400 protein-coding genes, 9 tRNA genes, 3 rRNA genes, 28 pseudogenes and 1 riboswitch (2 of these 441 only partly in view) are annotated in these 461,373 nt (G+C 61.5%); of the genes and pseudogenes, 303 read left to right on the top strand and 137 right to left on the bottom strand.

What is annotated here, in order from left to right; genetic code table 11:
• Positions 1–769, top strand: partial view of an acyl-CoA dehydrogenase family protein gene (locus AS189_RS15460; protein ID WP_062290823.1) — the 3' portion only. 446 nt of this gene lie to the left of the window's left edge; only the last 769 of its 1,215 coding nucleotides appear in the window; its start codon lies beyond the left edge, outside the window; its stop codon occupies positions 767–769.
• 120 nt (positions 770–889) lie between these two features.
• Here AS189_RS15460 and AS189_RS15455 read toward each other — a convergent pair whose 3' ends face one another.
• Entirely contained in the window at positions 890–1,456 is a 567-nt protein-coding gene (locus tag AS189_RS15455; RefSeq protein WP_237759881.1) for a M23 family metallopeptidase, read from the bottom strand.
• 344 nt (positions 1,457–1,800) lie between these two features.
• Here AS189_RS15455 and rpsB point away from each other — a divergent pair, with 344 nt between their 5' ends.
• The 6 genes from rpsB to AS189_RS15425 all read left to right on the top strand — a co-directional run bounded on the left by rpsB (position 1,801) and on the right by AS189_RS15425 (position 7,823).
• Positions 1,801–2,697: a 30S ribosomal protein S2 gene (gene rpsB, locus AS189_RS15450; RefSeq protein ID WP_062290820.1), complete on the top strand. Its 897-nt coding sequence runs from the start codon at positions 1,801–1,803 to the stop codon at positions 2,695–2,697.
• 158 nt (positions 2,698–2,855) lie between these two features.
• The gene (tsf, locus tag AS189_RS15445) at positions 2,856–3,683 is read left to right on the top strand and encodes a translation elongation factor Ts (RefSeq protein WP_062290816.1); all 828 of its coding nucleotides are present in this window, start codon (positions 2,856–2,858) and stop codon (positions 3,681–3,683) included.
• A 252-nt stretch (positions 3,684–3,935) separates the two neighbouring features.
• On the top strand, positions 3,936–4,697 hold the full coding sequence (pyrH, locus tag AS189_RS15440) for a UMP kinase (protein WP_082634349.1): 762 nt from the start codon (positions 3,936–3,938) through the stop codon (positions 4,695–4,697).
• A gap of 123 nt (positions 4,698–4,820) precedes the next feature.
• Positions 4,821–5,378 carry a ribosome recycling factor gene (gene frr, locus AS189_RS15435; protein ID WP_062290813.1) on the top strand — a complete coding sequence of 186 codons (558 nt, stop codon included), beginning with the start codon at positions 4,821–4,823 and terminating at the stop codon, positions 5,376–5,378.
• Positions 5,378–7,159, top strand: coding sequence for a phosphatidate cytidylyltransferase (locus AS189_RS20880; protein WP_237759880.1), 1,782 nt, complete (start codon positions 5,378–5,380; stop codon positions 7,157–7,159). Before frr ends, AS189_RS20880 begins: the two co-directional genes overlap by 1 nt.
• Positions 7,160–7,217: 58 nt before the next feature.
• The gene (locus tag AS189_RS15425) at positions 7,218–7,823 is read left to right on the top strand and encodes a DivIVA domain-containing protein (protein WP_129587299.1); all 606 of its coding nucleotides are present in this window, start codon (positions 7,218–7,220) and stop codon (positions 7,821–7,823) included.
• A gap of 21 nt (positions 7,824–7,844) precedes the next feature.
• Here AS189_RS15425 and AS189_RS15420 read toward each other — a convergent pair whose 3' ends face one another.
• The 4 genes from AS189_RS15420 to AS189_RS15405 all read right to left on the bottom strand — a co-directional run bounded on the left by AS189_RS15420 (position 7,845) and on the right by AS189_RS15405 (position 11,829).
• Positions 7,845–9,335 carry a cation acetate symporter gene (locus AS189_RS15420; RefSeq protein ID WP_062290806.1) on the bottom strand — a complete coding sequence of 497 codons (1,491 nt, stop codon included), beginning with the start codon at positions 9,333–9,335 and terminating at the stop codon, positions 7,845–7,847.
• On the bottom strand, positions 9,332–9,679 hold the full coding sequence (locus tag AS189_RS15415; protein ID WP_193393489.1) for a hypothetical protein: 348 nt from the start codon (positions 9,677–9,679) through the stop codon (positions 9,332–9,334). Before AS189_RS15415 ends, AS189_RS15420 begins: the two co-directional genes overlap by 4 nt.
• A 41-nt stretch (positions 9,680–9,720) precedes the next feature.
• A complete protein-coding gene (locus AS189_RS15410; RefSeq protein WP_062290804.1) occupies positions 9,721–10,449 on the bottom strand; it encodes a LytR/AlgR family response regulator transcription factor in 729 nt (242 codons plus the stop codon).
• Between the two features lie 162 nt (positions 10,450–10,611).
• Positions 10,612–11,829: a sensor histidine kinase gene (locus AS189_RS15405; protein ID WP_062293821.1), complete on the bottom strand. Its 1,218-nt coding sequence runs from the start codon at positions 11,827–11,829 to the stop codon at positions 10,612–10,614.
• A gap of 149 nt (positions 11,830–11,978) precedes the next feature.
• On the opposite strand from AS189_RS15405, the gene AS189_RS15400 reads away from it, so the two are divergent.
• Together AS189_RS15400 and AS189_RS15395 are read left to right on the top strand one after the other, a co-directional pair.
• Positions 11,979–12,347: a DUF485 domain-containing protein gene (locus tag AS189_RS15400; RefSeq protein WP_062290801.1), complete on the top strand. Its 369-nt coding sequence runs from the start codon at positions 11,979–11,981 to the stop codon at positions 12,345–12,347.
• 3 nt (positions 12,348–12,350) lie between these two features.
• Positions 12,351–14,003, top strand: a complete 1,653-nt coding sequence (locus tag AS189_RS15395) for a solute symporter family protein (protein WP_062290798.1) — start codon at positions 12,351–12,353, stop codon at positions 14,001–14,003.
• Positions 14,004–14,108: 105 nt separating this feature from the next.
• Here AS189_RS15395 and AS189_RS15390 read toward each other — a convergent pair whose 3' ends face one another.
• The 3 genes from AS189_RS15390 to AS189_RS15380 all read right to left on the bottom strand — a co-directional run bounded on the left by AS189_RS15390 (position 14,109) and on the right by AS189_RS15380 (position 15,930).
• Positions 14,109–14,927, bottom strand: a complete 819-nt coding sequence (locus AS189_RS15390; RefSeq protein WP_062290793.1) for a hypothetical protein — start codon at positions 14,925–14,927, stop codon at positions 14,109–14,111.
• A 2-nt stretch (positions 14,928–14,929) separates the two neighbouring features.
• Positions 14,930–15,337, bottom strand: coding sequence for a DUF4383 domain-containing protein (locus tag AS189_RS15385; protein WP_062290789.1), 408 nt, complete (start codon positions 15,335–15,337; stop codon positions 14,930–14,932).
• Between the two features lie 122 nt (positions 15,338–15,459).
• On the bottom strand, positions 15,460–15,930 hold the full coding sequence (locus AS189_RS15380) for an Lrp/AsnC family transcriptional regulator (protein WP_129587424.1): 471 nt from the start codon (positions 15,928–15,930) through the stop codon (positions 15,460–15,462).
• A gap of 151 nt (positions 15,931–16,081) precedes the next feature.
• Between AS189_RS15380 and pdhA the strand changes: the two genes are divergently transcribed.
• The 4 genes from pdhA (at position 16,082) to AS189_RS15360 (ending at position 20,116) form a co-directional block, all read left to right on the top strand.
• Entirely contained in the window at positions 16,082–17,194 is a 1,113-nt protein-coding gene (gene pdhA, locus AS189_RS15375; protein ID WP_062290780.1) for a pyruvate dehydrogenase (acetyl-transferring) E1 component subunit alpha, read from the top strand.
• Complete coding sequence (locus AS189_RS15370; protein ID WP_062290777.1) at positions 17,191–18,213, top strand: alpha-ketoacid dehydrogenase subunit beta; 1,023 nt, start codon at positions 17,191–17,193, stop codon at positions 18,211–18,213. Before pdhA ends, AS189_RS15370 begins: the two co-directional genes overlap by 4 nt.
• Positions 18,203–19,603 (top strand): dihydrolipoamide acetyltransferase family protein, encoded by a 1,401-nt coding sequence (locus tag AS189_RS15365; protein WP_062290774.1) that lies wholly within the window; start codon positions 18,203–18,205, stop codon positions 19,601–19,603. Before AS189_RS15370 ends, AS189_RS15365 begins: the two co-directional genes overlap by 11 nt.
• A 144-nt stretch (positions 19,604–19,747) precedes the next feature.
• Positions 19,748–20,116 carry an SPW repeat protein gene (locus tag AS189_RS15360; protein ID WP_062290772.1) on the top strand — a complete coding sequence of 123 codons (369 nt, stop codon included), beginning with the start codon at positions 19,748–19,750 and terminating at the stop codon, positions 20,114–20,116.
• A 390-nt stretch (positions 20,117–20,506) separates the two neighbouring features.
• Here the strand turns inward: AS189_RS15360 and AS189_RS15355 are convergent.
• Positions 20,507–21,123 (bottom strand): annotated as a pseudogene (locus AS189_RS15355) (TetR/AcrR family transcriptional regulator).
• Positions 21,124–21,202: 79 nt separating this feature from the next.
• Here AS189_RS15355 and AS189_RS15350 point away from each other — a divergent pair.
• The 8 genes and pseudogenes from AS189_RS15350 (at position 21,203) to AS189_RS15320 (ending at position 29,051) form a co-directional block, all read left to right on the top strand.
• On the top strand, positions 21,203–22,810 hold the full coding sequence (locus tag AS189_RS15350) for a carboxyl transferase domain-containing protein (protein WP_062290768.1): 1,608 nt from the start codon (positions 21,203–21,205) through the stop codon (positions 22,808–22,810).
• 8 nt (positions 22,811–22,818) lie between these two features.
• A complete protein-coding gene (locus AS189_RS21345) occupies positions 22,819–23,607 on the top strand; it encodes a biotin carboxylase N-terminal domain-containing protein (protein ID WP_424580710.1) in 789 nt (262 codons plus the stop codon).
• Positions 23,541–24,911: pseudogene (locus AS189_RS21340) on the top strand (biotin/lipoyl-containing protein); the annotation flags it as partial. The gene AS189_RS21345 and the pseudogene AS189_RS21340, both read left to right, overlap by 67 nt.
• A 108-nt stretch (positions 24,912–25,019) precedes the next feature.
• Positions 25,020–26,183 carry an acyl-CoA dehydrogenase family protein gene (locus AS189_RS20060; protein WP_129587423.1) on the top strand — a complete coding sequence of 388 codons (1,164 nt, stop codon included), beginning with the start codon at positions 25,020–25,022 and terminating at the stop codon, positions 26,181–26,183.
• Positions 26,184–26,204: 21 nt separating this feature from the next.
• Positions 26,205–26,996, top strand: a pseudogene (locus AS189_RS15335) (CoA transferase subunit A).
• Positions 26,997–26,998: 2 nt separating this feature from the next.
• A pseudogene (locus AS189_RS15330) lies at positions 26,999–27,650 on the top strand (CoA transferase subunit B).
• Positions 27,647–28,207: a MaoC family dehydratase gene (locus AS189_RS15325; protein ID WP_082634348.1), complete on the top strand. Its 561-nt coding sequence runs from the start codon at positions 27,647–27,649 to the stop codon at positions 28,205–28,207. Before AS189_RS15330 ends, AS189_RS15325 begins: the two are co-directional and overlap by 4 nt.
• Positions 28,208–28,241: 34 nt before the next feature.
• Positions 28,242–29,051, top strand: a complete 810-nt coding sequence (locus AS189_RS15320; RefSeq protein ID WP_062293815.1) for an HpcH/HpaI aldolase/citrate lyase family protein — start codon at positions 28,242–28,244, stop codon at positions 29,049–29,051.
• 186 nt (positions 29,052–29,237) lie between these two features.
• On the opposite strand, the gene AS189_RS15315 is transcribed toward AS189_RS15320, so the two are convergent.
• Complete coding sequence (locus AS189_RS15315; RefSeq protein WP_062290765.1) at positions 29,238–29,813, bottom strand: NADPH-dependent FMN reductase; 576 nt, start codon at positions 29,811–29,813, stop codon at positions 29,238–29,240.
• Positions 29,814–29,944: 131 nt separating this feature from the next.
• On the opposite strand from AS189_RS15315, the gene AS189_RS15310 reads away from it, so the two are divergent.
• From AS189_RS15310 to AS189_RS15265, 10 genes and pseudogenes are all read left to right on the top strand, one after another.
• Entirely contained in the window at positions 29,945–30,412 is a 468-nt protein-coding gene (locus AS189_RS15310; protein ID WP_062293807.1) for a MarR family winged helix-turn-helix transcriptional regulator, read from the top strand.
• Positions 30,413–30,493: 81 nt separating this feature from the next.
• A pseudogene (gene dxr, locus AS189_RS15305) lies at positions 30,494–31,707 on the top strand (1-deoxy-D-xylulose-5-phosphate reductoisomerase).
• Between the two features lie 40 nt (positions 31,708–31,747).
• On the top strand, positions 31,748–33,079 hold the full coding sequence (locus AS189_RS15300) for a M50 family metallopeptidase (protein WP_129587298.1): 1,332 nt from the start codon (positions 31,748–31,750) through the stop codon (positions 33,077–33,079).
• Between the two features lie 119 nt (positions 33,080–33,198).
• Positions 33,199–33,825: a MarR family transcriptional regulator gene (locus tag AS189_RS15295; RefSeq protein WP_062290759.1), complete on the top strand. Its 627-nt coding sequence runs from the start codon at positions 33,199–33,201 to the stop codon at positions 33,823–33,825.
• A gap of 60 nt (positions 33,826–33,885) precedes the next feature.
• Complete coding sequence (locus AS189_RS15290) at positions 33,886–34,389, top strand: hypothetical protein (RefSeq protein ID WP_062290756.1); 504 nt, start codon at positions 33,886–33,888, stop codon at positions 34,387–34,389.
• A 9-nt stretch (positions 34,390–34,398) separates the two neighbouring features.
• Positions 34,399–34,692, top strand: a complete 294-nt coding sequence (locus AS189_RS15285) for a YciI family protein (RefSeq protein ID WP_062290754.1) — start codon at positions 34,399–34,401, stop codon at positions 34,690–34,692.
• A gap of 148 nt (positions 34,693–34,840) precedes the next feature.
• Complete coding sequence (gene ispG, locus AS189_RS15280) at positions 34,841–36,007, top strand: flavodoxin-dependent (E)-4-hydroxy-3-methylbut-2-enyl-diphosphate synthase (RefSeq protein ID WP_062290751.1); 1,167 nt, start codon at positions 34,841–34,843, stop codon at positions 36,005–36,007.
• The gene (locus AS189_RS15275; protein ID WP_062290748.1) at positions 35,964–36,857 is read left to right on the top strand and encodes a DUF4081 domain-containing GNAT family N-acetyltransferase; all 894 of its coding nucleotides are present in this window, start codon (positions 35,964–35,966) and stop codon (positions 36,855–36,857) included. Before ispG ends, AS189_RS15275 begins: the two co-directional genes overlap by 44 nt.
• Before the next feature lie 266 nt (positions 36,858–37,123).
• Complete coding sequence (locus AS189_RS15270; RefSeq protein WP_062290745.1) at positions 37,124–39,151, top strand: FAD-dependent oxidoreductase; 2,028 nt, start codon at positions 37,124–37,126, stop codon at positions 39,149–39,151.
• The gene (locus AS189_RS15265) at positions 39,151–39,684 is read left to right on the top strand and encodes a PadR family transcriptional regulator (RefSeq protein ID WP_062290741.1); all 534 of its coding nucleotides are present in this window, start codon (positions 39,151–39,153) and stop codon (positions 39,682–39,684) included. The genes AS189_RS15270 and AS189_RS15265 overlap by 1 nt, the downstream gene beginning before the upstream one ends.
• 37 nt (positions 39,685–39,721) lie before the next feature.
• Here the strand turns inward: AS189_RS15265 and AS189_RS15260 are convergent, their stop codons facing one another.
• The 3 genes from AS189_RS15260 to AS189_RS15250 form a co-directional block, all read right to left on the bottom strand.
• Positions 39,722–39,994 carry a hypothetical protein gene (locus AS189_RS15260; RefSeq protein ID WP_062290740.1) on the bottom strand — a complete coding sequence of 91 codons (273 nt, stop codon included), beginning with the start codon at positions 39,992–39,994 and terminating at the stop codon, positions 39,722–39,724.
• 176 nt (positions 39,995–40,170) lie between these two features.
• Positions 40,171–40,914 (bottom strand): ABC transporter permease, encoded by a 744-nt coding sequence (locus AS189_RS15255; RefSeq protein ID WP_082634347.1) that lies wholly within the window; start codon positions 40,912–40,914, stop codon positions 40,171–40,173.
• Between the two features lie 8 nt (positions 40,915–40,922).
• Entirely contained in the window at positions 40,923–41,732 is an 810-nt protein-coding gene (locus AS189_RS15250; RefSeq protein WP_237759879.1) for an ABC transporter ATP-binding protein, read from the bottom strand.
• Between the two features lie 253 nt (positions 41,733–41,985).
• On the opposite strand from AS189_RS15250, the gene AS189_RS15245 reads away from it, so the two are divergent.
• The 3 genes from AS189_RS15245 (at position 41,986) to AS189_RS15235 (ending at position 45,310) form a co-directional block, all read left to right on the top strand.
• A complete protein-coding gene (locus tag AS189_RS15245) occupies positions 41,986–42,210 on the top strand; it encodes a hypothetical protein (protein ID WP_062293801.1) in 225 nt (74 codons plus the stop codon).
• 330 nt (positions 42,211–42,540) lie between these two features.
• Positions 42,541–44,334, top strand: a complete 1,794-nt coding sequence (locus tag AS189_RS15240; protein ID WP_062290734.1) for a proline--tRNA ligase — start codon at positions 42,541–42,543, stop codon at positions 44,332–44,334.
• Positions 44,335–44,509: 175 nt separating this feature from the next.
• Positions 44,510–45,310, top strand: coding sequence for a sulfite exporter TauE/SafE family protein (locus AS189_RS15235; protein WP_062290731.1), 801 nt, complete (start codon positions 44,510–44,512; stop codon positions 45,308–45,310).
• A 21-nt stretch (positions 45,311–45,331) separates the two neighbouring features.
• Here AS189_RS15235 and AS189_RS21180 read toward each other — a convergent pair whose 3' ends face one another.
• The 5 genes from AS189_RS21180 to AS189_RS20285 form a co-directional block, all read right to left on the bottom strand.
• The gene (locus AS189_RS21180) at positions 45,332–45,739 is read right to left on the bottom strand and encodes an aminoglycoside phosphotransferase family protein (RefSeq protein WP_337589182.1); all 408 of its coding nucleotides are present in this window, start codon (positions 45,737–45,739) and stop codon (positions 45,332–45,334) included.
• The gene (locus AS189_RS21175) at positions 45,712–46,347 is read right to left on the bottom strand and encodes an aminoglycoside phosphotransferase family protein (RefSeq protein WP_337589181.1); all 636 of its coding nucleotides are present in this window, start codon (positions 46,345–46,347) and stop codon (positions 45,712–45,714) included. Before AS189_RS21175 ends, AS189_RS21180 begins: the two co-directional genes overlap by 28 nt.
• An 83-nt stretch (positions 46,348–46,430) precedes the next feature.
• Positions 46,431–47,108 (bottom strand): VIT1/CCC1 transporter family protein, encoded by a 678-nt coding sequence (locus tag AS189_RS15225; RefSeq protein ID WP_062290729.1) that lies wholly within the window; start codon positions 47,106–47,108, stop codon positions 46,431–46,433.
• Between the two features lie 143 nt (positions 47,109–47,251).
• Positions 47,252–47,932, bottom strand: coding sequence for a DUF4439 domain-containing protein (locus AS189_RS15220; protein ID WP_062290726.1), 681 nt, complete (start codon positions 47,930–47,932; stop codon positions 47,252–47,254).
• 26 nt (positions 47,933–47,958) lie between these two features.
• Complete coding sequence (locus tag AS189_RS20285; protein WP_062290723.1) at positions 47,959–49,398, bottom strand: hypothetical protein; 1,440 nt, start codon at positions 49,396–49,398, stop codon at positions 47,959–47,961.
• A 170-nt stretch (positions 49,399–49,568) separates the two neighbouring features.
• On the opposite strand from AS189_RS20285, the pseudogene rimP reads away from it, so the two are divergent.
• From rimP to rbfA, 5 genes and pseudogenes are all read left to right on the top strand, one after another.
• Positions 49,569–50,197, top strand: a pseudogene (gene rimP, locus AS189_RS21335) (ribosome maturation factor RimP).
• Between the two features lie 2 nt (positions 50,198–50,199).
• Positions 50,200–51,171: a transcription termination factor NusA gene (nusA, locus tag AS189_RS15205; protein ID WP_062290720.1), complete on the top strand. Its 972-nt coding sequence runs from the start codon at positions 50,200–50,202 to the stop codon at positions 51,169–51,171.
• 139 nt (positions 51,172–51,310) lie between these two features.
• Positions 51,311–51,577, top strand: coding sequence for a YlxR family protein (locus AS189_RS19605; RefSeq protein ID WP_258068576.1), 267 nt, complete (start codon positions 51,311–51,313; stop codon positions 51,575–51,577).
• 193 nt (positions 51,578–51,770) lie between these two features.
• A pseudogene (infB, locus tag AS189_RS15200) lies at positions 51,771–54,733 on the top strand (translation initiation factor IF-2).
• Between the two features lie 105 nt (positions 54,734–54,838).
• Positions 54,839–55,276, top strand: coding sequence for a 30S ribosome-binding factor RbfA (gene rbfA / locus AS189_RS15195; protein ID WP_062290716.1), 438 nt, complete (start codon positions 54,839–54,841; stop codon positions 55,274–55,276).
• 613 nt (positions 55,277–55,889) lie between these two features.
• Here the strand turns inward: rbfA and AS189_RS15190 are convergent.
• Positions 55,890–56,576: a hypothetical protein gene (locus tag AS189_RS15190; RefSeq protein WP_062290713.1), complete on the bottom strand. Its 687-nt coding sequence runs from the start codon at positions 56,574–56,576 to the stop codon at positions 55,890–55,892.
• 257 nt (positions 56,577–56,833) lie between these two features.
• Positions 56,834–57,637 (bottom strand): hypothetical protein, encoded by an 804-nt coding sequence (locus AS189_RS15185; RefSeq protein WP_062290710.1) that lies wholly within the window; start codon positions 57,635–57,637, stop codon positions 56,834–56,836.
• Positions 57,638–57,778: 141 nt separating this feature from the next.
• Between AS189_RS15185 and truB the strand changes: the two genes are divergently transcribed.
• The 8 genes from truB to AS189_RS15145 all read left to right on the top strand — a co-directional run bounded on the left by truB (position 57,779) and on the right by AS189_RS15145 (position 66,337).
• A complete protein-coding gene (truB, locus tag AS189_RS15180) occupies positions 57,779–58,855 on the top strand; it encodes a tRNA pseudouridine(55) synthase TruB (protein WP_062290707.1) in 1,077 nt (358 codons plus the stop codon).
• A 100-nt stretch (positions 58,856–58,955) separates the two neighbouring features.
• Positions 58,956–59,255, top strand: a complete 300-nt coding sequence (locus AS189_RS15175) for a hypothetical protein (protein WP_337589180.1) — start codon at positions 58,956–58,958, stop codon at positions 59,253–59,255.
• Positions 59,256–59,257: 2 nt separating this feature from the next.
• A complete protein-coding gene (locus AS189_RS15170) occupies positions 59,258–59,710 on the top strand; it encodes a hypothetical protein (RefSeq protein ID WP_062290704.1) in 453 nt (150 codons plus the stop codon).
• Positions 59,707–60,897 carry a GNAT family N-acetyltransferase gene (locus AS189_RS20055; RefSeq protein ID WP_062290701.1) on the top strand — a complete coding sequence of 397 codons (1,191 nt, stop codon included), beginning with the start codon at positions 59,707–59,709 and terminating at the stop codon, positions 60,895–60,897. The genes AS189_RS15170 and AS189_RS20055 overlap by 4 nt, the downstream gene beginning before the upstream one ends.
• A gap of 80 nt (positions 60,898–60,977) precedes the next feature.
• Positions 60,978–61,919 (top strand): bifunctional riboflavin kinase/FAD synthetase, encoded by a 942-nt coding sequence (locus tag AS189_RS15160; RefSeq protein WP_062290698.1) that lies wholly within the window; start codon positions 60,978–60,980, stop codon positions 61,917–61,919.
• Between the two features lie 175 nt (positions 61,920–62,094).
• Positions 62,095–62,364 (top strand): 30S ribosomal protein S15, encoded by a 270-nt coding sequence (gene rpsO / locus AS189_RS15155; RefSeq protein ID WP_062290695.1) that lies wholly within the window; start codon positions 62,095–62,097, stop codon positions 62,362–62,364.
• 370 nt (positions 62,365–62,734) lie between these two features.
• Positions 62,735–64,975, top strand: a complete 2,241-nt coding sequence (locus AS189_RS15150) for a polyribonucleotide nucleotidyltransferase (RefSeq protein ID WP_062290692.1) — start codon at positions 62,735–62,737, stop codon at positions 64,973–64,975.
• 3 nt (positions 64,976–64,978) lie between these two features.
• Complete coding sequence (locus tag AS189_RS15145) at positions 64,979–66,337, top strand: M16 family metallopeptidase (RefSeq protein ID WP_082634343.1); 1,359 nt, start codon at positions 64,979–64,981, stop codon at positions 66,335–66,337.
• Between the two features lie 123 nt (positions 66,338–66,460).
• Here AS189_RS15145 and AS189_RS15140 read toward each other — a convergent pair whose 3' ends face one another.
• The 3 genes from AS189_RS15140 to AS189_RS15130 all read right to left on the bottom strand — a co-directional run bounded on the left by AS189_RS15140 (position 66,461) and on the right by AS189_RS15130 (position 68,488).
• Positions 66,461–66,742, bottom strand: a complete 282-nt coding sequence (locus AS189_RS15140) for a MoaD/ThiS family protein (protein WP_062290688.1) — start codon at positions 66,740–66,742, stop codon at positions 66,461–66,463.
• Positions 66,743–66,744: 2 nt separating this feature from the next.
• Complete coding sequence (moaA, locus tag AS189_RS15135; protein WP_129587294.1) at positions 66,745–67,860, bottom strand: GTP 3',8-cyclase MoaA; 1,116 nt, start codon at positions 67,858–67,860, stop codon at positions 66,745–66,747.
• A gap of 97 nt (positions 67,861–67,957) precedes the next feature.
• Complete coding sequence (locus AS189_RS15130) at positions 67,958–68,488, bottom strand: hypothetical protein (protein WP_062290685.1); 531 nt, start codon at positions 68,486–68,488, stop codon at positions 67,958–67,960.
• 139 nt (positions 68,489–68,627) lie between these two features.
• Here AS189_RS15130 and glp point away from each other — a divergent pair, with 139 nt between their 5' ends.
• From glp to AS189_RS15065, 13 genes are all read left to right on the top strand, one after another.
• A complete protein-coding gene (gene glp, locus AS189_RS15125) occupies positions 68,628–69,962 on the top strand; it encodes a gephyrin-like molybdotransferase Glp (RefSeq protein ID WP_082634554.1) in 1,335 nt (444 codons plus the stop codon).
• Between the two features lie 83 nt (positions 69,963–70,045).
• Positions 70,046–70,549 carry a cyclic pyranopterin monophosphate synthase MoaC gene (gene moaC / locus AS189_RS15120; RefSeq protein ID WP_237760077.1) on the top strand — a complete coding sequence of 168 codons (504 nt, stop codon included), beginning with the start codon at positions 70,046–70,048 and terminating at the stop codon, positions 70,547–70,549.
• Entirely contained in the window at positions 70,546–71,046 is a 501-nt protein-coding gene (locus tag AS189_RS15115; protein WP_062290680.1) for a MogA/MoaB family molybdenum cofactor biosynthesis protein, read from the top strand. The genes moaC and AS189_RS15115 overlap by 4 nt, the downstream gene beginning before the upstream one ends.
• Positions 71,036–71,539, top strand: coding sequence for a molybdenum cofactor biosynthesis protein MoaE (locus AS189_RS15110; protein WP_062290677.1), 504 nt, complete (start codon positions 71,036–71,038; stop codon positions 71,537–71,539). Before AS189_RS15115 ends, AS189_RS15110 begins: the two co-directional genes overlap by 11 nt.
• 10 nt (positions 71,540–71,549) lie before the next feature.
• On the top strand, positions 71,550–72,308 hold the full coding sequence (gene dapB, locus AS189_RS15105; protein WP_062290674.1) for a 4-hydroxy-tetrahydrodipicolinate reductase: 759 nt from the start codon (positions 71,550–71,552) through the stop codon (positions 72,306–72,308).
• Positions 72,309–72,351: 43 nt separating this feature from the next.
• Positions 72,352–72,801, top strand: coding sequence for a hypothetical protein (locus AS189_RS15100; RefSeq protein ID WP_062290671.1), 450 nt, complete (start codon positions 72,352–72,354; stop codon positions 72,799–72,801).
• A 3-nt stretch (positions 72,802–72,804) separates the two neighbouring features.
• Positions 72,805–73,596, top strand: coding sequence for an alpha/beta fold hydrolase (locus AS189_RS15095; RefSeq protein WP_062290669.1), 792 nt, complete (start codon positions 72,805–72,807; stop codon positions 73,594–73,596).
• 113 nt (positions 73,597–73,709) lie between these two features.
• The gene (gene dapA / locus AS189_RS15090; protein WP_062290666.1) at positions 73,710–74,615 is read left to right on the top strand and encodes a 4-hydroxy-tetrahydrodipicolinate synthase; all 906 of its coding nucleotides are present in this window, start codon (positions 73,710–73,712) and stop codon (positions 74,613–74,615) included.
• Positions 74,616–76,307 carry a ribonuclease J gene (locus tag AS189_RS15085; protein ID WP_062290663.1) on the top strand — a complete coding sequence of 564 codons (1,692 nt, stop codon included), beginning with the start codon at positions 74,616–74,618 and terminating at the stop codon, positions 76,305–76,307.
• Between the two features lie 252 nt (positions 76,308–76,559).
• A complete protein-coding gene (locus tag AS189_RS15080; protein WP_062290660.1) occupies positions 76,560–79,466 on the top strand; it encodes an FtsK/SpoIIIE family DNA translocase in 2,907 nt (968 codons plus the stop codon).
• A gap of 70 nt (positions 79,467–79,536) precedes the next feature.
• Positions 79,537–80,163, top strand: coding sequence for a CDP-diacylglycerol--glycerol-3-phosphate 3-phosphatidyltransferase (pgsA, locus tag AS189_RS15075; protein WP_062290657.1), 627 nt, complete (start codon positions 79,537–79,539; stop codon positions 80,161–80,163).
• A gap of 9 nt (positions 80,164–80,172) precedes the next feature.
• Positions 80,173–80,685 (top strand): CinA family protein, encoded by a 513-nt coding sequence (locus AS189_RS15070; RefSeq protein ID WP_062290654.1) that lies wholly within the window; start codon positions 80,173–80,175, stop codon positions 80,683–80,685.
• A gap of 148 nt (positions 80,686–80,833) precedes the next feature.
• On the top strand, positions 80,834–81,271 hold the full coding sequence (locus AS189_RS15065; protein ID WP_062290651.1) for a helix-turn-helix domain-containing protein: 438 nt from the start codon (positions 80,834–80,836) through the stop codon (positions 81,269–81,271).
• 148 nt (positions 81,272–81,419) lie between these two features.
• Here the strand turns inward: AS189_RS15065 and AS189_RS15060 are convergent, their stop codons facing one another.
• Positions 81,420–81,893 carry a MarR family winged helix-turn-helix transcriptional regulator gene (locus AS189_RS15060; RefSeq protein ID WP_062290648.1) on the bottom strand — a complete coding sequence of 158 codons (474 nt, stop codon included), beginning with the start codon at positions 81,891–81,893 and terminating at the stop codon, positions 81,420–81,422.
• Between the two features lie 127 nt (positions 81,894–82,020).
• On the opposite strand from AS189_RS15060, the gene AS189_RS15055 reads away from it, so the two are divergent.
• The 7 genes from AS189_RS15055 to dapF all read left to right on the top strand — a co-directional run bounded on the left by AS189_RS15055 (position 82,021) and on the right by dapF (position 89,678).
• Complete coding sequence (locus AS189_RS15055) at positions 82,021–82,242, top strand: DUF3046 domain-containing protein (RefSeq protein WP_062290645.1); 222 nt, start codon at positions 82,021–82,023, stop codon at positions 82,240–82,242.
• Positions 82,243–82,629: 387 nt separating this feature from the next.
• The gene (gene recA, locus AS189_RS15050; RefSeq protein ID WP_062290642.1) at positions 82,630–83,682 is read left to right on the top strand and encodes a recombinase RecA; all 1,053 of its coding nucleotides are present in this window, start codon (positions 82,630–82,632) and stop codon (positions 83,680–83,682) included.
• 7 nt (positions 83,683–83,689) lie between these two features.
• Positions 83,690–84,217: a regulatory protein RecX gene (locus AS189_RS15045; protein ID WP_062290639.1), complete on the top strand. Its 528-nt coding sequence runs from the start codon at positions 83,690–83,692 to the stop codon at positions 84,215–84,217.
• 78 nt (positions 84,218–84,295) lie between these two features.
• Positions 84,296–85,657, top strand: a complete 1,362-nt coding sequence (locus AS189_RS20410) for a coiled-coil domain-containing protein (RefSeq protein ID WP_062290637.1) — start codon at positions 84,296–84,298, stop codon at positions 85,655–85,657.
• A 466-nt stretch (positions 85,658–86,123) separates the two neighbouring features.
• Positions 86,124–87,701, top strand: coding sequence for a tRNA (N6-isopentenyl adenosine(37)-C2)-methylthiotransferase MiaB (miaB, locus tag AS189_RS15035; RefSeq protein ID WP_424581591.1), 1,578 nt, complete (start codon positions 86,124–86,126; stop codon positions 87,699–87,701).
• Positions 87,698–88,651, top strand: a complete 954-nt coding sequence (gene miaA / locus AS189_RS15030; protein ID WP_237759877.1) for a tRNA (adenosine(37)-N6)-dimethylallyltransferase MiaA — start codon at positions 87,698–87,700, stop codon at positions 88,649–88,651. Before miaB ends, miaA begins: the two co-directional genes overlap by 4 nt.
• 94 nt (positions 88,652–88,745) lie before the next feature.
• Positions 88,746–89,678, top strand: a complete 933-nt coding sequence (gene dapF / locus AS189_RS15025; RefSeq protein WP_062290631.1) for a diaminopimelate epimerase — start codon at positions 88,746–88,748, stop codon at positions 89,676–89,678.
• A gap of 58 nt (positions 89,679–89,736) precedes the next feature.
• Here dapF and AS189_RS15020 read toward each other — a convergent pair.
• Positions 89,737–90,374 (bottom strand): annotated as a pseudogene (locus AS189_RS15020) (class I SAM-dependent methyltransferase).
• A gap of 157 nt (positions 90,375–90,531) precedes the next feature.
• Here AS189_RS15020 and hflX point away from each other — a divergent pair.
• Both hflX and AS189_RS15010 read left to right on the top strand, forming a co-directional pair.
• On the top strand, positions 90,532–92,193 hold the full coding sequence (hflX, locus tag AS189_RS15015) for a GTPase HflX (RefSeq protein WP_082634340.1): 1,662 nt from the start codon (positions 90,532–90,534) through the stop codon (positions 92,191–92,193).
• Positions 92,186–94,213 (top strand): ATP-dependent DNA helicase, encoded by a 2,028-nt coding sequence (locus tag AS189_RS15010; protein WP_062290629.1) that lies wholly within the window; start codon positions 92,186–92,188, stop codon positions 94,211–94,213. Before hflX ends, AS189_RS15010 begins: the two co-directional genes overlap by 8 nt.
• Before the next feature lie 96 nt (positions 94,214–94,309).
• On the opposite strand, the gene lexA is transcribed toward AS189_RS15010, so the two are convergent.
• Positions 94,310–95,053 (bottom strand): transcriptional repressor LexA, encoded by a 744-nt coding sequence (gene lexA / locus AS189_RS15005; protein WP_062290626.1) that lies wholly within the window; start codon positions 95,051–95,053, stop codon positions 94,310–94,312.
• 280 nt (positions 95,054–95,333) lie between these two features.
• Between lexA and AS189_RS15000 the strand changes: the two genes are divergently transcribed.
• The 8 genes from AS189_RS15000 (at position 95,334) to AS189_RS14970 (ending at position 101,839) form a co-directional block, all read left to right on the top strand.
• A complete protein-coding gene (locus tag AS189_RS15000) occupies positions 95,334–95,798 on the top strand; it encodes a LysM peptidoglycan-binding domain-containing protein (protein ID WP_237759876.1) in 465 nt (154 codons plus the stop codon).
• A 77-nt stretch (positions 95,799–95,875) separates the two neighbouring features.
• On the top strand, positions 95,876–96,973 hold the full coding sequence (locus AS189_RS14995) for a histidinol-phosphate transaminase (protein WP_062290623.1): 1,098 nt from the start codon (positions 95,876–95,878) through the stop codon (positions 96,971–96,973).
• Positions 96,974–97,247: 274 nt separating this feature from the next.
• Positions 97,248–97,874: an imidazoleglycerol-phosphate dehydratase HisB gene (hisB, locus tag AS189_RS14990; protein ID WP_062290619.1), complete on the top strand. Its 627-nt coding sequence runs from the start codon at positions 97,248–97,250 to the stop codon at positions 97,872–97,874.
• Between the two features lie 8 nt (positions 97,875–97,882).
• On the top strand, positions 97,883–98,566 hold the full coding sequence (gene hisH / locus AS189_RS14985; protein ID WP_237759875.1) for an imidazole glycerol phosphate synthase subunit HisH: 684 nt from the start codon (positions 97,883–97,885) through the stop codon (positions 98,564–98,566).
• Positions 98,566–98,715, top strand: coding sequence for a hypothetical protein (locus tag AS189_RS20405; protein ID WP_193393488.1), 150 nt, complete (start codon positions 98,566–98,568; stop codon positions 98,713–98,715). The genes hisH and AS189_RS20405 overlap by 1 nt, the downstream gene beginning before the upstream one ends.
• A 113-nt stretch (positions 98,716–98,828) precedes the next feature.
• Positions 98,829–99,563 carry a bifunctional 1-(5-phosphoribosyl)-5-((5-phosphoribosylamino)methylideneamino)imidazole-4-carboxamide isomerase/phosphoribosylanthranilate isomerase PriA gene (priA, locus tag AS189_RS14980; protein WP_062290612.1) on the top strand — a complete coding sequence of 245 codons (735 nt, stop codon included), beginning with the start codon at positions 98,829–98,831 and terminating at the stop codon, positions 99,561–99,563.
• 3 nt (positions 99,564–99,566) lie between these two features.
• Positions 99,567–100,454: an SseB family protein gene (locus tag AS189_RS14975; RefSeq protein ID WP_062290609.1), complete on the top strand. Its 888-nt coding sequence runs from the start codon at positions 99,567–99,569 to the stop codon at positions 100,452–100,454.
• Between the two features lie 32 nt (positions 100,455–100,486).
• On the top strand, positions 100,487–101,839 hold the full coding sequence (locus AS189_RS14970; protein WP_237759874.1) for an MFS transporter: 1,353 nt from the start codon (positions 100,487–100,489) through the stop codon (positions 101,837–101,839).
• Between the two features lie 153 nt (positions 101,840–101,992).
• On the opposite strand, the gene AS189_RS14965 is transcribed toward AS189_RS14970, so the two are convergent.
• Positions 101,993–102,400 carry a DUF1844 domain-containing protein gene (locus tag AS189_RS14965; RefSeq protein ID WP_062290605.1) on the bottom strand — a complete coding sequence of 136 codons (408 nt, stop codon included), beginning with the start codon at positions 102,398–102,400 and terminating at the stop codon, positions 101,993–101,995.
• A 242-nt stretch (positions 102,401–102,642) separates the two neighbouring features.
• Between AS189_RS14965 and infC the strand changes: the two genes are divergently transcribed.
• The 4 genes from infC (at position 102,643) to AS189_RS14945 (ending at position 105,581) form a co-directional block, all read left to right on the top strand.
• Positions 102,643–103,815: a translation initiation factor IF-3 gene (infC, locus tag AS189_RS14960; RefSeq protein ID WP_237759873.1), complete on the top strand. Its 1,173-nt coding sequence runs from the start codon at positions 102,643–102,645 to the stop codon at positions 103,813–103,815.
• A gap of 103 nt (positions 103,816–103,918) precedes the next feature.
• The gene (rpmI, locus tag AS189_RS14955; RefSeq protein ID WP_044571805.1) at positions 103,919–104,113 is read left to right on the top strand and encodes a 50S ribosomal protein L35; all 195 of its coding nucleotides are present in this window, start codon (positions 103,919–103,921) and stop codon (positions 104,111–104,113) included.
• Between the two features lie 107 nt (positions 104,114–104,220).
• Positions 104,221–104,604: a 50S ribosomal protein L20 gene (gene rplT, locus AS189_RS14950; RefSeq protein WP_062290599.1), complete on the top strand. Its 384-nt coding sequence runs from the start codon at positions 104,221–104,223 to the stop codon at positions 104,602–104,604.
• A gap of 68 nt (positions 104,605–104,672) precedes the next feature.
• Positions 104,673–105,581 (top strand): TrmH family RNA methyltransferase, encoded by a 909-nt coding sequence (locus AS189_RS14945; protein ID WP_062290596.1) that lies wholly within the window; start codon positions 104,673–104,675, stop codon positions 105,579–105,581.
• 240 nt (positions 105,582–105,821) lie between these two features.
• Here the strand turns inward: AS189_RS14945 and AS189_RS14940 are convergent, their stop codons facing one another.
• Positions 105,822–107,024: an MFS transporter gene (locus AS189_RS14940; protein WP_062290593.1), complete on the bottom strand. Its 1,203-nt coding sequence runs from the start codon at positions 107,022–107,024 to the stop codon at positions 105,822–105,824.
• 134 nt (positions 107,025–107,158) lie between these two features.
• On the opposite strand from AS189_RS14940, the gene AS189_RS14935 reads away from it, so the two are divergent.
• From AS189_RS14935 to AS189_RS14925, 3 genes are all read left to right on the top strand, one after another.
• Positions 107,159–107,578 carry a (deoxy)nucleoside triphosphate pyrophosphohydrolase gene (locus tag AS189_RS14935; RefSeq protein WP_424581589.1) on the top strand — a complete coding sequence of 140 codons (420 nt, stop codon included), beginning with the start codon at positions 107,159–107,161 and terminating at the stop codon, positions 107,576–107,578.
• Positions 107,579–107,651: 73 nt separating this feature from the next.
• Positions 107,652–107,843 carry a DUF5302 domain-containing protein gene (locus tag AS189_RS14930; RefSeq protein WP_062290587.1) on the top strand — a complete coding sequence of 64 codons (192 nt, stop codon included), beginning with the start codon at positions 107,652–107,654 and terminating at the stop codon, positions 107,841–107,843.
• Between the two features lie 160 nt (positions 107,844–108,003).
• Positions 108,004–108,543 (top strand): DUF4870 domain-containing protein, encoded by a 540-nt coding sequence (locus tag AS189_RS14925; protein WP_062290584.1) that lies wholly within the window; start codon positions 108,004–108,006, stop codon positions 108,541–108,543.
• Positions 108,544–108,615: 72 nt separating this feature from the next.
• Here the strand turns inward: AS189_RS14925 and AS189_RS14920 are convergent, their stop codons facing one another.
• Positions 108,616–109,851, bottom strand: coding sequence for an Rv2578c family radical SAM protein (locus AS189_RS14920; RefSeq protein WP_062290581.1), 1,236 nt, complete (start codon positions 109,849–109,851; stop codon positions 108,616–108,618).
• A gap of 204 nt (positions 109,852–110,055) precedes the next feature.
• Between AS189_RS14920 and AS189_RS14915 the strand changes: the two genes are divergently transcribed.
• Positions 110,056–111,555 (top strand): long-chain-fatty-acid--CoA ligase, encoded by a 1,500-nt coding sequence (locus AS189_RS14915; RefSeq protein WP_062290579.1) that lies wholly within the window; start codon positions 110,056–110,058, stop codon positions 111,553–111,555.
• Between the two features lie 159 nt (positions 111,556–111,714).
• Here the strand turns inward: AS189_RS14915 and AS189_RS14910 are convergent, their stop codons facing one another.
• From AS189_RS14910 to AS189_RS14895, 4 genes are read right to left on the bottom strand one after another with little or no spacing between them, the layout of a single operon-like run.
• Positions 111,715–112,353, bottom strand: a complete 639-nt coding sequence (locus AS189_RS14910) for an SIMPL domain-containing protein (RefSeq protein WP_062290576.1) — start codon at positions 112,351–112,353, stop codon at positions 111,715–111,717.
• 2 nt (positions 112,354–112,355) lie between these two features.
• Positions 112,356–112,883, bottom strand: coding sequence for a hypothetical protein (locus AS189_RS14905; RefSeq protein WP_062290574.1), 528 nt, complete (start codon positions 112,881–112,883; stop codon positions 112,356–112,358).
• The gene (locus tag AS189_RS14900) at positions 112,880–113,443 is read right to left on the bottom strand and encodes a hypothetical protein (protein ID WP_062290571.1); all 564 of its coding nucleotides are present in this window, start codon (positions 113,441–113,443) and stop codon (positions 112,880–112,882) included. The genes AS189_RS14905 and AS189_RS14900 overlap by 4 nt, the downstream gene beginning before the upstream one ends.
• On the bottom strand, positions 113,440–114,051 hold the full coding sequence (locus tag AS189_RS14895; protein WP_062290568.1) for a hypothetical protein: 612 nt from the start codon (positions 114,049–114,051) through the stop codon (positions 113,440–113,442). Before AS189_RS14895 ends, AS189_RS14900 begins: the two co-directional genes overlap by 4 nt.
• A 151-nt stretch (positions 114,052–114,202) precedes the next feature.
• Between AS189_RS14895 and pheS the strand changes: the two genes are divergently transcribed.
• From pheS to AS189_RS14855, 8 genes are all read left to right on the top strand, one after another.
• A complete protein-coding gene (gene pheS, locus AS189_RS14890; RefSeq protein WP_424580683.1) occupies positions 114,203–115,297 on the top strand; it encodes a phenylalanine--tRNA ligase subunit alpha in 1,095 nt (364 codons plus the stop codon).
• 3 nt (positions 115,298–115,300) lie between these two features.
• Entirely contained in the window at positions 115,301–117,844 is a 2,544-nt protein-coding gene (gene pheT, locus AS189_RS14885) for a phenylalanine--tRNA ligase subunit beta (RefSeq protein WP_062290565.1), read from the top strand.
• A 275-nt stretch (positions 117,845–118,119) separates the two neighbouring features.
• Entirely contained in the window at positions 118,120–118,590 is a 471-nt protein-coding gene (locus AS189_RS14880; RefSeq protein ID WP_062290563.1) for a hypothetical protein, read from the top strand.
• A gap of 283 nt (positions 118,591–118,873) precedes the next feature.
• The gene (locus AS189_RS14875; protein ID WP_062290559.1) at positions 118,874–119,437 is read left to right on the top strand and encodes a CGNR zinc finger domain-containing protein; all 564 of its coding nucleotides are present in this window, start codon (positions 118,874–118,876) and stop codon (positions 119,435–119,437) included.
• Positions 119,438–119,446: 9 nt separating this feature from the next.
• Complete coding sequence (locus AS189_RS14870) at positions 119,447–120,415, top strand: alpha/beta fold hydrolase (RefSeq protein WP_062290556.1); 969 nt, start codon at positions 119,447–119,449, stop codon at positions 120,413–120,415.
• A 128-nt stretch (positions 120,416–120,543) separates the two neighbouring features.
• A complete protein-coding gene (locus AS189_RS14865) occupies positions 120,544–120,900 on the top strand; it encodes a GntR family transcriptional regulator (protein ID WP_062290553.1) in 357 nt (118 codons plus the stop codon).
• Entirely contained in the window at positions 120,897–121,640 is a 744-nt protein-coding gene (locus AS189_RS14860; RefSeq protein ID WP_062290551.1) for a DUF1648 domain-containing protein, read from the top strand. The genes AS189_RS14865 and AS189_RS14860 overlap by 4 nt, the downstream gene beginning before the upstream one ends.
• Positions 121,641–121,682: 42 nt before the next feature.
• Positions 121,683–121,904 (top strand): hypothetical protein, encoded by a 222-nt coding sequence (locus tag AS189_RS14855; protein ID WP_160320845.1) that lies wholly within the window; start codon positions 121,683–121,685, stop codon positions 121,902–121,904.
• 75 nt (positions 121,905–121,979) lie between these two features.
• Here the strand turns inward: AS189_RS14855 and AS189_RS14850 are convergent, their stop codons facing one another.
• Entirely contained in the window at positions 121,980–122,444 is a 465-nt protein-coding gene (locus AS189_RS14850; RefSeq protein ID WP_062290545.1) for a hypothetical protein, read from the bottom strand.
• Positions 122,445–123,300: 856 nt separating this feature from the next.
• Positions 123,301–123,951 carry a TetR/AcrR family transcriptional regulator gene (locus AS189_RS14845; RefSeq protein WP_082634339.1) on the bottom strand — a complete coding sequence of 217 codons (651 nt, stop codon included), beginning with the start codon at positions 123,949–123,951 and terminating at the stop codon, positions 123,301–123,303.
• A 54-nt stretch (positions 123,952–124,005) separates the two neighbouring features.
• Here AS189_RS14845 and AS189_RS20870 point away from each other — a divergent pair, with 54 nt between their 5' ends.
• Positions 124,006–125,037 carry a VOC family protein gene (locus tag AS189_RS20870; protein WP_237759872.1) on the top strand — a complete coding sequence of 344 codons (1,032 nt, stop codon included), beginning with the start codon at positions 124,006–124,008 and terminating at the stop codon, positions 125,035–125,037.
• Complete coding sequence (locus AS189_RS21330) at positions 124,928–125,410, top strand: YceI family protein (RefSeq protein ID WP_424581587.1); 483 nt, start codon at positions 124,928–124,930, stop codon at positions 125,408–125,410. The genes AS189_RS20870 and AS189_RS21330 overlap by 110 nt, the downstream gene beginning before the upstream one ends.
• A gap of 343 nt (positions 125,411–125,753) precedes the next feature.
• On the opposite strand, the gene ppk2 is transcribed toward AS189_RS21330, so the two are convergent.
• The gene (gene ppk2, locus AS189_RS14830; protein ID WP_062290539.1) at positions 125,754–126,638 is read right to left on the bottom strand and encodes a polyphosphate kinase 2; all 885 of its coding nucleotides are present in this window, start codon (positions 126,636–126,638) and stop codon (positions 125,754–125,756) included.
• Positions 126,639–126,693: 55 nt separating this feature from the next.
• On the opposite strand from ppk2, the gene AS189_RS14825 reads away from it, so the two are divergent.
• Positions 126,694–127,410, top strand: coding sequence for a 4'-phosphopantetheinyl transferase family protein (locus tag AS189_RS14825; protein ID WP_062290538.1), 717 nt, complete (start codon positions 126,694–126,696; stop codon positions 127,408–127,410).
• Here AS189_RS14825 and AS189_RS14820 read toward each other — a convergent pair.
• From AS189_RS14820 to AS189_RS14810, 3 genes and pseudogenes are all read right to left on the bottom strand, one after another.
• A complete protein-coding gene (locus tag AS189_RS14820) occupies positions 127,407–128,681 on the bottom strand; it encodes a M1 family metallopeptidase (protein ID WP_237759871.1) in 1,275 nt (424 codons plus the stop codon). The genes AS189_RS14825 and AS189_RS14820 overlap by 4 nt on opposite strands.
• Positions 128,682–128,822: 141 nt before the next feature.
• Positions 128,823–132,703, bottom strand: a pseudogene (locus AS189_RS14815) (Pls/PosA family non-ribosomal peptide synthetase).
• Positions 132,704–132,936: 233 nt separating this feature from the next.
• A complete protein-coding gene (locus AS189_RS14810; protein ID WP_062290533.1) occupies positions 132,937–133,911 on the bottom strand; it encodes a quinone oxidoreductase family protein in 975 nt (324 codons plus the stop codon).
• A gap of 142 nt (positions 133,912–134,053) precedes the next feature.
• Here AS189_RS14810 and argC point away from each other — a divergent pair, with 142 nt between their 5' ends.
• The 10 genes from argC to AS189_RS14760 all read left to right on the top strand — a co-directional run bounded on the left by argC (position 134,054) and on the right by AS189_RS14760 (position 145,172).
• On the top strand, positions 134,054–135,100 hold the full coding sequence (gene argC, locus AS189_RS14805) for an N-acetyl-gamma-glutamyl-phosphate reductase (RefSeq protein ID WP_062290530.1): 1,047 nt from the start codon (positions 134,054–134,056) through the stop codon (positions 135,098–135,100).
• Entirely contained in the window at positions 135,097–136,266 is a 1,170-nt protein-coding gene (gene argJ, locus AS189_RS14800; RefSeq protein WP_062290527.1) for a bifunctional glutamate N-acetyltransferase/amino-acid acetyltransferase ArgJ, read from the top strand. The genes argC and argJ overlap by 4 nt, the downstream gene beginning before the upstream one ends.
• Positions 136,267–136,502: 236 nt before the next feature.
• On the top strand, positions 136,503–137,399 hold the full coding sequence (gene argB / locus AS189_RS14795) for an acetylglutamate kinase (RefSeq protein ID WP_062293772.1): 897 nt from the start codon (positions 136,503–136,505) through the stop codon (positions 137,397–137,399).
• 29 nt (positions 137,400–137,428) lie between these two features.
• Positions 137,429–138,727, top strand: coding sequence for an acetylornithine transaminase (locus AS189_RS14790; RefSeq protein WP_129587420.1), 1,299 nt, complete (start codon positions 137,429–137,431; stop codon positions 138,725–138,727).
• Entirely contained in the window at positions 138,727–139,719 is a 993-nt protein-coding gene (gene argF / locus AS189_RS14785; protein ID WP_062290522.1) for an ornithine carbamoyltransferase, read from the top strand. The genes AS189_RS14790 and argF overlap by 1 nt, the downstream gene beginning before the upstream one ends.
• A 2-nt stretch (positions 139,720–139,721) precedes the next feature.
• The gene (locus AS189_RS14780) at positions 139,722–140,255 is read left to right on the top strand and encodes an arginine repressor (RefSeq protein ID WP_062290521.1); all 534 of its coding nucleotides are present in this window, start codon (positions 139,722–139,724) and stop codon (positions 140,253–140,255) included.
• Positions 140,256–140,397: 142 nt separating this feature from the next.
• Complete coding sequence (locus AS189_RS14775) at positions 140,398–141,603, top strand: argininosuccinate synthase (protein WP_062290517.1); 1,206 nt, start codon at positions 140,398–140,400, stop codon at positions 141,601–141,603.
• 2 nt (positions 141,604–141,605) lie between these two features.
• Complete coding sequence (argH, locus tag AS189_RS14770) at positions 141,606–143,084, top strand: argininosuccinate lyase (RefSeq protein WP_062290514.1); 1,479 nt, start codon at positions 141,606–141,608, stop codon at positions 143,082–143,084.
• A 95-nt stretch (positions 143,085–143,179) separates the two neighbouring features.
• Positions 143,180–143,917 carry a maleylpyruvate isomerase family mycothiol-dependent enzyme gene (locus tag AS189_RS14765; RefSeq protein WP_062290512.1) on the top strand — a complete coding sequence of 246 codons (738 nt, stop codon included), beginning with the start codon at positions 143,180–143,182 and terminating at the stop codon, positions 143,915–143,917.
• Positions 143,918–144,308: 391 nt separating this feature from the next.
• A complete protein-coding gene (locus tag AS189_RS14760; RefSeq protein WP_237759870.1) occupies positions 144,309–145,172 on the top strand; it encodes a hypothetical protein in 864 nt (287 codons plus the stop codon).
• Positions 145,173–145,271: 99 nt separating this feature from the next.
• On the opposite strand, the gene AS189_RS14755 is transcribed toward AS189_RS14760, so the two are convergent.
• Positions 145,272–145,682, bottom strand: a complete 411-nt coding sequence (locus tag AS189_RS14755; protein ID WP_062290507.1) for a hypothetical protein — start codon at positions 145,680–145,682, stop codon at positions 145,272–145,274.
• 119 nt (positions 145,683–145,801) lie between these two features.
• A complete protein-coding gene (locus AS189_RS14750; protein WP_062290504.1) occupies positions 145,802–146,701 on the bottom strand; it encodes a DNA-3-methyladenine glycosylase family protein in 900 nt (299 codons plus the stop codon).
• Positions 146,702–146,887: 186 nt separating this feature from the next.
• On the opposite strand from AS189_RS14750, the pseudogene AS189_RS19590 reads away from it, so the two are divergent.
• Positions 146,888–147,439, top strand: a pseudogene (locus AS189_RS19590) (DNA-3-methyladenine glycosylase); the annotation flags it as partial.
• Here the strand turns inward: AS189_RS19590 and AS189_RS14745 are convergent.
• Entirely contained in the window at positions 147,378–148,037 is a 660-nt protein-coding gene (locus tag AS189_RS14745; protein WP_082634336.1) for a GNAT family N-acetyltransferase, read from the bottom strand. The pseudogene AS189_RS19590 and the gene AS189_RS14745 sit on opposite strands and share 62 nt — an antisense overlap.
• 100 nt (positions 148,038–148,137) lie before the next feature.
• Here AS189_RS14745 and AS189_RS14740 point away from each other — a divergent pair, with 100 nt between their 5' ends.
• The 17 genes and pseudogenes from AS189_RS14740 (at position 148,138) to xerD (ending at position 170,587) form a co-directional block, all read left to right on the top strand.
• Positions 148,138–148,689 carry an adenine phosphoribosyltransferase gene (locus AS189_RS14740; RefSeq protein ID WP_062293769.1) on the top strand — a complete coding sequence of 184 codons (552 nt, stop codon included), beginning with the start codon at positions 148,138–148,140 and terminating at the stop codon, positions 148,687–148,689.
• A 91-nt stretch (positions 148,690–148,780) separates the two neighbouring features.
• Positions 148,781–151,021: a HelD family protein gene (locus AS189_RS14735; RefSeq protein ID WP_062290498.1), complete on the top strand. Its 2,241-nt coding sequence runs from the start codon at positions 148,781–148,783 to the stop codon at positions 151,019–151,021.
• A gap of 119 nt (positions 151,022–151,140) precedes the next feature.
• Positions 151,141–152,451 (top strand): tyrosine--tRNA ligase, encoded by a 1,311-nt coding sequence (gene tyrS, locus AS189_RS14730; RefSeq protein ID WP_062290494.1) that lies wholly within the window; start codon positions 151,141–151,143, stop codon positions 152,449–152,451.
• Positions 152,452–152,981: 530 nt separating this feature from the next.
• A 16S ribosomal RNA gene (locus tag AS189_RS14725) occupies positions 152,982–154,515 on the top strand.
• Positions 154,516–155,083: 568 nt separating this feature from the next.
• Positions 155,084–158,257 (top strand): 23S ribosomal RNA (locus tag AS189_RS14720).
• 236 nt (positions 158,258–158,493) lie between these two features.
• Positions 158,494–158,610 (top strand): 5S ribosomal RNA (gene rrf / locus AS189_RS14715).
• Together the 16S, 23S and 5S rRNA genes form the textbook arrangement of a ribosomal RNA operon.
• A gap of 288 nt (positions 158,611–158,898) precedes the next feature.
• Positions 158,899–159,276: a hypothetical protein gene (locus tag AS189_RS14710; RefSeq protein ID WP_062290491.1), complete on the top strand. Its 378-nt coding sequence runs from the start codon at positions 158,899–158,901 to the stop codon at positions 159,274–159,276.
• A 9-nt stretch (positions 159,277–159,285) separates the two neighbouring features.
• Complete coding sequence (locus AS189_RS14705) at positions 159,286–159,774, top strand: SRPBCC domain-containing protein (protein ID WP_062290488.1); 489 nt, start codon at positions 159,286–159,288, stop codon at positions 159,772–159,774.
• Between the two features lie 104 nt (positions 159,775–159,878).
• The gene (locus tag AS189_RS20865) at positions 159,879–162,305 is read left to right on the top strand and encodes a hypothetical protein (protein ID WP_237759869.1); all 2,427 of its coding nucleotides are present in this window, start codon (positions 159,879–159,881) and stop codon (positions 162,303–162,305) included.
• On the top strand, positions 162,295–163,311 hold the full coding sequence (locus AS189_RS14690; RefSeq protein ID WP_062290483.1) for an HAD-IIA family hydrolase: 1,017 nt from the start codon (positions 162,295–162,297) through the stop codon (positions 163,309–163,311). Before AS189_RS20865 ends, AS189_RS14690 begins: the two co-directional genes overlap by 11 nt.
• Positions 163,308–163,436: a hypothetical protein gene (locus tag AS189_RS21035; RefSeq protein ID WP_272946729.1), complete on the top strand. Its 129-nt coding sequence runs from the start codon at positions 163,308–163,310 to the stop codon at positions 163,434–163,436. The genes AS189_RS14690 and AS189_RS21035 overlap by 4 nt, the downstream gene beginning before the upstream one ends.
• A 58-nt stretch (positions 163,437–163,494) precedes the next feature.
• Positions 163,495–164,324, top strand: a pseudogene (locus AS189_RS14685) (TlyA family RNA methyltransferase).
• A gap of 45 nt (positions 164,325–164,369) precedes the next feature.
• Positions 164,370–165,445 (top strand): annotated as a pseudogene (locus tag AS189_RS14680) (NAD kinase).
• A pseudogene (recN, locus tag AS189_RS14675) lies at positions 165,442–167,168 on the top strand (DNA repair protein RecN). The pseudogenes AS189_RS14680 and recN overlap by 4 nt, the downstream one beginning before the upstream one ends.
• A gap of 60 nt (positions 167,169–167,228) precedes the next feature.
• On the top strand, positions 167,229–168,935 hold the full coding sequence (locus AS189_RS14670; protein ID WP_062290480.1) for a CTP synthase: 1,707 nt from the start codon (positions 167,229–167,231) through the stop codon (positions 168,933–168,935).
• A gap of 24 nt (positions 168,936–168,959) precedes the next feature.
• Positions 168,960–169,610: an NUDIX domain-containing protein gene (locus AS189_RS14665; RefSeq protein ID WP_062290477.1), complete on the top strand. Its 651-nt coding sequence runs from the start codon at positions 168,960–168,962 to the stop codon at positions 169,608–169,610.
• A 47-nt stretch (positions 169,611–169,657) separates the two neighbouring features.
• Positions 169,658–170,587 carry a site-specific tyrosine recombinase XerD gene (gene xerD, locus AS189_RS14660; RefSeq protein ID WP_424580671.1) on the top strand — a complete coding sequence of 310 codons (930 nt, stop codon included), beginning with the start codon at positions 169,658–169,660 and terminating at the stop codon, positions 170,585–170,587.
• A 162-nt stretch (positions 170,588–170,749) separates the two neighbouring features.
• Here the strand turns inward: xerD and AS189_RS21325 are convergent, their stop codons facing one another.
• Both AS189_RS21325 and AS189_RS19585 read right to left on the bottom strand, forming a co-directional pair.
• The gene (locus tag AS189_RS21325; protein WP_082634335.1) at positions 170,750–171,076 is read right to left on the bottom strand and encodes an XdhC family protein; all 327 of its coding nucleotides are present in this window, start codon (positions 171,074–171,076) and stop codon (positions 170,750–170,752) included.
• 5 nt (positions 171,077–171,081) lie between these two features.
• Positions 171,082–171,535, bottom strand: a pseudogene (locus AS189_RS19585) (molybdopterin cofactor-binding domain-containing protein); the annotation flags it as partial.
• A gap of 360 nt (positions 171,536–171,895) precedes the next feature.
• Here AS189_RS19585 and AS189_RS14645 point away from each other — a divergent pair.
• Together AS189_RS14645 and AS189_RS14640 are read left to right on the top strand one after the other, a co-directional pair.
• The gene (locus AS189_RS14645; protein WP_062290464.1) at positions 171,896–172,390 is read left to right on the top strand and encodes a nucleoside deaminase; all 495 of its coding nucleotides are present in this window, start codon (positions 171,896–171,898) and stop codon (positions 172,388–172,390) included.
• A 61-nt stretch (positions 172,391–172,451) separates the two neighbouring features.
• On the top strand, positions 172,452–172,967 hold the full coding sequence (locus AS189_RS14640) for an 8-oxo-dGTP diphosphatase (protein WP_062290461.1): 516 nt from the start codon (positions 172,452–172,454) through the stop codon (positions 172,965–172,967).
• Positions 172,968–172,978: 11 nt separating this feature from the next.
• Here AS189_RS14640 and AS189_RS14635 read toward each other — a convergent pair whose 3' ends face one another.
• The 5 genes and pseudogenes from AS189_RS14635 to AS189_RS14615 form a co-directional block, all read right to left on the bottom strand.
• Positions 172,979–173,308 (bottom strand): cupin domain-containing protein, encoded by a 330-nt coding sequence (locus AS189_RS14635; RefSeq protein ID WP_062290458.1) that lies wholly within the window; start codon positions 173,306–173,308, stop codon positions 172,979–172,981.
• Positions 173,309–173,609: 301 nt separating this feature from the next.
• Positions 173,610–174,749: a bifunctional 2-methylcitrate synthase/citrate synthase gene (locus AS189_RS14630; protein ID WP_062290455.1), complete on the bottom strand. Its 1,140-nt coding sequence runs from the start codon at positions 174,747–174,749 to the stop codon at positions 173,610–173,612.
• 33 nt (positions 174,750–174,782) lie between these two features.
• Positions 174,783–175,712 carry a methylisocitrate lyase gene (prpB, locus tag AS189_RS14625; protein WP_062290453.1) on the bottom strand — a complete coding sequence of 310 codons (930 nt, stop codon included), beginning with the start codon at positions 175,710–175,712 and terminating at the stop codon, positions 174,783–174,785.
• Between the two features lies 1 nt (position 175,713).
• Positions 175,714–177,233: pseudogene (locus tag AS189_RS14620) on the bottom strand (MmgE/PrpD family protein).
• A gap of 40 nt (positions 177,234–177,273) precedes the next feature.
• Positions 177,274–177,909: a GntR family transcriptional regulator gene (locus tag AS189_RS14615; protein ID WP_062290451.1), complete on the bottom strand. Its 636-nt coding sequence runs from the start codon at positions 177,907–177,909 to the stop codon at positions 177,274–177,276.
• 240 nt (positions 177,910–178,149) lie between these two features.
• Here AS189_RS14615 and AS189_RS14610 point away from each other — a divergent pair.
• Positions 178,150–180,047, top strand: a pseudogene (locus AS189_RS14610) (propionyl-CoA synthetase).
• Positions 180,048–180,179: 132 nt separating this feature from the next.
• Here the strand turns inward: AS189_RS14610 and AS189_RS14605 are convergent.
• The 3 genes from AS189_RS14605 to AS189_RS14595 all read right to left on the bottom strand — a co-directional run bounded on the left by AS189_RS14605 (position 180,180) and on the right by AS189_RS14595 (position 184,095).
• Positions 180,180–181,463, bottom strand: a complete 1,284-nt coding sequence (locus AS189_RS14605) for a dicarboxylate/amino acid:cation symporter (RefSeq protein ID WP_062290448.1) — start codon at positions 181,461–181,463, stop codon at positions 180,180–180,182.
• Positions 181,464–181,667: 204 nt separating this feature from the next.
• Positions 181,668–183,341, bottom strand: coding sequence for a DUF6297 family protein (locus tag AS189_RS14600; RefSeq protein ID WP_062290445.1), 1,674 nt, complete (start codon positions 183,339–183,341; stop codon positions 181,668–181,670).
• Between the two features lie 4 nt (positions 183,342–183,345).
• On the bottom strand, positions 183,346–184,095 hold the full coding sequence (locus tag AS189_RS14595; RefSeq protein ID WP_082634334.1) for an ABC transporter ATP-binding protein: 750 nt from the start codon (positions 184,093–184,095) through the stop codon (positions 183,346–183,348).
• A gap of 158 nt (positions 184,096–184,253) precedes the next feature.
• On the opposite strand from AS189_RS14595, the gene AS189_RS14590 reads away from it, so the two are divergent.
• The 9 genes from AS189_RS14590 (at position 184,254) to AS189_RS14550 (ending at position 192,306) form a co-directional block, all read left to right on the top strand.
• Entirely contained in the window at positions 184,254–185,135 is an 882-nt protein-coding gene (locus AS189_RS14590) for a ParA family protein (RefSeq protein ID WP_062290442.1), read from the top strand.
• 1 nt (position 185,136) lies between these two features.
• Positions 185,137–186,099, top strand: a complete 963-nt coding sequence (locus AS189_RS14585) for a segregation and condensation protein A (RefSeq protein WP_424580666.1) — start codon at positions 185,137–185,139, stop codon at positions 186,097–186,099.
• A gap of 67 nt (positions 186,100–186,166) precedes the next feature.
• Positions 186,167–186,775, top strand: coding sequence for an SMC-Scp complex subunit ScpB (gene scpB, locus AS189_RS14580; RefSeq protein WP_062293757.1), 609 nt, complete (start codon positions 186,167–186,169; stop codon positions 186,773–186,775).
• 36 nt (positions 186,776–186,811) lie between these two features.
• Entirely contained in the window at positions 186,812–187,975 is a 1,164-nt protein-coding gene (locus tag AS189_RS14575; RefSeq protein ID WP_062290439.1) for a pseudouridine synthase, read from the top strand.
• A gap of 7 nt (positions 187,976–187,982) precedes the next feature.
• Positions 187,983–189,086, top strand: a complete 1,104-nt coding sequence (locus AS189_RS14570; RefSeq protein WP_062290436.1) for a prephenate dehydrogenase — start codon at positions 187,983–187,985, stop codon at positions 189,084–189,086.
• Complete coding sequence (gene cmk / locus AS189_RS14565) at positions 189,083–189,802, top strand: (d)CMP kinase (RefSeq protein ID WP_062290433.1); 720 nt, start codon at positions 189,083–189,085, stop codon at positions 189,800–189,802. Before AS189_RS14570 ends, cmk begins: the two co-directional genes overlap by 4 nt.
• On the top strand, positions 189,799–190,521 hold the full coding sequence (locus AS189_RS14560; protein ID WP_129587293.1) for a lysophospholipid acyltransferase family protein: 723 nt from the start codon (positions 189,799–189,801) through the stop codon (positions 190,519–190,521). The genes cmk and AS189_RS14560 overlap by 4 nt, the downstream gene beginning before the upstream one ends.
• Complete coding sequence (der, locus tag AS189_RS14555) at positions 190,518–192,074, top strand: ribosome biogenesis GTPase Der (RefSeq protein WP_062290427.1); 1,557 nt, start codon at positions 190,518–190,520, stop codon at positions 192,072–192,074. Before AS189_RS14560 ends, der begins: the two co-directional genes overlap by 4 nt.
• 158 nt (positions 192,075–192,232) lie before the next feature.
• Positions 192,233–192,306: transfer RNA gene (locus AS189_RS14550), tRNA-Pro, on the top strand.
• Between the two features lie 69 nt (positions 192,307–192,375).
• Here AS189_RS14550 and AS189_RS14545 read toward each other — a convergent pair.
• Both AS189_RS14545 and AS189_RS14540 read right to left on the bottom strand, forming a co-directional pair.
• Entirely contained in the window at positions 192,376–193,800 is a 1,425-nt protein-coding gene (locus AS189_RS14545) for a flavin-containing monooxygenase (RefSeq protein WP_062290425.1), read from the bottom strand.
• Positions 193,800–194,378, bottom strand: a complete 579-nt coding sequence (locus tag AS189_RS14540; RefSeq protein ID WP_062290422.1) for a TetR/AcrR family transcriptional regulator — start codon at positions 194,376–194,378, stop codon at positions 193,800–193,802. The genes AS189_RS14545 and AS189_RS14540 overlap by 1 nt, the downstream gene beginning before the upstream one ends.
• A 55-nt stretch (positions 194,379–194,433) precedes the next feature.
• Here AS189_RS14540 and AS189_RS14535 point away from each other — a divergent pair, with 55 nt between their 5' ends.
• The 6 genes from AS189_RS14535 to AS189_RS14510 all read left to right on the top strand — a co-directional run bounded on the left by AS189_RS14535 (position 194,434) and on the right by AS189_RS14510 (position 201,396).
• On the top strand, positions 194,434–196,176 hold the full coding sequence (locus AS189_RS14535; protein WP_062290419.1) for an FAD-dependent oxidoreductase: 1,743 nt from the start codon (positions 194,434–194,436) through the stop codon (positions 196,174–196,176).
• Positions 196,173–196,964, top strand: coding sequence for an alpha/beta fold hydrolase (locus AS189_RS14530; RefSeq protein WP_062290417.1), 792 nt, complete (start codon positions 196,173–196,175; stop codon positions 196,962–196,964). The genes AS189_RS14535 and AS189_RS14530 overlap by 4 nt, the downstream gene beginning before the upstream one ends.
• A 9-nt stretch (positions 196,965–196,973) precedes the next feature.
• Complete coding sequence (locus tag AS189_RS14525) at positions 196,974–198,137, top strand: acyl-CoA dehydrogenase family protein (protein ID WP_062290414.1); 1,164 nt, start codon at positions 196,974–196,976, stop codon at positions 198,135–198,137.
• Positions 198,138–198,167: 30 nt separating this feature from the next.
• Positions 198,168–199,973, top strand: coding sequence for an AMP-dependent synthetase/ligase (locus AS189_RS14520; RefSeq protein ID WP_062290411.1), 1,806 nt, complete (start codon positions 198,168–198,170; stop codon positions 199,971–199,973).
• The gene (locus AS189_RS14515; RefSeq protein WP_062290408.1) at positions 199,963–200,634 is read left to right on the top strand and encodes an acetoacetate decarboxylase family protein; all 672 of its coding nucleotides are present in this window, start codon (positions 199,963–199,965) and stop codon (positions 200,632–200,634) included. Before AS189_RS14520 ends, AS189_RS14515 begins: the two co-directional genes overlap by 11 nt.
• A gap of 147 nt (positions 200,635–200,781) precedes the next feature.
• Positions 200,782–201,396 carry a class I SAM-dependent methyltransferase gene (locus AS189_RS14510; protein ID WP_062290404.1) on the top strand — a complete coding sequence of 205 codons (615 nt, stop codon included), beginning with the start codon at positions 200,782–200,784 and terminating at the stop codon, positions 201,394–201,396.
• A gap of 25 nt (positions 201,397–201,421) precedes the next feature.
• On the opposite strand, the gene AS189_RS14505 is transcribed toward AS189_RS14510, so the two are convergent.
• Positions 201,422–202,102 carry an HAD-IA family hydrolase gene (locus AS189_RS14505; RefSeq protein ID WP_062290400.1) on the bottom strand — a complete coding sequence of 227 codons (681 nt, stop codon included), beginning with the start codon at positions 202,100–202,102 and terminating at the stop codon, positions 201,422–201,424.
• 98 nt (positions 202,103–202,200) lie between these two features.
• Here AS189_RS14505 and AS189_RS14500 point away from each other — a divergent pair, with 98 nt between their 5' ends.
• A complete protein-coding gene (locus AS189_RS14500; RefSeq protein WP_082634331.1) occupies positions 202,201–202,884 on the top strand; it encodes a GTP pyrophosphokinase in 684 nt (227 codons plus the stop codon).
• A gap of 18 nt (positions 202,885–202,902) precedes the next feature.
• Here AS189_RS14500 and AS189_RS14495 read toward each other — a convergent pair whose 3' ends face one another.
• Complete coding sequence (locus tag AS189_RS14495; protein ID WP_062290397.1) at positions 202,903–203,586, bottom strand: lysoplasmalogenase; 684 nt, start codon at positions 203,584–203,586, stop codon at positions 202,903–202,905.
• An 88-nt stretch (positions 203,587–203,674) separates the two neighbouring features.
• Here AS189_RS14495 and AS189_RS14490 point away from each other — a divergent pair, with 88 nt between their 5' ends.
• On the top strand, positions 203,675–204,355 hold the full coding sequence (locus AS189_RS14490) for a GyrI-like domain-containing protein (protein ID WP_062290394.1): 681 nt from the start codon (positions 203,675–203,677) through the stop codon (positions 204,353–204,355).
• Here the strand turns inward: AS189_RS14490 and AS189_RS14485 are convergent.
• Positions 204,345–206,141 carry an acyl-CoA dehydrogenase gene (locus AS189_RS14485; protein ID WP_062290390.1) on the bottom strand — a complete coding sequence of 599 codons (1,797 nt, stop codon included), beginning with the start codon at positions 206,139–206,141 and terminating at the stop codon, positions 204,345–204,347. The two genes, AS189_RS14490 and AS189_RS14485, sit on opposite strands and share 11 nt — an antisense overlap.
• A 433-nt stretch (positions 206,142–206,574) precedes the next feature.
• On the opposite strand from AS189_RS14485, the gene AS189_RS14480 reads away from it, so the two are divergent.
• The 3 genes from AS189_RS14480 (at position 206,575) to AS189_RS14470 (ending at position 210,862) form a co-directional block, all read left to right on the top strand.
• Positions 206,575–206,979 (top strand): AAA family ATPase, encoded by a 405-nt coding sequence (locus tag AS189_RS14480; RefSeq protein WP_062290387.1) that lies wholly within the window; start codon positions 206,575–206,577, stop codon positions 206,977–206,979.
• Positions 206,980–207,011: 32 nt separating this feature from the next.
• Positions 207,012–209,117, top strand: coding sequence for a helix-turn-helix transcriptional regulator (locus AS189_RS14475; protein ID WP_129587291.1), 2,106 nt, complete (start codon positions 207,012–207,014; stop codon positions 209,115–209,117).
• A 347-nt stretch (positions 209,118–209,464) separates the two neighbouring features.
• On the top strand, positions 209,465–210,862 hold the full coding sequence (locus tag AS189_RS14470) for a hypothetical protein (protein WP_062290381.1): 1,398 nt from the start codon (positions 209,465–209,467) through the stop codon (positions 210,860–210,862).
• A gap of 213 nt (positions 210,863–211,075) precedes the next feature.
• Here AS189_RS14470 and crcB read toward each other — a convergent pair whose 3' ends face one another.
• From crcB to AS189_RS14455, 3 genes are read right to left on the bottom strand one after another with little or no spacing between them, the layout of a single operon-like run.
• Positions 211,076–211,453 (bottom strand): fluoride efflux transporter CrcB, encoded by a 378-nt coding sequence (gene crcB, locus AS189_RS14465; RefSeq protein ID WP_062290377.1) that lies wholly within the window; start codon positions 211,451–211,453, stop codon positions 211,076–211,078.
• Positions 211,450–211,905, bottom strand: a complete 456-nt coding sequence (locus AS189_RS14460) for a fluoride efflux transporter FluC (RefSeq protein WP_062290374.1) — start codon at positions 211,903–211,905, stop codon at positions 211,450–211,452. Before AS189_RS14460 ends, crcB begins: the two co-directional genes overlap by 4 nt.
• A complete protein-coding gene (locus tag AS189_RS14455; protein ID WP_062290371.1) occupies positions 211,906–212,643 on the bottom strand; it encodes a hypothetical protein in 738 nt (245 codons plus the stop codon).
• Between the two features lie 199 nt (positions 212,644–212,842).
• Between AS189_RS14455 and gcvH the strand changes: the two genes are divergently transcribed.
• From gcvH to AS189_RS14430, 5 genes are all read left to right on the top strand, one after another.
• Complete coding sequence (gene gcvH, locus AS189_RS14450) at positions 212,843–213,229, top strand: glycine cleavage system protein GcvH (RefSeq protein ID WP_062290367.1); 387 nt, start codon at positions 212,843–212,845, stop codon at positions 213,227–213,229.
• A gap of 148 nt (positions 213,230–213,377) precedes the next feature.
• Positions 213,378–213,872, top strand: coding sequence for an FHA domain-containing protein (locus AS189_RS14445; RefSeq protein ID WP_082634330.1), 495 nt, complete (start codon positions 213,378–213,380; stop codon positions 213,870–213,872).
• Between the two features lie 16 nt (positions 213,873–213,888).
• On the top strand, positions 213,889–214,647 hold the full coding sequence (locus AS189_RS14440) for a MerR family transcriptional regulator (protein ID WP_082634329.1): 759 nt from the start codon (positions 213,889–213,891) through the stop codon (positions 214,645–214,647).
• On the top strand, positions 214,644–215,159 hold the full coding sequence (locus tag AS189_RS14435; protein ID WP_062290364.1) for a bifunctional nuclease family protein: 516 nt from the start codon (positions 214,644–214,646) through the stop codon (positions 215,157–215,159). Before AS189_RS14440 ends, AS189_RS14435 begins: the two co-directional genes overlap by 4 nt.
• Before the next feature lie 278 nt (positions 215,160–215,437).
• Positions 215,438–216,013 (top strand): MerR family transcriptional regulator, encoded by a 576-nt coding sequence (locus AS189_RS14430; protein ID WP_193393544.1) that lies wholly within the window; start codon positions 215,438–215,440, stop codon positions 216,011–216,013.
• A 92-nt stretch (positions 216,014–216,105) separates the two neighbouring features.
• Here the strand turns inward: AS189_RS14430 and AS189_RS14425 are convergent.
• Positions 216,106–216,941 (bottom strand): annotated as a pseudogene (locus AS189_RS14425) (ParA family protein).
• Between the two features lie 211 nt (positions 216,942–217,152).
• On the opposite strand from AS189_RS14425, the pseudogene gcvP reads away from it, so the two are divergent.
• Both gcvP and AS189_RS14415 read left to right on the top strand, forming a co-directional pair.
• A pseudogene (gcvP, locus tag AS189_RS14420) lies at positions 217,153–219,937 on the top strand (aminomethyl-transferring glycine dehydrogenase).
• A gap of 221 nt (positions 219,938–220,158) precedes the next feature.
• A pseudogene (locus AS189_RS14415) lies at positions 220,159–223,553 on the top strand (pyruvate carboxylase).
• A 173-nt stretch (positions 223,554–223,726) separates the two neighbouring features.
• Here the strand turns inward: AS189_RS14415 and AS189_RS14410 are convergent.
• The 5 genes from AS189_RS14410 to AS189_RS14390 are packed head-to-tail and all read right to left on the bottom strand — an operon-like array spanning position 223,727 to position 228,155.
• Positions 223,727–224,890 (bottom strand): lanthionine synthetase LanC family protein, encoded by a 1,164-nt coding sequence (locus AS189_RS14410; RefSeq protein ID WP_062290355.1) that lies wholly within the window; start codon positions 224,888–224,890, stop codon positions 223,727–223,729.
• Positions 224,883–225,260, bottom strand: coding sequence for a T3SS effector HopA1 family protein (locus tag AS189_RS14405; protein ID WP_129587290.1), 378 nt, complete (start codon positions 225,258–225,260; stop codon positions 224,883–224,885). Before AS189_RS14405 ends, AS189_RS14410 begins: the two co-directional genes overlap by 8 nt.
• Before the next feature lie 2 nt (positions 225,261–225,262).
• The gene (locus tag AS189_RS14400) at positions 225,263–225,772 is read right to left on the bottom strand and encodes a hypothetical protein (RefSeq protein ID WP_062290350.1); all 510 of its coding nucleotides are present in this window, start codon (positions 225,770–225,772) and stop codon (positions 225,263–225,265) included.
• Entirely contained in the window at positions 225,769–226,698 is a 930-nt protein-coding gene (locus AS189_RS14395; RefSeq protein ID WP_062290347.1) for a phosphotransferase family protein, read from the bottom strand. The genes AS189_RS14400 and AS189_RS14395 overlap by 4 nt, the downstream gene beginning before the upstream one ends.
• A gap of 5 nt (positions 226,699–226,703) precedes the next feature.
• A complete protein-coding gene (locus tag AS189_RS14390; RefSeq protein ID WP_193393487.1) occupies positions 226,704–228,155 on the bottom strand; it encodes a hypothetical protein in 1,452 nt (483 codons plus the stop codon).
• Between the two features lie 181 nt (positions 228,156–228,336).
• Between AS189_RS14390 and AS189_RS14385 the strand changes: the two genes are divergently transcribed.
• The 22 genes from AS189_RS14385 (at position 228,337) to AS189_RS14280 (ending at position 253,645) form a co-directional block, all read left to right on the top strand.
• The gene (locus AS189_RS14385; RefSeq protein ID WP_082634326.1) at positions 228,337–229,158 is read left to right on the top strand and encodes a helix-turn-helix domain-containing protein; all 822 of its coding nucleotides are present in this window, start codon (positions 228,337–228,339) and stop codon (positions 229,156–229,158) included.
• A 333-nt stretch (positions 229,159–229,491) separates the two neighbouring features.
• Positions 229,492–231,396, top strand: a complete 1,905-nt coding sequence (locus tag AS189_RS14380; protein ID WP_062290337.1) for a phage tail sheath family protein — start codon at positions 229,492–229,494, stop codon at positions 231,394–231,396.
• 10 nt (positions 231,397–231,406) lie between these two features.
• On the top strand, positions 231,407–231,934 hold the full coding sequence (locus tag AS189_RS14375; RefSeq protein ID WP_062290334.1) for a phage tail protein: 528 nt from the start codon (positions 231,407–231,409) through the stop codon (positions 231,932–231,934).
• 6 nt (positions 231,935–231,940) lie between these two features.
• Entirely contained in the window at positions 231,941–232,696 is a 756-nt protein-coding gene (locus tag AS189_RS14370) for a hypothetical protein (RefSeq protein ID WP_062290331.1), read from the top strand.
• Positions 232,693–233,535, top strand: a complete 843-nt coding sequence (locus AS189_RS14365; protein ID WP_062290328.1) for a hypothetical protein — start codon at positions 232,693–232,695, stop codon at positions 233,533–233,535. The genes AS189_RS14370 and AS189_RS14365 overlap by 4 nt, the downstream gene beginning before the upstream one ends.
• Positions 233,532–234,812, top strand: coding sequence for a DUF4255 domain-containing protein (locus AS189_RS14360; protein ID WP_062290325.1), 1,281 nt, complete (start codon positions 233,532–233,534; stop codon positions 234,810–234,812). Before AS189_RS14365 ends, AS189_RS14360 begins: the two co-directional genes overlap by 4 nt.
• A complete protein-coding gene (locus tag AS189_RS14355; protein WP_062290322.1) occupies positions 234,809–236,824 on the top strand; it encodes an ATP-binding protein in 2,016 nt (671 codons plus the stop codon). The genes AS189_RS14360 and AS189_RS14355 overlap by 4 nt, the downstream gene beginning before the upstream one ends.
• Entirely contained in the window at positions 236,814–237,071 is a 258-nt protein-coding gene (locus AS189_RS20550) for a hypothetical protein (protein WP_062290317.1), read from the top strand. The genes AS189_RS14355 and AS189_RS20550 overlap by 11 nt, the downstream gene beginning before the upstream one ends.
• Positions 237,064–238,470, top strand: coding sequence for an eCIS core domain-containing protein (locus AS189_RS14345; protein WP_062290314.1), 1,407 nt, complete (start codon positions 237,064–237,066; stop codon positions 238,468–238,470). The genes AS189_RS20550 and AS189_RS14345 overlap by 8 nt, the downstream gene beginning before the upstream one ends.
• Positions 238,467–240,332: a DUF4157 domain-containing protein gene (locus tag AS189_RS14340; RefSeq protein WP_062290312.1), complete on the top strand. Its 1,866-nt coding sequence runs from the start codon at positions 238,467–238,469 to the stop codon at positions 240,330–240,332. The genes AS189_RS14345 and AS189_RS14340 overlap by 4 nt, the downstream gene beginning before the upstream one ends.
• 55 nt (positions 240,333–240,387) lie before the next feature.
• Positions 240,388–240,918: a hypothetical protein gene (locus tag AS189_RS14335; RefSeq protein ID WP_062290309.1), complete on the top strand. Its 531-nt coding sequence runs from the start codon at positions 240,388–240,390 to the stop codon at positions 240,916–240,918.
• Positions 240,915–241,565 carry a hypothetical protein gene (locus tag AS189_RS14330; RefSeq protein ID WP_062290306.1) on the top strand — a complete coding sequence of 217 codons (651 nt, stop codon included), beginning with the start codon at positions 240,915–240,917 and terminating at the stop codon, positions 241,563–241,565. Before AS189_RS14335 ends, AS189_RS14330 begins: the two co-directional genes overlap by 4 nt.
• Positions 241,566–241,567: 2 nt before the next feature.
• Entirely contained in the window at positions 241,568–241,888 is a 321-nt protein-coding gene (locus AS189_RS14325; protein WP_062290303.1) for a hypothetical protein, read from the top strand.
• Positions 241,881–243,008: a hypothetical protein gene (locus AS189_RS14320; RefSeq protein ID WP_062290300.1), complete on the top strand. Its 1,128-nt coding sequence runs from the start codon at positions 241,881–241,883 to the stop codon at positions 243,006–243,008. The genes AS189_RS14325 and AS189_RS14320 overlap by 8 nt, the downstream gene beginning before the upstream one ends.
• Positions 243,005–243,511: a phage baseplate assembly protein V gene (locus tag AS189_RS14315; protein ID WP_062290298.1), complete on the top strand. Its 507-nt coding sequence runs from the start codon at positions 243,005–243,007 to the stop codon at positions 243,509–243,511. The genes AS189_RS14320 and AS189_RS14315 overlap by 4 nt, the downstream gene beginning before the upstream one ends.
• Before the next feature lie 24 nt (positions 243,512–243,535).
• The gene (locus AS189_RS14310) at positions 243,536–243,859 is read left to right on the top strand and encodes a hypothetical protein (RefSeq protein ID WP_062290295.1); all 324 of its coding nucleotides are present in this window, start codon (positions 243,536–243,538) and stop codon (positions 243,857–243,859) included.
• Positions 243,860–243,866: 7 nt separating this feature from the next.
• The gene (locus AS189_RS14305; protein ID WP_062290291.1) at positions 243,867–244,229 is read left to right on the top strand and encodes a GPW/gp25 family protein; all 363 of its coding nucleotides are present in this window, start codon (positions 243,867–243,869) and stop codon (positions 244,227–244,229) included.
• Positions 244,226–246,880 (top strand): putative baseplate assembly protein, encoded by a 2,655-nt coding sequence (locus AS189_RS14300; protein ID WP_062290288.1) that lies wholly within the window; start codon positions 244,226–244,228, stop codon positions 246,878–246,880. The genes AS189_RS14305 and AS189_RS14300 overlap by 4 nt, the downstream gene beginning before the upstream one ends.
• Complete coding sequence (locus AS189_RS20860) at positions 246,877–249,267, top strand: hypothetical protein (protein ID WP_062290285.1); 2,391 nt, start codon at positions 246,877–246,879, stop codon at positions 249,265–249,267. The genes AS189_RS14300 and AS189_RS20860 overlap by 4 nt, the downstream gene beginning before the upstream one ends.
• A complete protein-coding gene (locus tag AS189_RS20280) occupies positions 249,264–250,013 on the top strand; it encodes a hypothetical protein (protein ID WP_062290282.1) in 750 nt (249 codons plus the stop codon). Before AS189_RS20860 ends, AS189_RS20280 begins: the two co-directional genes overlap by 4 nt.
• Positions 250,010–252,256, top strand: coding sequence for a hypothetical protein (locus tag AS189_RS14285; RefSeq protein WP_062290279.1), 2,247 nt, complete (start codon positions 250,010–250,012; stop codon positions 252,254–252,256). The genes AS189_RS20280 and AS189_RS14285 overlap by 4 nt, the downstream gene beginning before the upstream one ends.
• Positions 252,257–252,265: 9 nt before the next feature.
• Positions 252,266–253,645 carry a DUF6519 domain-containing protein gene (locus tag AS189_RS14280; RefSeq protein WP_062290277.1) on the top strand — a complete coding sequence of 460 codons (1,380 nt, stop codon included), beginning with the start codon at positions 252,266–252,268 and terminating at the stop codon, positions 253,643–253,645.
• Between the two features lie 191 nt (positions 253,646–253,836).
• On the opposite strand, the gene AS189_RS14275 is transcribed toward AS189_RS14280, so the two are convergent.
• Positions 253,837–255,651, bottom strand: a complete 1,815-nt coding sequence (locus tag AS189_RS14275) for an AMP-dependent synthetase/ligase (protein WP_062290274.1) — start codon at positions 255,649–255,651, stop codon at positions 253,837–253,839.
• A gap of 159 nt (positions 255,652–255,810) precedes the next feature.
• Between AS189_RS14275 and AS189_RS14270 the strand changes: the two genes are divergently transcribed.
• The gene (locus AS189_RS14270) at positions 255,811–256,806 is read left to right on the top strand and encodes an ROK family glucokinase (protein ID WP_062290271.1); all 996 of its coding nucleotides are present in this window, start codon (positions 255,811–255,813) and stop codon (positions 256,804–256,806) included.
• A gap of 48 nt (positions 256,807–256,854) precedes the next feature.
• On the opposite strand, the gene AS189_RS14265 is transcribed toward AS189_RS14270, so the two are convergent.
• Together AS189_RS14265 and AS189_RS14260 are read right to left on the bottom strand one after the other, a co-directional pair.
• Positions 256,855–257,502, bottom strand: a complete 648-nt coding sequence (locus AS189_RS14265) for a hypothetical protein (RefSeq protein WP_062290268.1) — start codon at positions 257,500–257,502, stop codon at positions 256,855–256,857.
• Complete coding sequence (locus tag AS189_RS14260) at positions 257,492–258,235, bottom strand: alpha/beta hydrolase (protein ID WP_062290265.1); 744 nt, start codon at positions 258,233–258,235, stop codon at positions 257,492–257,494. The genes AS189_RS14265 and AS189_RS14260 overlap by 11 nt, the downstream gene beginning before the upstream one ends.
• Before the next feature lie 180 nt (positions 258,236–258,415).
• Between AS189_RS14260 and AS189_RS14255 the strand changes: the two are divergent.
• Positions 258,416–259,099, top strand: a pseudogene (locus AS189_RS14255) (lysophospholipid acyltransferase family protein); the annotation flags it as partial.
• A gap of 531 nt (positions 259,100–259,630) precedes the next feature.
• The gene (locus AS189_RS14250; RefSeq protein WP_062290262.1) at positions 259,631–261,028 is read left to right on the top strand and encodes a class II 3-deoxy-7-phosphoheptulonate synthase; all 1,398 of its coding nucleotides are present in this window, start codon (positions 259,631–259,633) and stop codon (positions 261,026–261,028) included.
• 279 nt (positions 261,029–261,307) lie between these two features.
• Here AS189_RS14250 and AS189_RS14245 read toward each other — a convergent pair whose 3' ends face one another.
• Both AS189_RS14245 and AS189_RS14240 read right to left on the bottom strand, forming a co-directional pair.
• Positions 261,308–263,416 (bottom strand): Stk1 family PASTA domain-containing Ser/Thr kinase, encoded by a 2,109-nt coding sequence (locus AS189_RS14245; protein WP_062290259.1) that lies wholly within the window; start codon positions 263,414–263,416, stop codon positions 261,308–261,310.
• A 94-nt stretch (positions 263,417–263,510) separates the two neighbouring features.
• A complete protein-coding gene (locus tag AS189_RS14240) occupies positions 263,511–265,136 on the bottom strand; it encodes a LysM peptidoglycan-binding domain-containing protein (RefSeq protein WP_237759867.1) in 1,626 nt (541 codons plus the stop codon).
• Positions 265,137–265,318: 182 nt separating this feature from the next.
• Here AS189_RS14240 and AS189_RS14235 point away from each other — a divergent pair, with 182 nt between their 5' ends.
• Complete coding sequence (locus tag AS189_RS14235; protein WP_062293729.1) at positions 265,319–265,672, top strand: Rv2175c family DNA-binding protein; 354 nt, start codon at positions 265,319–265,321, stop codon at positions 265,670–265,672.
• 186 nt (positions 265,673–265,858) lie between these two features.
• On the opposite strand, the gene AS189_RS14230 is transcribed toward AS189_RS14235, so the two are convergent.
• Together AS189_RS14230 and AS189_RS14225 are read right to left on the bottom strand one after the other, a co-directional pair.
• On the bottom strand, positions 265,859–266,962 hold the full coding sequence (locus AS189_RS14230; protein WP_062290256.1) for a polyprenyl synthetase family protein: 1,104 nt from the start codon (positions 266,960–266,962) through the stop codon (positions 265,859–265,861).
• A gap of 78 nt (positions 266,963–267,040) precedes the next feature.
• Positions 267,041–267,607, bottom strand: coding sequence for a hypothetical protein (locus tag AS189_RS14225; RefSeq protein ID WP_062290253.1), 567 nt, complete (start codon positions 267,605–267,607; stop codon positions 267,041–267,043).
• A gap of 212 nt (positions 267,608–267,819) precedes the next feature.
• On the opposite strand from AS189_RS14225, the gene dinB reads away from it, so the two are divergent.
• The 26 genes from dinB (at position 267,820) to nrdR (ending at position 298,880) form a co-directional block, all read left to right on the top strand.
• Positions 267,820–268,977 carry a DNA polymerase IV gene (gene dinB / locus AS189_RS14220; RefSeq protein ID WP_062293726.1) on the top strand — a complete coding sequence of 386 codons (1,158 nt, stop codon included), beginning with the start codon at positions 267,820–267,822 and terminating at the stop codon, positions 268,975–268,977.
• 247 nt (positions 268,978–269,224) lie between these two features.
• Positions 269,225–269,602 (top strand): DUF3040 domain-containing protein, encoded by a 378-nt coding sequence (locus AS189_RS14215; protein ID WP_062290250.1) that lies wholly within the window; start codon positions 269,225–269,227, stop codon positions 269,600–269,602.
• A 501-nt stretch (positions 269,603–270,103) separates the two neighbouring features.
• On the top strand, positions 270,104–270,535 hold the full coding sequence (mraZ, locus tag AS189_RS14210; RefSeq protein WP_062293723.1) for a division/cell wall cluster transcriptional repressor MraZ: 432 nt from the start codon (positions 270,104–270,106) through the stop codon (positions 270,533–270,535).
• Positions 270,536–270,872: 337 nt separating this feature from the next.
• Positions 270,873–271,871, top strand: a complete 999-nt coding sequence (gene rsmH, locus AS189_RS14205; protein ID WP_062290247.1) for a 16S rRNA (cytosine(1402)-N(4))-methyltransferase RsmH — start codon at positions 270,873–270,875, stop codon at positions 271,869–271,871.
• Positions 271,868–272,575, top strand: coding sequence for a hypothetical protein (locus AS189_RS14200; RefSeq protein ID WP_062290244.1), 708 nt, complete (start codon positions 271,868–271,870; stop codon positions 272,573–272,575). Before rsmH ends, AS189_RS14200 begins: the two co-directional genes overlap by 4 nt.
• A 157-nt stretch (positions 272,576–272,732) precedes the next feature.
• Positions 272,733–274,487, top strand: a complete 1,755-nt coding sequence (locus AS189_RS14195) for a peptidoglycan D,D-transpeptidase FtsI family protein (RefSeq protein WP_082634549.1) — start codon at positions 272,733–272,735, stop codon at positions 274,485–274,487.
• On the top strand, positions 274,484–276,322 hold the full coding sequence (locus AS189_RS14190; RefSeq protein ID WP_237759866.1) for a Mur ligase family protein: 1,839 nt from the start codon (positions 274,484–274,486) through the stop codon (positions 276,320–276,322). Before AS189_RS14195 ends, AS189_RS14190 begins: the two co-directional genes overlap by 4 nt.
• Positions 276,315–277,856: a UDP-N-acetylmuramoyl-tripeptide--D-alanyl-D-alanine ligase gene (locus tag AS189_RS14185; RefSeq protein ID WP_062290235.1), complete on the top strand. Its 1,542-nt coding sequence runs from the start codon at positions 276,315–276,317 to the stop codon at positions 277,854–277,856. Before AS189_RS14190 ends, AS189_RS14185 begins: the two co-directional genes overlap by 8 nt.
• A gap of 2 nt (positions 277,857–277,858) precedes the next feature.
• Entirely contained in the window at positions 277,859–278,971 is a 1,113-nt protein-coding gene (gene mraY, locus AS189_RS14180) for a phospho-N-acetylmuramoyl-pentapeptide-transferase (RefSeq protein WP_062290232.1), read from the top strand.
• Positions 278,953–280,506, top strand: a complete 1,554-nt coding sequence (gene murD, locus AS189_RS14175; protein WP_062290229.1) for a UDP-N-acetylmuramoyl-L-alanine--D-glutamate ligase — start codon at positions 278,953–278,955, stop codon at positions 280,504–280,506. Before mraY ends, murD begins: the two co-directional genes overlap by 19 nt.
• A complete protein-coding gene (gene ftsW, locus AS189_RS14170; RefSeq protein WP_237759865.1) occupies positions 280,506–281,804 on the top strand; it encodes a putative lipid II flippase FtsW in 1,299 nt (432 codons plus the stop codon). The genes murD and ftsW overlap by 1 nt, the downstream gene beginning before the upstream one ends.
• On the top strand, positions 281,801–282,910 hold the full coding sequence (murG, locus tag AS189_RS14165; RefSeq protein WP_062290225.1) for an undecaprenyldiphospho-muramoylpentapeptide beta-N-acetylglucosaminyltransferase: 1,110 nt from the start codon (positions 281,801–281,803) through the stop codon (positions 282,908–282,910). Before ftsW ends, murG begins: the two co-directional genes overlap by 4 nt.
• 5 nt (positions 282,911–282,915) lie before the next feature.
• On the top strand, positions 282,916–284,373 hold the full coding sequence (gene murC, locus AS189_RS14160; RefSeq protein ID WP_237759864.1) for a UDP-N-acetylmuramate--L-alanine ligase: 1,458 nt from the start codon (positions 282,916–282,918) through the stop codon (positions 284,371–284,373).
• Entirely contained in the window at positions 284,366–285,610 is a 1,245-nt protein-coding gene (locus tag AS189_RS14155; RefSeq protein ID WP_237759863.1) for a cell division protein FtsQ/DivIB, read from the top strand. Before murC ends, AS189_RS14155 begins: the two co-directional genes overlap by 8 nt.
• Positions 285,611–285,930: 320 nt before the next feature.
• Positions 285,931–287,100, top strand: coding sequence for a cell division protein FtsZ (gene ftsZ, locus AS189_RS14150; RefSeq protein ID WP_062290218.1), 1,170 nt, complete (start codon positions 285,931–285,933; stop codon positions 287,098–287,100).
• A 66-nt stretch (positions 287,101–287,166) separates the two neighbouring features.
• Positions 287,167–287,982: a polyphenol oxidase family protein gene (locus AS189_RS14145; protein ID WP_062290215.1), complete on the top strand. Its 816-nt coding sequence runs from the start codon at positions 287,167–287,169 to the stop codon at positions 287,980–287,982.
• An 87-nt stretch (positions 287,983–288,069) separates the two neighbouring features.
• Positions 288,070–288,873, top strand: a complete 804-nt coding sequence (locus AS189_RS14140) for a YggS family pyridoxal phosphate enzyme (protein WP_062290212.1) — start codon at positions 288,070–288,072, stop codon at positions 288,871–288,873.
• Between the two features lie 49 nt (positions 288,874–288,922).
• A complete protein-coding gene (locus AS189_RS14135; RefSeq protein ID WP_062290209.1) occupies positions 288,923–289,450 on the top strand; it encodes a cell division protein SepF in 528 nt (175 codons plus the stop codon).
• A 189-nt stretch (positions 289,451–289,639) separates the two neighbouring features.
• Entirely contained in the window at positions 289,640–289,930 is a 291-nt protein-coding gene (locus AS189_RS14130; protein ID WP_062293714.1) for a YggT family protein, read from the top strand.
• A 145-nt stretch (positions 289,931–290,075) separates the two neighbouring features.
• Positions 290,076–290,750: a DivIVA domain-containing protein gene (locus AS189_RS14125; protein ID WP_062290206.1), complete on the top strand. Its 675-nt coding sequence runs from the start codon at positions 290,076–290,078 to the stop codon at positions 290,748–290,750.
• A 173-nt stretch (positions 290,751–290,923) separates the two neighbouring features.
• The gene (gene lspA / locus AS189_RS14120; RefSeq protein WP_082634321.1) at positions 290,924–291,541 is read left to right on the top strand and encodes a signal peptidase II; all 618 of its coding nucleotides are present in this window, start codon (positions 290,924–290,926) and stop codon (positions 291,539–291,541) included.
• Positions 291,534–292,457, top strand: a complete 924-nt coding sequence (locus tag AS189_RS14115) for an RluA family pseudouridine synthase (protein ID WP_062290203.1) — start codon at positions 291,534–291,536, stop codon at positions 292,455–292,457. Before lspA ends, AS189_RS14115 begins: the two co-directional genes overlap by 8 nt.
• Before the next feature lie 229 nt (positions 292,458–292,686).
• Positions 292,687–296,253: a DNA polymerase III subunit alpha gene (gene dnaE, locus AS189_RS14110; protein ID WP_082634320.1), complete on the top strand. Its 3,567-nt coding sequence runs from the start codon at positions 292,687–292,689 to the stop codon at positions 296,251–296,253.
• A complete protein-coding gene (locus AS189_RS14105) occupies positions 296,253–296,846 on the top strand; it encodes a hypothetical protein (RefSeq protein ID WP_062290199.1) in 594 nt (197 codons plus the stop codon). The genes dnaE and AS189_RS14105 overlap by 1 nt, the downstream gene beginning before the upstream one ends.
• A 118-nt stretch (positions 296,847–296,964) precedes the next feature.
• Positions 296,965–298,293, top strand: a complete 1,329-nt coding sequence (gene hisD / locus AS189_RS14100) for a histidinol dehydrogenase (protein ID WP_237760069.1) — start codon at positions 296,965–296,967, stop codon at positions 298,291–298,293.
• Between the two features lie 104 nt (positions 298,294–298,397).
• Positions 298,398–298,880: a transcriptional regulator NrdR gene (gene nrdR / locus AS189_RS14095; protein ID WP_062290193.1), complete on the top strand. Its 483-nt coding sequence runs from the start codon at positions 298,398–298,400 to the stop codon at positions 298,878–298,880.
• Positions 298,881–298,978: 98 nt separating this feature from the next.
• Here nrdR and ppgK read toward each other — a convergent pair whose 3' ends face one another.
• Positions 298,979–299,773 carry a polyphosphate--glucose phosphotransferase gene (gene ppgK, locus AS189_RS14090; RefSeq protein ID WP_062290189.1) on the bottom strand — a complete coding sequence of 265 codons (795 nt, stop codon included), beginning with the start codon at positions 299,771–299,773 and terminating at the stop codon, positions 298,979–298,981.
• Between the two features lie 72 nt (positions 299,774–299,845).
• Positions 299,846–300,724, bottom strand: coding sequence for a type I methionyl aminopeptidase (gene map / locus AS189_RS14085; RefSeq protein WP_062290186.1), 879 nt, complete (start codon positions 300,722–300,724; stop codon positions 299,846–299,848).
• Positions 300,725–300,810: 86 nt separating this feature from the next.
• Between map and AS189_RS20040 the strand changes: the two genes are divergently transcribed.
• On the top strand, positions 300,811–300,987 hold the full coding sequence (locus tag AS189_RS20040; RefSeq protein ID WP_129587288.1) for an SPOR domain-containing protein: 177 nt from the start codon (positions 300,811–300,813) through the stop codon (positions 300,985–300,987).
• Between the two features lie 182 nt (positions 300,988–301,169).
• Here the strand turns inward: AS189_RS20040 and panB are convergent, their stop codons facing one another.
• On the bottom strand, positions 301,170–302,072 hold the full coding sequence (gene panB, locus AS189_RS14080) for a 3-methyl-2-oxobutanoate hydroxymethyltransferase (RefSeq protein WP_062290183.1): 903 nt from the start codon (positions 302,070–302,072) through the stop codon (positions 301,170–301,172).
• A gap of 156 nt (positions 302,073–302,228) precedes the next feature.
• On the opposite strand from panB, the gene glnA (AS189_RS14075) reads away from it, so the two are divergent.
• The 8 genes from glnA (AS189_RS14075) (at position 302,229) to AS189_RS14045 (ending at position 311,176) form a co-directional block, all read left to right on the top strand.
• A complete protein-coding gene (gene glnA, locus AS189_RS14075) occupies positions 302,229–303,575 on the top strand; it encodes a type I glutamate--ammonia ligase (protein ID WP_062293705.1) in 1,347 nt (448 codons plus the stop codon).
• 9 nt (positions 303,576–303,584) lie between these two features.
• Positions 303,585–306,704, top strand: coding sequence for a bifunctional [glutamine synthetase] adenylyltransferase/[glutamine synthetase]-adenylyl-L-tyrosine phosphorylase (locus tag AS189_RS14070; protein ID WP_062290180.1), 3,120 nt, complete (start codon positions 303,585–303,587; stop codon positions 306,702–306,704).
• Positions 306,705–306,889: 185 nt separating this feature from the next.
• The gene (locus AS189_RS14065; RefSeq protein WP_237759862.1) at positions 306,890–308,395 is read left to right on the top strand and encodes an amino acid ABC transporter substrate-binding protein/permease; all 1,506 of its coding nucleotides are present in this window, start codon (positions 306,890–306,892) and stop codon (positions 308,393–308,395) included.
• Positions 308,392–309,147: an amino acid ABC transporter ATP-binding protein gene (locus tag AS189_RS14060; RefSeq protein WP_062290177.1), complete on the top strand. Its 756-nt coding sequence runs from the start codon at positions 308,392–308,394 to the stop codon at positions 309,145–309,147. The genes AS189_RS14065 and AS189_RS14060 overlap by 4 nt, the downstream gene beginning before the upstream one ends.
• Before the next feature lie 117 nt (positions 309,148–309,264).
• The gene (locus tag AS189_RS14055) at positions 309,265–310,170 is read left to right on the top strand and encodes a glutaminase (RefSeq protein ID WP_062293698.1); all 906 of its coding nucleotides are present in this window, start codon (positions 309,265–309,267) and stop codon (positions 310,168–310,170) included.
• Between the two features lie 287 nt (positions 310,171–310,457).
• Positions 310,458–310,592 carry a glutaminase gene (locus tag AS189_RS20855; RefSeq protein WP_082634319.1) on the top strand — a complete coding sequence of 45 codons (135 nt, stop codon included), beginning with the start codon at positions 310,458–310,460 and terminating at the stop codon, positions 310,590–310,592.
• Positions 310,593–310,686: 94 nt separating this feature from the next.
• Positions 310,687–310,887 carry a hypothetical protein gene (locus AS189_RS20850; RefSeq protein WP_062290174.1) on the top strand — a complete coding sequence of 67 codons (201 nt, stop codon included), beginning with the start codon at positions 310,687–310,689 and terminating at the stop codon, positions 310,885–310,887.
• A gap of 103 nt (positions 310,888–310,990) precedes the next feature.
• Positions 310,991–311,176, top strand: coding sequence for a CsbD family protein (locus AS189_RS14045; protein ID WP_062290170.1), 186 nt, complete (start codon positions 310,991–310,993; stop codon positions 311,174–311,176).
• A gap of 451 nt (positions 311,177–311,627) precedes the next feature.
• Here the strand turns inward: AS189_RS14045 and AS189_RS21170 are convergent, their stop codons facing one another.
• The 3 genes from AS189_RS21170 to glnA (AS189_RS14030) form a co-directional block, all read right to left on the bottom strand.
• Positions 311,628–311,999: a potassium channel family protein gene (locus AS189_RS21170; protein ID WP_337589178.1), complete on the bottom strand. Its 372-nt coding sequence runs from the start codon at positions 311,997–311,999 to the stop codon at positions 311,628–311,630.
• Positions 312,000–312,002: 3 nt separating this feature from the next.
• Complete coding sequence (locus AS189_RS21165) at positions 312,003–312,341, bottom strand: hypothetical protein (RefSeq protein ID WP_337589177.1); 339 nt, start codon at positions 312,339–312,341, stop codon at positions 312,003–312,005.
• 635 nt (positions 312,342–312,976) lie between these two features.
• Complete coding sequence (gene glnA / locus AS189_RS14030) at positions 312,977–314,401, bottom strand: type I glutamate--ammonia ligase (RefSeq protein ID WP_062290164.1); 1,425 nt, start codon at positions 314,399–314,401, stop codon at positions 312,977–312,979.
• A gap of 179 nt (positions 314,402–314,580) precedes the next feature.
• Between glnA (AS189_RS14030) and AS189_RS14025 the strand changes: the two genes are divergently transcribed.
• Complete coding sequence (locus AS189_RS14025) at positions 314,581–315,018, top strand: RDD family protein (protein WP_062290161.1); 438 nt, start codon at positions 314,581–314,583, stop codon at positions 315,016–315,018.
• 116 nt (positions 315,019–315,134) lie between these two features.
• On the opposite strand, the gene AS189_RS20545 is transcribed toward AS189_RS14025, so the two are convergent.
• From AS189_RS20545 to lipB, 4 genes are all read right to left on the bottom strand, one after another.
• Positions 315,135–315,659: a hypothetical protein gene (locus AS189_RS20545; protein ID WP_202814102.1), complete on the bottom strand. Its 525-nt coding sequence runs from the start codon at positions 315,657–315,659 to the stop codon at positions 315,135–315,137.
• A 114-nt stretch (positions 315,660–315,773) separates the two neighbouring features.
• Complete coding sequence (locus AS189_RS14015; protein ID WP_062290154.1) at positions 315,774–316,535, bottom strand: DUF4191 domain-containing protein; 762 nt, start codon at positions 316,533–316,535, stop codon at positions 315,774–315,776.
• Positions 316,536–316,566: 31 nt separating this feature from the next.
• The gene (gene lipA, locus AS189_RS14010) at positions 316,567–317,583 is read right to left on the bottom strand and encodes a lipoyl synthase (protein WP_062290151.1); all 1,017 of its coding nucleotides are present in this window, start codon (positions 317,581–317,583) and stop codon (positions 316,567–316,569) included.
• Positions 317,580–318,347: a lipoyl(octanoyl) transferase LipB gene (gene lipB / locus AS189_RS14005; protein WP_082634317.1), complete on the bottom strand. Its 768-nt coding sequence runs from the start codon at positions 318,345–318,347 to the stop codon at positions 317,580–317,582. Before lipB ends, lipA begins: the two co-directional genes overlap by 4 nt.
• A 61-nt stretch (positions 318,348–318,408) precedes the next feature.
• Between lipB and AS189_RS14000 the strand changes: the two genes are divergently transcribed.
• Complete coding sequence (locus AS189_RS14000; RefSeq protein WP_062290145.1) at positions 318,409–320,307, top strand: serine/threonine protein kinase; 1,899 nt, start codon at positions 318,409–318,411, stop codon at positions 320,305–320,307.
• Positions 320,308–320,456: 149 nt separating this feature from the next.
• Here AS189_RS14000 and AS189_RS13995 read toward each other — a convergent pair whose 3' ends face one another.
• The 5 genes from AS189_RS13995 to AS189_RS13975 all read right to left on the bottom strand — a co-directional run bounded on the left by AS189_RS13995 (position 320,457) and on the right by AS189_RS13975 (position 326,624).
• The gene (locus AS189_RS13995) at positions 320,457–320,885 is read right to left on the bottom strand and encodes an OsmC family peroxiredoxin (RefSeq protein WP_062290142.1); all 429 of its coding nucleotides are present in this window, start codon (positions 320,883–320,885) and stop codon (positions 320,457–320,459) included.
• A gap of 220 nt (positions 320,886–321,105) precedes the next feature.
• Positions 321,106–321,465 carry a hypothetical protein gene (locus tag AS189_RS13990; protein WP_062290139.1) on the bottom strand — a complete coding sequence of 120 codons (360 nt, stop codon included), beginning with the start codon at positions 321,463–321,465 and terminating at the stop codon, positions 321,106–321,108.
• A gap of 159 nt (positions 321,466–321,624) precedes the next feature.
• Entirely contained in the window at positions 321,625–323,346 is a 1,722-nt protein-coding gene (gene sucB, locus AS189_RS13985) for a 2-oxoglutarate dehydrogenase, E2 component, dihydrolipoamide succinyltransferase (RefSeq protein WP_062290136.1), read from the bottom strand.
• A gap of 139 nt (positions 323,347–323,485) precedes the next feature.
• Positions 323,486–324,868 carry a dihydrolipoyl dehydrogenase gene (gene lpdA, locus AS189_RS13980; RefSeq protein ID WP_062290133.1) on the bottom strand — a complete coding sequence of 461 codons (1,383 nt, stop codon included), beginning with the start codon at positions 324,866–324,868 and terminating at the stop codon, positions 323,486–323,488.
• A gap of 232 nt (positions 324,869–325,100) precedes the next feature.
• Complete coding sequence (locus AS189_RS13975; RefSeq protein ID WP_062290130.1) at positions 325,101–326,624, bottom strand: leucyl aminopeptidase; 1,524 nt, start codon at positions 326,622–326,624, stop codon at positions 325,101–325,103.
• A gap of 226 nt (positions 326,625–326,850) precedes the next feature.
• Here AS189_RS13975 and AS189_RS13970 point away from each other — a divergent pair, with 226 nt between their 5' ends.
• The 4 genes from AS189_RS13970 (at position 326,851) to AS189_RS13955 (ending at position 332,277) form a co-directional block, all read left to right on the top strand.
• Entirely contained in the window at positions 326,851–327,852 is a 1,002-nt protein-coding gene (locus AS189_RS13970) for a proteasome assembly chaperone family protein (RefSeq protein ID WP_082634315.1), read from the top strand.
• 4 nt (positions 327,853–327,856) lie between these two features.
• Positions 327,857–329,215, top strand: a complete 1,359-nt coding sequence (locus AS189_RS13965; RefSeq protein ID WP_062290127.1) for an MFS transporter — start codon at positions 327,857–327,859, stop codon at positions 329,213–329,215.
• Between the two features lie 213 nt (positions 329,216–329,428).
• Positions 329,429–330,715, top strand: coding sequence for a DUF4192 domain-containing protein (locus AS189_RS13960; protein WP_062290124.1), 1,287 nt, complete (start codon positions 329,429–329,431; stop codon positions 330,713–330,715).
• A 302-nt stretch (positions 330,716–331,017) separates the two neighbouring features.
• Complete coding sequence (locus AS189_RS13955; RefSeq protein WP_424580627.1) at positions 331,018–332,277, top strand: RNA polymerase sigma factor; 1,260 nt, start codon at positions 331,018–331,020, stop codon at positions 332,275–332,277.
• Positions 332,278–332,580: 303 nt separating this feature from the next.
• Here the strand turns inward: AS189_RS13955 and AS189_RS13950 are convergent, their stop codons facing one another.
• Positions 332,581–332,805, bottom strand: a complete 225-nt coding sequence (locus AS189_RS13950) for a DUF7455 domain-containing protein (protein WP_062290121.1) — start codon at positions 332,803–332,805, stop codon at positions 332,581–332,583.
• Between the two features lie 190 nt (positions 332,806–332,995).
• Here AS189_RS13950 and AS189_RS13945 point away from each other — a divergent pair.
• Positions 332,996–335,115 (top strand): annotated as a pseudogene (locus AS189_RS13945) (DNA gyrase/topoisomerase IV subunit B).
• Here AS189_RS13945 and AS189_RS13940 read toward each other — a convergent pair.
• A pseudogene (locus AS189_RS13940) lies at positions 335,112–336,060 on the bottom strand (M56 family metallopeptidase). The pseudogenes AS189_RS13945 and AS189_RS13940 overlap by 4 nt on opposite strands.
• Positions 336,061–336,113: 53 nt before the next feature.
• Complete coding sequence (locus AS189_RS13935) at positions 336,114–336,488, bottom strand: BlaI/MecI/CopY family transcriptional regulator (RefSeq protein WP_062290118.1); 375 nt, start codon at positions 336,486–336,488, stop codon at positions 336,114–336,116.
• A 198-nt stretch (positions 336,489–336,686) separates the two neighbouring features.
• Between AS189_RS13935 and AS189_RS13930 the strand changes: the two genes are divergently transcribed.
• The 4 genes from AS189_RS13930 to AS189_RS13915 all read left to right on the top strand — a co-directional run bounded on the left by AS189_RS13930 (position 336,687) and on the right by AS189_RS13915 (position 343,859).
• Entirely contained in the window at positions 336,687–338,273 is a 1,587-nt protein-coding gene (locus AS189_RS13930; protein WP_062293692.1) for a cytochrome ubiquinol oxidase subunit I, read from the top strand.
• A gap of 68 nt (positions 338,274–338,341) precedes the next feature.
• Entirely contained in the window at positions 338,342–339,442 is a 1,101-nt protein-coding gene (gene cydB / locus AS189_RS13925) for a cytochrome d ubiquinol oxidase subunit II (RefSeq protein ID WP_062290115.1), read from the top strand.
• Positions 339,443–339,449: 7 nt separating this feature from the next.
• On the top strand, positions 339,450–342,848 hold the full coding sequence (gene cydC, locus AS189_RS13920; protein WP_160320843.1) for a thiol reductant ABC exporter subunit CydC: 3,399 nt from the start codon (positions 339,450–339,452) through the stop codon (positions 342,846–342,848).
• A 9-nt stretch (positions 342,849–342,857) separates the two neighbouring features.
• A complete protein-coding gene (locus tag AS189_RS13915) occupies positions 342,858–343,859 on the top strand; it encodes a GNAT family N-acetyltransferase (protein ID WP_062290109.1) in 1,002 nt (333 codons plus the stop codon).
• A 31-nt stretch (positions 343,860–343,890) separates the two neighbouring features.
• Here AS189_RS13915 and AS189_RS13910 read toward each other — a convergent pair whose 3' ends face one another.
• Entirely contained in the window at positions 343,891–344,409 is a 519-nt protein-coding gene (locus AS189_RS13910) for a DinB family protein (RefSeq protein WP_062290106.1), read from the bottom strand.
• A gap of 188 nt (positions 344,410–344,597) precedes the next feature.
• Positions 344,598–347,273 (bottom strand): DNA gyrase/topoisomerase IV subunit A, encoded by a 2,676-nt coding sequence (locus AS189_RS13905; RefSeq protein ID WP_082634313.1) that lies wholly within the window; start codon positions 347,271–347,273, stop codon positions 344,598–344,600.
• An 81-nt stretch (positions 347,274–347,354) separates the two neighbouring features.
• Here AS189_RS13905 and AS189_RS13900 point away from each other — a divergent pair, with 81 nt between their 5' ends.
• The 3 genes from AS189_RS13900 (at position 347,355) to AS189_RS13890 (ending at position 352,067) form a co-directional block, all read left to right on the top strand.
• Positions 347,355–350,030 carry a GNAT family N-acetyltransferase gene (locus AS189_RS13900; RefSeq protein WP_062290103.1) on the top strand — a complete coding sequence of 892 codons (2,676 nt, stop codon included), beginning with the start codon at positions 347,355–347,357 and terminating at the stop codon, positions 350,028–350,030.
• Between the two features lie 89 nt (positions 350,031–350,119).
• Entirely contained in the window at positions 350,120–350,809 is a 690-nt protein-coding gene (locus tag AS189_RS13895) for a DUF5998 family protein (protein ID WP_062290100.1), read from the top strand.
• Positions 350,745–352,067: an alkaline phosphatase family protein gene (locus AS189_RS13890; RefSeq protein ID WP_082634312.1), complete on the top strand. Its 1,323-nt coding sequence runs from the start codon at positions 350,745–350,747 to the stop codon at positions 352,065–352,067. The genes AS189_RS13895 and AS189_RS13890 overlap by 65 nt, the downstream gene beginning before the upstream one ends.
• An 87-nt stretch (positions 352,068–352,154) precedes the next feature.
• Here the strand turns inward: AS189_RS13890 and sepH are convergent, their stop codons facing one another.
• On the bottom strand, positions 352,155–353,483 hold the full coding sequence (gene sepH / locus AS189_RS13885; protein ID WP_082634547.1) for a septation protein SepH: 1,329 nt from the start codon (positions 353,481–353,483) through the stop codon (positions 352,155–352,157).
• A 306-nt stretch (positions 353,484–353,789) separates the two neighbouring features.
• Between sepH and AS189_RS13880 the strand changes: the two genes are divergently transcribed.
• Positions 353,790–354,086, top strand: a complete 297-nt coding sequence (locus AS189_RS13880; RefSeq protein ID WP_062290094.1) for a DUF4193 family protein — start codon at positions 353,790–353,792, stop codon at positions 354,084–354,086.
• Positions 354,087–354,223: 137 nt separating this feature from the next.
• Here AS189_RS13880 and AS189_RS13875 read toward each other — a convergent pair whose 3' ends face one another.
• Positions 354,224–354,706: a DUF3093 domain-containing protein gene (locus tag AS189_RS13875; RefSeq protein WP_062290091.1), complete on the bottom strand. Its 483-nt coding sequence runs from the start codon at positions 354,704–354,706 to the stop codon at positions 354,224–354,226.
• A gap of 117 nt (positions 354,707–354,823) precedes the next feature.
• On the opposite strand from AS189_RS13875, the gene dut reads away from it, so the two are divergent.
• The 4 genes from dut to AS189_RS13855 are packed head-to-tail and all read left to right on the top strand — an operon-like array spanning position 354,824 to position 357,281.
• On the top strand, positions 354,824–355,348 hold the full coding sequence (dut, locus tag AS189_RS13870; protein WP_062290087.1) for a dUTP diphosphatase: 525 nt from the start codon (positions 354,824–354,826) through the stop codon (positions 355,346–355,348).
• A gap of 38 nt (positions 355,349–355,386) precedes the next feature.
• Complete coding sequence (locus AS189_RS13865; RefSeq protein WP_062290084.1) at positions 355,387–356,178, top strand: DUF3710 domain-containing protein; 792 nt, start codon at positions 355,387–355,389, stop codon at positions 356,176–356,178.
• Positions 356,179–356,180: 2 nt separating this feature from the next.
• Positions 356,181–356,519: a hypothetical protein gene (locus AS189_RS13860; RefSeq protein WP_237759860.1), complete on the top strand. Its 339-nt coding sequence runs from the start codon at positions 356,181–356,183 to the stop codon at positions 356,517–356,519.
• The gene (locus AS189_RS13855) at positions 356,520–357,281 is read left to right on the top strand and encodes a DUF3159 domain-containing protein (protein ID WP_062290081.1); all 762 of its coding nucleotides are present in this window, start codon (positions 356,520–356,522) and stop codon (positions 357,279–357,281) included.
• Here the strand turns inward: AS189_RS13855 and AS189_RS13850 are convergent.
• On the bottom strand, positions 357,278–357,934 hold the full coding sequence (locus tag AS189_RS13850) for a potassium channel family protein (RefSeq protein ID WP_062290079.1): 657 nt from the start codon (positions 357,932–357,934) through the stop codon (positions 357,278–357,280). The genes AS189_RS13855 and AS189_RS13850 overlap by 4 nt on opposite strands.
• A gap of 2 nt (positions 357,935–357,936) precedes the next feature.
• Complete coding sequence (locus AS189_RS13845; RefSeq protein WP_062290076.1) at positions 357,937–358,608, bottom strand: potassium channel family protein; 672 nt, start codon at positions 358,606–358,608, stop codon at positions 357,937–357,939.
• A 260-nt stretch (positions 358,609–358,868) separates the two neighbouring features.
• Here AS189_RS13845 and AS189_RS13840 point away from each other — a divergent pair, with 260 nt between their 5' ends.
• From AS189_RS13840 to AS189_RS13805, 8 genes are all read left to right on the top strand, one after another.
• A complete protein-coding gene (locus tag AS189_RS13840) occupies positions 358,869–360,839 on the top strand; it encodes an APC family permease (RefSeq protein WP_062290073.1) in 1,971 nt (656 codons plus the stop codon).
• Between the two features lie 5 nt (positions 360,840–360,844).
• Complete coding sequence (locus AS189_RS13835; RefSeq protein ID WP_062290070.1) at positions 360,845–362,278, top strand: class I SAM-dependent RNA methyltransferase; 1,434 nt, start codon at positions 360,845–360,847, stop codon at positions 362,276–362,278.
• Positions 362,279–362,358: 80 nt separating this feature from the next.
• A complete protein-coding gene (locus AS189_RS13830; protein WP_237759859.1) occupies positions 362,359–364,890 on the top strand; it encodes an HAD-IC family P-type ATPase in 2,532 nt (843 codons plus the stop codon).
• A 68-nt stretch (positions 364,891–364,958) separates the two neighbouring features.
• The gene (locus tag AS189_RS13825) at positions 364,959–367,787 is read left to right on the top strand and encodes an aconitate hydratase (RefSeq protein WP_062290068.1); all 2,829 of its coding nucleotides are present in this window, start codon (positions 364,959–364,961) and stop codon (positions 367,785–367,787) included.
• Between the two features lie 393 nt (positions 367,788–368,180).
• Positions 368,181–370,172, top strand: a complete 1,992-nt coding sequence (dxs, locus tag AS189_RS13820; protein ID WP_062290065.1) for a 1-deoxy-D-xylulose-5-phosphate synthase — start codon at positions 368,181–368,183, stop codon at positions 370,170–370,172.
• Positions 370,169–370,759 (top strand): DUF402 domain-containing protein, encoded by a 591-nt coding sequence (locus AS189_RS13815; protein ID WP_237759858.1) that lies wholly within the window; start codon positions 370,169–370,171, stop codon positions 370,757–370,759. Before dxs ends, AS189_RS13815 begins: the two co-directional genes overlap by 4 nt.
• Positions 370,756–371,433: a hypothetical protein gene (locus AS189_RS13810; protein ID WP_062290062.1), complete on the top strand. Its 678-nt coding sequence runs from the start codon at positions 370,756–370,758 to the stop codon at positions 371,431–371,433. Before AS189_RS13815 ends, AS189_RS13810 begins: the two co-directional genes overlap by 4 nt.
• Positions 371,434–371,490: 57 nt before the next feature.
• Positions 371,491–372,468 carry an aldo/keto reductase gene (locus AS189_RS13805; RefSeq protein ID WP_062290059.1) on the top strand — a complete coding sequence of 326 codons (978 nt, stop codon included), beginning with the start codon at positions 371,491–371,493 and terminating at the stop codon, positions 372,466–372,468.
• 98 nt (positions 372,469–372,566) lie between these two features.
• Here the strand turns inward: AS189_RS13805 and AS189_RS13800 are convergent, their stop codons facing one another.
• The 12 genes and pseudogenes from AS189_RS13800 to AS189_RS13750 all read right to left on the bottom strand — a co-directional run bounded on the left by AS189_RS13800 (position 372,567) and on the right by AS189_RS13750 (position 384,097).
• A complete protein-coding gene (locus AS189_RS13800) occupies positions 372,567–373,019 on the bottom strand; it encodes a Rieske (2Fe-2S) protein (protein WP_062290055.1) in 453 nt (150 codons plus the stop codon).
• Between the two features lie 124 nt (positions 373,020–373,143).
• Positions 373,144–373,383 carry a GNAT family N-acetyltransferase gene (locus AS189_RS19570; RefSeq protein WP_082634310.1) on the bottom strand — a complete coding sequence of 80 codons (240 nt, stop codon included), beginning with the start codon at positions 373,381–373,383 and terminating at the stop codon, positions 373,144–373,146.
• A gap of 3 nt (positions 373,384–373,386) precedes the next feature.
• Positions 373,387–373,653: a hypothetical protein gene (locus AS189_RS19565; RefSeq protein WP_082634309.1), complete on the bottom strand. Its 267-nt coding sequence runs from the start codon at positions 373,651–373,653 to the stop codon at positions 373,387–373,389.
• A 170-nt stretch (positions 373,654–373,823) separates the two neighbouring features.
• Positions 373,824–375,968 (bottom strand): 3-hydroxyacyl-CoA dehydrogenase NAD-binding domain-containing protein, encoded by a 2,145-nt coding sequence (locus AS189_RS13790; protein ID WP_062290052.1) that lies wholly within the window; start codon positions 375,966–375,968, stop codon positions 373,824–373,826.
• Positions 375,965–377,207: pseudogene (locus AS189_RS13785) on the bottom strand (thiolase family protein). Before AS189_RS13785 ends, AS189_RS13790 begins: the two are co-directional and overlap by 4 nt.
• Positions 377,208–377,448: 241 nt before the next feature.
• Positions 377,449–378,825 carry an HRDC domain-containing protein gene (locus tag AS189_RS13780; protein WP_062293676.1) on the bottom strand — a complete coding sequence of 459 codons (1,377 nt, stop codon included), beginning with the start codon at positions 378,823–378,825 and terminating at the stop codon, positions 377,449–377,451.
• Between the two features lie 126 nt (positions 378,826–378,951).
• Positions 378,952–379,530, bottom strand: coding sequence for a DUF3000 domain-containing protein (locus AS189_RS13775; protein ID WP_062290050.1), 579 nt, complete (start codon positions 379,528–379,530; stop codon positions 378,952–378,954).
• Between the two features lie 196 nt (positions 379,531–379,726).
• Positions 379,727–380,815, bottom strand: a complete 1,089-nt coding sequence (locus AS189_RS13770) for a threonine aldolase family protein (RefSeq protein WP_237759857.1) — start codon at positions 380,813–380,815, stop codon at positions 379,727–379,729.
• A complete protein-coding gene (locus AS189_RS13765) occupies positions 380,799–381,602 on the bottom strand; it encodes an SDR family oxidoreductase (RefSeq protein WP_082634307.1) in 804 nt (267 codons plus the stop codon). Before AS189_RS13765 ends, AS189_RS13770 begins: the two co-directional genes overlap by 17 nt.
• Before the next feature lie 18 nt (positions 381,603–381,620).
• On the bottom strand, positions 381,621–383,006 hold the full coding sequence (locus tag AS189_RS13760; protein WP_062290042.1) for a DUF6421 family protein: 1,386 nt from the start codon (positions 383,004–383,006) through the stop codon (positions 381,621–381,623).
• A gap of 126 nt (positions 383,007–383,132) precedes the next feature.
• Positions 383,133–383,591 (bottom strand): peptide-methionine (R)-S-oxide reductase MsrB, encoded by a 459-nt coding sequence (gene msrB, locus AS189_RS13755; protein WP_062290039.1) that lies wholly within the window; start codon positions 383,589–383,591, stop codon positions 383,133–383,135.
• Positions 383,592–383,605: 14 nt separating this feature from the next.
• A complete protein-coding gene (locus tag AS189_RS13750) occupies positions 383,606–384,097 on the bottom strand; it encodes a hypothetical protein (RefSeq protein WP_062290035.1) in 492 nt (163 codons plus the stop codon).
• A 122-nt stretch (positions 384,098–384,219) separates the two neighbouring features.
• Here AS189_RS13750 and AS189_RS13745 point away from each other — a divergent pair, with 122 nt between their 5' ends.
• On the top strand, positions 384,220–385,437 hold the full coding sequence (locus AS189_RS13745; RefSeq protein ID WP_062290032.1) for an alpha/beta hydrolase family protein: 1,218 nt from the start codon (positions 384,220–384,222) through the stop codon (positions 385,435–385,437).
• A gap of 110 nt (positions 385,438–385,547) precedes the next feature.
• Here AS189_RS13745 and ybaK read toward each other — a convergent pair whose 3' ends face one another.
• The 3 genes from ybaK to AS189_RS13730 form a co-directional block, all read right to left on the bottom strand.
• The gene (gene ybaK / locus AS189_RS13740; protein WP_062290029.1) at positions 385,548–386,054 is read right to left on the bottom strand and encodes a Cys-tRNA(Pro) deacylase; all 507 of its coding nucleotides are present in this window, start codon (positions 386,052–386,054) and stop codon (positions 385,548–385,550) included.
• Between the two features lie 139 nt (positions 386,055–386,193).
• On the bottom strand, positions 386,194–386,652 hold the full coding sequence (locus tag AS189_RS13735; protein ID WP_062290026.1) for a SufE family protein: 459 nt from the start codon (positions 386,650–386,652) through the stop codon (positions 386,194–386,196).
• Positions 386,653–386,698: 46 nt separating this feature from the next.
• Positions 386,699–387,622 carry a sulfurtransferase gene (locus AS189_RS13730; RefSeq protein WP_062290023.1) on the bottom strand — a complete coding sequence of 308 codons (924 nt, stop codon included), beginning with the start codon at positions 387,620–387,622 and terminating at the stop codon, positions 386,699–386,701.
• Between the two features lie 263 nt (positions 387,623–387,885).
• Between AS189_RS13730 and zapE the strand changes: the two genes are divergently transcribed.
• Entirely contained in the window at positions 387,886–388,953 is a 1,068-nt protein-coding gene (gene zapE / locus AS189_RS13725) for a cell division protein ZapE (protein WP_062290020.1), read from the top strand.
• Between the two features lie 104 nt (positions 388,954–389,057).
• Here zapE and AS189_RS13720 read toward each other — a convergent pair whose 3' ends face one another.
• From AS189_RS13720 to AS189_RS13710, 3 genes are all read right to left on the bottom strand, one after another.
• Positions 389,058–389,243 (bottom strand): antitoxin, encoded by a 186-nt coding sequence (locus tag AS189_RS13720; protein WP_062290016.1) that lies wholly within the window; start codon positions 389,241–389,243, stop codon positions 389,058–389,060.
• A gap of 340 nt (positions 389,244–389,583) precedes the next feature.
• Positions 389,584–389,832, bottom strand: coding sequence for a hypothetical protein (locus AS189_RS13715; protein ID WP_129587287.1), 249 nt, complete (start codon positions 389,830–389,832; stop codon positions 389,584–389,586).
• A gap of 125 nt (positions 389,833–389,957) precedes the next feature.
• A tRNA-Val gene (locus AS189_RS13710) sits at positions 389,958–390,032 on the bottom strand.
• Between the two features lie 607 nt (positions 390,033–390,639).
• On the opposite strand from AS189_RS13710, the gene AS189_RS13705 reads away from it, so the two are divergent.
• The 20 genes from AS189_RS13705 to hisF all read left to right on the top strand — a co-directional run bounded on the left by AS189_RS13705 (position 390,640) and on the right by hisF (position 403,452).
• Positions 390,640–390,712: transfer RNA gene (locus AS189_RS13705), tRNA-Gly, on the top strand.
• Between the two features lie 24 nt (positions 390,713–390,736).
• A tRNA-Cys gene (locus AS189_RS13700) sits at positions 390,737–390,810 on the top strand.
• Between the two features lie 45 nt (positions 390,811–390,855).
• A tRNA-Val gene (locus AS189_RS13695) sits at positions 390,856–390,927 on the top strand.
• Between the two features lie 39 nt (positions 390,928–390,966).
• Positions 390,967–391,039 (top strand) — tRNA-Gly (locus tag AS189_RS13690).
• 86 nt (positions 391,040–391,125) lie between these two features.
• Positions 391,126–391,197, top strand: a tRNA-Val gene (locus tag AS189_RS13685).
• 46 nt (positions 391,198–391,243) lie between these two features.
• Positions 391,244–391,319: transfer RNA gene (locus AS189_RS13680), tRNA-Gly, on the top strand.
• 133 nt (positions 391,320–391,452) lie between these two features.
• Positions 391,453–392,295 (top strand): cytochrome, encoded by an 843-nt coding sequence (locus AS189_RS13675; protein ID WP_062290010.1) that lies wholly within the window; start codon positions 391,453–391,455, stop codon positions 392,293–392,295.
• A gap of 78 nt (positions 392,296–392,373) precedes the next feature.
• Positions 392,374–392,955, top strand: a complete 582-nt coding sequence (gene def / locus AS189_RS13670; RefSeq protein ID WP_062290007.1) for a peptide deformylase — start codon at positions 392,374–392,376, stop codon at positions 392,953–392,955.
• Positions 392,952–393,872 carry a methionyl-tRNA formyltransferase gene (gene fmt, locus AS189_RS13665; RefSeq protein ID WP_062290003.1) on the top strand — a complete coding sequence of 307 codons (921 nt, stop codon included), beginning with the start codon at positions 392,952–392,954 and terminating at the stop codon, positions 393,870–393,872. The genes def and fmt overlap by 4 nt, the downstream gene beginning before the upstream one ends.
• Positions 393,869–395,458, top strand: a complete 1,590-nt coding sequence (locus AS189_RS13660; protein ID WP_062290000.1) for an RsmB/NOP family class I SAM-dependent RNA methyltransferase — start codon at positions 393,869–393,871, stop codon at positions 395,456–395,458. The genes fmt and AS189_RS13660 overlap by 4 nt, the downstream gene beginning before the upstream one ends.
• Before the next feature lie 45 nt (positions 395,459–395,503).
• Positions 395,504–396,187, top strand: a complete 684-nt coding sequence (rpe, locus tag AS189_RS13655) for a ribulose-phosphate 3-epimerase (RefSeq protein WP_062289997.1) — start codon at positions 395,504–395,506, stop codon at positions 396,185–396,187.
• Between the two features lie 138 nt (positions 396,188–396,325).
• Positions 396,326–396,471: riboswitch (FMN riboswitch) on the top strand.
• 125 nt (positions 396,472–396,596) lie between these two features.
• Positions 396,597–397,349 (top strand): nicotinamide riboside transporter PnuC, encoded by a 753-nt coding sequence (pnuC, locus tag AS189_RS13650; RefSeq protein WP_062289995.1) that lies wholly within the window; start codon positions 396,597–396,599, stop codon positions 397,347–397,349.
• On the top strand, positions 397,346–398,491 hold the full coding sequence (gene ribD / locus AS189_RS13645; protein ID WP_062289991.1) for a bifunctional diaminohydroxyphosphoribosylaminopyrimidine deaminase/5-amino-6-(5-phosphoribosylamino)uracil reductase RibD: 1,146 nt from the start codon (positions 397,346–397,348) through the stop codon (positions 398,489–398,491). Before pnuC ends, ribD begins: the two co-directional genes overlap by 4 nt.
• 1 nt (position 398,492) lies before the next feature.
• Positions 398,493–399,161, top strand: a complete 669-nt coding sequence (locus AS189_RS13640; RefSeq protein WP_062289987.1) for a riboflavin synthase — start codon at positions 398,493–398,495, stop codon at positions 399,159–399,161.
• Positions 399,158–399,841, top strand: a complete 684-nt coding sequence (ribB, locus tag AS189_RS13635) for a 3,4-dihydroxy-2-butanone-4-phosphate synthase (protein WP_062289983.1) — start codon at positions 399,158–399,160, stop codon at positions 399,839–399,841. The genes AS189_RS13640 and ribB overlap by 4 nt, the downstream gene beginning before the upstream one ends.
• The gene (locus tag AS189_RS13630; RefSeq protein ID WP_062289980.1) at positions 399,834–400,556 is read left to right on the top strand and encodes a GTP cyclohydrolase II; all 723 of its coding nucleotides are present in this window, start codon (positions 399,834–399,836) and stop codon (positions 400,554–400,556) included. Before ribB ends, AS189_RS13630 begins: the two co-directional genes overlap by 8 nt.
• Complete coding sequence (gene ribH, locus AS189_RS13625; protein WP_062289977.1) at positions 400,553–401,041, top strand: 6,7-dimethyl-8-ribityllumazine synthase; 489 nt, start codon at positions 400,553–400,555, stop codon at positions 401,039–401,041. Before AS189_RS13630 ends, ribH begins: the two co-directional genes overlap by 4 nt.
• A 377-nt stretch (positions 401,042–401,418) precedes the next feature.
• A complete protein-coding gene (locus tag AS189_RS13620; protein ID WP_062289973.1) occupies positions 401,419–401,682 on the top strand; it encodes a phosphoribosyl-ATP diphosphatase in 264 nt (87 codons plus the stop codon).
• Positions 401,683–401,787: 105 nt separating this feature from the next.
• On the top strand, positions 401,788–402,633 hold the full coding sequence (hisG, locus tag AS189_RS13615; protein ID WP_062289968.1) for an ATP phosphoribosyltransferase: 846 nt from the start codon (positions 401,788–401,790) through the stop codon (positions 402,631–402,633).
• A 48-nt stretch (positions 402,634–402,681) separates the two neighbouring features.
• The gene (gene hisF, locus AS189_RS13610) at positions 402,682–403,452 is read left to right on the top strand and encodes an imidazole glycerol phosphate synthase subunit HisF (RefSeq protein WP_062289965.1); all 771 of its coding nucleotides are present in this window, start codon (positions 402,682–402,684) and stop codon (positions 403,450–403,452) included.
• A 55-nt stretch (positions 403,453–403,507) separates the two neighbouring features.
• Here the strand turns inward: hisF and AS189_RS13605 are convergent, their stop codons facing one another.
• Positions 403,508–404,152 carry a TIGR03085 family metal-binding protein gene (locus AS189_RS13605; RefSeq protein WP_062293670.1) on the bottom strand — a complete coding sequence of 215 codons (645 nt, stop codon included), beginning with the start codon at positions 404,150–404,152 and terminating at the stop codon, positions 403,508–403,510.
• A gap of 232 nt (positions 404,153–404,384) precedes the next feature.
• On the opposite strand from AS189_RS13605, the gene hisI reads away from it, so the two are divergent.
• From hisI to pyk, 11 genes are all read left to right on the top strand, one after another.
• Positions 404,385–404,756, top strand: a complete 372-nt coding sequence (hisI, locus tag AS189_RS13600; RefSeq protein WP_237760067.1) for a phosphoribosyl-AMP cyclohydrolase — start codon at positions 404,385–404,387, stop codon at positions 404,754–404,756.
• A gap of 71 nt (positions 404,757–404,827) precedes the next feature.
• Entirely contained in the window at positions 404,828–406,474 is a 1,647-nt protein-coding gene (locus AS189_RS13595; RefSeq protein ID WP_082634305.1) for an anthranilate synthase component I, read from the top strand.
• Entirely contained in the window at positions 406,471–407,163 is a 693-nt protein-coding gene (locus tag AS189_RS13590) for a Trp biosynthesis-associated membrane protein (RefSeq protein ID WP_237759856.1), read from the top strand. The genes AS189_RS13595 and AS189_RS13590 overlap by 4 nt, the downstream gene beginning before the upstream one ends.
• Before the next feature lie 97 nt (positions 407,164–407,260).
• Positions 407,261–407,536 (top strand): HGxxPAAW family protein, encoded by a 276-nt coding sequence (locus AS189_RS13585; protein WP_062289959.1) that lies wholly within the window; start codon positions 407,261–407,263, stop codon positions 407,534–407,536.
• Between the two features lie 2 nt (positions 407,537–407,538).
• Complete coding sequence (gene trpC / locus AS189_RS13580) at positions 407,539–408,369, top strand: indole-3-glycerol phosphate synthase TrpC (RefSeq protein ID WP_062289957.1); 831 nt, start codon at positions 407,539–407,541, stop codon at positions 408,367–408,369.
• 128 nt (positions 408,370–408,497) lie between these two features.
• A complete protein-coding gene (trpB, locus tag AS189_RS13575; RefSeq protein WP_082634545.1) occupies positions 408,498–409,961 on the top strand; it encodes a tryptophan synthase subunit beta in 1,464 nt (487 codons plus the stop codon).
• Positions 409,954–410,811, top strand: a complete 858-nt coding sequence (gene trpA, locus AS189_RS13570; RefSeq protein ID WP_062289954.1) for a tryptophan synthase subunit alpha — start codon at positions 409,954–409,956, stop codon at positions 410,809–410,811. The genes trpB and trpA overlap by 8 nt, the downstream gene beginning before the upstream one ends.
• A complete protein-coding gene (gene lgt, locus AS189_RS13565; RefSeq protein ID WP_062293664.1) occupies positions 410,811–412,034 on the top strand; it encodes a prolipoprotein diacylglyceryl transferase in 1,224 nt (407 codons plus the stop codon). Before trpA ends, lgt begins: the two co-directional genes overlap by 1 nt.
• 654 nt (positions 412,035–412,688) lie before the next feature.
• The gene (gene gltB / locus AS189_RS13560) at positions 412,689–417,254 is read left to right on the top strand and encodes a glutamate synthase large subunit (protein WP_082634544.1); all 4,566 of its coding nucleotides are present in this window, start codon (positions 412,689–412,691) and stop codon (positions 417,252–417,254) included.
• On the top strand, positions 417,247–418,701 hold the full coding sequence (locus tag AS189_RS13555) for a glutamate synthase subunit beta (protein ID WP_062289951.1): 1,455 nt from the start codon (positions 417,247–417,249) through the stop codon (positions 418,699–418,701). The genes gltB and AS189_RS13555 overlap by 8 nt, the downstream gene beginning before the upstream one ends.
• A gap of 69 nt (positions 418,702–418,770) precedes the next feature.
• A complete protein-coding gene (gene pyk / locus AS189_RS13550) occupies positions 418,771–420,258 on the top strand; it encodes a pyruvate kinase (RefSeq protein ID WP_062289948.1) in 1,488 nt (495 codons plus the stop codon).
• A 209-nt stretch (positions 420,259–420,467) separates the two neighbouring features.
• On the opposite strand, the gene AS189_RS13545 is transcribed toward pyk, so the two are convergent.
• Positions 420,468–421,070 (bottom strand): ANTAR domain-containing response regulator, encoded by a 603-nt coding sequence (locus AS189_RS13545; protein ID WP_062289945.1) that lies wholly within the window; start codon positions 421,068–421,070, stop codon positions 420,468–420,470.
• Between the two features lie 180 nt (positions 421,071–421,250).
• Here AS189_RS13545 and AS189_RS13540 point away from each other — a divergent pair.
• Positions 421,251–421,331, top strand: a tRNA-Leu gene (locus tag AS189_RS13540).
• 106 nt (positions 421,332–421,437) lie between these two features.
• On the opposite strand, the gene AS189_RS13535 is transcribed toward AS189_RS13540, so the two are convergent.
• From AS189_RS13535 to AS189_RS20030, 6 genes are read right to left on the bottom strand one after another with little or no spacing between them, the layout of a single operon-like run.
• Positions 421,438–422,370: a CPBP family intramembrane glutamic endopeptidase gene (locus AS189_RS13535; protein WP_062289942.1), complete on the bottom strand. Its 933-nt coding sequence runs from the start codon at positions 422,368–422,370 to the stop codon at positions 421,438–421,440.
• Complete coding sequence (locus AS189_RS13530; protein ID WP_062289940.1) at positions 422,351–423,283, bottom strand: alpha/beta fold hydrolase; 933 nt, start codon at positions 423,281–423,283, stop codon at positions 422,351–422,353. Before AS189_RS13530 ends, AS189_RS13535 begins: the two co-directional genes overlap by 20 nt.
• Positions 423,284–423,325: 42 nt before the next feature.
• The gene (locus AS189_RS13525) at positions 423,326–424,549 is read right to left on the bottom strand and encodes an ABC transporter permease (protein ID WP_062289937.1); all 1,224 of its coding nucleotides are present in this window, start codon (positions 424,547–424,549) and stop codon (positions 423,326–423,328) included.
• Between the two features lie 4 nt (positions 424,550–424,553).
• Entirely contained in the window at positions 424,554–425,483 is a 930-nt protein-coding gene (locus tag AS189_RS13520) for an ABC transporter ATP-binding protein (protein WP_062289934.1), read from the bottom strand.
• 47 nt (positions 425,484–425,530) lie between these two features.
• Positions 425,531–426,286, bottom strand: coding sequence for a CPBP family intramembrane glutamic endopeptidase (locus AS189_RS13515; RefSeq protein ID WP_062289931.1), 756 nt, complete (start codon positions 426,284–426,286; stop codon positions 425,531–425,533).
• A gap of 58 nt (positions 426,287–426,344) precedes the next feature.
• A complete protein-coding gene (locus tag AS189_RS20030) occupies positions 426,345–426,539 on the bottom strand; it encodes a hypothetical protein (RefSeq protein ID WP_129587286.1) in 195 nt (64 codons plus the stop codon).
• Positions 426,540–428,174: 1,635 nt separating this feature from the next.
• Between AS189_RS20030 and AS189_RS13505 the strand changes: the two genes are divergently transcribed.
• The gene (locus AS189_RS13505; RefSeq protein ID WP_129587285.1) at positions 428,175–428,459 is read left to right on the top strand and encodes a hypothetical protein; all 285 of its coding nucleotides are present in this window, start codon (positions 428,175–428,177) and stop codon (positions 428,457–428,459) included.
• Positions 428,460–428,730: 271 nt separating this feature from the next.
• Here AS189_RS13505 and AS189_RS13500 read toward each other — a convergent pair whose 3' ends face one another.
• From AS189_RS13500 to AS189_RS20840, 4 genes are all read right to left on the bottom strand, one after another.
• Positions 428,731–429,702, bottom strand: a complete 972-nt coding sequence (locus tag AS189_RS13500; RefSeq protein WP_062293657.1) for a 1-phosphofructokinase family hexose kinase — start codon at positions 429,700–429,702, stop codon at positions 428,731–428,733.
• Between the two features lie 414 nt (positions 429,703–430,116).
• Complete coding sequence (locus AS189_RS13495; protein WP_062289923.1) at positions 430,117–430,467, bottom strand: Hsp20/alpha crystallin family protein; 351 nt, start codon at positions 430,465–430,467, stop codon at positions 430,117–430,119.
• Between the two features lie 678 nt (positions 430,468–431,145).
• Positions 431,146–431,301 carry an SPW repeat domain-containing protein gene (locus AS189_RS20845; RefSeq protein ID WP_237759855.1) on the bottom strand — a complete coding sequence of 52 codons (156 nt, stop codon included), beginning with the start codon at positions 431,299–431,301 and terminating at the stop codon, positions 431,146–431,148.
• Positions 431,292–431,501: a hypothetical protein gene (locus tag AS189_RS20840; RefSeq protein ID WP_237759854.1), complete on the bottom strand. Its 210-nt coding sequence runs from the start codon at positions 431,499–431,501 to the stop codon at positions 431,292–431,294. Before AS189_RS20840 ends, AS189_RS20845 begins: the two co-directional genes overlap by 10 nt.
• Positions 431,502–431,754: 253 nt before the next feature.
• Between AS189_RS20840 and AS189_RS13485 the strand changes: the two genes are divergently transcribed.
• The 6 genes from AS189_RS13485 to AS189_RS13460 all read left to right on the top strand — a co-directional run bounded on the left by AS189_RS13485 (position 431,755) and on the right by AS189_RS13460 (position 435,266).
• Positions 431,755–432,492, top strand: coding sequence for a GAF domain-containing protein (locus AS189_RS13485; RefSeq protein ID WP_062289920.1), 738 nt, complete (start codon positions 431,755–431,757; stop codon positions 432,490–432,492).
• A gap of 86 nt (positions 432,493–432,578) precedes the next feature.
• A complete protein-coding gene (locus AS189_RS13480) occupies positions 432,579–433,013 on the top strand; it encodes a 2-oxo acid dehydrogenase subunit E2 (RefSeq protein ID WP_237759853.1) in 435 nt (144 codons plus the stop codon).
• Positions 433,010–433,252: an acyl carrier protein gene (locus tag AS189_RS13475; protein ID WP_062289916.1), complete on the top strand. Its 243-nt coding sequence runs from the start codon at positions 433,010–433,012 to the stop codon at positions 433,250–433,252. Before AS189_RS13480 ends, AS189_RS13475 begins: the two co-directional genes overlap by 4 nt.
• A 6-nt stretch (positions 433,253–433,258) precedes the next feature.
• Entirely contained in the window at positions 433,259–433,579 is a 321-nt protein-coding gene (locus AS189_RS13470) for a PLD nuclease N-terminal domain-containing protein (protein ID WP_082634303.1), read from the top strand.
• A complete protein-coding gene (locus AS189_RS13465; protein WP_062289908.1) occupies positions 433,576–434,505 on the top strand; it encodes an ABC transporter ATP-binding protein in 930 nt (309 codons plus the stop codon). Before AS189_RS13470 ends, AS189_RS13465 begins: the two co-directional genes overlap by 4 nt.
• Positions 434,502–435,266 (top strand): ABC transporter permease, encoded by a 765-nt coding sequence (locus AS189_RS13460; RefSeq protein ID WP_082634302.1) that lies wholly within the window; start codon positions 434,502–434,504, stop codon positions 435,264–435,266. The genes AS189_RS13465 and AS189_RS13460 overlap by 4 nt, the downstream gene beginning before the upstream one ends.
• 157 nt (positions 435,267–435,423) lie before the next feature.
• Here the strand turns inward: AS189_RS13460 and AS189_RS13455 are convergent, their stop codons facing one another.
• Positions 435,424–435,852 (bottom strand): DUF1254 domain-containing protein, encoded by a 429-nt coding sequence (locus AS189_RS13455; RefSeq protein WP_272946754.1) that lies wholly within the window; start codon positions 435,850–435,852, stop codon positions 435,424–435,426.
• A gap of 333 nt (positions 435,853–436,185) precedes the next feature.
• Positions 436,186–436,410 carry a DUF1214 domain-containing protein gene (locus tag AS189_RS21320; protein WP_424581578.1) on the bottom strand — a complete coding sequence of 75 codons (225 nt, stop codon included), beginning with the start codon at positions 436,408–436,410 and terminating at the stop codon, positions 436,186–436,188.
• A 422-nt stretch (positions 436,411–436,832) separates the two neighbouring features.
• On the opposite strand from AS189_RS21320, the gene AS189_RS13450 reads away from it, so the two are divergent.
• The 10 genes and pseudogenes from AS189_RS13450 (at position 436,833) to AS189_RS13405 (ending at position 445,604) form a co-directional block, all read left to right on the top strand.
• Positions 436,833–437,267: a hypothetical protein gene (locus AS189_RS13450; RefSeq protein WP_062289901.1), complete on the top strand. Its 435-nt coding sequence runs from the start codon at positions 436,833–436,835 to the stop codon at positions 437,265–437,267.
• Complete coding sequence (locus tag AS189_RS13445; protein WP_062289897.1) at positions 437,264–438,190, top strand: hypothetical protein; 927 nt, start codon at positions 437,264–437,266, stop codon at positions 438,188–438,190. The genes AS189_RS13450 and AS189_RS13445 overlap by 4 nt, the downstream gene beginning before the upstream one ends.
• Positions 438,177–439,499 (top strand): V-type ATPase 116kDa subunit family protein, encoded by a 1,323-nt coding sequence (locus AS189_RS13440; protein WP_082634300.1) that lies wholly within the window; start codon positions 438,177–438,179, stop codon positions 439,497–439,499. Before AS189_RS13445 ends, AS189_RS13440 begins: the two co-directional genes overlap by 14 nt.
• A complete protein-coding gene (locus tag AS189_RS13435) occupies positions 439,496–439,927 on the top strand; it encodes an ATP synthase subunit C (RefSeq protein ID WP_062289891.1) in 432 nt (143 codons plus the stop codon). Before AS189_RS13440 ends, AS189_RS13435 begins: the two co-directional genes overlap by 4 nt.
• Positions 439,924–440,214: a hypothetical protein gene (locus AS189_RS13430; protein WP_062289889.1), complete on the top strand. Its 291-nt coding sequence runs from the start codon at positions 439,924–439,926 to the stop codon at positions 440,212–440,214. Before AS189_RS13435 ends, AS189_RS13430 begins: the two co-directional genes overlap by 4 nt.
• Entirely contained in the window at positions 440,211–440,732 is a 522-nt protein-coding gene (locus tag AS189_RS13425; RefSeq protein WP_062289885.1) for a V-type ATP synthase subunit E family protein, read from the top strand. The genes AS189_RS13430 and AS189_RS13425 overlap by 4 nt, the downstream gene beginning before the upstream one ends.
• The gene (locus AS189_RS13420; protein WP_062289883.1) at positions 440,720–442,468 is read left to right on the top strand and encodes a V-type ATP synthase subunit A; all 1,749 of its coding nucleotides are present in this window, start codon (positions 440,720–440,722) and stop codon (positions 442,466–442,468) included. The genes AS189_RS13425 and AS189_RS13420 overlap by 13 nt, the downstream gene beginning before the upstream one ends.
• Entirely contained in the window at positions 442,465–443,919 is a 1,455-nt protein-coding gene (locus AS189_RS13415) for a V-type ATP synthase subunit B (RefSeq protein WP_082634299.1), read from the top strand. The genes AS189_RS13420 and AS189_RS13415 overlap by 4 nt, the downstream gene beginning before the upstream one ends.
• Positions 443,916–444,518 (top strand): V-type ATP synthase subunit D, encoded by a 603-nt coding sequence (locus AS189_RS13410; RefSeq protein ID WP_062289880.1) that lies wholly within the window; start codon positions 443,916–443,918, stop codon positions 444,516–444,518. The genes AS189_RS13415 and AS189_RS13410 overlap by 4 nt, the downstream gene beginning before the upstream one ends.
• Positions 444,519–444,669: 151 nt before the next feature.
• A pseudogene (locus AS189_RS13405) lies at positions 444,670–445,604 on the top strand (ATP-binding cassette domain-containing protein).
• Positions 445,605–445,684: 80 nt separating this feature from the next.
• Here AS189_RS13405 and AS189_RS20540 read toward each other — a convergent pair.
• Positions 445,685–447,121, bottom strand: a complete 1,437-nt coding sequence (locus AS189_RS20540; protein WP_237759851.1) for a slipin family protein — start codon at positions 447,119–447,121, stop codon at positions 445,685–445,687.
• 384 nt (positions 447,122–447,505) lie between these two features.
• The gene (locus AS189_RS20835; RefSeq protein ID WP_237759850.1) at positions 447,506–448,303 is read right to left on the bottom strand and encodes a BON domain-containing protein; all 798 of its coding nucleotides are present in this window, start codon (positions 448,301–448,303) and stop codon (positions 447,506–447,508) included.
• Between the two features lie 361 nt (positions 448,304–448,664).
• Between AS189_RS20835 and AS189_RS13390 the strand changes: the two genes are divergently transcribed.
• A complete protein-coding gene (locus tag AS189_RS13390; protein WP_062289877.1) occupies positions 448,665–449,060 on the top strand; it encodes an HsmA family protein in 396 nt (131 codons plus the stop codon).
• A gap of 341 nt (positions 449,061–449,401) precedes the next feature.
• Here AS189_RS13390 and AS189_RS21030 read toward each other — a convergent pair whose 3' ends face one another.
• Complete coding sequence (locus AS189_RS21030; protein WP_272946728.1) at positions 449,402–449,533, bottom strand: hypothetical protein; 132 nt, start codon at positions 449,531–449,533, stop codon at positions 449,402–449,404.
• Between the two features lie 51 nt (positions 449,534–449,584).
• Between AS189_RS21030 and AS189_RS13380 the strand changes: the two are divergent.
• Positions 449,585–450,235, top strand: a pseudogene (locus AS189_RS13380) (SDR family NAD(P)-dependent oxidoreductase).
• Here the strand turns inward: AS189_RS13380 and AS189_RS21160 are convergent.
• Entirely contained in the window at positions 450,177–450,701 is a 525-nt protein-coding gene (locus AS189_RS21160; RefSeq protein ID WP_337589233.1) for a hypothetical protein, read from the bottom strand. The pseudogene AS189_RS13380 and the gene AS189_RS21160 sit on opposite strands and share 59 nt — an antisense overlap.
• 292 nt (positions 450,702–450,993) lie before the next feature.
• Positions 450,994–451,350 (bottom strand): annotated as a pseudogene (locus AS189_RS21155) (alcohol dehydrogenase catalytic domain-containing protein); the annotation flags it as partial.
• Positions 451,351–451,386: 36 nt separating this feature from the next.
• Here AS189_RS21155 and AS189_RS20020 point away from each other — a divergent pair.
• The 7 genes and pseudogenes from AS189_RS20020 to AS189_RS13345 all read left to right on the top strand — a co-directional run bounded on the left by AS189_RS20020 (position 451,387) and on the right by AS189_RS13345 (position 458,481).
• The gene (locus tag AS189_RS20020) at positions 451,387–451,623 is read left to right on the top strand and encodes a hypothetical protein (protein ID WP_129587282.1); all 237 of its coding nucleotides are present in this window, start codon (positions 451,387–451,389) and stop codon (positions 451,621–451,623) included.
• Between the two features lie 5 nt (positions 451,624–451,628).
• The gene (ppsA, locus tag AS189_RS13370; RefSeq protein ID WP_062289871.1) at positions 451,629–454,046 is read left to right on the top strand and encodes a phosphoenolpyruvate synthase; all 2,418 of its coding nucleotides are present in this window, start codon (positions 451,629–451,631) and stop codon (positions 454,044–454,046) included.
• A 58-nt stretch (positions 454,047–454,104) separates the two neighbouring features.
• Complete coding sequence (gene pta, locus AS189_RS13365; RefSeq protein WP_062289870.1) at positions 454,105–456,252, top strand: phosphate acetyltransferase; 2,148 nt, start codon at positions 454,105–454,107, stop codon at positions 456,250–456,252.
• Positions 456,253–456,360: 108 nt separating this feature from the next.
• The gene (locus AS189_RS13360; RefSeq protein ID WP_062289866.1) at positions 456,361–456,570 is read left to right on the top strand and encodes a hypothetical protein; all 210 of its coding nucleotides are present in this window, start codon (positions 456,361–456,363) and stop codon (positions 456,568–456,570) included.
• 84 nt (positions 456,571–456,654) lie between these two features.
• Positions 456,655–456,846, top strand: a complete 192-nt coding sequence (locus tag AS189_RS21315) for a universal stress protein (RefSeq protein ID WP_424581576.1) — start codon at positions 456,655–456,657, stop codon at positions 456,844–456,846.
• 5 nt (positions 456,847–456,851) lie between these two features.
• A complete protein-coding gene (locus AS189_RS13350; protein WP_062289859.1) occupies positions 456,852–457,100 on the top strand; it encodes a hypothetical protein in 249 nt (82 codons plus the stop codon).
• A pseudogene (locus AS189_RS13345) lies at positions 457,097–458,481 on the top strand (MBL fold metallo-hydrolase RNA specificity domain-containing protein). Before AS189_RS13350 ends, AS189_RS13345 begins: the two are co-directional and overlap by 4 nt.
• 55 nt (positions 458,482–458,536) lie before the next feature.
• Here the strand turns inward: AS189_RS13345 and AS189_RS13340 are convergent.
• The 3 genes and pseudogenes from AS189_RS13340 to AS189_RS13330 form a co-directional block, all read right to left on the bottom strand.
• Entirely contained in the window at positions 458,537–459,001 is a 465-nt protein-coding gene (locus tag AS189_RS13340; protein WP_062289855.1) for a universal stress protein, read from the bottom strand.
• A 21-nt stretch (positions 459,002–459,022) separates the two neighbouring features.
• Positions 459,023–459,664 (bottom strand): NADPH-dependent F420 reductase, encoded by a 642-nt coding sequence (locus AS189_RS13335; RefSeq protein ID WP_062289851.1) that lies wholly within the window; start codon positions 459,662–459,664, stop codon positions 459,023–459,025.
• Between the two features lie 66 nt (positions 459,665–459,730).
• Positions 459,731–460,791 (bottom strand): annotated as a pseudogene (locus tag AS189_RS13330) (zinc-dependent alcohol dehydrogenase family protein).
• A gap of 290 nt (positions 460,792–461,081) precedes the next feature.
• Between AS189_RS13330 and AS189_RS13325 the strand changes: the two are divergent.
• On the top strand, positions 461,082–461,373 hold the beginning of the coding sequence (locus tag AS189_RS13325; protein WP_062293648.1) for a beta-phosphoglucomutase family hydrolase. Its footprint extends 2,969 nt past the window's final position; only the first 292 of its 3,261 coding nucleotides appear in the window; the start codon lies at positions 461,082–461,084; the stop codon falls past the right edge of the window.

Genomic DNA, 461,373 nt, shown 5'->3' with positions numbered 1-461,373 from the left:
TGAACCCCTGGGCGGCTCCGATGTAGCTGGCGGAACCCGCACCACCGCTGTGCGTGACGGCGATAACTGGATCCTCAACGGCGCCAAGCGCTGGATCGGCAATGCCACGTTCTCCGACTGGGTAGTCATTTACGCTCGCGACGTCGCCGACAATCAGGTCAAGGCCTTCATGGTGGACACCACGCTCAAGGGCTACAGCGCCACAAAGATTGAAAACAAGACTGCACTGCGCACCGTCCAGAACGCCGACATTGTGCTGGAGAACGTAGTGGTTCCGCACGATCACAAGCTGGCCGGCGGCAATAGCTTCCGTGACACCAACAAGGTTCTGAAGGTCACGCGACTCGCCGTTGCGTGGCAGGCTGTGGGCCAGCAGATGGCAGCCTTTGATGTAACCCGCCGCTACGCCGTCGAACGCGAACAGTTTGGCCGACCCATCGCTTCCTTCCAGATGGTGCAGGATCAGCTGGTCAAAATGCTGGGCAACACGGTTGCGTGCACCAGCATGATGGTCCGGCTGTCACAGCTGGAAGATCTTGGTCTGGCAAAGGACGAACAGTCTGCACTGGCCAAGGCGTTCACCACGGCCCGAATGCGCGAGACGGTAGCCATGGGACGCAGCCTCTTCGGTGGCAACGGCATAGTCACGGACTACGAAATTGCCAAGATTTTCGCAGACTCCGAGGCCATCTACTCCTACGAAGGCACCTACGAGATCAACACCCTCGTTGCAGGACGCGCCATCACGGGAATCTCCGCCATCGTCTAGCCCCGCAGCAACACATATGCGAATAACTCAAGACGAGTATGGCGCCAGTGCTCAACTGGCGCCATACTCGTCTGCAATCCAGCGCATAAGAATCCTTCGCCACGAGTCGCGGGGTGACATTCAGTCCATCAGCGACAACAGCACTGATGGGCGCAGGTCGAGAATGAACTGCAGGGGATTGAGGTAGTCATTCCCATCCCGCACACCCCAGTGCAGACACGAGGGCGTCACGGACCCGTCGCAATGCGTAGGCCCCTTCACTGCGCCAATCTGCTGCCCTCGAACCACGGTGTCGCCCGCCCTGAGCGGTGAAAATACTGGCTCAAAACTCAGCCGCAAACCATTGTCCACAGTGATGGTCAGTACTGATCTGTTAACAACGACGCCGGAGAAGCTCACCACACCGGATGTTGGCGCCAGCACGGCGGCGCCTTGTGGGGCGGCCAAATCCACACCTCGGTGGCCACTGAGCCAAGGCTGCGCCGGAGGGTCAAAAGCACGCGTCACCACGGGCTTACCCGCCAGGGGCCAGCCCCAGGCGAGGGAAGCTGGGAGTGGAGCAGCCGTCGCAGTACGCGAAATGGTTGCGGCAGAAACCGCGGGGGAGACCAGTGCGGATGCAGGTGAAAAGACCAGGCCCAGCATTGCTGTGAGAAATAGTGAAAGCCGGCAGAAAGTGATGTTCATCCATTCAGCCTGATCCCACAGTGGGGTAATCGCGAGAGGACAGCTGCCAAATGTGGGCAGTGGGCCGCAAAGTACAGGCTGTGGGGGAGTGAACTTGGTACGTTAGCGCAGCAGCACTGTAGTAACATTGACAGAGCAGTGTGCTATTTGTGCACTGACTACGCGCACCCCACCCTGATGAGCATCCGAGAGTGATCTTGGATCCTACTGATGGATTGTGCCCATACGGTCTGCCTCACGGTGGTTCATGGAATGCACAATGGGTGCCAGGAGCAAGGAACCAGTTCGGGAAACCGCTGGAACCAAGGCTAAATAACCGTAAATTATCAAAAAGGAGCGTCGGCATGCCCGTCGTAACAATGCGCCAGCTGCTTGACAGCGGCGTCCACTTTGGACACCAGACCCGTCGTTGGAACCCGAAGATGAAGCGATTCATCCTGACGGAGCGCAACGGCATCTACATCATCGACCTGCAGCAGTCACTGTCCTTCATTGACCGCGCATACGAGTTCACGAAGTCCACCGTTGCACACGGCGGAACCGTACTCTTCGTCGGTACCAAGAAGCAGGCTCAGGAAGCCATCGCAGAGCAGGCCACTCGTGTTGGCATGCCTTACGTAAACCAGCGCTGGTTGGGCGGTATGCTCACCAACTTCCAGACGGTTTCCAAGCGTATTGCTCGCATGAAGGAACTCGAAGAGATCAACTTCGAAGATGTTGCTTCCTCGGGTCACACCAAGAAGGAGCTCTTGCTCCTCAAGCGTGAACTCACCAAGCTGCAGACCAACCTCGGTGGTATCCGCAACCTGACCAAGGCACCGTCCGTGCTCTGGGTTGTTGACACCCCGAAGGAACACCTCGCCATCGACGAGGCACACAAGCTGAAGATCCCCGTTGTTGCCATCTTGGACACCAACTGCAACCCTGACGAAGTTGATTTCCCGATCCCGGGTAACGACGACGCCATCCGCTCCGTTGCACTGTTGACCCGCGTTATCGCCGATGCTGTTGCAGAAGGCCTGATCGCCCGCAACAACAAGGCAACCGGCAACACCGAAGCACCGGCTGAGCCTTTGGCTGAGTGGGAGCGCGAACTCCTCGAGGCACCCGCCGCTGAAGCTGCTGTTGAAGCACCGGCCGCTGAAGCCGTTGTTGAAGCACCGGCCGCTGAAGCCGTTGTTGAAGCACCGGCCGCTGAGGCTGCTGTTGAGGCTCCCGCCGAAGCTGCAACCGAGAAGTAAGAATCTTTTCCCGGTAACCCTGATGGATTCATCCGTCTGAGTTGCCACCCAAGGAATCAGGTACTGGCAGGATCGCGCCGCTTACAAGGCACAGCGGTCCTGCCAGAACTGGCCTAAAACTGATTTACATACTCAAACATTTATTCTGAGGAGTTCATATGGCGAACTACACCGCCGCTGATATTAAGGCTCTGCGCGAGCGCACGGGCGCAGGCATGATGGACGTCAAGAAGGCTCTCGACGAGGCCAACGGCGACGCCGACAAGGCCATGGAGCTCATCCGCATCAAGGGCCTCAAGGGTGCAACCAAGCGCGAAGGCCGCTCAACTGCTGAAGGCCTCGTTGCCGCAGCTGTTGAAAACGGCGTTGGCGTCATGGTTGAGGTCGCCTGCGAAACTGACTTCGTTGCCAAGGCTGCTCCCTTCATCGAATTCGCCAACACGGTTCTGGCCACGGCGGTCTCCTCCGGTGCGGCCGATGTTGAGACCCTGCTGGCTGTTGACGTTGACGGCAAGCCCATGTCTGAGGCTGTCATTGCAGCCGGCGCACTGCTGGGCGAAAAGGTTGCCATCCGCCGCCTGGCCCGCATTGAGGGTGCAACTGTTGACGCTTACCTGCACAAGACTTCCAAGGACCTCCCGGCCCAGGTTGGCGTGCTGTTCGCTATTGACGGTGACAACCAGGAAGTCGCTCACGACGTAGCCGTGCACATTGCTGCAATGTCCCCGACGTTCCTGACCCGCGACGAAGTTGCTGCTGACGTCGTCGAAAGCGAACGCCGCATCGCTGCAGAAACCGCACAGGCAGAAGGCAAGCCTGAAGCTGCCATGACGAAGATCGTTGAAGGCCGCTTGACCGGCTTCTTCAAGGAAATCGTTCTGGTTGACCAGCCCTTCGCTAAGGATTCCAAGAAGAGCGTTGCCGCTGTTCTGTCCGAAGCTGGCGTCAAGCCTGTTGCCTTCGCACGCTTCCGCGTCGGAGCATAATTACACAATTGTGAACCGCACCCTTGAGTGCGCTAACAAGGATGTGACGAAGAAGGGGTGGCCGCAAACTGCGGTTGCCCCTTCTTTGCGCCCAAGCATCGGATATGATCTTAGACGCACCCCTTGCGCCGGTACCGCCCGGCGTAGCGCGAATGTAGCCTGTATCAGGCATCAAGCACAACGGCACGTAGCAGTTGGTATCAAGAACACCCCAACACCAGCAGCCAAATATCTGTACCCACGGAAGGCACTATGACCACGAATATTTCGCAGACAGAGCAGAGCAGCGCAGCACCTACAGCGGGGGCCACCAAACGCCGTCGTGTGTTGCTGAAGCTCTCCGGCGAGGTCTTTGGCGCAGGCAAGCTCGGTGTTGATCCCGATACCATCCGCGGCATTGCCAAGCAGATCGCCAGCACCGTCGGCCAGGTGGAGGTGGCCATTGTTGTAGGTGGCGGCAACTTCTTCCGCGGCGCCGAACTCTCGGCTTCCGGTATGGACCGCTCCCGCGCGGACTACATGGGCATGCTTGGCACCGTCATGAACTGCCTGGCGCTGCAGGACTTCCTCGAGCAGGCAGGCGTGGACACCCGTGTCCAGAGTGCCATCACCATGGGTCAGGTTGCCGAAGCCTACATCCCGCGGCGTGCCATCCGTCACATGGAAAAGGGCCGCGTGGTCATTTTCGGCGCCGGGGCCGGTTTGCCGTACTTCTCCACCGACACCGTGGCTGCCCAGCGTGCGCTGGAAGTCCACGCTGACGTGGTCCTCATGGCCAAGAACGGTGTTGACGGCGTCTACACCGCAGACCCCAAAAAGGACCCCACCGCCGTCAAGCTGGACAGCCTCAGCTACGACGAAGCCATGGCCCGTGACATCCGCGTCATGGACCAGACGGCCTTCAGCTTGTGCAAGGACAACAACGTGAACATGTTGGTCTTCGGCATGGAAGGTGAAGGCAATGTTGCCCGCGCCATCCTCGGCGAAGAACTGGGTACCCGGGTCACCCCGTAAATATCCTTGAGACCTACCGGTGGGCGGGGCGCTGCGGCGCGCCCGTCACGGTAGGATGGTTTCAGAATTGCCGTGGGCATGTGCCGCGGAAAGTAGTAGAGACACTTATTGAGGGAGAGACGCGTGATCGAAGATACTTTGCTCGAGGCCGAAGAGAAGATGGATAAGGCCATTGAGGTCGCCAAAGAGGACTTCTCCGCCATTCGTACGGGCCGTGCCAACCCAGCCATGTTCCACAAGGTCATGGTGGAGTACTACGGTTCGCCGACGCCGTTGCAGCAGCTTGCATCGTTCGCCGTCCCGGAAGCCCGCACCTTGCTCATCACCCCGTTCGACAAGACGGCCCTGCACGACATCGAGCGCGCTCTGAGCTCCTCCGAAGTTGGGGCCAACCCGTCCAACGACGGCAACGTCATCCGCATCATGATGCCGGAACTGACCTCCGAACGTCGCAAGGAATACGTCAGGGTTGTCCGCACCAAGGGTGAAGACGCCAAGATTTCCGTCCGCAACATACGTCGCAAGGCCAAGGAGCAGCTGGATAAGCTGGTCAAGGATGGCGACGCTGGCGAAGATGAGGGCAACCGCGCCGAGAAGGAATTGGACGCGCTGACCAAGGCTCACACGGAGAACATCGATGAGTTGCTCAAGCGCAAGGAAGTCGAGCTTCTCGAGGTCTAATGAAGGACCCAAAGCGCACGCCGGCCGGTTCCGACAAGGAGCCGGCCGCGTCAAATCCGGACGTCGAGCTGGTCCCGTCGCCAGCCAACTATCAATTTCCTTCTCGGAAAGCCCGCCGTCAGGCTGAACTGACTGGCATGATTCCCATCATCGTGCCCAAAAAGAGCGTGCCTGAGACTTCTGCGCCCGTGGACACCGCGGTAGCGGAGCAGGAATCAACTGATTCGAAGGCTTCCGTTTCCGAGGACGCTGTTCAGCTTCCTAAGAAGGACGACGGCTCTAAGAAGGACGACGGCGGCACGCGCCCAGGTGCCTCTGGCACCGCCAGCGTCGAGGCCTCCGGCTCCGAGGCTTCAGTGGCCGAGACCAACGGTGCCGACTCTTCTGACGTGACAGCAGACGTGGCAGTAGACGGCAAGAAAGCAGCGGGGCAAACTTCGGCTGCGGGCGCTTCCATCACTGATAGTGACGGCACCGATGTTTCCGTTACTGAGCAATCCACCGTTAGCTCGTCTGAGAAGATCGAGCAGGCAGAACCCGCCACGCCATCCACAGTGCAAGAGCAGGAAAAAGCGGCAGCAGCCGAAGATTCCCAGGCCAGCCAGGATAGCGGCACGGATACTGCCCCTGAGAACGGCACGGATGACGCCGCGTCTAGTGCCGCTCATGGCGGCACAGCAACTGCCACCGACACGGTTGAGTCGGTTGTTGTGGCTAAGATCGCGGTCGTCGATGTAGTTCTTGACGATGACACCGCTGCAGGCCTCGCCGAGGCAGCGGCCCCGGAAGAGGTTGTGCCCGTTATGGCAGGTGCCGCACCGGGTCCGGTCTCTGCTTTGCAGGTTACGGGCATCCCAGTCATCCCGGTTCCCGGGGGTCCCATTGCGGGAATGCCTGCTGGTGCCATAGCACTGAAGGTGCCGCGGACCCCTAAGGCTGGACGCGACCTTCCCGCGGCCATCACCGTTGGCGTCATCTTGCTGGTGCTAGTGCTTGGTCCCATGCTCTTCTTCCCCGTTGCTTTTGTCGTGGTAGCCACGGTGTTTGCGTGTGTTGGTGTTTGGGAAGTTACACGCGCCATTGCCGGACGGGGGATCAAGGCTCCCTTGACTCCTGTCATGGCAGGCGCTTTGGCTATGCCGGCAGCAGCGTACTTTGCGGGTTCTGAAGGCCTGCTGTTCGCTCTCGTGGCCAGCGCGGGTGCCACTGTCTTGTGGCGTTCTTTGGATCCGGAGCCGGGTGCCGTTAAGAGCATCCTGTCCGGTGTTTTCACCCTGATGTGGATACCCTTCCTGCTGAGCTTTGTTTTCTTGATGCTGCGCGGTGAAGACGGACCAACGACCGGATTGACGCTCGATCTGGCCCATGTGAACCCAGGAGTGGTTCAGGTGATCATCATGCTCCTGCTGGTGGTGGCCAACGATACCTTTGGTTACTTGGTGGGTGTTTTGTTTGGTAAACACCCCATGGCACCAAAAATTAGTCCGAAAAAATCCTGGGAAGGATTTGCCGGGTCCTTGGGTGGGGCTACCTTAGTAGCCATTCCCGCCACAGTATTCCTCCTTGACCAGCACTGGTGGGTGGGCTTAGCTCTGGCCATCGGCATGGTCTTTGCCGGAACTGGAGGAGACTTCGCCGAATCCATGGTGAAGCGCGAACTCGGTGTCAAGGACATGAGCAACCTCCTGCCTGGCCATGGGGGAGTCATGGACCGGCTGGACTCCATCTTGTTCGCTGCTCCAGTGGCCTACGCCATTTTTACTGTTTTAGGCCGGTTCTAAGAGAAGAACTCCGTGCCATGCAGCGTGAGTTGCACCTCTGACGAGAAAAATTCAAGGAATGACTGTGACTGTGGAAGAAACAACCCGGACCAACTCCAAGTTCAAACTGGTGGGTCCAAAGGACGTTGGGTACAACGTCAAGCAAGTGGACGTGTTCTTGGAGCGCGCCCGCGCCTACTTCCTGAACACAGATACTCACGGCAAGGCCATCACCAGCCGCGACGTGCGTACGGCCTCCTTTGATCCCGCCCGAGGCGGCTACAATGCTCAGGCCGTGGACGCCGCCATGGACCGGATCGAAGATGAGTTTGTCCTGCGTGAAAAGGAACTGCTGATCGCAGACCAAGGCGAAAAGGCCTGGATGATGAAGATTGGCAAGACAGCGTCAGTGCTGCGCGCCCGCCTGCACCGTCCCGACGGGGAGCGCTTCCGGCGCCCATCCAAGCGCAACGCACAAAGCTACAGCATTGAGGACGTGGACTTGCTGTGCCGCGAACTTCTTGTCTACATTGAAGACAACGGCGAGCTCAGCGTTGATGTTGTGCGCCGTGCCGTGTTTGCCCCCGCACGAGGCGGCGACGGCTATGAAGAGAGCCAAGTCGACGCATTCCTTGACCGTGTAGTGGAGCTTATGGCTTCGATTGACCCGGTACCTGGAAAGTAGCAACATCTAAGCTCAGCTGGCCTATGACTTGGGTTTCTCATGGGCCAGAGGCCGCTCTGGCACATGCAGTTTCGTCATGAACCGTGAGAGCGATGCGCTTTGACGGTGCTTTGTCGCCTTTGATACCACAATGGTGACTATAAAGGCGGCCGGCACGGTCCACGCCGCGGGCTGCGTCAGGACATCGCGCCACGGTGAGTCCATGCCCATTCGTGAGCCTGCCAGGATGGCGGCGCCGCACAGCACCGCCCCTGTGAGCATCCCGGCAACCGCACCCGCATCTGTAAGTCCGCGCCACCAGATCCCCAGCAACAGTAAGGGGCAGATGGTGGAAGCCGTGAATGCAAAGACGAGGCCCACACTGCCTGCCAAGGCCAGCGAATCGGTCATCATGGCAAAGCCGAAAGGCACCATGGCGGCAAGGACGGCTGCGAGCCTGAAACCCTTCACGCTTCCGCCCAGTAGGTCCTGACTGATGACACCTGCCAGCGAGACCACCAAGCCGGATGTCGTGGACAGGAACGCCGCAAAGGCACCAGCCACCACAAGGGCCGAAAGTAAGTCTCCGGCCAGACCACCAATTAGCGCACCCGGCAGTAAAAGCACTGTGGCATCTGGTGAGCCACCCTCTGCAAGCGAGGGCAGGAACACTCTTCCCAGCACCCCGTAGATGGTGGGGAATAGGTAGAAAATGGAGAGCAAGCCCAGAACTATCAAGGTGGTGCGGCGGGCTGCTGCGCCGTCGGGGTTGGTGTAGAACCGCACTAGGACGTGAGGCAGACCGAGCGTGCCAAAGAGCAGCGCAATAAGCAAGGAAAGCGTTCGGTACGTTGAGCCGCCGTCGATGGCTTCAGGCGGCGGGAACAACTCCGTACCGGCCGGGATAGTGACCCCACTGCCACCGCTACTAAGCGTCAGCAGGATGAAGATGATGGGGACGGCCAAGGCAGTGAGCTTGAGCCAGTATTGGAAGGCCTGCACAAACGTGATGGACCGCATACCGCCCGTGACTACCGTCAGAACCACCACCATCACCACAGCCCCGGCGCCCACCCACGATGGCAGGCCGGTGGTGGTCCGTATGGTGAGAGCGGCCCCGTGTAATTGCGGCACAATGTAAAACCAGCCCACTATGACGACCAGAATGCTGGTGACATACCGGGCGGTGCTGGATTCGAGTCTTGCCTTGGCGAAATCGGGGATGGTGTAGGCCCCGGAGCGGCGCAGAGGTGCTGCCACGAAGAACAGCAGCATCAGGTAGCCAGCGGTGTAGCCGATAGGAAACCACAGGGCATCGATTCCAGAGATGACGATCAGGCCGGCGATGCCCAGGAAGCTTGCGGCTGAAAGGTACTCCCCGCCAATGGCTGATGCGTTCCACCAGGGTTTGACGGTGCGTGAGGCCACGTAGAAGTCGCTGGTGGTGCGGGAGACTCGCAGACCGTAAAAGCCAATGGCGGCTGTGACCACAGAGACCACGATTAGTGCCGCATATCCAATGGCCGGGTTCATTTTTCCTCCACCAAATCCCGGTACTGATCTTCATTCTTCGTTGCAGCCCTGACATAAAGCCAAGCACAGATGCCGATGATGGGATATGCACCTACCCCGAGCAATAGCCACGGCGCGGGGACGCCCAGAATTCGCCAATCTGCGAAAAGTGGTACCCAGCGCACCAAGGCCCAGCAGACTAGGAGCGAGGCCATGAAACCGGCGGTGACCACCAATCCCAGCCGCAATTGGGAGCGGATCAGGGACTGCACCATGACCTCTCCCACGGCCGTTTGTTCAGCAACTTCTTGTGAAACGCTGGTTTCGGCGAAGACGTGCCGGGCCTGAGTTCGCGGCGCTGCCACTCTGACGCGGCCCCGTGCCGGGGGGCGGCTGGGGCCGATATTCACGGTGCCGGCCGCACGCGGGTGGCCTGTAAATGTTCGCGCAATACTGGCACATGCCTGCGGCTGACGGGCAGAACCGCGTTGCCCACCGACACTGTTGGTTTGGCAGCGCTGAGCTTCAACGCAGTGACAAACGCCATGCACACCAGATAGGAGCGGTGGATGCGGACAAATCCAGAGTCGGCCCAGCGTAATTCCAAATCTGTCAACGGGACACGGATGAGGTAGCTGGCTTCGGCCGTGTGCAACCGGGCGTAGTCGCCCTGAGCCTGAACAAACTTGACCTCGTCGAGCCTGATGATCCGGCTGATGCCACCTTGATCCACGGTGATCATCTCCACGTCTTCGGCAGCCACTGCGGGGTGGGCAACCAGCTCCACCACCCGGTCCACGGTGCGGGTCAACCGTTCGGTCCGCAGTGGTTTGAGGAGGTAATCTACGGCGGCCAGTTCGAAGGCTTCCAGAGCCCGGTCGTCGTCGGCGGTCACAAACACGACGACGGGTGGGTTGCTTCCCCGGCCAATCACCTCTGCCAACTCCAGCCCAGAGAGCCCTGGCATGTGAATGTCCAGGAACACCGCGTCGACAGTATGTACGGCCAGCAGCGCCAACGCTGCGGCACCGCTCATGGCCCGGTGAATGGTGCCTATCCGTGGGTCGCGACCCAAAAGAAACGCCAACTCTTCCACCGCGGGCAACTCGTCATCGGCGACCAGGACATTAATCATGGGGCTAAGCCTAACCTCCGAGGGCCGCAACGCGAGCTTGCGAGCGGTGGGAGGAGGTTAGGCGCTAACGGAGGAGGGCCCCAGCGCGAGCTTGCGAGCGGTGGGAGGAGGTTAGGCGCTAACGGAGGAGGGCCCCAGCGCGAGCTTGCGAGCTGTCAAGCCCTAGGCGTCATTGCCTGGCTGGTTCTTCGGGACGGTCATGGTGATGAGCATGCCGTGCCCCACGCCGGTGTCGATGGTGAGCCCATGGTCATCTCCGTAGACCTGGCGCAAGCGCGAGTCCACATTGCGCAGTCCCACGTGCGTCCCATCGTGGCGCCCCGCCAAAACGAGCCGCAGTTGTTCGGGGTCCATCCCCACGCCGTCGTCCTCGATAGTAACCTCGGTGTAGGCGCCCAGATCCCTGGCACTGATCTGCACCAAGCCCTTGCCCACCTTGGCCTCGAGCCCGTGCCGGACCGCGTTCTCCACGAGGGGCTGCAGGCTCAGGAACGGGATGACTGTGCTCAGGACCTCGGGGGCAATTTGCAAGCTGACCTGGAGCCGGTCACCGAACCGGGCATTTTCCAGCAGCAGGTACCTGTCAATGCAGCGGAGTTCTTCGGCCAGGGTGGTGAAGTCCCCGTGGCGGCGGAACGAGTAACGGGTAAAGTCGGCGAACTCCACCACCAGGTCCCTGGCTCGCTGCGGATCGGTGTTGATGAAAGAGGCGATGGCGTTGAGCGAGTTGTAGATGAAATGCGGGCTGATTTGGGCGCGGAGGGCGCGTACTTCCGCTTCGGCAAGCAACGTCCGCGAGGCGCTCAGCTCAACCAATTCCAGCTGAGCTGAGACCCAGGCCGCCACTTCATTCGTTGCGCGCACCAGACCGGCTGTGGGTGACTTTGACAGGATCATGACGCACCCGACGGCCCGGGAATCAACCTTGAGCGGGCAAATGACGGCAGCCTTCAGATCACTGTCCGGTGCCAGGCCAAGGGCAACGCGTAGGGGCTGGTCCAGGTTGGCTACCTGAGTCCTGCCATTGCTGAGCGCTTTCGCCACAATGCCCATGACGACGTCGGACTCGGGTTGCCTGGCCGCGGCGCCGGTGCCATCCCAGGCCAAGAGACGGGCGTCGTCGGTCATCGCGAAGGCTGCACAATTGAGCAGCGTTCGTAGCTGCTTGCTCGCCTTCAGAGCGCCCGCTGGCTCAAGTCCGTTTCTTAGCTGTTCGCCGGCTGCGGCAGCTGAATGGAGCGCCGCGAAGGTGGCGTGCTCAGCCTCGGTGCCAAGTTCCCGGTGCGAACTTGAGAGCCGGAAGCCCACTGCTGCCACCACGGCCGCAGCAGCCACGACCACGGCGATGGCGGTAATGAGTAAGAGGGTGGATTCGCTCAGCAGGGGAGTGGGCATGCTGTAAAGAATAGCTGCCAAGTCACCGTTCGGCGCACCGACAATGCCATTCACCGCGGCAAGGTGCAAAGCGCTCATTAATGTGACCTGGAGCACTCCATAGTAAAGGGGATCGCATCACTCAAGGAGGAATGATGGGTAATTCAGCCCACGCAAGTAATCAGAGTCCGGTGGACTTTATAGCTGAACAGAATTCAGAAGAGTTCAAGCAGCTCAAGAAGTCCCATAGGAATTTTGTCTTCCCCGTAGCCATTGGCTTTCTAGTTTGGTACTTCGCCTACGTTCTACTGGCCGCCTACGCCCATGACTTCATGTCCATCAAGGTTTGGGGCAACTTCAATATTGGCTTGATCCTAGGCCTGTTGCAGTTCGTCACCACCTTCGGCATCACCACCTGGTATGTCACGTACGCCAACCGCAAGCTCGATCCGCAAGCTGCAGTCATTCGTACCCGGCTCGAGAGCCAGATCGAAGCAGCCGGCATGACCACGGAAGAGGTTTAGTTCATGAGCCTGTCTTCAGCACTTACCACCGCAGCACCACTGGCAAAGACGCTCAGTGAGCAAACAAAAGAGAACTCCTGGATCAACATTCTGATCTTCGTTGGGTTCGTTGCCATCACCATGATTGTGGTGTTCCGGGCCAGCCGCAACAACAAGACGGCGGCAGACTATTACGCGGCAGGCCGGTCCTTCTCCGGCGGTCAGAACGGTACCGCCATCGCCGGCGACTACCTCTCGGCTGCTTCCTTTCTGGGTATTACCGGAGCCATCGCCGTCAACGGTTACGACGGCTTCTTGTACTCCATTGGCTTCCTGGTCGCTTGGCTGGTGGCGCTGCTGCTGGTTGCTGAACTGCTGCGCAACACGGGCAAGTTCACCATGGCCGATGTCCTCTCCTTCCGCCTGAAGCAGCGCCCCGTGCGCATTGCGGCAGCGACCACCACGCTGGTGGTTTGCTTCTTCTACCTACTGGCGCAGATGGCCGGCGCCGGTGGTCTGGTTTCACTGTTGCTCGGCTTGGACAACTCCAACAAGGCAGGCCAGAACGTGGTCATTGCCGTAGTTGGCGTGCTGATGATCGTGTACGTACTGATTGGCGGCATGAAGGGCACCACCTGGGTCCAGATCATCAAGGCATTCCTGTTGATCATTGGCGCTGCCATCATGACCATCATTGTGCTGGCCATGCACGGCTTCAACCTCTCCACGCTCATGGATGCCGCAGTTCAGACCTCCATCAATGAAGGTGGCGTTGGTGAGGCGCTACTGAACCCGGGCGCCGCCTACGGCAAGGCCCCGCTTGACTTCATCTCGCTGGCCCTGGCTCTGGTACTCGGTACCGCGGCTCTGCCGCACGTACTGATGCGCTTCTACACGGTCCCCACCGCCAAGGAAGCTCGCAAGTCCGTGGTCTGGGCCATCTGGCTCATCGGTGGCTTCTACATCTTCACCTTGGTGCTGGGTTACGGCGCCGGTGCACTCATCGGTAAGGATGCAATCCTGTCCGCTCCCGGCGGCGTGAATGCTGCGGCTCCGCTGCTTGCATTCGTTATTGGTGGCCCGATCCTGCTTGGCTTCATCTCTGCCGTTGCCTTCGCCACGATCCTGGCAGTGGTGGCCGGGTTGACCATCACCGCAGCCGCATCCTTCGCTCACGACATCTACTCCAACGTGATCGTCAAGGGCGATCCGAAGCCGGAAATGGAAGTCAAGGTTGCCCGGCGCACCGTTATTGTGATCGGCCTGGTCGCCATTGGCGGCGGCATCTTGGCCAACGGTCAGAACATCGCTTTCCTGGTTGCGCTGGCCTTCGCCATTGCTGCCTCCGCCAACCTGCCCACCATCATCTACTCGCTGTTCTGGAAGAAGTTCACCACGCAGGGCGCCCTGTGGAGCATGTACGGCGGTCTGGCCTCGGCCATCCTGCTGATCGCGTTCTCCCCGGTGGTTTCCGGCAACGAGAAGGCCATGATCCCCGGCGCCGACTTCTCCTGGTTCCCGCTGGCGAACCCTGGCATCATCTCCATCCCGCTCGCCTTCTTCCTGGGCTGGTTGGGCACGGTGCTGGATAAGAACACCGAGGATCCGCGCATCCAGGCTGAGATGGACGTCCGTTCACTCACCGGCGTTGGAGCCGAGAAGGCCTCCGACCACTAGTTTGCAGCTTGTCGCAGCAAAGGCCCCGTTCACCGTCATAATTACGACGGCGGACGGGGCCTTTTGCGCTCTGGTGCGGCATGTACGGTGTTTTGGATGACCGTATTAGTGGTGGTGCTCTTGGTCCTTCAGTCGTTGGATGTTCGCGGGTACCACGTTGCTGTCATGGTTGTTGTGGATGGAATCGCTGTGGCCCGAGTGGGGGACGGCAAGCTCACCTGCCGTTGATGCGGCCATGCCAACAGTGGTCAACGCGGCAACGAACAGTGAGGTGGCAAAGAGTGTCGCCACCACTGCAGCCGCTGATCGGGGCTTGGTAACCGCCGTCGGTGCCGCCGCCGCTGGCGCTCCTGCCGCACCCGTAGTGGAGGCAGGAGCGGAAACCGCAGAGGCCGGAGAGCTCGCTCCGAGGCCGCTCCTGCGCAGTGGCGCATTGCGTTGCCAGCCCAAGACTGCCGTTGCCGAGAGTTCCAGAACCAGCATCGCAGCAAGCGTTGCGTCGAAGGTCCGCTCCGCAGCGGGCATCCGCCACAGCTCCATCAGCAAACCGATGAGGTGGACGCCCGCGGCGAGTGACAGGACAAGAAGCACAATGTCAGCCCGGAGGAGCTTTCCATGTCGCAATGCCCAGAGGCCGTAGGCAAGGGCCACCAGACCGTAGATGGCCGAGAAAACGCCGAGTACCCCCAGCATGAGGGTGCCGCTACCGCTTGGGGAAGATACGCCGTCGGAGATTCCGCTGAGTCCGGGCAGCAAACTTGACGCCGCCGCACTCGATAAGGCGGCGATTCCCAGCAGAGCTACGCACGTGAACAGCCACGCCGGTTCATTGGCGGAAGCCTCGGGGCTCCGTTGCTGAACCGTTGCTGATGGTCCTCGCACATGCCCGGCGGTGTTGCCAGCAGTGTTCTCGGCGGTTTTCACGGTTAGGCAGTCGCGGCGGAGGAGGTGACGCGATCCTGTGAGAGGCCTACCGCTAGCAGTACGATGGCGCTTCCCAGGTGCAGCACGTTGTCGGCGCCGTTGAGGGCGATGATGTTCAAGGCCGTGCCGGGCAGGAACAGTCCGGCGATTCCTACCAGCAGGTACACGGAACCTACAGTGGAGTTCATGGTCTTGGCAGCCGTGGTCGAGGCCAGTCCGGCGAAAAGAAGGGCGGCGCCAATGGCCAAGTGAATCACGTTGTGCAGCGGATTGACCTCAAAGAAGATCAAATTCCGGCCTTCGGTGGCAAAGAATCCGATGCCGCTGGTGACGAAGAACCCAAGGATTCCAACCAAAAGATAGACGGCGCCAAAGACGGTGGCCAGCAGCCTGTTCGGTGAAGTGCGCATGATGATTACTCCTTTTTCGTGGACAAATCGTGATGACGATTCGTCCGGTCCTGATACAGGCTCATGATGAACCCGTGCCAGTAGTTCGGAGCAGACGCCGGCCTGGATTGGGAGGGTGTGGACTATTTTTTCAGATCCCGCTCCAACAGTGGGGTCATGCGGAAAGGGACTAGTTCTTGCATGGCCAGCGAGGTCTCGGTCCGTTCAACCCCGTCACAGGCCAAAATCTTGCCGTTGATGCGGAAGAGATCCTCCGCTCCCGTGGACACCACCCGCACCAGGAGATCTGCGCGGCCGCTGAGGCCATGGGCTTCCACAACCTCAGGAATCGCTGCCAGTGACGTCGCCAGAGCGCTCAGTTTTTGCTGTTGGACATGGACCGAAATGAACGCCGACAGCGGATAGCCCAGGGTGCTGGCATTGATGCGGTGGTCAAACGGCAAGAAGGCGTGGCGCTTCTCCAGCGACGCCATGCGGGCTTGGACCGTGTTGCGTGAGAGTCCCAATTGCGCGGCCATGGCAACCACCGTCTGCCGGGGATCCTCGATCAGCGCCAACAAGATCCGGGCGTCTGTTCCGTCAAGTTCATTTATATGAGGCATAGTGCGCAGATTAGCACGGTCGAGTGAGTGTGTCCTGCGCACTTTGCTCAATTATTTTATTGGTTATTGCACCACATGTAGCACGTGAGTAGGGTCACACTCATAGGGATGTGTCCGGTCAGCACGCAAGGAGGCGAGCGCCATGAATGATTCGCGCCAGGGGACCACGGTCCCTGCAGGCATGCAAATGCACCAACTCATTACGGCTACGGGGGAGCGCAACAGCGACGAGCTGTTGGATGATTTTGTCAGCGATGTTGACCATGAAACTCTGCGTGGGTTGTACCGGGACATGCTGGTCATTCGTCGCATCGACTTTGAAGCCACAGCTCTCCAACGCCAAGGTCAGCTAGCCCTGTGGCCGCCGCTGTTAGGGCAGGAGGCAGCCCAGATTGGCTCCGTCAGAGCACTCGATCCTGAAGATTTCATCTTCCCCACCTACCGGGAAAACGGAGTCGCCTATATCCGCGGCGCCAACCTTGCCGGCATCATGAGCACCTGGCGTGGCAGCGCCAATACCGGCTGGGACCCGCACGAATTCAACATGGCCACCCCGCAAATCATCATCGGAGCCCAGACACTGCACGCTACGGGGTATGCCATGGGAATTGCTATGGAAGGCAAAGAATCCCTGTCCATTGCCTACTTGGGAGATGGCGCCACGAGCCAGGGTGACGTTCATGAATCCATGGTTTTCGCTGCCAGCTTCCAGGCGCCCGTGATTTTCTTCTGCCAAAACAACCACTGGGCCATCTCCGAGCCTGTGGGCCTGCAATCGCACCTCCCACTGGCCGGCCGTGCCTCCGGCTACGGCATTCCCAGCCTGCAAGTGGACGGCAACGATGTCCTAGCCGTTTTGGCGGCCACACGTTGGGCCGCCCGCCGCGCCCGCACCGGCGGCGGCCCCAGTTTTATCGAGGCTGTCACCTACCGGATGGGCCCGCACACCACCGCCGATGACCCCACCCGATACCGCGGCGTCACCGAACTGGAGGAATGGGCCGCCAAGGACCCGCTCATGCGCTTGCGAAGCTACCTAATTAACGCTGGAATGCTCGACGCCGGAGCTGAGGCTGCGATCGCAGCGGAAGCTGACGCTGTGGCCGCCGAGCTCCGGGATGGATGCATCAACCTTCCTGACCCGGAACCCCTGAGCGCCTTTGAAAACGTTTATGTTGACCCCCATCCCGTGCTTGATCGCCAACGCGAGGAGTACCGGCGGTACCTGAGCTCTTTTGTTGGGAGCGCATCATGAGCAAGCTGAGCCTGACACAGGCCATCAATGCCGGACTTCGCAAGGCTATGGAAGACGATCCCAAGGTGGTTCTTTTAGGGGAAGACATTGGCACCTTGGGCGGAGTCTTCCGTGTCACTGACGGATTGATGAAGGACTTTGGCTCCCACCGCGTCATCGATACGCCGCTGGCAGAATCGGCCATCATCGGGACCGCCGTGGGCCTGGCCTACCGAGGCTTTAGGCCCGTGTGCGAGATTCAGTTTGACGGTTTTATTTACCCGGGATTCGATCAGATCGTCTCCCAAGTGGCCAAGCTGCACATGCGCACCCATGGTCAGGTGCGGATGCCACTGACCATCCGCGTACCTTTTGGCGGCGGTATTGGCTCCCCGGAGCACCACTCGGAATCACCAGAGGCCTATTTTGTGCACACGTCGGGGCTGCGCGTCATCAGCCCCTCCAGCCCCCAGGACGCCTACACCATGCTGCGCCAGGCCATCGCCAGCGATGATCCGGTTCTCTACTTTGAGCCCAAGCGCCGTTACCACACCAAGGGTGAGGTGGATCTGGCTGCGCCGTTGTCGGCCGCTCCGGAGATGGGTTCCGCGCGTGTGGTCTGCGCCGGTACCGATGTCACCCTGGTTGCCTACGGACCCTTGGTGAAGACCGCCATGGACGCTGCCAGCGCCGCTGCCGATGAAGGAATCTCGATCGAAGTCATCGATCTGCGTTCGCTCTCACCCCTTGACTATCCGACGCTGATTGAATCCGTGCGGCGTACCGGACGGTTGGTCATTGCTCATGAGGCCGGCAAGACCATGGGACTCGGTGCTGAAATCACCGCGACCGTCACGGAGCGGTGCTTCAACTACCTGGAAAGCGCACCGGTGCGTGTCACCGGATTCGATATCCCATACCCGCCGTCCAAGCTGGAAAAGCACCATCTCCCGGACCTTGACCGGATACTCGACGGCGTTGACCGCGCCTTGGGACGCACCAACTCACAGACTGGCATGGAGGACTACGATGATCGCTGAATTCAAACTCCCCGACCTGGGTGAGGGCCTGACAGAATCCGAGATTGTCAGCTGGCAAGTGGGTGTGGGTGACACCGTGACACTGAACCAAGTTCTGGGCGAAGTGGAAACAGCCAAGGCCGTGGTGGAGCTGCCCTCTCCTTACGCTGGTGTGGTCACGGCCATCACGCATGAGCCCGGCACCATGGTGGAAGTTGGCGAAGTCATCATCGCCTTCGAGGTCTCGGCTCCAACAGGCGCGCCAACTTCGCCTACAAAGGGAACCGGGCCCGAAGAGCAGGCTCCGAAGCGGGTGCCTACGCTGGTAGGTTACGGCGCTGATCCGGAAACCTCTGCACGTCCCGCGCGGCGGGCGCGAGCAACTGCTGCTGCCGGCGGGCCCGCCAGCAGCAGCGCCCCGGTCGCTCAGTCGGATGCTGTCGCCCGGCGCGCTCTTCCAGTGCAACCCGTTCTTCAAGTGCAGCCCGTGCGGCCACGAGACGTCCCTGATGTCCGGATGCAGGCGGACCGGCCCAGGTCTACGCCGCCGGTGCGCAAGCTGGCCCGGGATCTGGGAATTGAGCTGGAGTCACTGACGGGCACGGGGGAGCGGGGGCTGATCACCCGCGAGGATGTGGTCACCTTTGCCGGGGACCACGCGCAAGGTGCCGGGAGCCCGGTGGAGGGTGCGGCGTCGTCCGCGCAAAGCCAGCGAGAGGTGCGCACACCCATCAAGGGAGTCCGCAAATTCATGGCCCAGGCCATGGTGGAAAGCGCCTTCACGGCCCCGCACGTCACCGAATTCCTGACCGTTGACGTCACCGCTGGCATGGATTTCCTCGCCAAGTTGCGCACTCACAAGGAGTTCGACGGCGTGAAGGTCACCCCTCTGACGCTGGCTGCCAAAGCGGTGACGCTGGCGCTCGTACGTCAGCCGGCGCTTAACTCGCGGTGGGATCAAGAGCGGGCGGAAGTTGTCACGTACAACTACCTCAACCTGGGTATTGCTGCGGCGACACCACGCGGATTGCTGGTGCCCAACATCAAGGATGTTCAGGATCTGGGACTGCGCGCGCTCGCCGTGGCATTGGGGGACTTGGCGAAGACGGCTCGAGATGGAAAGACCCCGCCTACGGATTTGGCCGGTGGCACCTTCTCCATTACCAACATTGGCGTGTTTGGGATTGACGCCGGAACGCCCATTTTGAACCCGGGTGAGGCTGGCATTTTGGCCCTTGGTGCGGTGCGCCGTGTGCCGTGGGAGCACGAGGGTGGGATTGCCCTGCGGCAGGTCATGACCCTGAGCCTTTCCTTTGACCACAGGCTGGTGGACGGGGAGCAGGGATCGCGCTTCCTGGCGGATGTTGGCGCCATGATGGCTGACCCGGCCATGGCACTGGTTTTGGGCTAAGTCGGGAGGAGTTGTGGTGCCTCAAGCCGCTCGGGGGAATGGCATATGCATTGCAACCTTTCGGCTCTGGATAGACGGTGGCGTCGGAAGTATATTTTAAGTGACCCCCACTTTGGGAGCCAACTCATAAGGAGGTTGGTATCAATGAAGAGGTGGAATCGCTGGCAAGATTATGTTGCCGTGGTCGCGGGCTTGGTTGCTGCACTGTCAACACTGTGGACAACTCAGCAATCCGGATCCATGGTCATGATGATTGGTTGCGGCGTACTGCTGATGGCATCGGGAATCTGGAACCTGATGAGCCCCGGGCAACCGGTGGCTGAATGGGTGCAGATGGTCCTCGGAGCCCTGTTGTTTGTTTCCCCGTGGCTGGTTGGCTACACAACTCACATGGGTGCGGCATGGACGTCCTGGATCGCCGGTGGCGTGGCCCTGATTGTTGGTGTGCTCGCACTGCAGCCCAGCATGCACGAGCGTGCCGGGACCCATCACGGAGGGGCGGCAGCTCACTGATTGCTGTTCAAAGCGCACGTGAAAATCACCTGCAACAATGCAGCGCCGGATTTTTCCGGCGCTGCATTTATGCCGCCGGTAATGGTCTACGCCTCCGATCCTGCCGGCTGATGCCGCCGCTAATGGTCTACGCCGCCACTATAGTGGCGGCGTAGACCATTAGCGGCGGCAATCTCGGTCAGGCCACCAATGTTCGAGCGACTGATTGTCGGGGAAAGTGTAGCTTCGCCCGTCCGTCATCGTGACTCGATGGAACGTGACTCGATAGAAGTTGAAAATGCGGAGCTAATCTTCGTCGGTGCAGACCCTGATCTTCAAGGGAATGAGGCGAACCATTGTGATCTTCGGTCCATAATGGCCAGATTCCGTTCCTCCACAGGTTCCTACTGGCTACGCGCCCGTCAACCCTGCCCACGCCATGGCCTCAAGCACGGTCCGGGCCGTGGCGTCCTGCTCGCCGTGGATGCGGACACTGTAAGGGTGGAGTTGATGAGGCCGAAAACCGCATGGGCTTGCAGGCGGCGCACCGTCACGGCACGCTCCGGAAAAAGCCTCCCCAACACCTCAACCCACAGCTCAACATAGGCGCGCTGTAAGGACCTCACGGCGGCCCTGTCGGAGGTGCCCAAGCTGTCAAAGTCTCTGTCCTGAACCCGGATCACATCGGGTTTGCTCAGTGCGAAGTCAACATGGAAGGCCACCAGCGCTCGCAGGGAGGTGGCGTCGTCGTGCGTGGCGTTGAGGACGGCCCGGCCTCCGGATAAGAGGTCCTGGCTGACCTCCACCAACAGGGCCCCGAGCAGTGCCTGTTTGCCGTCGAAGTGCCGGTAAACGGCTGGCCCGCTGACTCCGGCTGCGGCCCCCAGATCCTCGATGGAGACGCCATTGAAGCCGCGCTGGGCGAACAAGGCCGCGGCGGATCGCAGCAGCACTGTGCGACGCTCGGCCTTGGCTTGCGTGCGGGCTGTGGTTGGTTGTGAACTCATAACTCCCCCTGTGCTGGACATCACAGAATAGAAAGACTAACCTGAAACTCAGTTAGTGGTTATTAACTTAGTGTAGCTGTCACGGAGCAGATGAGGGTCGATGGAGACTTTGCAAAGCCAGATTGAGCCGGCCGGGGAGGCGTTTGCGCGCAATGATGCTGCGCAGCGGGCCTTGGTGGAGGAGTTGCGCGGGCATATGCGCACCACGGCGCAGGGCGGGCCGGAAAAGTCGCGCCAGCGCCACGTTTCCCGTGGCAAGCTTTTGCCCCGGGACAGGGTGGACCACCTGCTCGATGAGGGCAGCCCGTTCCTGGAGATTTCACCCCTTGCCGCGCATGAGATGTACGACGGCGCGTCCCCCGGCGCCGGGGTCATCGCCGGCATCGGCGTGGTTGCCGGCCGCCACGTCATGGTGGTGTGTAATGACGCTACGGTCAAGGGCGGCACCTACTATCCGCTGACGGTGAAGAAGCACCTGCGGGCGCAGGAGATTGCGCTGGAGAACCGGCTGCCATGCATCTATCTGGTGGATTCCGGCGGAGCGTTCCTGCCCAAGCAGGATGAGGTGTTCCCGGACAAGGAGCATTTTGGGAGGATTTTCTTCAATCAGGCGCAAATGTCGGCCCGGAAGATCCCGCAGATTGCGGCCGTCATGGGCTCCTGTACCGCGGGCGGTGCATATATGCCGGCCATGAGCGATGAGACGGTCATTGTGCGCAACCAAGGCACCATCTTCTTGGGTGGTCCGCCGCTGGTGAAGGCGGCCATCGGTGAGATCGTCACGGCAGAGGAGCTCGGCGGCGGTGAGGTGCACGCGGGCATCTCAGGCGTCGTCGACCATCTTGCAGAGAATGACGAGCATGCGCTCGCCATCATCCGCGACATCGTGACCACACTGCCGCCCAATCCGGAACCCGCCTGGGCCGTAGCGGACAGTAAGGAACCCGCCGTCGATCCTGCCGAGCTGTACGGTGCGGTCCCCACGGACCTCAACACGCCTTATGACATCCGCGAGATCATCGCCCGGCTCGTGGACGCCAGCAAGTTCCACGAATTCAAGAAGAACTACGGCACCACCCTGGTCACCGGCTTCGCCACGCTTCATGGCCATCCGGTGGGCATCGTGGCCAACAACGGCGTGCTGTTCAGCGAATCGGCCCTGAAGGGAGCCCACTTCATCGAGTTGTGCGACCAGCGCGGCATCCCGCTGATTTTCCTGCAAAACCTCAACGGCTTCATGGTGGGCAAGGACTACGAACACGGCGGCATCGCCAAACACGGCGCCAAAATGGTCACGGCCGTCGCCACAGCGCGCGTGCCCAAACTGACCGTCATCGTGGGCGGATCCTTCGGCGCTGGCAACTACTCCATGTGCGGGCGCGCCTACTCACCACGGTTCCTGTGGATGTGGCCGGCGGCGCGGATCTCCGTTATGGGCGGCAACCAGGCCTCCTCCGTGCTGGCCACCGTCAAGCGAGATGCGCACGAACGCAGCGGCCACGACTGGTCCGCCGCCGAGGAAACCGAATTCAAGGCACCCATCCTGGCCCAATATGAGCACCAGGGCAGCCCCTACTATTCCACCGCCCGCCTCTGGGACGACGGCATCATTGACCCGGCCGACACCCGTACTATCTTGGGCCTAGCCCTGGACGTGTGCGCCAGAACCCCGCTGCCGGAGACCTCCTTCGGTCTCTTTAGGATGTGAGCGCCACCATGAGCGAACGTAGTGAAAAACCACTTTTTGACACCGTCCTCTTCGACACCGTCCTGGTGGCCAACCGCGGCGAGATTGCCTGCCGCGTCATCCGCACCCTGCGAGCCCAGGGCATCCGCTCCGTGGCTATTTATTCCGAGGCCGACGCCGGAGCGCGCCACGTGCGTGAAGCCGACGAAGCCGTGTGCATCGGACCCGCCGCGGCCTCCGAGAGCTATTTGAGTATTGAGGCCGTCCTCGCTGCCTGCCGGGGCACCGGCGCCCAAGCCGTCCACCCCGGCTATGGATTCCTGTCAGAGAACCTCGAGTTCGCCAAGGCGCTGGAAACCGCAGGGATCACGTTCATCGGCCCCAACATTGAGGCCCTGAACGTCATGGGCGACAAGATCCGCTCCAAAAACCATGTTTCCGCCGCCGGCGTCCCCGTGGTGCCCGGCATTTCCAAGCCCGGGCTCACGGATGCCGACTTGATCGCGGCTGCTGAGGACATTGGCTACCCGCTGCTCATCAAACCCTCGGCAGGTGGTGGCGGCAAGGGCATGCACAGCGTGTTCGTCGCCGGGGAACTGCCCGCCACCCTGGCCACCGCCCGGCGCGTAGCCGCCGCCTCCTTTGGCGACGACACACTGTTCCTGGAACGCCTCGTAGCCAACCCCCGGCACATCGAGGTGCAGATCCTGGGCGACAACTTCGGCAATGTGGTCCACCTGGGTGAACGTGAATGTTCGCTGCAACGCCGCCACCAAAAAGTCATCGAGGAGGCGCCCTCGCCCTGCTCTCAGGTTTGACGGACGGTGCTGCTATCCGTGCGCGACTTGGTGCCGCAGCCTGTGCTGCGGCAGCGAGCGTCAACTACACGGGTGCAGGAACTGTGGAATTCCTTGTCTCGGACGACAACCCCGAAGAATTCTTCTTCATGGAGATGAACACCCGCCTGCAGGTGGAACACCCCGTCACCGAAATGGTGGCCCGGGTCCGTGGCGAGGCTCTGGACCTGGTGGCGTGGCAGCTGCGCATCGCCGCGGGGGACAAGCTCGACTTCTCCCAAGACGATGTGAGCCTTGAAGGTCACGCCATTGAAGCCCGCGTGTATGCGGAAAGCCCCGCCGAGGGGTTCCTCCCTGCCACCGGAACCATTGTGTCGCTGGATGAATCCGTCGCAGCCCGTCCAGGCGTGCGTGTTGACAGTTCGCTGGCACGGCGCTTGGAGATCTCTGCGCACTACGACCCCATGCTCTCCAAAGTCATCGCCTGGGGTACCGACAGGGCCCAGTCTCTTGAACGTCTCGATGCAGCCCTGCGCGACTACGTGGTCCTCGGCGTGCCCACGAACGTGGAATACCTGCGCCTGCTGCTGGCCGATACCGACGTCCGGGCCGGGCGACTCGACACCAACCTCATCGAGCGCAAGCTGCCGGACATGACCTTCCGCCACGTTGCCGCCGCCGACTACGCCGCGGCGGCAATCGTGGCGCGGACAAGTGCAGCTCGCCCGGCGCCGGACCGGCATTCCCTCGGCCGTTTCCCGACCGACGGCCGCGGGCGGCCTTACGGTCTCCTTGACGCGGCCTCCGGGAACACCGGCTCCGACGCCTTTGGTGGGACTGGCCCGTGGCAGCGCACCGACAACTGGCGGCTTGGCGATCCCGCACCGTGGCGCAGTAGCTGGGCGGCCCCGGGCCGCACCGGCGTGGTGACGGTCAGCGGCACCCAGACCCCCGGCGGCACAGAGGACAATAGCGGGGCGGAAGGGTCCGGCGTCGTACGTGTCAGTGGGCTGGCCGGGGAGACACAGGAGGTGCACGGATCGTTCGATGGCTACAGCGTGGGCATGCGCGGCGAGACAGTGTTCCTGGGCAGCGGCGGTTGGAGTGTTGCGCTTCAGCGGTTGGATCGTGATGCTGCCACGGCACGCATGCTGGCGGGGCTGGAACGCGAGGACGCCGCGGCCGACCCGCAACTGCGCAGCCCCATGCCGGGCACCGTCACCGTGGTCAACGCCAAAACTGGGGACCGGGTGGAGGCTGGAGCCGTGCTGCTCGCGGTGGAAGCGATGAAGATGGAACACCAAATCACAGCACCCATGGCCGGGATAGTGCATGTAGCTGTCGCGGTGGGCGGGCTGGTCAAGGCGGACCAGATCGTGGCGACCGTGACTCCGGCTAAAGACAATTCAACAACAAGCCCTGAAGGGAATGACGTGCCAAACTTTGAACTCAATGACGAGTACCAGGCCCTCAGCGATATGGTCCGGGACTTTGCCGACAACGTGGTGGCCCCTGTCTCCGCAAAACACGACGAGGAGCACAGCTTCCCGTACGAAATCACGGCGCAAATGGGGGAGCTGGGCCTGTTCGGGCTGCCGTTCCCCGAAGAGTTCGGCGGCATGGGCGGTGACTACTTTGCCCTTTCTCTAGCGTTGGAACAGTTGGGGCGGGTAGACCAATCCGTCGCCATCACGCTGGAGGCCGGAGTATCCCTCGGTGCCATGCCCGTGCACCGCTTCGGAACGCAGGCGCAGAAGGAGCAGTGGCTGCCAGCGTTGACTAGCGGCGCGGCGCTCGCAGGCTTCGGCCTGACCGAGCCCGACGCCGGATCAGACGCAGGGGGAACCGCCACTAAAGCGCGGCTGGAGAACGGAGAATGGGTCATTGACGGTTCCAAACAGTTCATCACCAACTCCGGCACGTCCATCACCAAGTTCGTCACCGTCACGGCCGTCACCGGTACCTCGGAACGGGCAGATGGAAGCGTGAAGAAGGAAATCTCCACCATCATCGTGCCCAACGGCACCCCCGGCTTCACGGTGGAAAAGGCGTACAACAAGGTGGGTTGGAACGCCTCGGACACCCACCCTTTGACGTTCGCCGATGCCCGTGTGCCGGAGGAAAACCTACTGGGTGAGCGCGGCCGCGGCTACGCAAACTTCCTGTCCATCCTGGATGAGGGCCGCATCGCCATCGCGGCGTTGGCCACGGGCGCCGCCCAAGGTTGCGTGGACGAGGCCGTCCGGTATGCCAAGGAACGCAGCGCCTTTGGCCATAACATTGGCCACTATCAGGGCATTTCCTTCAAGATCGCCCGCATGCAGTCCCGCGCGCATGTGGCCCGGCTGGCCTACTATGACGCCGCCTCACGCATGCTGGCCGGCAAGCCCTTCAAGACCGAGGCTGCCATCGCTAAGATGGTCGCAAGTGAGGCAGCCATGGACAACGCTAGGGATGCCACACAAGTCTTCGGGGGCTACGGCTTCATCAACGAGTTCTCCGTAGCCCGCCACTACCGCGATTCCAAGATCCTGGAGGTCGGCGAAGGAACCACCGAAGTCCAGCTGATGCTCATCGCCCGCGAACTGGGCCTCTAAGCCACCCGAAAGGCACCCGCCATGATCAACAAAGTAGTTGCATCCCCGGCCGCCGCAATCCACGACATTCACAACGGCGCATCGCTTGCCGTCGGAGGTTTTGGCCTGTGCGGCATCCCGTGGCGCTCATTGGCGCCTTGCACGACGCCGGCACCTCCGGTTTGGAGACCATTTCCAATAACTGCGGCGTGGACGATTGGGGTCTTGGCATCCTGCTCAGCGACGGCCGCATCCGCCGCACCGTCTCCTCCTATGTGGGGGAGAACAAGGAATTCGCCCGCCAGTTCCTCGCTGGTGAGCTCGAGGTGGAGCTGACCCGCAGGGTACACTCGCGGAGAAGTTGCGGGCCGGTGGCGCCGGCATCCCCGCGTTCTACACCGCGGCAGGTGTAGGAACCCAGGTCTCCGAGGGGGGCCTGCCGCGCAAGTACGACGGCGCGGGCGGGGTTACGATTGCCTCGCCACCCAAGGAGGTGCGCACTTTTGGGACGGCTGAGTTTGTACTGGAGGAATCGCTCACCCCGGACTTTGCGCTGGTGCACGCCTGGAAGGGCGACCGCCACGGCAACCTGGTCTTCCACGCCACGGCCATGAACTTCAACCCGCTGTGCGCCATGGCCGGGAAGATCACCATCGCAGAGGTGGAGGAGCTAGTGGAACCTGGAGAGTTGGATCCCGAACACATCCACGTTCCCGGCATCTTCGTCCAACGCGTGGTGCATGTCCGGCCGGCACGCCGGGCAGTGAGAAGCGCATTGAAAAACGGACCGTGGCTGTTGCCGCTCCGGCTGGCACCAATGGACAGGGAGCGTAACCATGGCACTGACACGCAACGAGCTCGCAGCCCGGGTGGCGCAGGAGCTCCACAATGGGCAGTACGTGAACTTGGGGATTGGCATGCCCACTCTCATCCCCAATTTCATCCCCGCCGGGGTGGAGGTGGTGCTGCACTCTGAGAACGGGATTTTGGGGACAGGGCCCTACCCGGCCGAGTCCGACGTCGACCCTGATTTGATCAATGCCGGCAAGGAAACCGTCACCGTCAAAAAGGGGGCCGCATTCTTTGACTCGGCGCTCTCTTTTGGCATGGTGCGCGGGGGACATGTGGATGTCGCTGTGTTGGGCGCCATGCAGGTCGCCGCTAATGGAGACCTGGCCAACTGGATGATCCGGGCAAGATGGTCAAGGGCATGGGCGGTGCCATGGATTTGGTGTTCGGCGCCAAGAAGCTGATCGTCATGATGGAACATACCGATAGGGACGGCTTTCCCAAGATCGTGTCCGAGTGCACCTTGCCGCTGACAGGTAAGGGGTGTGTGGACCTGATCGTCACGGACCTGGCCGTCATTGAGGTGACAGCCGATGGGCTGGTTTGAAGGAGCTGGCTCCGGGTGTCACAGTGGAGCAGATTGTGGCTGCCACGGGAGCGCCGCTGAACGTGGAGATGCATGATGTGGACAACGTATGAATGAGGGACAAGCAGGCTACCCGAAGGGCCACAAGGTTCACACTGCCCCGGCTCAAGCCCCGGATCAGGAGTCCCAGGAACCCCGGGTGGTGCTGCAGCGAGGACTGTACTTCGAGGAGTTGCAGATCGGCACGGTGTATCAGCACCGGCCCGGGCGCACCCTGACGGAGGCGGATAATGTCCAGTTCACCACCATGACCATGAATACTCAGGCCCTGCACCTGGATGCGGCGTGGAGTGCCGAGCAGCCCTTTGGTCAGCGGCTCATGAACTCCATGTTCACGCTCTCTACCATGGTGGGACAGTCCGTAGCCCAGCTGACCCAGGGCACCATCGTGGCCCAGTTGGGTATGAGCGATATTTCATTCCCGCATCCGATGTTTCACGGCGACACCCTGTACACCGAGACCGTGGTGGTGGAAAAGCGACTATCGGCATCCCGTCCTGGGCAGGGGATTGTGGTGATGGAACATACCGGACGGAACCAGTCCGGCGTCGTGGTTGGAAAAGCCAGCCGCACAGCACTCTTTTGGCTCAAGCCAAGCGAACAACACTAAGGAGTTCACTATTTCTGTGAGCCATGAATTCACCATGGGCCCGGCCCTGCTCTTCGCTCCGGCGGACCGGCCCGAACGCTTTGCCAAGGCGGCCGAGCGTTCAGACGCCGTGATCATCGACCTCGAAGACGCCGTCGCGCCCGAGGCCAAGGCGGCGGCCCGCGCGAATATGGCCGCCTGCACCCTGGACCCGGCCACCACCATGGTGCGCATCAACGCCCTGGACACGGCAGATGCCGCCTTGGACCTCGCCGCGTTGGCGCGCAGCCCGTTCCGGACCATCATGGTGGCGAAGGCCTTTGACCTGGGGGCCATCGTCCGCTTGTCCGAGTACGCCGTGGTGGTGCTGTGCGAAACCGCGGCCGGGATCATAGCGGCAGAGGAATTGGCGAAACTGCCCAACGTCGTGGGACTCATGTGGGGAGCCGAAGACCTGGTAGCGTCCTTGGGCGGAACTTCCAGCCGCTTCACTACCGGAGCTAGAGCTGGTCAGTATCGGGCGGTGGCGCTGCAGGCGCGCTCGCAGCTACTGTTGGCGGCCGGTGCGGCGGGCAAGGTGGCCATCGACTCCATCTACGCAGACTTTGCCGATCTAGATGGATTGGCCGAGGAATCCGAGGACGCTGTTGCGAGCGGCTTCGGCGCCAAGGCGTGCATCCACCCGTCGCAGGTCGCCGTGGTCAGGGACGCCTACCGGCCCTCGGAGGCCTCGGTTGCCGCAGCGCAGGAGTTGCTGGCGGCCGCGGACGCCGCCGGCACAGGTGTGTTTGCGTTCAAGGGCCAGATGGTGGACGGCCCCATCCTGCTCCACGCCAGGCAAACCCTGCGGCGCGCCACCCCTTAGTACTAACGCTTGCTCACATAGGTGCTCTTTTCCCCAACGCTCGCTCACTGGGCGAGCGTTGGGGATTAACGTGCCATATCTGGGCGAGCGTTTCTTAAAAAAGTACGACGCCGGGAGGTTACCTTCATGAAAAAGGTGACCTCCCGGCGTCGTTCACTGCTCGCTGGCGCAAGCGTGAGGTGCTGCTTAGGCTGCAGCCATGGCGCCGTCGCGCACGGTCTTCATGGCGTGGGTCCAGGAAACCAGCTGATCGAACATGGGCTCAACCGAGGCGGCCTGCTGCTCGGTGGGCTTGAAGACGGAGAAGTTCTCGAAGTCGGTGAAGAGGGAGAACATTCCGGTCTTCTGTACGTGGGCAACCTGCAGTTCGGAGAGGATGCCGCGCAGGTGCTCCATGGCACGCGCACCGTAAGCGGAGCCGTAACCCACCATGCCGGCAGCCTTGTTGTTGAACTCAGCGTTCAGGTAGGAGATGGCGTTCGCCAGAGCGGGCTGTACGGAGTGGTTGTACTCGCCGGTGATGAAGATGTAGCCGTCGAACTCGTTCATCTTTGCGGCCCAGACCATGGTGTGTTCGTTCTGGTAGTTCTGGTACGCGGCGGGGTAAGCCTCATCCAGGAGCGGCAGGTTGAAGTCGGCAATGTCAACGAGTTCGTAGTCAGCGTCTCCGCGGAGCTTGGCCTGAGCCAATACCCACTCAGCAACTCCTGAGTTGTTACGGCCGGGACGGGTTGAACCTGTGACGATGGCGATCTTGGTCATGTGAGATGCTCCTTGTGAGGTGGAGACCCGCACCCTTGAGTAGGTGACGTGTCAACTAGAACTTGATGTTTCAATCATTGCGCGAGAAGATTGATGTGTCAACTAACTTTTCTATGAATGTGAGACACATCATGTCCGAGCCCCGTTGGCTCAGCCCCGAGGAGCAGACCACCTGGTTGGAGCTGCGTGAATTCACCTCCGGGTTACCCCGTGCCACCGACAGGCAGTTGCATCAAGAAGCCGGAATGTCAGGCGGCGAGTATGCCGTGCTGGCCGCAGTCTCCGAGGCGCCAGCCGACGGCGTCCGCTCGGGTGACCTGGCCAAGATCCTCGGGTGGGAAAAATCCCGTGTTTCCCATTTGCTGCGGCGCATGGAGTCCAAAGGTTTCCTGGAGCGATGTGCTGTCAGCGCTGACGGACGCGGGCAGGAGATCACGTTGACACCCCAAGGTTGGGACGTTGTCAGAACCGCGGCGCCGGGGCATGTCACCATGGTGCGAGAGACGGTTTTTGACCCCCTCACGGCCGACGAGCAGTTGCAATTACGCAATTCCCTCCGCAAGATCCGCGATGCCGCCATTGAATGTGGCCTCTGGTAGCTGCGCTCCATGGAGGAGTCCGGTGGCCCGCGAAGCGATCGGCGGCCCGCATCACGGCGCAAGTGCGGAATACTGGTAATCATGACGCATCGTAAAGTGATCATCCTTGGCTCAACAGGTTCCATCGGCACGCAGGCGATTGACGTCGTCGACCGTTCCATGCTCCCCGACGGCACGCCACGCTTCAGCGTCACGGCCATCAGCGCTGGCGGCGGAAACCTTCAGCTCTTGGCCACCCAAGCCGTGCACCTGCGGGTTTTGGCCGTGGGTACTGCAGCGGACGACGCCGGGACCTTGCGTTCGCTGATTGAGGCACGTGCCGCCGCCGCTGGCTTGGCTGACTTCAGCCCTGAGATCTTCACCGGCCCGGACGCTTCAACCCTTATCGCGGCCTGGGGTGCGGGCTCAGCTGACGCGGCCGATGTGGTCCTTAACGGCATCACCGGATCCATTGGCCTAGCGCCGACTCTCGCAGCGCTGGGCACGCCGGCCATTTTGGCGCTGGCCAACAAAGAATCGCTCATTGTCGGTGGCGCGTTGGTCAAGGACGCGGCATCACCCGGGCAGCTGGTGCCCGTTGATTCCGAGCACTCCGCCCTGGCTCAGGCGCTCCGTTCAGGGACTGCAGGGGAGGTGGACAGGCTCATTGTGACCGCGTCTGGCGGACCGTTCCGTGGCCGCAGCCGGGAAGAGCTCGCCGACGTGACGCCGGCCCAGGCGCTCAAGCACCCCACCTGGGACATGGGCATGATGGTCACCACCAACTCGGCAACGCTGGTGAATAAGGGGCTTGAAATTATCGAGGCCCATCTCCTCTTTGACGTTCCGTTGGATCGGATCGAGGCCGTGGTGCATCCCCAATCGGTGGTCCATTCCATGGTGCAGTTCACCGACGGTTCAACGATTGCTCAGGCCTCGCCGCCGGATATGCGTCTTCCTATTGCTTGGGCATGGGGTGGCCGGATCGGGTTCCCGGCGCGTCGGCACCGTGTGACTGGAGCAAGGCAGCCACATGGACTTTTGAACCACTCGATAACGTGGCGTTTCCCGCCGTCGAACTTGCCAAGGATGCGGCCCGGCGGGGGAGTACGTGCCCTGCTGTCTACAACGCCGCCAATGAGGAGGCCGTCCATGCCTTCCATGCAGGCCGGATAGGCTTCTTGGACATTGTGGACACTATTGCTCAAGTTCTCAGTGAACACACACCCAGTTCGCAGCTGACGCTACACACCGTATTGGAAGCTGAAGTGTGGGCACGCGCACGCGCCAACGAGCTGCTGGCCGCTAAGGGCTGAGAGACGTATTTGGCCAAGAAATATTGAACGCAGGAAGTAAATTGTGACTGTATTGCTTTTCATTGGCGGAGTGCTATTTGTAGCCGTCGGCATTGCCCTCTCCATCGCGCTGCACGAGGTGGGGCACTTGTTGCCTGCCAAGCTGTTCAAGGTCCGGGTCACCCGGTACATGATCGGTTTTGGCCCCACCGTCTGGTCACGGAAAAAGGGCGAAACCGAGTACGGCATCAAAGCCATTCCGGCCGGCGGCTACGTAGCCATGGTCGGCATGTACCCGCCGAATCCCACGGACGGCAGTGTTCGGCCCTCGAGTACAGGCATGTTCCAAACCTTGGCCACCGAGGCCCGCAGCGCAGCCCATGAAGAAGTGGGGCCGGAGGATGCCAACCGCGTCTTCTACAAGCTTCCCGTGTGGAAAAAAATCATCATCATGCTCGGCGGACCGTTCATGAACCTGCTCATTGGCGTGGTGCTCATGGGTGTCTTGCTGATGGGCTTTGGCATGGCTCAGGCCACCACGACCGTCTCAGAGGTCAACGCCTGCCAAGTTGCCTATGGCGAACCCGTGCCCACCGACTTGAATAACTGCACCAAGACTCCGGCCGCTGCCGCTGGCCTGAAGCCCGGAGACGTCATCATCTCCTTCGACGGCAAGGATGTTTCGGACTGGGCCGCGTTCACAGAACAAGTGCGGGCTTCGGCGGGTAAGACGGTGCCGCTGGTCTACGAGCGTGCTGGGGAGTCCGTCAGTACCACTATCACCCCGGTCTTGACCGCCCGTCCCGTCATTGGCTCCAACGGCCAAGCTGAAGTGGACGCGTCAGGAACTGCCGTCACCGTACAGGCCGGCTTCCTTGGCGTTGGGCCCACCTCAGCTATGGTGCGGCAACCGGCGTCGAGCGTTCTTCCTACGGTGGGGGAGAACATCGTCCAGATTGGTGGCGTTGTCTTCCAGCTGCCGCAGAAGCTGGTGGGCGTGGCCAAGGCGGCCTTCAGCGCAGAACCGCGTGACCCCAACGGCCCCATCTCGGTGGTTGGTGTTGGGCGCGTAGCTGGTGAGGTTGCGGCCATGGAGCAGATTCCCGTGAGCTCCCGCGTTGCCACACTGATCAGCCTGTTGGCAGGGGTCAACCTGGCGCTGTTTGTGTTCAACTTGATCCCGCTCCTACCGCTCGACGGCGGACACGTCCTCGGTGCGCTCTACGAAGGTGTGCGGCGTTTTGTTGCCAAGGTGTTCAAGCGCAAGGATCCGGGCCCGTTCGACATCGCCAAGTTGCTTCCCGTGACGTACGTGGCGGCCGTGGTGCTGATCGGCATGGGTGCCCTGCTGATTTACGCCGACATCGTCAAGCCGGTTAACATCTTTGGTTAGTGTGTTCGGCGGCGCTGGCACTGGCGCATGGCCACGAGTTGCTTGCGAGTACGGATGTCACCGCAAGGAAGCGCCTTAAAATGGTTGATATCAGCTAAACAATCGATTATGGTTTAGTTATGTTTGTTTTGACCATTGACCAACGAGGCAGTCGCACTCACGGCGATAGAGTGCCGGGACTTTTGGCGCTCCTTTCTGATGTGGACGCAGTTCTGGCGTTCGAACGGTCCGTGGGCGATGAAATTCAAGGCGTCCTCGCGGATCCGGAGGCGGTGGTCGAGACGGTGACCCGAGTTCTTCGGGAACGCGACTGGTACATCGGCATTGGACTAGGTGCAGTTGACCTGCCGTTGCCGAAAAGCTCCAGAGAAGCCTCGGGCAATGCCTTTATTGCAGCACGGGAGGCTGTCGAATCCGCCAAGAAAACCGGAGACCGCGTCCCGCTGTGCGTGCGGACACCCGTTTCAGCAGCTGCGCATTGGGCTGCGGCCGCAGAAGGTGTTCTGGTGCTCCTTGGTGATGTGGTCCGGAAGCGTTCCAACGCTGAATGGCGGGTCATTGACGCACTTGACGCGTCTCCTGGAGTGGCCCAAAAACAGATTGCCAAGCAGCTGGAGATCAGTCCGCAGGCCGTCAGTAAGTCGATATTCCGCTCTGGCCGGCAAGAAGAACTGGCAGGGCGGCGTGCCGCGGCACTTCTTCTAGAAGAAGCTCTGCGCGGTATAAATGTCGGTGGTACCGGATAGATTTCAATTATGAAAATGTCAAGGGACCCAACGGGCGGTTGCTGACGCAAGGGAGTGTGTATGGAAGCGCTGTGGATAGCTGCGGCACTAGTGGTGGCCGTCATGGGTGGTTGGCCGGTGACGGCCGGGATACTCAAGCTCGCCAGGTCCAAAACGGTGCGGGCTGCGGACGCGGCTGAAGCTGACGGTCAAGCGCCCGCTGATCTCGACGGCACGGACCCGGTATCGGCTGCCGAAACCTTGCCGGTTGGCGATCCCGACACGGAAGCCTCACCCGAAACCGCCTCCGAAGCCGCCCTGGAATCCGCCACACCGTCAGCACCCAAAACTGAAGTGTTGCGTGGCGGCCTGCTGATCGGTTGCCTGGAACGTGCAGCCGTAGCTGTGGCCATTCTTTCTGGACAGCCGGTAGCTATCGCCTATGTGGTGGCCATCAAGGGCCTCGGCAGATATCCAGAGCTGAAAGACACGCCTGCTGCGAGTGAGCGGTTCATCATTGGCACGCTGGCATCTATGCTGTGGGCCGCCAGTGTTGCGGTGCTGACCAAAGCGCTCCTGTTATAGGGTGAACAGATGTCTATCTTTGCTGTCGAATATGTCTATGGTCCAGAAGCTGAAGAAGCCCGCGTGGAACACCGCCCCGCACACCGGGATTGGCTCAACGCACTGGCTGACGCTGACGTTGTGCTCGCATCGGGCCCCTACGCCGATGGTGCCGGAGCACTGCTGATCTTCCGTGCCGAGAGCCAGGAAGCGATTCAGGACTTGGTTGCACAGGATCCCATGACCCTTGGTGGCGGTGTCACCGGTTTGAAGATTTCCGGCTGGAACCCGGTGATTGGCAAGCTCAGCGGTTACTTGGGATAAAGGTCACTGGCAACCGATCCCTGCCAGTCAGTGAAAAGCAGACATCGAGCCTACAATCGTAGGTAGATGCTGTGAGAAACGTTTTGCGGCGCCACAAAACGGCGTTGCTGCCGCACCCTTTGAATAGATGAACTCTTAGGAGAATATTTTGACCTCCGTCAGTCTCGGCATGCCGCCGTTGCCACCGCCCGTTCTTGCGCCCCGTCGCAAAACCCGGCAAATCAAGGTCGGCCCCGTGGGTGTGGGCTCCGATTCGCCTATCAGCGTCCAGTCCATGACAACCACCCCCACCACTGACATCAACGCGACACTGCAGCAGATCGCGGAGCTCACCGCTTCCGGCTGTGACATTGTCCGTGTCGCCTGCCCGTCGCAGGATGATGCAGACGCGTTGCCCATCATTGCCCGCAAGTCGCAGATCCCCGTGATTGCAGACATCCACTTCCAGCCCAAGTACGTCTTTGCGGCTATTGAAGCTGGCTGTGCCGCGGTCCGTGTGAACCCGGGTAACATCCGCAAGTTCGACGACCAGATCAAGCAGATCGCCATGGCTGCCAAGGATCACGGCACGTCCATCCGCATCGGCGTCAATGCTGGTTCGCTCGAGCCGGGCATTATGAAGAAGTACGGCAAGGCAACCCCGGAGGCGCTCGTTGAATCGGCCGTCTGGGAAGCCTCACTCTTTGAAGAACATGGCTTCCATGACTTCAAGATTTCGGTCAAGCACAATGACCCCGTCATCATGGTTGCCGCCTACGAATTGCTCGCCGAACAGGGCGACTGGCCCTTGCACCTCGGCGTCACGGAAGCAGGACCGGCCTTCCAGGGCACCATCAAGTCCGCAACAGCGTTTGGCGCCCTGCTTGCCAAGGGCATTGGCGACACCATCCGCGTCTCACTCTCCGCACCGCCGGTTGAGGAGATCAAGGTGGGTAACCAGATCCTGCAGTCGCTGAACCTGCGCCCGCGCAAGCTGGAAATTGTCTCCTGCCCGTCATGCGGCCGCGCCCAGGTTGACGTGTACAAGTTGGCTGAGGAAGTCACCGCTGGCCTAGAGGGAATGGAAGTTCCCTTGCGCGTTGCCGTCATGGGCTGCGTTGTCAACGGTCCCGGCGAAGCCCGCGAGGCTGACTTGGGTGTGGCCTCCGGAAATGGCAAGGGCCAGATTTTTGTGAAGGGAGAAGTCATCAAGACTGTTCCCGAAGATCAAATTGTTGAGACACTCATTGAAGAAGCCATGAAACTAGCCGAACAGATGGAGTCCGATGCCGATGACGCGACTCTCCAAGGTGGCCCCGTGGTTAGCGTCTCCTAAGGGGCCTCGCCACGAGCCGGTGCGCGTCCTTGGTCACCGGGACACGGACGCGCTCCGGCGTCTGATTGCGCGCGACCGCGTCGCCAATGTCTTCGCGGACTCGCTTGTCAAGCAATACAACAGTGCTGCTCCAGCTTTTCCTGGGGCCGTCATGTTGGGCTTTTTTGAGGACGACGGCGTGAGCTTGGCTGCCGCTTGTTGGGTAGGTTCCAACGTGGTGCCCATAGAAGCTTCCGTGGATCATGCCCGCGCCTTTGGGCGGTGGATTCTGGATCATTGGCAGCCGCATGCCTCCATCTTTGGCCCGGCCGATGCCACGTTGGCCATCATGGACGTGCTTCAGGAAGCCAGCATCTCAGCGCAAGAGATCCGAGCCAATCAACCTCTGTTGAGCATTTCTGGGCCGCCCCTCGCACAACCGAATCTTGCCTTGGCTGTCAGTGAGAGTAGACAATTCAGCGACGTCCTGGTGGCCGCCGCAGCCATGTTTGAAGAAGAAGTTGGATACTCACCATTCCTGGGCGGCGAAGCCAACTATCGCCGACGCGTGGCCTGGCTTATCAGCAGTGGTTTCTCTTTTAGTGATGTCGAACCTGACGGAGAAGTCATTTTCAAGGCCGATCTGGGTGCCGTGACAGAGCATGCAACCCAAGTCCAGGGCGTCTGGATGAATCCGCGCTACCGAGGACTGGGACTGAGCGCGGGATACATGGCGGCCGTGGTCACCTTGGCCCAAAAACACGCACCGGTGACCAGCCTCTACGTTAACGACTACAACACTGTGGCCAGAGCCTTGTACGAACGAGTGGGCTTTGAACAAATCGGCACCTTCGCCACGGTCCTGTTCTAAGCCCCAGCCCTCCCCATCCCTGGCCGCCGTCGCTATTCTCGGCCCCCTCTCAGCCGCCCGGCTTATCCCTGGCCGCCGTCGCTATTCTCGGCCCCCCTCTCAGCCGCCCGGCTCATCGAGTGTCCACTTAAGGTACGGTTTGGCGCCGAAACGGCCCGGAAACGTACATTATGTGGACACTCGGCGGGGTCGGAATGTGACGAGCCTCCCATCGACGCGATCCGTGCGATACGATTATGCAACTTGTTGCGCAAAGGAGTGCTTTCATGAACGCTGGCCAATATCCCCACCTGTTCACCCCGCTGGACCTAGGATTTACCACACTGCCCAACCGTGTGTTGATGGGTTCAATGCACGTCGGTTTGGAAGAGCTTCCCGGCGGGTTTGACCGCATGGCGGCGTTCTATGCCGAACGGGCACGCGGGGGAGTGGCCTTGATGGTCACCGGTGGCATCTCTCCCAATGAAGCTGGCCGGCCCATGAAGGGCGGTGCCAAGATCAGCACGGTCGAAGAAGCGGAACAACACAAGGTCGTCACAGCAGCGGTGCATGCCGAGGGTGGAAAAATCGCCCTGCAGCTGCTCCACTTTGGCCGTTACGCATCCCACCGGGGGTTGGTGGCGCCCAGTGCCGTGCAGGCACCCATCAGTCCGCTCACCCCACAACCGCTGACAGGTGAGGAAGTGGAGCAAACTATCGAGGACTTCGTCCATGCGGCGTATTTGGCGCAATCCGCCGGGTACGACGGCGTGGAAATCATGGGTTCAGAGGGTTACCTGATCAATGAATTCATCGCGAAGAGAACCAATCACCGCAGTGATGAATGGGGCGGATCCTATGAAAACCGCATCCGCTTCGCTGTGGAGATTGTCCGCCGCGTCCGCGAACGTGTGGGCGAAAACTTCATCATCATCTACCGGCTCTCCATGCTGGACCTCGTTGAGGACGGCTCTACTCTGCCCGAAGTCATCGAACTGGCCCAGTCCGTGGAGAGGGCTGGCGCCACCATCATCAATACCGGCATCGGCTGGCATGAAGCCCGCATTCCCACCATCGCCACCTCGGTGCCACGCGCCGGCTACGCCTGGGTGACCAAAAAGGTCATGGGCTCGGTCAAGATTCCCCTGATAACCACCAACCGCATCAACACCCCCGACGTCGCAGAGCAGCTCCTCGCCGACGGCACGGCCGACATGGTCTCCATGGCTCGTCCATTCCTCGCGGATGCTTTCTTCATGCGCAAGGCCCACGATGGCCGCAGCGATGAGATCAACAGCTGCATCGCCTGCAACCAGGCCTGCCTGGACCACACATTTGTCGGTAAGACTTCATCGTGCCTGGTCAACCCACGGGCCTGCCACGAGACCGAAATCGTCATTGAAGCCACGATGGCGGTCAAGAAATTCGCCGTGGTGGGTGCCGGTCCTGCCGGGTTGGCATTTGCCGTCACGGCGGCCCAGCGCGGCCATCAGGTCACACTCATGGAGGGCTCCGGGGAGATTGGTGGGCAGTTCAACATTGCCAAGCAGATTCCCGGAAAGGAAGAATTCCATGAAACCATCCGCTACTTCAACCGTCAGCTTCAGCTGTTGGGCGTGGACGTCGCACTGAATACCACAGCCACCACCGAGAAGCTCCTCGGCGGTGGCTTTGATGAGATCGTGCTGGCCACCGGCGTCACCCCACGGATTCCGGAGATCAACGGAGTGGACCACCCCAGCGTGCTCACGTACCTCGACGTCCTCCGGGACAAGGCCGAGGTGGGCGCCAACGTAGCCATCCTCGGTGCCGGCGGCATCGGCTTCGACGTGGCCGAATACATCACAGCGGGCAGTCCCAGCGCCACCCTCGTCCCGGAGAAGTTCTACCGGGAGTGGGGCATCGACACCGACTACGCCCACGCCGGGGGCATCACCGATCCTGCTCCGGAACCGGGCCTGCGCCGGGTGGGCCTGTTCCAGCGCAAAGAGAGCAAAGTTGGCGCTGGGCTGGGCAAGACCACCGGCTGGATCCACCGCACCGCCCTGAAGTACAAGGGTGTGCAGATGGTTCCCGGCGTGGAGTATCAGAAGATTGACGACGCCGGACTCCACCTTCGCGTCAACGGCACCGACACGGTTCTCCCCGTAGATACTGTCATTCTGTGCACCGGTCAGGATCCACGGCGAGAGCTGGTGGAGGGGCTGGAAGCCGCGGGCGCCGTCGTGCATTTGATTGGTGGGGCAGATGTGGCAGCCGAGTTGGACGCCAAGCGGGCCATCGACCAGGGTACGCGTTTGGCTGCGCGGCTCTAGTGTCGCTGACTCACGCAATCCTGACGTCGCTGTTAGAGAAGCCGTGCACGGGGGCCGAATTGGCGCGGCGATTCGATAAGTCCTTGGGTTTCTTTTGGCAGGCCACGCATCAACAGATTTATCGGGAGTTAGGAAAGATGGAGGGCGATGGCCTGATTAAGGCTCACGGCTTGCCCACCGCTCGTGGACAGCAACGCCACTTCGAGGTGCTCGCTGGCGGACGCGATGAACTGGCCAGCTGGTGTGCGCAAGAGGGGGAGATGCGCCCCATCAGAGACTCACTGTTAGTGCGGATGCGGGCCGCCGCGGTGCTGGGCAGCGTAGATGTCACGGATGAAATGCGGCGGCATCTGGTGCTTCATGGGCACGTTTTGGAACGATACGAGGCCATCGAGGCGCAGGATTTTCCAGCCGGGAAATCACGGTCCACAGCGGAAGAGTTGCAGTTGGCTGTGGTGCGGGCTGGCATCGCTTATGAAAAGTCGTGGCTGACGTGGTGCCGCGGTGCGTTGGCCGAGCTGGGCGAGTCCTAGTTCAGTAGGGGCCACAGTGACGGGCCGCTGGTGGGGACTACGCGCTGGCGGATTCCTGCTCGGCGGCCTGTGCCTTGATGCGCACAGCGGTCTCTTCGAGCATGGCGGCCGTCTGTGTGATGACGGGTGAGTACGAGGAACGCCAAGCGTGTTTGAACACAAACGCGTCGGGGCCTTCCCAGCGCAGGTCACCACTGATGCGTTGGCTCAGCTCGGTGTTGATGCGTCTTAACTCCGAGTGTGCGTGGTCGAGGGCCCGGGCAAATTCCCGCAGCTCATCCGGATCGGCGCCATGCAGCCTGCTGCTCATTGACTCTCCTGCAGTTGCTGTGTTCGAAGTGTATGGCGGTCTTTCAAAGACTGACAGCCGTGGGACAGGCGAGCAATGACACGTCTGGCAAGCCATCGTTTCTCACCTTGGCGCCAGTACAACACTAGGTCCGCAGGCGGCCCTAACGCGATGGGCAGAGGTCCCCATGTCGTGGGTCAGGCAGTGCGACGCCTCAAGGTCAAGGACGCCAGAAGCACCCCAGCCAGCACGAACGCGGCAATGACCACCAAGTCCCGAACCAGCTGGCCGGTGGGGCTGCTATGGGCAGCCACCTGTTGCAGCCCATCCACCGCGTAACTCAGCGGCAGGACGTTAGAGATCGCCTCAAGGACACCGTTCATCTGGTCCCTGGCCACGAACAGCCCGCAAAGCAGAATCTGCGGGATGACCACCACCGGCATGAATTGCACGGCCTGGAATTCGGTGGTGGCAAACGCCGAACACAACAGCCCCAACACCACACCCAAAACCGCCGTCAGTACCGAAATCAACACCACCCAGCCGGCGTTGCCCGCTATCTTCAGCCCGAAGATCCAGTACGCGGTTCCCGTGGCTACCAGAGCTTGGGCGGCGGCCATGATGGAAAACGCTAGTGCGTAGCCAAAGAGCAGATCCGCCTTGTGAATGGGCGTGGTCAGCAACCGTTCAAGCGTGCCAGAGGTGCGCTCACGCAGCATTGTGATGGAGGTGACAAGGAACATCACCACAAAAGGGAAAATACCCAGCATCATGAGCCCCACCCGGTCAAAGGTGCGGGGCATGCCTGGTGCCAGCGTCTCGTTTTGGTAGAGCCAGTAGACCAGCGCCAGCAGTACGGCAGGCACCACCAAGATCATGGCAATGCTGCGGGGGTCACCGCGCAGCTGAAGCAGTACGCGCCGGCAGGTAGCCCACAACATGGAAAGATTCATGAGCCAACCTTTCGCTCGGAATCCGCTGCCGCCTGAATCAGCCGCAGAAAAGCCAACTCCAGATCGTCGGTTTCACCACTTTGACGCAGTTGTTCCGGGGTCAGCTGGGCCAACAACATTCCCTCGCGCAACAGCAGGAGCGAATCACAGTGGCTGGCCTCCTCCATGACGTGGCTGGAAATGATCAACGTGGTGCCCTCGGCAGCCATGGCCGAAAACTGCTCCCACAGATCAGCTCGCAACACCGGATCAAGGCCCACCGTGGGTTCATCCAGCACCAGCAGCCGCGGCTTACCCACCAGGGCGCACGCCAAAGACACGCGGCTGAACTGTCCGCCAGATAAGTTGCCAGCCTTTCGCTTAGCGAACTCGGAAAGCCCGACGGCGGCCAGCACCGCATGCGCTTCCCCTCGGCTGCCACCGTGCACAGAGCCAAAATAGCGGACGTTGTCCAACACACTTAGGTCCTTGTAGACGCTGGCCCCCTGGGTGACGTAGCCGACGTCGTGCCTATTGCGAGGGTCCCCGGCGGGGCGGCCAAGAACCATGACGGAACCCGCGGCGATCTTCTGGACTCCCACGAGGGAGCGCATCAACGTGGTTTTTCCGCTGCCGGAAGGGCCCAGCAGCCCGGTGATTCGCCCCTCGGCAATGTTGCAGGTGATGTTGGCCAGAACGGTGGCTTTTCCTCGGTGTACACGGAGGCCTTCAACGCTGACACTAACGGGGCCGGCGGTGCCCGAAGGGTCCGCAGGAACGGGGGCAAAGGGTGGCTCCGGGGCTGGCATCACGGCTCGGTGGGACATCGATCCTCCTAGATTGCAGGGTCAGGGGCGTCTGACTTCAAACTAGACCCGCACTGGTGCACTGTCCAGCATGCGCGGCTCCGCAAGCGCGGGGCTGCGCCAGAGGGCCAAGCGGCGCAAGAAGTTCCATGAGGATTCACCGGATAGTCCTTGCGAACATACAGGGAGCACACGTACTTTGGCACTGTTGCACGGCCTAGATGCAGCTTCCACATTCGCGTGGAACAAAGGAACACTGAAAGGACTCACTGTTATGGCAGTTTCGGTTAATTTGGCAAAGGCATTGGATAAAGAATTTGAGGACAAGTCCCTCAAGGAAATCCTCGACGCATCACCGGCAGCACTGGCAGGAATCACCGACGCAAAGGCCGCTGCCCTGAAGGAACTTTTGGGCGTCAAGACCATCCGCGAACTCGGAAGCAACAAATACTTCGCCATAGCCGGAGTCCTGGTGGCACTGGAGAACAAAGCCGGTTAGTCCCCGATCTCTCCCCGTTGATGAGTCGCGAGCGACTCATCAACGGGGGCCCTCGAGATCGTGGGCCCAACAAATCGCGATAGTTCAGTCGCTGGCGCGTCTGCACTTGGGGCCCCTCGGGCGTGTGGGCCCACCGAATCGCGATAGGGCAGCCGCTGGTGTTTGGGCGTAAATTTTGGGTGGGTCTGGTTGATCTTTGTGTCTGGGCTCCCCATTTGCCCAGCTCGGGAGGCGCCCATGTGCCACGGGTGCGCCCGAACCGGTAGATTAGTACCTGTTCGTCCTGAATGAGGACGGCGCCCACCCACTTCAAGAAATGGAATATTTCGCGTGGCACTTCGCCTTTCCACCCTCTTTTTACGTACCCTGCGTGAAGATCCCGCAGACGCCGAGGTAGACAGCCACCGGCTGCTTCTGCGCGCCGGCTACATCCGCCGCGCGGCACCTGGCATCTACACCTGGCTCCCGTTGGGCCTGCGCGTGCTGCGCAAGGTCGAGGCCATTGTGCGTGAGGAAATGGACGCGATCGGCGCCCAGGAAGTGCACTTCCCCGCACTGCTGCCTCGCGAGCCGTACGAGACCACCAATCGCTGGCAGGAATATGGCGATAACTTGTTCCGCCTGCAGGACCGCAAGGGTGCCGACTACTTGTTGGCCCCCACGCATGAGGAAATGTTCACGCTGCTGGTCAAGGACCTGTACTCCTCCTACAAGGACCTGCCGCTGAGCTTGTACCAAATTCAGAACAAGTACCGGGACGAGGCTCGTCCGCGCGCGGGCCTCCTGCGTGGCCGCGAGTTCATCATGAAGGATTCCTACTCCTTTGACATGGACGACGCCGGACTGGAAGCCAGCTACATGGCTCACCGCGGTGCCTACGTGCGTATCTTTGAGCGCCTCGGATTGGAAATCATCCCCGTCACCGCAACTGCCGGTGCCATGGGCGGTTCCAAGAGCGAAGAGTTTTTGCACCCGATGGCCGTTGGTGAAGATACCTTTGTGCGTTCACCCGGAGGCTATGCAGCCAACGTTGAAGCTGTAACCACCGTGGTCCCGGCCGAGATCGATTTCAGCAACGCCCCGGCTGCTCAGGTTCTGGACACCCCGGACACGGCAACCATTGCCACGTTGGTGGCTGCAGCCAACCAGCACGCTCCACGCGCTGAGGGTGAATGGACGGCAGCTGACACATTGAAGAATGTGGTTCTGGCTGTTGACCTGCCTACCGGCGAACGCCAGATCGTGGTGGTGGGCTTGCCCGGAGACCGCGACGTTGACCTCAAGCGCATCGAAGCCAACATCAGCGTGCACCTGCCCGTCGGTGGAGAAGTGGGCGTCGAAGCCGCTGGTGAAGCAGACCTGAAGAAGAACGAGCTGCTGGTTAAGGGATACATCGGCCCGGGTCTGAGCCTGGATGCTGCTGTGCTCGGTGCAGAAGCTTCCACGAAGCTGCTTTACCTGGTTGATCCTCGCGTGGTCTCCGGCACCACGTGGATCACCGGAGCCAACGAAGAAGGCAAGCACGTGTTTGGCCTCGTGGCTGGGCGCGACTTCACCTGGGATGGCACCGTTGAAGCCGCACAGGTTCGCGAAGGCGATCCCGCTCCCGACGGCTCCGGCCCCCTTGAGGCTGCCCGCGGCATCGAAATGGGCCACATCTTCGCCTTGGGTACCAAGTATGCCGAGTCCTTGGGACTGAAGGTTCTGGATAAAAACGGCAAACTCTCCGTTGTCACCATGGGCTCCTACGGCATTGGCGTTACCCGCGCCGTTGCTGCTCTGGCCGAATCCAACCACGACGACAAGGGTCTGATCTGGCCCGCTCAGGTTGCTCCGGCCGATGTTCATGTTGTGGCTGTTGGCCGCGGCGAGGAAATCTTTGAGGCAGCAGCCCAGCTCACGGCCGATCTTGAAGCCAAGGGATTGGACGTCATTTACGATGACCGCCCCAAGGTTTCCCCCGGTGTGAAGTTCGGCGATGCCGAGCTCATCGGTGTCCCCACCATCCTGGCCGTGGGCCGCGGACTGGTGGACGGCGTCGTGGAAATCAAGAACCGCGCTACCGGCGTTGCCGAGAACGTGCCGGTCGCCGAGGCCGTGCAGTACATCCTCGACAACCGGTAACCCGCTTAGGACCCGGCGCACACTTCCGCCAGCCGCCCCTCGCGGACAGTAAGATTTCTCGCACGTTCACCGACTTCGTTCCTCCACCGGTGCCCGCGCGTGGAAATCCATCCCCGCGCCGGGGCTGCTGGCTCTCGTGTGCGCCGGGTCCTTCGACGTCCCCAGATAGGACTCCATGATTTCCGGGTTTGAACACCTCACGCTAGCCACGCTCTTGTTGATCATTGTGGCCGGGTTTGCTGCCGGCTGGATTGATGCCGTGGTGGGCGGGGGCGGTCTCATTCAGCTGCCCGTGATGCTGATGATCCCGGGAATTACGCCTGTGCAGGCACTGGCTACAAATAAGATGGGTTCGATCTTCGGCACGGCCACCAGCTCCGTGACGTACTACCGGCGTGTGAAACCGGATATGCGCACAGCCCTGCCCATGGCGGGGGTTGCCCTCCTAGGCAGCGTGGGTGGTGCCGTGGTGGCCGCCAGTTTGCCGGGCTCGGTCTTCAAACCCATCATTGTTGTGGCACTCGTTGCGGTGCTCCTCTTCACGGCATTCAAACCCAGCATGGGTGAGCTGACGGCGCTGAGGCATTCAGGTCGCAAACATTACATCGTGGCCGCATGCATCGGCGGCCTCATCGGTTTTTACGACGGCCTGATAGGACCCGGCACCGGATCCTTCCTGGTCATCGCCATGGTCAGCCTCATGGGGTATGCGTTCCTCGAGGCCAGCGCCAAGGCGAAGATCGTCAACCTGGCCACGAACGCCGGGGCATTGATGTTCTTCCTCCCGCACGGCTCATTGCTCTGGGGAATCGGTCTGATTCTGGGAGGGGCCAACATGGCTGGCGGCTACCTCGGCGCACGGATGGCCGTGAAGCAGGGCAGCAAGTTCATCCGGGTTGTTTTCCTGGTGGTGGTGGGCGTCCTCATCATCAAACTAGGCATTGACGTGGTCAACGAGAACGTCTTGCACCGCTAAGACGGTACCCAGGCGGTGCCCTTAGTGAAGGGCTTTGAGCTCATGAGCCGCGGGTAAATCCGGCAGCGTCTTGCCAGCCATGGTGCTCGCAACCCAGAGCGATCTCTGGGCATCACCACTATTCTCGGCCTCTTCCAAATAGCAGAGTGCGTTTTCGACTTCGCGAACAATCGTCCACGCCACCGTGAGCTCTTCGTCCAGCCCGGCTGCCTGCGCAAGATGTGAAGCACGACGGCGTAGCCCGGCTTCTGCGTTTCGGTGCGGCAAATCCTCCAGCCTGTTCCACAGGCACGGGGCTACGGCAAACTCGGCATCGCCTACTTGGGCTTGTGGGTCGATGGCCACGTACTCTTTTGCGTCAGCTTCACCTGCGGCGGATGTACCGGTCTTGGCCAGAATGTTCAGGTAGTGGAGGTCCGTATGGACCAAAACATCATTGTTGCTGCGGCGAGAAACCGCTCCGTGCGTCTGGCAGACCTCCAAGGCGGCTTCGAGCAACCAACGCGGAAACGGTTCAGCCAGATCGGCCCATCGTTGGGGGAGCTCGTCGCAGTACCTTTCGGCTGTGGCCGCGACTTGTGGAATGAGCCGCCATTCGGGCGCTCGTCCGGACGGATCGATAAGTCCTTCAGCAGCTTTCCCCACACTGCGATGGCTTCATCCATGGGGATTTGCAGGAGTGGACGTGATTGATCTAGGCGCTCCATGAGTAAGGCGCCCAGAGACGCGTCACTGTCCAGCAGGGTCACAGCGCCATGGCCACCCCACAAGGAGAGGGCGAGAGGTTCCAGCAGGGCTTCGTCGTGCGGGAACGCCAGTTTCAGTGCAGCCGGGGCGCCGCCGGAGGTCCGCACCGGCACCACAATTCCGGTATGACCGTGCCAAGGAAGAGCGCCTGAGGGCAGATCAACGTCCAGCTGCCACTGTTCAAGGGCCTGATGAAGGAAAGCCGGCACGTGTCCCAACCACGCCCGGCCTTCAAGAGTCTGACGGTGCCGCCGCTGCAGCGGCTCGGGGATTTGTACATTGATGCTCACAGTAACGAGCCTATCCGTTGGCACCTAGACGAGCCCACCGCCGTCGTGCGTTGAAAATTCACTTTCAGGACGGCGCGTAAGAATCAGCCGACCAGGCCGCTGGCTCCCAACAGGCTGCCGATCGCGAAGGTTGCTGCGAGGGCCAGCGCTCCGCCCAGCACCACCCGGACTGCCGCCTTGACGCGCGGGCTGCCGCCGATGACAGCGCCGATCCACCCGGTGACGCCCAAAGCGAGCAGGACTGCCACGAACGTTACCGGGACGCGGGCACCTTCCGGCGGCAGCAGGATCGCTAGCATGGGCAAAATGGCGCCCAAAGTGAAGGCTATGGCGGAGGCGAAGGCTGCATGCCAGGGACTGACAACATCTTCCGCATCGAGGTTGAGTTTGGCTGACAAGTGCGCCGCAAGTACGTCATGTTCGCTGAGTTCCCGAGCTATCAGGGCGGCCGTGGCGGGGGAGAGGCCCTTGTTTTCATAGGTTTGTGCCAACTCAGAGAGTCCCTGCTCAGGCGCACGTTGAAGCGCTTCATGAGTGCTGGCGATCAGGGCCTTTTGACTGTCGCTCTGGCTACTGACAGAGACATACTCACCCAGTGCCATGGAGATGGCCCCGCCCACAAGGGCAGCCGCGCCGGCGGTGAGGATGGCTCCGGTTCCATGGGTGGCCCCGGCAACGCCGACCACCACGGCAGCCACAGAGACAATGCCGTCATTGGCACCGAGTACGCCGGCTCGCAACCAATTCAGTCGTTGTGCAATTTCCCCGGCTACGGAGAGCTCTCGGGTCGTGTCAGCTCTTGGGTGCGCTTCATACGAACAAGCTAAGCACCGCAGCTAAATCGCCGCTAGCAAGGAAAGGATGTCCTCGCGAAGGCTTGCCTGCCCTCAGTTAGTGGGCGGGCTCAGCGCTGTTGGGGCTTCTTTCTCGATGCCCGGCAAAGCGTCAACGGTTCCGCCCCAGAAGGTGTGTGTCTGGATTGAATCCAGTAACCACAAAACGGCAATTTCCCGGAGGTTACTGCCGTTGAAGGACTGCTGCGTGGTGTCTGCTGCGGCCGCAGTTGTAGTCGTAGCCGTGGCCTCGGCAGCGGGGGTACGCCGGTGCTGTTCTCGGTGCTTACGGCTGCCAAATCGGCGTAGATGGCACCGAGCTCCAACTCGAGAGTGCTGAGTGCTTGCTTAGGTAGTTTCGTAAAGCTGGAATCGAGCGCGAATCCTGCTACAGGTGCTGCCGGGGGGAGGCAGCGCAGGCGTAGTTCCTCGTTGAGGACTTCCAGCTTTTCCTGGTGCCGGGTCAAGAGCGCCTTCGACTTGCTAAATTGTGGTTCGGTGAATCGGGTGGTGGCCACCTGATAGGCGTAGACGGCTTTTTGCTCGGCCAAGGCCGCGGCGGTCAATGCTGAATCGACGGTGACGCCGGGACGCGGCTCCAGAGTCGAGGAGCATTGGGGGCCGGTCGGGACGGCGAAGCTAACTTTTGCTGGCAGAAATGCGGAAGCCGGTACGGCAGCACCTAGGGCGGACCCCAGTTGTTCGGCTTGCAGGAGCTGGCTGGTGCCGACGGAGGCAAAGACGCGGCCCAAGGAGCTCTGCGCTGTTTGCGCGTTAGTCAGGAGCGAATCGGCATTTGCTGCGAGGCCCTGGAGGAGTTCGGCGATGGTTGATGCCGCCGGTGCCGTTGTTGTTGCTGTTGGTCCATCACTGGGCAGGCCATCGCTGAGTGCCGCAGCCTGGAGCCCCAAGTGTGCGGCGGTGGTGGATAGTTCCTTGCGCACCATAGGAGTGGTTGCTGCATCTGCCAAGGTGAGGGCACTTGCTTGCAGCGTGCTGGTTGCTTCCCAGGCTGCTTGGCGCTGGCGTTGAGTTGGCGAATCGTGGGCCACGTCCACCTCTGGCCCCGACAGCACGGTTCCCGTGGCCACCACCACTGCGGATATGACCAGCAAGAAGAACAGCCGCGGATAGCGGCCACAAAGCGATTGCGCTTGGTGCGCGGCTTGGATTTCGCCGCGGAGGCCCGCTGTGTGGAATCTGCCGATTCTTGGCTGTCGTTGTCGCTGTCGCTGTCGGAGTCAGCGTCTGTGTCATCGGGGCCGGAGCTTCCCCCGCCTACATTCTCTGTAGCGGAGAGGGCAGCAACAGGCGCGCCGCCATTTTCGGCTTGTTGCTCCGCCAGCCGGCGTTCACGACGTGAAATCGGCGCAGCGGCAGTGTCTGTTTCAGCAGGGACAGATTCAACAGTGTCAGTATCAGCAGCATCAGATTCAGAAGCGGTAGCTACAGCTGCGTCTGTAGTGGCTTGAGTATCGGCTATGGAGTCGGGATCGGACAGCGTGGCGTCCGACGGTGCCGTTCCTTCAACGCTCACCTCGCTGTCAGGACGTTCACTGTCAGGAACACCGGCTTCGAGGGTTTGGGTGGAAGTTGCCATGTCATCGCCAGGTTCAACGCCGGTTCGCTCAGCCGCGACGACTTCGGCAGGGACTGCTTTGTCAGGCTCTTCTGCGGCGATTTTCTCCTCGACCACCAGCGCAGTGTCAGTGCCAGCATCAGCGTCGTTGTTGGCTTCTGTGCCCGCATCCGCGCCATCGGCGGCTGTCGTTACAGTGTCAGCGTCGAGGGGAGTTTGAGCCTCGGCCGGCTCGGATTTGCGCTCAAGGGGCGTCGGTTCAGCCTCAACCGCGTCCTCAGCAGCTGTCTCGGCGGCAATGACCGTCTCTGGCTCAACTGGCGCACCGTCTGTCTCGAGTACATCTATAGCTGCGGCGTCGGGGGAAGGCGCGGTGCCGGCGTCGAACGTTTCAAGCGAATCAAGCGCACCAAGGTTAGGGGACTCGGGAGCGGGCGCTACAGGGGGCGGCACAATCATGCCGCTGGCATCAATGACCAGCAGAGCCGGAGCCGGGGACGACGTGGCAAGGGGCGCGCCGGCAGCCGAGGTGGCGCGTCGAGGGGCCTTGCGGAAAGGCTTGCCAGTGACGGCAGCGGCAGTGGTGCCAGCGGCTGGATTCGACGGGGTGGGCTCAGCCGGGGAATTGGTGTTGGTCACAACCGTTGATCATCTCACGACTGCCCTGTACGGTGCACACCTTCGCGGCCCCTGATGACGCAGGCAATGCCGAATGCGTTCATACTCACACCCTCATCGTTCAGCGGGAGGGGTGGAAACTCGGTAGTCTATATATCTACAACATCATCAATAGGGAGGCGTGCGTTTTTATGACCAAGCCAGATAGGCCCAAAACGGCCGCACGCTCAGGGAACACGCCCTCAGCCATGGATTCAATAGCTGAAGCCCAAAGATTGCACGTGTTTCTTGCCCCTACAGTGGCTGCTTCCGAACTGTTCCTTGAAGAAGTCAAGGTTCACTTTGCCGGTACCCACCGCACAGTTTCGGTGATTGTCGACCTGCCCGAGGGTGAAAGCGGCGGGTCGGCCTCGACGCCATTTCCGCCGTTTCCCGAGTGCTCTCTGAAGCCATGGACGCAGACCCCAACGATGACGGCAAGCCTTTCGACCTGGAAATCTCCTCCCCTGGAGCCACCCGGCCGCTGACTGAGCCCCGCCACTGGCGCCGAGCTCTGGGCCGCATGGTCAAGGTCAACGCAACCGACCGGGAAAACTTCATGGGCCGCGTTCTCGACGTGGACGATGAAGGTGTGTTGTTCAAGCCCGAACTGCCGGTTAAAAAGGGTATGAAGCCGAAGCAGGGTGAACCGGAAAAAGTCTTGTTTTCGGTGATCCGTCGTGGTGTTGTGGAACTGGAATTTGCTCGCCTGGATGAGGCAGAGCTGGACTTGGAATTTGAACCGACGGGCGGCAACGCTGTCGATGGAGAGGGAAGCTGACTATGGATATAGATATGAGTGCGCTGCGAGAACTGGAGCGCCAGCGGGAAATCCCCGTGGAACTGCTGATTCCCACCATTGAGCAGGCCCTGCTGATGGCCTACCACAAGTCACCGGGCTGCCACGAGATGGCCCGCGCTGAGATTGACCGCAAGAGCGGACACGTCACCATTTGGGCTGCCGAGCTCGACGACGACGGTGCTGCCATTGGTGAATTTGAAGACACCCCCAAGGGCTTTGGTCGCATCGCCGCCAGCACCGCACGCCAGGTGATTCTGCAGCGCCTGCGCGATGCGGAAGATGACAACGTTGTGGGTGAATACCGCGGCAAGGAAGGCGAGCTGGTCTCCGGCCAGATCCAGCAGGGTAACAACCCCAACATGATCCAGATTGATCTGGGTGCCGTTGAAGGTGTACTGCCTCCGAACGAGCAGGTTCCCGGTGAAGATTACCGCCACGGTAACCGCATCCGCACCTTCGTTGTTGAGGTGCACCGCGGTACCAAGGGTCCCGCCATCACCTTGTCCCGCTCACACCCGGGCCTGGTACGCAAGCTCTTCGAAATGGAAGTTCCTGAGATTGCCGACGGCACGGTCGAGATCGTTGCCTTGGCCCGTGAAGCTGGCCACCGCACCAAGATTGCCGTGCAGGCTCACAAGGCCAGCGTCAACGCCAAGGGCTCCTGCATTGGCGAGATGGGTTCACGCGTCCGTGCAGTCATGACCGAGCTCAACGACGAAAAGATCGACATCGTGGACTTCCACGAGGATCCGGCAACTTTCATCGCCAATTCCCTGTCCCCATCGAAGGTGATATCGGTCACCATCGTTGATGAGGCGGCACGCTCTGCGCGAGTTGTGGTCCCTGATTATCAGCTGTCTTTGGCCATTGGTAAGGAAGGCCAGAACGCGCGTCTGGCCGCCAAGCTCACCGGATGGCGCATTGACATCGTCTCCGACGCCGCGGCGGTTTAGGTAAGCGGTCAAGCGGCGCGGTAGACTTAAAGGAACCGGGCCTGATTCGGTCCCGGCATTCAAAGAGCACGAAGGCACAGCAGAATTGGCTAAGAACGCAGTAGCAGCGCAAAGCGAAGCGACTGATTCCAGCCAGGCTGTGCGGACATGCATTGGGTGCCGGAAGACCTCAGACCGGATCCAGCTTGTACGTCTAGTGCGCTCAAGCAACTCTTCTGGTGAACTGGAAGCGTTGGTTGATGTGCGCCGTCGTATGCCTGGGCGGGGTGCTTGGCTGCACCCCATCCTTGAATGCTGGAACCTGGCGATCAAACGCCGCGCCGTTGGCAGGGCCCTTCCGGGGGTCACCAAACTGTCTGACGTCGAGGCGTTTGCGCAACAGAATTTGCCACCTTCGGCAGAGTAAGTAAGTTACGAACCAATTGTCCCTTTTGTGAAAGCGGGTCAGAAAAACCGATGGAAACCCGATGAGTACCCAGCGATGAGTGCCCAAAAATGAGCATCTTCATGTGCTCTCACGCCGCGCGTTCCGACATGGAACGTCGCAGTAAGAATTAAGCGGTTCGTACCTGTCCGGTGCGGGCCGAGACAGGAGAAATGTGGCCAAGGCCCGCGTACACGAGCTTGCAAAAGAGCTCGGCATCACCTCAAAAGAAGCAGTATCGAAACTGCAGGAGATGGGCGAATTCGTTCGCTCAGCATCATCCACCATTGAGGCCCCCGTCGTGAAGAAGCTTCGCGACGCATTCCCCGCAGCAGCTAATGCCGCTGCGGCAACGCCTGCAGCAGCAACGCCGGTAGCGGCACCGAAGGCGGAGGCAGCCCCTGCGGCTGCTGCGCCCAAGGCACCCGCAGCATCCGGTGCAGCAGTTCCGGGCCCCAAGGCAGCATCAGCTGCCAAGCCCGGTGCAAAAGCAACCCCGGCAGCTCCGGCTCCCGTTGCTGCTGCCCCGGCGGCTCCGGTTGCACCGGCACCCGCGCAGGTAGCTCCCGCTGCTCCTTCGGCTGCCCCCGCAGCGCCTGCTCCGGCCCGAAGGCTGCCCCGGCTGCGAAGTCGGCTACTCCCGGTGCTCCGCGCCCCGGAAACAACCCCTTCGCTACCTCTCAGGGCATGCCCCGCTCCGGTGCACGTAACGAACGCAATGAGCGTTCGGACAACCGTGGCGGCGACAACCGTGCTCCGCGTCCCGCAGGTGCCGGTTCGCCGCGCCCCGCAGGCGCAGGTGCCGGTGCTGGTGCTCCGCGCCCCGGCAACAACCCGTTTGCACCGTCACAGGGCATGCCCCGTCCGGGCTCAGCTCGCAACGCCGAAGCCGGCGCTGCAGGCCCCCGTCCGGGTGGTCCCCGCCCGCCGGCAGGCGCACCCCGTCCGGGCGCTCCGCGTCCGGCAGGTGCCGCTGGTACTGGTGGACCCCGTCCCGGCGCTCCGCGTCCCGGTGGTCCCCGACCCACTCCCGGCATGATGCCTAACAGGACCGAGCGCCCCGCTGCGCCCGGTCGCGGCAACGACCGTCCCGGTGCTCCGGGCCGTGGACGTCCGGGGGCTCCCGGCGCAACTCCCGGTGGCACTCCAGGTGGAGCTCCCGCCGGTGGTGGCTTCGGCAAGGGTGGTCGCGGTCGCGGCGGTACCCAGGGTGCCTTCGGTAAGGGCGGCGCAGGCCGTGGCAAGCAGCGTAAGTCGAAGCGTGCCAAGCGCCAAGAGCTAGAGCAGATGAGTGCTCCTTCACTTGGTGGCGTATCGGTACCCCGCGGTAATGGCGAAACTGTGGTGCGTTTGCGCCGCGGTGCCTCCATCACCGACTTCGCCGACAAGATCGAGGCAAACCCGGCAGCACTGGTAACGGTACTGTTCCACCTCGGTGAAATGGCAACTGCTACCCAGTCGCTGGATGAAGAAACCTTCGCACTTTTGGGTGTCGAGCTGGGCTACAAGGTTCAGGTTGTTTCCCCCGAGGACGAAGAGCGCGAACTGCTCAGCAGCTTTGACATCGACTTCGATGCCGAGCTCGAAGCAGAAGGCGACGATGACCTTGAGGTTCGCCCGCCGGTTGTCACTGTCATGGGTCACGTTGACCATGGTAAGACCCGCTTGCTCGACGCCATCCGCAAGTCGGACGTTGTTGCCGACGAGCACGGTGGCATCACCCAGCACATCGGTGCTTACCAGATCCTTCACGAGCACGAAGGTACCGATCGTCGCATCACCTTCATTGACACCCCCGGTCACGAGGCGTTCACCGCCATGCGTGTTCGTGGTGCCAAGGTCACCGACATTGTCATCTTGGTTGTTGCAGCGGACGACGGCGTTATGCCTCAGACCGTTGAAGCGCTCAACCACGCACAGGCCGCTGGCGTGCCGATCGTGGTTGCTGTGAACAAGATCGATAAGGAAGGCGCAAACCCGGAGAAGATCCGTGGCCAGCTGACCGAATACGGTTTGGTTCCCGAAGAATACGGTGGCGACACCATGTTCGTGGACGTTTCAGCCCGCAACGGCGTCAACATCGAAGAGCTTCTTGAAGCTGTGCTGTTGACCGCTGACGCTGCCCTGGACATGCGCGCCAACCCGAACAAGGACGCTCGAGGCATTGCCATCGAAGCGAACTTGGATAAGGGCCGCGGTTCCGTGGCAACGGTTCTGGTTCAGTCCGGTACCTTGCATGTCGGTGACACGATTGTTGCCGGTACCGCACACGGCCGTGTTCGTGCCATGTTCGATGAGAACGGTGACGTCATCTCCGAAGCTGGGCCCTCACGCCCGGTCCAGGTGCTGGGTCTGTCCAACGTTCCCCGCGCAGGTGACACCTTCTTCGTTACCGGAGACGAGCGCACTGCCCGCCAGATCGCTGAAAAGCGTGAAGCAGCAGATCGCAACGCAGCCCTGGCTAAGCGCCGCAAGCGCATCAGCCTGGAAGACTTCGACCAGGCCGTTCTTGACGGCAAGGTTGACACCCTTAACCTCATCCTCAAGGGTGACGTCTCCGGTGCCGTTGAGGCCCTGGAAGATTCGTTGCTCAAGATCGATGTTGGCGAAGGCGTGCAGCTGCGCGTTATCCACCGCGGTGTCGGTGCCATCACGCAGAACGACGTCAACTTGGCCACCGTTGATAACGCCATCATCATTGGCTTCAACGTCAAGCCTGCTGAGCGTGTTGCCGAACTGGCCGACCGTGAAGGCGTGGACATGCGCTTCTACTCGGTCATCTACGGCGCCATCGATGACATTGAGCTGGCTCTTAAGGGCATGCTCAAGCCTGAGTACGAAGAGTTCCAGCTGGGCACCGCGGAAATCCGCGAAGTGTTCCGCTCCTCCAAGCACGGCAACATCGCTGGCTCGATTGTCCGCTCCGGCATCATCCGCCGTAACACCAAGGCTCGCGTTCTGCGTGCCGGGAAGATCATTGGTGACAACCTCACCATTGACTCGCTCAAGCGTTTCAAGGATGACGCAACTGAAGTCCGCACCGACTTCGAGTGTGGTATCGGTCTGGGATCGTTCAACGATCTCGAGCCTGAGGACATCATCCAGACGTTCGAAATGCGCGAGAAGCCCCGCGTATAACGTTGCATAGCCGGTTGGGTGTCCTTCGGGGCGCCCAACCGGCTTTGTTTTCCCTAAGATGGTTTCACGACCGTCTCACGTCTTAGAAGTTTGAAGGAGAACAACATGGCTGATTCAGCCCGCGCGTCCAAGCTGGCGCAGCGCATCAAGGTTGTGGTGGCCGAGGGTCTTCGCTCCAGGGTCAAGGACCCCCGTGTTGAGGGCATCACTGTCACCGACGCACGCGTCACCAATGACCTCCAGCACGCCACCATCTACTACACGGTATTTGGTGATGACACGGCGAAGAGTGAGGCCAAGATTGGTCTCGAGCGCGCCAAGGGTGTGCTCCGCGCCGAAGTTGGAAAGAACGTCACCGTTCGCCTGACTCCGACACTGGAATTCATTGCTGACGTCATCCCGGAGAACGCCTCGAACCTGGAAGCCCTTTTGCGGGTTGCCAAGGATCGCGACGCGAAGCTTGCCGAGATCTCTGCCAACGCAGAGTTCGCCGGCGAAGCTGATCCGTACAAGAAGGACGAAGACGACGCCGAAGAGGCGTAAGCTCTTTCTTCAAGAAACGACGCCGGGCCTGACTCCAACTCCATGTTGGAGACAGGCCCGGCGTTCGTATTTCCCCCGCAAGAGGTGGGCCTGGTGTTGACTTCATGACGGACACCGAAATCTCCGGGCCGTTGATCCCTCAGACCCGGTCTCTTTCGACTCCCTCCTGAGCAGCGAGGAACTCGCCTTGCGTGAGCGGTCCGCACCTTTGCCCGGGAGGGGATCAAGCCGAGCATCGCCACCGGGGTGGTGTGTCTCAGTGTTGCTTGATGGGTTGCCTGTGTCGGGGTCGCTGCTCTGAAGGACTATCTGGGGGCGGGGTGGAGTCTTGCCATGTTCTAAGCGGTGCCGCATGAACCCGCCGAACTGTCTCCATCCGGATTGCCGTGGGCACCCGCATGAAACAAAACTGCGACACACCACTGGTACGAGAACGTCAGGTTTTCCACCCACACTCTCAGGGCCCACCGGCCTCAAAGGACCCTTCGCGTGCCTGAACGAGGCGCGCTACGGCATTGCGTGGGGGTGTTCTCAGCCATGAGAGCACGGACGAGGTTCACACGCTCATTCTTGGCCGCCAGCTCATAGGCTGGGGCGTCTAGGTGAGCCGGGATTACTTTTGGAAGTAGTCGAAGTCGCCGGTCTCGGCAATGCCTGCCGCAGCCTCCGGCGTGTAGTATCTGTCGCTCAGCTGGATGGAGTAAATCCAGGTCAAGCTGCCTGTGGTGTGGTTTGCGATGGCCTCCACTGAAAAGACAGTCCCGGTTTTGTTGCCCAGGCCAGGGTTCCAGCTCGATTTGCCGGAACCATCCTTGAATTCTGGTCCGATGCCAGTGAATTCGTCCAGGGCACGGAACCCCAATTCCTTGGAAGCACGTTCAATCTCCGCGTTGGCGTCCTGAGCGTCCGGGAAGTGGTAAAACATGTCTATGTGGTCAACATATTCCGTTGGAACTCCGGGCCTGATTCTGATGGTGTCAGTGGTCATGGTGACCACGCCATTGGGCGTTGTGATGCTGACATCGATCTTCTTCTCGGAATCCGTTGCGATGAGGATTCCATCCGATCCTTCGGCAAAGCCAAGGGCAGACATGGCCAGCGGGAGGTCGGAGACGTCAAAACTGGCCTGTCGGCTGGCCTTGATGGCCTTGATGCCAGTGGGGGTGAACTGTGAGTTGCCGTTGACTACCCCGGTGGGCTCCTGGGCTGAAGGAATCGAAGGCCGGGCGGAACAACCGCTGGGCAGGACCATGCCGGGCAGAACAACGCAGAGCAACGCCGCCTTAATCAACCGGTTCATCGTGCACTCTCTAGGTTTCGGCCAGGTCCTGACACCAGCAGGCATGTGGGACCACCGAATTCGTTCGATCTCAAGAAGGCAAGCTGCCAGGTGTGCATCATAGGGAATCCGTTTCTGCGAAGGCTGGGAGCTCGGCGGATATCACCGGGCCGAGGACATCGGGTGACTACTGCCACCGCGTTGGTCAAAGAGTGGGGTACAGGCAGCAGGGGCGCTTCCTGAAAGGGAAGCGCCCCTTGCCATGGGTGCAGCAAGGCTTACTTGCTCCAGGTGATGGGGTTCTTGAGGTACTTGTTATCTGAGTACTTCTCGTAGTTGAAGGAGGTCATGGCGTAGCTGGCCGAGGTAATTTCGTCACCGGCGGGAGCCAGGAAAACGCTGCAAGAGCTCTTGGTGGAACCCACTACATAGCTGAAAGCGTCGTCCTTGCCTTCGGTATCAAAGGAACCAGACTCGCAATCGGCCATGGTGCCGAAGACGATCAGTTTCTGCGCTTCGGTGCCATCTTTGAGGTGGGCGTTCAAGCTGCCCTCGGACATGCCAGCGGAGGGCTTGGAAAGCGATGTCAGTTTGGAGTCAAAGAACACGTAGTACGGAGTCTGGCCGGCGAACTTCGCAGCGTCCTTGAACTCGGACAGATCGGCAGGATCGCCGGCCACGATCTTGGTAACGGTGGTGTCAAACGTGGCTTCCTTGTACTTCTCCGTGTCCTTCTCGCCGGAGTTGGTGTGCGTCTTGGCTACTTGCCCGAACTTCAACGCCGTTCCGGGCGGCGTGAGCGCACCGGTAGCTCCGGCCGCAGGTGCGGCAGCCTTGGTGGCGGACGCTTTGGCACTGGCTGAAGGTGTTTCCGTGGCAAGCTTCTGTACCTCGGAGTCGCGCGCCGCGAGGGCCGATTCCTTGGCACTTGAGTTAGTGCCCTGCGCCGCGGCGGACTCTGCCGGCTTGGAATCGGAGTCAGCGCTGCCACCGAGGCAGCCCGTCAGAGCCATCATGAGGGCAGCACCGAGGCCCAAGGCTGCAATCGATCGTTTGTACGTGCTGGTGGCTAGCTGGGCCATGATTCTCCGTCTGAGGTTGGTCAATGCATAGTTAGTACTGCGAATAGCGTATCTAAGGAGGCTACCGGTGCGCGATGGGGACAACTCACCATCTGGACCCCGCAGCATGGTGGAGTGCCCGGAGCGGATATACTTCAAAGCGTGCTTTCTGGACTGGTAATTGTAGATAAACCGCAGGGATGGACCAGCCACGATGTGGTTGGCCGGATGCGAAGGCTTGCTGGGACCCGAAAAGTGGGACATGCAGGCACCTTGGACCCAATGGCCACGGGGGTTTTGGTGGTTGGCATCAATAAAGCCACCCGCCTGCTGACTTATATTGTCGGCACCTCCAAAAGGTATGAGGCCACCATCAGACTGGGCGTTGCTACGGTCACCGACGACGCCGAGGGTGAGGTTACCCACACCGCGTCCGCACATGCCGTCACCGACGAAGCCATCGAGGCCGGCATTGCCCAGCTCCGCGGACCCATTGAACAGGTCCCCAGCAGCGTCAGTGCCATCAAGGTCAACGGCGAACGCGCCTATGCTCGGGTGCGCGCCGGCGAAGACGTCAAGCTGGCGTCGCGGCCCGTCACCATTCACGAATTCGAGGTCCTGGACATCCGCCGCGGCACCCATGAGGCCCCCGCGCACGTTGACGGGGCCGATACTGACGGGAATGACCCTGCAGAGATCCAGACTGCCGAGATTCAGACTGACGAGATCCAGACTCACGACGGCGTTGCCTGGGTTGATGTAGATGTCACCGTGAGCTGTTCCTCAGGTACCTATATTCGTGCGCTGGCTCGTGATTTGGGGAGTGGCCTGGGAGTTGGCGGCCACCTGACGGCGCTGCGTCGCAGCGGTGTGGGACCGTACACCTTGGATCAGGCTCGCACCCTTGAAGAACTTGCGAGCGATTTACGCATCCTGGACATTGCAGATGCCGCCCGCGCCCTGATGCCGGTGCGTGAACTGACGGCTGAGGAGACCATTGAGCTGTCCTTTGGTCGGCGCATTCCGCCCAGCGTTGACGGTAACCACACCGTCGAGGCGCCGGCAGCCGCCTTCGCGCCGGATGGTCGGCTGGTGGCCCTGCTCGCTGATGCTGGCAGGTACGCCAAGCCTGTTTTGGTCTTCCCTCCGGACCCAGCACCGGCAGTAGTTGCACCTGTTCCAGCAGCAGTGCCTGATGCCTCCGCGACGACGGAAACCTCCTCGGAGCCGAACGCATGACGCTGGACCCTTGGCTCATTAGTGGCATGGTGGTGGGGCTGGCCTCCACGATCGTGTGCATCGTTGCCGCGGTGATGAAAAGAAACCCAACGATGTCACCTTGCTGGCCCTGGCCGCCGTCGAACTTTTCATTATCATTTACGCCATCGCATCCGCCGTGCGCCTACTCAGCGGGGAATCGCTGGCCGGTGCAGGGTGGGAGTTCTGGGGCTACGTCTTCACCGTGGCGATGCTGCCGGTGGCCGCCTTCTATTGGGCCATGATGGAACGCACCCATTGGTCCAACTACGTCATGGGGGCCGTGGGTATCACCTCGGTGGTCATGCTGGCCCGCATGGGACAAATTTGGTACGGGACGGCCGTCCCCGCGCAGGCACTTAACCCCCTCTTAGGACTATAAATATGCGCCTCACCGACAACATCAACGGATCGGGCAAAGCCGACAAGACTGCAGGCCACGTTCCAGAGGGACGGACCTCTGGCCCCGGACGCCTGCTGATAGCGGTTTACGGTATTTTCGCCCTCTCGGCAACGGCCCGGGCAAGCTTTCAAATCGCCACATCGTTCGCTGACGCTCCCTTGGCATACTCGCTCTCCGCATTTGCAGCCGTTGTGTACATCGTGGCGACCATCTCCCTGGCCAAGCCCGGTGCCACGTGGGCCAAGGTTGCTACGATCGCCATTTGCATTGAGCTCATCGGCGTCCTGGTGGTTGGGGCCCTGAGCCTGTTTGATCCGGCCGCATTCCAGCACGCTAGCGTATGGAGCAAGTTTGGCCAGGGCTACGGCTACATTCCGCTGCTCCTGCCCATCATCGGGTTGATCTGGCTGTACCGCCACCGCGACGCGAAGTGAGTTCACGCGAAAGCGTGGCTACCAACCCCACCCTGAGCGATGGCGTCACCACCCTGCGACGCTTTACCGCGGAGGATGCCGACGCCTTTGCCGCCATCCATCGGGACCCTGCCAATGTTAAGTGGACCGGGTCTGTGGCCACCATGGACAATGGTGCGGCCCTCGGATTCATTGACGGGCACATTGCCGACGGCTGGGAGAGCGGCACCAACTTGCGTTTCGCCATCGAAGAGCTACATCAAGGAACCCCCGAAGTGATGGGAACTTTGAGCTTGCAGGACATCTTTTCCACCGAGCGCGGGGGATCGGCCCATGTCGGCATCAAGATGTTGCCGTCAGGTCGTGGCACCGGAACGGCGCAGCGAGCCATGGAGCTGTTGTGCGGCTACGCTTTTGGAAATCTTGGCTTGAGCCACTTGCATTGGAACTGCACTGCCGGGAACCGCGGGAGTTCCTCCTTGGCGCAGCGCAGCGGATTCACGTTGGCGGCCCAGATCCCCGGCTACGGGCACGTGGACGGTGAAGTGGCCGACGGTTTGGTCTATGCCCAGAGTGCTGCGCATTGGAAGCAACGGGAGCTGCGCCAGGAGCGCGAACTGGATTTGGATCCCGTGGCCCCGGTACTCACCGGCACTACCGTGACGTTGCGGGCGCTGGCCATGACCGATGCGTCGGCGCTGGTCGCGATCTGCCGCGACCTTGAAGCCGTCCGGTGGACCACTGTTCCGTTGAACTACTCCTTGGAGCACGCCGAATACTTCATCAAGAACATCACCGTCGATGGTTGGCGCAAGGGGCATACGCTGACCTTCGCCGTAGCTGATACGGCCACGGACCAGCTCCTTGGCACAATTGATTTGCAATGCAAGAACCCCGGGGTAGCATCCATCGGCATTAATATGGGCGCACCATCCCGTGGAACCGGTGCTTCCGAAGCGGCCGTGCGGTTGCTCCTTGACTACGCCTTCAATCACCTCAATCTCAGTTTTGCCCACTGGCAAGCCATGGCGCCGAACTGGGCCAGCCGCAAACTTGCCTGGAAGCTGGGCTTTAGCTTTGACGGAGAACTACGCGGTGCTTATAGCGATCGCGGCACTCCGGCAGACAGCTGGGTGCTCTCACTGGCAGCGGGGGATCCGCAGCAACCCCAACATCCGTGGACCGGAGCAGTAGTCGCTAAAGGGTAATCTTGGAGTTGCTTGAGACATCTGTGATTGATTCGTGCGCAGCCACCCCGTGCCGAATACCTAATGAATGAGGAAACGTAGTGCAGATTTGGAACTCATTAGATGAAGTTCCCCAGGACTTTGGCCCGTGTGTGGTCACCCTGGGTAACTTTGATGGGCTCCACCGGGGGCACCAGGAAGTCCTGGCCCAGGTGCGTGCCGAAGCGCAGGCCCGCGGTGCGAAGTCCGTGGCCTTGACCTTTGATCCGCACCCGGCCCTCATCCATCGCCCGGATACGGCGCCAGCCCAGATCATGGGACTAGCCGACAAGCTCGCGGCCATGGCCGCATTGGGTCTGGACGGCGTTCTGGTTCTTCCTTACACGCTGGAATTCGCACAACAGACTCCCGAAGAGTTTGTCCGCCGTGTGTTTGTTGACGGGCTGCGCTCATGCGCAGTTGTGGTGGGCCACGATGTCCGCTTCGGCAAAGGCAACACCGGGGATCTCACCACTATGGTGAGCCTGGGCGCGGAGTTGGGCTTCGACGTCGTGGTTGTCAATGATGAGGGCCACGACCGCCGCTGGTCCTCCACCTGGGTACGCGAGGCCCTGCACAAGGGTGCGGTGGACACAGCCGCCCAAGTCCTTGGCCGCGCACACACCATGAGCGGGGAAGTGGTGCATGGCGCCGCCCGTGGCCGTGAACTTGGATTTCCCACGGCGAACCTGTCCCCGGATGCGTGCGGCATTATCCCCTCTGACGGGGTCTATGCCGGCTGGTTGACTGATACGCACGGGCACCGCTGGCCTGCCGCTATCTCCGTTGGCTCGAACCCCACCTTTGTTGGTGTCAGCCGCCAGGTTGAGGCTTATGTCATTGACCGTCCTGAAGAGCCCGTCGAGGCATTCAACCTGTACGGCCAGCACGTGGTGGTGGAGTTTGTGCAGCGACTGCGTGGAATGGTGGCCTACACCGGGCCGGAAGCGCTTATTGAACAGATGCACCAAGACGTCGTTGACACTCGAACCATTCTTGGTTGAGTCAAACACCACAGTGACGTTTCGCTCACCTGCTTCGACTTAAGCAACCTTTCTGCACTAAGCTGAAAGGTGGAATCTGGCTGCAGTCCGTGGTGGCTAGATTCATCCATGTTCGGCCAAGCGATTGCGCCGAAGATAGATAATCGTGTTCACGGCACATTCATAGGAGTTACTTGTGGCACTTGAAGCCGCTGTAAAGCAAGAAATCATGCAGGCTTTCGCAACCAGCGAAGGCGACACAGGTTCGCCTGAGGTTCAGGTAGCAATGCTCTCACGACGCATTGCCGATCTGACCGAACACCTCAAGATGCACAAGCACGATCACCACACCCGCCGCGGCCTCATGGGCCTGGTTGGACGTCGTCGTCGCTTGCTCGGTTACCTCAAGGACACCGACATCGCCCGTTACCGTACGCTCATCGAGCGCCTCGGCCTGCGTCGCTAATTAGGTGATCCAAGGCGGCCTTCCTTTTTGCCGGAGACTTCGTGTCTTTTGGTGATGGAAGGCCGCCTTTCACAGTGTAGGAACCTATATTGTGAAAGGTGTGCCGACCGCTTAGGCGTGCGGCACACCAGCACTGCCAATCCCTGCATCGCAAGGAAGAACCACCGCATTCACGCATTCGCGGTCCTCGGTAGTGGCCTCCGGGACGAAGCTTTTTGACGCTTCTAGCCCGTGGGCCTCGATCGAAGACCGGATGTTGTACAGAGAGCCACAGTATGATCCGGTGGTGATCCTGGGACGAATATACGGTGGTGATCCTTGACAGGGGTTCAAAGACGAACATCTACCAAGAAATGGAGGTGACTCTCATATGGAGGGTCCCGAGATTCAGTATTCAGAGGCCGTTATTGATAACGGTCGCTACGGCAAGCGCGTCATCCGCTTTGAAACCGGACGCCTTGCCCAGCAGGCCGCAGGTGCGGCCATGGTCTACATCGACGAAGACACCGTATTGCTCTCAGCTACCTCAGCTGGCAAGCACCCGCGCGAAGGCTTTGACTTCTTCCCGCTGACCGTTGATGTGGAAGAGCGCATGTACGCTGCTGGCCGCATCCCGGGCAGCTTCTTCCGCCGCGAAGGCCGCCCCTCGACGGAAGCCATCCTGGCTTGCCGCCTGATGGACCGCCCGTTGCGCCCGGCATTCGTCAAGGGTCTGCGCAACGAAGTTCAGATCGTTGTGACGGTTCTGGCCATCAACCCCGACGTGCTTTACGACGTGGTAGCTATCAACGCTTCCTCCATGTCAACGCAGCTCTCCGGTCTCCCGTTCTCCGGCCCCATCGGTGGCGTTCGCGTTGCCTTGATCGACGACGGACAGGGCCCCCAGTGGGTTGCTTTCCCGAAGCACTCCGAACTGGAAAACGCCGTGTTCAACATGGTTGTTGCCGGTAAAGTTGCCGGCGACGATGTAGCCATCATGATGGTTGAAGCGGAAGCTACGGACAACTCCTGGAAGCTCATCAAGGAACAGGGCCACCAGGCTCCTACCGAAGAGATCGTTTCCGAGGGCCTCGAGGCTGCTAAGCCGTTCATCAAGGCACTGTGTGAAGCTCAGGCTGATTTGGCTGCTCGCGCCGCCAAGCCGACAGTGACGTTCCCCATCTTCCTCGACTACGAAGATGATGCTTACGCCGCCGTTGAGAAGGCTGCCGCTACCAAGCTGGCCGCCGTATTCACCATCGCCGACAAGCAGGAGCGCGACAACGCCTCCGACGCCTTGAAGGATGAGACTGTTGCCGCTTTGGCCGCCGACTTCGCAGGACGCGAAAAGGAGCTCTCAGCAGCTTTCCGCTCCGTGACCAAGCACGTCATCCGCCAGCGCATCCTCACCGAGCAGATTCGCATCGACGGCCGTGGCCTGACGGACATCCGCCAGCTCACTGCCGAGGTTGAGGTCCTGCCTCGCGTCCACGGTTCGGCTATCTTCGAACGCGGCGAGACCCAGATCCTGGGTGTTACCACGTTGAACATGCTCAAGATGGAACAGCAGATTGACTCGTTGAGCCCGGTAACGCGCAAGCGCTACATGCACAACTACAACTTCCCCCCGTACTCCACCGGTGAGACCGGCCGCGTGGGCTCGCCCAAGCGCCGCGAAATCGGTCACGGTGCCTTGGCTGAACGCGCAATCGTGCCCGTTCTGCCATCGCGTGAAGAGTTCCCTTACGCCATCCGTCAGGTATCCGAGGCACTGAGCTCTAACGGCTCCACCTCCATGGGTTCCGTTTGCGCATCGACCCTGTCGCTGCTCAACGCTGGTGTGCCGTTGAAGGCACCTGTTGCAGGTATCGCTATGGGCTTGGTCTCCGACCAGGTTGATGGCCAGACTCGCTACGCTGCCCTGACCGATATCCTCGGCGCCGAAGATGCTTTCGGCGACATGGACTTCAAGGTTGCCGGTACCGCCGAGTTCGTTACGGCTATCCAGCTGGACACCAAGCTTGACGGCATCCCGGCCTCCGTTTTGGCCGCTGCTCTGAAGCAGGCACGCGAAGCACGCCTGCACATCCTCAGCGTTCTGACCAGCGCCATCGACGTTCCGGACGAGCTCTCTGAGTTCGCTCCTCGCGTCATCGCGGTCAAGATCCCCGTGGATAAGATCGGCGAGGTCATTGGGCCGAAGGGCAAGATGATCAACCAGATCCAGGAAGACACCGGCGCTGACATCTCCATTGAAGATGACGGCACGGTTTACATCGGGGCAACGAACGGTCCGTCAGCTGACGCCGCTCGTTCAGCGATCAACGCCATCGCCAACCCTCAGGTTCCTGAGATCGGCGAGCGTTACCTGGGCACAGTTGTTAAGACCACTACGTTCGGTGCGTTCATTTCGCTCACACCGGGCAAGGATGGTCTGCTGCACATCTCCGAGCTCCGCAAGCTAGCCGACGGCAAGCGCGTGGACAACGTAGATGACGTAGTTTCCGTTGGGCAGAAGATTCAGGTGGAAATCACCAAGATCGATGACCGCGGCAAGCTCTCACTCTCACCGGTTGTTGCCGGTGACGAGGAAGTCGCTGAAGAAGTAGTTACCGAAGGTGCTGCTGAATAATTCATGGCGATCACCCTTTTGCCGCTTCTTAGCGCTGCTGACGGCCACAATGGCAGTGACTCCACCGTAATCTCCGGTCAGGCCGGCGGCGCCGTTGTGCGCCGCTCGGTCCTGCCCGGGGGAGTACGGGTTCTCACTGAGTCCATGCCCGGACAGCGCAGTGCGACAATCGGGTTCTGGGTTGGTGTTGGCTCTCGGGATGAAACCGAGGGCCAACACGGCTCAACCCATTTCCTTGAACACCTGCTGTTCAAGGGAACCAAACGCAGGACAGCACTGGAAATTGCGTCCGCCTTTGACGAGGTGGGCGGGGAGTCTAACGCTGCCACTGCCAAGGAAAGCACCTGCTATTACGCACGCGTGCTTGACACCGACCTGCCCATGGCCATCGACGTCATTGCTGACATGGTCACCTCCGCCGTGATTGATCCGGAAGAGCTGGAGCAGGAACGCGACGTCATCCTCGAGGAAATCGCCATGGATGGCGATGACCCGACTGATGTTGCACATGAGAATTTTGTTGCAGCAGTCCTGGGTGACCACGCCCTAGGACGTCCCATCGGGGGCACTCCGGAGGCTATCAAGACCGTTCCGCGAGAGTCCGTGTGGGAGCACTACCAAAAGCACTATCGTCCTGAAACGCTGGTCATCACCGCTGCTGGCGGCCTCGACCACGACGACGTCTGCAAGCAGGTCCTCAAGGCTCTGCGCACGGCCGGATGGTCTTTGGATGAAGGCGTTGCCCCCGCGCAGCGCCGCGCCAGTGAAGCCGTTGCGGTCACCGGGACCGCCGGGCTGCACGTGGTGAAGCGTCAAGTGGAGCAGGCCAATATCATTCTGGGCTGCCCGTCCTTGCGTGCCACCGATTCACGCCGCTACGTCATGAGCGTGCTGAACTCGATTCTTGGCGGCGGCATGTCCTCGCGGCTCTTCCAGGAGATCCGGGAGAAGCGGGGACTGGTGTACTCCACTTACTCCTTCGCTTCCTCCTATGCCGATACGGGCTACTTCGGCATGTACGCTGGCTGCTCACCGGCCAAGGTGGGCCAGGTCATCGGACTGCTGGAAGCAGAACTGGACAAGCTGGCGGAACACGGCGTAACCGCGGAAGAATTGAAGAAAGCCCTGGGGCAACTCTCGGGTGGGATTGTCTTGGGCATGGAGGACAGCGGCTCGCGCATGTCCCGTCTGGGCCGCTCCGAGCTTGTCTCGGGTCAGTTCCTGGATATTGACGAGACCCTTAACCGCATCCGTGCAGTCACGGCGGAGGAAATCCAGGATCTGGCCCGTGAGCTCGCGGCATCCCCGCGCACCATCACAGTAGTTGGTCCTTTCGAGGAAACCGAAACCTTCGGCCTGTAGCCCGTTCTCTTTGGCACAAAATGCCGCCGCTCCTGCTCATTGCCACCGTTATAACGGTGGCAATGAGCAGGAGCGGCGGCATTTGTTGTCTCGCGGCTCCAAGGTCCCGGCCTTCTGTGATCGTTAGCCGCCGGCAAACGGCGGCAGCACGTCCACCACGTCGCTAGGCGTGAGCGCCCGGGCCAGGTCGCGCGTGGATACCTCGTTGACCAGGAAGCTGCACCGGGTCAGGATGTCGGCCAGCGGGGGAGCGTGGCTGGAGGCTGACACCGGGAAGCTGGCTACCAGATACGCCGAAAGGTCCGCCAGTGTGAACGGTGCGGATTCGGCCAGTGTTACTAGGTCTACGCGCTGTTCCTCAACACCTGTTGCGGCTGCGGCTGCGGCGAAGAATCGTATGTGCATGCTTATCCTCCAATGGCGCTCATGCTGCGGTCCGGCTGGACAAAGTCGGCGTCTCCCAGACCGGGGTGCCCCATGCCGTGTGCGCGCGGCTTGGCCCACATGGCGTCTTGCCAGCGGGCGGTGACGGCGTCGTCGTCGTGCGCGGAAGTACCAGCACGCAACAGCTCCAGCAGGTCAACTTCGGTCAGGGAGAACAGGCAGCTCATGACCTTGCCCTCGGCCGTGATGCGGGTGCGGCGGCAATCTGCGCAAAACGGTTCCGTGACCGAGGCGATGATGCCCACGGTGCCCAGCAGCTCTGTTGACCCGTGGCGCCGGACTTCGAAGCGTTCAGCAGGTGCACCGTCGCGGGCGCGCGGATCCGGTGTGAGTTCAAAGTCGGTGGCGATCAGGGCGCGGATTTCGGCGGCGGTGATCATGCCATCGCGCGTCCAGCCGTGATCGGCGTCGAGCGGCATTTGTTCAATGAAACGCAGTTCGTAGTCACGCTCCAGGGACCACTGCAGCAACTCCGCCGCGGTGGTGTCATTGATGCCGCGGAGAAGCACGGCGTTGATCTTAATGGGTTTCATGCCTGCGGCAGCGGCGGCCTCAATCCCGGCCTTGACCTGGTCGAGGAACGGGCGGCGGGTGAGCTGCAAGAACGCGTCGTGGTGAATGGTGTCCATGGAGACATTCAGGCGCGTCAGCCCGGCGTCGGCCAGTGCCTGAGCCTTCTTCGCCAGCCCCACACCATTGGTGGTCAGTGAGATGGGCAAGTCAGGGTGGTTTTTTCGCAGTGCCGCAATGATCTGCACAAGATCGGCCCTCACCAGCGGCTCGCCACCGGTCAACCGCAGCTCTCGCACGCCGAGGCGATTCACGCCCAGACCTACCAGCCGAACAATCTCGGCGGCCGTCAGGAGCTTGTCCTTTTTGAGCCACTCCAAACCGGCCTCTGGCATGCAGTAGGTGCAGCGCAAATTGCATTTATCCGTTAGGGACAGACGCATGTCTGTGGCGACCCTGCCGAATTGGTCCAGCAGGCCGGTTTCGGCGCCGCCGGTCCGGGGCGCACCAAGTCCGGGGGAGACGGGGCGAAGTTCAGGCATGCCCAGTGCCACAGCTTTGGTATCCATGCTCCAACGCTACGCCATTATTGGTGTTCCGGCGCCTCCCCAGGCCGGCGGGTGTTACTGCGCGGCGGGGCAGGGCAGCACGACGGCGGCTCCCGAGCTAGGCGCCCCGCGTCAACGCCCGTTCGACAAAGGCTTTGGAAACGTCTATGTTGCGCAGGATCCGCGCCTTCCGCCGGCTCTCAGGCAGTGCGGCTGCGGCCGCGATCTCCGCGGCCGTCCAGGGCAGAACGCTGGTTACGCCCCCGGCAGCCCGCCAACGCCGATACCACGCGGGTCCCAGACGCGGCGGCCACCAGTAGACGGATAACACGCAAGGGATTCCCGGGATCCAAAACGGCACGGTCCACATAAACTTACGGGCCTGCTCCCAATTCAGCGCCTCAAAGAGCAGGGACGGCATAACGGCCAGGATTGCCAGGCCCGCGCACAGCAAGGTGAACGGGTAATGGTTGATGGGCAGTTTCTTGCGCAGTGTCAGGATGGGCGGGGCCACCGTCCAGGAACGCCAATCGCCGCGCAGCGCCAACCAGGCAGGATAGAGCAACGAGGCGGCCAGTGCGGCGATGAGGGGCACACCCACCAGGAGTGCATCGTCGAGCAGCCAGCTCATGTTTGACGGCAGGTTCATAGAGCCCAATCCTTCGTGCGGCAAAGTTTCACAGTAGCAAAGCAACCGCATGCAGACCCGCAGGGCATCGTCGCGTCTTTGCGCGGCTCACCTAGGATTGATTCAAAGGGTGCCGACCGGCGTCCGCCGGAAGGACGCCATGCGCAGGACAGTTGCCGAACACCAGAAGGCCGTCGAAGGGCTTTTGCGCCGGAGCTGGGCAGGCCTGCCCGCTTCCATCATGGACGACGGCGGCACCATCTTGCCGTTGGCCCATGCACTGGGACGGGTGCTGGCCTCAGACTTGGTGGCGCCCCTGGACCTGCCGCCCTTCCCCAATTCGCAGATGGACGGCTACGCCGTCGCGGTGACGGGCGAGCTGGTGGCCGAGGAGCATTCACAATCGGCTGATTCGGACAAATCAACCACTTTCAGTTTCTTGGTGGGGGACACCATTGCCGCCGGCGCGGTCCCGGCCGCGCTGGATCCCGGCACGGCCGCCCCCATTATGACCGGTGCCATGATGCCGGCGGGCGCCAACGCGGTGGTGCCGGTTGAGCTGGCCGTACCGAGCGAGTTTGTGGCCGCGGGAGGCAGTGTGGCGTTGCCCGTTCCAGCCGCCGGAACGTTTGTCCGCGAGCGCGGCAGCGACGTGCAGTGCGGCGCCGTGGTTGCGGCGGCAGGAAGCCTGCTCAACCAAGCCCATCTGGGGTTGGCCGCGGCGCTGGGATTCACGGAGCTGCCGGTGCGGCGCCGGCCGCGCGTGCTGCTGCTGACCACCGGCGACGAGGTTCTGGCCCCCGGAGATCCTGCCGCGGCGGACGGACTGCCGCCGGGCATGATTTTTGATGCCAACGAGGCGCTGCTGCGGGCGGGACTTGAGGAGGCCGGCGTAGAGGTTCTCCATTCATACGTTGTGAGGGACGACCCTGCGGCATTACTGCGCCTGTTGGAAGGGCATGTGGGCAGTTTGCAGGCTGGCAGTGGACCGCCCGAGCCGAGCTGCGACATGGTCATTTCCGCCGGGGGCATCAGCGCCGGCGCGTTTGAAGTGGTCAAGCAGGCGCTGGGCAATGCGGGTCCGCAGGCGCAGATGGACTTTGTCCACGTGGCCATGCAGCCGGGCGGCCCGCAGGGGCTGGGGACGTTCCGCGGCGTGCCGTTCCTCGGCTTGCCCGGGAACCCTGTCAGTGCATTCGTGTCCGTGGAGTTGTTCCTTCGCCCGGCCCTCTCGGCGCTGCTCGGTGCCCCGGCGCTTCGGCACCGCGTGGTGGCCGTCCTGGAACACGGCATGTCTTCCCCGGAGGGCAAGCACCAGATCCGTCGTGGTGTTTATGCAGGGCCGGAATTTGAATCTGCCCCTTCGGTGCGCGAGGTTGGCGGGTCCTCGTCCCATTTGCTGGGTTCACTGGCCCAGGCCAACGCGTTGATCCAGGTCCCGGCGGGTGTCACCGAATTGCAGGCCGGGGCAAAAGTGGAAGTATGGCTGTTGTGACTACCTCTGAAAAACCGCTCCCTGATTCAACGCCACCCCAAGCACGCGTCCTGACCCACCTGCGCCAGGACGGCACGGCCGCCATGGTTGACGTTTCCGACAAGGCGGTGACCACGCGCGAAGCAACCGCCACCGGCACCGTGAGCACCACCGCCGCGGTCATGGCCCTGCTGGGCAGCGGCGGACTGCCCAAGGGCGATGCCCTGGCCGTGGCACGCATTGCCGGCATCATGGGAGCCAAGAAGACATCCGAGCTCATCCCGCTCTGCCACCCCCTGCCCATCTCCAAGGTCACGGTCGACTTTGAGCTGGGTGCCCAGGCGGTCACCGTGTTCGCCACCGTGAAGACCCGGGGCGTGACCGGCGTGGAAATGGAGGCGTTGACAGCCGTATCCGTGGCTGCCCTGAACGTGTACGACATGATCAAGGCCGTGGACAAGCACGCCGTCATCTCCGGGATTCAGGTTTTGGCCAAGAGCGGTGGCAAAAGTGGCAGCTGGGTGGTGGCCGGCCCCGGCGGGCCCGCAACCCACACCGCTGCACCCGCAGCACCCACCGCAACAGACACCACGGGCGGCCAGGCATGAGCGCCTGCGAGCCTGCCGCCCATCTGGGGAGCGCCGCCGTCGTGATTGCCTCCACCCGGGCGGCCATGGGCGTCTACGACGACAAGACGGGGCCGGTCATTATCGACTGGCTCAACGAACACGGATTCCAGACAAGCGCCCCCGTGGTGGTGCCGGACGGTGCCCCCGTCGGTGCGGCGCTGCGGGCCGTGCTCACGCAAGGTCCCGCCGTCGTGCTGACCAGCGGCGGCACGGGACTGAGCCCCACAGATGCGACCCCGGAAATGACGCTGCCCCTGCTGGAGCGGCACATTCCCGGGATCATGGAGGCGATGCGCGCGGCAGGGCTGGCGAAGACGCCGATGGCCGTGCTCAGTCGCGGTTACGCCGGGCTCGCCGGGACCACGCTGATTGTGAATTTGCCGGGGTCGCCGTCGGGCGTCATGGACGGACTGGCCGTGCTGGACCCCATCATCAAACATCTTTGCGAACAGGTGGCAGGCACCCATGGGCACTAACGTGGAAATTGTGGCGGCACTGCTGAGCGCCGAACCCATCTCGGTGGACGCAGCCATCGCCGCCGTCGAATCGCAGACCGCTGGCGCCGTGGTCAGCTTCAGCGGCGTGGTGCGAAACCACGACGGCGGAGCATCCGTTGAGCGCTTGAGCTACACCGCTCATCCACTCGCCAAAAAAGTGCTCGGCGAGGTGGTGGCCTCCTTGGTGGATAGTGTCAGCGACCCCGACGGGCACCCCGTGCGGATATGGGTGGCGCACCGCGTGGGACCGCTGGCCATTGGCGAACCGGCGCTGGTGTGCGCAGTGGCGTCCTCCCACCGGGCCGAGGCCTTTGAGCTGTGCTCGGAGCTGGTGGAACGGATCAAGGCCGAGGTGCCCATTTGGAAGGAACAGTTCTTCAGTGACGGTTCCGTGGAATGGGTCGGCGCAGGGAAAGCCCCCGGCGAGGGCACAGATTACGGTGCGGATCAGGGCTCACCCAAAAGCCAGTAGGCTTAAACCCATGAGTGAAAAGCTGAAGGTGGCCGTGCTCGGCGCCAAGGGACGAATGGGAACGGCCGCCGTGGCGGCCATCGACGCCGCGCCGGCCATGGAACTGGTTGCGGCGCTGGGTCGTGCCGACTCCCTGGACGTGTTGCTGGAGTGCGGTGCCCAGGTTGTGGTTGATTTGACGGTGCCCGATTCCACCGAAGCCAACGTCCACTTTGCCGTGGCGCACGGTATCCACGCCGTCGTCGGCACCACTGGCTGGGATGCCACGAGGCTTGCGGCGTTGGAATCCCTGTTGGCGCAGCACCCTGAAACCGGCGTGCTGATCGCCCCCAACTTTGCGCTGGGCTCGGTATTGGCCAGCCACTTTGCCGCCAAGGCCGCTAAGTACTTTGACTCGGTGGAGATCATTGAATTGCACCACCCTCGCAAGGTTGACGCTCCCTCGGGAACCGCGTTGCGCACAGCCCAACTGGTAGCCGCCGCCCGCCGCGCCGCCGGTGTTCCTGATGCCCCTGATGCCACCGAAACCGAGCTCGACGGCGCTCGTGGCGCCTCCGTGGACGGCATCCCCGTCCACAGCGTCCGCCTGGCCGGATTGGTGGCCCACCAGGAAGTGCTCTTTGGTAGTCATGGCGAGGGCCTGACGATCCGTCACGATTCCTACAACCATGAATCCTTCATGCCTGGTGTGCTGCTCGGAGTACGCACCGTGGGCAGCCGCCCCGGACTCACAGTAGGCCTTGACGGCTACCTTGATCTGGACGGCTAAGACCATGGCAGAGACAGCAAAAACCAGCGCAAAGGCACCGATAATGAAAATCTCAAAGACCAAAATCTGGGTGGCCCTGATCGCCCTGCTGCTGGTGTTTTACATGGTGGTCATGATGCAGCGCGCCGTCCTGCTCTTGGGTGACTCCGAGTGGGTCGCCAAGCTGATGGGTGCCGCCTACCTGGTTATTCCATTTGTGGCAGCCTGGGCGCTGGTCGCCGAAATCATGTTCGGTGCCCGCACCGAGAAGATGGCCGGAATTTTGGAAGCCGAAGGTGGCTTGCCCGAGGACAACCTGCCCAGGTCACCCGGTGGTCGCATTGATCGGGCCGCCGCGGACGCAGAGTTCGGCAAGTACCAGCTCGAAGCCGAGGCTGCTCCGGAAGACTGGCGCTCCTGGTTCCGGTTGTCCTGCGCCTACGATGCCGCCGGCGACCGCAAGCGCGCCCGCAAGTCCATGCGCGACGCCATCGCCCTGTTCAAACAGGCTTAGGACGTGCCTTTCGCCCATAACCCGCACGACGGCGTCGAACTCGCTTACGACGTGGTGGGGAAGGGCACGCCCCTTCTGCTGGTCCACGGAAGCGCCCTGAGTAAAGCCATTTGGCGCGGATTTGGCTACACCAAGGCGTTCCGCGATCAATATCAGGTCATCACCATGGACCTGCGCGGTCACGGTCGCAGTTCCAAACCGCTCACCCCGGACGCCTACCGGATGGAGACGCTGGTGGCCGATGCCCTGGCCGTCCTGGACGCCGTGGATGCGCCGCAGGCCCATTACGGTGGTTATTCCGTGGGCGCACGCATGGCCTTCTCACTGGCCGTCACGGCCCCGGAGCGCCTTCTTTCCATCACCTCGCTGGGCGGCGGCTACCACATTGAGCCCGGCAGTATTGGGCGGCTGTTCTTTCCCGAGTACGACGGCGCCCTCGCCATGGGCGGCATGCCCGCCTTTGTTGATGGCTGGCAGGCGCGGATCGGGCGTCCATTGGACGCCCAGACCAAGGCTGCTTTCCTGGCCAATGATGCCGGGGCTCTGCGGGCCTACTTCGCTCAAACGCAGGCGGACGCGGCGGTTCCAGAGGACGCTCTGGCGGCCATCACCACCCCGGCTTTGCTGATGGCCGGCACCGCGGACACAGGGCGGCTGGCCGATTCCCAACGTGCTGCCAGCCTCATGGCCCAGGCCCGCTTCGTGGAACTGCCCGGCCGCAATCACGGCAACACGCTCATCCCGGCACAACCCGTGCTGGATGAATGGCTGCCGTTCCTGGAATCCCTGCCATAGGAAGCAGCACCCGTAGGAAGTAGGGCACAGGCGGTGCCAGCGGCTACGCCGTGTTGGTGTCATTGGCGGACAGCGTTGCGTGAAAACACCAAGTAGCGGGTAACGTTTTAGCTATGTCTGCCTCAAAACTTTCACTTCGCCCGTTTGGAACCTTGGTGCCCGCAATGGTCACCCCATTCACCGCCGACGGTGAAGTGGACTATCAAGCAGCCGGGAACCTGGCCAATAAGCTGGTGAACGACGGCTGTGACGGCATCCTGGTCACCGGTACAACGGGTGAAACATCCACCCTGACCGATGAAGAGAATCTGGGCATGTTCCAGGCTGTCATCGACGCCGTCGGTGGGCGTGCTCGCGTGATCGCCGGCACCGGAACCAATGACACCCGGCACTCGATCAGCCTGTCACAGCGTGCAGCCAAGCTGGCCATCGACGGATTGCTCTTGGTGACCCCGTATTACAACAAGCCCAGCCAGTCCGGCATCCAGGCCCACTTTGAGGCCATTGCCAGCTCCACCGATCTTCCCGTGATGCTCTACGACATCCCCGGCCGCGCCGGTGTTCCCATCACCACCGAAACCATCATCAAGCTGGCCGATCACCCGCAGATCACTGCATTGAAGGACGCCAAGGCAGACTTCACCGAAACCAGCCGTGTCCTGGCCAACACGGACCTCGATGTTTACTCGGGCGACGACGGACTGACGCTGCCGCTGATGTCCGCCGGCGCCGTCGGACTTGTTAGTGTGAGCGCCCATGTGGCGCCCCAGCAGTTCCGTGCGCTCATTGATGCCGCCGCCGCCGGAGACTTCGTCACGGCACGCGCCATTCACTTCGCGCTGGATCCGGTCATCCGTGCCACCATGGGCCATGTTCAGGGCGCCGTTGCCGTCAAACAAATTCTTAAGTGGCAGGGAATCCTGTCCAACTCGGTTGTACGCTTGCCCCTCGTGGAGCCGAGTGAAACCGAGATCGCCATGATCAAGGCTGACCTTGCGGAAGCTGGAATGGACGTCTAAATGACCCAAATTGCTGAGCCGGGCCTGCGGACCCCGCCGGAATTGGCCCCGGGGACCCTGCGGGTCGTGCCGCTGGGCGGCATCGGCGAGATCGGCCGGAACATGACCGTCTTCGAAATGGATGGCAAACTGCTCATCGTTGACTGCGGTGTTCTCTTCCCTGAAGAAGACCAGCCCGGCGTCGACGTCATCCTGCCGGACTTCTCCTACATTAAGGACCGGCTCGAGGACGTAGTCGGTGTGGTTCTTACCCATGGCCACGAAGACCACATTGGTGCTGTCCCATACCTTTTGCGTCTGCGCAATGACATCCCCCTGATCGGCTCGCAGCTGACGCTGGCCTTTGTTGAGGCGAAGCTCATGGAGCACCGCATCAAGCCTTATACGCTGACCGTCAAAGAAGAGCAGGTGGAACAGCTCGGCCCGTTCCAGTGTGAATTCATTGCCGTCAACCACTCCATCCCGGATGCACTGGCCGTCTTTATCCGCACGGCGGGTGGCTCCGTGCTGCACACCGGCGACTTCAAGATGGACCAGCTGCCGCTCGATGGCCGCATCACGGACCTGCGCCACTTTGCCCGTCTGGGCGAAGAAGGCGTGGACCTGTTCTTAGTGGATTCCACCAACGCCGACGTCCCGGGCTTCACCACCAGTGAAGCCGAGATTGGACCCACCCTTGAGGTCTTGTTCGGCAAAGCCGACAAGCGCATCATCGTGGCCAGTTTCTCCTCCCATGTGCACCGCGTGCAGCAGGTCCTCAACGCCGCTGTCCTGCACGGGCGCAAGGTCGCATTCGTGGGCCGCTCCATGGTCCGCAACATGGGTATCGCTGAGAAACTGGGCTACTTACACGTACCCGCCGATGTTGTGGTGGATCTGAAGAACGTGGACAACCTGCCCGATAACCAGGTGGTCCTGATGTCCACCGGTTCGCAGGGCGAGCCCATGGCCGCGTTGTCACGCATGGCGAACGGGGACCACAAGATTTCGGTAGGACACGGCGACACCGTCATCCTGGCGTCATCACTGATCCCGGGTAACGAAAATGCCGTGTTCCGGATCATCAACGGCCTCCTCAAGCGCGGTGCCGACGTGATTCACAAGGGCACCGCAAAGGTGCACGTCTCGGGGCACGCAGCTGCCGGTGAGCTGCTGTATTGCTACAACATTTTGACGCCGAAGAACGTCATGCCGGTGCACGGAGAAACCAGGCACCTGATCGCTAATGCCAAGATCGCCATCTCCTCCGGCGTACCGGCCGAAAACGTGTTACTCACCGAAGACGGTTCCGTCATTGATTTGCGGGACGGCGTGGCCCAAATTGTGGGCCAGGTGGAATGCGGTTTTGTCTACGTGGATGGTCACAGCGTTGGCGAGATCACCGATGCCGATTTGAAGGATCGCCGCGTTTTGGGTGATGAGGGTTTCATCTCCATCATCACTGTGGTCAATCGCGCCACCGGCAAGATTGTCTCGGGTCCAGATATTCACGCCCGCGGTGTTGCTGAGGACGATTCCGTCTTTGACGAGATTAAGCCCAAGATCGCCGCAGCTCTGGAAGAAGCCGTCATGGCCAACACCGACCACACCGCCCACCAGCTCCAGCAGGTGGTGCGCCGGGTGATCGGCACGTGGGTCAACCGGAAGCTGCGCCGCCGCCCCATGATCATCCCGGTGGTCCTAGAGGCGTAGCCCGCAGCGGCGCACTTTGCTTATACGCACGCCACGCCCGGCGAGGTTGCGGCACTCTCACTGTGCCGCAATGCCACCGGTACCTTCTTGCGTATAAGCAAAGTGCAGTTTTTTATACGCAGTGGGGTCCGCCCGAGCTGCGTATAAACCACGGAATGGTCGCAGCCCCGGTTCGTCATTGTGCCTGCCACCACGGCCTGTTCAGGGGCCAAATTCGCGTGATTGCGGGCTCTGGCAGGTACCGTTAGAACCATGGCGACTCGTTCTACCCCCGCCCGTCAGTCCTCCGGTCAGAAGGGCGCTGCCTCCGCGCGCGGCCCCAAGACCACGAAGATGCCGGTGCCCCGCAACAAACCTTCCGCTGCCGTGCCAGAGACGCATCTGGTGTGGCCTGTGCGCATGGCAGTGTCCTTCTGGCAAGGATTCGGCCACCTGGTAGGTGGCGCGATCCGACGCATGGGCACCGACAAGAGCCATATGGCTGCGCAGGAACGCCGCGACGGTTCCGGGCTGCTGTTCTTCTTGTTAGCTATCCTCATTGCCACCTTCGAATGGTGGGGTCTGAGCGGTCCGGTGGCCGACGGCGTCCGTGGCGTCTTCCAGGGTACTTTTGGTTGGTTTGCAGCATTGCTGCCACCCATGTTCTTGATCTTCTCCGTGCTGGTGTTCCGCCAACCCACCAACATGTCCACCAATAACCGGGTGGCTCTGGGTTTCGCCATCATGACCGTGGCAGGCTGTGCCCTGGCGCATGTTGTGGCAGGGAACCCGGACATTGCCGGAGGTTTTGAAGCTCTCAGTGCTGCCGGCGGGATGGTGGGTGCGCTCAGTGGAAGCTTGGTCGCGAAACTGGGCTCCATCACCGCAATCATTTTCTTCTCACTCGTGGCCTTTGCCAGTGTGCTGGTGCTGACCAACACTCCTGTGCGCCACATCCCGGATCGCCTGCGTGGGGTGTACGAAAAACTCATGGGCACCGCCCCGGCCACGGAACCGCGTGGCGACGGCCATGATCAGAGTTATCTCTACGAGCATGACGATCAGGCGCCGGCGAAGAAGCCGCGCAGTCTGCGCGCCCGCCAGAAGGCGGCCAAGGACGCCGAGGAAGAAGCAAATCTACTCGGCGTTGAAGCGTTCGATACCCCACTCATAGAGGGGGATGAAGACGGCAGCGAAGACTCGGCGTCGTCCGCTCCATCCCTTCGGCCAGGAGTCCGACGGCCCACCCGCGATCAGCTCGCGGCAGATAAGATCAAGGCCCGTCAGGGTCTGCCCACCTCTTCCGAGGTCTATGACGCGCAAAGCAGCAGCGAACCCATCACCGAGGCCATCGGCATCGTTTCCGATAACTCGCCACGGGATCCGCGCGCGGCGGTTCCTAACGCTGGGGGAGTGTACAACGTCGACGCTGCGGTGGCACGTGCCATTCCCGCCCCGCCGATGGCGCCGCCAACGCCCATCCCGGCACGATCGGAACAGCTCCAACTCTCGGGAGACGTCACCTACACGCTGCCTGATTCGGAATACTTACCGGCTGGCCCTCCCGGCAAGGATGCCACGGCAGCCAACGACGCTGTGGTGGATGCGCTGACCAACACCTTGCAGCAATTCAACGTTGATGCTGCCGTCACCGGGTTCAGCCGTGGTCCCACAGTGACTCGCTACGAAATTGAACTGGCACCGGGTACCAAGGTAGAGAAGGTGACTGCGCTGAGTAAGAACATCTCTTACGCAGTGGCTTCTTCCGATGTGCGCATCCTGAGCCCCATCCCGGGCAAAAGTGCCATCGGCATTGAGATCCCCAACGCCGATAAGGAAATTGTGGTCCTCGGGGATGTGCTGCGTTCGGCGAATGCCCGCCGCACCGAACACCCCATGGTCATGGGTGTAGGTAAGGATGTTGAGGGTGGCTTTGTGGTGGCCAACTTGGCCAAGATGCCGCACTTGCTGGTTGCTGGTGCCACTGGTGCCGGTAAGTCATCGTTTGTGAATTCCATGATCGTTTCCATCTTGATGCGCGCCACACCCGATGAGGTGCGCATGGTCATGGTGGATCCCAAGCGCGTGGAATTGACGGCGTATGAGGGTGTGCCGCACCTGATCACTCCCATCATCACTAATCCGAAGAAGGCGGCCGAGGCCCTGCAGTGGGTGGTGCGGGAAATGGATACGCGCTACGACGATCTGGCCAACTTCGGCTTCAAGCACATTGACGAGTTCAACAAGGCCGTGAAGGCTGGCACCGTGCACCCGCCCGAAGGTTCCAAGCGAGTGGTGCGTCCCTACCCGTACCTGCTGGTCATTGTGGACGAGCTTGCCGACCTCATGATGGTAGCTCCGCGGGACGTGGAAGATTCCATTGTGCGTATCACTCAGCTGGCCCGCGCGGCTGGTATCCACTTGGTACTCGCCACGCAACGTCCTTCAGTGGATGTGGTGACGGGTCTGATCAAGGCGAACGTGCCCTCGCGTATGGCGTTTGCCACCTCCTCCGTCACCGACTCCCGCGTGGTTCTGGATCAGCCCGGTGCTGAGAAGCTGCTGGGTCAAGGTGACGCCTTGTTCCTGCCCATGGGCAAGTCCAAACCTGTCCGGGTTCAGGGCGCCTGGGTTACCGAGGCTGAAATCAAGGCCGTGGTGGATCACGTCAAGGGCCAGCTCAAGGCCACCTACCGGGACGTTATTGCGGTGGATGCGCCCAAGAAGGTCATCGAGGATGACATTGGTGATGACATGGACCTGCTGCTCCAAGCCACCGAGCTGGTGGTCACTACGCAGTTTGGCTCCACTTCCATGCTGCAGCGCAAGCTCCGCGTCGGATTTGCCAAGGCTGGCCGCCTCATGGACCTTCTGGAGTCCCGTGGCGTGGTGGGCCCCTCAGAAGGCTCCAAGGCCCGCGATGTGCTAGTCAAGCCGGACGATCTCGCAGAAACCCTGGCCGCCATCCGCGGTGACGGCCCGGTCAGTGCTGACGCCGGCGTAGAGCCTGTTGTGGCAGACCCCATGACCGCGGCACTGGCCGAGAACGCCAACGCCAACCATGGCTGGGGCGGGGATCTGGTGGCCGATGATTTGGCCAGCCGCCCCCAAGCTGTGGAGTACAACGACGGTGATGATGACGAAGGTGGCGAGGACGCATGGTCTTTGACAGGACACTAAGTCACCTAACAGCAACTGCCGTCCTGGCGGAAAATGCTGTGCCAGCCCACTTTGCCGTTAGCCTTGCACTGTGAGTGAAACGGTGGCGCCGCGCCCTTCGAATTGGAATCTTCCCAACGCTTTAACGTTATTCCGTATTGTGATGGTCCCCTTCTTTGTTTGGGCCTTCATCGCCGACGACGGCCATTACGGACCTCTGCGCTGGTTGGCGGTGGGCTTGTTCGTTGTTGCCATTTACACTGACAAGCTCGACGGCGACATCGCCCGGGCGCGTGGGCTCATCACGAGCTTTGGCAAGATTGCCGATCCTATTGCCGATAAGTTGCTGATCGGTTCGGCCCTAATCATGCTTTCCGCTGTGGGTGAGCTGTGGTGGTGGGTCACCATTGTCATGCTGGTGCGTGAAATTGGTATTACCCTGCTGCGCTTTGTGGTGATCCGTTACGGTGTCATGGCCGCCTCTAAGGGTGGCAAGCTCAAGACCGTGCTGCAGACAGTGGCGATCTTCTTCTACCTATTGCCCATTACCCCGGCCACCGACTTGCTGAGCATTCTGGCGTTGGTCGTCATGTTGGTAGCCCTCGCCGTCACTTTTGTCACCGGCGTGGACTACGTTCTCAAGGCCGGACAACTGGTCCGGTCCGGGCGCGGCAGCAACGGAGTTAACGGCTCCGGCCGGAACGCGGCAGAGGGCTAAGAAAACCTCATGGACGCCACGATTTCTCTGCTCGGGCCCGGTGGATTGGGCGCGCTGGTGGCTGACGCCATTGCGAAAAACGTCACAGTCGGCACAGCCGAATCGCTGACAGCGGGCATGGTGGCCGCAACAATTGCAGAAATTTCCGGTGCCTCTGCCACGTTGCAAGGCGGTGTGATCGCCTACCAGAACTCGGTCAAGGAAAAGCTGCTGGGAGTTTCTGCGGCGCTGTTGGCAACTAAGGGAGCAGTAGACCCCGAGGTGGCCTGCGCCATGGCTCTGGGAGTATGTGCTGCAGTGGGCGCGCGCCTTGGAATCGCCACCACGGGCGTGGCAGGCCCTGATGCCCACCAAGGAAAACCAGTTGGCCTGGTTTATGTTGGAGTGGCCCTTGACGGTGTGGCCACAGCCCAGGAGTTCCGCTTTTCCGGAGACCGGGAGGCCATCCGGGTGCAGGCCACGCAGGCTGCCCTGGCCCTGTTGGCTGCAACAGTCAAAGATGCTCGGGAACAAAAGTTGTAACAAGATAGTTAGTCATGATGAACGCTAAATGCTTCCTTTCCCTCTAGGATAGGAACACCAAGCGGGCAAAGCGGCTTCCAGTGAAGTTTTCACCGGAAAACGCAAACCTTTGAACTGCAGTGATTAATCTAGGAGTTAGGCGATACCGATGGTGAAACAACCCGTATCCGTAAACGGCGTGGTGCGCTGGCGGGATGTGGGTTTGGCGGACGCAAAACCACATCAGCAGAAGGAACGCAAAATGGTGGTACTACGCCACGAAATTGGCGACGTTCTGCGAGATGTACGTCAACGTCAAGGCCGCACTCTCCGCGAAGTCTCACACAATGCACGTGTCTCTCTGGGCTATCTCAGTGAAGTCGAGCGCGGACAAAAGGAAGCATCTTCAGAGCTGTTGTCTTCCATTTGTTCAGCCCTGGACGTTCCACTGTCAATCATGCTCCGTGAAGTGAGCGACCGTCTGGCCATCGCCGAAGGCGTGGCTGTCCCGGACACTGTTCCCCAGGAATTCGCCGCACGTTATGGCAGAGACCTGAACGAGGAACTCTCCGACGAACTTAACAAAGGCTTGATGTCCAACGTCTAACAGGCTTTGAGCGCCCGCAGTCAGCGGAGCGACAAAGCCAGCCTGAAAATCGAGCATCAAAAAACCGGCTCCACCCTTACGGTGGGGCCGGTTTTTTCCTGACAAATTCTTGGTCCAACGCTGGTTCAATTTCGTGGTCTGCGTCGGTTCAGCGGCCCAGGTCGGTATTCAGCTTGGCCAGTAACCTGGCTAGATCGGCGAGTTCAGTTTCATCCCAACCGGCCAACCGCTCATGGAAGGCACGCTGCCGCCCGGAATTAATCGAGTTCAGCTTCGCCAGGCCCGCGGGGGTTAAATCAATGACTTGGGCCCGGCCGTCCTTCGGGTGTTCTTCCTTGGCCACCAGACCTAAGGAAAGCAGGACAGCAATCTGACGGCTGACCGTTGGCTTGCCAACGCCAACGCGACGAGCAAGATCCGTCAAGCGCATGCCGCCTTGGTGCATCAGGATATTCAGCAGTCCGTAAGCGGCCGGCTCTAAATCCGGATGCACATTACTGGTGAGTTGGTAGTTGATTGCTCGGGCCCGGCGCCACAGAAGGCTCAAGTGGCACTCGAGTAGCTCAATGCCGGCAGCCGTGGTGCTGCTCGTTGAAGTGCCGTGCGCGGCAGGACTTGTCATGCATCAATTCTAAGGGTGACTTCCTGGGCCGGCTGCTCTTGCCGGCGTCATGTGCCATCTGCTGCTCGTGCCATCTTTAGCCTGCTCCGAGGCCAGCTCAGTGATGATCTCATGCGAGAATAGCTGAGTGAGAGTTAGCGAATTTTGGCGATTGATGGATGACGAATTCAGCCCCTCCTATTCACGGGTTCTAGCCCGGGATCTGGTCTTGGCCGGAGTGGGTGGAAACACTGCGAGCGATGCCTTGCGTGCCGGTTTCGACCCCAAGGAGATCTGGCACGAGGTGTGCAAGGTCCAAGATGTGCCGCCATCCCGGTGGCTCGGACGGGACATTGAGCCCAAGAACTAGCCACGCATCTGAGCTGTAGCCTTCGAATCGGCTGTTCTAACTTCGACGACACGCCGTGAAATGTTCGAATACTTATTCGACATTCCCTATACTGGCTTGAGTGCCGAGCTGTGGAGGAATGAAAAGTTCTCCACAATTTAGGGTCTAACGCCTCGGCGGTGGCAGACAATGTCAGACCCTTGAACTAGCGTTTTAGCTACGAAGACGAACCAGCGGGTTCGCTTTAGCTCGCAAGAAGCTGGGAAACCGGTGACCAAGACAAAGTGCTGGGGCACTTCAGTACAGCATTTCAGTAAGCACTGACCGCATTAACCACAGACCGTGGATCGCGCCCATCGCGCACTTCATGGGGCCGGAAACGGCGCAAAGGAAAGACCGAGGTGAATCATGGCCGCTCCCGCAGACCGTGACAAAGCGCTGGCAGCAGCATTGGCCCAAATTGACAAGCAATTTGGCAAGGGCTCAGTCATGCGCTTGGGTGATGATGTTCGGGCACCCATTGAAGTGATCCCTACCGGATCCATCGCCTTGGACGTGGCTCTGGGCATAGGCGGCCTGCCCCGCGGGCGTGTCGTTGAAATCTATGGGCCTGAATCATCAGGTAAGACAACACTGGCTCTGCACGCCGTGGCCAGTGCCCAGAAGCTTGGCGGGCTCGCAGCCTTCATCGATGCTGAGCACGCTCTTGACCCGGAGTACGCAGCAAAGCTCGGTGTTGACACCGATGCGCTGCTCGTTTCCCAGCCGGATACCGGTGAGCAGGCCCTGGAGATCATGGATATGCTCATTGGTTCCGGATCGCTGGATGTCATTGTCATTGACTCCGTCGCCGCGCTGGTGCCGCGCGCGGAAATTGAAGGTGACATGGGTGACAGTCACGTTGGTCTCCAGGCCAGGCTCATGAGCCAGGCTCTGCGTAAGATCACCGGACGCCTGAGCCAGACCAAGACCACCGCCATTTTCATCAACCAGTTGCGTGAAAAGATCGGTGTGTTCTTCGGCAGTCCGGAAACCACCACGGGTGGAAAGGCCCTGAAGTTCTACGCGTCCGTCCGCTTGGACATCCGCCGAATCCAGACCTTGAAGGAAGGCGCGGATGCAGTCGGTAACCGGACCAAGGTTAAGGTTGTCAAGAACAAGATGGCCCCGCCCTTCAAGATCGCAGAGTTCGACATCATTTATGGTGTGGGCATTTCGCGTGAAGGCGGCATCATCGACATGGGTGTGGAGCACGGCATTGTCCGCAAATCCGGATCCTGGTACACCTATGAAGGCGATCAGCTGGGCCAGGGCATGGAGAATTCTCGCCGCTTCCTCAAGGACAACCCCGAGCTGACCGATGAGCTGGAGCGGTTGATCAAGGCCAAGTTGGGCGTCGGCGTCATCGCTGAGGCTCCGGCTGAAGCTGCTCCCAAGCTCAAGGCTGTGGACGGCTTCTAGGGCGCCCATGAATACCGCACGTCGAGGGCAGGATCTGGACCCTGACGCCAACCCGGCGTCAGTGGCCAGAGCCATCGTGCTACGCCAATTGACGCACTCTCCCAAGAGTCGCTTTCAGCTCCGTCAAAAGCTGGCCGAACATAACATTCCCGAGGATGTTGCCGAGGCAGTACTGGACCGCTTCGAGGTGGTCAAGCTCATTGACGACGCCGAATTCGCTCAGGAGTGGGTCCGCTGTCGGTCACTGTACAAATCGCTGGCCCGCGGTGCGTTGCGTCGGGAACTAGCCGAGAAAGGCATTGCCGAAGACCTCATTGAAGATGCCTTGGCTCAGGTTGATGACGCTACGGAGCGGGACCAGGCCCGAGATCTTGTCTTGCGTAAGGTCCGTCCGTCCATGAACCTAGGGGACCGGTCAGAACGCGATAAGTACACTCGCCGGTGGATAGCCATGCTGGCCAGGAAAGGCTTCAACCCGTCCTTGGCGTTTGGGATCGTTGGCGACGTGATCGACGAAAGTCTCATGGAAGACTGATCCGAAAATCCAATGGAAGACGGTGTTCCGATGCCCTTTTCTGCATGAAGGCCGCAGTAGCCGCTAAGCTGACGGCATATGCGCACTCAACTTCCGCCCCTGAGTAGATTCCTTGCCGGCACCATGACGGCAGGGATTTTCCTCGTCTGTGGCATGAGCGCCGGGCCGGCACTGGCCCAGGATGCGCCGCCGTCGGGCTTCCCAACATGGGCGGAAGTCCAAGCTGCCAAGGGCAACGCCAGTGCCACCGCCGCCGCAGTGTCCAAGATTGGACAACTGCTGGACTCCTTGGAAAGTGAAGCGGGCACCGTGGGCACTGCTGCCGTACAGGCCGGTGCCACCTATGCACTGACGGAACGCAAACTCGATGCCGCCGCGGCAGAGGTGAGTGTGTTGAATGAGCAGGTCAACCGTGCAGCTGATCAGGCCGCCAAGAACAAAAAGGATGCCGTCGCCGTCGCCGTGCAGAGCTACAAAAACGGCGGCACCGATTTCGGCCTTTTTGCAACCGTGGCCGCACTGGATACGCCAGAAAGCCTCAACGGGGTAGAACTGCTGCAGCAGGTGGGGGAGCAGGCAGCCCTCAAGCAGGCCAAGGCTACGCAATCGCTAAAAGCTGCAGACGCACTGGAGCAAACGCGCCAGGCCGCGCAGGCTGCCCAAGCACAACTGACCTCCGAAGCACTTTCGGACAGGGACGCTGCCGTGGCGGCTCAGACGGCCGTGGTGACGGCGCTTGACGCCAAGAAGGAACAGAGCGCCACGCTCACCGCACAGCTAGCCACCCTCAACAACACCTCCGCAGCCAAGGAAGCACAGTATAGGCAGGGCCAAGACGCGCTGGCAGCTTACAACGAGGCACAGGAAGCCAAGCGCCGTGCCGCCGAAGTTGCGCGCCTTGCCGAAGCCAAGCGCCAAGCCGAGGAGCAAGCTGCAGCCCAGGAACAGGCTCAACAACAAAAGCCTGCTCTTCCCAACCCGGCACCCAATCCGGCTAACCCAAATCCGGCTAACCCAAATCCGGCGCCTGCCCCGGTGCCGGAGCCTGTCACTCCGCCCGCGCAACCAGCCCCTGGAGGAGGTTTCATTCCTGTGGAGGTGCTGCTGCCCAACATCCCCGGCGGTGCGGTCAATGACCCCGCGGGCGCCAGAGCTTACGCATCCTCTCAAATGGCTGCCAATGGCTGGGCGCAGGGCGAGTTTCAGTGTTTGAACCAGTTGTGGGATCGTGAATCCAGCTGGCTGACTAACGCCACCAATCCCTCCAGCGGGGCCTACGGAATCGCCCAGTCGCTGCCTCCGGGCAAGTATGCATCCGCCGGATCAGACTGGCTGACCAATTACCGTACTCAAATTAATTGGGGTCTGGGCTACATCAAGAACCGATACGGATCGCCGTGCGGTGCGTGGAACCACTCACAGAGCGTGGGCTGGTACTAGTCCCCACGCCCTCCCAAAGCTCGTGCCTCGCTTCGGGTCCCTCGGGCGCGTGGGCCCAATCGGTGGTTGGCGGGCGTGGGCCCACCCACGCCCTCCCAAAGCTCGTGCCTCGCTTCGGGTCCCTCGGGCGCGTGGGCCCAATCGGTAACTTGGCATTCGCTGGCGCGATTTCCCGGGAACCTGGCGAGCGTGGGCCCATCCACGCCCTCCCAAAATGCAGCCGCTGGCGCGTCTGCATTTTGGCGCCCTCGGGCGCGTGGGCCCAATCGGTAACTTGGCATTCGCTGGCGCGATTTCCCGGAACCTGGCGAGCGTGGGCCAATCGAGCTTTGGGCCTTATTGCCTCCCAAAGCTCGTGCCTCGTTTCGGGTCCAGAGGTGCGTGGGCCCGGGCCCAACTCCCTCCCGCCAACCGGACCGTTTAGCCGATCCATGACCGTTGGTCTTAAGCTTGATGGGTGAGCCTGATCCCAGACATCGTTGATTTTTCCGCGAGCCCAGCCAGCCCAGTAAGCCCCAGCAGCCATCCCCGCACCTATCAGGTGCGCACGTATGGCTGCCAGATGAACGTCCATGACTCGGAGCGCATGGCCGGACTTCTGCAGTCCGCTGGCATGGTGGCCGTCGAAGATGCTGGCCCCGCCCGGATTGTGGACGCAAATGGGGACGCCGTCCCGGACGTTGTTGTTTTCAACACCTGTGCTGTTCGTGAGAACGCGGACAACAAGCTCTACGGCAACCTCGGAATGCTCGCACACATCAAGGAAACCAACCCCGGCATGCAGATTGCCGTGGGCGGCTGCTTGGCCCAAAAAGACCGTGACACCATTCAAAAACGCGCTCCCTGGGTGGATGTGGTTTTTGGTACCCACAATGTGGGAGCCCTTCCTGTCCTGCTGGAGCGCGCCCGCCACAACGCCGACGCCCAGATGGAAATTCTGGAGTCTTTGGAAGTCTTCCCCTCCACGCTCCCCACGAAGCGCGATTCGGTGTACTCCGGATGGGTCAGTATCTCCGTGGGCTGCAACAACACCTGCACCTTCTGCATTGTGCCGTCGCTGCGCGGCAAGGAACGTGACCGCCGTCCCGGTGAAATCTTGGCTGAAATCCAGGCCTTGGTGGACGACGGCGTCATCGAGATTACGCTGCTGGGACAAAACGTCAACTCCTACGGCGTGGAATTTGGCGACAGGCTGGCCTTCGGCAAGCTTCTGCGCGCTTGCGGGGAGATCAAGGGCCTGGAACGGCTCCGCTTCACCAGCCCGCACCCGGCCGCGTTCACCGACGATGTCATTGACGCCATGGCCGCTACCCCGAATGTCATGCCACAGCTTCACATGCCACTGCAGTCCGGCTCGGACAAAGTCCTCAAGGACATGCGCCGTTCCTACCGCTCGGCCAAGTTCCTGGGCATTCTCGACAAGGTGCGCCAGCAAATCCCCGGCGCATCGTTCTCCACTGACATCATTGTTGGTTTCCCGGGCGAGACCGAGGAAGATTTCCAGGCCACGCTCGACGTCGTTGAAAAGTCCCGCTTTGCCACCGCTTTCACCTACCAATACTCCAAGCGCCCCGGCACACCTGCTGCGGACTTGCCCGATCAGTTGCCCAAGGAAGTGGTTCAGGAACGCTTCTTGCGCCTGACCGCCCTCCAAGACAGGATTTGCGCGGAAGAAAACGCCCTGCAAATTGGTGCCAGGGTCGAGGTTATGGTGACCGCCGCCTCTGGCCGTAAGGCCGCCGAAACGAACCGCCTCTCCGGGCGCGCCCGCGATCAGCGGCTGGTCCATTTCAGTGTTCCGGAGGGAGCCCAGGCCCCTCGCCCCGGCGATCTGGTCACCGTGACCATCACCGACTCCGCTGCCTTCCACCTCGTGGCGGACCCTGACCTGGCCGACTACCAGCTCCGCCGCTCCCGCGCGGGCGATGCCTGGGACCTGGCCCAGGCAGACTCCTGTGGCGTGCCCGCTGCCCTGGGAACCTCCGACGGCGTTCGGCCGGCAGTCAGTCTGGGCATGCCGACGCTTCCGGTTCGGTCAGCGTGACCCAGAAGCTGGGCAACCCCGCAGGTGATGGGGCTGCCCTCCTGCCCTTGGTGGCCATCGTTGGCCCCACGGGATCGGGAAAATCGGAATTGGCACTGACCCTAGCGGAGCGCTTCAACGGTGAGGCCATCAACGCTGATTCGATGCAGTTCTATCGGGGCATGGACATTGGTACGGCCAAGCTCCCGCTCGCGCAGAGACGCGGGGTAGAACATCACCTGATGGACTTCCTCAGCGTCAAGGAAGACACCACGGTGGCTGCCTTCCAGCAGTTGGCACGGGACGCCATTGCGGACATCCGTTCCCGTGGCAAGCTGCCCATCCTGGTGGGCGGTTCAGGACTCTACAACCGGGCAGCCATTGACGTCTTGGAGTTCCCCGGCACTGACCCGGACCTCAGGGCCGCCCTGGAACGCGAACTGGAGCAGGACGGCCTCGCCGTGCTCCTGCAGCGTCTCCATGAGGTAGACCCCGTCTCCGCTGCCCGGATCAATGACGGCAAGCGTGTGGTCCGAGCCCTTGAAGTCCATGCGCTCACGGGGCGCCCCTTCAGTTCCTTCATGCCGGAACGAAAGTATGTAAGCCCCACCGTGCAGATCGGACTCAACGGTGATCGTGCCCAATTGCACAAGCGGCTGGAAGCTCGCGTTCGCACCATGGTGAATGCGGGCTTGCTCGATGAAGTTCAAGCTCTCATCCCTGAGGGACTGCGGGAGGGGCGCACCGCCCACAAGGCACTGGGCTACCAGCAGTTCCTGCGGGTCCTGGACGGCGAGTCAACCGTGGAACGAGCCATTGAGGAGACCATTGTGGCTACCCGCCAGTTTGCTCGCCGCCAGCTCACCTGGTTCCGGGCTGACCCGCGCGTCCAATGGCTTGACTGGTCCCAAAAAGACCTTGGTGAGGCGGCAGCGGCACATGTCAAGGCCGCCAGCCAGCCTGGAGCCTAAGGGAACCACGGACCCGAGGCGTCACAGCATAGGTGAGCCGCGCTCAGAAGCTTCCGATGACGGCGTCGTGCGTGAGGTGCTTTAGTCTTAATCCATGACTACGCTTTCAACGTCCCTGACAGGCATGCGCTTTGGAAAAGGCCACGGCACCGGCAACGACTTTGTGCTGGTGGCCGATCCTCAGGGTGAACGCGAACTGACCCCGGAACAGGTTGCCCGGCTGTGCGATCGACGCCGCGGACTTGGTGCCGACGGCCTGATCAGGGCCGTAAAGTCCCGGCACATTCCTGAGGGTACGGCGCTGCTGGAGGCAAATCCGGATGCCGAATGGTTCATGGATTACTTCAACGGCGACGGCTCCATCTCGGAGATGTGCGGCAACGGCGTGCGTGTTTTCGTCCACTTTCTGGTGACGCAGGGGCTCGTGGAGTTGGGTGCCGGCGAAGAGCTGGTCATCGGCACTCGAGCCGGCGTCAAGGTGGTGGCGCGCACCCCCGAGGGCTACCGGGTGGACATGGGCCCGTGGGCCTTCATCCACCCCGAGGAGGCCCCGAGCGGCAGCGATTCGCTCGTGGAAGCGTCCGGGATCGAGGTGAGCCGCCCCGCGCTGTCCATCAGCATGGGCAACCCGCACACCGTGGTGGCGCTGGCCGATCTGGCCGAACTGGCCCTCGCCAACCTCACCGTGGCCCCAACCGTCACCCCGGAGCCCCCGTACGGGACCAATGTTGAGTTTGCGGTGCCCGCCGAACCTTTGGTGATGGACGACGTCGGACACATCAGCATGCGCGTCCACGAGCGTGGCGTGGGGGAGACTCTTTCCTGCGGGACAGGCGCCTGTGCCGCCGCTGCCGCGACCCGCTTCTGGGCAGGTAGTGCGGCCCCGGATAACTGGGCTGTGGCCATTCCCGGCGGAGTGGTGGGCGTGCGTTTCTTCATGGGCCCCAGCGGTCGCGAGCACGTGGAACTGAGTGGGCCCGCCGTCATGGTGGCTGAAGGTGTTCTTGCCGACGGGCTCGGTGCCTAGACCCCTGCTAAGTCACTGGCGATGACCGCTCAGCGCCGAGAACTTCGGGGGCGAGAAATCAGGGTTTGGTGCGGGTGACCTTCAGAATCCGGAAGGCCTTGTTCGTGGAATCTCGGGCTACTGTAAAGCCAGCCTCGGGGAACTGCTCGGTGAGTTCTGCACTCAGCCAGCGCTGGAGCGAATCCGAGCCGAGGTTCTTTTGCACCACGAGGTAGGCCGCGCCGTTGTGGGCCAGGCGGGGCAGCCACATGAGCAGGATTGAGTGCAGCTCGGCCTTGCCCACGCGGATGGGTGGGTTGGACCAGATGGTGTTGAAACGCAGATCCTCAGCAACGGCCTCGGGAGTTGACGCTTTGACGTTGTCCAGACCCAGCGCCTTGGCGTTGTCCTGGGTCAGCTCGATGGAGCGCTCGTTGACGTCCACGGCGTACACCGTTGATGCGGGGGAGCGCAGCGCCAGCGTCAAGGCAATCGGCCCCAGCCGCAGCCAATATCCAAGAGGTTCCCCGTGGCGGCCGGCGGCGGCGCTTCGTTGAGCAAGATAATGGTGCCTTTGTCCACGCCATCGGGGCTGAAAATGCCCCCGGCCGTGTGAAGATTGCGCTCCTCGCCGGCCAAAACTACGCGAAGTGGCCGGCGTTTCATCGGAGTTGACGGTTGTGAACTGAAATAGTGATCTGCACCCTGAGTACCCATAGTCATGCCAGATTAGTGCCCCAGGGAGGCTTTGTGTATCTAGGCACGCCTAAGCGGAACACATGCGCACGTGTGATTATCCACAGAAAAGGGTGGGTGAAGGTGTGAGTGTCGGTGGGGCGGACTACGATTGAAGGTAAACGCCTATAAGGAGAATATGTCCAACGCATCTGCACACAATGGTTCCGAGAGTAATGAGCTGCCCCTGGACGGGGAAAACACGGCACCCTCACAGGGCCAGAGCTCAGGGGAAGAATCTCTCTCGGTTGCGGAAATCGAAGCCGTGATTGACCGCATCTTGGCCAAAGACGCGGCCTCTTCCCGTGCCGTGCGTGAAGACGAGGAGCTCGACGCGCAAGACCCATTCTCAGGTGAGCCCGCAACCCGTCCGTTGCAGGGCCGTGCTCAGGCTGTCTCTACTCTGAATTTCCAGCACAGCATCTTTGATGGCGATCAAAGTGAGCTGGCAGACCGCAACGCATTGCGCCGTCGGGCGAGCCTGTCCACCGAGCTCGAGGACGTCACAGAGGTCGAATACCGCCAGCTTCGACTCGAACGCGTTGTTTTGGCGGGCCTGTGGTCCGGCGGAACCATGGCCGATGCCGAGAACTCACTGCGTGAATTGGCGGCCTTGGCCGAAACAGCAGGCTCGGAAGTCTTGGACGGATTGGTCCAGCGCAGGGCCAAGCCCGATCCGGCAACCTACTTGGGCCAGGGTAAGGCGCAAGAACTCAAGGAAATGGTGCACGCCACTGGCGCTGACACCGTGATTATTGACGGTGATCTGGCCCCGTCCCAGCGCCGCACGCTAGAAGAAGTGGTCAAGGTCAAGGTCATTGACCGCACCGCGTTGATCCTGGATATTTTTGCCCAACACGCCCAGTCCCGCGAAGGCCGGGCTCAGGTTGAATTGGCACAGATGGAATACTTGTTGCCGCGTCTGCGTGGCTGGGGTGATTCCATGTCCCGTCAGGCCGGTGGCCGAGTGGGTGCTGCCGGTGGCGGAATTGGCTCCCGTGGTCCCGGTGAAACCAAGATGGAACTGGATCGCCGCAAGATTCGAACCCGCATGGCGAAGCTGCGTCGTGAGATCGCAGCCATGGCCCCTGCTCGGGAAACCAAACGAGCCAACCGTAAGCGCAACAGTGTGCCATCGGTGGCCATTGCCGGCTACACCAACGCCGGTAAGTCCTCGCTGCTGAACCGTTTGACGGACGCTGGCGTACTGGTGGAAAACGCACTGTTCGCAACGCTGGATCCCACGGTTCGCAAGACGGAGACCGCAGACGGCCTGGGGTACACCTTGGTGGACACTGTTGGTTTTGTGCGCGCCCTTCCCACTCAGTTGGTGGAGGCTTTCCGCTCCACTCTGGAAGAAGTGGCCGACGCTGACTTGATTCTGCACATTGTGGATGCCTCCCACCCTGACCCCGAAGGTCAGATCTCCGCCGTGCGCACCGTCTTTGCCGAAGTCGGGGCCTTGCAGATCCCGGAAATCATCATCCTGAACAAGGTTGATATTGCTGATCCGTTTGTGGTTGAGCGTCTGCGTCAGCGTGAATCTCGCTCCGTGGTGGTTTCGGCCAGGACAGGACAGGGCATTGAGGAGCTGCTGGAGCAGATCAGCGAAGGCATCCCGCACCCCAGCGTCTTGCTGACCCTGTTGGTCCCTTATGACCGCGGCGATGTACTGAACAGATTGCACCGCAGTGATGCTGAGATCGTCAGCCTAGAACATGGCGAGCACGGCACCTTGGTCCATGCTCGTGTCAAGGAAGATTTGGCTGCAGAGGTTGAACCGTTTGTCCAGCATGCCTGATAGTGAGCTGTCTCAGCAGGCTCTGGAACTTTTGGACCGGGCCGTTGAGTCCATGGGTGGTCAACGCCGCGACGGTCAGCATGAAATGGTCCGCCGGGTGGTCGCCGCCATTGAGAGCGGAGACCACCTGTTGGTTCAGGCCGGCACGGGCACTGGAAAGTCCCTTGCTTACCTAATTCCGCTGATTGTCAATTCCCTGACCAGTGAAAAGCCGGCCGTGATTGCCACGGCCACGCTGGCCTTGCAGGCCCAGATTGTTGGCCGCGACGTGCCCCGGCTGTTGGCTGCCCTGAAACCGGTTTTGCCGCGTCCTATCGACGTGGCCTTGGTTAAGGGCCGCAGTAACTATGTGTGCCAGCAGAAACTGGCGGGCGGGTTCCCTTCAGAAGACACGGGGGAAGGTGCGCTGTTCACGTTGGGCGAGGACAGCAGCGTGGCGCACCTCCCGGGAGCCACCTCGGGCCCAACATCTCAGTTGGGCAAGGAAGTGGTGCGCCTGCGCGAATGGGCGCAGGAAACCGACACAGGCGACCGTGATGAGCTGGTTCCTGGCGTCACGGATAAGGCCTGGCGGCAGGTCTCAGTCTCCTCTATGGAGTGCCTGGGTGCACAGAAGTGCCCCATGGCCACCGAATGCTTCTCGGAGCTGGCTCGCGCCCGTGGAGCCCAGGCCGACATTGTGGTTACCAACCACGCCATGCTGGCCATCAGCGCCTTTGAAGGCATTGCGGTGCTTCCCGAGTATGACGTGGTGGTGGTTGATGAAGCTCACGAGCTTCAAGACCGCGTGACGGGTGCAGTTACGGGGCAGCTTTCGGTGCAGATGGTGCAGGCCGCGGCAGCAAGCACGCGCAAGCACACGGCAGTTTCCGTCGACGCCTTGCACTCCAGCGCTGCGGCGTTGGACCTGGCTTTGGCCGGAATACCTGAGGGGTTGTTCCCCAATGGCCTGAATGAGATGCAGTCTCAGGCGGTGGAGCAACTGCGTGATGCTGTCCGGGCTGCCTTGTCTGACTCCAAACCCGAAGGCAACTCGGCAGCGGACGGCGGACGTTCAATTGCCCGCTCCAGGCTCAACCTAATCTTCGATTTGTGCGAACGATTCATGGTGGCCAATGACGCCCGGGAAGTAGTGTGGGCCTCGCGTCCGGGCTCGTTTGCACCAGGGAAGGGCTACCAGAAGGCCGACGAAAACGAACCGGCTGTCCTCAACATTGCTCCCCTGAGCGTGGCGATGAAACTGCGTGAAGGCTTGTTCGCCGATCGAACCGTGGTGCTCACGTCTGCCACACTCGCCATTGGCGAGTCCTTCCAAGCCACTGCCGGCGGGCTGGGGCTTTTGGGTCCCAGTGCGCCCAAGTGGACCGGAGCAGACGTCGGTTCACCGTTCGACTACCCCAAGCAGGGCATGCTCTATGTTGCCGCCCACCTGCAGAAGCCCGGCTTCGGGATGTCACCTGAACAGCTGGATGAACTCGAGGCGCTGATTAACGCAGCAGGCGGCGGAACCCTGGCCTTGTTCTCGTCGAGGCGTGCCGCAGAGGACGCCGCCGAGAAACTGCGCAAGAAGCTCAAGGTTAAGATCTTGTGCCAGGGTGATTCCTCCATGTCCGGGCTCATCAAGCAGTTCGCCGATGAACCGGACACCTGCCTCTTCGGCACCATGTCGCTTTGGCAGGGAGTCGATGTCCAGGGTGCGTCGTGCCGCCTAGTGGTCATTGACAGGATCCCGTTCCCGCGACCTGACGATCCGCTGGTCACAGCCCGCGCACGTGCCGTTGCGCAAAGCGGAGGCGACGGATTCATCGCCATCTCGGCAACCCATGCAGCCGTCCGGCTTGCCCAGGGTGTGGGCCGTTTGATCCGTTCCAGCCAAGACCGCGGCGTGGTGGCCGTGCTGGATTCCCGGTTGGCCAACGCCAGCTACGGTGGCTTCTTGCGAGCGGCCTTGCCACCCTTCTGGTCCACCAAAGACCGGAGCGTTGCCCTGGCCGCCTTGAAGCGCCTCTCCGGCAAGTAGCAGCACGAACTAAAGCACCCCTCCAGCTTATGAGCTGGAGGGGTGCTTTAGGGTTTCTTCCGTAGTTGCTCAAGGCGGCAGGCTACCGGTTACTGCTTAGAGACTACGGAGTACCGAGACGACCTTGCCCATGATGGTGGCATGGTCGCCCAGGATGGGTTCATAGCGCGTGTTCTGCGGCAACAGCCATGTGTGACCGTCACGCTGACGGAACGTCTTGACCGTGGCTTCATCCTCGAGCAGGGCGGCCACAATGTCGCCGTTGTTGGCGGTTGGCTGCTGGCGGATCACAACCCAATCGCCGTCGCAGATTGCGGCGTCAATCATGGAGTCACCTTGCACCTTGAGCATGAAGAGCTCACCGCTACCCACAATCTGGCGCGGCAACGGCATGATGTCATCCACTGATTGGTCAGCCAGAATTGGCCCGCCGGCTGCAATACGTCCCACGAGCGGCACATATGCCGTGTCCGAGGAGCTGCTCAGCTCGGCAAAGTTCAGGCCGTTGGAACTGCGCAAATTCTTCGGGGCACTGACACCCTCAATGGACACGGTGCCGCTGTCCAGCACCAACGGGATGAGCACTTCCATGGCCCGGGGCCGCTTGGGGTCGCGGCGCAGATAGCCGTGGCGTTCGAGTTGGGTCAGCTGGTGCGTGACGCTGGAGAGACTGGCCAAGCCCACGGAATCGCCAATTTCACGCATCGACGGCGGGTAGCCCTTGTCGGCGATGCATCGCTGGATGCATTCAAGAATCTTCTTTTGCCGCACCGTCAGCCCCTTCATGCCAGCTCGGCTGGGTGCTTGGGGAATGCGGTGCGGCGGGTCTGGAAGCGCCATGGTTCCGTCGGTCCTTTCGTGGCTGCCCTGAACAATGTCAGTGCCTGCTGGTGGACTGCATCAAGCGGCCAATCCTTAGTTCCTCAAGTTTAAGCCACTAAGAGGTGAATTTCAAACATTTGTTCTATTTGCTCTTGGCAAGCGTCGTCAATAGATGCTAAAACTGTACTAGAACAAATTAGAACATACGTTCTATCGAAGATGTTGAGTGTGGAATTTTTGATCCGATGGGTGCAGGTGGCCACGGGGTTCGGAATCCACTGTGAAAGGACCAGAAGTCATGAATGCAATGCTTGTATCCCACGCATCCTTTGGCGCTTCCACGGGCGCCACCATGTCCCCTTCCAAGGGCAGAGTGGCTCCCGCCGCAGTACTCGCGAGCAGGAAGGCTTCCGTCGGCAACTCGGCTGGAACGGGGCTCGCCCTGACCCGTAGGTGCCGCTTGTTGTTCTTTGGAATCCCCGCCATGGTCGCTGCGGCGCTGGTGCTGTTCCTAGCCCTGGCCGTCCTGACGGGATCCCTGGCCAGCCCCGCGCATGCTTCCGCCGAACAGCAGGCGGTGAGCATGGCTGACTATGCAGTGGCGGTGACGGTCCTGCAAGGCGACAGCCTGTGGAGCATCGCTGCTGCCGCAGACCCCACGCGGGATGTTCGCCACGTTGTCAGGGAGATCATTGCGCTGAACGATCTAGGCACAGGCGTTCTACAGGCCGGCCAGCGGCTCTACGTCCCCATCCCGAAGTAGCGTGCGCGCAGCGGATACGTGTCCGCATTGTGTCGCCGTTTCCAACTTTGACCCGGCTAGCAAATATGCTGGAGGGTATGGACCAGTTTGAACGCTTACGTCAGTTACCGCTTCGTGACGACTTGCGAGGCCAGCACCCCTACGGGGCGCCCCAGCTTGATGTTCCGATCCTGCTGAATGTCAATGAAAATACCTTCGGAGTTCCTGCCGACGCCAAGGAAGCAATCCTGGCAGCCGTGGCAGAACAACTTGACGGCCTCAACCGCTACCCTGACAGGGAATTCACCGTCCTGCGCCAAGAACTGGCCGCATATCTGGGTCATGGCTTGACGGAAGAAAACCTGTGGGCCGCCAATGGATCCAATGAAGTGCTCCAGCAACTGCTGCAGGCGTTCGGAGGACCGGGTCGCACCGTCATGGGATTCCCTCCCACCTACTCCATGTACCCCCTGCTCGCCAGCGGCACCGGAACCGGATACATCGCAGGAACCCGGGCGCCGGACTATAGCCTTTCTGCAGAATCTGCAGCCGAACAGGTCCGCCAGCAGGCCCCGAACATCGTCTTCTTGTGCTCACCCAACAACCCCACGGGCACCGCACTGGGTCTGGACGTTGTTGAAGCCGTTTATGCGGCCGGTGAGGCATCTCAAACCATCGTCATTGTTGACGAGGCCTACGCAGAATTCGCTCACACCGGAACCAATAGCGCACTGAGTCTGCTTGAAGGCCGCCCCCGTCTGGTGGTTTCACGCACCATGAGCAAGGCCTTTGCCTTGGCTGGTGCGCGGCTTGGGTATATGGCTGCCGCGCCGGAAGTAACCGACGCCCTGCGCCTGGTTCGTCTGCCCTACCACCTCTCCGCCATCACCCAGGCAACGGCCGTTGCTGCGCTTCGCAACTCCGTCTCGCTGCTGGCCAACGTGGAGCAGATCAAGGTCCAACGTGACCGGATCGTCAATGAGCTGACGGAACTGGGCTTCACCCCGGCCCCCTCCGATTCAAACTTTGTGTTCTTTGGTGGTGTGGAAAACCCGCACGCGTTGTGGGAGGCCTTATTAGCTGACGGAGTGCTCATCCGCGACATTGGCATCCCAGGGCACCTGCGCGTTACCGCCGGAACCGAAGTTGAGACCACGGCATTCCTCGATGGACTGCGCGCGTTCCTCGCCGCCTAACACTTCGCCAACCAGTCGCTGCCACCCTGAGTGGCCCGCCTCGAGCCACTCACCAGGTGGCTTTGTTGGCGAGACACCTCAGAGGCTGGTGAGATGCTCGCCTCAGGAGGAACCGCCGTCGAACGTCAGCTAAAAGTTCGCCGGCAGGGGACTGGTTGGGCATAAGCAACGCTTCCCTCCTAAACTGGTACTACTACACCCGATACGTTCGCGCGTCCCTCCCTGCCCGGTCACTGCCGGTTGAGAGGGCGCACCCCAACAAAGGACTGCCGCAATGACTGAGAACAGCTCGAATCCCGGCCAGGGACGCACCGCCCGTCTGGAGCGTGCCACGAGCGAGTCAAGCGTAATGGTGGAGATCAATCTCGACGGAACCGGCGTGTCAAACATTGACACCTCCGTTCCTTTTTACGACCACATGCTCACGGCACTGTCCAAGCACTCCTTGATTGACATGAATATCAAGGCCACTGGCGATACCCACATCGACGCTCACCACACGGTGGAAGATGTGGCCATTTCCCTGGGTGAAGTCCTCAAGGAGGCCCTGGGTAACAAAGCCGGGATCCGCCGCTTCGGCGAAGCCACGGTACCGCTGGATGAAGCCCTGGCCAACGCCGTGGTTGATCTCTCCGGCCGCCCCTACCTGGTGCACGGTGGAGAGCCCGCCGGCCAGGAATACCACTTGATCGGTGGTCACTTCACCGGATCGCTCACGCGCCACGTGTTTGAAGCCATCACCTTGCATGCGCAGATCTGCCTGCATATGACTGTCATTGCTGGCCGGGATCCGCACCACATTGTTGAGGCGCAGTTCAAGGCTTTTGCCCGTGCACTGCGCTCGGCCGTTGAAGCCGATCCCCGCGTCACCGGTATTCCGTCCACGAAGGGACTTTTGTGAGCTCCGGCGTGTCAGAGACACACATCAGAGAGACAGACATCTTTGACAAGCCCACCGTCACGGTGCTGGACTACGGCTCGGGCAATATCCGCTCCGCTGTCCGTGCGCTAGAACGGGCCGGTGCAGTGGTGACACTCAGCGCCAAGCCAGAAGATGTTCTCAACGCCGACGGGTTGGTCGTGCCTGGCGTGGGCGCCTTCGCCTCCGTCATGGACGAACTCAAAGCCGTCGATGCGCTACGGATGATCGGCCGTCGTGTTGCTGGTGGTCGCGCAGTTCTGGGTATCTGCGTGGGCATGCAGATCCTCTTCGACGCCGGAGTGGAACACGGTACCCACCGCGAAGGCATGGGGGAGTGGCCCGGGACTGTGGAGCTGCTGCCTGCCCCAGTGGTTCCCCACATGGGCTGGAACACTGTCACAGCCGCGGAGGGCTCCATGCTCTTTGAAGGCGTGGAATCCGAGCGGTTCTACTTTGTGCACTCATATGGTGTCCAGAAGTGGGACTTTGAAGTGCTGCAGCCCAAAATGCGCCCACCCATGGTGACCTGGTCCGAGCACGGTGCACCGTTCATTGCGGCCGTGGAAAACGGCCCCTTGTGCGCCACGCAGTTCCATCCGGAAAAGTCCGGTGACGCCGGGGCGCGCATGCTGCGTAACTGGGTCAAGTCCCTGGCCAAGGTGGCTAGCTGATGTATTCGTTATTGTTGATGGCACTGGCTGGCCTGCTGATCGGTGGATGCTACACGTTCTACCAGCAGAAAGCTGCCCGCTGGATCCCCATCTGCTTTGCCGCACTGGCCGCCATGTCTCTCGTGGCTGCCTACATGCTCACGCTCTAGTTTCACATTCTTCTGGTTCCACGCTCTTCTCGATTCACGTAGTATCCCGCGGCCACTCCGCGGGGACTTGTCCCGTAGTTTCCACCCGCAGTACACATACCGTTGAGGACCCCATGACCACCCCCATTTTGGAATTGCTGCCCGCTGTCGACGTTGTGGACGGCCAGGCCGTGCGCCTGGTTCAGGGCGAGGCTGGCTCAGAAACCAGCTACGGCTCCCCGCTTGAAGCAGCCATGAAGTGGCAGAACGACGGCGCCGAGTGGGTTCACTTGGTTGACCTGGACGCAGCCTTTGGCCGCGGTACCAACGTGCACCTGCTGAGCGAAATGGTGCAGGCCTTGGATATCAAGGTTGAGCTCTCCGGTGGTCTGCGCGATGATGCAACCTTGGAAGCCGCCCTGGAACTGGGTGTGGGCCGCGTCAACCTCGGCACGGCTGCTCTGGAGAACCCGGAGTGGACCGCGAAAGTGATTGACCGCTTTGGTGACAAGATCGCCGTCGGACTCGATGTTCGTGGCACCACCTTGGCCGGCCGTGGCTGGACCAAGGAAGGTGGGGACATTTGGGAGGTCCTGGCTCGCCTTGAAGATGCTGGCTGCGCTCGGTACGTGGTTACCGACGTCACCAAGGACGGCACTTTGCGCGGGCCCAACGTGGAACTGCTTCGCGAAATGTGCACCCGCACCTCCAAGCCGGTGGTGGCCTCAGGCGGAATTTCCAGCCTCGAAGACCTGCGCGTCCTGCGCGAATTGGTTGGCGAAGGTGTTGAAGGGGCCATTGTTGGCAAGGCGCTGTACTCCGGCGCGTTCACGCTCCCGCAGGCCCTTGATGTTGCAGGCCGCCGCTAAATCATGACTGAGATGCCCAAGAAGGTGCTGCCCGGACATATTGCCGCCGCACTAGCTGGTGCTGGTGGTAGCACCGATTCTGCCGGGCAGCCGTGGGCCGGCCGTGACCTTCCTGCACAGGAAAAGTACCACAACTTTGACACCGACGACGGGGCTACAGACGCCGGGTTTGCCGCAGCCCTCCAAGCCCTTGCCGCTGGTGACGGCAGCGAAGCGGAGGTAGTTGCCTCACTGGCCACCGCCCGGGTGTTCATCCCGATTGTCGCTCAACTCGCAGAGCAGATAGTGGGCGAGAACGGCCTGGTCTCGGACAAAGAGTCAGATATGGCCTTGGTGACGCTGAATGGTCCCGATGGACGGCGTGCCCTGCCGGTCTTTACTAACGCAGAAGCACTCACCCGGTGGCATCCCGAGGCGCGCCCGGTGGCAGTGTATGCAGCCCGTGCAGCTTTGTCCGCGGTGGCCGAGGAGGCTGCGTTGCTGGTGTTAGATCCTGGCTCCGAACGTCCATTTGTGGTCCGCCGCCCCGCCATGTGGGCGCTGGCGCAGCAACAACAGTGGCAACCCAGCTATGGGGATGTAGCGGTTGAAAATGTCCTCCGCGACTCCGTGTCGGCCGTAGCTCACACAGCCGTGACGGATATTTCCGCCAGTGCCGGGCAGGGCATAGAATCCCTCTGGGGCACTAAGGGCGAACACTCGCAACGGGTGCAAGGCGGCGGAACCGGACCGGAACTGTGTGTCACCCTGACGTTATTGCCTGGGCTTGATCAGCAACAAGTGAATGACCTTTTGACCCGCCTGCAAGAATATTGGGCCAGCAACGAATATTTTGCTGCAGCAGTTGATTCCATCCAGATTCGTTTGCAGCTCCAGCACCCACAGACCTAAACCACACAGGAGCAGCGTCACGCTCTCTTGTGATGGATACCAAGAGAGAAGTAAACACCGTGAATTTTGCTGCCTACCGCGAAATCCTTGCGGTTGGATCCGTCCGCCGACTCCTGATCGTGGCCATGCTGGCACGTATTCCGCACGCTGCGGCAGGCGTGCTCTTGACTCTGCACGTGGTCAAGTCCATGGAGCTGGATTACGCAGCAGCGGGGTTGGTCGCCGCAGCAGTCACCATCGGTATCGCGATTGGTGCGCCGTGGCGTGGACGAATGGTGGACCGTTACGGCTTGCGCCGGGCCTTGATCCCCTCGGTTATTGCCGAAGTGACGGTGTGGGGCACCGCGCCGTTTTTGAACTTTCAGCTGCTCCTCGCGGCCGCGTTCATCGGGGGCCTGTTTGCCGTCCCCATCTTCTCCGTGGTGCGCCAGGCCCTGGGTGTCATGGTCCCGCCGGAACAACGCCGAACTGCCTACGCTCTGGATTCCATGGGTGGTGAACTGACATTCATGATCGGCCCGGCGGCCGGTGTCATGTTGGCCACCAACAATACCGTGCTAGGTCTGGTTGTCATTGGGGTGAGCGCGTCGCTGGCTGGCATTTTCTTGATGTGGTTCAATCCGCCCACTCGCACCGGTCACAAGGGATCCTACGTTTCCGTGGGCGGCGTGCTCGCGGAGCCATCTGACCCCGTAGAAGACCAACAAGCCCCAGATCTAACGGGGAAGAACATCATCGCCCGCTGGTGGGGGAGCACCCATCACAACCTGCGCTGGGTCAATATTGCCGTCTTGGCCATTCTGGCTACGTCACTGGGTGCCGGACTGGTGCTGACCGGAGTCAACGTTGGCATGGTCGCGTTGATGAACTTCAACGACAGCACCGGTGATCTTGGTATCGTCTTCCTCTTCTGGTGCGGCGCTTCCATTGTGGGCGGCGTCGTTTACGGTGCCCTAAAACGTTCCGTCAACCCGTTGTGGCTACTGGGTGCCATGGCCATCTTGATCATCCCCATGGGATTCGCCACCAACGCCTGGACCCTTGGATTGCTGTCCATTTTGCCCGGTCTGCTCTGCGCGCCAGTGCTGACATCAAGTGCTGAGCATATTGCTGATCTAGTCAGTGAAAAGCGTCGTGGCGAGGCCATGGGCTGGTACGGATCCTCCATGACTATTGGCAATGCCATGGGCGCACCGTTCGCCGGCGTCATGATTGACCGCATCGGTCCTTGGGCCGGCTTCGTCATTGTGGGTGCCATTTGTGCGGTACTGGCGATTCTTGGCCTGATCGTCATGGCAGTCTGGCGCCGACGTAATTCCACCGCAGTGCAATCTCAGCAACCGGACGATTTGGACGACCTTTTGGGTGAGCCGGACCCGGTGTAACGGCCCTTAACCACCTCGAACGGTGAGTAGTGAGCAATGTTACGTACAAACATTGCTCACTACTCACCGTTCGAGATCAGCGGATGGGCCCACGCTCGCGAGGGCCCCAACTTAAAGACGCGCCAGCGGCTTCAAGTTGGGAGCGAGTGGGGACTAGTTGACCGCTCCGGTGTACTTCTCGCCCGGACCCTTGCCCGGAGCGTCCTGGATGGTTGATGCTTCACGGAAGGCGAGCTGCAGTGAACGCAGGCCATCGCGCAACGGTCCGGCGTGCTGGCTGCCAATTTCAGGAGCTGCGGCGGTCACGAAGCCTGCCAGTGCGGTGATGAGCTTGCGGGCCTCGTCCAGGTCCTTCAGTTCTTCAGCGTCGGGTCCGGCGGCCAGGCCGCACTTGACGGCTGCGGCGCTCATGAGGTGAACGGCGGCAGTTGTAATGACCTCAATGGCGGGAACCTCTGCAATATCACGTACTACCGAGGCGGCCTGAGAATCGGTCAGGGCTTCCTCGGGGGCTGCTTCAAACGTGTTGCGGGTGTCTGGATTATTATCTGAGCTACTCATACTGCTAAGCTTGTCACAGACCGACTCGATGCTGTTATTTATCGTGTGTCCTCAAGGCGAAAGTCACAAGGACTATCGAATAGCTGCAAAGAGTTTGCAAGTGGATTCCTCTCCCACCTTTCGACCCAATCTTTGGCGTTGTCTGGTTTTAGGTCGGCACCGTCCCATGAGGGGCGGACAAGCACGTCTCCTTATCTAGGGGACCTGTGCCGATCATTTGAGGCCTCCATTGCATCAGCAAATTGGAGGCCTTCTTCGTTGCTGGTGGTACTCACCCTTTTAGGCAACAGGAGCTACACATTAGCGAGCCACGCATCAATGATCGAATCCGCGTCCCCGAGGTGCGGTTGGTTGGGCCAGCAGGCGAACAAGTAGGAGTTGTCCGCATTGAGGATGCCCTTCGTTTAGCAGCTGAGTCTGACTTGGATCTGGTTGAGGTCGCGCCGACGGCTAAGCCGCCGGTGTGCAAACTGATGGACTTCGGCAAGTACAAGTATGAAGCCGCAGTCAAGGCTCGTGAAGCCCGTAAGAACCAGACCAACACCGTCTTGAAGGAAATCCGTTTCCGTCTCAAGATCGATACCCATGACTACGAGACCAAGCGCGGGCACGCAACACGCTTCCTCGGAGCCGGTGACAAGGTCAAGGCCATGATCCAGTTCCGTGGACGCGAGCAGCAGCGTCCGGAAATGGGCATCCGTCTCCTGCAGAAGTTCGCCGCAGATGTCGCTGAAGTCGGCGTCATCGAATCGAGCCCCCGCATTGACGGCCGCAACATGGTCATGGTTATCGGTCCCCTGAAGAACAAGGCTGAAGCCAAGGCAGAAGCACGCCGCAACCAGCAGCGCGCCGATGCTAAGGCCCACAACGAAGCCGTTGCCAATGGCACCGCCCGCGTTGATGTGGACCGTGAGAACAAGGCACCCATGACTCAGTCATTGGCTGACTTGTTGCCCGAGGGCTTGCGTCTGAACGAGGATATCCCGGCTCCCGCAGCCGCTGTTGTTCCGGAAGTTGTTGCACCGGTTGCTGAAACTGTTGCGCCGACCAAGGCTCCGGCCCCTGAAGTAGCTCCGACGAAGGAAGCTCCGGCACAAAAGCCGGCAGCCGCCGTCGTACCTGCCAAGGCTCCGGCCAAGGCAGCCCCCGCTAAGGCACCGGCCGCAGCTAAGGCCCCCGCGGCCAAGGCGGCACCTGTTGCTAAGGCTGCAACCAAGCCCGCAGTAGCGCCCAAGCCGGTTGCTGCTCCGAAGCCGGTTGCCGCAAAGCCCATTCCTATGCCGAAGCCCATGGCCAAGCCGGTTGCTGCGAAGCCCGCAGCAAAGCCGGCCGCCAAGGCTGCTGCAAAACCGGCCGCGAAGGCAGCCTCTGCAAAGAGTGCTCCCGCGGACGAAACCCCCAGCTCGGCTGAATAAGGTTTCACCTTTTCAGCGGTGAATACACCCACACAGTGACCCAATCGGTCGCTGCTAGAGACCCACAGGCAGCGCCGGTGGATACGTAAGGAGATAGGTCCTCATGCCTAAAATGAAGACACATAGTGGTGCTAAGAAGCGTTTCAAGCTCACCGGTTCCGGTAAGCTTCAGCGCCAGCAGGCTAACCGCCGCCACTACCTGGAGCACAAGCCCTCCAGCTTGAAGCGTCGTCTGAAGGGTGACCTCACGGTTGCCAAGGCAGATGTTCGCAACATCAAGAAGATGCTCGGCATCTAATTTCGCAAGTCAATCGGTGTGATTCCCAGTTCAGGGTCTAACACCATTCATCAAAGCCTTCCCTGGCATGATTGGCTTGGGATCTTTAAAATTGAAGGAGTACGCACGTGGCACGTGTGAAGAGGGCTGTAAACGCCCATAAGAAGCGTCGGGTTATTCTTGAGCGCGCAAAGGGTTACCGTGGACAGCGTTCACGTCTGTACCGCAAGGCCAAAGAGCAGCTGCTGCACTCGTTTGTTTACAGCTACGGTGACCGCCGCAAGCGTAAGGGTGACTTCCGTCGCCTGTGGATCCAGCGTATCAACGCTGCCTCACGCGCCAACGGCCTGACCTACAACCGCTTGATCCAGGGCCTGAAGGCTGCTGCGATCGAGGTTGACCGTCGCATGCTGGCCGACCTGGCCGTCAACGACGCCGGTGCTTTCGCCGCTCTGGTGAACATCGCCAAGGCTGCACTGCCTGCTGATACCTCAGCTCCGGTAGCAAAGTAATTCTAGAAATACCCTGAAGGAACTCTCCAGTTCCTTGTTCATGAGTAGTGACTGATAAGGTCCTAATTATGAGTGAAACCGGGCGCCCGCCAGCAGAAGCAATGACCAATCCTCGAGCAGATCGTGTGAGGGATGTTGCGAAGCTGACCGGGCGCTCGGGCCGTTTAAAGCGCCGTCAGTTCCTGGCTGAAGGCCCACAGTCTGTCCGTGAAGCATTGCGCGCCCACCGCGAATGCCTCGCCGCTGGCGGCACAGCCGTGGTGGAAGCGTTGTACGGCACTGTTGAGAGCTTGAGGAAGTACCCGGAGCTGGTTGAAGCTGCTGCTGCACCGGGATCCCGTGTACAGGTTCGCGTTGCCAGTGAACTCGTGTTGTCCGCCATGACCGATACCGTGGCACCTCAGGGCATTGTGGCTGTCTGTAACTTTGTGGACGTGCCGTTGGCGGAGGTCTTTGCTGCCAAGCCGAAATTGATCGCCATGTTGTGCCGCGTGCAGGACCCGGGAAACGCCGGGACTGTGCTGCGTGCCGCTGATGCTGCGGGTGCCGACGCCGTGATCTTCTCCAACTCCAGCGTGGATGTCTACAACCCCAAAACTGTCCGCTCCACAGCGGGATCGTTGTTCCACCTCCCGGTTGTTCTTGGAGCAGATCTAGCCGATGTGGTTGCCGCCGCCAAGGCTGCCGGTGTGGGCATCCTCGCCGCCGACGGTTATGGGCAGCTGAACCTGGACCTGCTGCAGGACGAGAGCGCGGCGCGTGCCTTCGATCAGGAAATCCCGGATTCCAGCTACGAACTAGAGCGGCCCACCCTCTGGATGTTTGGCAACGAAGCACAAGGCCTCGCAGGCGAGGAAAAAGCCCTGGCTGATCACCGGGTCGCTGTGCCCGTCTACGGCGCGGCAGAGTCACTGAACCTGGGAACGGCCGCAACAGTGTGCCTGTACGCCAGCGCAAGGGCCCAGCACCGCGCCTAGGCAGCACCGTGACCGGTGCGAGCTGACCGCATGAGACGCGCGGCTCCTCCTGCAGAGCAACTCCTGCAGTTCAGCTCCTCCTGTCGAACCGGACGCCTGCCTGGAAAGTTTCCACTAGAACCGTCTCTGGCAGGCTGAACCCGCCGGAACGCTGTGTTAAACAAAGGATCCCGCACCTAGTAAAACTAGCTGCGGGATTCTTGTTTGTCTGGCGCTTATGTGCATTTTGTCTGGGAGGAGTTAGTTCTTGCCGGCCTTATCAAGTAGCCCGCTGAGGAGGGCGATGCCCAGTCCCAGCACTGCCAAGACGGCGCCCACCAGAGCCGGGGCGGTGTATCCCCATCCCCACGTGATGACGAGCCCACCCACGAAGGCGCCAAGCGCGTTGGCCATGTTCAGCGCCGAGTGGTTCAAGGAGGACGCCAATGTTGGCGCCCCCGGGGAGACATCCAAGAGACGCGTCTGCAGCGAAGGAATAAGCATGGCACCCGAGGCGCCAATGACGAAGATCATCAGCAACGCCATCCACTGAATGTGAACCGAGGCTGCGTACAGCACCAGCATTGCAGCGATGAAAGCCATGACAGCGTAGATGCTGCCCATGACGGACCAGTCGGCGAGCCGTCCACCGATGTAGTTTCCCACCACCATGCCCACCCCGTAGAGACCTACAATGACGGGAAGGAATCCTGAATCAAAGCCGGCCACATCCGTCATGGTGTTGGCGACGTAGGTATAGACGGCAAAGAAGCCACCAAAACCAACCACGCCTACCAGCAGGGTCAGCCAGACCTGGCCGCGACGCAAGGCGCCCAATTCCTTGCGCAAGCTGGCACCGGGCTGAACCCCTTGAGTGGGAATGAATGCCGTGATGCACACCATCGTGATGACGCCGATGATTGCGACCAGCACGAACAGCCAGCGCCACCCGAACTGCTGGCCTACATAGGTGGCCAGCGGGACGCCGAGGACGTTTGCGATGGACAGACCCATCATGACCATGGAAATGGCCCGCCCTCGTTTGCTAGGCGCCACCAATGAGGCGGCCAGTACCGCGGCTACCCCAAAGAAGGCGCCGTGTGGCAGACCCGCAATGAAGCGTGTGACCAGCAAGGTGGTGTAGTCATGAGCGAAGACGGAGAGCAAGTTGCCCACGGTAAAAAGCCCCATCAGCCCCAGAGCCAAGGTTTTGCGCGCCATTTTCGCACCAATGGCGACCAGTAACGGTGCGCCTACCACTACGCCGAGGGCATAGGCGGAGATGACATGGCCTGCGGTCGGCACACTGACGCCCACGCCCTCTGCAACATTGGGCAGCAAGCCCATCATGGCGAATTCGGTGGTGCCAATGCCGAAGCCACCAATGGCCAGGGCCAGGATCGCCCAGGCAACGGCGTTGGGCGAGGGCGGGGTGTGGCCGCGCTGGGATTTAAGCAGGGACATGGAGAATAACTTTCACAAAGTGGGTTGTGTGGATCCGCCGTCGGCGGGAGGTGCCGGCGCCACAGTGCGCAGCGGCTGGGGCATGAAGATGCCATGATCATTCTAGTTCGCCCTAGACTTAGCTGGTGACGACAATGAAACAAATCGTAGGCGCAGCACTCGTTGACTCGCTCGAGAATCCCCGCACATTATTGGCAGCCCGGCGAACGGCCCCTCCCGAGTTTGCGGGCATGTGGGAGTTTCCCGGCGGGAAAATTGAGCCCGGTGAAGAGCCGGCACAGGCCCTGCACCGGGAACTCCAAGAAGAGTTAGGCATCACAGTAACGTTGGGCGCAGAGCTGGCAGGCACGACGCCGGACGGCTGGCCTTTGAATTCTGGCGCCGCCATGCGCGTGTGGCTGGCGCAGACAACGAAGGGCACACCAGAACCACTGGAAGATCACGATGCGCTGCTGTGGGTTGAGCTAGCAGGGCCTCAAATCCTGGAATTGCCGTGGATTCCCGCTGACTTGCCCATTGTGCATGCCTTGATCGCCTTCACCAGCCAACCATAATTCGCCCAACGGGTGTTGAGAATCCAAGGTCCTGTGCCAGACTGGGTGCTGAAGACCCCAAGGAGGTTGTGCCATGACGAGTAATCACCACGACGATCAAACCGCCGCAGGTGCCAGCGAAGAAACGAAGGAAAAGTTTCGGCAGGCGCTAGAGAACAAGAAGAACCAGCAGCACGGAAGCGTGTCTGCCAAGGGTGGACCCAAGATTAATGCCTCCCACGGAGCAGCAGCAGCCAAGCGCGAGTTCCGCCGTAAGAGCGGATAATTCGTTGAGGTAGCGCCACTCACGCGCAAGGCGGCCGGAACCCAGATGTTCCTGCCGCCTTGACTGCTTTAAAAGCCGTTGAATTTTCCGTCAATTACGGGCACGGGGCGCGGAAAACGACTAGATTGGTAACCAAGGTTTCTGACCAAGGAGAGAGCACATGAGCGAGAATAATTCCCCCACACCCCCCGTTGGGCCAACGCCTCCGGGATACAACTCACCAGAGCCCACCGGCCCCATCCCGTACCAGCAGCCCGGCTATGGCCAGCCCGCCCAGCAGGCTCCGGCGCAGTATCAGCAGCCCACTGCTGCACCGCAGTATCCGCAAACCCCGGCCCAGCAGCCATACCCGCAAACTCAAAGCCAGCAGTACCAGCAGGGTGCTGTTGATCCCGCAGGCACAGTGGTTTTGAACTATTGGCTCTCCGTCTTCTTCAGCTGGATTCCGGCACTGATCTTCTTCCTCACGGAGAAGGGCAAGAACAGCTTTGCGGATGATTTCCACCGGCAGAACCTGAACTTCTCGATCCTGCGCGTCATTGCCTTTGTCTTGACGTTCATTCCCTACTTGGGTGTCATCTTCGGAATTGCCGGAGTAGCGCTGTTCATCATCCACATCATCGCCGCAGTGAACGCACCCAATCAGTTCCGCAACGGGCAAACGTACAAGTTCCCGTTCAACGTTGCGTTCATCAAGTAAGACTGCGCAGCGGCCAAAGCTGACAGCCTGACAGAGCACCAACCGCGAACAAGTTGGGCTCGGCCCCAAAGCTTAGAACAAGGTGGGCTCAAGGTTGGACGAGGCGGGGATCCCCTTCGGGGTCCCCGCTTTTGTCATGCCTGCACTGGCGCTTCCCCTATTTGCTTCGCTGGCTGTGGCTGTGGAAGAGGGTATGCCGCGGAATCCGCCGCCCGCTAGGGGACGCAGGCGCTCAACCTCGACATTGTGTGGGATGGGCATGCTCCCGGCCGGGTATTGAGCCTCTTCCTGCCTTGGATCGTGGATGAAGCCCTGCTTGCCAAAGCCGTTGCGGGCTTTGGCCTCGTTGACCCGGGCGGCCAGCCATTGCCGGTACTCCTTGGAGGCGTAGGCTCCAGAGCCGTAGAGCCGCTGGTAGCGCCCTACCAATGAGGGGTGCTCGCGGGCCAGCCACTGCATGAACCACTCACGGGTGCCTGGGCGCAGGTATAGGGCTCCGGCGCTCACACCCGTTGCACCAGCCTCAGCTAGGGCGGCGAAGAGCGCGTCCAGGGACTCTTCTGAATCGGTGAGCCACGGCAGGATGGGCATGGCCATGACACCGCACGGCAGGCCTGCATCGCGCAGCTTGCTGATCAAGGACAAGCGGGCCTTGGGAGACGGGGTGCCCGGCTCCAAGGTCTGGGCCAGACCTTCATCCAATAACGCCAGAGAGATCCCCATCCCAACACTGACCTGGCGTCCGGCCTCTCGCAAGACGGGGATGTCCCGCGCCAGCAGCGTGCCCTTGGTCAGAATGGAAAACGGGGTCCCGGAATCGGCCAGAGCCTTAATAATGCCGGGCATGAGTTGATAGCGGCCTTCCGCGCGTTGGTATGGATCCGTATTGGTGCCCAATGCAACGTGGTGGTGCTGCCATGAGGTCTTGAACAATTCCTTGCGCAGCACCTGAGCAACATTGACCTTGACGACAACCTGAGAATCGAAATCCACCCCGGGATCAAAGTCCAGATAGGTGTGGCTCTTGCGAGCAAAGCAGTAGACGCAAGCATGGGAGCAACCCCGGTACGGATTGACCGTCCATTCAAATGGCATGGTGGAGCTGGGAGGAACCTTGTTCAACGCGGACTTGGACAAAACCTCATGAAAAGTAATGCCGGCAAACTCAGGGGTTTGAACGCTCTTGACCAGTCCAGCTAAGGGAAGTAGCGGCGCGCCGGGAGGTAACTCAGGTGCCACCTGAGCTGGCGAAACGGCCAGCTGTTCGGGAAAAAGTGGCTGGTTGATTTGTTGATTAGTCCACCGCATTCCTCGATTAGAACATATATTCTAATTCACAGCAAGGTATTGATGGTGGGAAATAGCTACTGGCCAGTAGTAATGTGGTGTGAATCACGCTTATGCACGTTAGGGTGGTGGCATGGGACGACGGCGTCTCCTGGTGTTTGATTCCAGCCTTCATTGCCGATGATGGACTCTGGACTCAGGCATCTCCTGCATTAAAGGAGCACCATGACGAATCTGGCCTCGATTGTCCCCGCCTCCGCCACCAGGAATCCAGGCGGGATTGTCATCAAACTTGATGACATTGAAATCACCTACGGAGCCCTCGAGGTGCTCAGCGCCAAGGTTGCGGCATTACTGGCTCAGCGGGGTGTCAAGCCAGGGGACCGGGTGGCGTTAATTTCACCCAACCTGCCGCAGATGCCGCCCATTTATTACGGCATTTTGCGCTATGGGGCCATTGTGGTTCCACTGAATCCACTCTTGAAGGCCCGGGAAGTGGCCTATCACCTACAGGATTCCGGCGCCACACTAGCCTTCGCCTGGGAAGGTGTCATGGCTGAGGTGGCCGCCGGGGCGGCTGAAGCCGGAACTGAAATCATTCCCATCGATGCGAGCTTCATGGCCCTGGTGACCCCGCTTGAGCCACGCCATGAGGTGGCTGAGGCCGCCAAGGATGACACGGCCGTTATTTTGTACACCTCCGGCACCACAGGCAAACCCAAGGGTGCCGAGCTCACCCACGAGAACTTGCGCAGCAATGCTGAAGTGTCGGTGGCTCTCTTCGGCAGCCGGGACGGAGACGTGATTTTCGGCGGGCTGCCGTTCTTCCACATCTTTGGACAGACCTGCGCGCTGAACTCTGCCGTCATGGCAGGGGCTGCCGTGACACTGCTGCCCCGCTTCGATCCAGTCAAGGCGTTGGAGATCATCGCCCGGGACAAGGTCACTATCTTTGAAGGCGTCCCCAGCATGTACATTGCACTGCTGCGTGCTCCCGGCCGGGAAAACTATGACCTGAGCAGTCTGCGGCTGGCGGCCTCCGGCGGATCGGCCCTGCCGGTGGAAATCTTGCACGAATTCGAAGCCACCTTCAATGCCACCTTGCTCGAGGGGTACGGGCTGTCCGAGACATCGCCCGTGGTCAGTTTTAACCAGCTCGACGGCGTTCGCAAGCCAGGTTCCGTGGGAACCGCGGTGACCGGAGCCCAACTGAGGGTCATCGATGAGGAGGGAGCCGACGTCGAACCTGGCTCGGTGGGGGAGATAGCCGTGGCGGGCCCCTATGTTATGAAGGGGTATTGGAACAATCCCGAGGCGACGGCGGCCGCTATCCCAGACGGATGGTTCCGTACGGGGGATCTGGGACGCCAGGATGAAGATGGGGTGTTCTTCATTGTGGACCGGAAGAAGGACATGATCCTGCGCGGCGGTTACAACATCTATCCGCGCGAGATTGAAGAAGTCCTATACGAGCACCCGGCCGTTGCCGAGGCTGCAGTTCTGGGCAAGCCCGACGACGTCCACGGTGAGGAAGTGTGTGCCGTGGTAGCGCTGAAGGAAGGTGCCGTTGGCGCAGAGAACCCGGAGGCGTTGGCTGCGGAAATCCAAGAGTTCGTCAAGGAGCGAGTGGCCGCCTATAAGTATCCGCGCAAGGTCATTATTGTTGACGCACTGCCCAAGGGTCCCACGGGTAAGATCCTCAAGCGCGAGATCAAGGTTTCTTGAGCCACAGCTTGTGGGTCAGTCTGCGAGTAGTTTGTTGAAACGGGCTTGACGCTTTGCACTTGACGCTAGGCGCTCGCAGAGGAGCGGCCCCGGTGAACCTCACCGGGGCCGCTCCTCTGTCTGTTCTTGGGCTTAGTTATGTGGCTGATTTACTGAGGCCTAGTTCAGCAACCAGGTGATCTGCACGGCGATGGTGACATCGCTTTGCCCTGGCTCAATGGCCATGGCGCTGTCCATCGTCATGGCGGCGCGGGCCATCATGGCGCGTGGGCTGCCGGAGGGGATGTTCCCTTCGTGGACTTTTTTCACGGCACCAAGGGTGCGGCCGGCCAGCTGTGCGTACACTTCGGCGGCGCGGCGTGCATCAGCCCATGCCGCAGCCCGGGCTTCGTCCTGTGCCGCGGAGGGATCGGAAACGACCGGGGACATGCCGTTGAGTCGAACGTTGTTGTTGCCGGCCTCAACCACGGCAGCAACGATGTCCGGGGCGCCTTGGTCGTAACGAAGGGATACGGAGAGAGTGCTGGAGACCGTGTACCCGGTGACTACCGTGCCCAGCCCTTCTTGCCAACGGCTGTCCACGCGAACATCCAGCGTGGAGGAGCTGATGGATGTGCGCTCCACGCCCAACGTCTGCAGTTTCGCGTTGACGGCGTTGAGGGCCTCGCCAGCTTGAGAGTATGCGTCACGTACGGTGGGCTGTGATGCCTCAATACCGATGTTGATGGTGAAGAAGTCCGGGGCGGTCTGGACTGCGCCGTGCCCGGTGACGGTGATGGAGTTGTTGGTCTCGCTCATAGTTAGTTCTCTTCCTGGATCTGTACGGTGTGAGGCTGTACGCCGGTACTGGCTGGTGACTTAACAAACGCCAGGCGCCGCAATTGGTTCCGCAACCCGGTAAGCCTGGCGATGGTGGGCAGTTCGCGGTAGCCACCCAAGGCCAGTCCTGCGTTGCGTTCGAAGAAGTTTCGGCTGCCCGGATCTCCGGTGCGCCAGAGTGAATAGGTGGCGCAGGCTGCATAGAGGGGAAAGAACGGTAAGCCAAGGCACCATGCGTATTGGGTTGCGTGCCCGGATTCGTGGGCCAGTAAATCAGGGCGCGCATCGATGTGGGCTCGGTCTGTTCGGTAGAAGATCACATTGCCTACCGTGAACGCGCCCGCTATCGGCAGCTTGGGTTGGTAGTCGGTGCCAAAGATTAGTCCGTGCGGGCCCTGCTCAATCCGGGTGCGTGTCAGCCCCGCCAGCAGCAACCCGGACGCCGTCGAAAGGTTCATGGCATTGGCTACGGCACGGATGAGCTCGAGCCGAGTGAGGGGAGAACTCATGGCGTGGTACTGGTCCCTTCCTTGGGCGCGGGGGTGCTGCTGGTGACAGTGAGCGCGGCCAAAGCTTTGGCGGTATCGGGTTTGGAATGGTCGCAGGAATCCATGGGCCATTGGATGTTGACTGCCTGCCCGGTGGCATTGATCAGCCAGATGCCCGGCAGAGTTTCCCCGTAGTCCAGACAGCTCATGGGGCCTCCGCGCTCGCTGGGGACTGCCAGAGCTGCCAGTAGGGGAGCGTAGTCGCCGGATAAGTGGTCCTCCGTCACGTCGGCGGTGGCAGAATCGAGAGAGCAGCGCACAATATCTACTGGAATGAACCGGTCTGGAACACGCCCCTTGAGTAACGCGGCCGGATTTGTGGCTGCCGGTTCCCAGTCCGTGGACGTTGAACAGCGGACGGCGTCTTGCAGCGTGGCCGGTTCAGGCAGATATGTCTCTGGTTGCAACAGCGGATGTGGGGAGCTACATCCAGATAGCAGCAGCGCCGCAACCATCACAGCCGTGGCGCGGAACGCCAAGCCGGCCGTGCTTAGTTTGACGTGGTGCTGGCGGGTGCTCATGAGCTGGTTTTCTGACGCTCAATGACCTGGCCAACGCTCAGCTTCTCTAAGGCTTTCGCCGTATCCGGCTTGCCACGGGTCTTGCCGCAAGCGTCCAGCGGCCACGCAACCTGAATAGCCCGGCCCTGCGCATCGACCATCCACAGGGGCGGAACGAGCTCCATGTCAGCTGTACATGCCCCGCTTCCGCTTTTATCGCTGGGCTGCGCCAACGCGGCGAGTAAGTTGGAGTAGTCGCCCTCCAAATGTTCCTCGTGGAGCACCGGGGTGTAATCACCAGTGGGATCATTGACACCCATGGAGCAGCGGATGACGTGGACTGGCACAAATCCCTCGGGGACGGAACCCTTGAGCATTGCCTCCTGGGATGCGGAACCCGAGACGTCCGACGCCGGTGGGCTGGCCGGTTCTGGCAGCCAACCTATGGTGGACCCGGGGCAATCGACTTTTTCCTGGATCACGGCGGCGTCGGGCGTGTACGTGCCGGTCCCGCCGGGAGTCAGCCCGCACCCACCCAGCGTGAGAGTAAGCAACAGCACCAGCGGAAGGCTCGCCAACGGCGTACGGCGGAAGGCCGGCGTCGTACTTGTGCTGCGAAGGGTGACCATGAGCGTTAGCGTAACAAAACAGCAGAGGCATTGGGTCGCGAAGCGGTAAAGAGTTGGGTTCAAAGCAGGCATGCGCCGTCAACTAGAATGGTTGCGGCGGGAGGAGCTACCCCGCCGCTTACTCGCACACGAGCTTAGGTAAAAACTGTAGATGTCTGAGATGCCCCACACGACGGCAGAAATGCCCGAACCAACTACCGAACCCGCAACGGTCCCGGACCCGCTGGACGAAGCCGCCATTGGCGCAGCCGTCCAAGACGCGCTCGCAGCCTTTGTCGCCGCAGCCACCCTGGACGAGCTGAAGACCGCACGCCTGGCGCACACCGGTGAAAAGTCGCCGCTGAGCCTTGCCAACCGTGAAATCGGAGGTCTCGCCAAAGAATTTAAGGCTGCCGCCGGAAAGCTCATGGGCGGTTCCCGTGGCCGCGTAGCCAAAGCGCTCGCAGGCCGCACCGAGGTGCTCGAAGCCGAGGACGCCGCGCGTATTCTCGTTGAGGAGACCGTGGATGTCACGGCCGCTCCGCGCCGCCGTCGCGCCGGGGCCCGCCACCCGTTGTCCACCCTGCAAGACCGCGTGAGCGATATCTTCGTGGGCATGGGCTGGGAAATCGCCGAAGGCCCCGAGCTGGAATCGGAATGGTTCAATTTTGATGCCTTGAACTTCAAACCGGACCACCCGGCCCGTGAAATGCAGGACACGTTCTTCGTGGAGCCGCCCGAGGCGCACCTGCTCATGCGCACGCATACCTCCCCGGTGCAGGTCCGTTCCATGCTGGAACGCGAACTGCCCATCTACGTGCTGTGCCCCGGCAAGGTGTTCCGCACCGACGAGCTTGACGCCACGCACACCCCGGTGTTCCACCAGTTCGAGGGTCTGGCCATTGACAAGAACCTGTCCATGGCGGATCTGCGCGGCACGTTGGAGCACTTTGCTCGGTTGATGTTTGGTGAGGAAGCCAGCATCCGTCTGCGTCCGAACTTCTTCCCGTTCACCGAGCCGTCGGCCGAGCTGGACATCTGGCACCCCGGTGCCAAGGGTGGCCCGCGCTGGATTGAGTGGGGCGGCTGCGGCATGGTCAACCCGAACGTGCTCCGTGCTGCCGGCATTGACCCAGAGGAATACTCCGGATTTGCCTTCGGCATGGGCATTGAACGCACTCTTATGTTCCGCAATGAAGTGGGCGACATGCACGACATGATTGAGGGCGACGTACGATTCAGCGAACACTTTGGGATGGAGATCTAAGCGGTGCGTATTCCACTGACTTGGCTGCGCGAGTACGCGCAGGTACCGGCTGAAGCAACAGCCGAAGACGTAATGACTGACCTGGTCAAGGTCGGTTTTGAAGAAGAAGATGTGCACCGCCCGCTCGATGAGATCAGCGGCCCCATTGTGGTGGGCCAGGTTTTGTCTAAGGAACCCGAGGCGCAGACCAACGGCAAAACCATCAACTGGTGCACCGTCCGCGTAGTGCCCGAAGGCGCCACCCAGACCCTGGACATTGACGGCATTGACCCAACAGGAGTGCAGGGCATTGTTTGCGGTGCGCACAATTTCGAGGTTGGGGACAAGGTTATTGTCACCCTGCCCGGCGCCGTGCTGCCCGGAGACTTCCGCATCACCCCGCGGAAGACTTACGGTCACGTGTCCGCCGGCATGATCGCCTCCGTGCGTGAACTCGGCATTGGCGATGACCACGACGGCATCCTGGTGCTCTCAACTCTGGGTCTTGACCCGGAATTGGGCACCGACGCCCTCGCCCTCTTAGGTCTGGACGATGAAGCCGCTGAAATCAACGTCACACCTGACCGTGGCTACGCGTTCAGCATCCGCGGCGTCGCCCGCGAATACGCGCACGCAACAGATAGTGTGTTCACGGATCCGGCGTCGCTGGTTTCGGTGACCGCCTCCACCGGTGCGGGGCACGCAATCGTTCTTGCCGACGGAGCGCCCATTTACGGCATCCCGGGCTGCGACCGTTTTGTGGCACGCACCGTGAGCGGAATTAACGCAACCATGCCAACTCCGACGTGGATGTCCTCGCGGCTGCGACTGGCCGGGATCCGTTCCATTTCGCTGCCCGTGGATATCTCCAACTACGTCATGTTGGAACTGGGGCAGCCGCTGCACTTCTACGATGCCGACAAGCTCGACGGCGCTATCACGGTTCGCCGTGCCACCGCTGGCGAGACGCTGAAGACTCTGGACGGCAAGGTCCGCAAGCTCGACGCCGAGGATCTGCTGATCACCGATGGCTCCGGTCCCATCGGCGTTGCCGGTGTTATGGGCGGTGCCTCCACCGAGGTCACCTCAGCCACCAGCACGGTGCTGATTGAGGCTGCGCACTTCGAAGAAGTCTCCATTGCCCGATCACGCCGCCGTCACAAGCTGCCGTCCGAGGCGTCCAAGCGTTTCGAGCGTGGTGTGGATCCCTTGGTGGCCGACATTGCCGCCCAGCGCGCGGTCAACTTGTTGGTTGAGCTCGCTGGTGGCACTGAAGAAACCACAGCTACCGACGTGAATGCCGTGGTGGCTTCAGCCCCCGTCTTCCTGCCCTCGGGCTATACCTCGGCACGCATTGGCATCGAGTTCACGCAGTCTCAGATCATGGGTTCGCTGACTGATCTCGGCGCAGACGTGGAGAAGGTCGACGGCGGCTATTCCGTCACAGCCCCTTCTTGGCGGCACGATTTGCTCACCAAGGAAGACTTGACGGAGGAAGTGGCCCGCTTGGTGGGCTTCGATCAGATCCCGTCCAGCCTCCCCACGGCACCTCCCGGACGCGGCTACTCCCGCAAGCAGCAGCAGCGCCGCCGCGTAGTTCAGGCACTGGCGGATTCCGGTTTGACCGAGATCATGGCTTACCCGTTCGTTTCCAAGGCGTCCAATGACACCTTTGGCGTGGCCGAAGCCGGTGCCCCGCGCACTGCCGTGAAGCTGGCCAACCCGCTTAGCGAGGAATTCGGCTTCCTGCGCACCTCCGTGCTGCCGGGCTTGATTGAGATTGCCAAGCGCAACCACTCACGGGGTTTCCATGATCTGGCGCTGTTCGAATCCGGTCTGGTATTCCTGCCGTCGGACACTCTGGGCACGGCATCGATCCCGCCGCTCGGCGTGAAGCCCTCGGATGAGGTCCTCGATGCCCTCTACGACGGTATTCCCTACCAGCCGCTCACCATGGCTGCCGTGTTCACGGGCAAGGATTCACCGGCAGCCCCTGCTCACGCACCCCGTGCCTGGGACTGGGCCGACGCCATTGACGCTGCCCGTTTGGTGGCCGATGTGGTTGGTGTGGAACTGATCGTCTCTCAAGGCTCGCACCAAGCGTTCCACCCGGGCCGCGCTGCCCAATTGACACTGCGGAGCGGCGAGGTTGTTGGCTACGCCGGCGAACTTCACCCGAAGCTGTTGAGCGAGCTGAACATGCCTGCCCGCTCGGTAGCCATGGAAATCAACGCAGAGAAGGTCTTTGCCGCAGCGGCCGACATCATCGTGGCCAAGCCCATCTCCACCTTCCCGGTGGCCACACAGGATGTTGCTTTGGTTGTTCCGGCTGAGGTCGCTGCCGCGACCGTGCTGGAGACCCTGCGTGAAGGCGCCGGTGAATTGCTCGAAGACGTGACGCTGTTTGACGAGTACCAGGGCACGGGTATTCCCGACGGCCGCAAGTCGCTGGCCTTTGGCCTGCGCTTCCGCGCCGCTGACAGGACCCTGACCTCCGATGAAGCATCGGCAGCCAGGGCATCCGCCGTCGAGCTTGCGGCAGAACGGTTCGGCGCCACCCAGCGCTGATCCCCACCCGCTCCCCAGCCTCGTACCTCGGCCGTGGCCCCTCGCGGGCGTGGGCCCATCCACCCGCTCCCCAGCCTCGTACCTCGGCCGGGGCCCCTCGCGGGCGTGGGCCCATCCACCCGACTCCTAGCCTCGTACCTCGGCCGTGGCCCCTCGCGGGCGTGGGCCCGAGCAGTGACCCGCAGTAGACGGCGACGCTCCAATTATTTCATTGGAGTGTTGCCATCTACTGCGGGTCATCTTCTTTAAAATGAGGTACCGGATCATGATGGGGCATGGCATCAATTCGCGTCCGGCACCGGTACACGATCATGGCCGCCATGGCCGCCTGTGCCGCAGTGGCGTTGACGGGCTGTGGATCCTCCTCACCCATGGCGGGAAGCCCGCCGTCACCATCGGCCGGTTCAGGCGACCCGGGGGAGTGGAAGCTCCTTGCCCCGGACGAGGTCACCCCAGAGAGTACTTCACTTCGGCTCGGTGTCTCCCGGGCGAGCTGTGCCGGAGGCGTGACGGGTGAGGTGCTGATCCCGCAGCTGACTTATGAGGCCGGCAGGATTACCATCAGGACGGACGTTGCGCCATTGCCTGATGGCGCCTACACATGCCAAAGCAATGACTTTGTTCCCATCACAGTGGAACTGCAGGAGGCTGTCGGTAACAGGGAACTCTTCGATGCCCTCTGCCTTGATAGCAACAGGGCGGGCCATTCCTATTGCATGGACGGCGGGGTGCGCTGGGCTCCGTGAATCTTGAACCGGAGCCGAGGCGCAGGATGGGGCGCCCACGGTCAAGCCCTGCTACCAATCTCCTTACTCATTATCACGCTCGTGCTGTTGCTTGGGCTGGTGCACTCAACCCGGCGGGCTCCGCAGCCGTCCGCGCATTTCATGTAGTTCACCTGTCCCTGAGAGGTTGAGTGGCTCGATTCAAGCTCCCACTCGTGGTGGTGCTTTGACGAGATGGTGGTGGATGTGAGGTCATTGAATGAAGTAGATAGGGTCATGCATTCCACTATGTTGTAATGGTCTTATGCAACTCAACCCTTACGGTGAATATGCGGTCCTTCTCGCTGGATCGCTCGCCAATGACTTCCCTGCGGATCGAAATGGCATTTTCGAGCGGACACGTGAATTCGGCATGACCATGAGCTTCACGCAAATGCATGATGATCATGCCTTGGTCCGCCGGGTGATCGATGACTGGCTGGAAGTGGTTGATGCGCCGGAGTATTCGGCGCGGGCATCCTTGCTCAACGCTCACATGGCCGCCGCGAGCGCCTACCCCCGCCTGACCGACCATAATGGTGAAGGCTGGCACCTGCACTACCGGGATGAGAGCCAGACCTTGCCTCATGTATTGCGTGCAGTGATCAGCGTGGGGACGGCCCTGCATCTGAGCACCCGAGGCATGAATCGTCTGTCGCGATGCGCGGCCGGGCAGGCGCCTGGGGATCCGTGTACCGATGTGGTTGTTGATGTAACGCGCAATGGGCGTCAGCAGTATTGTTCAGTGCGCTGTAATAACCGCGCTGCGGTCCGTCGGCACCGGGCCCGCGCCGGCTCTTCCGCCGCAAGTTTGGGTCGTTCAGCTTAGTGTGGGGAGATGACTGAAGAAAACCTGCCCAGTGAGTGCGGTTGGCTGCCCCGCGACAACGCCAAGATCTATTGGGAATCCAGTGGAAACCTCGACGGCGTGCCTGTCCTCTATCTGCACGGAGGGCCCGGTGGGTCCCTGGGTAAGGGTGGGTACCGCAAGCGTCACGATGCGGCACAGTTCCGGACTATCGGCATCGACCAGCGTGGTTGCGGAAACAGCACGCCCACCGTTCAAGACGATCTGGCTCATTTGGCGGACAACACCACGGCGACGCTGATCCAAGACATTGAAGCCGTGCGTGCGCATCTGGGCATCGAGCAGTGGATTGTGACAGGTATGTCTTGGGGAAGTACCCTCGCCCTGGCCTATGCGCTGGAACATCCTGACCGCGTCCTCGGCATTGCTCTCATGGCCGTCACCACCACGAACCGTGATGAGGTCGATTGGATTACCGAAGGTGTAGGCCGGATTTTCCCGGAAGCCTGGGATGAGTTCGCTGCGGCTTCAGGCGCGCTGCCGGGGGAGCGCGTGGTGGAAGCTTACGCGCGCAGGCTATCCGGTGCCGATCGGGAGAACGCTCGCGTAGCCGCGATGGACTGGGATCGCTGGGAGGCGTGGCACATTTCATTGAGCTCCTACTGGCAGCCGGGGCCCATGTTCAGTGATGAACGTTTGCGCATGACCTTCGCGCTGTTGGTGACGCACTATTGGTCGAACGATGCATTTCTTACTGACGAGAGGGAAATCATTCCTCGAATCCATCAGCTCAACGGGATTCCGGGTCATCTCATTCATGGCCGACGCGACGTCAGCGGACCCGCCATCACGCCGTGGAAACTTCACCAACAGTGGAGCACCAGCAAGCTAACAATTGTGGAGGATGAGGGCCATGGCGGCCCGCAATCCGTCGCTGCACTCATCGCCGCCGTCGAAGAAATCAAAAGCGGGCTCGAGGAAACGGCGTCGCACAGGTGATGTCCAGTTGAGGCCCACGCTGCTGACAGTGGCCGTGAAATCGGCTTCTCCGGGAAATGGGCAAGACGCCGCCGCGGGAAATCTCTACTAGTTGGCAGCGTTCGCATTGTTCTACTAGTATTGCAAACATGTTATTTCGTGTTGATGCGGCCTCGACTCTCTCGTTGGCTGAGCAGATAGCGGTTCAGGTGCGTGCCGGCGTCGTCGATGGAAGCCTAGTGCCGGGTGAGCGCCTGCCGCCCGCCCGTGACTTGGCCACTGCCTTACACATCAATATGCACACAGTGCTGCGGGCCTACAAGCAGTTGCGCGATGAGGGCATCATTGAGATGCGTCAAGGGCGCGGCGCGTTTGTGTCCTTAGACGCCGGTCCCGGGTTGCTTCGCCTCACGGAAATGGCACAACAATTATTGGCTGAAGCGCGGAAATTGGGGATGACCCAGCAGGACATTGTGCGCATTATTGGGGGAGTTGCAAAAGCATGACTGAAGTACAGCAAAGGACCAGCGCCACCCGGCGCATCGCCGCTGGTCTGGTGGGACTGATACCGCTGGGCGCCGTTGCCGCAACGTGGCTATCATGGCACGACAGGCTGCCGGCGGAACTGGCCTCGCACTGGTCGGGAACCGGCGAACCGGATGGCTTCATGTCCACCGGGGCGGCACTCACCCTTGGTTTGCTACTGACGGGAATCCCGGCAGTAATCGGCATGATCGCGGCAGTCATTCCCAGCCTGCGCCCCGCCCTGTTGCGTGGCATCGTCGGATTCGCTGGCATGGTGTCCGGCATGGGCGCCGGCACATGGCTCATCTCGGCTGGCCTAACACTGCAAGCCGGCAGCGCCGAGCAGGCAGTTCTCGGGTGGTGGCTCGCGGCACTCATCGTCTCATTCCTCTTCGGGGCCTTGCCTTACTTCATCGCACCGAAACCGAAATTCACCACCACAGTGCACGAATCACGGATCCAGCTTGGTGCCAACGAATCCGGTGCCTGGTCCAGGACCATCACCTCAAAAGTGCTGCTGTGGTTGCCGGTTGTGCTGCTCGCCGTCACCGGAATCATGTTCATCCCCGCCTTCACCGACGGCGAGTTGTCTACTGTCTGGATGGGCGGAGGCACCATGCTGCTGACCACCGTGATCGTCGCGCTCATCGCCCACATGCAGGTGACCGTCGACTGGCGCGGCCTGCGCATCGTCTCCACTCTGGGCCGCATCCCGCTCTAGCGCATCCGTCTGGAGGATATTGCCGCCGTCGAGGTGACCGAATTGCGTCCCTCGGAGTGGGGTGGTTGGGGTTACCGGGTCATGCCGGGCCGTTCCGCCGTCGTCATGGGCGCCGGCCCTGGCCTCATCATCACCACCACGGGGCAGAAGCAGTTTGCCGTCACGGTTGCGGATCCTGAGACGGCCGCTAGCCTCTTGCTCACCTTGCGTGACCGGATGGACGACGGCGGCACTCAACGCGCCGGATCCGCCCAGACCGCTTAGGCACAGCTTGGGTGACGGGCCGACCGGGAGCGAGCGTAATTCGCAGACAACGCGAAAGCTCGGCCCAAAGAGGGACTAGCGGCGGCTTTCCCGTCGCGCCTGGCGCTGAAGGCCACGCAACGTTGTTGGTGGTGCCGCATACTCCATACGCCACGCCTTGACGGCGCAACTGGTGACAGTCAGTAAGGCAACCGTCGACAGCAGCCACATCCCAAAGCCGCCAATATCACCAGCTGCTCCTTGAGGGCTCCCTAATGACAGCAACAATCCACTGGTCACAACAGCACATGCTGCGAAGAACACGCTGGCAATGGACAGCCAACGAAAGGCCCGGTTTCGCTTCAGCAAGCCTTTGGGTGCCGCCACAATGAGGGCCACGGGAGTAACTACGGCGAAAATAGCGGATGCGATGTAGGCGGGCACATACGTAGCATCTGTGAGAGGCAAATAGATGCCGCAGAGAGCAACCATCACAGCAAAGACAATCGGGATCGTTTGGCGTCCTGACTTCTGTGATTTGTCGACCCAATCTAATTCCATGTGAACCCCCAGGTTTCGACGATTACCGCCGTTGGCACCTTTCCAAATGTTGGATGCCTGCACAGCATAACCCGCAGGTGGAGTCGGCCTCGACTAATGACGGGCTCTGGCTCACGTCTGCTGGTACACCTTGTCCGGGTACTTGGTTCCGCTCGTTTCGGGGACACGGTACCGGCAGGGGACAACAGTGACTAATTCGCATCTGTAACCGCTATGGCGCGGGCATTCGGAGGTAGCCTCAGGCCAGATGTTGCAGGGTCTGCGGCCGGTGTCGCTGACTGGAAAACCAGCAATTATCGAGGATCCTCATCACCGGGACTGCTCGGCAGCGTGACGACATCATCGCGACTGTACAAGCCGGGGGCCCAAACGAGGTCCCAACTCCGCCATTGCCAGCCCCGCGGCCCCGAAAGGAACGCCACTGCACGCACTGGTCCCGGCCTAACAGGCGTGGAATGTGGGGGCGTATGTGCCGTGCGCCGTGGCGGGACTAAACACCCGCGTTTGGAGTCCGAATGTTCCCGCGGGAGCCACAAGTCCGCTAGCATCCGGGCTGAGGCCGGGGCAGAGAATATGATTCGCCCCTGTGGGCCGGCGGCGAATCGTGTTATCTACTCCCTCGACCAACCGTTGGGCGAAGGCGATACCAATCCCGCCTTTCGCGTATCTCCCCGTCGGCACAGCCTGTCTGCCGCGTCTATCCCCGTCTTCCGCGCATGTACGGACGTATGCGAAAGGCGGGGACATATGCTGTCGGTGCGGCACAGGCCATCAGGTAGGGCTGCCCGCTCCGCCGAACATCCACTGGCTGCCGATGTTTTCCGAAACATTCGTGTCAAGTAGATGTTCGATCCATTTATTTGGGGCTTGTGAGGGCGGTCAGCGTGTCGATGATAAGCGACCGATGCAGGGAGGCCGACCATCCATGGGTCCTTCTGGTGTGCACGACGGTGTCGGCGCAGAGCAAAACATCGGTGAGAACGGTGAGGTATTCCGGGCGCGCACCCTTCGCGAGGAGGCCGTCGGCGGCGGCGTGCTCCCAGAACGAGCGGCACAGTGCGGCGGTGGCGTGGCGCCCGGCCTGGGCGGCTTCGGCAAGCTCCGGCTCAAGTCCCTCGGCCTGGGTGGCCACCTCGAACATCGGCCCTGCCCGTTCCGCGATGCCGACTGAGACGTCGGCGAGGGCCGCGATCCGTTCGGCGAGGGTGTCGGCGGTCATCGCGTCCTGAACGCGGGGGCGGTGGGCTACATCGACCGGCTCCACGTCACCCACGAGAGCCTGGTCGACGACACGGCTGAACAGGGCCGCCTTCGTTTTGAAGCGAACATAGACGGTACGCGCAGCGACCTCGGCGCGCCCTGCGATCTGGGCAAGGGTGGTGGACACATAGCCCTGCTCAAGGAAAAGCTCGCCCGCGGCCTGAATGAGCTGGGCCTCGGTCCGGGCCACCCGCCGGGCTCTCAGGTTCGGACGCGGAAGGGATTGGTGCTTGACGTCATCGCTCATAAGGTGCAGTATAACTGCATAGATACAGTTTGACTGCAATTAAGGAGTTTTCTGATGATTCCGAAACTGGCTGGGGTGCACACCCTCAAGCTGCCCGTCGCAGACCTGGACCGCTCGATCCCGTGGTACGGCACCCGACTCGGCTATCAGGTCGCCATCGAGTTCCGTGAGCACGGGCGCCGCACCGGCGTGGTCATGACCCATCCCGACGGTGGGCCCGATCTCGCGCTGAACCTCAACCCGGACCGGGCGAAGGCGTCAGCCGGCTTCGACTACTTCTCCATCGGAGTGCCCGACCGGGACGGGATCGAGGCTTTGGCGGCCCACCTCAGCGGCCTCGGGGAGTCCCATGCTGGCGTGCACTTCGCCACGATCGGATGGATCCTGCCGATGCTGCACGACCCTGATGGCCACGAGGTCCGCTTCTACACGATGGAATCCCATACCGTGATTGACCCGGCAGCCCCGCTCGTCATCGACGACGCCATTGCAACAGCACAAGCCAAGGAGGAACAATGGCGCGCCGAACGGGCAGCATCCATTGGCGTGATCGGCAAGGCCGCCGGAACGACGCGGCCCCATTCCCCGCAAGTAATGATGAAAGCACTGGTCCTGACTTTCAACGGGCCGCGGTCGGAGCTTCTGCTGGCGGCGTCCGATCGTGCCGGCAGTGATCGGTTGCTACCTGAAATTACCAGCCATCCAGGCATGCGAGACGAGTTCGTCAACCTCACCGTCCTTCGCCAACCCGGAGGTGCAAGTCTGATCGTCATCACGGTTCAAACCGAGACCGGCCTGCAGCTGCTGCACGAGATCGTTGGCACCTCCAAACTGCTCCCGGGGGAGGAACAGGCCCTGCTGCCCGGTCCGGACCGGGGGACGTCTTCGATGTCGTTGGCAGCTACGGACCTCTGGAGCAGGCTGGGGTGGAGATCCAATGAGCACAGCCGCGACCACCGCCGCCGGCCGGTGGACACTGGACCCCCAAGCAAGCACGGCATCATTCATCGCACCACACCTGCGCTCCGGGGTCCAGGGAAGCATTCCCTTCCGCGCTGCAACCGTCGAATTTGGCAACCAAGGTGAAGTTGTCCGTGCCACTGCCGAACTCGAGCTGACAGCCATCGACACCGGCAACCCAAGGCGTGATCGGGACTTGGCCAAGCCCCACCTGCTCAACACTCACCACTTTCCCATCCTTGCCGTCAGCATGGACTCGTGCAGCACGACCGCAACTGGCTGGACAGCCCAAGTCACTATCGCGGCCCGGGGGCGCACGTGCCCGGCCAGCCTCATCGCAACGCGTATCTGCGCCGCCACCGACAGCACGCTCAGAACCAGGATCCAAGGAAGTTTTGACCGTTCCTTGTTGGGCCTCCACATTCCAGGAATCATCATCGGCCGACAAATCCGCGTCGAATTATTCGCAGAGTTCCGCGCCGCACCGAACCGCCCATGACGACAAAACCCTTGCTTGGCCGGATCGGAATCATGCCTTGCGGGTACTGGCAGCCGCTTCCGCAAAGACGGGGGCCAACCCGCCAGAACGCTGTACCTTCCCCGCGGGGTTTCGCGGGGACCCCGTGAGACCACTTGTCCGCCGCGTATCTCCCCGCTTATGACAACACGACGCCACTCCGCTTAGCGGTTTCCTCGGCATAAGTCCAAGCCAGCACAGGACGGCCCGAATGGGCCACTGGATTCCAGACTATTTCCCACGCCCAGCCCTGGTAGTACCGGCCGGCCGAAGCAATCGGTACCAGGTGCCCGGACTGCCCGTACCATGAAGCCGTATATGCCAGCTAGAACTCCTCGCCCTCGCCCACCACATCGGATGCAGGGCCCACAATGTGCGGGTCCGGCATACCCACGAGTTCATGGTCCTTGCCCGTGTAGTCAAACAAACTCAGCACGTGACGCATCGCTTCCAGGCGCGCGCGCTTTTTGTCGTTGGACTTCACCACAGTCCACGGGGCGTGGCGGGTATCGGTGCGTTTGAACATGCGCTCCTTGGCTGAGGTGTAAGAATCCCACTTGTCCAGGGACGCCAAGTCCATGGGGGAAAGCTTCCACTGCCGCACCGGGTCAACCTGGCGAATGATGAAGCGGGTCCGCTGCTCGGCCTGCGTGACGGAGAACCAAAACTTGATCACCGTCACTCCGTCATTGACCAACATGCGCTCAAACAACGGCGCCTGACGGATGAATTCGTCATACTGCGCCTTGGTGCAAAATCCCATGACGCGCTCCACACCGGTCCGGTTGTACCAGGACCGATCAAACAGGACCATTTCCCCAGCGCTGGGCAGGTGCGCAACATACCGCTGGAAGTACCACTGGGTGGACTCCCGATTGCTGGGCTTCTCCAGCGCCACTACGCGGGTTCCGCGCGGGTTCAGGTGTTCGGTGAAACGCTTGATGGTGCCACCCTTGCCAGCCGCATCGCGGCCTTCGAACAAGATCACCACCCGGCGCCCGCTAGCCTTGATCCATTGCTGCAATTTCAACAGTTCAATTTGTAACAACCGCTTTTGAGCATCGTAGACGTCCCGTTCCATCCGGGAATCATAGGGGTAGCCGTCGCGCCAAGTATCCACCGGGGATCCGTCGGGGGCTAACAAGACGGGATCGTCGTCGTCGTTGTCAATAACGGTAAAACCGGTAAAATCCGGAGCGGGTTCAGTCATTGCTCGATTCTAAGTGAGCAGGCAAGACACAAGATGAATAGAAGGTGGAACTAGGGTGAACTGGCACGGTGTCGAGGGTCTCATCAGTAGCCCGATCGCAGTGCGAGCCTTTGACTTGGCTGCCGTGGATTTGAGCTTGTCCGGAATGCTGGACTCGGCCGAACACGCCAGGGCTGCTGCCATCGAGAACCACACCACGCGCCGCGATTTTCTGGCCGGGCGAGTGGTTCAGCGCCTCATGGCCGCCGAGCTAATAGCTGCTACCCCGCAAGATCTCGTGGCCGCGTATGCCTGCCCGGCATGTGGCCCGAATCCTGTGCCCTCGCACGGGCGCCCCGGCTATGCACTACGCGGCAAACCAGCAGCACTGTCCATGAGCTTTTCACGCAGCAACGGCTGGGGTGTAGCCGCCATGGTGACCGCTGCGGGGGTACCTCTGGGCGTTGACGTCCAGCACATTGCCCAAGTGGGCTTTGCCGGGTTCGACGACGTGGCGCTGAGCCCCACGGAAAAGTCCGCTCTGACTATGCTCGCCCCAGAGGAGCGAGACAGGTGGCGGGCAGCAGTCTGGGCCCGCAAGGAAGCATTGGCCAAATTCACGGGGCAAGGATTGCGCACCGACCCTGCCCTCATCCCAGCATTTCCTCACGCTGGAGTGGGGCAGGGAGTGGGAGCCGGGAACATAGCGGCACACGTGTGGGAGCTGCCACCTGGCGAATTAGCTTTGCCGGAAGGCTTCGCGGTCGCGGTAGCTTGCGGCGGCAACTTTTAACGTACGGGCAACGGGGGCAGTTGTTTGCGAAACAACCACGGGGTGAGAATGTCCGCAGCGGAGAACTGTGGGACATCGGCACAGACCAGATCTGCCAAGGCCACAAACGCCGCCGTAGACACTGAGCCGTGGCGATTCTCGGCCGTCCAGCGTTGCAGCAGGGCAAAGAAGTTGACATCGCCGCCTGCTACGCGGATGGCTTCAAGGGCCAAGGCTCCGCGCTTGTACACAACATCGTCGAACATCAATTCCGGCCCAGGAGCGCCAACCGTCCAGGCGACGGGTTGGGCGCTCAGCTTGGCGTGCGCCGCAGAAGCCCTTTCGGCAATGGTCAGCGAGCCACTTTCCTGCGACCAAAGCCACTCGGCGTAGCAGGCAAACCCTTCATGGAGCCAAATGTCCTGCCACGAGGCCAGTGTCAAGGAGTTTCCAAACCACTGGTGTGAGAGTTCATGGGCAATGAGCCGCTGGGCTTCCCACGTGGTTGTCATGTGGTTGCTGCCCAGGATGGACAGTGACTGGGCCTCGAGTGGGATCTCCAGCGCATCCTCGGTGACCACTACGGTATAGGCGTCAAAGGGATAGGGTCCAAAGGCTTTCGTGTAAACATCCACCATTTCCCGTTGCCTGGACAGTGCGGTGGCCGCCTTGGCTTGGAGTTTTTTGCTCACGGCCACCGTGATGGGCAGCTGTGTTTGGCCGTCCTTGGCTGGCAGTGCCAGCAGCTTGTACCGGCCAATCTGCACGGTGGCCAGATAGGTGGCCATGGGTGCGCTCTGTTCGTAAACCCAGGTCTCACGGCTGGATTTTCTCGTATGGGAGACCAGCGTGCCATTGCACACCGCGGTGTAATCGGCGTCTGTGGTGACGCTAACGCGGTAGCTTGCCTTGTTATCGGGCCTGTCGTTACAGGGGAACCATGTTGGTGCGCCGGTGGGTTGGCCGGCGACCAAAACGCCGTCGTCCAGTTCTTCCCACCCAACCTCACCCCACGCGCCGTTGTCGGGGGCAGGGAAACCGCTATAGCGGATATCCATGGTGAATTTTGCGCCAGCCGCCACAGGCTCGGGTAGCTGCAACGCCAACTTTCCCGGACGTTGCGAGTGCTTTTGTACACGGGTGCCATTTACGGAAGCCTTGTCCATGCCCAGCCCCGTCAGGTCCAGCTCCACCATGGTCAGTGGCACCAGAGCACGGGCCGTGATGCGAGCCCGGCCCTGCAACTGATTAGTGGCGAGCCGGGCCTCCAAATCCAACGCATAGTGCTCCACCGCGTAGTGGGTGCTCCCGTGCAGGGGAATATAGCTGTCCGGAGCGGCCGGGACATGGGCGGTCCGCGGCGCGGGGGAGTGTCCGGCAGGGGTTGGCGGCTGGATTTCATGCTGTGTTGTGTGTCCACATCGGTTGAAGGCTTAAGCGCGGTCAGAGAACTCCGGTCCCTTCCATGGGCTGATGGGGTTGCCCATCCAGTAGCTACTGGCCGGAACGGATTCACCGCGCATGACAAGGGAAGCCGGGCCCACGGTGCCGCTGGTGGCGATGGTTGCTGCTGGCAGGATCACCCCGTGCGGACCCATGGTGGCTCCAGCTTCCAGCGTAACGGTATCGATGGCCATGACCCGGTCATGGAAGAGGTGGGTCTGGATGACACAGCCCCGGTTGATCGTGGAGCTTTCACCGAGAGTGACGAGGTCTGCCTCGGGCAGCCAGTAACTTTCACACCAGGTGCCGTGCCCAATCTTGGCGCCCAGGGCACGGAGCCACCACACCATGGCCGGGGTGCCCACGGCTGCGCGGCCAAACCACGGTGCGCTGACCATCTCAATAAACGTATCCACCACTTCGTTGCGCCAGATGAACGAGCTCCATAACGGGTGTTCGCCGGCTTTGATGCGGCCCACCAAGAGCCATTTCGCGGCCACGGAGCTGCCTGCTGCGACTGCTCCGGCCACCATCAGCACAATGCCACTGACAAGGGCGGGCACCCAGTAGCTGCTGGCCTGAGCGAGCGCGTCGAGGGCCACAAGGACTGCAGCTGCGATGCCCACCGAGAGAATCATTGGCACAATCCGGCAGCATTCCCACAGGGCGCGGGCAATTTTGAGCCGCAACGGCGGATTGAACGTCAGGGACTTATCCGTCTCCAGATTGGTGCGGCGCAGGCGGACCGGCGGGCTGCCCAGCCACGAGGTTCCGGCCTTGGCCTTGGACGGCGCCGCCGAAAGCACGGCCACCAGCGAGTTGCGGGGCAAGGTGCGGCCTGCTGCCGCCATACCGGAGTTGCCCAGGAAGGAGCGCTTGCCCACTTTAGCCGGGGCAATATGGATGTAGCCGCCGCCCAGTTCATAGGAAGCAATCATGGTGTCGTCCGCCAGGAATGCGCCGGCACCAATGGTGGTCATCTTAGGCAGCAGCAGCACTGTGGACGCCTCAACGTTCTTGCCCACCTTGGCCCCCAACAGCCGGAGCCACACGGGAGTGAACAGGCTCGAATAAATGGGGAACAACAAATCGCGCGCCATGTCCAGGACACGCTCGGTGGCCCATACTTGCCAGCCGATCCGACTGCGGACCGGGTAGTGTCCTTCGCGCAGGCCCAGACCCAACAACCGCACGGTGAGCAAAATCAGCACCAGCAAGCTCAGGAACCAGAGCATCGCGGCCAGCGGCACGGCCCACAGAAGAGTTGGAACCGCCTCCGAGAGTGATTGCTGTCCGGCGATGGCGCCAAGCACGACGGCGACTGCCGCGGCCGCTGCAGCAAAGGGCAGCATGGACAAGGCCGCCGAGGCAGCGGGGAAGAGGATGCCGATCATTCTGGATGTGGGTGTGCGCAGATCCGGCCAGGAGTGTTTGGCCTTGCCTGTCCGCTCGGCAGGGGAGCCGGACACTTTCACGCCCGGCTTAACCTTGCCGCGCACAGCCGAACCGGGCTCAACATGTGCACCGGCACCAATGCGAGCTCCCGGCATCAAGGTGCTGCGGGATCCCACCACGGCGCCGGCGCCCACGGAAATCTCGCCAATATGGACATAGTCGCCATCGATCCACCAACCGGACAGGTCAACTTCAGGCTCAATGGAGCAGCCTTCGGCAAGTCGGAGTAATCCGGTGACCGGGGGAACCGAGTGCAGGTCAACGTTTTTGCCAATTTTTGCACCCAGCGCCCGTGCGTAATAAGGCACCCATGGGGCGCTGGCCAAACTGACGGCGCCAACCATGTCAGCAAATTGCTCGGCCAGCCACAACCGCAGATGGACCCTGCCGGAGCGTGGGTAGCTTCCGGGCTGGACGCCGCGGAGCAACACTCTGGCGGCCACAACGGAGATGCCCATGCGTCCCCACGGCGAGACAAAGGCTACCCATGCAGCACCAACCCACCACCAGGAAACGGTGGGGGCGCCCGGCAGCCAACCCTGCCATGCGGCAACATTGTTCAGCGCCATCAAATACGTGAGCCAGCGCATGCCCACCAAGATGTGCAACGGCATGCCCATCACGGTCTGGAAAATTTGGGACTTTCGTTGCGTCCGCCCCACCGAGCGGTGGACGGTCTCAACTGCGCCGCCAGCTGGGACGGAACCCAAAGCCAACTCCAGCAACGCACCGATCCGAGGATGCGAATAGACGTCGGCGACGGTGATGCGCGGATAGCGCTGGCGCAAAGCCGAAACCAACTGGGCTGCGGCCAGAGAACCACCGCCGCTGGCAAAGAAGTCTGTATCAAGAGAGCCGGGCACACCGCCCAAGACCGATTGCCACTGATCCAGTACCCACTGCGCTTCCGGCCCCAAAGTTTCGGTGAGGGAGGCGCCGTCGTCAGCTTCTTGTTCCAGCGGCCAGGGCAAAGCCTTGCGGTCCACCTTGCCGCTAATTTTGGTGGGCAGGGAATCGGTAAAGGTGAGCAGCGGAATCAGCGCTGCCGGGAGGGAATCGGCGAGCAGCTTGCGCAATGCGGCCGGATCCGGGGAGGTGTCAGGAGCCGCCACCAGATAGCCGACCAGCAATTGTGAGCCACCAGCCGTCTCCTGAACGGCGGCGGCAGCTCCGGAAATTTCCGGCAGGCCCTGCAACGCGGCGTCGATCTCACCGAGTTCAATGCGCCGCCCACCCAGCTTCACCTGGTCATCGGCGCGGCCCATGAAGATCAACCCCGCGCTTTCCAAGCGCACCAGGTCACCGGACCGGTAGGCCCGCTCCCAGCCGAAGGCGGGCATCGGCGCGTACTTTTCGGCATCCTTGGCAGGGTCCAGGTAGCGGGCCAGGCCCACGCCGGCAATGATGAGCTCGCCCACTTCGCCCTCAGCCACGGGGGTTCCGGCGGCGTCCACCACTGCCAGATCCCAGCCGTTCAGGGGCAGCCCAATCCGCACCGGGCCCGGAACGCCCAAGGGAGCGGCGCAGGCCACTACGGTGGCCTCGGTGGGGCCGTAGGTGTTCCACACTTCACGGCCACGGACGGCCAATCGGGTGGCTAGCTCCGGCGGGCAGGCTTCGCCGCCAAAGATGAGTAGGCGTACGGATTCCAAGGCCTCGGCGGGCCAGAGCGCTGCCAGCGTGGGCACGGTGGATACCACTGTAATGCCGTGGGAAATCAGCCATGGGCCCAAATCCATGCCCGATCGGACCAGGGATCGAGGGCGGGAACCAGAGCCGCTCCGTAACGCCACGCCAACCACATTTCTTCACAGGAGGCATCGAAAGCCACGGACAAACCAGCCAACACCCGGTCATCGGGGCCCAGCGGTTCGTCCTGTAAGAAGATGCTGGCTTCGGCATCGACAAAAGCTGCCGCTGAACGATTACTGACAGCCACGCCCTTGGGCGTGCCCGTGGAGCCGGAGGTGAAAATGATCCACGCATCGTCTTCCGGCAATGGTTCCCTGGGAGCGGGGAAGGGGGTTGGGCGGTCGCCGGTCAGTGTCAAGGCCTTGCCGGTGAGCGGGTCACCGAGCACGGCTGCCACCTGGGCCTCGCCAAAGACCAGAGCGGCCCGCTCCTCTGGATCATCGGCATCAACGGGTACATATGCGGCACCGATGGCGATGATGGCCAAGATGGATAGGTAAAGCGAGGAGGTTCCGGAAGGAATCCGCACCCCGATTTTATCGCCGGCGCCGAGCCCGGCCTGCGTCAGTTCCGTAGCCCTGGCGCGAACCGCCCTCAGGAGATCTTCGTAGCTCAGCGCCTTGATGCCGTCATCGAGCGCAGTGGCATCCGGGTTCAACTCCGCACTGGCCTGCAGAATATCCCACAGGGTCCGCGGAGCCGGGGCCAGAGAGCTGCCCGGCATTTGGGCGCTAAAGGTAGCAACCGGCAATTGTTCGCTGGAATCGACGGCTTGAGATTCGGGGAAATTCGATGAGGCAGGGTTCACGGCCTTACAGTGCCCCACCAAGGTGAACGGAAGGTGAATGACAGGCAATACATTTCGTTGTTATCGCTCACTGAGTCCGGGATCACTTTCGCTGGTTGCTTGGGATGGGCAGAGTTGACGGCCAAAAAGGAAGTATCGCCACGCCTGATCTAGGGCTCCAAGATGACCTTGCCGGTGGTAACCCGCCCCTGCAGAGCCTTGTGGGCGGCACCTGCCTCGGCGAGCGGGAACCGTGCACCGATCCGTGCCGTCAAAGCACCTGATCCGGCCGCGTTAAACACTTCGGTGGAGCGCCACAGCCGTTCCTTGGCGTTGAGGAGGTAATCGGCCAGTTTGGGTCGGACCACTGTCAGTGATCCGCCAGCGTTGAGGCGTTGCAGATCAAAGGGCGGCACCTGACCTGACGCTCCGCCGAACAAGACGAGTGTGCCTCGGGTGCGCAGCGATGCCAGGGAGCCGTCGAAGGTGTCCTTCCCAACGCCGTCGAACACGACATCCACGCCCTCGCCATCGGTGAGTTCCCGCACGGCTTCTGCGAAGCCTTCGTAGCGCAACACCTCATCGGCGCCGGCCGCCCGGGAGAGCTCTTCCTTCTCATCCGTGGACACCGTGGTGAAGACGCGCGCTCCACGATCCTTGAGCAGCTGGGTCAGCAGCAGACCCACGCCGCCAGCACCGGCGTGCAGCAGCACGGTTTCGCCCGGCTCAACGTGGTAAGTGGAGTTCATTAAGTAATGTGCTGTCATGCCCTGCAGGGGGAGTGCGGCGGCAACATCCATCGGGACGCTGGAGGGCACCGGCAGAGCCTTCTCGGCCGGAAAAATGGCGTATTCGGCGTAGCAAGCTTCGGCTTCGGCCGTGGCAACCCGGTCACCAGCATCGAAGGAGGTCACGCCGGGGCCCACGGCAACCACTGTGCCAGCAGCCTCGGATCCTGGCGTGAAGGGGAACGGTACGGAGTAGATGCCAGCGCGCTGGTAACTCTCAATGAAGTTCACGCCAACGGCCGCAATCTTGACCAGCAATTCGCCGGGGCCAGGAACGGGCATGGGGACCTGGGTTGCCTGTAGTACCTCTGGACCGCCGGGGGTGGTCGCTACAATTGCCGTGCACTGCTCGGTCATGGTGAACTCCAAATCACTGGCTCGTGTAAAAATAGGGGCCAAGCCCTAACAAGATCATCATAGGACTTATCCCCAAGCAGAATTCCAATAAACTGTGCATAAATATCGGCACCACTGAATAATTCTGCTGTATAGTCGACTTATGACAATTTCAGTAGCAGTCTCAGGCGCCAGCGGATATGCCGGGGGAGAGGTGCTGCGCCTTCTGGCCGGCCACCCCAATGTCAGCGTTGGGGCCATCACCGCCCACAGCAACGCAGGCGAGCGGTTGGGCACACTCGCCCCGCACCTGCACGCTTTTGCCGACCGGGTCCTGGTTGATACCACGGTGGAAAATCTTTCCGGGCACGACGTCGTGTTCCTGGCACTTCCGCACGGGGCTTCGGCCGCCATTGCCGCTGCGCTTCCGGCTGACACGCTGGTGATCGACGCCGGTGCCGACCACCGTCTCCAAGATGCCGCCGCGTGGGAGAAGTTCTACGGTTCCGAGCACGCCGGCACCTGGCCTTACGGCCTGCCCGAACTGCCCGGACACCGCGAACACCTCAAGGGTTCCAAGCGCATCGCTGTCCCCGGCTGCTACCCCACCAGCTCCTTGTTGGCGCTTATGCCCGGGTTCGCTGCCGGCGCACTGCTGCCCGATGATGTGGTCATTGTGGCGGCCTCAGGCACCTCTGGGGCTGGCAAGTCAGCAAAGGTTAACTTGATTGGTTCCGAGGTCATGGGCTCCATGAGTCCCTACGGTGTGGGTGGCGGGCACCGTCACACTCCCGAAATTGAACAGGGACTCTCCAATGCCTCAGGGCTGGACGTCAAGGTTTCCTTCACCCCCACCCTGGCGCCCATGAGCCGCGGCATCCTCACGACCGCCACGGCCAAGCTCTCCGCCGAATTCGCCGCGATGGAGAATCCCGCCGCGGCATTGCGTGACATTTGGGTAGACGCCTACGCTGAGGAACCCTTTGTGCATGTGTTGCCGGAAGGACAGTGGCCCACCACAAAATCGGTCCAAGGCTCCAACCATGCAGCCATCCAAATTGCCTACGACGCGCACGTCAACCGGGTGATTGTTTGCTGTGTCATTGACAATCTCACCAAGGGAACGGCCGGCGGAGCGGTACAGTCAATGAACATTGCCCTCGGCCTTCCTGAAACCACAGGCCTTTCCTTCCAAGGAGTAGCACCATGAGCGTGACCAAAGCACTCGGCTTCCGTGCCGCCGGCATCACTGCTGGACTGAAAAAATCAGGCAATCCAGACCTGGCCTTGGTGATCAATGACGGCCCCGACTTCAATGCCGCCGCAGTCTTCACCACCAACCGTGTGGCAGCGGCGCCGATCCATTGGTCACGCCAGGTCCTCAGCGACGGGCGCGTGGACGCTGTAGTCCTGAACTCCGGCGGCGCGAATGCCTGCACCGGCCCCGAAGGTTTCCAGAACACGCACGCTACGGCCGAAAAAGTGGCCGAGGTGCTGGGGCTCTCCGCCACAGACATTGCCGTCTGCTCCACAGGCCTCATTGGCGAGCAGCTGCCCATGGATAAGATCCTTCCCGGTGTTGAGGCGGCTGCCGCTGCTTTGACGGACGACGGCGGAGCTGCCGCGGCCACTGCGATCATGACCACCGACACGGTTCCCAAGGAATCGCTTTGGAGCTCACCGGTCAACGAGGAAGGCCAGGGCTACTCCATCGGCGGCATGGCCAAGGGTGCCGGCATGCTGGCTCCCGGCCTGGCCACCATGCTGGTGGTCATCACCACCGACGCCGGTGTTGGCGTCGAAGCGCTCGACACGGCCCTGCGCGACGCCGTCCGTGTCACCTTCAACCGTGCCGATTCGGACGGTTGCATGTCCACTAATGACACCGTGCTGCTCATGGCATCCGGAGCCTCCGAGGTCATCCCGGACATGGACGAATTCACCGCCGGCCTCACACAGGTCTGCGCCACGCTCGCACGAGGGCTCATTGCCGACGCCGAAGGCGCCAGCCATGACATTGCCATTGTCACGAAGAACGCAGACAGTGAACGTGACGCCGAAGTGGTCTCCCGCGAGGTAGCCCGCTCCAACCTCTTCAAGGCTGCCATCTTCGGAAACGACCCCAACTGGGGCCGTGTACTCTCCGCTGTTGGCACCACCGACGCCGTCTTTGATCCGGACAAGATCAACGTCAGCATCAACGGCATCCAGATCTGCCGCAACGGCTGCATTGGTGATTCCCGCGACCTGGTGGACCTTTCTCCCCGTGAAGTCACCGTCGAGATCGATCTCAATGCCGGTTCGGCCGAAGCCACCATCTGGACGAACGATCTGACTCACGCATACGTCGAAGAAAACAGCGCCTACTCCTCGTAACTGGTTCGTCACCGGGCCGTGGTTGGCTTCGGCGACTGACCGACATTCCCTCGGCCGCTATCCGACCAATCGGCCGCGGGCGGCCTCGGTCTCCTTTACGCGGCCTACGGAAACGCCGGCTCAGTCGTCTTTCCCGTTCGTCCCGCACGAACCAGTTGCGAGAGTTGGGGGCGCCTCACCACGCTTGTCGGTGGCTTCAGGATGTACGACTACAAACAGGATTGAAGGGAAACATGATGACTTCGGTGGAAACCGCTCAGGACAAAGCCAGCACGCTCATTGAGGCGTTGCCGTGGATTCAGCAATTCGCCGGGACTGTGGTGGTGGTCAAGTACGGTGGCAACGCCATGATCAACGACGAGCTGCGACGAGCGTTTGCCGAAGACATCGTGTTCATGCACCATGTGGGGATCAAGCCCGTAGTGGTGCACGGCGGCGGGCCGCAAATCAACGCCATGCTCAAGCGCCTGGACATTAAGAGCGAGTTCAAGGGTGGCTTGCGCGTTACCACTCCGGAGGCCATGGATGTTGTCCGCATGGTGCTCACCGGTCAGGTGGGCCGCGAGCTGGTGGGCCTCATCAATGAACACGGGGCGTACGCCGTGGGACTTTCCGGTGAGGATGGTGCCCTGCTGCAGGCCGAGCGCACCGGGACCGTTGTGGACGGTCTGCCCGTGGATCTGGGACTTGTTGGCGAGGTAGTTGGCGTGAATCCCGGCGCCATCCTGGACCTGCTTGAAGCCGGCCGCATCCCGGTGATCTCCACTGTGGCACCCGAGGTGGGGGATGCCTCCACAGTATTGAACGTCAACGCAGACACCGCCGCAGCCGCTCTGGCTGTCGCCTTGGAGGCATCGCGCCTGGTGATCTTGACCGACGTCGAAGGTCTCTACGCGAACTGGCCGGACAAGTCCTCGCTGCTGAGCGAGATCGGCGCCAGCGCCTTGCGTGCCATGCTGCCCGAGCTGGAATCAGGCATGATCCCCAAAATGGGTGCCTGCCTGGCTGCGGTCGACGGCGGGGTAGCCCGAGCCGCCGTGGTGGATGGGCGCAGCGCTCACTCGGTGCTGTTGGAATTGATGACATTTGAAGGCAACGGAACACAAATTTTCCCGGACGAGGACCAAGACTGATGAGTGAGCAGCACAACGAGACAAACAAGATGGCCCTGGGCTCGGCCAATGCCGCAGCCGTGACGGGGACCGGAACCAGCGCGCAATGGCTGGCCCGCTACAGCGATTCCCTCATGGGCGTGTTCGGCAGCCCACAGCGAGTACTGGTCCGCGGCGCCGGCGCCCTGGTCTGGGACGCCGATGGCAAGGAATACCTGGATCTGCTCGGCGGCATCGCCGTGAACGCACTGGGTCACGCCCACCCGTTCGTCACCTCGGTGATCGCCAGCCAACTCTCAACATTGGGCCATGTCTCCAACTTTTTCACCAGCCCCACACAGATCGCGTTGGCCGAAAAGTTGCTCGAACTGAGCCAGGCTCCCATGGGATCCAAGGTGTTCTTCGCCAACTCCGGAACCGAGGCCAATGAAGCGGCGTTCAAGCTGGCCCGCTCCCACGGCGGCAAGGAACGCCCCACCATTTTGGCCCTCGAGGGCGCTTTCCACGGCCGGACCATGGGGGCACTGGCCATGACGGCCAAGGCTGCATACCGTGAACCGTTCGAGCCCATGCCTGCCGGCGTCCGCCACATCGCGTTCAACGACATTGCCGCCCTGCGCGACGCCATGGACGGCAGCGTCGCCGCCCTGATCATCGAACCCATTCAGGGCGAAGCCGGCGTCCGCCCGCTCTCCCCGGAGTATCTGCAGGCCGCCCGCGAACTGACACGCGAACACGGCGCCCTGCTGATCCTGGACGAAGTACAGACAGGCATTGGCCGCACAGGCAGTTGGTTCGCCGGAATTACCGCGGGCGTCCTCCCCGACGCCATGACCCTGGCCAAGGGCTTGGGTGGCGGCTTCCCCATTGGTGCCATCATCACTTTCGGCGAAGAGCCCTCACAGCTGCTCAGTGCTGGCCAGCACGGGACTACCTTTGGTGGAAATCCGGTGGCCACGGCTGCTGCGTTGGCAACATTGCACGTTCTGGAGTCTGCGGATGTGCTGGCTAACGTGCTTGCCGTCAGCGAGATCTTCGCCCAAGGCTTGGCCAAGATCGACGGCGTCACGGACGTTCGCGCTTTCGGCCTGCTGATCGGTTTTGACTTGGCCGAGCCCGTGGCTGCCGGCGTTGTCAGTGCAGCGTTGGAGGCAGGCTTCATTGTCAATGCTCCGCGCCCCAACACCATCCGCCTTGCCCCGCCGCTGAACTTGACGGCCGCACAGGCACAGTCCTTCCTGGCAGCCCTGCCCGCATTGATCGCAACGGCCACGGCCGCAACAAGCGCCGCCGCAACAAGCGCCGCCGCAACAAGCGCCGCCGCAACAAACAAGGAAAAGAGCTCCTGATGACCCGCCACTTTCTGGTAGATACCGATCTGAGCCCCGACGAGCAGGCCGAGGTTCTGGAACTTGCCGTACAGCTGAAGAAGCAGCCTTACTCCAAGAGCACCTTTGCCGGTGACGGCTCTGGCGCCCAAACTGTAGCGGTCATTTTCGATAAGACCTCCACCCGAACCCGCGTCTCCTTCGCAGCTGGCGTTGCTGCCTTGGGCGGTAACCCGCTGATCATCAATCCCGGAGAAGCGCAGATCGGCCACAAAGAATCCGTGTCCGACACCGCCAAAGTCCTGGAGCGCATGGTCTCCACCATCGTGTGGCGCACGTACACCCAGGCGGGTCTGGAGGAAATGGCCGCCAATTCCAAGGTGCCAGTCATCAACGCCCTCTCCGATGACTACCACCCGTGCCAGCTGCTCGCGGATTTGCTCACCATCAAGGAACACAAGGGCGAGCTGGCCGGACTGACCATGACCTACATGGGGGACTCCGCCAATAACATGGCCAACTCCTACCTGCTGGCCGGGGTCACTGCCGGCATGCACGTGCGCATCACCGGACCTGCCGGGTATCTGCCAGCTGACGCCGTCGTGAGTGCCGCACAAGAGCGCGCCGCCCAGACCGGCGGTTCGGTGCTCATCACCACTGACGTTGCGCAGGCTGTTGCCGGCGCCGATGTCCTGGTCACCGACACCTGGGTTTCCATGGGGCAGGAAGATGAGAAGGCTGCGCGCATGGAGCTCTTCACCGAGTACGCGCTCGACGACGCCGCCCTCGCCCAGGCCGCTCCCGACGCGATTGTGCTGCACTGTCTGCCTGCTTACCGCGGCTACGAGATTTCGGCCTCAGTCATTGACGGCCCGCAGTCCGTGGTGTGGGATGAAGCCGAGAACCGCCTGCATGCCCAGAAGGCGCTCATGGTCTGGCTGGTGGAGCAGAGCGCTGCCGAGAATGCCGTTATCAGCGCCGCCTTGGCCGACGCCGCAGGAACCGGCGTTTAGTCATGAGTAAGCACTTAATCCCGGCAGGAATGCCTGCCACCAAGACGGCCAGGCAGGCAAGGGTCGCGGCCCTATTGACCAGCCGTGCTGTTCGCTCCCAGGCGGAGCTGGCCACGCTGCTGGCTGCCGACGGACTGGTGGTTGGCCAGGCGACGTTGTCGCGTGACTTGGTGGAACTGCGGGCGGTACGAGTGCGCGGCAACGATGGCGGATTGATTTACGCCCTGCCAAAAGAGGGTGGGGACCGCAGCGTTCACACGGCCTCATCCCAAGAGCTGCTGGATACCCGTCTGATCCGCCTGTGCGGGGAATTGTTGGTCACGGCCGAAGGCTCGGCCAACATCGCCGTGCTCCGCACACCTCCCGGAGCGGCAAACTTCTTGGCTTTGGCCATTGACCATTCGGTCATGCCCGCCATCCTGGGCACTATTGCCGGGGATGACACTGTCATGGTCATCAGCCGGGACGCCAATGGCGGGGTGGACGTGGCTGAACGCTTCTTGCAGTTTGCTGCTGAATCCAGTGCCGGGGCGTAGCCTGAGCTGGTAGGTGAGGTGTCCGCCGTCGTACTTTTTGGACACGATGAATATCTTTTAGCAAGAATGCATAATCATGCATTATGCTTGGTGTAACGCAAGAAAAAACTTTGAGAAGTTATCAATTTAGGGAGACAAGAACGTGACTGAACGCATTGTATTGGCCTACTCCGGCGGCCTTGACACCTCGGTTGCCATCGGCTGGATCGGTGAAGCAACCGGTGCTGAAGTAATCGCTGTGGCAGTGGATGTAGGACAGGGTGGCGAGTCCCTCGAGGACATCCGCCAGCGCGCCCTGGCCTGTGGCGCCGTCGAAGCTTACGTTGCCGATGCTCGTGACGAATTCGCCAACGAATACGCCATGCCCACGCTGAAGGCCAACGCCCTCTACCAGGGTCACTACCCGTTGGTTTCGGCCATCTCCCGCCCCGTGATCGTCAAGCACCTCGTGAAGGCTGCCCGCGAATTCGGCGCCACCACTGTTGCTCACGGTTGCACGGGCAAGGGTAACGACCAGGTTCGCTTCGAAGTTGGCATCCAGACTCTGGGCCCGGACCTGAAGTGCATTGCACCGGTCCGCGACCTGGCACTGACCCGCGACAAGGCCATCGCCTTCGCTGAGGCCAAGGGCCTGCCGATCGAAACCACCAAGAAGAACCCGTACTCCATTGACCAGAACGTCTGGGGCCGCGCCGTAGAAACCGGTTACCTCGAAGACATCTGGAACGCTCCCACCAAGGACATTTACGACTACACGGCCACCCCGGAATTCCCGCCGGCACCGGATGAAGTCATCATCTCCTTCCGCCAGGGTGTCCCCGTTGCCATTGACGGCGTCAAGGTCTCCCCGCTGCAGGCAATCCAGGAACTGAACCGCCGCGCAGGCGCTCAGGGTGTTGGGCGCATCGACGTTGTTGAAGACCGCTTGGTCGGCATCAAGAGCCGCGAAATCTACGAAGCACCCGGCGCCATGGCCCTGATGACGGCCCACAAGCACCTCGAAGACATCACCATCGAGCGCGAGCAGGCCCGCTTCAAGGCCACCATCAGCCAGCGTTGGGCCGAGCTGGTCTACGACGGCCAGTGGTTCTCCCCGCTGAAGCGCTCACTGGACGCCTTCATTGAAGACACCCAGCAGCACGTCAACGGTGACATCCGCATGACCCTGCACGGTGGCCAGGCCATTGTGAACGGTCGCCGCTCAGACACCTCCTTGTACGACTTCGATCTGGCCACCTACGACACCGGTGACACCTTCGATCAGTCACAGGCCAAGGGCTTCATCGAGCTGTGGGGCATGTCCTCCAAGGTTGCTTCCCAGCGCGACCAGCGCGTTCTGGGCCTGTAACCATGGCTGATTCCAATCAGGGCCCACAGACGCAGGGGTCCCCGGCCGAGCGCAGCGAGGTCGGGGTGCGTTCGGGGACCAACGAGGGCGCACTGTGGGGTGGCCGTTTTCAGGGCGGCCCCGCAGATGCCCTCGCGGCACTGAGCAAGTCCACACACTTTGACTGGCGCCTGGCACTGTATGACATTGCCGGTTCCAAGGCGCACGCCCGTGTTTTGAACACGGCCGGGCTGCTGGACGCTGGCGAGCTTGAGGGCATGCTGGCCGCACTTGACCAGCTCGAAGCTGATGTTAAGTCGGGTGCCTACGGCCCGTCCGAATCCGATGAGGACGTGCACGGCTCCCTGGAACGCGGCTTGATTGAGCGTGCAGGTACGGCCTTGGGCGGCAAGCTCCGTGCCGGCCGTTCACGCAACGATCAGGTGGCGACGCTGGGACGCATGTACTTGCGCGAACATGCCCGGATCATTGCTGCCGGAGTGCTCTCCGTCATTGATGCCTTGGTGGAGCAGGCAAAGGCGCACCACGGTGTGGCCATGCCGGGGCGGACGCACTTGCAGCACGCGCAGCCGATCCTGCTCAGCCATCATTTGCTCGCTCACGCCTGGGCACTGCTGCGTGATGTGCAGCGATTGGTTGACTGGGACAAGCGTGCAGCGGTTTCGCCCTACGGTTCAGGGGCACTTGCCGGCTCCTCACTGGGGCTGGATCCCAACGCGGTTGCTGCTGATCTGGGCTTTGACTCCGCAGTATGGAACTCCATTGACGGCACCGCTTCACGCGATGTCTTCGCCGAGTTCGCATGGGTCGCCGCCATGATCGGTGTTGACCTCTCCCGCGTTTCCGAGGAAGTCATCTTGTGGGCCACCAAGGAGTTCTCCTTTGTGACCTTGCACGATTCCTACTCCACGGGATCCTCCATCATGCCGCAGAAGAAAAACCCCGATGTGGCCGAGCTCGCCCGTGGCAAGGCAGGGCGCCTCATCGGCGATCTGACCGGGTTGCTGGCAACGCTCAAGGGCTTGCCCTTGGCCTACAACAGGGATCTGCAAGAAGACAAGGAGCCCGTCTTTGACGCGGCTGACACCTTGGAACTTCTGCTCCCGGCAGTTTCTGGCATGTTGGCAACGCTGGTGTTCAACACCGAACGCATGGAAGCACTGGCTCCCCTGGGCTTTGCACTGGCGACTGACATTGCTGAATGGCTGGTCCGCCAGGGCGTGCCGTTCCGTGACGCTCACGAGCTTTCCGGTGCTGCCGTCAAGGTTGCCGAAAGCCGCGGCGTGGAGCTGTGGGACCTGACCGATGAAGAGTACGCGGCGATCTCCGAGCACTTGACCCCCGAGGTTCGTACGGTTCTGAGCACCAAGGGCTCGCTCAACAGCCGCAACGCTCAGGGCGGCACCGCGCCTTCGGCAGTACTGGCGCAGCTGGCGGCCCTTGAGGGGCAACTGGGCGAGGTTCGCACCTTCCTGGCCTGACCGGCGTCGCGCTTCGTCAAAAGCGTGTGAGAGGAAATGCCCGCATCCGTAGTGGATGCGGGCATTTCTCGTTCAAGGACGGATAGGCTGAACCCATGACTGAAATTTCTAACGTGCAGCTGATGGACCGCCTGAAGATTGCGGCGGACAACGTAAGCGCAAAGCTGGGGAGCCTCACGGACGCCGATGTTCTGGTTCCCACTGATCTGCCTGGCTGGACCCGGGGACACGTGCTGGCGCACATCGCCCATGTTTCCAATGCCGTAGCCCGGCAGCTTGAGTACGCGCTGCGCGGGGAGCTGGTTGACTTTTACGACGGCGGCCAGGGCGGGCGCACGCAGGCAATCGAGATGAACGCCGGTCATTCCGCCGACGAGCACAGGGCGTACCTCACGGCGGCCTTCACCCGGGCGCTGTCCGTTCTCGACGGGCTCGACGACGCGCAGTGGGGACTGCCTGTCAGCTATCGAAACGGTGATGTGCGGGGAGTGGCGCTGGCCTACTGGCGCGAACTTGTCATCCACCTTGCCGATCTGCAGCTGGGACGCGGGCCTGAAACCTGGTCCAAGGAGTTCTGCCTCTACCTGATCGGTTTCCTCAACGCGCGTGTGCCGCAGGACATTACGCTGAAACTGCTGCCCTTGGCGTTGCCGCCCATGACTGTCGGCTCGGGTGAGAACACCGTGTCCGTGCAGGGCATGCTGACCGACATCGCCGCCTGGCTGTCGGGACGCACGCCCACCATGGGCAGCCTGCGCGCCGAAGCTGCCGCGGATTCAGTGCCGTTGCCGGCGCTGCTGCCTTGGCCGTCGGCGTTCGCCGCCAAGCCCTAGCGTTCCGCGCTCCGCTCCGTTCCGTTCCGTTCCGCTCCGTTCCGTTCCGCTCCGCTCCGTTCCGTTCCGCTCCGCTCCGTTCCGTTCCGCTCCGCTCCGTTCCGCTCCGCTCCGTTCCGCTCCGTTCCGTTCCGCTCCGTTCCGTTCCGCCCCGCTCCGCCCCGCTCCGCTCCGTTCCGCCCCGCTCCGTTCCGCGAAAGGTGAGTAGTTGCTAATGTTGCGCCCGAACATTAGCAACTACTCACCTTTCGATGCAGCGATGCCTAAACTTGCCTGTGGATAACCTCAAAATGGCCAGTTTTTCGCGAAACAATGGAATATGCGCCGCTCCGAGCTCCCACAGCATTTGCGGCGGAGATCGTTCACTACGAAGTCCGCCGACCATGCCGGTGTGCCGCATTGCCGAACCTATGCCAAGGATCTGATCCGAGTCTCGCGTGGCATTCTTGTTCCCGCTGGGGTCTCGGTCCAAGGTGTGGCTGCACTCATGGCGTACACCGAGGCCAATCCCTCCCATGTGCTCAGCCATGGCACGGCGGCGAGGTTGTGGGGAATTCCCCTGCCGTATCGCGTCCAAGAGGACTGGCGGATTCACCTGGCAAATCCCAGCTCCGCATCGTGGGCGCCGCGCCGCGTCAACGTGGTGGGGCACCGTCTGGCCCTTGCGGCAGAGGAAGTCTTCAGGCTCGACGGCGTTCGGCTCACGAGTCTCGCACGAACATGGCTGGACCTGGCAGCATGCCTGTCGCTCAACGAGCTCGTCGCGGCAGGGGATCACCTTGTTTGCAGCCACGGAGCAGACTTTCCTGTGCCGCGCACGGCGATGTGCAGTATCGATGATCTGGCCGCCACCATGGCTCGTCACCCAGGAATGCGCGGCATGCGTAACGCCCGCGCTGCCTTAAGCCTTGTTCGTGTTGGCGTCGATTCGCCGCCAGAAACAATGATGCGGCTGGCGCTGATCGAGGCAGGTCTGCCGGAACCGGAAACCAACGTCGTTGTGAACGACGAATACGGCCAAGCTGCCCTGTGGCCGGACGGCGCCTACCGCCAATATCGCTTTAGCCTGCAATACGACGGTAACCATCACGATGGTCGGGATCAGTATCAGAGTGATATTCGTCGGCTCGAGACCACCAAACGACTGGGTTGGGAGGAGATTCGGATTTCTCGCGACGATGTTCGCGGCGAACATCCACAAGTTGTGCGGAAAATTACGGCGGCGCTGCGGTCGCGGGGCTGGAAGCCTCAATAACCTCCGTCGAGGATGCAGTAGTTGCTAATGTTCCGGCGAAACATTGCTCACTACTCACCTTTCGCGGAGGCGGCGGAGGCGGAGGGGCGGCGGAGGCGGCTAGGAAGAGTGGTTGCCCTGGCGGATGGAACCGACCAGGATCTGTTGGACGAGGTCGGAGTCAAGGAATTGTGCCAACTGCCTGCGGACCTGAACTTTTCCGGGGTCCCCGTTCAGGTAGCCCCACAGCATTTGCTCGTTGAAATCCGGCCGGACGAGCATGTCGGCGACGAATTCGGCCTCTGCTGGCCGATGCAAGGCGGCAAACCAGTGGTGGATCCGAGTATTGGCCATGCGGAGGATTCCGGCCATAACGCTGTCCAAGTCGGCGTGGCACTCCGGGCCCGCCGAGACAATGGCATGGAGGGCTAAAGCCGTGACGCTGGGATCTCTCGTCGGAGTGGTACCGATGCTGTGATTGCTCGGTACAAACCCAGCTTCTTCGGTCACGTCTGCGATCTTGCCGTTCATGGCGCTCCTCACGATGGCACGTGGTGGTTGGCGCTTGAAGACGGCCAGCCGCTAATCCGAGACTAGGCCGAATCTGCTGCCACGGGTGAGAATGGCTGGTCGATTCCACGCTTTGTCCCTCAAAGTGGTGACAGAATTGCCGGGGGCTTTTCCCCGGAAATTCGCCACAGATGCAAGGTGGCATACGAGCGCCACGGCTTCAGTGATTCGGCCATGCGGCTCAACTCAGGAGTCTTGATGCGCCGAGCCTCGGCCAAGGTGTCACCGCGCAGCAGTCCATAGCCGTTGCGGACGGCCGCGTCTCCGGGCAGAAAGACGTCCCCGCTGCCCAGTACGCGCATGGCCACGTACCCCACTGTCCACGGGCCGATGCCGGGGATGGGTAGCAGTTTTTGTGCCAACGACTCAAAGCTGTCCTCGGCATTGATCGCCAGGGTACCCTCGGCCAGCAGTGCTGCGACTGCCATGATGGAATCGATCCGGCGTTGCGGGCCACGGAGAATTGACCGGCCACCGGCGGCAATTTCGGCGGCGCTGGGGAAGAGCTGCGTCATCGATTCATGCGGCAGTCGGCTCGGGGTGGCTAGCGCTAGCAGCTGGGTCAGAGCCGTGCGGGCTGCAGCTACCGTGATTTGCTGGCCCACCATGGCTCGAATGAGAATCTCCGCCGGATTCACACACCCCGGAAGCCTGATTCCGGGCAGTGCAGCCACGCGCGGTGCGAACAGCGGATTGCTCGCTAAGAGCTGATCTGCTGCACCGGGGTCGTGGTCCAGATTGAACAAATGCCGCACCATGGACACCAGCTCAGTGGCGTCGGCAGGGTCTTCGACCTGGTGCTCCAGCCAGAGCCCGGCACCGTCCCAGCTGACATGGAACCATCCGTGGCCTCCCGCAAGAGCAACGGTGCGGGCATAACTGGTGCCACTGGATTCCTCCACTCCGGCAACAGCGCGTGCCGCCAAAAATTCGAAGATGCCAGGCTCAAACGGTTCGATGAAGTCCAATGCAACGGCCATGAAAGTATTCTTCCATGCCTTGCTGCGCCGAAAATCGACTACCGAAAACACTCCCACTGCTAAGTTGGGAAGATGAGTTCGCCCATCGACATCCTGGAGCTGCTGCAGCGTCCTGCCCCCGAGGTGGCCCCTTACTTGTTGGGCGCCTTGGTGCGGCACTAGAGTCCCCAAGGTCCCGTCGTCGTACGTCTGAGCGAGGTGGAAGCGTACCTGGGGCCGCGCAATTCCGAGGCGCCGGACCCTGGCTCGCACAGCTACGGGGGTCAGACCGAGCGGAATTCGGTCATGTTTGGCCCGCCCGGGCACCTCTACGTGTACTTCAGCTACGGCATGCACTTCAGCGCGAATCTGGTCTGCCGCCCCGAGGGGCTCTCTTCGGGGTGCCTCATGCGCGCCGGAGAGATTGTGCAAGGGCTTGAGCTAGCCCGCTCGCGCCGTCCCACTGCCAAGCACGACGGCGAGCTGGCGCAAGGTCCGGCGCGCCTCGCCAAGGCCCTGGGGTTTGCTCGAGAACATAATGGTCTCTACGCCCTGAGTGGGCAGGTCACCGTGACTCTTCCTGACACGCCCGCCTTGAATGTGTTGTCCGGGCCGCGGGTAGGAATCAGCGGCCCAGGTGGCTCGTCAGAGTACCCGTGGCGATTCTGGCTGGAAGGGGACCGTACGGTCTCAAAATTCAGGCCGGGAGTGGTGCGTTCTCCACGTCCTGGCGCATCAATTGCTCCGAATACTCAATGAGTTCAGTCACTTCAGGAAGTAGATCCGCAGGGGTCAAGCGCTGGACCAGACTTGAGCGCGACGCCGGCCATTCATGGTCCAGCAGCGAGTACACACAGGTGTCCACGCGCGTTCCGTCAGGGCCACGGCGGTAGCCACGCAGCACCCCATCCAAGGAGGCTCCCAGCTTCGCAATGGCGGCGGCGCTGCGAACGTTGCGGGCATCGCAGCGCAAGGTCACCCGGTACACGAGCAGCTCCTCGAAGGCGAACGTTAGCAGCGCCAGTTTCGAGGCGGCATTAACGTTTCGACCCCAGTATTTCCGGCCAAAAAACGTCATTCCAAGCTCAACCCGGGACTGCTCCGGAACATAGTCGTAGAGACTGGTGGTCCCTGCAACGGTGCCGGTCTCTTCATCGATGACGGCAAAGGCAATGACGGAGGGATCGGCGATCCGGGCCGCGAATAGCCGTTCCAAAGCACGTTTGGACGTTGGCCGTTCCGTGGCCATACCAGCCCACATATCCACATCGATGTAGGGGTACAAATCTGCCGCGTGACGACGCCGTAACGGCACAAGCCGGACACCATGTCCGGGGAGCGAAATGTTGTGTTGCACGGAAGATATATAAGCACCTTTTTTCAGTTCGCAAAAGCCCCCAACTTTGACGCTGTACCGTTGAAGGGTGAACGAGAGATTAAGTGCCCCCGAAACACCCATTTCCGCCCCCAGCCAAGGCGTCGAAACCCCGCAGGTTTCCGCTGTTCTTGATGAGTTGTGCGCCACCGTAGAGGACTACCCAACAGAGGGCATTGTTTTCAAAGATTTAACCCCCGTTTTTGCCGACGGAGCGGCGTTCAAACTCATGGTTGATTCGATCGTGAGTGCCTACGCAGGAAAGTTCGACGCCGTTGCCGGAATTGAGGCTCGAGGATTCCTTTTGGCTGCGGCTGCTGCATACGCCACGGGAACCGGTGTGATCACCATCCGTAAGGCAGGAAAACTGCCCCGCGAGGTCTTCGCCGAAAGCTATGCGCTGGAATATGGCAAGGCAACCCTTGAATTGCACAAGGACGACGTACCAGTTGGCACGCGTGTGCTAATTCTGGACGATGTTCTGGCTACCGGTGGCACTATCGGCGCGGCAGCTGCCCTGCTGGAGCGCTCAGGTGCCGTGGTGGCCGGTGTTGGCGTTGTGCTTGAAATTGGCGGCTTGCCGGGACGGGAAAACCTGGCCGGTTACGAAGTGGTTTCGCTTCAAGTCGTTTGACGTTTTGGTCCTGGCCAGCGGCCACGCCGTTGACGGGATAGACTAGACGGTCCGCCTTTTGGCGGGATGCCTTACATTTCAGGAGCCTTGCATGTATGACGACGAGTTGGCCCACGAACGCAGCTATGTTGACGGCCTTTACGGGCGCCTGGATGAACTCCGCGTCGAAAAGGTTGAGCAGCTGGCGGAGGTGCGCCAGGCAAAGTCCATGGGTACGCACCAGAACCGCTCTGAACGTGACGCATTTGCCACACTCTATGAGAACCGGCTGGCACAACTAAACGCCGTTGATGACCGGCTGGTATTTGGCCGGCTAGATCTTGACGACGGTCAGGCCCGCTACATTGGTCGGATCGGGCTGCTGTCGCAGGATCTGCGCCAGCTGCTCATTGACTGGCGTGCGCCCGAGGCGGGCACGTTCTATCAGGCAACGGCCTTTGAGCGCATGGGGGTGCGCCGCCGTCGGCATTTGCTGTTGAAAGGGCGCACCGTCAAGGCTATTGAGGACGACGTCCTGGACCACACCATGCTGGTGCACGGCGAACACGTTCAAGGTGAAGGTGCCCTGCTGGCCGCGCTAAATTCCAAGCGCACCGGTCGCATGAGCGATATTGTCGGCACCATCCAGGCCGAGCAGGACCGGATCATCCGCTCACCTCTCAGCGGTGCGTTGGTGGTCCAGGGCGGGCCAGGAACGGGAAAGACTGCCGTGGCACTGCACCGAGCCGCGTACTTGCTCTACACCCATCGCGAACGCCTGCAGTCCTCTGGCGTGCTGTTGGTGGGCCCCTCCAACGCCTTCATGAAATACATTGAGCGCGTGCTGCCCTCCCTCGGTGAGACCGGCGTGGTCATGGCCAGCGTGGGCAACTTGTTCCCCGGGGTGCAGGCTGTGGCGTCGGAAACGGCGGAAACTGCTGAGCTCAAGGGCCGTCTGGACATGGTCCGCGTGGTGGCCAACGCCGTGGCAAACCGTCAACGTGTGCCAGAAGGCGATGTCAGGCTCGACGTCGAAGGCACCCGTTTGGTGCTAACCGTTCGCCAGGTGCGTCGCGCCAGGGAACGGGCGCAGGCCACTGGGCTGCCGCACAATGAGGCGCGCGTTGGCTTTGTCAAGACCCTGCTGCGCGAACTCACCGAACAGCTGCGCGAGCACATTGAATCGGCAGGAGCTGGCAACAACGCCGACAGGTCCTACCTGGCCGAGGACGTCCGCTCGTCCCGCGATGTGCGCGTGATGCTCAACCTGTGCTGGATGCCGATGACGGCTGCGCAGCTCGTTGACGACATGTTCAGCAAGCCGGAAATCCTGCGGGCTGTCACACCCAATCTCAGCGACGCGCAACGCAGCCTGCTCCTGCGTAGCCCCGGCTCGCCCTGGAGCGAATCGGATGTGCCGCTCCTCGATGAAGCCGCTGAGCTCTTGGGCGAGATGGACGCTAGCGGTGGCCGTGCCCAAGCCAGTGTCGAGTCCCAGCGCAAGCGGGATTTGGTCAACGCTGAAAAGGCCATCTACAACGTGAATCAGCTGCTAGAGGACTCCGGTGTGGATGGCATGCTCACAGCGGAGCAGCTGGCCGATTTCAATGTTGTCCAAGCCGCGTCCCAGACAAGTGCCGAACGCGCCTTGACGGACCGCAACTGGGCCTACGGGCATGTGGTGATCGATGAGGCACAAGAGCTTTCGCCCATGCAGTGGCGCGTGCTGATTCGCCGCTGCCCCGTGAAGTCCTTCACCATTGTGGGCGATATTGCCCAGACCAGCTCCGCTTCCGGTGCCACCTCCTGGCATCAGGCGCTCTCTCCTTTCCTGGGGGAGCGGTGGAATGTTGAGGAGCTCACGGTCAACTACCGCACGCCCATGCAAATCGCCGAAGCCGCCGTGCGGATGGCCAATGCCGCCGGTCAGGTGGTCTCCGCCCCCAAGGCAGTGCGCGACGGCGAATGGGAACCCCTTGTTGATCGGGTTGCCGCTGCCGAGGTGGTTGCTCAGGTAGTCGCGGTCATGCCGGAGGAGACTGCCGCTGTGGGCGGGGGACTGGTAGCTGTTATTGCCCCTCCGTCTATGGTGGCCGAAACCACGGCAGCACTGCGTGCCGTCTATGGTTCACGGATCGGCCATGGAGCCGGATCGTTGGATCAGGACATTGTGGTGATTGACCCGCACGAGGCCAAGGGGCTGGAATTCGATGGCGTCATCATCGTTGAACCGGCAGCATTGCTAGCAGGTGCCCATGGGCGCGTTGGTGACCTGTACGTGGCCATGACCCGCCCCACCCAGCGGCTGCGTCTGATCACCTCGGCACCGCTTCCGGCTGGGATCGAAAAGTAGCAGACTCCTGGACTTCTCGCTTGTCCTTGTCGCTGTAGCCGTCACTGCGGTGGCTACAGCGACAAGTTCGTCAACGGCGCAATGGCTAAGAAATGCCGTGGTGCTGGTAATTTTGTGGTGTGTCTTTGCAAACTGAACTCCGCGCCCCTGAGAACGATTCCAGCTTCGCCAATGTTTGGCAGGAGCTCAAGTGGCGAGGCCTGGTCCAGGTCTCCACCGATGAAGCAGCCCTTGAGGAACTGCTCGCCGGCGAACCGATCACGTACTATTGCGGCTTTGACCCGACCGCACCCAGCCTCCACTTGGGCAACTTGGTCCAGCTGTTGACCATGCGTCGCATGCAGATCGCCGGCCATAAGCCACTGGGTCTTGTGGGCGGTTCCACCGGCTTGGTGGGGGACCCGCGTCCCACGGCTGAGCGCACCATGAACTCCAAAGAGACAGTTACCGAATGGGTTGGCTACCTGCAGGGCCAGGTGCAGCGCTTCCTGTCTTTCGAGGGTGAGAACGCCGCCCGCATGGTCAACAATCTCGACTGGACCGCGCCCATGAGCGCCATCGATTTCCTGCGTGACATTGGCAAGTACTTCCGGGTCGGCACCATGATCAAGAAGGACATTGTTGCTTCCCGCTTGAATTCCGACGAGGGCATCAGCTACGCCGAATTCAGCTACCAGATCTTGCAGGGCATGGACTACCTGGAACTGTTCCGCCAGTACGGCTGTGTCTTGCAACAGGGTGGCTCCGACCAGTGGGGCAACCTGACCAGCGGCACCGATCTGATCCGCAAGGTTGAAGGCGCCTCCGTGCACGCACTGGGCACGCCGCTAATCACCAACTCTGATGGCACCAAGTTTGGCAAGAGTGAAGGCAATGCCATCTGGCTCGACGCCGCCATGTGCAGCCCGTTCGACATGTACCAGTTCTGGCTCAACACGGCAGATGCCGATGTAGCGGACCGCCTGAAGGTGTTCACCTTCCTCTCCCGCGAAGAGATTGCTGCAGTTGCGGCTGCCGTTGCGCAAAAGCCCCAAGCCCGCGAAGGCCAGCGAACACTCGCCTTCCAAGTGACCTCACTGGTGCACGGTGTGGACGCCACGCTGAAGGTCATTGCGGCATCGGCTGCCCTGTTCGGCCAGGGCGAGTTGTCCGATCTGGACAGTGCAACACTGGAATCGGCAACACGCGAATTGCCGCATGCCTCAGCTCCTGCGGCCGGGGTGAGCATTGTTGAATTGTTGGTCGCCTCGGGACTGTCCAAGACCAATTCGGAAGCCCGCCGAACAGTGGGGGAGGGTGGCGCCTACGTGAACAACACCAAGGTCACCGACCTTGACGCTGTTCTCGGGGCGTCCGAGGCATTGCATGGCAAGTACTTGCTGGTGCGCCGCGGCAAGCGGACCTTGGCCATGGTGGAACTGGCCGTCTGACTCACGCTTGCCGGCCCCACCTGAGAGTTTCCCTAGAAGCCCGCCCCCGATTTGCGTGGGGGCGGGCTTCTGTGTATTGTTCTATCTGTTGCTTGCACAAGGTTGAGCCGCTTCGAAAGAAGCACCGACTCCCAATTTGCAGTCAACCTAATCTGATAAATCTGAATTTGAATATCATTGGCTCTCTGAGTTGGAATATTCAAATGGAAATATTGATTCGAGTAATTCATGGAGTGACCAGCCGCACATGGTGCGGAGTGGACAAAATGAATACAAATGAAATAGAGTATGGATATCGCAACGATGAAAACTAATGATGAAATATTGATTAGTAAGTACTCGAATGCAGTTGTTGTTTGAGAACTCAATAGTGTGCCAAGTTTTATTGATACCAATTTATTTATATTGAATTGGTTATTTGGTTGTGTGTTGCCGCCCCTGTGGTGATGCATGATCGTTTAGCTGGTTTCGAATTTAGTGCATGCTTTCATTACCTTTTTCCGGTGTGATTGTGTGTGTCTGTTTAGTTATTAACGGAGAGTTTGATCCTGGCTCAGGATGAACGCTGGCGGCGTGCTTAACACATGCAAGTCGAACGATGAACCCGCTTGCGGGGGATTAGTGGCGAACGGGTGAGTAACACGTGAGTAACCTGCCCTTAACTCTGGGATAAGCCTTGGAAACGGGGTCTAATACTGGATATTGACTTTACCTCGCATGGGGTTTAGTTGAAAGATTTATTGGTTTTGGATGGACTCGCGGCCTATCAGCTTGTTGGTGAGGTAATGGCTCACCAAGGCGACGACGGGTAGCCGGCCTGAGAGGGTGACCGGCCACACTGGGACTGAGACACGGCCCAGACTCCTACGGGAGGCAGCAGTGGGGAATATTGCACAATGGGCGAAAGCCTGATGCAGCGACGCCGCGTGAGGGATGACGGCCTTCGGGTTGTAAACCTCTTTCAGTAGGGAACAAGGCCACACGTTGTGTGGTTGAGGGTACTTGCAGAAGAAGCGCCGGCTAACTACGTGCCAGCAGCCGCGGTAATACGTAGGGCGCAAGCGTTATCCGGAATTATTGGGCGTAAAGAGCTCGTAGGCGGTTTGTCGCGTCTGCCGTGAAAGTCCGGGGCTCAACTCCGGATCTGCGGTGGGTACGGGCAGACTAGAGTGATGTAGGGGAGACTGGAATTCCTGGTGTAGCGGTGAAATGCGCAGATATCAGGAGGAACACCGATGGCGAAGGCAGGTCTCTGGGCATTAACTGACGCTGAGGAGCGAAAGCATGGGGAGCGAACAGGATTAGATACCCTGGTAGTCCATGCCGTAAACGTTGGGCACTAGGTGTGGGGGACATTCCACGTTTTCCGCGCCGTAGCTAACGCATTAAGTGCCCCGCCTGGGGAGTACGGCCGCAAGGCTAAAACTCAAAGGAATTGACGGGGGCCCGCACAAGCGGCGGAGCATGCGGATTAATTCGATGCAACGCGAAGAACCTTACCAAGGCTTGACATGAACTGGAAATACCTGGAAACAGGTGCCCCGCTTGCGGTCGGTTTACAGGTGGTGCATGGTTGTCGTCAGCTCGTGTCGTGAGATGTTGGGTTAAGTCCCGCAACGAGCGCAACCCTCGTTCTATGTTGCCAGCACGTAATGGTGGGGACTCATAGGAGACTGCCGGGGTCAACTCGGAGGAAGGTGAGGACGACGTCAAATCATCATGCCCCTTATGTCTTGGGCTTCACGCATGCTACAATGGCCGGTACAATGGGTTGCGATACTGTGAGGTGGAGCTAATCCCAAAAAGCCGGTCTCAGTTCGGATTGGGGTCTGCAACTCGACCCCATGAAGTCGGAGTCGCTAGTAATCGCAGATCAGCAACGCTGCGGTGAATACGTTCCCGGGCCTTGTACACACCGCCCGTCAAGTCACGAAAGTTGGTAACACCCGAAGCCGGTGGCCTAACCCCCTTGTGGGGAGGGAGCTGTCGAAGGTGGGACTGGCGATTGGGACTAAGTCGTAACAAGGTAGCCGTACCGGAAGGTGCGGCTGGATCACCTCCTTTCTAAGGAGCACCAAACGCCGCGATCGGCTCCGCATGGAGACGTATTGGTGGTGTGAGGAGTAAAGACTCATTGCCAGAACGCATGTTTCTGGGTGAGTTGCTCAAGGGTGGAATATCAATAAAATAGGTGCCTGCTGGTACATGGCGATCTGAATCGAGTACACCGTCCCTTTGGGGGTGGGAGGAAAAGTTCATCAAGGATTGTTGTGTTGTGGTGGGTGGTGTTTGGCACACTGTTGGGTCCTGGAACAACAACGTTCCTTCCTTCGGGTTGGAGTTGTGTTGTGCCTGGTTTCCTGCACATGACGGACTTACTGACGAAAGACACTTTGGTGTTTGTTGGTGGGGATGTGTGTGGTGGGGTTGTTGTTTGAGAACTACATAGTGAACGCGAGCATCTTTTATAAGAAAGCAATTTCTTTGAGAAAATGAATGAACCTGGATCTGATGCTGCATCCTTTTGTGGTGTGGTTGATGTTTTCATGGTTCTCTCGATAATCAAGATACATAAATCATGATGCAGGGCCTCTTTGTGGGGTGTTGTGTTGTGTTTGACCCGCTTGTGTGTGGTCAAGTTTTTAAGGGCACACGGTGAATGCCTTGGCATTAGGAGCCGAAGAAGGACGTAGGAATCTGCGATAAGCCTCGGGGAGTTGATAACCAAACTTTGATCCGAGGGTGTCCGAATGGGGGAACCCCGCTACCCGGTGTAAGTCGAGGTGGTGACCTGCACCTGAATATATAGGGTGTGTGGAGGGAACGTGGGGAAGTGAAACATCTCAGTACCCACAGGAAGAGAAAACAATAGTGATTCCGTTAGTAGTGGCGAGCGAACGCGGATCAGGCTAAACCGTGTCATGTGTGATAGCCGGCGGGCGTTGCATGGTGCGGGGTTGTGGGACTTACCGTTCTGATTCTGCCGGATCAGTGAGGGGAATGGTGCATGTATAGGTGAACGGTTTTGAATGGCCGACCGTAGAGGGTGAGAGTCCCGTAACTGAAATGCAGTGCACTCCCTGGAAAGTATCCCAAGTAGCACGGGGCCCGAGAAATCCCGTGTGAATCTGTCAGGACCACCTGATAAGCCTAAATACTACCTAATGACCGATAGCGGACAAGTACCGTGAGGGAAAGGTGAAAAGTACCCCGGGAGGGGAGTGAAATAGTACCTGAAACCGTGTGCTTACAATCCGTCAGAGCAAGCGTGCACCTTTGGGTGTAGTTGTTCTTGTGATGGCGTGCCTTTTGAAGAATGAGCCTGCGAGTTAGTGTTACGTCGCGAGGTTAACCCGTGTGGGGAAGCCGTAGCGAAAGCGAGTCTGAATAGGGCGAGTTTAGTGGCGTGATCTAGACCCGAAGCGAAGTGATCTACCCATGGCCAGGTTGAAGCGCGTGTAAGAGCGCGTGGAGGACCGAACCCACTTCAGTTGAAAATGGAGGGGATGAGCTGTGGGTAGGGGTGAAAGGCCAATCAAACTTCGTGATAGCTGGTTCTCCCCGAAATGCATTTAGGTGCAGCGTTGCGTGTTTCTTACTGGAGGTAGAGCTACTGGATGGCTAATGGGCCCTACAAGGTTACTGACGTCAGCCAAACTCCGAATGCCGGTAAGTCAGAGCGTAGCAGTGAGACTGTGGGGGATAAGCTTCATAGTCGAGAGGGAAACAGCCCAGACCACCAACTAAGGCCCCTAAGCGTGTGCTAAGTGGGAAAGGATGTGGGATTGCTTAGACAACCAGGAGGTTGGCTTAGAAGCAGCCATCCTTAAAAGAGTGCGTAATAGCTCACTGGTCAAGTGATTCCGCGCCGACAATGTAGCGGGGCTCAAGTACACCGCCGAAGTTGTGGATTTCAAACATTGCCCTAGCCAGTAGGTTCGTCCTTTGGTTCAGGGGTTTGGAGTGGTAGGGGAGCGTCGTGTAGGCATTGAAGTCGCAGTGTGAACTAGCGGTGGAGCCTACACGAGTGAGAATGCAGGCATGAGTAGCGAAAGACGGGTGAGAAACCCGTCCGCCGAATGATCAAGGGTTCCAGGGTCAAGCTAATCTGCCCTGGGTAAGTCGGGACCTAAGGCGAGGCCGACAGGCGTAGTCGATGGACAACGGGTTGATATTCCCGTACCGGTGAAGAACCGCCCCTATTGAACCAATAATACTAACCACCCAAACCACCATTGAGTGTCCTTCGGGACCAGGGTGTGTGGGGAGCGTGGGACCTGAGTTGGGGATGTAAACGTATTAACAGGTGTGACGCAGGAAGGTAGCCGAGCCGGGCGATGGTAGTCCCGGTCTAAGGACGTAGGAAACACGATAGGCAAATCCGTTGTGTTGTCTTCAATGACGATTCTGAGATCTGATGGGACCCCCGCATGGGGGAATTCGGTGATCCTATGCTGCCTAGAAAAGCATCGACGTGAGGTTCAAACCGCCCGTACCCCAAACCGACACAGGTGATCAGGTAGAGAATACTAAGGCGATCGAGAGAATTATGGTTAAGGAACTCGGCAAAATGCCCCCGTAACTTCGGGAGAAGGGGGGCCTGCCATGTGAAGGACACTAGCTGTCCGTGAGCGTGTGTGGGCCGCAGAGACCAGGGGGAAGCGACTGTTTACTAAAAACACAGGTCCATGCGAAGTCGCAAGACGATGTATATGGACTGACTCCTGCCCGGTGCTGGAAGGTTAAGAGGACCGGTTAGCTCAACTTGTTGAGCGAAGCTGAGAATTTAAGCCCCAGTAAACGGCGGTGGTAACTATAACCATCCTAAGGTAGCGAAATTCCTTGTCGGGTAAGTTCCGACCTGCACGAATGGAGTAACGACTTCCCCGCTGTCTCAACCATAAACTCGGCGAAATTGCAGTACGAGTAAAGATGCTCGTTACGCGCAGCAGGACGGAAAGACCCCGAGACCTTTACTATAGTTTGGTATTGGTGTTCGGAGTGGCTTGTGTAGGATAGGTGGGAGACTGTGAAGCGACAACGCTAGTTGTTGTGGAGTCATCGTTGAAATACCACTCTGGTCACTTTGGACATCTAACTTCGGCCCGTAATCCGGGTCAGGGACAGTGCCTGATGGGTAGTTTAACTGGGGCGGTTGCCTCCTAAAAAGTAACGGAGGCGCCCAAAGGTTCCCTCAGCCTGGTTGGCAATCAGGTTTCGAGTGTAAGTGCACAAGGGAGCTTGACTGTGAGAGGGACACCTCGAGCAGGGACGAAAGTCGGGACTAGTGATCCGGCGGCACATTGTGGAATGGCCGTCGCTCAACGGATAAAAGGTACCTCGGGGATAACAGGCTGATCTTGCCCAAGAGTCCATATCGACGGCATGGTTTGGCACCTCGATGTCGGCTCGTCGCATCCTGGGGCTGGAGTAGGTCCCAAGGGTTGGGCTGTTCGCCCATTAAAGCGGTACGCGAGCTGGGTTTAGAACGTCGTGAGACAGTTCGGTCCCTATCCGCTGCGCGCGCAGGAAATTTGAGAAGGTCTGTCCTTAGTACGAGAGGACCGGGACGGACGAACCTCTGGTGTGTCAGTTGTACTGCCAAGTGCATCGCTGATTAGCTACGTTCGGATGGGATAACCGCTGAAAGCATCTAAGCGGGAAGCCCGCTTCAAGATGAGATTTCCATACACCTAAACGTGTGAGAGGCCCCCAGCAGACCACTGGGTTGATAGGCCGGATGTGGAAGCGAGGACTAAAGACTCGTGAAGCTGACCGGTACTAATAGGCCGATAACTTACACCACACACACTCTTATATGACATGAGTATGCTCGCGTTCACTATGTGGTTCCCAACCAACAAACCCATCAAGGATTTGTTAAGTTGAAACCAAAAAAAACAGGTTCCTTTACTGTGACTCTACCCACCAGTTCCTGGTGAAAAGAGAAACACGAAGAGCCTGTATAATAAAATACTGTTGTTCCATAACAAGAACACCCAACAAGCCACCCAACCAGGAAACTGGAACTGGGGAACGAGTTACGGTGGTCATAGCGTGGGGGAAACGCCCGGTCCCATTCCGAACCCGGAAGCTAAGACCCACAGCGCCGATGGTACTGCATTCGTGAGGATGTGGGAGAGTAGGACACCGCCGGACAACACGTAAAAAAAGGGTCGAGGCCCCACACCAACACTGGTGTGGGGCCTCCCCACATTTAACACCCCGAACAAACACGGCCACCCCACCCCGGGTGGCCACACTTATTTAACAACCAGAACTACACCGGGTGCATCCAGGCTCGCCAGCGCAACTCAGGATCAGCTGCCCATGCATGCAGCCGGCGTCGTCCATAAAAGGCGTTTGGGGGAGTGCCTGTCAGTTCTCATGTCAGACCCTTGGGTTAGCCTTCAAGTGTCAGTCAGGATATCGGTGAGGAGGAAGGCAGTGCTTGCTTTGGAAGAAGCGTTTGAGTGCAAACCGTGGTGTGAAGAGACTCTGTCCCAGAATTGGCACGAGTGCACCATGCGCATGCGCCTCTATGACCACAGGGACTACGTGGCGAAGGATGTGGTTGTTTCCTTGGACCCGGAGTTTGCTGAGCAACGGGCCTTGTTGGCCAGGTTTACGCCGCCAGTTGCTCATCTCATCAACTTGTTTGTGATGGACGGGCAAGAAGATGGCGATCCGGTCGACATGGCGATCGAACTTTGGCGCGTCGCCAAAGACGTGGATGAACCCTCGGCCGTGATTCCCTTGGACCTGCACGGGCTTAAGGATCTCCATAAGGCGGTGGGGCAGGCCATTGCCTTACTTGAAGAGTAAGGTTGCCTGATGCATAATCTTTTTTCCCACACCCCTGAGCCGGACTACGTTTCGCCACGTGAGGCCGATCCGTGTGAGCAGTCAGTCATTATTGATGTTCCGGTTGATCAGGCGTTCGACGGCTTCTCTGATTCCGTCCATCTTTGGTGGCCTGTTGCGGAACAGAGTGTGTTTGGGGAGGGTAGCCACGTCGCCATCTTGCGGGACCATTTGGTGGAAGAGTCGGAGGATGGCGATGAAGTGATTTGGGCGGAGATTCAAGAGTGGGATTCGCCGGGACTTATTAGATTCCATTGGACTCTTGGTGACGAAAATTTAGGTTCCAATGACGTAGACGTAAAGTTTGAAACCGCGAACGAAAGCATGACGCGCGTAACGATCAGCTGGGAGCAAGTTCTCGATCAGCAAAGTGACTCAGAGAACGCCTTTACTTGTGATTGGTCACTCATCTTGTCCAGATACGCCAGATTCATGGGTGGAGCCGTTCATCTCGACTAGACTAGAGGATGGACCAAGGGGTCCAAGGATTTTTCGTAGAATATCAATAGTGAAGAGCGGCTGTTACTGTGCCAGTTAGTGCGCTCGAAGGTTTAGGAGTCGGCATGGCTGAGCAGTACGAAGGTAAGCGCGAGGACAATTCTCGCGGAAGCGACAACAAGGGTGCAGGCAATCGGCCCTACTCTGATCGCCCCCCGACTAACGACCGCCAACCGGCGCGCCCGTACAACGAGCGTGGTGGCAACAACGGCCGTCCCGCCGGCGATCGCGATAACCGCGGTGGCCAGGGTGACCGTCCCGCACGTTCAGGTGGCGACCGTCCCTCATATGGTGACCGTCCCTCACGCAGCAACGACCGCCCCTCATACGGCGACCGTGACAACCGTAGCGCCGACCGTCCCATGGTCAACGGACGTCGCGAAGACCGCAAGCCTTTCGGTGACCGCGATAACCGCGGTGGCCAGGGTGGACGCCCCAGTGGCGATCGCCCGTCATACGGTGACCGTGATTCGCGCCCCTCATACGGCAACCGCGACGACCGCCCGGCTCGTTCAGGTGGAGACCGTCCTTACGGTGACCGCCCGGCTCGTAGCAACGATCGCCCCTCTTACGGTGACCGCGGTGCTCAGGGTGGACGCCCCAGTGGCGATCGCCCGTCATACGGTGACCGCCCGGCTCGTTCAGGTGGAGACCGTCCTTACGGTGACCGCCCCGCTCGTAGCAACGATCGCCCCTCTTTCGGTGACCGCGATAACCGCGGCGGCCAGGGTGGGCGCCCCAGCGGCGATCGCCCGTCATACGGTGACCGCCCGGCTCGTTCAGGTGGAGACCGTCCTTACGGTGACCGCCCCGCTCGTAGCAACGACCGCCCCTCTTTCGGTGACCGCGATAACCGCGGCGGCCAGGGTGGACGCCCCAGTGGCGATCGCCCGTCATACGGTGACCGTGATTCGCGCCCCTCATACGGCAACCGCGACGACCGCCCGGCTCGTTCAGGTGGAGACCGTCCTTACGGTGACCGCCCCGCTCGTAGCAACGACCGCCCCTCTTTCGGTGACCGCGATAACCGCGGTGGCCAGGGTGGACGCCCCAGCGGCGACCGCCCCTCATACGGTGACCGTGATTCGCGCCCCTCATACGGCAACCGCGACGACCGCCCGGCTCGTTCAGGTGGAGACCGTCCTTACGGTGACCGCCCCGCTCGTAGCAACGACCGCCCCTCTTTCGGTGACCGCGATAACCGCGGTGGCCAGGGTGGACGCCCCAGCGGCGACCGCCCCTCATACGGTGACCGTGATTCGCGCCCCTCATACGGCAACCGCGACGACCGCCCGGCTCGTTCAGGTGGAGACCGTCCTTACGGTGACCGCCCCGCTCGTAGCAACGACCGCCCCTCTTTCGGTGACCGCGATAACCGCGGTGCTCAGGGTGGACGCCCCAGTGGCGACCGCCCCTCATACGGTGACCGTCCGGCACGTAGCAATGACCGCCCGTCATTTGGCGATCGCGAAAACCGTGGACCCCGTGTTGCGCCTGAGCACAACGCAGGTGACCTGCGCAGCTCCAACCGCCCGGACCGCGACCGTTCACCTCACATCGATCCCGATGTCACCGGTGAAGAGCTGGACAAGGTAACTCGCGCCCAGCTGCGCATCTTGGATTCACGCAACAACGAATGGGTTTCCAAGCACTTGGTCATGGCTGGCCGTTTGATCGACATCGAGCCGGAGCTGGCCTTCGAGCACGCTCTTGCTGCAAGCCGTCGCGGTGGCCGTCTGGCCTGTGTCCGTGAAGCCGTTGCCATGACTGCGTATGCAGCTGGCAAGTACGGCGAGGCGCTGCGCGAACTGCGCACCTACCGTCGCATCAGTGGCTCCAACACTCACCTGCCCCTCATGGCGGACTGCGAACGCGGCTTGGGTCGCCCCGACCGTGCCATTGACTTGATCAAGTCAGAGGATGCTGAAACTTTGGACACCGCCGGCAAGGTGGAACTGGCCATTGTTGAATCTGGTGCTCGTGGAGACCTCGGCGAGATGGACGCGGCTCTGTCCGCTCTTGAAATCCCGCAGCTGGATATGAACCGCGCCTTCTCCTACAGCCCCCGTCTGTTCCGTGCCTATGGCATGGTGCTGCGCGCCGCTGGCCGTAAGGACGAGGCCAAGACGTGGGAGCGCCAGGCACTCGTTGCCGAGGAGGCCCTGGGTGTCGATGAAGGTTTCGACCAGATCATCATGGACCTCGGCGACGATGAGGAGATCCCCTTGGATTCCCCTCGTGCCCGTGTCCGCGTTGCTGACGTCATGGAACCGGCCACCGCGCCGGTCATGGACGACGCCGCCAAGTTGGAGAGCGCTGAGCTCACCGCCGATGATGCCGACGTTGAGCAGCGGGACGAGCCGAACGTGGATGACGCTCAGTCTTCCTACTTCGAATCGGATGATGCTGAATCAGACGCTGACAGCGTGGAGTCAGATGAATTGAACGCCGCTGAAGGCGAGGATTCCGACGAGCGCAGCAGTGACAGCTGATATCTTGCTGACTGCATTTGATGCGGTGCTGGCGGATCTGGACGGCGTCGTATACGCCGGTCCAGCCGCTATCCCCGGTGCTATTGACGCTCTGAACGGCCTTGCCGAGAAGAACGTCAAGCTGGCGTACGTGACGAATAACGCATCGCGTACGCCAGCGCAGGTCGCTGCACATTTACGCGACTTGGGCGCTCCTGCCGACGATGGCCAAGTGGTCAGTTCCGCCCAGGCGGGCGCTGCCCTCTTGGCCACGAAGTTTCCTGCAGGCTCCAAGGTGCTTGTCACCGGCAGTGCAGCGCTCGCGCAGGAAGTACTGGACCTTGGCATGAAGGTTGTTGCCAGTGCCCAGGACGCCCCGGACGTGGTGATCCAAGGTTTTGACCCTGCTCTTGGCTGGGTGGATCTCGCTGAAGCGACTTTCGCGATCAAGGGCGGTGCGGCCTGGATTGCCACAAACACTGACATGACCATTCCCCGCGACAGGGGGATCGCTCCCGGAAACGGGACCTTGGTCGCAGCGGTGCGCGCCGCCGTCGGATTTGATCCGATGGTTGCTGGCAAGCCTGAAGCGCCCCTGTTCCATACAGCCGCCAATCGTTTGGGTGCCAAGGCGCCCTTGGTGGTGGGCGACCGACTGGACACCGACATTCTGGGCGGCAACAACGCAGGAATGGCCACGGCCCTAGTCCTGACGGGTGTGGATTCGGGCGAAACGGCGCTGCGCGCTTGCACAGCCGAGCGGCCCACGTTCATCATCCCTACGCTGAAGGAGCTGTACAGCGCCTACCCGGACATTGAGTTCGACGGCGCAACAGTCACCTGTGGTGCCGCTGCCGCGACCGTAACGCGTGGAAGTGACGGCGAGTCCGTGGACACCGTTCACATTGCAGGCACCACCGACGATCCAGATGCGTGGCGGGCCGCGTGTGCCGCGTGGTGGGCAGCAGTGCCCCAGGCGGATGCGGCAACCACGCCAGTCATCACCTGGCACAGCACCCTCCCATGAACGAAGCAATAATCGCAGCGTCCCAGCCCACCGGCGATCCCGGTGTTGACTCGCTGGTGGAGCTGGCCGCTCAGGCTGGCCAGCTCCCGGTGGGGACCACAAAGAGCTGTACGCCACCGTCTTAGTGGGGCTGGAAAGCGAACTTAACGCCGACCCCTCCGCCGCACTCAAAGGAGTATCCCCATGACCCGATTGGACCAAGAACTGGTCAACCGCGGCCTAGCCCAGTCACGGACCATGGCCGCCACGTTCATCAAGGCTGGCCGGGTCAGCGTTGATGGCATCACCTCAGCCAAGGCCGCACACCCTGTCACGGAGCTGATGCTGCTGGAACTGGCCCCGGGACAGAAGAGGACTACGTCTCCCGCGCCGGCCACAAACTGGCTGGTGCCCTGGCGCATTTCCCGCAGGTCAGCATTGCAGGCAAGCGCTGCTTTGACGCAGGCGCCTCAACAGGTGGCTTCACTGACGTTTTGCTGCGCAACGGTGCGGCCAAGGTCGCCGCCGTGGATGTGGGGCACGGACAGCTAGTTGAGTCCCTGCGCAACGATCCTCGTGTGGAAGTCTACGAGGGCCTCAACATTCGCTACATGCACCCCGAGGACATGGGTGGTGCAGCAGACCTCACAGTTTGTGACCTGTCCTTCATCTCCCTGACGAAGGTCATGGGCCCCTTGACCTTGGCCACCAAGGAGGGCGGTGAGCTGCTGCTCATGGTCAAACCCCAGTTTGAGGTGGGCAAGGACCGCCTGGCCCGCACGGGTGTTGTCAGCAGTGAGAATGAACGACGCCGGGCAGTCGCCCTGGTTGCCCAGTCCGCCGTCGCGAACGGACTGCGTCTGCACGGCATTGGCACCAGTTCCCTGCCCGGCCAAGAGGGAAATGTTGAGTATTTTCTCCTGGCTAGCCGTGAAGTGTCAGGGCCTGCGCCTAAGATCGAAGAACAAGAGCTGGCAGTTCAGACGCTGCTGGCCCAACTGTGGCCCGCTGCTCACGGGGCTGGCAGCAAGTAGTCCAGTAATAAGTTCTCCTGCTACAACGTGATGAGGAAACAGCACATGACACGGCGCGTCTTGATTCTGGCCCATACTGGCCGTGAAGAGTCGATGCTGGCAGCCCTCGAGGCGTGCGTGGAACTTCATGCAAACAGTATTGTTCCCGTCATGTACGCCGACGAACTGGCCGATATGACAGGGTACTTGGGTGTTTCTAGCGTCAACATGGAGATCCTTGACCGGGACGTCACGTTGGCAGACATTGAACTGGTCATGGTTCTGGGCGGCGACGGGACCATTCTGCGGGCAGCCGAGCTGGTCCGTGATTACGATGTTCCTCTGCTCGGGGTTAACTTGGGCCATGTGGGATTCCTCGCTGAGAGCGAGCGCGAAGAGCTCATCCAAACCGTCTCAGCAGTGGTCCAACGCCGCTATTCTGTCGAGGAACGCATGTGCCTGGACGTGATTGTTAAGGTTGCCGGCAAAGTGGTTGCCCACACCTGGGCGCTGAATGAGGTTGCCCTGGAAAAGGCAACCGAGAACGCATGATTGAAGTTGTTACCGAAGTGGACGGCCGGCCCCTGACGTCCTACGGCTGCGACGGCGTGGTCATGGCCACCCCCACAGGTTCTACGGCTTATGCCTTTTCCGCCGGTGGCCCCGTGGTGTGGCCCGGCGTGGAAGCCCTGTTGATGGTGCCCATCAGCGCCCACGCATTGTTCGCCAAACCCTTGGTGGTTGCCCCCACATCCATGCTGGCGGTGGAAGTGTTGAGCCGCAATGGTGCCTATGGTGTCATCTGGTGTGACGGCCGCCGCACCGTGGACCTACTACCAGGGGCCCGCATCGAGGTCACCCGTTCACCCAAGCCGGTGAAGCTGGCTCGGACCCAGCAGTCCACGTTCTCCGAACGCTTGGTGCGTAAGTTTGAACTGCCCGTTCAAGGCTGGCGTGGGCCCACGTTGGATGAGTCGCCAGCACCCACTTCGCAGCTGCCCATCATCAAAACGCCCAAGCCCAAGTTTCCTCTGGAAGGTCCACCCGCGGGCCACGTTCCACAGGTTCCGGACCTGATGCTCCCGCCCCATGAAACCAGCTATTCGGGGACCACCGGATTCTATGATCAGGACCGCCCATGATTGAAGAAATTCGCATCCGCGACCTCGGCGTCATCTCCGAATCCACCCTTCCGCTGGGCCCTGGCCTGAGCGTTGTCAGCGGTGAAACCGGTGCCGGAAAGACCATGGTCGTAACCGCCGTCGGACTCCTTCTGGGAAACAGGGCAGATGCCGGTGCTGTGCGCAATGGCGCCAAAACAGCCTCCGCAGAGGCCACAGTCACCCTTCCGGCAGGGCACCCGGTACTGTTGCGGGCACTGGAAGCCGGTGCCGAAATTGATGAGTTCGATGGCGGTGCACAGCTGATTCTGGCCCGCACAGTCAATGCAGATGGACGCAGCCGCGCGCATGTTGGGGGTCGCAGCGCACCCATCGGCGTGCTCAACGAGATCGGTGATTCCCTCGTCGCTGTGCATGGACAATCGGACCAGATTCGCTTGAAAAACCCGTCCGCTCAGCGCGTGGCGCTGGATAAGTTTGCGGCCGAGGCCAACAAGGGTTTCGCCGCCAAAATGCGCAGCTACCGGAGTGTTTTTGAACGCTGGCGGGCCATCCAGAGTGAACTGCAGGAGTTGCGCTCAGCCAGCCGGGAACGCCTGCGTGAAGCCGAATCGTTGACTACCGCATTGGCAGAGATTGACGCTGTGGCACCCCTGGATGCTGAGGATGAACTTCTTAAGGCCCAGGCCGTCAAGCTGGGCAATGTGGAGGAACTACGAAAAGCTACGCTGAGTGCGCATGAGGCCCTCAGTGCTGCCGATTACGGTGACGGCTTGGACGCGGCAACACTGGTGGATAACGCCAAGCGGTTGGTGGAAGCGGTCGCGGAGGCTGATGAAGAATTAGCTCAAACCACTAAGCGCCTTTCCGAGGTGGGTTATTTGCTGGCCGATATTGCTAGAGACCTGGCCAGCTATGCCACGTCCCTTGACTCCGAGGGGCCGGGCCGCTTGGCCGAGGTAGAGGACCGTCGTGGTGAACTTGCTGTCCTGGTCCGTAAATATGCTCCAAGCATCGATGAAGTGATCATCTGGGCGGATACTGCACGGGTGCGCTTGAGTGAGCTCAGTGATGACAGTGGCCGGATCGAATCTCTCGAAGCCGAAGAAGTAGCTGCCCTAGCCGAGCTGGGCACCCTGGCTGGCGAAGTCACCGTGTTGCGGCGCAAGGCTGCCGAGAAGCTTGCCAAGGCCGTCAGTGCCGAGCTGAAAGCCCTTGCCATGCCTGATGCCCGGCTGGTCATTGAGATCACCGCGACCGAACGCACCATCCACGGTGAGGATGACATTTCCTTCCTGCTGGCCCCCACGCCGGCGCTCTCCCACGTCCTTTGGGCAAGGGAGCCTCCGGCGGTGAGCTTTCCCGTGTGATGCTGGCGCTGGAAGTAGTGCTGGCAGCCGTGGATCCCGTGCCCACTTTTGTCTTTGACGAAGTGGACTCCGGGGTGGGCGGCAAGGCTGCTGTGGAAATTGGCCGCAGGCTCGCCATGTTGGCCGAACACGTGCAGGTGCTTGTGGTGACGCACTTGCCTCAAGTAGCCGCGTTTGCCGACCAACATATTCTGGTCACCAAGAGTTCTGTGAGCAAAAACTCAACAGGAATAACCACCAGCAATGTCCGGCTTTTGAACTACGAGGAACGGGTGGTGGAATTGGCGCGAATGCTTGCCGGGCAGGAGGATTCAGCCACTGCACAGGCCCACGCCAAGGAACTTTTGGCTCAGGGCGCACGCTCAACAGGGTAGAAACAAGGGGTGGCAGTGCAGAAATTGCATGCCGTTCGCGAACGCATATTGGCTCATTAGATGATAGGCTCGAATTCCGTGGTGCAACGATCAAATTCCCGGTTCAGTGGTCAGTCCAAGACGACCAAACACATCTTCGTCACTGGCGGAGTCGCGTCCTCGCTCGGCAAAGGGCTGACGGCTTCAAGCCTCGGCCATCTGCTGCGTGCACGTGGCCTGTCGGTCACAATGCAGAAACTCGATCCCTATCTCAACGTGGATCCAGGCACAATGAATCCCTTCCAGCACGGTGAAGTCTTCGTCACGGACGATGGCGCCGAAACCGACCTGGACATTGGCCATTACGAACGCTTCCTCGATGAAAACTTGGAGGGATCTGCCAATGTGACAACTGGCCAGGTCTACTCCACCGTCATCGCGAAGGAACGCCGCGGCGAGTACTTGGGCGATACCGTCCAGGTCATCCCGCACATCACCGATGAAATCAAGCGCCGCATGCGTTTGCCTGCTGAGGGTTCCAACCCTCCCGATGTCATCATCACCGAAATTGGTGGCACGGTAGGCGACATCGAGTCCCAGCCGTTCATGGAATCCGCACGCCAGGTGCGCCAGGACGTGGGCCGCAACAATGTGTTCTTCGCACACGTTTCTCTGGTTCCCTATATTGGCCCGTCTCACGAACTCAAGACCAAGCCCACGCAGCACTCAGTGGCCGCACTGCGCTCCTTGGGTATTCAGCCCGACGCTCTGATTCTTCGCTCGGACCGGGTATTGCCCGAGGCCATGCACGTCAAAATTGGCCGTGCCTGCGACGTTGACGTTGAAGCAGTCATCGGTTGCCCCGATGCGCCCAGCATCTACGACATTCCCAAGACCCTCCACGCGCAGGGCCTGGATTCCTACATTGTGCGGGCCTTGGGCCTGTCCTTCAAGGATGTTGACTGGACCAAGTGGGACAAGCTCCTTGAGGTTGTTCACAACCCGGCTCACCACGTTGAAGTCGCCTTGGTTGGTAAGTACATCGATCTGCCGGATGCTTACCTCTCCGTGACCGAAGCGCTGCGCGCCGGCGGTTTCGCCAACGCTGCACGCGTGAAGATCCGCTGGGTCCCGTCGGATGAATGCGCTACGGAAGCTGGCGCCAAGAAGGCCTTGGCTGACGTTGACGCTATCTGCGTTCCCGGTGGCTTCGGTATCCGTGGGCTTGAAGGCAAGCTGGGCGCCTTGAAGTTTGCCCGCGAAAACCAGATCCCCACGCTAGGACTGTGCCTTGGTCTGCAGAGCATGGTCATCGAGTATGCCCGTAACGTGGTTGGTCTGGAAGGCGCATCCTCCTCGGAGTTTGATGACAACCCCACCTACCCCGTCATTGCCACCATGGAAGAGCAGCAGGACATTGTGGCCGGCAAGGGCGATCTTGGCGGCACCATGCGTCTGGGTCTCTACCCGGCCGTGCTCACGGAAGGCTCCGTTGTTGCAACAACGTACGGAACCACTGACGTCTCCGAACGTCACCGTCACCGCTACGAAGTCAACAACAAGTACCGGGAGCAGATCGCTGCTGCCGGGTTGGTGTTCTCCGGAACCTCACCCGATGGCAAGCTTGTTGAATTTGTGGAGCTGCCAGCCGACGTTCACCCGTACTACGTCTCCACTCAGGCACACCCGGAACTGAGCTCGCGCCCCACCCGGCCGCACGCACTGTTCGCTGGCCTGATTGCTGCCGCTTTGAACCGTCAGAACGCCACCCGGCTGCTGGAGGTCTAAGTGACAAACCTTGGTACACCGTCAATGGGGCAGGACTCCGGAACTTTGGCGGACACGTTTAGCAACCGCACACTGCAGTCCTCCTCGACGGTGTACCAAGGGCGCATCTGGGACATTGTCTCGGATACGTTCAGCCTCACCCCCGAGGCGCAACCGATCACTCGCGACTACATGGCTCATCCCGGGGCCGTGGCAGTTGTGGTGCTCAACGAGCAAAACCAGGTACTGCTGCTGAGCCAGTACCGGCATCCGGTGCAAATGGTCCTATGGGAGATCCCCGCCGGGCTCCTGGATGTTGAAGGCGAGAACTTTGTTGTTGGCGCTGCTCGCGAACTGGCCGAAGAGGCAGACCTCGTAGCAGCCCAATGGCATGTGCTCACCGACTATTTCACCACTCCTGGATCATCCAGCGAGGCGATCAGGATCTACCTGGCCCGCGGGATTTCCGAGGTTCCTGAGAACGAACGCCATGTGCGCACCGACGAGGAAGCTGAAATCACGTTCGCTTGGGTTGACCTGGACGAGGCTGCAGATGCGGTCCTGGCCGGCCGCATACACAACCCGTCCGCCGTCGTCGGTATTTTGGCGGCAGCTCAGGCTTCCCGCAACGGTTTCAGCCAGCTGCGCGATGCTAACGCGCCGTGGCCGGAACATCCGGCCCAGCGCGGCCAGTGACGTCCCTCGCACCCAGTGGTGCGCCACCCCTGCCAGTCTCATCAGAGGTGGAACGGCTCATCCGCGACTATTTATTGCATGTCAGCGTGGAGCGCGGTTTGGCTCCAAACACCTTGCAAGCGTACGAGCGCGATCTGCGCCGCTATGGGCTGTTCCTGCAAGCGGCCGGAATTACCCAGGTGGAGCAGATAACTCGCCGCCATATTAGTGAGTTTTCCCAGGGCCTGTCCGACGGCGCAGATGGGGGATCGGCGCTCGGGCTGCGGTCCGTGGCGCGCACCGTGGTATCGGTGCGGGGACTCCACAAATTTTGGGCTCTGGAAGGCATCAGCACAGCCGACCCGGCCACCGACATTCACCCGCCGCAGGCTGGCCGCCGGCTCCCCAAGGCCATTAGTGTTCACGACGTCACCCGCATCCTTGAAGCAGCCGGATCCGAGACCCCTACCGGTCTCCGGGACGCGGCCATGTTGGAGTTCTTGTACTCCACAGGTGCCCGCATCAGTGAAGCCGTGGGGCTGGACGTGGATGATCTGGTGCTTCCCTCCGAATCCGAGGATGGGCCCTCGCTGGTTCGCTTGTTTGGTAAGGGCTCCAAGGAACGGATCGTACCTATTGGCTCTTACGCCCTGCGAGCCTTGGAAGCCTATCTGGTCCGGGGGAGGCCTGCGCTGGTCGCCAAGGGCAAGGGAACACCTGCGCTGTTCCTCAATGCACGGGGCGGACGGATCAGCCGCCAAAGCGTGTGGACCATTTTGAAGTCCGTGGCCGAGAAGGCTCAGGTGGATGCTGAAGTCTCACCCCACACGCTGCGCCATTCATTTGCCACCCACTTGTTAGAAGGTGGGGCCGATGTGCGTGTTGTTCAGGAACTCTTGGGCCACGCCTCGGTGACCACAACACAGGTTTACACGCTGGTCACTGCTGAGACCTTGCGTGAAGTGTACGCCGCCGCGCACCCCCGCGCCCTCGGGTAGTCCCGGTGAATGCCAAGCCGAGCAGACGGGGCGCGTAACTGAATCTACAGCGTGCTTTCGCGTCAAGCCCTACTGCGAAATGGACGTCATGGAGGTCTATCCGCGGTCAGGAACTGGCGGCCTGGCGGCAATTTCAGCCCTGGCGTGACTCCCAGCGGCTGGTCAGATCCGCGGCAATGGCAATGCTAACAGGATCCTTGCCGGTGATGGAAGGTAGGCCGATGAGCTGGTAGTTGAGCTGATCTGCTCTTCATCGTGGCCCTCTTCGAGTAGCCTTTTGCAAAATCGCTGCCATTTGCTGTGGGAGCTAATCAGCCTAATGTAGGACGGCTGGGACCGCAGCGCAGCCGCGCACAGAATCAGGTCCTCGGCATGATCATGCGTTAGCACAAGAATGAAGGCCCCCTGCGGAAGCCCATCCAGGACTACCTCTGGGCGCGGCGTGTGATGAACGCTCACCGCGGCCTGACCTTCAAGCAAAGGCCGCATCCGTTCCGGGGTGATCGCACCCTGGCGGGGCGGCCAGTGAGGAGAGTGCCTAGGGCAGCAATGGCCGCAAATCCATGGGATGGCATTTCCTTGCCGCCGAAGCCGCCACCCATGCGCAGACTCTGCACGGTGACCTCGTGGAGCGGGCGGTTCAGCACATGAGTTAGGACTTCCTGTGTTTCCGAGGGGTGCTGAGTGCTGCTTTGTACCAAAAGCTGGCCACCCTCGTCCACGGTGGCCAACGCAGCCTGACTCTCCAAAGTAGAAGTGCTCTTGATGGGAAAACTCGGTGACACCGGCGAGCACCCTGTGCGCGGTGGCAAGAGCAGCCCGAGCACCACCACGACTGATGGTCTTGGGCGTACCTTGGCAAGAGCCTGCAGCGAGGGCATCGCGCACCGAGACGGGTGAGGGCAGTACCTCATAGTCAACTGTGACGGCTGCGGCCGCGGCACGGGCCGTGTCCACCTGGCGGGCAGCTAAGGGGCCGGGGTTGCTCATGGTGATGCTCCAACGTCATTGTCGTTGCAGACAAAATGGTGCAGCAAACAGTTCTCCTAACACCGAGCGCACATGCCGCGCTAACCTCTGGGCCCGAGCCGGCACGTCCGTGCTCCGACTCCGTGATTCTGCGAGGCACCAGACGGGACAGTCAAGGGCAACTTGGTCAGTGGGCACGGGGTTGTTAGTCTCAAGTTGAGCGGGCGCAACAGTCCGTTGGCTGCCTCCTAACCACAAGAAATCTTCGGCAGACACATCACGGCCGGGTCAGGTATGGTCCGGTTCCTCTGCACACTCGGCACAGAAGGAGCAGCCCTCATGGAAGCATCGCAAGGACCCGATCAGCCTGTGGCCGAACAGTATTTGGCCAGAGCCGTAAAGCTGGCCACAGACAATGTGCTCAACAACGGTGGGCCCTTTGGCGCCATCGTTGTGACGGCCGACGGGCAAGAGTTTGCGGGCCTGAACCGGGTCACCGCCACCTTGGATCCCACCGCCCACGCCGAAGTGAGCGCCATTCGCAATGCTTGCCAGGGTGTGGGCAGCTTTGATTTGTCTGGAGCCACGCTGTACACCAGTTGCGAGCCCTGTCCCATGTGTCTGGCGTCCGCGTTGTGGGCGAGGATCAGCCGGGTGTACTTCGCAGCAGACCGTCACGATGCGGCCGCTGCCGGCTTTGATGATGCGCTCTTCTACGAGTACTTCGACGCCGGAAATGACGGTGCTCTGATGCCGGTGGCGAGCCTGAGCACAGGCAACGCCGTGGATCCGTTTGATCAGTGGCGGAACAACGAAAACCGGACAGACTACTAGAGCCGGCTTCTGGGACTGGCTTCGAGGGCTGGCTTGTCGGACTGAAAGGTAGGCTGGAAGCATGACCGCCGCCGATGTGACCCTGTGTTTCCTGCTCCGTGAGGGCAGCACCGGTCAAGAAGTGCTGCTCGGACTGAAAAAGACCGGAATGGGTGCCGGAAAAGTTGTGGGGATTGGCGGGCACGTGGAACCGGGCGAGAGCATAGTCGCTGCCATCTGCCGCGAAGTGGCGGAGGAAACCTCTCTCACTATCCATGCCATGGATCTGATTCCCGCGGGAACCGTGGAGTTTGTGTTCCCTGCTAAGCCCGCGTGGGATATGTTTACCACCGTCTTCTTGTGCCGAAAGTTCGACGGCGAGCCCCAAGAAAGCTCCGAGATCGCCCCGCAGTGGTATCCGTGCACCGACCTGCCCCATGCCAAGATGTGGGCCGACGCCATTCACTGGCTGCCAGCATTCCTAGCAGGGGAGCGCGGCCACTGGCGCGTTGTGCTGAACAACGACAACGAAACCGTCGCCTCCAGCTCCCACACCTCTCCGCGTGGACAGCTCCCAGCGGATTCGTCCGGCAGCTGATTTCGGCAGCGCTAAGGCTTGGCCACCGTCAATAAGAAGGTGCAGTCTTCCAGTGCATTCACGGAGTGCCGGACCGACGGGACCACGAGATGGTCCCCGGGGGAGCCTTCCCAGGAAACGTCGCCAGCTTTCAACACCAGCCGGCCGCTGAGGACCTGCACCGTGGCCTCGCCGGGATTGTCATGCTCATCCAGGGAGCTTCCCGCGGTTAGGGCCACCACCGTCTGGCGCAGGACCTTCTCATGCCCGCCATAGACCGTCCGGGCACTGCGACCGCTGTTTTTGGACTTGGCCGAAACCAGTAACTCCCGGGCCAACGCTTTCAGTGATGACTTTTCCATGATGCTCCTTGATGGCGGCTACACGTATATTTCCTCACAGTACCCGCAACAGGGCAAAAAGTGACGGAGCATTGGTGGGGAGACCCCGAAAGGTGATGACGCGTCGGAAGAATGAACCCGAAAGGTGATGACGCGTCGGAAGAATGAACCCGAAAGGTGATGACGCGTTTCGCGGTGAGGTGGCAACGAACGGGAGCTCACCTTCCCAAGGAAGGTGAGCTCCCGTTCGTTGTTCCCCAGCTGTTCCTGCCTTGCTCCCATCGCGAGCACGCTCACAGTGGGCCCCGTCAGCGGACTTGGGTCACCCCAAGTGCCGTTCGTCAACGCCGTTGTACGCGCTCAACGGGCGGATCAGCGAGTTGGCGGCGCGTTGCTCCATGATGTGTGCCGTCCAGCCGGTGATCCGGGCGGCGATGAAGATGGGCGTGAACATGTCCGTGTCAAAACCCATCAGGTGGTACGTGGGTCCGGCCGGGTAATCGAGGTTCGGTTTGATGGCCTTGGCCTCGTCCATGGCCTGCTCCAGACCGTCGTACAGGCCCAGCATTTCGGGACGATCAAAGTGCGCGATCATCTTATCCAACGCGCCCTTCATGGTGGGAACGCGCGAGTCCCCGTGCTTGTACACGCGGTGCCCAAAGCCCATGACCTTCTTCTTCTGCGCCAGCGCGTCTTCCATCCATGCCTTGGCGCGGGCAGCGGCCTCCTCGCGGGTCTCCTCCTTGCGGATGCCGATCTCGTCAAAGGTATGCATGACGGCCTCGTTGGCCCCGCCGTGTAGCGGGCCCTTCAGCGCGCCAATGGCGCCGGTGACTGCCGAATGCAGATCCGACAGGGTTGAGGTGATCACGCGTGCGGTGAACGTGGAGGCGTTGAAGGAGTGCTCCGCGTACAACACCATGGAGACGCGGAATGCATCCACAACTTCCGGGGCTGCTTCTTCGCCAAAGCTCATCCACAGGAAGTTTTGTGAATAGTTCAGATCGGCGCGTGGTTCCACCAATGCCAAACCACGACGGCGGCGCTGATCGTAGGCGACCACGGCCGGGAACTGCGCGAACAGCGACTTGGCCTTGGACAATTCTGCCTCAGGAGAGGAATCCTCGGCCAGCGGATGGGCCGCGCCCAACACCGATACGGCGGTGCGGCCCACATCCATGGGGTGGCAATCCAACGGCAAGAGATCAATGGCAGCCTTGACGCGAGGATCGAGGGCGCGGTTTGCGCGCTCGAACGCCTCAAAGTCAGCCAGTTCAGTGGGAGTAGGCAGATCCCCGTTCCAGAGCAGCAGCGCTACCTCTTCAAAGGACTTGCCTGCCGCCAGTTCCTGCACGGGATAGCCGCGGTACAACAGCGAGTTCGACTCCGGGTTGACCTTGGAAACCGCGGTGTAATCGGCAACGACGCCGGCCAGACCCTTGCGTACTTCTTCTTCACTCACAGTGAGCACTCCTTCTTCAAACGACGTTGTTGATTAGAGATTCGCGTTATTGGTGGCAATGTCCAAGCTGGGAATCTGAAAATTGAAGATACCCGTATCAAACTGGTTGTACGCCTCATAGTCAACCAGATCGTAGAGTCTGGCGCGCGTGAGCATTTCTGGAACGGCAGCTTCCTGCGTTCCATCGGCGGCAATAGCCTCCAATACGCGCTCTGCTGCACCCATCGCACTACGTAACAACGTCACCGGGTAGATGATCATGGCAACCCCGGCCGCGGCCAACGCGTCACGTGTAAACAGTTCGCTCTTGCCGAACTCGGTCATGTTTGCCAGCACCGGCACGTTCACAGCCTTGCACACGGCTTCGAACTCGGCCACGGACTTCATGGCTTCGGGGAAGATCGCGTCAGCTCCGGCGTCGACCAGGGCCTTAGCCCGGTCAATGGCGGCATCCAAGCCTTCTACCGCGCGGATGTCCGTGCGGGCCATGATCAAAAAGTTCGGATCGCGGCGGGCATCGGCGGCGGCGGCAATGCGCTTGACGGCCGTGTCCAGATCCACCATGTTCTTGCCATCGAGGTGGCCGCAACGCTTCGGATTGAACTGGTCCTCAATGTGGCAACCGGACAGCCCGGCATTCTCCAACTCCTGAATGGTACGGGCCACGTTCATGGGCTCACCAAAGCCGGTGTCGGCATCGATCAGGCACGGCAAATCCGTCATGCGGGCAATCTGGCCGCCGCGCGTGGCCACCTCTGTCAGCGTGGTCATGCCAATGTCTGGCAGGCCCAGATCGTTGGCCAGGACAGCGCCGGAGATGTACACGCCGTCGAACTTCTTTTCCTCAATGAGGCGGGCCGAGAGCGGGTTGAAGGCGCCCGGGAACTGCACGGCTGCGCCGGGAACCAGCATAGCCCGGAGGTCCCGGCGCTTCTGCTCGGGAGTCTTCTTCGAGTACAACATGTTAGAACAGTCCCTTGGGTGCGGCTGCCAGATCCACGACGCCGGGAGCTGCCGTGATGTTGAGCTGGTTCAGTTCCCCTGCGGCCAGGTTGGGCAGGTTTTCCGCTGCCGCGATGAAGCGGTCGATCTCGGCGTCCTCGACCAGGCCTGTGGCCAGGGTGCGGAACTTGTTGATGTACTGCTCGCGGGCAAACGGCCGGGCGCCCAGCGGGTGTGCGTCGGCTACGGCGATGGAGTCTTCAATGACAGTCCCATCGTTCAGTGTGATGACCACCGTGCCACCGAAGGCCTTCTCGGCGATGTCCAGGGAGTGGTAGCGACGCGTCCACTCGGCGTCTTCTTCCGTGGTGACCTTGTGCCACAACTCCACAGTGTCGGGGCGGCCGGCACGCTCGGGGAATAGGAGTCAACGTGGTGCCACGCGCCATCCTGGAGGGCCACCGTGAAGATGTACGGGATGGAATGGTCAAGGGTTTCCCGTGATGCGGTGGGATCGTACTTCTGGGGATCGTTGGCGCCGGAGCCAATCACGTAGTGAGTGTGGTGGCTGGTCTTGATCAGCACGCTGGCAACGTTGGCGGGGTCGGTCGCCTCGGGGTGTTCGCCGTGCAGCTTGCGGGCCAAGTCAATCCACGCCTGTGCCTGGTACTCGGCGGAGTGTTCCTTGGTGTAGGTGTCCATGATGGCGCGCTTGGCCTCGCCGGCGGCAGGCAGGGGAACGGTGTACTGGGCGTCGGCGCCGTCGAGCATCCAGGCGATGACGCCGTCTTCGCCCTCATAGATCGGTACCGGTGATGTCTGGCCGCGCATGGCACGGTCGGCAGCCTCAACGGCCATCTTGCCGGCGAACGCAGGGGCGTGTGCCTTCCAGGTGGAGATCTCGCCCTTGCGTGACTGGCGGGTGGCGGTGGTCGTGTGCAGGCCCTGACCCACGGCCTGGAATATGGTCTCAACTTCAAGGTTCAACAGGGTGCCAATACCGGCTGCCGCGGACGGGCCCAGGTGAGCAACATGGTCAATCTTGTGCTTGTGCAGGCAAATGGCCTTGACCAGGTCAACCTGAATCTCGTAACCGGTGGCGATGCCGCGGATCAGGTCAGCACCTGAGGCGCCGGTGTGCTGGGCAACGGCCAGGATCGGCGGAATGTTGTCCCCGGGGTGTGAGTACTCGGCGGCCAAGAACGTGTCGTGGTAATCCAGTTCGCGAACAGCAACGCCGTTGGCCCAGGCTGCCCACTCGGGGGAAACCTTCTCAGTGATGCCGAAGACGGAGGCGCCGGAGCCGCCGGTGGACGGGGCATGGGTGAGTGCCTGGGCGCGGGCCGCAACAATGGGGCCGCGGTTTAGAGAGGCGATGGCAACGGAGGCGTTATCAATCACGCGGTTGATGATCATGTCGGTGACCTCGGCGGTCACGGCCACGGGGTCAGCAGCCACGGTAGCGATCTTGTGGGCAAGCTGGTCCTTGCGGGCCAGGTTCTCTTCGCTCTTGTAAACGCGGACATTGTGATCGATGGTCATGATGTTCCTTTCGCAGGTGATACAAAAATGTGGGGAAAATTTAGGAGGCGGTGCTTAGTAGGTGGCGCAGACTGTTATCTAGGTGAACCGTGGTGGCTGCGCTGGCCACAGCTGGGTTGCGGTTGGCGATGGCGAGGGCAATTGCGGCGTGTTCCCTGGCCGCATCGCGCAGCCTGGCGGGGTTGTCCTTGCCCAATCGCCGTACCCGGACCAGATGAACCCTCAGATTCTTCAGGGCCTGGGTGAGGTAGTGATTGCCGACGGCGGCATCCACCGCCGCGTCCAAGTCAGCTGCCAGCTGGTAGTAGTCAGCACGGGAGGGATCCTCGGCGGTAATGAGTTCTCCTGCATTGAGAAGCTGATGGTGGAGGTTGGAGAAAATCTCCGGATCGCAGCGCTGGGCCGCCAGCTCGGCGGCCCGGCACTCCAAGGCAGTGCGGAGTTCGAACAACTCATCCAGATGGTCAAGTGAAATTTCACTGACCACCACCCCGCGCCCGCTTTGCGGCTCGGAGAGGCCTTCAGCTGTGAGCTTGGCCAGTGCCTCACGTATAGGAGTACGGGATACCCCCAACCGTGCGGAGAGTTCTACCTCGCCCAACACCGTGCCGGGAGTCAACCGCCAGTTGATGATGTCGCTACGCAGTGTGGCGTAGGCGCGTTCGCTAGCTCGCATGGTTCCTCCCTTACTAGTCATTACCTGTGTTTCCTGCTCGTTTAGTGGTGCTCGACAGGACATCTACTGGTGCTCTACAGAACACAATACCCGTTCTATGTATACAAGCAAGAGCAATTTAGCGTTTATTTTCTAATTTTCTGCCAAAGAATTCAAATAATGTATACATTGATGGTTGTCAGGGCCCAAAGTTGAGCGGTAGCATGGCTCACATCACATCAACGTGGATGGAGCAGCACCATGGCATTGAAAGCCGTTAGCTACAGGGACGAATACCAGCGCAGTATCAGTGACCCCGAGGGGTTCTGGCTCGAGGCAGCCACAGCTGTGGATTGGGTTGTTGCGCCTGCACAGGCTCACAACGGAGAGCAGTCGCCCCGCGGCCGCTGGTTCGCCGATGGTGAGCTCAACACTTCTTACAACGCATTGGATAGGCACGTTGCGGCCGGGCGCGGCGATCAGCCGGCCCTTATCCACGATTCCGCTATGACTGGCACACAGCGTGTCTACACCTACGCGGAGCTTACAGATCAGGTGGCCCGCTTCGCGGGAGTGCTCCGCGCTCAGGGTGTAGGCAAGGGGGACCGGGTGCTGATCTACATGCCCATGATCCCCGAGGCTGCCATCGCCATGCTGGCCACCGCTCGGCTGGGCGCCATTCACTCGGTGGTCTTCGGCGGATTTGCCGCCAGCGAGCTGGCCGTGCGCATCCAGGACGCCGGGCCCACAGTTGTTGTCACCACCTCGGGTGGCTTGGAGCCCAACCGTCTGGTGGAGTACCTGCCCACGGTTCATGAGGCGTTGAGCAAGGCCGGCGTCCCGCAGCTGCCCGTGGTCATCAAGCACCGTGATGGCTTTGCCGCCGATCCCGCGAGCCTCGGCCTGAACGCCGTGGATTGGGAAGCTGCACTCGCAGACGCGCAGCCTGCCGAACCCGTGCCGGTGAAGGCGAGCGATCCGCTCTACATCCTCTACACCTCGGGCACTACTGGGGCGCCCAAGGGAGTGGTGCGCGATAACGGTGGGCACGCCGTCGCACTTCTGTGGACCATGAAAAATCACTACAACATTGGTCAAGGAGATGTCTGGTGGACGGCCTCCGACGTTGGCTGGGTGGTGGGGCATTCATACATTGTTTACGGGCCGCTGCTGGCCGGAGCAACCACCGTCATGTACGAGGGCAAGCCTGTTGGCACCCCCGACGCCGGTGCGTTCTGGCGCGTCATTGAGCAGCACAAGGTCAAGGCGCTGTTCACCGCGCCTACCGCGCTGCGGGCTATTCGCAAGATGGATCCGGAGGCGGAGCTGCTCAAGAAGTACGACGTCGGCAGTCTGGAAACGCTGTTCACCGCGGGTGAGCGGCTGGATACCGATACCTATCATTGGGCGGGCAAGGTGCTCGGGGTGCCTGTGGTTGATCATTGGTGGCAGACCGAGACCGGCTGGGCCATTGTGGGTAATCCTCGGGGGCTGGAACCACTGCCGCTCAAGGCTGGCTCGCCCACGCTGCCGATGCCCGGATTCGATTTGCGGATCGTGGATGGGATGGGAGTGGACGTGGCTGTGGGGAGGAGGGAAACATTGTGCTGGGGCTGCCGCTGCCACCTGGCACACTACCTACGCTGTGGAATGACGATCAGCGCTTCATTGATTCCTATTTGAGTGCCTTTGAGGGGTTCTACGTCACGGGCGATTCCGGCTACCAAGATGACGACGGCTACGTGTTTGTCATGGGCCGTACCGATGATGTCATCAACGTTGCCGGCCACCGGCTCTCCACCGGAGCCATCGAGCAGGTTCTGGGCACCCATCCGGCCGTGGCGGAATGCGCCGTCATTGGTATTGCCGACGTCCTCAAGGGCCAAAAAGCTGTGGGCTATGTGGTCCTGAAATCGGGGGTGACGTTGTCCGAGGAGGACTTGAAAAAGGAACTTGTGGCGCTGGTCCGGCGCGAAATTGGGCCCGTGGCAGATTTCAAGTCCGCCGTGGTGGTGGATGCGCTGCCCAAGACCCGCTCTGGAAAGATCCTGCGGAAGACCATGCGCCAAATTGCCGACGGCGACGCTTACGTGGTGCCCTCAACCATTGAGGACTCCTCGGTGATTGATGCGCTCATGCCGGTATTGCGTCCCAGCTAAGGCTTCTTGCAGGGAACGCAAAAGCTCCGGGTAGCGCTGATATCAATCAGCGCTACCCGGAGCTTTTGCGTGCTCACCAGAGCCGGTAATTCATTGGGCCTAAATTGCTCGCCCTAAATTGTGGGGCTTAGATTACTGGGCCAGCGTGTGTGAGGCTGCTTCGCTACCCGGGGCAGCTTCGACGGTTTCGTCGGAGGGATCCTGTGCCTGCGTGCCGAGGTGGCCACGGGTGAGCTTGTTCATGATCAGGGCAATGGCGCCGTCACCGGTCACGTTGGTGGCCGTACCGAAGCTGTCCAATGCGATGTAGGCCGCGAACATGAGCCCAACCTCCACCTCGCCGAAGCCGAGCATCTGAGCGAGCAGGCCCGCGGCTGCTGCAATGGCGCCGCCGGGAACACCCGGGGCGGCGATCATCATGACGCCGAGCATCAGGATGAAGGGAAGATACGCGCTGAAGGACACATCGCCGCCGGTGAGCAGCAGGACGGCGATGGAGAAGCAGGTGATCTTGACCATGGAACCGGACAAGTGAATCGTGGCGCACAAGGGAATGACGAATCCGGCGACGGAATCGGAGACGCCGTTCTTCTTCGTTGACGCAAGCGTTACCGGAATGGTCGCTGCCGAGGAAGAGGTGCCCAGCGCGGTGAAGTAGGCGTCGCGCATGTTCCACAGAGCCTTGAACGGATTCAAGCCGGACATGGAGCCGGCAATGGAGTACTGGGCGATCAGGACAACGAATGTCAGGGCGAAGGACACCACGGCTACCAGCAGGAACTTCGTGACCACAGTAACCGCCGATCCGCTGGCTGCGAGATCCATGAAGATGCCGAAGATGAACAGCGGAAGTGCTGGCACAATGATGCGCCGGATCACGGCTTCAATAATGGTGCGGAACTCGATGGCTCCACGGAAGAGCACCTTGGACTTGAACGCGGTCAGGCCAATGCCGATCACGAACGCGAGCACCAAGGCACTCATGACGCCGATCACCGGCGGAAGGACGATCTCGGTGGCTGAATCTCCAGCGCTACTGACCACCGTCAGGTAGGGGGTGAATCCTGAACCGTTTCCCGCGCCAATCTCTGCCAGTCCGCCGCCGGACAATGAATCGGTAAAGAGCCACCGGCTCACAAAGTAAGCAAGGAGCCCGGCCAGGATGGTGGAACCATAGGAGATCAGCGCTGTGACACCGAGCCACTTGCCAGCGCCCTTGCCCAGTTCAGCGATGGCCGGCATCACGAGGCCCAAAATAATGAGCGGCACAATGAAGCTCAGGAACCCGGAGAAGATTGAGTTGTAGGTCAGGAATACCCCGCCGAGCCATGCAGGCATAACGGGGCCGATCAAGATACCCAGGACTATGGCTAGGACAATCCAGCCAAGTAGTGGGATCGATTTCAGCAGCTTCATGGTGGTCCTCTGGTCGTCTGGTGTGGTGCCGTGCGACGCTGCGCGGCACTCTGGCGGCGCAAGGCACGCCTCAGCAATAGTAGACGGTGTGGGTCGGGACACATAAACGGCAGTGTCTGGCAGCAATGGACCTGCTGCCAGGTGCCGCCAGCCTGTCCGCTACTTACTGGCGCGGCATCCTCCGGTATTGATTCGAGGCGAGTGCTACTTGCCAGCCTTTGCCGGGGGAGTCCTGAACAAGCCGCCATCCTTGGCGGATTTGGGCTTGCGCACGTGAGTGCCCCACAAAAAAGCCAGCCAGGTCAGCGTCAGCTGAATGGGGAAGGCAATGGAGGGCACGCCGCCTGAGATTAGGCAGATCAAGACCGGTAGCAACACAATGAGGCTGAGGTCTGGACCACTCAAGAATGATTTGATGGCACCTGTGGGGATGGGGCCAGTGGGGGAGGCCACAGCCGGCATGTTCCAGTCCGGGGCCGGTTTAAAGCCGGCACGCAATGTGGCTGCCCCCAGCCCCGGTCCGGCAAAGATCGCGAGGATGAGTAGGGCAGGTGAGCCCACTCCCAAGGCGAGCAGTAGACCAAAGCAGATCGGTGCCCATACCGTCATGGCTACGGCCGGGACCAGATAATGGACTCGGCGCACGGTGGTTGCCGGCAGCGGCATGAGCATGTCCACCGCCGGATTGCCGTTAGCGAACCGTGCGGTGGCACCCAAGGCAGTTGCAGAGAAATGGGCACACAAGTACAGGGCCACAGCAATCAAGATGGCATTGCCCAAGAACTCCACCGACGCCAATGACGCCGGAATGGCGGCCAAGACCAGAACCCGCAACAGTGTGCTGGGGGAGCGCAGCGCCATGGTGGCATGCGTACTGGCAAGGGTCTTGATGCTGCGTGCGTGGACCGTGCCACGCTTGAAAATCATCGGCAGCCTCACGTTGCTGGTGCCCGTGGCAGGTCCAGTGCTCAAAGACCGCGACAATTCAGTGGCATCCATCGACAGCAGAGAACTCGCCGCATAAGCGCCAGCCGCAGCACTCTTCTTCAGTGCCGCCGTCGTAATCCGCTCAAGGTTTATGTAGACAAGCGTCAGCAGCCCCAGCGCAAGGGCCACAATCAACAACGGCCAGGTGGCGCCGTCGGCCACTAAGAGCGGCCAACTCGTGGGGAGATACTTCAGCCAGGCGGTCTGCGCGCCGGTGATGGCATGGCTACCGGCCACATTGTTGTAGAGGGCCGTGGCTACCAGCGTTAGTGGAGCGAGCAAGGTGATGACCCCCATGACCTTCTTCAGCCAGGCACCGGAGCCGGTGATCTGACACCACGACGCAATGCCATACAGAAGCCAGGCCAGGCCCGCGCCGCAGAGGACTGCCAAGGCCAACCGCCCCGGAGTGGGGGAGGATGCCATGCCCAAAGACAGGGGCAGCACCACAATGACGGCGGCGATGGTGGGCCAGAGCATTGACGTTAGGAAGCCGGGCTGGATAAACCCTCGGCGGCGGACCGGGAGCCCCAGCCACCAGGCGGTTTGAGGCAGCGTCATGGCAACAGGACCCATGGTCATCTCCAAGGACAAAAGCCCAGCCGCCAGGGTCAGCAGCACCGTGGCGCTGGCTTGCAGCAAGGTGACGGAATGGAATCCCGGGGCCACGGCCGAGGCCAGCAGCGCAGATTCGTCGCCCACTCCCAAGCTGTGGCGCAGGGCCACGATGAGGGCCCCGGCCATGGTGAGCAGCGTCAAGCCGCCCAAGATGGAGGTATACACCTCGGAGACAAGTTCCATGAGCCCGCCCTCGGTCCGGCTGAGCCCGACCTTGAACGTGTAGCTGCGGATTTCTTTGGCGCTCAAGCGCTCTTTGGTTGTAGTGGCCATGGCTTTAGTCCGCGTGCGGGTTCTCTGAAGCGATCGCCGTCGCGGCTTGCGTGGGTGTCATGGCGTGGATGGTGTCGGAAATGAAGATGGCCTTGGTGGCCACGGTGGAGAGGAAGTCCGGATCGTGAGTGACTACCAGCAGTGCCAGCCCGGTATTCACCTCGGCGCGCAGCCGGGTGGCCAGTTTGTGCCGCATGGCCGTGTCCAGGCGCTGCTCGGGTTCATCCAAAACCAGCAAAGAGCGGGGACGGACAAAGGCTGCCGCGAGAAGCATGCGGCGCCGCTGACCCGAGGACAGGTTATAGGGGCGGGACTTGGCCAGTGCCGAGAGACCGAAGAACTCCAGCTCGGCAGCAATGACCGCCTCCACATCGTCCACACCGTGTCCGGCCGAGACGATGGCCAGATGCTCCTCAACCGTGAGGGAGGGGAAAAATGCGTCATCGTCAAAGACCACTGCTACCTCACGGCGGAAGTCCAAAGTTCGGTCATCGACCTCGGCGCCGTTGATCCGCGTGGTGCCCGAGACTGGCTCAAGCTGACCCACCAGCGTCTTGACCACCGTAGACTTGCCGGCACCGTTGGGTCCCACCAAGGCCAGCGCCTGCGCCGCGTGGAGGCTGAAGCTAACCACGCCGCAGACGGCCTCACCTGCGTAGCCCGCCTGGAGTTTCTCTGCCCGGACCACGTCTTGACGCTGTGCAGCTTGACGTGGTTTGGAGGTGTCGCCGGTGGGGCTGGTTCTTTTGCTCATCACCTTCGAAGTATAGACTTCTAGCAACATTCAACTTCAGCTTGAGGGTCAAGGCTCAAAAGCTATACGGGGCAAATGTTCAAAACATGTACCCGTCAACCGGTAACCTTGTCACTGGTAGCGCAGAATTATTAAGCAGCGAAAGTGTGGACTGACAGGTGAGCAACGAGCAGGGTGCAACGGCACTTGCCGGCGAGGATGTACTGGGCCCTACTGGGCGTCCCCTGACGGAATTCCCCGAACCTCCGGTTCTTGTTTCTCATGGCCCGGCCCGCATTATCGCGATGGTCAACCAAAAGGGCGGCGTCGGAAAGACCACCTCCACCATTAACTTAGGTGCTGCGCTGGCAGAAGCCGGGCGCAAGGTGCTGCTAGTGGACTTTGATCCGCAGGGCGCCCTTTCCGCTGGTTTCGGCACCAACCCCCACGAGCTGGACGTCACCGTGTACAACGTGTTGATGGACCGCAAGGTAGACATCCGCGATGCCATCATCCACACCGATGTTGAGAACATTGACATTCTCCCCGCGAACATTGACCTTTCAGCAGCCGAAGTCCAGCTCGTCAACGAGGTGGCCCGCGAGCAGGTTTTGGCCAGTGCCTTGCGCAAGGTTGAGGATGACTACGACGTTGTCCTCATTGACTGCCAGCCTTCTTTGGGTTTGCTGACCGTCAATGCTTTGACCGCCGCTCACGGCGTGATCATCCCGCTGATTTGCGAATTCTTTGCCCTGCGCGCAGTGGCGCTGTTGGTGGAGACCATCGATAAGGTGCAGGACCGCTTGAACCCGGGTCTGCAGGTCGACGGCGTGCTGGCCACCATGTACGACGCCCGCACCCTGCACGGCCGTGAAGTCTTGGCCCGCTTGGTGGAAGCCTTCGGCGACAAGGTCTTCGAAACCGTCATCAAGCGCACCATTAAGTTCGCCGACGCCTCCGTGGCTGCCGAGCCCATCACCTCCTACGCGAGCAACCACCAGGGCGCCGAGTCGTACCGCCGGTTGGCCAAGGAACTGATCGCCCGAGGCGGCTCGCCCTAACTTGAGCTCATCAACATTCGTCGCGGGGATCGCGGCAGAAACACCCTTAGAGACTTCGCAAACCTCGGCGCCCACCAGCGTCGAGGCAACGTCTCCGAGGCGCTTTGAAGTACGCCTGGAGAACTTCACGGGCCCTTTTGACCTGCTTTTGGGGCTCATTTCCAAACATGAGATGGACATCACCGATGTGGCGATCGCCACTGTTACGGATGAATTCATCAGCTATTTGAAGGCCCTGCAGGATCTCGGGCAAGACTGGGCGCTGGATGAAGCCAGCGAATTCCTGGTCCTCGCCGCCACCTTGCTGGATCTGAAGGCTGCCCGGCTGCTGCCTGCGGGCGAGGTGGAGAGCGACGACGATCTGGCCCTTTTGGAGGCCCGTGACCTCTTGTTCGCACGGCTTCTGCAATACAAGGCGTTCAAGGAAGTAGCCACCCTTATGGGTGGTGAACTTGATCGCGAGGCCCGGCGCTTCCCCCGCCAGGTAGGCCTTGAGCCGCACTTTGCCGCACTCCTTCCCGAACTTGTCTGGCGCCACACGCCCCAACAATTTGCCGAACTGGCAGCCCGGGCACTGGAACCCAAGGAAGCTCCGAGCACCACTGTGGCCCTGACGCACCTTCACGTGCAACCCGTCAGCGTCAGGGAACAAGCCGCCATCATCACCGCCATGCTCACCGAAGGTATGCCCGAAGAGGGAGATCCGGGCGCAGGGGGCTGGGTGGGAAAGCCTCTGACCTTTGCAGTGCTGAGCGCCGATGCCGACTCTTCCATGATGGTCATTGCCAGATTCCTGGCCCTGCTGGAATTGTTCAGGGACCAGATGATTTCCTTTGAGCAGCCAGAACCGTTGGGGGAGCTGCGGGTCCAGTGGAGTGCCGGCGTGGTGCCGGCCCCAACAGCTGAGGCAGCACAAGAGCACCCTAGTGACGTTGCTTTTGAGGGAGAGGTTCACCATGCCTGAGAACGCCACGTTTCACCAGAAGAGCCACTCGGAAAGTCCCGAAAAAAGCCTTCAGGAAAGCTCCCCCATGGCTGAAATGGACGGCTCTGGGCTCCTCGATTCTAGGGACAGCGTCCGTGCAGCCCTGGAAGCCGTCTTGATGGTGGTGGATGAACCGGTTTCAGAGGAACAGTTGGCCTCCGTGGTGGGATTGCCCGCCGCTACCATACGTGAGCTATTACACGAACTCGCAAGGGAGTACGACGGCTATACTGGAAAGGGTGACACCGTACCGGTTCGCGGCTTTGAACTCCGGCAACTTGCCGGTGGTTGGCGTGTTTATTCACGTCCCGCGTACGCCGAGATCGTGTCCGCGTTTGTTGTGGACGGCCAAACGGCCCGGCTCACGCAGGCAGCCTTGGAGACTCTAGCGGTGATTGCTTACCGCCAGCCGGTCTCCCGAGCCAGTGTCTGCGCCATTCGTGGCGTGAATGTGGACTCTGTTGTCAGGACGCTTGCGCAGCGCGGGTTGATTGAGGAAGTGGGCACCGATCCGGTGTCCGGGGCTTTCCTGTACCGCACCACGGCGTACTTTTTGGAACGGCTTGGGATGGGGAGCGTGGACGAGTTGCCGCAAATTGCACCGCACCTGCCCGGTCTGGAAAACCTTCAGGATTTCGATGATTCACACTTTTAGCATGACCACAACATTTAGCACTTTAAGGATTATTTAATGACACCGTCACCCCGCTCCGGGAACTCTTCCGGACAGTACCAACCGCGTGGCGGTAAGCCGCGCTCAGGCGCACCCAAGTCCGACGGCTACAAGGGCGGATCCAAGTCGGGCGGCTACAAGGGCGGATCCAAGTCGGGCGGCTACAAGTCCGATTCTTCCGACGGCCTCAAGCCGGGCGCTTTGCGCGCAGCAGGTTACAACGCCGACAGGGCCAAAGCGGCCAGCGAGGGCGGTTACAAGTCCGGTGCCCCCAAATTGGGCGGCCCCAAGGCTTCTGCCCACAAGCCCGGTGCCCGCAAGCCGAGCCAGACCGGCGCCCGTCCGTTCAAGAACGAGCAGTACGGCCGCACAGTTGGCCCGTCGAAGAACCGCCCCACCGAGCAGAACCGTCGCCCGTCACGCACCACCGATGACATTGACATTCACAACGCAGAGGGCGTGCGCCTGCAGAAGGTCATGGCCATGGCAGGCGTAGCGTCTCGCCGCCTGTGCGAGGACATGATCCTGGAAGGTCGCGTCCAGGTTGACGGCGTCACTGTTAACCAGCTGGGTCTTCGCGTTGACGCGGCTACGGTAGAAATCTCTGTTGATGGCATGACCATTCAGACCAACGATGCCTTGGTTTACATGGTCTTCAACAAGCCCAAGGGCGTTGTTTCCACCATGGATGACCCCGAAGGCCGCCCCTGCATCAGCGACTTCTTGAAGAAGCGCCAGACCGCAGAGCGCCTCTTCCACGTTGGCCGTTTGGATACCGGCACCGAGGGCCTGTTGCTCTTGACCAACGACGGCGAACTGGCCAACCGCTTGACCCACCCCAAGTACGAGATCCCCAAGACCTACCTGGTCCAGGTCAAGGGCCCCATGGCTCACGGCGTTGGCGCCCAGCTCAAGGACGGCGTGGAGCTTGAGGATGGCTGGCAGAAGGTTGACTCCTTCCGCCTCGTTGACTCCACCCCGGGTCACGTCTTGGCTGAGGTTGTTTTGCACTCCGGTAAGAACCGCATTGTTCGCCGTATGTTCGATTCCGTCGGTTACCCGGTGGAGCGCCTGGTGCGCGTGAAGTTCGGACCGATTGCACTAGGCGATCAGCGTCAGGGCAGCGTCCGCGTCTTGGGTCGCCACGAGATTGGCTTCCTGCTCTCCGACGTGGGGATGTAAGCAACGGATGAATCCTTCGCACTTGAGCGGACCCGTGCTGGTTCTTGGCAGTGGACTGCTAGGAGCCAGCATTGGTTTGGGGCTGCGGGCTCGCGGCATTGAAGTGGTCCTGAGCGACCCTTCGCCGTCGGCACAGGCTGTGGCTGTGGACATTGGCGCCGGACGCGCCTTTGACCCTGCCGAAAACCTGGCACCCCAACTGGTGGTTGTGGCAGTTCCGCCGGACGTCACGGCCGCCGTTGTGGCAGCCGCGCTCCTGCGCTACGGCTCCGCCGTGGTGGTTGACATTGCCAGTGTGAAGGGTGCCGTTCTGGCCGAACTTCAGGGCCGCGAAGGTCTGGACGCGTCCGCACTTGCCCGCTATGTGGGTACTCACCCCATGGCTGGGCGCGAACGTTCGGGTCCGGTTGCGGCTCGTGGTGAACTGTTTAACTCGATGCCGTGGGTGCTGTGCCCGTCGGAGGCGAGCAGCGCACACGCCATCAAGGTGGCGCATTCGCTGGCCATTGATCTGGACGCTGTGGTGTTCCGTTTCACCCCTGACGAGCACGACGGCGCCGTGGCTTTGGTCTCGCACCTGCCGCAGCTCATGTCCTCGCTGGTGGCGAGCCGGCTGGCCGAAACGCCGTCGCATGCACTGTCCCTTGCGGGCAATGGGCTTCGCGACGTGACCCGGATTGCCGCCAGTGACCCCTCGCTGTGGGTGCAGATTCTGGGTGCTAACGCCCCCAAGCTCTTGGAGATTATGCAGGGTGTGCGGACCGACCTTGACCGGTTGATCAACACGCTCAGCGCCCCCACAGCACCCGGTGCACGTTTGGATTTGGCTCAGCTCATGGCCGAAGGCAACGCCGGACAGAGCCGAATTCCCGGCAAGCACGGTGGCCCGGCACAGCAGTACTCCTGGCTGACCGTCCTGGTGGATGACAAGCCCGGACAGATCGCCAAGCTGCTGACCGAGATCGGTGAGATTGGCGTCAACCTCGAAGACTTGCGCCTTGACCACTCGGCTGGCGTGCAAGTGGGCATGGTGGAGCTTTCGGTGCTGCCCGCACGCAGGGTGGCATTGGTGGAGGAATTGACGGCACGCGGGTGGAAGGTTATTCAATGAACAACGCAGATGTGACGGTGCAGCAGATTCGTATAGGCAAGCCCCTGGTGATTGCTGTTGACGGACCCTCCGGTTCCGGCAAGTCCAGTGTCAGTAAGGCCGTGGCTCAGCGCCTGGGCCTGGCCTTCCTGGACACCGGTGCCATGTACCGCAGTGTGGCCTGGCATTGCCTGAACGCCCAGATCAGCTTGGATGATGCCGGCGCCGTAGAGGCGGCAGCGCGCACCATCAAGATGGAACAGAGCATGGTTCCGGAGACCGAGTTCTTCAAGGTCAACGGAATCAATGTCACCGACGCTATCCGCGAACCGAAGATCTCATCTTCGGTCAGCGCTGTGGCCACCAACTTGGGTGCTCGTGCAGCATTGGTGCGTCGCCAACAGGACCTCATCGCCGAACACGGCCACCGCATTGTGGTGGAAGGGCGGGACATCACCACAGTGGTGGCCCCCCACGCCGAGGCGCGCCTGATCCTGACAGCCAGCGAGGAAGCTCGCCTGCGCCGCAGGGGACTCCAGCTCGGTGGCACGCAGACTGTGGCCCAGCTCGAGGAGCAGGTTTTGGCCAGGGACGCGAAGGATTCAACAGTGGTTGATTTCCAGCGTGCCGCTGACGGTGTTTACACCGTCGACTCTTCGGATCTGGATTTCGAAGAGACCATCCAGGCTGTCATCACCGTGGTTCGCCAGGCAGTAAACGCCGGTCCTGCTGCATGAGCCGTGGCGAGACGCCGCTGCGGGTACTGACGGAGCCGCCGCCGCGGTGGAAAACTTTGTGGAGCCGTCCGGTGGGGCGCTTCTTGAACCACGTGGTGTACAACACCAAGATTCTGGGACGGGACAACATTCCAGCAACCGGCCCCGTGGTCTTTGCCGCAAACCACCTGAGCTACCTTGACGGACCAGTCATGGTGGGGGCCAGCAGTAGATACATGCATGTCATGGTCCGCCATAACATGTTCAAGGGCCTCCTTGGTTGGGTGTTGTTTGCTTCCGGGCAGATTCCAGTGAACCGAAGTGGCGACCGGGCAGCCTTGCAATACGCCAAGGCGGTCTTAGATCGGGGAGAGTGCATTGGTATTCTGCCCGAAGGCACCCGGGGGACCGGGAATGCCGCCAGTATGAACAGCGGGGTGGCGTGGTTAGTACTTAACTCAGCCGCCGCCGTCGTACCTGTTGCAGTCTTGGGAACAAGACACAGCGGGGAACATCGCGATAAAATTCCAGCACCACGACGCACACTGCACGTAGTGTTTGGGGAACCATTGACAATCATGCGTGAACCCGGAGTTTCCGGCCGTGTTTCAATGGACAGAGCAACCGAACAAATCCGCCTGCGGCTGGCGGCACACATTGCCGCATCGCAAGCCGCAACAGGGCAGGATTTGCCCGCGGATGATCACCTATCTTCAAAGCATAAAGGACAGCAACCATGAGCGACCCCAAGTCATCCGCACCCTACGGTGACGGTGAGTTTGGTCACCTTGAATTCGTACCCACGGGTACCGACCAAATCGCCGAGAAATTGGCGGCCATCTCTGACGAGGACGCTGACGCCCGCGCGGCTGGCCTGCTCGCTGGCCTCGCAAGCTACGAACTCGACGAAGCCGACGCCGCACTGCTTTCAGGCGAGTTCGACGACGGCGAGAGCTACGACCCCTACCGCCAGAACCCTGTACTGGCCATTGTGGGACGCCCCAACGTGGGCAAGTCCACCTTGGTTAACCGCATCTTGGGCCGCCGCGAGGCCGTTGTTGAGGACACCCCCGGTGTAACCCGCGACCGTGTCCAGTACGACGCCACCTGGAATGGCCGTAACTTCACCCTGGTGGACACCGGTGGTTGGGAACGCGATGCCCGCGGTCTGGACCTGCGTGTTGCAGAGCAGGCTGAAATTGCCGTGGAAATGGCTGACGCCGTGCTGCTCGTCGTGGACGCTATCGTGGGCATCACCGCCTCCGATGAGGCCATTGTGCGCATGCTGCGCAAGTCCAAGAAGCCTGTCATCCTGGTCGGTAACAAGATTGACGATCTGGTCCAGGAAGCTGACAACGCCATGCTGTGGGGCCTTGGTTTGGGCGAACCGCTGCCGGTTTCAGCCGTGCACGGCCGTGGTGTTGCCGACATGCTTGACCATGTCATGGACACCCTCCCTGAGTTCTCCGCCGTCTCCGGTCTTGAACGATCCGGCGGCCCGCGCCGCGTTGCCATGATTGGCCGCCCCAACGTGGGCAAGTCCTCACTGCTGAACAAGCTGGCCGGTTCCGAGCGCGTTGTTGTTGACAACGTGGCCGGCACCACGCGTGATCCTGTCGATGAAATGATCGAGCTCGGCGGGCGCACCTGGCGTTTCGTGGACACCGCCGGTATCCGCCGCCGCGTGCACATGGCGCAGGGTGCTGACTTCTACGCCTCACTGCGTACCCAGACTGCCTTGGAAAAGGCTGAAGTTGCCGTGGTGCTTTTGGCTGTTGATGAAATCCTGAGCGAGCAGGATGTGCGCATCTTGCAGCTGGCCATCGAATCAGGCCGCGCCCTGGTGCTGGCGTTCAACAAGTGGGACTTGATGGACGACGAGCGCCGCAAGTACCTGGAACGTGAAATTGATCAGGATCTGGCTCACGTCAGCTGGGCCCCTCGGGTCAACATCTCCGCGAAGACTGGTTGGCACAAGGACAAGCTGGTGCCCGCACTGGACCTGGCCTTGGAAAACTGGGACCGCCGTATCCCCACAGGCCGCCTGAACGCGTTCTTGGGCGAATTGGTTGCCGAGCACCCCCACCCCGTACGTGGCGGCAAGCAGCCCCGAATCCTCTTCGGCACCCAAGCTTCTAGCCGCCCGCCGAAGTTCGTGCTGTTCACCACCGGCTTCCTTGACGCAGGCTACCGCCGCTTCATCACGCGCCGCCTGCGTGAAACTTTCGGCTTCGAGGGAACTCCCATTGAAGTCAGCATGCGCGTGCGCGAAAAGCGCAGCAAAAAGAAGTAAATAGCAGTAAAAGCTGCTTGTTCCCCGGCCGGAATTCACGCCGGCCGGGGAGTGAGACGCCAATCACAACAAAATCGGTTATAGAGCCTCAAAATATGGGGTAAACTATTTCCCGGTGGTTCAGCCAAGGCAGATAAAAATGCTTGGCGCTGAACTTTCGGGCTGTAGCGCAGCTTGGTAGCGCACTTGACTGGGGGTCAAGGGGTCGCAAGTTCAAATCTTGTCAGCCCGACCGAACAAAACCGCTCAAACACTGGGAATGTCCAGAGTTTGAGCGGTTTTTTGTTGCCCAAAAATGGGGTTAGCGCCCAAACGTGAACTCGGACGGTTCGAGCACTCGGGTGCGCTCCACGTAGCTGGTGGTGCCCCCTGGCCAATTCGAGGTGATGCGCCCCGATCCAGGGTCTCTGTACCAGCTGTCACAACGCGTCCATGCAGACGTGGATAGCGCGCCTTGGACCGCGTTGTCCCAGGCCTGTTCGGCGGATTCCGTCGCCTCGAGGGTCTTCGCGCCGGTGGACACCATGTAGTCCACGCTTTGGCGCATGTGGGACGCTTGCGCCTCCAGCATCCGGATGATGGAGCTTCCGCCCAGGTTCGTGTTGGGGCCGTAGGACAAAAGCAAATTGGGAAACCCGGGGACGTAGATTCCCAGGTGCGCCCTGGCGCCCTGCGCCCAGTGCTGGTGTAAGTCCACGCCGTCGGATCCGGTGACGATGATGCCCCGCAGGAACCCCTGGGCATCGAACCCGGTGGCGTAGACAATGGCATCTGCGTGATGAAATGCGCCCTCGATGGTTTCAATGCCGTCTGGGCGGATACGGGCTATCCCCTCGGTGACAAGGTCTACATTCTCCCGGCACAGCGCCGGATAGAAGTTGTTGGAGAACAGGATGCGCCGGCACCCGATGGGGTAGTCCGGGGTGAGGGCAGCGCGCAGGGCAGGATCTGCGACCTGCCGCCGCAAGTGGAATCGCGTCACGGAACGGCTCACGCGAGCGGCGAATGAGCCGTCCTCGAGGGCCCGGGAGAATTGTTCGCCGAGCCACTGGAAGAACGGGCGTTCAATCCGGGCGGCGAACGGACGGTACCAGAGGGGGTAGCGGCCATCGGGTTTGGGCCAGATGTAGTTGGGGGTGCGTTGATACAGCGTGACGCGTTCGGCGATGGGGGCTAGCTGCGGCACCGCCTGCACAGCCGTCGCCGCGGCTCCGATCACCGAAACCCGACGCCCGGTGAGGTCAAGGCCGGCCGGCCACTGCGCCGAGTGGAACGCCGGGCCCTGGAAGCTCTCGGCTCCCGGGATCGCCGGGATAGCGGGGTTGGATAGCTGGCCCACAGCGCTGATGAGGACATCGACCTCCTCATGCGTGCCGTCGGCAAACCTCACGTTCCAAGCGGTACCGCTCCACTGCGCGCCGCGCACCTCGGTACTCAGTCGCGTACGGGAGGCTACACCTTCGCGGTGGGCCACAGCGCGCAGGTACGCCAGGATGTCTGGCTGCTCGGCGTAGCGCCGCGGCCACAGCTTCGAAGGAGCAAAGGAGAAGGAATAGAACGGGGAGGGTACATCGCACGCAGCCCCGGGGTAGATATTGTCACGCCAGACGCCACCTATCGCAGCAGAGCGTTCCCAGAGTCGCACATCGCTATATCCGTGTCGGAGGAATTCGGCCGCGACCGCTGTGGCGCCGAACCCGGAGCCGATGATCCCAATGCGCGGCATTAGGTCACCCGTACGGCGCGTAGTACCGCCGCCGTGCTGAGTTCCAGGACATCCTCGCGAGTCAGGGTTTGACGCTGCAACCACTCTCGGCAGAGCGCTTTCGTGAAGGCGGCCACCGGGCGGAGCCGTGGACGTAATCCTGCATCGTCGGGAAGTCCCAGTGCATCGAGCATGAAGCGGGCGGCACGGTCATCGGCGGCGTCGACGAGCGCTTGAACATCATTGTCAAGGTTCCGCTGCTCGGCGCCGGAGGCGTTGACCCAACTCTGCCCGTACGCCTGCGCGCCATCCAGGATCCATGACATGGTCAACGTGGCACGCTCTGCGATGGGCCGGCCCGCAAGATCGGGAAGTTGCTCAAGAGGCAGCCGAGCGGAGGCGGTCATGACCGCCAGAAAGAGCTCTCGCTTCGATCCGAAGTAGTGGTGCAGCAAACCACGCGCAACGCCTGCCGCGGCGGCGAGTTCTTCCAGGGAGACATCGTCGTAGCGGCGATCGCGGTAGAGCTCGGCGGCGGCGTCCAGTATCTGCTGCCGACGCGCATCCGGGCTCAGGCGAGTCCTCGGAGTGTGGTCCATAGCGCCAGTCTGATCGGCTATTGGCAAACTGTCAATAGTAGGATAGTTTGGCCGCATGAACGACTATGACGTCGTGGTGATCGGCTCCGGGTTCGGTGGGAGTGTCGCAGCGCTGCGCTTGAGTGAGAAGGGCTATCGCGTCGGTGTCATCGAGGCGGGCCGGTGGTTTCGTGATGAGGAACTCCCGCAAACCTCGTGGCGGCTGCGTCGCTATCTATGGCTCCCCGCCGCGCGCTGCTTCGGCATCATGCGCATGACGCTGCTGCGTAACGTTTTGGTCGTCAGCGGGACGGGTGTGGGCGGTGGATCCCTGGTGTACGCCAATACGCTCTACGAACCGCTGGATGATTTCTACCGGGACCCGCAGTGGGCGCACATCACTGACTGGAAGTCCGAGCTTGCCTCGCACTATGACCAGGCCAAGCGGATGCTGGGTGTCACCACGGCTCGCGCTACAACAGCTGCCGATGCTCTGATGCGAGATCTTGCGGCGGACTACGGTGTGAGTGACACGCTGCACCCAGCCGAAGTGGGCGTCTTCTTCGGAGACGGGCCGGGCGTTGCAGCCGCTGACCCCTTCTTCGGCGGCATGGGACCGGCGCGGAACGGCTGCACGGAATGCGGTGCATGCATGACTGGCTGCCGTGTCGGCGCGAAAAATACCATCGTGAAGAACTATCTCCCGCTTGCCCAGCGCGCCGGAGCCAGCATCCATGCGCTGACCACTGTGACAGATGTGCAACCCATCGCTGGTGGGCGCTATCGCGTCAGCGGGCACGCTACCGGCAACCCGCTCAAGCGGGCGAGCTACACTGCGGAGCACGTGGTCTTCGCTGGAAACGCACTGAACACTCAACGCCTTTTGCACCGGCTCAAGCAGCGGTCACTGCCACGGCTCTCACCGCGGTTGGGGGAGCTCAGCCGGACAAACTCTGAGGCGGTGTTGTCTGCTCGATCGAGTGCAGCGGACGCCGACATGACCCATGGAACGGCCATTACGTCGTCGTTCTACCCCGACCCCCAGACTCATGTTGAGCCGGTGAGATATGGGCGGGGCTCGAGCCTGCTGGCGCTCCTGAATGCTCACCTTGTGGATCCCGTGGAGGGGATCCCGCGCTGGCGGGCGGCACTCCAGACGTACCGCACGCTTGGATGGCGTGCCGCGCTGCGGATGCACTCGGTGTCGCGTTGGGCGGAACAATCAGTCATTGTGCTGGTCATGCAATCGCTGGACAACTCGCTGAGCACCTACTTGAAGCGCGGGTTGTTCGGTCAGCGCATGACCACGCGGCAGGGGCGGGGCGAACCAAATCCTGAATGGATCCCCACTGCACACCGCGTTGCCCGTGACCTTTCACGCCGCGTGGACGGCCTGGCTGGCGGCTCCTCGGCGGATCTGATCGGGATCCCCATGACGGCTCACTTCATTGGTGGCTGTGTCATTGGGACCTCCATTACCGAGGGGGTGATCGACCCATACCAGCGTGTCTTCGGCTACGACGGGCTGCATATAGCCGATGGCTCCGCGGTAACGGCCAACCTCGGGGTGAACCCATCGCTGACCATCACGGCGCAAGCCGAACGAGCCATGTCATTCTGGCCCAACCGAGGAGATGCTGATCCGCGGCCGCGCCTCGGGGAGACGTATCAGCGCATCGACGCCGTGGCGCCGGTCAGTCCAGTGGTGCCCAAGACAGCCCCCGGCGCTCTGCGTCTGCCCGTGCGGCTCCCACTGCCCGTTGTCCGTCCAGAAGCAGTCCGTGCAGCAGCCGTCCGTCCAGAACCCGGCACCCCATGACGGTCGCGGTGCACGTGGGCGGTGCGGGGCCTGACATTGTGCTCCTGCACGGCCTTGGTTCCCGTTGGCAGATCTTCACACCCATCATTGGCGCTCTCGAACAGCATCACCGTGTCCACGCCTTCGATCTGCCAGGGTTCGGCGAGCAACCGTACCAGCCGTCGTTGCGTCCCGGGATCGCTGGCCTCGCCGACTGGGTGAGCGCCGAACTCCAAGCGCGTGGGATCCTCTCACCACACATTGTGGGCAGCTCGATGGGAGCAGGTATTGCCCTGGAACTGGCCCGCCGCGGCATCGCCGGCAGCGTCACCGCCTTCGCACCCATCGGTTTTTGGAACGCTGCCGAGCGCCGGTGGTGCGTTGGCGTGCTGAGCGTACTGCGCATCGCGGCACGGGCCATGCCGCGACTGCTCGGGGTAGCGTTGCACACCCGCGCGGGCCGCGCAGTGCTGCTGTTCCCGCTGTTCGGCCGGCCCGCCCACGTTGCCCCTGAGGCAGCCATAGCCGACCTTGCCGCTCTCGCAGCCAGCGATGGTTTTGCCGCTGCGCGTGCCTCGTTCCGTAAGCAGCGCACCATTCCCGCAGCCGACGGCGTACCCACCACCATCGTGTGGGGACGCCGCGATCTGGTGCTTCCCGCCCGCACTCAGTCGCGCAGAGCCTGCCGCGTCTGGGGGAGCGCACACCATGTGCTTCTGGACGGCTGCGGTCACCTGCCCTTCTCCGACGCCCCTGAGCGCTGCGTTGCCCTGATCCTTGCAGCGCATCCCTCCTCCTCCACGAGATAAGGACACCAGATGAAGAGCACCTTCTACACCGAAGACCACGAGGCGTTTCGAGAGAGTGTGCGCGAGTTCCTGCGCCGAGAGGTGGAACCCCACTACGAAACGTGGGAAAACGAACGCCTCATTCCCCGCGATGTGTGGCTGCGTGCGGGAACTCATGGAATGCTCGGGCTCGCTGTGCCTGAGGAATTTGGTGGCGGTGGCGAACCCGATTACCGCTACAGATTCATCTTCGCCGAAGAGGTGGCGCGCACTGCGGTGACCTCATTCGGCGTCGGGATCGGTCTGCAGGAGGACATCCTGATCCCTTACATGCTTGATCTTGCCAACGACGAGCAGAAAAGGCGCTGGCTCCCAGGCATGGCAGACGGGCGCATCATCGGTGCCATCGCCATGACCGAACCAGGGACAGGGAGCGATCTGCAAGGCATCCGCACCAGGGCCGTGCGGGACGGGGATCAATGGGTCCTCAATGGCGCCAAGACGTTCATTACCAGCGGCATCCATGCGGATCTTGTGATCGTTGTGGCCAAAACCGATCCGGAGGCGGGCTCACGCGGTTTCAGCTTGTTTGTCGTGGAGGCCGGCGACCCAGGGTTCTCCCGCGGGCGCAAACTCGACAAGATCGGACTGAGCGCTCAGGATACTGCGGAGCTCTTCTTCACGGATGTCCGGTTGGGAGAGGATCGCCTCCTCGGAAAGCTCGGTGGTGGCATGCGGTACCTGATGGAACGCTTGCCGCGCGAGCGCCTCTCCATTGCTGTGGCAGGGGTGGCTGCTTCTGAAGCGGCCGTGCGGTGGACGCTGGAGTATGTCCACGAGCGCACCGCCTTCGGTCAAAAGATTGGCGACTTCCAAAACACCCGGTTTGTTCTTGCCGAGCTCGAGACAGAGACTGACGTGACCCGCGCCTATGTGGAGAAGGCAGTGCTCGCCCTGAACGAGGGAGAGCTCACCGCGGTTGAGGCGTCCAAGGCGAAGTGGTGGGCCAGCGAACTGCAGGTCCGTGCCACCACCCGCTGCCTGCAACTTTTTGGCGGATTTGGCTACATGCTCGAATACCCCATCGCGCGCGCCTATCGGGACGCCCGCATCCAGACCATTTACGGTGGCACCACCGAAATCATGAAGGAGATCATCGGCCGCGAACAGGCCGCCCGCTACACCACCCAGTAGTCCATGCCCGGCACCCACCAAGGAGTGAGAATGACCGAGACAATTGACACCCAATTCCTGCAGCACCTCGCACCGTCGTTGGGGGTGATGTTGCGACGCCGTGTGGAAAGCACCCCAGATCTCGAGGCTTACCGCTACCTGCGAGGTGCGGACTGGGTCTCGGTGACCTGGGCTGAGACCGCAGTGGCGGTTGACGAGGTGGCGGCGGGCCTGCTCGCCCTCGGACTGGAGAAGGAGGACAGGGTCGCGATCGTTGCCAATACCCGTTATGAGTGGCTCCTGGCCGATTTGGGGGTGATGTGTGCCGGGGGAGCCACGACCACCATCTATCCGACGACGTCGGCCGAAGACGCCGCCTATATCCTGGCTGACGCTGGGTGTCGGTTCGCGATCGTCGAGGACGCCGAGCAGCTCGGGAAGATCACCTCGCGTGCGGGCAATCTTGAGAAGATCATCTCGATAGATGCCGTAGCGGGCACCATGTCGCTCGCTGAGGTGCTTGATCTTGGCCGCGAACACCTCGCCGAGGTCCCCGATGCGGTCACGGTCGCGACGGACGCCATAGGCCACTCCGACCTCGCCACCCTCATCTACACCTCGGGCACCACGGGCCGGCCAAAGGGCGTGCGGCTCACCCATCACTGCTGGGTCTACGAGGGTGAGGCGCTCAAGGCGCTAGGGTTCCTGCGAACCGACGACGTCAACTTCTTGTGGCTGCCGATGTCGCACTCATTTGGCAAGGTCATCCTCTCGGCGCAGCTCGCTGTCGGCTTTACGACGGCGATCGATGGCCGCGTCGATAAGATCATCGAGAACCTGGCCGTCATCAAACCCACGTTCATGGGCGCTGCTCCTCGAATCTTCGAGAAGGCGTATGGCAAGATTCTCTCCACCCAAGCCGCGGAGGGTGGCCTCAAAGAGAAAATCTTCCGCAGTGCTTTTGCGGTGGGTGCGGAGTGCGAACGCCGCACGGCAGCGGGGGAGCGCATCGGCATTGGGTTGGCGTTGCGGCACCGACTCTTTGATAAGCTCGTCTTCTCCAAGGTGCGCGAACGATTCGGAGGGCGCGTGCGGTTCTTCATTTCCGGTTCCGCGCCACTGAACCGCGAGATTGCCGAATGGTTCAACTCCGCCGGGATCCTGATCATCGAGGGGTACGGGCTCACCGAAACCACGGCCGGAGCCTTCTGTGGGCGGCCTGTCGACAACAAATTCGGCACCGTCGGGCGCGCCTTGCCAGGCTCAGATGTTCGGATCGGCGAAGAAGGTGAGATCCAACTGCGCGGGCCGCACATCATGTCCGGCTACAACAACCTCCCCAGCGAGACGGAAGCTGCCTTCACCGATGATGGCTGGTTGCGCACGGGAGACCAGGGCTCGCTCGATTCCGAGGGTTTCCTGACCATCACAGGACGCATCAAGGACCTGATCAAAACATCCGGCGGCAAGATCGTCGTCCCTGGCGCGGTAGAGGCCACGTTCAAGGCGCTGTGCCCGTACGTCAGCCAAATCTTGGTCTTCGGTGACACACACCCGTACTGCGTCGCACTGATCACCTTGGATCCCGACTCCATCGCGGCATGGTGCAAAGAGAACGGGGTGGCAGCACCAAGCTACGCCGATCAAGTGGCAACACCTGCGGTACATGCGCTCGTGGATGGCTACATCACGCAGCTGAACGTTCGCGTCAACAAGTGGGAGACCATCAAACACTGGGCCATCCTCGAGACAGATCTTTCCATTGAGGGTGGCGAGCTGACGCCGTCCATGAAGGTCAAACGGGGTCTTGTGGAGACGGCTCAGGCCGAACGGATTGAGGCGATGTATGCAGGGTGATCGGAGAGTTGCCTACCCGCCGGAACCATGGCTTCTCGAGGGAGACTTCGCTGTTGGTGTGTTCTTGGTGCCCCTCCGTGAGATCCCGGCCCACGTGCTGGACCACCTGCCAGCGGGGGCGCACCCGCTAGTGCTGGCGGGCCGGGCAGTGGTGGGAGTGGCCGCTGTGCGGTACAACCCCAAGGGTGTTCTCGCCTACGACGAGTTGCTCGTCGCGCTGCCAGTGGTGCACCGAGCTCGCCTTGGGGTGACTATCCCACAGATTTGGGTGAGTTCCCCGGCGTCGCGCGCTGGAGGACGGGCACTGTGGGGAATACCCAAAGAGCTTATGACGGCACATCGCCGCAACTCCGGGCGCAGGCTGCAGGCGTTATACCGCGCCGAGAGCCGTGCCATCCTCGCGGAGATGAGCGTACGCGTGCGCAGGAGTCTCCCCGGCAGGTGGAGCCTGCCGCTGCCTACAGTGCAGCGTGCGCCCGAGGAATTCATCCGGTCCTCGACGTTCATCCGGTCCTCGAACGCCGTGCGGGGCGGTCTGCATCTGGCGTACACGGAATGGACGTTTGGATCGCAGTTGTCCTGGCTCCAGGGCCGCCGCCCTGTCCTGGGTGCCGCGATTACCCAAGCTTCCGTCGTCTTTGGCGCACGCGTCCGGCGCTGAGCTTGGGCCGCTCCGCAGCCAGCAAACCGGCCACGTTATGTTTGTTTTGCCATGGCGCGCCGGTCGGGTACGTTTCATACTTGGCTGTACACGCTTAGGGCAGGCCGTCATATGGGGGCTGGTGCCGTTGCCGGTAGGAGAAACGCCATGGTGAACTATTCGCGGGCATATCGTAGCTACGGGCGGCGCGACACACCCTGGGAACGCTATGCCAAGGTTTCAGGTGAGCGCATCAGCCAGGTGTTTGAGCAGGAGTTAGAAGGGCGTGAAGAGCCATTCGGCCGGGCACTTGATCTCGGTTGTGGCCGCGGCACCTACTCTCCTGAGCTGGCTGCGCTCGGGTGGGACGTTACAGGAGTTGACGCCGCCCCGGAGGCGATCGCCGGGGCGAAAGCCCGTGGCGATGCAGCAGTGCGTTATGTCTTAGGCGATGCAACGCAGCTTTCGCTCGCGGAGCTGGGCACCTTCGATCTGTTTGTCGATATCGGCTGCTTCCAAGGTTTGGGCCGCCAACAGCGTCAAGCCATGGGGACCGGTGTCACTTCTCTTGCCAACCCCGGCGCCACCATGCTGATGTTGGCGTTTGCTTGGACACGGTTCAGGTCCATGATCGAAGGCGTGTCCCAGACAGAAATCGAGGCAGCCTTCCCGGCCTGGGCGTTGCTCACGGTCTGGCCAGCACCCACGGCAGGCTTGGGCTGGCCCATGGACCGGACCTCCCCACAGTGGTACCGGATGCAGTTGCGCTCAGAATCGGCCTAGTGCAAGGGGAGAGCAAGGAAACGCTCTAGTGCAAGGTGATCTGGATCTGACCATCCGGAAGCACCTCGGCGCTGACCGCGGACAGACTACCCACCCGGTGGTCGGCGTCGAGCTCGGTTGCGGCGCTAGTGCCCGCCACCGCCAGTGTCACGGCACCGGCGGCACGGCCCGAGGCCAACCCGGCAGGCGCGTCCTCCACGACCAGGCAGCGGTTGATGTCTACCCCGAGCCGGCTGGCTCCCAGCAAGAACGGCTCAGGATGCGGTTTGCCGTGGGTGACGTGATCGGCGGTGACCATGAGCGCGGGTTCAGCGATGCCTGCTGCACGCATGCGCGTCTGTGCCAGCCCGCTGGTGCACGAGGTGACTATGGTCCAAGCCCCGTCCGGTAGGGACCCGAGTAGTTCCACTGCTCCGTCCTTGCGGACCACACCAGTGGTGTCGGCCATTTCCAAGGACTTGATCAGTTCGAACGCATCAGACTGCCGATCTGCTTCGATGAACTGCTCTACGAGGGCCTGTGCAGGAATTCCGTGAGCCCCGTAGCTGAAGTTCTCCAGCCCCATCTGCTCGCCCCACAGGCGCCAGGCACGTTCTGTGGCAGGCGTTGAATCAATCAGTGTGCCGTCCAGATCGAACAGCACGGCATCAACTCTGAAACGCCGCGGTGAACCATTCCGGGCAGAGGCATCATCAGGAATCGTCATGGCACCACACTAGCCGCGGCCGGCCCGCAGGAGGCAGTTGTTGTGCCGCGCGCCGTGTACTGTCAACGTGGATGGGAAGCGGATGAGGAGACCCCTGTATGAGCGAGCTTGACGAATGGTTTGACAGCGTTGATCCGGCGACATTGCAACGGTTGACTGATGGCAAGCAACTTCGCGACGGGTTTTCCCGCTTTATGCTCAACTACCAATTCGCGATTGACGAGATCATGACAAAGATCAACATTCTCAGAACGGAATTTGAGCACCTGCACGATTACAGCCCCATTGAGCATGTAAATTCCCGGCTGAAGTCGCCTGAAAGTCTCCTGAACAAGGCCAGAACTCGGGATCTTGGACTGAATCTCGAGTCGATCAGAGAGGGTGTGCTGGACATTGCCGGGGTGCGCATTGTCTGCAGTTTTGTCTCGGATGCTTATTGGCTGGCCGAGATGCTCAGCTCGCAAAGGGACATCACTGTGGTGACCACCAAGGACTATATTGCCCATCCCAAGCCCAACGGCTACAAGAGCCTGCATCTGATTGTGAAAGTGCCGGTATTCCTTTCGGAATCTGTGCAGAACGTGCACGTTGAAGTGCAGATCCGAACCGTGGCGATGGACTTCTGGGCCAGCCTGGAACACAAAATCTATTACAAATATGAGCACGCCATACCGTCGGACATCCTCCTGGAACTTCAGGAAGCGGCAGTCGTTGCCAGCCAGCTCGATTCGAAGATGGAACGGCTGCACAATGAAGTGCATGGACCCACCTCGCGGCGCTGAATTTGCTCCGGCTGTGGCTTACTTACTCGACCTCTGGGTCTGCAGTGCACCGGCAATGATCAGACCCTGTCCCACTGTGTAAGTGAGCATGACCATGCCGCTGGTCCAATCGGGCATGAGCTCGAGGGCAAAGATTCTGAAGGCCAGTATGGTGTCTGAGGCCAGGAAGAAGGCGCTGCCCCACATGATCATTGAGCTGCAGCGGGTTGAGAGGGCTGCCGTTGTTCCGAGCACCAAACCGTAGGCTGCGACAGCAAGAGCCAGGCTTCCGGCCCGGGGCCAGAGGATGGTCAGCAACACAGCCCACCAGAGAATAAAGATCAGCGCCCACCGGGGGAACGGGCGGAGAGCCAAGTGATGCCAGAAAACCCGTATGTAGCATAGGTGTGCCAGAGCAAAGAAAGCCAGCATCATGGGCAGGGTTGGGGCAAAGGGGAAGAAAGTGCCGGCGCCGTCGCCCAACCAGGAAAAGAACAGGCCCGCCAGCAGCAGCCGAAAGACTGCCGTGTTGCCGAGCCGGCGCAGGCCCCACATGGCGGCCAGAATCAAGGTCGGCATAAGTGCCAGCTTGGTAGGTCCGGCAATGGCCTCCGCCCCGGCAAACAGCGCGGTGCAGTGGACCGCTGAGGCGAGAACAAAAGGTGCAAAGCCCCACCACAAGGGTCGGGGCGGGCGTTTTTGTACTATCAATTCAGTTGACATGAGTCTCCTTGCGGGCGGCCGTGCCGCGACGCCTTCGCTGGAGGAGACCTAGACTTTGCAGGACTCCAGGGTGGAAAGGAACGCGGCAATGGATAAATATGATGTAAAAAAGGCATGCAAGGCGTTGTATGCGCCCTCTGCCAAGGAATTCTCCATGGTTGACGTGCCCATGATCCGCTATCTGGCGATTGATGGTCAGGGCGATCCCAACGTTGCGCCTGCCTACACCCAGGCGTTGGAGGCACTGTATTCCGCGTCCTATGCGTTGAAGTTTCACAGCAAAAAGGTGCTAGGTCGAGACTTTGTGGTGGCGCCCTTGGAAGGGCTGTGGTGGGCTCAGGACATGGTGGCATTCACCGCCGGTGATGGCGCAGACCGGGACAAGTCCGGCTGGGACTGGACCATGATGATCAGCCAGCCCCAATGGATCACCACCGACGTAGTGGCCGAGATTTTGGAGCAGGTGGCTGCAAAAAAGCACTTGCCCGGACTGGCCGGCATTCGCGTTGCGGAACTCGCCGAGGGCTTGTCCGTGCAGATTCTCCATATTGGTCCTTACGACGACGAGGGCCCGGTCTTGGAGAGGCTGCACCATCAGTTCATGCCCGCCAACAATCTTGCCTTCAACGGTAAACACCATGAGATCTACCTCGGTGATCCGCGCCGGGCGGCCCCGGAAAAGTTGCAGACCATCCTCCGCCAGCCAGTGGCACCCGCCGGTGGTGCGAACCCTGCCGCACCAGCCGGCGAGTCCGCTCCTAGCTCCTGACCTTGCGGCCAGCCCCTGCCAGACTATGTGCGTCCAGTGCGAATAGGTCCTCGGCACCAGCCGTGGCCGCACCCAGCAGGCCGGCGCTCTGGGGCAGAATCTGCTGGGCATAGAAACGGGCCAACACCAGCTGGTCGTTCGCCAGCCGCGCATCACCGGTCTTTGCAGCGGCCACGGCCGCCCGGGCCAGCATCCAGGCGCTCGTGCACAGCCCCCACATGCGCAGATAGGGTGTGGAGCCAGCCAGGACGGCGTTCGGGTCACCCTGACCAGTGCGGAGCATCCAGTGCGTTGCTGTTTCCAGCGACGTGAACTGGCGTTCCAGCTCCTCACGGATCCCCGTGAACTCTGACCCAGCCAGCGCCAGATCGGCGTCAATCTCACGCATGGTGGCGTGGAATTCCAGAACAGAGGCCCCGCCCCTGACGCCGAGCTTGCGGCCCACGAGGTCCGCAGCCTGGATGCCGTTGGTGCCCTCGTAGATGGCCGCGATCCGTACGTCACGCACATGCTGGGCGGCGCCGGTCTCCTCGATGAAGCCCATCCCGCCGTGGATCTGCAGCGCAAGGGAGGTGAGTTCATTGCCCATGTCGGTGCCGAAGGATTTGCAGATGGGCGTCAGGAGTCCCACAATCTCATCGGCCCGTGACCGGACGCCGGGATCCGGATCCAGCAGGCTCTTATCCACATAACTTGCATCCAGCAGCATCAGGTAGCGAAGGGCGGCAATGCTGGCGCGCTGGGTCAACAGCATGCGGCGTACGTCTGGGAAGTCGATGATGGCTGAGCTCTCGCCGCTGGCGCCGATGGCCAGGCCTTGTTGGCGCTGCTGGGCGTACTCCAGTGACTGCTGGTAGGCGCGTTCGGCCAGCGAGACGCCTTGCGATCCGACGCCGAGGCGGGCAGCGTTCATCATGACGAACATGATGCGCATGCCCTTGTTCTCCTCACCGATCAGGTACCCGGTGGCGTTTTCATAGGAGAGCACGCACGTGGGGGAGGCATGGATGCCCATCTTGTGTTCGAGTGAAACGGTTTCCACAGGGTTGCGGTCGCCAAGTGTTCCGTCGTCGTTCACCAGACGCTTGGGGACAATAAAGCAGGAGATCCCTCGGGTGCCTGCGGGAGCATCTGGGGTGCGGGCCAGCACCAGGTGGACAATTTGCTCGGCCATGTCGTGGTTGCCGTAGGTGATGAAGATCTTTTGCCCGGTGATGGCGTAGCTGCCATCGGCATTCTTGACCGCACGGGTGCTCAAGGCGCCCACGTCGGAGCCAGCCTGCGGCTCTGTGAGGTTCATGGTGCCCGTCCATTCACCGCTGACCATCTTCGGCAGGTAACGGTTTTTGAGCTCGTCGCTGCCGTAGTGCAGGACGGCGTCAATGGCGCCCTGGGTGAGCAGCGGGCACAGCGAGAAGGCCATATTGGCGCTGGTCATGATTTCCTGGATGGCGAGCCCAATGGTGCGCGGGAATCCGCCGCCACCGAATTCCTCGGGCAGCGGCACTGAACCCCATCCGGCGTCGACGTACTGCTGATAAGCGTCCTTGAAACCGTCAGGAGTCTTGACCGTCCCATCCGGTTGCAGGACAGATCCTTGGACGTCACCTGGTTGGTTGAGGGGTGCAATCACCTCGGCAACGAACTCACCGCATTGTTCAAGAAGTTCGACGGCGGTGTCGAGATCGGCGTGTTCGTATCCGGGCATTTTGGCAATGTCCGGGTACCCCACAACATGCTCAAGGGCGAAGGCGATGTCTGCAATTGGCGGCTGGTATTGGCTCATAATCGTCAGCGTACCGTGGCAGGAGCCGTTTGTGGAGGAAATTTGTTACTAACCAGTAATATTGCGTGGATCACAGCTCGACGGGGGCCCGCAGGCAGCGGCGATCCATGTGACATGTGGCTCAATAGGTCTTCTCGATGCACGCCTTCTGCGCTATGGCAGGTAGTGTTCTTGATAGCCAAGGCGCTCTTCTCAGAGTTAGCGGCGGTTAGGCCCGTACGAGTATCTCGCCGATGCTCTGCGGGTCGTCTTAGTTTAAAGCTCGGGTATGGGGTGCACCGCCTGTCGCCATGGCGTGGACGTCATGATCTCGCGAAGGCCGCTACCGCCAGACCATGTGGCGTTAGAATCATCTCTCAAAGTATGAACAGGGTCGGTCCTGTCAAAGCCGGGCCCTCATGGTGGCCGCGGCCCTACTTTCGGGGGAAAATACATGGTCTCGCAAAAATCCTTGAAGCACGCCTTGCCTCCTCGTGTTCATTGGCCCATCGTGGGCCGCGAGGACGACGTGGCGGTACTGGTCCACCGTTTGAGCTCCGGCAGCGGCGGGGTGGTAGTTGTGGGCTCCGCTGGCATGGGCAAATCAACAGTTGTGACAGCCGCCCTGGCGCAGCTGCGGGGCAGCAACGCGGTGGTTGATATGCCAGCACCGGCAGAGCAGTCGGAGGACATCCCGTATGTGGATCAATGGCTGGGTATCACCACTCCGGCTAACACCGCTGTCGAGACCGTGGTGGAGCAAATCAAATTCCATCTCGGTCCGGAAACGGTTGCCATGTCACCGATATTCGGCATTGATGACCTCCACTTGGTGGACAACTTCAGTGCGGGGTACTGAGCCGGCTAGTCACGAACGGGGTGATCCGGCTGGTGGGGACAGCACGCGAGGACCCCGGTCTGCCGTCAGCGTTTGATGCCCTGTGGCGGTCCGGCCAGATCGACAGGACGGACTTGGTGCCTCTGAGCTACGAGTCCATCCGCCTGATCCTGCGTGAGGCACTGCCGGGCCCGGCATCGAACGATATGGCCTACAAGCTCTGGGAATGCACTGCCGGCAACCCTCTGCACTTACGAGAATTGCTGTATTCCATTGTTGAAGCGGGTGATGTCGCGTACGCCGAACATGCTTGGGTGTGGACGGCGCCGCTGCGCACGGACCGCAGGCTCACCGATCTGCTGGTATCTGACATCGGCGCCTTGAGCGGCCCGGAACGTGATGTGGTGGATTTGGTGGCCATGGCTGAAAGCGTCTCCTTGAGCCTGTTGGCACCCTCGGCGACGGACGATGTTCTGCGTGACCTCGTGGAACGCGGTTTGATTGTCATCGCCGAATACCAAGGGGATCAGAAAGCAAGGATTGGCCACCCCCTCTACGCGGAAACTTTGCGTTCCCTGCTGTACCCGCGCCGCAGACGGGAACTCTTCGAAGTGCTTCCGGAGCCTGTTCCGGGACGGCATTCGGCGCGGGAACTGTGCCGATGGGTCGATTGGGCACTGGAATGCGGAATCATGCCCAGCGTGCCGACCCTGCTGGCTGCCGGTGCGGCCTATGAGGCATTTTCTCAGCCCTCGCTTGCGGCACCACTGGCCGCCTTGGCCTTGCAGCACCAGCAGCTCCAGGTACCCGAAAGAATCGTGGCCCTTTTGCTCAGTGCCAGGGCCAACCGCGACGCCGGATGGTCAGAGAGTGCCGAGGCGGACCTGGCGTCTCTGCTCGCCTTGGAGACGGATGGTCAGGTCCTTGCAGAATCCGTCAAAGTGGCCGTGGCTAGGATCAAGGCTGATTTGCGCCTGCTTCACTATGCCGACTTCGACGGAGGCCTTGAGGCCTTGGCGACCGTGGCCAAACAGCTTGAACCTGGCGGGGTTGGTGCAACGGAGCTCGCCGTAGAGCAGCTGAGCCGGCTGGGATTCGGTGGCCGTCATGCTGAAGTGTTGACTGCATACGGCCCACAGCTTGCGGCCGCAGACATCCCTGCCAACTTGATCCTCGTGGCACCGTACATTTATGCGTTGGCTCAATCAGGGCGGGCTGAGGAAGCGCTGGAACTGGCGGAAATCAGTGTCAAACTAGTGGGCCCAGAACACGCCGAATTCCCCTTGCTGCGGGCTTCCCTCATGGCGGCGCGGTTTTGGGCTGCCGTATGGGCTGGTCGGCCAGATCTGGCGGTGACCCTGCCGGACTATGTTGAAGACGGAATCCAGCGGCACCTTTCTGCGCTGTACCAAACCGGCGCTGGCTACATTTGTCTGTTCTTTGGGGCTTGGGAGCAGGCCGTCGCTGAACTACGTGGCGGGCTCTCACGCATGGGACTGTCGGCACCGACGGGCCTGGAAGCGATGGCGTGGGCGGGGCTGGCTCAAGGTCATGCCATGCGAGGTGAACGCCAGGAAGCCATTCATGCCTGCCAGCAGTTTGTGTTGCTGGCCCCGGCCATGGACCGCAGCGTAGAAGTTGACAGCCGGTACCGAATTCTCGTGACAAAACTGGCGGTGGGTGACGGGGAGCTGCCCCAGCTGACCGAGGACTACACGGCGTGGGCGCGGAGCAATGGATTGAGCCATGGCGTCCTGGTGGGGCTGCACCTGCAGATCGTGCTGGCCCAACCGGGCCAGCGTGCGCCGCTCATATCCGCTCTGGCTGATGCGGCCAGCGCCGTTCAGGGGCAGTTGCCGCCGGCCATGATGGCCCATGCCCAGGCACTCTCCGACGGCGATCCCGGTGCTGTCAATGCCGCGGTGGCTGCTCTGAGTCAGCTGGGAATCTGGCTTCCGGTCTCGGCAAAAGGCCTGGACTTGACGCGTCGGCAGCAGGAGATTGCTGCGCTAGTGGCCGCAGGTTTATCGAACAAATCAATTGGGCAGAAATTGGGCATCTCGGTACGCACGGTGGACACTCATTTGAGCCACATCTTTGCTCGAGCTGGCGTCAACACCAGAGCAGAACTTACAGGAGTGCTGACGGCAACGGTTTAGTGCGCCAGCTTTCCCTGAGCCCGGGCGCCGCCCCCCAACCCCTACTCGGCAGGTGATCCGGACGGGTTTCACCTGCCTGAACCAGATGGCCGGGCCAACCGAACGCCGCAGGACGTGAAGCCAGAGGGGCTGCAGATACTGGTACGCAGATACTGGGCCGCAGACGTGACGGCTGACCTTGCCGCACAGGTGCCCTTCAGGATCCCTTCCACGGCCCACGCCCCACACGTATAGTCGAAGATGTGGATGAGCGGTGTTACTCCGGCTCGTCTGGACGGCCTTTCCAGGACATTATGTGCCCGGACTGCCCCTGCGGGTGGAGGCCGGATTGGGAAGCAGGCATTGGCATGTCAACACCATCTGATTCGGGCACTTTTGATTCCGAACCCTCCGACTCCGGCACCGCAGGAACTTCGGCCGGATCGGAGCAGCCATCTGGACTGGGGCTTCCCGAACGGGTCACCGGGTTGCGTGCGCTTTTGGCACACCGCCGGTTCACACCGTTCCACCGCATCCTCATCCTTGCGGTCCTAGCAAATACTGCCGTGGCGATTCTGCTGCTGCTTTCCGTGCCAGACAGTGCCGGCGCCATGGCTGCGGCCATCACGGCAGCAACGATCAATCTTGCTGTTGCCACGTTGGCGCGGCAGCAATACGCCGTCAACGCGCTGTTTGCCGCTGTATTGAGCGTTCCGCACAACTGGCCGCTGCGGCGCCGTGCAACAGCGGCACAGGTACACCAGGTTCCCGGTGGCGTTCATGTGGGCTGCGCGATCTCCGCAACCGCCTGGTTCGGGGCTTACGCCGCCTTGGCCGTCACGGGATCCTTGCCAACTGCCGTCGGGGCACGGGACACTGGCCTGCGCATCGTGGCTGCCACGATTCTTCTTGACCTTCTGGCGATGTCGCTGTGGGCACGGCCGTCAGCCCGTGAGCGGCACCACGACGCCTTCGAGGCAACGCACCGCTATGGCGGCTGGCTCGCGTTAGCCTTGTTCATCGCCTTGACCATCATGGCTGCTGCCGAGGGACTGAGCCCGGTCCTCGGAGCGGTTTTCAGCTCCCCAAATGCGTGGATCGTTGCGGCCCTTGTTGTTATGGCCGCGATTCCCTGGCTGCAGCTGCGCCGGATCAAGGTCCATATCGACTGCCCGTCCGATCATGTGGCAGTCGTGACGATGGCCGCGGGCCGTGTGCTGTCCGGTTCGGCCGCCAGACTGGCCCGGCACCCGTTTGGCCAATGGCATTCGTTCGCAACCATGACGGTGCCGGGACAGGATGGTTGCCGTTTCGCAATCTCCCGCACCGGAGGGTGGACTGCCCGTTTCATCGAGGAGCCGCCCACACACATCTGGACCCGAGGTGTTCCAACCGCCGGCATGGTCTCCGTGTCACGCGCCTTCCACAAGGTGGTGTGGCTGGCCACCGGCAGCGGCATTGCCCCATGCCTGCCGCAGCTGCTCGAAGGCGCCACGCCGTGCACCCTTGTCTGGGTGACCCGCGATCCCGTACGCACCTATGGGCGCTCGCTCGCCGGAGAAATCCGGGCGGCAATTCCGGATGCCACGTTTTGGAACACCGATCTACGTGGCAAACCTGATCTGGCCGTTCTGGCCTACGGCGCTTACCGCCAAACCGGTGCCGAAGCTGTCATGGTGGTGTCCAACAAGTCCACCACCTTGGCAGTGGTGGCAGAGCTCCGCAGCCGGGGCGTCCCAGCCTTCGGGCCCATTTGGGACTCCTGAAAGACCAAGCACAATGGCGGCCCTCCTCGCCGGGTGCCGGGCGTGGGTCTTTACCCTCCGCGAGGATGCATTAGTTGCTAATGTTCGCGCGAAACATTAGCAACTAATGCATCCTCGATGGAAAACTCAAGGGAAACGGGGAAACGGGGAAACGGGAAAGTGGGGAACCGAAATATGGGGACCCAGACCCTTGGAGCGCAGATCCTTAAAACCTCAAAACAAGGACCCGCACCAGAGCCCTAATGCGGCGGCCGCTACTCCTGCCAGTAGCGTGCCAAAAAGGTTCAGCAGGGATGCGCTGTAACGCCGCTCGTTAAGTAGCCGGATGGTGTCGTAGCTTGTGGTGCTGAACGTGGTGTAGCCGCCCAAGAAACCTGCGGCAAGCAGTAGCACCCACTCAGGAGCGCCCAAAGCACCGGTTAGCCAGGCCGTCAGTAGGCCCAAGGCAAAGGATCCCGTGACGTTGATGAAAAAAGTTACCCACGGAAATGCCAGCCGCACCCGGTTGATAACGGTGCTGTCGATTGCGAACCGGGTGGCTGCCCCCAGCCCGCCACAGACGGCTACTGCCCAGAAGAGGAGCGCGCTCATGTCCGGTCTCCTGTGGGGCGCAATTGGGATCCGTGGGTGCGGCCAGCGCCTCCGAGGACCATGCCCACCCAAGACGCCAGAGCACCGGCGGTGATGATGCCTAGAGCCCACAGCGCGGCGTGGAGCGGATCTGTGGTGCCGGCCAACAAAACTAGCCCTACGGCAAAAGTGCTGTACGTGGTGAAGCCCCCACAAAAGCCAATGCCGAGCAGAAGCCTCAAGGTTTGGCCGAGTCGGGTGGTGTGATGGATGAGGCGGCGGTGAGCCAGTGCCCCATACAACAGGCCTAGCAGCAACGCACCGGCAATGTTGGCGAGGATGACTGCCCACGGCAGGGATGCGCCGTCGGCCATGGGGGATACGCCCGCCATGGCCAGCCCGAGAGCCTCGCGGCTGGCAACACCTAAGGCGCCGCCAACAGCCACGAGGGCCAGGCTGCGGGGGTGAGACATTTAGGCCTGCGGGGTAGTGGGAGAATCAGGCGATGCCACGGGATCGGAATCCTGCGACTGCACCGTGGAAGGGGGAGTGGTGGACTTGTTGCGGGCCGCTCGGTCAGCAGCCTTTTGCGCCTGCTTGGCATCTTCTCGGGCTACGCGCTCACGAGCCTGCTGATCCTTCTTGACGAGCTTCTCGGCAGCTTTGAGCTCGCGAAGCTTCCTGCTGCGACGCAGCCACATCCGGCTCAAGACCATCAGGGCCACGGCACAGACCACGCCAGCCACCATGAATACCTGGCTCCAGGTGTCAAACCAGTTGGCGCTGTTTGCCCAAATGTTGCGGGCATCGGCCGCCGATTTAGTGCCGCCGTAGACAACGCCCAACGTGAGGAGGTTCGGCATGAGCAGGAGGAAGCCGATCACCAGCAGGGTTACGCGCACCCACTTGTTCATTTTCTTGCGGAAGGCCTGCCAGATGATCAGAACAGGGACAAAAGTGAAGACGAATCCGTAGAACATGCCCAAGGGGATGCTGTTACCTAGCTGGCCGCCAATTTGGTCGCGGATGGAGGTGGCCCACATCAAGGGCACCGTCACAGACCCAATCAGGTAGGCGATGACCAACACAACGGCCGCTACAACGCCCACGATGGTGCGCACCAGCCACGTCGGCATTTTGGACTTGGCCGCGCCAGCAGTTTCAGCGGCGGCGGGGCCACGGTCGGCGGGGGGCGTCAGCGAATCAGTCATAAATGAATCATCTCATTTATGGCGCCGTTAGTCGGTAGCGAGTCGGTCAATTTTGCTAGAATAGACCTTCGACTTGTAAACAACGGCCGCACACTAAAGACTGGTTGTGGTCGATGGGTAAAAACAGTCGTTGGCCGTGTTCTACTTTAAACTTCACTTTCCTCGCGCGTCAGCGATGAACCTTGAAAGGTGCGCACTCATGAGTAACATTCCCGCAGACTTGTCCTACACGGCAGAGCACGAATGGGTTTCAGCCCCCACAGCTGATGGTGTGGTGCGCGTTGGCATCACCGATTTCGCGCAGGATGCCTTGGGCGACGTTGTGTACGTGCAGATGCCCGAAGCTGGCACAGACGTCACCGCTGATACCGTGGTTGGCGAGGTTGAATCAACCAAGAGCGTCAGCGACATCTACGCACCCCTGACCGGGGCAGTTTCGGCACGCAACGAGGACCTTGACTCGGATCCGGTCCTCATTAACTCCGATCCGTACGGTGCCGGCTGGCTGTTTGAAATCACCCTGAGCGATGTTTCGGCTTACGGGACCCTGCTCAGTGCCGGTGACTACCAAGAAAAGGTAGGCTAGTAGCTAGGAACCTTTGTATCAGGTCAGTACCATCATTACGGGGCTGAAACCGGTAAATCAGGGCTTTCCCAGCAACGGCTCGTACGTTGTTAAGACTTTGGGAGTTCAAGTGGACTCTCAGTAATATTTTTTCCAAGGAGGAGTACCAATGGTTGACAGAGGTAACGACGCCGGGGTGAATGATCAGGCGAACCTCCATGATCAGCCCGGTGCACCAGAAACCACATCGATTCAGCTTCCTCCCGTTCAGGCTGGCCCGTCAACGGTGCCGGTACTGGCGGCCGATGAGCAAGGCGCTGTGAACTCGCTGCCCGCGGGTTCGGCGTTGCTCATTGCGCACGTAGGTCCGAACGCCGGCGCCCGGTTCTTGCTTGACAGCCAAGTCACCACGGCCGGTCGCCATCCCGATGCTGACATCTTCCTGGATGACGTCACGGTTTCCCGCCGTCACGTGAACTTCATTAAGTTCGACGGCGGTTTTGAAGTTGTCGATTCCGGCAGCCTCAACGGTACGTACGTCAACGGGGACAGGGTGGATGCTGTTCGTCTGCGCACCGGCAACGAGGTGCAGATTGGCAAGTTCCGCCTGACCTACTACTTCAGTGGTAACCCGGGCTCCGGCAACAGCGTTACGGATTCTTAGGGACACCGTGGCAAGCATGAATTCCGGTGCGGGACGCCGGCTGGTAGACGTACAGTCTGCCGGCCGGCGTACCGGTGCCGCCGCAGTCTTGAACATTGGTGAAGTGCTGGCTTTGCTGTGCGCTGATTTCCCATCGGTGACGGCGTCCAAGATTCGCTTTTATGAAGAAAAAGGGCTCATCACCCCGCAGCGCACACCTGCTGGTTACCGCCAGTTCAGGGAGTCCGACGTCGAACGTCTTAGGTTTGTCCTGGGGCTCCAGCGCGACCACTACTTGCCGCTGAAGGTTATCCGCGAGTATTTGGAGGCCATCGACCAGGGTCTGACCCCGCAAAATCTTCCGCCCGGGGTATCTGTGGCTCCGCGGATGGTCTCTGAGGAACTGGCCCGCGAGCTCAAAAGCAAGTCTCGCCGGTTGACCGTGGAGCAATTGCGCAGCGAATCTGGCGTCAGCGCCGAGCTGCTCGAAACGATGATGAGCTACGGGCTCGTTGACTACCGCGACGGCACCTTTGATGACCATGCTGTACGTATTGCCCAGGCCTGCACAGCCCTGGCCGCTCACGGGCTGGAGCCGCGGCACCTGCGTCCCTTCCAAGCAGCCGCGGAACGTGAGTTTGGTTTGGTGGAACGCGTGGTGGCACCGCTGTCCTCACGTAAGGACAGCACTTCAGCCGTTCGGGCAGCCGAAGCAGCACGAGAAGTTGCCGAACTCTGCCTGAGCCTGCATAGCTCTTTGGTGCAAGCCAAGATAGCTCAGATGGAAACTCCATGATTGAAGTGGAGATTGTGGGTGTCCGAATCGAGATGCCCTCCAACCAGCCGTTGGTGCTGTTGCGTGAGCGCCTTGGCCCGCGGCATATTCCCATTTGGATCGGCGCCGCAGAAGCCACCGCGATTGCCTTGGCTGAGCAGGGCGTTGTCCCGCCACGGCCACTGACTCACGATCTTTTATGCGGGGTAGTGCAAGCGCTGGAGCACAGTATTGTGCGTGTGAACCTGACCAAGGTTGAAGAGGGCGTCTTCTTCGGCGAGCTGGTCATGGACAACGGAACTATTGTCAGTTCCAGGGCCTCGGACGCCATTGCGATCGCCCAGCGCGCCAAGTGTTCCATTTGGGCTGCTGAGGCCCTAGTGGATGAGGCCGGCGTTGAGCTTGGTGGTGACGGGCCTGATCATGATGCTCAAGCAGGCCAAGACGCCACTGACGACGACGCCAAGGAACGTGAGGTTCGTCAATTTCGGGAATTCCTCAATGACGTCGAACCCGAGGATTTTGAGAAGTAATCCGCGGATTTCAGGGCTTTCCACCGATTCCCTAAGGTTCAAGCTGAGGTCTAAAGTTTCGACACGATGAAATTGAAGTGCCCAGATCTTTGACCTTCGTCCCGTGCCGTTCTAACGTCAAGGTATTGAGTTCCCCATTGCAAGCCATGGCTGGCGCGGGCAGACTTGAGGTTACGGCCCTGCAAGAGGCCCACTTCTTGTGTGTTCTGGGCCGTCGGCGTGCAGCCATCCATCAGGGGACTGCGAACAGGAGGATCCACGTGAGTGCCACCAGTGACATCGGCGGGTTGAGTGCAGCCGCTGTCCCCAGCACTTCCTTAAGCGCGGGCTCACAGGGTTTGCTCTTCACGGAAGATCTGCCTGTTCTGGATCTCCATGCCGGTTACCGTGGTCCAACAGCGTGCAAAGCCGCCGGGATCACCTACCGCCAGCTCGACTATTGGGCCCGCACGGGACTGGTGGAGCCTGCTGTTCGCGGAGCCGCGGGTTCAGGGTCTCAGCGACTTTACGGATTCCGCGACATTCTGGTCCTGAAGGTCGTCAAGCGGCTCCTGGATACGGGAGTTTCCCTGCAACAGATCCGTACTGCTGTGGAGCACCTGCGTGAACGCGGTGTTGAAGACCTGGCGCAGATCACCTTGATGAGCGATGGCGCCTCCGTATACGAATGCACCTCCGCCGATGAGGTCATTGACCTGGTTCAGGGTGGACAGGGCGTGTTCGGCATTGCCGTAGGCCGTGTGTGGCGCGAAGTGGAAGGCAGCCTAGCGGCACTTCCCAGCGAACATGCCGCCGTGCAGTCATACCCCGACGATGAACTCGTCAAGCGTCGAGAAGCTCGCAAAATCTCCTGACACAAGAAAATCGCTGCACTTTGACGTTTCCGCTATGGTTTGAACCACCGCGAAAACGTCAAAGTGTAGCGATTTTTTCGTTTCCGGCGGGACTAGCCCCGGTACAGACGGCTGCGGGTAGCGCTCTGGGTCAGCACTGAATCAAGCAGCCGGTCAAGAGCGCAGAGGCGTTCTTGGCCGAGTCTCCTGGCCACTGGTGCACCGGATGCGCTGCACCTTGAATCTGCTGCCAATTGGCCTGCTCCGGAATGGTGGGAGAGAGCAGCAAATCGCCGAACATCGTCTTCATCTCCGCCAAACGGTACGCATGCTCGTTGGAGCCGGAGCGGACACGGTTAGCCACAATTCCTGCAGGGACCAGTGCTGGGGCAAACTCGGTGCGGAACAGCTCAATGGCACGCACCGTGCGCTGGGTACCGGCCACGGAGAACAACCCGGGCTCAGCAACTAGCAGGACCCGGCTGCTGGCAGTCCACGCCATGCGCGTCAAACCGTTCAATGACGGGGGGCAGTCAATGAGGACCAGCTGGTAGGGGGCGCTGCCGTCGCGGTCGGCGTTAGCCAAGATGGTGGCCAGCCGGCGCAGATCCCGTTTACCCAGGTCGGGGCGGTCATAGATGCCGCTGAAGGCGGAGCCCATGGCGACATCGAGTGTTGGCACCGTTCCGCCGTCGGTCCTGTGGGCAGCAAGCCACCCGCTGGGAACCACATTGGCGCCAAGATCGGCCTTGCGGGCGTTCTTGATCATCTGGCCGATGTCCAACTGGCCGCGCGGCACAACACCGAGTCCGGTGGTGGCGTCGGCATGTGGATCCAGGTCGATGACGAGGGTGGGGATGCCCGCGGCCAAGGCTGCCGAAGCCAGCCCGAGGGTGACTGAGGTCTTGCCAACGCCGCCCTTGAGGCTGCTGATACTGACTACTTGCACGGATTAACCATTACCCTTTGCGTTGCTTATTAAATCTTGTGTCTGGTGTTGGCGTTGACACATACAATAGCTGTGGAACGTTCGCGACTTGGAGAATCCATTGACAAACACCCCAGAAAATTTGCCCGCGCGCTACAACACAAACAACCTTGTGTCGGCCGACTTTAGCGAGCGCCACATTGGGGTTGCAGCGCAGCCCCACATTCATCATATGTTGAGCGCCCTTGGATTTGCTTCTTTGGAGGAGCTTTCTACGGCCGCGCTGCCCAAATCGATTTACAGCACCGAGCCCCTCAAGCTGCAGGCGGCGGTCTCTGAAGAGGCCATGCTGGAAGAATTGAAGGCGCTGGCGGGCAAAATACCGTCAATAAGTCCCTGATTGGTCAGGGTTATTACGGCACGCACACCCCTGGTGTCATTCAGCGCAACGTTTTGGAGAGCCCGGCCTGGTACACGGCGTACACCCCCTACCAGCCGGAAATCTCTCAGGGACGGCTCGAAGCCCTGCTGAATTTCCAAACAGTTGTGGCAGACCTCACGGGCATGACAACCGCCAATGCCTCGATGCTCGATGAGGGAACCGCCGCCGCCGAGGCTGTGGCTCTGATGCGCAGGAGCAACCGAAGTGCCGGCAACGACGCCGTCTTGCTGGTTGACGCTGACATCTTCCCGCAGACGCTCGCCGTGATCACCACCCGAACCAAGGCCATGGGCATCCCCGTGCGCTCTCACAATTTCGACGACGAACTCCCTGACGTTGAGTTCTTTGGCGTGCTCCTGCAATACCCTGGCGATTCCGGCCTGATCCGGGATATTGCCCCGTGATTGCTGCCGCCCACGCGAAGAAGGCAGTGGTGGCTGTGGCCGCCGATCTCTTGGCCCTGACCCTGCTGGAATCTCCCGGCGAGCTCGGCGCGGACCTGGCCGTGGGAACGTCGCAGCGCTTTGGCGTTCCGATGGGCTTTGGTGGTCCGCACGCCGGTTACATGGCTGTCCGCAAGGGTCTTGAGCGTTCACTGCCGGGACGTCTGGTGGGTGTGTCCTTGGACGCTGCCGGGAACCAGGCCTACCGTTTGGCGCTGCAGACCCGCGAGCAGCACATCCGCCGCGAGAAGGCCACCTCCAACATTTGCACCGCCCAGGTGCTGCTGGCCGTCATGGCCGGCATGTACGCGGTCTACCACGGTCCCGAGGGCCTGAAGCGTATTGCCACTCGCGTGCACGCGATGGCCTTGGCTGTTGCCGAAGCCGCCAGCGCCGCGGGCCACACGGTGGTGCACGAAAACTACTTTGACACCGTCAAGGTCAAGGTGGCCGCGGGTAGCGGCCACGCTGCCGCTGAGCTGGTTGCAGCGGCTCATCGGGCCGGATACTTGCTGCGTCAGATTGACCATGACCATCTGCAGATCGCCGTGGACGAAACCACCACGGAGGCCGACATCGCCGCGTTGGCCACCTTGTTCGGCACCCAACAGCCGGACATCGCGAAGGATGCGGACGCCGTCGTGCTTCCCACCCCGGCACGGGTCACGGACTTCATGGCCAACGCCGTGTTCCACACGCACAACTCCGAGACGCAGATGCTGCGCTACTTGCGCAAGCTCTCCGACGCCGATTACGCGCTGGACCGCGGCATGATCCCGCTGGGTTCGTGCACCATGAAGCTCAACGCCACGGCCGAGATGGCGGCCATTACCTGGCCGGAGTTCTCCAATCTGCACCCGTTCGCGCCGGCCTCCGATACCGTGGGCATCGTGGAAATGGCCACGCAACTCGAAGCCTGGCTGGCCGAGATCACCGGCTACGACGCCGTCTCCGTGCAGCCCAACGCCGGTTCGCAGGGCGAGTTCGCCGGGCTCATGGCCATCCGCGCTCATCACGTGGAGAACGGCAACCCGCACCGCGACATCGTCCTGATCCCGAGCTCGGCCCACGGCACCAACGCCGCGTCCGCCGTCATGGCCGGGCTGAAGGTTGTCCCGGTCGCCACCGACGGCTTCGGCAACGTTGACATTGATGACCTCAAGCGTCAGATCAGCGTCCACGAGAACAACCTGGCCGCGATCATGGTCACCTACCCGTCAACGCACGGCGTGTTTGAGACCGAGATCTCCAACATTTGCGCCATGATTCACGACGCCGGTGGGCAGGTTTATGTGGATGGCGCCAACCTTAACGCTCTGGTTGGTTTGGCTCAGCCGGGCAAGTTCGGTGCCGATGTCTCTCACCTGAACCTGCATAAGACGTTCTGCATCCCGCACGGCGGCGGCGGCCCCGGTGTGGGTCCTGTGGCTGTGGGCGCGCACCTGGCCAAGCACCTGCCGGCCCGTGAGCTTGAGGCGGGCACCTCGGTGGGTCTGGTCTCCAGCGCACCGTACGGTTCGGCGTCGATCCTTCCCATCTCTTGGGCCTACATTCGCCTGATGGGTCCGGAGGGGCTCCGGCAAGCCACCCAGATCGCCATTTTGTCTGCGAACTACATTGCCCGCCGCCTCAGTGAGCACTACCCGGTGCTGTACACCGGCGCCCACGATCTGGTGGCGCACGAATGCATCTTGGACCTGCGCGGTATCACGGCGGACTCGGGCGTGAGCGTTGAGGACGTGGCCAAGCGGCTCATCGACTACGGCTTCCACGCACCCACCATGTCCTTCCCGGTGCCGGGCACCTTGATGGTGGAGCCCACGGAGTCCGAGGATCTGGGCGAGATTGACCGGTTCATCAACGCCATGATCTCCATCCGTAAGGAAATCGCTGCGGTGCAGGACGGGCTGTGGCCCGCGGAGGACAACCCGCTGGTTAACTCCCCGCACACGGCGCAGAGCATTGCGCAGGACTGGGATCACCCTTACAGCCGCGAAGAGGCGGTTTTCCCGGCCGGTGTGGACCCGCGTGCCAAGTACTGGCCCGTGGTGCGCCGCGTCGATCAGGCGTACGGCGACCGCCATCTGGTGTGCTCCTGCCCCTCTATGGAGGAACTTGCCGAAGTGTTCTAACTCACTGTTTATTACGTAGGGCGCTGTGAGATACGCCACTGGATTTGGTGCACAATAGCTGCAGGGGTGAAACTTGCACCACTTTGTGTCACCGAACTACACCAATTTCTACAAGGCAGCACGATTTCGGCGCTTCGGCCCGGAATTGTGGCTGCACAGGCGGATCGCGGCTTGAGCTGTTGACGCCTGTGCTTCGCCACCATTGTTCACACAGGAGTGAGATGTTTTCGAAAATTCTGGTTGCCAACCGCGGTGAAATCGCGATCCGGGCATTCCGTGCCAGCTACGAGCTTGGTGCCAAGACAGTTGCAGTTTTCCCGCATGAAGACCGCACCTCCATCCACCGTCAGAAGGCCGATGAAGCCTACCTGATTGGTGAAGAAGGGCACCCGGTCCGGGCGTACCTGGACGTTGCTGAAGTGATTCGCGTGGCCAAGGAATCTGGCGCCGATGCCATTTACCCCGGCTACGGATTCCTCTCTGAAAACCCGGAATTGGCCAGTGCCGCCCGCGACGCCGGCATCACCTTCATTGGCCCGCCCGCCGAAGTGCTGGAACTGACCGGCAACAAGGTTCACGCCATTGATGCTGCACGCAAGGCCGGCATTCCGGTCCTGCAGTCCAGCGAGCCCAGCGCCGATCTGGACTACCTGCTCGGTGCAGCCGCTGAGATTGGCTACCCCATCTTCGCCAAGGCTGTGGCCGGCGGCGGCGGTCGTGGCATGCGCCGCGTGGAAAAAGCTGAAGACCTCGAGGAGGCGCTCAAGGCAGCCATGCGCGAAGCCGATGCTGCATTCGGTGACCCCACCATGTTCTTGGAGCAGGCCGTGCTGCGCCCGCGGCACATTGAAGTCCAGATCCTGGCCGACAATGAAGGCAACGTCATCCATCTCTTTGAGCGTGACTGCTCCTTGCAGCGCCGCCACCAGAAGGTGGTGGAGATTGCCCCGGCCCCGAACTTGGATGAAACATCCGCAAGGCTTTGCATGCCGATGCCGTGAAGTTCGCCAAGGCCATGGGCTATGTCAATGCCGGAACTGTTGAGTTCCTTGTTGACACCGTAGGTGAGCGCGCCGGCCAGCATGTGTTCATTGAAATGAACCCACGCATCCAGGTCGAGCACACCGTGACCGAAGAAATCACCGACGTGGACCTGGTCCAGGCGCAGATGCGTATTGCCGCCGGCGAGACCCTGGCGGATCTGGGTCTGACCCAGGACAACGTCCACGTCAAGGGTGCTGCGTTGCAGTGCCGTATCACCACGGAGGACCCCTCCAACGGATTCCGCCCCGACGTTGGAACAATCACCACCTACCGTTCCGCCGGTGGCGCCGGCGTACGGCTTGACGGTGGCACCATTTACGCAGGTGCCGAGATCAGCCCGCACTTTGACTCCATGCTGGTCAAGCTCACCTGCCGCGGCCGCGACTACAAGACGGCCGTCTCCCGTGCCCGCCGCGCCCTGGCCGAATTCCGTATTCGTGGCGTATCCACCAATATCTCCTTCCTGCAGGCCGTGTTGGCTGACCCGGCCTTCAACGCCGGAGATGTGGCCACCTCCTTCATTGATGAGCGCCCCGAGCTGCTGAACTCCCACGTCTCCAGCGACCGCGGAACCAAGTTGCTGACCTGGCTGGCCGATGTCACTGTCAACAAGCCAAACGGCGAACTCACAGTTGTTGAGGACCCGGCACGCAAGCTGCCCGCCGTCGATCTGGCAGATGCACCTGCCGGCTCACGCCAGCAGCTGGCCGAGCTTGGCCCGGAAGGCTTCGCCGCAGCATTGCGTGCACAGACCGCTGTGGCTGTCACGGACACCACGTTCCGTGACGCGCACCAGTCGCTGCTGGCCACCCGCGTCCGCACCAGGGACTTGCTCGCAGCCGGACCTGCCGTGTCCGTGCTGACCCCGCAGCTGCTCTCGGTTGAGGCTTGGGGCGGCGCCACCTATGACGTATCCCTGCGCTTCCTCGGTGAGGACCCTTGGCAGCGGCTGTCCCAGTTGCGTGAGGCACTGCCCAACGTCTGCCTGCAGATGCTGCTGCGCGGACGCAACACCGTGGGTTACACGCCGTACCCGGCCGAGGTCACCGACGCGTTTGTGCAGGAAGCCGCCGCCAGCGGTATCGACATCTTCCGCATCTTTGACGCGCTGAACGATGTGGACCAGATGGAGCCGGCCATCAAGGCCGTGCGCGCTACCGGAACCGCCGTTGCCGAGGTTGCCCTCTGCTACACCGGCGATCTGCTGGACCCGGCCGAGGACATCTACACCCTCGATTACTACCTGGAACTGGCCCAGCGCATCGTTGACGCCGGCGCACACATCCTGGCCATCAAGGACATGGCTGGCGTGCTCCGCCCGGCCGCCGCCGCCAAGTTGGTCACCGCCCTGCGCGAGCGTTTTGATCTGCCGGTGCACCTGCACACTCACGACACCGCCGGTGGCCAGCTCGCCACGTTGATGGCTGCCATCAATGTAGGGGTCGACGCCGTTGATGTCGCCTCTGCTGCCCTGTCCGGCACCACTAGCCAGCCCTCAGCCTCGGCTCTCGTGGCTGCGCTGGCACACACCGAGCGTGACACCGGCATTGATCTGGCTGCCATCAGCTCGCTGGAACCATACTGGGAGGCCGTGCGCCGCCTGTACGCACCGTTCGAGTCCGGTCTGGCAGCACCCACAGGGCGCGTGTACACGCACGAGATCCCCGGTGGCCAGCTCTCCAACCTGCGCCAGCAGGCCATTGCGCTGGGTCTGGGGGAGCGCTTCGAGGAAATCGAAGACATGTACACCGCCGCAGACAGGATCCTGGGGCACCTGGTCAAGGTCACGCCGTCGTCCAAGGTAGTGGGAGACCTTGCCCTGCACCTGGTGGGCATCAAGGCTGACCCGGCCGACTTCGAGGAAAACCCGCAGAACTACGACATCCCGGATTCGGTAGTGGGCTTCCTCGGCGGCGAGCTGGGTACCCCTCCCGGCGGCTGGCCGGAGCCCTTCCGCACCAAGGCGCTGCAGGGCCGGACCATTGTCGAGCGAATGGGCACGCTGACGGACGATGACAGTGCACAACTCGCTGGCGACAGCGAAACGCGCCGTGCGGCACTGAACCGCTTGCTCTTTGCCGGCCCCACGAAGGACTTCGAGTCAATTCGCAAGACGTACGGCGACGTCTCCATCCTAGACACCCGCGACTACCTGTACGGTTTGCGCCGCGGCGTGGAACACATCATGCCGTTGGGCAAGGGTGTGCGCTTGATCGCCGAGCTCGAGACCATCTCCGAGGCCGATGAGAAGGGCATGCGCACCGTCGTGGCTAAGCTCAACGGTCAGAGCCGCCCGATCACGGTCCGCGACCGGAGCATTGAAAGCACCGTCAAGGCCGCCGAGAAGGCCGACGAGAGCGTGCCCGGCCAGGTTGCCGCACCGTTCGCCGGTGCCGTCTCAGTCAAGGTCGCCGTGGGCGACGTTGTCGAGGCCGGCGCAACAGTCGCCACCATCGAGGCCATGAAGATGGAGGCCTCGATTACGACGCCGGTGGGCGGCACCGTGGCCCGTCTGGCGGTCAACGGGATCGCCCAGGTGCAGGGTGGAGACCTGCTGGTGGTCATCTCCTAATCCCCACTTGCCGGCCCGCAAATCGCTGGCGCGATTTCCGGGAACCTGGCAAGCGTGGGCCCACACGACGGTGCCGCCGGTTCCCGGAGCGGGGATGGATTTTCAAGGTCGCCCAGCGACCGCGGAAATCTTACTGCCCGCGAGGGAACCGGCGGCACCATCATCCGCACCCGTCACAGCAGCAAGGCGGGACTGGCTATTTGCTCGGGGTTGAGTATCCTGGCCAACACGAGAGCAGCCCCAGCAACACCAACAAAAAGGCCAGTGCTCCCGCTGGCCCGGAGCCCGCTTGGCCAGGCGAGGGGATCCTCTTCGAGCATGTCAAGGGCGGCCGCGGCGTATTGACGGGCGGCACCCAGGTGGGATTTTACGTTCCACGTTTCATGGGCGAGAACTAGCGCCTCGAGCGGCCCACCCAGTCCGTGGCACAACGTCAGCCCGCCGGGCAGGGTGCCGCTGCTCAACTCCCGCTGGAGTTCGGTGCCGCAAGTGGCCACGGCGGCCTCGGCTTCGGCCCGGAGCTGATCCGCAGGAAGCCCAAGGCCTACCCGGAGATGCAGCAGCCGAAGGCGGACTACCGCGATTCCGGCGGCCCCGTGGCACCAGAGCGCCGGATACGCCGGCGGATTGCTGCGCAGGTCAGGCCAGGCGCCCAGGACGGGATCGAACCAGGCGGATTCCCAGCGCAGGGCTTGGACCGCGAGCTCGGTAGCCTTCCCTGCACAGGGTGGATATGCGGCTCCCGCCTCGGCCAGGGCCAGTGCAATTCCGCTGTTGCCATGGGCCATGCCGCAAAGTGGCCTGCCCTCCGGTCCCTCGGATTCCGGCCAGCAAACGCCCATGGGGGTCTGCATCGCCATCCTGGTGAGGCGTTCCACGGCGTCAAGCGTGGCCGGCCCGCAGTAGCCCATACGCACCTGGGCTAGCAGCAGGCCAGCCAGACCGCTCGTGAGATCGGATCCGGCAACGGTTGACGGATCTGGGAGTTGTCGAGGGGTCTGGCCTGCCGCATGCTGCGCCAAGGAAATTCCGGCCTGCCCGGACAGCAATCCCGGCTGGCTGGCGTCGCCCAGGTTGCGCGAAGCTGCCACCGCAAGTTCGCCAAGATCCTTCCGGTCCGTTGCCCTGGCAAGGGCGGCGAGGGCCCACACCTTCCCGGCGTCGCCGTCGTAGAGGCCGGGCCGCCCGCCCACCATCCGCCGGGGCTCGCCGTCGGCGTCAAGGTCCCAGCTGAGCCACCCGGCCCGGCCTCCGTTCCTGATGGTGGTTGTAGAGATGGCGTCAAGGCACCGATTCAGAGCCTTCCGCAGCAAGTGCAGTTCTCCCTGCTCACCCATGGGCCCTCCTGCGCAGGTGCGGTGCAGCCGGATCCAGCCCAGCCGCCAGGAATTCTTCTGAGGCGGTGCCAAGGAAGGTCTCATCGTCCGTGTTTGTGGTGCGCTGCAGTATCACTGCCATGAGGGAACAGCGGCTCTCGCCGAAGCTGCAGCCGTCTCCGGGTTCCTGAGCCCATGAAACGCCCGGGGCGAGTATTTCGGTCAGCGGTGGACCTTGCAGATTCAGAACCCGGCCCCTAGCGCACTCCACAATGTCGCCAAAGGCAGCGGTCGAAGCCACGTAGACAACCACCGCGTCGGGGCGGCCCATGCTGTGCTCCTGCGCGACCACCTTGATCATCCACGGCTCTGTCCGGGTGTCAAGTGCCACGGTCAGCAGGCCGACCAGGTGGGGAGTTCCCACAATGCCGGGCCCAGATACACCCGTGTGACGTCTTGTGGGGCCGAGCGGGGATCCCAGCCGCCTCCCCAGCTTCGCCACCACCCCTCGGAGACCACGCCGCCGGACCGGGGAACCGCCATGATGTGTTCCCCTGCCTGTGCCGGCAGGCCCGTGCGTTCGCTGCCTTCTTGGTGGGTATAGCTCCCGCGGAGCAGGGCCCTTGCCCGGCCGTCAGCTGCCCGTGCGACGGCAACCCCGCCGGCGCCCTGGCCGATGACAATGGCCGGTGTCCAGCCCAGGGCCTCGCCTTGGGCCACCCGCAGCATGCCCTCTAATGGAGGCCAAGCAGGGTCAACGCGAGTTTCCGCCAGGGGGGCGGCATACCAGCGGCTGTACAAGGTGGCTGCGAGGTCTTGGCCGTCTGCTGCTGGCGGCGCGCCTACTGCCCTGGCTTGGAGCAATGACTTCGCGTGAGCGGGGGAGAACCCATGCACCGTCATCGCCCGCCGTGGGTCGCCAGGAATGAGGCGGCATGGCGCCTCGCTGCTTCAAATTGTTCATTGCCGTGATCAGCATGGTCTCCCCGCTGCGTGCCGTGTGCCGCCAGTTGCCATGCGCTCTGGACTGCACGCAGGGTGAGCAGCGAATCGTCAAGGCGGGCCGGCCCACCCCGCTGCCAATACTCCGTGAGGAATTCCGCGCCGCTGCCGCCAAGACCGCGCAAGGTGGACACTGCCGTGGCCAAGTCCCAGGCCGGATGGCCCATTCCGGCGCCCTCCAAGTCCACTAGCCATGCCCGGCCCCGATGGATGATGACGTTGTTCGCCGATACATCCCCATGGATCCATGCTGTGGCCGTCCACCGGGAGGCCGCGTGGTTCAGAGCAGCCCGCACTCCAGGTTCGTCGGCCAGCTCCAGGACCGCGGCACACGCCGAGCCAGCGGGACTGCCAGCCATCGACGGGGGCAGATGATCGGACCGCAGCGCCCAGGGCTCAGGTGCCCGTGGCAGATCCACCACGGAAACGCCAACAGACCAGGTGTGGAGCTCGGCGAGCGATCTCGCCAAGGCCCGGCAGGCGACGTCGAATTCGTCCCCGCCGAAGGGGACTTCAGCCAGGGTCTGGCCAGGCACTGCACGCACCCAGACGGCTGCGGCATCGTCGAGGGGAAGGAGACGCGGCACACAGTTCAACCCGGCCAAGGCCGTGAGCGCCATACGTTCATTCATGACGACGTCGTCCCCGTCCAGCATCGAGGAGGCCCCGCGCTGCTTTACATAGGCCAGCGGCACCCCGTGCCGCTCTACCCGGTGGACGACATTGCTGCGAGGCTGCGGGTACACGGATACTGCCCCGTCCAGGACTTCGCCGGCGTCAAGAATTGCAGCCGCAACGCCACGGGCCACCAAGACGGGGATCGTCACGGAACTCAGCTTTCACCTTCTTGCTCAATGGCCGCGATTTCCTCAAGTGCGGCAAGATATCCGGCGAGGTAGGCCGGATCCCCGTCAAACGATCCCGTATCGTATTGGGAGCCCAGCCAGCCAGCATCCCCGGAATCCCCGCGAGGCCCGGGGTTAATGACCTCTCCGGGGATCTCCCAGTCACCCGGGCAGCCGCCGCGCGTCAGGACGTTGCAGACGACCGGACGAGTCACGAGGCAGACCGGTGCGCGGGTCACTTGGCAGACCGGTGTGCGTGTCACGATGTTGCAGATCACTGTTCGGGTCTCCACGTAGCAGGTCACTGTTCGGGTCACATGGCAGACGGCCAGGCGGGTCTCGACGTAGCAGGTGGCCGGCCGCGTCAGCTCACACACCGAGAGTCTCGTGTTCAGGCAGGTGAGGATGGGCCTCGTGACCACAACTGCAGGCCGCACCAGGAGGTCGACGCCGAGCTCATCGAGGGCCGTTGCGATCGGATTGGCAAAGGTGGTGGAGCCGTCGGAGGAACCGGCGAACAGCAGGCCAACGACGTTGCGGTTCATGTCCAGCACCGTTGACCCGGAATCCCCGTGGTCGGAGAAGCGGGCGGACTGTGCCGTGTCGGTGGAGATGCGGATCTGGTGCCGGAGCGTGCGGGTGCCAATGCCGTCGCCGTAGTCAATGCTGAGCGTAGCGTCCGTCGAGGCTACGCTTCCGAAGGTGTGCTCCGTGGTTCGGCCGCGCTTCTGGACGGCCATGCCCGTGGTGGCCGCGGCGGTGCCCGCCACGTCGCCGATTCCTTCCACCGTGTAGTCCCAAGCCTTGGAAGAATCGACGGTGACCACTGCGCCGTCGGTATTCTCCGTCAGCTGGGCCCGCGTCAGTGCACCGAATTCCTGGGTGGCTGGGCTGCCCCCGTCCACGCGCCCCGGCTGGACCATGCGGTTGCCCACGGCCCAGCCGCTGTCAACGCAGGCGACGTGGAAGTTGGTCAGCGCCATGGTGGCGCCGCTGGCCCGGTCTCGGACCATGGCACCCAGAGTGCCGACAAACACGTAGTTTCCCGGAGCCGGAACATCCGGCGGGTTCATGAAGATGCTGCGTGACGGGCCAATGCTGATGCCTCCGTGCAAGGTGGTGTAGCTCGTGGCGTCCACCTGGAGGCCGCCATCTAGCTGTAGCATGGCCGCCTGAAGTTCGATGACGAGCTCCTGAACGTCGGTTTTGACTCCGTCAATCACCGGCGGAACCACATCCTTGGCGTTCAGGGCTGACTTCTTCTTCTTTTCCTCGACGTAGACCACGATGCTCAGCTCACCGGTGGGCTTGCCACCGCTGACCTTCTCACCGATGTCCACACCCACAACGCCCGGGGCGCGCAGGAGCTGGTCCTCCACGGCATCCTTGACAGGGCGGATCGCCGCCTTTTGCTGGTGTTCGGTTCCGTCAGACATCATGGGCTCCTAGTCCTCCAAGCCGACCTGCGTGGCTTTGGAAAGTTGGCCCCGAAAAGCTGTTCCCCCGGGGCATTGTATTTCCGCCGCGATTCAATCAAACTTCGCTTACACACATGATTCGCTTCGGGAGTCATCGTCGCCTAGTAGAAATGCGACGCCCGGGTGAGAAGGTTTGGGATCGATGCGAACTGTCCAATCCGCCCCTGCCTCGCCTGTCTTGCGCCCATTTGTGCGGGCGTTCGCCCAGCGCACCCTGACAGGAACTTTCGACCCCCAGCCGATGCCGGCCTTTCTGGAAACGGTGATCCACTTCGATTTCGGTGACCCTTTGCGAGTCCAGTTGCAAGATGGCAGCTGTGAGAGTACCCGCCCCATGTCCCTGGTGGGGCCGCACACGCATTCGGTCACCAGTCTGCGGTTCGAGGGCACCATCGATTCCTTCGCCATCTTCTTGGCGCCCATGGCCCTATGGACGCTGTTTCGGGTGCCGAGCCGACTGGTGGCGGAGAGGCATTTCGATTCGCGGGACGTGTTGGGACGTCCCCTTGAGGAACTGTGGAACGTCTTGGCCGAATCAACCAGCTTTCTTGAGCGAATAGAGCTGGCGGAGGCGTTCCTGTACCGGCAGTTGTGTCTGGACAGGGGCGCACCGACCGCCACGTCGGCAGCGGTGTCCCTGCTGGCCCGGTGTGACGGTCGCATCGCCATCACGGATTTGGCATGGCAAATGAACCTGTGTGTGCGGGAGCTGGAGAGGGCCTTCATTCGCGAACTCGGCGTTACGCCGAAGCGGTTCGCGCGGGTGGCGCGCTTCCAGTCGGCATTAGACGCCAAAGTCCGTTGCCCGGAGAAGTCGTGGCTGGACATCTCGGTCGGCGCTGGCTATCACGACCAAATGCACCTGATCCATGAGTTTGAGACGTTCTGTGGTCTTTCTCCCACAGTGGCCATGGGCCGCCTGGGGGATTCCCGGCCGGTGGCACTGGCGTCTTGGCAGGCCTAGGCATGACCTCATCAACCGCGGCCCGGGTACAAGCCCATAGCGATCAGTGCCGCCGCGTTCAGGATCACAGCGGCATCATGCGTTTGATGGGCCCATGGAAGATTCTGTGGCCGGTCCATGGCTGAGTTGTGAGAGAAATTTCTGGAGCGAAATGGCAACGGTGAGGGTGAATTTTGCGAGAGAAATATGTTGTTGACACCGCGTGCATGTGGGGCGCATTCTTTGGATTATTAGTTGTTGTATGACCCGAGTTTTTCATCGCTACGGCGGCCCGCCACCTAGGCTCCGTTTAGCGCCCAAAAATTGTGCAGCTCCAGTCCTGGTGGGGTTCTCATGCCAGTGTCAACAAGTTATCCGGGCGTCTACATCACCGAAGTAGACAGCGGCGTCCACACCATCACCGGAGTGGCAACCTCCATCACCGCCTTCATTGGGAGGGCCGCCAGAGGTCCGGCCGACACTCCCGTGAGCATCAACAGCTACTCCGACTTTGAACGGACATTTGGCGGTCTCTGGCTGCAAAGCTCCTTGGGCTACGCCGTCCGCGACTTCTACAGAAACGGCGGCAGGCGGGCGATCGTTGTCCGCCTGTTCCACAACAGCGCCCCAGACGCAGTTGGCCAGACGCAGGGTGCCGGAACCATCGCGGCCCGCAAGATTGCCATGGACACGGCCAATGCTGTGTCCGGCGCAACGCCGGCGCTCGCAGCCGACGCCGCACAGACGAAGGCAGACACCTATGTGGATCAGGCCGCCAAGGCCCTGGCACAGAAGGTGGCAACCGCAGCAAAGACGGCCGTCACAGCGGGTGCCACGGTGGCATCGGTGCAGGCCGCAGCCGTGGCAGCAGCCCTCGCGGCAACCCAGCTGGACTTTGCAACCCTTGCCCTCGGTGGCCTGGTCCTGACAGCAAAGGCACCGGGTGCTTGGGGCAACGGGTTACGTGCCCGGGTCAAGCTGCTGCATGTGAAGGACCCGGTGACCAATGCCGACACCACGGTGCCCAATATCTTCAACCTCATGGTCCGCGATGCCAGCACCGGCAACGTGGAAACTTTCCTCAACGTGTCCATTGAGACCGGCAACCGCCGCCGCGTGGACTTGGTGCTGGCGGCCGAATCGGCACTCGTCGCCGCTGCGGGGGCGCCGGGGACGGTCCCGCCGGAGAGCCCGGAGCCCAACAATGGGAAGGGCCAGTTTGACCCATGGGCCGACAACTACGTGGCTGCTACGGCAACAGACGCTGAACTGCCGGCCACCAACACCGTAGTGGCGCCAGATGGCCAGGCGAGTGACGGCCTTGCACTGGACAGCACCGACTTCAATGGACAGGGTAAGCGGGCGGCAAAGCGGGGCCTCTACGCTCTGGACAATGCGGACCTGTTCAACCTGCTGTGCATCCCGCCGTACCAAGCAGGCGCCAGTGGCGGTCCCAACGACGGCGACATTGAGTACGGTGCTCTTGTTCCGGATGCAGTGGCCTACTGCCAGGCGCGCCGGGCTGTCCTGGTGCTCGACTCCCCGCATGACTGGAGCGAAGCGGCAGAGGTCGTCACAGGCATGGCAAACCAGGCCGTAGCCACCACCAGTAACTACGCGGTGCTGTATTTCCCCCGGATGGTGGTGCCGGATCCGCTGCGCGACAACAGGCCCGGGGAACTGGTGCCCAGCGGTGCCCTGGCTGGAATCATGGCCCGCACAGACAGTAGCCGGGGTGTCTGGAAGGCGCCCGCCGGCCTGGAGGCCACAGTCAACGGCACCCAGAAGCTCACGGTGCCGCTGACGGATGCCGAAAACGGAAACCTGAACCCGCTGGGCGTGAACTGCCTGCGCACCTTCCCAGCCTCCGGCACGGTGGCATGGGGTGCGCGCACCCTCGAAGGGAACGACCAGCTGGCTTCGGAATGGAAATACCTGCCCGTGCGCCGTACGGCGCTGTTCATCGAGGAGAGCCTGTTCCGTGGCACACAGTGGGTCGTGTTTGAACCCAATGATGAACCGCTGTGGGCGCAGGTCCGTCTCAACGTGGGTGCGTTCATGCACGATTTGTTTAGGCAGGGCGCCTTCCAAGGGTCCACGCCCAAGGACGCGTACTTTGTGAAGTGCGACTCCGAAACCACCACGCAGAACGACATCAACGCCGGTGTGGTGAACATACTGGTGGGTTTCGCGCCGCTCAAGCCAGCCGAATTCGTTATTATTTCGCTCCAGCAAATCGCCGGCGCGGTCCAGGCCTGAGGAGGACGCCATGGCCCAGTTCAGTGTCAATGCCCAGCGCTTTGACCCGTACAAGAATTTCAAGTTCCGCATCAAGTGGGACGGGCACTACGTGGCCGGCGTCAGCAAGGTGGGCGGGCTGAAGAGGACCACGGAAGTGATTAAACACCGTGAAGGAGGGGACCCGTCCTCGAGTAGGAAATCCCCGGGCCGCACCGAGTTCGAGGCCATCACCATTGAGCGGGGGGTCACGCACGACACCGACTTCGAGGCATGGGCGGCCAAGGTATGGGACTTCGGGTCCGGGCTCGGTGCCGAGGCGTCACTGAAGGACTTCCGCAAGGACATCATCCTGGAGGTCTACAACGAGGCAGGCCAGAAGGTCCTGGCCTACAACATCCACCGCTGCTGGGTCTCGGAATACCAGGCCCTGCCGGACCTTGACGCCAATGCCAACGCCGTGGCGATCGCCCACATCAAGCTGGAGAACGAGGGCTGGGAACGGGACACCTCCGTCACCGAACCCACCGAGCCGTCTCTGACCCCGGCAAACGGGTGATGAAGCGTGCCCGGGCCAGGGGCAGCCCAACTGCTGGAGGTGTGGGGGAACGGTCTTGGCCAGGACCCTGTGCGCCGGGCCCTGGTGATGCTCGCCGCCGCGGTTCCAGACGCCGACCCGGACGGGCTGGTCGACTGGCCGCTAGGCAGGCGTGACACACAACTGCTGGCCTTCAGGGCCTCTCTGTTCGGCGCCGGGCTTGAAGCTATTGCCCAGTGCCCCGGTTGCGGGATGGAGGTAGTGCTCGCCTTTACCGCCGCTGACCTTGCGGCTCCGCAGTACGCCCAGTCTGCCGCGCCGCTCACGGTAAGTCTGGAGCGCTACGAGGCCACCCTGCGCCCGGTCACGAGCCGGGACCTGCTTGCACTGGATCGCACCAACCCTGAACAACTCGACAGCGACAGCGCCAGCCCGGCTGAAACCGCACTCGCCGCCCGCTGCATCACAGCCGTCACGGAAGGCGGCGCCCCCGTTGACCCCGGCACGTTGCCACCGGAAGTACTGGCCACCCTAGGGGAGGAACTGGGCCGCGCCGACCCCGCCGCCGCCACAGAGTTGTCGGTGCAGTGCCCCGGCTGTGGCCAGGGCTGGCTTGCTCCCTTCCACATTGCCTCCTATCTGTGGAGCGAGCTGCACCACTGGGCCCGCCGCCTGCTGATCGACGTCCACACGCTGGCACGCGCCTATGGCTGGTCCGAGCGCGACATCCTGGCCCTGCCGCCCCTGCGCCGTCAGGCCTACTTGGGGCTGGTAGCGACATGAGCTTCCTGGCCGGCCTGCTGCGCCGCGAACTTCCGCCCGCTCCCTCCGCCGCGGGCGCAGTTGCAAGCACGACGTCGGCCCTCGCCGTGGTGCCTCGGCTCGCCTCCCGCTTTGAAAACCCGGGCACACCCTGGTGGCCGGGATCCGGTGACGGGCGCGACGGCAACCACCTTGAACGTCTTGAGGAACGCGATGCCAAGGAGGGCCTGCGAAGCGGCACGCAAACCGGCGATGCACGCCGGCCAGGCAACCCCTCCCGTCCAGCTACGGGCCAGGAGGGAACCGCCCGGCCGGAGGAGGCGCCCGTGTCCCTGGCACACCGTCCATGGTCGGCGCCGGGAGCGTCCGCCCTGCATTCCAGCGTTACTGAGAGGTCCCCCCGCATGGGGATGGAAACCAGCCCCGGGCGCCCCGCAGCGGCTGACGCTCTTCCAATGCCCGTGTCACTGTCCACGGTCTTTTCCGGCGCCGGGCCCATGGATCCTGCAACGGCATCCACGGTGCCACTGTTTGCCCAGACCACCACGGAAGATGGGGCGGGGCGCATGGGGCGGATGGCCGGCGTCGTGCAAGGGATGGAAGGGATGCGGGACAACGGCCGAGCAGACCACAGCCATGGGGTGGGGCCTGCGGTGTGGCAGGGAAGCACTGAAGGGGCCGTGCGGCCCAGGCTGGAGCCACTGGCCCGGCGGGAACCCGCCAAGGCACCCGAGCAGCACATCCATGTCAGCATAGGGCGGATCGAGGTCAGGGCCGTGAGCGCACCAGCTCCGCAGCCCCCTGCGAGGGAACGGGCCGGGCTCATGGGCTTGGATGAGTACCTCAGGGACCGGTCATGAGCAGCTCATGGGCGATCGCCGCCGTCACTGCCACGCTGCGGAACCTGCTCCAAGGCAAGATGCCGCAGCTCGATCCCGTGCTGCAGGATCTCTCCGTCACCACGCGGACGCCAGACACGGCCCGCAAGACAATGACCGGCACATCCCTGAACGTGTTCTTGTTCGGCACTGCCGTCAACGCGGCCTGGCGCAACCAAGACCCGGCGCCGAGCCAAGGCGGGCCAGCCAGCCCGCCGCTGGCACTGAACCTGCACTACCTAGTGACCGCCTACGGCCGCGACGACTCCGATCAAGATGCCGTCAGCCACCGCGTGCTCGGGGCTGCCATGGGGGTGCTCCACGACCACAGTGTCCTGGGCGCCGACGAACTCGCAGCAGCCTTGGCCAACAGCGGCGTGGGAGAGCAAGCCGAACGCATCCGCATCACGCCCCTGCCACTGGGCGTTGATGAGCTCTCCAAGCTCTGGACGGCGTTCCAAACCAACATGCGAGTCTCTGCCGCCTATGAGGTTTCCGTGGTGCTGATCGACAGCCAGGCCCCGGCCCGGGCGCCGCTGCCCGTGCTGGCCCGCGGCGCCAACGACGAAGGCGTCCATTCCGTTCTGGGCGCGGCACCTACCCTGACAAGGATGCTGCCGCCGCGCTCGCAGGCCGCAGCACGCCAGGGAGAGACCGTGCTGGTGGAGGGAAGCAGTCTCTCCACCGTGGGCACCGTGCTGCGATTCACGAGCCTGTGGCGGCCGCAACCGCCCACCCTGCCGCTGCCGTCAGTAGAACTGGCACCCGTGGCAGGCCCGGGCCCGGGCCAGCTGGTGGTGGCGCTGCCGGAGCTGGCCGATGACGCGCTCGCGTGGGGGAACTGGGTGCCGGGCTTCTATTCCGTGGCGGCAGTGACTGCGCAGTCGGGACTGCCCCCACTGGTGAGCGGCGCGGTGGGGCTAGCCCTGGCACCGACGATCACGCTCAGCCCGCATGCCCCGGCGACCGTTGCCGTTGGCGACACCGTCACGCTCAAGTGTTCTCCTCGTATTGGCGACGGCCAGAACATCGTGATTCTATGCGGGGAGGCCTCCGTGGCACCGGACTCGGTAGACAACCCAGCATCCGGGGACCCCGGGTTCGCAAGCACCCCCACCACCATCACCTTCACAGCGCCCAACGCGGGTGCGGGCACCCACCCTGTCCGGCTCCGCGTGGACGGCGTGGACAGCATCCCCGTCACCTTCACAGGTGCCGTGCCAGCGTTCGACTCGGCCCAGCAGGTGATCATCACATGAACGCGCGGGAGCAATGGCTGGCCACCAATGACGACTTCCTCTCGGTCCGCCTCGACTGGTTGCGCGGCAGGCTGCAGGCGCTCGCCGACGGCACTCGGCATTTACCAGGCCCGGGTGCGAATGACAGCCGTGACGCCGTGGGCTCTGCGGTGGAACCCGCCGGTCCGGAACCCCGATCGTTGCCTATCCCGCCGGCCCCCGGGCCCGATCTTCCTCTGGCTCGGCTTGCTTCCTCGTTCGGCCTGACCGGCTTTGAAACGGACATCGTGTTCCTGTGCGCCGCCATGGAACTGGACACCGGGATGGGTGCCCTTTGCGCGGCGGCACAGCACGATTCAGGACTTGACCACCCCACCTTTGCCCTGGCCATGAGGCTCTTTGACGGCCCAGCCTGGGACGCCATGTCCCCGGACGGGCCGCTGCGACATTGGCCGCTGATCAACATTGGGGCGCAAGGGCCACTTACCGTCGCCAGGCTCACGGCCGACGAACGCGTGGTGAACTTCATCAAGGGGCTGCATCACCTGGACTGGAGACTCGGCGGACTTCTTGCGCCAGTGCCCGCTCCTGAGACCCTCCCGCCGTCGCAGACGGAAATCGCCGTGCGGATCTGTGCCCTGGTGCAGGCCACCAGGCCCGTGCAGGAATTCATGCTGACCGGCAGCAGTCGAAGCAGCAAAGAGCTGGTGGCCGCAACTGTGGCCCGTGCCTTTGGGCTGGAGCTGTTCAAGCTCGATGCCGAAATCCTCCCGGGCGGGCAGCCGGACACCGTGCCGTTGGCCCGCTTGTGGCACAGGGAGGTGCTACTCAACGCCGTGGCACTCTTTATTGATGCTGCCGACGCCGGACCGGCCGGGCAGCAGCTGGTGCGCCGATGGTTGTCCGAATCGGGGGGACTGGTGTTTGTGGCCGTCCACGAACCATGGCCCCGTGCGGAAGCCTTGAGCGTTCACGTTGCCCGGCCCACTGCAGGGGAGCAGTCTGTGGTGTGGCGTGCTGGGCTCGACGCCGAGGGTGCCGCCGTGCTGGCTTGCCATTTCGACCTGGACTTGCCGGCCATTGCGGATACCTTGGCTCGAGCCGCCATAAGCCCGTCCGCCCGCCGCCTTGACGCCCCCGCCGATGGAGCCCCGGAGTTTGCCGCGGTCTGGGCGGCCGCCCTGGACGCGGCTCGGCCCGCCCTGGACCAGCTGGCACAACGGGTTCCGGCGAAGGCTCGGCTGGCGCAGCTCAAGCTCCCGGACGCCGAGATGGCGCTGCTGCGCGAGATTGTGGGGCAGGTGGCCCACCGCGGAACCGTCTATTACGACTACGGATTCGCGGCCCGTCTGAACCGCGGAACAGGCATCAGCGTGCTGTTTGCGGGGGAGAGCGGCACTGGAAAGACCATGGCCGCTGAGGCACTGGCCGCCGAGCTGGGACTGCTGCTGTACAAGATCGACCTCTCCGCCGTGGTCAGCAAGTACATTGGCGAAACGGAGAAGAATCTCCGCAGCCTCTTCGACGCGGCCGAATCCGGCGGGGCCGTGCTGTTCTTCGACGAGGCCGATGCCCTGTTCGGTAAGCGCAGCGAGGTCAGGGACAGCCACGACCGATACGCCAACATCGAGGTCAGCTACCTGCTCCAGCGCATGGAGAGTTTTAACGGCTTGGCCGTGCTCGCCTCCAACCGCAAGGACAGCGTGGACCCGGCCTTCCTGCGCCGCCTGCGGTTTGTGGTGAACTTCCCGTTCCCCGCCCAAGCCCAGCGGCATTCCATCTGGCAGGAGGCGTTCCCGGCCGAAACGCCCGTGGGTGGGCTCGATCTGGACCGGCTGGCCCGGCTGAACCTCACCGGTGGCAGCATCCACAACGTGGCGCTGAACGCTGCCTTCCTTGCCGCGAACGACGGCGGACTGGTCACCATGGAACTCATGCTCGCCGCCGCGCGGACCGAGTTCCGCAAGCTTGAGCGCCCCATCAACGACGCCGACTTTGCATGGGCCCCGGGGGTGGACCGCCATGGCCATTGACGTTCGCATCGAGCGGTTGATCCTGAATGGGATGGGCCTTGACGCCCGCACCGCCGCCCTGGTTGCCGCCGCCGTCGAAGCTGAACTGGCCAGCCGACTGGCGGCCGGTTCCTTCGACACTGCCATGGGTGCCGTCGCCGTGCCCGTGCTGCGCACGCCCCCTGTGCAGGTGCATGAAGGGGCCAGTCCGCAGGCTTTGGGCCGCGGCATTGCCGGGGCCGTGTTGGGAGGGTTGCGCCATGGCTGAGATGTTTCAGCGAGCGGTCGCGGAAAAGGCCAGGGCGGCCGTGCAGGCTCCCGTGGCCCGCCCGGCACTCCCGCTGGAGGTGGCCGGCCGGCATGGTGGAGGCAGCCCACTGCCCGAGGCCGAGCGCCGGGAATTTGAGGGCCGCTTCGGCACAGATTTCAGCAGGGTCCGGGTCCATGCCGACGCCGCGGCGGCAGGACTGGCCGTCTCGCTAAATGCCGCAGCCTTAACCGTTGGCAGTGACATCTTCTTTGCGTCCGGGCTCTACGCGCCCGGCACAGCTGAGGGCCGCACACTGCTGGCCCATGAACTGACACACACGCTGCAGCCGGCAGGTGAGGGCCTCTCCGCCCAAGGCGACGCGGCGGAACAGGCAGCGGAACAAAGTGCCGCAGCCTACACGGGCGGCCACACCATGCATGTGCCGCACCGCGGCGCAGCCCTGCCTGGTGCCATCAGGCGCCAGCCGCTGAACGGCGCCAGTGGCCCCGGACAGGCTGACCCCGGAACGGCCTTGATTGAAGGCGCATCGCCCATTCTTGCTTCTGCAATCGGATCCCAGAACTTGGACAATTTCCCCACCGGCCAGGCGGAACCGACTCCGGACCACCTAGCGCAGTTGAAGGTCTTGGCCGCAACCATCAACATCTTGCTCAGGAGCTATCCGCGCTCGAGCATAACCATCATCGGCCACGCAGACACCGTGGGTGAAGATGCCAGCAATGTCACCCTGGGTCAGGGCCGTGCCGAGGCCGTGGCGGCCGCACTGTACCAAATGGATGTCCCGGCCATCATCTCCACCCAAAGCCAGGGCGAGGGCCCCTCGCAGGCTGTGGTAACAGGGGACAAGGTCTCCAATGCCCGCAACAGGCGGGTTGAGATTCGCTTCCACCCCCGCAAGTCCCCGATGGGCAGGATGGTCCCGGAGCTTGTCCCGCCGTCGAAACCGGGCGGTGTCACGTTTGGCGGGCCCGTCGACCAAGGCGGCGGCAAGCCGATTGACCTGAACTTCCATCCCAAGCCCGTGCCGGACGACGGCAGCAACCTCCCTCGGGACTACTACAAACCGCTGCCCCCGCCGATTCCGGGGAGCGGGCGGACGTCGCTGTTGGAAACCGCTGGCCAAAAAATCATTGACCCGGTCATTGACGCCGTGGCCGGTTGGTTGTCCAAAGACAAACGCGACTGGCTCAAGGAGAAGGCCCGAGACGGCGTCGAAAAAGGATCCAAGGCCCTTGTTCGTGCCGCGGCGAAAGACGTCGGCATCACGGACAATGGCCAGCTGGATGACATCGAGAAGGCCGTTGAAAACGCCATAAAATACAAGGGCGGCAATGGGGACCGGGGCGAAAAGTGGGACCAAGGCGAGCGATGGGACCAAAGGGGGAAAACGCCATGACGTCGGGTGGGGGTGGCAGCACACTTGCCCGGGAACATGCCGCGGACGCCGTCGCCACGCGGATGTCGGGGCTGGCCCCGCGCCCGGAACGCCATGAACGCGCCGTTCCACTGACGGGGCCGCTGGAGGCAGTCTTGGCCCGCGGGGCGCGCCGCAGCATGGACTCCACTGGCCAGCCGCTGGCCGCCGAAGCACGCAGGGCACTGGAGCATGTCACCGGCGCCGACCTCTCGGCCGTCCGGGTCCATGCCAGCGACGCCGCCGGTCGTTTCGCCGAATCCGTGGGGGCCAACGCCGCCACGGTGGGGCAGAACATCCTCGGCAGCGCCGCTCGACTCAACCCCGCCACGGCCGATGGCCTGCGAGTGCTCAGCCACGAGGCCGCGCATGCCGTGCAGCAGCGGCAGTCCGCCACTCCCTCCATCGTTTTCGACGTTATTGACGACGTCCGCGACAAGCTGTCCTACGGCCTCCGGGATTGGGCAGTGACAGACGCAGACGCCACCACGTCCCTGGCTGCCCTCGCCGCGCTGCCCGCTCCCGCGCTGGCAGCGGGACTTGGCCGGCTGGAGCAAAAGTACCTTGACCGGCTCATTGAAAACCTCCCCGATTCCGCTAAAACCGGTCCGGCCTACCAGCGCGTCCTTGCGGCCATTGGTGTGGCCCGGGCGCTGCCGTCGGCAGAGGAATCGCTGAGCTACGGGCTGTTCGATTGGGCGGTGACCGACACCGATGTCAGCAACGTCTTCAACACCATGGCGAATTTGCCGCCCGCCCAGCAGGAAGTGTTCCTGGCCGGGCTGGAGCGCAACGGCACGTTGGGCCGGCTCATCAACAACTCCAACGCGGGGCACCAGGCCCGCTATATCCGCCCCTGGGTTAATTCCCTGACTCCCGGCCGGCTCACGGCGGGCCAGCAGCGCATCCTGCGCGTGATCGTCACCGAATCGGACGACGGCGCCCTGCCCACCTTAATCTTGGCCGCCGGCACGCGCTTTGACGTCCCCGTGGGCCGAGGGGCCATTGCCAGCCTGACCGCCGCCGATTGGAAGGTCCCTGCCCTGCGACAAACTTACCTGGCCTTGGATGGTCTGCCCGACGGGCATGTTGCCCGGAACGCCGCGTTCCGGCGCCTAGGCGCCTTTACCGAAGGCGCCGATGCGCAAGGGGAAACCACCACGGGCGTGTATTCGGGCCGTCGGCGGGAACTGGACATGAACGTGGCCGAAACGGAGCTGAGCCAAACAGCCCTGCATGAGACCGGCCACGCGGTGGACAAGCAGATGGGCTGGACACAAGGCACCGAACCAGCGAGCGCCTCGAGGGGTGGCTGGGTGCAATATGCCCTCAACCCGGAATTCGTCGCCCACGACATGGTTGACGACTCCCACACCGGAATCTTTGCCCTGCCCACGCTCCAGCGCGACGACGTGGAGGTGGAGATGACCACCGCCATGACAAACCAGTCTGTTACAGGCCTGCTCGCGCGGATTAGTGCCCGGCCCTGGTATGCCGGCCTGGCCGCACCCGTGAAGGCCGCCATCGCCGCCGACCCCGCGTTGTCGGCAATTGGCACGGCCCTGGACCATCCGTGGTTCAAGCCCGACGGCGGCGACCGGCTGGGCGCGCCCGACGCACACGTCTATGAACTCTCCGACCCGCCGTCTTGGAATCGCTACAACTTTGAGGCGCGCAGCAGGATGGTCACGCCCTACCAGTTCAACGGCCCTCCCGATTGGTTTGCCGAGGTGTATTCGTTCTACTTTGGCGGGCCTGAGAAACGCCGGGTGCTGACCCAAAAGGACCCGGACACGGCCGCCTACTTTGCATCAACTGTGGCCCCGCTGGCCCCCTCGAGGTGAGGGGTAGCACGCGGGCCAGGACACCCAGGATAGATCGGTAAATGGAAGGAACACGATGGAACAGGACGTGACGCAGCGCATCAGGGAGGTCGTGGCTCAGCGCTCCCAGGAGCTGGGCGGCCGCGGTCTGGTTGCGCCCGCAGACGTCTCCGTCACGCTCAACGCTGAGGAAACCGCCCCGGGCTGCCGTTTGTTCGCCGCCAGCTGGGGCGCGGGCCGGGGCAGAGGTGCCCTGTCAGGTCTGCTGCGTGACGAGGATCCGCCTGACACCTACCCCGGCCAGGCCTTGGGCAAGCTGTTTGCTAGGTGGGCGGAATCCGGGGAAGCGCCAGCGGCGGCCGCCGTGGCAGCCTCGGCGGCACTGCTGCTGGATCCGGCACGGTGCAACGATCCTGTCCTGACCGAAGAGGACCTTGAGGACGCGCCGGGGGCCCGGCTGCCGCAACTTCTCGGCGGGGACCCGCCGCAGGGAGTCAGTTTTTGGTGGTCCGACGGCGGCCGGCCCCGCAACGTTACTGTGCGCACCGAGAATTCCGGCGGCGTCACCATCAACGAGTCCGCCACAGCGACGGGAGGCGCGCCATGAGCGCCCCGCCAAATGCGCCACGTCTGATTCGCGGCGGAATAGTGCTGATCGACCCTGACACCTCAGCGGTGCTGCGCATCATCGCCCTGCAGTACAACCCGGCCACCCTCAGCCGAACACTGGCTGTCCACGGCGCTGGCACAGACACTCCTGATCGTTCGGAGGTGCTGCGCATCAAGGGCCCGCCCACGGAGACCATCAAGTTTGAGGCCGAGATCGACGCCGTCGATCAGCTTGAACTTGGCACGGCCCCTGCCAACGTCTCCGGGATTTTCCCACAACTGGCCGCCTTGGAGACGCTCGTCTACCCCAGCAGCGCGCAGCTGCTCGCCAACAATGCCCTGCAACAGGCCGGGCGACTGGAAATACTGCCCATGGAGGCGCCTCTGCCCCTGTTTGTGTGGAGCAAAAACCGTGTCCTGCCCGTGCGCATCACCGAATTCTCCATCAGCGAGGAAGCTTTCGATGTGAACCTCAACCCCATCCAGGCCAAAGTCAGCCTGGGCCTGCGAGTGCTCACGGTTGAGGACACCGGTTTTGCCCATCGCGCGGGCAGCCTCTTCATGGGCTACCTGGCCCAGAAAGAACAATTCGCCGCCGGTGGTCCGCAGACCGGGCTCGGCGCACTCGGAATCAGGGGGATCTAGCCATGTCCGCCAATTTTGCCGCCAACAGCCGCTACGTGTTCACCGGCACCAGGACGTGGACTGCACCGGATGGCACGCCCATTGCCTATCTTGACCGCCGCTTCCTCCCGCACCCGGAGGCCCTCGCGGGCATTGCCTCGCGCACCGTGGCAGCCGGGGATCGCCTCGACACGGTCGCCGCGGCGGCCCTGGACGACCCCGAATTGTCCTGGCGGGTGGCCGACGCCAACCGGGCCATGAACCCCCGTGAGCTGACAGCTGTCCCCGGCACGGTGCTGCGGATCGCGCTGGCCGAGGGAATCCCGGGGGCGCCCCATGTCTAGCTCCCTCCAGCTTGGCCTCATGGTGGGCCCGGCCATAGCCCTCCCCGTCCCGGAATCCGTGATCGACGCCCTTGTCAGCGTCGAGGCAACGCAGGGGGACAACGACCCGGGCGTGTTCACGCTTAGATTCACCATGAGCAACAGCTCGGTTCTTCCCACGCTGTTCCTTGTTGCGGGCGGGTCCCCCTTCCCGATTGTTCGGGTGGTGCTCACCGCCACCCTCAACGGCTCCGTGACAGTCTTGGCCGACGGCGTGGTGACTCAGGCCCAGGTGCTGCCCGGGAACGACGCCGGGCACTCGGTCCTGCAGGTCACGGGGGAAGACTTGGGCAAGCTCATGGACAAACTGGACCTGACCGGCCTGCCGTTCCCGGCCATGCCGGCCGAAGCCGCCGTGGCCCTGGTCCTGGCCAAGTACGCCGTCCTGGGCGTGGTGCCACTCATCGTTCCCAGCATCATGCTGGACGTGCCCATCCCTACCGCCAAGATCCCCGCACAGCAGGGCACCGACCTGAAATACATCACGGCCCTGGCCAAAAGGGTGGGCTACGTGTTCTACCTGTCCCCTGGCCCTGTCCCGGGCGTGTGCACCGCCTACTGGGGCCCACGCATCAAGGTCGGTGTTCCCCAGTCGGCCCTCAGCCTCGACATGGACGCCCACAGCAACGCCACCTCGATCACCTTTACCTACAAGCCGCAGAAGGCAACCCTGCCCATCGTCTTCATCCAGAACGAGCAAACACACATCCCCATCCCCATTCCCATCCCGCCCATCACCCCTCTCAACCCGCCGCTGGGACTTATCAACCTGCCGCCGTCGAACATCACACGGCTCAAGGAGACGGCCAAATACACTCCTGCCCAGGCCATCATGGTGGGCATCGCGGCCGCGGCCAACTCGGCCGACACTGTGGAGGCCGAAGGCTCTCTGGATGTGCTGCGCTACGGCCGGATCCTGGCCGCCCGGCAGCTTGTGGGGGTGCGCGGGGCGGGTATGGCCTTCGACGGGCTGTACTACGTTTCCGAGGTCCGGCACTCGGTCAAGCGCGGCGAATTCACGCAAAAATTCAAGCTGAGCCGCAACGGGCTCATTTCAACGGTTCCGGTGGTGGCGGCATGAGCGGCGAACATTTTGGCAAGTATCGGGGCACCGTGGCACTGAACGTTGACCCGCAACAAATGGGCCGCATCCAGGCCATTGTCCCTGACGCCACAGGACTCATCCCGTCTACTTGGGCCCTGCCCTGCGTGCCGTTTGCGGGGAAACAGTCGGGAGTGTTCGTGGTTCCGGCCATCGGTTCCGCTGTATGGATTGAGTATGAGCAGGGCGATCTTGACTACCCCATCTGGACCGGCGGGTTCTGGGGCAGCGCTGCAGAGATTCCGGCGATTGCCCTAGCCGGTAATCCGCTCAGCCCCAGCATCGTGCTGCAGACGGGGCTGGGCAACTCCATGACCCTCAGCGACCTGCCCGGGCCGGCCGGCGGCATCCAGATCCGCAGCGCAGGCGGCGCGTCGATCCTCATCAACGAAGCAGGCATCACCATCACCAACGGGGTGGCCACCATAGTGCTGGCCGGGCCCACCGTGAGCGTCAACAACGGGGCGCTGGCCGTCACCTGACGGCCGTAAGGAAAGGGGAACATCATGCCGGGACCATTGCTTCATGTGGGAGCCACCGTGCTGTGCGCGCACGGCGGACAGGCCCAGCCCACCACGCCCAACCCGCGCGTCACGGTGAGCGGCCAGCCAAGCGTCACCATGCCCCCACCCTGGACAGTGGCCGGCTGCCCCCTGCCGCCGCCCAACGCCGGCAACGGCCCCTGCGTAACGGCTACCTGGACCACTGGCAGTACCCGCGTGTTGTCCAGCGGGCAGCCGCTGCTCCTGGCTGACAGCCAGGCAATCTGCGCACCCACCGTGGCCCCGCTCATGCCGGCCGCTTTTCAGACCCGGGTTGTGGGGATGTGAACGCGCCATGAACATTGACCACCCCTGGCACTTCGACCCTCTGGGCCGCACCGCCACCACCGACGACGCCGGACATGTGCGGGACATGATGGAGCAATTTCTGTTCACCAACCCCGGGGAGCGGGTCAACCGTCCCGACTTCGGCAGCGGCCTCCAGCAGCTCATCTTTAGCCCCAACAGCCCGGAGCTGGCTGCAGCATTGCAGTTCACGGTCCAGGCCGGCCTGCAGCGCTGGCTTGGCGACGTGGTTCAAATCCAGGCGCTCACCGTGGAAAGCCGCGACTCCACCGTCAGTGTGGACATCAGCTACCGCCTTGCCGGCAGCAGTGACACGCAGAGCGAAACCTTCACAGGACAGGACACGCCATGACAGCGATCCAGAACGTGGCCGGCTGCGGTTCCTGCGCCGGGTGCACAGCCTGCTCCGGCTGTTCCGGCTGCGGCGCGAACGCACCGTGCGGGGGAGGGCTGGCGCGCGCAGCGGCATTTGCCAACCGCGCCAACCTCAACGCGATTGACTATGTGGAAGTCTCCGATGACCAGCGTTCCGTCCTGGTGTACTTCATGGGCGAGATGCCGCAGCTTGCCGGTGGCGGGCAGCCGGGCGGGCTGGTGCCGGCCAATGTCCGCATTACGGGCGGGGAGGCCGTCACCAACATCACCGTGACGGGACTGACCGTGCAGCGTGCCGGCGCCGACTCCTTCGACGACGACGAAGACGACGACGGTCCCGCCGCCGGGTCCGCCCTGGCCATCCGGGTGAACCGCTGCGGCGACTTCTCCACGTACACAGTCAGCCTGGGCAGCGCCGGCGCCACCGGCTGGGTCCCGCTGCCCGGCTTCAATCCGGACTTTTCCTCGGAAACCTTCAGCTTCAAGGCAGGCTGCCCCACCGGCGTCGACTGCGTGCAGGACTGCCCCGCCCCTGCCACACCGGCGCCCGATCCCTCCATCGACTACCTTGCCAAGGACTACCAAAGCTTCCGCACCCTGATGCTGGACCGGCTCTCCGCCACTATGCCCGGCTGGCAGGAACGGCACGCCGCAGACGCTGGCATCGCCCTCGTGGAGGTGCTGGCGTATGCCGCGGATGAGCTGAGCTACTACCAGGACGCCGTGGCCACGGAAGCCTATCTGGGCACAGCCCGGCAACGGGTCTCAGTGCGCCGGCACGTGCAGCTCGTGGACTACCGCCTCCACGAAGGGCTCAACGCCCGGGCCTGGCTGACGGTCTGCACGGACACGGACACCGAGCCCGTGGATGCCCGGGACATCTACTTCACCACGGACTTCCCCGCCTTGGCTGCAGTTCCCGGCACCGTGCTGACGGACGTGCAGCTGGGCCAGCTCCCCGCAGCGGGAATGGAAGTCTTCGAGCCCGCCGACACCACTGCCACAGGCCTGGTGTTCCACGCCGCCCACAGCGAAATGAGCATCGACACCGGCGGGGAGGCTCAATGCAAGCTGCCGCGGGGTACCACGGAGGCAACGCTGGTTGATAGATACCGCTGGCACCGCGCCCACCCGCGCGAACCGCTCCCGGACGCCTGGAACGGTGCGGTCCCGGTGCGGCCGCTGGACCTGGCCGCGGGCAGTGCCTTGATCTTCGAAGAAATCAAGGGCCCCGCCACGGGCAACCCGGCCGACGCCCGGCCAGATCACCGCCAAGCCGTCAGACTCACCACAGTGGACAGCCCGGAGGACGGCGGCTGGCTGGTCCACGTCACCTGGCACCCGGAGGATGCGCTCAGCTTTGACCTCTGGCTGTCCGCCCGCACGGCCGCCCCCGGGTGCGCCCCAGTTGAAGGCATCAGTGTGGCACGCGGCAACACCATCCTGGTGGACCACGGCCGCACCGTCACTGACCCGCCCTGGGACCCAGTCTCCGTGGACACCATCTCCGGTGAGTGCTGTTGCGACGGCGGCGCCGTCGAGGAAACCACCGTGCCCACCCGCATTGCGCCCGTCCTGGCCCAGCAACCCCTGACCCACACGGATCGCGCTGTTCCCGGAGCAGCCTGCGCCGACACGGCGAGGGACCCCCGGAAGGCGGGTCCCGCCGTCGAACTTTCCTTCCTGGACCCCACCGACGGCAGCGCTGCCCGGTGGGAACCGCGCGCCACCCTGCTGGAGAGTTCGCCCCGCGACCGCGACTTTGTGGTGGAGACGGACGACGCCGGCCGGGCCAGCCTCCGTTTTGGCGACGGCGACCTCGGTGAGCAGCCCGCAGCCGGGCTCATCGGCACCGCCACGTACCGTGTGGGCAACGGGGCGGCCGGCAATGTGGGCCGGGACAGCATCTCATTCCTGGTGCTGCGCCACGGTTCGTGGAGCGGGGCCACGGTGGCCCCGCGCAATCCGCTGCCAGCCAGCGGCGGCATGGACGCGGAAGCCGTCGCCGAGGCCCGGCTGCTGGCGCCGGACGCCTTCCGCCGCACGCGGCTGCGCGCCGTCACGGCGGAGGACTATGCCGAACTCGCGGGGCAGGCCCCGGAACTGCAGCGTGCCGCAGCACAGCTGGCCTGGACCGGCAGCTGGTACGAGGCCCGGGTGGGCGTGGATCCATGGGGGACCGAGCAGCCTGCGCAGGCATTGCTGGACGCCACCGCCGCCGGGCTGGCCCCCGTCCGGCGGATGGGCCACGACCTCGCCGTCACGGCTGCCGGCTATGTGCCCATCGAGGTGGGGTTGGAAATCTGCGTGCTCCCGCACTATGTACGCGGCGAGGTACGGGCCACCCTGCTGCGCGTTCTTGGCAGCGGGCCCGGCGGCCTCTTCCACCCCGACCGGCTCACCTTCGGCACCGGCGTGTACGTCTCCGCCATTGTGGCGGCCGCCGCAGCCGTGCCGGGTGTTGAAAGCGCAGTGGTGTTCAGGCTGCAACGCCAAGGCATGCGGGCTGGCCCGGAACTGGAGCGCGGTGCGCTCGCCGTGGGGCCGCTGGAGATCGTGCGCATGGACAATTCCCCCAACTTCCCGGACCACGGGAAGCTCACTCTGACCCTAGGAGGCGGGCTGTGAACGCACAAGGAGCCAACGCGCAGGAAACACCGGCACCACAGCCCACCGCCAACGCTCCGGGGCTCCCGGCCCTGTCCTACCGCGTCGGAACGAGGCCAGCATTCCTGGCCGCCATGGTCCAGGGGATCGCCAGCGCCGGCCACCCTGCACTGGCGGGGCTGCGCACGCGGGAATTGTCCGATCCTTCCATGGCCTTGCTCGATGCCTGGGCCACGGCCGCGGACGTGCTGACCTTCTACCAGGAGCGGCTGTGCAACGAAGGCTACCTGCGCACTGCTTCCCTCGACCGCTCCGTACGGGAACTGGCGGCACTCGTTGGCTGGCGGCCCCGCCCCGGCGTGGCCGCCACCGCCTACCTGGCGTACACCATAGACCCCCACACCCCCGAGGTTCTCATCCCTGCAGGCTCCCGCGCCAACAGTGTTCCGGGCCCAGGCGAGACCATGCAGGCCTTTGAAAGCAGTGACAAGCTGCCGGCCCGGGCGGCGTGGAACCAGCTCCGCCCTCGGATGTCCCGGGACCAGGACGCCGCTGCCGTGCTGGCCCGCGGGCTGTGCCTGGCCGGCACCACCACCGGGCTCAAGCCCAACGACGCCCTGGTACTGGACCTGGGCACCGGCAGCGTGCAGGCCGTCCGCGTCAAGTCCGCCGCCGCGGATCCGGACGCCGGGCTGACCCGCGTTGAACTCATGGACTGGACCGGCGGGGACCTGGCACTGGCCGTGCACAAGCAGGCACTCGCCGCTGCCAAGGCAGCCATGGCGGATGTTGCCGGGACGGCGACGGCGCAGCGGGTTGAGGTGGTTCTGGACAAGCTGGCCAAGCAGCTGGGTGCCCTTCCCGCGGCTGAATTCGCCCGTACGGTGGGGACCGATGCGCTGGCCGTGTTGGGCGCCGAACTGGCCACGGCACGCGAGAGGGGCTGGACCCGGTTGGTGCCCTCGCTCGAGCAGGCCCGGGCGGCGCTGGCCGCCGTGGCCTCCGGGCCCGCGACAACCGCCGGAACGGCTGGAGGCAGTTTTGCAGCCTCACTGCTGGCAGGGATGCGGCTGGCCGGCAAGGGCGAGCAAAGCCCCATCGACGCACTGGTGGACGGCCTGCTGCGCCCGGCCTCAGTGCCGCCGGCCACCTCACAGAAGCTGGAACGCTCGTATTCCGCAACGTTCACCGGTGCCGGCAATGTCTACCCGCAGCTGCTCGCCGGGATCTATTCCCAGCTGGCACCCACGCTCTATGCGGCGCTTGCTGCCACACGCATCAGCAGCTCAACCACTTTGAGGGTGTCGGCCCTGCGGCGGCGCAGCCCCCTGTTCGGGCACAATGCGCAGGTCCAGGGGTTCTTCAAGGGGGGCGAGTACCATCCGCCGGTGGACACCAAGGAACTGGACTTGGCCGGCGATGAAAACCCATTCGTGGCCTATCTTGACGGCGCGGTTGAAGGCCTGCAGCCGGCCCAGCACGTGGTCATGGAGCACGGGTTTCCGCTGGATCCCGACGATCCCGCCAAAACCGAAGCCTTCGGTGCCCTGCTGACCACGGTCAAGCTGGTGCGGACCGGTTCGCGCAAAGCCTACGGACTCTCCGGCCCGGCCACCACCTTGGTGCTCACCGATGAATGGTGGAAGCCGAACAACCCCGACACCATGGGCCACCTCCGCGCTTCCGCCGCGTACGTCCAGGAAGAAGCCCTGGAACTGGCCCAGGAACCCATCACCGACAACGTCCAAGACGCGGAACTGGAACTGGACGGGCTCTACGACGGCCTCACCGCCGGGCGCTGGGTCATTGTCACAGGAGAGCGGGCGGACCTGGGCACCGCCGGAGTGCAGGGTGCCGAATTGCTCATGCTTGCCGCCGTGGCCCACACGGGCAGAAGCGACGATGGCACCATCCTGGCCGGCGAGGACCGCCACACCTTCCTCACCTTCGCCCAGCCGCTGGCCTACAGCTACAAGCGGGACACTGTGGGTGTCTATGGCAACGTGGCCCACGCAACTCACGGGGAAACCCGGCAGGAGGTGCTGGGCGCCGGAAGCGCCGCATCCGCTCTGCAGCAGTTTTCCCTCAAGGCCGCCCCGCTAACCTACCTTGCGGCGCCCACCCCTGCCGGGGCGGCCAGCTCGCTGGTGGTCCGGGTCAACGGCGTGCAATGGCCGGAGGTTCCGGGCCTGGCCTACCTGACGGATGGGCAGCGCGGCTTCTTCACGGCCGTCACGGAGGCAGGGGCCACCACCATCACCTTCGGCTCCCCGCCGCATGGGCAGCGCCTGCCCAGCGGGGTGACAACATCCAGGCCGGCTACCGTAGCGGCATCGGCGCACCCGGGAATGTCCGCCCAGGCCAAATCAGCCAGCTGGCAACCCGCCCCCTGGGCGTCACGGACGTGACCAACCCGCTGCGAACCTCCGGCGGTGCAGGCCCCGAGCCGCGTGAGCTGATCCGGGCCAACGCCCCGCGCTCCGTCACGGCACTTGAACGGCTGGTGTCGGTGTCCGACTACGCGGACTTTGCCGCCACCTTTGCCGGGATTGGCAAGGCCAGCTCGGCCCTGCTGTACGCCGGCGGCTCGGCCCTGCTTCAGGTGACCATCGCCGGCCTGGATGACGTCCCCATCGAGCCCAGCTCCGACCTCTTCCGCAACCTCCGCAGCGCGCTGACGCGCTTTGGCGATCAGCAATTGCGCATCCAGCTGGTGGAGCGTGAGGCGCTGGCCCTTGTACTCAGCGCCTCCGTCCAAGTCCAGACCGGCTACGACTGGACGCTGGTGGAACCAGTGATCCGTGCCGCCCTGCTGGAATCCCACGGGTTTGCGTCCATGGCGCTGGGGCAGGACCTGGCCAGCAGCGCCGTCATTGCCACTATGGCTGCGATTCCCGGGGTGGCGTATGTGGACCTAGACGTGTTGGTCACCCTCGGGCGGGAGGAACTTACTGCCGGCCTGGCCCGTTTGACGGGCGGCCAACCTGGCGGCAATGTCACTCCGGGTGTCCCGGCAAACCGCGGCCCGGCTCTACCACGACGCATCACTGTCCTCCCCGGCCGGGTGGACGGCGGCGTGGCCCTTCCAGCCCAGCTCGCCTACCTGCAAGCCGCTGTCCCGGACAGCCTGATCCTGAATGAGGTGCAGCCATGAACCGGCCGGCAGACTACTTGTACAACCTCCTGCCCGCGACATACCGCATGCGTGACGCCGAGCAGGGCCAACCGTTGCGAGAACTGCTGGCCGTCATGGACCAACAAGGGGCCCTGGTGGAGGCGAACATCGACGCCTTATACGGGAACTGGTTCATTGAAACAGCGGAAGACTGGGCCGTGCCGTACATAGCCGAACTGGTGGGCTACCAGCCGGTGCACGACGCTGGCCGCCCCGGTACCGGTACGGCAAGCGCTGTCCGCAACAAGGTGTTGGTGCCACGCCGGGAGGCCGCCCACACCATCAACTTTCGACGGCGGAAAGGCACCCTTGCGCTGTTGGAACAGCTCTCGCTGGAGTCGGCGGGATGGGAGGCGGTTGCCGTTGAGGGGTTCCGGCTCCTGGGCTGGAACCAGCACCTGAATCACCGACACCTTGGCCGCGGTGGAACCGTGGACCTGCGCAACGGCCCCGCGCTGACCCTGCTAGGGGGCTACGCTGATGCGGCTGCACATTCCGTGGACGTCCGGCGGCCCAGCTCGCACCGCACCGCTGGGCGTTTCAATATTCCCTCCATCAGCCTGTTTGCCGCCCCGCTGGTGTCCTACGCTGTTACAGACGCCCCCGCCTGCTGTGTGGAGAAGGAGGGTAGCCAGTGCTTCACGTTCAGCGTGCTGGGCCATGACACGCCCCTGTTCATCCAGCCCCCGGACCCGTCGGGGGCGGGTTGTGCGGAGTTGCGTTTGCCGCAGCCCGTCAGCCGGTCCGCCTTGACGGCGTTGCAGGGCCGGCACCCGCCCAGGGCCAGGGCGTCCACGCTGTTCTTTGGGGAAGGCAAGAGCATTGCCGTGACTGCCTGGGGCTGGCGCGGGGGAGCCCGGCATGACGTGGTCTCGGCGGATGTCATCCCGGCGGACCTCTCCGACTGGCACGCGTACAAGGCACCCAAGAACAAGGTCTTGGTTGACCCCGAACGTGGCCGGCTGGTGTTTCCCGCCGGGCAACTGCCTCGCGGTGTCACCGTGGCCTACCACTACGGCTTCAGCATGGATCTGGGTGGCGGGGAGTACCCGCGGCGTACGGCCCAGCCGGCAGGCGCGGCCGTGTACCGGGTACGCAAGGATTCCCCACACAAGGGTGAGTTCGGCTCCATCATGGGCGCGTACGGGCGGTGGCGCAAAGACCGGCGCAATGCCGGGGCTCACATGGCTGGGGTCATCGAAGTCATGGACAGCCGGGCGTACGAGGAACGCTTTGAATTCACGCTGGCCCAGGGGGAGTATCTGCAGCTGCGCGCGGCAGATGGTGCCCGGCCCGTGCTGCGCCTGCTGGACTACCGCGTGGACCAGCCCGATCCGCTCAGCGTCACGGGCGGGCACGGCAGCCGCTTCGTCCTGGACGGGCTGCTCGTGGTGGGCCGCGGGCTCGTGGTCAACGGCCCCGGTGCCCGACGCGGTGCCGGGGACGGCACCGACCCCACAGTTGGCGGGGATCTCTGCGACGTCACGATCCGCCATTGCACGTTGGTTCCTGGCTGGAATCTGGACTGCGACTGCGAGCCACTGCGGCCCGACGAGCCCAGCATCTTGCTTGATGGCACAGGCGCCGCTGTGCGTATCAGCCGCAGCATTCTGGGCCCAGTGCAGCTCCGGCGGGATCCGGACAATGGGCAGGCCCCCGTGTTGGCGCTGGCCGACTGCCTGTGGGACGCCACGGAGCCGTGCAAACAGGTGCTGTGCGACGAGGTGGGCGGAGCCGCCTTCAGCTCGCTGTGCGTGCAGCGCTGCACAGTCATTGGCCAGGTATTTGTCCACGAGATCACGCTGGGGGAGGACAGCATCTTCCTCGGCGAGGTGGTGGCGGCCCGCCGGCAGCTTGGTTGCCTGCGGTTCTGCCACGTGCCACCATCCTCGCGGACACCGCGGCGCTTCAACTGCCAGCCGGATCTGGTGCAGGAGGCGGCGAGGGCCGCCCATCCTGGGGACCTGGCAGGCGGTGCCGCCGCGGCGGCTCGGGAAGCACTGCGGGTGCGCCCCGCGCTGGCCAGCCGGCGCTACGGCAACCCTGCCTATGGGCGCCTGGTTGCCGGAACAGCGGCTGAAATTGTGCGCGGCGCATCCGACGAATCGGAACTGGGCGTCTTCCATGACCTCTTCGCACCCCAGCGTGCCGCGAACCTGCGCGCGCGGCTGGAGGAATACACCGTTGCAGGATTCTCCACCGGCATCACCTTGACGAGTTAGGGGCACACCATGAAGGGCGACTTCAGCCGCGACACATTTGATCCGGACAACCATTACAGCCGCGTGCTGATGCAGCAGGGCCGGGTGCACTTGGACGCCGACTTCAACGAGCAGGCCGCCATTGCCGCGCACTACCGGAGGTTGCTGACCCGGGACTTGATAGGCCCCGAAGGCGGGCCGTTGGACAACGCTGGCTTTGCCGTGATTGCCGACGCCGCCGGAGCTAAAGCGCTGGGCAAGCAACTGCTCCCCGGTGACTTTGTGATTGGCGCCGGCCGCTACTACGTGGATGGACTGCTGTGCGAAAACCCCGGGCCGCTGCTGTACAGCGAACAGCCCGGCTACCCCTTTGATGCTGCGACCACCAAGGAGGCACTGGCCGCACTCGAGGGATTCATCATCTACTTGGACGTGTGGGAACGGCACATCTGTGCCGTAGAGGATCCACGCATTGCCGAGGTGGCCCTCGGTGGCCCGGACACAACCACGCGTGCGCAGCTCACCTGGCAGGTGCGTGTTCTCCTTCCGCAGCCCGACGGCGGCAACGGGGGAGTTACCACCCTGGAGCAGCTGCTGGGCCGCAATGTCCCGCAGCTGGCAGCCCGGGCCGAGCCGCCTGCCGGCAGCAACGATCCCTGCACAGTGGATCCCGCGGCACGCTACCGCGGACTGGAGAATCAGCTCTACCGGCTGGAAGTCCACACACCAGGGAGGGCGGGTGCGGGCGCTACGTTCAAGTGGTCCCGGGACAACGGCTCGGTCCTCTTTCCGCTGGCGGAGATTCCCGTGATGGACGCTGTAGCCAAGACAACCACCGTCATGCTGTCCTCGCTGGGAAGAGACCCGGATTTGGGGCTTGTGGTGGGCGGCTGGGTGGAACTTGTTGATGACAACTCCACACTGCGGCACGATGCCGGCGCTCTGCTCCGCGTGCATTCGGTGGACCACGACACCTTTAGTGCCGTGCTGGAGGGCGTGGCGGATCCGCGGGTGGGGCAGGACCGACGGCTCCATCCGTACCTGCGCCGCTGGGACCACGACGGCGATCCGGCCGCAGGCGGGGCCGTGGCGGTTGTTGAATCGTCAGCCGTGCCTGGCACTTGGCTGGATCTGGAGGACGGTGTGCAGGTGTTCTTCCCCGGGGCGGCGGATGGAAATGCTGCGCAGTACCGCACAGGGGACCACTGGCTCATTCCGGCCCGGACGGCCACGGGGGACGTGGAATGGCCCCGGGTGGGAACGGAGGCAAGCCTGAACCCGCAGCCGCTCCCGCCCAAGGGTGAGTTGCACGCCTATGCCGGCCTGGCCGGTGTCAGCCCTGATCCGGCAGGCGGCCCGCAGCCGGTGTTCACGGACTCAAGGAAGTTCTTCGGCCCCCTGGCCATGTAGCCGGCACGCACAGAGCCAGAGCCTACATTCCAGCTCTCCCAGAGTTCAGAGCCCACATTCTGGCTTGCCGAGAGTTCCGCGCCCCGCATCCAGCCTTAAGCGCGTATGCCCCCGCTTTCTGCGTACGTCCGAACGTACGCAGAAAGCGGGGGCATACGCGGCCGTAGCCGCGGTGGGAACTTGGCCGCTGCTTAGACCGGCTTCTTGCTCAGGTAGATCTCCTCCACGACGGCTTCAAAGTCCTTCATGACCTGAGCTCGTTTGACCTTCAATGACGGAGTCAGGTGGCCTGAGGTCTCGGTGAAGTCCGTATCTACTATCCTGAACTGCTTGATAGCCTCGGCGGCGGAGACCGTGGAGTTGGCCTTGTTCACCGCACCTTGCACGGCAGCAATCACTGTGGCGTTTTTGGCAGCTTCAGCAACGGAGATTCCCGCAGGCAGACCGTGAGCCTTGCCCCACTGTGGCAAGGCGTCCTCGTCGATCGTGACGATGGCGGCAATGAACGGGCGCTGCTCGCCAATGACAACACACTGGGACACAATGGCGTCGGCCCGGATCTGATCCTCCAGCAGGGCTGGTACTACATTCTTGCCGCCGGAGGTGACAATGATTTCCTTCTTGCGACCAGTGATCTTCAGGAAGCCCTGCTCATCGAGTTCGCCAATGTCGCCGGTTCGGAACCAGCCATCAACAAAGGCTTCTGCGGTGAGATCATCCCGGCCAAAGTAGCCCTTCATGACACAGACGCCCTTGGCCAGGATTTCGCCGTCGGCCGCAATCTTGACCGCGTTGCCCGGGAGCGGGGCGCCCACCGTACCGATCTTGATGTGTTCGGGCCGGTTGACGGTAATGGGGGCGGTGGTCTCGGTCAGGCCGTAACCCTCGAGGATCTGCAGGCCAATGCCTTGGAAGAAGTGGCCTAGCCGTTCGCCCAACGGCCCACCGCCGGAGACCGCGTGACGGACCTGGCCGCCCATGGCGTTGCGGAGTTTGACGTAGACAAGCTTGTCGAACACAAAATGCTTGGCCTTAAGGACAACGCCAGCGCCGCCGTCCTGCTTGGCGCGCGAGTACTCAATGGCAGTCTTGGTGGCAGCGGCAAAAATCTTGCCCTTGCCTTCGCCCTCGGCCTTCAATGAGGCGGAGTTGTAGACCTTCTCAAAGACCCGCGGCACGGCCAAAATGAACGTAGGCTGGAAGCTCTGGAGGTCCGCCAGCAGGTTCTTGATGTCCGGCGTGTGGCCTACCTTGGCGCCGGCGGCCACTGCGAGAACTGAAATATAGCGGGCAAAAACGTGCGCCAGCGGCAAGAACATGATGGTCTGCGATCCTGGCGGGACCACGCTTTTGCCCAGTACGGCGCGAGCGTTTTCGCTCAGCTCCACGAAGTTGTGGTGGGTCAGCATGCAACCCTTGGGCCGGCCGGTGGTGCCGGAGGTGTAAATGATGGTCGCCACGTCGTCCAAGCCGTTGGCCGTGCGGGCTGCCTCCAGGGTCTCATCGGAGACATTGTGCCCGGCGTCGCGCAAAACGTCGAGGCCGTCGCCTTCCAGCTGCCAGACATGCTCTAACGTGGTGAGGTTCTCGTTATGAGCGGCCTGCCGGATGATGTTTTCATGCGATCCGGTCTCCGCGAAAATTGCCACGGCAGCCGAGTCGCCCAAGTTCCACGCTACCTGCGACGGGGAAGAGGTTTCGTAGATCGGCACGGAGACGGCCCCGGCAAACCAGATGGCGAAGTCCACCAGCGACCACTCATACCGGGTCCGCGCCATAATCCCTACCCGGTCACCCACGTTGATGCCGGAGGCTATCAGGCCCTTGGCAATGGCGCTGACGTCCGCCAGGAATTCCTTCGCAGAAACATCCACCCACACATGGTCTTCATTGCGCTTTGAGAAAAGGGCCGGGTTGGCAGCCAATTTTGCTTGGCGGAGCACAAACTCGGTCGTATTCATGGTCCGGGGGCTGACTACCTTGGCCGGGACGGAAATCTCTTGCACAATAGCTCCTTTGATATGTGGGCCTGCGATCACTTTGCTTCACTCTATCCGCCAACTGGGAGATCCGCCGGGAACGCTATGTTACCCGCTAGTAACATTATGTGTTTCAGCTCACGCACGCAATTTCAGTAGTGCGAATACCCTCGCTAGAATTTGGAGATGTTCCCTCCAATTCCTGCTCCCACCCGGGCGTCCGTGGCTCCGCTGTCCCTCGGCATTGACATTGGCGGGACTAAAGTCGCCGCAGGCGTGGTGGATCCTCACGGCGTCATCCTCGAAGAAGTCCGGCGAGACACTCCCGGCCGGGATGCCCGTGCCGTTGAGGCCGTGATTGCGGAGTTGGTTCACGAGTTGGGGCAGCGGCACCCCATCGATGCCGTGGGTATCGGTGCTGCCGGCTGGATGGATCTTTCCGGCTCCCGAGTCGTCTTTAGCCCCCATCTGGCCTGGCGCGACGAGCCGCTGCGCGAAAACCTTGAGGGGATGTTGGGCCGTCCGGTACTGGTGACTAACGACGCCGATGCCGCCGCCTGGGCGGAATGGCGATTCGGCGCGGGCCGGGACCGGGACAGAATGGTCATGTTGACCTTGGGTACCGGAATTGGCGGTGCGTTGGTTATTGACGGGCGTGTGGAACGCGGCAGCTTCGGCATGGCCGGAGAATTCGGGCACCAAATCATCATGCCCGGAGGTCACCGCTGTGAATGCGGAAACCGGGGCTGCTGGGAACAATACGCCTCCGGAAATGCGCTGGGCCGTGAGGGCCGGGAATTGGCCCGTAAACAATCACCCATGGCGGCTGGTTTGCTGGCTGCGGCTCACGGCCGGCCCAAAGGCATCACCGGGTCGGTGGTGACTGATTTAGCATTGCAGGGCGAACCCACTGCCCGGGAACTGGTGGCCGAGGTGGGGGAGTGGCTTGGCCTAGGCATAGCCAACCTCGCCGCAGCCCTAGACCCGGCCGTGTTCATCATTGGTGGCGGGCTCAGTGCTGCCGGCGATTTACTGCTGGAACCGGCACGCCGCGCTTACTTAAGGAATCTGACCGGCCGCGGATACCGTCAGGAGGCGGTCATTGCGCAGGCGCAGCTGGGCCCGTCGGCTGGACTCATTGGCGCTGCCGATCTGGCCAGAGAACAGCTGCGCCTCCGCTAGGAACTACCGGGCCCCCGTGCCAAATCCCTCGTGGTGAGACGTGGATGCCTAGACGACGGCGCCATCTCCGCTGTCATGATCGCGGTGGTTTGGCAGGCGGTACAGCAGGTATCCGGTACCGGCGATGAAAGCCACAATCACGGCCATCACCAGCAGGGTGGGGATCTGACGCCAGAAGATCGCTGAAAAAACTAAGAAGAGCGGGGCACCTGCCGCGCCGATCCAGGACATCATGATGGCAGGCTCGGAATTGCGCAGGCTGGGCAATTCCTCGGGGATAAAGCCTTCCTCATCATCGTCGGCCTCATAGTCGCGTGGCCCGAACGAGATAAAGTCTTCCCCTGCGCCACCCATTCCTGAGGGGTTGCGGCTATCCGCGGCAGGCTCCCGTGGGGCTGGCGCCTCCTGATCATGCCAGACACCCAAGGGGTCAAAGTCAATGACTGTTTTGGGTTCGGTGGCGCGGGGTTCGTTAACTCGCGGAACCACGGCGTCAGATGCCGCGGAGTGCGGAACAGGCGTGCCGCCGTCGTGCGCGTCTTTACCTCCGGTACTACCGTCAGCTTTGCGATCCTCAGTGGGGCCCTGGTCCTCGAGGAACGCGTCGTCGGCCTCCTCCAAGCGGGCCACGAGATCCCGCCAGACATCGTCGTCGTCGCCGGTGTGCGGCGTACCCGCGCCGGGGTCAGATTGCATGGTGGGGCCTCCGAAAGAAGTCTGCGGACTGGGAGAAGATCAAGGGTGCGTCATTGTCCATGGTGGCTACATGGTAGCTGTTTTCCAGGGGAACAACCTGGAGTTCGGAGCTGCCCAGGTGAGCCTTGATGACGTCGATGCTGGAATCTGGCACCACGTGGTCCACGGTGGATCGGAAAATCAGGGTGGGGGCGCTGACTTGGGGAAGCAGCTTCGTCGTGTCGCTGAAGAGTTGGCTGAGCTGGTGGACGGCTGCCACGGGTGTGCGGGTGTACGCGCCCTCGGAAATGCCGGGCGTCTTGATGTCATCACCAATGGCGGGGACACTCTTGAGTACCCATTTCAGCAGTCCCGAATAAGTCGCCCGTTTGTCACTAAACGTCAGCCCGGGATTGACCAAAACCACACCGGCCACCGGGTGCAGGGCGGCAACCCGCAGTGCCAGTGCGCCACCCATGGACATTCCGGCGACGAACACCGTGTCGCAGCGGGAGCTCAACTCCAAGTAGGCGGCCTCAAAATCCCGGTACCAGTTCTGCCACGGGGTCTTGGCGAGATCCTGCCACGAGGTCCCGTGCCCCGCCAGAAGGGGCATGTTGACGGCGAATCCGGCCTGCGCCAAATAGTCGCTCCAGCCCTGCATGCTGACGGGTGAGCCGGTAAAACCATGACACACGGCCACACCAACCCGGGCTAAGTCGCCGTGACCTTCGGAACGGAACGATTTCACCATGGCTGTTTTCCCTCTCCTGCCGGCCGCCGTGGCCGGTAACGTGTATGGCATTGCTGCGGAGCTGCTGCCACGAAATCTGTGTTGCTGTCACTAGACTACTGTTGATACGTCCGCAGCGGGGGTACCGCAATGACCTGAGACTGCTTGTTGGCCCGGAGAGTAATAGTAAGGAATACCACCGTGATTTATTGGGTACTGAAGAAGATATTTTTGGGCCCAGTATTGAAGGTACTATTCCGCCCTTGGACCAAGGGGTTGGATAACCTTCCCATCGATGGACCGGCCGTTCTGGCCAGTAACCACTTGTCCTTCTCGGACTCGATTTTTATGCCGCTCATGGTGCCTCGGCCCGTCGTTTTCTTGGCTAAGAGCGACTACTTCACAGGGCGCGGGATCAAGGGTCGCCTGACCGCTGCCTTCTTCAAACTCACCAATCAGCTGCCCATGGACCGCTCCGGTGGCGCGGCATCGGCCAACTCACTGCAGACCGGCGTGGAAGTCCTCAACGGTGGCGGACTTCTGGGGATTTACCCCGAAGGTACCCGCAGCCCCGACGGCCGCCTGTACCGAGGCAAGGTAGGCGTGGCCAAGCTCATCTTGACCGCCAACGTTCCCGTCATCCCGGTAGCCATGATCGGCACCGACAAGGTCCAGCCCATTGGCCGGCGCATCCCCAGCATCCGCCGGCTCGGCGTGATCTTTGGCGAACCCATGGATTTTAGCCGTTACCAGGGCATGGCAGATGACCGGTTCGTGCAGCGCTCGGTGACCGATGAAATCATGTACGAGCTCATGCGGCTCTCCGGCCAGGAGTACGTTGACTCCTACGCCTCCACCATCAAGGACAAGCTGGCAGCCGAGAAGTCGGCCAAGTCGGCCGCGGCCAAGGATGGGGACTCGGCCAAGACGGCTGCCGACGCAGTCCGCATTGAGCCCGCCCCCATCCTGGCTCCGGGCGCCGTGACGGTCATCGGCGCCAAGAAGGCTGTGCCTGAATCTGAAACGGCGGCTGCGGCTGTGTCTGAATCTGCGGCTGTGCTTGAATCTGAAGCTGAAGCTGAACCCGAGGGAGCAGCGGAGCTCGTCGCAGAAGCCGCCAGTGGCTCGGTCGTTGAAGCTTCTCCCATCGAGCCCGGCGCAACCACTGGCCCGGACACCGAGGCCACCACGCACTGATCACTGCCCCTGCCCTATCGACGCACTGCAGCTGCCCTGTCGCAGCCGTCTAATGGCGGAGAATGGGTGCAGATTGGGTGCAGAAATTGGGCTCAGCCCGGACGGTTCCAGATGCCCGGGCAAGCTGCAGCCAAGGGTCACGGCCCGCGCATGTTCCTTTCGAAATCTCAGTGGCTGGACTGGTTCGCAGCTGTGCTCTTTCGGGGATAGGATTTAGCCGTGACTGATCTAACTTTGAACGCATCTAATGCACCCGCTGCCGGACTCTCCGTCCCCGGTGCTGCCGTCTATCCAGGCCTTGATGACTGGCGCGGCCTGCCGATTGCGCAGCAGCCCACCTGGTCCGAGTCCCCGTCCTTCGCCCCCACGGTCAAGGAACTCTCAGTCCTGCCTCCGCTGGTTTTTGCCGGCGAAGTGGATGTGCTGCGTTCCCGCCTGGCTCAGGCTTCCCAGGGCAAGGCCTTCTTGCTGCAGGGCGGCGACTGCGCCGAGACCTTCGAGGCTGCCACTGCCGACAAGATCAGTGCCCGCGTCAAGACCATTCTTCAGATGGCAGTGGTGCTGACCTATGGCGCCCAGCTGCCCGTCATCAAGATGGGGCGCATGGCCGGCCAGTTCGCCAAGCCGCGCTCCTCCAATGATGAAACGCGCGACGGCGTGACCCTCCCGGCCTACCGTGGAGACATCGTTAACGGCTTCGATTTCACCCCGGAATCCCGCCAGCACGATCCCGCTCGCATGCTCAAGGCCTACCACACCTCAGCATCCACGCTGAATTTGATCCGCGCCTTCACGCAGGGCGGCTTCGCCGATTTGCGCAGCGTCCACGAATGGAACCGCGGCTTCACCTCCAACCCGGCACACAGCCGCTACGAGCGCTTGGCCAAGGACATTGACAGTGCCATTAAGTTCATGGCCTCCTGCGGTGCCGACTTCGACGCGCTCAAGACTGTTGAATTCTTCGCCAGCCACGAAGCATTGCTGTTGGATTACGAGCGCGCCCTGACCCGCATCGATTCTCGAACCGGCTTGCCGTACGACACCTCCGCACACTTCCTGTGGATTGGTGAGCGCACCCGCGATCTCGACCAGGCACACGTTGACTTCCTGTCCCGGGTTCGTAACCCGATCGGCGTCAAGCTTGGGCCCACCACGTCCCCGGATGACGCACTGCGGCTGATTGAGAAGCTTGACCCGAACCGCGAGCCCGGCCGCCTGACGTTCATTACCCGCATGGGTGCCACCAACATCCGCGAGAAGCTCCCGAACCTGGTCGAAAAGGTCACGGCCTCCGGCGCTCAGGTCCTGTGGGTCACCGATCCCATGCACGGCAACACCGTCACCTCGCCCAACGGCTACAAGACGCGCAACTTCGACGACGTCATTGACGAAGTCCGCGGCTTCTTCGAAGTTCACCAGGCACTGGGTACCATCCCGGGTGGTTTGCACGTGGAGATGACAGGCGACGATGTGGCTGAGTGCCTCGGTGGGGCCGATCCCATCGACCAGGAAGCGTTCCTGACAGGCTACGAGTCCGTGTGCGACCCTCGCCTGAACCACAAGCAGTCCCTCGAAATGGCGTTCCTGGTCTCCGAGGCCCTGCGCCAGTCCAAGTAACAGCTGTTTCACCCACCACGGCGGCCCGCACCTTCAGCGCGAAGGGGCGGGCCGCCGTCGTAATTAAAGCGTTTCCGGGCCCCGCCAGCCAAATTCCCGCGATGGTCCCCGCCGTCCGTCCCGCTAAAGTCCCTTCCAGGCCCTCGAGGATGCAGTAGTTGCTAATGTTTCTCGCGAACATTGGTAACTACTGCATCCTCGCGGTGGCGCGGTGGCGCGGTGGCAGGAAAGGTAAGGCAGAGGGGCGCGGGTGAGAGGAGCGGCGCGTAGAGGTGGGACTCAGATGACGCGCAGCGTTACCGTGCTGCCTTCCGGAGCTTCGCCACCCTGTGGGTCCTGGAAACGGACCGTGCCGAAGAATCCGCCCAGCAGATTCTCCACCTTGACCTCAAAACCGAGCGCTTCGAGCTCACTTGTTGCCACGCCGACCTGTTTGCCCACGAAATCCGGCACACTGACCATCTTCGGGCCCTTGGAAATGGTGAGCGTGACCTTGCCGCCAGCGGTGAGGGTGCCACTATCTGGCGAGGCCGCGACAACCGAACCTGCCGGAACCAGGCGGCTATTGACCTGCTCCGGGGAGATCACAGCTACCAGACCGACGGACTTGAGCGCCGCCTGTGCGTCCGCCTGAGTCTTGCCCGTCAGCGCGGGAACCGGGATGGGTTTGGGGCCTTTGGAGATCACCAGGTTGACCTTGGTGTTGGCCCGGAACTCTTTCCCAGCTGCGGGATCCTGCTTGAGCACGACGCCGGCAGCCACCTTTTCGTCGAACGCTTCAGTGAGCGTTCCTACAGCAAGCTGGGCGTCGGTGAGAGCCTTCTTGGCACCGTCTTGTGCCACCCCTGTGACGTTGGGGACCTGATAAAGCACGGGTCCCCGTGAGATTTGGACGGTGACATTGTTGAACTTGCGGAGCGAGCTGCCGGCCGTGGGGTCGGTGTCCACCACAAAACCGGCGGCCACCTTTTCATCATAAACGTCCGTGGTGGAGGTCGACTCAAAGCCTTCAGTACGCAACACGCTCAAGGCCTGCTCAACACTTTTATTGCCCACATCCGGGACGGTTGCCAAAGCGCCCGGACCCAATGCTAAGAACCATCCGGCACCCGCGGCAAGAATGCCTAGCACTAGCACCAGCAGGACCCACAGCACGGCTCGCCTGCGGGGATGCCGCGAGCCAAGGGTCTTCTTCGGTGTGGCGGCCGCCTTGGCTTTTGCCTTGTTGGCCGCGGCAGCCTGGCGTTTATTCAGGGGAGCCGCCGGGGCGTCGTCACTGACGGGGGGATAGCTTGAGGTGCCGATGTGAGCGGGTTGTGACTGCCCGGCGTCGTACGCGGAAGACGAGGGCTCCGCAAGGGCGTACCGGTCACTGTGGGGGGCCTCGGCATATAGCTGGGGGGAGCGAGGCAGTACCGAGGTGGGGAATTGCGGGGCGGCCAGAACGGTGGTGTGGCTTTGATCAAAGGCCACCGTGTGGCTGGTTCCGGAAAGCCGCGGCTCGATGGCCGGCAGCGTGGCGGATCCGCCGGCGTCAAGCTCGGCCGGAGTGAGCGAGGCACGGATATGGCGCAGATCCTCCAGCAAGGCGGCGCCATTGGCCGGGCGGTGGTCCGGATCTTTTTCGGTCATGTAGCGGACCAATTCATCCATGACAGGGGGCAGTGCCGGAACGTCGGCGGACGGGGCGGGCATCTCATCTTGAACGTGCGCCATGACCACAGCCACGGGAACCGTGGCGCGGAAGGGCTGGTGGCCGGTGAGAAGTTCATAGAGCATGATGCCGGCAGAGTAGATGTCGCTGCGGGCATCGCCGCCTTCGCCGCGGGCCAGCTCGGGTGCAATGTAGGCAACAGTGCCAAAGAGCGTGCCGGTGTTGGTGGAGGTGGTGATGGCTCGGGACAGCCCAAAGTCACCAATTTTGACCCAGCCTTGGTGGGAGATGAGGACATTCTCCGGCTTGACGTCGCGGTGCACCAGCCCGGCGCCGTGTGCGGCCGCGAGACCGGCAACGATGGGATCCAGCAGGTCGAGAGCCTGACGCGGGGTCAGAGCGCCCTGCCGCTCGATGACGTCTCGAAGCGTGTATCCGTCAATGAACTCGAAGACGAGGTAGGCGTACTCCGGGCCCACACCATGATCGTGGATCTGCACCACGTGGGGGTGGGACAGGCTGGCAGCGCTCTGTGCCTCCCGGCTGAGCCTGCCAATGAACGCGTTGTCGGTGGCAAGGTGTGGATGCAGGATCTTCAGCGCAATGTTGCGGTTGAGCCTGAGGTCCTTGGCCAGGTAGACGGTGGACATGCCGCCGTTAGCCACCTTGGACAGAACCAGGTAGCGATTTTCGATTGTGGACCCGATTCGCGGGTCGGCAGACGCATCTTGCACTCTTCAAGTTTAGGAGCACAAACGCAAAGGGGCCGCCAGCAACACTGCGCTGGGGCCCCTTTTCGTTGAGAGCGTACTGATGACTCGAAAGGATTTAGCGGAACAGGTTCCGGTTCGCCTTGATACCAGCTACGTAGTTCACTGTATCCGGGTACATCCCGTAGAGGTGGACCGAGTATTCCCCTTGGTAGTAACCGGCAATCGCCAGGTCCTCGGTGGGTGCTCCTCGCAGCAATGCGCGGATGATGGCCACACCTGCTGTCACGTTGTCGTACGGGTCCAACAAGTTCAGCTTGCGTCCTACCAGTCCGGATGCCCAATCCCCGGCGTCGGGAATGACCTGCATGGTGCCAATGGCATTGGCGGGGGAGACCGACTGGTGGTTGAACCCGGATTCCTGCTGTGCGAAAGCCATAGCTAGAGCGGGGTCAACACCCATCTTGGAGGCCGTGCTGGAGACGATCTGTTTCATCTGTGCACGGGTAGGAGAGGGTGCGGCCAGCAGAGCAGCCTTGTTCTTGTTGGCATCTGCTACTACCGCGGCAGGGTAGGTGTAGTGCAGGAACGTGCTGGGCACCTCCTGCTCCGGGGTCAGGGCCGGTTTCGGCGCAAGGGGCGTGATCGAGCTTGAACTGGACTTCAGGCCGGGGATGGTGAGGACCTTGCCGGGGTAAATCACGCCGTTGACCGTGATGCCGTTGGCTGAGGCCAAGGCGGAGAGGCTCACGCCGTGCTTGGCGGCAATGGCGCCCAGAGTATCGCCGGACTTGATGGTGTACTTGCCGGACGTGGTGGCCGTGGGTGCCGCCGTTGACGGGGCCGACGGCGTTGCCGCCTGGGCGGTTCCGCCTACCTTGATTTTCTGGCCGGGGTGGATCACGGAGCTGCCGTTGAGCCCGTTCAGCGAGAAGATTGAGCCCAGGCTGACCTTGTGCTTGCTGGCAATGCCGCTGAGCGTGTCCCCGGACTTGACGATGTAGCTTTGCGAGCCGGATGTGGTGGCCGTGGGTGCCGCCGTTGACGGGGCCGACGGCGTTGCCGCCTGGGCGGTTCCGCCTACCTTGATTTTCTGGCCGGGGTGGATCACGGAGCTGCCGTTGAGCCCGTTCAGCGAGAAGATTGAGCCCAGGCTGACCTTGTGCTTGCTGGCAATGCCGCTGAGGGTATCCCCGGACTTGACCGTGTAGCTTGCTGCGGCTGTGGCGGTGGACGTGCTGGGAGCGGCGGCCGTGGACTTGGCGGCTCCTGAGATCACCAGGACCTGCCCTGGGTAAATGATCGAAGCGTTTGAGAGTTTGTTCAAACTCAGGACGTTCGATGTGCTGACACCGTGCTTGGCCGCGATGGCAGAGACGGTATCACCGGACTTAACGGTGTACCGAATGTTGGCGGCGGTTTTGGCAATGAGCGCCTGCGCCACCTGTGTCTGGGCTACGAGAGGTGTGGCGGTCACGGCTGTCGGCAAGGAGCTGGCAACGACGGCTGCCGGGATGCTGGAGGCTTTGGCCTGTAGTTGCGCAGTTCGCGCATGAATGGCTGCCAACACATCTGCGGAGTTCAGGGCTCCATGGCTACCGTGCGGTTGAGTTCCGGGGTGAGTGGGGGCTGCAGTCGCTGGGACCGCCATCGCCAGGGACGAGAGCATAACAACGGGAATAGCTGCTGTGGCAACGGCGGCAAGCTGCTTGCCGCCGTTGGCAGACGGGCGTGTTGGCGTCATGGGTGTGGACCTCGAGTTCACGTTGCTGATGTTACTAGTGGTGTTGAAGTTACTAGTGAGACTACTGAGAATTTACACCAAAGGTAGGTACAAAGGGAGTTAAAGTCACATAAAGGTCGTCAATGTGTGCACTCCAGCACAATATTCACACGCACGTTGCCAATATGTGGGAACCTTTGAGGGTGAGTAATCTTGAATCAGTAGTCAGCGAATGGCTGCCCTTGCCCGATGTTGCCCAGAAACTTGATGTTTCGGTAACCAAAGTCCATGCCCTCGTCAAAGACGGCTCCTTGCTGGCCGCACGTATTGGAGAGCGCAACATTCGCGCCGTTCCTGCTGCGTTCATCGTCGATGACCACATCTTGGAAAGCCTCCGCGGCACCATCACGGTGCTTCAAGACGCAGGTTTTGAAGATGAAGAAGCCATCGAGTGGCTCTTCACAGCGGATGAGTCCCTGCCTGGGCGTCCCATTGACGCCTTGCATGCAGGCCGGAAAACAGAAATCCGTCGACGCGCAGGCGCTCTCGGCTGGTAAGAATCACCGTTGGTAAGAATCACTGACGCTGCTGGGTTGTTTCGGCAAACCAGCAGCGTGAGCCTGTCTGGTGAATACTGGCCAGGCACCCCCACTATTAACCGGCCAGCTAGCCGGAGAGCCGGTATTGCTCTACAGCAGCCACAGCGGCACGTCAGTTCGGAACATAAAGCTCGCCGAGTGTGATCAGGACGTTCTGGATACGGCGCTCTGGCCCAAGGTCAGCAGTGCTTCGCGAACAGTTTCTGAAACGTGCAGTTCTGCCAAAGCCGTGAAGGCTTCCGTGCTCAGCGCGGCAATCATAGCCTCGGTGCGTTCCAAGGCACCTGACTCAACCATGATGGCGCACAGCTTGGCAACGTCGGTTTCGCTCAGATCCTGACGGCCCAAGTTTTGGTCAACAAAGTCACGGTCTGCCTCCCCAGCGGCATCGATGGTCAGCCCCACCAAAACCGTGCGCTTGCCTTCCCGTAGGTCATCGCCAGCCGGTTTCCCGGTCTGAGCCGGATCCCCAAAGACGCCCAAGACGTCATCGCGCAGCTGAAAAGCCTCGCCAAGCGGCAGGGCGAAGGCGCTGTAATCGTTGAGCATGGACTCGTCGGCCCCGGCCAAGGCTCCGCCCAACACCAGCGGGTGCTCGGAGGAATACTTAGCGCTCTTATAGCGAATAATTGCCGACGCTCTAGCAACAGCTGTCTCGTGAGGTTTCGACGGTCCAGCCACTTCCTCCAGAATGTCCAAATACTGCCCGGCCATGACTTCGGTGCGCATAATGTTAAAAACGTCCCTGGCCCGGCTCGATGATCCGGTATCGATCCGGGAGAACATTTCTTCGCTCAATGACAGGCAAAGATCGCCGGTGAGAATGGCTGCGGCATGACCAAACCGTTCGTCGTCCAGAGACCATTTGCTATCAGTGTGCAACGTGCTGAATTGTTTGTGGACACTGGGACCGCCGCGGCGAGTGTCTGAGCGATCGATGATGTCATCATGAATCAGTGCCGCAGCCTGGAAGAGTTCCAAGGCAGCGCCGGCCTGGATGACGGCCTGTGCATCGGCGGCGCCACCGGCACCGCGCCAACCCCAGTAACACAGCAGAGCTCGCATGCGCTTGCCACCGGTGACCAGGGTCTTGATGGAGTCAACAAGAACCAGAGTTGCCGGAGAGATCTGCGCCAGAAGCTCGTGTTTTTCCGCCAGGAAGCTATTGAGCTGCTGTGCAACCGCCGCAATGAATGCGTCGTGTTCGCCGACAATGGAGACGTCTGACTGGGCAGGCGTGTGGTTCATGCGCTCAAGGTTCCTTGCTGTGGGAGGTGCCGACGGTGCCGGCGGTAAGTTTTGGGGACAGAATCGACTGCTGGGCGCCTACTTCATTGAGGCTGGCAGCAAGGTGGCGCCGACGGTGAAGGTGGACGTCGCCGACGTCACCACCACCGAGACCGTGATGATTTCCTTGCCAGCAGCGCGAACGTATGTCTTGAGCGGAACGCCGTCCACGGCATCTCCTGGCTGAGCCTTGAAACCCTGCGCAGTGAATGACTTGGTGTAGAACGCCAGGATCTGTGCCGGGGTCTCGGTGGTAGTAGCCGTCAGCGAGGTTGTTGAAACGGTGCTGCCCGTCTCGAGGCTGGAGGCCTGAATTTGTGCACCCTTGGGCAGCGGAATCACTTTGGCGGGGAAGCCGGCGACCAATTCCTTGATGGCTGTCTGGGCCGTAGCAGTTGCTGTGCTGCTGGCTGATGCTGAAGTAGAAGAAGCGGAAGAAGACGTTGCAGCCACGGTTGCACCAGAAGTTGCGGACGCGCTCGTGGTGGTCCCTGCCGTTTCGCCGGCACCGGAACACGCACCTAAGAGCAAAGCTGTGGAGACTGCGGCGGCTGCCAGCAGCTGCTTGCGGCGGGGTGCCAGTGCGCGAAGCGGGGTGGGATTCATGACTGATTTCCTTAGCTGCAGGTGCCGGGTCGGTGACATCTTCTCCAGTTTACCCATGTTGGGCAGCGGCGCCCCTGCCGATGTTGTGTTCCTCACGCCGGTGGCCTGTAGCAACGATTGGGTTCACCAAGACGGTTCACTAGACTGAGCCTGTGAATCAGCCCGAACAACCTGCGGAGCCGCCCGCCCTCGACCAGGGCGGGTGCACCATCATGCATGTTGACATGGACGCCTTCTTTGTCTCAGCGGAGCTGCGCACACGTCCGGAACTCAAGGGGAAGATGGTCATTGTGGGCCATCCCGAGGGGCGCTCGGTAGTATTGTCCGCTTCCTACGAAGCCCGCGCCCGTGGCGTCCGTTCAGCCATGCCCATGTCCACGGCACAGCGGATCTGTCCAACCGCCGTCGTTATCGCTCCACAACACCAGCTCTACCAACAGATTTCCGGCCAGATCATGGAGATCTTTCATTCCATCACTGACACAGTTGAGCAGCTCAGCGTTGACGAGGCGTTCCTGGACGTCAGTGGATCCTTGCGCCGGCTGGGTACGCCGCTGGAGATTGGCGCCCAGATTCGTGCTCGCATTGCCGCCGAACTGGGCATCACGGCATCGGTGGGCATTGCTTCCAGCAAATTTGTGGCCAAGGTAGCCTCCACCCGGTGCAAGCCGAACGGGATGATGCTGATCGAAAAGTCCCGCACGGTGGAGTATTTGCACACCCTCCCCGTGGAAGCGCTCTGGGGCGTGGGGGAGAAAACCCGCCAGTCACTTGCCCGGCTGGGGATCTTTACCGTGGCCGACGTCGCTGCGACACCGCTCTCCACATTACAACGGGCGCTGGGCGTCACCGGCGCGAACCTGCACGCCCTAGCGTGGGGGATCGATCCGCGGCCGGTCACCCCTGCTCACCAGGAGAAGAGCATTGGTGCCGAAGAGACATTTGCCGTTGACACGCACGACGACGAGATTCTCACCAGGGAGTTGCTCAGACTCTCACACCGGGTGGCCGCACGGATGCGTCAAGGGGGTTTTAGCGGGCGTACCGTTGCACTGAAAGTGAAGTACGCCGACTTTTCCGCCATCAGCCGCTCACGAACTCTCGGAGCAGGGACAGATAGTGCCGCCACCATTTACGGCGCGGCAGTGGCGCTATTGCAGGGCCTCGGGCCGCGATCCCAAGCGGTGCGGCTGATCGGCGTTCGCATGGAAAAGCTCGAAGCTGTCCACGAGGTGCCGCTGCAACTTGAGTTGGATCCGCGGGATGAGCATTCACGCAACGCGCAGGCAGTGGGGGATGCCATTGCTGCCCGTTTTGGAAGCGCCAAGATTGGTCCCGCCAGGCTCCTGAAACCCCGCGATCAGCCCTAGTTGGCGGTGCTGTTCGGCAACGTCGAGACAGCGTCAAGACACCGACGTCATACTGGGTACCAGTTCGGCACTTTCACGCCTATTGTTAGTAGTAGAAGTTGACACTTTGACAGCTTCAATGCTGTTGGCACTCAAGCCGTCAGAAACAAAAGCGGAATCCGCAATGGACCTGGCAGCTCGGGAACTAATAGTGATGTCAAGGCGTTAACGAGACAAGTGCCACGGTTCTGACCTGAAGGAGGTCGTCATGCCCCTCTCTGAGCACGAACAGAGATTGCTGGATCAACTAGAGCAGCAACTGCATGCTGAAGATCCCAAATTTGCCAATGCCTTGTCGAGCTCGCCAGCGCGATCAATGTCGACGCGAAACATCGTTATTGGCGTCTTGGTGATGATTGTTGGGCTGCTCATACTGCTCGGTGGTGTGGCGACGCACCTGATACTGGTGGGTGTTCTGGGTTTCCTCATCATGGGTGCGGGAGTCTATGTAGCAGTTTCGAAGGCAAAATCCAGCGGTGCAGGACCAGCCGCGAGCAAAGACGGAGTCAAGTCTGCAGCGAAGCAGAAGAGTGGTTTCATGAGCAACCTCGAAGAAAAGTGGGACGAACGCCGTCGCGAGCAGTAACTTGGCTTTAACGCAACACGTTTCACCCTGTTAGCCAACGAGTCGTCGTCATTGAAAGACGGCGTTGGCGGATGTAGACAATGTTTGAGAGTTGTCTACATCCGCCAACGCCGTCTTTTTTGCGTTACCGGGTTGGTGCGTCTTGGGCAGTGGCCCGGCACAGCCACCCGGAGTGCGGCGCGCCCGCCACCTTTTCTCCCTCCACTGTCCCCTCGTGGATACTCCCTTTTCCTCCCCGGGAGCTCGCGGCGAGCCTAAAAGTAGCGCTGGAGTGGTTTTTGAGGCACATTTTCGGCCACAGTCTGCGTCATTGTTGACTTTTCCCTCCACCGTTTGCTGCACCTGAACATCACCGCATTGACGCGGAATTTTGTCGCGACACGGTGGCGAAATCGGGTCTTATGAAGTTGACGGTGGAGGATTGTGGAGTAATGTGGAGCACGTAAGAGGGGAATGGGGCTAGATTGGTCAAAAGTTCTCAACAATGAAGGCGGTGTCGGGTTGTTTCTCGGAACACACTCACCACGCCTTGATGAGAAGGGACGGATCATCCTGCCCGCTAAATTCCGGGAGGAATTATCCAGCGGGCTGGTCCTCACCAAAGGCCAGGAAAACTGTATTTACGTGTTCAGCGCACGGGAGTTTGAAAAGGTGCTGGCTCAAATGCAGGATGCGCCACTGTCCAACATGGCCGCCCGAGACTACATTCGAATCTTCCTGTCGGGGGCCTCTGATGAGGTTCCGGATAAGCAAGGACGGGTAACCATTCCAGCGGCCTTGCGTTCCTACGCAGGGCTGGAGAAGGAACTGGTTGTCATTGGCGCAGGCAGCCGGGCGGAGATCTGGGATGCACATTCCTGGAACGAATACTTGGCAGCCAAGGAGATGGCGTTCTCCGCAACAGACGAGTTGGGTATTCCAGGCATTAACTAGCGCCTGAGAGACCAGCGCAGCAGCGCCAAACAGCAGCAATGAACAAGAGCAGTACGGCAATATCGGTGGTCTTGAATGAGATCTCCAGCCGCCCAGCAAGGCCGTCAAACCTGGCTCACCTTCCCCGGAGCCAGGCAGGACGGGGCTTGGCGCGGAGGGGGATCTGGTTTAAGACCGGCAACGGTCTCAAACCGGCACAGTGCAGCGACGCACGCGGGCCGGCTAAACCAGATCAGTACCAAGTATGACCTGCAGGAAAATATTTATCGCCAGTTAGCAATGCCATGGGGGAACGAGAATCCCCTCCCGGTTTTGACCGAAGAGAAACGGAGTCGTGATGACGTCGGAAACCCCCACGCCACCTACGTCCGAACGCCACACTCCAGTTCTAAAAGATCGCTGCATCAACCTCCTAGCTCCTGCCTTTGAGGTGGCCCGAGCTGCTGGTCGCACCCCTGTCGTCATTGACGCCACGTTGGGCATGGGCGGGCACAGTGAAGCCATGTTGCAGCGCTACCCTGATTTGCATCTCATTGGCATTGATCGCGACACCGAAGCGTTGGGCTTGGCCGGAGAGCGGTTGTCACCGTTCCAGGACCGCACCGACCTGGTCCATGCGGTGTACGACGAGATTGCCGATGTTTTGGCCGACCTGGGGGTTCCCAGCATTGACGGGATCCTGATGGACCTCGGAGTCTCCTCCTTGCAGCTGGATGAACGTGACCGCGGATTCGCTTACTCCTTCGATGCACCCCTTGATATGCGCATGGACACCAGCCGCGGCCAGACTGCAGCCGATGTGATCAACAGTTACTCCGAAGAGGACCTGGTGCGCATCATCCGCAAGTGGGGCGAGGAGAAGTTCGCCGGACGAATCGCCAATCACATTGTCGCCGCACGCGATAAGGCCCCGTTGACACGCACAGGGGAGCTGGTGGAGATCATCCGCAACGTTGTTCCCTCCGGAGCCGCCAAGACCGGCGGGCACCCCGCCAAACGGACGTTCCAAGCGCTGCGCATTGAAGTCAACGAGGAACTGAGCGTTCTCGAGACCGCCATTCCTGCGGCCGTGGACGCCCTCAGCCTGCATGGGCGCGCTGTGGTGATGTCCTATCACTCGCTGGAGGACAAGATCGTCAAGGCCGTCTTCGCCGCAGGAGCCGCATCATCGGCTCCTGCCGGATTCCCTGTGGAGCTCGAAGAGCACAAGGCCACCTTGAAACGCCTGACCAAGGGCACCGAAATACCAACAGCGCAGGAAATTGCAGAGAATCCAAGGGCAGCATCAGCGCGCTTGCGGGCCGTGGAAAAGATCAGAATCAGGAGTGCCGTATGAGCCAGAATGCCCTACGCTCCAGCCATGTCATTGTGGGCAACACTGCCCGCGTCCTGACCGAGCCTCTGCCCCATGGTGCGCCCCCGGAACCGAGGGTCAAGAAGTCTAGGGCTGCGTTGTCACTGGTGGTTTCAACACCGCGAGGCGGGCGCTCATCCTTGGCGGTGACGCTGCTGCTGATGGTGGCCTTGGCCTTGGGCGTGGTTCTGGTGATGAGCATTTCCGTTTCCAAGGGCCAGTACGAGCTGGTGGACCTGAAGAGTCAGCAATCCGAGCTGATCAAGGCGAACCAGTCTATGGAACAAGAAATTGCTGCGAAGCAGGCTCCCCAGGAACTGGCGGCACAGGCTGCGGCGCTGGGCATGGTTCCGGCAGGCGTCACGGGACAAATTGATGTGCGAACCAAATCCGTCAGCGGTTCGCCGCTGCCGGCCTCGGCCGATACCAAAGGTCTGGTAAACATACCGGCCGCCGTCATCGACACGCCGCAGGCTCCCGTTCCGGTTCAAGCCCCGCTGAGCCCCGCGGCCCAGGTCAGTGCCACGGAAAACAGTGACACTGGAAACACTGCAGCCAAGGCCAACGCGGCTAAGCCCAGCGCTGTCAAAGAGACGCCGAAGCCCGCGGCCAATGTGCCGCCTGTAGCGGCTACTCCTGATCTTAATGGCGGGACCATTCCGGGACCGGCACAAAAGGACAGTTAACTTTTCTATGATGGACTGAGCGCTTCACCAATTCGCGAAGCAAGGAATGCAAGGAACTCAAGCGGTGGTACAAAACTCAAGTCCGAGCGCACGTGGTGCAAATGCACAGCAACTCAATAAGATCGGTCGCGGGCGCATCGGGTGGGGTTTCATCGCCATGATGGTTATCCTGCTCATCATCGCCGGCAGGCTGGTCCTGGTGCAGGGCCTGGATGTGGGCAACATGGCACAGGCGGCCGAGAACCAGCGCAAGGTCGTTCAGACGCTGCCAGCTGTCCGCGGGAAAATTGTTGACGTCAAGGGAAAAGTACTTGCCGAAAGCATCATTCGCTACAACATCACCGTTTCCCAGATTAACTTTGCGCAATACCCCGAGTTTAAACGGGTCGACATTGATCCAAAGACCGGTGAAGGCCTCATCGATCCGGCAACCGGCCAATGGAAAGTGGAAACCTTCACCTCGGATGAAGGCATCGAGCAGCTGGCCCAGCTTTTGAAGCTGCCCTTCGATGACGTCAAAAAGAGCGTCACAGGGGACAAGGTGCATAACTTCGTTGCCATGGATGTCAGCCCCCAAGTTGAGCAGCAAGTCGCCGCGCTGCGAGTTCCTGGAATCTACTCCGAGGTTGTCACCAAGCGCGTCTACCCCATGGGAGCTGTGGGTGGCCCCATCGTGGGATTCTTGGACAAACAGGGCAAGGCATTGGCTGGCATTGAGCAGACCATGGATGCGAAATTGACCGGGAAAGACGGTTCGCGGACCTATCAGGCAGGCAAGAACGGCATCATCATTCCCACGGCCCCGGTCCGGACCGTTCCGGCTGTTGACGGGGAAACCGTCAAGCTCACCATTGACCAAGACATCCAGTTCTACGCGCAGCAGGCCGCACAGCAGCAAAAAGAGCAGTACAAAGCTCAATGGGTCAGCATCACAGTTGTGGAGGCCAAGACCGGCAAGGCCGTGGCCATCGCTGATAGTGACTCCTATGATCCCAACAATGTGGCAGCCTCAGATCCCTCCAACATCGGCTCACGCAGCATCAGCTCCGTGGTGGAGCCTGGCTCCACCAGCAAGATCATGACCGCCTCGGCCTTGGTTCAAGAAGGGCTGGCTACGCCCCTGAGCGAGTATCTGGTGCCGCCAACGTTGACCATTGACGGGCAGAATTTCTCTGACTCCTTCACCCATGGAACCGAGAAGCGCACGCTTTCTGGAATCATCACCGATTCAATGAACACCGGAACCGTTATGGCCGGCTCCAAGCTCACCCCCAAGCAGCGCTTCGACTACATGCGGAAGTTCGGCGTGGGGGAGAAGACGGGCATCGCGCTACCGGGTGAGAGTCCAGGAATCTTGGCGGATTGGCAGAACTGGGACGGCCGTCAGCAGTACACGGTGCTGTTCGGTCAGGGTGTTGCACAAACCCCGCTACAAACCACCATGATTTTCCAAACCATCGCTAACAACGGGGTCCGGCTCAAGCCAGCCATCATCGACTCCTTCACCCATGCCGATGGCACGGTGGAGACCGTACCGCAGGCGCCCGGCGTGAAGGTTATTAGCCCCGAGACCGCCAAGGACGCCCGGGACATGCTTGAAGGCGTCGTCACCATGACTGACTACAAGGTGGTTGACATTCCCGGATACCGCACTGGCGGCAAGACCGGCACCTCCGAGGCGCCTGCCGATAACGGCGTGGGCTTCGACGGCTACACCACCTCCTTCATCGGCATGGCGCCCATGGATGATCCCCGCTATGTGGTGGGTATAACTGTCCAACGCCCGCAAGGCAACGTCTATGGAATCACTCAGGGGTATACGTTTAATCAAGTGATGGGGCAGGTGCTTCGCAGCAACGATGTGCCGCCTTCCACCACCCCGCCCGTCAAGCTCCCCAAGTTTTACAAATGAGCCGCAACCCCGAAGATTTCTCCATGGATTGTGCAGTAGAAAAGGATTTCGTTCAAGTGCCTGTGAACACCCCCGGCAACCCCTTGCGGCCTAGCCGCCACAGTGGCGCCACTCTAGCCGAGTTGGCCGGCGTGGCGGGCCTGCCCCCCGAAAGCGTGCCTTTCGAGCAGGCCAGCATCCGCATCACAGGTGTCAGCCTTGATTCGAGGGCCGTCTGCGCGGGAGATTTGTACCTTGCCCTGCCTGGCGCCCGGAGCCATGGCGCGTCTTTTGCCGAGGCCGCCATTTCCTCGGGTGCCCTTGCCATCATGACGGACGACGCCGGAGCCCGACTCATCGGGGAATCGGCAGTTGTGCCGGTGCTTGTGCTCACAGACGCGCGCGTTGTGGCCGGGAAACTGGCCGCTGCGGTCTACGGAACCTCGGGAACCGGTGCCGCCAGTGGCAGTAACTCTTTGGAGTTGTTCGGGCTCACGGGAACCAACGGCAAGACCACCACCACGTATTTTTTGAACTCGCTGCTGCGGGCACTCGGTCACGGAACCGGGCTGATTGGCACCATTGAAATCCTGGCCGGTGAGGAAGCAATTCCTAGCAAGCTGACCACGCCCGAATCCACCGATGTCCACGCACTCCTTGCCCTCATGGCGGAAAAGGGTTTGAGCGCCGCGTCCATGGAGGTTTCCTCGCATGCGCTGGCCTTCGGCCGCGTGGATGGTGTGGTCTTTGACGTTGCCGGCTTCACCAACCTCACACAGGACCATCTGGACCTGCACGGTGGCATGGACGGCTACTTTAACACCAAGGCCGCATTGTTCACTCCAGCGCACTCCCGGCAGGCTGTCATCACCATTGATGACAGTTGGGGTCAGCGCATGGCAGTAGCATCAGCCGTTCCCACCGTCACTTTGTCCACGCACCCCCCTGTGGCTGGAACAGACGCAAATTCAGGCGCAGATTCAGGCGCCCGTGCTGCGGATTGGCAGGTGCTGGACGTGCGCCGCGACGGAGTGGGCTCACGCTTCACACTCAGCGGCCCCAACGGCGCGCTGCTCAACGTCCGCACCGGCCTCCCCGGGGGATTTAACGTCTCCAATGCGGCGTTGGCACTGGTCATGGTGGCCACGAAATTACTGGGGACGAGCGCGCAGGCAAGCTCCGGCGTCGAAGGTGTTGGGTCCACAACAAGCCCAGAGAACACAACAAGCCCAGAGAACACGGCAAGCAACCAGCAGTTCCAAGCACAGTTGGTGCGCCTGCAGGATGCTTTGGACCGCCATGATCCCTTCACAGTGGAAGTGCCGGGCCGGATGCAGTTGATTGGCACGGCACCCGTGGCGGTGGTGGACTTTGCGCACAATCCCGATGCCCTCGCCAGGGCGCTGGACGCCGTTCGTCCGGATACTCCGGGCGCCCGCGTGATTGCCGTCTTCGGCGCCACAGGGGAACGCGACGCCACCAAGCGCCCCATCATGGGCGCCGTGGTTGCCCAAGGTGCGGACGTGGTTATTATCACCGACGACGATCCCCACGACGAGGACCCTGCAGGCATTCGCGCCAGCGTCCTGGCAGGCGCACGCGATGCCAATGATTCCGCCAATCTGGGGCGCATCATTGAGGAGATCGCCCCGCGTGCCGCAGCCATCGCCCGAGCCGTGGAAATAGCCCGAGCCCAAGACGTTATTCTGGTCGCCGGACGCGGCCACGAAGTTTACCAAGAGGTCAAAGGGGTCAACATTTCCCTCGATGATCGGGTTGAATTACGCGCGGCCCTGGTGGCCCGCGGATTCCCCCTTACCGTTGCAAGCAAGATAGAGTCACCAACTGATGATTGAAATTACAGCAGCCCAAATCGCCGAGCTCACTCAGGGCACCCTGACGCCGGGCACCGACCCGGATCTGCTCATTGATGTCGCCGCCATCATCACCGATTCTCGTGATGCCCGCGCCGGCAGCTTGTACGTGGCCAAAGCCGGTGAAGCGGCCGACGGTCATGACTTCATCGCCGCAGCCTTCGCTGCCGGTGCCGTGCTGACGCTCGCCGAGCGGGAAGTGGCGTCCGACGACGGAACTCCCGTCCCGGCTGTCATCGTCGCCGACTCCGTGCTCGCGATGGGATCGCTTGCGGCCGAGGTGGTGCGCCAGATCCGCGCCCATTCTCCTCTGAGTGTCATTGGCATCACCGGTTCTGCCGGCAAGACCACCACCAAGGACCTGTTGGCGGGCATTCTGTCCCCGCTGGGTCCCACTGTGGCTCCTGTGGGTTCCTATAACGGTGAAGTGGGTGTGCCGCTGACGGTCTTCCGCGCAGATCAGGACACCCGCTATCTCATCATTGAAATGGGGGCCACGAAGATGGGCCAGATCCGGTACCTGGGTGCTATGGTGCGCCCCGATCTGGGCGTGGTTCTCGGTGTGGGTAGCGCGCACGCCGGCGAATTTGGCTCGATAGACAATATTGCTGTGGCCAAGGGCGAGCTCGTGGAGGCGTTGACCCCCACTGGACGTGCCCTGCTCAACTTTGACGATGGCCGCGTCCGAGCCATGGCCACCCGTTCCGGCGCTCCCGTGAGTTTCTTCAGCAGCGCTGACGCTGATGTCTTGCCCAGTGCAGGACCAACTTCCGGTGCAGGCACCCTTGCCAACGGACCGGCGTCGGATGAGATGGTTTTGGCCCGCAAGGTGCGTACCAATGCCGACGGGCAGCCCGAGTTCGAACTCAGTTTCCCCGGACGCTCCGAGCCGCTGCACGTCGCCAGTAAGCTGTTGGGGCTGCACCACGTCACGAACCTGCTCGCCGCGGCCTCTGCAGCTCACGCGGTTGGAGCCACTCCGGAGCACATCGTGGCCTCGCTCAATGAGCAGCGCGCCAGCAGCCGGTACAGGATGGAACGCACCGACCGCAGCGACGGCGTTACAGTCATCAATGACGCCTACAACGCCAATCCGGAATCCATGCGAGCAGCCTTGCGCACCTTGGCCGAATTGGGCGGCAGCGGTGCCCGGCGCACCTGGGCTGTGCTGGGGGAGATGCTGGAACTTGGCGAAGAATCGGTCCTGGAACACGATGCCGTGGGCCGGGTAGCCGTACGGCTGAACATTTCCCGGCTGCTGGTTGTTGGCCAAGGAGCCCGCGCCATGCATGTGGGAGCAGTCATGGAAGGGTCTTGGGGAGACGAGTCAATGTTCTTCCCCGATGCGGACGCCGCCGCGGCCGTTCTGGACGCCGAATTGGCACCGGGGGACATTGTCTTATTCAAGTCCTCTAATGGTGCCGGACTCCGGTTCTTAGGCGATCGGATAGCATTACCCCCGGGGAATAGCCCCACAGCATCAAGCGATATTACTTCAGGCGAAAGGACTGCCTAGCCATGATTGCACTGCTCATTGGAGCTGGCTTGGCTTTGGCCTTTGCCATGATCGGCACACCCATCTTCATCAGGTTCCTGGTGAGGCAAGGGTACGGCCAGATCATTCGAGAAGACGGCCCCACCACACACCAGATCAAGCGCGGTACCCCCACCATGGGCGGCACCGTGGTGATTGGTTCTGTGGTGGCCTCCTACTTCATCACCCACTTGATCGTGTGGTTGGTCAACAATAATTCCACCGGCCCCACAGCCTCAGGCTTGCTCATGATCTACCTGATGGTGGGCATGGGTCTGGTTGGTTTCCTGGATGATTTCCTGAAGATCACCAAGCAGCACAACACCGGCTTGAACCCCAAGGGCAAACTCCTGGGCCAGGCCGTGGTGGGCATTTCCTTTGCCGTGATGGCGCTGGGTTTCCCCGATAGTTCCGGCCGTACCCCGGCGAGCACGTTTATATCCTTTGCCCGCGATATCCCCAGCCTGAACCTGGCCTTCGCCGGCGCCGGGTTGGGCGTGGTGCTGTTTGTTATCTGGTCAAACTTGATCATTACAGCAGCCACCAACGGAGTGAACTTGACTGACGGTTTGGACGGGCTGGCCACAGGTGCCGCCATTTTGGTGTTCGGTGCCTACACCCTCATCGGTCTGTGGCAGAGCAGCCAAGGCTGCGGCTCCCACAAGGTAGCCGCCGAGACCGTCTGCTACGAAGTCCGCGACCCGCTAGATCTTTCCTTGATTTCGGTCATCATGTTTGCGGCGTTGATTGGCTTCCTCTGGTGGAACACCTCCCCAGCGAAGATCTTCATGGGTGACACCGGCTCCCTCGCCATCGGCGGCGCCATTGCCGCCTTCGCCATCCTGTCCCGCACCGAACTGCTGCTGCCCATCATTGGCGGCCTGTTCGTGATTATCTCCGCTTCCGTCATCATCCAGGTGGGTTACTTCAAGCTGACCCGTGGCAAGCGGGTTTTCCTCATGGCACCGTTGCAGCACCACTTCGAGCTCAAGGGCTGGAAGGAAGTCACAGTGGTTGTCAGGTTCTGGATTCTGGCCGGCCTGCTGGTAGCTGTGGGACTGGGAGCTTTTTACGCTGAATGGATTGTTCGACTGTGAGTGCATTGCAAGACCGACTTGATTCACTGACCAGCTGGGATGCCGACTGGGCCGGGCTGCGCGTGGTAGTCACGGGCATTAGTAAAACGGGCTTTTCGGTGGCCGATACCTTGGCAGAGCTCGGTGCGCAGGTGGTAGTTGTTGCCGCCTCGGACGACGACGACGCCTGGGCCAACGCCGACACCCTCAAGATTGTTGGGGTCAGCCAGGTGATCTTGGGGGAGGAGACTTCCACCGTCTTGCCGCTGGTTAAAGGGGAAGCAGCCGAACTGGTGGTCACGAGCCCGGGCTACAAGCCATCTCACCCTCTGTTAGCCGCTGCGGCTGACGCGGGTATTCCCATCTGGGGTGATGTTGAACTGGCGTGGCGGGTGCGCCAGCGCGAGGGCAGGAAGACTGCTCGATGGATCACCATCACCGGCACCAACGGCAAAACCACCACCACCACCATGGTGGAAGCAATGCTGCAAGCCGCAGGCCTGCGGGCCATTGCCGCCGGTAATATTGGCACCCCCATTCTTGATGCTGTTCGCGATCCCGAAGGCTGGGATTTCCTGGCTGTTGAACTCTCCACGTTCCAATTGCACTGGACCGAGTCACTGGCACCAGTGGCTAGTGTGTGCCTGAATCTGGCCGAAGATCACGTTGACTGGCATGGCAGCTTTGCCGCCTACGCCGCCGACAAAGCCAAGATCTACGCCAACACCGAACTTGCCTGCGTGTACAACGCGGAGCAAATTGAGACTGAGCGCATGGTTCAAGAGGCCGATGTGCAAGAAGGTTGCCGAGCCATCGGCTTCACCACGGGAATTCCGGCCATCAGCATGGTCGGTGTGGTGGAAGGACTGCTCGTGGACAGGGCGTTCATTGCAGAACGCAAGGACTCAGCTACCGAGCTGGCCAAGGTCAGCGATATTGGTGAGCTGGTGCCGCGCCACCTGGTGGCCAACGCCGCCGCAGCGGCAGCACTCGTGCGGGCCTGTGGCCTGACGCCGGAGGATGTCCGCAAGGGTTTGGTGAACTACCAAAACGGTGACCACCGCATCCAGGCCGTTGCCAAAGCCGGTGGTGTTTTGTGGGTCAATGACTCCAAAGCCACCAACCCGCATGCGGCAGCTGCCTCACTGGCAGCGTTCAAGACGGTCATCTGGATTGCCGGCGGTTTGTCCAAGGGCGTTGATTATGACGATCTTGTCCGCCAACATGTCTCACGCCTCAAGGCCGTGGTGTTGATTGGTGCCGACAGTACTGATTTGGCCAGTTCCCTGGAGCGCCTAGCCCCGGATGTGCAGGTCATTGCCACACATGCCAGCGGTGGCCGGCGTTCCAGTGGCTCTGAGCTGCGCGGTGACGCCGTCATGGCCGAGGCCGTTGCAGTGGCAGCGTCACTGGCAGTGGACGGAGACACGGTGCTGATGGCTCCGGCATCGGCCTCCATGGATCAATTCACCTCTTACGCCCATCGGGGCAATGCCTTCATTGAATCAGTCCGGGAGCTTCTGGAATCACGGGCAAGCGTCAACAAGGAGTCATAGTGGCAAAAAAGCCCGCACAGCCAAGCCGGTCCGGCAAAGCCACACCCGCCGCGGCCGTCAAGGGTACTGCCCCCGTGAAAAGTGTTGCAGCAGCTACGGTGAACCAGACGCCACAGTCCGCTCCGGTCAAAAAAACGCCCGGTATGGCCAAACTGTTTCCGCGATTCCGGAGTTGGTTCAATTTCCGGGTTGGCAGGCCCACCTCGGCCTACTACTGGATCATCGGCACCACCCTTGCCTTGACGCTGATCGGCCGTATGGCGGTGCTCTCGGCATCGACGGCCGAAACCATTTCAGAAGGTAAAGACCCCTACGATCTCTTCATCAAGGAGGCAGGGTTCGCCATCATTGGGCTGGTGCTCATGTTCATTTTGTCGTGTGTACCGCCGGCGCTGTGGAAGAAAGCAGCTCCATGGTTGCTTGGTCTGGCAGTGCTCCTTTTGGGATTGGTATTCACGCCCCTGGGTGTGGACGTTCAGGGAAATCAGAACTGGCTCGGATTGGGCGGCATTCAATTCCAGCCCTCCGAAGCGGCCAAGCTCGCGCTGGCCGTGTGGATGGGTGCAGTATTAGCAGCCAAGGGAACCTTGATCCGCCAGTTTGTCCATGTGGTGATCCCGGTGGGAATTGGCGGGGGCCTGATACTCGGGTTGATCCTGTTGGGTAAAGACTTGGGAACCGCGATCATTGTGGGCATCATGGTCTTGGCGGGCCTGATGTTCGCTGCGGTACCCAAACGCTTCCTGTTCCTGGCTTTGGGTGTCGGCGCACTAGTAGCGTTCCTTTTCTCCTTCTTCAGTGACAACCGCAGTGGCCGTATTTCCAGCTGGCTGGGTGACTGCAGTGTGGATGGTGCGTGCGATCAATACCTGAACGGTGCCTATGCTCTGGCATCCGGAGGCTGGTTTGGTGTGGGCCTGGGGCAGAGCCGGCAGAAGTGGAACTGGATTCCCGAGGCTCACAACGACTTCATCTTTGCCATCCTCGGTGAGGAGTTCGGCCTGCTGGGCACGCTAGTGATCGTCGGCTTGTATGCCGTGTTGGCGTTCTCCATTTTCCGTGTCATCAAATCGCGCAACGATCCTTTCAGCCGGATTGTCTGCGGCATGATCATGACCTGGATCATTGGCCAGGCAGTGGTCAATATTGCCGTGGTGGTCGGACTGCTTCCGGTGATTGGCGTTCCATTGCCCTTGATTTCCTACGGTGGAACATCGCTCATCATGGTGCTTGCCGCCCTTGGTGTTGTCCTGTCCTTTTCCCGTACTGAGCCCGAAAGAAACTTGTTGATTTCATGACACAGATCCACACCACCCCCCTGTCAGTAGTGCTGGCCGGGGGCGGCTCAGCAGGGCACATCAGCCCGCTATTAGCCATTGCCGCTGCCATCCGGGCGACGTATCCGGACAGTGCCATCCTGGCCGTCGGCACCAAGGATGGGCTGGAGACCACATTGGTGCCAGCCGCAGGTTTTGAGCTGGCCTTCGTTGGCCGCATTCCGCTGCCGCGCAAACCATCCATGGATCTGGTGAAACTTCCGGTACGGATGTTCGGTGCCATTTCCGATGCCAAGCGGATCCTTAAGGATGCCAAGGCAGATGTTCTCGTGGGTGTTGGAGGTTACGTCTGCACCCCCATGTACCTGGCTGCAAAATCACTGGGGGTTCCCATCGTGATCCACGAGGCCAACACTAAAGCCGGTCTGGCTAACAAGGTGGGTGCACGTTTCACTACCAACGTGGGCACGGCCTTCGCCGCAACAGCCATCCGCCACGCACACCTGGTGGGCATGCCCATGCGCAAGGAAATTGCCACCTTGCAACGCGGCACTGCCCAGGCTGCAGCGCGGGAGCGCCTCGGCCTAGCGCCGCAGCAACCCACGTTGATTGTCACTGGCGGCTCGCTGGGCGCGTTGCGACTGAACCAGGCCATTGCCGGAACACTTCAGGAACTTACCGACGCCGGTATTCAAACCCTGCACATCACAGGCAAGGGCAAAGCCGTTCTCGGCCCTGACGGTGAGCTGCTGGCTGCGCCGGGTTACCGCCAGGTGGAGTACGTTGAGCGCATGGAAGATGTTTACGCTGCGGCAGATTTACTCTTGTGCCGCTCTGGTGCCGGAACAGTGTCGGAGGTGGCCGCCGTCGGGCTTCCAGCAGTGTTTGTGCCCCTGCCCATTGGCAACGGTGAGCAAGCCCGCAACGCAGCCGGGCTGGTAGCAGCTGATGCTGCCCTACTAGTCCCAGATAGTGCCCTGGATGCCGCTTGGGTGCGCAGCGAGCTCATACCGCTGTGCCTGGACGCGCCGCGGTTGGAACGTATGAGCGCCAATACCGCAGGGCTGGGCATTCGGGACGCCGCCGAAAGCATGGCCGCCATGGTTGTCGCCGCGAGCGGAAAGTGAAGGACATGACTGAGACGGGGAGCGCCACGATGTACACACCACCCACACTTGCCGAACTGGGACGAGTCCATTTCATTGGCATGGGCGGCGCTGGGATGTCGGCCATTGCCCGCATCATGGTGGGTCAGGGACTGGCTGTCAGCGGATCCGATGCCAAAGACTCCGCCGGGCTGGCTCAACTAGCCGCCCTCGGCGCCACCGTGTATGTGGGCCAGGTGGCCGCAAACGTGAACGGTGTGGACACCGTGGTGGTTTCCACCGCCATCCGCGAGGACAACCCTGAGTTGCTTGCTGCCCGTATGGCTGGGCTGCGCGTGCTGCATCGGTCACAGGCACTTGCCGCGGCCATGGCCGATGACACTGTGGTGGCCGTCGCCGGCACTCACGGCAAGACCACCACCACCTCCATGATCACCGTCATGCTTCGCGGTGCCGGGGTCGATGCATCCTTCGCCGTAGGTGGCACCGTTCAGGGTTTGGGTGTCAATGCAGCTCACGGTGCGGCCGGGGTATTTGTTGCTGAAGCCGACGAGTCGGACGCTTCCTTCCTGAACTACCGGCCCAAGATTGCCGTGGTCACCAACCTCGAGGCAGATCACCTGGACTACTACGGCACACCCGAGGCTGTCTTTGCCGCCTTTGGCCAGTTCGTGACGCTCATTCCTCGTGATGGCACCCTGGTGGCGTGTGCTGACGACGCCGGATCGGCTGATCTAGCTGCCAGGGCCGCAGCGTCCGGGATCCACACCATCACCTATGGTTTTGCACAGGATGCAGATGTTCGCCTGCTTCCGGGCAGCCATGACGGGCTAGTCACCACCGCGAGCATTGTGCTCCAAGGCTCCCAAGCAACGGCTTCCAAGCCCGACGCCGAATCGGGCACCTTGGCGTTACGGCTGCAGGTTCCGGGCAACCATAACCTCAGCAATGCGGCTGCGGCCGTGGCTGTGGCATTGGCGCTCGGAGTGGACACGCAGGATGCCCTAACGGCTCTGGGCACGTTTGCTGGGGCCGCCAGGCGCTTTGAAGCCAAAGGTGTTGCTCGCGGCGTGGCTGTGTACGACGATTACGCTCACCACCCCACTGAAGTGACTGCTGCACTGCTGGCGGCCCGGACCGTGGCAGGTGCCCACAAGGTGCACGTGTTGTTCCAGCCGCACCTGTTTTCACGGACCGCTGAGTTCGCCACTGAATTTGCCCAAGCATTGGACCTGGCCGATACCGTGGCTGTTCTGGACATTTATGCAGCCCGCGAAGATCCCGTGGCCGGAGTGAGTAGTGAACTCATCACGAGCTCACTACGTAAGCCGTTCGGATACGCCCCAGATCCGCTGGCGGCTGTGGCCAGGTTGTGTCAGGGTGCTGTGGCCGGGGACATCATTTTGACCGTCGGCGCCGGTGACGTAACAGAATTCGGACCCATCCTTGTGGCAACCCTTGCCGCAGGCGGCGGCAATGGCTGAACCGCGCAAACCACGAGTCATCCGCACCCGCAAGCCAGCCACAGGCGCAATACCTGTGGTCCCAGCGGCGGGCTCAGCTGCCGAGGTGCCGGCAACGCAGGCCCCCGGCTCTGCGGGGGCGACCGGCACAGTGCGAGGCACCAGTGAAAAGGTGGCCATGCTGCCGGTGCCTCTCGAGGACGCGAAGCCAACGCCCCGGGTGGCGCGTCCAGCAGCCGTGACTCGTCCAACAAATTCCAGCAAGAAGACTGTTCCGGCGCCGGCTCGAGCCGCACAGACAAAGCCAGCGCCCAAGACGACTGTGTCCAAGTCAACCGTGCCAAAGTCGACCATTCCAGGAAAAGTCGTGCCAAGGACGTCCGTGCCGGGCAAAAAAACTTCCGCCGAGAATTCGTCAGCTAAGGCTACGTCAGAGCGCTCACCGCGGGGGAGTGCTGGCCGGGGAAGCTCGGCAGCGGGTGAAGCTGCTGTTGAGGGGGACGGTAGCGCCGAAGCAAAGGTTCTGGCGTTTCCGCTGCCGAGTTACAAGCGCCGCCGACGTACCGTTTTGATCTCTGTCGGAGCCATTGTGGCGGTACTGGTCCTGGTGATGGGTATTGCCCTGTATTCCCCGGCGTTGTCCGTACGAACCATTGAGTTTGAAGGCAACAAGTTAGTTAGCGAGGACACCCTGCAGGCGGCCTTGGCCCCCGTCCTGTCACGCCCGCTCCCGCAAGTGACAGGGGGCGATGTCTCCTCGCTCCTGAAGCCGGTGGTGCAGGTGAAGAGCTCAAGAATTGAAGCCAGGCCGCCCTCCACCTTGGTAGTCCACGTGGTGGAACGTGTGCCGGTTGCGCTACTGAAGAATGGTTCGGCGTATTTATTGGTGGATCAGGACGGGGTTGAGCTGGGCACCACCAAGGATCCAGCCAAGGCCGGGTTGCCACTGATCGATGGGGGCAAGGCCGCTATTGGAAAAGACACCTTCCAAGCCATGACGGGCGTTTTAGCGACCCTGCCCAAGTCCATTCTCAGTCAGCTGGCCAACGCAAGCGCTAAGTCCAGAGATACCGTGGAGCTGAAACTCATTGACGGGCGGAGTGTCATTTGGGGCAACGCCAGCGACATGGAACTGAAGGCTCAGGTACTGGAAGCACTGCTCAATGCCCCGTTACCCACGGTCCCGGCGGGGAAGCCCGCTCCGGTGCCAGCAAAGGTGTTTGATGTCAGTGCACCACGCCATCCGGTCACCAGATGATACTTTGGTGTCGGCGGCCACAGTTGGCCGGAGTGTGCGCAAGAGGACACAAAAGAGGCGTTTTGGACGTTTTTTTCGCGGATTCGGGCGACACGCGGTGGCGGTAATTGCATGCGGAGCAGATGCGCCATAACGTCACAGACAAGAGTTAGTTGACATAACTATAACCTTCAACTTGAAGGTTAAGCTACCAAGGCTTCAGGCATTGCTTCAAGGTTGCTCCCAGGATTGATGCTGGCAGCTTGCAAGCGCATTGATTTTTTGGTGGCAAGGTACGCTTTTTTGATCTTCCAGCAACATACGAACAAGGGACACGTAACGTGGCAGCACCCCAGAATTACTTGGCAGTCATCAAAGTCGTCGGCATCGGCGGTGGCGGCGTAAATGCAGTGAACCGCATGATTGACGTGGGTCTGCGCGGCGTTGAATTCATCGCCATCAACACAGACGCTCAGGCGCTGTTGATGAGTGACGCCGACGTCAAGCTTGATGTTGGACGCGAACTGACGCGTGGCCTCGGTGCCGGCGCCAACCCGGAGGTTGGCCGGCAGGCAGCAGAAGACCACCAGGAAGAGATTGAAGAAGTCCTGCGTGGCGCTGACATGGTGTTCGTAACAGCCGGCGAAGGCGGCGGAACCGGAACCGGTGGCGCCCCCGTGGTGGCCCGGATCGCCCGTTCCCTCGGCGCCCTGACCATTGGTGTAGTCACGCGTCCGTTTACCTTCGAAGGCCGCCGTCGCGCTTCCAGCGCCGATAACGGCATCGAAGAGTTGCGCGGCGAAGTCGACACCCTGATCGTCATCCCGAACGATCGCTTGCTGTCCATCAGCGACCGCAACGTCTCCGTCATGGATGCCTTCCGTTCCGCCGATCAGGTGCTGCTGTCCGGCGTCCAGGGCATCACCGACCTCATCACCACCCCCGGCCTGATCAACCTTGACTTTGCAGACGTGAAGTCTGTTATGCAGGGCGCTGGCTCGGCTCTGATGGGTATCGGTTCGGCCCGCGGCGAGGACCGCGCCGTCAAGGCTGCGGAACTGGCCATCGCCTCCCCGTTGCTGGAAGCTTCCATTGACGGTGCGCACGGCGTGCTGCTTTCTGTTCAGGGTGGCTCCGATCTTGGATTGTTCGAAATCAACGAGGCAGCTCGCCTCGTTCAGGAAGTGGCTCACCCCGAGGCCAACATCATCTTCGGTGCCGTCATTGACGACGCCCTGGGTGACGAGGTCCGTGTCACTGTCATCGCCGCAGGCTTCGATGCCCCCGATGCTGCCCCCGTAGCCACAGAGCCTGCTGCCACCGTTGTCCCGCCGGCCCCCGCCGCCGTGCCCAGCAGCGCATCGGTGACCAACCTGAACCAGTGGGGCCAGCAGTCGGCATCTCACGTTCCCGCTGACGGTGGTTTTGATGTAGAACTGCCAGCTATCGTGGAGCCAGACCTCACCGGACACCGTTCCGATGACCTGGATGTCCCCGACTTCCTCAAGTAAGCAGTACGTGCCGGCGCCTACCGCCGCCGGCACGCCGAACGTTCATGAATGGTCAGGTTGTCTTCTATGTTTTCCGCTCAGCAGGTGCGGCCAGGAATTTGGGTCGGTTTCACCGGCACGGAAACAGGCAACCTGGCCTTTCACGTTGGAGACGACGAGCACGCAGTCATCCTCCGGCGTGCTGCGCTAAATGCCGCACTGTCCCAGACGGCTGGCTCACCGGTGTCACCTGCCTTTATGAATCAGGTCCACGGAAACGTGGTGGCCACGATTTCAGAGAGTGCAAGCACTGGCGAGGTAGGCGACCCTGCAGGGTCCCCCGTGGCGGAGGAGAGTTCCGGGGAGCAGCCGCCCACCAACGGCAGCTCCGCGTTCCGTGAGGTGCCAAGGGCAGCGCCAACAGCTGACGCCATGGTCTCCACGGGTGCTGCTCTTGCCGTCATGGTTGCCGATTGTGTCCCCGTGGTGCTTGTCGGTGATACCGCAGATGGAGGAGTGATCCTAGCTGTTGCCCATGCCGGGCGCCCCGGGGTTGAGGCCGATGTGGTGGGAGCCGTTGTCGCCAGCATGCGCGCAGCCGGGGCCGGATCCATTGAGGCATGGCTAGGCCCGAGCGTTTGCGGTCAGTGCTACGAAGTTCCCGAGACCATGCGGGCCGCCGTGGCCCGGAAGGTGCCTGCATCCTTTGCCACCACCTCGTGGGGCACGCCAGCGTTGGATTTGCCCGCTGCCGTTCTGGCTCAATTGGGGGCCAACAACGTCAGTGCCCATGCCAGTGGTGAGTGCACACTAGAAAACCCCGAGTTCTACTCGCATCGCCGTTCCATGAGCGACGGTTCGCCTGAAGGGCGTTTCATTGGCTTCGCCGTCTCGTCCCGATAGTAGGCTCCCGTCCACGGTCACTTGGCTGTTGGGTGCATCCGCAGCCTGCTAGTCCCCAGCAATTGCGCAGTGAAAGCAAATAATTCCATGACTTCTCAGGACCCCCGCACACTCCAGCTTGCCGAACGCCTAGCCGTGGTCAAGGCGCGCATCAGCGCCGCCCAGTCAGTCGTTGCCCCTTCCGGTTCTGCCCCATCCGGCATTGCTACGTCCGGTACTGGCGGACCCACGCTCATCGTCGTGACCAAATTCCATCCTGGCGCCGATGTGCTGCGCCTGAGCAGCCTTGGTGTGGCCGACGTCGGCGAAAACCGGGACCAGGAAGCTGCTGCCAAGTCCTTGGAGGTGGCATCCGCAGGTACGGCGCCACTCCGCTGGCACTTCATTGGCCAGTTGCAGAAAAACAAAGCCAAGTCGGTGGCGGCTTACGCTCACTCCGTGCAGTCCATAGACAGAGATTCGCTCATTGGCGCCTTGGCCAATGCGATGGCGAGGGAACGCGACTCCAGTGGCCGGGATCCGCTGGAGTGTTTCATTCAAGTGGATCTCTCCGAAGCCTATGCGGATCTGGGCAATGGGGCTGGCCCCGCTGCTCCGTCCCTCGGAAGGGGAGGGGCCGCGCCGTCGGACGTCCTAAGACTGGCAGAACAGATCGCCGGATCGCCCCATCTGCGGCTCGCCGGGGTCATGGCGGTGGCTCCTCTGGGTGTGGCCCCGGCGCCAGCCTTCGAACTGCTGGCGGCCATCTCGGCGAGGCTGGTAGCGGAGCACCCAAACGCCACAGGCATTTCAGCTGGCATGAGCCACGATTTGGAGGCGGCCATGGCGGTCGGGGCGACACACCTGCGTGTCGGTTCCGATATCCTCGGCCCCCGTCCCGTGGTGCTGTAGCGTTTTGAACACAGAGTTTTCTAGCTTTGCACACTAATGAGGAGCAACCATGGCTGGCGCTATGCGCAAGACAATGATCTTTCTTGGGCTCGCCGACGGTGACGAGCACTACGACGCGGAGTACGCGCCGACGTTGCCTAAAGAGGACACCCACGCAGACGTGTTTGAACGCGACGTTGCTCCGGCTCCGACCGCCGCCGTTGAACCGGCCGCACCCAAAGCCGGCGATGACGAATACCGCGCTCCGGTAACCCCCATCAAGCGTGCTGCATCTACCCGGGAAGAGGCTGAAAGTTTGCGCCAGATCACCACAGTCCATCCTCGTTCCTACAATGATGCCAAAATCATTGGGGAGAGCTTTCGGGATGGCATTCCTGTCATCATGAACGTCACCGACATGGGCGAAGCCGACGCCAAGCGCCTGGTGGACTTCTCCGCCGGCCTGGTCTTCGGTCTTCGTGGCTCCATCGAGCGGGTCACCAACAAGGTGTTCCTGCTCTCACCGTCCTACATCGAAGTTTTGGGCGATGACAAGAAAATCTCCGACACTCAGGCGGCGTTCTTCAACCAAAGCTAGTCGCACAACGAAACAAAACAGATTTTATACAACTGCCCGGGCACTTTGTGTCCGGGCAGTTCGTTAAGCTGATGAGGCCAAGTACCAGTGGGGCCGGGGAAATCCCGCGCTCATTGCTTTACTCTGGTTGCAAGGCTCTTCCTTTATTGCCGGTTCCCTTCCCGCCACCTAGTGATTGTGTGCACACGCGTGACAATTGTCTTTGCTCTCCTGTACCTGCTCCTGCTGCTCTACTTCCTGACGCTGCTGCTACGTATGGTCTTTGACTGGATTCAGGTGTTTGCTCGCGACTGGCGCCCCAAGGGTGCGGCTTTGGTAGGCGCCTCAGTGGTTTACCGACTGACCGATCCGCCTTTGCGCAAGTTACGGGCCATGATTCCGCCACTTAAAATCGGTGCCGTGGCCCTGGATATTGGCTTCCTTTTATTGCTTGTTGCAGTCGGTATTGGGATGAGTATCACAAGAAGTTTTGCCGGTTAGTGTCGCGTCGTTAGTTTTCGTCGACGAAAAGTTATATTGTAAAAGCGAAAGACCCAAGTTCAGATCTCCCGATTTGTATTCGGTACCGTAGTCCGGGCAGGTTTCGGCCGGTTTCTGACTCACATAAGACCAATGAGGTGACTAGATGGCGCTTACGCCAGAAGACGTTGTCAACAAGCGGTTCCAGCCGACAAAGTTTCGTGAAGGCTATGACCAGGACGAAGTCGACGATTTTCTTGACGAGATCGTCGTCGAGCTTCGCCGACTCCATCAGGAAAACGACGAGCTGCGCAAGCAGCTCGCAGACGGTGGTTCCAACACCGCAGCAGCTCCGGCTCCCGTAGCCCCGCTGCTGGCCAAGGAACCCGAGCCGGCCAAGGCCGAGCCCGTTGTCGTTGAGCCTGAGGTCAAGGAGCCCGTCAAGGCTCCGGAACCCGTTGTTGAAGAAAAGGTAGAGGCAGCGCCTGCTCCGGCAGCTCCGCTTTCCTCCGCACAGTCAGCCAGCGGCGTTATCGCCTTGGCCGAGCGCTTGCATGACGAATACGTCAACGCAGGTGTTGAGCAGCGCGACAAGATCATCGCTGAGGCGCAGATCGAAGCCAGCACGCTCGTCAACGATGCCCAGGAGAAGAGCCGTAAGACGCTCGGCGCCCTGGAGCAGCAGCGTTCAGTCCTTGAGCGTAAGGTTGAGCAGCTTCGCGGCTTCGAGCGCGATTACCGCTCACGCCTGAAGAGCTACATTGAAGGCCAGCTGCGCGACTTGGACGCACGCGGCTCAGTGGCTGCCCCGGATTTCACCGAGAGCAGCCTGGAGTCCTAGCCTGAAAAACTCAAAGCCGGTGGTGCAAGGAAACTTGTTCCACCGGCTTTAGTTTGTTAAACCAGTTTTGGATCCAAGGCAACGCACAACACCCTCGTCATGGGGTGGCAGGGATAGCCGCCTATGATTGAGAAGAACCTTTTGCCCGAACCACTCAAACAACCGAAAGTGTCATGAGCGAGAACTCTTTGCCGGCTACGGCACCCGCTGCCAAGCCCCGCCGCCACTATTGGTGGATCTGGCTCTGCGTTGGCGCCTTTGCCTACGTATGTGACCAGCTCACCAAATGGTGGGTGAGCTCCACCATGGAAATTGGGGAGAAGATCCCCGTCATTCCAGGGGTGTTGCAGTGGTACCACATCCTCAATTCCGGTGCTGCCTTCTCCATTGGTGAGAACTTCACGTGGGTTTTCACCATCATTATGGCGTGCGTTTCCGTCGCAATCGTGATCTTCTCGCGCAGGATTGCCTCCATCTGGTGGGCTATTGGCTTGGGGCTGGTCTTGGGTGGCGCCCTCGGTAACCTGACAGACCGGCTGTTGCGTCCGCCGTCGTTCGCCATGGGGCACGTGGTTGACTTCATTTCCTTCCCCAACTTCGCCATCTTCAACATGGCAGATATGGCCGTGGTGGGCGGGGTCATTGTGATCTGCCTTTTGACCCTGTTAGGCATCGGCATGGACGGCTCCAAGGCAGAGGCGAGCACGTCCGGCAAGGCGAGCGACGACGCGGCCACGGAAGCGAAGACTCCAGACGCACAGAATTCAGATAACGAGGAACGCAATGACTGAGACATTCTTGATTCCAGAGGACGTGTCCGGAAGCCGGGCCGACGCCGGACTGGCAGCACTGCTGGGCATCTCCCGGTCCGCTGCGGCACTGTTGTGCACCGAGGGTAATGTCCTGCAAAACGGTGCAGCCGTGGGCAAGAGCGACAAGTTCGTCCTTGGCGCCAGCATCCAGGTCACCATTCCTGAACGTAAAGATCCTCTCGAAGTTGTGGTGGAGCCCGTGGACGGGTTGAACATCTTGCTCGATGATGAGCACTTCGTGGTGGTTGACAAGCCCGTGGGCGTCGCGGCACACCCGTCTCCGGGCTGGGTTGGTCCCACAGTAGTGGGCGGGCTGGCTGCGGCCGGCTTCCGCATCTCCACCTCAGGCGCGCAGGAACGGGTGGGCATTGTGCACCGCCTGGACGTGGGCACCTCCGGCGCCATGGTGGTGGCCAAGACCGAGCACGCTTACACCGTGCTGAAGCAGGCCTTCCGGGAAAGGACTGTGGAGAAGATTTACCACGCAGTGGTTCAGGGCTTGCCGGATCCGCTTCAGGGCACCATTGATGCCCCTATCGGTCGACACCCGGGTCATGACTGGCGCTTTGCCGTCATTGAAGATGGCCGTCCCTCCATAACCCATTACGAGGTGCTGGAGGCGTTTGGCAAGGCGACGCTGGTGGAGGTGCACCTGGAGACGGGCCGCACACACCAAATTCGCGTGCACTTTTCTGCGCTGCGACACCCCTGCGCCGGTGACCTCACGTATGGTGCCGACCCCTCTTTGGCCGCCGAGCTGGGGCTGACCCGCCAATGGCTGCACGCCCACAAGCTCGGATTCACGCACCCAGCCACGGGGGAGTGGGTCAGCGTCACCAGCCCATACCCGCAGGACCTGGAGTACGCCCTGGATCACCTTCGCGGCGAACACTAGCAACCCCGCATCACTTTACGGCGGTATTTCTCGAACGCCGCATCACTTTACAGCGGTATTTCACGAACCCCGCATCACTTTACGGCGGTATTTCTCGAATACCCTATCGTCTCCGTGGCGCGGGGTTCGCTTATGGCCCCCGGGAAGTGGTGCGGCGTTGGCCCGCTGACGCCGTAAAGTGGTGCGGCGTTGGGAGAGAGGGGCGGAGAATCAGCACTAGAATGGTTCGGTGGCTAGCTCATCGACTGACAGTTTTGTTCATCTTCATACGCACACCGAATATTCCATGCTGGACGGTGCAGCGCGCCTAACCGAACTCTTTGACGAGGCCAAGCGGCTCCAAATGCCCGCTCTGGCCACCACTGATCACGGTTACTTGTTTGGTGCCTTCGACTTCTGGAAAAAGGCCACCGACGCCGGCATCAAGCCCATCATTGGCGTGGAAGCCTACGTCACCCCCGGTACGGCCCGCACCGACAAGACCAGGGTGAAGTGGCGTACGGAAGAGGCGCAGAAGAAGGACGATGTCTCCGGTGGTGGCTTCTACACGCACATGACGCTGCTGAGCTACAACAACCAAGGCATGCGCAACTTGTTCCGCGCCTCCTCGATTGGGTCCTTGGATTCGCCCATGGGCAAGTACCCGCGCCTGGACCGGGACCTGCTCAACGAATACCACCCGGGACTTATTGCCACCACCGGCTGCCCCTCAGGCGAGGTCCAGACACGTCTGCGTTTGGGCCAGTACAACGAGGCCAAGGCTGCCGCGGCCGAGTTCCAGGACATCTTTGGCAAAGAAAACTACTTCTGTGAGCTCATGGACCACGGTCTGGACATTGAGCGCCGGGTGACCAAGGATCTGCTCCGCCTCGCCAAAGAACTGGCGATTCCGCTGGTTGCCACCAATGATCTGCACTACACCCACGAGCACGACGCGAAGGCGCACGAGGCTCTGCTGGCGTTGCAATCTGCCTCCACGCTGACCGAACCCACCTACGATCAGGGTGGCAAGCGCTTCGCGTTTAACGGCAGCGGCTACTACCTGAAATCACCGGCCGAAATGCGGGCGCTGTTCTCCGAGCTTCCGGAGGCGTGCGATAACACCCTGTTGATCGCCGAGCGGTGCGAAGTTTCCTTCAACACCAACGCCAACTACATGCCGCGTTTCCCCTGCCCGCCGGGTGACGATGAAACCTCCTGGCTGGTTAAAGAGGTCGACGCCGGCCTGAAGTACCGCTACCCCAAGGGCATCCCGGACGATGTGCGTGAGCGGGCCGATTATGAGTTGGGCGTCATCATCAAGATGGGCTTCCCCGGCTACTTCCTGGTGGTTGCTGACTTCATCAACTGGTCCAAGGACCACGGCATTCGCGTTGGTCCCGGCCGAGGTTCCGGTGCCGGCTCCATGGTGGCCTATGCCATGCGTATCACCGACCTGGACCCGATCCATCACGGGCTAATCTTTGAGCGCTTCCTGAACCCTGAGCGCGTCTCCATGCCTGACTTTGACGTTGACTTCGATGATCGTCGCCGCCATGAGGTCATTAAGTATGTGACCGAAAAGTACGGCGATGAGCGCGTCGCCATGATCGTCACCTATGGCAGCATCAAGACCAAGCAGGCGTTGAAGGATGCTTCACGCGTACTGGGCCACCCCTTCAGCATGGGCGAAATGCTGACCAAGGCCCTTCCTCCGGCCGTCATGGCCAAGGACATCTTGCTCAATGACATTGAGAACCCCGAGGCCAAGCGCTACAGCGAGGCAGCGGACTTCCGGAACTTGATGAACACCGATCCCGAGGCCGCCAAGGTCTTTGAACTGGGCAAGGGACTCGAAGGGCTCAAACGCCAGTGGGGTGTGCACGCCGCCGGTGTGATCATGAGCTCGGATCCCATCATCGATGTCATTCCGATCATGCGCCGCATCCAGGACGGGCAGGTCATCACCCAGTTTGACTACCCCACCAGTGAAGGCCTTGGCCTGATCAAGATGGACTTTTTGGGGTTGCGAAACCTCACCATCATCACTGACGCGCTGGAAAACATCAAGGCCAACCAAAATGTCGACCTTGACTTGGAGACGCTGGAACTCGACGACGCCGGATCTTATGAGCTCATGGCTCGCGGCGACACGCTGGGCGTTTTCCAGCTGGACGGTGGCCCCATGCGTGGGCTACTCAAGCTCATGCGCCCGGATAACTTTGAGGATATTTCCGCCGTCTTGGCCCTGTACCGGCCAGGTCCCATGGGTGCCGATTCACACACCAACTACGCCTTGCGTAAGAACGGTCTGCAGCCGATTACCCCCATCCACCCCGAGCTGGAGGAACCTCTGGCCGAGATTCTGGGGGGTACCTACGGGCTGATCGTGTATCAAGAGCAGGTTATGTCGATTGCGCAGAAGCTGGCAGGCTACTCGCTGGGCCGTGCCGATATTTTGCGCCGTGCCATGGGTAAGAAGAAGAAGTCGGAGCTGGATAAGCAGTACGCCGGCTTCCATCAGGGCATGATGGACAACGGCTACTCCGATGCTGCTGTCACCACCCTGTGGGCCATTTTGCTGCCGTTCTCCGATTACGCCTTCAACAAGGCCCACTCGGCGGCTTATGGCGTCATTAGCTACTGGACCGCCTACCTTAAGGCGCATTACCCGGCCGAATACATGGCTGCGCTGCTGACAAGCGTTGGCGATGACAAGGACAAACTTGCCCTCTACCTGAACGAGTGCCGCCACATGGGCATTACGGTGCTGGCCCCGGACGTCAACGAATCTGCCTTGAACTTCACTCCGGTGGGTCACGATATCCGCTTCGGCATGGGTGCCATTCGCAATGTTGGTGCCAACGTGGTCAACGGACTGGTGGATGCGCGCAAGGAGAAGGGGAACTTTGAAAGCTTCTCCGACTTCCTGATGAAGGTTCCCGCGGTGGTCTGTAACAAACGCACCATTGAATCTCTCGTTAAGGCCGGTGCCTTCGATTCTCTGGGTCATGCCCGGCGTGCGCTGGCCATGATTCACGAAGAAGCTGTTGACTCCGTCATTGGGATCAAGCGCAACGAGGCGGTGGGCCAATTTGACCTCTTCGCCGGCATCGGTGGGGAAGAGGAACCCGAATCGGCTCTCATCACAGAGATCCCGGACCTGCCCGAATGGGAAAAGAAAGACAAGCTGGCGTTTGAACGCGACATGCTGGGCCTCTACGTCTCTGACCATCCCCTGCGTGGGCTCGAAGGCATCCTCAGTCAGAACGCTGACATGTCCATCACCCAGCTCTTGGGCGACGACGGCCCTCAGGACGGGCACATCATCACCATTTCCGGCATGATCACCAACCTTCAACGTCGCATCGCCAAGAGCAGCGGTAATCCCTATGCCCGGTGTGAAATCGAGGACTTGGGCGGCTCCATTGAGGTGATGTTCTTCGGCCAGACCTACGGCCCCATTGCCAACGTGTTGGCTGAGGACTTGATTGTGGTTGTCAAGGGAAGGCTTCAAAAGCGCGACGACGGTGCCGTCACCTTGAACGCCATGGAAATGACCGTTCCTGACCTCACCGAAGGCATGTCCGGCCCGCTGGTGATCTCCATGCCTGAACACAAAGCCAACGAACAGATTCTCGAGGCACTGAAGTCAGTGCTCAATGACCACCGCGGCAACACCGAGGTCAAGATGCACCTTGCCGGAACACGCTCCATGAAAATCATGAAGCTGCCGTTGCACCACCGGGTCAACCCCACGCCGTCGCTCTTTGGCGACTTGAAAGTATTGCTCGGTCCCACCTGTTTGGAAGGCTAATGATGAACGATTCCGTGGCCCAGATGACACCGTCCACAAGGTCTCGAAAAACGAACCGGTCCGCCGCCGTTTGGCAGCGCTGGATGCGCGTCAGTTTGGCTTTGGGCGCCGTCATGGGTGTCGCATGGTTTGTGCTGGCCCCGGGAGGTGCCATCTACGGGGACGGCAAGGACTACGCCACCTGGTTCCCGCGCGATCTAGCCCTGGCTGCTCTGATGCTCGTGGCTGGCGTTTTGTCAGCAGTGCTTTTGTTGCGTCAAGGACGCAAGACGGCGCTCATCTGGGGATCGGCGTCCTCAACGCTGGCCTTGCTCGTTGCCGGGCTGGCCGGCTCGGTGCTGGCCTGGCGCATCGGTGTGTTCGCCGGGGACCTCTTCCAGACGGTGCCGGATAATCTGCCCAGCCCCAGCATGATTTTCTCGCTGCGTTCACCCGCGGTGCTCCTGCTCTGGCCGCTGGCCAGCGCCGCGGTGCTGTTCGTGGTCCACTTTGCCCACTATTTGGTGCCTCCCGCCAACGAGAGTTCCGATGCCGACTTGCCGGAGCCCACAGTGGCGCAGCAACCTCAGATGAAAGAAGCAGCGGCCCAGTAACGGTAACTGCGCTGACCTGGACCACATGGGTGCCGGGCAACGGGTAAACTTCACTGTTGTGAGCAACCTTGAAACTTCAGCGTCCGGAACCGCCACCAGCCCAGAATCAGCAGTCCGCCTGCGCCGCACGGACCTCCGCGGGCACACCCTGTCGCTGGCCGAGCTAAAAAGTGCCGTTCCCCGCACCGCCTCCGCCACCGTGACTACCGCCGAAGCCGCCGTGCAGACCATCATTGCCGACGTGCGCCGCGACGGTCACGCGGCCTTGGCTAGCCTTGCCCTCAAGTTCGACGGCGTGAGTCAAGAACATCCCCGAGTCCCCGCAGCGGCACTGGCGCAAGCGCTGGCCGAGCTGGACCCGGCCGTGCGTGCGGCGCTGGAAGAATCCATTACCCGGGCCAAAGCCTTTGCCCAAGCGCAGAAGCCGGCTGACGTTGACTACCCCATGGCTGATGGTGCAGTGGTCTCCTCCCACTGGATCCCCGTGCGTCGTGTGGGGCTCTACGTACCTGGCGGTCTCGCCGCATACCCTTCTTCGGTAGTGATGAACGTTGTTCCTGCTCTGGCTGCGGGCGTGGGGTCGGTGGCCTTGGCCTCTCCGCCGCAGAAGGAATTTGGCGGACTTCCTGACTTGACGGTCCTGGCCGCTGCAGCTCTGCTGGGCATTGACGAGGTCTACGCCATGGGTGGCGCCCAAGCCATCGCCGCGTTCGCCTACGGTGTAGCCGCCGGCAGCTCGGAAAACGGTGGGGGAGAAGCCCTAGAACCCGTTGACGTGGTGACGGGCCCAGGCAACATTTTTGTGGCCACCGCCAAGCGCCTGGTCAAGGGTGTTGTTGGTATTGACTCTGAAGCTGGCGCCACGGAAATTGCTGTCCTGGCAGACCACACGGCTAACCCGGTCTTTGTTGCCGCGGACCTCATCAGCCAGGCCGAGCATGATCCCAACGCCGCATCAGTTTTGGTGACCACTTCGCTCGAGCTGGCGGACGCCGTCGACCGTGAATTGATGCTCCAAGTAGCTAAAACTACTCACCGCGAACGCGTGGAGACGGCACTTAGCGGCGTGCAGTCGGGCATTGTGCTGGTGGATGACATCGCCCAAGGGGTGGCAGTTTGCAACGCTTACGCTGCCGAGCACCTCGAGGTGGTGACGGAAAATGCGGACGGCGTTGCCGCACAGATCACCAGCGCAGGAGCCATTTTCGTGGGCGACTACAGCCCGGTGAGCCTGGGCGATTACTGTGCCGGGTCTAACCACGTGCTGCCCACCAGTGGCACAGCTGCCTTCTCCTCGGGCCTGAACGTGACCACGTTCCTGCGCGCCGTGCAGTTGATCAACTACAACAAGGAAGCGTTGGCACAAGTGGCCGGACACGTCATTACGCTCTCGCGTGCTGAAGGCCTGCCGGCGCACGGAGACGCCGTAGCGGTTCGATTTCCTTAGACGCTTGCCCTAGACAGCTGGCGTGTCTGCATGATAATTACGCGATTGTAGTTTGTTTAGTTTAGAACCTAGACTAAAGATGATCTTGATCCGAAGGGGGTTGCATGTACTGTCCGTTTTGCCGTAATCCCGATTCCCGGGTGGTTGATTCAAGGCTTTCAGATGACGGCTCATCCATCCGGCGACGGCGGCAGTGCACCGAGTGCGGCCGCAGATTCAGCACCATTGAAACCGCCAGCCTGTCCGTGAGCAAGCGTTCCGGCGTTGCGGAGCCGTTCAGCCGCAGCAAGGTCATTAGTGGTGTCCGCAAGGCTTGTCAGGGCCGTCCCGTCACCGATGATGATCTCGCCAAGCTGGCGCAGGAGGTCGAAGAGTCCATCCGGGCCAGCGGTGCGGCTGAGATTGAGGCCAATGACGTTGGGCTGGCCATTTTGGCACCTCTGCGGCGTCTGGACTTGGTGGCCTATATGCGGTTCGCCAGTGTCTACCAGGCCTTTGAATCACTTGAAGACTTTGAATCATCCATTGCCCAGCTGCGCAGCGAGGATCAGCTGCTTTCCGAGGATCCCTCCGCTACCCAGCAATAGCAGTCGCTAGTGCATGAGCCGGACCTTCTCTCACAATAAAGGGTGTGTGCTCCAATCGTCACGATTGGAGCACACACCCTTGGTTGTTGAGCTGAAGGCTATTTGGTCAGCTTGAAGTGTACTGCCGCCTGCAAGGCGCCACCCACAATGCCGGCGTTGTTGGCCAGCTCGGCCGGGATAATCTTGGTGCGCAGATCCAGCTGGGGCAGGTAGTCTTCGCTGCGCTTGGAAATACCGCCGCCAATAATGAACAGTTCCGGTGAGAACAAGAATTCCACGTGGGAGAAGTAACGCTGAAGCCGGACTGCGTACTCGTCCCAGCTGATGCCGTCGCGTTCGCGGGCGCTGGCTGAAGCCTTCGTCTCGGCGTCGAAGCCGTCGAGTTCCAGGTGGCCCAGTTCCACGTTGGGGATGAGCTTGCCGTTGTAGATGAACGCGGAGCCAATGCCGGTGCCGAGGGTGATGACCAAAACGGTGCCTTTGACGCCCTTGCCGGCGCCGTAGCGGGCTTCGGCCAAACCGGCAGCGTCGGCGTCGTTCATGACCTGAACGTCACGGCCCAGTTCGTTCGTGAAGATCTCATCCACGTTCGCATCGATCCAGGACTTGTCCACATTGGCCGCCGAACGCGACACGCCGTGGGAAATGATGGCCGGGAACGTGATGCCTACTGGTGCGTCTTCGCTGGGGGCGTGCTTGCGGCCGGAGAGCTCATCGACGATCTCCTTGACTACCTTGGCCACCGCCTGCGGTGTGGAGGGGCTGGGTGTCGGGATCCGGAAGCGGTCACCCACAACCTCGCCGGTTTCCAAGTCGACTATGCCGCCCTTGATGCCGGTGCCGCCAATGTCAATGCCAATGACGGTGGTGCGGGACGGGTGCTTCTTAGTCATGCAGGCTCCAAGGGTAGAAGGATTTTCGCGTACAAGTGCCATGGCTGGCGGAGAGGTGGTGACCGGGTAATGCTACGGCAGTGTGAGGACTTCTGCACCTGTGGCCGTAACAACCATGGTGTGTTCAAACTGAGCTGTGCGCTTGCGGTCCCGGGTGACAACCGTCCAGTCGTCCGCCCACATGTCCCAATCAATGGTTCCCAAGGTCAGCATGGGTTCGATGGTGAAGACCATGCCCTCTTCCATCACAGTGTTGTACGCCGGGGCCGCGTCATAATGCGGAATAATCAGGCCGGTGTGGAAGGCCTCGCCCACGCCATGGCCGGTGAAGTCCCGCACCACCCCGTACCCAAAACGCTTGGCGTAGGAGGCGATGGTGCGGCCAATGACGTTGATTTCCCGGCCCGGAGCTACGGCGCGGATAGCGCGGTTCAAGGACTCTTGGGTGCGTTCCACCAACAGGCGTGACTCTTCATCAACGTCGCCCACAGTGAACGTCCAGTTCGTGTCGCCGTGGACGCCGTTCTTGAATGCCGTGATGTCAATGTTGATAATGTCCCCGTCCTCCAGCACCGTAGTGTCCGGGATGCCGTGGCAAATGACCTCATTGATGGAGGAGCACAGTGACTTGGGGAATCCGCGGTACCCCAGCGTTGACGGGTATGCCTTGTGGTCCAACAAGAACTCATGGCCTATGCGGTCCAAGGCGTCAGTGGTGACACCGGGGACAATGTGTTTGCCAACCTCCACAATGGCCTGTGCCGCAATCTTGCTCGAGATGCGGATCTTCTCCAACGTCTGCGCATCCTTGACCTCGGAGCCCTTGAACGGTGCCGGACCGGCCTTGCCCACGTATTCGGGGCGAGGTATGGAGAAGGGGACGGCCAGTTCCGGGCTGATAGTGCCGGGGACCAATTTGCCAAGGGGTGCTGAGGTTGCTGTTGAAGACATGCCATCATCCTATAAGTTTTTGCCCGCCAGAAAGTCCTATGATGGCAGCAGTTAGAAGCGTTCAATCACGAAAGTTGGAGACCATCATGTCGCAGTATTGGTACAACGTAGAAACCCACACCGTGGAAAAGGACGCCCAGTCGGACTGGAAGTCCTTGATTGGACCGTATGAAAGTGCCGCCGAAGCCGAGCAGGCGTTGGCGAAGGTCCAGGAACGCAACGCCGCGGCGGATGCCCTTGATGAAGAGTCCGACGACGACTAAGTCACCACTGTGACTGCTGGACTGGTGCGTTCAGATTAACCACTTTACTTATACGCACGCCACGCCCGGGCGAGTTGCGGTGCTCTCATACTGCCGCAACTCGGATCGGGCCCGTTGCGTATAAACAAAGTGCAGTTTGCTTATACGCAGCTACCCGATGGTGTGGTGCGTCTAAACCTCGGTTAGAACGTGTGCTCGGGGCCGGGGAAGACTCCGGTGCGGACTTCCTCACCATATTCACGGGCCGCCTCTGCCAGGACGGTGCGCATCTGGGCGTACTGCTTGACGAACTTGGCCATCTTGCCGGTACGCAACCCGGCCATGTCCTGCCATACCAGTACCTGCCCGGTGGTGGAGTTACCGGCACCAATGCCCACGGTGGGCACAGTCACGGCGGCGTCCACAGCGGTAGCGGTTTCGGCGGGAACCATTTCCATCAACACACAGAACGCGCCAGCCTCAGCCAGGGCAACGGCGTCGTCAATCATGATCTGGGCCATCTCGCCGCGGCCCTGAACCCGGTAGCCGCCCAGCATGTGTTCGCTCTGCGGGGTGAACCCAATGTGCGCCATGACCGGCACACCAGCCTGCGTCAGGGCACGCACGGTGGGGGCGTAGTAGGCGCCGCCTTCCATCTTGACGGCGTGGACCAGGCCCTCCTTCATGAGACGAACCGAGGAGGCGATGGCCTGCTCGGGTGACTGCTCATAGCTACCGAAGGGCAGATCGGCCACCACCAAGGCGCGCTTGGCTCCGGCCGTCACCGCGCGAGAGAAGATGATCATCTCATCGAGGGTGATGGGCAGTGAGGTCTCGTTGCCCAAGACGTTGTTCGAGGCGGAATCGCCCACCAGCAGCACTTCAATGCCAGCTTCATCAAAAATTTGTGCCGTGTACTGGTCATAAGCCGTCAACATGGCAAATTTCTTCCCCGCCGCCTTGGCCGCCAGCAGGTGGTGGGTGCGGACCTTGGCGGCTGTGGCAGGAATGCCGCTGGGGGTTCCGGTTTGGGCGGCTGCGCCAGCACCGTAGGGTGCCGCCAGCTCGGCGGACGCGGTTGAGTCAGGGATGCTTGTGGGTGACATGAACTCAGCTTATTACGATTCCCCGCGTGGATTGGGCATGGGGCGCCACACTAGTTAGTAGAGTTATGACTGCAGGCAACCCACCTGCCACAAACCAGTCCGCCACCTGCCCGCAAATGGAGCCAGGTGTTGGTGACCGAAGGAAGAGGCCCGTACGTGAACCGTCAACAGGAGTTTGTGCTGCGCACCATTGAGGAGCGCGATGTTCGGTTTGTGCGCCTGTGGTTTACCGACGTCGTAGGCAGCCTGAAATCTGTGGCACTGGCCCCGGCCGAAGTTGAAGGCGCCTTCGAAGAAGGTCTGGGCTTCGATGGTTCGGCCATTGAGGGATTGGCTCGGGTATTCGAATCGGACATGTTGGCCCAGCCGGACCCGTCCACCTTCCAGATCCTGCCCTGGCGCGGAAACGGCAAGACGGAACAGACCTCACGCATGTTCTGCGACGTATTGACTCCCGACGGCGAGCCCTCCGCAGCTGATCCGCGCAACGTCTTGAAGCGGGTTCTGGCCAAGGCCGCAGACATGGGCTTCACGTGCTACACGCACCCTGAAATTGAGTTCTACTTGCTGAAGTCGGACCGCCCCGGACCTGACGGTATCCCTGTACCCGTGGACCAGGCCGGCTACTTTGACCACGTGCCCGGTGGTGTTGCCCAGGACTTCCGCCGCACCGCGGTGACCATGCTCGAAGACGTTGGCATCTCCGTCGAGTTTAGCCACCACGAAGGTGGCCCGGGGCAGAACGAAATTGATTTGCGTTACGCCGATGCGCTGGCGACAGCCGATAACATCATGACGTTCCGCACCGTGATCCGCGAGGTGGCTATCCAGCAGGGTACATACGCCACGTTCATGCCAAAGCCGTTTTCGGACCACCCGGGCTCCGGCATGCATACTCACTTCTCGCTGTTCGAGGGCGACAGTAACGCCTTCTACGATCCGAGCGCCGAATTCCAGCTCTCAACAACTGCGCGCCAGTTCATGGCCGGAATCCTCAAGCACGCCCCGGAATTCACCGCCGTGACCAACCAGTTCGTGAATTCCTACAAGCGTCTTTGGGGTGGGGGAGAGGCTCCCAGCTACCTTTCCTGGGGCCACAACAACCGTTCAGCCCTGATGCGCGTGCCGCTCTACAAGCCGGGCAAGGGCCAAGCCGCACGTCTGGAATACCGCGGGATCGATTCCGCTGCCAACCCGTACCTTGCCTACGCCGTGTTGCTCGGTGCCGGGCTCAAGGGCATTGAAGAAGGCTACGAACTTCCCGCCGCAGCGGTGGAAGACATCAGCACTCTGACCAGTGCAGAACGCCGTCTCATGGGACACGATCCGCTGCCCTCGAGCCTCCATGATGCTGTGCGCCAGATGGAAGAATCAGAGCTCATGCCCGAGATTCTGGGCGAGCAGGTGTTTGAAAACTTCCTGCGCAACAAGCGTGCCGAATGGCAGGAATACCGCCTCCAGGTCACCCCCTACGAGATCAACCGCTACCTCGGGGTGCTCTAACCCACTGCCATGAGCTCTCTGACGCGCACCCTGATATCCCGTGGCTTCTCCGATCTGAAAACCTGTGAGCGGTTCCTCGGATTCACCGAACTTGCAGACCTTGACCAGGCAGAGCTACTCGATGCGTTGGCCGTGGCCGACAATCCGGATATGGCCCTGCAATCGCTGGTACGGCTACTCAGTGCCGTACCAGCCAGCCGCGAACTGTTGAGCGTCACGGATCCAGTCTCCGGGGCCACGGTTTCCAATGTGTCCCTGTTTCGGCTTTTAGGAGCCTCGGAGGCGTTGGCGGAATTCCTCATGCGCCACCCGGAACATCTTGACGTGGTGGACCCGTCCGTCAGCTCCAGCCCAGACGCTGCAGACGGAGCCGCACTGCGGGCCTCGTTGCTGGAGGCTGTAGGGGCGGATCCGACGTCGGGGCGTCCCGTTGCGCAGCTGTCCGGAACCGAGGCGCGCATCGCCTTGCGGACCAAATACCGCAGGCACCTGTGTGAGCTGGCGTTGCGAGACCTAGCAGCACCGTCTCCCTTGGAGGCAATGCCAAAGGTGGGGGCTGAGCTGGCAGATTTGGCGGCGGCTGCGCTCGAGGCGGCCTTGGCCGTAGCTCGGACCGAAGTGGGCGCAACCATGGGTGCCGAGAAGGTTGCCGCACTGCGTTTTGCCGTGCTCGGGATGGGCAAGTGTGGCGCGCGGGAACTGAACTATATCTCCGACGTCGACGTCATGTACGTCGTGGCGCTGGATGAACCTCCCACGGAAGTGGACCCCAGCCCCAGCCCCAACCCCAGCGACAGCGCTAAAGCCGAGCCCAGTAGCGACTCCATCGCCTTGGATGAAGGCGAGATGGTCAGGGTCGGCAACGCTCTGGCCAGCGCCATCTCACGCATCATTTACGCCCCAGAACGTGAGCCGGGCCTGTGGGAAGTGGATGCTAATCTGCGCCCGGAAGGTAGAGACGGCCAGCTGGTACGCACCCTTGATTCCTACATGGCCTACTACCACCGTTGGGCGCAGAGCTGGGAGTTCCAAGCACTTCTGAAGGCCCGTGCCATTGCCGGGGACCGGGAGCTGGGCCTGGAATTTGAGGCGGCTGTGGCGCCGCTGATTTGGAACTCTTCCGAGCGGGATGGGTTCGTGGAGTCCGTCCAAGCCATGCGTCGACGCGTGACGGCAAGCATTCGTGACGCCGACGCGGAGCGTCAGATCAAGCTGGGCAAGGGTGGGCTGCGCGACGTTGAATTCACTGTCCAGCTGCTGCAATTGGTGCATGGGAAGACTGACTCCAGCATTCGTTTACGGTCCACCACACAGGCCATTAATGCACTGACCATGGCCGGATATATTGGCCGCACCGATGCAGCGCTGCTGTTGCGCCACTACACCTACCTGCGTGTGCTTGAGCACCGGATCCAGCTCGTGCAGATGCGCCGCACTCACGCCATGCCCACCGCGCCTGAGCAATTACGCGCCCTGGCCCGAGCGTTGGAGGGGCCCTTGAGCATGAAGCGCCCCAGCGCTGATTCGCTTGAGGCCGACTGGGTGAAGGTGAAGCGTTCCGTGCGCTCCTTGCATGAACAAATCTTCTACCGCCCCATCCTGGCCACGGCCGCACACCTGAGCGCCGAGGATGCCGCGTTGACCTCCGACGCCGCCCGCGCGCGCCTCGCTGCACTGGGTTACAGGGACACGGCCGGAGCCGTGCGGCACATTGAATCCCTCACCGCAGGAGTCAGCCGGCGTGCTGCGCTGCAGCGTCAGCTCTTGCCGGTCCTGCTTGGCTGGCTGGCAGATGGAGTAGACCCCGACGCCGGACTGCTCGCCTTCCGCCGCGTCAGCGAGGCGCTGGGAACGTCCCATTGGTACCTTGGCATGCTGCGCGACCACCAGGCCGCGGCTGAACGCCTGTGTCATTTACTCTCCAGTTCCCGTCTTGTCAGTGACTTGTTGGAGGTCTCGCCCGAGGCAACTGCCTGGCTGGGGAACTCCAAGGAACTGGTGCCGCTGAGTTTCGAAGCTCAGTGGACAGAAATCCGCTCCAAACTTGGCCGCCATAGTGAAACAGGCGAGGCAGTACGGCTTCTGCGGTTGTTGCGGCAGCGGGAAATCTTACGTATTGGCATTGCCGATAGCTCCGGGTTGTTGGATCAGGATCAGGTGTCCGAGGCACTCAGCGACGCCGATAGGGCTGCCGTTCTGGGCGCCCTGATGATTGCCGAGACGGCCGTTCAGGCAGGCACAGAGCCGCTGACCAGTGTGCTGGTCGTAGCCATGGGCCGCCAAGGCGGGCGGGAGATTGGGTACGGCTCTGATGCTGACGTGTTGTTTGTCCATCAGCCGGTTCCCGGTGTCTCGGAGGATCGCGTGGATGCCGCAAACCAGCAAGCCAAAGCCATTGTGCAAAAACTGATGTCGCTGCTCACCGCCCCGGTGCGCCCTGCAATCCAGGCCGAACGGGTTCTGAGTATCGACGCTGATTTGCGTCCGGAAGGTCGGAATGGGCCGTTGGTTCGTTCGCTGGACGCCTACGCGGAATACTACGGCCGCTGGTCATCTGCCTGGGAAGCTCAGGCTCTGCTTCGGGCACGCCCCATGGCTGGTTCGGACAATCTGGCCCGGGACTTTGTGGCCATGGCCGATCCGGTGCGCTACCCAAAGGTGCTTTCCGAGGATGATCAGCGGGAGATCAAGAGGATCAAGGCCCGAATGGAAGGGGAACGGTTGCCTCGCGGCGCCGACCCGGCCCGGCACGTCAAACTTGGCCGGGGTGGCCTCAGCGACGTCGAGTGGCTGGTGCAATTGTGGCAACTGAAGCACGCCCATGCGCATGAGTCTCTGCGAACCACACAGACTCTGCCGGCGCTGGAAGCCGCTCGCGTCCTAGGTTTGGTGGACGATGAGGACGCGGCCGTCTTGGAAGCAGCGTGGCGGCTGGCCGGAAAAATCCGCAACGCCAATGTCATGTGGACAGGAAAGAACTCCGATCTTCTCCCGTCCGCCAGAGGTGACTTGGAGGCAGTCGCCCGATGGTGCGGCTACGAACCTGGTAACGCCGCTGCCTTTGAGGACGATTATCTGGGTCTGACCCGTAGGGCGCGGGCCGTGTTTGAACGGCTGTACTACGGCTAAATTCGCCATCCCGGTGCCCGTTCATGAGCTGAAATATGTCTTTATGTGTGGACGCGACTGGTGCGGTAGCGCAAATACTGATACCGAATCGTGATGCGTCTCGCATGATTGACCTAAAGGCTGTAACGTCGAGGGGTACTTCATTCGTCCCAACTGGGGCGCGATACCGTTGTGAGGGAAAATTTATGCTCAGGCTTCTGCCTCTTCGGCGACGCAGTGGCGGCAAATTTGCCGCCCTCGCCGCCCTTTTTACTGTTGTATTCATGTTGCTCGGGATGGGTGGCGCCTCAGCGTTGAGCCTGTCCGCCCCGGCATCGCTCAACACCGCAGTGCAGCACGCCGACGTCAAGGGCAAGAAATTTGCCATTGCCACCGACACCACCTTTGCCCCGTTTGAATTCCGTGATGGCAGCGGCAACCTTGTCGGTATCGACATGGATCTGCTGAATGCTATTGCCAAGAATCAAGGCTTCGAAGTGGACATCAAGTCACTGGGCTTTGACGCGGCACTGCAGGCACTGCAGTCCAACCAGGTTGCTGGCGTGATTGCCGGCATGTCCATCACCGATGAGCGCAAGAATGTCTTTGACTTCTCGGACCCGTACTTTGACTCCGGCGTGCAGATGGCCGTGGGCAAGAACAATGAGGACATCAAGACCTACACTGATCTGAAGGGTAAGACCGTCACAGCCAAACGCGGCAGTGAGGGCGAAACCTTCGCCAACTCCATCAAGGACCAGTACGGCTTCACCGTCAAGGCCCTCGCCGATTCGGCAACCATGTACGACGACGTCAAGGCCGGCAACTCTGTGGCCGTCTTTGACGATTACCCGGTGCTTGCCTATGGCGTGAGTCAGAACAACGGCCTGAAGATTGTCACCGACAAGGAACAGGGTAGCTCCTACGGCTTTGCCGTGAACAAGGGCCAAAATGCTGACTTGCTGGAAGCCTTCAATACCGGCCTGACCGAGCTGAAGGCAAACGGCGAGTACCAAGCCATTCTTGATAAGTACCTGGCCAAGGCCGAAGCTACCCAACAGGGCGGATTCTTCCAGCTCGTCAAGGACAGCTTCCCCGCCCTTATGAAGGGCTTGTGGCTGACCATGGTCGCCACCGTCCTTTCCCTGGTCATCGCCTTGGTGATCGGTGTTGTGTTCGGCTTCTTCAAGGTTGCCGAAAGCAAGATCCTGCGCGCCATTGCCACCATCTACGTGTCCATTTTCCGAGGTACCCCGCTGCTGGTCCAGGCATTCTTCTTCTACTTCGGTCTGCCGCAGATGACAGGACAGCCCATTGATGTGCTCACCGCTGGTGTGCTCACCTTGAGCCTTAACGCCGGTGCTTACATGACCGAGATTGTCCGTGGCGGTATTCAGTCAGTGGATCCCGGCCAGCTCGAGGCCAGCCGCAGTCTGGGCCTGGGCTACGTCACCTCCATGCGCCGTGTAGTGGTGCCGCAAGCGGTGAAGATCATGACGCCGTCGTTCATCAACCAGTTCGTCATCACCTTGAAGGACACCTCCTTGCTGGCCGTCATCGGCTTCGCGGAGCTGACATATCAGGGCCAGCAGATCTACGCGTCCAACTTCCGTACGGGTGAAACGCTGCTGATCGTCGCTGCGCTGTACTTCATCGTGATCTCCATCTTGACCCAGCTTTCCAACGTCCTGGACAGGAAGTTCAACAAATGAGCGAAGCCACAGCAGCTGTGAAAAACGCCAAAATCAGTGTCCGCGATTTGAAGAAATCCTTCGGTTCCAATGAGGTTCTCAAGGGTCTGGACGTTGATATCGCCGAAGGTGAAGTGGTGTGTGTCATTGGGCCTTCGGGCTCCGGTAAGTCCACGTTCTTGCGCTGCTTGAACAAGCTTGAGGACATCACCGCCGGCACCGTTACCGTTAACGGTTACGATCTCACCGATGCCAAGGTTGACCTGAACGCGGTGCGCCAGAACATTGGCATGGTGTTCCAGCACTTCAACCTTTTCCCGCACATGAGCGTCATCCAGAACATCATGATGGCCCCGGTTGAGCTCAAGAAGCTGGACAAGGCTGCGGGCCGGGCCAAGGCCATGGCGCTGCTCGAGCGCGTGGGGCTGGCCGAGAAGGCTGATGCCCGTCCGGCGTCGCTCTCGGGTGGTCAGAAGCAGCGTGTGGCGATTGCCCGTGCGCTGGCCATGAACCCCGGCATCATGCTCTTCGATGAGGCCACCAGCGCCCTTGACCCCGAGATGGTGGGCGAGGTGCTGCAGGTTATTCGCGACCTCGCGGCCGAGGGCATGACCATGGTGGTTGTCACGCACGAGATGGGCTTTGCCCGTGAGGTGGCCGACCGCGTGATCTTCATGGATGGCGGCTATATTTGTGAAGAAGGCACCCCTGAGGCCATCTTCACGAACGCTCAGCAACCGCGTCTGCAGGAATTCCTGGCCAAGGTGCTCTAGCACTTCTGCTTGGTGGGGCGGCGGCTGTGAAGCTGCCGCCCTTTTTCCTTTTCTTTAGCAGTACACCTTTCTTGAAGTACGACGGCGGCAGGCCAGCGGGGAGCGCACGTGAAAGACATGCAGGGGATCCTGGATGAAATTGTGGGGCATGTGGCGCCGTTGTGCCGTCAGGGCGAAGTGGCCTCCTACATACCCAGCCTGGGTGAAGTTTCGCCGGATAACTTTGGTATTTGCGTGGCCATGTCCGACGGTGAGCTGTACGGCGCGGGGGACTGGCAGAAGTCTTTCTCCATCCAGAGTATTTCCAAGGTGTTCTCGTTGGCGCTGGTCATGTCCTACGACTATGACTCGATCTGGCGACGGGTGTTCAGGGAGCCGTCGGGCACGCCGTTCAACTCCATGATCCAGCTCGAAGCGGACAAAGGCATTCCACGGAACCCGTTCATCAATGCCGGTGCTCTGGTGGTTACCGATAGGCTGCTGACCCTGACAGGGGACGCCGCAGGCGCCATTCGAGGTCTGATGCGCCTGGAGTCCGGCAATCCGACAGTGGACATTGACGCTCTGGTGGCCGCCTCAGAGGCCGATCATGGGCACCGCAACGCCTCACTGGCGCATCTGCTGGCCAGCTACGGGAACCTTGAGAATCCTGTAGAGGACGTGCTGGAGAACTACTTCAAGCAGTGTGCGTTGGCCATGACGTGCGAAGACTTGGCGAAAGCGTCGCTCTTCCTGGCCCGCCACGGTGTTGCTGCTGGTGGCTCCCCGTTCTTGAGTCCCAACCAGAGCAAGCGCGTGAACGCCGTGATGCTTACCTGTGGCACCTACGACGCTGCGGGGGAGTTCGCCTACCGTGTGGGCTTGCCCGGCAAGAGTGGGGTGGGTGGAGGCATCGTCGCCATTGTGCCCGGCCGCTGCTCCATCACTGTGTGGGGGCCCTCGCTGGGTCCCAACGGCAACTCCGTGGCTGGCATCGCGGCTCTGGATGAATTTACTGCCCTCACAGGTTGGTCCATCTTCTAGCCCCACTACCCACGCCGCATCACTTTACGGCCGTTTTACGTGAACGCGGCATCACTTTGCGGCGTTGCTGTCGATGCTGTTTAGGCTTCTGAGATGACTGCTTCCGTACCGCTGCTGACGCTGCTGCCGTTTAACGGCCTTCCGGAAGCAACGTTAGACATTCTTCGTGAGGGCATAACGGGGTTAGAGCTACCGGTGGGCCAGAAGATTTTTGTTGGGAATCCTTACGAAATGGTGCAGCTAGCGTTGGCGGACCCAGCCCGTCACCCCTTCGTCATCGTGGTCTCATCCGCCACTGCTCCATTACTGTGTGGGGCCCAACGCTGGGCCCCACTGGCAACTCCGTGGCAGGCATCGCTGCGCTGGACGAGTTCACCGCCCTCACGGGTTGGTCCATCTTCAAGTTCGCGGTAGGTGCTTGACAGATACTCAAATCACTTGTTGGATTTCCTGAATTGTCAACATTCGTTGACCTTTGGAGGCAGGTCAACTAAGGTTGACATCGGAGGTTTGGTCATGAAAACACTGGTGGGAAATACCGAAGGAATGGGCCCTGCGGAAGCCTTGTACGCCGTTGCCGGATGGCGCAAGGAGCTTGCGCGCACAGAGTCTGAGATGGTGTCGAGAGCACGTTCTGCTGGACTTTCTTGGGAAGCAATTGCGCTGTGTTTGGGAGTCAGTAAGCAGGCGGTTCACAAGAAGTACGGGAAACGCTAACAAGTGGCTGTCCTTATAGTTCACCCCATTCTCAGGTTACTCTCAGATTAAGTTCGTAACGTGAAAAGCGTAACCCGTTGGATTCATATTGAAGGAGGTCCTCATGGGACTCGGAGATAAGATCAGCAATAAGGCACAGGAAATGACCGGCAAGGCCAAGGAAGCCGTTGGTGACGCCGTGAACAATGACAAGCTTCAGGCTGAAGGTGCAGCCGATCAGGCCGCCGCGAAGGCAAAGCAGGCCGGTGAGCACGTCAAGGACGCTGCCAAGGATGTTTTCGACAAATAACGCATGAACTGAGCATTAAATGCTGCGGGGCCGGAACGCAATGTTCCGGCCCCGCAGCATTTAATCGGTGACTTGTCTTGGGTCACGCGGTCCAGGGCGTGTTCTAGGACTAGGACATTGTGGGGTTACCCAGTCGATCGCATATCGTGTCAAGGGCCACGATTGTTGTAGGCCCGTATACAGCTCGGACCGCAACGGGGGCAAAAGTTGCGGTAGTAGCTTCATGCGTGACCGGGACGACTGTGCTCCTCCCGCTCCGGGATCTGCGTGCAGTCCGTTGTACGACTTTTATGTGCGTTAGATGGCAATCTCTGCATTTGATGCCAAGGTAAATGTGACCGCACGTCAAGGACGTTTTTCCCCATTAATGGCTACCGTCGTCCAGTCGGACAACCTTAAGCCGGCCGATGCGAACGCTGCTGGAACTCGTGAACAGGGTCTCTAAATTTGCCTAGTCACCCATTTGTTGTGACTGGCTTAGTTCCTCGCGCAGCGATCCTATCTCAGCGAGCAAGGCCTCCAACTGTTCCGCCGTAACAGCCTGTCCTTTACTGTCCTCGGCCGAGACTTTATCGACAAGCCAGCTTGCCAAGGTGGCGGTTACCGTTCCCAACAATGCTATGCCGCCAATCATAAGCGCTACTGCGATAACCCTGCCCGTTGCAGTTACTGGTGAAAGGTCACCATAGCCGACGGTCGTGATGGTGACGATCGCCCCCCACGCTGCGTCTCCGAATGACTGAATATTGGCATTTGGCGCGCCCTTCTCAGCGTCGTACATGGCAAGCGCGCCAATGTAGACCAGCAATCCGGACGCTGCCACCACTTAAGTCACTACGCGGCCACGCAGCGCATTCCCGGCTACCCGTTGTAGCACTCCTATCAATGTGACGAGGCGCAAGAGGCGCAGTGGCCGAAGCATCGGGAGTATCACGATGGCCAATTCATGCAGGTGCCGGACGAACCAACGGCCACGCTGTTGGGCTAACCAGAGTGAGGCGAGGTAGTCGACTGCAAACAGTCCCCAGGTTACGGTCATGAACCAGCTCGCGATTGCGGCTGGGGCATTAGATGCCAGAACCTGGACCGAATATGCGGCAAGGAAAAGCACAGAAATAGCGATCAGTGGCCATTCGGAAGCCCGCTCCCAACGTTCTAATGTCATTCCGCGATCCTATCGCCACGCTCGGCTGAGCCCCCGCCAAACCCCGTCCACGAAAGTGGGCGGGGGATTCGTACGCGGCTTGATCTCGCCAGCCGTCCGTCTCCAGTTGATCTTCTGAAGGCTGAAATCGCGAATACGCCGATTAGCATCCTGGGGGAGGTCGCCGTGATTCTCAACCACAACCCGTCCCTGCTCGAATCCGAAATCTTTGACGAAGCCAAACACGGTGGACGATGGGACCCTACACATTTGAGGCACGGTTCCGTGAAGCCAGAGAGTCCATTGCTGGGTTACCTGAGGGATTTCGCGCCCATGATCCGCATTACTTAGCGTCCCGTCAGATCTCGGAGGGGCTCGACGTGAAGGTTGTCCAGGCGCGGCTGAGGCACGCATCCGCGAAGACCACCTTGGATACCTATAGTCATATGTGGCCAGACAAAGATGAGGCATCGAGGACCGCAGTTGCCGGCGTCCTCGCAGCACGCAAAAAGTCTCTCGGCGGACTGGAAAAGAAGTCGGGCTCATGAGCTTCTGGGCAAAGAAAAAGAAGGGCCGGAACGCAATGTTCCGGCCCTTCTTTTTCGTCTCAAGGTTTTTCCCTTGCGGACTAAACCCCGTTTAGCCGCCTGTTCTAGCTAGCAGCCGTAGTAGAGCTCGAACTCGTACGGGTTCGGGCGCAAGGAGAGCGGCTTGATCTCGTATTCGCGCTTGTAGTCGATCCAGGTGTCGATCAGGTCCTGGGTGAAAACGCCACCGGCCTGGAGGAACTCGTTGTCATTTTCCAAGGCAATGAGTGCCTCTTCCAGTGACTCGGGAGCCTTGGGGATGTCCTTGGCTTCTTCGGGGGGGAGCTCGTAGAGGTCCTTGTCGATGGGAGCCGGGGGTTCGATCCGGTTCTTGATTCCGTCAAGGCCAGCCATCAGCTGAGCCGAGAAGGCCAGGTACGGGTTGGAGGAAGCATCCGGTGCGCGGAACTCGAGGCGCTTGGCCTTCGGGTTGGAACCGGTGATCGGGATACGGATACCGGCAGAGCGGTTGCCCTGCGAGTAAACCATGTTCACGGGAGCTTCGAAGCCCTTGACCAAGCGGCGGTAGGAGTTCACCGTCGGGTTGGTGAATGCCAACACTGCGGAGGAGTGCTTGAGCAGACCACCGATGTACCAGCGAGCCATGTCAGAGAGGCCTGCGTAGCCCTTTTCATCGTAGAACAGCGGCTCGCCGTTGCTCCACAGTGACTGGTGGCAGTGCATGCCTGAACCGTTGTCGCCAAAGACCGGCTTCGGCATGAAGGTGACGGACTTGCCGGCGGCCCATGCGGTGTTCTTGATGACGTACTTGAACTTCTGCAGGTCGTCAGCAGAGTGGACAAGGGTATTGAACTTGTAGTTGATTTCAGCCTGACCGGCGGCACCAACTTCGTGGTGAGAGCGCTCAACTTCGAGGCCAGCTGCATCCAATTCCATGCACATGGCGTCGCGCAAGTCTGCCTGGTGGTCAATCGGGGCAACCGGGAAGTAACCGCCCTTGACAGGGGTCTTGTAACCCAAGTTGCCGCCAACTTCTTCGCGGCCGGTGTTCCAGTTGGCTTCCTCGGAATCGATCTTGTAGAAAGATCCCTGCGGTGAGGACTCGTACTGGACGTTGTCGAAGACGAAGAATTCCGCTTCAGAGCCGAAGAAGGCGGTGTCGGCAATGCCGGTGGACGCCAAGTAGGCTTCAGCCTTTTCGGCGACGCCACGAGGGTCGCGGTGGTACGGATCCCCGGTGCGCGGGTTCACGATTGAGAAGTTCAACGCAAGAGTCTTTTCTTTGCGGAACGTGTCAACGAAGGCGGTGGTGGGGTCCGGGATCAGCTGCATGTCTGATTCGGCAATTCCCTGGAAGCCGCGGATGGAGGAACCATCGAAGAGCTGGCCGTTGACAAAGAAGTCAAGGTCAACAGTCTTGGCAGGCACATTGAAGTGCTGCTGAACACCGGGAAGATCGGTGAATCGGATATCGACGAACTTTACATTTTCGTCCTTGATGAACTGGAGTACTTCTTCCGCGTTCTTGAACATCTACGCTCCTCGGCGATGTGGGGTGTGGCCGGCTGGGTGCGGCCACGATGCATGTGCAACTGCTACAAGCGTAGAACAGCGCCATTACTCAACAGTGTCAGAAATGTTTCCGGCATGTTACATACCCTCCGTGTCAGCCCCGATGCTCGGGTTCGTCCCGGCGGCGGTAGGCTGGAGGAGTGGTAGATCGTAAAGACATAAGTTCTTGGCTCAGCGGGCCGGACACTTCTAATATATCCAAATTTCCCGGCGAGCGTTTGGGGCAACCCGAATCCGGCGCAGGATCCATGGCCCGAGCAGGGCGGCGTATCCTTGCCATTTGCATCGACTGGGCCTTGTCCTATTTGATTGCCAACGCATTTTTCGATGGCAATCCCAACGCTGTTCTCGCCATTTTCGCGATCGAGCAGATGCTGCTCGTGGGCCTCCTTGGTTACAGTGTGGGTCACCGAATCATGGGCATCGAAGTGGTCAGGCTCGACGGTCGCCAGCCCAGCCTCCTCGACGGCGTGATCCGTTCCTTGCTGGTGTGCCTGGTCTTCCCGGTCATCATTGTCGACGCCGATCACCGTGGTCTCCACGATCGGGCCATCAAGTCAATCTTGATTCGCCGCTAAGCCAGCTACGAGACAATACTTACCGATGCGGGTGCCGAATGAAGGCCCCGCATCAGTGCTTTAACCGGTGGCCGGGTGGAGGCTTTGCTGTTAAAGTTCGACGGCGGACGGCCCGCCTAAGCTGGTGGCTTCTCGCCGGCTGGAACTTTGCCCACGGTCATGGCCCAGCTCACTGTGGCAGGGGCTGAGACTCTCACAGAGGTGGTCCCGTGTGGGGTGTAGTCCCGATTCCCCGAACTGGAAAGTTTTCCGGCCTCGCAGGGAACATTGAAGGATGTGATGCCGGCTTGGGCGTCGCCAGTGGCGCCCGTGACCAGTACTGTCACGGTTCCTGCGCCCTGACAGTTGACGTCGAAATCCAGACCGGCCCCGTTGGCATCGAAGCCTCCGCCTGACTGTGAACTGCCTCCGGGCGCTGCCGCGGAGGCATAGCTGCCCAGCTTTTTCCCCTGAGTTACGGGGTGCGGGACGCCTTGCTGCCCTGCCGTGGCAGTCAGAGTAGGCGGTGCTTCGGCAGCAACGCTGGGCGGAACTGAAATCTGAGGTGGGCCGGACCTTGCGGTGCAGGCCGTCAGTGCCAGCGCTAGTGCGCTGGCGGCCACCAGACCGAGGCGGACGGTATTGCTGCCCATGGTTTTCATGAAGCCCCCAATGTTGGAGCGAGCGTAGCACAGCCTCAGGGGTGAGGAGTGGATGCAGAAAGGCCCGGCAGGAATTCCTGCCGGGCCTTTCTGCATCTTCTCATGTCCTACTGGCTAGCGTCCGCGTCCTGCCTTGCGGTCCGGGCGAGCCTTGTAAGGGTCAATGCCCTTGGGGATCGGCAGCTTGTTGCCCATCGAGCTGATGCGCTTGTTGACGGCGCTGACCTCAACCTTGGTCAGCTCCTTGGGGAGCTTGCTTAGAGCCTTGGTCACCTTAGCGATCGGAACTTGACCTTCGCCCTTGCCGGTCTCAATCACGGTGATCTTCACGTTCGGCAAAATGCGGCTCAGGCGGCGTCGCTCGGCGTCAACCAAGCCCTTGATGCGGGTGGAAGGACCTTCGGTGACCAGCACGATGCCAGGCTTTCCAATGGCGCGGAAGACTACATCCTGCGTACGCGGGTTCACCGAGGCAGGCTGTTCATCAAAGATCCACCCCTTCTTCAATGAGCTCAGCGCCGCACCGGCAGCGCCAGCCTTGCCTTCAATCTGAGAGTAGGCGGCACGCTCGGCGCGGCGAGACATGATCAGCAACGCACACAGCAAACCCAAAGGAATGCCGATCAGCAAACCGGTGATCCAGTTTTCCAACAAGAAACCGATACCGAGGGCGATGGCGATGGGCAGCAAGAATGCGCCAATCATCAGCCAGGTAACCATCGGATCATGCTTACGGGTCATCTTAAAGATGTCCACCATTTGCTTGATGCGGCTGGGCTTCTTGTCCTTTTTCGGCTTCTCAGCCTTGGGCTTGCGCGAGAACAAGGAGCGCTTGGTGTCGTCGGTGCTACTGGATGCGGAGTCTGTTTTGGCCATAGTGATTCAATTCTAGCGGGTTCTGAAGGAATTATTGTGCGGCGAGTAGGGATGCGGCTTCTTGGCGTGTGTGGCCGGAATCTTCGATGCCTTCAGCGATGTGGGCGAGGTGTTCGGGGATGTCCAAACCCTTCTTACGCATGGCCGTGGCCCAGAGGCGTCCGGCACGGTAGGAAGAACGTACCAAGGGTCCGCTCATGACACCCAGGAAACCGATCTCTTCTGCTTCGGTGGAGAGTTCCAGGAACTCTTGGGGTTTGACCCACCGATCCACGGGAAGGTGGCGTTCGGAGGGACGCAGGTACTGGGTGATGGTGATTAAGTCCGTCCCGGCATCGTGAAGATCCTGCAGTGCCTGGGAGATTTCTTCACGCGTCTCACCCATACCCAGAATCAGGTTGGACTTAGTGACCATGCCCTGATCCCGGCCCTGCGTCAACACATCCAAGGACCGCTCGTAACGGAACGCCGGGCGGATGCGCTTGAAGATCCTCGGCACGGTCTCTACATTGTGCGCGAAGACCTCGGGCTTGGACTCACAGATCGCAGTGATGTGTTCGGGCTTGCCCGAGAAGTCCGGGATCAATAATTCCACACCCGTGTTCGGGTTCAATTCATGGATTTTGCGGACCGTTTCGGCGTACAACCACACACCCTCGTCGGCCAGATCATCACGGGCCACACCCGTGACCGTGGCGTAGCGCAAATTCATCTTCACTACCGAGCGGGCCACCTTCGTGGGCTCAAACCTGTCGATCGGGGACGGCTTGCCCGTATCGATCTGGCAGAAATCACACCGCCTGGTGCATTCGGAACCACCAATGAGGAACGTGGCTTCACGGTCTTCCCAGCACTCAAAAATATTCGGGCAACCAGCCTCTTCACACACCGTGTGCAGGCCCTGACCCTTGACCAGATTCTTCATCGCGATGAACTCCGGGCCCATCTCGACCTTCGTCTTCATCCACTCAGGCTTACGCTCAACCGGAACAGCCGAATTACGCTGCTCAATCCGCAACAACTTACGTCCCTCAGGTACCAACGTCATGAAAGTCCTCCTTCTGAGCTGGCCGAGGACGGTGCGTCGGCGGCTGAATTATCGTGGGGCGCAATTGCGGAGATGAGGGGTGCCAGGAAGCGGTCCGTAGCTATCTTCACGAAAGGAAGCAGATCGCTGGGCTTAATGTCTTGCCCGGTCTCTGCTTGCATGGTGGTGGTACCAGCATCGGCAATTCCACACGCGATGATCTGGTTGTACGGGGCCAGGGAGTTGTTGGCGTTGATGGCGATGCCGTGCATGGTGACACCGTCATGGACGCGAATGCCGATTGCGGCAATTTTGCGCGTAGGACCCTTGTCATCGGCCAGGATCCAGATGCCCGCACGGCCCTCGACCCGAACGCCGTCGAGCTTGAAATGAGCCAGAACCTCGATGATGATGTCCTCAAGGGCGTAAACGTACGCGCGGATGCTGTGGGCGTCGGCCAGATGCACGATCGGATACATGACCAGCTGGCCCGGGCCATGCCAGGTGAGCTTGCCGCCGCGATCCACGTTGATGACAGGCGTTCCATCAAAGGGGCGCTCATGGTCTTCAGTCCGCTTTCCGGCCGTATAAACGGCCGCATGCTCTAGCAACAGCGCGGTGTTCGCTGTACTGCCAGCGACGACGCCGGCATGGATGGTGCGCTGCAGGTCCCACGCAGCGGCATAGTCAACGAAATGTGGGGCTAATCCAACTTCTGTGAACTCAACACTCATAGAGGACACTGTAGATGACGAAGCATTTTCGCTTAAATCCGAATTGCTCATCACACACGTCGCCTGTGGATAACTTTGAGCAGGAATTCCAAAAGCGGACTACTACTTATATATGGACGTCTTTGGCAATTCATTCGGCAGCTCACTTGGTAGCCCGGCTAGCAAATCAGTGCTTCCGCACTGGCCCCCGCGTATCTCCGGCTTTGATCCAGTACGTAGTTTGGGTGGCGGATCGCAGGGACAAGTGTGGCTCATGTCCCCGCATGATGGATCTGGCGCTGTGGCGGCGAAGTTTTTGACGCCGGACGCTATCTCCGAGGGTGGTGTTCGGGCAGGCGACCCGTCACGTCATAATGAGAGTCAGATCACGCAAGAATGGCAACTCGTTACGCAGTTCCGGCACGAACACCTCATCCCGGTCCACCGGCTCCTTGTGGATGATCGTGGGGAGCTTGTCCTCATTATGGAGTTCGCGGCAGGCGGTTCCTTGAGCCAAATTGTGCGTGCACGTGGGCCTTTGTCTGTGGGTGAAGTTGTCACCATCTTGACGCCGATCGGGCAGCTGTTGGCGTTCCTGCATGGACGAGGTGCTGTTCACGGTGATGTTTCCAGTGGCAATGTCCTGATCAGTGCCAGCGGAAAGCCCTTCCTTGCCGATTTTGGCTGCAGCCGTTTGCTGGGACAGGCGCCGGGGGAGCTAGCGGGTACGCCAGGCTTCTACTGTCCCTCGGATAGGCGGCGTGATGACTCCTCTGATGTCTATGCATTAGCCGCCGTCGGGTGGTTCGCCCTCACGGGACAACCTCCTCCGATCACCCGCGAGCGTCCGCCACTGGCCAGCCAAGTTGTTGATGTTCCTCGTGAGCTGGTGGCAGCACTAGAAGCTGGCCTGCAGGAGGATCCCGTGCAGCGACCCGCGGCAGCTGCCTTGGCCCAAGCTGTGTTTCGCAGTGCTCGGGCTGAATCGATCATCTTGGCGAACGCTGTGCATCCGAGCGTCCTGCCTGAATTGCCCACCCGGCGTGGTGTGCAGCGAAAGCTGAAGGTTCGCAGCGGGAATCAGCTCGGTAATCGGCGCAGATTTGTGGGCCGAAAAGGTGGCGGTGATGCCGATGGCGTACCCATGAAACGGCTTAGCGGGTTTGGCCGGCGGAGAAGGGTCAAGGGTCTGGCGCCGCTGTGGGGGAGTGCAGACACTACTCGGAGCGCAGGAAGGCATTCCGGTAGACGCTCGGCCCTGCGTTCTGAATCTGGGGCAGCTGATAGGACAGCTGAACGGCCGGGCCCCAGTACCGCCGGAAGGCCCATCGCCGGAGCCCCGGGTTCGTCCAGTAGAGTCCGTGGGCGAGCAGCTGCCTGGATTATTGGGATTCTGGGGTTATGTGCTGCAGTACTGGGAATTTCCGTGGCTAGCGGTGGGTGGTCTGGAACCGGAGACAATGAGACATCCTCCCTGCCAGGTTCGGGCGGTTCAGAGTCCCTGACTCAAACAGCGCCGCTGCCACCCGCGTGGGCATCGGCACTGCCACCAAAGATCCAACGAGGGCTCATGGCCACAGCGCCGCAGGAGGCCCTCAGCGCGCTAGCCTGGACCCGGTCCTTTGCGCTCTCGAATCGTGATCAGGAACTTCTGAACCACATCAACGCCGTAGGATCACCGGTTTTAGCGGCAGACACGGCTATCGTCACCGCGTTGGACGCTACCGGACATGGTTTTACGGGGTTGGAATTCACAGTAGAAAAGGTGCACAGCAGTCATGTCACTAATCCGGTCTCCGGAAGCGATGCAGATGGGAACGTGTCAAGAACACTGCAGGCCACCATCGTCACCAGCTCCTTTGCAGAACAGGACGCTAACGGAGCGGTGGTGCACAATCAGCCTCAGGAGCAGCGTCAAGAGCTGAGATTCGTCCTTGTCAAAGCGGATTCCCGATGGGCCATCCAGCAAATCCTGGAATCCGAGCCCATACCGGATGGGAAGAATCAGGAAAAGGCGGGGGCGCAAAAATAGGTGGCAGCTGCACGTGCAGCTGCCACCTATTCAAGCGCTAGCGGGTGGTTGGGCCCACAACTCCGAGGATCAACAAGTGTTACCGGGTGGTTGGGCCCACGCCTGCGAGGGCCCCGAACCGAGGTACGAGGTTTGGGAGCGGGTGGGGACTACGCCTCCAGGGTTGCCTCGAGCGTGATCTCGATGCCAGCCAGTGCGGCTGACACGGGGCAGCCCGCCTTGGCGCCATTGGCGATGGTGTCGAACTGCTCCTGGGTGATGCCCGGGATTTTCGTTGCGAGCGTCAGGTGGCTGCCGGTGATGCCGGTGCCGGGGACGAACGTGACGGCGGCGCTGGTGTTGACGTAGTCTGCGGCGAAGCCGGCGCCAGCAAGCTCGTGCGAGAAGGCCATGGCGAAGCACGATGAGTGCGCTGCGGCGATGAGTTCTTCGGGACTGGTCTTGCATTCAGAAGCCTCGGTGCGAGCCCTCCAGGTGATGTCAAAGCTGCCCAGTTCTGAGCTGTCCAAGGTGACTTGGCCCTTGCCTGTGGGAAGGTCTCCGACCCAGCCTGCATGGGCGTTACGTGTTGCTGCCATGTTAACTCCTTGAGGTGTATTCAAATCCGCGGGCCCAGATGGATTCATCTGGACATCCACCTCCACCTTATGCCTTAGATGCCGATCATGCGTGGTGCATGTCTACTCAACGCAAAACGGCACCTTTCGCGCTGGCCGATGTGGTTGAGCAACCACCGGAAAGCGTGAAAGATGCCGAAGCGCTTAGTACGCGCGGATGAATGTCATCCGCAAGGAGGTATTAGAGGGACCAGAGTGTGGCCACGGCAATGTTGATCAGTGCCATGCCGCCAACTGCATGTGCCAAGCCTTTTGAGACTGGTTCTCCCTTTGCTGCCTTGCGGTAACCGATGATCGCCGGAACTAGAACAGCGATGGCGATGAGGATCTTCACACCGATCTTCATGTGGAAAGCCGCGGTGGGGTCTCCGGTCGCCTCAATGATGCCGACAAGTGCCAGACCAGTGACGAGTTGTGCAATAGCACCCCATAGCTGGATGGGAAGAATGGTGGGCTTCTTGAAGGTGGCGAACCAGCCGCCCACTATGGCGGCAGCGCCGAGCACGTGCAGGAAGACCAAGATGCTAGTTAATAGAGTCATGCAACAAGCATAGGTAGTTTACTGACACAGTGTCTATCAAGGACCGCCTAATGTGGCGCACATGACGTAGCCCGCCCAGCGCCCGGACATGAGAACGGCGGCCGGCGACTTGAAAATCCAAGCCGACGGCCGCCGTCGAACATTCATGCAAGGGACGTATTACAGGCCCAGATCAGCCTCGAACGCGCCATCTTCCAGACGAGCCTTCAAGGTCTGCAGGAAGCGGCCAGCGTCTGCGCCGTCCACCAGGCGGTGATCGTACGTCAGGCACAGGTACATCATGTGACGGATGGCGATGGTGTCATCGCCGTCAGCGTCAGCAACAACCACTGCGCGCTTGACGATCGCGCCGGTGCCAAGGATGGCAACGTTGGGCTGGTTGATGATGGGGGTGTCGAACAGTGCGCCAACGGAACCGATGTTCGTGATGGAGAACGTTCCGCCGGAGAGCTCGTCCGGACCAATCTTGCCGCTGCGGGTGCGTGAGGCAACATCGGCGATCTTGCCAGCCAGGCCAGCAAGGTTCAGGTCTCCTGCGTTGGAGATGACAGGAACCAGCAGGCCCTTGTCGGTATCCACAGCAATCGCGAGGTGCTCGGCGTTGTGGTAGGTGATCTGCTGAGTTTCCTCGTTGTATTCACCATTGACCGAGGGGTGCACCTTGAGCGCTTCAGTGACTGCCTTTGCAATGAACGGCAAGTAGGTCAGCTTGGTGCCGTTGGTGGCCTGGAACTGGTTCTTGGCCTTGGTGCGCAGCTTGACGATGCGCGTCATGTCGATCTCGTGCACCTGCGTGAGCTGCGTGGATGCTTCCAGCGACTCGCGCATGCGGCGGGCGATGACCTGGCGGATGCGAGGTGCCTTCACCGTGGTACCGCGCAATGATGAGGGTACGACGGCGGGAGCGGCCTTGGCAGCGGGGGCGGCGGATGCGCTCGGGGCTGGGGCTGCAGCGGCCTTGGCGGCTTCTGCGGCAGCGACAACATCTTCCTTGCGGATGCGTCCGCCAACACCGGTGCCGGTGACGGTGGCGATGTCAACGTTGTGAGTCTTGGCAAGCTTGCGAACCAAGGGGGTCACATAGTTGGACTCTGATCCTGACGCGGCAGCGGCCGGAGCAACAGCAGGAGCTGCCGGCGCAGCAGCGGGAGCCGGAGCAGCAACAGGTGCTGCCACCGGGGCGGGAGCTGCGGGAGCCGGAGCAGCAACGGGTGTGGCCGGAGCTGCAACAGGAGCCGGGGCAGCGGCCGGAGCGGGGGCTGCCGGAGCGGCTGCTCCTGCGTCGCCGATCAGTGCCAGCACGCCGCCAACTTCAGCGGTCTCGTCCTCGGGGACGCGGATTTCCAGCAAGACGCCAGCTACGGGGGAGGGGATCTCGGTGTCAACCTTGTCGGTGGATACTTCCAACAACGGCTCGTCGACCTCGATGGAGTCACCAACGGCCTTGAGCCAGCGGGTGACGGTACCTTCGGTCACGGACTCGCCCAAAGCAGGCAGAACCAGTTCGTGGGCATCGCCAGCCGGAGCTGCAGCGGCAGGTGCCTGGGCCGGTGCGGCCGGAGCTTCAGCGGCGGGTGCCGGTGCTGCCGGAGCCTCAACGGGAGCCGGAGCTTCAGCGGCGGGAGCCTGCGCCGGTGCGGCTGCGCCGGTGCCAATGCGGCACAACGGAGCGCCAACTTCGGCAGTCTCATCTTCGGGTACCAGAATTTCTTCCAGGATGCCGGCGAAGGGCGACGGGATCTCGGTGTCAACCTTGTCGGTGGAAACCTCCAGTAGGGGCTCGTCAACTTCGACGCGGTCCCCGACCTGCTTGAGCCATCGTGTGACGGTTCCTTCGGTGACGCTTTCACCCAAGGCGGGCAAGTTCACGGATTCAGACATTTCGTCCCCGTTCTCCTTCTCATGCGCTGCTTTTACTGTTGCTGCCAACTCAGGGCATCACAGCAAAAATTTTATGAATTCTAAAGGTGTTTGTAGCTTAGTGCACCCGGCGCGAACGCCGGGTGCACTGGTTTTGTTGCTAGCCGTGGAGCGGGCGTCCGGCCAAAGCCATTGCCGCTTCTCCCAAAGCTTCATTCTGTGTGGGGTGTGCGTGCATCAGAGCAGCAACATCCTCAGGGTAGGCTTCCCAGTTCACGATGAGCTGGGCTTCACCGATCTGCTCGCCAATGTGGCTGCCGATCATGTGAACGCCCACCACGGGGCCATCCTTTTCGCGGACGAACTTGATGATTCCGCCGGTGCCCAGAATGGCGCTCTTGCCGTTTCCAGCCAAGTTGTACTCGATGGTTTCGACGTTCTCGCCACCAAATTTTTCTTTGGCCTGCTTCTCGTTCAAACCGACCGAAGCGATCTCCGGGTCACAGTAGGTGACCTTGGGGATGTTGATGTCTTCGACGATGACCGGGTTCATGCCGGCGATTTCTTCAGCAACAAAAACGCCTTGCTGGAAGCCGCGGTGAGCCAGCTGAATGCCGGGGACAATGTCTCCCACTGCGTAGATGTTGCCAACGCCGGTGTGCAGGCGATCGTTGGTGATGACGAAGCCGCGGTCGATTGTGACACCCGCTTCTTCAAAGCCCATGCCAGCGGTGGACGGGCCACGGCCAACAGCAACGAGCATCAGATCGGCTTCGAACGTCTTGCCATCAACCAAGGTGGCCTTGACGCCGTCGTTGTTCTGCTCGACGCCCTGGAAGAAGGTGCCGGTGTTGAACTTGATGCCGCGCTTGCGGAAGGTGCGCTCGAGAACCTTGATAATCGATGCATCTTCGTTGGGTACCAGTGAGGCCATGCCTTCGATGATGGTGACCTCTACGCCGAAGGACTTCCAGACGGAAGCAAATTCGACGCCAATGACGCCGCCGCCGAGCACAATGGCGCTCTTGGGCAGTTCCGTCATACCGAGGGCCTCGTCGGAGGTGATGACCTTGCCGCCAATTTCCAGGCCGGGCAGGCTGCGGGAGTATGAACCGGTGGCCAGAACAATGTTCTTGCCGGTGTAGTTCACGCCGTTCACCGTGATGGTGTTGGCTGCGGTCAGGCGGCCTTCACCTTCGATGACCGTGACGCCCTTGCCCTTGATGAGACCCTGCAAACCCTTGTACTTGCCGGCAATGATGCCGTCCTTGTACTTGTTCACGCCTACCAGGTCGATCCCGTTGAGTTGGCTGTTGACGCCAATGGAGGCGCCTTCACGTGCGTGATCAGCCACTTCTGCTGCGTGCAGCAGCGCCTTAGTGGGAATACAGCCGTTGTGCAGGCATGTGCCGCCCAACTTGCCCTTCTCCACCAGACCAACGGTCATTCCCAATTGGACTGCTCGCAAGGCAGTTGCGTAACCGCCGCTGCCACCGCCGAGAACCAAAATATCGAATTCTTGCCCAGCTGCCTGTTCGGCCACTTAGACGCTCCCTCGCGTTCGGGTGACGCGCACGCTTTGGCGCGTCATCTCATCATTTTTTGAAAGAAGGCTGAGAGTTCTGTGAGAACTTCCAAACTTCTTCGAATTCAAAGATAAATACTTTCAGGATTTACCTTACGTCAGTTGTGCCATCGTGCACCGTCACAGCAGTCACACTATGGCGAATGTGGTCATACTCACTTTTGCTGTGACGATGACACGTTGGCACAGACTATGCGCTGCGAGACACAACGTCTTCCACGTAGCTCACCAAGGTGCGGACAGCCATGCCCGTTCCCTGCTTTGGGGTGTAGCCATACGGGGCGCCTTCATTGAAGGCTGGGCCGGCAATGTCAAGGTGGGCCCAGGGGATGAGTTCTCCGTCTTTGCCCTTGCCAATGAACTCCTGCAAGAAAACAGCAGCCGTCATCATGCCGCCCATGCGCTCACCGATGTTCGCCATGTCTGCAACGGGGGAGTCCAGGGAGGGGCGCAGCTCTTCGGGCAGCGGCATGGGCCAGAGCAGTTCCCCGGCGCGGTCAGCGGCTGCCTTCAATGCTGCGCTGACGCCTTCATCGCCCATGACGCCCGCTGTGCGGTGGCCCAAAGCTACGACCTGAGCGCCGGTCAGGGTTGCTACGTCAATGATGACATCAGGGAATTCCTGAGAGGCGGCTACGAGACCGTCCGCCATGACCAAGCGGCCCTCGGCGTCCGTGTTCAGGACCTCAACCGTTTTTCCGCCAAACATGGTGAGGACATCCGAGGGGCGGATAGCAGTACCGGAGGGCATGTTCTCGGCAATGCAGAGCCAGCCGGTGACGTTGACGGGTAAGCCGAGTGCGGCCACGGCCAGCACGGTGTTCAACACAGCTGCGGCACCGGCCATATCGCACTTCATGGTGACCATGCCGGCACCGGGCTTGATGGAGATGCCACCGGAGTCAAAGGTGATGCCCTTGCCCACCAGGGCGAGATCCGCCACGGACCGCTCGGACTTGTATTCAACCTTGACCATGCGCGGGGGGCGCGAGGATCCCTGGCCGACGCCCATGATGCCGCCCCAGCCGTCCTTGAGGAGCTTCTTCTCATCGAAAACTGTGACCTTGACGGGCAGGCCCTTTGCCAAGTCCTTGGCGGCTTCGGCAAAGGTGGCCGGGTAGAGGACGCTCGGTGGCTCGTTGACAAGTGTGCGGGTGGCATTGACGGCCTTGGCCACCACGGCGGCGCGCTCCAGTGCGGCTGCCAATTCCGGATCTTTGGCGAGCGTTGAAAAAATGGTCACCTTGGACACGGGCGCCTGCTTGCCGGCCCTGGAAGAATGCAGGCTGGCATATTGGTACCCGCCCAGAGCGGCACCTTCGACAAGGGCGGAAACCTGACTGACCGACGTCGTAGGTACAGCGATGACCACATGGCCAAGTCCAGCCAACTGGCGGATGGTGGCACCGGCCATGCGGCGCAACGCTTCCTCGGTGACGGCCGAACCCAAGACCTTGCCAACACCGGCCAGGACCAGGATCTTGGCACCGGTGTCCGGCAGGCCGGGAAGGCGGAGAACCTGATCGGCCGCGCCAGTCACGCCCAAAGCGGACAGCGACGCCTTCAAGGATGTCAGGGCGGCGGGGGCGAGCGGCGCATCGAGGATGACGGGGCCGTCGGTACCCTTGGCCACAGCGACGACGAGCGCGTCAGAGGACACTTTCGCCAAGTCGGAACTGATGACGCGGAAGGTGATGGGTTCTTTGGCAGTCACGGAGATGATGTCCTCACTATGGGGTGTTGATGAACTGTAGTTGCTGCTTTCGATCGTATCCCCAACGCCCTGCGATTTCCTGCCAGCTCCTTGGCTTTGCGGCCGTTGGGCTCTCTGCCCAGGCGCCACCATCGCGCCGACGGCACCTGGCAGCCGGAGCTGGCGGAATGTTTCAGGGGTCCCGCGGTGTTATGCAGATCAGAGTCATAAGCTGCTGAGGAAGACCATGAATAAATTCGAATTCACCCCGTTCCACGCCCCTGAGTCCCTGTATGCCCTGAATGAGGAGCTGTTGGCCGCCGAGGATCTTCGCGGTGCCAATCTCATCATGGCCTTCACCGGGTTCTCCGACGCGGGCCAGGTGGTAACGCAAATTGCCGGTGAACTGGTGGATCATCTGGACCACGAGCCGGTGGCCATTTTTGATATTGACCAGCTCATTGACTACCGCTCACGCCGGCCGCGTATCACCTTCACCCAGGATCACCTGAGTGACTACAAAGCTCCCTCGCTGGTGCTGTACCGCATGACTGATGCCCTGGGGACGCCGTTTCTGTTCCTGTACGGCAACGAGCCAGACCTTCAGTGGGAGCGCTTCAGCAGTGCCGTTTTGGGCCTGATTGAGCGTCTTGACGTGAATCTGGTGTCCTGGGTGCAATCGGTTCCCATGCCTGTCCCGCACACTCGCCCAATAGGTGCCACGGTGCACGGTAACCGGCCCGAACTCATCGAGGGTATCTCTGCGTGGAAGGCCACCATGGAGATTCCCGCCGCCATTGGCCATGTCCTTGAAGTCAAGCTGGCCGAGGCGGGGCGCAATGTGGTGGGTTACGCCATCCACGTCCCGCAATACTTGTCCGACGCCGAGTACCCGCCCGCCGCCGTCGCCGGTCTGGAATTCCTGGGAGCAGCAGCCTCGCTGATGCTGCCCAGTGAACGCTTGCGCGAGGCCGGCCGGGCTGTGGAACGCCAAATTACTGAGCAGGTGGAGGCCTCGAGTGAGGTGGCCGCGGTAGTCACAAACCTGGAGAAACGCTACGACGAACACACCGAAGGGATGTCTCGACGATCCTTGCTAGCTGGGGACAATGATGAACTGCCCGACGCCGATGAGCTGGGTGCCGCTGTTGAAGCGTACCTGGCTAGCCGCGATGGCGAATCCCAGGGTGGCACGCAGACTGAGACTGAGACGCAGAGCAAGAGCGGGCCCGAGGGTGGCTTAGGCTAAGTACGTGGATAGTAAACGTGCATGGTTGGTGTGGGGCGTCGGAATATTTGCCTACCTGATTGCAATCACGCACAGAACATCCTTTGGCGTAGCGGGGTTGGTGGCAACCGAGCGCTTTGGCGCCACTGCTGCAGCGTTGTCAGCCTTTACCGTTATTCAGCTGGTGGTCTACGCGGTGTTGCAAATCCCCGTGGGCATGATGGTGGATCGTTTCGGTCCCCGCGTCATGATCGCCACCGGCGCCGCACTGATGGCCGTAGGGCAACTGCAACTGGCTGCCGCAACGGCCATCCCCGGCGGCGTGGTGGGGCGCATCTTTGTTGGCGCCGGCGATGCCATGACGTTCATCGCCGTCATCCGCCTGATCCCGCTGTGGTTTCCAACCCGTAGAGTACCCATTCTGACTCAGATGACGGGCCAACTAGGTCAGATTGGCCAGCTCATCAGTATTGCCCCCTTCGCATTTGTGCTGCATGCATTCGGTTGGAGCCCAGCGTTTGTGGGCCTGGCGGCGTTGGGCGTACTTGCCTGTGTGCTGTCCGCGGCACTGCTGCGAAACGCCCCAGCCGGCACTGTGGCACCTGTTATCCGCAATGGCATGAAGGAAACTGCTGCTGATCTGGCCACCGCATGGCGTCAACCCGGAACGCGGTTGGGCATGTGGAGCCATTTTGCCACCCAGTTCTCCGGCACTGTTTTCGTCTTGACATGGGGTTACCCGTTCCTGGTCTCAGGCCAGGGGTTGGACACGTCGACAGCCAGCGTGCTGTTGAGCCTGTTTGTTGTGGTGGGGATCGCGTGCGGACCGTTCTTGGGTAGTTGGGTGGGTAAGCACCCACTCCGCCGGTCCACCATGGTGCTGATGGTGACCGTTGCCATTGTTGCGGTGTGGGCTGCTGTGCTGCTGCAAACCGGGCCTTCCCCGCTGTGGCTGCTGGTACTTCTTATTCTGGTCCTTGCCCTCGGTGGGCCGGCTTCCATGATCGGCTTTGACTTTGCCCGGACCTTCAATCCCTCCCACCGAGTGGGCACAGCCACCGGCATTGTGAATGTGGGTGGATTCTTTGCCGCCTTGGTGACCATGTACATGGTGGGTTTGGTCCTTGACCTACTGAACGGGGCCGGCTTCTCCAAAGACGGGCTGTACTCCCTAGATGCCTTCCGCGTGGCGTTCTCCTTCCAGTTTTTGGTCTTGGGGATCGGAATCGCTGCCGTTATCAGGACCCGACGCAAGGTGCGGATCTCCATGGCGGAAAGAGGCGAAACCGTTCCGCCACTGCGTGTAGCGTTGGCTGACCGCAGTCGGCGCCGGCAGCAATACCGGGATGAGATCCGCAGCGAAAAGATCAAGCGCAAACAGTAATTTGTGCGCTAGATCGGGAGTCGTGGTGGCGCCTGCAGTGCCCTCTGTTGCCGTCTGTTCTCCCGGCCATGCTCCGCTAGATCGTGGTCAGCTGAGTTGGTTTGGAAAAATTTCCATCCTGTTTATGCGGATCCAGGCCCCTGTTATCCACAGATATGGCAATTATCCAGAAATGCTCTAGCTACTGGGCCGGTACCAAAGCAGCCTTGTTCTATGAGCAAACCACTAGAAACGATTAAAGTCAGTGCCGGTGAAGATCTCCTGGCATTCATTCCCCACATGGTGGGATACTGGCCCGAATCCAGCGTTGTCTGTATCGGCATGATGGGCAAAAAGCTTCAGGCCACCATGCGCCTAGACCTTCCTCCTGAGGATGCCGACGCCCGGGACACGGAACGCTTTGCCACCATTGCGGCAACTCAGTTGGCCAATGACAAGACGAGTGATGGCTGCCTCATCGCTATCTTTGGCCGCCGCGATTGGCCTCACCCCAAAGACCAGCCGTACGCAAAATTGTTCAAGGCGTTTCGCAAGGCATTTGCGGACCGCGGACTACCCGTTCGGGACGCGTGGTACGTAGGCAAGGAGAACTGGCGATCACTTACTTGCTCCGACGCCCGGTGTTGTCCGTGGCCAGGCAAAAGCAACCTCTCCATTAGAGAGAGCTTTGTGAACGCCGAGTTTGTTTTCCGCGGCAGCATGATCGGCGAGGCGCCCAAAGAGCAGGTGCGCCAGCTGACGGCAGTCCGTGACGTGGATTTTGTTGCTGCAGTTGTTGCCGCCGGGGAACAGTCCAGAGGACCGCTGGGCCGCAACGGCTGTGGCCATGACCAGCTGACGGCGACATTGCAAGCGTGGCAATTCAGTGTCGAACTCTGGCCCAAACCGCCGGATGCGCACATGTGCGCATTCCTGCTGGCCAGTCTCGCCGATTCAACTGTCCGCGACTGCGTCATCATGCTCTTGGCAACGTCGGGCGAGTATGCCCTTGCTGGAGCCGTAGGACTATGGCTAAGCGGATCCGACACTGAAGATACCGCCTATCCGTTGAACTGGTACGGCGGCAATCAGGCGGCAGGTAAGCCCCTCCGCATGGAATGGGCCACTGAGGAACTCATTCAAGAAGCCGCCTATGACTTCAGCAGCTTTCTGGTGGGCAGTACGGCCCCGAGAATTCCAGGGGAACAACCTCACTTGCTTGATTGGGAAAGACTTGATGGGGCAGAGCCATTCCTGCACTTTCTCGCCCGGGCCAGTGACTCGCCCGAGAAAGCGCCCGTACTGTGCATCTTGGGTTGGATTCAATGGTGCAAGGGCCGGGGAAGCTGGGCCGGAGAGTACTTCCAGGCCTGCCTTGCGCATCAGCCCGGCTACAGATTGGCATCTTTACTGGATCAGCTGTTGTCGGCTGGACACGTGGCCGACTGTGCCAAAGACCGCACAACAGCATGGCGCCGGGAAGAACAGCTGCAAGAATCCGATCGTGACGAAGCCGCATAGTTTGGCTGTGATCTTTCTTGCACCCGGGTACCAACCCATGGCGTGGCGTAGGCAAGAAGTGGTACCTAAATCGTGAGACACTGGAGGTAAGACCCGGTGGGGTCCGTGTTGATGTATTAACACTTGTTTGGAATTAGGCCGGATGGATACAAATTCGGGCGGCGGGAACAATGCCGTGTTCATAGGAGTTATACCCTGTGACCCTCCAAGCAAATGTGATGCGCCAAGCAACGCGGACTTGACAGGGTCATAGTGGTGTTGCCCGAAGGTAACTCCACAGACCGCCGTAAGAAAGGTTTTCTGTGTCTGCTACTGCTAAGAGCAACGTCTCCACAACCCAAGAGACTGAGGATCCCACCTCGTCAGTGACTGTGCCACTGACACCAGCACAGAAGCGCGCTGCCACCATCGCCGCTAAAAAAGCTGCTGCCGGTGACACTGCGCCCGCAGCCAAGGCTGCTCCAAAAAAGGCTGCGCCCGCCCGCCGTGGCAAGGGCAAATCTGATGACGAGCCTGTCGCTGACGGAGTAGTTGAAGAGGACGAGCAAGAAGACTCGGCACCGGAGCGTCCAGTCGCAACTGGTACCGGATTTGTTTACTCAGATTCTGACGATGATGATGCACCTGTTCAGCAGGTCATGTCAGCCGGTGCTACCGCTGACCCCGTCAAGGACTACCTCAAGCAAATCGGTAAGGTTGCCTTGCTCAACGCTGAGCAGGAAGTTGACCTGGCCCTGCGCATTGAAGCTGGCTTGTTTGCAACGGAAAAGCTTAAAGCTGGCGCCGACGCCATGGACACTCAGCTCGAGCGTGACCTCAAGCGCATCGTCCATGATGGCAAGATCGCCAAGAATCACCTGCTGGAAGCCAACCTGCGTCTGGTAGTCTCCCTGGCCAAGCGTTACACCGGCCGTGGCATGCTCTTCCTGGACCTCATCCAGGAAGGTAACCTGGGCCTGATCCGTGCTGTTGAGAAGTTCGACTACACCAAGGGCTTCAAGTTCTCCACGTACGCCACATGGTGGATCCGTCAGGCCATCACCCGTGCCATGGCCGACCAAGCTCGCACCATCCGCATCCCGGTGCACATGGTTGAAGTCATCAACAAGCTGGCCCGCGTGCAGCGCCAGATGCTGCAGGACCTGGGTCGCGAACCCACACCCGAGGAATTGGCCAAGGAATTGGACATGACCCCGGAAAAGGTTGTCGAGGTTCAGAAGTACGGCCGCGAGCCCATCTCCTTGCACACCCCGTTGGGTGAAGACGGTGACTCCGAGTTCGGTGACTTGATTGAAGACTCCGAAGCTGTTGTTCCCGCCGACGCAGTGTCCTTCACACTGCTGCAGGAGCAGCTGCACTCTGTCCTGGACACCTTGTCCGAGCGTGAAGCTGGCGTGGTAGCCATGCGCTTCGGCCTGACCGATGGCCAGCCGAAGACTTTAGACGAAATCGGCAAGGTCTACGGTGTTACGCGTGAGCGTATCCGTCAGATCGAATCAAAGACCATGTCTAAGCTGCGCCACCCGTCACGTTCACAGGTGCTGCGCGACTACCTGGACTAACATCTGACTCCCATCTGCGTTTCACACTGAACTGGCCCGCTCCCAACACCGCGACAAGCACCTCGAACGTGAGGGTTTGCGCGATTTGAGGGCGGGCCAGTTTGTTGTGGGGGTGTTGCGGGGTCGTTCCGGGTCCGGTGAGTGTCCACTTAACGTACGTTTCAGGCACCAAAACCGCTGGAAACGTACATTATGTGGACACTCGCCGCGGGATGGGGCACCCGAGGACTTAAATGGGCACCAAAAAGGGGCTCTGGTGATCCAGAACCCCTTCTCGGTCAAGCGTTGTTCATCACGCTGACGTTAGTCGACTGAAACGGGCGCCTTTTCGGTCAAGCGGCTGGTCTCGTCGTGCCACTGTGAAGACAAGGGCTTCAACGTGGCCTCTACTGCGCGGGCATGGTGGCCGCAGAAGCGCAGCTCGCCGCCGGAGGATTCCAAAACTACTCGCACATATGCCTGTGCGCCGCAACGGTCACAGCGATCAAGGGTTGTCAGCTCTGGGCTGCTGATTGTCGTGGTTGTCATGATGGCCTCCTTCGTAAGTTCCTAGTACTTTATACAACCACTATTAGGCCCACTTGCTTCCATCGGCGCCGGGTACTTTCGCTAACCGCGTAGCCGCCGCGATGCCCTGCGGAACGGCAAGCCTGTAACAACTACCTGCCCTCACCCATTAACCTTAGATATTGTCAGGCCGACCAAACCTTGAAGGAGTATGTCCACAGTGGCACGCCAGAGTTCCGATTACAGTGCACGCCATCTCTCCGTTCTGGAGGGGCTGGAGGCTGTGCGCAAGCGTCCGGGCATGTACATCGGTTCCACCGACTCTCGCGGACTGATGCACTGCCTGTGGGAGATCATTGATAACTCCGTCGATGAGGCGTTGGCCGGGTACGGCCAAAACATCACGGTGTTCCTCCACAAGGACTCTTCGGTAGAAGTTCACGACGACGGTCGCGGCATCCCCGTGGACGTGGAACCGAAAACCGGTCTCACCGGTCTGGAAGTTGTTCTCACGAAACTTCACGCCGGCGGCAAATTCGGTGGCAGTTCCTACGCCGCCTCCGGTGGCCTCCACGGCGTGGGTGCCAGCGTTGTCAACGCGCTGTCCTCCCGCATGGACGCACAGGTGGACCGTGGCGGCAAGACATACCAAATGAGCTTCCGTCGCGGTGAGCCTGGCCATTTCAAGGATGTGGGCCGGACGCTGAGTCCCGACGTTGCCTTTGAGCCGTTCACCAACGAGTCCAGCCTGGACGTCGTTGGCACCACCAAGCGCGGTAAAACTGGCACCCGCATTCGTTACTGGGCTGACCATCAAATCTTCACGGCTGATGCCAAGTTCTCTTACGAGGAACTCGTGGCCCGTGCCCGGCAAACCTCATTCCTGGTTCCCGGGCTGAAAATCAAGGTGGTTGACGAACGCAGGATGCCGGGGACTCCGGGGGAGTTTGCCACGCATGAAGAGATCTTCCATCACGATGGCGGCATCTCGGAGTTTGTCGACTTCTTGTCCGTGGGCGGGGCAGTGACGGACATCTGGCGTCTTCAAGGCCACGGTACGTTCACGGAAACCGTGCCGGTCCTGAATGCTGAGGGGCGGCTGGAAAGCACGCCCATGGATCGTGACTGTGAAGTGGACATTGCCCTGCGCTGGGGTGTTGGTTACGACACCACCATGCGTAGCTTCGTCAATATCATTTCGACGCCCAAGGGTGGCCGGCACCAGGAAGGCTTCGAACAGGCGCTCCTGAAGACGTTCCGTAAAGTCATTGAAAGCAACGCCCGCAAGCTCAAGGCCGGTACTGACAAGGTTGAAAAAGACGATGTCATGGCGGGTATGACAGCTGTTTTGACGGTCCGTTTGGCTGAGCCGCAATTCGAGGGTCAGACCAAGGAAATCCTAGGTACCCCAGCCGTGAAGGCAATCGTGGCCAAGGTGGTTGAGAAGGCCCTGAAGGAGAAGCTGGAATCCACGGCCCGCGCTGAAAAGGCACAGTCCGCCCAGCTGCTTGAAAAAGTGGTTTCAGAGATGAAATCACGCATTTCTGCCCGCGTGCACAAGGAAACCCAACGCCGCAAGAACGCGCTGGAGACCTCGTCCCTCCCCACTAAGTTGGCGGATTGCCGCAGCACCGATGTCGCCAAGAGCGAGCTGTTCATCGTGGAAGGGGACAGCGCCTTGGGCACGGCCAAGATGGCCCGCTCCTCAGACTTCCAGGCGTTGCTGCCATCCGTGGCAAGATCCTGAACGTGCAAAAGGCCTCTGTGGGAGACATGCTGGCCAATGCCGAATGTGCTGCCCTCATTCAGGTGGTGGGAGCAGGTTCGGGCCGTAGCTTTGACCTGTCCACGGCCCGCTACGGCAAGGTGATCCTGATGACCGATGCCGACGTTGACGGCGCCCACATCCGCACCCTGCTGCTCACCTTGTTCTTCCGTTACATGCGCCCCATGGTCGACGCCGGACGTGTCTTTGCCGCTGTCCCGCCCCTGCACCGGGTGGAGATCATCAACTCCGGTACCAAGGCCAATGAAATGGTGTATACCTACTCCGAAAACGAGCTCCACACGCTGCTGGCCAAGTTGGACAAGGCGGGCAAGAAGCACAAGACCCCCATTCAGCGTTATAAGGGACTGGGTGAAATGGACGCAGACCAGCTGGCTGAGACCACTATGGACCCTCGTCACCGCATGCTGCGCCGAGTGACCAGCGCTGACGCGGACCGGGCCGAACACACCTTTGAACTTCTCATGGGATCCGACGTGGCCCCGCGGAAGGAATTCATTGTGGCCGGTAGCGAGTACTTGGACCAGGATCGCATCGACGCTTAAGGCATGATGCCCGGTACCAGCAGCAGCGCTGTGGGATGGCCAGCAACAACAGGGCCCCGGCCATGATCAGGCCCTGCGCAAGGGCAGAGAGCGCCGGTGCGGGGTTCAGCAGTTTGCTGAGCCGGGCAGAAGTGGTGCCGGGCGTATCAATCTGTGCTCCGTCACCGGCCATCAACGTGTCTGCCGGAACTTGAGCTGAGCCGCTGGCCACCAAGGCGATGGCGGTCACTAAGGTGGGCTTGTCCACGGAACGCAAGGCCACGTCGTCGGCCATTATTTCTATCAGCGAAGACACCGATTGCTGCGCAAGTTTTGAGGTGGGCAGCCACGGCAGCGCAGAGCGCCATGCGGCAAAGGCCCACAGCAGCAGATGATGACGTTGGGCCAGATGCGTTTGTTCGTGCAGCAACACAGCACGCAGCTCCTCGGGGAGAGGAGTTCCAACAAGCCCTCGGACAGGACCGTGACGGAGCGAGAACCGCCGGGCAAGCAGTACGCCACAGGCGCCTGATGGTTGATGACCAGGGTGCGCGGGCGGTCGTTAGAGGGTGAGCTGAGAACGTTCAGGAGATCCCGGTGGCGGCGGCGTTGACGTTGAATGCGGAAGTATGTGAGCCAAAGCGTGAAGACCAGATGAGCCGAAAGCAGGGCTGCGGCGCTCAGGGCGAAGGCGTGCAAGACGCCCAGGGTGTCCAACGATTCCTGCCCGAGAAAAACGCGGAACAGGCCCTTGATTCCGGTCGCCAAGTTCTCACCCATCGGCACCAGCCCGTAGCAAAGCATCGCCCCGATCATGGACAGTCCACCAGCCAGAGCGATGGACTGCCACAACACCATGGCAGCAAAGGGTGCCCGGGGCGGCCACGTAGCGCGGGAAAGAAAAACCGGCACGGGCCACGCCAAGACCACGGCTAAGGCGGCAAGGAGCCAAGACGTCCAGAACATGATCTACAACTTACCGTCTTCGGCTGCGGTCCGGGCAGCCGTGCCTGCAAATGTTAGGAGCGTCCCAAAAGCTCGCGCAGGGTCTGCGCCTCACCAGCACTAACGGTGCCAATGAAACGCGCCAAGACGGCTTCGCGGTCAGGGGCAGAGCCCAGAACCTCGAGCATGAGTTCCGCTGTGTGCTCTTCGCGGCTCGTGACGGCGCGGTAGCGGTGCGGGCGTGAGGCACGTTCGCGCTCAACCAGGCCCTTCTTCTCCAGCCGTGACAGCACCGTCAGGACAGTGGTGACGGCCAGGGGACGCGATTCCACGTTGTCCTCTGAAGTCCGCTGCGAGAGCAAATCACGCAGCGTATTGGCCGTAATGGCCTCCTGATGCTTCCACAGCAGGTCCATGACGGCTCTTTCCAAATCTCCAAGCGTTGCCATCAAAATCCTCTACTTAACTGCATGTTAACGACAAATATCAACACATCATCAAAAACACTCAGACTACGCCAAGTATGTGTACGTGACTAAATATACAGGTTTTGACAGCAATGTTCTACACAGGGTAGAACTTAGACTTCTACGTGATGTAGAAAGTGTTGGTCAGCGTGAATGCATTTCATGGACGAGGAGAAAATTGTGGAAGCTCTGGACATAGCCAGATGGCAGTTCGGAATAGTGACGGTGTACCACTTTTTGATGGTGCCGCTCACTATTGGGCTCGGTACTCTCGTGGCAATTTTGCAGACCAGGTGGCACCGCACCGGCAATGAGGCCTATCTGCGCATGACCAAGTTCTGGGGCAAGCTGTTCCTGATCAACTTCATCATGGGCGTGGCCACAGGCATTGTCCAAGAGTTCCAGTTCGGCATGGCCTGGAGCGAGTACAGCCGCTTCGTGGGTGATGTTTTCGGAGCCCCGCTGGCCATGGAGGCCCTACTGGCCTTCTTCGTGGAATCCACATTCTTGGGATTGTGGATCTTCGGCTGGAAGAAGCTTCCTGCCAGGGTTCACTTGGCCTGCCTCTGGATCGCTGTTGCAGGATCCATCGTCTCGGCATACTTTATCCTCGTGGCCAACTCCTGGATGCAGCACCCCGTAGGAGTGGAAATGCTCGACGGGCGCCCCGTCATGGTTGACGCTTGGGCTGTCTTCACCAACAACACAGCGCTCGTGGCGTTCTTCCACACCATCACCGGGGCCTTGGCCGTAGCCGGCGGTTTCCTGCTGGGCATCTCCTGGTACCACCTGTGGCGCCGCCGCAAAGACGGCATCGACACCGTGGACGCCAAGGGCCGCGTCATCGTGGGCGAGTCCGCCACTATTGCCGGTCGCGACAAACTGGACCATTCCGTCTGGATCAAATCGCTGCGCTTTGGTGCGGTGGTTGCCATGATCGCTTTTGCCGGCTCCTCAATCTCGGGGGACTTGTCGGGCAAGCTCATGTTTGAACAGCAACCCATGAAAATGGCCGCCGCCGAGGCTGCCTGCCACGATGGAACTGGCTTCTCCATCCTCTCCATTGGTGACGTGGGCGCCAAGGACTGCTCGGATGTTGTTGCCGTCATGGAAGTTCCTGGCCTGCTCTCCTTCTTGGCCCACAACGATTTCACCACCGAGATCAAGGGCGTGAACACCCTGGTTCCCGAATACCAAGCGAAGTACGGCAAGTACCTGCCGAACGATCCCATGTACGGCACCATGGCCGGAACTGAAATCAATTACGTCCCGATCATGCCTGTCACTTACTGGGGTTTCCGCATGATGATCGGCTTCGGCGGGGTGGCTGCTGCGGCCGCTGCCGTGGCGCTCTGGGCCACCCGCAAGGGCACCGTACCGCGCTCCAAGGGACTCATGCGCTTGGCACTGATCGGAATCCTTGCACCATTTGGGGCCAATGCCGCCGGCTGGATCTTTACCGAGATGGGCCGCCAACCCTTCGTCGTGGCACCGAATCCCTCCATGTCCGGCATCGATCAAGTGTTCATGTTCACGGCGTCAGCGGTCTCGCCCGGGGTTTCGGCCGGGGAAGTCATCTTCTCTCTCGTGGCGCTGACCACCGTCTACGCAGTGCTGCTCGTGGTGGAGGTGATCCTGCTGACCAAGTACATCCGCGGCGGGGTGGTCTCGGCCATGCCGGAGCTGGACCAGGCCAAAAAGCCGGACGACGGCGGCCGTGGCCCGGGCGGGGAGGCGGACGACGATGTCCTTGCGTTTGCGTATTGACCCTGTGGTCGCCGGCCCCCTGAGCGCCGCACCTGCCCTGACGAGCTGCTGGAACTAAAGGACTACTCATGGATTTTCTGCCTACTTTATGGTTCATACTCATTGCCGTGCTGTGGATCGGCTACCTCTTCCTGGAGGGCTTTGACCTGGGCGTCGGCATCCTCATGAAGACGTTCGCCCGTGGTGAGAAGGAACGCCGCGTCCTCTTGAACACCGTGGGGCCAGTCTGGGACGGTAACGAGGTATGGCTCCTTACCGCTGGCGGAGCAACGTTTGCCGCCTTCCCGTTCTGGTACGCGTCGCTGTTCTCAGCCCTGTATATCCCGCTAGTCTTTGTCCTCTTGGCGTTGATCTTCCGTGCCGTGGCCTTTGAATATCGAGGAAAGATTCATTCCGATGCGTGGCGCACCACGTGGGACTGGGCCATCGCCATCGGATCCTTCATTGCGGCCTTCGGCATCGGCGCCATGCTTGCGCTGACCACCACGGGGCTGCCACTGAATGCCAACGGCGACCGCGTGGGCGGGCCCTTCGCCTGGTTCAGCTGGTTCGCGATCCTGGGCGGGCTTGCCGTTGTCGGGTTTGCGCTCATCCACGCCGCAGCCTTTGTGGCCCTGAAGACCGATGGCGACATCCGCCACCGTGCCCGCCGTCTCGTGGGGCGGTGGATGCCTGTGGGACTGGCGCCCATGGCCGTCTGGGCCATTGCCGTGGCCCTGCAGAATGGCAAATGGTTCAGCTGGCTCCTCATAGCTCTCGCCGTGGTTGCCGCCTGTGTTTCCTGGGCCGCCAATAGGGCTGGCCGCGAAGGCTTTAGCTTCCTGTCTATGGGTGTGTTCCTGCTGGCCGGTGCTGCGGCCATCTTCAGTGCCGCCTACCCGGTGGTGCTGCCCTCCACCTTGAATCCGCTCTGGAACTTGACGGTAGAGAATGCGTCATCCTCGAGCTACACCCTGCGCTTGATGTCGATCGTTGCAGCAGTTGGTGTGCCGCTCGTGCTGGCCTACCAGGCGTGGACCTACTGGATTTTCCGCAAGCGCATCTCCGTGGCTCACCTGCCCGAACCGCACGACTTTGCCCCCGCCGTCGGGCATGACGGCGCTCAGCAGACCCCGGAGCCCGCAACGGCGGGCGCAGCAGGACCCGCAACCCCGAGCGGTGACTCCTAACATGGGCATGCGACCCACACTCCCTCCCGGCAACTCCACCAAGCTGGCCTTGGCAGGCCTGGGCGGGCTGGCAGCACTCAAGGCCGTGGGTCTGGTCCTCGGACTGGGCGCCTTGGCCCACGCCCTGGCTCAATGGGCTGGCGGCCACGAACTCGATGGCACCAAGCTCTTGGTGCAGGGGAGTGTGGGTGCCTGCCTGCTCGGTGCGGCTGTCTGGGGCCAGACAATCCTCGCCCGGCGCGCCGCATTGGGCGCCAAAGAAGAACTGCGGGCCAAGCTCGTGGCCCACCGACTGGACCGGCGCAACGCCGGGCAGGGCGGTGCCGTGGGCGCCGAAGGCATGCTCGCCAGCCGCGGTCTGGATGGGCTCGATAACTACTTCGCCACCTATCTGCCAGCGCTTGTCAGCTGCGCCGTGCTCCCACTCCTGATTGGGCTGCAGATTCTTTTCTCAGATTGGGTCAGTGCCCTGATCGTGGCACTGACGGTGCCGCTGGTGCCTGTGTTCATGATCCTGATTGGCTTCCACACTCAGGAACGGGTGGAGGCGGCCGCCAGCGGCTTGGACCGACTCTCCAATCACCTCCTTGAACTGGCCCGCGGGTTGCCGGTCCTGGTGGGCCTGCGCCGAGCCTCCGCGCAACGCAAGGCACTGGCTGACGTCTGCGAGGCGTACCGCAAATCCACCATGGCTACTCTGCGCACCGCGTTCCTGTCCTCCATGGCCCTGGAACTCATCAGCACCATCTCCGTGGCCGTGGTGGCCGTGTTCATTGGCGTGCGGTTGGTTGCTGGCGATATGGCGCTGGAGGCCGGGCTGCTGGCACTCATGCTGGCCCCCGAATGCTTCCGCCCCCTGCGCGACCTCGGAGCCGCACACCATGGCAGCGAGGACGGCGTGGAAGCCCTGCGTCGCGTCACTGAAATTCTCGACGCCGGATCCGCCTCCCAGCCAGCCGCTCCGTGCGGCGCTGGTTTTGTCATGGAAGCCCGCGAGTTCAGCGTTCGCTATCCCGGGCGGAGCGAGGCTGCCGTTGCAGGGTTTAGCGCCACGCTGGCGCCGGGCGAAGCGCTCGTCCTGGCTACGGCCAGTGGAACCGGGAAATCGACCATCCTGGCCGCACTGGCCGGCATCCTTCCCACATCCGGCGAGCAGGGCGCCGTAGTGGGTGGACATGCAGCCGTGCGTAATGCGGACACGGTGGTAATTGTCTCGCAGCACCCAGCGTTCACCGAGGAGACCGTCGCCGAAGAGGTGGCTCTCTACGCGGCCGGCCCGAACCAGCTAGATGTTGACTACGCTGCCATTGCCACGGCACTTGACTCGGTCAATGCTGGTCATTTGGCCCACCGCGGGGTGGTTGATTGCAGTCCCGGAGAACTCCGCCGCGTTGCCGTGGCCCGCGCCTTGGCCCGTATCGCTGTGGACCCGGCTGTGGACTTGGCACTTTTTGATGAGCCCACTGCTCATTTGGATCCCGTCTCGGCGCAGGCCGTGCGGCAGGAACTGGCTCAGCTGCGGGGGAGTGTAGCCATTGTTGTGGCAACACACGACACCCGATTGGCAGCCTTGTTGGGAGGGCGGGAGCTGGACGAAGAGTCAGCGGCGGCCGCCACCTCGAATCGTGATGAGGCCACCCTCGCAGACCGAACATTCCTGGATTCAAACGCCGTGGCCTCCGCAACCCCGTCAGTAGTTGGCATGGCCTCGGCGGCGAGTTTCACTGAAGCTCCCGCCCGTTTCAAGTTGAGGTACTTGCGCCACGTGCCGCTGCGCTCACCACGGTTTGCGGCCGGTGTGCTGGTCTCTGCCCTGGCAACGCTCAGCGCCGCAGCCCTGTCCGGCATCTCCGGCTGGCTCATTGTGTGGGCCGCGGCCCAACCTCCCATCCTGTACTTGCTGACCCTGATTGTTGGCGTGCGCGCCTTTGGGATTGGCCGCTCGCTGCTGCGCTACTCCGAGCGCCTTCTCACCCACGACGCCGTGTTCCGCTGGGCCGCCGAATTGCGCCTGAAACTCTGGGATTCGCTGGGTTCCTCCGTGGTGCATTGGGGCAGGCTAACCCGATCCGGCGGTGCCCTAGGGACTTTGGTGGCCGACGTCGATGAACTGCGCGACGCCGTTCCTCGCGCCGTGGTGCCCATACCGTCAGCCATTATTTCTTACGGCGCGGTGCTGTTTACGGTGAACATTTTAGTTCCCGAAGCCACCGGCGTGGTCTTGCTTCTTGGCTTCCTTGCACTAGTGCTGCTCCCCGTAGTGGTGCTGGCGGCACAGCGACGAGCCTCGGCAGCCACCGCTGTGCACCGAATCTGGTTGGCTGAACGGGCCACCACACTCTTTGCCGCTGCAGGCCAGCTGACGGCCAATGGTTTGGGCAAGACCCAAGCCCAACGCTTCAGCACTGCCGATGCGGCCGTGGCCAAGCCGCTGCGCCGGCTCGCCTGGGCCGACGGTTTGGGTCAGGGCACCATTAGCTTCCTGACAGCCCTGGCCTCTGTGGCGGCTGCACTCATCGCCATCGGAGCTGGCGTGGACCCCCGCGCCGCAGCCGTTGCAGCACTTCTCATGCTGGCTTTGGCCGAACCGCTGGGTCAATACATTGAAGCCGTCAGCGCACTCCCGGCACTGGCGGCCTTGATGAACCGGACGCTGCCACTACTGGACGCTCCTGCCACCGTCCATCCGGATGTGGAAATTGCCACAGGCACGGAAAGTGTCACGTCTTTGGACGTCTTGGGCATCACGGCCCGCTACCCCAACGCTGACCACGATGTGTTCACCGGCCTCACTGGCGGCACGCAGCGCGGACAATGGTGGAGCGTCAGCGGTCCTTCCGGCTCCGGCAAGTCCACCCTGCTGGCAGTTTTGCTGGGCTTCCTTACGCCAGCATCGGGACGTTACCTGATCAACGGCGCTAGCGCGGCACCGGATACTCTGGCCAAGATCGCCTGGTGTCCGCAGGACGCCTACTTATTCAATTCCACCCTGCGCGCCAACCTGGCCCTGGCCCGCCCGGCCACTGCGGCGCCCGATGACGCCGAGCTCGCCACATCGCTGGAGACCGTAGGTCTGGGCCCCTGGCTGGCAGAACTGCCGCTGGGTCTGGACACCCGGGTGGGCCCCGGTGGACATCATCTCTCCGGCGGTCAGCGCACCCGCGTGTCGGTGGCCCGCACGCTCGTGGCCGGCGCCGACGTCGTGCTTCTGGACGAACCCACGGCACACCTTGGCGTGGATGAGTCTGCCGAGCTGCTGGCGGAGTTGCGCGGGGCGCTGGCCGCCTCGGCCGTGGTGCTGGTGACGCACGACGCCGAGCTGGCCCAACGTGCGGATACGATCCTTGTGCTGGGGGAGACTGGGCATCAAAGCGATCCGCGGCAGGCGGCGGGGCTGGGCGTTTAGGCTAGTGGCATGAACTCTCTCATACCCGCGCCACTTGCTCCTCTTCCCAGAGCTGCCGGGCTGCAATTCCGGCCACTGACTCAGGCCGATGCGCAGCCCTGGCTTGAGCTGGTGCAACGCATCGCCCAAGAGGATGCGGCGCCGTGGCATGAGCAACTGTCGGACCTGGTGGAGGTCTTAGCCTCGCCCATAAACCCGGCCGCGCTCAACACGGTGACCGGCGTGGACGGCGACGGCATACTGCGTGCCGTGGGGTACGTGAGTAAGAACCGTGCTAGCGATGTGGGTTACGCGATGGGTGGTGTGGACCCGCTGTGGCGTCGTCGGGGGATTGGCGCAGCTGTTTTGACGTGGCAGCAAGAGGTCCTCCGGGTCCGGTCGGCGGCCGACGGCACAGGAGTGCCGGTGGTCCGCAGCTACGTCCTGGACGTCACGCCCGGGCACGCTGAACTCATGGCCGCCTCGGGTTTTGAACCGGTACGTACCTTCACTGAAATGGCGGTGGACTTAGCTCAGATTCCGGCGGCACCGCTCACGCCCGGCGTGAGTATTGTGCCGTTTACTCCTGAACTATCCGAGGCCGTGAGGTTGGCCCACAATGAGGCGTTTGCAGACCACTGGGGCTCGGAACAACGCAGCGAGCAGAAGTGGACAGTGCTCATGGCGCACGAGAACTTCCGCCCAGAATGGACCAGCGTAGCCATTGACGATGCCACGGGCGAGGTTGCCGGCTACCAGATCTCGATGTTTGACGCCACGGCACTTGGCGCCACGGGCCACCGCGACGGGTACACAGAACTCTTGGGTGTCCGCCGAGCATGGCGGGGCCGCAAACTAGCTCCGGCGCTGTTGATCGATGCCATGAATCGGTACGCGGCAGCCGGGATGGAACGGGCCACCCTGGACGTAGACACCGAGAATCCCAGCGGGGCACTGGGCCTGTACGAGCGCATGGGATACCGCGCCCTGCCCGGACACAGCAGTGTCGCGTGGGACCTGCGGCTTAGGTAGCCACCCGCAGTGCCTACATGAGGAGAAGGCGCTAGGCGTTGATGTCGTGGAGATGATGGAAGATGTCATGCATGAAATAGCCCGCCAGCGTCACCACAGTGAACTCCGAACCATTGCTGCGTAGCCCCCGCCGCGCCCACTGGTCCTCTTGGATGGCGCCAAACGCAGCGGCCGCGTCGAGTCCGTTCTGCACTAATTCCTGAGCCACGACTTCTGGATCCAGCGCCGAATAGTTGCCGTTCAGGGCAGCCTGATCTTGATCCCAATTGGCGAACGTGGGGTTCTCCTCGCGGAGCATGAGTTCCAGCCGGGCGGTAAAGACCTCAAAGACGTCCTTGACGTGGGCACTGTACTCAAGGACCGACCAGGTGCCTGGAGTGGGGCGTTCTTCAACGTCGGGGCGCCGCAGCGCCGCCTGCCAGCGCGGCAACAAGACCGGAATCATGGTGGCAGCTGTGGCCGGGGTAGCCTGAGCGGCCGTGAAACCACAGTCCGGGCAGCTCCTCTCGAGTACCCAGGTCCAGTCTTTTTTATCGGCAATGATGTCCATGGGGCCAGTCTAGGCCGAAGCTACCCAACAGCGCCCCAGGTCCCGGCCTCGAGTGTCCACAAAACGAACGGTTCAGGCCCGAAAACGGCGTCGAGTGTCCACATAACGTACGGTTCAGAGCCGAAAACGGTTCCAAACGTACGTTATGTGGACACTCGCCGGCCTTGGCGCGGTAGCTCACCGAGGAGTTAGTCCAGCGGCAGCTCAAACGCTTCCTGAGTTGAGTCCTGGATCGGCTTCGGATCGCGTGTGGGTGCCGGCGGAATCGTTTTGGCCGTGGTGCTGCCCGTCGCGACCGTGGCGGCTGTAGCGGCCGCGGAAGATTCATCCGGGGACGGTAGTTCCGTACGCGGTGCTTGCGTGGAAGCCGTCTCCGACGTGATTCCGGACAGGCTGGGACCCACTAGGTCGATGCCAGCGGTCAAAGCCAGACCTGATCCGTCGCGGTGACCGTGCTCCACCGGAAGGACTCGGGCCACTCCGGAACTGGAGGATGCCTTGGCAGGGCCGTGGCCAGCCCAAGACAGGAACAGTCGGTCTTCACCCTTGAGGAACCGGTGCGCTCGGACGCCACCAGTGGCCCTGCCCTTTGCTGGGTACTCCGAGAGGGCAGTGACCTTGGCCGAGCCCGACGGCGTTCCCGGCAGGGCCTCTTGCCCGCCCGACACGGTCACCACGACGGCGTCAGGATCGGTGGGGGAAACCACGCCGAAGGACAAGACAACATCGCCTGCCCCGAGTTTGATGCCTGCCATACCACCGGCAGTACGGCCCTGGGGGCGCACATTGGCGGCACTGTAGCGCAGCAATTGGGCACCTTGAGTGATAAAGACAAGATCGTCGTCGTCCGTGGCAACACCGGCACCTACCACTTCATCTTTGGGCTTGAGAGTGATGTACTCCCAGTCGTCACGGTTCAAGGGGTATTCGGGGGTGACGCGCTTGACCACACCGGAGCTCGTGCCCACGGCAAAGACGGCATTGAGCGGCACAAAGCCCACCAGCGTTTCACCCTTGGTCAGGGTGATGAAATCCTTGGCGGCCACGCCTCCCGCTAAGCTGGGCAACGCTGCGGTGGGCGGCAGCACAGGCATGTCGACCACTTGCAGACGCAGCATCCGGCCCAGTGACGTCAGCGCACCGATCTCTGCACGGGCAGTAGTCTTCAGTGCCGAGGTGAAGACGTCGTGCTTGCTGCGGGCGCCGGACTCGACGAGTGGATCAGCAGAGCTGGTTCGCGCAATTTGGCCCGTGGCGCTGAGCAGAACCCAGCAAGGGTCATCGGCAATTTCCAGCGCCAGCGGCGCTGCCTTGCCAGCCTTCCCGCCGGGAGCGGCCGCCAGGGCTTTCGCCACTGAGGCCGCCATGGCTTCAGATTCCAGAAGGACTGTGCGACGCGGTGTGCCGTGCGTGGCAGCAACCTCGCCGAGCTCATCGGAGACCAGCTGATGCAGGACCTCTTCCGACGCCAAAATTGCCTCGAGAGCCTCGATTTCGCGGCGCAGATCATCGCGTTCGGATTCCAGCTCCACCATGGAGAAACGGGTCAGACGGCGCAGCTGCAGGTCCAGAATATAGTTGGCCTGGATCTCGGAGAGGTCGTAGACAGCCATGAGGCGTTCGCGGGCCGATGCCACTTCATCCGAGGTACGGATGATCTGGATGACCTCATCAATGTCGACGATGGCAATGAGCATGCCTTCGACAATGTGCAGACGGTCCTGCTTCTTGCCCAAGCGGAAGGCTGTGCGGCGTCGGACCACGTCAATACGGTGGTTGACGAACACCTGCAACAGCGGCAACAGGCCAAGCGTCTGCGGCTGCCCGTCCACCAAGCAAACGTTATTGATGCCGAAAGATTCTTCCAGCGGGGTGAACCGGTACAACTGTTCCATGATGGCGGCCGGATTAAAACCGTTCTTGATTTCAATAACCAGACGCAAACCGTTTTTGCGGTCGGAGAGGTCAATGAAATCGGCAACGCCAACAACTTTATTGTTGTTGCGGGCTTCCTTGAGCTTCTCCCGGACCTTTTCCGGACCCACCAGGTACGGCAACTCGGTGACAACCAGTCCCACACGGCGCGGAGAAAGCTGCTCAACAGTAATCTTGGCACGCGTCTTAAAGGATCCACGGCCTGTGGCGTACGCATCCCGGATGCCAGACAGGCCCACAATGCGCCCACCCGAGGGAAGATCGGGGCCGGGCACATACGCCATGACGTCTTCCAGTGTGGCCTCTGGATTCCGCAACAGGTGCTGGGCTGCGGCAATGACTTCCACGAGATTGTGCGGGGCCATATTGGTGGCCATGCCCACCGCGATGCCGCTGGCGCCGTTGACCAAAAGGTTCGGGTAAGCCGCTGGAAGAACCGAAGGCTGCATCATCTGGTTGTCGTAGTTGGGCACAAAGTCCACAACGTTTTCATCCAGGTTCCCGGTCAGCGCCAGCGCAGGTGCGGCCAGACGGGCCTCGGTGTAACGGGGGGCGGCGGGGCCGTCGTCGAGCGAGCCGAAGTTTCCATGGCCATCAATGAGCGGCAGGCGCAAGGAGAAGTCCTGGGCCATACGCACCATGGTGTCGTAAATGGCCGTGTCACCGTGCGGGTGCAGCTTACCCATGACCTCGCCCACCACGCGGGCGCTCTTGACATGGCCCTTGTCAGGTCGCAGTCCCATCTCGCTCATCATGTACAGAATGCGGCGTTGTACGGGTTTGAGACCGTCGCGGGCATCGGGGAGCGCGCGCGAGTAAATCACAGAGTAGGCGTATTCCAGGAAGGAACTTTCCATCTCATTGGAAACATCAATATCTACAATGTTTTCAACGAAGTCATCTGCTGCTGGGGGTTGGCGCTTGGCCATGATGGCGGTGATTCCTTTTCTACATGGGTGTTGCGGGTGGCATGCGCGGCAAAAGACGCATCATGTCGGTACAGTGATTCTATGGTGAAGCCAGAGCTAGCGCCCGAATATCCGGCCCATTGGGAAGCCGATGTTGTCTTGCGTGATGGTGGCACGGCCCACTTACGCCCTATGCGAGCGGACGACGCCGATGCCGTCCAGACCTTTCACATGGCCCAATCGCAAAACTCTATCTACCTGCGCTTCTTCACCTACAAGTCGAAGCTCACGCCCAAGGAGTTGCGCCGGTTCACGGAGCTGGATTATCGCGACCGCGTGGCGTTTGTCATCACCCGCGGCGCGGAAATCATTGGCATTGGCCGTTATGACCGCTTGGATGACCCCACCGAAGCGGAGGTGGCCTTCAATGTTTCGGACGCTCACCAAAGCCGCGGTCTAGGATCCATCCTATTGGAACACCTGGCCGCAGCCGCCCGCGAGAACGGGATCAATAAGTTTTCCGCAGAGGTTCTGCCGGAGAACCGCAAGATGATGCAGGTGTTCTCCGAGGCCGGCTATGAGGTTCATCGCCACTTTGACGACGGCGTGATCTCCCTCAAGTTCGACATTGACCCCACGGAAAAGTCCCGGGCGGTGATGGAATCCCGTGAGCACCGAGCTGAGGCGCTCAGCGTTGCCGGGTTAGTGGCGCCGAAGTCCGTGGCCGTCATCGGGGCCAGCCGCGAGTGGGGGAGCGTTGGCCAGCAGCTCCTGGAGCATGTGGTGGAGGGGAAATTCGTCGGCGCCGTCTATGCCGTCAATCAGGATGCTCTGGAAGTCTCCGGAATGCTGCCCTATGCCACCATTAGCGAGGTGCCAGGGCCCGTAGATCTGGCCATCATCGCCGTGCCCTATGATCAAGTCCCTGGTGTTGTTGACCAGTGTGGCCAGGCGGGCGTGAAGGGTTTGGTGGTTGCCACGGCAGGTTTTGCCGACGACGGCGAACGCGGCCTTGCGCGCCAGCACGCCCTGGTCAGGCAAGCCCGAGCCAACGGCATGAGGTTGGTGGGGCCGGCGTCGCTGGGCTTGGCCAATACCGATCCCGTTGTCTCGCTCAATGCCTCCATGGCACCGGTGCTGCCCACGAAGGGTGGTCTGGGGATTTTCAGCCAGTCTGCCGCGTTGGGTGTCTCCCTCTTTGCCTCTATGAGCAGGCGCAGTGTGGGCATGTCAACAGTGTTGTCCGCGGGAAACCGGGCTGATGTCTCGGGCAATGACATGATGCAGTTCTGGGAAGACGATCCCAACACCACCGCCTGTGCCCTGTATCTGGAGTCCGTCGGAAATCCACGCAAGTTCTCCCGCATCTCCCGGCGCCTGGCACGTAGCAAGCCGGTCATTGTAGCGAAGTCCGATTCCATGGGGTTGCGGCTGCCACCAGGACACGCAGTGCGGACCACTCAAGCCCCTCCGGGTGCACTGGACGCCATGCTCCGGCAGTCAGGTGTTGTTCGAGTCAACACCATTGAAGAGCTTGCGGACGTGGCGCAAATTGTGGTTGCGCAGCCATTACCTAAGGGTCCTGGCTTGGCCATATTGGCTAACTCCGGCGCCCTGGGCAACGTGGTGGCTGATGACGCCGAGGGGCACGGGCTGACCGTTGCCGTCATGGAGTCGTTCCTGATGCTGGATATTGGTCAGTCACGGGCGCTGCCACTACTGAAGCGTTCGGTGCTGGCGGCACTGGCCAAGGACGGGGCGGATTCAGCGATTGTCACGCTACTGCCGGTGGTGGGCCTGACTATTGAGTCCATTGCTAAGACGCTCAAGGAGTGCTCGGAAGAGTCCGGCAAACCTGTCATCGCCGTGTTCACAGGCATCTTTGATGCGAATGTTCACGTTAACCGGCAAATTGCGGATTCGTTGCCGGCTTATTCCAGTCCCGGCGCGGCCATCGCAGCACTGGCGGCAGTCACCAGGTATGCGCACTGGCTGACACTGGAATCACCGGTTTTTGAGCCTCCTGCCGGAGTTGATCCTCAGGCTGCTGAGGCACTATTGGATACCTTGCTGATGGGTGTTTCTCACGATCAGTTGCTCACCCTCAGCAGTGCTCAAGCGCGTGAACTTTTGGGGCACTACGGCATTAATGTGCTGGAATCGGTGCCTTTTGGCAGCACGGATGAAGCAGTAGCCAGCGCCGAGCGGTTGGGTTGGCCAGTGGCGATCAAAACCTTGGACCCGAGCCTGCGGCACCGTCTTGATCTGGGCGGAGTACGGATCAACATTGAAAATGCGGAGTCGCTGCGACGCAACATTGTGCAGATGCGTAAATACCTTGAGCCCTACGGGAAGAAGGATTTAGAGGTACAGAGCATGGCTGAGGTGGGCCAATCTGTCACGCTGCGGGCCATTGAGGATCCGCTGCTGGGACCGGTAGTTTCCTTTGGTCTGTCCGGGGATGCGGTGAACTTGCTCGATGACTGGGCGCATAGGGTGCCGCCGTTGTCAGTGGGGGACACCGCCGAGCTGATTCGTGCGCCGCGGGCTGCCGTGAAACTCTTCGGATACGAAGGGCTGCCAGCAGGAAACGTGGCGGCCTTGGAGGATCTGGTGGCGCGTGTTGCCATGCTCAAGGACGAACATCCTGAGGTGGCGCTCATTGAATTCAAGCCGATCCTGGTTGGCCCCACCGCCGTCACGGTCTTGGCAGTGGATGTGCGCATTGGCAACGCCGCACAGCGCACCGATAGCGCCCGGCGAGCCATGCGGTCCTAGACGGTTCGCGGGTGCTGCGCGGGCCCGCAACGTGTTGGTGCGGTCGTGGCAGTTCTGCCAGTTCGCAACAGGGGGCGCAAAGTGCCAAAATGGAGACCATGAACAGCTTCGGAGCCGGTGCACCGGCCAATACCAAAGGCCGCGATTTGGAAACCGCCCTCCAGCGGTCAGGTTTTTATCCCCGGCTGGTTGCCGATGTAGTCAATGATGCGTTGGACGGCCAAGCGCCCTTGTCACACCTTGTCCATCTGGAGACACACTTTGACCGTACCGAGGTGCACCGGCACATCACCGTGCTGGTCTTGACCAGCGAAATGCTGGTCATCACCCACGTCGACGATCACCAGCTGGACGAGTCCGGTGAGCAGATGGTGGCGCAGGTGTCCACCGAATCCGTCCCGGTCAGCCAGATTAATTCCGTGGTGCTGAGCTACATTTACTCCCAGCCACAGGACTACAAGCCCTCAGATCCGGCACGCGAGCTGACCTTGTCCATTGCCTGGTCCGGTGGCCAGCGCGTGGAAATGGGGCCTGCTGCCTGCGGAGATCCCAACTGCGACGCCGATCATGGCTACTCCGGCACCATTGCCCAGGAAGATATTGCCTTGCGCATCAGCGCTGAGGCTGAGGGTCTGCAGGCAGTGGCCGATGCCAAAGCCTTCGCGCGAGCACTGCGCGCCGTCAACACGGGGGCCGGATCACCCGGTCATCCCGATGCCGGTCCTGGCCGGTTCCCAGCCTTCGGCGCACGATTGGGTCGTTCACATTACCGCCGATAACGCTGTGGGCGTCCCCGAAACCATTCCCGACGCACCCATCACACCTAGCAGCGACGCGCTGCTCGCAGGCCAGGCCGATCTGCCGGCCGCACCGGCCTACGGCAAGGCCAGCATTGGCGATGTTCTGAGCAGTGCCGCCGCGGTCCTTGGTGCGCAGGCCTATACGAATGTTTTGAAGTTGCCGCCCGCCCAGCGCATCTGTGTTGTGCTGGTGGACGGACTGGGCAAGTCCCTGCTCAAGCAACGTGCCTCGCACACGCCGTTCCTGCGTGGGATCATGGCGGCCGATTCCGGTGGTGAACACCCCCGCACCTTGCACGCTGCCTTCCCCAGCACCACCGCAACGTCCCTGACCGCACTGGGCACGGGAGCAGTTCCGGGACAGCACGGCATGGTGGGTTATGACGTCTTGGACCCCCGCCAGGACAAGGTGGTCAACCTCCTGGGCAACTGGGACAGCGGAGTGGATCCGCTGCGCTGGCAGCCCATCCCCACAGTTTTTGAAAAGCTGCCCTCCGATGTCGTAGCGACCACCGTGAGCCTGCCAAAGTTCGCCGATTCCGCCATGACGCGTGCGGCCCTGCGCGGCAGCCGCTTCAGTGGCGCCACCTCCACCCATGCCCGCGTGGAGCAGGCAGTTGAGGCCTTGGCCGCTACGCCCAAGGCGCTGGTCTACCTCTACTGGAGCGAATTGGATAAGGCCGGGCACCACTACGGTGCGGACTCGCCTCAGTGGGAACGTCAGCTGGAAGAGCTCGACGCCGGCATGAAGCGTTTGGCGGCAGCGGCACCTTCGGACACCCTGATCCTGTTGACGGCCGATCACGGCATGGTTGATATCCCGCGCTCGGACCGCATTGACTACTCAGAGATTCCGGAGTTGGTGCAAGGCGTCCGGCACACGGCGGGGGAGCCGCGCATGGTTCACCTGTACCTTGAACCGGAGGCGACACCGGAATGCAGGGACAGGCTCATGGCGGCCTGGCTGGAGCATTTCCGGCGCAAGGCCTGGGTACTAACCCGTGAGCAAGCCGTGGCCGCAGGCTACTTTGGCGCCGTCAGCGAGAGCGTTGGCGCCCGCATAGGCGATGTGCTGATTCTGGCCCGTGAATCTGTAGCATTCTATGATCTGCGCCGCGTCCGGCTCCAAGCCATGGACGTGGTGGGTCAGCACGGCTCCATCACGAAGGCTGAACGGGAAGTGCCGCTACTGCGCATCCCCGTGACGGCGAAGAAAGCCAAGGGCAAGCGCCGCTGAGACGTCGGTGTTTGCCGGGAGCCAAAAAGATGAATGCTCGCCGTGGACGACACGGCGAGCATTCATCTTTCGTGCAGATGCTTTGCTTTAGTCGCCCTTGGTGCCGAACACGATTTCATCCCAGCTGGGGACGCTTGAACGCTTGGGCTTGGCTGCGGCTTTACGCTCCAACCGTGCAGCGACTTCGCTATCGCTGGGACCGGGTTCCTCGGAGTCTGCCGTTTGCGCTGCTGAAGTCGATGCTGCAACGGCGTCTGAGCGATCGGGCTGTGCCTGACCCTGGACCTGCGCCAGGCGCCCCGTAGGCTCGCCCGAGAGGATCACTTCACGGGTCTCGGTGCTGACCTCCGACACGCTGCCCACGGTGGTTTCCTCGGCTAGGCGCGGGGCAAGTTGCAGGAACGGCATTTTCCTGACGCGGTCCTTGACGGATTCGCTCGGGGTGGCGCCATCCTGGGAGCCGTCCGTGTCAGTGTCAGCGTCTGTGCCGGCGGTATAGAGGGCCTCATCGCGGGGATGTGCTCCCGGTACGTGAGTGCCGAGCATAGCTGCGAGTTCGTCATCGCCGTTCTCGTCGATACCCAGACGGACGCCTCTACGGGAACGGAGCATGTCCAGGAGGCCGTGGCCGGGGTAGCTGGGTTCGGCTCCCGGAGCATCCGCGGGGGAGATCTCAGTGACGTCGTCGCTTTCCGACGCCTCCGTTGCTTCGCCCTCGGAGGGGCCATCGGCTTCGACGTCGAACGGCTTGTCCGCAACAGCGCTGAGCCGGCGTTCCGGCACGGGGCTGTCGAGTGGCTCCAGTTCACTGAGCTGCTGTGCCCAGCGGTTGGCGTTCTCCAGGGACTTGCGGCCAGCGTGGAAACGCCACAGCGCCGGTGCCGGCTCGCCAATGCTATTGGCGGCCCACTCGGTACCGGGCTCAAAATGAGCGCTGATGGTCCAGGAGCCGGCATGCTCACGCCACGCATCCCAACGCAGCGTTGACTCGTTGATCCCAAAGGCAGCAAGACGGTGCCGGACCATCTCATCCAAAGTGGTGGGTTCATCGTCAAGGGAAGGCTTGACGCTTTCAGATGGCAGCGCAGTGGCAGTTACATGAACTGCGCGGGCCTGGCCAGCAATGTACTCACGTTCCGCCAAAACGGGTCCTTCGTAGCGGCGAACCTGCTCAAGCGAGAGACCCGACTGATCCGCCACATCGTTGGCATTGGAGCCCGCCCGGATCAAGGACTGAATCTCACGAGGCGTCATGCGGGCCCCTGGCTGGTTCAGCCCGGGGGCGCGCTGGCTGGTCCTGCCAACGGCCGTGCGCAGTGCTTCATCAAGGGGGAGTAAATAATTGTCCCCATCAGGACCACTGAGCAGCAGGTGTTCGCCGTCGTCGTGGACACCCACTAGCCGTAGATCAGCCATGCCGTCCTCCAAAAAAGTCTCAATATTACAGTTCAAAACTTTGCCACCGATGCCGGGCTTTTCCTACTACCGCCGTAGGCGTGGCGAAAGATGGCTGTGATATTTGCGTGTTTTGTGAACAATATCCATAAAAATCCACAAGTCGCCAGAAGCAATCCGGAAACAGGAGCCTAGTGTCAGGGCCGCAAACTTAAGCCGGATGCGAACTCCCGGGTGCCGCTGCTGCCAGAACGGCCTGCAGGCTTTAAGATATTGGCTGTATTAAGCCAGCTTTGCTTCTGGCGGTAAGAAGAAAAGAGAACAGCCATGAATACCGGTACTCGCCAGCAGCACAGGGCACCCCGCACCGCAGGAAATCCTGCCAGCGCAGATAAGTCCAGCACCGTAGGACGGCCCATCGCCGTGATTGACCACGCCGAGATCGAACTGGCTGACAGCTATGAACTTCCAGGAGGGGAACTCCCTCCTGACGAGTTGGCCCTGGAAATCATTGCCGAACAGGTGGACGAATTTACCTGCAGCAGCTGTTTCCTCGTCCGTCATCGTTCTCAGCTGGCCAGGGAAAATCAGGGTATGAAGTACTGCAAGGACTGCGAAGGATAAATTCTTCCCGGCCCAAATCCGGCGTACGCCAAACTAGCCGCACGCCACAGTAGCCGCACAGAGCAAAAAATACCCCTGGCATCAGTTCAACGAACCTCAAGCCAGGGGTATTTGTTCTTCAAGGGGACTTGACAGTCCTAGTGCTGCCCAACTCCGCGCAGTGCAGCCGCCAGGTACTCCGGGTTGCGGGAGGACGTGAGCCAGTAGGGCGTCCTGTCATCGGGGTCGGTAATCTCAATCTTCACAACCGGCTTGATCCAGCCGCGAATGCACAGGTACGCCAAGCCGTTGAGCTTGATGCCGCGCTGTGCGGTTGCGTCCTCACCGTGGTGGATGCTCACGTCGCCCACAAATTTCCGGTCAATCTGCGCCCGGCCAACCTGCAGTGTGTCCGGTGTGACAGTAATGGTGGGGGTGGATGCCACCAGAATCACTAACTGCAACACCAACAGGACCCCGAAGGCCACAAATCCGGCAAAGGGGCTGATGGGAATGAAGATCAGGATTCCCGCTGCTGACAGGCCCAGAACAATCACCCAGCCCCAGAAATTTGGCCAGAGCTTCTCAGTGTAGTTAGCCGTGACTGGGGACGTGGCGCTGGGGGACGATTGAGATGACATGGGACCAGCTTTTCATCTTTCCCTGAGTAATTCACCTTCTGGCCCAGACGAAGCAGATGAAGAGCACGTAGTGCGTACGCAGGCGGCGGCCAGTTCTTCGCGATAGAGTGTCGTGTTGTGACCCATGAGACTTTTCCCGAAAATCCCGCTGTAGATCTCCCTCACGCCGTTGTTCAGGTGCAATTGCACATGCTCGACGCCGGGATCGAACCTCCCAGCTACGCCCACCCCGGCGATGCTGGAGCCGATCTTCGCAGCCGCATCGATCTAGTGTTGGCTCCGGGGGAGCGCGTACTCGTCCCCACCGGGGTCAGCATTGCACTTCCCTTTGGATTCGTAGCCTTGATCCACCCGCGGTCAGGCTTGGCCACCAAGCACGGGCTGACCATTGTCAACAGCCCCGGCACCGTCGATGCAGGCTACCGTGGTGAGATTTCCGTAACCCTGCTGAACACAGATTCGCATCACTCCATCTCCCTCTCGCGGGGCGATAGAATTGCACAAATGGTGATTCAGCGTGTCGAAACCGCAGCATTCATTGCGGTGGATGAGCTGCCCGATTCGGTGCGCGGCACCGGCGGCTTCGGTTCCACCGGTGGTTTTTCCCCGTCCACGAATACACCAGCGCCCACTAACCGCTGATCTGCAGTGTCCATCATTTACAAGGAGTCTTAATTCCCATGGCTTTTGGGTTCGGTAAGAAAAACAAGAACAGCTCTGACGAGCCCGCGGCAAATAGCGCTGCGGCAACTGCAGAAACTGCAGACGAGGCGCAGGATGCCACGCAGGCCCCAACAGCCCTGCTGAACCTGCCGCCGGATCCGGCCGATACCGCTTACGAGCGAGCAGTCCACGGCCCCCTTGATATCAGCGAGATTGAGAACACCGACGGCTACGTCGATCTCGGTGCCCTGATGGTCACCCCCCAAGAGGGCCTTTCACTGCGTCTTGAGGTTGAAGAAAACACTCAGCGCGTCATTGCCGTCACCTTGGACCTGAACGGTTCCAGCCTGCAGCTGCAGGCCTTTGCAGCCTCTCGCTCGGAGCCGCTGTGGCGCGATATTCGCGAGCAGATTGGTCTCTCCGTAGGTTCCCAAGGTGGCGAAATCGAGATTCTTGACGGCACCTTCGGCAAGGAAGTCCTGGCCAAGGTTCCGGCGCAGAGCGACGACGGCAGCAAGGGCTTCCGGGTTGCACGCTTCATTGGTGTTGACGGTCCCCGTTGGTTCCTCCGAGGCGTCCTGGGTGGTGCCGCAGCCGTTGATGGTGAAGCCGCTCTGGCCTTGGAAGACTTGTTCCGTGGTGTGGTGGTTATCCGTGGCGAAGTGCCGTTGCCGCCCCGCGATCTGCTCTTGCTGCGTCTGCCCAAGGACGCTGTAACAGCCGCGCAGGCTGCTGCCGGTCCGGATATGGGTCCCGCTCAGGGTGGTTCACCCTTGGAGCGCGGCCCGGAAATCACCACGATCGGCTAGCGTTGCCTCCCGTTGAATTAGGTGCCTGGCCGGAGGCAACTCCCATTGTTGAGTTGCCGCCGCGCGGGCGGGCCGTGTGCGTCGGCGTCATTGACGCCATCACCATCCGCCCTGCCACCGTTGCGCCCACCTACACGGCCATTTTGAGCGACAGGGAATCCGAACGCACCGATCGCGACGGCGGCAACCACCGCCTGCGTCTGGTGTGGCTGGGACGACGGCGGGTACCCGGCATAACTGCTGGCGTCCGGCTGCGTGTTGAAGGAATGGTGTCCATGCTCGAGGGACTGCCCACCATGTACAACCCCCGTTACGAGATCATTGGAATCCAGGAGAGCTAGTTGAGTCAGCAGAACCCCGAAGAAAATGCCTCGGACCCACATAACCAGCCAGATCAGTCAGCTCAGCCAGATCAGTCGGAGCGTAAGCCCGGTGGCGGTTTTGCGCAGATCGCGCAGGAAATGGCAGCCAAGAAACCGTTGGCCCGCAAGGACAACGGACATATTGACCTGCTAGCTGCAGCTGGTGGCATCCGAGGCATCGCCGAGAGTGTTTTGCCCGGCCTGGTCTTCTTGGTGGCTTTCACACTAACCCGGGACCTGACCATAGCCCTGGTGGGATCTGTGGCTGTGGCCGCCGTATTCCTCGTCGCGCGGCTGATCCAACGTACCCCCCTGACGCAGGCGCTGGCGGGGATTGCCGGCGTCGCACTTTCAGCGTTTTTGGCGATGAAAACCGGCAAGGCCGAGAACTTCTACACCGTGGGTTTCTATACCAATGCCGCCTATATTGCCGCCATGGTGGTCTCGATTGCTGTGCGCTGGCCGGTCCTTGGCCTGCTGTTTGGCTATGCCCGCAATGAGGGTGTGCGCTGGCGGGAGATGCCTGAGCGGCTCCGGGCCTATCGTGTTGCAACCTGGATTTTGGTCGGCGTCATGGCTGCCCGGCTGGCGGTCCAGCTGCCGCTGTACTTCGCCGGGCAGGTGGACGCGCTCGGTGCCATGCGCCTGATCATGGGCGTCCCGCTGTACGCGTTTGGGCTGTGGATCGCCTGGCTAGTCAGCCGACCGGTGGCAGAGGGTACCGCCGACGCAGACCGCTAGCTTCGCAGCAGGGTCCTGAGCTCATCCTCTGCGGCAATAGTGGTGATGAAGAACAGCTCATCGCCGGCCTCCACTACGTCATCCGGGCTCGGGGTGATGGGAGCCTCGTCGCGCAGGATCGCCACCAACGTGGAATCGTGCGGCCACAAAATGGCGCCCACCGTTGAGCCAATCACGTTCGAATCGCCCGGAACCGTGAACTCCACCAGCGATGCCACACCTGTCTGCAGGGTCAGCAAACGCACCAGGTCACCAATTTCCACGGCCTCTTCCACAAGCGCCGTCATGAGCCTGGGCGTGTTTACAGCAACGTCAACGCCCCAGGAGTCGTCAAACATCCAATCGTTTTTGGGGTTGTTGACTCGGCCCACGGTGCGGCCCACACCAAACTCGGACTTGGCCAGCAGTGACACCACCAAGTTGACCTTGTCGTCCCCTGTGGCCGAAACCACCACGTCAGCTTCTTCGAGTTTGGCCTCACGCAGAGTGGTAATTTCGCAGGCGTCACCCACCAACCAGCGGGCGCCGCGCAGGCCGCTCTTGCCAATGACCTCCGGTTTGGGGTCGATCAAGAGCACATCATGGCCGTTGGAGAGCAGTTCCTTGGCAATGGAGCAGCCAACGCTGCCAGCCCCGACAATGACTACCAGCATGATTAGTTCTCCTTCAAGGGGGCTGCTGCCAAGATGCGTGCCACATCGGCTGAGCGGGTGCTGACCACCATGGCGTGGACGGTGTCGCCCTGTTGGTAGCTGGTGTCAGGTCCGGGCAGGATGCCCTCGCCAAAACGAGTCAAGTAGGCCACCCGTATCTCGGTGGCCTGTTCAATGTCCACAATGTGGTGGCCAATCCACTCCGGATGCAGGGCCAGTTCACAGAGGAACAGCCGCCCGGAGGGTTCCCGGAAATCGCCCTTGATGGCGGTCTCGGGCAGAATTCGCCGCAGCACCTGATCGGCGCTCCACCGCACGGCAGCCACCGTGGGGATACCTAGGCGCTGGTAGATCTCGGCTCGGCCGGGATCGTAGATCCGGGCCACCACGTGTTCCACATGGAAGGTTTCCCTGGCTACTCGGGTGGCCAGGATGTTGGAGTTGTCACCGCTGGAGACCGCGGCAAAAGCATAGGCGTTTTCAATGTCGGCTTGTTTCAGGGTGTCCTGGTCAAAGCCAACACCGGTGATCTTGCGGCCGCCGAACCCTGTGCGCAGGCGACGAAAAGCCCGCTCGTCCTGGTCGATGATGGCCACGGAGTGGCCCGAGTCCTCCAAAGCATGGGCCAAGGTGGCGCCCACCCGGCCGCAACCCATGATCACAAAATGTGCCATTGACGCTCCCTGTAGTGGCAGCTCCGAAGGCAACGTCCCCGGTGCTGCTTGTGTCCACGGCTTTTTTAAGCCGTGTTTTCTAAGCCGTGCGGATACCAATTTCACGCCCCGTGGGGCCAAATGGTCAAGTTGAGACCTCACCGGCACACGCGTGGGCGCGTTCCTCCAGTGTGTCTCCAGTGTGTCATGCAGTGTGTCATGGGAGCATCCTGCGGCCGGGCACCGGGCGGGTGCCCCCTAGTGGTGCTAGCGTTACCCGCGTGCTGAATTTCTTCAACGCGTTCAAGCGGGTCCTTGTGGGTCGCCCGTTCCGCAATGACAAGCTGTCCCACACGCTGTTGCCCAAGCGCATCGCGCTGCCCGTTTTTGCCTCCGACGCGCTGTCCTCGGTGGCGTACGCCCCGGATGAAATTCTGCTCACGCTGGCACTCGCCGGAGTGGCTGCGGTGTCACTCTCACCCTGGGTGGGTCTGGCCGTCATGGTGGTGCTGCTGACAGTTGTGGCCTCCTACCGCCAGAACGTGCACGCCTACCCCTCCGGCGGTGGCGACTATGAGATCGCCACGGTCAACCTGGGTAAGCGTGCCGGGCTCACGGTGGGCTCTGCGCTCTTGGTGGACTACGTCCTCACGGTGGCGGTGTCCATGTCATCGGCGGCGCATTACATTGCCACAGCGATACCTGGCTGGCACGGCACCCAGGCCGTGATCGCCGTCGTAGGTGTCATTATTTTGGCGCTCGTGAACCTGCGCGGCATCCGGGAGGCGGGCTCGGTGTTCGCGGTTCCCACGTACATTTTCATGTTTTGCATCTTCGCCATGACTGCCGCCGGGATCTTTCAGGCCGCAACGGGGACGCTGGGAAAGGCGCAATCGGCCCAGTTTGAGATTGTGCCCGAGGCCGCCTTCAACCAGGGCCTGGTGGGACTCGCCGGTGCCTTCTTGCTGTTGCGCGCGTTCTCCTCCGGCGCCGCGGCACTGACAGGAGTGGAGGCCATCAGCAATGGTGTGCCTAATTTCCGCAAGCCCAAGAGCAAAAACGCGGCCACCACCCTGCTGCTGCTGGGCGCCATCGCCGCTGGCATGATGGCCAGCATCTTGTTCCTGGCCAACGCCACCGGCGTTCACATTGTGGCCGATCCGCACACGGAATTCCTGTTGAACGGTGTGGCCCCGCCCACTGATTACGTGCAGAATCCGTCCATCAGTCAGATCGCCGCGACTATTTTCGGTTCGGGTTCCATCGCGTTTTTCATCATCGTGGCCGCCACGGGCGCCATCTTGGTGTTTGCCTCCAACACAGCCTTCAACGGTTTCCCCGTGCTGGCCTCCATCCTGGCTAAGGACGGCTACCTTCCCCGCCAGCTGCGCACCCGTGGCGACAGGCTCGCCTTCAGCAACGGCGTGCTGTTGCTGGCCGTGGGCGCCATTGTGCTGATTGTGGCCTTCAATGCCGATGTCACCCGCCTTATTCAGCTCTACATTGTGGGCGTGTTCATCTCCTTTACCGCCAGCCAGCTGGGCATGATGCGCCATTGGGGCCGCGAGCTGCTCACGGTCAAAGACAAGTCCATCCGGTTCCGTATCAAACGTTCGCGGGTGATCAATACGATCGGTTTCTTCATGACGCTGACCGTGCTGCTCATTGTGCTGGTAACGAAATTCGAACAGGGCGCCTGGATTGCGCTCTTGGCGATGGCCGTGCTGTTCGTGATCATGTGGAGCATCCGCGAACACTATGACAATGTTGCCAAGGAGCTGGCCGTGGAGACGGATTCGGCGGTCAAGGCCCTGCCAGCCCGGATTCACGCGGTGATCTTGGTCTCTCACGTGCGTAAGCCGGTCATGCGGGCGATCGCCTTTGCCCGCGCATCAAGGCCTTCCACACTGGAGGCAATCACCGTCGATTTGGATCCGGTGGAGACTGAGCAGACCATCGCGGATTGGGAGCGGCTGTCCATCCCGGTACCGTTGACTGTGTTGGCGAGTCCTTATCGGGAAACGTTGACGCCGCTGATCGACCACATTAAGGCCATGCGCCAGGATTCTCCGCGTGACTTGATAGTGGTATACATCCCGGAATACGTGGTGGGCAAATGGTGGGAGCAGCTGGTTCACAACCAGACGGCCCTGCGCATTAAGACGCGGTTGCATTTTGAACCAGGAGTAGTGGTTGCCAGCGTGCCGTGGCAGCTGAAGTCCTCCACCGACGCAAAGAAATATCAGGAATAGAGCTTATGAGCGAGCCCACCAGTACCACCCGCCTCACCGTTACCGTAGGTCCAGTGGCCCATGGCGGCCATTGCGTTGCCCGGCATGAGGGTCGCGTCATCTTTGTGCGCCACGCCATTCCCGGCGAGACGGTGGAGATCGCCCTGACTGAGAACGACGACGACGCCAAGTTTTGGCGCGCGGATGTCACTCGCGTTGTGGAAGCCTCACCCGAACGCGTGGAGCACTTTTGGCCGGAAGCCGACGCCTTACGCGCCGCCGCCCGCCACGGTTCGCCCATCGGTGGCGCCGAGTTCGGTCACATCTCCCGCAAGGGCCAGCTGGAGCTGAAGACCGCAGTGGTGCGTGAACAGCTCGAACGCTTGGGCGGCCTTTCCAGCGACTCCGTGGACGCCTTGTTTAGCGTTGGCGTTGAAGACGTTGATGCCAAGGGCACGCCCGATCAGCAGGCCGGCTTGGGCTGGCGCACACGCGTTGGTTTCGCCGTGACCCCGTCCGGCAAATTGGGCATGCACGCACACCGCTCGCACACCATTCTTCCCATCCAGGAAATGCCCCTGGCAATTCCGGCTGTTGACGAGCTGCGCCTGTGGGACTTGGACTTCACCGGCATTGATCGTGTTGAGGTTGCCGCACCCGCCAATGGCTCCGGCGTTCTGGTGCTCCTGGCACCGGTTCATGGACTCAGCGACAAGGCTGCCGGCAGTGCCGTCAAGCGCATCGCCCGCTTCCTGGCAGCGCTTCCCACCCCTCCCTCGGTTGCCCGCTGGAACCCGGAAAATAGTGCCATTGAAGCAGTCAGCGGCCGTGGCTGGGTCAAGGAAACCACTGATGACCACGAGTTCCGTGTCACCGGTGACGGCTTCTGGCAGATTCACCGCATGGCCCCCAAGGTCTTGACCGACGCAGCACTGGGTTACCTGTTGCAGGGTGGCTACTTGAACGACGGCGCCGATGTGGCAGACCTTTACGCAGGCGCTGGCCTGTTTACCGCCCCGCTGGCTGACGCTGTAGGTTCCGATGGCAGCGTCCTCTCCGTGGAAGGCTCCCCGGGCACCAGCCGGGATGCCCGCAAGAACTTGCACGCCAGCGAGCAGGTGGAAATCCTGCAGGGCCGCGTGGAGAAGATCCTCGGTACCCAATCCCGAGCATCACACACTGAGGCCGGACAGCGGCGCCACTTTGACGCCGTCGTGCTTGATCCGCCGCGCGCAGGTGCCGGCAAGGCTGTTGTCCGGGCCTTGGTTGCCACAGCACCCAAGGCCATTGCCTACGTTTCCTGCGATCCGGCAGCCTTTGCCCGCGATGTCAAGTACTTCGCCAATGCCGGATGGAAGATCGAGAAGCTGCGCGCCTTCGATCTTTACCCGCACACGCACCACGTGGAAACAGTGGCGCTCCTGGTCCCCGCAACGGCAAAAGCCAGCACCACCGACTAGGGCGTTCCGTGAACCAGAGCGCACCGAAGGTACGGCCGCCCCGGCGAGATCTCACGCGTAACAAGCCTAAGAGCACTCTCTTGGCCGAGCGGCGTGAGGAACACCGCCGTGCCGCCATGGCTACTGCTCGGGCGGGGCTGGCCCCGGTGGGCGCCGCCGCTCTGGAACAGACCGGGCTGACCGCCGGACAGGTTCACGAACGCCGCGTGGCGGAACTGAGTAATGCGGTGGCGCACGAAAGCAGCCGCAGCATTTGGGCCATTGTGCGGGCTAACGTCTTCACCTTGTTCAACACGGTGCTGGGCAGCTGCCTGGTCTTGGTGCTCTTGGTGGGTGACCCGCGCGACGCGCTCTTTGGGTTCATCGTGGTGGCTAACGCCGCCATTGGCGTGGTGCAGGAATACCGGGCCAAGCGCACCCTCGACAAGCTCGCGGTGCTTCACGCACCGCGAGCCCGGGTGCTGCGGGACGGGGTGGAATCAGAAATTGCCGTGGCCGAGGTGGTTCATGACGACGTCTTGCTGCTACGCACCGGCGATCAAGTTCCCGCCGACGCCACGCTGTTAACCTCTGAGGCGTTGGAAATTGACGAGTCGCTATTGACGGGGGAGTCCGATCCCGTCAGCAAGGATCCCGGTGACGCGGCACTGTCCGGTTCGGCTGTGGTGGCGGGTTACGGCAGTGCTCGGGTTCACGCTGTGGGTGCAGAATCCTACGCGTCCGGGCTCACCGCCGAGGCGCGGCGTTTCTCGCTGGTGAACTCCGAGATCCGTAACTCGATCAACCGCATCATCGTGTACATTGCGTGGGCGCTGATCCCCATTATTTTATTGGTCATCAACGGCCAGATGAGTGCGCACGGAGGCTGGTCCGCGGCCATCGCCTCGGGCGAGTGGCGCATTGCGGTGATCAGCGCCGTGGCAAGCATTGTCGCGATGATTCCCGAAGGGCTAGTGCTGCTGACCAGCATCTCCTTCGGCATGGCAGCCGTAACACTTGCCCGCAAACAGGTTCTGGTGCAGGAGCTACCGGCTGTTGAAGGCCTGGCTCGGGTGGACATGGTTTGCCTGGACAAGACCGGAACACTGACCGAAGGCCGCATGGAACTGGCGGACACCACCGTCTTTGAGTCTGTTCCAGGGTGGGAATCGGTGCTGGCCTGGCAAGGTGCCCATCCCAATGCCAATGCCACAGCCGCCGCTCTCACCTCTTGCTACCATGACGCCACAGTTGAGCTGCCAGTTGAGGAAGTGCACTTCAGTAGTGCGCGCAAGTACAGTGCCGTCTCTTTTGGGCACGGACCTGCGGCCGGGGACTGGGTGCTGGGTGCCCCGGAAGTAGTGCTTGGCGCCGGGACTCACCCCGAAGCGTTGGCGGCCTCTCACGACGCCGCTGGCAAGGGCCTGCGAGCCGTGATCCTCGCTCACCGCAACGTGAAGGAGCAGGTGGGCAGCCCATCCTCAGGCATAGCAGAGCCGGACACTCTGGCAACAGGCACTCTTGCAGCGGAGGAAGAATTTAGCTTGGCGGGCCTGGCGCCCGTGGCCCTGTTGGTGTTCCGGGAACGGGTCCGCCCGGACGCCGGTGCCACCTTGGAGTACTTCCGCGAACAGGGCGTGGAACTGAAAATCATCTCCGGTGACAACCCCCGGACAGTGGCCGCCGTGGCCCGCGATGTCGGTTTTATCTTCGACGGAGACGGATATGACGCTCGGGAACTGCCAGATGACCTTGAGGCGATGGCCGATGTTCTGGAGCGAGAAAGCGTCCTGGGCCGGGTCACTCCGGAGCAGAAAAAGGCCATTGTGCTGGCCTTGCAGAGCCGCGATCACGTGGTGGCCATGACCGGTGACGGCGTCAATGACGCGCTGGCTCTCAAGCATGCCGACATTGGCATCGCCATGGGCAGCGGCGCGGCTGCGACCAAGGCTGTGTCGCGACTGGTGCTGCTCGACGGACAGTTCTCCCACCTGCCGTCGGTGGTGGCTGAAGGGCGTCGGGTGATCGCCAACGTGGAGCGGGTGGCCAACTTGTTCCTGACGAAAACCACGTACGCCATCATCATTTCAGTGGTCATTGGCGTTCTGATGTGGCGCTACCCGTTCCTGCCACGCCAGCTCTCCATTGTGAGCTCCATGACAATTGGCATCCCGGCCTTCTTCCTTGCGTTGCTGCCGAATGCGCGCAGATACCAGCCTGGATTCCTTCGCCGAACACTCATGTTCGCCATCCCGTCTGGAACTATTGTGGCGGGCTGCATCATGGCTGTGTACGCGTTTGCCCGAGCTTTCCCGAACCCATCTTTGAGTGGTGAGCTGCTGATCCGTGAGGCGCAGACGGCTGCCACCATGACCGTTTTGTTGGTGGCACTCTGGGTCTTGGGTACGTTGGCCCGGCCTTTTGACAAGTGGCGGGCCCTGTTGGTCGCTGCCATGGTCCTTGGCTTGGTTCTTGTCATGGCAGTGCCGTTTGTCCGGAAGTTCTTTGCCCTCGATCTACCCAGCGGGGGACTGTTAGCGGCTACTATTGCGGTAACTGCAGCAGGGTGCGTGGCAATTGAGCTCCTCTACCGTTTCTTGAAGAAGCGCGGAGCAGTTTCTGAGCGTGAGTAAGGCGTGCCTAACTGGCGTGCGGTCCCGTGCTTGACAAAGATAAAAGTAGTGGCGAGAGGAGTCCATCGATGACTAATGTGGACAGTTTCGGTTCCAAAGGCGTACTTAATGTAGCCGGAACCGATTACGAGATTTTCCGACTGAACTCGGTAGAAGGCGCCAAGAGCCTTCCGTTCAGCCTCAAGGTTTTGCTAGAGAACCTGTTGCGCACCGAAGATGGTGCGAACATCACAGCCGATCACGTACGTGCGTTGGCAGGTTGGGATCCGAACTCGGAGCCCGACACCGAAATTCAGTTCACCCCGGCCCGTGTCATCATGCAGGACTTCACTGGAGTTCCTTGCATCGTTGACCTGGCCACCATGCGTGAAGCCGTCAAGGAACTCGGTGGCGACCCCACCCGAGTGAACCCCTTGGCTCCTGCCGAAATGGTCATTGACCACTCCGTGCAGATTGACGTGTTTGGAAACTCCGACGCCGTCGAGCGCAACATGGACATTGAGTACCAGCGCAACGGCGAGCGTTACCAGTTCCTGCGCTGGGGCCAGACCGCCTTTGAAGACTTCAAGGTTGTTCCCCCGGGCATGGGCATTGTGCACCAGGTCAACATTGAGTACTTGGCCCGCACCGTCATGACCCGCGAGGTCGACGGCGTATTGCGCGCCTACCCGGACACCCTGGTTGGCACCGACTCCCACACCACCATGGTCAACGGCCTGGGCGTGTTGGGTTGGGGCGTTGGCGGCATCGAAGCTGAAGCAGCCATGTTGGGCCAGCCGGTTTCCATGTTGATTCCGCGCGTTGTTGGCTTCAAGCTGACCGGGTCCATCCCGGCCGGCGCAACCGCAACCGATGTGGTTTTGACCATCACCGAGCAGCTGCGTAAGCACGGCGTCGTCGGTAAGTTCGTGGAGTTCTACGGTGAAGGTGTTGCCGGAGTTCCGTTGGCTAACCGCGCCACCATCGGAAACATGAGCCCGGAGTTCGGCTCCACGGCTGCCATGTTCCCGATCGACTCCGTCACGGTTGACTACTTGCGTCTGACCGGCCGCTCGGAAGAGCAGCTGGCACTGGTTGAGGCCTACGCCAAGGAGCAGGGCCTCTGGCACGATCCTTCGGTAGAGATCAAGTTCTCCGAGTACCTCGAGCTGGACCTGTCCACGGTGGTTCCCTCCATCTCAGGCCCGAAGCGCCCGCAGGACCGCATTGAACTGAGCAACTCCAAGGCCCAGTTCCGTTCCGATCTGAACAACTACGTTGCCGCTGACGCACGCGCTGAAGGCAACACGGTTGACGAGTCCTTGGAAGAATCCTTCCCGGCCTCCGACGCCCCGTCGTTCACGCACCCGGACACGCACCAGCACGATACCGAGCGCACGCTCGTTTCTGCTGCAAACGGAGCCAGCGGCCGCCAGTCAGCCCCGATCCACGTCAAGAATGAATCAGGCGTTGAGTTCGAGCTGGATCACGGTGCAGTCTCAATCGCCTCGATCACCTCTTGCACCAACACCTCCAACCCGTCAGTGATGCTCGCTGCAGCCGTTTTGGCTCGCAACGCCGTCAACAAGGGTCTGTTGTCCAAGCCGTGGGTCAAGACCTCCGTGGCTCCGGGCTCCAAGGTTGTCACCGACTACTACGAGAAGTCAGGGCTTGTTCCGTTCCTGGAAAAGCTGGGCTTCTACACTGTTGGTTACGGCTGCGCTACCTGCATCGGTAACTCCGGCCCGTTGGACACGGAGGTTTCAGCAGCCATTGCTGAAAACGATCTGTCCGTCACGGCCGTGCTCTCCGGTAACCGTAACTTCGAAGGCCGCATCAACCCGGACGTCAAGATGAACTACCTGGCCTCACCGCCGCTGGTCATCGCCTACGCCCTGGCCGGTTCCATGGACTTCGACTTCGACACCGATGCACTTGGCCAGGATGCCGATGGCAACGATGTTTTCCTTGCTGACATTTGGCCGAACCCGGTTGAGGTCCAGGAAGTCATGGACGCCTCGATTGACCGCGAGATGTTCACCAACTCCTACGCCACCATCTTCGATGGCGACGATCGCTGGAAGGCTCTGGAAACTCCTGAAGGCAACGTCTTCGAGTGGGATCCCAAGTCCACCTACGTGCGTAAGCCCCCGTACTTCGAGGGCATGAAGGCAGAAGCTGACCCGGTTCAGGACATCGCCGGCGCACGCGTCTTGCTCAAGCTTGGCGATTCGGTCACCACCGACCACATCAGCCCTGCAGGTTCCTTCAAGTCGGAAACCCCGGCCGGACAGTACCTGTTGGCTAACGGTGTGGAGCGCAAGGACTTCAACTCCTACGGCTCACGCCGTGGAAACCACGAGGTCATGATTCGCGGAACCTTCGCGAACATCCGTATCCGCAACCAGATCCTGGACAACGTTGAAGGTGGCTTCACCCGCGACTTCACCCAGGCTGGCGGACCGCAGGCGTACATCTACGATGCATCCGTCAACTACCAGGCTGCCGGCACCCCGCTGGTAGTTCTGGCTGGTAAGGAATACGGCTCCGGCTCATCACGTGACTGGGCTGCCAAGGGCACCGCATTGCTGGGTGTGAAGGCAGTTGTCGCCGAGAGCTACGAGCGCATCCACCGCTCCAACCTCATCGGCATGGGCGTCCTGCCCCTGCAGTACCCGGCCGGCGCCAATGCCGAATCACTGGGTCTGACCGGCACCGAGACGTTCTCCGTCGAAGGCGTCACCGAGCTGAACAACGGCACCACGCCCAAGACGCTCAAGGTCACCGCAGTTGCAGAAGACGGAACCACCGTAAGCTTCGATGCCGTTCTGCGCATCGACACTCCCGGTGAAGCAGACTACTACCGCAACGGTGGCATCCTTCAGTACGTCCTGCGCCAGATCTCCGCAGGGAACTAGTCCCCACCCGCCGGCCCAGAAATCGCTGACGCGATTTTTGGGAACCTGGCGGGCGTGGGCCCAACCACGACCTCCCCAACTTAAGCCGCTGGCGCGTCTTGAGTTGGGGCCCCTCGGTCGCGTGGGCCCAACGAGTTCGTTCAGATCCAGCACGTGGGACCACTGTGTTCGGTTAGATCGGGCTTGGGACCAACGTGTCCGGAGCGATCCGGCGCGTGGGGTTCATCACTGTGGAGCAAGTTGTAAGTGAGAAATGCCGCCGTTTCTGGTTTTCGCTAGGGTTTGTACCCTAGCGAAAACCAGAAACGGCGGCATTTTTCGTCAAAAGTGTCCTCGCGAAGCGCCGCGGACGCGATATTGTTAGACGTTGACCGTGCACCCAGGAGGTAACCCATGGGACTTTTAGAATCCATCACGCACCCGCGTGACCTGAGCCGGCTCAGTGAGCAACAAATGGAGGAGCTGGCCCAAGAAATCAGGGGCTTCCTCATCGCTAACGTGTCCCAGACCGGTGGCCATTTGGGTCCCAACCTGGGCGTTGTTGAACTGACTCTGGCCATCCATCGAATCTTTGATTCTCCGAGGGACAGCATCGTCTTTGACACCGGCCACCAGTCCTACGTTCACAAGCTGGTGACTGGCCGGCACGATTTTTCCACCCTGCGTCAGCAAGGTGGGCTTTCCGGGTACCCGGAACGTGCCGAGTCTGAGCATGACATTGTGCAGAGTTCACACGCTTCCTCATCATTGTCCTGGGCCGACGGCATTGCCCGCGCTCACCAACTCCGGGGCGAAGATGATCGCTACGTGGTGGCCGTCATTGGCGACGGCGCCCTGACCGGCGGCATGACGTGGGAAGCCATCAACAACATTGCCGCTGACAAGGACCGCAAAGTTGTCATCGTGGTCAACGACAACGGACGCTCCTACGCCCCAACAGTGGGTGGCGTTGCAGATTACTTGGCGTCGCTGCGCCCTGCCATTGATCATGTGCGGACCCACAAGAAGTACGAGGCGTCCATGTACTGGGGTAAGAAGCGCCTCCAAGACGGCAACGCCGCCGGTCGCTTTGTGTACAAGAGCTTGCACGCCGCCAAGAAGGGCGTCAAAGACTGGTGGGCACCCCAGGGACTCTTTGACGATCTCGGCATGAAGTACGTGGGACCGGTTGACGGCCACGACGAGAAGGCCATGGAGTCAGCACTGCAGCTGGCCAAGAACTACGGTGGACCCGTCATTGTGCACGCGTTCACGGAAAAGGGCCGCGGCTATGCGCCGGCTCGTGCCGATGAGGACGACCAGTTCCACGCCGTCGGGGTCATTAATCCTGAGACGGGCCGTGCTCTGGAGGCGGCCAGCGGTAAGTCCTGGACGAGCGTTTTTGGTGAGGAAATCACCACGATCGCCGAGGAACGTGAAGACATTGTGGCCATTACCGGTGCCATGTTGCTGCCCATGGGGCTGGCCGGATTTGCGCAAAAGTACCCCGAACGTGTCATAGATGTGGGTATTGCCGAACAGCACGCCGTGACCATGGCGGCCGGGATGGCCTTCGGTGGCCTGCATCCTGTGGTGGCCATTTACGCTACGTTCCTCAACCGAGCCTTCGATCAGCTGCTCATGGATGTTGCCCTGCACAAGGCCGGAGTCACCATTGTGCTGGACCGCGCCGGTGTCACCGGGCCAGATGGTCCCAGTCACCACGGCATGTGGGATATGTCCATGCTGCAGATTGTTCCTGGGCTGCACTTGGCCGCTCCGCGTGATGCCGAACGTCTGCGCGAGGAACTCCGCGAAGCAGTTGCCATTTCCGATGCGCCCAGTGTGGTGCGGTATTCCAAAGGCAATGTCGGGCCGGAAATTGTGGCCCTCGAGCGTTTGTACGATGGCGTTGACGTCCTGGCGCGCTCAGTACACGAGATGCCCGGTGCCGGTGCGGACCCGCAGACAGATGTTCTGATTGTCAGCGTCGGAGCCATGAGCGAACTTTGTCTGGACGTTGCCAACCGTATTGGTGCCCAGGGCATCAGTTCTACCGTGGTTGATCCGCGCTGGGTGCTGCCCGTGGCGCGTTCCATCATCCAGTTGGCCTCCCAGCACCGCATCGTCATTGTGGTTGAAGATGGCGTGCGTGCCGGTGGTGTCGGCTCCCGGATCCGTCAGGAACTGCGGGCCGCCGGCATCGATACGGCCCTGAATGAGGTTGGCCTGCCCGTAGAATTCCTGGCCCACGGCACTCGTAGCCAGGTTCTGGAACGCGTAGGACTGACGGCACAGCGGGTGGCGCAGGACGTCGTCGAACAGGTCCTTGGTACGAAGGTTCCATTCGCGCGGCCGCTGCCAGGCCAGCCCGCCCCGCGCACAGGTCAGCTGCCGATCCTGTGACAGCTGTGCAAGAGTGCGCTGTTGCAACGCAGGACGGGGCGGATGTCCCGCGCGTTGGCGATCTGGTGGTGGCCCGCAACCGCAAGTATGACGGCACAGCGCACTGGGTGGTCCCCGGACATTATCTGGGCACGGATGAGTTTGGGCACTGGATATTTCAGGGCACCCATGAGTTCATTTCGCGTCCCGGCGCAGCCCTGTACACCGAGTCCGACGCGGTTTTGCTGATCCCCTTCACGGGTGATTGGGTGGCCACCTTCTATGACGAGGCGCATCCTGAAAAGGTTGAGTTGTACATAGATTTGGCCATTGACCTGCAGTGGCGCCGCATTCGCCCCAACGTGATCGAGTTCCACATGATTGATATGGATCTGGACGTGGTTCGCACGGCAGGCCGCGGGCTCTATGTGGACGATGAAGACGAATTTGCCCAGCATCGCATTGAACTGGCTTACCCCGACGAGTTAGCCGATCGCATGGAATCCTCCTGCGCGGAGCTCGTCACGGCTGTGGCCGGCGCCAATGCCCCATTCGACGGTCGCGATGCGGCCTGGTTCACCCTAGGAAGGACGTCGCGATCAGTATGAGCGATAACAGCAGCGAGTTCATCAACGAGACCATTTTGGCAGGCCTTGACCCCAACATTGTGCGCATGTTTAAGAAGGACGACGCCGGAGCCTTGGTCTTCCGTGAGGCGTGGGTTGACGCTGGGGGAGGCGAAGACAACGAAGATGCCGAAGAGAATGAAGTGATAGTCGCGCCGGAGATTTTCTTTGTCGTCAACCACGGCACCGTAGGACATGTGAGCACCTCAAAAGAGGTCGCCGTAGCGAGCCTCGAAGAGGCAGAAGGCATGCTGGCGGCCTTCTCCGAACAGAGTGTTGCCGACGGCTTTGCACCTTTGGTCCGTGAGGATCAGTTCTTGGTGGTGGCTCAGTTCGCGTTGAAGAACGATCGGGTCTCGGACCGTGACAAGCACTTGGCCTTCCGTGTCAAGGAATCCTTGACGGCCCACTTGGCGTGGCGTGGCAGCGGAGTGTTGGAAAAGATGGAGTTCACCGCAGCCGGTCACGGTCTCGGCAAGCTCAACGTGTACATTGTGGCTCCGGACGCGGCCCGCGCCGTAGCCAATGTCAAGGTGTGCATCCGCGAAGAAAAGCTCGACTTCACCAAGCTGACTGTGGCCACCGGACCCATCGGTGATGTAGCGGCACTTCGGGCCAAACACAGCCCCACAGGAACCACCCACTTCAGCCTGTAGCGGACACTTGGTTCCCGCTCTGAATGGCCGAAGGGAAGTTTTCGGTACAGTGGAACCATGATTGAATACCGAGCAGTAGGCCGTTCCGGACTGACCGTTTCCGCTGTGGGCCTCGGGTGTAACAACCTGGGCCGCAGTGGGACGGCGACACAAACGCAAGAGGGAAGCAACGCCGTCGTGCATGCCGCACTGGATGCGGGCATCACGCACTTTGACGTGGCTGATGTTTATGGCATGACGCCTGGGCTTAGCGAAACCATCCTGGGCAAGGCGCTGGGCACGCACCGTTCCGACGTTGTTGTGGCCACAAAATTCGGCATGGATACCCAGGGCGCCAACGGCGTTGATTGGGGCCATCGTGGTTCGCGGAAGTACATTCTGCAGTCGGTCGAGGCTTCACTGCGCCGGCTTAATACCGACTATTTGGACCTGTTTTATTACCACACCCCCGATGGTCACACTCCGATGGTGGAGACGCTCAAGGCACTGGATTCACTGGTTCAAGCCGGTAAGGTGCGCTACATTGGCCATTCAAATTTGGCTGGCTGGCAGATCGCGGACGCCGAACATACTGCGCGTGCGCTCGGCACCGAGCGGTTTGTGGCGAGCCAGAACCACTACAACCTTCTGGATCGCCGTGCCGAGCAGGAAGTGACGCCGGCAGCAGAGGCGTTCGGTTTGGGTGTAATGCCATACTTCCCCCTTGCCAACGGGCTGTTGACGGGTAAATACAAAGGTGGTGTGGTTCCCGTCGGCAGCCGCCTCTCCCATACGCGCCAGAACATGGTGACCGACGCCGATCAAGACCAGTTCAGCGCCTTCAGCGCTTTCGCCGCGGCCCGTGAGCTGACCGAGGTTCAGGTGGCGTTTTCCTGGCTGGCAGCGCAACCTGCCGTGGCCAGCGTCATTGCCGGGGCCACGAAGCCTGAGCAGGTGCGCCAGAATGCAGCGTCCGCCAGCTGGAAGCCCACGTCTGAAGACTTGGCGGAGCTGGATCAGATTTTCCCGCGGACGCCGAAGGTCGCTTTGTTCTAAGGTGTTTGCGTCAGCGCACCATTAACGTCGAATGGGGCGCCACTGATGAAGTGGCGCCCCATACGACATTAACCACGCGCAGGAGCAAAGTGTTGCCACTAGATGGAGACGGTGATCCATTCGCCGTCGATGGCTGCGGCGAAGCGGGGGAGGGCAGCCTTGGCCGGTCCGGAGACCACAGTGCCGTCGCTGCCCTTGAAAACAGAGCCATGGCACGGGCACTTGAAGTCTTCTCCGTGCGGTGCCACCTTGCAGCCAGCATGCGTGCAGATGTCGGTGTAGGCCAAAACGGTGGTTTCATCCGGACGGAACAACATGACTTCAACGTCGCCGGCCGTGGCCCCTGCTGTGCCTCCAACGGGCAGATCGGCCAGTTTGCCTACCTGGTGCGGGGTACCACCCGTGGGGACTTCGGCGGCAGTCTTGCCTTTGCCAGCTGCTGCGTTTCCGGCAGGCGCGCATCCCGCCAAGGCAAGGGCGCAGGCTGCGCCAGAGGCTGCAGTGGTGGCGCGGAGGGCCGAACGGCGGGTCAGGGAAGGCTCAAGAGTCATGGCTCCATTCTTTCAGTTGAAGCTGAAAGAAAGCCAAACGAGGCGCGCCTCCCGTGACTCTTCATTGTGTGGTCAAGCGAGCAAAGGCAGGCATCGTCGTGGGCAAGTGCTCTCACCTGATGTCTTAGCTATGCAGGAGCATTTGGTAGAGATTGTGATCCTGCCTTTTGCCGGCAATTTTCAGGTATTGCGGTGCCATGCCACTTTGTTGGACTCCTGATTTCAGCAGCACCCGCTGTGAGCCAGTATTGTCCAGGAGGGTGCTGGCTTCAATCCGGTGCAGGCCCAGATGCACACTTGCTGATTCGACTATGGCCTGGACAGTGGCGCAGGCCAGCCCCCGTCCCGTAGAACTACCAGCCACCCGCTAACTCAGAATGCTGTTCTGGAAGGGGCTACGCTCAATCCCGGCTAAGTTGAATCGGCACACCATGGCGTCACCTGAAAACAAAGCAAAAGGATGAGCGGTTCCGGACTCATGGGCGGCAAGCCGGCTGGCACTATCTGTAGCCTGCCATTCCTCCGTGTAGAACTCCTGTGGGCGGGATGGTTCCCAATACGCAGGGTGGTCGCGGTTGCGCACAAGGGCAGCGGCCAGCGCAGCTGCGTCATTGGGGACCAAGAGCCTTGCCACTGTTGGTCATTAGGAGTCTGTGTCACGGTGGCGGTATCACCCCCAGCTGTGGAGCCGAGCCTTGTTCCAGAGGAGGAGCCCTTACATCGTCTCATCGAACCCGGAACGACGCGCGGGCCCGCACCTTGGCAAAAAGGTGCGGGCCCGTCGTCGTACTTGCGCGGGAACAGCTAGGCGGCGGGGTGGAACGGCTTCCCATTGACGCGATGGGAGGCGCCCACGCGGTCCAGATACGGTGTGATGCCACCCAAATGCATGGGCCAGCCAGCACCAAGGATCATACAGAGATCAATGTCCTCGGGCCCTGCAACAACACCTTCGGCGAGCATGAGGCCAATCTCCTCCGCCAGTGCATCCTGCGTCTTGCGCAGCAGCTCCTCACCCGTGGAGGGAGTGTTGCCGAAGCTCAGCAAGGCCAGGGTATCTGCGGGAATCGACACGGAACCGTCGGCCGCGGTCTCCCACAGAGCCTTCTTGCCGCCATCGATGAGGGCCTGCTGATTAGCGGAGACGTGGAAGCGGTCGCCAAAGGCCGTATGGAGCGATTCGGTGACGTGCTGAGCCACAGGGATGCCCACCATGGCCAGCAGCGTGAACGGGGTCATAGGCAGGCCCATGGGACGCAACGCGTTATCCGCCGTGTGCGCGTCAGTTCCCTCGTCAAAGGCCTTGGAGACCTCCGCCATGAGGCGCAATAGCACCCGGTTCACCACAAACGCGGCCGCATCCTTGACCAATACCGCCGTCTTGCGCAGCGCCTTGGCCGTGGCAAATGCTGTGGCGAGCACGGCGTCGTCGGTCTTGGGAGCGCGAACAATTTCCAGCAGCGGCATGACGGCCACAGGGTTGAAGAAGTGGAAGCCCACCAGTCGTTCGGGGTGCAACAAGTCCTCGGCCATGGCCGTAACGGACAGCGAGGAGGTGTTGGTGGCAAGGATGCACTCGGGGGAGACAATGGCCTCCACCTCGGCGAACACGGCCTTCTTGACGGACAGTTCCTCAAATACGGCCTCGATGACGAAGTCGGCGTCGGCAAACACGTCCTTGGAGACCGAGCCCGTCACGAGCGCCTTCGTGCGGTTCGCGGCGTCCTGGCTGATCCGGCCCTTGGCGAGCAGCTTATCCACCTCGCCATGCACGTAGGAAACACCCTTCTCCACCCGCGCCGCATCAATGTCCGTCATCACCACCGGCACCTTGAGCTGGCGAGCAAACAACAGCGCAAACTGCCCTGCCATCAGCCCGGCACCCACCACGCCGACCTTGGTGACGGGGCGCGCCAGCTTCGGATCCGGCGCACCGGCCGGCTTCTTGGCCCGCTTCTGCACCAGGTCCAGAAACGCGTAGACGGTGTCCTTGAACTGCGGTGTGCCCATGAGCTCGGCCAGCGCCGCATCCTCGGCCGCGAAAGATTCCGCCTTCGTGAAGTGCTTGCCCTTTTCCAGCAGCTCAATCACCTTCGCCGGGGCCGGGGCGGCATTGGAGGTCTTGGCCTCCACAAACGTCTTGGCACGCACGACGGCGGCATCCCAGGCTGCGCTGTTTTCCTCGCTCAGCGGCTCACTCACCGCGTTGGGGCGGCTGACGCTTTCGGCGCCGGCAAGAACGCGGGCCGCCCAATTCAGGGACTGTTCCACAAAATCAGCGGGCTCAAACAGGGCGTCGGCAATGCCGAGCTTGAAGGCTGCCGGGCCGCTCAGGGTGCGATTGTTGGATAGGGCGTTCTCGATCATGACCTGCACGGCATTGGCCGGTCCAATCAGGCGGGGGAGCAGGTACACGCCGCCCCAGCCGGGCACCAGGCCGAGGAACGCTTCGGGCAGTGCCAGGGCGCCGGCACCAGTGGAGACTGTCCGGTAGCTGGCGTTGAGCGCAATCTCGAGCCCGCCACCCAGAGCCAATCCGTTGATGAATACAAAGCTTGGAACGCCCAAGTCATTCAGCGTGGAATAGACATCGTGGCCAAGCTGAGCCATCCATAGGGCAGCTTCGGGATCGTTTAGGCTCTTGACGGCAGAGAGATCTGCGCCAGCCACCAGGAAGAACGGCTTGCCGGTGACGCCCACACCAAGTATCTCCCCGCGAGCTGCCCGCTCACGTTGGGTTTCTAACGTGATACCCAATTCAACGAGGGTGTTGGGGCCCAACGTGGTGGGACGGCGATGATCCAGGCCGTTGTCCAGCGTGATCAGGGCAAAGGTGCCTGCGCTCGGTGCGCCGTCCACGCCGGGAAGGGCAATGTCCTGCACATACGAATGCGTCACGACCTCATCGGGGAACATTGCTGCGAGTTTGGTGAAGTCCTGGGCGCTCATGCTGCGCTCCCTTCAGTGGAGGTTGACGTGGTTTCAGGGCTGGGGGCAAAGTGCGGGTTTTCCCAGATCACGGTGGCGCCCATGCCCAAACCGATGCACATGGTGGTGATGCCGTACTGCACGGAGTGGTCTTCTTCGAACTGCCGGGCCAACTGGTTCATGAGGCGCACGCCGGAGGAGGCGAGGGGGTGGCCTACGGCGATGGCGCCACCATAGCGGTTGACTCGAGGGTCGTCGTCGGCGATGCCAAAGTGGTCAAGGAAGGAGAGTACCTGGACAGCGAAGGCTTCGTTGATTTCAAACAGGCCAATATCTTCGATGGTGAGCCCAGCCAAACGAAGCGCCTTTTCGGTGGCCGGCACGGGGCCAATACCCATGACCTCCGGGGCGACGCCGGCAAACGCGAAGTTGACCAGGCGCATCTTGACGGGCAAACCGAGCTCAGCGGCAGCCTCGGCAGAAGCCAAAAGTGCCGCCGTGGCGCCGTCGTTCAGTCCAGCGGCGTTGCCGGCACTAACCCGGCCGTGGGCGCGGAAGGGAGTGCGAAGCGCTGCCAAATCTTCAACCGTGGTGCCGGGGCGGGGCGGCTCATCCACGGTGTTGACGGTCCAGCCGGCACCCGGCTTGAGCGTAGCAACGGGAACCAGATCGGGTTGGATCTGCTCCTTGGCGTAGGCGGCGGCGAGCTTGTTTTGGCTGGCCACGGCGTAAGCGTCGGTGCGGTCCTTGGTGATTGCGGGGAAGCGGTCGTGGAGGTTCTCGGCGGTGTTACCCATGTTCAGGGCGGCCGGATCCACAATGCGTTCGGACATGAAGCGGGGGTTCGGATCGGCTCCGGCGCCCATGGGTGGTGGCCCATGTGCTCCACGCCGCCAGCGATGACCACGTCATAAGCGCCAAAGCCAATGCCCGACGCCGTCGTCGTCACCGCGGTCATGGCGCCAGCGCACATCCTGTCGATGGCAAATCCCGGCACGGACTGCGGCAGGCCGGCCAAGAGGGCGGCGGTGCGCCCAATGGTCAGGCCCTGATCGCCGGTCTGCGTGGTGGCGGCAATAGCCACCTCGTCAATGCGTTCGGCGGGGAGGGAAGGGTTGCGGCGCATGAGCTCGCGGATGCACTTGACCACGAGGTCATCGGCGCGGGTGTTGGCATAGATGCCCTTTCCCCGGCGCGGCCAAAGGGGGTGCGGACGCCGTCAACAAAGACCACGTCCCTGATCTGCCGATTTTGGCTCACGTCTAACTCCTTGGTTGCGTTCAATGGTGTTCACTCCAGCCCAGCCTAGCGGTGGAGAGTGTGTCGCAACTCATGTTACTCGTGAGTAACTTAGAGGTCAAAATGGCGTGATTTTGGCCCGGCGCAGCCTTAAACCACCTCGAGCGGTGAGTAGTGAGCAATGTTTACTATAAACATTGCTCACTACTCACCGCTCGAGGGAAGGACGTGCTGGAGTTAGCTATCGCTAGGCGTGATCGTCCTAAGCTTCCTTGGGTTCCCTCGGTGCTAGCGGCTCGGGGTTGTTCATGGAGTCGACCAGGAGAGCCGCCGTCTTTTCAATCTGCCAGTTGCGGGCACCCAGTTCAGCCAAGGCTTCGGAGATACTCTCCTCTGTTATGGTCGACGGCGGACGCCAGCACACGCGGCGCAGGTGATCCGGGGTCAGAATGTTCTCGGACGGGATGTTCAAGTCCTCGGCGAGTTGGCTCATCTTGGTACGGGCCGTGGCGAAGCGTGCCGCTGCCACCGGATCACGCTCGGCCCAGACGCGCGGCGGAGGGGGAGTGTTATTGGAGACCTGCAGAGATGGCAGATCCGTGCTGTTCTTGCCGGTCTGGATCGCATGCAGCCACTTGGGCGCGTCGCGCTTGGCTGAGCGGCCATGGAAGCCGGAGAGCGCCAATAGCGCCGGAACTGTGGCGGGCAAGCCCTTGGCGGCGGCAATGATGGCCGAATCAGGGATCAGCCTACCCGGTGCAATATCGCGGTGCTCGGCGAGCTTCTCGCGGGTCTGCCACAACTCGCGAACAGCGGCCAGCTGGACGCGGTTTCTGATGGTGTGCGATCCGGAGGTGCGCCGCCACGGGTCAACGCGGGGCGCAGGCACGCCGGCGTCCATCAAGTACTGGAATTCCTGGGCGGCGTAATCCAGCTTGCCCTCCTGCTCCAACAGGGCCAGAAGTTCTTCTTCGAGATCCACCAGGACTTCGACATCGAGCGCCGCGTAGCGCAGCCACGGTTCGGGAAGTGGGCGGGTGGACCAGTCAGCGGCGGAATGCTCTTTGGCCAGATGGAAGCCCAAGAGGGACTCCACTACGGCGCCCAGTCCTACGCGAGGAAGTCCGGCGAGGCGGGCGGCAAGCTCAGTGTCAAACAACCTGTCCGGCCACATGCCGACGCCGGCCAGACAGGGCAGGTCCTGGCTGGCGGCGTGCAGAATCCATTCGACGCCGCGCAAGGCCTCGTCGATGATCTTCAGGTCGGGGAACGCTTCGGGGTCAATAAGCCATGTCCCGGCACCTTCACGGCGGATCTGTACCAGCATGGCGCGTTGGCCGTAGCGGAAGCCGGAGGCGCGTTCCGTATCGACGGCGGCCGGGCCGCTGCCCGCTTCAAGGGCTGCAGCGCATCGCTTCAAGGCCGGCTCAGTATCGACGACGGCGGGAATCCCGTCGCGGGGCATGTCCAGATTCACTAACTCAGGCAGATCGCCCAGTTCCAGACGAACGCCGTCAATCACCACCGACGTCAGTGGAGTGGGGGCCAGATCTGTGCTTGGGCCGGCTGCCGAACCGGAGGGAGAGATGTCCTCAAGCCCTAGGGTGGCGGACCTGCGGCCCTGATGTGTTGTGGACATTTTGGCCCTGGCGCGGCTGTGTGTACTTGAATCTGCATTGGTCATGATGCTCTTAGTCTACCGAATGGCGAAGGAAAGCCCTTTAATGCTCGATTGGGGTAGGCCCAGACACTGTCCGCGATGTGATTAGCCGTTGTTTCTTGGGCGTCGTTGTGGCAGCAAGGTCACGCCGTCGGGCACTGGTGGCAGGCCTGCAAAGGTGCACACAATGTCCACCCAGGCATCCAGATGCGCACTCATGTCCCGGCCCTGGGGTGTCCATGAGGCCCGTAACTCAATGTCAATGGCGTCCGGGCGAGATGCCAGGGAGCCATAAGATTCCGAGAGGATGCGTGTGGCAGTACCGCCGGCGTTGTTGTACTGGGCCCGGTGCTCTTCGAGGGATTCCACCAGCCACGCCCAGGCAACGTTGCCCAACAGGGAGTCGTTGCCAATATCTGGCTCGAGCTGCGCCCGAATGTACGTGATAATCCGGAAGGTGCCGCCCCAGAGATCGGAGCCGTTGGGGTCATGCAAAAGGATGAAGCGCCCCGTGGCCAGTTCCTCTCCCTCTACGAGGACTTCCGCACCAAGAGCTACGCGAAAAGGGGCAAGCCTGACAGGAGCCGGTACTTCAGTCAGCGTCAGCTCACTGCGATGGGGGGCAGCACGCAACCCGGCCAAGGCTTCTTTGAAGTCAGCAGGTAGCTGGAGATCGGGGCTCACATCTGCAGGCTACGACCGGTGGGGGTCAAAGTGAGGAAGGCGCGCCGGATCAGCCGGTTCTGACGCGCCGGATCGGCCGGTTCTGACGCGCCAGATCGGGTCCAGCTGGCCCAGTCCGGCGCGCCCTCAAGCACTGAAACTTCAAGCACTGCAGTGCAACGCAAGCACCTGCAGACAGGACAAAGGAGCGCAGCTACTAGTCCTGAAGTTCCTTGCGGACTGCCGCTGCAAACATATCTATGTCCGCTTCGGTGGTGTCGAAGGAACACATCCAACGAACTTCCCGTGCCGCCGGATCCCAGTCGTAGAACTTGAAGTCCCGACGCAGCCGGTCGGCGACGCCCTCGGGCAGAATGGCGAAGATTCCGTTGGATTCGGTGGCCTGGGTGCACTGCACGCCGGGCAGGTCCTCCACCGCGGCGCGCAGCTTCGCCGCCATGGCGTTGGCATGGCCGGCCGAACGCAGCCAGAGATCATCACGCAGCAGCGCCAGTACTTGGGCTGAGATGAAGCGCATCTTGGAGGCCAGCTGCATGTTCATCTTGCGCAGGTAAATGAGGCCGTCGGCCGCCGTAGGGTTCAGCGCCACAATGACTTCGCCAAACATGATGCCGTTCTTGGTCCCACCAAAGGACAGCACGTCCACGCCGGCATCGGAGGTGAATTCGCGCACCGGAACACCTAAGTGGGCAGCCGCATTCGCCAACCGGGCACCGTCCATGTGGACCTTCATACCCAAGGAATGGGCGTGCTCGCAGATGGCGCGCACTTCATCCGGGGTGTAGCAGGTGCCCAGTTCGGTGGTCTGTGTGATGGACACGGCCAGCGGCTGGGCGCGGTGCTCGTCACCGAAACCCCAAGCTTCCATGTCAATCAGTTCGGGGGTGAGTTTGCCATCGGGGGTAGGAACGCTGAGCAGTTTCATCCCGCCCACCCGTTCCGGGGCACCATTTTCATCGTTGTTGATGTGGGCCGTGGCCGCGCACACCACAGCACCCCAGCGCGGCAGCAACGACTGCAGCCCCACCACATTGGCGCCCGTGCCGTTGAACACGGGGAACACATCCACCTCTTTGCCGAAAAGTGTGCTCATTTCCTCGCGTAGCCGGGCCGTGTACACATCCTCGCCGTACGCCGTCTGGTGCCCGCCATTGGCCGCGATCAGGGCTTCAAGGACCTCCGGGTGAATGCCGGAGTAGTTATCTGAGGCGAAACTGCTCACAGAGGGGTCATGGAATTGTGCGTCGATGTTCACGATGCCTTTCAGGTTATGAGTTGCTGTCAAGAATAATGCGTGCACCGTTGAGCTGTGCGCCAGGGGTGGCGAATAGGCCCGCCACAGCCGAGCCGAGCACGGCGACGTCGGTGAATCCAGGGAAGCGACGTTCGGGGAAGCGGGCGCGCATGGCATCATCGAGCAGCGCTTTCACCACAAGTACGACGCCGGCCGCCCCACCTTCCGTGCTCCCTTCACCGGCCGCTGTCCCTGCTCCGGTGCTCGTGGCTGGCCCTGATCCGGTTCCAGACCCCGCCCGGGGCCCCGTTCCCGACTCGGGACCGGTTCCAGCTGCGAAACCGGCAGCCACCGAGCGCAGCCACGTTTCCGCGGCCGCCTTGATCGAGGCGTAGTTGGCGTCACCGGCGCTCGGGTCGGTCACTGTGGTGGAGGAAACAATGGCCAGCCGGCCTACGGGTGAGGCCGCGAGGTCGTCGTAGAACGCCCGGCTCGTGGTGCGCAGCGTGGTCAACACGGTGGTGTGGAGGAAATCCCAATCGGCATCGCTTTGACCCGTGATCCCCTTCCCGCCTCGCCAACCGCCCACAAGATGGATCAGGCCGTCAACGGGCCCAAAGCCCTCGTGGATATCGGCCACCAGATCGGCCACGTCGTCGGGATCGGCAAGATTGCAGACCAGGGGGACGGCGCCGGGGGTTAGTTCGGCCGCCGCCTGGATCCGTCCGGCGTCGGATCCAACGCTCAGCACACGCATGCCGTCGCCAAGTAGGGCGCGGGCCACTGCCACGCCGGCGGCACTGCTGCCGCCGGCAATCACTACCAAAGGACTGTTCATGCTGCTAACACTACTCATCTAAGCGGCGCTGGTGCCGGTGATGCCCGCAGTGGAATCGATGACGGCACGCATCTTCTTATCCAAGGCTTCGTAGAACATGGAGAGCGGGAATTCATCGTCCATGACCTGATCGGTGATCTCGCGCAGCGGCGCCGTCAAGGGCAGAGCCGCAGGACCCTTCGCCCAGGTGGATGCCGGGTTCGGGGTAAGCGTGGCCGAGACCAGCTCATAGGCGGCCAGCCAATGTGCCAGCTTGGGCCGGTCGATCGAGCGCCAGTACAGCTCCTCGATCTCTTGTCCGAGCGCGATCACCACTGCCGGCACCTCTGCCCAGTCAATGGTCAATTTGGTGTCGGTCCAGTGCAGAACATGGTGCTGGTGCAGCCACGCAAACAGCAGCTGCCCGCCCAGCCCGTCGTAGTTGCGAACGCGCGTGCCGGTGATGGCAAAACGGAAAATCCTGTCAAAAATTACGGCGTATTGGACCAGTTTGGCGTGCTTGCGTGCCTCGGGGGAGGCGCTCGTATCAGCCTCCACGGCCACCGATTCCCGGTAGGCCGTGAGATCGCAGCGCAGTTCCTCCAGCGAATACAGGAAGTACGGCATGCGCTGCTTGATCATGAACGGGTCAAACGGCAGATCTCCGCGCATGTGGGTGCGGTCATGGATGAGGTCCCACATGATGAACGTTTCCTGCGTCAGGGATTGGTTCTCCAGAAGTTCGACGGCGTCAGCTGGCAATTCCAGTCGGGTCACCTCGGCGGCCGCCCGGACCACACGGCGGAACCGGGCGGCTTCGCGGTCTTGGAAAATGGCCCCCCAGGTGAAGGTGGGGGTTTCTCGGACGGAGACGCTTTCCGGGAACAGCACGGCGGAGTTACTGTCGTAGCCGGGGGTGAAATCAATGAAGCGCAGCGGAACAAAGAGCTTGTTGGAGTAGCTGCCAGCTTCCAGCTCGCCAATGAATTCAGGCCACAGGGTTTCCACCAGCACGGCCTCCACGAAGCGGGAAGTGGAGCCGTTCTGCGTGTACATGGGGAACACCACCAAATGCCCCAGCCCGTCGATGCGGTTCTCCTGGGGGTTGAACGCCAACAGGGAATCCAGGAAGTCAGGGACGCCCAGGCCCGCAGTGACCCACTTGTTGAAGTCGGCCACGGCCAGCTCCAAATAGCGGGCGTCATGTGGGAAGTGCGGGGCCAGGGCGTCCATGGACGCGGTGATGGTGGCGATCAGCGCCGTTGCGGCACAATGATCGCCAGCCTCCAGCACAGAACCGTCCTTGATCTGCAACTGCTGCAAATCCGTGGCAGCCGCTTTCAGGGCCAGCCACTCAGGGCTGTTGGCCACGTCGGCATAGTTGAAAGTACTGGAGGCGTTGCTGCTGTCAATGGTGAGGGTCATTGCCGGCGTCCTTGGCTCGTCGGGTACCGGATAAGAACCGGTGAGATGAAATCCGAGCGTAGCAATGGAATAGCAAGCCTAATGCAAAAAGCGCCTGAGCATAAGAGACTCTTGGTCTCGGTCGCTTTAGGGCGCTTCTGGCGACAGTTCCCGTGGGCCCTCGCGCAAAGTCATCGAGACGGAATTAATGCAGAAGCGTTCGTCCGTAGGTGTGTCGTAGCCTTCACCCTTGAACAAGTGACCCAAGTGCGAGTCGCAGGACATGCAGCGTACCTCAATACGTTCCATCCCCAGGGAGTTATCGTGCAGGTACCGCACCGAACCGTCTGCCAAGGGGGCAAAGAAGGATGGCCAGCCGCAGTGCGAGGAGAACTTTTCTTTGGACGTGAAAAGTTCAGCACCACAGGCACGGCATTCGTACACGCCTTCCTGCATGGAGTCCCAGTACTCGCCGGTAAAGGGACGTTCGGTGCCGGCCTGGCGCAGCACTTGATACTCGGCAGGGGTGAGTTCTTCACGCCACTGCGCATCGCTTTTCACAACGGCAGGGGCAGTGGGCGCGGCGGAATTCTCAGAACTGTTCATATTCATGCCAACGTTCAGGAGTCGCCAATAAATCCCGAATCCGAGTACAAATGCAAAACGGGCAGCCCCAGCTTGCGTTGTGCCTGATGGGCCCAGTCTTGGCGGAACGTGTCGGCCACGGCATGCGGCCGGGTCACCACCACCGCCTGCCGGGCATGAGCCTCGGTGACCTTGGCAACCAAGGAGGCAACGGCGTCGCCCTCGGCAACAGCGCCTGTGGCCGTAACACCGGCGTCCGCGAGCACTGCCAAGGAGGTGGCAAGGGTTTGGGCAGCCTCGGCTTGGACGGTGTCAGCATCCGGCTTTTCGCGGAACTCACGCAGCGCGCCGGGCACATCAAGCATGGTCAATTGGTCGATCACGTCCACGAAGAGATTCCGATGCGTGTCCGCCGGCACCAGCAGCACCAGCTCCACATCGTCCCCCGGTTCATAGAGGTTCGTGATGTTCGCTACGTCCGTGGACGTCAGGGGTTCTTCGGTCAGGATGATGATTGTCTCGCTCATTGCACCAGCTTAGGCGTCCATGCACCATAAACAATGGCAGGGCTCAAAGTTGTGCGAAGAAAGTTACGAATGTCCCCGGTGTGCCGCTCGACGGGCCGCCGGGCAGTGGGCACAATGGTGGCATGGCTACCTCTTCGCAGCAGTCCAATCCCTGGCTCAAGTGGGGTGCCCTCGGTGCCGCCGCAGCAGGGGCGTCCGCCGTCGTAGTGGTGACGGCAACATCCGCTCTGGCCGCTTACTTTGCCCGACGCATCGTGACTCCGGAGAAGCAGCGCGCTGACGATGTAGCCGTCTTGGCCGTCATCTCCGACGGTCCCAAACTGCAGATCGTGCTCGAGGCCACCCCAGATACCACTATTGAAGGCACCTACGGGCTGTTCTTCAACAACAGTGCCGCCCACGCGGTGATTGGCCGGATACTCTCTTACGTCCCGCGCGAAGGCAGCGTCACCCGCGAGGTCCTCTCCGTCCACGGCGGCGAGCTGCGGACCGCCACGGCCGGTTGGTGGTCCGGCAACCTCTACGCCCATCCCGAGGAGATGGGGCTGGCGTTTGAGGATGTGACCCTGAATCTGCCCGACGGGCCAGCCCCTGCCTGGCTGTTGCCGGCCCCCTCGCCCGGAGCCACGTGGGCCATCATGGTGCACGGCCGTGGCGCCACCCGTAGCGAGGGTCTGCGCGCGGTCCCCACCGCGCACCGTCTGGGTATGAATGCCCTCTTGATTTCTTACAGGAACGACGGCGATGCCCCCGCCGCACGGGACGGCCGGTATGGGTTGGGGGTCACGGAGTGGGCCGATGTGGAGGTGGCTATTGAGTACGCCATTGCCCACGGCGCCAAGGATGTGGTGCTGTTTGGCAACTCCATGGGCGGGGCCATCAGCTTGCAAACTGCGGATGTGGCCCGGAACCGCAAACACGTGCTGGCACTCGTGCTGGATGCTCCCGTCATCAACTGGGTCAATGTTCTAGCGCATCAGGCACAGCTGAACCGCATCCCGAACTTCATTGGTCAGTATGGCGAAGTGATGCTCACGCACCCGCTGGGGCGGCGGATCACGGGCTTGGCTGCGCCCGTGGATCTCAAGAGCATGGATTGGGTGACCCGAGCCGTGGAGTTGCGGACGCCGTCACTCATTCTGCACAGCATTGACGATGACTTTGTGCCGTATGAGCCCACCGCAGAACTGGCCAAGCGGAATCCCGAAATGGTGACCTTTGAGCCGTTCTCCAAGGCCCGGCACACGAAAGAATGGAACGTGGACCCGGAGCGGTGGGAAAGTGTTGTGGAAACTTGGCTGGCACCCCGCTTGGGTCGGCACAGCCTGCCCCGCAGTTAGGCCTTCCTATGGGCCTTCCTCGAAGTTTAGGCAAGCCGAGTGGATAGGACCGTTGCGTTGGACACTACTAACCATTAAGGGCGCAGCGAGGCGCTCGGCAGCACAGCTTCCTACGGGTGCGTAGGGCTACCGATTTTGGCCGTTGCGGCCTTGGTGATGGTGATCAGATCCGTCGGTGCCAGTTCGATGTCAAAGCCGCGGCGGCCACCGGAGACCAGAATGGTCTCGTAGTCCAGCGCAGATTCATCCAGCACGGTGGGGGAGTGCTGACGCTGGCCGATGGGGGAGATGCCCCCTAAGACATAGCCGGTGCGGCGTTGTGCAGTAGCGGGGTCCGCCATGGCGGCCTTTTTGTGACCCAAAGCTTGAGCCATGGCTTTCAGATCCAGGGTCCCATTCACAGGCACAATAGCAACGGCCAGAGTTCCTGCCACATCCGTCATGAGGGTCTTGAATACCCGGGCCGGCTCGATCCCCAAAACCGTGGCTGCCTCGATGCCATAATTGGTGTTGCCGGGATCGTGGTCATAGGGGTGCGCGGTAAATCTGATTCCAGATTTGGTGAGGGCGACTGTTGCCGGAGTGCCGGTGCCCGCGGCAGTGCTTTTCTTGGCCATGGCATCCATTATCGCAGCACAAAGCCCCGCCTCCCCGACTGAAGTGTGTCAGGGAAACGGGGCCTTGTGGCACCAACGCAAGCCACAGCGGCACAGCCAAGGCAGTACTGCCAAGACGGCACAGCCTAGACGGCACAGCCTAGGCGGCCGGGCGAAGCCCGCCATTGATCTTGCGCTTGACTCGACCGAGCATGGCGGACATGCCGCGCATGCGCAGGGGCGAAATGGCGCGAGTCAGGCCCAACTGTTCGGGCATGTCATCCGGTACGGCGAGGATCTCAGCGGCGGTCAAACCGTCAAGGCCCTCAAACAAAACCGAGGCAAAGCCGCGCGTGGTGGGGGCCTCTGGAGGTGCCTGGAAGAACAGACGCACCACCTCGCCGTCGTCCGTCTTTTCCGATTCCACTGTCAAAAACAGCGGCGACTGGCATTCCATCACCTGCTCCAGGAGCTCGGGGTGATCCTTGAGCCGGTCCGGCAAGGGGGGCAGTGACTTGGAGAAGTCCAGCAACAGTGTCAGCCGGTCCCGTTCAGTCAGTTCCTGGAAATCCTTGACGATCTCGGCCAATGCAGCTGGAAGTGCTTGTGAAGTAGTCATCGACTAAAGCGTACGTTTCTTTTCTATTGGGTGTAAAACGTGGAGGTTAGTTTGCCGAGTTGGGGAGTTCGCCACGTTCGGTGCCCACGGCGATGGGGACGCGAACGGCGTTGCCCCACTCGGTCCAGGAACCGTCGTAGTTGCGGACGGTCTCGAAGCCCAGCAGGTACTTCAGAGCGAACCACGTGTGGCTGGAACGCTCGCCGATACGGCAGTAAGCAACCACGTCATCGCCGGGAACCAAGCCGGCTTCGCCCAGGTACAGTGCTTCGAGTTCTTCGCGTGTGCGGTAACTGCCGTCTTCGGCGGCGGCGCGGGCCCACGGGATGGAGGCGGCCGTGGGGATGTGACCGCCACGCAGCGTGCCTTCCTGCGGGTAGGCCGGCATGTGGGTGCGTTCGCCAGTGTATTCCTCGGTGGAACGGACATCGATGAGCGGCTTGCCCAAGTGCGCTAGGACATCTTCCTTGTAAGCGCGGATGGGGGCGTCGTTGCGCTCTACGACCGGGTACTCGGCGGAGGGCGTGACTGCGGTGGCGTCAGTGGTGAGCTCGCGGCCTTCGGCAATCCACTTGTCGCGGCCGCCGTCAAGCAGGCGAACATCTTCGTGACCGAACAGGGTGAAGACCCAGAGCGCGTAGGCGGCCCACCAGTTGGACTTGTCACCGTACACAATGACTGTGGAATCGCGGGAGATGCCCTTGGCCTGGGCGAGCAGCGCAAAAGCCGCGCCGTCAATGTAGTCGCGGGTGACGTCGTCGTTCAGGTCTGTGTGCCAGTCAATCTTGACAGAACCCGGGATGTGGCCCGTCTCGTACAGCAGCACGTCCTCATCGGATTCAACCACCACAATGCGCCCGTCCTTTGCTGCGCCGTCTGCCAAGGCTTCGGCCAGCCACTCGGTGGAGACCAAGCGCTCCGGATGGGCGTATGCGGCGAACTTCTCGTTTGTTTCTAGTGCAACTGGCATGATGCCCCTATCTCTTATGTCGACGCTCATAGCTGGTGCCGTCCGGGAATTCCAGGCAGCCTCCTCCAGCAGTGAGGGGAAGATTGGCCTGCCGCCTCACGAGTGGGCAGCAGCTGAACCTCTCAATCAGCGTAACCACCAGAGACCCCCAAAGCTTCCTTTCGTTAACGCAACGCAATATGCCGTGGGTATTCTTAGGGAAGTGATGTGTGGGCTACCTTTGATGGCCCGTTCAAAAAATTCTTGATGATCGGAAAAGTTTCTTGGTACAGGTTGAGCAACTTTCCACTCGCCGCCCAGCGGTTTCAGTGGATGAACTGCTGGCGGGCTTCGTCCCATCGCCGCGTTTTGGTGACGTTTCCTTCGGCAGCTACCGTCCGGATCCTTCGCAACCCTCGCAGTCTGAGGCTGTGACGCTGCTGCAGGAATTCGCCAAGAGTTCGGCGAAGAAGCCGGCTGGTGGCGGACTGCGGAAACTGTTCGGCGGCAAGGCCAAGGCCAAGTCCAACAGCACCGGGCGTGCCGGAATTTACCTTGACGGTGGATTCGGCGTCGGCAAGACCCACCTCTTGTCATCGCTGTGGCATGAGGTTGAGGGCCCTAAAGCCATCGGTACTTTTGTGGAGTACACCAACCTGGTGGGGGCACTGTCTTTCCGCAAGACCGTGGAGGCACTCAGCTCCTACAAGCTGGTATGCATTGACGAGTTTGAACTCGATGACCCGGGGGACACCGTCTTGATGTCACGCCTCATGCGTGAATTGGCCGACGCCGGCGTCAAGCTTGCCGCCACCTCCAACACGCTGCCGGGCTCTTTGGGCGATGGGCGTTTTGCTGCCGTTGATTTCAAGCGGGAAATCCAGGTATTGGCTGACCAGTTTGAGATCCTGCACATTGATGGTGAGGACTTCCGCCACCGCGGCCTGCCCACACCCCCGGAGCCTGTTGCCAACAGCGACCTCGATGCGCGAATGCGCCGGGACTTCGCCGGGAGCACGGTGGCCGTTGATGATTTCAGTGTCCTGGTGGACCACCTGGCAGGAGTGCACCCCTCTCGCTACCGGCAGATGCTCTCCGACATCGACGCTGCGGTGTGGCGCAACGTCCACACCATCACCGAACAATCGGTGGCTCTGCGCTTTGTGGTGCTGGCCGACCGGCTGTACGACAAGGATGTGCCGATCCTGGCCAGCGGTGTTCCCTTGGATCAGCTGTTCACCCCTGAAATGATGACAGGTGGCTACCAGAAGAAGTACTTCCGCGCCGTCTCGCGTCTGACAGCCCTGGCCCGTGAGGCCCAGGAAATCGGAGACCGTCAGCCTGTCGGCTAACGCGGCTCCCTGTATCCATCTGGGAAACGCGAAAGGCCCCGGTGCCGTCTCTCGACGGTACCGGGGCCTTCTTTGACGCCATTCAACAGGGCGAAGGGGTCAGACTACTTGCCTGCGCCATCGATAAAGTTCGACGCGGCTTGCTGGACTCCGTCCACCTGATCCTTGAACTTGTCGCCGGTCTTCCCGTCAACAAAGTCCCCGGCCTTCTCGATGCCACCCTTGATGGCATCTTCGTTGCCGTTGATCAGTCCTTCGGCCTTGCCCTTGATATCGTCAAAAATAGACAACAGGCACCTCCCTTCGCTCCTGGGGCCATTGGCGCCCCAACTTTTCTTAGCCTAGTGTCTGCGCTCACGTTGTCAACGATATTTCCGGCAGTTTTGCCGACAGCTGACACGATCAGGGCAGGCTACGGGTCGATTTGCCGCCGTTAATCACCTCGAGTGTCCACTTAATGTACGTTTGGAGCCGTTTCTGGCCCGAAAGCGTACGTTAAGTGGACACTCGAGGCAGGTACGGGGCCCAAAGGTGGGATTCTGGGCTCGGTGGCTCGGTGGCTCGGTGGCTCGGTGGCTCGGTGGCTCGGTGGCTCGGTGTGACTGGCGGAGGCAGCCTCGGATGATGGACTCAGTCTTTGAGCCGGGTTCCCAAGAAGCTGTTGCTCTTGAACGTGTGGATGAGGCGCTTGATGGTGCCGATCAGGCAGACAGCCCCGCCGCCCACAACCGCCAGAAGCAGCACCATGAGCACGGCGGTATTCTCTGAACTGCCAGGAACAAGAGGGGTTGCCATGAGTCCGGCAAGCCCCAACAGCATGATCGAGCCGCCTATCAGCATCAGTTTCATTCCGGGGCGGGTTGCTATTTTTTCAGTCATGCACCAGATCCTAGTCGGCGTGAGCGGCGGGACCGCTACGGTACGCCGCCTGATTCACACCTCGCAATAGGGCACGAAAAAGCCCCTCCGGCCAGCGTTTGTGCTGGTCAGAAGGGCTTTTTACTTGGTGGGCGATACTGGGTTCGAACCAGCGACCTCTCCGGTGTGAACGGAACGCGCTACCACTGCGCCAATCGCCCAATCCAGTACACGTACCCGTTGGGTGTGTGTTGGTTGGTGCGTTGAAAACAATAGCTCAAACTTTCCCCTACTCATAATCGCTGTCTTCGAATAAGGGGCGACGGCGGCCAGGCCACCGAGTGCGCCTCCAGCCAGTTCGGCAATGAAGCATAGGACTGCCGCTGTGGCCGTGGGAATCATGACTCGGCTGAGTTGGCGATGCGTAGCCAGGACGTCTCGTTTCCCACCCTGGGCCGCGGCAATCCGGGCGGATCGACGGCAGGGGAGTGGCCGGCGTCGTACTTCAGGAGACTGGCGCCTGAACGAAGGAGACGTGGAAGCTGCGCAAAAGGAGCCGCGATGTGACGAGGGCCTCAGGCTCAATTTCTTCCAGAAAGGCCCAAAATGAGCCAAAATCGGTCAGAATGAGCCCCAAATGACACCCTTGTAATTCGAATAATGCAGGCGAAATCCGCGCCAATTCAACGAACCACGACGTTTTATGCTGCTCAACCAGGTTCGGGGGAGTGTTCGATTTGGTGTTTGGGATTCTGCTCATGTAATGTTTTCACCGCAGCAACACGGACTACCGAAGCGGAAACGCCGAGGGACGGAAATGAAGCTCATGTGGTCGTAGCTCAGCTGGTAGAGCACCACCTTGCCAAGGTGGATGTCGCGAGTTCGAATCTCGTCGACCACTCGCATGACAACGTTCAGTATTCACGGTGGGGTGGCCGAGAGGCGAGGCAACGGACTGCAAATCCGTGCACACGGGTTCGAATCCCGTTCCCACCTCCATGGCTGATCCAGAGTATGTTGCTGTATAGTACAGCGGGATGCCTTGGGCGATTGGCGCAGCGGTAGCGCGCTTCCCTGACACGGAAGAGGTCACTGGTTCGAACCCAGTATCGCCCACGAATGAACTCCAGCGTTCATTTGTTGTATGTAGTAAATGTGGTCGTAGCTCAGCTGGTAGAGCACCACCTTGCCAAGGTGGATGTCGCGAGTTCGAATCTCGTCGACCACTCGGATTGTTGTGTGTGACTGCCGGAATCTTTTACGGTTCCGGCAGTTCCATGCAAGAGACCAAAGTTTCATGGAAATGAAAACTATGGGCGATTGGCGCAGCGGTAGCGCGCTTCCCTGACACGGAAGAGGTCACTGGTTCGAACCCAGTATCGCCCACGAATGAACTCCAGCGTTCATTCGATGTATGAAGTATGTAGTACCTGTGGTCGTAGCTCAGCTGGTAGAGCACCACCTTGCCAAGGTGGATGTCGCGAGTTCGAATCTCGTCGACCACTCCAAGAGCGAAAAATGCCGGAATCCTTAGGGTTCCGGCATTTTTCATTTCTCACTAGTTTGAGTCCTGGAACAACTTGTCCACAGCCCGCGTCCCAGAGTCGTCGCGGTGTGGGACGGAAGTGGAATAGTAGAGGCATGACAGCTCCAGCTTTGGCACACAGCACAGAATTAGGGCGTATGTACGCCCGTTCCCTGCAGGACCCGCCCAAGGTCCCCTCCATCACCACAGTTATTGGGCAGCAGTCCACCTCCCTGGACGGATGGATTGGCTACATGGCGGCAACAGCGGTCTCCAAACACCCCGATCTGAGCTCCGCGGTGGGAAATCCGGGCCAATTGCGCACTGTGGTTCGGGACAGCTCCAACGCTGCTGAACAGTTCCGCGATGCCGCCGCGGCCCGTGGCGACCGCGTTCATAACTACTGTGAACAAGTGGCCCTGCGCGCCTTGGATATGCCCCACCAGCTGGTCGAGGCCAAGGAGGCGCTGGCCGAAAACGGCGAGGATAACTTTGCGCTGCGCTTTGATCACTGGTGGAGTGAATACAAAGTCCAGCCGTTGCGCCCGGAAATCACCGTATGGAATGAAACTCTGGGCTATGCCGGGACCTTGGACCTCGTGGCGACCATTGGCGGACGCCTGTGCATCATCGATTACAAGACCAAGGGCACCGACCGCAATGGTCAGGTCAAGAGTCTAGATGCCAAGGTGGTCATGCAGCTGGTGGCCGGCATGAAGGCCGAAGAGTCCATTGTGGATGAAGCCGCCGGCACCTGGGAAGCGTGGAAATACGGTCAAGACCCCATCCTGCTCGGAGTGGCCATTGGCGAAACAGAAGTCCGCACGCTGCAGGCCAACCCGCAGGTTCTCAAAGCACACTGGTTCAAGTTCGCTTCATTGCGGCGAGTGTGGCAAACCTCATTGGAAGCGGCGGAAGCGGGCACTCCTTTGCTCGATATTGCGCCTCCCGGGCAGTAACCGCCAACTAGACTTGTCCCAATGCAGTTCCATAGGCCTGATTCGGCCTGCGTCAATTCCAAAGTGAGGTGCCCTCCCATGGCCATCCTGAGCATTCGCATCATCGGCGACCCTGTCCTGAGAACAGTTGCCGAGGAAGTGAGCGAATTTGGCCCTGAGCTGGCCAAACTGATTGATGACATGCACCAGACCATGCGTGATGTGCGCGGTGCCGGCCTGGCTGCACCCCAGATTGGCGTCAACAAGCGCATCTTCACGTACAACGTGGATGGCCATGATGGGCACATCATCAATCCTGTGCTGGTGGCCAGCGACGATTTTGCCCCCGGTGAGCCCGAAGGTTGCCTCTCCGTGCCCGGGCTTGGCTACACCGTTGCTCGCCACCGCTGGGTGCGCATCACCGGTGTGGACCTGCACGGTAAGCCTCTGGATATGGAAGCCACCGGCACCTTGGCCAAATGTTTCCAGCACGAAACAGATCACCTCGACGGCAAACTGTATGTAGACCGCCTCGAAGGCGAGGACCGCAAAGATGCGCTCCGGGCCATTCGCACGGCCAACTACCACGAGGTCACTGATGAAACCGTTGCCAAGCGCGCCAAGACCGTGGGCTCCGCCTTTGGTGGCTCCTTTGCTGCTGGCGCTGGGGCCGCCCAATGAGGGTCCTCTTTGCCGGAACCCCCGCCGTAGCGTTACCGTCCCTGGAAATCCTGCGTGAGGCAGGGCATGAGATTGTCGCCGTCCTGACGCGCCCGGACGCGCCGCTGGGCCGCAAAAGGGTCATGACGCCGTCGCCCGTGGCCGCCCGCGCACAGGAACTGGGCCTACCCGTCATTAAGGCAGACAAGATCGACGCCGAGGCTGCCGCGGCCATCGCCGCCGCCGCACCTGAGGTGGCCGCCATTGTTGCCTACGGCGCCTTGATCCCAGCATCCGCGCTGACCCTGCCCACCCACGGCTGGATCAACCTGCACTTCTCACTCCTGCCGGCCTGGCGCGGCGCGGCACCCGTGCAACACTCCGTCATCAATGGCGATCAGATCACCGGCGCCTCCACGTTCCTGCTCGAAAAGGGACTGGACACCGGCCCTGTCTACGGCACCATGACCGAATCGATTCGGCCTACGGACACCAGCGCCGCCTTGCTGGACCGGCTCTCGCACAGCGGAGCAATCCTGTTGGCGCAAACCATCGACGGCCTCGGCGCCGGAGCCCTGAGCGGAGTTCCCCAACAGGGTGAGATCACGCTGGCCCCCAAGCTCACACTCGAAGACGGACACGTGGCCTGGGGCGAACCCGCCTTGGCCATCAACCGCCGCATCCGGGGCGTCACCAGCGAACCCGGAGCATGGACCATGCTGGCCGGACAGCGTTTCAAACTCGGGCCGGTGCTGATGCGTTCGGACGTGAGTGATCTGGCCCCCGGGCAGCTACTTGTCACCGGGAAAAACGTCTTGGTGGGCACCGGATCGCACGCGGTGGAACTCGTTGACGTGCAACCTGCAGGCAAAAAACTTATGAAGGCAACAGACTGGGCCCGCGGCCTGGGCAACAAGGAAGATGTGGTGTTTGAATGACCAGCGAGCAAGGCGGGCGTTCCAGCCACCAGAGCAGCCAAAGCGGTGGTGGACCCTCCGGTCACGGCCAGAGCAACAGCCAAGGCGGGGGTGTCCGGCGTCGTGATGATTCGGGGCGCGAACGTAACCGCAGCACCGGCCGCAACAGGACAGAGACCTCACCTGGCCAGCGCACTCGCGTAGCCGACCCCGCACGGTTGGTGGCCTTCGAGGTGCTCCGCGCCGTCTCAGCCGATGACGCGTACGCCAACCTGGTGCTGCCGGCCCGCATCCGCAAGCACGGATTGGACCGCCGCGACGCCGGTTTCGCCACCGAACTGACCTACGGTGCCCTGCGCGCCCAAGGCACCTACGACGCCATTTTGGCTACCTGCGTTGACCGTCCACTCAGCGAGCTGGACCCTGCCATCCTAGACGCGCTGCGCATTGGCGCCCACCAGCTCATGGCCATGCGCGTGCCCACCCACGCCGCCCTGGACCAGACCGTTGGATTGGCCCGCGCCGTCATTGGCGCCGGACCGTCAGGCCTGGTCAACGCCGTACTGCGCAAGGTTGCCGCCAAGGAACTGCCACAGTGGATCGAGCAGCTCACCGAAGGTATGAGCGACGAGGTCAAGATCGCCTCCATCGAGCACGCTCACCCCGAGTGGATTGTCCGCGCGATGCGCCAAGCACTGGTGGCTCATGGCCGCGACGTCTCCGAGATCACGGCCCTGCTGGAAGCCGACAACGCCGCCCCCGTGGTCAATCTCGTGGCTTTGCCGGGTCTGGGCGATCTCTCCGAAGCCTTCGACGCCGGCTTCACCCCGGGCGAGCTCGTGGCCGATTCCGCGCTCTCATCCGGTGGCGATCTGGGCCGCCTGGATAGCGTCCGCGATGGCACCGTCCGCGTGCAGGATGCCGGCTCCCAGCTGGTGGCCCGCGCCTTGGCGGCCGTGATGATTTCATCCGAAAAGGCCGACGGCGAGGAGCGTTGGCTCGATCTGTGCGCCGGCCCCGGTGGCAAGGCAGCCCTGCTGGCTGCTCTCGCCGCCGAGCAGGATGCGTGGTTGCTGGCCAACGAGCCGGCTCCGCACCGCGCCAAACTCGTCTCGCAGGCATTGGCAGCCGTTCCGCAGAACAGCTGGACAGTGCGCACCGGCGATGGCCGTGACATTGGCAAGGAACATCCCAATGCCTTTGACCGAATTCTGGTCGATGCCCCGTGCACCGGCCTTGGCGCCCTGCGCCGCCGGCCGGAGTCGCGCTGGCGCCGGAAGCTCTCCGATGTCACCGAGCTGGGCCCGCTGCAGCGGGAGCTGCTCACCTCGGCCCTGGACGCTGTCAAACCAGGGGGAGTGGTGGCCTACGTGACCTGTTCTCCCCATATTGCCGAGACCATCGCCGTGGTGGAAGACGCCATGCGTAAGCGCCCGGAGCTGGAACTGATCGATGCCGGTGCCGCCCTTGACGCTGTCAGCATCAGTGGATCTGTGGAAGCCGGCAACACTACGTCCGCCGTCCCCGGGCACCGGATGATGGCTCAGCTGTGGCCTCACATTCACCAGAGCGATGCCATGTTCTTGGCGCTGATCCGCAAGAACTAGCAATCCCGCCACCCGTTCAATAATCCCCGCAGAATAGATGAGGTAATGTCCGTGAGCCGCCCACCCCTTGCATGCTGCATCAATCCCAGCATCCTGTCCGCCGACTTTGTCAATCTCCAAGCTGAACTCGCCCGGATCTCCAACGCCGACGCCGTTCACGTTGACGTCATGGATAACCGCTTTGTGCCGAACCTGACCATCGGCCTGCCCGTGGTGGAACGGATTCAGCAGGTCAGCCCCGTGCCGTTGGATGCGCACCTGATGATCGCCGAGGTGGACCGCTGGGCGCCGCTCTATGCCGATGCCGGCTTGGACTCTGTTACGTTCCATGTCGAGGCATCCGATGCCCCCATCAAACTGGCTCGGGAACTGCGGGCCAGGGGAGCGAAGGCGGGCATGGCGCTGCGCCCGGCAACCGCCGTCGAACCTTATTTGGACATGCTCGAAGAGCTGGACATGCTGCTCATCATGACTGTGGAGCCTGGCTTTGGTGGGCAGGCATTTTTGGACGTGACGTTGCCCAAGATTCGGCGCGCCCGGGCGGCCATTGAGGGCAGCGGCGTTAATGTGGCCATCCAGGTTGACGGCGGTATCACCGAGGAAACCATCACCCGCGCAGCCGAGGCTGGCGCTAACGTGTTCGTCGCCGGCTCCGCCGTGTATGGCAAGGCATCGCCTGCGGAGGCCATCGAGTCTCTGCGCGCCAAGGGCCAGCTGGCCTTCGGCTAACACTCTGCTGCAACGAGTGCGGGCGCACCGGGAATAAACCCGGTGCGCCCGCACTTGTCTATCCATGAAGCTTGGCACCTAAAAAGGTGTCATAATAAGAAAAAGTCGCCCGCAACCGCGGGTGCGCAAATGCAGTATCACGTGCTCCGGGGTCGGTGTAATTCCGAACCGGCGGTTATAGTCCGCGACCCGCGCGCAGTCAGCTGGAAACAGCCAGGCAGCGCACGGTTGATCTGGTGAAATTCCGGAACCGACAGTTAAAGTCTGGATGGGAGAAGCACGATACAGTCTTGGCCGTCAGGTCAGGGGTGTGGTGGAGGCATGCTATCCACCGGCATCCTTGTACCCTGTGCGCCTTTTCTGTACGTTACCCCCGGAGCCATCGCGGTCTCGAAAGGGCAAGGTAACGATGGACTTTCTGCGATGGCTCTTTGACGCCAAACTTGAATTCGCCGGCGGCGGATTCCTGCTGTGGCGAGAAGTCATAGGAAACCTTTTTGGGCTCGCCAGCGCCCTCGGCGGTATGCGCCGTAAAATCTGGGCTTGGCCGGTGGGCATCATCGGCAACGCACTGCTCTTCACCGTCTTCATGGGCTCGGTCTTCGGCTCGGCCGACCACGTGAATCTGTTGGGCCAAGCTGGCCGCCAAATCATGTTCATCGCCGTCTCTATTTACGGCTGGCAGCGCTGGAATCAGACGCGCCACCAGAAGAACGACGACGGCACTCACGTAGGCGACGCCGTCGAGCCTCGCTGGGCTGGAGCCCGGGTACGGTTGCTCCTGGTTGCCGCCATGGTAGGTGGCACGGCCATCCTCACCCCCATCTTCACGGCACTCGGTTCTTACGAACCGGTGTGGGCCGACGCTTGGATCTTCATGGGTTCGCTGTTGGCCACTTACGGCATGGCCAAGGGCTGGGTTGAGTTCTGGCTGATCTGGGTGGCCGTGGATCTGGTGGGCGTGCCGCTACTGTTCAGTGCCGGATATTACGCCTCCGCATTCATGTATGTCTTCTACGGTGCATTCACTTTGGTTGGTTTCTTCGTATGGTGGAGGGTGCGGCGCACCACCGATGCCGTAGCCCGGAAGGTGTCAGTTGACGCAACGTTCCCTGACATTACTGTGAGCAACACGGCGAGCAAGAGAGAGGCCAAAAAATGAACTTCGGCACAATAGACGATGTTTCCTTCAAGAATGAGCCCGAACACTTCACCTCCGCGGAGATTCTGGGCATGGAAACGGCGCTCTCCGCAGCCCGTCAAGGCGTGCGCAGCTCCAACCCGCTGGTGGGTGCTGTCATCATTGACGCCGACGGAACGTTTTTGGCCATTGGCCATCACCGTGGCGCCGGTACAGCCCATGCCGAAGCTGACGTCATCAACCGGCTGCTTGGAACGGGCGTCAAGCGTGACCTCTCTGCTGCAACGCTCATCGTGACCCTGGAACCGTGCAGTCACGTTGGCCGCACCGGTCCGTGTACACAGGCTATTTTGGATGCTGGGATCGGCAACGTTGTTTACGCAGTAGCGGACCCGCACATGCCGGCTGCCGGTGGGGCGCAAATCCTCCGCAACGAAGGCATCAACGTGCGCATGGGCCTCATGGCCGCAGAAGCAGAGGATCTCAACCGACGCTGGTTTGTGGCTGTCCGCGAAAACCGTCCGTTCATTACGGCCCGGCTCGCTCAGACCGTTGACGGCCGGATCGCCGCCGTTGACGGCACCAGCCAGTGGATCACCTCGCAGGCTTCCCGCCAGGACTCGCACGAATTGCGAGCCCGGGTGGATGCCATTGTGGTGGGCACCGGAACCGTCATGGCCGATAACCCGCGCCTGACAGCACGAGCAGCCGATGGCTCAGACGCGGCGCAACAGCCGCTCCGAGTGGTCATGGGCATGCGTGAGATTCCGGCGGACGCCGCCGTGAGAGGTGTCCAAGGCACCCCAAGTAGCCCGGACCGCTTAGGCGATGACGACTTCCTGGCCCTGCACACTCACGATCCGGCCGCCGTCGTCCGTGAACTCCACGGACGCGGGGTGGGCCACCTCATGATCGAAGGTGGCGCGATCATCAACGCCGCGTTCCTCGCCCAAGGGCTGGTGGATGAGCTAGTGGTCTACCTCGCACCAACCCTTCTGGGATCAGGCATTCCCGCCCTCACCGACCTCGGAGTCGGCACGCTGGAGCAGGCGCAGCGCTGGGAATGGGATGCCACCACAACCGGACCCGTAGAACTACTGGGTCCGGACCTGAAATTGACGCTGATGCCGGCCAAGGTGCCCGCCAGCGAGCAAGGAAGCTGACATGTTCACTGGAATTATTGCGGGCCGAGGCACAGTCCTCGCCTTGAAGGGCGCTCCCGAAGACGGCAGCGCAGTATTGGTTCTCGAGGCCGGCGCGCAGCTGGACGGCCTGGAACTGGGCGGATCGCTGGCCGTCAACGGCGTGTGCCTGACCGCCACCCGACTGGTAGGGGACACCATCGAGATGGATGTCATGGGTGAGACGCTGACACGGACCACCACCGGCGGTCTTGCTACGGGAGATGTGGTCAACCTCGAACGCTGCGTGCCTGCTGGCGGACGGCTCGACGGGCATGTGGTCCAAGGCCACGTAGATGGCACCGGTGCACTGCTGGAGCGAGAAGATCTGGGCAACTGGGAGCGTTTGCGTTTCTCGATCCCGGCAGAACTCTCCCGTTATGTTGCCGAGAAGGGCTCCATTGCTATTGATGGTGTTTCCCTGACAGTGACGGCAGTGAGTCCTGCCACCGAACCCGAACAGTGGTTTGAAGTCGGGCTGATTCCGGTCACACTGGCCAACACCGGCTTGGGCGAGAAGGTTCCCGGCGGTGCCGTCAACTTGGAAGTTGACGTGCTGGCCAAGTACACGGCCCGGCTGCTGGAGTTCCGCGGGGTGGCCGATTCCCAAGCTCCGGTCCAGGCCCCGACGTCCACAGAAGGTGCGTCATGAGTACTATTCTGGATCCGGTTCCACTCGCTATTGCGGCAATGGCCCGTGGTGAAGCCGTGCTGGTGGTGGATGACGAGGACCGGGAAAACGAAGGCGATATCATCTTCGCCGCCCAGCACAGCACCCCCGCACTGATGGGCTGGACCATTCGTTACAGCTCCGGCGTCATTTGCATTCCCATGGATGAGCGCCATGCGGACCGCTTGGCCCTCCCACCCATGGTTGCGGTCAATCAGGACGCCAAAGGCACCGCCTACACCGTCAGCTGCGATGCGGCGCACGGCATGTCAACGGGCATCAGCGCCACTGACAGGTCACTGACGGCGCGCGTCTTGGCAGACCCGTTGTCCACACCGGTCTCCATCACGCGCCCCGGCCACATCTTCCCACTGCGGGCAGTTGCTGGGGGAGTGCGCCAGCGCCCTGGGCATACGGAAGCGGCCGTGGACCTGTGCAAACTGGCAGGCTGCGAGCCCGTGGGTGTCATTGCTGAAGTGGTCGATGACAGCGGTGAAATGGTGCGCCTGCAGGGTCTGCGTCAATTTGCCGACGAGCACTCTCTGGTCTTGATTTCCATTGCTGATCTGGTGTCTTATCTGGCGGCTCTGGACACTGCTGCTCCGGGCGCTGCTGTTCCGGGTGCAGCTGCTCTCGAAACCGCTGAGGGTGACCATGTCTGAGGAATGCCTAGTCACCGGCGGGCCGGTGGTTGCCCTGCCAACCCGCTTTGGCACGTTCTCCGTGCAAGCATGGATTGATGCAGGCACGGGCGCCGAGCACCTGAGCCTCAGCGCACCGGGCGAAGCTGCTTCAGGTGAGCCAGCGGCAGATGAGCTAGGCTACACCGGTTCGGCAGACGCCGTCGTACCTCTGGTGCGGCTGCATTCGGAATGCCTCACGGGAGACGTGTTTGGCTCCTATCGTTGCGATTGCGGCGAACAACTTGACCACGCTCTGGAAGAAATTCATCGTCGCGGCGGCACTCTAGTGTACTTGCGCGGACATGAGGGGCGGGGGATTGGGCTCGCCAACAAGATCCGTGCCTACAGCTTGCAGGAATCCGGCGCCGACACGGTGGAAGCCAACGAGCAGCTGGGCTTGCCTGTTGACGCGCGCGACTACTCGGCGGCGGCGGGCATCCTTGCTGCCTTGGGGCTCACCCGCATTGCACTGCTGAGCAACAATCCCCTGAAGGAAGCTGATCTGGCGAGCCGCGGCATCGAGGTGGTGGCCATGGTGCCGGCGTTGATCCTGGCCCGGACGGAAAACCTTCGCTATCTAGAGACCAAGCGGGACCGCATGCACCATGCGCTCACGCTGGGTGATTCAAGCGCTTCTCATAGCGCAGCAGTTACCCACACCATCAGTGACACAACGGAAGGACCCACAGTATGAGCGGCCACGGAGCACCTGTTATTGGATTTGACCCGGCAGAAAAGTCACAGGCGGCAGGGCTGAAGCTAGCCATCATTGCCGCCAGCTGGCACACGGAAATTATGGACGGATTGTTGGCAGGTGCCTTGCGAGGCGCGGCCGATGCGGGTATTGAAAACCCGGTGGTGGTCCGGGTCCCCGGCAGCTTCGAACTGCCCGTTGCGGCTGTCCGGCTGGCGCCGAAGTTTGACGCCGTCGTGGCCCTGGGCGTGGTCATCCGTGGCGGTACGCCGCACTTTGAGTACGTGTGCCAGGCGGCAACTTTGGGGTTGACCGACGTCAGCACGCGCACGGGCGTGCCGGTGGGCTTCGGCGTGTTGACTTGCGATACCGAGGAGCAGGGTATTGCCCGCGCCGGGTTGCCCGGCTCGGTGGAGGACAAGGGGCATGAAGCCGTCACGGCCGCGCTGGCCACCGCGTTGACGCTGGCAGATCTGGGCGTTTAGCTGGCCCCGGCACTTTGAAGCTGCGTCCGGTTATGTAAGAACGGTGCGCCACTCCTGGAGTGGCGCACCGTTACCGCTTAATGGCGCGCGGCTTCAGTGCGGCAAACCGCAGGAGTGTTTATGCACCAAACTGGGACTGGGTTCTACGCATAAGTTCAGTGGCTGGCCGGCTCTGTGAGATTATGCGCCAAACTGGGACTCGGTTCTACGCAGGAGTGTTTATGCGCCGAACATGCCGCGGGTTCTGCGCATCAGCGAAGTGCCGACGCCCCGCAGCCGGACCTTGACAGGCGCGGGCGCCCTCAAGCTGTCCGCATGCTGGACTCCGGCCGTCTCAAAATCCGCGAACCCGAGCCAAACCCAGTAAGGTGGACTGCGTGAAGACCTTCGAATCCCTTTTTGATGAGCTCAGTGCGAAAGCCGCAGCCCGGCCCGCTGGCTCCCGTACCGTCGCCGAACTTGATTCCGGCGTCCACGGTATCGGCAAGAAAGTGGTTGAGGAAGCCGCCGAGGTGTGGATGGCTGCCGAGTATGAATCGGAAGCTGACTGCGCTGAGGAGATTTCCCAGCTGTTCTACCACCTGCAGGTCATGATGATCGCTAAAGGGTTGACCCTTCAGGACGTTTACAAGCATCTCTAGCCACATGCCGTGGCTGCTGTAACCGACCCCTGAATGAAGCAATAAGGCATTGAAAACCTTGCCAACAACCTTTTCGCTTGAAACTACCTGAAAGAATTGATTTACATGCTGCGTGTTGCCGTCCCCAACAAGGGTGCCCTGTCCGAAGCCGCTTCAGCGATGTTGGCGGAGGCTGGCTACCGTCAGCGCCGCGACTCCCGCGAACTGGTCATGGTTGACCCCGAGAACAACGTTGAATTCTTCTTCCTCCGTCCCCGCGACATTGCCGTTTATGTTGGCGCAGGCACCTTGGATGTTGGCATCACCGGCCGGGACCTGCTCATGGACGCTCAGGTTGATGCCGAGGAGCTATTGCCCTTGGGCTTTGCCAAGTCCACATTCCGCTTTGCCGGCCCCGTCGGCGACTTTGCTAGCGCAGCCGAGCTTGAAGGTAAGCGTCTTGCTACCAGCTACGACGGCCTGTTGCGTGAATACCTGGCCGAGCTGGGCATCAACGCTTCGGTGGTCCGCCTCGACGGCGCCGTAGAATCTTCGGTGCGCTTGGGCGTTGCCGATGCCATTGCTGACGTCGTAGAGACCGGCAGCACCCTCAAGGCCGCCGGCATGGAAATCTTCGGTGAGCCCATCCTGAGCTCCGAGGCGCTACTCATTGGCCGCCGCGGCGTCACCCCGCCTCCCGGCCTGGAAGTTCTGATCCGCCGCCTGCACAGCGTCTTGGTTGCACGCCAATACGTGCTCCTTGACTACGATGCCCCCAAGACGGTTCTGGACCGTGCCACGGCGTTGACTCCCGGTTTGGAATCACCCACCGTATCGCCCTTGCGCGACACTGACTGGGTTGCCGTGCGGTCCATGGTTTTGGCCAAGGACACCAACCGCATCATGGACGAACTCTACGATCTGGGCGCCCGCGCCATCCTGGTCAGTAACATCCACGCCTGCCGGATCTAATCCACTCCCAGCGCCGTCCCATAACTTCAGTCACAGAAGGTACATGCCATGAGTGTTGCCATCCGAGTCATCCCTTGCCTGGACGTTGACGCCGGCCGCGTGGTCAAGGGCGTCAAGTTCCAAAACCTGCGCGACGCCGGAGATCCCGTTGAGCTCGCACAGCGGTACGACCGCGCGGGGGCGGATGAGCTGACGTTCCTTGACGTCACCGCTTCCTCCGGCAACAGGGAGACCACCTTTGATGTTGTTTCCCGTGCTGCCGAGCAGATCTTCATCCCCCTCACGGTGGGTGGCGGTGTCCGTGAGGTGTCCGACGTCGATAAGCTCCTGCGCTATGGCGCGGACAAGGCGTCCATCAACACTGCGGCGATTGCCCGTCCGGCCGTCATTGATGAGATCACCCACCGTTTTGGTTCACAGGTTCTGGTACTCAGCGTTGACGCGCGGCGCACCCAGGGCGGGATCACGCCGTCGGGCTTTGAGGTGACCACTCATGGTGGGCGCAAGGGCACAGGAATGGACGCGATCGAGTGGGCCAAGGAGGCTGCCGATCGGGGCGTGGGGGAGATCCTGCTGAACTCGATCGACGCCGATGGTACCAAGGAGGGCTTCGATCTGGAGCTGATTCGTTTGGTCCGCGCGGCCGTGCACATCCCCATCATTGCCTCAGGCGGTGCGGGTAAGCCGGAGCATTTCCCTCCGGCCGTCGCCGCGGGTGCCAACGCTGTGCTGGCCGCGTCAGTGTTCCACTTCGGACCGGACAGCGCCATTGCTGATGTCAAGGCCGCGATTCGCGCCGCGGGGTACGAGGTTCGCTAACGCTTCCGTAATTTTGGACTCGGCGACTCTTGGCCCGGCCGTGGTTGAAGCGGCGCTAGAGTCCCACGTCGGCGGTGCGCAGAAGTGCGACGGCGTCCGGCTGGCCTTCGAAGGTGACAAGAGCGTGGCCGGTGCGGCCGTTGGCATGCATCAAGAGTTCGCCGGGATCGCCAATAATAGCCACCGAAACCGGCGCGCGCTTGGCAACATGGCGAGGGCCTGCCGGGTTCACCAGCACAATACCCAGATCCACGCCGCGGTACATTAAGGCTGCGCGCTTGAGCAATTCCGCCCAGAGCACCTCCGAATAGCCCGGGTCCAGGGTCCGCGGGGCCCAGCGGTCCGAGGCGCGGCGGACGTCTTCAGTATGGATGAAGAATTCGGTCAGGTTGGCGACCTGGTCCACTGACTTCAGCGCAAAGGGTGACAACTTTGGTGGGCCTGCTCTGAACTTCTCCACGAGGGCAGCAAACGTTTCAGGAGTCTTGGATCTGTCAGCCAACTCTGCAGTGGCCCGCTCCGTTGCCTTCCGCCAAGGCTTGAGGACCAAGCCAAGCCCAACGCGCGGATTGTGTTCGCGCAGGTAGAGGTGAGCGGCCAAATCCTGGGTTAGCCATCCTTCACAGAGCGTAGGTGCTCCCGGACCAGCGGCCAGCAGGGTCTCGGCAAGTACTTCGCGGGATGGTTCTACAAATTGCATCACTTGTGAAATTAGCATGTATTGGCCCCGGATGGCATTCTGAACCGCCGCAATATGGCTCCCACATTCATAAATGGCCACGCCGCACCGAGAACTTCCGGCAGCGGCTGCGCGCCACCGCGCGCCACCCGCCGTGAAGCCGTCCAGCAATGACCTTTGTCAAGGGTTTGAGGCACTAGAATTGGCTGTGATGCAGCAAAGTCCAGATCCCCAGTCCTCGTCCGCCGCGCCCATGCCTGAAACGGGTGCAGAATTGTCGGCAGAAGTCGCCGCCTTGCTCAAGCATGATGGAGCCGGCCTAGTTGCCGCCATCATCCAGCAGTTCGACAGCCAGGAAGTGTTGATGCTTGGCTGGATGGACAACGAGGCATTGCGCCGCACCCTGACCTCTGGCCGCGTCACCTTCTACTCCCGTTCACGGCAGGAATACTGGCGCAAGGGCGATACCTCCGGGCATGTCCAATATGTGAAGTCTGTAGCGCTGGACTGTGACGGCGACGCGCTCCTCATCACCGTGGATCAGGTGGGCGCCGCCTGCCACACCGGCACACGCACCTGCTTTGATGGCCGCGGGCTGCAAGCCGTGGTTGGCGAGCGCAACTAGCCCCGCCGCCCAACTAGCCCCGCAAGAAGTTGCTTAATCCGTCCGCTTGAGTCAAGAAAGCCAAACATTTCATGCAAGATCTAGGTGTCATCAGCCCCTCCCTGACGGAGTTCCGTGAACTGGCCCGCACCCGCCGGGTCATCCCCGTGCATCTGAAGGTCTTGGCCGACGCGCAAACGCCCATCGGTCTCTACCGCGCCCTGGCCGCCGAGGCCCCCGGTACCTTCTTGATGGAATCCGCTGCCGTGGGCGGGGTTTGGTCCCGCTACTCCTTCATTGGTGTGCGTTCCAGCGCAACCTTGACCACGCACGACGGCGGTGCGTTCTGGCAGGGAACTCCTCCCGTAGGCGTGCCCTTGAGTGGGAACCCGGTGGCCGCCATGGAGGCGACGCTGAAGCTCTTGGCTACGGAGCGGTTTGCTGGACTGCCACCCTTTACCTCTGGCTTGGTTGGCTTTGTCGGTTGGGAATCGGTGCGCCATTGGGAGAAGCTGCCCACGCCGCCGCCGGATGATCTGAACCTGCCCGAACTTGCCCTAAACCTCATCGCCGACATGGCTGTCCATGACAACAACGAAGGCACCGTCCTGTTGATTGCTAACGCCATCAACGCCAACGGCACGGACGAGAACGTCGATGGTGCCTGGCATGATGCCGTAAGCCGCATCCATGCCATGGTGAACCAGTTGCGCCAGCCCGTCGCCCAGCCCATGTCGGTTATTGAAGTACCTGCCGCCAGCTTCGCCGACAGCGTTGCCGAGCAGTGGGATCGCAATGAGTACCTCAAGGCCTTGGATATCGCCAAGGAAGCCATTGTTGATGGTGAGGTCTTCCAAGTGGTGGTCTCGCGCCGCTTTGAAATGGTCTGCGAGGCCAGTGCCCTTGATGTGTACCGGGTTCTGCGCAACACCAACCCCAGCCCGTATATGTACCTGTTCAGCTTTGAAGATGCTAACGGCGAACCGTATTCCATTGTTGGTTCTTCCCCCGAGGCGCTGGTCAGCGTTCTGGGCAACGAAGTCATCACCCACCCCATCGCCGGATCCCGCCCCCGTGGGGCCACCACGGAGGAAGATAAGTGGCTGGCCAAGGACCTGCTCGCTGATGAGAAGGAACGCTCCGAACACCTCATGCTGGTGGATCTGTCCCGCAATGACCTCTCCAAAGTCTGTGTCCCGGGAACTGTTGATGTCACCCAGTTCATGGAAATTGAGCGGTTCAGCCACATCATGCATCTGGTCTCCACCGTGGTGGGCACCTTGAGCCCGGAGGCGAACGCCTACGATGTCTTGGCCGCAACCTTCCCAGCTGGCACGCTCTCCGGCGCGCCCAAACCCAGGGCGCTAAGTTTGCTGGACGAATTGGAACCCATCCGTCGCGGTGTTTACGGCGGTGTGGTGGGCTACCTGGATTTCGCCGGTGACATGGACATGGCGATCGCCATCCGCTCAGCGTTACTGCGCGGTGGCAAGGCCTACGTCCAGGCCGGTGGCGGGATCGTGGCGGACTCAGTCAATGAAAGCGAAGCGTTGGAAACAGTGAACAAGGCCGCAGCACCCCTGCGGGCCGTCTACGCCGCAGCGTCCTTGCGTACCCTCGAGGAGAGCATGGGCGATGTGTCCTCGGTTCTTCCTGACACTGGTCTTCTCGACGTTGCCAGTCTCGACAGTGCGGATCTCGACAGTGCTCGTTTCGACAGTGCGGGGGAGGCGCTGTGAGCTCCGACGCCGTGACGCCCAAACCCGTCCTCCCGCAGCCCGTTAGTTCCGAATCTGTGAACCCGCAGCTGCCCGTTGCTGACCCTGCCAAGCCCCACACCTCTGCCAAGAAGGTGCCGGCCTGGAAGCGTAAATCGACCCTGGTGCTTTTGCTGATTCTTGCTGCACTGGCTGTCTTTGGCACCACCACGCAAACCTGGATTCATGTAGCCATAGCTCAGGGCGAAGTGGCGCAGACCGATCTGGATATCCCGGGAAGTAAAGCTGCCGTGGCTGTCTCAGCGCTGGCCCTGGTGGCGCTGGCAGGCGCTCTAGCCATCACCATCACCGGACGTGTTGCCCGGTTCATCACCTCAACAGTGGTGTTCCTCAGCGCAGTGGGGGTGATCGCTTTGGCACTGGCCATCGTGGCAGATCCCGTCACTGCCGCCATGTCGGAGGTGGGTGCCGCCACCGGGATCGAAGCTGCCCCCTCGCAGGCCACAGCCACCGTGTTCCCGATCCTGGCGGCCGTTGCCGCTGCCATCTTGGCCATAGGCGCCGTGTTGGTGTTCTGGCTTGGCCGGTCATGGACCGTCCGGACCAAATATGACGCCGCAAAGGATCCATCCGCAGCGAAGTCCACTGAGCCAGTTGACGAGATCGACAGCTGGGATCAGCTCAGCCGTGGCGAGGACCCTACGGCCTAGTCACGGCACAAGTCCGCGGGTTGTCCAGCTTTGGGATTCCGCGTGCAACTAGTGGCAGAATGTATTTTAGTATCCGCGTTAAATAGGGAGATTTACCATGAGCAACAAGCCGTCTGCAGCAGTATCCGTGTACGAGAACGTTGACCACAGCATAGAACTGGGCCATGGAAACAGTCCGGCAGCCTGGAGCAGCGTCTTCGTCATGCTGGTTGGTGCACTCGTAGCGTGCATCGCCTTCGTCATTGGCGCAGACGCAACCCTGGTGTTCTGGATCGGTGTGGGTGTCATTGCTGTTGGCGTCATCCTGGGCCCGGTCTTGAAGGCCGCCGGTTACGGTGTTGGCGGAAGCAAGCTGCAGAACAACGGCCACTAGCAGTGAGTGTTCTGCTGGACATCATTGACGGTGTTCGGGAAGATCTCCGCGCACGCCAAGAGCGTGTGAGCCTGGAGCAGTTGCAAGAGCGCGTGAAGCATGTGGCTCCGGCGCTTGACGCTTGGGCGGCCCTCGGCGGTGACAAGGCTGTGCGCCCGGAGTTGCAGGTGATCTCCGAGGTCAAACGCCGTAGCCCCTCAAAGGGTGATCTGGCCGGGATTTCTGATCCGGCTGCTCTGGCTACCCTGTATCAGGATGGCGGCGCCAGCATCATCAGTGTGTTGACGGAGGAGCGCCGCTTCGGCGGATCCTTGGCTGATCTCGATGCCGTGCGTGCCGCTGTGCACATCCCCGTACTCCGTAAAGACTTCACGTGCGATCCGTACATGATCTGGGAAGCCCGAGCCCACGGCGCGGACTTGGTGCTGCTCATTGTGGCGGCCCTGAGCGATGAAGAATTGCGCAGCTACTTGGCGCTGACCCACCAGTTGGGCATGAACGCCGTGGTGGAGACGCACACCGCAGAGGAAATTGAGCGGGCCGTGGCCGTTGATGCAAAGATCATTGGCATCAACGTGCGCAACTTGAAAACCCTCGACGTGGACCGCGGCGTCTTCGCCGCACTGTCCGGCGGTATTCCCCACGGGAACATTGTCAACGGGCCGATCGTGGTGGCCGAGTCAGGTGTCCGCGACGTGTCCGACGTCGAACATTATGCAGCGCACGGTGCCCACGCCATTTTGGTGGGCGAGGCGCTCGTGACGGATTCCACTCCTCGGGAGCGGATCGCGGAATTCAAAAAAGCTGGGGCCAAGGTCATCAGCACCCGTTAGCATTGGGCCCGTCCACTCAGGACGGGCCCGTTTGCCTGCATGGCTGCGGCCTGAGCGCTACGCGTACCGGCCGCCAGCACCAACGACTTTCAGTGCACAATTATTCTTAGAATAGGACGGTGGAACTGATGGCTCAAGCGCCAGCAGCTTCGTCACAGGATCCCGCTGACATGGTGGATCCGGCAACAGCATTCCTTCAGGGCTCGGTCCCCTCAGGATCAGCACCGGAGCATTCGCTGCGGCACGCTCCCGGTCCGTACTTTGGCAGCTACGGCGGCCGTTGGATGCCGGAATCGCTCATCGCGGCCCTGGATGAAATTGAAGAGACGTTCGAAAAAGCAAAAATCGATCCAGAGTTCCTGGCCCAGATTGCGGAATTGAACAAGAACTACTCGGGCCGCCCGTCATTGTTGACAGAAGCCAAGCGTTTCAGCGAGCACGCTGGTGGTGCCCGGATCTTCCTCAAGCGTGAAGACCTCAACCACACCGGTTCGCACAAGATCAACAACGTTTTGGGTCAGGCTTTGTTGGCCAAGCGCATGGGCAAGACGCGCATCATTGCCGAGACCGGCGCGGGTCAGCACGGTGTTGCCAGTGCAACCGCTGCAGCCCTGTTGGGTCTTGAATGTGTGGTCTACATGGGTGCTGAAGATTGCCGCCGCCAGGCGCTCAATGTGGCCCGTATGCAGCTGCTTGGTGCCACGGTGGTGCCGGTGACCAACGGTTCCCAGACCCTCAAGGACGCTATCAACGATGCCCTGCGTGACTGGGTAGCGAACGTTGAGAACACCCACTACGTGCTCGGCACCGTTTCCGGCGCCCACCCGTTCCCGGCCATGGTCCGCTTCTTCCACGAAGTCATTGGCGAGGAGGCCCGCGGTCAGATCATTGATCAGATCGGCCGCTTGCCCGACGCCGTGTGCGCGTGCATTGGTGGTGGCTCCAACGCCATTGGCTTGTTCCATGGTTTCTTGGATGATGCTGCCGTGAAGATCTACGGCTTTGAAGCCGCAGGTGACGGTGTTGAGACGGGCCGCCACGCGGCCACCATCACGCTGGGCCGCCCGGGTGTGCTCCACGGCGCCCGTTCCTACCTCATGCAGGACGAAGATGGCCAGACCATTGAGTCACACTCCATCTCTGCCGGCTTGGACTACCCGGGCGTTGGCCCGGAGCACGCCTACTTGGCTGATCTTGGCCGGGTTAGCTATGAAGCCATCACAGATGTTGAAGCCATGGATGCGTTCAAGCTGCTGTGCCGTACCGAAGGCATCATCCCGGCCATTGAGTCTTCTCACGCACTCGCCGGTGCTTTGAAGGTTGGTCAGCGTCTCACCGCTGATGCAGAAAAGCCTGAAGACGTGGTGATCATCGTGAACCTGTCAGGTCGCGGCGATAAGGACGTCCAGACCGCCGCTGACTGGTTCGGTCTGTTGGATGAGGACGGCAACGTCAAGGGCACCATGCTCTCCACCCGCAGCGCCAAGGGTGCCGCGCACGGCGCAGGTGCCCAGGCCGAAAAAGCCCAGGCTGAAAAAGCTCAGGATCAAGAAGCCATGGATATCAACGCAGAGGATGCCAGCAATGAGTGAAAGCACTAGCGGCCCCGACGCTGCCGTGACGTACATCAGCAAGTCTCAAGCGGCCATTGAACGCGCCAAGGCTGCCGGCCGCAAGGCCCTGGTTGCCTACCTTCCCGCGGGATTCCCAGACAAGCAGACCTCCATTGACGCCGCCATTGCCGTGGCCCGCAATGGTGCCGACATCATTGAGATCGGTATCCCGTATTCGGATCCGGTCATGGACGGTGCCGTTATTCAGGCAGCCACCACTCAGGCTCTGGACAACGGCTTCCATGTAACCGATGTCTTCGACGTGGTGGCAGCCATTACTGCTGAGACCGATGCTGCCGTCTTAGTCATGACCTACTGGAACCCGGTTATGCGTATGGGTGTCGACGAGTTCTCACGGCGCTTGGCCGAGGCCGGGGGAGCAGGACTCATCACTCCGGACCTGATTCCGGACGAGGCCTCCGAATGGTTCGCCGCATCGGAAAAGTACGGACTGGACCGGGTCTTCTTGGTTGCTCCGTCCTCCACCCCCGAGCGAGTGGCCATGACCGTTGAGGCGACGCGCGGATTTGTCTACGCCGTCTCCATCATGGGCGTCACCGGTGCCCGGAGCTCCGTCTCTAGCGCGGCTGAGGCCGTTGTGGCCGCCGCTCACGATGCTGGCGCCGCAAATGTCTGTGTTGGTCTTGGCGTTTCGCGCCCCGAACACGTCCGCGAGATTGCAGCCTATGCCGACGGCGTCATTGTGGGAACCGCCCTGGTGGCTGCCCTGCGCGACGGCGGTGTGCCCGCAGTGGGTGCGCTGGCCAAGGAATTGAGTTCCGGCTTTGACGCTCCGTCCACACCCGTAAAGGAAAACGCCACCTCGTGATCTCCACACTTGTACAGCAGTCTTTGGGTAACGCCGTGGTGGCGTCGATCCCGGCACCCACTTGGTCCGGCTTTGACCTTGGCCCGTTGCGCATCCACGCCTATGCTCTCTGTATTCTGGCGGGCATTGTTGCGGCCCTTTGGCTGACGGACCGCCGGTGGAAGCGCCGCGGCGGGCCCGAAGGCTCCATCTGGGACATTGCCATCTGGGCCATCCCCTCGGGCATCATTGGCGGCCGGCTTTACCATGTGTTCTCCTCACCCGACGCTTACTTTGGCCCGGGCTACGACGGCACCGGCGATCTCTCCCTGATCCCACAGCTTTGGTTGGGCGGCCTAGGCATCTGGGGCGCCGTAGTTCTCGGTGTGGTGGGTGCCTGGATTGGTTGCCGCCGTGCGAACGTGAAGATTTCGGCCTTCATTGACGCCGCCGCTCCCGGTATCCTGTTGGCCCAGGCCATTGGCCGCTGGGGCAACTACTTCAACCAGGAACTGTTCGGCGGGCCCACCACCCAGCCGTGGGGCCTGAGCGTTTCGCCGGAATTCGTTCCGGTTGGCTTCAGCCCCGATACCCTCTTCCACCCCACATTCTTGTACGAGTGCCTCTGGAACTTAGCCGGCGTTGCGGTATTGCTTCTGCTGGACCGCAAGCTCAAGCTACGTAACGGACGCCTTTTCCTGCTCTACGCCATGATTTACACGGCCGGGCGCGTCTGGATTGAAATGCTGCGCATTGACACCGCTGAGCAGATCACCTTCTTCGGCATCACTGCCCGCCTGAACGTGTGGACAAGCATCATCGTCTTCGTCGTTGCGCTGGTGGCGTTCATCGTGATTGGAATGATGCGCCGCGGCAGGGCCGACGATTCCGTCTTCCTCCCCGGCCGCGAGCCCTCTCTTGAAGAGGTTGAGGCAAAGGCCGCTGTGAAGAACGACGCCGGAACTTCCGCCGCAAAGCAATCGTCCACTAAGGCGGGGACTAAGCCGGTAACGGACGCCCCCACCGCTTCCGCCACGGCAGAGGCCTCCGCCGCGCCAGTGGCACTCAAGACCGAGGCTGTCGCGGCAGATTCTGCAGCGGCGGATTCAAGCACGCCCGATTCGGTGAAGTCGGAGTCTGTGACGGCAGAGCCAAGCAAGGCTGAGGCAAGCACTCCCGCGTCAAGCATTCCCGAGTCAAACACTGCAGGTGTGGACAAGGATGCAGCAGTCAAGGATTCCTAGATTCCCTGATGGCTGTTCCTGGCGCCCACTAAGAACTGACGTGGCGCCCACGGACTGAGCGTCGATGAACTGATCGCTGGATCGATAACGAAGGTGGCCCCGATAGTTCGGGGCCACCTTCTTATTGGGCTCGACAACCCGCCAACACCAGCTCGTCTCAGCAGCTCAGCTCAGCCGTGCACCCCCGCGCCCGCCGAAACCCCATCCCGGCGACCGCCCTCAGCGCCCGCCGAATCCACGCCCCAGCAGCTCCGTTCATCGACCGCTCCGGCCCCGCCTCATCACCGCTGTAACCCTGCGGAAACCACGTCACTGTACCGCAGGCTCGGGATAGTTGCCCTCTTTGCCGACGCGCGCAACCCAAATAATATTACTGATCCTGCATGTGAGTCCATTATGTAAGATATGTTGTTTTGACTGATTCTTGCGGCGTTATAGTAAAAACCGCTGCACAGAATAACCGGCCCAAGAAGTCTTTGTTCATTGTGCATTTGCACTATTCATCGAGTTGGGAATATCCGCATCGCGGAGCACGGGCCAGAGACGTCCCCACCAACGCCCAATTATGGGAAGGACATCCCCGTCGTGACATTGAACCCAGCACATGACTCCCACCGGCCGCAGGCCATCTCACCGTTCACTCGCTTTGCCGGCATGCCCGAGCAGGCGGGACTTTACCGTCCCGAGTCCGAGAAGGACGCCTGTGGTTTGGCGATCGTCGCCACGCTGCGCGGCACCCCGGGCCACGACATCGTGCAGAAGGCCCTTGTCGCTTTGCGTAACCTGGAACACCGCGGTGCCGTTGGCGCTGATGAAGGTACAGGAGACGGTGCTGGCATCCTGACGCAGGTTCCCGATGAGTTCTTCCGCGCCGTGTCCGGCGTCGAACTGCCAGCACAGGGCAACTACGCCGTAGGTACCGCCTTTCTCCCCACAGAAGCAGCCGAACAGACAGCAGCAAAGTCCGGCCTTGAAGCTCTGGCCGAAAGCGAAGGACTGCGCGTCCTGGGCTGGCGAGAAGTGCCCATTGTCAGCGATCTGGTCGGTGCCAGCGCCTTGGCCTGCATGCCGTACTTCAGCCAGCTGTTCGTTGCTCTAGAGACGGAGCCTGCTCAGCCGCTGGACATCCTCAGTGCCAACGTCCTTGACGGCAAGGCCTTCCGCTTGCGCAAGCGTGCCCAGCAAAAGTTTGGCGTGTACTTCCCGTCATTGTCCTCCAAGACCATTGTCTACAAGGGCATGCTCACCACCGCTCAGGTGGAGCCGTTCTACCCGGACCTCTCCGATCCCCGCTTCACCACGAAGCTTGCCATTGTGCACTCACGCTTCTCCACAAACACGTTCCCCTCGTGGCCGTTGGCTCAGCCGTTCCGCGCCATTGCCCACAACGGTGAGATCAACACGGTCAAGGGCAACCGCAACTGGATGCGCGCCCGCCAGTCCACCATGTCTCACCCACTGCTGGGCGACACCCCCGAAGAGTTGTTCCCGATCTGCACGCCCGGCGCCTCTGACTCGGCATCCTTCGATGAGGTAGCGGAGCTGCTGTGGCTCTCCGGTCGCCCTATCACCGAAGCCGTCATGATGATGATCCCCGAGGCCTGGGAAAATCACGCCACGATGGCTCCGGCCCGCAAGGCGTTCTACGAATACCACTCGCTCATGATGGAACCGTGGGATGGCCCTGCAGCAGTGTCATTCACCGACGGCAACTTGGTTGGCGCCACTTTGGACCGCAATGGTCTGCGCCCGGCCCGTTTCTGGGTCACCGATGACGGTCTGGTGGTTCTGGCTTCCGAGGTTGGCGTTCTGGAGTTGGATCCGGCAACCATCGTGCAAAAGGGCCGTGTTTCCCCTGGCACCATGTTCTTGCTGGACACCGACAAGGGCCAGCTCATCAGTGATGAGCAGGTCAAGGCAGAGGTCGCTGCGGCTGCGCCGTACGAGCGCTGGGCCAAGGAAAACACTATCCAGCTCGCCGACCTGCCCGAGCGTGAGCACGTCATCCACACCAGCTCGTCCGTGCTGCACCGCCAGCGCACCTTCGGCTACACCACTGAAGAGCTGCGCATCCTCCTGGGCCCCATGGCCAAGGCCGGCGCCGAGCCGCTGGGCGCCATGGGAACCGACACTCCCGTCGCCGTGCTCTCCCAGCGTCCGCGCCTGTTGTTTGATTACTTTGTGCAGCAGTTCGCCCAGGTCACCAACCCGCCGTTGGATGCCATCCGCGAAGAGCTGGTCACCTCGCTGCACACCACCATCGGCCCGCAGGGCAATTTGCTCTCACGCAACAAGGTCACCGCGCCTCAGCTGGCACTGAACTTCCCCGTCATTGACAACGATGACCTGGCCAAGATCGCGAATATGGAATCGCCCATCGCGGCCGATGGTTCCGGTGGCGAGAAGATTTCCATGAAGGTTCGTGGCCTGTACAAGGTCGACGGCGGTGAGCTCGCCTTGCGTGCCCGACTCTCCGAGATCGGTGAGCAGATCTCCGGCGCCATCAACCGTGGCGTGCAGTACATTGTGCTCTCCGATAGGGACTCCTCAGCTGTTTGGGCTCCCATCCCGTCGCTGCTGTTGCTCAGCGCCGTCCACCACCACCTGCTGCGCAGCGCCAACCGCACCAAGGTTTCCCTGGTGGTGGAAGCAGGCGATGTCCGCGAAGTTCACCACGTGGCCGTGCTGGTGGGTTACGGTGCCGCAGCCGTGAATCCGTACCTGGCCATGGAATCGGTGGAGGAACTCATCCGCAATGAGGACGTCACCGGTGTAACGCCCGAGGAGGGCGTGAAGAACCTGATCAAGGGTCTTGGCAAGGGCGTTTTGAAGATCATGTCCAAGATGGGCATCTCCACTGTGTCCTCCTACTGTGGCGCACAGACCTTTGAAGCGCTGGGCCTGTCCCAGGACGTGGTCAACACCTACTTCACCGGCACCGTGACCCAGCTGGGCGGCGTTGGCTTGGATGTGATTGCCAAGGAAGTTTCGGCACGGCACATTCTGGCCTACCCTGTCGATGGCGTAGACGTTCCGCACCGCCCGCTCCTGGGCGGCGGCGAATACCAGTGGCGCCGCGATGGCGAACCGCACCTGTTCAATCCGGACACCGTTTTCCGTCTCCAGCACGCTACCCGCGAACGCCGCTACGATATTTTCAAGAAGTACACCGAAGGGGTCGATGAGCAGTCCAACAAGCTCATGACCTTCCGTGGCTTGCTCACGTTCAAAGATGGCGTTCGCCCGCCGGTGCCGCTGGATGAGGTGGAATCGGTCAGCAGCATTGTCAAGCGCTTCTCCACGGGCGCCATGAGCTACGGTTCCATTTCCCAGGAAGCACACCAGACCCTGGCCATCGCCATGAACCGATTGGGCGCCAAGTCCAACACCGGTGAAGGTGGCGAGGATGTTGAGCGCCTGTTGGATCCGGAGCGTCGCAGCGCCATCAAGCAGGTTGCCTCGGGCCGCTTCGGCGTCACCAGTCTGTACCTGACTAACGCCGAAGATATTCAGATCAAGATGGCGCAAGGCGCCAAGCCCGGCGAGGGTGGCCAGCTCATGGCCAAGAAGGTGTATCCGTGGATCGCCGAGACCCGTCACTCCACCCCTGGTGTTGGTTTGATTTCTCCGCCCCCGCACCATGATATTTACTCCATTGAGGACCTGGCGCAGCTCATTTACGACTGCAAGCGTGCCAACCCGAGTGCCAGGGTCCACGTCAAGCTCGTCTCCGAGATGGGGATTGGCACCGTGGCCTCCGGCGTCACCAAAGCCAAGGCCGACGTCGTTCTGGTTTCAGGGCACGACGGCGGAACCGGTGCCAGCCCGCTGAACTCCCTCAAGCATGCAGGCATGCCGTGGGAGCTTGGCTTGGCCGAGACTCAGCAGACGCTGCGTCTGAACGGTCTGCGCGAGCGGGTTGTGGTGCAGGTTGATGGGCAGCTCAAGACGGGCCGCGACGTTATCATCGCCGCGTTGCTCGGTGCTGAGGAGTACGGTTTCGCTACGGCTCCGTTGGTGGTGTCCGGCTGTGTCATGATGCGTGTTTGCCACCTGGACACGTGCCCCGTGGGTGTTGCCACGCAGAATCCGGAACTTCGCCAGCGCTTCAGCGGCAAGCCGGAGTTTGTGGTCAACTTCTTCGAGTTCCTCGCTGAAGAAGTCCGCGAACTGCTCGCAGAGCTCGGGTTCCGCAGCCTCGAAGAGGCCATTGGCCAGTCCAGCGTGCTTGATATCAAGGCGGCGCTGAATCACTGGAAGACCGCTGGCTTGGACTTGAGCCCCATCCTGTCCGACGCCGGTGTTCCCGCCGATGCGCCCGTCCGTCACTTGGTCAACCAGAACCACGAGCTGGAGAAGCACTTTGACCAGCAGTTGATCGCCATGTCCGCTGAAGCGTTCAGTGACCGGGCACCGGTGAAGATCAGTGTCCCTGTCATCAATACGGACCGCTCCGTGGGTACGCTTCTGGGTCACCATGTGACCAAGAAGTTCGGCATTGACGTGCTCGGTCCGGACACCATTGATGTGACGTTGACCGGTCAAGCTGGCCAGTCGTTGGGTGCGTTCTTGCCCACGGGCATCACGCTGCGTTTGCTCGGCGATGCCAATGACTACGTGGGCAAGGGCCTCTCCGGTGGTCGGATCACCGTCCGCCCTGACCGCAGCAGCCCCTTCGTGGCGGCAGAGAACGTCATTGCCGGCAACGTGATTGGTTACGGGGCCACCAGCGGTGAAATGTTCCTGCGCGGTCTTGTGGGGGAGCGGTTCCTGGTCCGTAATTCCGGAGCCACCGCCGTCGTTGAAGGCATTGGTGATCATGGTTGTGAATACATGACTGGTGGCCGCACCTTGATCTTGGGTCCCACGGGACGTAACTTTGGTGCTGGCATGTCCGGTGGTACGGCGTACGTCCTGGACCTGGAACCCAGCCAGGTGAACAAGGTGTCTCTGGACTCCGGGGAGCTGATGCTTTTGACGCTCGACGCCGTGGACCAGGAACTGGTGCACACGCTGTTGCAACGCCATCTTGATGAGACGGAATCCGAGACGGCAGCAGCCTTGCTGGCGGATTTCCCCGGCACCGTGGCACGTATAACCAAGGTGCTGCCGCGCGATTACGCAGCAGTTTTGGAAACCCGCTTGGCAGCAGCCGAGTTGGGCGAAGACCCGGATGGCGCAACTGTCTGGCAGAAAATTTTGGAGGTCACCGGTGGCTGATCCGCACGGTTTCTTAAACACTCGCGAACGCATCACTCAGACCCGCCGGCCCGTTCCCGTCCGCATCATGGACTGGAAGGAAGTCTACGAGGCTCAGGAAAAGGGTGTGCTGAAGTCCCAAGCGGGGCGCTGCATGGACTGTGGCGTGCCGTTCTGCCACCAGGGCTGCCCACTGGGAAACCTCATTCCCGAATGGAACGACCTCACGTGGCGCGACAAGGGTCAAGAGGCCATTGAGCGCTTGCACGCCACCAACAACTTCCCCGAGTTCACGGGACGGCTGTGCCCGGCACCGTGCGAAAGCTCATGTGTTCTGGGTATCAATCAGCCTGCTGTGACCATCAAGCAGGTGGAGGTCTCCATCATTGATGAGGCCTTCAACCAGGACTGGGTTCACCCGTTGCCCCCGGCCCGCCTCACAGGTAAGACTGTCGCCGTCGTAGGTTCCGGTCCGGCAGGGCTGGCAGCCGCACAGCAGCTGACCCGTACGGGCCACACCGTTGCCGTCTATGAGCGCGATGACCGGATTGGTGGCCTGCTGCGCTACGGCATCCCCGACTTCAAGCTGGAGAAGGAGAGCGTGGACCGCCGCGTGGCACAAATGGAGGCCGAGGGAACACGCTTCCGCACCGGTATCGAGATTGGCAAGGACTTGGGGTGGGATGAGCTCCGCCGCCGCTATGACGCCGTCGTGGTGTGCATTGGCTCCACTGTTCCGCGTGAACTGCCCATTCCGGGCCGTGCGTTACAGGGTGTCCATGTCGCCATGGATTACCTGGTGCAGGGCAACAAGGCTGTGGCAGGAGATGTGCAGCCCGAGCAGATCGATGCGCGCGGCAAGCACGTGGTGATTCTGGGTGGTGGCGATACCGGTGCTGACTGCATTGGTACGGCACACCGTCAGCAGGCCGCGTCGGTGACCACACTGGCCATCGGTGCTCAGCCGCCGCTGGAGCGCTCTGCCAAGCAGCCGTGGCCCACGTTCCCCAATCTCTTTGAGGTGGCTAGCGCCCATGAGGAGGGTGGCGAGCGGACGTACCTGGCTTCCACCGTGGAGTTCCTGGGCGAGAACGGTGTGGTGACCGGAATCAAGATTGCCGAGACTGAATTTGTTGGTGGCCGCAGGGTTCCCAAGGAAGGCACCGAACGCGTCATTGCCGCGGACCTGGTGCTCCTGGCTATGGGCTTCACCGGTCCGGAATCTGCCGAACTGGTGCACCAGCTGCCTGTGACGTTGGATGCTCGCTCAAATATTAACCGTGATGGTTACTACATGACCGACCGTGAGGGTGTCTTTGTAGCCGGCGATGCCGGGCGCGGCCAGTCACTGATTGTTTGGGCCATTGCCGAGGGGCGGGCGTGCGCGGCCGCCGTGGACAAGCACCTGATGGGGGAGACGTTCCTGCCTGCTCCTGTCTCACCTAGCGATTCAGCTATGAGTGTCTAGCGGCAAAGCGATAGGCTGTCTGAGGGCACCAAAGATTTCTGCTGATAAACCACACAATAGGTAGGTACATTGAGACGCGCAAAAATTGTTGCGACTTTCGGGCCGGCAATCGCCAGCTATGAGAACACACTTGCAGTACTGGAGGCGGGCGTAAACGTAGCCCGCATGAACATGAGCCACGGCGACTACGGCGTGCACCAGAACACGTACGAGAACGTGCGCAAGGCAGCCGAGGCACTGGGCAAGCCCGTAGCCATCATGGCCGACTTGCAGGGCCCCAAGATCCGCTTGGGCCGCTTCGCCAACGGCGAGGGTTACACCCTTGCTGTGGGCGATGTTTTCACCATCACCACCGAAGATGTCCCAGGTACCAAGGACATCTGCTCCACCACGTTGAAGTCCCTCACCGAGGACGTCAAGGTTGGCGACATCATGCTGATCGACGATGGCAAGGTGTCCGTTCGGGCCACTGCCGTTGACGCCGTGAAGGTTGTCACCGAAGTTACCGTTCCGGGCAAAGTCTCCAACAACAAGGGCATTAACCTGCCTGGCGTTGCTGTGAATGTCCCCGCCTTGAGCGAAAAGGATGAGAGTGACCTGCGCTGGGCGCTGGCGTGCGGCGTGGACCTGGTGGCCCTGTCGTTCGTGCGTGATGCAGCTGATATCACCCGCGTTCACGAGATCATGGATGAGGAAGGCCGCCGCGTGCCGGTCATCGCCAAGATCGAGAAGCCGCAGGCTGTTGCCAACCTGGAAGCCATTGTTGATGCGTTTGACGCCATCATGGTTGCCCGTGGCGACTTGGGCGTGGAGCTTCCTCTGGAAGATGTCCCGCTGGTACAGAAGAAGTGTGTTGAAATGGCACGCCGCTGGGCCAAGCCCGTCATCGTGGCAACGCAGGTTCTGGAATCCATGATTGAGAACCCGCGCCCCACCCGCGCAGAGGCTTCTGACTGTGCAAACGCAGTGCTCGACGGCGCGGATGCAGTCATGCTCTCCGGCGAGACGAGCGTTGGTGCTTACCCGATCGAGACCGTTAAGGTCATGGCTCGGATCATCGAAGCTGCTGAAGCTGAAGATGGCATGAAGCTGATCCCGAAGCTCGGTTCCGAGCCGAAGACCCGCGGTGGCGTCATCACAGCAGCTGCTGTGCAGATCGCTAAGCAGTTGGATGCAAAGTACATCGCAACGTTCACGCAGTCCGGTGATTCGGCTCAGCGTCTGTCCCGTCTGCGCCCGTCCAAGCCCGTCTTGGCGTTCACACCGGTGGAGAGCGTGCGTAACCAGCTGGCCTTGGCCTGGGGCATTGAGCCCGTTCTGGTGCCCATGGTTTCCCACACGGATGCCATGACCGAGCAGGTCGACGCCACGCTGTTGGAAAAGGGCCTTGTCAATGAGGGCGATCTGGTTGTTATTGCAGCCGGTTCCCCTCCCGGACAGGCCGGTTCCACCAACCTGGTCAAGGTCCACAAGGTAGGCGACCTCGCAGACCTGGGCAAGGCTGCTGCTGGCGACCGCGCCAACCGCGAAAAGATTGGCCCCTGGCCGGTCGGCTAGCATTTGCTAGTCCGTTAGGGAACGACGGCGGCACCCACCCTTCGCTTTTCGCGTTGGGTAGGTGCCGCCGTCGCACTTTAAGGGGAAGAGTCAGTGGAAAGCAAAAATGACACCGATTCCGCTTTCGGATCCTGGGATATCGGGATCAGAAAGTGGAATCGGTGTCATTTTTGGCTGGCAAGCTGCGGGGTGGGCGAGCTTGTGGAGACTTAGTTGACCTGGTTGATGATGGTCTCGGCAACTTCACGCATGCTGAGGCGGCGGTCCATGGAGGTCTTCTGGATCCAGCGGAATGCCTCGGGCTCGGTGAGGCCCATCTTGGTGGTCAGCAGGCTCTTGGCGCGCTCTACGAGCTTGCGGGTGGCGAACTGTTCCTGGAGGTCGGAGACTTCCTCTTCAAGGGCCTTGATCTCCTCGTGACGGGAGAGGGCGATCTCGAGGGCGGGGATCAGATCTGCGGGGGTGAAGGGCTTGACTACGTAGGCCATGGCGCCGGCGTCGCGGGCGCGCTCAACGAGTTCCTTCTGGCTAAAGGCGGTGAGGAGCACGACGGGGGCGATGCGGGCCTTGACGATGATCTCAGCGGCCGTGATGCCGTCCATGACGGGCATCTTGACGTCCATGAGGACCAGATCGGGCTTGAGCTCCTTCGCGAGCTCCACGGCCTTCTCGCCATTGTCTGCTTCACCGACCACGTCGTAGCCCTCGCCACGAAGGATTTCCATGATGTCCAAGCGGATCAGGGTCTCATCCTCGGCAACAATAACGCGACGTGCGGGCGAGGTGGGGGTTGTATCCGGCTGTTCTGACACAAAAAACTCCTTTAAAGGGGTGAAATACACCACATTTTGCGAATATTGAGCCCTAGGCGGGCTTCGGTTCCACAAAACAGCCTATATGCATGTAGAGTAGTTGCGCGCACTGGTTCGGAAGTGATTCAAGAACTGGAGCGTGATCTTTGTAACAGCGTTGATTTGAACGCTTTTGCTAAGGCCCAAGTGGCGGAACGGCAGACGCGCTGCACTCAAAATGCAGTATCGAAAGGTGTGTGGGTTCGAATCCCACCTTGGGCACATTTGTTCGAAAACCCCCTGGTGACAGGGGGTTTTCGTCTTTAAGTGTTGACAGGCTGTTTAGCGAGTTGAAATAGGTTCCTGCGAGTTCGTCTGCGGCGCTCTATTACATGCTGTTGAGGGCGATATGCACGACCGAGGGGATAACCAGGTTGCGTGTGCATTCAAAGAGGATTCCCAACGCGAGCCCGATGAGTGATTGCTGGGCGATGGTGATAGCTATCGCCGGAAGAAGCCCTGTATGGCCAGTGTTGCTGTAACCAACCCCGAGGTGCCAGACCCCGAACACGAGTGCCTGGAGGACCATCGCCCAACCTGGCCCGGTGAGAAGCCGCAGCCGCGTTTGGAGAATTCCACGGAACAGGAACTCCTCGAGGAAGCCATTCTGCATGAAGTTGGACGCGAAGCTACCCAATAGCCTTACGATCGAGAGTTGACCGCTGATCAGGATGTAGGCAATCCACGCGAGTGGCACGGCACAGCAGATCAGTAGGGCTCGACCTACCCGGTGGCCTCTGGAGAATCCCAGTGTCGGGAGGCGCGCACCAGCGAGCAGCAGCAGTATGAGCGGGATAAGGACGTAGGTGACGGGATTGATTAGGAAGGTGCCCAGCCCCTCACCGAACCATTGCTCACCTAGACGTTTGAGCCATTCGACCAGCGGTGTCCACAACGGGATGGCCAAGCTTTCTTCGACGACGTTGTGATAGGCAAGGTTGTTCCATGCGGTGAGTGAGATGATCACTGCCGCCAGCCCGAGCTGCGCCCACACCCTGCGGCGTGCTGGCCCAGCAACAAGTGTCGCCATGTGTTCGGGTTCAGTGGTTGCCGTCACAATCAGGCAGAGCACCAGCAGGACAATGCCGACTCCTATGCCACCGACCGGAATAGCTTGCCCTTCGACGAGGAGCACTAGGACGGAAGTGATCCACACTGCGGCGAAGAACCATGCGGGTTTAGAAGCGGACACGGCCCTCAACGCCCGAACGACGTTGCCACGAAAACCCATTTGCTGTCGTTCAGCCGAGAAACGCGTCAAGAGACTCAGCCAATTCCTTTGAATGCGTCCAATGCAAATAGTGGCCACCTTCGAGCACCACCAGCTCCGAACGCTCCAGTGCTTCCAACTGCTGTTCGTGCGCCGGACGCCACTGCGTGTTTGCGTCAATGAGTTGTCGTGACACGAACGCCAGCACTGGAAGTTCTCTCGGGTAGCCCAACCGTGCCACTGCAGCAAAGTTCTCTGCGGACCGGTTGTTCTCATCGATGACCGCCGGGTTGGCGTAGTTCCAGATCGTCATTAGGTGGATCTGCTCAATTTCCTGTTGGGAGTAAGTCTTGGCCGGCGCCGCGGGCGCCGTGATTTGCGGATTGAGTGCGCTCATCCACCGCACCCAGCCAATTGTCGAAAGGAACCGTTGCCCGAGACCCATTTTTGGTGGAACCGCGAAAGCCTCGGGAACGGTTCCGTCGATGGTTACGAGGGCAGATACCTCACCGGGGAATCGGTTCACATAGTCGAGGCTGTAAATTCCTGCCATCGAGTGGCCTATCAGGATGTAGGATCCGTTCACGCCAAGCGCCTTGAGGGTTTCGTGCAGCTCGGTGGAGATGTTCTCGACAGTTCGATCAGTGGCATCCTTATCACTGTAGCCATATCCGAACCGCTCGATGACAACAACGGTGTACTCGTCCTTGAGCTCCTTGATCAAGGGAGTGAAGTCCAACGCCGGTGAGGCGGTCCCGTAGCCGTTAAGCAGCACCACGGTCTGCTCACCTGTTCCGGTCACCGAGACATTGACTTCGCCGCCGTCGATGCTGACACGCTCACCATAAGGTTGTGCGGTTGCCTGCTCGTAAGCACCCAACGCCAGATTAGTGATAGTCGAGGTCGCGGCAAGAACGACGGCGGACATCCCGACGATCGCCAGTACCTTCAGCAGTGTCCTCATGCACGCTCAGTCGAACATCGTGTCGGGTTGGGCATATCCCACCTACCCCGCCCTTCTGGACAGGACGGACCGCAACGGAACCTTTTTCGTGTAAGAGATCGACCCGTACTGGAAAATGCTGACGGCTAGGCGGAGCATTACTGCTGCCGAGAAGAACAGGATGGCGATGACGATGATCGACTCAACGATCCCCAACGTGCCAAGTCCGTTGCGGATGAGCGCGGTGGTTGGTGCGGTGAACGGGAAGTAGGTGAAGATCTGCACGATGACCGCGTGCGGGGCCGAGACAACCAGGCCGATAACGTAGAGCGGCACGAAGATCAGTGCCATCATGACACCAATGAAACTGCCGGCCTCTTTGGCGGTCGGCATGGCTGCCCCAACGGCGACAAGTGTGGTGGTGTACAGGGAGAATCCTCCGAGCATGAGCAGGAACCCCACGGTCATGCGCACCGGGTCAAAGGCCAGTTGTGAGAGATCCAAGGACGGCAGGTTCAACTGGTCACGGAAGAACACGTAACCGATGACAACAGGCAGGGCGAAGACAAGGGCTTGCAGCAGTCCGATCATGAACAAGGTGATGACCTTGCCGGTAATCAGGGTTGTTGGTTTCAGTGTTGTGAGGATCATTTCCGTGACGCGGTTTTCCTTCTCCTCCAGCGTTGAATTCACCATCTGCCCTGCAAGCAGCATGATCAGCCCGTAGAAGACCAAGATGAAGAGCAGAGGTGGGACTGCAGAATTAAGGCCCCCGGCCTCGGCGGATCCTTGATAGGTCGTGACGTTGATTGTCGCGGGATGTTGGGCAATGCTGGCCAGTTGGGGTGAGCCGATCTTTTCCTGCACGGACTGGCTGAGCATCTCCTGCGCGACGGCGGCGTATTTTCCGTTCTCGAAGATCCCCTGATCAACTGCATAGACTTGGATGGGTTCCGTTACCGGGTCCGCGGGGAATGCAAAGTAGGCATCAGTTGTTCCCTCCTTGATGGCGTCAATGCCCTGGCCGGAACTGCTGGCTTGAACGGCACCGAACATGGTTGCGCTCTGGTCGGTGATAAGGCCGGAATCGTCGGTGTAGGTGACGCTAAACTGGGCGCTCTTCTGGGCGTCGCTGGTGCTGCTGGTGGCGGTGTTGCTGATGACGGTCAGCACGAGAATGACTGCTATGGCAGCGGGGAACGCCAAGGTTCCGAGCCAGAACCGCTTCCTGGTGATGGTCCGGAAGAACTCAAAGGAGATCACGGTGCCCAGATTATGCTGTGCCATGATCTCAAACCCCAGCCATCTCGCGTTGGTATGCAACGTTCTGGTCCCCGTAGATCTTTATGAAGATGTCGTCCAGGGAAACCTTGGTGACGGTGAAGCCGCGAACGCACACTCCGGCGTCCTGCAGCCCACGCAAAATGAGAGACTCATCTTCATCACCGATCAGGGCCAGTTCCGCATAGTTCTTTTGTTCCAGCTCCACCGAATAGTGTGGTGACACTGGGATCTGGCCGGAGTATTTGAGCCGCACCATCCTTCCCCCGTAGCGGTTCTGCACCTCATCGATGGTGCCGTAGGCCTCGGCCATGCCATTTTTCAGCAAAAGGACACGGTCGCACAGCCGCTCAACCTCTTCCATCTGGTGGGTGATCATGACGACGGTGGCCCCCGCCTTCTTCTGGTCGGCGATGATGTCCATGAGCAGGCGCCGGTTGACCGGGTCAAAGCCCTTGGTGGGTTCATCCAGAATCAGCAGTTCCGGATCGTTCATGATTGTCACCCCCAGCTGGATCTTTTGCTGTTCGCCGCCAGACAGCTTGTCAAGTCGGAGCTTGGCCTTGTCCGCCAGGGCCACACGTTCCAGATAGTCAAGGGACCACGACTTGGCCGTGCGGCGGTCCATCCCCTTGAGGCGGCCAAAATACGTCATTATCTCGATGACCGGCTCTTTCTTGTACAAGCCGCGCTCTTCCGGCAGGTAGCCCAAACGACTGCCATCTTCAGGGCTGAACGCCTTACCGTTGATGTGTAGTATCCCGGAGGTGGGCCGGTAGATGCCCAACAGCGCTCGCACCGTTGTCGTCTTGCCGGAACCGTTGCTACCCAGAAATCCAAACGTTTCGCCGCTTCTAACGTCGAACGACAGATCGCTGATAACCGTGTTGTCTCCGAAGTCCATCCCGAATCTATCAATGTGTACTAGTGCTTCGTCCATTGTGTACCCCGTTCTGTCGTAGTGGTGCGCGTTGCAGTTGCATCAGGTTAGGCCACCGCGGTCGAAGCTGTGTCGGTGACGACAGCCGCTCCTGTCTTGGTGAGGCTATGGCGAAGAAACAGGATGTAGGGGATCATCGCGATCGCGATGATCCCCACCGTCACAGAATCTCCAAGCACTGAGTGTGCCGTAATCGTGCCGCTCAAATTGAACAGGATGTGGAAGGCAATGCCTGGCATAATGCTTCCCGTAAGCACGACGCAGTATGCCAAGGCGATGCCAATGAGTACTGCCGCGACCAGTTGCAGGGCTTGCTCAGTGAGCGAGTACCCGCGCAGGAGATTTACGAGGTGGCCGATTCCGAAGGTGACGCCTGAGATGATGATCGCGCGGGTGAGGCTGCCGCGCGTCCGAAGCGCCTGGAGCAAGAAACCGCGGAACAGGAGTTCCTCGATGAATCCGACGGCCGCCACGAGGAGAAGGGTGAATCCGATGGTGTGCAGATCAAGGTTGAGCGCGAATCCCTTGGAGTACTGCAGAAAGGCGATCGCGAATAGCGGAACATAGAAGAGCGTGAGCGGCAGTGTTCTTGCCTGGACCAACCGAATGCCATAGAAGGAGAGCCGTCCACCACCCCACAGATAGACGATGAGAACGGCCGAGACGGCAACGAGCACCAAACTCGTGAGTTCCGGGAAGTCGAGCATCGCGCCAACGTTGTCGCCGAGGTTGACTGCGAGAATATAGAGCCCAATCCAGATCAGCGCGTGCCAGATGGGTTTGGTGTCCTGAAGCGTGCGCATGTGACTCCTTTGATGGGTGAACCGCAGCTGCGGTTCGGGAAGTGCCGTTTGATGGGGCTCAACGCTTCCGAAAAAGCACCGGGTACATGGAGGCAGACAGCACGCCTGCGATCACACCGGAGGTGGTACCTGTCGCCCAAGAATTAGTTATCCAGTAGGTGAGTACGATGACTGCTGCGGTTCCGCCCATTACAGCAGCAATGAACGTGACGATCCGAGCCGGGCTGTTTCGCCGCTGGCTGTCATTGTTCAAAATATCCTCCGAGTGCTGGGCAGCCCGCAGTGGTGCGGCAACGGTCCTTACTCTTAGTACATGTGAGCTGTCCTCTGCCGGCTAGGGCACAAGGTCCTTGGTGGTTGCTGGCGATGAGGGGCCGAAGAGCTCTGACCCTTCCGGCTGCGGGATGTCAAGCGCAAGGAACCGGTCATGATTTGCGGGGCCACGTAAACGTTCGTGCAGTTCGGCTGTGCTTGATGGAAGGGTACTTGTTCGATGCCTCAAACAATGGAATTGCCGAGCGTTTGTGGCTCAGAGGGCCGCCCGTGGTGCCACCAGTGCGGAACAGACCAGTTCCTGCTCATAGAGTCTGTGGCACCATGCTCTAGCAACGTTGCCGGGCTTGTCAGCGTGGCCCTGTAGCGACGGCGTGTATTGGGGGCCCGTTTCAGGTCTTCGAATTCCAGCCATCAGAACTTGGCGAGTTCACTCATGGCCATGTCGGGGCTGATGTCGTCGTCGGTAGGTGGGAGCATCGCATTGAGCTTGGCCAGGAGGCCAGCTTCTGCTTGCGCCCCGGTTGGGTCGGTCGATTGGTATATGCGGGGCTTCCTGCCGTAGCCGCGCATGGTTGCCCGGGCCCTCCAAGTGGTTGGGCCAAGCTTCCGGCGGGCTACTTTCCCACCTCAAGCCGAAAATGGGTGTGTTGACAGTGTCAACACTTTTCCTGTCGGACTGGTCCGGACTGCGTCGTACTGGGCCGCACTGCCGCGGTACCCCGCTACTTCCCTTTGTTAATAGGGGGTTTAGATCACGTTCGATCCCACCTTTGGCACAAATATTCGAAAACCCCCTGGTGACAGGGGGTTTTCGTTTTTAGGTGTTGACACGATGTTGACAGGTGATGACCGCCTGTTCCCTTGGGGGCCCTGTTTTGCGGCGTCTTGGTCCTCCGACGCTGATTTTGCTGGTTGCTTTCTCCCTTCTGAATATTTGGGGAGTCTTCCCCTTCACCTAATTCATGGTGCGTTAGAGCCTTAGCGACGTGAGTTGGGGACGTATAGAGTCCGGGACCCGAACACTACTGCTGCTTGCAGCCGTCCCTGAACTTCCAGTGAGGGTGTTCCCGGCTCGAGACCATTGATTGCCTGAGTGCCGGTGACCAATGTGTGTTGACGAGTCCGTATTGTTCCACTCGAATAGTACGAGCAATCGTATTGTGTTCATGAAATCGGCTCTCTACCCGACGGCGCCAATAAACGGCTGTCTAATTCCTTAGATGATGGTGGGCAGAAGCTCGTGGTTCTTGACAGGTGTGAAATGGCGGCCGTCGTGCGTCAACGATTCGCGGTGTTCATGGCGTGGTTTGGCCCGGGGCCGAACTAACTCTCTGCGGATATGTCGTGAATGCTTCGAATAACAGAGTCGTGCCCGTGGGAGGGATACCCCGGGACAACCAGGGTTACCTGGTCATTGGTGAATGCGTAGCGGGTAGCGACCGTGCCTTCTGCCTGGTTGGCTAAGTCTAGATGTTGCTGCCCGATCACATTAGTCATTTTCAATACTGATGTGGCGGAAGCCGGGGCCGTCCAGATTTGTAGCAGGTGCTCCTCGTGCTGGAGTGTTGATCTGCCATTTGCGTCCCGACCCCGACCGACCGAGGAATCCGTGGTGGCTGCCCGCCACCAGATGCTGTGCGGGCCGGCCCGGATCAGCCACACGACGGGTGTGCCGGAGAGGAGCATGACACGGATCCTGGGTCGCCACGAAGAACCCTTGCTGGCCTGGTTCGACCCGGTCACCGGCGAACTCATCCGCGCCCAGGGCGCCTCGGGGCGCCGCTACGAACGGGACCGGGCCGGGGAACTGATCCACATTGACGTCAAGAAAGTTCGGCCGGATTCCCGACGGCGGCGGGTGGAGGGCCCTGGGCCGGAAAGTGACCGTGGCCCATAAAGACAAGAAGGCCCGGATCGGGTTCGACTACATTCACGAGGTGATCGATGATCATTCCCGCCTCGCCTACGCCGAGGTCCTGGACGACGAGAAGGGCGCCCCGGTCGCCACTTTTGCAGGAAACTTTGCGGTACACGACAGTACCCAACGGTTCTTTTGCGCCTATGCCGTGGCGGGCCGATTTGCTGCCTCGGCTGCGGGGGATGCGCATGCCGGGGAGGGAAGGCTTCCCTTGCCCACGAATGGGACCCGCAGCCCGGTATGTCGTTCGTCAGCTGGGGTTGGCTGCTCTGGCAACAATTTCTGCTTCGAGGCGAGCGACGTCATCGGGCCGGCATAATTCAGTGGCGGGAGTCATGACAGTGGCACTTCCGGATGCGACGGCCGTTGCCAAGGCGGCGTTGACGGGGTAGCCCTGTGCGAGCCGCAGCACGAATGCAGCCAGAAAACTGTCACCGGCGCCGACGGTACTGACTACTTGGACGGATGGCACGGCCAAACGGATGACCCCCGCCTTTGTTGCAACAACAGCTCCGGCTTCGGCAAGTGTCAGTGCCACGCACTCTGCGGAACCGTTTTCAAGCAAGGCGGAGATGGCGTTGATGTGACTTTCTTCGGAGTCTAGGGTTGCTCCGAGAAGCTCAGCCAGTTCCCTGCGGCTTGGTTTGACCATGAAGACTCCTTCCGCCAGTGCTTCAGCGAGTGCCGGCCCCGAAGTGTCCACAATGCATCGTGCATCGGCCTGCCGTGCCAGGCGGGCGACGCGGGCGTAAAAGTCGTCCGGGACACCTGGCGGCAGGCTCCCGCTGGCGACCACGTAGCCTCCTGCCCGAATGGAACGTTTAGCCAGCTCCAGGAACCTGCGCCATTCGTTTTCATGGAGCTCGGCTCCTCTGAGGACGAAACGAAATTGTTTGCCTGTTGACGCTTCGTCGACCGTGAAGTCTTGCCGGGTATCACCGTCGACTGTGGCAACTAGGGCAGGGATGCCCTCGGCTTCCATCAGCTTGCGATACGTGTCCCCGGTTGTGCCACCTGCGGTGTACAAAGCCAAAGCATGCCCGCCGAGTCGATGCAAAACCCTCGCGACGTTTGCCCCGCCGCCGCCCGGTGCGATGTGGCTGCCGTTGCACCGGAGTTTGTGACCGCTGTAGACGAGGTCAGTGGATGTGCTTATGTCTAGTGCCGGATTCACAGTAAGGGTGAGAATTGGACTTGCGAACTGTGCCTGTGAGCTGTTCATGTTTCCTAGCATAGGAGACCCGTTCTCCTTTGAGCATCCCCATGCCAAGGATCAATTGTTTGTCGAGCGGGAACAGACTCAGTGGACCCCAGTCCACATCCAATTGGTTCTCCCTGGCAGTAGCCACTGACGAACTCCAAATTGGCCGCCTAGGTGATGGGCCACACCACCCGCGTGAGCCAGCTCGACGGATTTGTTTGCGTTGCAGGACTGCTTAGATAAAATTTACACATTGTGTCCGCGGGAGTACTGACTTCCGCCTGCATTCGCTGCTGGATCGGCCCGTATGTCTTTTTCAGGGTGTCATATGATCCCATGCGCATGGCCTCAAAGGGTTCGGTTGCCGGCAACGTGCTTTCCTGAACCTCTTCTGTTGCCTTGAATTGCCCGACAATGGGAAACCCAGCTTCGACGTCAATGGTTTGGCTGGGTATGCCGTGGTACCGCGCGACGGGGCTTGACTTCCAGAATCCCGTCCTTGAAGTAAGCGGTGATGTCTGCTTCGGTGACACCCTCAGGCAGTGGGATGCGCCGGAGCATGGATCCGTAGCGGAACTGTGAACGGTATGCACCGTCAGAATGCTTTTCGGAGTTTTCTTCCCGGTGGGCGCTGATGGTCAGGATCCCGTCGGTGACGGAGACCTCCACATCTTTGCCGGGGTCGATGCCCGGCAGTTCGGCCCGGACCACCAAGGTGTTGTCCTTTATTGACTCCTCCACCCACATGCCGGAATTCCCGGTGTCACCATCAAAGAGTCGCTGCATGGAGTCGAGCAGGTTGAAAGGGAATCGGGTGAACAGGTCAAATGGTGCAACCCAACGGGCTGCGTCCAGAGGCGTTCAGCTCAACATTTCAGACGTGGCGTTTCTCCTGATGTCGGGGCCGTGTCGGTCGGGGCGCGGTCGGTGCTTACAGTTCACGCCAGAGGGCGGCTGGCCGATAGAGCACAAAGTCCCACGCCGGAGCTGTTGGTGGCTGAGCTTGCCAGCATTGGGGCCAAAGGACACTGTCGCAGCCGACGGCCGGGTGCAACGATCAAGACGACCACCGATCAATGGTGGATGCAGGGTCCTGTGCAGCTTGAGTGGCAGGGTCAGGGCGAATAGCTGAGGAAGTGCGTTGTGGGTGGTCATCAAGAGCTCGGAGCGGGGTGTGCCAATGTGGCCCGGTTGTGGTGCGAGGATTGTGATACTGACGAATTCCTCATTATTGAATCGGTCACGTCATGTTCTTGTGCCATTGCGGGCGCCGTAGGCTTGGGATATTCCTGCCTCGAATGTGGGTGCTTCGCGGCACATTGCGTGCGGGTCAGCGAGGTGGGGGACGCGCTGGAGCAAATGGTCAGGGTCATGAGGCGATAGCCAGCCAGTACCCGGGCACCAAGAGAGGGACCCAGTTCCGGCGGGTTCCTCTCTTGCGTGGTGTGTTGTGCAGTTTCTGCCCTAGTGGGAGGCGGCAGCATTGTGGTGGGCGACGTTGCTTGGCTTGAAAGCAAAGCCCGTGGCAATGACCACGTCCGCGCCGGCGATCCATGAGATCCAAGCTGCCCCCGTCTGAGCCGTGTAGGACCCAAACCACGGTGCCAGAATCAGCGCCACACCGGAAACAAGCTAAACACCTTCCACCCAGACCCTGCCAGGGGCGAAAGGTTGACCACGCCGCTGACGGCGATCACAACGCCCAGGACCACCATGAGCCACCTGGATTGTGTGGTGTGCGCGGTCCAGATAGGTGACAAAGCGGCCACTGCGCCACCGACGAAGGCGGCCCAATCTTGCCACCGGTTCCATTTCTTCACTTGAATCTGCCTCCTCGAATAGATCCAGCGCGGGTGTGGGACATCACTCCTTTCAGACTGCCGCCGACCATCCCCAACGGTACAAAGACCCTTTCTTGGGCACTATGTTGGAGGGGCGCTGAGGCCGTATTGGTTTGGCCGGGCCGGGACTGTGGTTGGTGACTTTCGGCCCTACCATGCACAACTTGGCCGCAGTAACCTTCGTTGAGAAGGGGGCTAACAAGACTGGCCACTGCGGAGATTCGCCAGGCCAATGGTGCCCCTGCTGCAGGAGGTGGGACGGTTGATCAAGAAGTCCGTTGAAAGCTGCGGATTGCCCAGCAGCGACTCAGCCGATGACGAGGAACTCTTGTTGCTGGATCTCCTGCTGGCCTGTGACGATGTGCCAACATTCTTGGCCGGTCTGGCGGCCTTGGCTGCAACACATTATTCCCGCCTAGGGGCTACGGCGGAATGTGGCGTATACCTCCCCGTTGAGGGGAAGGCTGCAATCAGCGCCGCCAGCGGACCAAGTGCCGCAGTCCTGGTGAAGGACCACGGCATGACCGGAGGTGGACCTTGCCAGGCTGCAATTACCTCCTGTGATCATGTGCTGGTTCAGAACGTGGCACTGCTCCACCAGTGGCCTGAATTCTCGGCGGCTGCCGCTGCCGTCAACGTCAGTTCCGTGCTGGCAATACCGCTGGACTTGGGCTATGGTTCCCATGCTGTCTTGGCCGCTTATTCTCACCGCAACGGCTGTTTCAGTGCGTTGAGTGTTGAATCGGGCCTCCGGTTCGCCGAGTTGGTTTCACGCGTGTTGAAGTTGGTCTTGCGGATGGCGCAGCTGAGGGAGGCACAGGACCAGCTACCGGCAGGGATGCGCTCTCAAGTCTCCGTCACCACCGCTGTTGAAGTTGTTCATGAACGGGGCGAATTCCCGGGGGAGGGTGCTCGCGGAGCCACCGCCGTCAAGCAGGCCGGACGCACATGGGGAGAGCCGGGGCGCTGATGAACACGCCAGGCGCGAAGACCGTTGGATGGCAGAAAGGACCTTCTGCTCTAGGCAAAAAACCGCAACAGGCGTCGGATGGTTCCATGACAACAGGAGCAGTGCCAGCGACCCGTTGGCCCGTCATCCCCAAAGACAACACCGCATTTAGGGTGCGGCCAGACCTGGTGGACTGCGACCAGGCAGATGCCGCATTCAGCTGGGACGAGGCCAGGAATGATCTCGCCGGACGTGAGACCCTGCGTCTTGTCAGGGCTGACGGCAGCACGCGGCCCCTCACGGTGACAAACCTTGGCGACCTCGGCGTCGACAGGGTCTATGGCGTGATCTATCCGCCTCAGGTGGCCATGCTCGACTTCGGGTGCGTGACGGAACAGCCTTGGGCGCACAACGGCCTGCTCGTGGTGAGGCCCGCCGTCATCGCGACCCTCTCCGCGGGCCACCGGGTCAGCGACGGTCTCCGTGAGGGACGCTACCTGGCCCGCATTGATAAACTAGTGCAACATCCGGAGGAGCTATGACTGAACAAGAAGCCCGTGCGGCCGTCCAAGCCGCCATTGCCCAAGTCGCCCCGGACATCGCGCTGGCTGATTTTGATGACGCCTCACGGCTGCGGCAGGACCTTGAACTTGATTCCTTGGACTTCCTCCGGCTTGTGGAAACCATGGACGCCAGCACCGATGTGGACATTCCAGAGCGTGACTACGCATCTGTGGGAACCATCAGGGGCCTTATCGACTACCTTGCCGCCCGCGGCTGAGCAGCCATGAACATGGACCCCGGTTCACTGCCGGCGGGAGTATTGGTGATAGTAGGCGTTTTGGCCCTCGTTCAGCTGGCGCTGGATGTAGTTGCCTTGGTTGATCTTGCCCGGCGACCCAGGGAGTCAGTTGTCTTCGGCAACAAGTGGGCATGGGTGGCCATCATTGTCCTTGCCAATCTGGTCGGCGCCATCCTCTACCTTGCAGCCGGCCGCCAGCCCGCCTCGCCGCCCCGCGACCCGCCTCACCATCACGAAGGGACCACCCGGGCGCAGACCATCGCCGACGAGCTCTACGGCTTGCCCGGGGACAGGAATACCCCATGAGCGCCGCACTCGAGGTGGTGGCACTGACCAAGACCTACAAAGGCAAGAGCGTGCTCGACGCCGTCGACCTCACCGTGGAGGAGGGGGAGATCTTCGGTTTCCTGGGCCCGAACGGGGCCGGAAAGACGACGACCCTGCGTCTGGTCACGGGAATGGCGCGCCCAACCTCTGGAACCATCACGGTGTTGGGCCAGGAACTGTCCACAGCAGGCAACGCGGTGCGGGCACAGCTGGGGTTTCTGCCCGATGTTCCAGCGTTCTACCCATGGATGACGGCCATGGAATTTATGCATCTTGCCGGGGACCTCTCCGGACTCGATCACCGAGTGACCAAGTCCAGGACGGCGATGCTACTCGACTCCGCCGGCTTGGGCGGTGTGATGGGCAGGATTGGAGGGTACTCACGGGGCATGCGGCAGCGCCTGGGCATTGCCCAGGCGCTGATCAATGCCCCGCGGCTGCTGCTGCTCGATGAGCCCACCAGCGCATTGGACCCCATTGGACGCAAGGATGTCCTGGAGCTGATTGACACTCTGCGCGGGCGCACAACCATCTTCTTTTCCACCCACATCCTCAGCGATGTTGAGCGGGTCTGCGATTCGGTCGCCATTCTGGACCGGGGGCGGATCCTCACACAGGCGCCCATCCACGAACTCAAGGCACGGCATGGTCGCCACAAAATCGTGATGGAGGTGACTGAGGGTGCCGACGGCCTGGCGGCGGCCATCGCCCAACGGCCATGGGCGTTCTCGGTGGTGCGCGACGGTGCCGGCTCCTTTGAAGTCAGCGTGAGGGATGTGTTCAACGCCCAACATGACATTCCCGGGCTGGTTGCAGCCCAGCACGCCGGGCTCATCCGGTTCGAGGCGGGGGAGCAGGGGCTCGAGGACATTTTCGTCGAACTTGTCGGGGACGTGAAGGCATGAGAAGTTCGTGGGTCTTTGCCCGCAAGGAAGCCCTGGAGATCACTCGGACATGGAGAATCTACGTACTGCCATCGATCATGCTGCTTTTTGCCGTCACAGGACCGGTCCTTGCCAAGTACACGCCGGAATTGCTGGGCGCTGTCGCCGGGAGCCAATTCGCCTCGCTCCAGCTTCCTGAACCCACCGTTTTCGACTCTTACGGCCAATGGATCAAGAATCTGTCTCAAATTGTCATCTTCGCACTCATCATTATTTATGGGGGCATTGTCTCCGCCGAGCGCCGCAGCGGTACGGCCGTCCTGATGCTCACCAAGCCTGTGTCCCGGGCCACCTTCATTGTGGTGAAAGCTGTGGTGCACGCATCCTTCCTCGTCGTCCTCCTCGCGGGCGGGACCCTGACTACGTGGGGTCTGACAGCAGTGGTTTTTGGCACGGCGCCCGGACGCTCGTTGTGGTCAGCAGCGCTCCTTTGGCTGGTGATTGCCATCGTCTTCCTCTCCCTGATGACACTTTTCTCTGTGCTGATTCCTTCGGCGGCCGGCGCCGCCGGTGCCGGGCTGGGCGCCTTCATGGTGCTCTCGATAGGGGCCGTCTGGAAGCCTGTCAGCGACCATTCACCCGCTGGCATTCTGGAACGGGCTGCGGCCCTGGCCAGCGGTGCGGGGATTGACTTCCCACTGTGGCCCCTCATCAGCTCCATTGCGCTCAGTGTTTCCGCAGTCTTCCTCGCTGCGATCCTCTTCAGGAGGCAGGAACTCTGACGCGGGCAGGCGGGCAGGAGTGTGCATGTGTGGTTGGCTGCCTCGATGAACCCCAGTACCAGAAACTGTTAACAAGTATCGGACCGGAGAGTATCAGCCGCAAGAATCCAGAACAGCCACAAGAACAGCCCCGAAGTCAGGGACTGCCGGGGAGAAGTCAATTTCTTCCGGGCGCCTGTTGCTGCTTCAGCGGCGACAGTTGTGCTTGCGCTGCAAGCGCGTAAGCGACGGGAAGATCGTCGCTGCTCTCGACGAAGACATGGCCAATGATGAGCCCAGCGTCGGTTGGAGAAACAATCTGCGTCATGCCTGTGGGCACCGTTCCCTCCCAACCAGGCCCACTGAGAACGTAGTCGCCCGCTCTGGTTCCGGTCATCCGCTTGCCGATGTAGGCAAAATTGGTGCTGTGCGACGAGTCGGTAAACTGCACGCTGTAGTAGCAACCCGCCATGTCGGGCACATGCAGGACTTGGGGTCCGTAGCTCAAGTCAAGCCAACCGCCGATGTACAGCAGGTCATCGGCGCCGGTTGCCATCAGGCACCCGTACGAACCGGATGGGGAAGAGAGGGTGGGCACGGCGTGCAGAGTGTTGACAGGGATTGGGCCCTCACCGAACCCATGCCTGACAATCGACCTCTTGAAGCCATTGACCGTGAGCCGGGGCCGTAACTAGATGAAAGTCGGCGTGCCGAGCGCCCAGACGATGACTGCCGGTTCGCTGTGGTGAGGGCCGGTCGAACTTCAAGATGAGGCGGTTCATGTCACTGCGCCCTAACAAGGCGCGGCAATTCATAGCTGCCGTCAATGATTGCGGCGCCAGGAAGCTACACGCGAAATATCAGACTGCCCCCCCGGATGGAGTGGGCGCCTTGTCTGCTCGTGGGCGCCGGGCGCCTTGTGCTGGAGGTAGATGTCAACTTAACCATCCGTGTTCCGCTCGAGAGATGAACGGTCGCCAATAATTTGGCGATGTGATGATTTTTTCACCATATACCCGGCGGCATCGGTCGGAGTGAGCGACCAGAAGGCGTCATCCGGTGGGAGTTTCCCGTCAGGAAAATGCAGCATGTAGCCATTCCTGCCAGTAAGCCGCCGCCCTGAGCCATCCACAGCGGCCGTCCCATACGCAGCCTCCTCAACCACATTGACCACGGGCAGGGCTTTGTCTCAGGCAGCCCCCACCAGGAATCCGTTGCCAGGCTGGCCGCACTTGCGGATGGCAGTCCATCCATTGGCCGTGGTTGCAATCGACCGGCAGACGGCATTCATGACCAGGACAGCGCTCAAGAATGCCAGCACTGCACCGATGATTACTCCTTGCACGACGCCGGAGGATGAGAATCACGCCAGGGCAATTGCCATAACCGCAAAGTACCACACAGCCAAACTGCCCGTCCCGAACACAGCCATTCGGACGCTGGCTCACCGTTGCCAATGAAGTTGCTGTGCCGATTATGGTTGGGACGGCAGTCACGGGCCTGACGCGCCTCGCGTCGGGACAGGGAGTGCGATGTTTCAAGGAGAGGCCTAGACTGGGGCCGAAGAGACATTCCAATGGAGGTGTCATGGCGCGATTGAGTGTTCTGGACCGCTTTAGGCCCATGGGTGCGCCCGGCCCCGCAGGACCCTCGGGTGTCCCGGCAGTCGAAGCCCAGGGACCCGCCACTGAGTTGATCCCCGTGTTCGCCGCGCTCCACGCCGATGTCCAAGGGTGTGAAGAACTCGTTGCGGCAGCGCGCCGCCAAGCCGAACACGATGTAGCCGAGGCCCGGACGCAGGCCGCAGCGATCGTTTCGCAGGCCAAGCTCGACGCCGGCGCCGCCCGCGCGGAGGCTGCCGCCGTCGTTGAACGGGATGCCAGGGCCAGGGATGCACGGGACATGAACCGGGCACGCCAGGAGGCTGAATCCGTGGAAGAAGCCGGGCTGGCCCTCATTCCCGCCGTCGTCGGCAAAGTCACCAACTCCCTGCTTGACCCTCAGATTGCCGACCCGAAATGAAGGCGGACTGGGTTGCGGCCTCCGTGCGGGCCCGGTCCATGGCACAGCGCCGAATAGGTGCAGGCAGCAGCCGGGCGCTTGCTGCCGAACCCACCATTGCTGCTGCGCTGGCCACGCTGGAACAGTCATGCTACGCGGAACGGCTCACCGGCGCATCCAACCTTGCCGCCGCCGAACGCGCCATTTCGGAGACAGTTCTGTGGCAGTTGCGAGTTCTGGCCGGCTGGCTTCCAGCTACGGGTACCGCGCTCGCGCGGGCCGCGGCGGCCACGTTTGAGATAGAGAACATTGTTGCCCTAGCCCACCAGCTCACCGGCGGAACAATAGCCCCCGAACCATATCGGCTCGGGGCTCTCGCTACCGCCTGGCCGCGTCTGGGGCGGGCCGGAACGATCGAGGACCTCACCACGATGCTGCGCACCTCATCTTGGGGCGAGGTCGGCGATGGAGGTCCCGGGCCGCTCCGGGCCGCACTAAGGGTGGTCTGGATGCGGCGGCTGGCGGCAGTAGCACCCCCGGTATTGCCGTGGTGCGGTGCGGTGTGCGTCCTCACAGCGGCCCGGAGCCTCACAGACGACGGGGCATCCGCGGCCCCGCAACTCATTCACCTCCTGCGCCCGGTGCTTGGTCGGGCGTGGCAAGGCGCCCGGAGCATTCCCGAATTCCGGGCGGCCCTGCCACCGTCCCTGCAAAAAGTGGTTCGTGACATTGCCACACCCACGGAACTGTGGCGTGTGGAGGCCCGAGTGCACGCCGAGCTGGAGGCTGATGGATTCCGCCTCCTGCGCGGCTCCCTGCCTGGTCCTGATGTGGTGTTGGGCGCCATTGCCGTGCTGTCGGTGGACGCCTGGCGAGTGCGGGCCGCGCTGGCCGCCGCGGCCGCGGGTGCCGGATCAAGCGAGGTGCTCAATGAAGCTGCGTGACTCGCTAGCCCCTGCCCGGATGGTACGGATAGCCCTGGTGGTGCCCGAACATGAGCGCAAAAGCATGCTCGCAGCCATTGCGCTCAGCGGTCTCGTGGAGTTGGAAATGCCCTATGAACCAGGCACTGACCCCAGGGAACTGGACAAGGCTGCGGCGGCGGCCGTCGTCTCCGGGCCAACGGCCGCATGGCTGGGCTGGGCCCCGCAACACGGTATTGCCGCGCTCACCGAGACGCTTGCCCCGCTGGGTGCGGCCGTGGTGCCACTCCCGGGACCGCGATGGATCCAGCCTCCCACGATGCTCGGCTCCGGCAGCCGCCCGGGCATGTCCCGGACCCTTGTGGACACATACGGGACCGTGCCCTACGCGGACCTGGACCCGTCGCGCCTTGCGGCTGCGGCCTACATCCTGATGTTCGGGATGATGTTCGGCGACGTCGGCCACGGGGCCATGCTGCTGGTCTGCGGCCTGCTGCTGCGCACCGGACGCATCAAGAAACTTGCCCCGCTGAAACGTGCCTGGGCATTCGTGAGCGCTGCCGGGCTTGCCGCTATGGTCTTTGGGCTGATGTATGGGGAGGCATTTGGCCCCACTGGCCTGGTGCCTGTGCTGTGGCTGGAACCCCTGGCCAACCCCGTCCCGCTGCTGCTGGCCGGCCTTGGAGTGGGAGCATGCCTACTCGCAGGCGCCTATGCCGTGGGAACCATCAATCGCGTGCGCGAGAGCGGTTGGGGATTGGCGCTGTACGCCCGCTCCGGCGCTGCCGGTTCGCTTTTGTTCCTGGCCGTGGGGCTGCTGGTCTGGGGGCTCGTCGCCGGTATCGGGGTCCTGGTCGCCACCGCCGTCGTCCTTGCCCTTGCGGCATTGATCTTCATTTTCGTTGGCCTGTACGTAGAAGCCGGAGGAGGAGGGACCGGGGTGGCGCAGGCGTTCATTGAACTCGTGGACACCGTCATCCGGCTCGGCTCAAACATTGTCTCCTTCGCCCGCCTCGCTGCCTTCGGACTAACCCACGCCGCCCTCTTGATGGTGGTGTGGAACGGTACGACGGCGCTTTGGGAACCAGGGTGGCGCGCAGGTGCCGCCATCCTGCTGTTCCTGGTGGGCAATATCGTCACCTTTGCGCTGGAGGCGCTGGTGGCAGGCATCCAGGCCCTGCGCCTTGAATACTACGAGCTTTTCTCACGCATCTTCCAAACCGAGGGCCGCCCGTTCAGGCCATGGTCGCCAGAAATTGAGGCTTTCAGTGCCACAGCCATTGCCGGCAGCCCCGCCGCCGCAATCCCAGTTGAAAGGCCGTTACCGTGAATCCCTGGTTCGCCGCCATCCCTGTGTTCCTGATCGCCGCGACAGGAGCCGTTCTCCTTGTCAAACGCTGGCGAAAGTCGGCGTTCAAGATCCTGATGGCCATTAATATCGCGGTCATGGTGGGAGCGCTGGCCCTGCTGGCCAGCGCCATGACGGCCGGTCCCGCGGCAGCGGCAGTCCCGGCCGTCACCGCGGCTGCCACCACGGCACCAGGGGCAGGGGGCGCGGCCCTGATAGCGGCCGCCATCGCCGTGGCGGGATCCTCGATCGGGGCGGCCTTTGCTGTTGCCTACACCGGTTCGGCCGCGCTGGCGGCCATGAGCGAACGCCCGGAAATCTTTGGCCGGGCCATGGTGGTGGTGGGCCTGGCCGAGGGAATCGCCATCTACGGCCTCATCATCGCCATCATCCTGATCGGCAAGGCATGAGCCAGGCATTCACTGTGGCGCCGGGAAAGCCGGGGGCCGCGGCAAGCCGGCCCGTTACGGGTGTGCCCGGTCCCATGGCAGCTATCGGAGAGCAATCACTCCTGGCCGGGTTCCATCTGACAGGCGTGGTTGTCCACGCCTGCGAAAGTGACCCGGAAATCCTCGGCGCGTGGAGCAAACTGCCGAAGGACACCGCATTGGTGATCCTGACGCCGCGCTCCGCAGAGGCCTTGGGGAGGGAACTCTCCGACCCCCGCTCGCCTCTGACGGTGGTGTTGCCAGCATGAACTTCCTGGCTCCGGAATCCAATGCCGCCCTGGCCCCGCTGCGACAGGCGCTGCGGACGAATGCGGAAGAGCAGGCCGCGGATATTCGCCACGGCGCTAGCCTGGAGGCCGCGGGCCTGTTGGCCTCAGCGAGGGAGCAGGCAGCCCAGATTCTCGCAAGAGCCACCAGGGAGGGAGAAGACTCGGCCAGGTCCCAGGCCGCGCTGCGCTCGTCCCGGGTTCGCCGCGAAGCACAGGAACTGGTCCTGGCACAGCGCAGCGCCGTCCTGGCCGAACTCCGCCGCCAGCTCAGGGCACGCGTATCGGCGCTGCGGGACGACCCCCGCTACCCGGCACTCGTTGCGGGGTTGACGGAACACTGCCGGACGCTTCTTGGCCCCTCGGCCAGGGTGTCGGAGAGTCCCGACGGCGGCGTCATCGCCGAGGCTGGCACGCGCCGGCTGGACCTTTCCCTTCCCGTCCTAGCCGAGCTGGCCTTGGAGTCCATGCCCGAGGAGAGTGAACTGTGGACCCGGTAGCAACCAGAAGAAACGGACTGGTGTCCCGGGTCAGCGGACCCCTCGTGGAGATTGAGGGTGTGGCAGGGTTGTCCATGCTTGAACTGATCTCCCTCGGCCCGCAGCGGATCACTGCCGAAACTGTGGCTATTGTCGGCAACAAGGCCACCCTGCAGGCCTATGAATACACTGGCGGGCTGAAAGCCGGTGATGTTGCCACAGCCACGGATGCCGAGCTTTCCGCCCTGATGGGTCCGGGACTGCTGGGCCAGGTGTTTGACGGGCTGATGCGCCCCCTGTCCTCGGCGCCCATGTGGCTGACGCCGGACCGTTCAGGATCCACCGGCGATCGCACCGTCCTGGCCCGCGAGTGGGCCTTTGTTCCAACAGCCGTGGCCGGTGCGAAGGTTTCGCCTGGCGAAGTCCTGGGCACCGTTCCGGATTCCGGATCGGTGGAACACCGCGTCCTGGTACCCGTTGGAGTGTCAGGCGAGTTGAGCTGGATTGCACCGGAAGGCAAAGTTCAGGTGCTGGATCCAATTGCAGTGGTGGCCGGCCACCAGGTGTCGCTGGCCCACCCCACCCCGATACGCCGCCCGCGCCCCTTCCGGATCCGACACAGCGACACGGTTCCGCTGCACACAGGCCAGCGGGTCCTTGACTTGATGTTTCCTGTGGCGCGCGGGGCTGCCGCGGCCGTTCCTGGGGGCTTTGGAACGGGCAAGACCATGATGCTGCAGCAGATCGCAAAATGGAGCGACGCCGACGTCATTGTCTACGTGGGGTGTGGGGAACGGGGCAATGAAATGGCGGACGTCCTGGACGGGCTCTCGCAGCTCGAGGACGCCCGGACGGGTGGCAAGCTGATCGACCGCACCGTCATCATCGCCAACACCTCCAACATGCCCATGATGGCCCGGGAGGCCAGCATTTTCACCGGGATTGCGGTGGCGGAGTTCTACCGTGACATGGGCTACGACGTGGTGGTGATCGCCGACTCCACCTCACGGTGGGCGGAAGCCCTGCGTGAATTTGCCAACCGCAACGGTGACCTTCCCGCAGAGGAAGGCTACCCGGCCAACCTTGCCTCCGAGCTGGCGGCATTCTATGAACGGGCAGGGCGGGTGACAACGCTCGGCGGGAACACCGCTTCGGTCACCGTGATCGGTGCCGTGTCCCCGGCCGGGGGAGACATGAGCGAACCTGTCACCACCGACTCACAGCGCTTCGTCCGGTCGTTGTGGATGCTGGACCGGGATTTGGCATACTCCCGCCACTATCCCGCCGTCAGCTGGACGGGCTCTTTCGCCAGGGACACTGACGAACTGGGTTCCTGGCATGCCGCCAACGGTCAGCCCGGCTGGGCCTCCCGCCGGGCACGCGCCGTCGCACTTCTGGCCGAGGCGGACCGTTTGGCCGAGCTGGCGGAAATCATTGGCCAAGCCTCACTGCCTGGGCATGAACAAGTCCTGTTGCTGGGTGGCCGGCTCCTGCGCGACGGCGTATTGATGCAGAATGCGCTCAACCCCAACGACGGTTTCTGTTCCGCCGACAAGGGGGCCGCGCTGCTGGATGGAGTGCTCGACGTCGTTGACGCCTGCCAGCGGCTGCTGGACCGTGGCGTGGCAGCCGCCACCATTGAGAGTGCCGATTTTTCCCCGTTGCTGCGGGCCCGGGAAGATTTTGGGCCCTCCGACGGGGCCGGGGTGCGGGAACGCTGCGGACAGGCCATTGCCGCGTTGGAGGCCCTGCAATGACGGGCTTTGGCGACCAAGGTGAGGAAGCGTCCGGCATCACGGCGGCTGCGCCACTGTCAGGGCGCTTCGGTGCACAGGTCTCCCACAGCGACATCCGGGAACTTCGAGGCCCCCTGCTTGTGGTGGGTGGGGCAGACGGCGTTGGCTGGGACGAGTTCGCCACCATCGACATGGACAGCGGGGAAAGCCGCCATGGGCTGGTGCTGGAGGTGGACAGGGACCTGGCGACCTTGCAGGTGCTCGAAGGCACCGACGGCATGGCGCTGGGCGGAATCGGGATCCGCTTCGACGGCCGGCCCCTGCATATCCAGGTGGGCACGGCGTGGCTAGGCCGAGTCTGCAACGGCCGGGGGGAACCGCTCGACGGCGGACCGCCGGTGACGGGGACGGCGACACTTCCGGTCAGCGGCTGGCCGTTGAACCCCGTCTACCGGGAGCCCCCGGCCGAACCCGTCCTGACCGGCGTCTCGGTCATCGACGGGCTCATGACACTGGTCAGGGGGCAAAAACTGCCGATCTTTTCGGTGCCTGGCCTGCCACACCTGACACTGGCCACCCAGATCGCGGCGCAGGCCACCTCCAGCGGAAAATCATTCCGGGTGGTGTTCGCCGCCATGGGGCTGACCCATGCGGACATTGCCTATGTGCGGGACCGGCTTGAGGAACGCTCCGCCAGCGGGGAACTGATCCTATTGCTCAACGCGGCTGACGACCCTGTCATAGAAAGGATTCTCACCCCACGCATTGCACTGACCATTGCCGAGCACCTGGCCTACACGGAGGGCCACGACGTCCTTGTCATCATGTCCGACATGACCAGCTACGCTGAGGCGGTCCGCGAGGTGTCCGCGGCACGGCGGGAGATCCCCGCCCGGCGCGGCTACCCCGGGTACCTGTACAGCGACCTCGCCACCCTCTACGAGCGTTGCGGGAGGGTCAAGGGCCACGAGGGGTCCGTGACGATTGTGCCAGTGCTGACAATGCCGGCCGGCGACATCACACACCCTGTTCCGGACTTGACCGGTTACATCACTGAGGGCCAGGTTGTCCTTGCCCCAGACGTCGCGGCACGCGGCATCTACCCGCCGGTGGATGTGCTTTCCTCGCTATCACGGCTGATGCGCAGCGGTGCAGGCAATGGCCGCACCCGGGAGGACCACCTCGATGTGGCGGCGCAGGTGATGGCCGCCCTGGCTCGCGCCCGGGCGGCCGGTGAACTGGCCGAGCTGGTGGGCGAGGCCGCGTTGAGCTCCACCGACCGTAGCTACATCGCGTACCGGACATTGGTGGAGGGTGGTCTCTTCAACCAGGGAAGCGATGAATCCAGGACTCTGGACGACACCCTGGGCAGGGCATGGGCGGCGCTGGCGGCCCTTCCTGAACCTGAACTGACCATGGTGCCAACCGCGTTCCTCGAGAAGTACTTGCCCAGGGGTGGTGAGCGGACTTGAGCAGCACGGGGCGGGCAGCCAAGGTGCAGACTGAGCGGCGCCTGGAGACTGCCCGCCACGGCGCCCGCCTGCTGGACCGCAAACAGCACATCCTTGTGGACCAGCTGGACGGCCTTCAGCCCCAGCTGGAGGCGGCCCGGGGGGAGTGGGAGGCTCTGGCTAGGGAGGCGGCCGTGTGGCTGCGCCGCTCGGCTGCCCTGGACGGAAGCATCCAGATGGAGGCCGCTGCACCGTTGGCCCCCGCAACCGTCCGGCTGCGATGGGGCAACACCATGGGCGTGCGGTTCCCGGAAGATCCAGAGTGCGATTTTCCCGAGCTGCCCCCAGCGGGAGGAAGCTCGGCATTGTCCTATGCGGCCTCCACTCATCAGGAGGCGCTGCTTTCCGGGCTCCGCCATGCCGTGCTCCAACGGCAGCGCCTGTTGCTGGCCGCCGAGCTCGCGGCAACCAGGACCCGGCAGCGGGCTGTTGAGAACCGGTGGATACCCCGCCTCGAAAGTGAACTGCTGGAGATCCGCCGCCAGCTTGATGCGCAGGAGCTGGAGGAAAGCCTGCGCCTTCGCTGGGCTGCCGATCGGACCACTGCATCCCAGCGCTGATCCAGGGCTGCAGGCTATGCGCTGCCCGGACTGGATGTGGTGACCTTTGCCCCTGCCGACGGCGTACCGCAGCACCGTGGCCTTCACGCAGGAGGCGCATCCTGCTGCGCTGTCTGCACAGGGACCGGCGCGTGCTGAGGAGGAGAATGCCATGTCAATAACCAGTTCGGAAATTTCCAGCCCCGCCATCGAGGTCGTTGGCCTGCGGAAGTCCTTTGGCCACCAGCTTGCCCTCGACGGGTTGGACCTGAGGGTCGAGTCCGGGTAGACCGCTGGCTTCTTTGGGCCGAATGGTTCAGGGAAGTTAACCACAATCAGGATCCTGCTGGGGCTGCTGAGGGCTGAGGCAACGACTGTGCGCGTGCTGGGCCGCGATCCCTGGCGGGACGCCGTTGAGCTGCACCGCCGGATCGCCTACGTTCCCGGCGACGTGAACCTGTGGCCGAACCTCACCGGCGGACAAATCATCGATATCCTGGGCGGACTCAGGGGCGGGGTCAACAAGGCACGTAGGGACGAAATTCTGCAACGGTTCGAGCTCGACCCATCCAAGAAGGCGCGGGCGTACTCGAAAGGCAACAGGCAGAAGGTGGCTCTTGATTCGGTGTTGGCTTCTGATGCCGAATTGTTGATCCTTGACGAACCAACCTCGGGTCTTGACCCGATCTGGAGGCCGCGTTCCGTTCCTGCGTCCGGGACGTCCAGGCCCAGGGACGTTCCGTGCTGCTCTCCAGCCACCTCTTCGCCGAGGTTGAAAACCTGTGTGACACCGTCACCATCATTCGGCAGGGCAAGACAGTCGAATCCGGCACGCTGACCCAATTACGTCATCTGCAGCGGAGCACAGTGTCGGTTGCCTTGGATGACCCTGCAGCCAATTTGTCGCGTTTCCCCGGTGTTAACGACGTTGTGGAGGCGGGAGGGCGGACTGTGTTCACGGTCGCCGATTCGGATTTTGGTTCGGTCCTTGCAGATCTCGTCCGCTGGAAGCCGAGGGCTCTGGTCTCCTCACCGCCGTCGCTCGAGGAGCTCTTCCTGCGCCACTACGGTACGGAGCTGGCCGCCGGCGGGGTGAAGGTCCCATGACGGCGACCACTGCCCGGGCCACGGGTGGAAGCCGAGACGCCCTGGTGGGTCGAATGCCCGCCCAATCCCCGCTGCAGGGCTTACGTGACATGGTTCTTTTCTTGGCCCGGCGCAACTGGCTGCGCCTTCTGGTGTGGGTGGTGGTGCTCGTGGGCATGATTCCCTCCGTGTATGAATCCCAGCGCGCAGCCTTTCCCACGGCGGCAGATCGCGAGGCGTATGCCTCCATCGCGAACACGCCGTCGGTGGCCGCGTTGACGGGAACTGCCTATGCGGCGGATACTTTGGGTGGAATTCTGATGCTGAAGATTTGGATGACGCTTGCCCTCACTTTGGCGTTTGTCACGGTCTTCCTTGTGACGCGCAACGGCCGTGCCGACGAGGAAGCCGGGCGCACGGAACTTCTGCGTGCGAACGTCGTGGGCCGGCACGCCTACACCCTGGCAAACTACCTTTTCGTCGCTGCCTTCAACGTCGTCGTGGGCCTGGGAATTGCTGGGACCGCAATGGCCTTGACCCTGCCTGTCATGGGCAGCCTGGAACTGGGTGCTTCCCTGGCCGGGGTGGGCTTGTACTTTCTTGTTGTGGCCGCGATCGGAAGCCAGATGTCCACGAGCAGCCGCGGTGCGAACAGTTTCGCCGCAACCGTCATCGGAATCGCGTATTTGTTGCGTGCGATCGGCGACTTGAACGGTACGGTCGCCACTCCAGGCTGGATCTCCTGGCTTTCTCCGATCGGGTGGGGCCAGAAACTGCGTGCTTTCGGGGTGAATCGATGGTGGCCCCTGATACTCCACGTTCTTGGTGCGATCCTGCTGTGCTGGGTTTCGGTCAAGGTTGAAGCACGGCGGGACCAGCAGGTCGGCCCCGCCGAGAAGCTGCCCGTCCAGGGCGACTCGACCGGCAGTCGGGGTGGCTATTGTTCTCTTGGCTGACTCCGTCTCGCGGGCCAGGAAGGCGCCAAGTTCGCTGATGGTGCTCATCAGCGGGGCAGGGAAGACTACGGTGCTGTTCTTGTCCACGCCCAGTTCCACTAGGGTCTGGAGGTTGCGCAGTTGGAGGGCCAGCGGGTGGGCCATCATGGTGTCAGACGCATCCCCAAGTTCGGCTGCGGCCAGGGACTCTCCCTCGGCGGCAATGATCTTTGCTCGCTTTTCCCGTTCGGCTTCCGCCTGGCGGGCCATGGCCCGGTTCATGCTCTCTGGAAGCTGGATGTCCTTCAACTCGACAAGGGTCACGTCGACTCCCCACTCCGTCGTGGTGACGTCAAGGATTTCGCGTATTCCCGAGTTGATGACATCCGTTTCGGCCAGGATTTCATCCAGGGTGTGCCGGCCAACCACCTTGCGCAACGTGGTCTGGGCGATTTGGTCAATGGCCGTATAGACATTTTCAATGGCGACGACAGACTTGACGGCGTCGACGATACGAAAATAGGCGACCGCCGAAATATCGACGCTGACATTGTCCCTTGTGATGATGCCCTGGGACTGAATGGGCAAGGTGATGATCCGCATCGATACCTTGGGGCATCCTGTCGACTACGGGGATGATCACGGCCAACCCCGGTTTCTTGACACCCACCACGCGACCCAAGCGGAACACAACGCCCATCTCGTACTGGTTGACCACGTGGATGGCGAGCACCGCTGCGATCACCAGAAGGAAGACGATGACTATGGTGATGACGATTGTCAGCGTCACGATGTGTCCCTTCACTGCAGTGGATTCGTGAACTCGAAAGGGCTGGCAAGGCGTTTCGCCCCAACACGCCGCTGACTTGGCGGTCGAGGATTGTTGCCAATACATGCCCAGCCCTGGAACGGACCCCATCGTTCAATGGTGACGGGGTCTGTGCCTCGAGCTTGACCTTCAGCGCCAGCGCTTGCGGCTGGATGGAACTACATGGGGTCGACCTGAATGCTGTTGAGGACCGATCCCACACCGGGGGATGACCAGGCCGTGAGCCCGGCCTGCTTCTTTTCACTCATGGAAGGCAGGTGACCGGTGAGGGTCACCAGATGGTGGCGGACGCTAGCCTGAATGGCCCCGTGGGGCAGGACCTCGTTGCGCTCCAGCATGCTTCCCACGGATTCGGCAATGTCGGAGTCCGTCACGGCCGCGCCGGCGTAGTGAACGGTGAGGTCCTCGGCGACGGCCGACACACCCACGACACGGAGGGCGGCGCGCCGTGCGGCGATCCGCTCGGGGTAGCTGCCGACGGCTCCTGTGAGCGTCACGGCATGATTGTCCACGCTGACGCCTATGTGGGTCGCTTCAACGTCGGGGGTCCACCGAAGTTCGGCCTCAACTGCATATTGGAAATGCCGGTCGCTGAGCGTGTCGGTCATCATGACGGGAGTCCTTTCAGCCTCGGGTGATGGAAACTTTGGCAGGTTCCTGCGCTGATTCCGCCTTGGCATGGGTGTACGCACTTCCAGAATTCCGTCCTTGTAGGAGGCTGTGGCGTCCTCCTCGGTGGCTCCTTCGGGGAGTGCGATGCGCCGGAGCATGGAACCATAGCGGAACTCGGAGCGGTAACTCCCATCGTTTCTGTTTTCCGTCTTTTCCTCCCGCCGGGCGCTGATGGTCAGGACTCCGTCGGCGACAGTGACGTCGACGTCCTTGTCCGGGTCAATGCCAGGCAGTTCAGCGCAGACCACCAAGGTGTTGTCCTCCCCCGTTTCCTCAAGGCGCAAGGCGCAAGGCGCATGGCGCTTGTGTCGTTGGCGTCGTCGAAGAGGCGTTGGATGGAGTCCAGCATGCCGAACGGGTTTCTGGTGAACAGGTCGAAGGCTGCGGCTCGGCGGGCTGCGTCCAGCGGGTTCCAGCTCAACATTTCAGTCATGGTGATTTCTTACTGTTTTGGGCCCTGCGCTGCGGGCGTGGGCTGTTCTTCCAGTACAGGCCAGCAAGCCGCGGCCCACTAGAGGAGAAGGCCCCATGGACGGGCTGGGCAGCCTCAACGCGGAGCAACACGGACACTTCCCGCCGTCGCAGCCCGTCAACATCGTCCATCCGGTTGATCCGGCCACATCTTGGTCGGTGTAGTCTCGGGTCATGCTGCTGCCTGCGATCATTCTCATCACGTCCGCTTTGGTGTTCTATTCGATTGGTGTGTGGTCGGAGCATGTCCAGCGTGTGTTGAAGTGGTGGCATGTGGGGTTTTTTGCTCTGGGGTTGGCCTGTGATGCCAGCGGCACTTTCTTGATGTCACGGATTGCTGCGTCGGGGGAGGTACAAGCCAGCGGGGCTGGTGCCGGGCTGAATGCGGTCATGGCGGTCACCGGGGCTGTGGCCTTGTTGTTGATGGTGGTCCATCTGGGGTGGGCTGTGGTTGTGTTGCTGCGCAACCGTGAGGTGGAGAAAAGGCGTTTCCATAAGTTTTCCCTTCTGGTGTGGGGCATCTGGCTGATTCCATATTTCACTGGTGCCATCGGAACGAACCTCGGCTGAACCACACGCTGGCGAACACTCCGCAGTGGCTGCCACACTTGGGCCTTTGGACCGTATCCATGCCGAAAGGTGCAGCCTAGAGTGGGCAGCACATTGTTGGCTGAGGAAGTCCGGGAAGGGTGATGGCCATGTCTGGCAAAGAGGGCCGTCCGGAGCAAACCAGGCCCGTGCCAACCACCCCATTTGGTACCAGGGTTGTGGCACTGCTGCCCACCTCTTCATTGAGTCCGCCCAGAAACCACCGTGGGATCCCGAAGGCACCTTGGATGTTGCCTATTTCTGCTTAGAATGCCGCACCCTCTATGGGCATCTGGTCAAGGAATCCGAATTGCAGGGCAAGTTCATCGCCGCCATAGCCACGGCTCTGCGCCGTTGACCGCAACGCAGCCCAAAGCCGCGCCGGCCTCGGTTTCGGCACAGCCGCCGCTGGCTGTCGATGCCAGCCACAACGAGATGGAGAAGGAATCCTGCATGAATCCTTTGTTGCCGGCCGCTTTGCCGGCCGCTTTGCCGGGCGGACCGCCATGGTCACCGCTGCCGGATCCGGCATCGGACGTGCCACGGCCATCCGGCTGATCCGGGAGGGTGCGCGCGTCATTGCCACCGATGTCATGCCGGAGAGGTTGGCAGCGTTGGAGCGTGAGCCTGGCGGTGGCCAGCTTGTTACGGCGGCCTGGGACATTGTCGCGGAGGACACTGTGCGGTCGGTGGTGGCTGAGACCGAGGGGCGGGTTGATGCGCTGGCGAATGTTGCCGGGATATTGAATGGTTTCCTGCCCTCTGCCGAGATCGATGACACCCCCTGGGAGAAGGTCATGGGCGTGAACGTCACTACCGTCATGTGCCTGACCCGTTCAGTCCTTCCCTAAATGCTGGAGGCTGGTGCAGGGTCCATTGTCAACGTCAGCTCTGAGGCCGGGCTTCGACGGTTTGCCGCAGGGACGGCGCACACCACATCGAACCATGCGGTGAACGGGTTGACCAAGAGGACTGTGTTCTTTAATGCACACCAGGGCATTCGCTGCAATGGCGTCGCGTCTGGACCCGTTGCCAGCAATATTGAGGCACCATTCAGCTCGCCTCTTGCCGCGGAACGGATTGGTCCCTTCCTGCACGTCAATGTCCCGCCCGTGGCCACTCCGACCAACTGGCCGCCGCCGTCACCTGGCTCCTGAGCGACGATGCGGCAAACGTCTCCGGGGCAATACTTGCCTGTGACGGGGGATGGGCCGCCGTCCAATACCAAGTACGACGGCGGCCTGATCCCCTTGATTCCCTCACCGGTGGCGGCCTAGTCCACGAGGAGAATGCGGCGCCAGTGACGCGGTCCGCGGCTAGGTCGGCCAAGGCCTGGTCGGCGGCTGAAAAAGGATAAGCCGTGGTGGTCGGCTGGCTGGGGATCTGCGCAGCGATGCCCAAGAGTTCCTGGCCATCCGCTCGGGTGTTGGCCGTGACGCTGACCAGCGCCCGTTCCTGGAACAGCTCCGGTTCGTAGTGCAGGGAGGGAATATCGGTCAGGTGGATGCCGGCCACGGCGAGGGTTCCTCCGCGGTCCAGTGCCCGCAGGGCAACCGGCACCAGATCGCCCACCGGGGAAGAGGATGGCAGAATCCAGCGGCTCCAGAGGAACCTCGCTGGCATCACCCACGAACACGGACCCCAGGGCCGCAGCGAGTGCGCGCGCCGCGGCCGAGCATGTCATGACATAGAATGAGGCGCCCTGGTGCAATGCGATCCGGGCAGTAATGTGGGCGGATCCGCTGAAACCGTAAATTCCCAGCCGTCCGTGAGCAGGCAGCGCAGCACGCTTGAGCGCCCTGGACGCGATGATGCCCGAGCACGGCAGGGGAGCAGCCTTCTCCTCGCTGAAAATCTCCGGGATACTGTACGCGAAGGCCTCCGCCACCGTGACGAGTTCGGCATAGCCTCCGTCACGGTCCCACCCAGTAAAGGTGGGGGACAGGTACAGGTTCTCCTCCCCGCACAGGCAGAACCGGCATGCACCGCAGGTCTTGCCCAGCCACGGCACGCCAACCCTGTCGCCAATCTGAAACTTTTTGCAGTCCGGCCCCAGCCCGCATACTATTCCCACCACCTCGTGGCCCGGAATCATGTGCGGGCTACGGGGTGCAAGGTCGCCCTCGGCATGGTCCAGGTCGGTGCGGCAGACCCCGCAACTTAATGCAATTAACAGCAAATCGCCAGGACCCGGATTAGGGTCGGGCCGTTCGCCCCAGACAAGAGGATGCGAGGCAACGGGGCCCGGTTTCCCCACCCACCATGCACGCATTGCGGCCTCCTTCGCTGGAGTGGTGCTGGCCCGGCCATGGGACAGCGCTCTCTTCGAGTCTGGCCGGCGACGGCGACGGTGCCAGCCGCAAGGGCACAAGGCACCATGGCGCTCCTGGCCCATGGTGCTCCTGGGTGGTCCGTCCAGCGTTGCAGCACAGTGGTGACTTTGGCCCCTATCCGGGCACCGTCCAACGAGGTTGACTCGTTGGGTGGGCATCTGGCCCATAACGCCCTGCGGCGCACCAATGGCGAACACGTGAAGGAAAGCTGATTACTGTGAACAAAGAGAATGTTGTCTGGCTTGAGGACGTCGGCATCAAGGACGTTGCCGACGTCGGCGGAAAGAATGCTTCCCTGGGAGAGATGCTCCATTCACTGTCCGCTGAAGGTGTCAGGGTGCCCGGCGGGTTCGCCCTCACCGCTTCGGCATACCGGGAGTTCATCGTGGCGAACGACATGGCCCCAAAGCTGGAGCGGATCCTCGCCACCAAGGACGGCAGCGACACCAACTGGCGGTCGATCGGAACCAAGATTCGGGAGCTGATCCTCACCGGTGATTTCCCGGCCGGGATTTCCCAACAAATTCGTTCCTTCTACCGTGAGTTGGCTTCGCGCACTGGACAGCAGGAACCCGCCGTGGCCGTACGCAGCAGCGCCACCGCCGAAGACCTGCCCGACGCCAGTTTTGCCGGACAGCAGGAAACCTTCCTGAACGTCAGGGGTGAGCAGCAGCTGGTGGACGCCTGCCTGCGCTGCTATGCCTCCCTTTTCACCGACCGGGCCATCAGCTATCGGGAGATCATGAACTATGGGCAACTCGAAGTGGCATTGTCAGTGGGGGTGCAGCTCATGGTCCGCTCCGATGTGGGCGCCGCCGGTGTGATGTTCTCCATCGACACCGAAACAGGATTCCCGGGGGCAGCCGTCATCAGTGCCAACTGGGGGCTGGGCGAGACGGTGGTGCTGGGCATGGTGAACCCGGACAAATACGGGGTCTTCAAGCCGCTCCTGGGCACCCAGGCGTTCTCACCCGTGATCGAAAAGACGCTCGGTTCAAAGGCACGCAAACTCACCTACTCGGCGGGCGGAGGTGCAGGCACGCTCATGGTTGACACCAGTGACGCGGAACGGTCTTCCTTTTGCCTGAACGACGTCGAGATTGTCCAGTTGGGCAGGTGGGCCATCCAGATCGAGAACCACTACGGCCGGCCGATGGACATGGAATGGGCCAAGGACGGAGTGAGCGGGGAACTGTTCATCGTCCAGGCCCGGCCGGAAACAGTCCAGGCCCGCAAGAGCGGCACCATGATGAGCACGCACCGGCTGACCGAGGAGGGGCGGCTGCTGGCGGAGGGTGCCGCCGTGGGCGATTCGATTGCCTCGGGCACCGCCTGCGTGATCAAAAGCGCCTCTGACATCGGCAGCTTTGTGGACGGCTCGGTTCTGGTTGCCGAACAAACCGATCCGGATTGGGTCCCGGTCATGAAGCGGGCCAAGGCCATCGTCACCGACAAGGGCGGGGCAACCAGCCATGCGGCCATCGTCAGCCGGGAACTGGGGATCACCGCAGTCGTCGGCACGTCAAACGCCACCAGCGTGATTCCAGACGGGCAAGCCATCACGGTCTCTTGCGCGGCCGGGGACATCGGCCACGTCTATGAGGGTCTCTTAGCGAACACCCAAGACGATGTGGACCTCGGCGAGATGCCTGCCACACGGACGGAAGTCATGCTCAATCTGGCCAGCCCGTCCGAGGCATTCAAATGGTGGCGCCTGCCAGCCAAGGGCATTGGGCTGGCACGCATGGAGTTCGTCATCAACGACATGATTCAGGTGCACCCGATGGCCCTGGCCCACCCGGAGCGGGTCACGGATTCGGCAGATCAGGCCAGGATCAAGGAACTTACACGCGGCTTTGCTGACCCGGCGGACTACTTTGTGCACACGCTGGCCCGTGGGCTGGCCAAGCTGGCCGCACCGTTTTACCCGGCCCCGGCGGTGGTCCGGCTCAGCGATTTCAAGACCAACGAGTACGCCCACTTGGTGGGCGGCTCAGCTTTTGAAGAGGAGGAGTCCAACCCGATGATAGGTTTCCGCGGGTCCTCACGCTATTACGACCCACGCTACCGAGACGGATTTGACCTGGAATGCCGGGCCATCACCCGCCTTCGCAACCATTGCGGCTTCACAAACGTTATTGTCATGGTGCCGTTCTGCAGGACACTGGGCGAGGCCGACCGTGTCCTGGCCGTGATGGCTGAGAACGGTCTGGTCCGAGGCAAGGACGGGCTCAAGGTGTACATGATGTGTGAGATCCCTGCCAATGTTGTGCTGGCTGAGAAGTTCGCCGCCAAATTTGACGGCTTCTCCATCGGCTCAAACGACCTCACCCAGCTGGTCCTCGGCGTGGACCGGGACTCTGCGGCACTTGCGCCGCTCTTTGACGAACGGGATGAGGCCGTGATGGCCATGATCAGTGCGGCGGTCGCCGGTGCCCATGCGGCAGGCATCCACATTGGTATCTGCGGGCAGGGGCCCAGCAACCATCCGCAGTTTGCGCAGTTCCTAGTTGCAGAGGGCATTGATTCGATCTCGCTGAATCCGGACAGCTTCCTGCGCACTGTCCCCATCATCGCGGCGGCTGAAGCGGTGATGACGCAGGACATGGTTGGGACGGCACTGCCTGGACGATAAGGCATCGGGGATGGCAGGGCCGTCACCGCGTCCGCAACAGATGAGAAGACAATCAACAATGACTGTTTCGCCAAGCCGCGGCGTTTACGTGTGTGCGTCCACGCCAGGGGCTGGAAAGTCACTTGTCACGCTGGGGCTGGTGGACATCCTGCACCGGCATGCCGACAAGGTTGGCTTCTTTCGCCCGATCGTGAACACGGCGGATCCCGAAGCTGACCCCATGGTGCTGATGCTGCGCGAGCTCTACGGCCTCCAAGATGCCGTGTGCTGCGGCGGGATCGGGCTAGCGGAGGCCGGAAAACTCCTGGTTGCCGGTCGCGGCGAGGAAATTAAGACCGAGGCCGTGGCCCGTTTCAGCATGATCGCCAAGCTGTGCGACGTGGTGGTGGTGGATGGCTCGGACCTTCGCGGCCACGACGTCGCAGCGGAGTTTACGCTCAACGCCCACCTGGCCAACACCCTGGGACTGCCGGTGGTGGCCGTGGTGGGTGCCGACGGCATGGGCGCCGCGGAGACGGTGGATGCCGTCGATGTCACCCGCAAGCAACTGGCCTCCTTCCATTGTTCCCTGCTGGCGGTCATGGTCAACCGGGCCGATGCCGGCGTGAGCGCCGAAACCCGGCGGACCATGCACCCGGGTGTCAGCGGGCGGCCCGTCTATGTGATCCCCGAGACGGCGGAAATCGCCCGCCCCACCGTGAACGATGTATCCCTGGCCCTGGGGCTGGCGCAGCTGGGCGGCGACGCCGAACTTGACCGTGACGTCCGGGCGGTCAAAGTGGCCGCCATGACGGTGGGCAACTTCCTGAAGGAACTGGTTGCCGGTGACCTGGTGATTGTCCCCGGTGACAGGGCCGATGTCATGGTGGCCAGCCTGGCGTGCGGCTACTCACCCGAGTTCCCCGTACCCAGCGGCATGATCCTCACCGACGGGCTGGCCCCGGATCCCAGCGTGCTGCCGTTGCTGGACCGCGCCCCGTTCCCGGTCTTCGTTGACGGGCATGACACCTACACCACAGCCCACAAGGTGGCCGGGGTGCGCGGTGAGATCCACGCCGGCCGGCGCCGCAAAGTGGCGGCGGCCCTCGGAGCCTGGTCGCGATGCGTTGACGAGGGCGAGCTGCTGGAACGGTTGGCCGTTCCCCGCCCGGCAACCATGACGCCCCTGCGCTTTCTCAACGACCTCATTGAACGCGCCAGGAACCAGCGGCGGCGCATCGTGCTTGCCGAGGGCACGGAGCCGAGGGTGTTGCGCGCCGCCGAGATCCTGCACCGCCGGGACGTGTGCGACTTGACGGTCCTGGGCAACGAGGCGATCACCCGGGAACTCTCCGCGGCCCTGGGGATAGACCTGGCCGGTGTGGACATCGTGGATCCGGCCACCTCGGAGCTTCGCGAGCGGTTTGCCGGCGAATACCAGAGGCTGCGCGCACACAAGGCCGTGGGGCCTGCCAGGGCCCGTGAGGCCATGCTGGAGGGGGCCTACTTTGGCACTATGATGGTCCACCTTGGCCTGGCCGATGGCATGGTGTCCGGGGCAGCACACACCACGGCCGACACCATCCGCCCCGCCCTGGAATTCATTGGCACCGGTGTGGGCGTGCGCAGCGTTTCCTCTGTGTTCTTCATGCTCTTTCCTGATCGTGTGCTGGTCTATGGTGACTGTGCCGTGATACCGGTGCCGACCCTTGAACAGCTTGCCGACATCGCCATCGCCTCCGCGGCGACGGCGGTCCAATTTGGGGTGGACCCCAAGGTGGCGATGCTGTCGTATTCGACGGGTATTTCCGGCGCGGGCCGCTCGGTGGACCTGGTGCGCCGGGCCACGGAACTTGTTCGATCGGCCCGCCCGGACCTGGCAGTGGACGGACCCCTGCAGTATGACGCGGCAGTTGACGCCTCGATTGCCCGACTGAAGAGGCAGACCTCGGCCGTTGCGGGGGCGGCTACGGTATTGATCTTCCCTGATCTGAATACCGGAAACAACACCTACAAGGCTGTTGAGCAATCCTCCGGGGCTATTGCGGTGGGGCCGATTCTGCAGGGTCTGCGAAAGCCCATCAACGACCTGTCGCGGGGGTCAACGGTCGATGACATCGTCAACACGGTTGCCATCACCGCAGTGCAGGCCCAGAAAGACCCTGATGCCTGGCAACCGGAGGGTTGGGACTTAGGGCCCTGTCACCTGCGGACATTCCCAACCTAACCTTGGAAGTAGATGGTGTGCTTCCCGCCCCGAAGTGTTCTGCATGGCGACGACGGGAGGCCACCGGCGCCATGGCATCAAGGATGAGCCTTTGAGAGGACGGTTCCCGTGACCAACCGGTTAGTTCCTTCTCAAATCATTGTTGGCGTTGACGGCTCCGAACAGTCCGTCGACGCGCTTGGCGTGACACAGCACCTGGCTGCGGCAATGAATGCCGGGCTCCTCGCCATGGGGTGTTGGGAACACGCCCACATACGCATCGCCCAGGGGACATTGGAGGCAACAGGTGAGAAGGATGATGCCCATGCGGAACTGTAAGCTGCCTTGGATGCCGCGTTTGGGCCTTCGAGGCCCAAAGACTTTACCTTGGGCCTGTTCTGGGGCCCTGCCGAGAGCGGGCCGGTGGAGGCCAGCAAGAACGCCCGGACGCTCGTAGTTGGCAAGTTGGGACACGGCCTCGCCACACTGGGCTTGGGATCGGTGAGCGCAGCCTGTGTCAGCCACAGCCGGTGCCCGGTTTTGGTAGTCAACACAAGCCACGACGGCGGCACAGACCCTGGTCGAAAGGAAAATGAACTCGCCGAAAGGGCGTGAACTCGATGTTGCTTCAAGAAGTGTGGGACGGACTTGGTCAGGAAACCAAGGACTGGTTCCGGCAGAACCCGGGGTGCCGTGTCCTGCCACGAACTCTGGTGAACATCGTCAGTGACGGTTATTCCGGCCCCGTCATGGTCGACCAGGACGGAATGATGGCACTTTCTGCAGCCGATCTTACTTTCCTGCACGGACAGAAGCAGTCAATGGCCCGTCCAGGGCCGGCAGGCCAAACCCCTCGGGAGAGAACATGAGTAGCGACGACAGCCCAACCCTGCGCTTCCTCGGCGCCGCCGGCACAGTCACAGGTTCCAAGTACCTGTTGGAAGCTGCAGGCCAGCGGATACTGGTGGATTGCGGCCTGTTTCAGGGCTACAAATACCTCCGTGAGAGAAACCGTGCCAGGTTGCCCGTGCCGGCTGCGTCGATTGATGCCGTCATTGTCACCCACGCCCACCTTGACCACACCGGCTATTTGCCAGCCTTGGTCCGTGACGGGTTTCGCGGCCCCATCCACGCCACCGGGGGAACCCATGAACTGTGCACCCTGCTGCTGCCTGACAGCGGGCACCTACTTGAAGAGGAAGCCCACTACGCCGAACACAGGGGATCTTCCATCCACACCCCGCCCGTGCCGCTGTACACAGCGGCGGACGCGGTGCGCTCGCTTAAGAGTTTCCGGGCCCACGACTTTGACAGACCCTTTAACGTTGGTGCTGGCATCAGCGCCACCTTGGTGCCGGCCGGCCACATTCTTGGCGCTGCGCAGATCCGCTTGTCGATCGCCGGCCACAGCGTCCACTTCACGGGAGACCTGGGCCGGGCAGACGACCCTCTGATGTGCCCTCCCCGGGGACTCGAACCGGTGGAGGTCCTGGTCACCGAATCGACGTACGGAAACCGCACCCACCCGCCCGGAAACGCCGACGACGGGCTGGGCGAGCTGATCAACCGGGTGGTCAAGCGCGGCGGTGTGGTCATGATTGCCGCCTTCGCAGTGGGGCGGGCCGAAAGCATATTGCTCAGTCTGTCGAGGCTGCGGCGCCGCGGTGCCATCCCTGATGTCCCGATCTTCCTGAACAGCCCGATGGCGATCGATGCATCGCTCATGTACCAGCGGCACCGCGACGAGCACCGGATCAGCGACGCGGAGTTCAGACAGATGTACAAGCTGGCAACCATGACCCGGACAGTGGATGAGTCCAAGCTGCTCAATCTCCGGGGAGGGCCCATGATCATCATCTCGGCCAGCGGCATGCTCACCGGCGGTCGGATCCTCCACCACGTGGCCAGCTATGGGCAGGACCACAGGAACGCCATCGTCCTGGCCGGCTACCAGGCGGGCGGAACACGAGGTGCTTCTCTGGCATCGGGAAACCGCCAGCTGCGCATCTATGGGCAGAACATCTCCGTCCGAGCAGAGGTCTTCCAGACAGAGGCATTTTCAGCCCACGCCGATGCTGATGCCATCATGGCGTGGTTGCGGGGGCCCCGGAAGCGCCTCGCATGAGCTACATCGTCCATGGTGAACCCGACGCGTCAGAGGCCCTGCGCCTGCGGATCAAGCACGAACTGGGCTGGAATGCGCGGGCAGCAGAGTATCTGGAGACAGTCTCCCTGGCACATCCTCGCTGAGCGCAACCCGGCGCAACTGAAGGCGGGGCCGCCGTGGGTCCCGCCTTCAGCTGATCTATCGTGACGTTGCGGATTCGTTGTTGACCACCAGCACCGGGCAATGGGCGTGTGCGGCGCATGCAGACGACACTGAGCCAAGGCGCAGAACCGGAAAGCCGCTGCCTCCCATCCTGCCCAGAACCAGCAGGCGTGCGCCCCGGCTTTCCTCAATGAGAGCATAGGCAGCGTGTCCATATCTGATGGCCGTCTGCAGTCCACTCGGGCGATGCGCACCAAAGGCCCGTTCAACGTCTTCCTCCACCAACCGGGATGCCGTCTGCTCCAACTGGCTCTGAAAGGGGAAATCTCCGTCCGGGACCTTCATTGCGGTGTACAGTCTTGGCCGGCTCCAGCAATTGATCACCACAAGTGGCAGTCCCAAGAGCCCGGCGAACTCAGCAGCCGCTCTCAGGGCCATCGTGGAGTGGCGGGATACATCCACACCGACGACGGGACCGAATTCACTCGGTTGCGCACTCATATCGTTTCAGGCCCCACTGGATCACGGAAGAAGCTTGATTGCAGTGTCCCAATTGAAGTTCTCATGTTCCGGGTCCACCTGCAATCCCATGAGCATCAGCATCATGGCCTCCAGTTCCCGTGCCCGGCGGAGGGGGCCGACGTCGATCGGACGTAGGCCGGATGCGGCCACGACGGCGCTGACTTTGAGCTTGGCTTCCTGTGAGTCGCCTGCAATGAAGACGTCCAAGGGCTGACCGGCAACCTGTCCGGCTTCAAGGGTTGCCGCGAAACATGTGTTGAATGCCTTGACCACCAAAGCTTCCTTGGAAGCATGCAGGGCAACCTGCTCTGCTGCCGATGTCCCTGCGGGGGTGCGCATTGAGTCAAAGTCTGCCAGGTTGACCGGGTTGCTGATGTCGACCACGACCCTGCCGGCCAAGGTTTCGCCATAGAGGAGCACCGCATTTATTGCTTCCTCATAGGGGACTGCCAGAAAGACGATGCCGCCTTCGACGACTGCCTCTTCTCCGCCCCCCGTGGCGCCGGCGCCGAGGTCTTCGACCAGCTCGCGGGTTCTTTCTCCGTCACGGCCAAGGATCTGGACCGAATGGCGGGCATGGATCATGCGTACAGCTATGGCCCTGGCCATGTGTCCGTTGCCGATGATGGTTACCTGGGACATGGTGTTCTTCCTTTCGTAATGGCGAGAAAATGCTATTTCCCACCGGATCTGCTTGCTGCGCGGCGCTCAGCTAGCGCGTGAAATGACGACCTTGAGGGCCTTGGTGGTGGCCGCATTCGAGAACGTTTCATAGGCGTCCAGCATTTGATCGAAGGTGAAGAAGTGGGTGGCGAACTGTTCGGCAGGGATCTTGTGCGAGGCAACGAGCTTGAGCAGCATGGGCGTGGTGTTTGCGTTGACCAGGCCCATGGTGATGGTGATGTTGCGGATCCACAGCTCGTCCAGGTGCAGTTCGACGGACTTTCCATGAACGCCGACGTTGGCCACATGGCCGCCGGGGCGCACCGTGTCCACTGCCATCTCAAACGTTTCCGGAAGCCCGACGGCTTCGATGGCAACGTCCACCCCGGCCCCGTCGGTGAGGGCAAAGACCTGCTCTTTCCAGTCTATGGTGCCGGAGTTGACGGCGTCTGTGGCGCCAAATTTCCTGGCCTGCTCCAGTCGGCCCTTGTCCACGTCAAGGGCGATGACCTTGGCTGCGCCGCACAACCCGGAGGTCATCATGGCGGCGAGCCCCACAGGGCCGGCACCGATGACCGCCACCACGTCACCGGGCTTGACCGCCCCGGCAAGGACCCCAATCTCGAATCCGGTGGGCAGAATGTCAGAGAGCATGACAGCCTGGACGTCACTGACGCCGTCGGGCAGCTTGTGCAGCGAGTTGTCGGCGTAGGGCACACGGACATATTCGGCCTGGGTTCCGTCGATGAGGTGCCCAAAAACCCAGCCAATGCCGGAGGCGCCCTCGTCCCCGAGACAGTGTGAATACAAGCCGCTGCGGCAGTTGATGCAGTGCCCGCAGGACTTGATGCAGGAGATGATGACGCGGTCGCCGACCGCCAAGTCGTTCACGCCTGATCCGATCTCCGTGACTGTGCCAACGCCTTCATGGCCCAGAATACGGCCCGGCGTGACGGCAGGAACATCGCCCTTTAAGATGTGCAGGTCCGTGCCGCAAATAGTGGTGGTGTCCACGCGGACTATCACGTCACCGGGTTGGCCAGCCGGGGCATCGGAACGTCTTTCCATTCCTTCTTGCCTGGGCCTTGGTAAACCAGAGCTTTCATGACATGTCCTCTCGATGGGGTGCTGTGTTCGTGCTGCTTTTGGCCAGTAGACCCGGCCCACACCCTCGACGATACTGCCGGCCGGCCGTGGTGATTAGGGCCAAAGGGCCCGCATGTGAACCATTTGGCCCCAGGATCCGGTCGAACAGGGTGGGACCTTGTGCCCTGTGCAGCCCGGGCGCTTGCAGGGAGCATGGGAATGGGCATAGTCGGCTGGGCGGCACATGGGCTGCACAGGCCGGAGGCAGTTCGCGAGTGCCAAAACACGCGGAACAGGGATGGTAGTGGACATGAAACTCCGGAATGTCTCACGGGCGCACAACAGGACGGGGCCGGCAGGTGGCTATGGTGCCGTCATATTCGACATGGACGGCGTGGTCACGGACACCGCCAAGGTGCATGCGGCAGCGTGGAAGACGCTTTTTGATGAAGTATTGCCAGTCTTGTCTAGTGACTCGGACGAAGGTTTTGACCTTGAGCGGGACTACCGGACGTTCGTTGACGGCCGGAGCCGCGAAGACGGCATCAGGACCTTTTTGGCACATCGGGGAATCCATGCACCCGAAGGCGATTCCGGCGACG

Source organism: Arthrobacter alpinus (genome assembly GCF_001445575.1).
Taxonomy (GTDB): Bacteria; Actinomycetota; Actinomycetes; order Actinomycetales; family Micrococcaceae; genus Specibacter; species Specibacter alpinus_C.
This window is presented reverse-complemented; position numbering and strand designations above follow the sequence as displayed.

What these genes read in the sequence shown, in the direction of transcription:
- AS189_RS14845 (WP_082634339.1), bottom strand. Translation starts at nt 123,951, where the DNA reads ATGAGCGATGACGTCAAGCACCAATCCCTTCCGCGTCCGAACCTGAGA.
- AS189_RS15350 (WP_062290768.1), top strand. Translation starts at nt 21,203, where the DNA reads ATGGAGACTTTGCAAAGCCAGATTGAGCCGGCCGGGGAGGCGTTTGCG.
- trpA (WP_062289954.1), top strand. Translation starts at nt 409,954, where the DNA reads ATGAGTGAAAGCACTAGCGGCCCCGACGCTGCCGTGACGTACATCAGC.
- hisF (WP_062289965.1), top strand. Translation starts at nt 402,682, where the DNA reads ATGAGTGTTGCCATCCGAGTCATCCCTTGCCTGGACGTTGACGCCGGC.
- priA (WP_062290612.1), top strand. Translation starts at nt 98,829, where the DNA reads ATGACCACCCCCATTTTGGAATTGCTGCCCGCTGTCGACGTTGTGGAC.
- AS189_RS14155 (WP_237759863.1), top strand. Translation starts at nt 284,366, where the DNA reads ATGGCTGAACCGCGCAAACCACGAGTCATCCGCACCCGCAAGCCAGCC.
- AS189_RS13715 (WP_129587287.1), bottom strand. Translation starts at nt 389,832, where the DNA reads ATGACTGAAAAAATAGCAACCCGCCCCGGAATGAAACTGATGCTGATA.
- AS189_RS13910 (WP_062290106.1), bottom strand. Translation starts at nt 344,409, where the DNA reads ATGGACATCATTGCCGATAAAAAAGACTGGACCTGGGTACTCGAGAGG.
- cydB (WP_062290115.1), top strand. Translation starts at nt 338,342, where the DNA reads ATGGATTTTCTGCCTACTTTATGGTTCATACTCATTGCCGTGCTGTGG.
- argF (WP_062290522.1), top strand. Translation starts at nt 138,727, where the DNA reads ATGACCCGCCACTTTCTGGTAGATACCGATCTGAGCCCCGACGAGCAG.
- murD (WP_062290229.1), top strand. Translation starts at nt 278,953, where the DNA reads ATGGATTGTTCGACTGTGAGTGCATTGCAAGACCGACTTGATTCACTG.
- AS189_RS14015 (WP_062290154.1), bottom strand. Translation starts at nt 316,535, where the DNA reads ATGGCCAAAACAGACTCCGCATCCAGTAGCACCGACGACACCAAGCGC.
- AS189_RS15250 (WP_237759879.1), bottom strand. Translation starts at nt 41,732, where the DNA reads ATGTCCCACCGAGCCGTGATGCCAGCCCCGGAGCCACCCTTTGCCCCC.
- AS189_RS14975 (WP_062290609.1), top strand. Translation starts at nt 99,567, where the DNA reads ATGACTGAGATGCCCAAGAAGGTGCTGCCCGGACATATTGCCGCCGCA.
- AS189_RS15310 (WP_062293807.1), top strand. Translation starts at nt 29,945, where the DNA reads ATGTCCGAGCCCCGTTGGCTCAGCCCCGAGGAGCAGACCACCTGGTTG.
- AS189_RS14875 (WP_062290559.1), top strand. Translation starts at nt 118,874, where the DNA reads ATGCAACTCAACCCTTACGGTGAATATGCGGTCCTTCTCGCTGGATCG.
- AS189_RS20545 (WP_202814102.1), bottom strand. Translation starts at nt 315,659, where the DNA reads ATGAAAACCATGGGCAGCAATACCGTCCGCCTCGGTCTGGTGGCCGCC.
- AS189_RS13495 (WP_062289923.1), bottom strand. Translation starts at nt 430,467, where the DNA reads ATGCAGCGACTCTTTGATGGTGACACCGGGAATTCCGGCATGTGGGTG.
- AS189_RS13875 (WP_062290091.1), bottom strand. Translation starts at nt 354,706, where the DNA reads ATGTCATCTCAATCGTCCCCCAGCGCCACGTCCCCAGTCACGGCTAAC.
- AS189_RS14335 (WP_062290309.1), top strand. Translation starts at nt 240,388, where the DNA reads ATGGAACAGGACGTGACGCAGCGCATCAGGGAGGTCGTGGCTCAGCGC.
- AS189_RS13335 (WP_062289851.1), bottom strand. Translation starts at nt 459,664, where the DNA reads ATGTCCCAGGTAACCATCATCGGCAACGGACACATGGCCAGGGCCATA.
- AS189_RS14495 (WP_062290397.1), bottom strand. Translation starts at nt 203,586, where the DNA reads ATGTCAACTGAATTGATAGTACAAAAACGCCCGCCCCGACCCTTGTGG.
- AS189_RS14200 (WP_062290244.1), top strand. Translation starts at nt 271,868, where the DNA reads ATGAGCCAGAATGCCCTACGCTCCAGCCATGTCATTGTGGGCAACACT.
- AS189_RS15065 (WP_062290651.1), top strand. Translation starts at nt 80,834, where the DNA reads ATGGTGAAACAACCCGTATCCGTAAACGGCGTGGTGCGCTGGCGGGAT.
- AS189_RS13805 (WP_062290059.1), top strand. Translation starts at nt 371,491, where the DNA reads ATGATTGAATACCGAGCAGTAGGCCGTTCCGGACTGACCGTTTCCGCT.
- AS189_RS13340 (WP_062289855.1), bottom strand. Translation starts at nt 459,001, where the DNA reads ATGAGTGCGCAACCGAGTGAATTCGGTCCCGTCGTCGGTGTGGATGTA.
- AS189_RS14810 (WP_062290533.1), bottom strand. Translation starts at nt 133,911, where the DNA reads ATGACCGAGCAGTGCACGGCAATTGTAGCGACCACCCCCGGCGGTCCA.
- AS189_RS14940 (WP_062290593.1), bottom strand. Translation starts at nt 107,024, where the DNA reads ATGTCCCTGCTTAAATCCCAGCGCGGCCACACCCCGCCCTCGCCCAAC.
- AS189_RS14300 (WP_062290288.1), top strand. Translation starts at nt 244,226, where the DNA reads ATGACAGCGATCCAGAACGTGGCCGGCTGCGGTTCCTGCGCCGGGTGC.
- nusA (WP_062290720.1), top strand. Translation starts at nt 50,200, where the DNA reads ATGGATATAGATATGAGTGCGCTGCGAGAACTGGAGCGCCAGCGGGAA.
- AS189_RS15190 (WP_062290713.1), bottom strand. Translation starts at nt 56,576, where the DNA reads ATGAACCGGTTGATTAAGGCGGCGTTGCTCTGCGTTGTTCTGCCCGGC.
- AS189_RS13800 (WP_062290055.1), bottom strand. Translation starts at nt 373,019, where the DNA reads ATGACTCTTGAGCCTTCCCTGACCCGCCGTTCGGCCCTCCGCGCCACC.
- AS189_RS15370 (WP_062290777.1), top strand. Translation starts at nt 17,191, where the DNA reads ATGAGCAAGCTGAGCCTGACACAGGCCATCAATGCCGGACTTCGCAAG.
- sepH (WP_082634547.1), bottom strand. Translation starts at nt 353,483, where the DNA reads ATGGCTGATCTACGGCTAGTGGGTGTCCACGACGACGGCGAACACCTG.
- AS189_RS14185 (WP_062290235.1), top strand. Translation starts at nt 276,315, where the DNA reads ATGATTGAAATTACAGCAGCCCAAATCGCCGAGCTCACTCAGGGCACC.
- AS189_RS14400 (WP_062290350.1), bottom strand. Translation starts at nt 225,772, where the DNA reads ATGACGGTGCATGGGTTCTCCCCCGCTCACGCGAAGTCATTGCTCCAA.
- AS189_RS14115 (WP_062290203.1), top strand. Translation starts at nt 291,534, where the DNA reads ATGACTGAGACATTCTTGATTCCAGAGGACGTGTCCGGAAGCCGGGCC.
- AS189_RS13845 (WP_062290076.1), bottom strand. Translation starts at nt 358,608, where the DNA reads ATGGCACATTTTGTGATCATGGGTTGCGGCCGGGTGGGCGCCACCTTG.
- AS189_RS13825 (WP_062290068.1), top strand. Translation starts at nt 364,959, where the DNA reads ATGACTAATGTGGACAGTTTCGGTTCCAAAGGCGTACTTAATGTAGCC.
- AS189_RS21345 (WP_424580710.1), top strand. Translation starts at nt 22,819, where the DNA reads ATGAGCGAACGTAGTGAAAAACCACTTTTTGACACCGTCCTCTTCGAC.
- AS189_RS13585 (WP_062289959.1), top strand. Translation starts at nt 407,261, where the DNA reads ATGAGCAACAAGCCGTCTGCAGCAGTATCCGTGTACGAGAACGTTGAC.
- AS189_RS15010 (WP_062290629.1), top strand. Translation starts at nt 92,186, where the DNA reads ATGCCTGATAGTGAGCTGTCTCAGCAGGCTCTGGAACTTTTGGACCGG.
- AS189_RS13390 (WP_062289877.1), top strand. Translation starts at nt 448,665, where the DNA reads ATGCTGCTGCCTGCGATCATTCTCATCACGTCCGCTTTGGTGTTCTAT.
- mraY (WP_062290232.1), top strand. Translation starts at nt 277,859, where the DNA reads ATGATTGCACTGCTCATTGGAGCTGGCTTGGCTTTGGCCTTTGCCATG.
- AS189_RS14790 (WP_129587420.1), top strand. Translation starts at nt 137,429, where the DNA reads ATGGCCCTGGGCTCGGCCAATGCCGCAGCCGTGACGGGGACCGGAACC.
- rbfA (WP_062290716.1), top strand. Translation starts at nt 54,839, where the DNA reads ATGGCTGATTCAGCCCGCGCGTCCAAGCTGGCGCAGCGCATCAAGGTT.
- AS189_RS14360 (WP_062290325.1), top strand. Translation starts at nt 233,532, where the DNA reads ATGAGCAGCTCATGGGCGATCGCCGCCGTCACTGCCACGCTGCGGAAC.
- AS189_RS14265 (WP_062290268.1), bottom strand. Translation starts at nt 257,502, where the DNA reads ATGCAATCTGACCCCGGCGCGGGTACGCCGCACACCGGCGACGACGAC.
- AS189_RS20020 (WP_129587282.1), top strand. Translation starts at nt 451,387, where the DNA reads ATGGGACAGCGCTCTCTTCGAGTCTGGCCGGCGACGGCGACGGTGCCA.
- der (WP_062290427.1), top strand. Translation starts at nt 190,518, where the DNA reads ATGAGCGACCCCAAGTCATCCGCACCCTACGGTGACGGTGAGTTTGGT.
- AS189_RS14935 (WP_424581589.1), top strand. Translation starts at nt 107,159, where the DNA reads ATGAAACAAATCGTAGGCGCAGCACTCGTTGACTCGCTCGAGAATCCC.
- AS189_RS14070 (WP_062290180.1), top strand. Translation starts at nt 303,585, where the DNA reads ATGAGCTCTCTGACGCGCACCCTGATATCCCGTGGCTTCTCCGATCTG.
- AS189_RS14195 (WP_082634549.1), top strand. Translation starts at nt 272,733, where the DNA reads ATGATGGTTATCCTGCTCATCATCGCCGGCAGGCTGGTCCTGGTGCAG.
- msrB (WP_062290039.1), bottom strand. Translation starts at nt 383,591, where the DNA reads ATGAACAGTTCTGAGAATTCCGCCGCGCCCACTGCCCCTGCCGTTGTG.
- AS189_RS15320 (WP_062293815.1), top strand. Translation starts at nt 28,242, where the DNA reads ATGGGCCCGGCCCTGCTCTTCGCTCCGGCGGACCGGCCCGAACGCTTT.
- AS189_RS14240 (WP_237759867.1), bottom strand. Translation starts at nt 265,136, where the DNA reads ATGACGCCAACACGCCCGTCTGCCAACGGCGGCAAGCAGCTTGCCGCC.
- rpe (WP_062289997.1), top strand. Translation starts at nt 395,504, where the DNA reads ATGTCCGTGAGCCGCCCACCCCTTGCATGCTGCATCAATCCCAGCATC.
- AS189_RS14850 (WP_062290545.1), bottom strand. Translation starts at nt 122,444, where the DNA reads ATGGAATTAGATTGGGTCGACAAATCACAGAAGTCAGGACGCCAAACG.
- AS189_RS15115 (WP_062290680.1), top strand. Translation starts at nt 70,546, where the DNA reads ATGAGCGCCTGCGAGCCTGCCGCCCATCTGGGGAGCGCCGCCGTCGTG.
- AS189_RS13760 (WP_062290042.1), bottom strand. Translation starts at nt 383,006, where the DNA reads ATGACCCTCACCATTGACAGCAGCAACGCCTCCAGTACTTTCAACTAT.
- AS189_RS13465 (WP_062289908.1), top strand. Translation starts at nt 433,576, where the DNA reads ATGAGCGCCGCACTCGAGGTGGTGGCACTGACCAAGACCTACAAAGGC.
- AS189_RS14525 (WP_062290414.1), top strand. Translation starts at nt 196,974, where the DNA reads ATGAAGAGCACCTTCTACACCGAAGACCACGAGGCGTTTCGAGAGAGT.
- AS189_RS15395 (WP_062290798.1), top strand. Translation starts at nt 12,351, where the DNA reads ATGAGCCTGTCTTCAGCACTTACCACCGCAGCACCACTGGCAAAGACG.
- AS189_RS14915 (WP_062290579.1), top strand. Translation starts at nt 110,056, where the DNA reads ATGACGAATCTGGCCTCGATTGTCCCCGCCTCCGCCACCAGGAATCCA.
- AS189_RS14285 (WP_062290279.1), top strand. Translation starts at nt 250,010, where the DNA reads ATGAACCGGCCGGCAGACTACTTGTACAACCTCCTGCCCGCGACATAC.
- AS189_RS20550 (WP_062290317.1), top strand. Translation starts at nt 236,814, where the DNA reads ATGGCCATTGACGTTCGCATCGAGCGGTTGATCCTGAATGGGATGGGC.
- AS189_RS15000 (WP_237759876.1), top strand. Translation starts at nt 95,334, where the DNA reads ATGAATGCAATGCTTGTATCCCACGCATCCTTTGGCGCTTCCACGGGC.
- AS189_RS13880 (WP_062290094.1), top strand. Translation starts at nt 353,790, where the DNA reads ATGAATACCGGTACTCGCCAGCAGCACAGGGCACCCCGCACCGCAGGA.
- AS189_RS14930 (WP_062290587.1), top strand. Translation starts at nt 107,652, where the DNA reads ATGACGAGTAATCACCACGACGATCAAACCGCCGCAGGTGCCAGCGAA.
- pheS (WP_424580683.1), top strand. Translation starts at nt 114,203, where the DNA reads ATGTCTGAGATGCCCCACACGACGGCAGAAATGCCCGAACCAACTACC.
- lexA (WP_062290626.1), bottom strand. Translation starts at nt 95,053, where the DNA reads ATGGCGCTTCCAGACCCGCCGCACCGCATTCCCCAAGCACCCAGCCGA.
- AS189_RS14280 (WP_062290277.1), top strand. Translation starts at nt 252,266, where the DNA reads ATGAAGGGCGACTTCAGCCGCGACACATTTGATCCGGACAACCATTAC.
- AS189_RS13350 (WP_062289859.1), top strand. Translation starts at nt 456,852, where the DNA reads ATGTTGCTTCAAGAAGTGTGGGACGGACTTGGTCAGGAAACCAAGGAC.
- AS189_RS14600 (WP_062290445.1), bottom strand. Translation starts at nt 183,341, where the DNA reads ATGGCCACTACAACCAAAGAGCGCTTGAGCGCCAAAGAAATCCGCAGC.
- hflX (WP_082634340.1), top strand. Translation starts at nt 90,532, where the DNA reads ATGTCCAACGCATCTGCACACAATGGTTCCGAGAGTAATGAGCTGCCC.
- AS189_RS14445 (WP_082634330.1), top strand. Translation starts at nt 213,378, where the DNA reads ATGGTTGACAGAGGTAACGACGCCGGGGTGAATGATCAGGCGAACCTC.
- AS189_RS14315 (WP_062290298.1), top strand. Translation starts at nt 243,005, where the DNA reads ATGAGCGGCGAACATTTTGGCAAGTATCGGGGCACCGTGGCACTGAAC.
- AS189_RS14435 (WP_062290364.1), top strand. Translation starts at nt 214,644, where the DNA reads ATGATTGAAGTGGAGATTGTGGGTGTCCGAATCGAGATGCCCTCCAAC.
- AS189_RS14325 (WP_062290303.1), top strand. Translation starts at nt 241,568, where the DNA reads ATGTCCGCCAATTTTGCCGCCAACAGCCGCTACGTGTTCACCGGCACC.
- AS189_RS14545 (WP_062290425.1), bottom strand. Translation starts at nt 193,800, where the DNA reads ATGCCGCGCATTGGGATCATCGGCTCCGGGTTCGGCGCCACAGCGGTC.
- AS189_RS14645 (WP_062290464.1), top strand. Translation starts at nt 171,896, where the DNA reads ATGGAAGCATCGCAAGGACCCGATCAGCCTGTGGCCGAACAGTATTTG.
- glnA (WP_062290164.1), bottom strand. Translation starts at nt 314,401, where the DNA reads ATGTTCAAGAACGCGGAAGAAGTACTCCAGTTCATCAAGGACGAAAAT.
- AS189_RS13810 (WP_062290062.1), top strand. Translation starts at nt 370,756, where the DNA reads ATGAGCGATAACAGCAGCGAGTTCATCAACGAGACCATTTTGGCAGGC.
- AS189_RS14870 (WP_062290556.1), top strand. Translation starts at nt 119,447, where the DNA reads ATGACTGAAGAAAACCTGCCCAGTGAGTGCGGTTGGCTGCCCCGCGAC.
- AS189_RS15420 (WP_062290806.1), bottom strand. Translation starts at nt 9,335, where the DNA reads ATGAACCCGGCCATTGGATATGCGGCACTAATCGTGGTCTCTGTGGTC.
- AS189_RS15385 (WP_062290789.1), bottom strand. Translation starts at nt 15,337, where the DNA reads ATGCGCACTTCACCGAACAGGCTGCTGGCCACCGTCTTTGGCGCCGTC.
- AS189_RS15365 (WP_062290774.1), top strand. Translation starts at nt 18,203, where the DNA reads ATGATCGCTGAATTCAAACTCCCCGACCTGGGTGAGGGCCTGACAGAA.
- AS189_RS14045 (WP_062290170.1), top strand. Translation starts at nt 310,991, where the DNA reads ATGGGACTCGGAGATAAGATCAGCAATAAGGCACAGGAAATGACCGGC.
- lipB (WP_082634317.1), bottom strand. Translation starts at nt 318,347, where the DNA reads ATGAGCAATTCGGATTTAAGCGAAAATGCTTCGTCATCTACAGTGTCC.
- ribH (WP_062289977.1), top strand. Translation starts at nt 400,553, where the DNA reads ATGAGCGGCCACGGAGCACCTGTTATTGGATTTGACCCGGCAGAAAAG.
- AS189_RS14635 (WP_062290458.1), bottom strand. Translation starts at nt 173,308, where the DNA reads ATGGAAAAGTCATCACTGAAAGCGTTGGCCCGGGAGTTACTGGTTTCG.
- AS189_RS14215 (WP_062290250.1), top strand. Translation starts at nt 269,225, where the DNA reads ATGCCCCTCTCTGAGCACGAACAGAGATTGCTGGATCAACTAGAGCAG.
- fmt (WP_062290003.1), top strand. Translation starts at nt 392,952, where the DNA reads ATGAGGGTCCTCTTTGCCGGAACCCCCGCCGTAGCGTTACCGTCCCTG.
- AS189_RS14910 (WP_062290576.1), bottom strand. Translation starts at nt 112,353, where the DNA reads ATGAGCGAGACCAACAACTCCATCACCGTCACCGGGCACGGCGCAGTC.
- rpmI (WP_044571805.1), top strand. Translation starts at nt 103,919, where the DNA reads ATGCCTAAAATGAAGACACATAGTGGTGCTAAGAAGCGTTTCAAGCTC.
- AS189_RS14615 (WP_062290451.1), bottom strand. Translation starts at nt 177,909, where the DNA reads ATGCGAGCTAGCGAACGCGCCTACGCCACACTGCGTAGCGACATCATC.
- AS189_RS13480 (WP_237759853.1), top strand. Translation starts at nt 432,579, where the DNA reads ATGACAACAGGAGCAGTGCCAGCGACCCGTTGGCCCGTCATCCCCAAA.
- AS189_RS15400 (WP_062290801.1), top strand. Translation starts at nt 11,979, where the DNA reads ATGGGTAATTCAGCCCACGCAAGTAATCAGAGTCCGGTGGACTTTATA.
- AS189_RS13595 (WP_082634305.1), top strand. Translation starts at nt 404,828, where the DNA reads ATGCAAGATCTAGGTGTCATCAGCCCCTCCCTGACGGAGTTCCGTGAA.
- AS189_RS13905 (WP_082634313.1), bottom strand. Translation starts at nt 347,273, where the DNA reads ATGGCCAAGCGCCAACCCCCAGCAGCAGATGACTTCGTTGAAAACATT.
- AS189_RS14765 (WP_062290512.1), top strand. Translation starts at nt 143,180, where the DNA reads ATGACTGAAATTTCTAACGTGCAGCTGATGGACCGCCTGAAGATTGCG.
- AS189_RS14860 (WP_062290551.1), top strand. Translation starts at nt 120,897, where the DNA reads ATGACTGAAGTACAGCAAAGGACCAGCGCCACCCGGCGCATCGCCGCT.
- AS189_RS13835 (WP_062290070.1), top strand. Translation starts at nt 360,845, where the DNA reads ATGAGCGAGCCCACCAGTACCACCCGCCTCACCGTTACCGTAGGTCCA.
- recA (WP_062290642.1), top strand. Translation starts at nt 82,630, where the DNA reads ATGGCCGCTCCCGCAGACCGTGACAAAGCGCTGGCAGCAGCATTGGCC.
- trpB (WP_082634545.1), top strand. Translation starts at nt 408,498, where the DNA reads ATGGCTCAAGCGCCAGCAGCTTCGTCACAGGATCCCGCTGACATGGTG.
- AS189_RS14540 (WP_062290422.1), bottom strand. Translation starts at nt 194,378, where the DNA reads ATGGACCACACTCCGAGGACTCGCCTGAGCCCGGATGCGCGTCGGCAG.
- AS189_RS13450 (WP_062289901.1), top strand. Translation starts at nt 436,833, where the DNA reads ATGGCGCGATTGAGTGTTCTGGACCGCTTTAGGCCCATGGGTGCGCCC.
- AS189_RS13605 (WP_062293670.1), bottom strand. Translation starts at nt 404,152, where the DNA reads ATGCAATTTGTAGAACCATCCCGCGAAGTACTTGCCGAGACCCTGCTG.
- AS189_RS14595 (WP_082634334.1), bottom strand. Translation starts at nt 184,095, where the DNA reads ATGAGCAAAAGAACCAGCCCCACCGGCGACACCTCCAAACCACGTCAA.
- AS189_RS14515 (WP_062290408.1), top strand. Translation starts at nt 199,963, where the DNA reads ATGCAGGGTGATCGGAGAGTTGCCTACCCGCCGGAACCATGGCTTCTC.
- cmk (WP_062290433.1), top strand. Translation starts at nt 189,083, where the DNA reads ATGAACAACGCAGATGTGACGGTGCAGCAGATTCGTATAGGCAAGCCC.
- AS189_RS13630 (WP_062289980.1), top strand. Translation starts at nt 399,834, where the DNA reads ATGTCTGAGGAATGCCTAGTCACCGGCGGGCCGGTGGTTGCCCTGCCA.
- AS189_RS14735 (WP_062290498.1), top strand. Translation starts at nt 148,781, where the DNA reads ATGTATGACGACGAGTTGGCCCACGAACGCAGCTATGTTGACGGCCTT.
- AS189_RS14375 (WP_062290334.1), top strand. Translation starts at nt 231,407, where the DNA reads ATGGCCCAGTTCAGTGTCAATGCCCAGCGCTTTGACCCGTACAAGAAT.
- AS189_RS21325 (WP_082634335.1), bottom strand. Translation starts at nt 171,076, where the DNA reads ATGCGGCCTTTGCTTGAAGGTCAGGCCGCGGTGAGCGTTCATCACACG.
- AS189_RS14925 (WP_062290584.1), top strand. Translation starts at nt 108,004, where the DNA reads ATGAGCGAGAATAATTCCCCCACACCCCCCGTTGGGCCAACGCCTCCG.
- AS189_RS14570 (WP_062290436.1), top strand. Translation starts at nt 187,983, where the DNA reads ATGAATCCTTCGCACTTGAGCGGACCCGTGCTGGTTCTTGGCAGTGGA.
- AS189_RS13735 (WP_062290026.1), bottom strand. Translation starts at nt 386,652, where the DNA reads ATGACTACTTCACAAGCACTTCCAGCTGCATTGGCCGAGATCGTCAAG.
- AS189_RS13660 (WP_062290000.1), top strand. Translation starts at nt 393,869, where the DNA reads ATGACCAGCGAGCAAGGCGGGCGTTCCAGCCACCAGAGCAGCCAAAGC.
- AS189_RS13530 (WP_062289940.1), bottom strand. Translation starts at nt 423,283, where the DNA reads ATGAGGACACTGCTGAAGGTACTGGCGATCGTCGGGATGTCCGCCGTC.
- AS189_RS14460 (WP_062290374.1), bottom strand. Translation starts at nt 211,905, where the DNA reads ATGTCTCACCCCCGCAGCCTGGCCCTCGTGGCTGTTGGCGGCGCCTTA.
- hisB (WP_062290619.1), top strand. Translation starts at nt 97,248, where the DNA reads ATGACTGAGAACAGCTCGAATCCCGGCCAGGGACGCACCGCCCGTCTG.
- AS189_RS14260 (WP_062290265.1), bottom strand. Translation starts at nt 258,235, where the DNA reads ATGGTGAAATCGTTCCGTTCCGAAGGTCACGGCGACTTAGCCCGGGTT.
- AS189_RS20870 (WP_237759872.1), top strand. Translation starts at nt 124,006, where the DNA reads ATGATTCCGAAACTGGCTGGGGTGCACACCCTCAAGCTGCCCGTCGCA.
- AS189_RS13935 (WP_062290118.1), bottom strand. Translation starts at nt 336,488, where the DNA reads ATGGCAACGCTTGGAGATTTGGAAAGAGCCGTCATGGACCTGCTGTGG.
- AS189_RS13730 (WP_062290023.1), bottom strand. Translation starts at nt 387,622, where the DNA reads ATGCCAGTTGCACTAGAAACAAACGAGAAGTTCGCCGCATACGCCCAT.
- AS189_RS13475 (WP_062289916.1), top strand. Translation starts at nt 433,010, where the DNA reads ATGACTGAACAAGAAGCCCGTGCGGCCGTCCAAGCCGCCATTGCCCAA.
- AS189_RS13675 (WP_062290010.1), top strand. Translation starts at nt 391,453, where the DNA reads ATGACAGCTCCAGCTTTGGCACACAGCACAGAATTAGGGCGTATGTAC.
- ribB (WP_062289983.1), top strand. Translation starts at nt 399,158, where the DNA reads ATGAGTACTATTCTGGATCCGGTTCCACTCGCTATTGCGGCAATGGCC.
- sucB (WP_062290136.1), bottom strand. Translation starts at nt 323,346, where the DNA reads ATGTCTGAATCCGTGAACTTGCCCGCCTTGGGTGAAAGCGTCACCGAA.
- AS189_RS15140 (WP_062290688.1), bottom strand. Translation starts at nt 66,742, where the DNA reads ATGCACATACGATTCTTCGCCGCAGCCGCAGCCGCAACAGGTGTTGAG.
- AS189_RS14470 (WP_062290381.1), top strand. Translation starts at nt 209,465, where the DNA reads ATGTCAACACCATCTGATTCGGGCACTTTTGATTCCGAACCCTCCGAC.
- AS189_RS15425 (WP_129587299.1), top strand. Translation starts at nt 7,218, where the DNA reads ATGACTGTGACTGTGGAAGAAACAACCCGGACCAACTCCAAGTTCAAA.
- AS189_RS15045 (WP_062290639.1), top strand. Translation starts at nt 83,690, where the DNA reads ATGAATACCGCACGTCGAGGGCAGGATCTGGACCCTGACGCCAACCCG.
- pnuC (WP_062289995.1), top strand. Translation starts at nt 396,597, where the DNA reads ATGGACTTTCTGCGATGGCTCTTTGACGCCAAACTTGAATTCGCCGGC.
- hisG (WP_062289968.1), top strand. Translation starts at nt 401,788, where the DNA reads ATGCTGCGTGTTGCCGTCCCCAACAAGGGTGCCCTGTCCGAAGCCGCT.
- AS189_RS14605 (WP_062290448.1), bottom strand. Translation starts at nt 181,463, where the DNA reads ATGAAGCTGCTGAAATCGATCCCACTACTTGGCTGGATTGTCCTAGCC.
- AS189_RS21160 (WP_337589233.1), bottom strand. Translation starts at nt 450,701, where the DNA reads ATGCCAGCGAGGTTCCTCTGGAGCCGCTGGATTCTGCCATCCTCTTCC.
- AS189_RS14055 (WP_062293698.1), top strand. Translation starts at nt 309,265, where the DNA reads ATGCAGGGGATCCTGGATGAAATTGTGGGGCATGTGGCGCCGTTGTGC.
- gltB (WP_082634544.1), top strand. Translation starts at nt 412,689, where the DNA reads ATGCCCGAGCAGGCGGGACTTTACCGTCCCGAGTCCGAGAAGGACGCC.
- AS189_RS13470 (WP_082634303.1), top strand. Translation starts at nt 433,259, where the DNA reads ATGAACATGGACCCCGGTTCACTGCCGGCGGGAGTATTGGTGATAGTA.
- argH (WP_062290514.1), top strand. Translation starts at nt 141,606, where the DNA reads ATGGCTGATTCCAATCAGGGCCCACAGACGCAGGGGTCCCCGGCCGAG.
- AS189_RS15110 (WP_062290677.1), top strand. Translation starts at nt 71,036, where the DNA reads ATGGGCACTAACGTGGAAATTGTGGCGGCACTGCTGAGCGCCGAACCC.
- AS189_RS14995 (WP_062290623.1), top strand. Translation starts at nt 95,876, where the DNA reads ATGGACCAGTTTGAACGCTTACGTCAGTTACCGCTTCGTGACGACTTG.
- cydC (WP_160320843.1), top strand. Translation starts at nt 339,450, where the DNA reads ATGCGACCCACACTCCCTCCCGGCAACTCCACCAAGCTGGCCTTGGCA.
- AS189_RS13970 (WP_082634315.1), top strand. Translation starts at nt 326,851, where the DNA reads ATGAATAAATTCGAATTCACCCCGTTCCACGCCCCTGAGTCCCTGTAT.
- lipA (WP_062290151.1), bottom strand. Translation starts at nt 317,583, where the DNA reads ATGACGTTGGTACCTGAGGGACGTAAGTTGTTGCGGATTGAGCAGCGT.
- AS189_RS14320 (WP_062290300.1), top strand. Translation starts at nt 241,881, where the DNA reads ATGTCTAGCTCCCTCCAGCTTGGCCTCATGGTGGGCCCGGCCATAGCC.
- argC (WP_062290530.1), top strand. Translation starts at nt 134,054, where the DNA reads ATGACAATTTCAGTAGCAGTCTCAGGCGCCAGCGGATATGCCGGGGGA.
- murC (WP_237759864.1), top strand. Translation starts at nt 282,916, where the DNA reads ATGACTGAGACGGGGAGCGCCACGATGTACACACCACCCACACTTGCC.
- AS189_RS15245 (WP_062293801.1), top strand. Translation starts at nt 41,986, where the DNA reads ATGGCAGTTTCGGTTAATTTGGCAAAGGCATTGGATAAAGAATTTGAG.
- AS189_RS14920 (WP_062290581.1), bottom strand. Translation starts at nt 109,851, where the DNA reads ATGCGGTGGACTAATCAACAAATCAACCAGCCACTTTTTCCCGAACAG.
- AS189_RS15085 (WP_062290663.1), top strand. Translation starts at nt 74,616, where the DNA reads ATGACCCAAATTGCTGAGCCGGGCCTGCGGACCCCGCCGGAATTGGCC.
- AS189_RS14345 (WP_062290314.1), top strand. Translation starts at nt 237,064, where the DNA reads ATGGCTGAGATGTTTCAGCGAGCGGTCGCGGAAAAGGCCAGGGCGGCC.
- AS189_RS20865 (WP_237759869.1), top strand. Translation starts at nt 159,879, where the DNA reads ATGGCTGAGCAGTACGAAGGTAAGCGCGAGGACAATTCTCGCGGAAGC.
- AS189_RS13850 (WP_062290079.1), bottom strand. Translation starts at nt 357,934, where the DNA reads ATGCTGGTAGTCATTGTCGGGGCTGGCAGCGTTGGCTGCTCCATTGCC.
- AS189_RS13515 (WP_062289931.1), bottom strand. Translation starts at nt 426,286, where the DNA reads ATGCGCACGCTTCAGGACACCAAACCCATCTGGCACGCGCTGATCTGG.
- AS189_RS13485 (WP_062289920.1), top strand. Translation starts at nt 431,755, where the DNA reads ATGGTGCCCCTGCTGCAGGAGGTGGGACGGTTGATCAAGAAGTCCGTT.
- AS189_RS15275 (WP_062290748.1), top strand. Translation starts at nt 35,964, where the DNA reads ATGACGCGACTCTCCAAGGTGGCCCCGTGGTTAGCGTCTCCTAAGGGG.
- AS189_RS13425 (WP_062289885.1), top strand. Translation starts at nt 440,211, where the DNA reads ATGAACTTCCTGGCTCCGGAATCCAATGCCGCCCTGGCCCCGCTGCGA.
- AS189_RS14905 (WP_062290574.1), bottom strand. Translation starts at nt 112,883, where the DNA reads ATGAGTTCTCCCCTCACTCGGCTCGAGCTCATCCGTGCCGTAGCCAAT.
- AS189_RS14530 (WP_062290417.1), top strand. Translation starts at nt 196,173, where the DNA reads ATGACGGTCGCGGTGCACGTGGGCGGTGCGGGGCCTGACATTGTGCTC.
- AS189_RS13445 (WP_062289897.1), top strand. Translation starts at nt 437,264, where the DNA reads ATGAAGGCGGACTGGGTTGCGGCCTCCGTGCGGGCCCGGTCCATGGCA.
- AS189_RS14390 (WP_193393487.1), bottom strand. Translation starts at nt 228,155, where the DNA reads ATGATGTCTGACGGAACCGAACACCAGCAAAAGGCGGCGATCCGCCCT.
- AS189_RS14880 (WP_062290563.1), top strand. Translation starts at nt 118,120, where the DNA reads ATGGCATCAATTCGCGTCCGGCACCGGTACACGATCATGGCCGCCATG.
- AS189_RS13640 (WP_062289987.1), top strand. Translation starts at nt 398,493, where the DNA reads ATGTTCACTGGAATTATTGCGGGCCGAGGCACAGTCCTCGCCTTGAAG.
- rsmH (WP_062290247.1), top strand. Translation starts at nt 270,873, where the DNA reads ATGACGTCGGAAACCCCCACGCCACCTACGTCCGAACGCCACACTCCA.
- AS189_RS14385 (WP_082634326.1), top strand. Translation starts at nt 228,337, where the DNA reads ATGCGAACTGTCCAATCCGCCCCTGCCTCGCCTGTCTTGCGCCCATTT.
- AS189_RS13780 (WP_062293676.1), bottom strand. Translation starts at nt 378,825, where the DNA reads ATGTCCACAACACATCAGGGCCGCAGGTCCGCCACCCTAGGGCTTGAG.
- AS189_RS15080 (WP_062290660.1), top strand. Translation starts at nt 76,560, where the DNA reads ATGGCGACTCGTTCTACCCCCGCCCGTCAGTCCTCCGGTCAGAAGGGC.
- AS189_RS14755 (WP_062290507.1), bottom strand. Translation starts at nt 145,682, where the DNA reads ATGAACGGCAAGATCGCAGACGTGACCGAAGAAGCTGGGTTTGTACCG.
- AS189_RS14750 (WP_062290504.1), bottom strand. Translation starts at nt 146,701, where the DNA reads ATGGCCGTTGCATTGGACTTCATCGAACCGTTTGAGCCTGGCATCTTC.
- AS189_RS13460 (WP_082634302.1), top strand. Translation starts at nt 434,502, where the DNA reads ATGAGAAGTTCGTGGGTCTTTGCCCGCAAGGAAGCCCTGGAGATCACT.
- AS189_RS15235 (WP_062290731.1), top strand. Translation starts at nt 44,510, where the DNA reads ATGATTTCCGGGTTTGAACACCTCACGCTAGCCACGCTCTTGTTGATC.
- AS189_RS14060 (WP_062290177.1), top strand. Translation starts at nt 308,392, where the DNA reads ATGAGCGAAGCCACAGCAGCTGTGAAAAACGCCAAAATCAGTGTCCGC.
- AS189_RS14535 (WP_062290419.1), top strand. Translation starts at nt 194,434, where the DNA reads ATGAACGACTATGACGTCGTGGTGATCGGCTCCGGGTTCGGTGGGAGT.
- AS189_RS15170 (WP_062290704.1), top strand. Translation starts at nt 59,258, where the DNA reads ATGCGCCTCACCGACAACATCAACGGATCGGGCAAAGCCGACAAGACT.
- AS189_RS14575 (WP_062290439.1), top strand. Translation starts at nt 186,812, where the DNA reads ATGACACCGTCACCCCGCTCCGGGAACTCTTCCGGACAGTACCAACCG.
- AS189_RS14485 (WP_062290390.1), bottom strand. Translation starts at nt 206,141, where the DNA reads ATGAGCCAATACCAGCCGCCAATTGCAGACATCGCCTTCGCCCTTGAG.
- AS189_RS13950 (WP_062290121.1), bottom strand. Translation starts at nt 332,805, where the DNA reads ATGACAACCACGACAATCAGCAGCCCAGAGCTGACAACCCTTGATCGC.
- AS189_RS14895 (WP_062290568.1), bottom strand. Translation starts at nt 114,051, where the DNA reads ATGGTCACCCTTCGCAGCACAAGTACGACGCCGGCCTTCCGCCGTACG.
- AS189_RS14365 (WP_062290328.1), top strand. Translation starts at nt 232,693, where the DNA reads ATGAGCTTCCTGGCCGGCCTGCTGCGCCGCGAACTTCCGCCCGCTCCC.
- AS189_RS14230 (WP_062290256.1), bottom strand. Translation starts at nt 266,962, where the DNA reads ATGAACCACACGCCTGCCCAGTCAGACGTCTCCATTGTCGGCGAACAC.
- AS189_RS13995 (WP_062290142.1), bottom strand. Translation starts at nt 320,885, where the DNA reads ATGGCAGCAACACGTAACGCCCATGCAGGCTGGGTCGGAGACCTTCCC.
- AS189_RS15130 (WP_062290685.1), bottom strand. Translation starts at nt 68,488, where the DNA reads ATGAACCTGCCGTCAAACATGAGCTGGCTGCTCGACGATGCACTCCTG.
- AS189_RS14305 (WP_062290291.1), top strand. Translation starts at nt 243,867, where the DNA reads ATGAACATTGACCACCCCTGGCACTTCGACCCTCTGGGCCGCACCGCC.
- AS189_RS14145 (WP_062290215.1), top strand. Translation starts at nt 287,167, where the DNA reads ATGTTTTCCGCTCAGCAGGTGCGGCCAGGAATTTGGGTCGGTTTCACC.
- tsf (WP_062290816.1), top strand. Translation starts at nt 2,856, where the DNA reads ATGGCGAACTACACCGCCGCTGATATTAAGGCTCTGCGCGAGCGCACG.
- AS189_RS14665 (WP_062290477.1), top strand. Translation starts at nt 168,960, where the DNA reads ATGGGGCAGGACTCCGGAACTTTGGCGGACACGTTTAGCAACCGCACA.
- AS189_RS14065 (WP_237759862.1), top strand. Translation starts at nt 306,890, where the DNA reads ATGCTCAGGCTTCTGCCTCTTCGGCGACGCAGTGGCGGCAAATTTGCC.
- AS189_RS20410 (WP_062290637.1), top strand. Translation starts at nt 84,296, where the DNA reads ATGCGCACTCAACTTCCGCCCCTGAGTAGATTCCTTGCCGGCACCATG.
- AS189_RS13750 (WP_062290035.1), bottom strand. Translation starts at nt 384,097, where the DNA reads ATGAGCGAGACAATCATCATCCTGACCGAAGAACCCCTGACGTCCACG.
- AS189_RS14330 (WP_062290306.1), top strand. Translation starts at nt 240,915, where the DNA reads ATGAGCGCCCCGCCAAATGCGCCACGTCTGATTCGCGGCGGAATAGTG.
- AS189_RS14505 (WP_062290400.1), bottom strand. Translation starts at nt 202,102, where the DNA reads ATGACGATTCCTGATGATGCCTCTGCCCGGAATGGTTCACCGCGGCGT.
- AS189_RS13890 (WP_082634312.1), top strand. Translation starts at nt 350,745, where the DNA reads ATGCCGGTCCTGGCCGGTTCCCAGCCTTCGGCGCACGATTGGGTCGTT.
- dapA (WP_062290666.1), top strand. Translation starts at nt 73,710, where the DNA reads ATGTCTGCCTCAAAACTTTCACTTCGCCCGTTTGGAACCTTGGTGCCC.
- AS189_RS14900 (WP_062290571.1), bottom strand. Translation starts at nt 113,443, where the DNA reads ATGAGCACCCGCCAGCACCACGTCAAACTAAGCACGGCCGGCTTGGCG.
- AS189_RS15360 (WP_062290772.1), top strand. Translation starts at nt 19,748, where the DNA reads ATGAAGAGGTGGAATCGCTGGCAAGATTATGTTGCCGTGGTCGCGGGC.
- lspA (WP_082634321.1), top strand. Translation starts at nt 290,924, where the DNA reads ATGAGCGAGAACTCTTTGCCGGCTACGGCACCCGCTGCCAAGCCCCGC.
- AS189_RS14865 (WP_062290553.1), top strand. Translation starts at nt 120,544, where the DNA reads ATGTTATTTCGTGTTGATGCGGCCTCGACTCTCTCGTTGGCTGAGCAG.
- AS189_RS15260 (WP_062290740.1), bottom strand. Translation starts at nt 39,994, where the DNA reads ATGAGCAGCAGGCTGCATGGCGCCGATCCGGATGAGCTGCGGGAATTT.
- pdhA (WP_062290780.1), top strand. Translation starts at nt 16,082, where the DNA reads ATGAATGATTCGCGCCAGGGGACCACGGTCCCTGCAGGCATGCAAATG.
- AS189_RS15100 (WP_062290671.1), top strand. Translation starts at nt 72,352, where the DNA reads ATGAAAATCTCAAAGACCAAAATCTGGGTGGCCCTGATCGCCCTGCTG.
- AS189_RS13915 (WP_062290109.1), top strand. Translation starts at nt 342,858, where the DNA reads ATGAACTCTCTCATACCCGCGCCACTTGCTCCTCTTCCCAGAGCTGCC.
- AS189_RS14225 (WP_062290253.1), bottom strand. Translation starts at nt 267,607, where the DNA reads ATGAATCCCACCCCGCTTCGCGCACTGGCACCCCGCCGCAAGCAGCTG.
- AS189_RS14190 (WP_237759866.1), top strand. Translation starts at nt 274,484, where the DNA reads ATGAGCCGCAACCCCGAAGATTTCTCCATGGATTGTGCAGTAGAAAAG.
- AS189_RS13960 (WP_062290124.1), top strand. Translation starts at nt 329,429, where the DNA reads ATGAGCAAACCACTAGAAACGATTAAAGTCAGTGCCGGTGAAGATCTC.
- pta (WP_062289870.1), top strand. Translation starts at nt 454,105, where the DNA reads ATGACTGTTTCGCCAAGCCGCGGCGTTTACGTGTGTGCGTCCACGCCA.
- AS189_RS14355 (WP_062290322.1), top strand. Translation starts at nt 234,809, where the DNA reads ATGAACGCGCGGGAGCAATGGCTGGCCACCAATGACGACTTCCTCTCG.
- AS189_RS14705 (WP_062290488.1), top strand. Translation starts at nt 159,286, where the DNA reads ATGCATAATCTTTTTTCCCACACCCCTGAGCCGGACTACGTTTCGCCA.
- AS189_RS14135 (WP_062290209.1), top strand. Translation starts at nt 288,923, where the DNA reads ATGGCTGGCGCTATGCGCAAGACAATGATCTTTCTTGGGCTCGCCGAC.
- AS189_RS14780 (WP_062290521.1), top strand. Translation starts at nt 139,722, where the DNA reads ATGAGTAAGCACTTAATCCCGGCAGGAATGCCTGCCACCAAGACGGCC.
- AS189_RS13520 (WP_062289934.1), bottom strand. Translation starts at nt 425,483, where the DNA reads ATGGACGAAGCACTAGTACACATTGATAGATTCGGGATGGACTTCGGA.
- AS189_RS14340 (WP_062290312.1), top strand. Translation starts at nt 238,467, where the DNA reads ATGACGTCGGGTGGGGGTGGCAGCACACTTGCCCGGGAACATGCCGCG.
- AS189_RS13430 (WP_062289889.1), top strand. Translation starts at nt 439,924, where the DNA reads ATGAGCCAGGCATTCACTGTGGCGCCGGGAAAGCCGGGGGCCGCGGCA.
- hisI (WP_237760067.1), top strand. Translation starts at nt 404,385, where the DNA reads ATGCCTGAAACGGGTGCAGAATTGTCGGCAGAAGTCGCCGCCTTGCTC.
- AS189_RS15255 (WP_082634347.1), bottom strand. Translation starts at nt 40,914, where the DNA reads ATGTTGTGGGCTACCTGCCGGCGCGTACTGCTTCAGCTGCGCGGTGAC.
- AS189_RS13865 (WP_062290084.1), top strand. Translation starts at nt 355,387, where the DNA reads ATGGCTTTTGGGTTCGGTAAGAAAAACAAGAACAGCTCTGACGAGCCC.
- ribD (WP_062289991.1), top strand. Translation starts at nt 397,346, where the DNA reads ATGAACTTCGGCACAATAGACGATGTTTCCTTCAAGAATGAGCCCGAA.
- AS189_RS14970 (WP_237759874.1), top strand. Translation starts at nt 100,487, where the DNA reads ATGGATACCAAGAGAGAAGTAAACACCGTGAATTTTGCTGCCTACCGC.
- glp (WP_082634554.1), top strand. Translation starts at nt 68,628, where the DNA reads ATGCGCAGGACAGTTGCCGAACACCAGAAGGCCGTCGAAGGGCTTTTG.
- AS189_RS15270 (WP_062290745.1), top strand. Translation starts at nt 37,124, where the DNA reads ATGAACGCTGGCCAATATCCCCACCTGTTCACCCCGCTGGACCTAGGA.
- moaC (WP_237760077.1), top strand. Translation starts at nt 70,046, where the DNA reads ATGGTTGACGTTTCCGACAAGGCGGTGACCACGCGCGAAGCAACCGCC.
- AS189_RS20405 (WP_193393488.1), top strand. Translation starts at nt 98,566, where the DNA reads ATGTATTCGTTATTGTTGATGGCACTGGCTGGCCTGCTGATCGGTGGA.
- AS189_RS14500 (WP_082634331.1), top strand. Translation starts at nt 202,201, where the DNA reads ATGAGCGAGCTTGACGAATGGTTTGACAGCGTTGATCCGGCGACATTG.
- AS189_RS15285 (WP_062290754.1), top strand. Translation starts at nt 34,399, where the DNA reads ATGTCTATCTTTGCTGTCGAATATGTCTATGGTCCAGAAGCTGAAGAA.
- AS189_RS14945 (WP_062290596.1), top strand. Translation starts at nt 104,673, where the DNA reads ATGAGTGAAACCGGGCGCCCGCCAGCAGAAGCAATGACCAATCCTCGA.
- AS189_RS14000 (WP_062290145.1), top strand. Translation starts at nt 318,409, where the DNA reads ATGGACGTCTTTGGCAATTCATTCGGCAGCTCACTTGGTAGCCCGGCT.
- AS189_RS15290 (WP_062290756.1), top strand. Translation starts at nt 33,886, where the DNA reads ATGGAAGCGCTGTGGATAGCTGCGGCACTAGTGGTGGCCGTCATGGGT.
- AS189_RS13895 (WP_062290100.1), top strand. Translation starts at nt 350,120, where the DNA reads ATGGAGACCATGAACAGCTTCGGAGCCGGTGCACCGGCCAATACCAAA.
- gcvH (WP_062290367.1), top strand. Translation starts at nt 212,843, where the DNA reads ATGAGTAACATTCCCGCAGACTTGTCCTACACGGCAGAGCACGAATGG.
- AS189_RS14965 (WP_062290605.1), bottom strand. Translation starts at nt 102,400, where the DNA reads ATGAGTAGCTCAGATAATAATCCAGACACCCGCAACACGTTTGAAGCA.
- AS189_RS14270 (WP_062290271.1), top strand. Translation starts at nt 255,811, where the DNA reads ATGTTCCCTCCAATTCCTGCTCCCACCCGGGCGTCCGTGGCTCCGCTG.
- rpsB (WP_062290820.1), top strand. Translation starts at nt 1,801, where the DNA reads ATGCCCGTCGTAACAATGCGCCAGCTGCTTGACAGCGGCGTCCACTTT.
- panB (WP_062290183.1), bottom strand. Translation starts at nt 302,072, where the DNA reads ATGTCACCCACAAGCATCCCTGACTCAACCGCGTCCGCCGAGCTGGCG.
- AS189_RS15325 (WP_082634348.1), top strand. Translation starts at nt 27,647, where the DNA reads ATGAATGAGGGACAAGCAGGCTACCCGAAGGGCCACAAGGTTCACACT.
- ppk2 (WP_062290539.1), bottom strand. Translation starts at nt 126,638, where the DNA reads ATGACTGAACCCGCTCCGGATTTTACCGGTTTTACCGTTATTGACAAC.
- crcB (WP_062290377.1), bottom strand. Translation starts at nt 211,453, where the DNA reads ATGAGCGCGCTCCTCTTCTGGGCAGTAGCCGTCTGTGGCGGGCTGGGG.
- AS189_RS14410 (WP_062290355.1), bottom strand. Translation starts at nt 224,890, where the DNA reads ATGGGTGAGCAGGGAGAACTGCACTTGCTGCGGAAGGCTCTGAATCGG.
- murG (WP_062290225.1), top strand. Translation starts at nt 281,801, where the DNA reads ATGACACAGATCCACACCACCCCCCTGTCAGTAGTGCTGGCCGGGGGC.
- AS189_RS14640 (WP_062290461.1), top strand. Translation starts at nt 172,452, where the DNA reads ATGACCGCCGCCGATGTGACCCTGTGTTTCCTGCTCCGTGAGGGCAGC.
- argJ (WP_062290527.1), top strand. Translation starts at nt 135,097, where the DNA reads ATGAGCGTGACCAAAGCACTCGGCTTCCGTGCCGCCGGCATCACTGCT.
- prpB (WP_062290453.1), bottom strand. Translation starts at nt 175,712, where the DNA reads ATGTTGTACTCGAAGAAGACTCCCGAGCAGAAGCGCCGGGACCTCCGG.
- AS189_RS14310 (WP_062290295.1), top strand. Translation starts at nt 243,536, where the DNA reads ATGCCGGGACCATTGCTTCATGTGGGAGCCACCGTGCTGTGCGCGCAC.
- AS189_RS14560 (WP_129587293.1), top strand. Translation starts at nt 189,799, where the DNA reads ATGAGCCGTGGCGAGACGCCGCTGCGGGTACTGACGGAGCCGCCGCCG.
- AS189_RS15060 (WP_062290648.1), bottom strand. Translation starts at nt 81,893, where the DNA reads ATGACAAGTCCTGCCGCGCACGGCACTTCAACGAGCAGCACCACGGCT.
- AS189_RS14380 (WP_062290337.1), top strand. Translation starts at nt 229,492, where the DNA reads ATGCCAGTGTCAACAAGTTATCCGGGCGTCTACATCACCGAAGTAGAC.
- AS189_RS13745 (WP_062290032.1), top strand. Translation starts at nt 384,220, where the DNA reads ATGGCTACCTCTTCGCAGCAGTCCAATCCCTGGCTCAAGTGGGGTGCC.
- AS189_RS15410 (WP_062290804.1), bottom strand. Translation starts at nt 10,449, where the DNA reads ATGATTAATGTCCTGGTCGCCGATGACGAGTTGCCCGCGGTGGAAGAG.
- AS189_RS14480 (WP_062290387.1), top strand. Translation starts at nt 206,575, where the DNA reads ATGGTCTCGCAAAAATCCTTGAAGCACGCCTTGCCTCCTCGTGTTCAT.
- AS189_RS13500 (WP_062293657.1), bottom strand. Translation starts at nt 429,702, where the DNA reads ATGAACAGCTCACAGGCACAGTTCGCAAGTCCAATTCTCACCCTTACT.
- moaA (WP_129587294.1), bottom strand. Translation starts at nt 67,860, where the DNA reads ATGGATACCAAAGCTGTGGCACTGGGCATGCCTGAACTTCGCCCCGTC.
- map (WP_062290186.1), bottom strand. Translation starts at nt 300,724, where the DNA reads ATGTCTTCAACAGCAACCTCAGCACCCCTTGGCAAATTGGTCCCCGGC.
- argB (WP_062293772.1), top strand. Translation starts at nt 136,503, where the DNA reads ATGACTTCGGTGGAAACCGCTCAGGACAAAGCCAGCACGCTCATTGAG.
- AS189_RS14140 (WP_062290212.1), top strand. Translation starts at nt 288,070, where the DNA reads ATGACTTCTCAGGACCCCCGCACACTCCAGCTTGCCGAACGCCTAGCC.
- nrdR (WP_062290193.1), top strand. Translation starts at nt 298,398, where the DNA reads ATGTACTGTCCGTTTTGCCGTAATCCCGATTCCCGGGTGGTTGATTCA.
- AS189_RS15145 (WP_082634343.1), top strand. Translation starts at nt 64,979, where the DNA reads ATGGCGATCACCCTTTTGCCGCTTCTTAGCGCTGCTGACGGCCACAAT.
- AS189_RS13440 (WP_082634300.1), top strand. Translation starts at nt 438,177, where the DNA reads ATGAAGCTGCGTGACTCGCTAGCCCCTGCCCGGATGGTACGGATAGCC.
- AS189_RS20040 (WP_129587288.1), top strand. Translation starts at nt 300,811, where the DNA reads ATGTCGCAGTATTGGTACAACGTAGAAACCCACACCGTGGAAAAGGAC.
- AS189_RS15455 (WP_237759881.1), bottom strand. Translation starts at nt 1,456, where the DNA reads ATGAACATCACTTTCTGCCGGCTTTCACTATTTCTCACAGCAATGCTG.
- AS189_RS20880 (WP_237759880.1), top strand. Translation starts at nt 5,378, where the DNA reads ATGAAGGACCCAAAGCGCACGCCGGCCGGTTCCGACAAGGAGCCGGCC.
- AS189_RS15295 (WP_062290759.1), top strand. Translation starts at nt 33,199, where the DNA reads ATGTTTGTTTTGACCATTGACCAACGAGGCAGTCGCACTCACGGCGAT.
- AS189_RS13525 (WP_062289937.1), bottom strand. Translation starts at nt 424,549, where the DNA reads ATGGCACAGCATAATCTGGGCACCGTGATCTCCTTTGAGTTCTTCCGG.
- AS189_RS14105 (WP_062290199.1), top strand. Translation starts at nt 296,253, where the DNA reads ATGATGAACGATTCCGTGGCCCAGATGACACCGTCCACAAGGTCTCGA.
- AS189_RS15150 (WP_062290692.1), top strand. Translation starts at nt 62,735, where the DNA reads ATGGAGGGTCCCGAGATTCAGTATTCAGAGGCCGTTATTGATAACGGT.
- AS189_RS20540 (WP_237759851.1), bottom strand. Translation starts at nt 447,121, where the DNA reads ATGCGGATCATCACCTTGCCCATTCAGTCCCAGGGCATCATCACAAGG.
- AS189_RS13790 (WP_062290052.1), bottom strand. Translation starts at nt 375,968, where the DNA reads ATGAGCGCCCAGGACTTCACCAAACTCGCAGCAATGTTCCCCGATGAG.
- AS189_RS13415 (WP_082634299.1), top strand. Translation starts at nt 442,465, where the DNA reads ATGACGGGCTTTGGCGACCAAGGTGAGGAAGCGTCCGGCATCACGGCG.
- AS189_RS13900 (WP_062290103.1), top strand. Translation starts at nt 347,355, where the DNA reads ATGGTGAAGCCAGAGCTAGCGCCCGAATATCCGGCCCATTGGGAAGCC.
- AS189_RS21035 (WP_272946729.1), top strand. Translation starts at nt 163,308, where the DNA reads ATGAACGAAGCAATAATCGCAGCGTCCCAGCCCACCGGCGATCCCGGT.
- dxs (WP_062290065.1), top strand. Translation starts at nt 368,181, where the DNA reads ATGGGACTTTTAGAATCCATCACGCACCCGCGTGACCTGAGCCGGCTC.
- AS189_RS13990 (WP_062290139.1), bottom strand. Translation starts at nt 321,465, where the DNA reads ATGACTCTATTAACTAGCATCTTGGTCTTCCTGCACGTGCTCGGCGCT.
- AS189_RS14455 (WP_062290371.1), bottom strand. Translation starts at nt 212,643, where the DNA reads ATGACTGATTCGCTGACGCCCCCCGCCGACCGTGGCCCCGCCGCCGCT.
- dapB (WP_062290674.1), top strand. Translation starts at nt 71,550, where the DNA reads ATGAGTGAAAAGCTGAAGGTGGCCGTGCTCGGCGCCAAGGGACGAATG.
- AS189_RS20850 (WP_062290174.1), top strand. Translation starts at nt 310,687, where the DNA reads ATGAAAACACTGGTGGGAAATACCGAAGGAATGGGCCCTGCGGAAGCC.
- def (WP_062290007.1), top strand. Translation starts at nt 392,374, where the DNA reads ATGGCCATCCTGAGCATTCGCATCATCGGCGACCCTGTCCTGAGAACA.
- pyrH (WP_082634349.1), top strand. Translation starts at nt 3,936, where the DNA reads ATGACCACGAATATTTCGCAGACAGAGCAGAGCAGCGCAGCACCTACA.
- AS189_RS14490 (WP_062290394.1), top strand. Translation starts at nt 203,675, where the DNA reads ATGGATAAATATGATGTAAAAAAGGCATGCAAGGCGTTGTATGCGCCC.
- AS189_RS15315 (WP_062290765.1), bottom strand. Translation starts at nt 29,813, where the DNA reads ATGACCAAGATCGCCATCGTCACAGGTTCAACCCGTCCCGGCCGTAAC.
- AS189_RS14520 (WP_062290411.1), top strand. Translation starts at nt 198,168, where the DNA reads ATGACCGAGACAATTGACACCCAATTCCTGCAGCACCTCGCACCGTCG.
- dapF (WP_062290631.1), top strand. Translation starts at nt 88,746, where the DNA reads ATGACTACGCTTTCAACGTCCCTGACAGGCATGCGCTTTGGAAAAGGC.
- dinB (WP_062293726.1), top strand. Translation starts at nt 267,820, where the DNA reads ATGCATGTTGACATGGACGCCTTCTTTGTCTCAGCGGAGCTGCGCACA.
- ybaK (WP_062290029.1), bottom strand. Translation starts at nt 386,054, where the DNA reads ATGGCCAAGAAAAGCACTGCCGCGGGCACCGGCACTCCGGCAACAGTC.
- AS189_RS14440 (WP_082634329.1), top strand. Translation starts at nt 213,889, where the DNA reads ATGAATTCCGGTGCGGGACGCCGGCTGGTAGACGTACAGTCTGCCGGC.
- AS189_RS21030 (WP_272946728.1), bottom strand. Translation starts at nt 449,533, where the DNA reads ATGCAGGATTCCTTCTCCATCTCGTTGTGGCTGGCATCGACAGCCAGC.
- ppgK (WP_062290189.1), bottom strand. Translation starts at nt 299,773, where the DNA reads ATGACTAAGAAGCACCCGTCCCGCACCACCGTCATTGGCATTGACATT.
- AS189_RS15070 (WP_062290654.1), top strand. Translation starts at nt 80,173, where the DNA reads ATGGACGCCACGATTTCTCTGCTCGGGCCCGGTGGATTGGGCGCGCTG.
- AS189_RS14125 (WP_062290206.1), top strand. Translation starts at nt 290,076, where the DNA reads ATGGCGCTTACGCCAGAAGACGTTGTCAACAAGCGGTTCCAGCCGACA.
- AS189_RS13765 (WP_082634307.1), bottom strand. Translation starts at nt 381,602, where the DNA reads ATGAACAGTCCTTTGGTAGTGATTGCCGGCGGCAGCAGTGCCGCCGGC.
- AS189_RS14510 (WP_062290404.1), top strand. Translation starts at nt 200,782, where the DNA reads ATGGTGAACTATTCGCGGGCATATCGTAGCTACGGGCGGCGCGACACA.
- scpB (WP_062293757.1), top strand. Translation starts at nt 186,167, where the DNA reads ATGGCTGAAATGGACGGCTCTGGGCTCCTCGATTCTAGGGACAGCGTC.
- AS189_RS21165 (WP_337589177.1), bottom strand. Translation starts at nt 312,341, where the DNA reads ATGACATTAGAACGTTGGGAGCGGGCTTCCGAATGGCCACTGATCGCT.
- AS189_RS14670 (WP_062290480.1), top strand. Translation starts at nt 167,229, where the DNA reads ATGATAGGCTCGAATTCCGTGGTGCAACGATCAAATTCCCGGTTCAGT.
- AS189_RS15185 (WP_062290710.1), bottom strand. Translation starts at nt 57,637, where the DNA reads ATGGCCCAGCTAGCCACCAGCACGTACAAACGATCGATTGCAGCCTTG.